Source organism: Flavobacterium fluviale, from assembly GCF_003312915.1.
Taxonomy (GTDB): domain Bacteria; phylum Bacteroidota; class Bacteroidia; order Flavobacteriales; family Flavobacteriaceae; genus Flavobacterium; species Flavobacterium fluviale.
Window position 1 is genome coordinate 692056 of sequence record NZ_CP030261.1, and the last position, 461373, is coordinate 1153428.

Below are 461373 nucleotides of genomic sequence, written 5' to 3' on the forward strand. Positions count from 1 at the left end.
AATCGACGCGATATGTTTGGTCAAATGATTATTACTGAAGACAATAAAGTAGTTTCGGCGGGAGCTAAAACAATAAATGTACGACCTCTTCCTGAGAGCACAAAACCAGAAGGATTTACAGGCGCTGTTGGAAGATTGAACTTTACGGTTACACCTTCTAAAACAACACTTAAAAATGGCGAAAGTCTAGATTTAATTGTAAGTGCACAGGGAACTGGAAATATGAAGTTATTTACACTTCCAAAACCAGTTGTTCCAAATGCCTTGGAAATGTATGATCCTGTTCATGATGAAAAAGTAACAACATCATTAGCTGGAATGTCTGGAAGAATTACAGATAAATATACTATCATTCCGCAGTACAAAGGAAAATATGCGATTAAACCAATGCAGTTTTCATACTTTGATTTGAGTTCGGGTACTTATAAAACAATCACTTCTAAAGAAATTATGGTGGATGTTTTAGACGGTCCAACTCCTGCAGAAGCAAATACAGGATCTGCTGCTAAAAATGTAGCTGCCAAAACAGAACAATTTAAAAATATCAAACCTAAAACAATTTTAGTTAGTATAGCTAAAAATGATTTTTATGGTTCTGATTTATATTTGGGATTATTATTCGCTCCGTTCATCATCATTCCGCTGATTATTTTAGGTAAGAAGAAAAAAGAAGCTATCGACAGTGACGTTACTGGAAATAGAATTAGAATGAACAATAGACTGGCGAAGAAATATTTATCGCAGGCGAAGAAACATCTTAACAATAAAGAGCCTTTCTATATCGCACTGGAAAAAGCAATGCACAATTTCTTGAAAGCCAAACTGCATATTGAAACCTCAGAAATGAGTAAAGACAATATTAGAGAATTGTTGTTGTCTAGAAATGCAAATCCAGAAACCGTACAAAACTTTATCGCTTTGACCGAAAACTGTGAATTTGCACGTTATGCACCAGCATCAAGTGCTTCGATTCAGCAGGATTACGATAAGGCGGTTTTGATTATTTCTGAGTTAGAAAAACAGATTGTTTAATTTTTTTTACTGCAAAGTCCGCTAAGAAAATTGATTTAGATTTAGATTTCGATGAATTTAAGTTCGCAAAGTTGAAAATCTTATTACATATTTAGAAAATGAAAAACATACTATATCTCTTTTTATTAATCTCACAGGTTTTCTTTGCGCAGGGGCGCTTTGAAGCAGGAAATGCTTTATACGAGAAGGGACAATATAAAGAAGCTGTGCAGGTTTATGAAAACATCATTAAAGAAGACAAATTACATTCGGCTGAATTGTATTTTAATCTTGGAAACTGCTATTATAAATTAAACCAAGTTGCACCTTCTATTTATAATTATGAAAAAGCACTGGTTTTAAAACCAAACGACCCAGAAACTTTAAACAATTTAAAGTTTGCCAAAAAGCTTACAATCGATGAAATTAAGGAAGTTCCCAAAGTTGGTTTTGCAAAACTGATTCAAAACTTTACATCGATTTTTGATTATAATACGTGGGCAAAAATTGCTGTTGCAATCGGGTTTATCTTTTTACTGAGTTTTATTGGTTATTATTTTTCAAGCGCTACACTAGCCAAAAGAATCTATTTCGTTGGAATGTTTATCCTTTTGATAGCACTTGGTTTAAGTATTGGTGCTGGAATGTCCGAGAAAAATAATTTTGATAACGATCGCGTTGCAATTGTTTTTTCTGAGTTCAGCCAAGTTCGAAACGAACCTCAAAAATCTGCAAATGGAATTATTCTATTACACGAAGGGGCAAAAGTTTACGTACTAGAAAGTGCTGCTGGATGGAAAAAAGTAGAATTAACAGATGGAACTCAAGGCTGGATTGATTCTTCGACTATTAAAGAAGTGAAATAAGATTTAAAAATATTCAAATAAAAAATTCCAAATTCCAATGTTAAACTGGAGTTTGGAATTTTTATTTTTTTAGAATTTCTAATTAGTTTACAGCATCCACCAATCTTATAAATTCTGCTCTGTAACCATCTTCATCATTATACAAACCAGACTTTGCTAATTTTTTAATGTCTGAGGTTGAACTGCTGGTAATGTATTTTGACTCGCGTAATTTTAATCCGAACCAAGAAACTGCGGTTGTAAATTTAAAATCAGGAGAACTGTTTTGAAGATCTGTTTTCCTATCTGCTATCACATTTACTATTTCAATACTTTTATCACCATCAGGTTTTTTATATCTGAATTTTACGGTTGCCAATTCATCACTGTAATTGCCTTCTGTTTTTTGTGTTTTAGTATATTTTAGATCAGACGGAACATAGCTGCTTTCTACACCAGCTGGAATAATTTCATACAAAGCCGTAACGGAATGCCCGCTTCCTAATTCGCCCGCATCTATCTTATCATTTTTGAAATCTTCAGCATTTAGTTTGCGGTTTTCATAACCAATCAATCGATACGCCTGAACGTGTTTTGGATTAAACTCAATTTGAATTTTCACATCTTTCGCAATAGCAAACATCGATCCTTTAAATTCTTTTCCTAAAAAACGATTTGCTTCTTGAATATTATCGATGTAAGCGTAATTTCCGTTTCCTTTATCGGCAAGAATTTCCATTTTAGAATCTTTATAATTCCCCATTCCATAACCTAAAACAGTTAAAAACACACCGGAGTTTCTTTTTTGTTCAATTAGTTTCATCATCTCATCATCACTTGATGCTCCAATATTAAAGTCACCATCAGTAGCTATCACTACCCTGTTATTGCCGCCTTTTATAAAATTTTGCTGTGCCAATTTGTAAGCCAGTTCGATTCCTTCGCCTCCTGCTGTGCTTCCTCCTGCATGCAGTTCATCAAAAGCCTCCATAATTTCATCTTTCCTATCACCAGAAGTTGGTTCCAAAACAACTCCAGCAGATCCTGCATACACTACAATAGAAACTTTATCACTATTTCGAAGTTCTTTTACAAGAACCTTCATTGATTCTTTCAATAACGGCAATTTGTTTTGCTCATCCATAGATCCAGAAACATCTACTAAAAAAACAAGATTAGAAGCCGGCAAATTTTCCATTGGAACATTTTTTCCCTGCAAACCAATCTTTAACAGTCGGCTGTTTGTATTCCACGGACAGTCGCTGTATTCAGTATTAATAGCAAACGGATGCTGCCCATCTGGCTGTGGATATTTATATTTAAAGAAATTGATCATTTCCTCTACACGAACGGCATCTTTTGGAACTTTCTGCCCTTCATTAATAAAACGTCGAATATTGGTGTATGACGCATTATCAACGTCTATAGAAAAAGTAGATAGTGGTTCTTTCAGCGGAGATTCAAACGGATTTTCTTCTAATCCTGCGTAGCTTTCTGTATTCGGTTCAATGTACATTTCCTCTGGAATTTCATCTACTACAGCTGCAGCAGAATCAACTGTCTCGTAACTTTGGTCTGCTGATTCAACTTTCTTACAGCTGAAAATAGTAAATACGAGGAATGCCATCATAAAGAAATTAAGATTTCTCATAAAGTAAATTTTTTAAAAATTAATAAAAGGTTATAGGCTTCAAATAAGGACTAGCATTCCGGATGTACTAGAAGTAATTATTTGCAATTTTCGAGTATGCAAAATCGTGCCAAAAAATTTACAAATGTTTTTCTTACGTGAAAAAAAATTAAAAACCTTGATTTTTAAAGGAATTAATGTGAAATATTTTTTTTTCTTTTCGTGTAAATTGTAGAGACGCACCGCAGTGCGTCTAAGTCAAGTAGATCGGCAAAGATCATATCAGATGCACTGAAGTGATTTTTTTTTTTGCCACAGATTAATGGATTTGAAATGATTAATCCTTTTTTAATCTTTTAATGTGTTGCATTACTTTATATTTCTGTGTGTAGACGCACTGCGGTGCGTCTCTACAGAATATTGGACTATGAAATTAAAACTGATATATTTTCTCAGGCGTAACGCAATAATCCAATTTAATATCCGACTCAAAAACATCATCAATCTGACTTACGGCTTCAAAAAAAGAAAGTCCGATTTTGAGGGTTTCGGGTTTGCACTCTGCAAGGAATTTATCGTAAAAGCCTTTTCCGTAGCCGATTCGGTTTCCAAAAACATCAAAAGCTAAAAGCGGTACAAAAACAACTTCGACTTTAGAAGATGGTACTTCGATTCCGTCAACAGGTTCTGGAATATTATATTCGTTCTTTTTAATTTTGGTATTATCGGTCAAAAGAAAATGAGTCATTTTTCTGGATTCGAAATCACTTTTAGAAATCAGGATTTCTTTGTCTTTTCCAGAAAGCAAATGAAGTACAAATTCGGTATTAACTTCTTTTTGCTCTTCGATAGGAAGAAAAACATGGTAATAAATTTTATCCCAAATTGGCATCTGAATCAATTGGTTGGCAATTTTCAGACTTTTTTCTTCGACTTCATCAAAAGAAAGTGCTTTACGGAAATTTTTATATTCTATTCGAAGTTCTTTTTTATTCGTCGGCATTTTCGGGATTACTTTTAGATAAATGATAAATGGCATCGCCTTCGTAAACAATTGGCGAATGGTTTGCATTAATTACAAAACCATCATGTGGTGCTTTTACTTTCTGTTCAAATTTACCAAATGGATCTGTAATAATGGCTAAGATAGTGCCTTTGGTTACAAATCTTCCGACTAAATTAAAATCGTGCAGCAAACCCGAACATTTTGCACGAAGCCAAACCGATTGTTTAATATAAATTGAAGGTTCAAAAGCTGGCTCAACCAATTGCTTTGGATCAAGCATATTTAGATAATGCAGTAAACGTTTTGTGCCCAAAACACCTTCATTGGCAATTTCATTATTAATATCCAAAGATTTTCCGCCTTCAAAAAGAAGCATTTTGACATTGGCTTTTTCAGAAGTATTTCTAAAAGAACCATTTATATTTTTAGAATATAAAGTAAACGGCGCATTAAAAACATCTGCCAAAATTTTCAACTCGGGATTATTTTCAGTGATTCTAATTTGAGGGGCATTGAAACGACTTGCTCCGCCTGCGTGAAAATCGACTGCATAATCTAGAATCGGCAGAATTTCTTCAACAATATGATAGGCAAATCTACTGGCAAGCGAACCTTTTTTACTTCCTGGAAAAACACGGTTTAAGTCGCGGCCGTCTGGAAATTCGCGCGATTTATTCACAAAACCATACATATTGATCACCGGAATACAAATTATTGTACCTCGCGTGGGTCTGTTAATTTTTTTGCTGATAATCTGACGAACGATTTCGACGCCATTTATTTCGTCGCCGTGGATTCCAGCCGAAAACAAAACCGTTGGGCCTTCAATCTTGGAACGGCGTACAATAACAGGAATATTTAATTTGGTTGTAGTGTGCAGTCGAGCAATTTCGACGTTTATCGTTCTGTGTTCTCCCGGCAAAATCGATTCGCCAAAAATAACCAATGGAGTACTATTTTTCATCTCGAATTATAAAATCTAAATATAGAAATTATTCTTTTGATTTTGTAAATTTGAAACTAAATCAATGTTAAGCTTCATTTAGAAATCGGAATGGTTTTTGAAAAGCTTTTCGAACATCTTCAGAAACACTATAGAATGCAAAAACCAGCCTTAGATCTTCAAATTTTAACCTTGCCAGACAACCCCGGTGTTTATCAATATTATGATAAAGACGGGAAAATCTTGTATGTCGGCAAAGCCAAAAATTTAAAAAAAAGGGTTTCTTCATATTTCAATAAAATACACGACACAAAGAAAACAAATGTTCTGGTTAGAAAAATTGTAACCATAAAACATATCGTTGTTCCTACAGAAACTGATGCGCTTTTATTAGAAAACAATTTAATTAAAACTTTACAGCCCAGATATAATGTTTTACTGCGCGATGACAAAAGTTATCCTTGGATCTGTATTAAAAAAGAGCCTTTTTCGAGAATATTTTTAACTCGAAGAATGGTAAAAGACGGCTCTGAATATTTTGGCCCGTACACCAATTTCAAGATGGTTTACACGATTCTGGATTTAATTAAAGAGCTGTATCCATTAAGAACCTGCAATTACGATTTAAGTAAATCGAATATCGACTCTGGAAAATTTAAGGTTTGTTTGGAATATCATATCGGAAATTGTAAAGGCCCTTGCGAAGGTTTGGAACCTTTAGAAGAATATCAAAGACAAGTCAACGCCATTCGCGAAATCCTGAAAGGAAATTTCAAAGAAAGTTTAAAGGATTTCAAGAAATTGATGAATAATTATGCGCAGAATTTACAATTTGAAGAAGCGCAGAAAATTAAAGAAAAAATCGAAGTTCTTGAAAACTATCAATCTCGATCAACAATTGTAAATCCGAAAATTACCAATATTGATGTTTTTTCAATCGTTTCTGACGAAAGTGCCGCTTATGTCAATTTCCTTCAGATTTCTCACGGTTCGATTATTCGTTCACATACTTTAGAAATCAAGAAAAAACTCGACGAAAGCGATGAAGAATTATTAGAATTGGCGATTATAGAACTTCGTGAACGTTTTAATTTATTGTCAAAAGAAATCATTGTTCCTTTTGAAATGGATTTGGGCGAAAATATTAAAACAACCGTTCCGCAGCTCGGGGACAAAAAACAAATTTTAGATCTATCGATTAGAAATGCCAAATTCTACCGCATCGAACAATTAAAACAATTGCAAATTGTAGATCCAGATCGCCACGTAAATAGAATTATGGCGCAGATGCAGAAAGATTTACGTCTTCCTGTTGAGCCTCGACATATAGAATGTTTTGATAACTCGAACATACAAGGAACAAATCCCGTTGCTGCCTGCGTGGTTTTTAAAGATGGAAAACCAAGTAAAAAAGATTATCGCCATTTTAATGTAAAAACCGTTGAAGGTCCAGACGATTTTGCTTCGATGACCGAAATTGTTTACCGCCGTTACAAAAGATTATTAGATGAAAATCAGCCTTTACCGCAATTAATAATTATTGATGGTGGAAAGGGACAATTGTCATCTGCCCTAAAAAGTATCGATGAGTTGGGTCTACGTGGTAAAATTGCCATTATCGGAATTGCAAAACGTTTGGAAGAACTTTTTTATCCAGGCGATTCTATTCCGTTATATCTGGATAAAAAATCTGAAACCTTAAAAGTTATTCAGCAGTTACGAAATGAGGCGCACCGTTTTGGTATTACTTTTCACCGAGATAAACGAAGCAAAGCCGCGCTTAATTCATCTGTAGAAAGCATCCCTGGAATTGGCGAAAAAACCATGCTGGCGTTAATACAACATTTTAAAAGTGTTAAAAGATTGAAACTGGCAACAGAAAAAGAAATTTCGGCCGTTGTAGGAGTATCAAGGGCTAAAAAAATTGTAGATTTTTATCATCCGAAAGAAAACTAATTCACTTTGAAAAAATACTTTTTACATATCTGTTTAAGTTTATTTTGCTCTATTTTATATAGTCAAAATGATATTTCTTTGGTACAAAAAGACAAAAGCAAATTCAAAATAAGTTTAAAAACCAATTCTGCCTCAGAAGAAAGCGAAGAAATCCAGCAGGCAGTAGAAGTCAAAAATTTTCAAACCGGAAAAACCTAGATCATTACAAATATCGAAACGTCTATTACGGGAAAACCAACTCATTTGGAAGTAAACGATTATAATTTTGATGGTTTTACAGACTTTGCTGCTTTTCATAGTGATGATGGAATGGGAGTTTATACGATTTACCAGATTTTTATTTTTAATCCGAAAACTAAAAATTTTGAAGCTTTACAATTTCCAACCAATTTCAATCCGAAATGTGATATGTTTTGCGATGTAAAAGTCGATAAAACTAAACAAACACTAAGTTCAAGCTGCAGAGGCGGCGCGAAAACCCACACGGATATTTGGAAATTTGATCCAACCAAAAAATTAATACTTTCAAAAACAGAATCCTACTAAGATAATCTATTAAAAGCAAAAAAAATTGCCGACTTTTACAAAACCAATTAGTTAATTTCTATGCGCCTAAGCCAGCTGTCCATTTCAAATACTCGGTCAAAAGGATTTTTTTCCAATCCCAAAAAAGGAGCTTCTTGGGTCGCTCTTTTTTGGCAGGAAAAAATAACCTTTTGCCTCTCGCAGTTTTCCATTTCCATCTGGGGCGTGGCAGCGGTGCTTTTTACACTTTTATTACTTTTTCCAGAGAAATCATTTTCGCAAGAAATCAAAAAAGACAGTTTAAAAAGACCTAAAATTGGTTTGGTTTTAAGTGGCGGCGGTGCCAAAGGTTTTGCCCATATCGGAGTTTTAAAAGTTTTGGAAGAAGCCGGAATCAAAATTGATTACATTGGCGGAACCAGTATGGGATCTGTAATCGGCGGACTTTACGCTTCGGGTTACAATGCTTCTCAAATCGATTCGATCTTCAAAAAAACCAATTTTGACGAATTAATAAACGATTATATTCCGCGTTCGTCTAAGAACTTTTACGGAAAAAAGAATGACGAATTATATGCGATTGTTTTGCCATTCAGTAATTTTAGAGTGGGTATTCCAGAAGCACTCTCAAAGGGAATGTACAATTACAATCTGCTCAGCAGTTTGACCAGAAATGTTCGCCACATTCGTGACTTCAATAAACTGCCAACACCTTTTTTATGTATCGGAACCAATATTGAAACAGGTGAAGAAGTTTTATTGAATAAAGGAAATTTAGTTCAGGCTATGATGGCGAGTGCAGCTTTTCCTTCCCTATTTACTCCAGTAGAAATCGACGGAAATTTATTGGTCGACGGTGGTGTTGTAAACAATTATCCAATCCAAGAAGTTCGTAATCTTGGAGCAGATATTATCATTGGAGTTGATGTTCAGGACGATTTGATGAAAAGAAAAAGTCTAAAAAATGCAACTCGTATTTTGGTTCAGATTACCAATCTGCAGTCAATCGACAAAATGAAAAACAAAATAAAAGATACGGATGTTTACATAAAACCAGACATTCGTGATTATGGCGTAATTTCATTTGATAAAGGTGAAGAAATTATTAGAAAAGGAGAAGAAGCTGCTTTTGCTGTTTATGAAAAAATCAAAACACTAACAGATGAAACTTATTTTTACAAAAAGCCAAAACTAAAAGTCGCAACAGATACAATTGAAATCCAGAAAATTAATACCGACAAATTAGATAATTATACCAAAGAATATATTCGGGGCAAACTTCGTTTTAAACCGGGAAGCACGATTACCTATAATGATTTAAAAACGGGAATTAATAACTTGAATGCTACGCAGAACTTTAGCACCATTTCCTATTGTCTGCAGCCAGACGGCGGTAAAGACGACTTAGATTTGGTTTTAAAAGAAAACCCAACACAAACGTTTTTGAAACTGGGACTTCATTATGACGGACTTTATAAAAGTGGTATTTTATTAAATCTTACCCACAAAAAAACGTTTTTGAAAAATGATGTGACTTCTCTTGACATTATTTTAGGTGATAATTTTAGATATGATTTTAATTATTATGTTGAAAATGGTTTTAATATCAGCTTTGGTTTTCGTTCAAGACTGAATCAATTTAATCGAAATGTAACCACTAGTCTGAGCAATCTGGTTTACGATAATCCTGGCACCAATTTAATCAATGTTGATTTTATGGATATTAATAATCAGGCCTATTTTCAAACTATTTTTGTACAGAAGTTTTTAATGGGCGGTGGTTTAGAATACAAATATCTAAAGATAAATTCGCCGACACTTTCGAATGAAGACAACGTAATTGATAAAAGCAATTACTTTAGTGCATTTGCATACTTAAAGTATGATTCTTTTGACGACAAATATTACCCAAGTTCTGGATTGTATTTTTCTACAGATTTACAAACGTACTTGGCATCGTCAGATTATACGAATACATTTAAACCTTTTTCGATGGCAAAAGCCGAGTTGTCTTTTGTAAATACATTATTTCCGAAAGCAACTTTTAAAATTGATGCTGATGCAGGTTTTACTTTTGGAAGCAGCAGCGTTCCGTTTTTTGATTATATTTTAGGAGGGTACGGTTACAGCAAAATCAATAATTTTAATTATTTCTATGGTTATGACTTTTTAAGTATTGCAGGAAACAGTTATATCAAAACAGGAATTACGCTGGATTACGAAATCATCAGAAAAAACCATATTAATGTTTCTGCCAATTTCGCCAATTTAGGTAACAATATTTTCAGCACAGTCGACTGGATCTCAATGCCGAAATATACAGGTTACGCTGTAGGTTACGGATTGGAAACTATAATTGGTCCAATTGAGATCAAACAATCATGGTCTCCAGAGATGTCAAAAAGCTTTACCTGGTTTAGTATCGGATTTTTGTTTTAGGCTTTTATTGAAGAATAATTCAATAAAATCGCGGTTTTTTTTTGCTATATAAAAATTATATCAAAAAAAATTAAAATATCTAATAGTTATAATTAATATAATTTTTAATTTTACTCGGAAAAAATTACGACATTTGTTATAATGAAAACAAAATGGACAGGTTTATTAGAGTATCTTCAATTCCTCATCAAGAGAAATCCTGAGTAAGCTATCGAATTGAGATAATTTAAATCATCAAAAAAGATGATTGGATTATCTGTTCACACAATTCAAATTTTCGAATTATCTAATTTACAAATTATCTAATTGAAAAGCCATGCCATTATATCACAAACTCGGAGACTTTCCGCAAAAGCGACACACCCAATTTGAAAAACCTAACGGAGGTTTTTACTACGAACAATTATTTGGAACCGAAGGTTTTCACGGACATTCTTCATTGTCATATCATGTTCACAGACCCACGCAGGTTAAAGAAATTTTAAACTCATATTCGGTTGAACCAAAAATTGCAATCGGAAAAAACATAAAATCATTATTATTCAAAGGCTTTGAATTAAAGCCAGAAAATGACTTTTTAGACAGCCGAAAAGCAATGTTAGTCAACAAAGACTGCATTATTGGTTTGGCTGCGCCGAAAGAATCGCTTCGAAATTATTTCTACAAAAATGCCGATGCCGATGAAATGCTTTTCGTTCATAAAGGAAAAGGAAAATTAAGAACCATGTTAGGAAACATTCCTTTTGAATATGGCGATTATTTGATAATTCCAAGAGGCATTATTTACCAAATAGAATTCGAAACCGAAGAAAACCGACTATTTTATGTAGAATCGTATTCTCCATTTTATACGCCAAAACGATATAAAAATCAATCGGGTCAGCATTTAGAACATTCTCCATTTTGTGAGCGTGATTTTATTCTGCCAAACGAATTGGAAACGCATGACGAAAAAGGTGATTTTTTAATTAAAATTAAAAAAGAAGGCATGATTCACGAAGTGATTTATGCAACACATCCTTTTGATGTTGTCGGTTGGGACGGATATAATTTCCCTTACGGATTCTCCATTCATAATTTCGAACCTATAACGGGGCGTGTTCACCAACCGCCGCCAGTACACCAGACTTTTGAAACGGCAGCTTTTGTCGTTTGTTCATTCTGCCCAAGACTTTACGATTATCATACGAAAGCAATTCCGGCGCCATACAATCACAGCAATATAGATTCAGACGAAGTACTATATTATGTAGATGGCGATTTTATGAGCCGTAATAATATTGAACAGGGTCATATCACTTTACATCCAAAAGGAATTCCGCACGGACCAGCTCCAGGCGCAATGGAACGCAGTATTGGTCATAAAGAAACTCAGGAATTAGCCGTTATGGTTGATACTTTCAGACCGCTAATGGTTACGGAAGAAGCAATGGGTCTTGATGATGGTCAATATTACAAATCCTGGTGTGAATAATTAGTCAATGTGCCAATTTGATAATTAGATAATATTTTAATTCGAAAATTAGACAATTAAAATTGTAATTTTAAACCTACAAAATAAATTATCTAATTATCAAATTAAACAAATGACTTTTAACGAAAAGTATAAAGACAATGCTCTTTTAATTAAAACATTCAATTTCGCATTAAACATAATTGATTATACAAACGAACTTCAAGAACAAAAGAAATTCGTAATTGCCAATCAACTATTAAAAAGTGGAACATCAATTGGAGCAAATTCTAAAGAATCACAGAACGCAGAAAGTAAAGCAGATTTTATTCATAAATTAAAAATTGCAATTAAGGAAGCAGACGAAACTGAATATTGGTTGTTTTTATGTGATGTACACAAAGAATATCCAAATTGCAAACATTTATTAAATGATCTTTCTGAAATTTTAAAAATTTTAAATAAAATAATATCAACATCTAAGAGGAATTAGAAAATTAGAAAATGTGTCAATTAGAAAATTGATCCAATTGAAGCATTTCAAAAATTATCTCATTTTCTCATTATCAAATTATCTAATTATGAAACAAGTTAAATCAGTAGAATACGGATTAGAAAAAATCTTTGAAGGAGCACAAGATTTCCTTCCATTATTAGGAACAGATTATGTAGAATTTTATGTGGGGAATGCAAAACAATCTGCACATTATTATAAAACAGCTTTCGGATATCAGTCATTGGCTTACGCGGGATTAGAAACTGGAGTAAAAGACAAAGCTTCTTATGTTTTGAAGCAGGATAAAATCAGAATTGTTTTGACAACGCCTTTAACAGCAGATTCTCCAATAAACGAACATTTAAAAAAGCATGGCGATGGTGTAAAAGTTGCCGCACTTTGGGTTGAAGATGCTACAAAATCTTACGAAGAAACTATGAAACGTGGTGCGCGTTCTTTTATGGAACCCACTGTTGAAGAAGATGAATTTGGACAAGTTATCCGCTCTGGAATTTATACGTATGGGGAAACAGTTCATATTTTCGTAGAAAGAAAAAACTATAATGGTGTTTTCCTTCCAGGTTATAAAGAATGGAAATCAGATTACAATCCAAAACCAACGGGCTTAAAATACATTGACCACATGGTTGGAAATGTCGGCTGGAACGAAATGAACACTTGGGTAAAATTCTACGAAGATGTAATGGGTTTCGTGAATTTCCTATCTTTTGATGACAAGCAAATTACCACAGAATATTCTGCTTTGATGAGTAAAGTAATGTCTAACGGAAACGGAAGAATTAAATTCCCAATTAACGAACCTGCAGAAGGAAAGAAAAAATCGCAAATTGAAGAATATTTGGATTTCTACGGCGGTCCTGGAATTCAGCACATCGCAATTGCTACCGATGATATTATTAAAACAGTATCTCAACTTCGAGCTCGCGGTGTTGAATTTTTATCGGCTCCTCCGCATACCTATTATCAGGCAATTCCTGAAAGATTAGGTGTTCATATGGACATGATGAAAGAGGATATTAATGAAATAGAAAAACTAGCCATCATGGTAGATGCTGATGAAGATGGTTATTTATTACAGATTTTTACGAAGCCAGTTCAAGACAGACCGACACTTTTCTTCGAAATTATTCAAAGAATGGGTGCAAAAGGGTTTGGTGCAGGTAACTTTAAAGCCCTTTTTGAGTCAATTGAAAGAGAGCAAGAATTGAGAGGAACACTATAAAACGTTAATTTTCATATACAAAACAGCACAATTCTCTAAAAAACGATGCTTTTTTTGCAAATGTTATGTTAAACTTGACTTTGGCTATTTGTTTTTTGAACTTTCTATCTATCTTTGCACTCGCAAATCAGGAAGGGGTGGTTTCCTTCCGAATTGATATAAATTTCATAATTTATAGTTTTTTGGTTAGTTAATAGCATAAAAACTCAGTCATCTTTGACTGAGTTTTTTTGTTTTGGTACATTTGGAATAGAATTTGCATTTATTTATCTTTATAATGAAATGTAAAAATTGTACTATGAAAAAATTCATCCTCATCATATTAGCACTAACAACACTGGCGTTCGACACTCAAAAAGTGGACGCTTTCGATACTGGCGAATATTTTAAATTTAGAATTCATTACGGAATTGTCAATGCCGGCTACGCAACTCTCGAAGTTAAAGATGCCACCGTAAATAATAAAAAGGTATACCATTCTATTGGAAAAGGTTACACAACTGGTATGTCAAAATTTTTCTTCAAAGTTGAAGATTTATATGAAAGCTATTTTGATAAAGAAACAGGAAAACCTTATCGTTATGTTAGAAAAATTGACGAAGGCGGTTATACCAAAAATCAGGAAGGTTTTTTCAATCAAAATGAGAACAGAGTTCTAGTAAAAGACTATAAGCGAAAATCAGAAAAAACGATTATTGTTACTGAAAATGTGCAAGATATTGTTTCGGCATTTTATTATTTGAGAAACCATCCAAATATTGACAAATTGAAATCTGGTGACGCGATTTCAATTGATATGTTTTTTGACGAAGAAATCACAAAATTTAAGTTAAAATATATAGGTCGTCAGGATATTACAACTAAATTTGGGACGGTTTCTACAATGGTATTTAAACCTTCTGTACAAACAGGAAGAGTATTTAAAGAAAAGGAAAGTCTAACTCTCTGGATAACAGACGATGTAAACAAAGTTCCCATTCGAATAAAAGCAGATTTGGCGGTAGGATCTCTTAAAGCTGATCTCGATGAATATAAAGGATTACAAAGTCCACTTAAAGCAAAAAAATAATGAACCCTACAGATAATTCTGAAGCAATCTTAAAAGAAATTGACCTTAAATTTCAAGCCATAAATCAAAAAACTGATGTTCAATTAGAAGGATTGCTTTGGGCTAAACCAATTACTTACTGGGATTACATTCAAACCGATGCTTTGTTGAATTTACAAATACAACGCACCACTCTTCCTGACGAAATGGTTTTTATTATGTACCATCAGGTAAATGAATTAATCTTTAAAATGATTTTGTGGGAAATTGATCAAATTGCCGAAAAAGAAAATATTCAGGTTGATTTTTTCAGCGAAAGATTATCAAGAATTACAAGATATTTTGACATGCTTACCAACTCTTTCAGTATTATGGAAAACGGCATGGAAGTAGATCAATACATGAAATTTAGAAATACGCTTACTCCTGCAAGTGGTTTTCAGAGCGCGCAATATAGAATGATCGAATTTGCTTCTACAGATGTAATCAATTTAACAGACCGCAGATACAAAGAAAACTTCGACGAAAACACAGATTTAGAAACCAGTTTTGAACATTTATATTGGCAGGCTGCAGGCAAAGATTATCATACCGGCGCAAAATCTTATTTACTTCAAGAATTCGAAAACAAATATAAAGATCAGTTTTTGAGACAAATGTCTACTTTTAAGACCAAAAATATCTGGCAGAAATTCACACAATTACCAGCCGAAGACCAGCAGAATGAAGAATTAATTCAAGCAATGCGCCATTACGACAAAACGGTAAATATTACTTGGGTCATGCAGCACCTTAATACTGCAAGAAAATATATACTAGAAAGTGGAAAAGGTAACGGCGAAGCAACTGGCGGAAGCGACTGGCAAAAATATATGCATCCAAAATACCAAAGACGCATCTTTTTTCCTAAATTGTGGACCGAAGAAGAATTGTCGAATTGGGGAAATGAAACCGCAGAATAATTTCACCACAAAAAAACAAAAAGTTTGAAAAAAGCAGTCGTAATTTTAATTGTCTTGTTTTCTATTTTCTCTTGTAAAAAATCCGAAGAAAAAGTGGAAATCAAAATTACTAAACCAACAACCAAAAAAATAGAATTCGGTTTTAATTACGCAGATTTCAATATTGTAAATGACACAATTTCAAAAGGAGATTCTTTTGGCTCAATACTTCAAAGTCAAAATATTGGGGACAAAAAAGTACATGATATTGTTGAGCAGGTAAAAGATTCTTTCAATGTTAGAAGTATTCGTTATGGCAAACCTTTTACTTTGCTTCGCGCCAAAAACAAAACCAACAATCTGGAAGTTTTTATTTATCAGCCCGATGCTTTAAGTTATTATGTAATTGATTTGAGGGATAGCATTGCCAAAGCTTATAAAAAAATAAAACCTGTTACTTTAAAAAGAAAGATAATTGGCGGTGTTTTAAAAAGCTCATTGTCTGAAACTTTAGGAAACGAAAGTGTAGAAACGGCATTGGCGAGCAGAATCACAAAAGTATTTTCTTGGTCTATTGACTTCTTTAAGCTTAAAAAAGGAGATCGCTATGGACTAATTTTCACAGAACGCTTTATCAACGGAAAAACTTACGACGGCGTTGAAGAGCTGGAAGCTGCCTTTTTTGAATATAAAGGTAAAATCGTTTATGCATTTCCATTTGAAAGAGATACGACTTCTGGAAAAGTAGAATATTATGATGATGAAGGAAAAACGCTTAAAAACTTCTTCTTAAAAACTCCAATTAAATTCAGCCGAATCACCTCTAGGTTTACGATGAATAGATTCCATCCAGTGCAGCACACGTGGAAAGCACACAAAGGAACTGATTATGCTGCTCCAACTGGAACACCAATTTCAACAACCGCATCTGGAGTTGTAGAAACTACTGGATATACTGCAGGTAACGGAAACTTTGTAAAAGTAAAACACAACGGAACCTACTCTACCCAATACTTACACATGTCCAAAATCTTGGTTCGCCGCGGGCAGCGCGTAACACAAGGACAGACAATTGGTTTGGTCGGCAGTACAGGTTTAGCTTCTGGACCTCACGTTTGTTACCGTTTCTGGAAAAATGGAGTTCAAGTAGACGCACTTCGATTGAATCTTCCAACTGGAGAATCTTTGACTGGAAATGACAAAACTCGCTTCTTCAAACAAATTGAACCTTTGAAAAGAGAATTGGATAGTATTGGGAATTTGTAAGATTAAATTTCTATTTTAGCAAAAAATCCTAATATCTATATGATCGAAAATTTTATTGCTTTCCGAAGTTTCCCGACCTTAATTCAAGCGAAGGAGCTAGAAACATTATTAGGCGAAAATAATGTAAAAACCATTTTGGCGGACAATCTTCCTCCTATTGACATTACGTTTTCAGGAAATACTTTGCAAAATCAATACGAAGTAAAAATCGATGCATCCGATTTTAAAAAAGCGGAAGCAATTCTAGAAAAAGAAACTGAAAATCTTCTTGACAGTATTGATCCAGATTATTATCTATTCAGTTTCACCAATGAAGAGTTATATGAAATCCTTTTAAATTCTGATGAATGGAATGTTTTCGATTACAAACTGGCTCAAAAACTTTTAACAGAACGAGGTAAAACTATAGATGCTGATATACTGGCATCTTTGAAAAAAGAGCGCTTAAAAATTTTAGCAAAACCAGAAGAAAATCAAAAACCTTGGATTATTGCTGGATATATCTTTTCGCTTTTGGGCGGCGGAATTGGAATTGTAATTGGATATTCTTTATGGAAATCAAAGAAAACACTTCCAAACGGAGAAAGAGTTTATTCTTATTCTACTGAAGACAGAAAAAATGGAAAAAGAATATTTTTTATCAGCATTATTGTTTTTCCTTTATCATTTATTTTTAGTTTTTTTTCTAATACTAGAGCGCTAAGTTTTTAATTTTCAATTCAAAAATAGAAAAACAGATGAAAAATTCGCGTCTTAAAACCATATATCATGAAACTTTTTCTGGATTAAAATTATTTTACAGAGACACTACTCTTTCAGAAGATTTAATTTCAAAATATAAAATTGGTCAAATCATTCAAGAAAAAGGTTTTACCGATATGAGTTCTATTGGCGGCGGTCTTTCTGGAAATTTGAGATATTTAATTGCAAGCTCTCACCCCAAAGATTTATCAAAATTCAATCCTGATTCTGCAAAAGTTGGTCATTTTCTTTTAGATTCAATTGCTTATTTTAAAATATTGGATATTCAGAAAATTGAAGGCAAAACACAAATTTTCCTTTTAAACATTCCAGATAATTCGATTTCACTTTTTAAAAATTCCTCTTCAAATCTGGAAGAAGAAATTATAGAAAAGGCAAGAAAAAAATTTATTGACAAAAGAAATATTGCTTTAATTCCAGAATTACAAACCGAGAATTGGAAAGAAAGAACTAAATCTCCACTCGGGATGAGCGACATCGGCGAATTATTTTTTGATGATTCTAAAATTAAAACAGAATCTCCCAAAAGAATTGATGTTGATATTACGAAGAAAGTCATAGAAATCAATAAAAAGTCTTGGTGGAAGTTTTGGTAAAGAAAATTTCATCTTTTTATAAAAAAGTTAAAATTTGAAATTAAGTCAAAAAACGCTTATATTTGTAGCATAATTATTACTTTATTAAAATCTAAAAATGGCAACAACAATTAAAATTACTCCAGTAGTAAAAGGTAAGGAATCTGAAAGATTCAATGCTGCCATTTCCACAAGTAAAACAAATAAGATTTCTGAAGAAAAAAAAGCTAGAATATTTTCTTTAGTAAGCAAAGTAATGTCGAAAAAGGCATAATGAATGGATTTATCTGATTTTGTTTTTTCATCTCTAAATAATGATGACGTTTTAGAAAATTTTGATTGTGAAGACGACGAAATAAATGAATTTTTACTTGACGATTCTAAAAATTTTCAAAACGAAAAAATCACAAATACTTACTTATTTAAGCAAAACAATATTATTGCAGCTTTCTTCTCTATTTCAAATGATTGTTTAAATGATCTAGGTTACGAAAATTCTATTTGGAATAAACTTCATCGAAAAATAAAATTTCCAAACGAAAAAAGAATTCGACAATATCCTGCTGTGAAAATTGCAAGATTAGGAATTGATAAAAATTATAAAGGCAAAGGATTATCTCACCAGCTTCTTGATTTTATAAAAGGATGGACATTTATTGAACACAAACCCGCATGTCGATTACTTATACTAGATGCGTACAACAAACCTGTACAACTTTCTACTTATCAAAAAAATGATTTTATCTTTTTATTAGATTCAGATAAAGAAGAAAAACATAGATTTATGTATTTTGATTTAATGAGGCTGGAATAAAATCCCTAATTCACTCTAATGATCAATTTCAAAAATAGCAAAAAAATATGATCTTATTATCTTGTGGACCAATACTACAACCTCTAATTGGCATGCTCTGCTCAGGAGTAATTTGCATTATTCTATTTTTCTATTCAATAAAAAGAGTAAAACAGATCGATTTCTATCAGGAAATATATTCAGAATCTTCACCTCTTAGTAAATTTGGCTATATCGTTGCTTTTCTAATTGCTACCTTATGTTTATTATACATAATATTTATAATTCTAGCGCTTTTTATTGCTGGTATCGTTTTTAGTTTCATAAAATAGAATTCATAAAACGTTTTCGTAACTAATTGTTATATAATCTCGAACCTTTATTCTTTTAAAAGTTATTTCAGTATTTTTGTGTTTCATAGAACAAACTCAATTATAGATAAAAATGGCTTTAAACACAACAAACCCAACTGGGACTGAAGCGTGGAAAAATCTGCAAAACCACTATAACGCAATTCACGAAACCACCATACAAGAATTGTTTCAACAAGATAGTGCCCGCGTTGAAAAATTCAATTTACAATGGAATGACTTTTTAGTAGATTATTCTAAAAACAATATCAGTCAGGAAACTATTTCGCTTTTATTAGAATTGGCAAATTCAATTGAATTGAAAAAAGCAATTGCTGATTATTTTGGAGGCGAATTAATTAATAAAACAGAAAATCGTGCAGTTCTTCATACAGCTTTACGTGCTCCAGAATCGGCAGTAATTAAAGTTGACGGAGAAAATGTAATTCCAGAAGTTTACGAAGTAAAAAATAAAATCAAAAACTTTACAGAAGAAGTAATTTCTGGACAAAGAAAAGGTTACACAGGAAAAGCTTTTACTGATGTTGTTAATATTGGAATCGGTGGTTCTGACCTTGGTCCAGTTATGGCGGTTGAAGCTTTACAGTTTTACAAAAATCATTTGAATCTTCATTTTGTTTCAAATGTAGACGGTGATCATGTTAATGAAGTCATCAAAAAATTAAATCCTGAAACTACTTTATTTGTTATTGTTTCTAAAACTTTTACAACTCAAGAAACACTTTCAAATTCAGAAACTATTAAAGAATGGTTTTTGAAATCGGCTACGCAGGAAGATATCGCCAAACACTTTGCAGCGGTTTCTACTAATATTCAAAAAGTAACAGAATTCGGAATTAATCCAGATAATGTTTTCCCAATGTGGGATTGGGTTGGAGGAAGATTTTCTCTTTGGAGCGCGGTTGGTTTAAGCATTGCTTTGGCAATTGGTTTTGAAAATTATAACCAATTACTGGTTGGAGCAAATGAAATGGACGAGCATTTCAAATCGGCAGAATTTGACGAAAATATTCCAGTAATTTTAGCTCTATTAAGCGTTTGGTACAATAATTTTTATGGTGCAGAAAGCGAAGCTTTGATTCCGTACACGCAATATTTATCAAAATTAGCTCCTTATTTGCAGCAAGCAACTATGGAAAGTAATGGTAAAAGTGTTGGCCGCGACGGAAAACCAGTTAATTACCAAACGGGAACAATTATTTGGGGAGAACCTGGAACAAATTCGCAGCATGCTTTCTTCCAATTAATCCATCAAGGAACAAAAAGAATTCCAACTGATTTTATCGGATTCGTAAAACCGCTTTACGGTAACGAATATCACCATGATAAATTAATGTCAAATTTCTTTGCTCAAACAGAGGCATTAATGAATGGAAAAACAGAAGCACAAGTTCAGGCAGAATTTGACAAACAAGAACTTTCTGCAGAAAAAGCTTCTTACTTGCTGCCATTTAAAGTTTTCACTGGAAACAAACCGACTAATACAATTTTAATCCAGAAACTTACACCAAAAAGTTTAGGATCTTTGATTGCTTTATACGAGCATAAAATTTTTACTCAAGGAATTATTTGGAACATTTTCAGCTTCGATCAATGGGGTGTAGAATTAGGAAAGCAATTGGCAAATTCTATCTTAGATGAAATAAATTCTAAGACTGTTAAAAGTCATGACAGCTCAACATCATTTTTGTTAAATCACTTTTTGAAAAGCAAATAATATATTGATTTAAAAATATCCTTAACAAATTGAAACGCCTTAATTTAATCAAGATTAAGGCGTTTTTTCGATGTAAAAAACCGACAAAAAGTGTAAAAAACAGGTCTATTTGCACGTTTCCACTTACAACGCAGTCGAAATAATTACATTTTTAACAAAAAACGCTTGTATAAATTTAATAAAACAAAGTTTTTTTTAGCGAAAAAAGAAAAATTCATTTTAATACGCAGCACAAAATACAAAACTTGTTTTTCTTAACATTTCGATAACACTATCTGAGTTATTTGTTATAATTTTGCCAAAAACAAATAACAAAACAGATGAAAAAATTGTCAAAGTTTCTCTTACTGCTTTTAGCGTTTATTTATGCAGGAGATATTTATGCGCAAGGTAATACAACTTCTTCTATCAATGGGGTTGTTAATGATTCGCAAAACAAGTCCCTTCCAGGAGCAACGATTCTTGCAGTTCATGAGGCTTCAGGTAGCCGTTACTCAACTACAACGGATTTTGATGGTCACTTTAGAATCTCTAACATGCGTGTTGGTGGTCCTTACAAAATTGAAGTGACTTTCATTGGTTTCACAACCTACACAGAGTCAGGAGTTTATTTACAACTTGGTGATTCTAAAAATTTAAAAGTAATCTTAAAAGACGAAACAAACCAACTTAGCGAAGTTGTAGTTGTTGGTAAAAAAGACCCAACTTTTAACTCAAAAAAGACTGGAGCTCAAACAATTATCGATCACGACAAGATCAACGAATTACCATCTTTATCTAGAAATATTGCCGATTTCGCAAGACTTACACCACAAGCACAATTACGTGGAGATGATGTAATTTCAATCGGTGGACAAAATAACAGATTTAACGCAATTTACATTGACGGTGCTGTAAACAATGACGTTTTCGGATTAGCTGCAAACGGTACAAACGGTGGACAAACAGGAGTTTCTCCAATTTCATTAGATGCAATTGAGCAATTCCAAGTGAGTGTTTCTCCTTACGATGTTAAATTATCAGGATTCGCTGGAGGAGCAATTAGTGCTATTACACGTTCTGGAACAAATAACTTTGATGGTTCTGCTTATTTCTTATACAGAGATCAATCTTTAGCTGGAAAAACGCCGCAAAGATCAAGCAGCACTGCTGAAAGAAAAAAATTAGCTGACTTTACAGCTCAAACTTACGGTGTAAGAGCTGGAGGAGCAATTATTAAAGATAAATTATTCTACTTCATCAATTACGAAAGACAAGACAACCAAACACCAGCTCCTTTTGATATCAACAATTATACTGGTAACATTGGTGTAAACGGTACGACTCCTTATAGCGGTGCTCTTGCTCAAGAAAGAATTGATGCATTGACTAACTACTTAGGAACTGCTTACGGATATAACCCAGGTGGTTACAGCAACAACACTCAAACTTTAGTTTCTGATAAATTAATTGCTAAAGTTGACTGGAACCTTAACGACAATCACAAAATCTCTGTTAAGAACAGTTATGTTAAAGCTACAAACTTTTCACCATACCGTTCTACTGCAACATCATTAAACTTTACAAATGGTGCGCAAGAATTTACATCTACAACAAACTCTTCTTCTCTTGAGTGGAATGCAAGAATTAGCAACAAATTCTCAAACAACTTAGTAGTTGGTTACACTTCAGTAAATGACGACAGAGATCCTTCAGGAAATCCTTTCCCAACTGTAGAGATTAGAGATGGTTCTGGAAATATTTACTTTGGAGCTGAGACAAACTCAACTGCAAACTTATTAAACCAAAGAATCCTTACTGTTACAGATAACTTCGAGATTAACACTGGAAGACACAATATCCTTATTGGTACTCACAATGAATTTTCTTACGCTAAAAACGTATTTATTTCAAGAAACTTTGGTTACTACCAATTTAACAGCTTAAATGATTTCATGAACAACGCTAAACCAATCAGATTCCGTTTAGGATACTCATTGTTTGGTGGTTCAGGAGATGACTCTCAAGGAGCTGCAGAATTTAACATGAACCAATATGGTTTATATGTTCAAGATAACATTAGAGTTACTGACAACTTTAGAGTATCTTTAGGTGTACGTGCTGACATGCCAGTTTGGGAAGACGGTAACGTAAACACAGATTTCAACACTAGAACTGTAGGTTTATTAGAAGCTGCAGGAAAAGATTTAAAAGGAGCAAGAGTTGGACAAGCTATTGAAAATACAGTGCACTTCTCTCCAAGAGTTGGATTTAACTATGACGTAAACGGAGACAAAGAAACTCAAGTACGTGGTGGTGTTGGTGTATTTACATCAAGAGTACCATTAGTATGGCCAGGTGGAGCTTACAACAACAACGGTATTTCTCAAAATGCTATTGACATTAGAACTACTGCTGCTGCTCCATTCTTCAACCCAAATACTTCTGTAGACAGCCAGCTTTACAACAATGGTGTGCCTTTAGGTCCACTTCCAGGAAGCGGACAAGCAGGTGGTAACATCGATTTATTTGCAAAAGATTTCAAATTACCACAAGTTTTAAAAGCGAGTCTTGCTTTTGACCGTAAACTTCCAGGTGGATTAGTATTAACTGCAGAAGCTATCTACAATGATAACTTAAATGCAATTCAATATCAAAACTTAAACGTTGCAGGTCCACAAACATACACTACAGGTGCTGATGTTAGACCAAGATACAATGGTGTACTTGTAGACAGCAAATACCAAGGTATTTACTTAGCTTCTAACAAAAAAGCTGGTAGCGCTTGGAATACAAATTTAACTTTGACTAAATACTTCCAATCAGATTTTATTGATGCAAACATTTCTGCAACTTACTCTTATGGAGAATCTAATGTTTGGATGGATGCTACAAGTTCTCAAAACAGTTCACAATGGCAATACATGGAAACTGTTAACGGTTCAAATGTTATCCCTGGTGTAACTAGATCAGATTTTGAGCAAGGTTCAAGAGTTATGGCTAACTCTTCTATCAAATTCAAATGGAACAATTACATGAAAACTACTGTAGGTTTATACTACGAAGGTGCTCAAGGAACTCCATTTAGCTATGTATACAATGACAATGGTAGAATCTTAGGTGATACTTTCCAAAACTCAGCTTTAGTATATGTTCCAGCTAACAGAAGCGAAATTAACTTAGTTACAGTTACAGGAAATGCTTTAACTCCAGATCAACAATGGGAAGCACTTAACAGCTTCATCTCAGGTAATAAATACTTAGAGAGCAGAAGAGGTAAATATACTGAGCGTAACGGTGATCGTTTAGCTTGGAGCCACGTAATTGACTTAAAATTAGCTCAAGAGTTTAAAATCAATGTGAATAACAAAAGCCATAAATTAGAATTTACAGCTGACGTTTTCAACTTCACAAACATGTTAAACAAAAACTGGGGAAGAAGATTCTTTGCTACAAATGATCAAGCATTAATGCTTCAACAAGTTGGTTTCTTAGCAGACGGAACTACTCCAACATTCAACTTTAATCCAAATGTTGCAAACAGCATCAACCAAATTGATGATGTAGGTTTACAATCAGCAAGATGGCAGATGCAAGTTGGAGCTAGATACTCTTTCAACTAATAAAGAACCATCCTAAATAATTAAAACGGCATAGACTTTTAAGTTTAATGCCGTTTTTTTTTAGTCATTTTTGTTATATTTGTTTTTAAACAAAAACATCATTTATGAATAATTTTATAAAAGAATTACACTCTGGCTGGGCTTACTTAGCATTGCTTCTTTTACTTGTTGCAGTTGTTAACGCAATCATCGGAGTAAAATCAAAAAAAGATTTTACAGCTAAAGATCGTAAAATCGCTTTATTTGCTTTAATTGGAACTCATACTCAATTATTGATTGGTTTAATACTATATTTTGTTTCTCCCCTTGGAAAAGCAGCTTTTGGCCAAATGTCAAATGCAGAATTAAGATTAACATCATTGGAGCACCCTCTAATTAATATTATTGCTATCATCTTGATTACTATTGGATGGTCTAAACATAAAAAATTAATCAACAGCGAAGCTAAATTTAAAACCTTTGCTATATTTTACGGATTAGGATTATTACTAATTTTAAGTAGAATTCCATGGAATCTTTGGTTCTAAAAAATACCAATTAAAAAGCCCTTCATCAGGGCTTTTTTTATCTCGGCATATTATTTGTACAAACTCCCCCCAAGTCTGAAAAAAAATAACCCATGAGAAATAAAAAACACATTTTATTCGCCACAATCGCTTTGACTATAATTAGCAGCTTTACTTATATTATAAGCCAAACCAAACCTACAACAGAACCCAAAATTATTCAAGATACCGTAAAAAATGCAAGACCAAACATTATTGCACTACCCGTAGATTCGGTATTTACAGACAAAGGTTTAAAACTTAGACCATACAAAAAAAACGCCCACGCATCCTACTACGCTGATCGTTTTAATGGAAAAAGAACTGCTAATGGAAGCCGATTTAACAATAATCAATACACTGCAGCCCACAAAAAACTTCCTTTTGGAACGAGAGTCAAAGTGACTAACGAAGCAAATGGAAAATTTGTAATCGTAAAAATTACAGACCGCGGTCCTTTTGTAAAAACCCGCGAAATAGATTTGTCAAAAAGAGCTTTTATGGACATAACAAAACAGAAAGGCGCAGGCGCAATGAAAGTTACCATTGAAACTATAGTAGAATAAAAAAATCCCGCTTTGAAGCGGGATTTTTTTATTCTACCAATTTTCGAATACTCATTATAATTCCAGTGTGAATGCCTTCGTGATAATTATTGAAATCCAGGGCATCTTGAACATTTCTAAGAGTAAAACCCATGCTGGTTGTATATTCGTTATAATCGACAAAAAGTCCGCTTTCAAAATCATTTTTTGTTTTTTCAAATGTGCTCAAAAGAAATGATTTAATTTCATCAACTTCTTCCTGAGAAACATCTCCTTCAGGCTTGGTTCCTTTTCGATACTTCAAAATAAAATCTTCCGAAACCATCGCTGGAAGTCCTGACAATTTATAAACTAATGTCTGCTGTGCCGCTAAGCAATGCGCTGCATTCCAGATAATATTATTACTAAAACCCTGCGGAATTGTGTTTAATTGCTCTAAAGAATGGCTTTCCACTATCTTCAAGAGAATTTCTCTTATAGTTTTCTGTGTTTCAAAAACGGAACTCATATTATTATTTTTTTTCTAAAATTAGACAATTTTAAGTTTCAAATGAATTTTCTTTGTACTCTAATAAAATTCAAAGATCATGAACAAAATATACTATTTAGCTTCTTGCGACACGTGCCGAAAAATCATCAAAAGTTTACCCGAAAACAATTTGGTTTTTCAAGATATCAGACAAAATCCTATCACTGAAGCTGAACTTGAAGAAATGTATAAGCTTTCTGGAAGTTATGAGGCTTTATTCAGCAAAAAAGCACAATTGTATAAATCGATGGATTTAAAAAACAAATCTTTGACTGAAGCCGATTTTAAAAAATACATTTTAGAACATTATACTTTCTTAAGCCGTCCGGTTTTTATAATTAACGGCAAAATTTACATTGGCAACAGCCAAAAAAATATTGCAGAGGTTATAAAAGCATTGTCGTAAGAATCTTAAAAGTTTGATGTACGAAACTGATTAACAATTACAACACAAACCAGCAAACTTTTATTTATCTTTGCGCCTTTATACTCAATTATATGATACAATCTATGACAGGGTTTGGCAAAGCTTCTTTGCAATTGCCTACAAAAAAAATTACCGTTGAAGTAAAATCCTTAAATAGCAAAGGTTTAGATTTAAATGTAAGAATGCCATCGCTTTACCGCGAAATGGAATTAGGCTTGCGAACTCAAATCTCAACAAAATTGGAAAGAGGAAAAATTGATTTTGCGATTTACATTGAAAGTACTGCAGAACAAACTTCGACTAAAGTAAATGTTCCTGTTGTAAAAAATTATATTGCTCAACTAAGAGAAGTTTATCCTGCTGCAGATGAAACTGAATTAATGAAAATGGCTGTTCGTATGCCGGATACATTAAAAACAGAACGTGAAGAAATCGATGAAAACGACTGGGAACAAATTCAGGTAATTATTGATGAAGCGCTTCAAAACATTCTAAATTTCCGTAAAGACGAAGGAGAATCTCTTGAAAAAGAATTCAATTTACGAATTGCAAATATTCGTCAATACATGAATGATGCTTTGGCATTAGATCCAGAACGTGTGCAAGCCATTAAAGATCGTTTACAAACTGCAATTTCTGAATTACAAGTTAATGTTGATGAAAACCGTTTTGAGCAGGAATTAATCTATTATCTGGAGAAATTAGATATTACAGAAGAAAAGGTCCGCCTAACGAATCATCTAGATTATTTTTTAGAAACTATTAAAGGCACTGAAGCTAACGGCCGTAAACTTGGTTTTATTACTCAAGAAATGGGACGCGAGATCAATACAATGGGTTCTAAATCAAATCATGCTCAAATGCAGAAATTGGTTGTGATGATGAAAGATGAGCTGGAAAAAATTAAAGAACAGGTTTTAAACGTGTTGTAATGGCAATAAGCTTTAAGCTATAGGCTATAAGCAAAATAAATACGTCAAATAAAGCTTAAAGCGTAATGCCTAAAGCTTAAAGCATAGGTAATAAGCAGATAAATACGTCAAATAAAGCTTAAAGCGTAGTGCCTAAAGCTTAAAGCATAAAATAATAAAAGCTTAAAGCGTAATGCCTAAAGCTTAGAGCATAAATAAAAGCCTAAAGCATACCATAATGAACAAAGGAAAATTAATTGTTTTTTCAGCACCGTCTGGATCAGGAAAAACAACTATAGTAAAACATTTACTAGGGAAAGAAGATTTAAACTTAGAATTTTCGATCTCAGCGGCTTCACGCGATCCACGCGGAGAAGAGGAACACGGAAAAGATTATTATTTTATTTCGTTAGAACAATTCAAAAAACACATTAAAGCCGAAGAATTCCTAGAATGGGAAGAAGTATACCGCGATAATTTCTACGGAACTTTAAAAGCCGAAATCGAAAGAATCTGGGCGATGGGAAAAAATGTAATTTTTGATATTGATGTTGCCGGCGGTCTTCGAATCAAACATAAATTTCCAGAACAGACTTTAGCCGTTTTTGTAAAACCTCCAAGTGTTGATGAACTCAAACGCCGATTGAAACAACGTTCGACAGAGAGCGAAGATAAAATCAATATGAGAATTGCAAAAGCTTCTGTTGAATTGGCTACAGCTCCTCAGTTTGATACTATTATCAAAAACTATGATTTAGATACAGCAAAAGAAGAGGCGTATCAATTGGTAAAGGATTTTGTCTCTAAATAGTTATTTAGTCTTTAGCTGTTAGTCCTTAGTCTGAGAAGAAATTAAATTAAACATTTACATGAGCGGCATTAAGTCCTATAAAGAATTATACATTTGGCAAAAAGGAATAAAAATAGTTCTTCTAGTATATAAAATCACAAAGAGCTTTCCTAAAGAAGAAATATACGCTTTAGCAAATCAATTAAAAAGGGCCAGCGTATCTATTCCTTCAAATATTGCGGAAGGTTTTGCGCGTCAAACCGACAAGTCATTTAACCATTTTTTGAATATTTCAAGAGGTTCTCTAAATGAGATAGAAACACAATTAATTATTGCAAAAGAATTAGAATTTATTTCTGATGACAATCTATTTAATGAGATTATGTCTTTAATTGAAGAAGAAAGTAAAATGATAAGTGCTTTTTGTAAAAATCTCAAAGACTAAAAAACTAAGGACTAAGAACTAAGTACTATAAAATGAAGATAGGCCTTTATTTCGGAACATATAACCCCATTCATGTTGGTCATTTGATCATTGCCAATCACATGGCTGAGTTTGCAGATTTGGATCAGATTTGGATGGTCGTTACACCTCATAATCCGTTAAAAAAGAAAGCTACTCTGCTGGATGATCATCATCGTTTGCAAATGGTTTATCTGGCGACGGAAGATTATCCAAAAATTAAACCATCGGATATTGAGTTTAAGTTACCTCAGCCGAATTATACGGTCATTACTTTAGCTCACTTGCAAGAGAAATATCCCAATCATGAATTCTCTTTGATAATGGGAGAAGATAATTTGAAAACGCTTCATAAGTGGAAAAATTACGAAGTGATTCTCGAAAACCATGACATTTATGTTTATCCGCGTATTTCTGATGAACCTGAGAATACGGAATTAAAATCTCATCCAAAAATTCATGTAATCGATGCGCCAATTGTAGAAATTTCTTCGACTTTTATTCGAAACAGCATAAAGGAAGGAAAAAATATTCAGCCTTTATTGCCTCCAAAAGTTTGGGAATATATCGATCATAATAATTTTTATAAAAAATAAACAACTTGAATTGCCTTCAGTTTTAACTGGAGGTTTTTTATTTTAAAAAATCATTCCGTAGAATGTATCGTCGGTAGAATTAAATTTGAATTATGATGATGCGTTCCTTAGGAACGTTTGATTAATGAGGTTTGCCATTTCCACAAAACAAGTGTCCCTACAGGACACAACGCAAAAACGATACTATTTTTTTCTACCGATGAGATATTCCTACGGAATATAAAATATTGTTTTTGATAAAATTAATTACATAAAAAAACCTGAACTTACGTTCAGGCTTTTGCTTATTATTATGCTTCAACATTAACTTCACTTTTAACTCGGCTTCTAATCTCGCTTAGCGATTGATCTACTAAAAGTTTTCCATCTCTGAAAACCTCCTTCAATTCGCCTTGTTTTTCTTCTTCCCAAGAAACATTATCTGTTAAATGATACTTGCCGTCGATTAAATCAATTTTCATTAATCCTTTGGCAGATTTTTTAGTTCCGTCATCAGTAATAGGATCTTTGAAGATGGCTCTTCCCTGTCCGTTTACCTCTCCGTAAGTTGCTTTCATGGCAAAACCAAAAGTATCTCTAGTATTATATTGGTAAGTAAAAGATCCAATTCCTAGAACTACATTGGTAGAAGCAAAACCTTTTGCTTTCAATCTTTCGCAGATCTGAGTTGCTCTCGCCACCGTAATACTGTCGCCGTAAATTGCTCCGATTTGTGGAACTAATTCCTTAAAGCCTTTGTCATTCAACGTTCCGCCAAAAACATCCCAAATTAGCTCTATTACGCCTTTCTTTTCTTGTTCTGTTTTACCATTCGGATTGCCGCAGATAATATCAACTGGATCACCGCTGTCAGGACGAATTACGACTTTACCTTCTCTTGAAACAATTTCTTCTTTTAATCTCGGAAGATAGTCGGTTAAAACTTTCCATAAATCCCAAGTATCAGAAACGATAGAAACAATTCCTTTTGGATAGACTTCTGTGATTAATCTTTTAAATGTTTCATACTCGCCTTCTGTAGTTCCCATGCACATTACAGAATGTTCTGTCGCTGCCACTGAACCTGCAACAAGTTCTAAATCTGAATTGGCATTATAATATTCTTCAAGAAAATCGATTACGGGAATGGTATCAGATCCTGTAAAATTCAATAAATGTCCAGCTGCTGATGTTATTGATGCTTCTATTCCGCCCATTCCTCTCATTGAAAAATCGTGTGCCTGCCAATCTACAAATTCTGGTACCGAAGAAGTTTCCGTCGCATATTTGTCTAAAACTTTTCTGTATTCTTTTGCAATTGTCGCTGAATTACAAGGAAGCCAAACTACTGCTGAAAGTAATGTTTCGAAATAATTGGTCAGCCAGAAAAACTCCGGAATTGTATTGTACATCGTAAACATTGGAACTCGCAACGGAACGCTCGTTCCTTCTGGCAAAGCTTTAAACACCATCGGAATATATCCTAGATCGTGTAAATCTTCAATATGTTTAGTTCCAACTTGGTTTTCGCCCAAATAATTATTGATTCTTCGAGCATATTTTGCAACCACTTCTTCTTTTGATTTTTTAAAGAAATACTCTTCAAAGTCATGAATAATATATTTTTTGATGAAATACTGCAATCCGAAAAATACAACTTCATCAACTTCTTCTAATCTTGATTTTCTAGGTGTCCAGTTAGAATATACTAATGTTGTTCCGTCTGGGTATTGTCTTCTATGGTCAACTTTATAACCGTCTGTTAATAATAGTGGGTTCATATTTTTAGTTAATTTAATTAATTATTATTACATTAAAAATCGATATACTTTGCTGGAACTTCATCTGTAAGCCAGACATTGTTATCAGACAAATAAAACTTAAATCCGTCTCTGTGCATAGCACCACTTCTAACGGTTAAAATCTGAGGAGTTCCTCGTCTGCTTCCTACTTTAATAGCGGTTTCTTTGTCTTTTGAAAGGTGTACGTGCTGACGGCTCATTTTCTGCAAACCTTCTTTTTTAATGTTCTCCAGAAATTTTCCAACCGTTCCGTGATACAAATATTCCAAGGGTTCTGTTTCTGCTAAATTCAATTCAACTGAAATAGAATGTCCCTGACTTGCACGGATTTTTGTTTTGTTTTCATTAAATGCGAAACGTTTTTTATCGTTGCTTTCTACAACATAATCTAAAAGTTCAAAATCCAATTTATTGCCTTTTTGAGAACATTTAGAAATTAATTCCTCTACATCTGCCCAGCCGTTTTCATCTAATTTTAAATTTATAGTTTCTGGCGAATGTCTAAGCACCAGACTTAAAAATTTGCTGACACTTTTTGCTATTTTTTCATTCATTACCTACGAAATGTTCCTATGGAACATCTTCAATTTTTATAATTTCTAATTATTTTAAATCGTCCCTAACCTCCATCAAAGCAAATCCTAAAAGATTTAAACCTTTCCATTTCGCCGGATTTAAAACATCTTTGTCATCACCTGCCATACCAATTCCCCAAATTGCGTCGACCGGACTGGCCTCAACGATCACTCTGTTTTTTGTGTTTAGTAAAAATGTTTTCAAATCAGGATTTTGGCTAAACTTATGGTAATTTCCTTCTTTTACAATTTCGTATCTGGCCGCCAACCAAAGAGTTTCATTATAATTCTTTACTTCTCTTCCAAGCTTTTTGGCTTCAGCAGGAGATTTGGCCATAAGGATTTTCATCAAAACCTTATCATCATTAAATAATTCTGCTTTCTTTGCCATCATCCAATGTTCGGCAGTTTTGTAGGTTACTTTTTCAACTTCAAAAGAACTTAACCACCACTGACTGAAGCAGGTTTTAGTAATCGTCCCATCTTTACTCGGCTGATGTCCCCAGAAAAACAAAAACTTACTTTCTTGGGCTATATTATCTATATTGTATTTCATATTAATTGATCTAACTTAATTTGAGTAACTCGTTCGTTATCAAAATCTTTGAAAGAATTTGTGGTAAAGATTTTGTCAAAACAATCTAAAACTTCAAATCCTTTATTAAAAATGCCGTGGCTTACTGCTAAATATAATTTGCCGGCATTTTTGTTTTTTAATTCTTCGGCCAAACCGACAAAAGTTCCGCCTCCGTCGCAAATATCATCGACAATTAAACAGTCCATTCCGTTTAAATCATCTTCGTAAACTTTAAAACCAGACAATTTTCCAGTTTTCACATCTCGGCTTTTACTGCATTCTACAACTTCAACTCCGCCTAAAAATTCAGAAACTTTGTAGATTTTCTTTAAAGCACCGCCATCTGGAGAAATCAATTTTACATTTTCACCAATTATCTTTAAAATTTCCTGGATAAAAGTATGATTTGGGATTACAGTGCAATTGTTAACCAACGCTGGTGTAACTTCAGAATGTGCATCAAAAACAAAAACTTTATTTAATTGCAAGCCGTTAATAATATCAGCGTAGACTTTTACAGATAACGGTTCGCCCGGAATCATGACACGGTCTTGTCTTGCCGCTGGAAAATACGGAATAAAGAGATCAATTATTTTGACATCCATTCTACGTAACGCATCAACTGTAATGCATAATAATCCTAAATCATTGAATGAATTTAATCGGTGTGTAATTGTTATTTTTTGAGTTGTATCGAAATCTGGATTGATTTTAATGTGTGGTTCTCCGCCAGAAAATGTGAAACTTTGAAATTTGATTTCTTCCTGATTTTGAAAAGGAGAAAATTTTGGGTCAAGATTTAGTATCATAATAGTATTATTTTGCGTTAATTATACGCAAATGTAGAATTAAATTTTAAATAAACAATTTATTTTGTGTAAAAATTACGCAAACTTTATTTCGAAGTGAAACCCTTCCTTGATTAACTCATTGTATTTTAATTTGTTAAACCTAAAAAGTTTGGCGGGACGACCTGTTTTTATTGGTGAAAAATTTTCTGTTTGTTCTAAAATACCGTAACTCAATATTTTTTTTCTAAAATTTCGTCGGTCAATTTCTTTTTCTAAAATGGTACAATACAAATTTTCAAGATCAGAAAACAGGAATTCCTCCGGAAGTAAATCGAAACCAATTGGCTCGTAAGTCAGTTTACCTTTTAGTCTCTGAATCCCTTTTTCCAAAATTAAATTATGATCGAATGCTAAAGGTGGAATTTCATCTATTTTAAACCATTGCACTTTTTCGGCATCCGTATTAGCTTTAATTTCTAGGTTCGAAGCGTCAACCAATGCATAATAAGCCACCGAAATAACTCGATTTCTGGAATCTCTATAAATATCATCTCCAAAAGTGTACAATTGCTCCATAAAAGTCAGCTGTACATTGGTTTCTTCATGCAATTCACGAATAACCGCATCGCTCAAAGATTCGTTATCTTGAACCAAACCGCCTGGCAAAGCCCAATATTTTTCTGAAGAACCAAATTGCTGCTCAATCAACAACACATACAAATCACTGTTTTTGTATCCAAAAACAATCGCGTCGACAGCAATTCTAATATTCTGTAATTTTTCCATAATCAAAATTCATATCAAACAAATATAACGAATGAGAGCCAATTTCATAATTTAATGCAAAAGCATATTACAAAATTGGCTCTCGATATTTTTCTTATTGTTCTACTCCACTACTACGTTTTTAACTAACGTCATCGTGCAGCTGGTTCCGTACCTCGAAAGGGTTACTTCGGCCTTTACTTCAAAAGTTCCAGCATTAGTGTATGTATGCGATACAGATCCAGGGGTCATTATATTCCTAATAGGAGTTCCATCGCCAAAAGTCCATTTCACATAAGTTACCTTATTGGTTCCATTATATTGTACGGAATAATTGATAGTTTTCGAATTGGCGGGGTCTGGCGAATGTTTTAATTCCGTCAAAAGGGACTCTCCCAGACAATCTATTATATGTTCATCATCATGTTTACTGCAAGAATTAATCGCAAGAAAAACCAGCGTGAACATGAAAATCGCTGCTATCTTTTTCATTATTTTAAAATTTTAATGGTTCTTTATTAAAATTATTCTTTTAAAAAATAATTTCAAAGAAAAAACCAAGAATTTTCATACCCAATTTCAAAAAATTTTAATCGTGTTGAAGCAGTAAAACTATAATCTATTACCAAAAAATAACTTTAATTCTTTTGAAATAATATCAAAAAATGAATTCAAATTATTGTTCTTTGGAGCCAGTAAATAGACAAATTCTTCAGGAACATGAAAACTATTCCACACTAATTGGAGTTTGTTTTCTTTTATAAAATTTCTAGCATTGCAGTTCCAAGTTGCAGCAACTCCTTCATTTTTGGACAAAAGCCTTAACATCTCAGTTTCTGAGGGAATAATATAATTTGGAACCATTGACGGTCTCTTTTTATTAAAGGCATGCAGCCAAAACAACTTTATATGCGGAATGCGCGCATCATGACTGTACCATTTTTGTGCATTCAGCCAATGTTCTATTTCGGTAAAATTATCCGCTTTTAACTTCTGTCTGAATTCTGTAATATCTAAAGTCGTTGGTGCAACAAGTATCAACTTAATTTTCCCAACAATCTCGTAAGTGGTGTCAAAAGTATCGAACCTTTTCGTTGTAATCGCGAAATCCAATTTCTTTGAATCGACCAATTCAAAAAGCTCATCATTTTCTGCGAAAGTAAAATCAATCAAATCAAATTTTGAAATAAGAAGATTTCCGACACAATCAAAAAGATGTTTAGAAATTCCGACTGAAATTAATCTGTTCGCATCTTCAGCTTTTGCTCTAAAACCAGCTTCAACACTTTCCAGCCTGTCAAGAGCATCTATAATCAAATTATTCAGTAACTTAGCGTATTCGGTTGGTTCAACGCCTTTAGATTTCCGATTAAACAATTTATTACCTACATGCGCTTCGAGCATAGAAATTTGCTGACTAACGGCAGGCTGGCTCATAAATAACTCTTTTGCCGCTACCGAAAAATTACCGTTTTTATAAACTGCTTTAAATGTTCTGTACCATTCTAGATTTACCATGACATAAATTTATTTATAACAAACATAGTTTATTTTATTTTTACTGATATCACATAAGCTGTAAATTTGTTAAAAATTTAATCTAATGAAGAAAATAGCATTACTCGCAATAATTGCATTTACAGCGACAAGCATATCTGCTGTAGCTCAAAAATCAAATAAAAAAAGTATGAAAAAAGTATTATTTGTTGTAACCAGTAATGATAAACTGGGCAATACAGGAGAAAAAACAGGATTTTGGTCAGAAGAATTTGCAGCACCATATTATGAATTAGTAGATCAAGGAGTTGAAATTACAATTGCATCTCCTCTTGGAGGACAGCCGCCAATTGATCCTAAAAGTGCAGATCCTGCATCAGCAACTGAAGACACTAAACGTTTTGACGCTGATAAAGCTTTACAGGAAAAATTAAAAAACACGCTGCAACTATGGACTGTTAACCAAAAAGATTACGATGCTGTCTTTTATCCAGGAGGTCACGGTCCACTTTGGGATTTGGTGGAAGATAAAAATTCTATCGCTTTAATCGAAGCTTTTTACACGAATAATAAACCAGTAGCTTTTGTTTGTCACGCTCCTGCAGTTTTGAAAAATGTAAAAGTAAAAGGCGAATTTTTAGTAAAAGGTAAAAAAGTAACTGGATTTACAAATTCTGAAGAAGAAGGTGTAGGCTTGACAAAAGTTGTTCCGTTTTTATTAGAAGATGCACTAACTCAAAATGGCGCAAAATTTTCTAAAGGTGCAGACTGGCAGCCTTATGCTGTAGAAGACGGACTTTTAATCACAGGTCAAAATCCTGCATCGTCTAAACTGGTAGCTGGAAAATTGCTTAAAAAATTGAAATAAAGGTTCTGAGGTTCTGAGATGCTAAGGTGCTAAGGTTTTACAAACTTTGTGGCTTAGTAGCTCAGAATCTTTGCAACCCAAGATCTTAAAAAAAATTAAATAACATGCTGCTAAGCTAAAAGAGGAAAACCTTAGAACCTCAGAATCTTAGCAACTTAGAACCTTAAAAAAATGCTCAACTTTGAATTATATAATCCGACGAATTTAATTTTCGGAAAAGGACAAATTGCGAAACTTTCGACTTTAGTTCCAAAAGATGCTAAAATTCTTTTGGCGTACGGCGGCGGAAGTATTTTTAAAAACGGAATTTACGATCAAGTAATCAATAACTTAAAAGGTTTTGAGATTGTTGAATTTGGCGGTATTGAGCCAAATCCGCATTTTGAAACTTTGATGAAAGCGGTTGATGTGATCAAAGCAGAAAAAATCGATTTTATTCTTGCTGTCGGCGGCGGATCTGTAATTGATGGCGTGAAGTTTATTTCGGCAGCAGTAAACTTTGAAGGAAACCCGATTGATATTCTACAAAAACGTATTTTAATTAAAGAAAATGCAATGCCATTCGGAACTGTTTTAACTCTTCCAGCAACGGGAAGTGAAATGAATTCTGGATATGTGGTAACAATTGAAGCTACACAGGAAAAATTATCTTCTGGCGGAAGCGCTTTGTTTCCGAAATTCTCTATCTGTGATCCAAATGTAATTGCTTCTTTACCAAAAAGACAAATTCAAAACGGAGTTGTAGACGCTTATACGCATGTGATGGAGCAGTATCTAACGTATCCGCACGAAGGTTTTCTTCAAGACAGAATTGCAGAAGGAATTCTACAAACTTTAATTGAAGTTGGTCCAGGAGTTGTCGAAAATCCGACAGATTATACTTTAGCTTCTAATTTTATGTGGAGCTGTACGATGGCTTTAAACGGATTAATCCAAAAAGGCGTTCCTAGCGATTGGGCAACTCATATGATTGGCCACGAATTAACGGCGCTTTACGGAATTGATCACGCAAGAACTTTGGCAATTATTGGTCCAAGTTTGTACAATGTAATGTTTGAAACTAAAAAAGCAAAACTAGCACAATACGGAAGACGTATTTTTAATCTTTCTGGTTCTGATGAAGAAGTGGCAAAAGAAGCGATCAACAAAACAGTTGACTTCTTCCATAGTATGGGAATGGATACCAAACTTTCTCAATACACTGAAGATTATTCGAATACCGCAGAATTTATCGTAAATCGTTTTGACGAAAGAGGCTGGAAAGGTTTAGGCGAAAACCAATTGGTAACTTTAGATAAAGTAAAATCGATTGTTGAGCTTTCTTACTAAAAGCTAAATTCCAAATTTAAAAATCCAAATTCCAATCTTAAACTTTTTGATTTGGATTTTTATTATTGGAATTTCATCAAAAAAGGCGTTCTTAACAAGTTTAGGAACGCCTTTTTAAAATACTAAAACAAAACTAACTAACTCAATTCTTTTTAAATTCATTAAAATTCTAATTTATAAAGACTTACAACGTATTGTGTCATATTTTATTGTGGGGGTTATAAGATTTTTTTTCTAAAAATTAAATTTAAGATCATTACTTCCTTTCTGTTCAGGCTTTTCACTGCTTTTCTTTTTTTAATATTCTTAATCGCATACTTAAAATTGAAAGAAATTATTTATAAAAATATTTTTAAAGTAATTTTAATTTTTAGAGCTGTAATATATCCTGAAATTCAACTCGTTTAAAGTTATCGCAAAACGTTAAGAAGGATCATTTGACAAATTTCTTAAATCAGTCTTTGCTTTATTAGCACATTATTAAGTACTTTTGTTTTAAATTATTAAAATAATGAGCGAAAAATTAAAATTTGCAGTAATTGGAGGAGGAAGCTGGGCAACGGCAATTGCAAAAATGTTATGCGTTAATCTTTCAGAAATTGCGTGGTACATGCGTAATGATTCTGCGATCGAACATATTCAGAAATACAAACACAATCCGAATTATTTAAGTTCTGTTGAATTTGATACTAACAAGCTTAAATTGACCAATAATATAAATGAAGCAATTGAATACGCAGATTATATCATTTTTGCCATTCCATCTGCTTTTTTAGATGCCGAATTAAAAAACATGACGATATCTTTAGCTGATAAAATTATTTTTTCAGCTATTAAAGGAATTGTTCCAGAAACGAGTTTAATCGTTGGCGAGCATTTCCATATTCAATATGATATTCCTTATTATAATATTGGAGTTATTACTGGTCCATGCCACGCAGAAGAAGTTGCATTAGAAAGACTTTCTTACTTAACAATTGCCTGCGGAGATCCAGAAAAAGCATGTATTGTCGCAAAATCACTTTCAGGAAATTACATCAAAGCCAAAATTTCTGATGATATTATTGGTACAGAATATGCAGCAATGCTAAAAAACATTTACGCAATTGCTGCCGGAATCGCTCACGGCTTAGGTTACGGCGATAACTTTCAATCGGTAATGATGAGTAACGGAATCCGTGAAATGAAAAAATTCATCCGTAAAGTGCACAAAATGAAACGTAATATTAATGACTCTGCTTATTTAGGCGATTTATTAGTTACAGGTTATTCTGTTTTCTCTAGAAACAGAATGTTCGGAAATATGATTGGAAAAGGATATACTGTAAAAAGCGCCATGATGGAAATGAGCATGGTTGCCGAAGGTTATTACGCAACAAAAAGTGCTTATAAACTAAATCAAGGTTACGGGGCAAAAACGCCAATTATTGATGCTGTTTATGCTGTTTTATATGAAGGAAAAGATGCAAAAACGGTTTTCAAGAAATTAACGGAATCTTTGGATTAAATTTTAGAAAATAGAAGAAAGAAGAAAGAGTCAAGACTGTCTAATCAGTTTGACTCTTTTTTTATTTCAACACAAGTCTTTTTTCTTGCTTCTTGCTTCTATTTTCTTATCTCTACTTCACCATTACACCTTCAACAAAAAGAATCGGCACTTCTTCTGTATTGTTTTCGTTGATTAAGTTTGATTTAAAAATGAATTTCTTATCGTACAAAGTGTTTCCAATGAAGAAAGTCACCATAAATTCGTTGTTCAAAACCAAAAGACTTTTTTCAATCATTTCAATCTTAACAACAGAAACGGCAGGAACTTCTACAAAAGCATGACGCAGAATTGAAGTTTTCTTCATTTCACCGTCGATTGTTCCAAATGCCTTCGAAACTACCATAACACTATCTAAATTAAAGTCACTATCGTTAACTAAATAAGCGTACCACACTTTTTCCATAAAGTCATCGCTCCATTCCTGCACAGCCGCAAGAAATACGTTTTCAACTTCTGGAATTATTATATCTTTTTTCATATGAGTCAAAAATTTAAAAGCCGAAAGTCATAAAGTCGAAAGTTAAAAGCCAATATTTGGGACTTTCAACTTTCGACTTTACGACTTTATGACTTAAATTATATATTTGATTTAAACTGCTCTAAGAAACGAACATCGTTTTCATAAAACATACGGATATCACCAATTTGGTATAAAAGCATTGCGATACGCTCTACTCCCATTCCGAAAGCAAAACCGTTGAATTCATCTGGATTGATATCACAGTTTTTCAAAACGTTTGGATCTACCATTCCGCATCCTCCAATTTCCAGCCATCCAGTTCCTTTTGTGATTCTGTAATCTGTTTCGGTTTTTAAACCCCAGTAGATATCAATTTCAGCACTTGGTTCTGTAAATGGGAAATAAGACGGACGAAGACGAATCTTAGATTTTCCGAACATTTCTTTTGTAAAATAAAGCAACGTCTGTTTCAAGTCGGCAAAAGACACGTCTTTATCAATGTATAATCCTTCCACTTGATGGAAAATACAGTGCGAACGAGAAGAAATTGCTTCGTTACGGAAAACACGTCCTGGAGAAATCGTACGAATTGGCGGTTTATGATTTTCCATATAACGCACCTGAACAGATGATGTATGCGTACGCAATAACACATCAGGATTGGTCTGAATGAAAAACGTATCCTGCATATCACGCGCCGGATGGTATTCTGGCAGGTTCAATGCCGTAAAGTTATGCCAGTCGTCTTCGATTTCCGGACCTTCGGAAACGTTAAAACCAATGTTGGCAAAAATATCTATAATCTGATTTTTAACGATAGAAATCGGGTGGCGTGAACCAATAATTACAGGTTCTGCTGCACGTGTTAAATCACCAAAAATACCTTTTGATTCTTCTTTGCTTTCAAGTTCTTCTTGAATAACTCTTACTTTCTCTTCGGCAACCGCTTTTAGAGTATTGATTACTTGTCCAAAATCCTTTTTTTGGTCGTTTGGAATATTTTTAAATTCAGTAAAGAGTTCTTTCAATAAACCTTTACTTCCTAAATATTTAATACGGAACTGCTCTAAAGATTCTTTGTTTTTTTCATTAAAGGCTTTGGCTTCCTCTATGTGTTGTTTTATCTTGTCTATCATTTTCCTCCAATGCTTGAGAATACAAATTTAGTGTTTTTAGTTTAAAATATACAGTCTGAATCTTAGATTTCAGTTCAATTTCGACCGAAAACTGAGACTGAGACTAAAAACTACTCAATAAGTTTTCTTTCTAAAAAATAATTTACAATTGCTTCTTTCATTAAAACCGATTGTTCTCCTGCTTTTAATGGCGGTAATTCTTCTTTTACTTTGTAATGCGGCCAGCCTTCAGCATCAAAAAAATCGAATTCATAAAATCCGTACGGCTCCAGCAATCTGCAGATGGCAATGTGCATTAGGTTTAATTTTTCGTCTTTTTTGAATTCGCGGTGCACTTTCCCAAGTTCCTGAACTCCTATTAGGTAAATTATGGCATCTAAATCTAAATCTTCGCCCTGCGAAAACTGATTAGATAGTATTTCAACGAGCTTTTCCCATCGCTCTTTTAATTGTGTATCTCTAGACATCGTATGATTATTGATTGTTGATTTTAGATATTAGATTCTCAAAAATTCAATTCTGAAGGGCAGAATTGCAATCTAATCTCTAAATTTTGATTTGCAAAGATACAGAGTTCAAATTCAATGTGCCGAAAAAAATTAAACACATAAAATTACATCTGCCATAAAACCTACGAACCTTTGTCTCTCTGCATCTCTGAACCTTAAAAAAACATATATTTGCGCCTTTATTTAATACACCAAAATAATGAGTTTTTTTGATATTATTGTTGCCGCGCTTCTGGTTTTTAGTTTATACAAAGGAATTAAAAATGGACTTTTTATAGAAGTTGCTTCTTTTATTTCGCTGTTATTAGGAATTTATCTTGCCATTAAATTTTCATCTTTAATGACTGGTATGATTTCAAAACATGTTTCATGGAATCCAACTAATATTCAGCTTACGGCTTTTGTATTAACGTTTATTCTGGTTGTGATTGGCGTTTATTTTCTAGCTAAAATTTTAACTGGAATTGCCGATTTTGCTATGCTTGGCTGGATGAACAAATTAGGAGGAGGTCTTTTCAGGATTTTAAAAACTATTCTTATTCTAAGTGTTTTTATCGCTTTGTTCGAAAAAATCAATTTCAATAATACTTTCGCTAAAAAAGAAACTTTAGACAATTATATTTTTTATAATCCAGTAAAGAAAGTTGCTGCTTTTGTATATCCGTCGATTGAAAAATGGTACGAAACTTTTAAAAAGGAACATTCTGAAAAACAACAAGAAGAAAAAGAAACTTCTGAATCTGAAAAAGAATAATTCGTGTATCAAACCCGACAGGTTTTTATCCCGAGGCTTCGGGACTGTCGGGTTTCTTATTAACAACAACAAAATTACATATAGCTCCGCTGGAGCTTTAATATTGACGCTTATTTATTTTGCTATAAATATTTCGCTTCTCCGAAGCTTTTTTTAAAATAACCCTAAAAGGTTTACAAACTTATTGAGTTTGCTTTTATACATACCTTTTATTTTATAAAGCCTCAGAGAAGCAAAATATTTATAGAAATTTAAATCTTGCGAATGTAAAAGAGCTCCAGCGGAGCGACATATATTTCGCTGCTCTGGAGCTCTTTTACAATCTGGATAATATTTTTTCTATAAATATTTCGCTTCTCCGAAGCTTTTCTAAAAATACTATTTAGAATTTGATTTCTAGACTTTCTCCTTTTTTCAAAACGATATCTTGTTTTTTATCTCCGAAAATCACAGTTGTTTTTCCTCCGTTTTTAGAAGAAACAATTATTTTTTGCGGTTTTTTATTATTCCAAGTCATTTCAATTTCGAATCCTCCCCTTGCACAGATACCGCTTACAGAGCCTTCGCCCCAAGCATCCGGTAACGCAGGAAGTAATCGAATTTCGTTTTCGTCTGACTGAACCAACATTTCGGCAACGGCAGCTGCGCCTCCAAAATTACCATCAATTTGAAATGGCGGATGTGCGTCGAATAAATTCGGGTATGTTCCTCCTCCTCTTCTTGGTTTTTCTGTTTTTTTACCATCTGGATCAACGTAACGAAGTAATTCACGGAACATTTTATAAGCGCGGTTTCCGTCCCAAAGTCTCGCCCAAAGATTAATTCTCCAACCTTTTGACCAGCCTGTAGTTTCATCGCCTTTTATTTCTAAAGTCTTTCTTGAAGCTTCAGCCAAATCTGGTGTTTTTAAAGGCGTAATGTGATCGCCAGGGAAAAGTCCAAATAGCTGTGATTGATGACGGTGTTTTGGATCATTATCATCCCAATCAAAATACCACTCCTGCAAATTTCCTTTTTTACCAATTTGATACGGATAAAGCTTTGCAAGCGCTGTTTCTAATTTTGCTCTAAAATCAGCATCTGTATTCAGTACTTTTGAAGCTTTTATCGTTTTATCAAAACATTCACGAATCATAGCCAAATCGGCTGTTCCGCCATATAAAGTCGCTCCGACAAAACCATCTGCCAGTTTATATTGATTTTCTGGCGAAGTCGAAGGCGATGTAATAAGATTGCCGTTTTTATCTGTTACAAGCCAGCCCAAACAAAATTCGGCTGCGCCTTTCATTAACGGATATCCTTCTTTTTTCAAATAGGCTAAATCTTGTGTAAAAGTGTAATGTTCCCAAATGTGTGTGCTCAACCAAGCGCCCGCCATTGGCCAGCAAGCCCACATTGGGTCTTCTTTTCCAAATTGCCCAACGGGATTGGTCATTGCCCAAATATCTGAGTTATGTGCCGCTGCCCAGCCTTTATTTACTCCATAAAAAGTCTTAGCCGTAATTTTTCCTGTTACCGAAAGATTTTTAATGAAACTCAAAAGTGACGAATGCATTTCGGAAAGATTGGTGTTTTCTGCCAGCCAATAATTTTCTTCCAGATTAATATTCATGGTATAATTACTACTCCAAGGCGGACTCAAATGCGGATTCCAAAGTCCTTGCAAATTGGCCGGAACGCCCAAAGTTCTTGACGAACTAATTAGCAGATAACGTCCGAAATTGAAATACAAAATTTCTAGATTTTTATCTTCTTTTCCGTCAGCGTAGCGCAATAAACGTTCGTCTGTTGGTACATCTGGAGCGGTTGTTTTTCCTAAATCTAAATTTACACGATTAAAGAATTTTTGATAATCGGCAATATGAGATTCTTTTACTTTATCGAATGGTTTTGCATACGCTTTGTTTAAATTTTGCAATGCAATTGACACCTCATCTAAACCTTCTGTTGCGGGATTTTTATCAAAACCATTAAAACTTGTGGCAACAGAGACATAAATAGTCGCTTCTGTTGCATCTTTTAAACTTAAAGATTCTCTCGAACTTGTAACTTTTCCGTCAGTTTTTTTGATTTGGATTAAAGTCGTAAATCTTGTTCCTCTTTCTTTTATGTCTAAATATTTGGGTAAAACGGTATATCCAGCATTTTCATGAATTGGTGCATTACCCTTCATTACCAAAATATTGTTTCTTACTTCAACATTTGACTTTAAAAGACTTTTTAAATTGACATCAAAATTTAAAGCGCCTTTTTGGTCAGCAGTCAATTTGATGATCATAATTTGATCTGGAGCCGAAACAAAATATTCACGCGTATATTTTATACCGGCCATTTCGTAACTTACTTTGGAAATCGCGTTCGAAAGATCCAGTTCCCGATGATAATTTACTGCTTTCCCTTTTTCGGAATTATTGATTTCTAATGTTCCCAAAGGCGCATAAGATTCGGAGTTTTTTCCCTGAACTTTTTTATTTAATTCTTCTGCCAGTTTATAGTTTTCATTTTTTAAAGCCTCACGAATGACTGGAATGTTTTTATACGCATCAGGACTCATATTAGCATTTACAGGTTCGCCTGACCAAAGCGTAATGTCGTTCAAATAAATTTTATCCGAATTGGCGCCTCCAAAAACGGTTGCTCCCATTTTTCCATTTCCTAAAACTAAGCTTTCTTCAAAGAATTCTGCAGGCTGTTTGTACCATAAAACATTTTTAGACTGCGCTGAAATGTTTGTATAGAACAATGTAAAAATTAAGATTAGAAATGTTTTTTTTATGAGCTTTGAATTCATTTTGCTGCGTTTTAAATATTACCGATCAGATGTTCCTACGGAACAATATTGCATTGTTAATTTTTTACAACGGATTTCATCCGTTGCTACCAATGAATTGTTCCTAACGGAACATTTTTAATTTATTTTTCATTCAAACAAGTTTCGAAAACCGTTCAAATTACCTTTTACTTCTCACTAATTACTAAGACTAATCACCAAGAACTAATGCTAAGGACTAAAGACTAAAGACTAAGAACTAAAAAAACTACTTACTCACTGAATACTTTTCATTCGCCGTAATCATTTCCCAATTATCGGTTCTGAAAGGCGATGCAGGGAATTTTTCTTTATTGAAAAGATTGATTGCCGTATCATCATCTGCCCAGCCGTAATGCACTGCAACTGGATTTTGAACTTTATCGCTTGAAACAAATATTTTGTTGTCTTTGATTATCGCTTTCGCGGCATGAAAAACTTTGTCTGAACCTGCAATTTCGAAGCCTTTTAATTCATCGTTATTTGGCGTTGATAGCCCACTGCCAATGTTATCAAAAGTCAAAATGATCTGATTTCCTTTTATTTCTTGAGACTTATAAGCTGGTCCGCTGTGAACTTGTTTTTTACCGTAAATATTGTTCATCGCAACTGCCGCTAATCGTAAGCCGATGTCTTGCTTGTTTGTTGGATGAATGTCTTTTGCGTTACCAATATCGGTTGTAACCACCATTCCGGTATTTTTTAATTTTAAAGTTTCAGATTGTGCTTCGCGAAGTTCTGCCCAACGGCTTCCTTTTTGACTGTTACCCCCAAATTCGTCGAAAGTTGACAATTGAACAAAGTAAAAAGGAAAATCTCCTTGTTTGAATTTCGTTCTCCAATCATTGATCATTAACGGAAATGACTTTTTATATTCTGCTGCTCTCCAAACATTGGCTTCGCCCTGATACCACAAAACGCCCTGCATCGCATAAGGAACCAACGGATTGACCATTGCATTGTACAATAATGAAGGATAACTGTTTGGCGAAATCGCAATTTTTACCTGTACAACATTAAACTTCCAAAGTCCGTCAAGCGGAAGGTTTGTGTCTTTAAAATCGATTTTTAAATCAGTTGCATCGCCGTAGATGCCGCCACCGCCGCTGTAATCTGTAATTCTAACTGCGATTACGTTGCTACCTTCTTTCAAGACATTTGCCGGAATTTTATAAACTCGTAGTTTGTCCCAAAGATTATTCGTTCCAACTTCAACTCCGTTGATATAAGTTTTGTCCTCGTCGTCAACTTTTGCTAAATGCAAAACAGCTTCTTTTTTGGCTTGCTCTGCCGTTAAAACAATTGTTTTTCGCATCCAGACAATTCCATCGATATTGCCAATCTGCTGATTTTCCCAAAGTGAAGGCACTTTTATTTCCGGCCAGTTTTTATCCTGAAAATTTAGATTTTTGAATTGATTTTCATTTTCCAGAGAAACATCAAAACCTTGTACTTTTTTAAGACTGTCTAAAACCGATTTCTTATAAATTTCAAAAACCGAATCAATATCTACCATTGGGACATCTGCAATCATGGCCTTGAATTCTGGGCTGTTTTGAAAAGCTTCACGGCTTGTCCAGGTTTCTACGTTGGTTCCGCCCCAAGAAGTATTGATGATGCCGATTGGAATTTTTAATTCTGCATATAATTTTCTGGCGAAATAATACCCAACTGCTGTAAAATTGCCAACCGTTTCTTTATTTGATGCTTCCCATTTTCCTTGTTTCAAATCCTCTTTTGGAGTGCCGCTTAAATCTTGAGCAACACCAAAATGACGAATCATTGGATAATTGGAATCAGCAATTTCTTTTTCGGCATTCATGGTTTTGTAAACCTGAAATTCCATATTCGACTGACCGCTGCAAATCCACACTTCGCCGACCAAAACATTTTTGATGACAATTTTATTTTTTCCAATAATGATTAATTCAAATGGTCCACCAGCTTTTTCTGGACTTAAATTTACCGTCCATTTTCCGTTTTTATCGGCTTGGGTTTTCTTAATTTGTTTGTTGAAGTGAATTTCTACACTTTCATTTGGATCTGCAAAACCCCAAATCGGGATTTGCTTGTCTCTTTGAAGCACCATTCCGTTAGAGAATATTAAAGGCATTCTCACATTAGCATTTGATAAAACACTAATTATCAGAAAAATAAAAACTAAACTTTTTTTCATTTTTTCTATTTTGAATATTTTTAACCGTATAAGTGATATAAGTTATTTTAAGTTTTTATTTAATATTGCACTTAAATTTACTTATATCACTTATACGATTTAACTACATTTTTTACTGTAATCCTTCGATTAAAGCGTTTAAAGCCTGTGTGTCAAAAACAGTATTATTACTTCTATTGAAAATTCCGAAACCTTTATCTCCTATGCTTCCTTCATCCCAATAAAAGGGTAATAATCCGTTTGCTTTTGCTGTTTTTACCACTGTTTTTAGATAATAAGCTCTTGAATTTAAATGTAAAGTCAGAGCGTCTCCCGTTAAAGTTGTTCTTCGGATTGCTCCAAATTCTCCCAATAAAACTGGAATTCCCTTATCTACAAACTGCGTTTTCATTAATTTGAAGTTTTTCTCCAAATCTGCTTCCTCTCCCCAAGTGGCATTTCGTTCTGTATCGGTTGTAGAGTGAAAACCATTACCCCAATAATAAAACATTTTACCCCAAGTTTCATCTTTGGTTAAACCAGCAAAATTCCAAGGCGAATAATAATGCACTTCGACCATCATTCTGCCAGTTACTTTATCTACTGGCAATGTAGTCATTAATTTGTTTGTTTTTTCGATATCTGTTGTCGGCCCTTGAACGACTAAAACACGAGAAGCATTTTTTCCTCCAGTTGAACGAACTGCATCAATAAAAGTTTGGTGGTAAGAAGTTAAAACCGCCATTTGAGCAGCATCTTCAACCGCTGGTTCGTTGGCGCTTGCAAAAAGCAAATGCTCATCGAAACCTCTTAAATGTGTTGCAATTTGTTCCCAAAAGGCTTTTTGTTTGGCGTTGTTTTCTACTTTTTTGGCTTCGGTGATATTGTTTTCCAGCCATCCGCCGTCCCAGTGAATATTAACCAAAACGTACATATCATTATCGACGCAGTATTGCACTACTTCTTTTACTCTGTTCAGCCATTCCGTTTTGATTTTTGCCGTTGAAGCATTTTCTAAATTCTGATTCCAAGAACACGGAATACGGATCGCATTGAAACCTTTTGCTTTTACAGCATCAATCAGCTCTTTAGTAACTTTTGGATTTCCCCAAGCGGTTTCGCCTCCAGTTGCTTCCAAAGTATTTCCGATGTTCCATCCTAGTTTAATCTTAGCTGCCAATTCCACTGCTGAACTTCCCATTCCAGAAGCATCTGATGCAATTGGATTCGTATTATAACTTGGATATAAACCTGCTACAGCTCCAGCCGCTTGAGAAACTGTAATTTCTGAAGCATTTCCTTCAGTAGAAGTTAACTTCAATACTGTGTTTCGTACTGCTGTATCTACATTTTCTGAAGCCGTAATTTTTACAATCGTACTTCCTGAAGTCCCAACTGCTTGACTTAATTTTATCCAACTTGCGGGATTGCTTAAAGTCCAATTTGTTGCATTAGAATTAATAGTAATCTCAACTGTAGTTTCTTTACTTTCAAAATCAATTTTATTAATGCTCGAAACAACTGTCTTTATGGATACTGGATTTGGATCTTCTTTTTCAGAACTACAGGCTAAAACTCCTAAAAAAGCAAAACACAGAGCGAAGCTTAACAGGTAATCATTAATTGTATTTTTCATCTTATTTGGTTTGGTGGTTAACATCAACGCCAGCTTTAAAAGGGCTGGCGTTAATTATAGTTAGATTTTATCAAAAAAGAACAGCGGTTATTTAACTGTTACTTGAATTTCTTTTTTAATATCTCTTGAAGAAGTTCCAATTTTGATAGTGTATTTTCCTGGCTCAACTGTCCATTTTTTAGATGCAACATCGTAATAAGCCAATTCTTTTACTGGTACTTTAATAGTTACTTTTTCAGAACCTCCTGCTTTCACAGAAGCTTTTTTGAAACCTTTTAATTCTTGTGCTGCACGAGTAATTTTAGAATCAGATTTAGAAGTGTATAGTTGCACTACTTCTTTTCCGTCTACTTTTCCCGTGTTTTTAACCTCAACTGTAACTTCAATTACCTCATTTTGAGCGTAAGATTCTTTATTCGCTTTAGCATTATCAAGCGCAAAAGTTGTGTATGATAATCCGTAACCGAAAGGATATAAGGGAGCCACATTTTTAGTATCAAACCAACGGTATCCAATCAAGATTCCTTCAGCATAATTTACCGTTTTATCTCCAGGGAAACTGTTTGTTGCATGTGCAGGAGAATCTTTTAACTGTTTAGGCATTGTCCAAGGTAATTTTCCTGACGGATTTACTTTTCCTAAAATTACATCTGCCAAAGCATTTCCTCCTTCAGAACCATTAAACCAGCTCCAAACTAAAGCAGAAGATTTTTGGCTTACTTCATTGATATCAAAAGGAGCGCCGGCAATCATAACTACAATAGTTTTAGGATTAGCTTCCGTAACTTTTCTAATTAATTCTTCTTGTCCGAAAGGCAAATGCAAATCTCTTCTATCTGAAGCTTCTGTCTCATAATCACGGTTTGAACCCGCGAAAATGATCGCAACATCAGAATTTTTAGCCGCTTCTACTGCTTCTTGTACTTTTGCATCGTCTAATTTATCGATGGTTACTGGACCGTTAGCTGTAATATTTCCTAAGTTTCCTTTATTTTTTTCATCGTAACGCTCTAAATATCCTTCAGCATAATTGATTTTAACTGATGAAGGAAGTCTGTTTTTAAGACCTTCTAAAGGCGTCACTTCTCTTTTTGTTTTAACTCCAGCACCAAATCCGCCTAGAGCATTTTTCTTTGTCGCATTGTTTCCAATAACAGCAATAGATTTTACTCCGTCTAGTTTTAATGGTAATGCATTATTATCGTTTTTCAACAACACGATTGCTTCTGCAGCAATCTTGTATGCATCTTGGTAATGTGCTTCTGTTGCGATGCTTCCTTTGGCACGAGTTCCGCCGCCCATTGCTTTTACTTGAAACAGCGTTCTTAAAATTCTTTTTACGTGAAGATCAATTTCTTTTTCAGAAACTTCTCCAGATTTAACGGCTGCAATTAATTTATCGGCTAAGAAAAATTCATTGAAAGGTTTTGGTGTTCCCATTTCAATATCCAAACCATTTTTTAAGGCTTTTGCTGTCGAATGCACCGCAGCCCAGTCTGAAACTACAATTCCTTTAAATCCCCATTCATCACGAAGGATTTTATTCAGCATATAATCGTTTTCACATAAGTATTCGCCTCTAAATTTATTGTAAGCGCCCATTATACTGTACGCTTTTGCTTCTTTTACTGAAGCTTCAAAAGCTGGAAGGTAAATTTCACGAAGTGTACGCTCGTCAATTTGTACATCTACAAAATCACGATTCGTTTCCTGATTGTTTGCTGCGTAATGTTTTACACACGCCATTACATCTTTTTCTTGTAAACCAACGATCAACGGCACTGAAAGTTTTTTATTCAAAAATGGGTCTTCAGACATATATTCGTAAGTTCTTCCTCCAAGCGGTGTTCTCACCATATTGATAGCTGGTGAAAGTAACATGTCTTTGTCTCTGGCACGTAATTCTTCTCCTAAACTGGTTCCAAAAGTATGTGCCATTTCTGCGTTCCAAGTTGCAGCCAAAGCGCCTCCTGCAGGATAATAAGTTGCAAAATCGTTTGTCCATCCCGCTGGAGCCCAATTGTCGCGTGAAATTTCTTCACGAACTCCCAACGGACCGTCGGCCATTTTTAATTCTGGAATTCCTAAACGTTTTACGCCCGCATTGGCAAACATGCTGTTCCCGTGAAGCATTCCTATTTTTTCTTCTAATGTCATCTGCGAAATCAGTTTGTCTATTTCCGCATCATGATCTGTGCTTATTTCTTTTCCTACGTATTCTTCTGTTTCTGCCGAATTTGAAGCTAACGTTTGTGCATCATTTTTACAAGAAGTAAACAATGCAAAAACAAGAGCTGCCGAAAGGAATATCATTTTGTTTTTCATAGATAGCTAGGTGTTTTAGATTTAAAGATTTTTGATACCTCACACATTATCTTTTAATACCGTTAATATTATATGTTTGTGGTTTTTTGTTTATTGTTTTATCAAATTTAGAAAAACAACATCGTTTTCATTGATTTTGAATTCTTTGCTGAACGTTCCTTTTGCATCAATTGTTATTTTCTCCGTTGCAATTGGATCTCCGTTATTTTTCTTTTTCATAGCATTTACCTGCTCACGCGTCAACTGACTTGGTTTATTTAAAGCCAGATAATCTGCATAAACGTCATTTACTTTGTAACCTACTTTATAGATTTCTAAAGTATATTTTCCTTTCTGCATTCCGTCAATTTCAATCTTTACTTTTCCTTTTTCTTTTGATGGAAGATCCTGAACGTAATAGGTCTGATTCCAAACTTTCTCGCCTGGATGTGTATTGGTAAAATCCCAAAGTAAAACTTGTACATCGCCTTTTGCATTTTTAGAGGTCCACGAAGCTTTATCCGAATTTTGAAGTTCTGTTTCTCCCAATTTGTTCAAAAATTGATACGAGAAATAAGCTGGCTTTTTAATTCCCTGCGTATTCAACAATCCGAAACCGCCATGAAAAGGCGTAAATCTTGGCCCTGGTTCTTCAAAAATATCTGTAAAAACCCAATATGACATGGAGTTTGCCGCATTGCCGACTTGTTTTAATTTCTGCAGAATATAAGCTGCCGAGTGATAACTGTCGTGAATTGGATCTGCAGGTGTATAAGACGAACTCCACTCTGTGTAATGCAGTTCTAAATTGGGTTTAGTCGAATTGGTAATCTGCTTACGCGAATTAATAACATCTCCGCTAATACTGTTTTCGTCTGGACTTAAAACGGTTCCAGAAGTCCCGAATTCATCCAAATATCCTTGATTTACACCATAAGTATGCGTCGAGATAAAATCTAAAGGCACGTTGTTTTTAGCACAAAAATCGATTGTTTCAGGAACCCATCCTGCTCCTGCTGTTGCTGGCCCTCCGACTTTGTAATCTTTGTTAACTGCTTTTACACCGCGGGCAGCATAATCATACAATTTGAAATATTCTGCCTGAGTTCCTGTCCAAAAACCTGGTGTTAAATTTGGTTCGTTCCAAACTTCAAAATACCATGTTTTTACTTCTTCAACTCCGTAACGTTCTGTAAAATGTGCAGTTAGATTTTTGATTAAATCTTCCCATTTTTTATAATCTTTTGGAGGCGTGACATTTCCTTTCCACCAAAAAATAGTTTCTTTTCCGCTTGCCAGTGCATTCGGCATAAAGCCTAATTCAACAAAAGGTTTCATTTTCATACTCACAATATAATCGAACAAAACATCTACGTATTGATAATTATATTCTGGATTTCCTTTTGAGTCTTCACGGTAAACCGCCATATCATCAGACAACAAACCATGAAAACGAATGTATTTAAAATCGCATTCTTTTTTAACCAATGCTAATTGCTGCTGCCAGTCGGCTCTCAAACCTTCGTTTGCTCTTCCGGCACCGATGCATTCTTTAAACATGGTGTTTAATTTTCCAGCCGATTTGTTGTAATCCACTTTTATCGTTCGGTCTTGAGCCATCAAATGGACTGAAGTAATTAAAACTGCTGCTATTAAAAGTTTTTTCATCTGGAAATGTTTTTTTATTTTTTGCCACAGATTAATGAGGATTCTAAAGGATTTTTCTTTTCTCTCGCAGATTTTGCACATCATGCAGATTCAAATCTTTTTAATCATTTTAATCTGTGGCTAAATATTTTATTTTCTAACAATATGTTAGACGCACTGCAGTGCATCTCTACAAATTATGCGTAATCGTTCCGTTACAAAACCCTACAGTCCCGAAGCCTCGGTATAAAAAACCTGTCGGGTTTAACTTTTTACTTCTAACATTTAATCTCTAACCCAAATTACAATTTTTTGAATCTTACTGCACCACCGCCAGCTCCGCCTAATTTCAATTGTAATTTATCTGAAGCTTTTACTGTTTTCTTAGAAATTGCCACTGCTTCTGGATTGTGCGTTTGATCTGTTCCTTCAGCATCCACATAAATTTGTGCCTCGTAAGTTGCATTTGGATCTAAGAATGATAATGAAACTTCTACATTTCTTGGTTTTTCATTTGTCAAAGTTCCCAAATACCAGTCAGCGCTGTTTCTGTCTTTTCTAGCTGTTGTAATGTATTCACCAATTTTTCCTTCTACAATTTTAGTGTCTTCCCAATCTGTCGGAACATCTTTTAAGAATTGTAAAGCTGGTTTTCCTTCGTAGTTTTCTGGAAGATCTGCCAGCATTTGAATTGGAGAATAAAGCACTACATACAATGCTAACTGCTGTCCCACTGTTCCTTGAATTCTTTTTCCTGGATACCCTTGTTTTACCTCAACATCGAAAATCCCAGGTGTAAAATCCATCGGTCCTGAAAGTAATCTTGTAAACGGGATAATGCTTAAATGATTTGGCGGATTTCCTTCACTCCACGCGTTGTATTCTTGTCCACGTGCTGCTTCTCTCGAAACCATGTTTGGGAAAGTTCTTCTTTCTCCAGTATCTTTTATTGATTCGTGGTATAAAACTGCTAAATCGTACTGTGCCGCTTTTTCTAAAATGTATCTGAAATAGTTCACTCCAAATTGTCCAAAGTGCATTTGTTTCATATTTAATTTTGAACCAACGTGACCAATTTTTACGGTATGAATTCCTAGTTTTTTGTATAAAGCAAAACCTTCGTCAACTTCTTTTAAATAATTAATTAAGTTTGAACCTGTTTCGTGATATCCGATTAATTCGATATTCTTTTTCTTTCCGTATTCAACTACTTTTTCAAGGTCGAAATTGTCAGCGCTTTTGGTGAAGCTGAACATGTGCATACGGTTTTCGTACCATCCTGGAGTCCATCCTTTATTCCATCCTTCGATCAATAAATGGTTGAAACCTTCTTTTGCTGTAAAGTCGATATACGCTTCGGCGTTTTTAGTTGTTGCACCTTGTTTATCGCTTTCCCAGAACGTATACTTCCCGATGTGCATTCCCCACCAGATTCCTAAATATTTATAAGGTTTGAAATAACTGTTTGTGTTTTTTAATTTGTTTGGTTCGTTTAAGTTTAAAACCAAATATGAAGTGATCAATTCACCTGGATTTTCTCCAATTTGAATGGTTCTCCAAGAAGAGGTGAAAGTATCTTTTACACGAACTTTTACACCATCAGGCCATGGCACCAAATCCGATTTTAATTCTGTTCCTCTATTGTTTACCAAAGTCATACTTGCGAAATCGATCAAGTTTGCTTCGTGAAAACTTAGAGCCAATCCGCTTTTACTTTCTATTGTAAGTGGAGTTAAAACGGTGTCAAGTGTACTTACCGGTGCATCTTTGAAAAGATATTCGTCACGGTTTTCTCTGTTTGCCGGAATCCACCATGCTTTTCCATCTTCTTTTAAGTTAAAAGTTGTTTTTTCATCCATGATGAAAATACTGTCTTTTACATTTTGTTTTGGATAAACATATCGAAACGCCACTCCATCGTCGAAAGCACGAAACTGAATTTGCAATTTTCTTTTGTTTCCAGTCTTTTGCTGTAAATCAACAACCAACTGATTGTAATTGTTTCTGATATTTTTCTTTTCTCCCCAAACTTGTTCCCAAGTTTCATCAAACGAAGAAGTTTTTGCTCCCTTAATTTCAAAATTTGAACTTAAATCTTCATTTCCTTTTAGTAAAAATCCCATTTCTGATGGTGTAATCACTTCGGTTTTTCCGTGTGAAACAGCATATTTTGGAGCATTTTTTACCAGCTCAAACTTGATTTTATTTTGTCCGTTTGGCGATGCCAGTTCGTAAGCGTTTTTGTTTTTCTGACTGTAGCCCATTGCTACTGAAAACAAAACGGCTGGGAGAATTAGATAGTTTTTCATGTTTTTTGGAATTATATTTTTTTAGCCACGAATTCACGAATTTTATTAATTAAATCTTTGACTAGATTATTTTAAACACATAGAATCATAGTTAATTTGAAACTTAAAAAAAGGCGTTTCACTTGTTTAAATTCACATAGCTATGTGTTGGAAACTAGTTTCTTTTTATTCTCTTTTTCAGAAACAAAAAGTCTATGTTTCTATGTGTTTATTTTTTTCGCCACGAATTCGCGAATTATACAGATTAAATTCGTGAATTCGTGGCTATAACTTTTTATTTAATCCACTCGGTTTTAAAAGTGGTTTTTCCGTTTAATGGATTTCCAGTTACGTCAAAATTGTTTCCGTTTTTGGTCACTTTTATTTCTTGTACTGCATCGCCGTCTGGTAAAAATACTTTAGCTGTTGCCGAAGTTGTTTTGTCGCTTGCATAAACTTTTAATGTCAGCTTGCTCCAATCCATGTCTTTTGTAGACTGCGCTAAACCGATGTGTGGAATCGCAGTTCCGTCTTTAATTAAAACTACAATTGGCACTTCGCCAGCTTTAATTTTATGCCATCCCGATTGGTATACTTTTTTAGTTTGATAATCGATCCAAGTTCCTTCCGGAAGATAAACGTCTCTTTCTTCAACATCTTCAAAAAGTGGTGCCACTAAAATGCTTGAACCAAATAAATATTCGTTATCAACTAACCAAGCTCCCGGATCGTTTGGATATTCTACAAATAAGGCACGCATCATTGGCAATCCTTTTTGAGAACTTTCTTTTGCCTGAGCATAGATATATGGCATTAATTCGTAACGCATATTATCTGCTTTTCTAAATCCTTCTAAGAACTCTTTGCTGTACAACCAAGGTTCGCGTGGAGGCTCTCCGTGGCTTCTTACGTGCGATGTAAACATTCCGAATGGTGTCCATCTTCTATAAATATTCTCAGGAGATTTAGTTGCAAATCCTCCAACATCATGACTCCAGAAACTGAAACCAGAAAGACCTAATGAAAGTCCGCCGCGTAATTCTGCTGACATGGCTCCGTTTGAAGTTTCAGAATCTCCTCCCCAATGCAAAGGATAACGCTGAGATCCTGCCCAAGTACTTCTTGCCCAGATTAAGGTGTATCCTTTTTCTTTCTGCGTAATTTCAGCAACAGCTTTGTTGTAACGTAACGGATATAAATTGTGCTCGTAAAAACCAGTTCTTCCAGAATGGTAAATTCCGTCTGGCGGTGCCGCTTCTCCAAAATCAACTTTGAAAACGGCTACGCCTTCATCAAATAATTTTTTCAATTTTCCTTGGTACCAAGCAATCGTTTCTGGATTTGAGAAATCTAAAACGGCATCTTCGTACGGAAGATTTCCTTTTCTGTCTCTTACCGCTAAGTTTTTCTCCATTATTTCAGGAAACAAAGTATTCTTTGGCGTGAAATACGGTAATTGCCATAAACAAACTTGGAAACCATCTTTCTTTAAATCAGACATCATTTTGGTTGCGTCTGGGAAACGAGATTTTGCAAACTCGTAGTTGTTTCTCCAATCTACATCAAACCATCCTGTATCGAAATGAATAACATCGGTTGGGATTTTGTATTTACGCAAATCTCTTGCTACATCTCTTCCTTCTTTTTCTGAGAAATAAGTGATTCGGCTCATCCAGAAACCGAAAGACCAAAGTGGCGGCATCGCAGCTTTTCCAGTCAAATTAGTGTATTGATCTAAAACGTCTTTTGGTTCTCCGATAAAGAAAAATAAATCGGCTTCATCATCGCCAATGTACATTTCGTTGGCACTTGAAAAATATTTCCCAAAGTCAACTGTAATTGGTGTAGAATGGTGCATGAAAACTCCGTAACCGCGGCTGCTCATGTAAAACGGAATCGGTTTGTACATGGTTTCATTTTGGATTCCGTTCGCGTCATCTGTCCATAAAACTACTTTTTGTCCGCGTTTGTTGAATTGTGTGAATGATTCTCCACAACCAAATATTTTTTCGTCTGGTTCTAAACTGAACGCCGCGCCCATACTTCTTGAATAATCGCTGTTTCTGCGAACATAAGAAAACGGAAGTGTTGGTGTATACGTATTTTTAAAATCGGTATCGTGAAGCGTGCTTGTCAGCATTTTTCCTTTTTCATCGTAGATTTTTACGTGCCAAGGTTTGGTCAAAATTTCAACTCTTCCGTGTTTGCTTGTATAACTGTGCCCGCCTTCAATTTTAGAATATTTCCATAATTCCGGGTGATTTGGCGCAACGCCGTCAACCAGCATTAAAGATTCTTTTTGCGGATGAAACTGCGGTCCAGAAGTCGTTTTGATTCTAACTGTTCTATCGGAAACAAACTGAATTTCAAACGGCAAAACTGGAGATTCTGCGTATTCTGTTGTTGGGAATTCGTTTGCTTTTTCTACATCAGGTTTCATCATCATGTTGTTGAAAGCCTGACGCGTTTTGTAATTGTATCTCAAATATTTTATAGTTCCTTTTCCTGTTGCAGGATCAAAAGAGGCCAATTCATCTGCGAAATAAAAGGTGTTCAGATAATTCTGAAAATCTTTACTGATATCAATTGGTGCATTTAATACTTCTGCATTTTGAATTTGTGCTGATGCTTTCGGCACCGCAATAAATCCAAACATTAAGGCAGAAAATAATGCGGTTAGTTTTGAGTTTTTCATTGGTTAATAATTCTAGATGTTAGTTTATCCTAACAGGTTTTAGAAACCTGTTAGGTATTTTATTTTATATCTTGATAAAAATCTATTGATACCTAACAGGTTTCTAAAACCTGTTAGGAACGTAACTTATTACTCTGCTGTAATTACAATTGTAGATTGCTTTAATCCGTTGGCTTTTGCGGTTAATTCCAATCTTCCTGATTGATCACCTGATTGTACAATTACCAAACATTTTCCAGCCAAAGCGGTATGTTTAGTTCCTTTGTACGGTTCATGGCTTACCGGATCTCCGCTGCAAACACCCACAATTTTTCCGTTTCCTTTTAAAGAGAAATTAACTTCGTTATTGGCATTTGGAGATAATGTTCCTTTATCGTCTAAAATATCAACTGTAATAAATGACAAATCATTTTTATCTGCTTTTATCGTACTTCTATCCGCAGTCAGTTTTAATTGAGATGGATTTCCAGCGGTTTTGATTTCTTTTTCTAAAACCACTTTTCCGTCTTTACGAGAAACTGCTTTTAAGGTTCCTGCTTCAAAAGGAATTCGCCACATTATATGAAGATCGTCTCCTTTTTTGCTTCTTTTTCCAACTGATTTTCCGTTTACGAAGAGCTCCACTTCATCGGCTTTATTGTAGTATGCCCAAACGTCAACAGTCTGCCCGGCTTTCCAGTTCCAATGCGGAAAAATATGAAGAACCGTCTTGTCTGTCCATTCGCTTTGATACATATAATACACATCTTTAGGGAAACCGGCTAAATCAACGATTCCGAAATAAGAACTGATAGACGGCCATTCGTACGGCGTTGGTTCTCCGATGTAATCGAAACCTGTCCAAATGTACATTCCAGAAAGGAAATCGTGTTTTTTAATGACTTTCCAAGTTGCTTCGTGTGTTGAACCCCAAGGTGTCTGTACCTGATCGTATGCTGAAACGGTATTTCCTGGATTTCCTTCTGTAAATTTAAGATCCCATCTTACCGGCCATTTTTTGATAGTGTCTGAAACGGCATCATAATAACCTCTCGTCTGCAGACCTGAAGTTGTTTCGGTTGCAATGAAAGGTGTATTTGGGAAATTCTTCAGATGATGTTCATACGTTTGATGCGCATAATTGTATCCGATTAAATCTAAGACTCCAGATCCAGCAAGCGGATTGATCGAAACATCTTTTTTCTCAAATTGTAAAGTCACAGCATCAATATTCATGTTTACCGGCGGATTCATCGCTGCGGTCAACGGACGTGTTTTATCATATTGACGTGTGATTGCTGCTAATTCTTTAGCAATTTCCACACCTTTTTCATTCCATTGTTCCGGAATTTCATTTCCGATACTCCAAACAAAAATACTTGGATGATTTCGGTCGCGAAGCAATTGATCGATTAGATCTTTTTTGTGCCATTTGTCCCAATCGTTTCCGTAATCGTATTTGGTTTTGGTTTGTTTCCACATGTCAAAAGCTTCGTCCATGACAATGAAACCCATTTTATCGCAAAGATCCAAAAGTTCTGGAGCGGGCGGATTATGAGAAGTTCTGATTCCGTTTACACCCATTTCTTTCATGATTTCCAATTGGCGTTCGATGGCGCGCGTGTTAATAGCAGAACCTAAAGGGCCTAAATCGTGATGTAAACAAACTCCTTTTATTTTTACCTGTTTTCCATTCAAAATAAAACCTTTATTCAAATCGAATTTAAAATCTCTGATTCCGAAATTGGTTTTGTATTGATCTACAATTTTATCATCAACAGAAATTTCCGTAACTGCCGTATACAATTCTGGTTTTTCAACTGACCATAAAATAGGATTTTCAACTTCGGCCGATTGCTTTAATGTCTGATCGCCATTTGCGTTGATTGTTATATCTTGAGTAAGTGATGTTACTTTAGTATCTTCTTTAAAAATAGTGGTGGTTACAGTTGCTTTTTTATTTTGAGCATATTGATTTTTAATCTTTGTTTCAAAATTAACTGAAGCTTTTTCAGCCGTAACTTTTGGAGTGGTAATATAAGTTCCCCACTGTGCAACATGCAGTTTATCTGTGGTTTCGATCCAGACATTTCTAAAAATTCCAGAACCTGAATACCAGCGTGAATTAGGCTGTTTTGAATTGTCAACCTTAACAATAATTTCGTTGTTTTTATCTCCGTAATTTAAATATTTGGAGATTTCATATTGAAAACCAATATATCCGTTTGGACGTTTTCCTAAATAATGGCCGTTTACCCAGACTTCGCTGTCTTTGTAAACACCGTCAAAAGTGATAGAAGTTATTTTTGTGCTGTCTGCTGCAGCGACTTTAAATGTTTTTTTGTACCAGCCTAAACCTCCGTTTAATGCTCCTCCGCCATAACCAGCAGGACTTTTTTCATCAAAATTTCCTTCGATGCTCCAATCGTGAGGAACGTCTAGTTTTCTCCATTTTGTGGTATTTCCGATAGTATCTTTATCAATTATACTATCGTTTAGATGGAAACTCCAATCTGTATTAAAAGAAACTTTTCTATTTATAAATGCATCCTCTTTTTTAGCGCAGGAATTGAGTAAAATTACTCCTGCTGCTACTGCCGACAAACATATACTTTTTATGTTTTTTCTAATATGCATAGGTACTTTTTGTGTTTTTGGAATTGGAAGATAGAAATAAAAATCGATTTCGAATATTTCTTCTTTAAATAATTTAAGTCTCAGTCTTAAAGCACGTTAGAAACATGTTTAAAACTGAGACTTCAAAACTAACTAACTTATGATTTTGGAACCAAATGATAAATCAAATAATCACCATCTGCTCTAATAGCAATAAAGCATAAACTTGTATCAGTAAGTTCAACAATTTTTACATTTGTAAAACTGAAAGAAGGACTGAAATAGCTTGGTTCACTTGGATGCAACATTTCTGTTCCTCCATTAAATGAAATTCTATCATTTGTTTCGCCTGCTGTAAGGCTGAAATTGAATGTTCCTACTTTTGTTGTTTTTTGTGTATTTCCTAAAGCTGGGTTAGTTTGGGTTACAGAAACATTGTAGCCTCCATCCAAATCAAATGTAATTTCTCCCCAATCTTTATTTTCTAGGCCAGCCCAAGAAATATCTGTAAGATTTGGCCACCATCCTGGACCGCTAACTTCTCTATTAACATAACTAGGCGTGTTTCCAATAAACTCTAATGGAGCTGTCATATACAGTACCCAAGTTTTTCCAGCCTGCCCGTTGGTAAGTTTTGTCCATCTTGGATCGCTGAAAAAAGCATCGTCGTTTTCTGGAACATCTACTGTTACTGGAGCAGCTTCAACAGATCCTCCTCTAACAAATGCTGTGTAAAAAATAGTATACTTTCCTGCAAAAGGGAAATTTACTTTATCATCGCTTTTATTAGAATGTCCAAGTTCATTTCCGTTCCCATCAACATATCTCCAATATGGAATTACAGTTGGATCATCATTCTTTAAAATTACTTCATTCTTTTTTGCTGTGTTTTGAGTAATTGAAAACTCAAGTGTTTCTGGTGTTTGCGTTACCGCTGGCAGACTTTCACGATCTTCAACAGGCTCGCAAGAGAATAAAAACGAACTGATTGTTACAGCCGCTAATACTATATATAATATACGTTTCATAATCAATTGTTTAAATGTTAGTTCCAACCTGGATTTTGTTGAATAGTACCATTTGAAAGTACTATTTGTGATTGTGGTAAAGGAAACCATCCTAAAGTTTCTGGTCTAAATGTTACAGCAAACTGAGAATCTCCAGTAGTATTATCGATAGCCGCTTTCATTACTGGCATTCCTTGTCTGATTAAGTCAAAATAACGTAATCCTTCCAAAGCCAATTCTAAACGACGCTCTTCCATAATATTAGCCTGAGTTGCAGGAATTCTATTAGTCGTACTTTTGAAAGCACGGTCACGTACTCTGTCTAAATCTGTTTGTGCTAGTGCTGCATTTGTTCCTAAATTCAATTCGGCAGCCATTAATAAAACATCTGCAAAACGAATAATTGCATAATCTTGGTAGTTGTCAATTTGGAAGTTTCCTCCGTTTGCTTCAACAACAGCTGTTCCCGCTGCATTAGTAATCGGACAATATTTTTTCCAAGAATATCCAGTGTATTGACGTTGTTCTCTAGCCTGTGGATCAAAATTTAGTCCTTCACCAGCGTAGTCAATAAATGAAGCTGCTTTTCTGCTGTCAGCATTATCGTATGCTGCAACCAATTTAGGATTTACAGTTGCTCCTCCCCATCCTGTTGCGTATCTTCCGATAGAACCACCACGAGGCGCAATATTTACTTGAAAACGGTTTCCTTCATGAAGATCCCAGTTTCCTTTTCCTGAACCGTTGAAACGAACAGCCCAAACCATTTCTGTATTATCTTCTCCAGCAAAATTTTCTAAAGAAGCTGCTAACCAAAGATTCGCAAAATCTGCTACTAATCCGTGGCCGCTATTATTTACAGCATCATTAATGTACGTTACAACTTGTGGTTTCGTAACTACACCTGCTAAATCTGTTTTGTTATAAGCTCCAGTGTAAAACAAGAATGTTCTAGCCAAATAAGCTTCTGCAGCCCATTTTGTAATTCGTCCGTAGTTTGCATTTCCTGCTTGCGAGTAATTTTCTGGACCTAAGTTATCTGCAGCAAATTTTAAATCGTTTGCAATTAAAGCATAAGTAACTTCTGGTGCTTGTCTTGGTAATTCAAATTCACTTGTCGTTACCGTATGATCTAGCGGAATAATATCACCAAACATTTTTGCCGCCTGGAAATGAAAATGTGCTCTTAAGAAACGAGCTTCAGCTTCGTAACGTGTTTTTAAAGCAGTATTAGCTCCCCAATTTACTTTGTCTAAGTTTTCTAACAAAACATTCGCTCTGTAAATTCCAAGATAAGAGTTTGACCATGTTAAGGCATTCATATCTTTATCTGTAGTATACTGAAAGCGGTCCCACTGCAAATCTACCGTTGGATCTGCAATACCAAATCCACCAAAACAGTTGTCAGATGCCTGCTCGCTTACGATCAATTGTGTACCGTAAGCTTCTCTTTGCAATACATCGTAAACAGCAACCAAACCTTCAAAAGCATCAGATGGAGTTTTATAAAAATTCTCTGTTACTTTATCTGTATATGGTTCGTTTTCCAAAAAATCTTCCGAACAAGCCCCTAGGGTTAGTAAGCTTGAAAGTGCAAATAATTTTATATATGTTTTCATCGTGTTCAAAATTTAAAAGTTAACATTTAGACCCATCATGTAGGTTCTTGGCTGCGGATAATATCCAACATCGATTCCTTTAGCCCAAGATTGATTTACGTTTCCGAAACCAATTTCCGGATCCATTCCTTTGTACTTTGTAAAAGTGTAAATGTTATTACCTGCAACGTACAATCTGAACTTAGAGAAGAATTTTAACTTGTCTGTTAACTTTGTCAAATCACATCCAATTGTAGCATTTTTAATTCTGAAGAAATCTGAATCCTGAATATACAAATCAGAGAATTTAGTGTAGTTACCATTATCATCTGTTCCGTATGTTACTCTTGGAACTGTGTTTGAAGTTCCTTCGCTTGTCCATCTGTTTAAAACATCTGTAGTGTTGTTTGTGTAGGCACGAGTGTAATCGTGAATTCCGAAAACGTTTTGTCCTCCAGCAGTACCATAGGTATTAATAGATAAATCAAAAGCTTTGTATGATAATTCTAAATTAACACCGTAGTTAATATCTGGATTTGGATCTCCAATCTGCGTTTTATCATTTGCATCAATTTGTCCGTCACCATTCAAATCTACGAAACGAACATCTCCAGGAACTGCATTTGGCTGAACTCCTGCTGCAACTTCTGCTGCATTTTGAAAAATTCCAGCTGTTTTTAATCCGTAGAAATAACCCATTGGTTTACCAACCTCAACACGGTTCATTTCGTCTAGACCTTGGAATAAAACATTTGATTCTCCGTGAATGATTCCTTCGTTGTTTGCAATTCGTAATACTTCGTTTTGGTTGCGAGAAAGGTTTGCATTAATACCAAAATTCCAATCTTTTCCAATACGTGTGCGGTAAGCCAATCCAATTTCAAAACCTTTATTACTAACGTCTCCACCATTAATGTAAGGTGCAGTTGCTCCAGCATAAGCTGGGATAGAAGCCAAAACTAACCAGTCTTTCGTTTTCTTGTCGTAGTAATCGAAAGTTAAAGTAAAGTTGGTAAATAAAGTAGCATCAAAACCTAAGTCTAACTGCTCAGAAGTTTCCCATTTTAAATTACGGTTTGCTAATTGATCCGGGCTTGAACCTACTAATAAAGTTTCGTCACCTGTTCCAAAATGATACGTTTTATCTGTTGAGTTTACAACCGACATGTAAGCAAATCTTCTTGCAAATTGATCGTTACCATTTTGTCCCCAGCTTGCTCTTAATTTGAAAGTATTTAATACTTTATTTTCTTTAAAGAAAGCTTCTTTGTCTAAATTCCAACCAGCAGAGAACGATGGGAAAATAGCATATTTGTTGTCTGGACCAAATTCTGAAGATCCGTCACGACGAACTGTAGCTGAGAATAAATATTTATTATCATAATCGTACAATAAACGTCCGAAGTAAGATTGAATAGCATAATCTCTACGATTTCCTTTTACCACATTTGATGTTGGGTCTTTTGCATTATCCAAATAAGCATGTGCGAAATCATCAAAAATTAAGTTTCTTCCTTGTCCTTCCATATAATCAGAAGTATTCTTTTTAGCAGAAGTACCCGCTAACAAGTCAAAATTGTGAGAACCTGCAATATTGAATTTATACTGAAGTGTATTTTCGAAAATCCATCCTAAAGATTTTGTAGAACTTTGCGTAACACTTGAAACTGTGTTATTATCGTTTGAAGAAAGAGAATATACAGGTCTGAAAGAACGGTAATTACTATCTGTCATATCAACACCATAACTCGTTCTAAAGGTAAAATCTTTTGCAAACTTTAATTCAGCAAAAATGTTACCTACATAACGGTTTGTTTTGGTTTGGTTGAAGTTATTGTAGTATAAAGACCCAACAGGATTTGTTACATCATTCGAAATAATTGAACGTGCAAAATCTCCGTTTTCATCATAAGGAGCGTCGATTGGCGCAGCATTTAAAAACGCTCTAATTGCGTTGCTGTAAATACCATCATCTGCAACACCGCTTGATTTGATGTTTGATAAAGTGAAATTTTCACCAATTTTCAAGAAACCTTTAATTACTTCCGAAGTAGAGTTTACTGTAAAAGTAATACGATCGTATTGCGATTGACTAGTCGATCCTCCAATCATACCATCTTGTCCGTAGTAAGATAAACCAGTTGCAATAGTTGATTTTTCATCACCTCCAGTAATCAAAAGAGAGTGATTTTGTTTTATTGCACCTTCATTAAATAAACTTTTCTGCCAATCTGTGTCTGGAAATCCAGCGATTTGCGCTTTTGTGTATAATGGAGCATATCCAGAATTTACACGAGCTTCGTTTATAATAGTTGTATATTCTTGCGTATTCATCAAATCTAGTTTTTTAGCAATCTGCTGAAAACCTGTATAAGAACTGAAAGACACATTCATTTTACCATCTTTTCCTTTTTTTGTTGTAACCAAGATAACTCCGTTTGCCGCTCTTGCTCCGTAGATAGAAGCTGCAGAAGCATCTTTTAAAACGTCAACCCTTTCAATAACAGAAGGATCTAAATATCCAATTCCGTTATCAACCACGACACCATCAACAACATAAAGCGGATCACTGTTTCCTGCTGTACCGGCACCACGAATATTTACCACCATATTCGCACCAGGCTGACCAGAAGAAGAAGTTACAGAAACTCCCGAAGCCTGACCTTGTAAAGCATTTACAACATCAAGACTCGCAACCTGCTGAATGTCTTTTCCTGATACCAAAGAAGTTGCAGCTGTATTAACTTTCTTCTTTTGAGTACCGTATCCGATTACCACAATTTCTTTAAGTTCTGCAGTTTCTGGCTGCAAAACTGCATTGACTACTTTTTGAGCGCCAACAGTTATGTTTTGTGTTTTGAAACCCACAAAAGTGACCACTAAAACATCGCCTGTTTTGGCTTCCACTTTATATTTTCCATCAAAATCGGTAACAGTACTCGATTTTGTTCCCTGTACTTGTACAGTTGCTCCGGGAACTCCAAATCCGTCTTCGGCAGAAGTGATTGTTCCACTTACAGTTTTGGATTCTTGTGCAAATCCAAACTGCATCATAAATACGCTAAGCAGCACCGCCATAAAATATGGAAGCTTTGTTGTTTTAATACAATTTTTGCTTTTCATAATAAGAATTGATTAAGTTTAAGTTATAGTTAGTAATTTTTACCCTAAGAGAAATCTGGAAAAACTTCCCAAGCAGGTCATGCCAAAAATGAGGGCCTGAATCTCATTCTCAACATTTAGTACTTGCAGACTATAAGCAGCTATTTTTAATATCAAAATCGATTAAAAATCAATTTCTATAAAAACATTTGTGGTAAGTTTAAGTTAAGTCGTAGCTTTGCCTTTTTTACTTATAGTCAATTTGAATTTATCTTATGGTAAATTTGACTACAAGTGTAAAACAAATTTTCTATATTAACAAAATATTAGGGTTAATTTTTTTCAATTCTAATAAATACCATTTCATTTTTATCAATGCTGTAAAAACAGAAATGAAATTGAAATAAAAATTAGAGAAAAACCAACGTTTTATAAAATTGACAATCAGTCGTTTAAGAATTAAAGTATTTTAATACATTTTTAAGCACATTTTTAAATCACTGATTATCAAAATTTTGTTTCGTTAAAAAAAATATAAAGCTTTTAAGAAGGCTAATAATCATTTTATTTATTTAATTTGTCAAAATTTATCTCGAATATGGTTGAAAATGTAGATGACGGAACTGTTCCAAAAAACGAACAAAGTGCCATGAATGCGATCACGATTGACTGTGTCATTTTTGGTTTTGACAAAGGCAGTCTCGAGGTGCTTTTGGTGCAGCACGGAGAAGGAATCAGTAAAGGAAAATGGGGTCTTCCTGGGGGATGGATTTATAAAAAAGAAAGCACAGATGATGCTGCTCATCGCTTATTAAATGAACTTACTGGGCTTGATAATATTTATCTGGAACAGCTTAAAGCATTTGGCGATCCTAATCGTTTTCCGCTCAGACGAGTAATTACAATTGGTTATTATGCTTTGGTCAAAAGAGAAGATTACAATATTAAAGCCGGTTTTACAGCTTCGGATGCAAAATGGTATAAAATAAACAATATTCCAGATTTGATTTATGATCATAATGAGATTTTAGCGTATAGTTTGAAACACCTTCGCAGCAAAGTCCGACAGACACCAATCGGTTTTAATTTATTACCTGAAAAATTTACTTTATTACAGTTGATGCAGTTGTATGAGGAAATTTTAGGAATTGAAATGGACAAACCTAATTTTAGAAGAAAAATTCTTCACATGAAACTTTTGGCAGCTTTAGACGAAAAACAGCAGGACGTTTCCCACCGAGCAGCTCAATTATACAAATTTGATCCAGAAATTTACACGAAACTAACCGAGAAGGGTTTCAATTTTGAATTCTGATTTTCATTTGAGAAATAAAAAACACTTTTTGCACTTCGAAACACAACAATAAATTGACAGAAATAACTACTAATCATCACAAACCAGCCGTAGACGGAATCACAATTGACTGTGTTTTCTTCGGATTTAATAAGGAGAGTCTCGAAGTTCTCTTGGTGCAGCATGCCCAAGGCGAAAGTAAAGGAAAATGGGGGCTTCTCGGTGGATGGCTGCAACTGGAGGAAAGTGCCGATGATGCAGCACAGCGCATTTTACAAGAACTTACTGGTCTTGAAAATATTTATCTGGAGCAGTTAAAAGCTTTTACAAATCCGAAACGTGTTCTGGAAAGACGTGTGGTTACCATTGGTTATTACACATTAGTCAATCGGGAAGATTATAACATTAAAGCCAGTTTAAGGGTTATCGAAGCCAAATGGTATAAAATAAATGAAATTCCAGATTTGATTTTTGACCATAACGAAATTCTGGATTTCAGTTTATCGCAGCTGCGAAATCGCGTTCGTCAAGCGCCGATTGGTTTTAATTTACTGCCAGAAAAATTTACCTTATTACAGTTGATGCATTTGTATGAAGAAATTTTAGGAATCGAATTGGATAAATCGAATTTCAGACGAAAAATTCTTCACATGAAACTGCTGACAGAACTCAACGAAAAACAAAAAGACGTTTCGCACAGAGCGGCTAAACTTTATAAATTTGATGCTGAAATGTACAAGAAATTAACAGAAAAAGGGTTCAATTTTGAATTTTAGGCTTCTTTTTAATTCACAACCATCAACTATCGCATATCAACATTCCAGAATCCAAAACTTTGCGCTATCTTTGCGCCTTAATAACATGCTTTAAAGCAATTGCTTTGGCGTTATTTACACCCAAAAAATACTTAAACTCGTTAGAGAACTGATATATAAAAATGAAGAAGATACGTAACTTTTGCATTATTGCACACATTGACCACGGTAAAAGTACATTGGCGGACAGATTATTAGGCGCAACACAAACCGTTACAGCTCGTGAAGAAAAAGCACAATTGCTTGACAACATGGATCTGGAGCGTGAGCGTGGAATTACCATTAAGAGTCATGCCATTCAAATGGAATATACTTATAAAGGAGAAGAATACATCTTGAATTTAATTGACACTCCTGGTCACGTAGATTTTTCGTATGAAGTATCGAGATCTATCGCAGCCTGCGAAGGAGCTTTATTAATTGTTGATGCTGCACAAAGTATTCAGGCACAAACGATTTCAAATTTATATTTAGCACTTGAAAATGACTTGGAAATTATTCCGGTTTTAAACAAAGTCGATTTGCCAAGTGCCAATCCAGAAGAAGTTAGTGATGATATTATCGATTTATTAGGATGTAAATTAGAAGATATTATTCACGCCTCTGGAAAAACAGGTTTTGGTGTTGAGAACATTCTTGCCGCTATTATCGAAAAAATTCCTGCACCTAAGGGAAATCCAGACGAACCTCTACAAGCTTTGATCTTTGACTCGGTTTACAATCCGTTTCGTGGAATCGAAGTTATCTTTAGAGTTGTAAATGGTGAAATCAAAAAAGGTCAGAAAATTAAATTCATGGCAACTGGCAATGAATATTTTGCTGACGAAATTGGAACTTTAAAATTAAATCAGGTTCCAAAAAATGTCATTTCCAGTGGAGATGTTGGTTATTTGATTTCTGGAATTAAAGAAGCAAAAGAAGTAAAAGTTGGTGATACCTTAACGGATGCTAAAACGCCGACTACAAATATGATTACAGGTTTTGAGGATGTAAAACCAATGGTTTTCGCCGGAATTTATCCTGTTGACACAGAAGATTATGAAGATTTGCGTTCTTCTATGGAGAAATTGCAACTGAATGATGCTTCGCTGGTTTTCACACCTGAAAGTTCTGCAGCTCTAGGATTTGGTTTCCGCTGCGGATTCTTAGGAATGCTTCACATGGAAATTATTCAGGAACGTTTAGAGCGTGAGTTTGATATGACCGTAATTACTACAGTTCCTAACGTTTCGTATTTGGCTTATACCAAAAAGGAACCAGACAATGCATTTGTTGTAAACAATCCTTCTGACTTGCCTGAACCTTCTCGTTTGGACAGAGTTGAAGAACCATTTATAAAAGCTACTATTATTACAAAAGCTGATTTCGTAGGAAACGTAATGAGTTTATGTATCGAAAAACGTGGTTTAATTACGAATCAAACGTATTTAACTACTGAAAGAGTTGAGTTAAATTTTGACATGCCTTTGGCTGAAATTGTATTCGATTTTTACGATCGTTTAAAAACAGTTTCTAAAGGTTATGCTTCTTTCGATTACTCTCCTATCGGAATGAGAACTTCGAAATTGGTTAAACTGGACGTTCTTTTAAATGCACAAACTGTCGATGCACTTTCGGCATTAATCCACGAAGACAATGCTTATAATATCGGTAAAAAAATGACCGAGAAATTACGAGAGTTAATCCCAAGACAACAATTTGATATTCCGATTCAAGCTGCAATTGGAGCGAAAATTATTGCTCGTGAAACAATTAAAGCACTTCGTAAAGACGTTACCGCAAAATGTTACGGTGGAGATATTTCGCGTAAGCGTAAATTGCTTGAAAAACAGAAAAAAGGTAAAAAACGTATGCGTCAGGTAGGAAACGTCGAGATTCCACAAGAAGCATTTATGGCTGTTTTGAAATTGAACGATTAAGTATTAGTATTAAGATTTTAGTACTAAGTACCAAGATTAACAACCCGATAACTTTTGTTATCGGGTTTTTGTTTTTTAAGAATTAATTTGTCAATAAACACAAGGCTTTGTCCTTCAAAACTTAAAATTATACCCAAAATTAAACAAGTAAATACTTATAAATTTATGTGTTTTTTAACTCTATAGATTCATTATTGATGCATTCGATTTAGATTCGAATATTTCTAGATTTTTAAATATAACTTTAATCTTACAACTTAAAATTATTATTATGAAAACTAAATTTTTTATTCTTTTATCGATGTTAACTTTCTCATTTGCTAACGCACAACAAGAAGAAGTTGATTCGGAAATGAACTCAGCAAAAGGGGTAACCTTTGAAAGCGGTGATATGTTCTTAGAAGGTTCTATCAAAATTAGCACAGGCGGAAATGTAGATTATTACGGTTTTAGTCCAAAATTTGGCTACCTTTTAAATGATAAAGTAGCAGTAGGAGCTAAACTGAACTATGAAAGCTCTGAAACTGAAACTACTCAGACTAAAGTGAATGTTTTTGGAGTTGGCGCGTTTGCTCGTTATTACTTTTTAGAACTTGACAAAAAACGTTTCAAAGCTTATGGAGAAGCTGGCTTAGGTTTTGGAAGAAATAAAACTGAAGTGGAAGGACTTTCAGATACTGACAATAGTGTTACAGCCGATATTACTGTAGGTTTAAACTATTTTGTCACTAAAAATATTGCTGTAACTTTTGTATTAGCTAATATGCTTTCTTACAATAGTGTTTCTCCAGAAGAAGGACCTTCAGCAAATACTTTTCAATTAAATATTAATTTATTTGAAAATATCTTCGATCAACCACAGTTTGGTCTTTTATATAGATTTTAATTCTTTCCTGCTATTTACTTATAAAAAAGCTGTCTTCAATGACAGCTTTTTTTATATGCCAAATAATTTTGGATTTTTCTTATGATAAAAGTGTTCCGCATATTCCTAATCCAATAATCAGATATAGTGCTCCTATAATAAAACAAACCTTTGCTCCATTGGGGCTACTTTTCTTAATTGCAAAACCAGTGATAGCCATTAAAATTGGCGGACCAACCATAATCGCTACAAAAAATGCGACCAAACCATCTAAATTACCTACTTCTAGCGCTGTCATATTCTTATATGTTAGTTCTTAATTCTTCTAATCTTTTTACTTTATCATCTCTGTAAAACAAATTCATGGTTTCAAAAGGAATTATTTTATTATCCTTATTGACAATATGTACGCATGATTTTTTTATTGCCCTTACATCAAAATTATAGGCATCAATAAACTGCATTATAATAATTCTAAACAGATTATCGTAACCTAATTCAGGCGCATCAATATTAGGGAGACAGCATAATATCGATTTCAAGTTTTCTTGCGCTACTTCTACAGAATTTCCTGTGCTAAACAAATCTATCATTTTACCTCTAAGCACTTCATCCTGCTCGTAAATAATCGTGTTTTTACTATTATCCAATAAATCATTTGGATTAATATATCGCGTTAACGGAAAAACTTCGTCTCCTAACTTCAACGCATAACCCATTACTAAAGCGTCAGGATTACAAGGAACAGGAAGTAAATCATCTGAATTGAAAACGGTAGTTTGCTCCAGAATTTTTCTTCTTACTTCTGTTAAAGTCATGCGATCGGTTTCTAAGTTAAAGTTCTCCAATCTACCCGCTATTTGAGTCGGCTGAAATGTAACACCTCGAACGCATTTTTGCTTTAGTGCAAACTCAACAATTTTACCTATTTCATGATCGTTTAATCCTTTTTGAAGCGTAACAACCAAAGTGGTTGACAAATTAACTTCATTTAGATTTTCTAAAGCCTGTTTTCGTATTTCGCTTAAATCGGCTCCACGCAATTCCTGCAATACACTATCTTCAAAAGAATCAAACTGAAGATAGATTTCAAAATCTGGAGAATAGGTTTTTAGCCTCTGAACGAATTCTTTGTCTTTTGCAATTTTAATTCCGTTTGTGTTTAGCATTAAATGTTTTATCGGAATTGATTTTGCATAATCCAAAATTTCAAAAAACTCAGGATGTATGGTTGGTTCTCCTCCGCTAATCTGAACTACATCAGGTTCTTTTTCGTTTTTAACAACCGTATCGAGCATTGCTTTTATTTCTTCAAGAGTTCTGTGTCTACCATAATTAGGCGATGAACCAGCGTAACAAGTTGGACATGTCAGATTACATCGATCTGTAACCTCAACAACTGTAAGGCAAGAATGCTGTTCATGATCTGGACATAAACCGCAATCGTACGGACAGCCATAGTGCGTTTTTGTATTAAAAGTATACGGCATCTCAGATGGTTTATTGTAGTTTCGGATATTCTTGTAATACTCAATATCGTCAGCAATCAAAACCTTCGAACTTCCGTGTTCCGGACATCTTTTAAGCATGTAGACATTCTCGTCTTCAAAAACAATTTTAGCATCAATTCTCTTTAAGCATTCTGGACAAAGGCTTAATGTAAAGTCATAATAAGTATATTTTCTAACTGGCATTTTTTACAAATAAATTTAAAATTGTTTTGTTATAATAGAGCAGACAAATCAAACATAAAATCTGAATCGAACTTATTCCAAAAATCAAGAAATAATTGGGTTTCAGAAATTCTACAAAAAAGCGAAATGCAAAATAGGCAATCATAAAATACTGAAATATAAGTCCGTTTTTTATATTTCTGTTTTTTAATTTTTTCAGAACAAAAAATAAAATGATCAAAAAAATTAATTCGTATAATGCAATTGGATGCCTTATAATATTGTCGCCAAGATTCATACCTGTAAAAAAGGTCGTTTCTTTTCCATATGTAAACTCATTGGTTCCAGATAAAAAACAACCAATTCTTCCTATAAAAATTCCCAAAATAATCGGAAAGGTAAATAAATCTCCTGATGATTCTTTTTCTCCTATAACCTTCTTAGCAATTTCAACGCCCAAAAGTCCGCCAAACAATCCTCCCATAATGGTCTTCGCATTGAAGAGTTCTAAAATTGATCTTGCATCAAGATGAAAAACAGGATTTTCTAAAAAACCCATAATTCTAGAACCCAAAAAAGCTCCAATTGCAGCTCCTAATATGATTGATAATCTATTGGAAGAAACAATACTATCGTTCGTTCTTTTTCTCAAAAAAACATAATATCGATATCCTAAAAAAAATGCCAGATATTCTAAAACTAAATGGATATTGATTTCATAACCAAAAATAACTGGCTCAAAAGGAAGTTTCATTCTACATTCTAAAATTTAATACTATAATTCTGTAAAGATGCAAAAAATGTTTAAATTAATTCGACTTATAAAGTAAAAGCTGTTCTAGTTTAGAACAGCTTTTTTTATTTCTCTTTACTTTTTACATTTGTATCTTTGAATTAGCAAAAAAAACTTAGAGTCTCAGCAACTCAGAACCTTAGAATCTTAAAAAATGCTCGACGAAACTCCCAAACGATTTGACCGAATTGTTGCGATTCTTATTCAATTACAATCTAAAAAGATTGTAAAAGCACAAGAATTGGCAGATCGTTTCGAGTGCAGTTTACGAACTATTTACAGGGATATTAGAACGCTCGAAGCTTCTGGCGTTCCTATTTACAGCGAAGCAGGAGTTGGTTATGCTTTAATGGAAGGCTACAGACTTCCGCCCGTAATGTTTACACGAGAGGAAATAAGCAGTTTTATTGCTGCCGAAAAGCTGATGCAAAAATTTACTGATCCTTCTTTGGGGACGCATCACGCATCGGCGATGTACAAACTGAAATCGGTTTTAAGAAGTGCAGACAAAGACTGGCTTTCTAACATTGAGTCAAGGGTAGTTATGCAGACTGCAGAGCCAATGTTTAATGACAATTCTCCGAATACACTGGCTGTTCTTTTTGAAGGAATTGCAGAGAAAAAGCAAATTCTTTTAACCTATAAAACTTTTGATAAAGACGAAACTACACAAAGAAATCTCGAACCAGTTGGGGTTTTTCACGATAATAACAATTGGTATTTTCTAGGTTATTGCCATTTGCGAAAAGATTACCGCCAGTTTAGAACCGATCGCATTCAGGAAATCAAAAAAACCGAATTTGATTTTACTATAGAACACGATGCATTGGAAACTTATCTCAATAAAACCGAAACTTGTGCTACGACAACAGTAAGAATCTTAGTCGAAAAAAAAATCGCAAGATATTTGAACTATGAAAGAAAATATCATGGCTTTGTCTCCGAAAAAGAAATAGGTGACAAAATCGAAATGCATTTTATGTGCCGTGATATTGAAAGTGGTTTTCCAAGGTGGTATCTTATGTTTGGAGATTATGCAGAAATCTTGGAACCTGAAATATTAAAGACTAAAGTTTTAGAACTACTTGAAATCAATAAAAAAAGACTTATATAAAATTATAAAAAAACTCTTGAAGAATATTTTCAAGAGTTTTTTTCGTTTTTACTATTTATCTTTCCCAGAAAAATGGCGGTTCGATATTTAAAGCTCTTAAATACACATATGCTTGTCCTCGGTGATGAACTTCATTATCAATGAAATACAAAATATTTTGAATAACTGGAAATTCATATTGTCCGAACAAATTAAAAGTTTCACTGAAATCTTCGACTGATAATTGTTCCCAATATTTATTAATTTCTTCTGTCGCTTCATCCCATTTTTGAAGATACTGTGCTTTAAAAATCAATTTTTCTGCTCCTTCCGAAAATGCTTCGGTTTGTTTCGTTACAATTCCCTTAAGTCCTGGAACTGCTATCGCTAGAAGTTCGTCCACTAATTTGGCAAAAGGACGCATGCCGCCAATTGAAAATTCAAAGAAATCTTTCTCAGGAAAAAGTTCAATCAATCTGCGTGTAAGAGCGCGGTGCCCCTGCCAGTGTTTCAATAAATCTTCTGATGTAATAACTTGTGCTTCTAATGTTTTCATGGTCTTAAAGTTTAAATATTTTTAATACTTCAAAAGTAAAATGGGCTGGTGACAACAGTTTGTCAGCAGGAAAAAATATTTTTTATAAATATTTAATTATTGGCTCTTTAAAACATAGTCAAACAACTCCGCTCTCTTTATATACAAACAATCTATAGCGTGCTGCTTTTTAATTTTTTTAGAATTTAACAAAATTTGAAATTATAATCCACTTTTGTGCATTCATTCACAAATAATCATAAAATACTGACAATCAAAAATTTAAAAAGAAATAATTTCGTAACTTTAAATAAGCCAACTAATAGAATATGAATTATGAGATCTGCTCTACTTCTATTTTTATTATTTTATTCGACCCTATCTTTATCTCAAGGAATCGTGGTCGACACTACAACTTTGGGCATACCTGAACTGATACGGTCAGAATTAATGCAAAATGGCTGTTCAAACGAAAGTAATTTCAAGTTTTCATCTCATCAAGGCATTGGTAAATTCACTAGCACAAATCCAAACTTCCCCATTTCAAGCGGAATCATTATAAGAAACGGAATCGCCAAATATACAGAAGGATCATACAGCGGTACTAATGAAAGCAGCCAGCTGAACAACGCTACTGATAGTGATCTGCAGATTATCAGCGATAATAACGGACAAGTTGTACCCGTAACAGATGTCAGTTTTCTTCAATTTGATTTTACACCGCTGTCAAGTAATTTCAGCTTCGATTTTCTTTTTGCTTCCAATGAATATGGTGAATTTCAATGTGGATTTAGTGATGTTTTTGCTTTCATACTAACTGATTTAACGACAGGGATTTCAACAAATCTTGCCGTTTTGCCGGGAACAAATACTCCAGTTTCAGTCAAAAATATTAGAGATCAGCAGTATAATTCATCCTGTTTATCTGCAAATGCTAATTTATTTGATCGGTATAATGTCGCGAATCCGTCTCAGTCGTCCCTCAATATGAGAGGCGAGACGAAAGTTTTAACGGCTTATTCAACTGTGGTTCCCAATAGAACTTATCGTATAAAACTTGCTATTGGCGATTACAACGACAGTAATTATGATTCGGCAGTTTTCATAAAAGGCGGCAGTTTTATGACAACAATGGATTTGGGTCCCGACAGAACTATCTGTCAAGGTGAAAAAATTACACTCAAATCTGATCTTGTGGGCAATTTTGCTTATACATGGACATTAAATGGAACAGTAATTCCTAATGAAACCACCAATTCTTTGACAGTCGATAAAGCAGGAATTTATGGAGTTACGGCAACACTTTCTGGTTGTGTGGTTAAAGATGAAGTTGTAATTAATGAGTTAATTATTAAACCTGCGCAAAATTTAACGGCCTGTTATAGTGCGACTGGTTCTTATCAATATGATTTAACGCAAAATAACTTAACGACATTAGGTATCGATCCGGCTAAACACGCTATTTATTATTTTGATTCCTTAGCTTCTGCCAATGCAAACGGGCCAATTATACCAGAAAATCAATTAAAATCTTTCACAAGTTCTGGCAATCAAACCATATATATAAAAGTGGTGCCTGTTTATGACAAAACGTTTTTTTGCAACAATATAATTTCATTTAATCTTTTGACAACTGCTCCAATCAATGTGGTAAAACCATCCGACTTAAATGTCTGCGATAATATTTCCAAAAATATATCTGTTGATTTAACGACTCAGGAATCTCTTATTCTTAATGGATCAGATGCTTCCGAATATAGAATCAGGTATTATAACAGCGAAATAGACGCTAACAATGCCAGAAATAATATTGCCGAACCGAAAACATTTACTACGTCTACTCAATCTTCGACAACTATCTGGGTACGGATTGAAAATATTGCGAACTCGGTTTGTTACACAACAGTCAGTTTCAGTATACTTATTAACCCGCTGCCGCCAGTAAATACTATTCCGAATGTCATTGCCTGTAACAGTTATACATTGCCGCCAATTTCAAACGGGCAGTATAATACGGCCCCTAATGGAACAGGAACTAGATTAAATGCAGGTGATGTTATTACGAAAGGAGGCCGTTACTATATCTATCAAGGTCCCACGACAAATAACTGTACCAATGAAACAAGCTTTAATGTGACCCTGATTTATGAAATTAGTTTTAAAAAAGAAGCGTGTGGTCAATACGCCGTTCCGCTCGTGCCTGCAGGTGGTTTTTTTACGCAGCCTGGAGGGCAGGGAGATGTAATCCCGGGAGGAACAGTATTTACAAACAGTCAGACTATTTATTATTATGCGGTAATCAATGGAGCGGTGTGTCGTGACATAGCGGTACCTTTTACAGTTTATCCTTTACCCGCAATAGATAAACCTGAGAATGTAGTGACTTGCGATTCATACACCTTACCAGTCTTGGCAAACGGAAATTACTTTACATTATCAGGAGGTTTAGGAAGAGCCCTAAAGGCGGGAGACAAAATAACTTCGAGTCAGACAGTATTTGTTTTTGCAAATGATGGAAGATGTACCGATGAGCATTCTTTTAAAATAGATATTGTCAATTCTCCAATTTTTGTTCCAATTTCACGATGCGGAAGTTTTACGCTGCCTCCCGTTTCCATTGGCGGTTATTTCGAAAATGCTGGTGGTCAGGGAAAAAATATTCCAGCTGGAACTGTTATTACCAGTTCGCAAACCGTATATTATTATGCTGCAACTACAACTTCGCCCAACTGTACAGAAAATCTTAAATATGTTATTACTATAAAACCGCTTCCATTGGTAGATACTCCTGCCAACAGACTCGAATGCGCAAGATACGTTTTACCTCCATTGACAAATGGTAACTATTTTACAAAAACTAATGGTGGAGGAACACGACTAAAGGCAGGAGACATCATTACCTCAACACAAACTATATATGTTTTTTCGGTAGGGCCTGAATGTACAAATGAGCATAGTTTTACCGTCGAAATCAGACCTCTGCCTCTTGTTGACAGTTTTACCGATGTAGTTACCTGCACCGATTTTAAACTTCCGAAATTAAAAAATGGAAAATATTATACAGCCACGGGAGGACCAAATGGCGCGGGAACACAACTTACTGAGGGAACAGTTATTAACACCACACAGACTATTTATATTTATAACGAATGGCCCAATTTTACATCTTGCAGCAATGAAACGTTTTTTAAAGTTAATTACAACGGAATTGATGTGGGCAATTTCAGCAATATAAATGTTTGTGACAGTTATACTTTGCCTCCGTTACAATTGGGTAATTATTATGCACAGCCAGGCGGAAAAGGCGCTGTAATTCCAGCTGGAACAATTTTAAAAACTTCGCAGATCATTTATGTTTATGCCGTAAGCGGTACACGTCTGACTTGTGTTAGTGAAAAGAATTTTTCAGTGACGATTTCTCCTACTCCTATCTTGGCGAATACTCTTGATGTGGCTATTTGTGAAAGTTATACTTTGCCTGTTTTGGCTGTCGGAAACTATTACAGCAAACCCAACGCGACGGGAACTCAATATGCGGCAGGACAGAAAATAAGTACGAGTCAAAAAATGTATATCTACGCAGCTTCTGCCACAAATTCCAGCTGTTTTGCTCAGGATGATTTTTACATTACTATTTATCCATTAAAAAATTTCTCTTTACAAAATGGAGTCATTTGTGTTGATTATCAAACGGGAACATTACAGCATTCGGCACAATTGAATTCAGGAATCACTTCTGCAGATTATACTGTCGAGTGGTATTTTAACGGAAATAAAGTAGGCACAGGACCAACTTATACCGCTGCTCAAGAAGGAACATATACAGTTGTGCCCGTTAAAAACATTCCAGATGTTGGTAACGACTGTGGTTATAATCCAGCCACTGTAGTTGTCGAAAAATCCAGTCCGGCAATTGCAACCGTAACTGTGTCAGATGAATTCGCAGATAATATTGATATCATTGTAAATCTCACAAACGGTTTCGGAACTTATGAATACCAGTTGGATGACGGCGATTTTCAAACCAGTAATATATTTCAGAATGTTGACTCGGGAGAACATGCTATTACAATTAGAGATATAAAAGCCAATTGTGACAATCTTATTCTATTTGCCAAAGTACTCAAATATCCTAAATTTTTCACACCAAACAACGATGGTTACAATGACACTTGGAACATTCCAGATCTCGCTTACCAGCCAGATGCGGTCATCACGATTTACGACCGTTATGGTAAGTTATTAAAAATGATTAAACCTTCTGGTGCCGGCTGGGATGGTAATTTCGACGGCAGTCCGCTTCCTTCTTCCGATTATTGGTTTCGGGTTACTTATACACAAAATGGTATCATTCAAGAATTCAAAGCCCATTTTAGCATGAAACGATAATGACTAGAAAGAGAAAAAAACTTCGTTTATAGTTATTAAGCCTTCAACTTTGTACCTTTGCATCTTAAAAACCTTTGTACCTTAAAAAAATGATTGAAGATAAAAATCAACAAAGAACTAGTATAGCTCAATTGGGCGAATTTGGCTTAATTGAACATTTAACCAAAAATTTTGATGTTACTCAGGAATCAACATTAAAGAGTATAGGCGATGATGCAGCTGTTCTTGATTTTAAAGACAAAAAAGTTGTAGTTTCGACCGATTTATTAATAGAAGGCGTTCACTTTGATTTGGCTTACATGCCTCTAAAACATTTAGGTTACAAATCTGTTGTGGTAAATGTTTCAGACATTTGTGCCATGAATGCAAAACCGACTCAAATTACAGTTTCTGTGGCGGTTTCAAATCGTTTTCCGCTTGAAGCTCTAGAAGAGTTGTTTGCTGGAATTACACATGCTGCAAAAGAATATAAAGTTGATGTTATTGGAGGCGATACAACCTCATCTCAAAAAGGTTTAATTATCAGCATTACTGCAATTGGCGAAGCTGATGAAAATGAATTGGTTTACCGTAATGGAGCCAAACAAACCGATTTATTAGTTGTTACCGGAGATCTTGGTGCCGCTTACATGGGACTTCAGGTTTTGGAACGTGAAAAACAGGTTTTCCAAGTTAATCCAAATAATCAGCCAGATTTAGATCCTTACACTTATTTGGTAGAACGTCAGTTAAAACCAGAAGCTCGAAAAGATGTTCGAACATTGCTTCACGCCTTAGATATTAAACCAACTGCTATGATCGATATTTCGGATGGACTTTCGTCTGAGATTATTCATATCTGTAAACAATCAAAGGTAGGATGTAATTTATACGAAGATAAACTGCCGCTAGATCCTCAGTTTATTTCTACCTGCGAAGAATTCAATATAGACAGCACAACTGTTGCCATAAACGGCGGTGAAGATTACGAACTTTTATTTACAATTGATATTAATGATTTTGATAAAATAAAAGGAAACCCAAATTTCTCTGTTATTGGACACATGGCAGAAGAAAACGAAGGAATTCATCTCGTAACTCGTGCTAACACTAAAATTCCTTTAAAAGCACGCGGGTGGGATGCGCTTACTGAATAAATTTTTAAAAAATTCCAAATAAAAAATTCCAAATTCCAGTATCGATTAACGTGTTGGAGTTTGGAATTTTCATTTTAAAAAAGCCCTTTGCTTCTAGCTTCTTTAATCAAATCTTCATCAGATCCGCTTCTAATTTTGAGCAGTTCTTTCAAATGTTTTTTTCGTTTTTCAATAGCATTTAAAGAGATTGGAATGTTTGGAAGCATATCATTGCTGGAAACTCCATTGGATAAATGAACTAAGATCTGTTTATCGTATTGATCAATTTCAATGGCATTATGGGTAGACTGGTTCAGCATCTTGACTACTGACTGACTGTAATACTTTTCATTTTTCATTACTTTATCAAAAGCCAAAAGCAATTCTTCGAAAGTTAGATCGTTTTTAATAATTAAACCATTTGGCTGAATCGCTCTAATGATCGTTTTTATTTTCAAAAGTTCTGTATACATCGTCAGTAAAATGATCTTACAAGAAGGCATTTTTACCGAAAGCAGTTTGGCTAAATCTTCGCCCGAAAAAATATCTTTCTCTTCGTATGCCGGCATACTGATATCCAAAAAAGCTATATCAAACACTGGCGTGTTATTATCTTCAATTATATCATAACCAGATCTGCAATCATGTGCCTGTGAAATCAAAAACTCATACTGATTTGGATTATAACGAGTTATAGCATTTTTATACCCTTCAATAATAAATGGATGATCATCTACTATTAAAATATTCTTTTTAACTAATTTTGGAACTGGGGCTGTTAAATCAAATGTCATTATGCTGCAGGTTATTATTGGATTCTATTGGGATTTTTATAATGAGAACTGTTCCTTCATCTTTGGCAGACTTTATTGTAAATGTGCCTTTACATTCGGCTGCCCTGTATTCAATATTATGTAAACCGATTCCGTTTTTGGTTCTGCTGGTATTAAATCCTTCTCCATCATCTTCGATTGTTAAAACCAAATTATCTTTTTCATTTTTAAACTCTACTTTAATAATATCCGCATTAGCATATTTATTACAGTTCTGAAGTCCTTCTTGAATAATTCGGTATAAATTGATTTTGACAATATTACTAATTAATTCCCATTTAATATCAGGATCAAATGAAGTAATTAATTTAGAACTATATGTATTTCTTTGATCTTCAAACAGCTTATTAAGAATTACAATAAAATTATTGATTAATTCCGATTTTTCTCTGTTTAAGTCGTGAGAAATTTCACGAATATCCTGTTCAATACTCTTAAGTTCAGCAAGATATTTTTTTCTTTTGGAGGCTGCTTCAGCCTCATCAACCTTATCTAAACTATCCAAACTAATCCGGATACCAAACATTCGTCCCAAGACTCCATCGTGCAGATCCTGAGCAACTTTCTTCTTTTCTTTAATTCTGGTTATTTCGATTTCATTTTGCTGCGAAATCATCATATTGTAAATATCTTCATTTGCAATCTGCTGCTGCTGTTTGAAAAGAAGTTCACGGTTTTTTGCCTGCTGGGTTTTATAAACGTAAAAAAACAATCCGATCAATGTACAGATACTAAATACATAAACAAGAGTTTTATTTTTTTCCTGAAGATTGGAATTTTGATCTTTTATTTCGTTGGTTTCGTACTCAATACGCGAGAATTTTTCTCCCATGTTACGCTCTGCTTTGAGCATTTTATCATTTAATCGAATATATTCTTTTGAATACATTGAAGCATTTTTGGGGTCCACAATTGCGATTTGCTTTAGAGCACCTAAAGTGTTATTTATTTTCTCCGAAGAACGGGAAACTAATAAAGCCTGCTTTGCAAATTGCATCGCTTTAAAAGTGTCTTTTTTAGAAGCATAATATTCAGATAATCGAATTTGATTAGAAATCATCGCCGACTTTAACCCTAAACTATCTCGAATTTTTAAAGATCTGTAAAAGTCATCTGGAAGACCATCTTTCTTTCCAGATTTAAATTTTGCATACCCTAAGTTATCCAATAACATTGCATACAAGATGGTCTTTTCTTTAAATAGATTTTTCTCAGCTAATCCTCTTTCAAAATAAACTATAGCTTTTTTATAATCACCTTTATTTATATAAATGAAACCAATATTATTTAATGACGTCGCTTTTAATTGAAGGTCTGTTGGAATTGATTTATCTTTTAATGTACTAAGTGCTTTGTTTTGATATTCTAACGCTTTATTAAATTCTTCTTTCTCATTATAAAGAATTCCAAGCAGATTATAGCACTCATAAAGTTTATCATTTACATTATTTTCATTCTTCAATATCTCTAAAGCTTTGAATACCCCGATTTCACTTTCAAAAAAATCACCTTCGTTAAACTGTAAGTTGGCTTTACTTATTAGCGTTTTAGCCAAATTAAGATCATCATTAATTTGTGTATAAATTTTTTGAGCCTTAAAATAATGCCTATAAGCACTATCTGAAATAGCTGCTGAGCTATAATAATCTCCTAAATATGAATAAGCTTTAGCCGCACTTGCTGAATCTTTTCCTGTTATAGATCTCTCTAAAGCTAATTGTGATATATCACGATATGATTTAAAATCATTCATATTGTAATATCTATTAGCAATTTTAAAGAGATTGACCCTGTAAAGAGAATCATTTTCCTGACTGTTAACAATTGAAAATGCTTTTTTTGCATTTTGCTGTTTAAGTTCATAACTCAAATTGATATCATTAGCCAAATCTAAATAGGTAATCAGGCTATCTTTAGAAGAAGATAGATTATCTGAAGTTTTTTTCTTGGTACAGGCAGAAACAAACAACAATACAAACAATACTATTAGGTATTTTGTTTTCAATAGAAGTTGTGAATTTTACCAAAAATACTAAAACTAAGGACATAAAAAAAGGCTGCCAAAATTTGACAGCCTAAATATTTGAATTTTTACTTCTAATTAATCTAATTTTCTGCTTCCGCCTAAAGATTGATTAACATCCAAAAAATTATTACTTTTAATTTCAAGTTTATTTTCTGTTGCATGGAAATCTTGTTTTCTACCACCACCAGCACTAGAACCTCCAGGAGGAACAATACTTAAATTTTCACTAGAAGTATTTGGAGTTGTAGGATTTGCAAAAGAAGTTGCAACCATTACTAAAGATAATAATCCGAATGTCAAAGCTGTTTTTTTCATGACCTGAGGTTTTTAATGTTTGTTTAATTTTTGGAGAATGATTTGTTGTTTTGTGCAAATCATGGTGTAAAACTAATACCGAGATCGAAAAAAATTTATACAAAAAATTGAGTTTATGGTAGATCATACCCAATTGATAGTCAACGGATAGCAAATTCGTGTAAACATCTGGTTTTTAGATTTCTAAATAATTTCCTGCAGCAAAATCGGCAATTATCAAATCGACATTTGCTTTGTAGGTTTTAGAAAATGGAATCTTTTTGGAAGAGTTTTTTATGTAACAGATTGAGTTTCCGCTATGAATTCTAGAAATGTAATTTCGATTGATTACGTAACTATTGTGAATACGAATAAATGGATAGGTTAAAACACTTTCAAAATGCTTTAACGTTTTAAATGCAGTAATCATTTCACCAGTATTCAAATAAATATCGGTTGAATTGTTATCAGCCTGAAAGTAACTTATATCCGCTGCATTTAAGTACCGATAATCACCATACGATTTTATACAAATCGTTAATGGTTTCTCGACATTTTGAGGAATTGTAACGTTATTGACATTATCAATAACAATAGAAGCTGGCTCTTCTGTAAAAACTGTGCTTTTAGGTGCCAAATTTGCCTTTTTAAGCTTTAAAACAGTTTTTAGAAGATCAAGATGCGCAAGAGGTTTTAAAATATAATCAAACACACCGTATTGGATGGCATCAAAGGCTTTGTCCTTTTGCTTGGTTGTAATAATAATTTTTGGAATCTCTTGAAAAAATCGATGCAGTTCGCTTATAAAACTCAAAGACAATTGACTTGATAAGTCTTTAGGCTCGATCTCCAGAAAAACCAAAGCCGGCTTATGCTCTAAAACCAAATTTAAACCATCTTGAAAATTTGACGCCGATGCGGTAAAAGATAATTCTGAAAAACCTGCAGCGGTTGTTTTGGTCTTCAAAATACTTTCAGCATCATCGTCAATTATAATATACGAGTACTTTTTCAATTTATGGTTTTGTTGCTTTTCTCACTTCACAATCATAATCAAAAAAATAATTAAATTTTGATTGAACGCAAAAAAATTTGATTTTGGCATTTTTCCGCATTTAAAATTACGGATTTTAGATTTTTAAATATTTCATTGTTAACACAATACCTTAAAATGTTGATACAAAATGATGAAATACAAAAAACATCGATAAAATGCCTGTTTTTAAAAATCAAAAATCCCAAACTCTCCCGAGGTTTCGGGACGGAATTTGGGATCTATAGTATAAGTTGTAAAGATTACATTTTCATTAACCAGTTTTTCATCGAAACTTCATTTTCGATAATAGCTCTAAGTTCAGTAATTTTTACACGATCTTGTTTCATTGTATCTCTATGACGAATTGTAACTGTTTCGTCTTCAAGAGTCTGATGATCTATTGTGATACAGAATGGCGTTCCTAAAGCATCTTGTCTTCTGTAACGACGTCCTACAGCGTCTTTTTCATCATATGCCACATTGAAATCCCATTTCAAATCTTCGATGATTTTTCTTGAAATTTCCGGCAGACCATCTTTTTTAACCAACGGTAATACTGCTGCTTTTGTCGGTGCTAAAACTGCTGGCAGTTTTAAAACAGTTCTTGTAGAACCGTCTTCTAATGTTTCTTCTTTTAATGAAGTTGCAAAAACAGCCAGGAACATACGATCTAAACCAACAGAAGTTTCTACTACATATGGAACATAGTTTTCGTTTAGTTCAGGATCGAAATATTGTAATTTTCTTCCAGAATATTCTTCGTGTGCTTTCAAATCGAAATCTGTACGAGAGTGAATTCCTTCCAATTCTTTAAACCCGAATGGGAAATTAAATTCGATATCCGCTGCTGCATTTGCGTAGTGCGCTAATTTTTCGTGATCGTGAAAACGGTAATTTTCTTTTCCTAATCCTAAAGATAAATGCCATTTCAAACGAGTTTCTTTCCAGTATTCGTATGATTTCATTTCTTCTCCAGGACGTACAAAAAACTGCATTTCCATTTGTTCAAATTCACGCATACGGAAAATAAATTGTCTTGCAACAATCTCGTTTCTGAATGCTTTACCCGTTTGAGCAATTCCAAAAGGAACTTTCATACGACCTGATTTCTGAACATTTAAAAAGTTAACGAAAATACCCTGCGCCGTTTCTGGACGTAAGTATAAATCCATTGCGCTTTCTGCAGATGCACCCAGTTTTGTTCCGAACATTAAGTTAAATTGTTTTACCTCTGTCCAGTTTTTAGAACCAGTTTCAGGATCAGCAATTTCAAGTTCTTCTATCAAAGCTTTTACATCAGCTAAATCTCCGTTTCCTAAAGAACGTCCTAAACGCTCTCTGATTTCTTTTTCTTTAGCTAAATATTCAATTACACGAGCATTTGTAGTTACAAATTCTTGTTCGTTGAATGCATCGCCAAAACGAGCTTTTGCTTTGTCAATTTCTTTTTGTGCTTTTTGGTGAATTTTTTCAGCATGATCTTCAACCAAAACGTCAGCTCTATATCTTTTTTTAGAATCTTTATTATCAATTAATGGATCATTGAATGCATCAACGTGTCCAGAAGCTTTCCAAGTTGTTGGATGCATTAATATTGCAGCATCAAGGCCGACAATATTCTCATTCATTTGAACCATTGATTTCCACCAATATTCACGGATATTCTTTTTTAATTCGACACCATTTTGTGCATAATCATAAACAGCACTCAGTCCGTCGTAAACTTCGCTTGACGGAAAAATAAATCCGTACTCTTTTGCGTGCGAAACCACATTCTTAAATATATCTTCTTGTTTTGCCATAGTGATGCAAAAATATAAAAAGTACCTTTAAAAAAAAGAAAAATAATAAAGATTGAAGTATTCATTTTGTTACTTTTGTAAATAAAATCTCTCTTTTTGTGATTAATTACCTAATAAATCTATTTTTCCCTAAAGTCTGCGATGGATGCCGAGCTATTTTACTGCAGAATGAAATTGTTTTCTGTACTTCATGCCGTCACGAAATGCCTCTTACTCAATATCATTTAGACCCAAAAAATCAAGCGGTAAAAAAGTTTTACGGCAAAATTGACATTCAATTTGCTGCGGCATTTTTATATTTTAATAAAAAGGGAATGGTTCAGGAATTAATTCACAACCTAAAGTATAAAGGTCATGAAGAAATTGGAACTGTTTTAGGAAACTGGTACGCCGAAGATTTAAAAGAAATTCAATTAGCAATTTCTTTTGATGTTGTAATTCCAGTCCCTTTACATCCAAAAAAATTTAAGGAACGCGGTTACAATCAAGTTACGACTTTTGGAAAGGCTTTAGCCGAAGGTTTAAAAATTCCTTACGATGATTCTGTTTTGTACCGAAAGAAATACTCTAAAACGCAGTCTAAAAAGAATCTTTTGGGAAGATCTGAAAACATCGAAAATATTTTTGATGCAGTTTTAACAGAAGAAAATCAAAATAAACATTTTCTAATTGTTGATGATGTTCTCACTACTGGTGCAACACTCGAAGCTTGTTCGAGAGCATTATTAAAAATTCCAGGAGCAAAACTAAGCATTGTCTGCATGGCAATGGCGAACTCTTAGTGTAAAATTTCAATAAAAAAAATCCAAATTCCAATTAGTATTGGAATTTGGATTTTTTTATTTGGTACTTAAAATTTTTTAATTCACTAAAATTTTCCTGATTGTTCTTTTATCTCCGTCTATAACAGTAACTAGATAAACTCCATTTGGCACATTTGGCAATTGAACATCTTGAATGAAGTATCCAGAACCTTGGAAAGTATTACTGTATACGTATTTGCCTAAAATATCATGGACATAAATTTTCACTTCACTTACTGAATCTCGGTTAAATTGAACCGTAAAATTTCCTTTGTTTGGATTTGGATATAGGGCAAAATCTATATTTTCAAAATCTGAATTTCCGAGTGTATATGTTGTATTACAGATATTTACAGACGCTGAATTTATTGTTCCAAAACCTCCAGTGACTGCATCTTTAACGCTAAAAGTCCAATTTCCCTGCGAATTTTCCCCATTAAAAGCACTTAACGCACTGGCTGGAATTACAATCTGACTTGTGGTTGTATTACAATTTAGAGCGTTTCCGCTGTCATCAAATTGAAGTGCTAAAGTGGAATTTGTAGTACCGCAGCTTTTATTAAATAAGGTAACAACTTTGCCGCTTGGACTTACAATCTGCATTTCTAAATCTTCAAATCTAGCATGTGTCACGTTAACCGAAACATTTACATCAGAAATAGTTCCAATCGAAGCGGGCACCGTAACTGTCTTACTTAAAAAATTTGAACTAGTTCCTATAGCATAACCGCCTTCAAAATTAAATGTGGAACAATTTGTAGAAACTGTGTAACCTATTGCAAAAGGAGCACTATTTACGGCGTAATAAATATTATTTACCGGCTCTATTAAAAGTCTGCAATTTGTAGAGGCTTCAATATTGGATGGAACCAAAACAGTTTCTGAACCGTCATTTAATATATTTGACGCTAAAGTTATTGGAAAGGTCAAACCTCCATCCAGAGATAATTTTATATTTACATTTGATGATCCTGGAAGTGTGTTTGTATTATTGACACTCCAATTAATTGTTTGTGTTGAGCCTTTTTGCCATGCTACATCACCAGTATTTTGTGATGTTACTGCAAATGGCCCTGCAGCAGCGCTTACTGTAACAACCATTGCATCTGTGTACGTTTGTGCGGTTCCTTCTGGTGCATTGTCTCTTCCTGTCAAAGTAAAATTCATTGTTTTCGCAATTGAAGAAACAGATTCCCAGGTTGTTGTCAATTGATTATTCAATACAGAATTCAAAGCCGGCATGTAACGAACAGACGAAGTTGTTGGAGGCAGGGATCGAAACATTGGTCCGTTTGGTTTTGTGGCATAAGCAATACTATTTGCACCTGAGGTAGTAGTAGCATTATCAAGCTGTTCCCAAGAATAAGTAATGGTATTTCCTTCAGAGTCTGAACCTGTTCCTTTTAAAACAAATGCTGTACTAATTGGAATCGTATAGTTCGGACCTGCATCAATTACCGGTGGATTATTGATAATTGGAGTAGTAACGGGACAAGTTTTTCCGGCTAAATTATTCTGTATTTGATTAATACTTGCATACGAGAAATAATCATCTGAATTACTCTGAACATCATAATTTGTAATCCCAGCATAGGCCATAATGGTTGAACCACTTCCTGGCTCATAACTTGTTCCTAATCCTTCGAGAGCATGAGAGAAAGTATGTGATGCGCCTAGTTGATGACCCATTTCATGCGCCACAAAATCAATATCAAAAGTATCGCCTTGTGGTCTTGCATCTTTTGGAGATGTAAATGCACTGCCCTTTGCCAAAGGATTACTGGATGTTGGGCTAACACAAACACAACCAATACAATTCGCAAGACCTCCCCCGCCTGAAGCCCCAAACAAATGTCCGATATCATAATTGCCATCACCAATCACATTGGTTAATGTAGTTTGAACTTGTTGTCCCCAAGTTGGATTACTTTCTGCCGCTCCAATTGAAGGAATAGAATAAGGGTCTGTAGAAGCATCTGTATAAATAACAGCATCATTATTAGCCACTAAAACGAGTTTTACTGAAAGATCTCTATCAAAAATTCCATTAACACGGCTAAGGGTTGCGTTCATACCTGCCAATGCTGCAGCTTTTGTTCCGCCGAAATATGTAGTATATTCCGCTGTGCAGGATAATGCTAAACGAAGTGTTTTAAACTGTTTGGCATTTGAAGCTGTTTTTGCTGTAGATCCAGTTTTATTCTCTGAAATTGAATTAGCTGTTTTACAATCCAGCAGCATCTTTGAATCTGCATTATCTATAGATTTAAACAAAACATATTCTGACTTATTATCTGGGTTTTGCTCAATATACTCAGTTGGTTTTTCCAAACGAAAAACCATAGTCTGCATTCCGATTGGAGCAACGCTAAAATGAATTTTAGCATTTTTATCATCTATTCCTCTTCCTTCATAAGCTCTAATTTCTGGATATTTAGCTTGTAATTCTGGATCAAAATTCGAAGATTCCCAAACCGAAAAACGTTCTAATTTTCCTTCTGTATTCGGAATTGTAATTTCTGTCCTATTGCTTACAGCCAATTTACTTGTCGTTGAAGCAAGTTTGGCAGAAAGCAGATCGGTATTCAATTTATAATACACTTTTGCATCTGAAATACCTGCCTTTCGCGAAAGCGATGATGAAGAGGTTACTTTTTGCCACAAAACATCATTCTGGGCAATACCATTTGCGCAACACAAAACAAGAAATATATAAAGTAGTTGTTTTTTCATACTGTAAGATATATAAATCAAAATTACTTCAATTAATTTAAATTGTACAATATATAAGACAATTAATGTTTTTTAATCGACGAGTCAGCTTATTTTCACAAAAAGAAATATATCCTAACTAAAATTCGATTTAGCTATTATTATATTTAAAACAGAATAGTATAAATTTGCAGCATCTTAAATAATTTGTTTTGAAGCTCTTTCATTCTATAAACGATTTTCAGTCGACCAAGAAAACAATTTTAACTCTTGGTACCTTTGACGGCGTGCATATTGGTCACAAAAAAATTCTGGAACGAATTACACAAAATACTGAAAACGGAAAATACGAAAGTCTGGTACTTACATTTTTTCCGCATCCGCGAATGGTGCTTCAAGAAAAATCAGAAATAAAATTGCTGAATACTATTAGCGAAAAAATAAAACTTCTTGAGGCTACTGGCATTGAAAATTTAATCGTTCATCCGTTCGACGAAAGTTTTTCAAGACTTACTGCAGAAGAATTTGTTCATACTATTTTGGTTGATAAATTTCAGATTCACAAAATAATTATCGGACATGATCATCGTTTTGGACGCAATCGAACTGCAAACATTGATGATTTAATTGCTTTCGGAAAAGAATACGACTTTGAAGTCGAACAAATTTCTGCTGAAGAAATTCAAGATGTTTCGGTAAGTTCAACCAAAATCAGAAAAGCTTTAAACGAAGGAAATATGGCTTTGGCCAATGAATATTTAGGATACAATTACTTCTTAAACGGAACGATTGTAAAAGGAAAACAGCTGGGAAGAACAATTGGTTTTCCTACTGCAAATATTCACATCGAGGAAGAGTACAAACTAATTCCAAAAATTGGTGTTTACGTTGTAAAAGCTCTTGTAAACGAAGAAATTGTTTACGGAATGATGAATATTGGTTTCAATCCGACTGTAAATGGCGAAAAACAAACTGTCGAGGTTCATCTTTTTAATTTCGACAAAGATATTTATGAGCAAAATATTCAAGTATCGTTGCTGCATTACATTCGCGAAGAACAGAAATTTGGCTCTGTAGATGCGCTGAAAGACCAGCTTAAACAAGATCAAAACCAAGCTTTAGCTTATATAAATCTTCTCTAAAAAATCTGATTCTGTAGTTTTTTCCATTTTTAAATCATTGTAGTTATTTTTTTAGTAAATTTGATAGAAGACTGTTTTTCAAATATTTACTATTAACTTCTTTAAAAATAACCACTATGAAATTACCTAAAGAAATTACCAACGGTTTTTTGATTTTTCTCGGAATTGGCATTTATTTTTTATTGATGAATGTGTTAGGTTTAGCCGATTTGTTTTATTTAAGAACACTAAACGTATTCTTCATATTCTACGGTGTTAATAGGACAATGCAGATGAACCTGCATGAGGGAGAAACAAATTTTGTATCTAATGCCGTTTCCGCAATGGCAACTTCTGTTGTCGGAGTATCATTAAGCGTATTTGGCTTATTGGTTTACAGTTATGCTCGAGGTGGAGACGCATATGTAAGAAGCTTATCTGAAACATTTATGTTCGGAGGAAATCCATCAGTACCAACATATTGCATCTGTTTATTGTTTGAAGGAATTGCTTCATCCGTAATTGTAACTTTAATGATGATGCTGTATTGGAATAATAAATATGCTGCTGATTAATTAATCAGAATAAAAAACAACATTTTGGCACTCTAAAATTATAGAAATTCTTAATTCTATGATTTTAGAGTGTTTCTTTTTTGAAAAACAATTGAAAATCTTCATTTTTAACAGGCCAATAAATCTGTTATCATAATTTACTTACTTTTAATGCTCCAAAAAACAATTTATCCATGAGCATTACAAAACACAATTGGACAAAAGACCAAATAATTGCCATCTATAATAAACCATTGATGGACTTGCTTTACGAAGCTGCTACAATTCACAGACAGAAACACGACCCAAACGTTGTTCAAGTGTCTACTTTACTTTCTATAAAAACCGGCGGCTGTCCCGAAGATTGTGGCTATTGCCCGCAAGCTGCAAGATACAACACAGGAGTTGAAGGAAATGATTTAATGACTGTTAGTCAGGTAAAAGCGCAGGCATTAAGAGCCAAAGCAAGTGGATCTTCTCGTGTCTGCATGGGAGCTGCTTGGAGGAATGTGAAAGATGGCGAAGAATTTGATCAGGTTTTAGAAATGGTCCGTACGATCAATAAACTTGATATGGAAGTTTGCTGCACGTTAGGAATGCTTACAGAAAATCAGGCACAGCGTTTGGCTGAAGCAGGGCTCTACGCTTACAATCATAATTTAGATACTTCCGAAGAATATTATAAAGATGTGATTTCAACACGAGGTTTCGAAGATCGTTTACAAACTATAGAGAATGTCCGCAAAACAAATGTTACCGTTTGCAGCGGAGGAATTATCGGAATGGGAGAAAGTATTGAAGACCGAGCTGGAATGCTTGTAGCTCTTTCGACTTTAAATCCGCAGCCAGAATCTGTTCCAATTAATGCATTAGTTGCTGTTGAAGGAACTCCAATGGAGGATGAAAAACCAGTTGAAATTTGGGAAATGATTCGAATGGTCGCTACAACAAGAATCGTAATGCCCGAAACACAAGTACGTTTGTCTGCAGGAAGAACCAATATGTCACGCGAAGGTCAGGCAATGTGCTTTTTCGCAGGAGCGAACTCGATATTTGCCGGCGACAAATTACTTACAACCCCAAATCCTGATGTTCATGAAGATATGAAAATGTTTGAAATGTTAGGATTAATTCCGCAAAAGCCTTTTATAAAAGTTTCACAACCAGCAACTGTAGAGGCATCCGATTCTCAATTTAATTCTTTGGGAGAAAAACCTAAATGGTCACGGCCAGAACATAAAATAGAACGAAATATCGACGCTTCGATCAGATCAAAAAAATAATTAAAAGAGTTAATAAATTTCAATAAATATTATTAAATTGCTTATGCACAGAGTTATAAGCAATTTTTTTATTTATAAAAATGAAATTAAAAGAAATAGAAAGGGTTAAGAAAATCTCTAAAGATGATTTTATTTCCCAATATGTAAAAAAACAAATTCCAGTTGTTGTTGAAGAACTGACCGAAGACTGGCCGGCTTATCAAAAATGGAAATTATCCTATATTAATGATATAGCAGGAGATATCACCGTTCCTTTGTACGATGATCGACCTGTAAACCATGAAGAAGGATTTAATGAAGCTCACATGAAAATGAAAATGAGCGACTATATCAATCTTTTAGAATCAAAACCTACCAACTATCGCATTTTTCTTTATAATTTAATGAAAGATGTGCCAACGCTAAAAAATGACTTTTTATGGCCGGATATTGGTTTAAAATTGGTTAAACAACTACCAATGCTATTTTTTGGAGGAGAAAACGCAAGGGTTTTTATGCATTATGATATTGATTATTCAAATATTCTGCATTTTCATTTTCATGGAGAAAAGCAGTGCATGATTTTTCCGCCAGACCAGTCAAAATATATGTATAAAGTCCCGCATGCTTTGATTTCTAGAGAAGATATTGATTTTGATAATCCAGATTATGAAAAATTTCCGGCACTCAAAAATGCTGAAGGTTACATTACCAATCTTAAGCATGGCGAAATGCTTTATATGCCAGAAGGTTATTGGCATTATATGAAATATTTAACTCCTGGATTTTCTATGAGCCTTCGTGCATTTCCAAAAAATATAGCAAATTTATCCAAGGCTGCTTATAATGTTTTTATCATGCGTCATTTTGATATCATGATGCGAAAAATCAAAGGTCAAAAATGGATTGATTATAAAAATGAAAAGGCAATTATCAACACTAATGAAAATTTGAGGCGATCGGCTTAATTATAAAAAAAGCGGTTGAGAAATAAACTCAACCGCTTTTTTATTTAGTTAAAGATTACTTTTCTCGTGAATGTTTTTCCATTATCTAAAGTAATTTTTACGAGCAGCACCTGAGGCCCAGAACGGAGATTTGTAATAATCCATTCTTTACCATCAATTCCTTTTTTATGGTAAAGCAGCTTTCCTCCAACATCATAAACAGCTGTTTCCTGTAATTTTTCTTCATCTGCGGCGGCTTGCAGTTTTATACTTTTATCTTTAACCGAAACGTAAACATTTCGATCTGTACCTGTAAAATCATCATTACCTAAAGTGACAGAAGGATCTGTATAACGAATTACAAATCGTTGCTGAAAAACACCTTTTGTAGTTGTAAATTTATAGCCGCCTGATTTTAGATTATGCAGCGTTTTCGTTACATTATCCTGGAGATAAATTGCTTGATTATTTAAATTTCCATCGGTATGATCTATTGCAATGGTAAATTCACCTTCTAAAGCCGATCTATAACCTAACGGAATTGTATCTGATGCCGCAAAAGGTACTTCACGCCCTTGTATAACCAGTTTCTTCGCCTGATTTATACTGTAAAAATCAATATAAGGATGCGCATCCATGGTTACGGCATCATAATTATTGTCCCACAAATTCGTAGCTCCTGTAACATATGCGATTAGTAATTGTTTAAATGCTCCTTCACTATTTGTTAAATTTAACCATACTCGATGTTTTTGTATTTCGTTAGCTGCACTAGATTTATAAAACTGACTGTTACGACCTGGCACCCTCATCGAATTAGTAAAAATGGCTCTTTGATTTGTTCTTGCTTTAGCAAAGAAACCTTGCCCAGCGGCTATATATCCTAACGGCGGACTTTGATTACCAGGAGTTGTTGCACCTACTCCTTCTAAGTTTCCTATCGTAATAGCTCCAGATAAATTATAAATTGCGTAATCATCATTATTATAACTGAACACATGAGTTCCCGGAGTGCTTTGGCTAGGAGGAGTATTATGAGTCCAAAAAAACAATGTCCCATAAATATTGGCTGCATTATCATAAATGAATTGATCTGCATATATTGCTGACGGGTAAGGATTTCCAAAAAAAGTAAATTTTTCAGCAACAGCTTCTGGCGCTAAAATATCTCCATTATTAGGTACACCAATAAATTCACCATGAAAAATCTCGGTTAAAAGTAATTCGTAGTTTTGAGGAGCACGAATGGTATAACCTTTTCCCGCTACCATTTCCTCTGCTCCGCTATTAATAATGATCCATTTTGTCACTGGGTCGTATTTATAAAATTTATCAAATAATGTTCCTGGCGAGAAATCAAAAAGCGTAAAAACTGGTACTCGAGTAATTGGGGAAGACCAATGGGTTAGATCATAACGTCTAACCGGCGGAGTATCTCGTTTATAAATTATGTTTCCAGTATTAACAGCGTTTGACACCTGAACTAGACTGGCATTATTTTCAAAGGTAAAAACCCCGTTACCCAATACATTTACTTCATTAGTAATTGTTATTGTATTTGTTCCCTCAACTATTAAAGAACCATTATTTTCTACAGTAATTCTATTCGCAAAAAAAGAACCATCTGTTCCCGAAATAATTGGATTAGTTGTTACATCTGGTATAGTAACACAATCAGATGCAAGCGGTACTCCTGCTGGAGTCCAATTCGCTGCATCTCCCCAACTTGCACTTACACTGCCATTCCACATTTTTGTAACAACTGCATTTACATTAAGAGGTGTTGAAGGAGATTCGCATCCCGATGTAATATTTTTTGCTTTTACATTATAAACTCCAGGAGCAAGACCTGTAAAAACTCCAGAAGTATTACTGAAATCAACTCCATCAATACTATAAGAATAACCTGTCCCTGGTTGAGGTACAGTTACGGTTATAATACCTGAATTAGTTTGACAGCTTGGCTGTTGTGTTACAGAAGCTGAAGGTGCTGACACAGCGTTTATAGTTAAAGAAACTGCTTGATTTACGGGACATCCATTTGCTGCTGAAATTGTCATGACACCATTATACGTTCCAGCTGTCGCATTCGCAGGAACATTCACATTAATAACAGTTCCCGATCCCGAACTAAAAGTAAACGGCGTTGATGTCTGATCTGTTAAGGCAATCCAATCTATAGCATAGTTAATTGGAGATCCTGTTGTAGAATTGTAATTTAAAGTTGTCGTTTGAGGAGAAGTACTTTCACAAACTGGAGTAAATATCCCTGTTGTATTTATAGTAGGAGAACCATTTACTATTAATAAAATATTCTGACTTGACGAACATCCATTAGCATTTAAAATCGTTAAAACACCAGAGTAATTCCCGGCAGGTGTATTTGCAGGTACGTTTATCGTATTGATATTTCCTGCTCCGGCACCAAAACTAAAAGGAGTTGAACCCTGATCTGTTAATGTTCCCCAGTCGATAGAATAACTTATGGGTGAATTGGCCGTAGCCGTGTAAGGCAGAGATGCAGTTGCTGCCAATGTATTTTGACAAACTGCTGTTACCGTACCAGATGTTGTTATACTTGGAAGAGCATTAACAGTAAAAGAAATATTCTGACTAGATGAGCATCCATTGGCATTTAAAATCGTTAAAACACCTGGATAATTTCCGGCAGGTGTATTTGCTGGAACGTTTATCGTATTGATACTTCCTGCTCCGGCACCAAAACTAAAAGGAGTTGAACCCTGATCTGTTAATGTTCCCCAATCGATAGAATAACTTATGGGTGAATTGGCCGTAGCCGTGTAAGGAAGAGATGCGGTTGTTGCCAATGCATTTTGACAAACAGCCGTTACCGTACCCGATGTCGTTATACTTGGAAGAGCATTAACGGTTAAAGAAATATTCTGACTAGACGAACACCCATTGACATTTAAAATCGTTAAAACACCTGGATAATTTCCGGCAGGTGTATTTGCTGGAACGTTTATGGTATTGATACTTCCTGCTCCGGCACCAAAACTAAAAGGAGTTGAACCCTGATCTGTTAATGTTCCCCAATCGATAGAATAACTTATGGGTGAATTGGCCGTAGCAGTGTAGGGAAGAGATGCGGTTGTTGCCAATGCATTTTGACAAATCGCCGTTACAGTACCCGATGTCGTTATACTTGGAAGAGCATTAACGGTTAGAGAAATATTCTGACTAGACGAACACCCATTGGCATTTAAAATCGTTAAAACACCTGGATAATTTCCGGCAGGTGTATTTGCTGGAACGTTTATCGTATTGATACTTCCTGCTCCGGCACCAAAACTAAAAGGAGTTGAGCCCTGATCTGTCAGTGTTACCCAGTCGATAGAATAACTTATTGGTGAATTGGCCGTAGCCGTGTAAGGCAGAGATGCGGTTGTTGCCAATGCATTTTGACAAACTGCCGTTACCGTACCAGATGTTGTTATACTTGGAAGAGCATTAACGGTTAAAGAAATATTCTGACTAGACGAACATCCATTGGCATTTAAAATCGTTAAAACACCTGGGTAATTTCCTGCTGGTGTATTTGCAGGTACGTTTATCGTATTGATACTTCCTGCTCCGGCACCAAAACTAAAAGGAGTTGAACCCTGATCTGTCAGTGTTCCCCAGTCGATAGAATAACTTATTGGCGAATTGGCGGTAGCCGTGTAAGGCAGAGATGCAGTTGTTGCCAATGTATTTCGACAAACTGCTGTTACGACACCTGTTGTTGTAATGGCAGGATTTGCATTAATAACAACTGTAAAAGGATAAGTAGTTGATACACAACCCGCTGCATTACTAACGGTAAGATTTCCTGTATACGTCCCTGGTTGAGTATTTGCAGGAATTGTTATGTTTATTGAAGAAGGTGTCAAAGAATTACTAACTGCCGCGAAACTATTTGAAGGAGATGCATTCCATGTTATGCTATAAGTAGTTGGATCATTAGTTACTGTACTGTAAGGCAGTGTTGTGCTTTGCAAATTTGAACTAGCGCATCTTGCAGTAGTTGTTCCTAATGCAATAGTTGGCCTTGTACCAACAACAACTTGAAAGGTATTATTAGCACTCAGTGTAGAGGAGCAATCTTGTGAAGCTAAAGAAACAACAGTAATAGTACTATTTCCTACAACATTCAGTCCTGTTGCGCTAAACTGTCCTGTTCCAGCAGTAGTAACAGTCATATTGACTGTAAGATTGTTTTGTGATGGACTACTTGTACTATAAGTCACGGTATAATTCCCCTTTGGCAAACTAGCTGCAGTACCTGTGAGTGTAACTAAAGAAGTTGTTCCGTTAGGTACACAAACATTTGCGGCCGAAGTTGCTGTTAAACTATAAGTTTTACAAGTATAAGTAACATTGACATGACCACGCGCTCCATTTCCTCCAGTTCTTAAATTACTGGAACTTGCCGCCCCTGCGCCACCCCCACCATAAGTACTTCCAGGATTTCCATTAACATTTGCCCCTATTAAACTTGCAACTCCAGCTCCCCCAGCTCCTCCAGCTCCAACTCCAAAATTACCACCATTACCGCCACTTCCTGACGAAAGTCCCAAACTTAATAATGAATTGGATCCCCCACCTGAAGATCCTCCATTTGCTGTAGCTAAATTCCCCAAAGCTCCTGTAGCTCCTGCGACACCACTGGGAGGATTACCCGATAAAAGATTAGCAATACCTCCTGGACCACCAGGAGCATTAAACACACTTGTAAATCCAGTTATATAAGAATCACCCCCTTTTGTTCCATTTCCTTCTCCACCTAGATTAACACCTCCAACGACAACAGATAAACTAGAAAATCCAATTGTTGAAATATTTCCTCTAGCATATGCGCCACCGCCACCGCCACCACCGCCTCGTGCTAATCCTCCTCCAAGCATAGCTGCACCTCCAGCACCTCCAGCGCCCCACGCTTCTACAGTAACCTGATCCATACCAGCCGGAAGAATTAACGTTCCACTTGATATGTACGGATGTGTCCTAGTTTGTGCTTTGACCGAATTATAAAAGAGTGAAATAATTAAAATCAGAAGGAATTTTAATGATTTGTCAAAATGTTCTTGTGAGGGAAAAACAGTAAAATGCTTTAAGGCAGTAAGTAAATCTTTTTTCATTTTGTGGCATTTTAGTAATTGAAAAATAAATTCAAACTCAAAACAAGATTAATTGCAATTGAAAGGATTTAAATCAAAAGATTAATCCAGAGAGAGGATATTTTCCACTTTGCAATTAATTAAGGCAGGTAAAAAACAGTTTAATAAACTGACTTATGAATAAAAAAGATATAATTATAAGGCTTGTAAAAACTATAACTTAATCGATTATAATTGCATTTTATCGATTAAACACCACAACAAGGTACGATTTTATTTACATTGAAAATTGTCTTGTAGTATTAAACATATAATTTTAACACCTAAAACCCAATAAATTAAAAAAATAGGAAAAAACTGTTAATTAATAAAAAATAAACAGTTAATTAACTAAAAATCAAAATTTTAAATAATATACTGGAGTTAAAAAAAGCCTTTCACGTAAATAATGCAAAAGGCTTTCGAAAATTATATGCAATAAAGCTTAAAAAATTACTTTATAAGAAGTTGAATTCTTGTTTTCAACAATGACTTTGACAAATAAAACTTGATGGGAAGAAACTAAATTTTGAATGGATATTTTTTTTGCTTCAATGTTAGTTTTCTTATACAATTGATTTCCAGAAACATCATATATACAAACTTCGTTAATATTATCCGCAAACGAATTTATAGTAATTATTTTACTTTCTACAGATACTAGAACTCTTTCTTTATCTCTTGTATTTTCATTAATCTCCAGAGTTTTATTAGTATAAATTATTGAAAAGCGATCATTAAAAGTCCCTATATCAGAATCAAATTGATAAGGGGTTTCACTAAGATTATGAATTTTATTTAAAGTTTTATCGACTAAAAAAATAGTACGTGAATTAAAGAATTTATCCTGATGATCGATTTCAAAAGTTAAAGCAGCTTTGAAATTAGCTTTGTACCCTAAAATAATTGAATCGCTTTCAACAAACGGCCAGGCTTTTCCTTGAATTGTTAATTTTTTATTTTCTAGAATACTATAAAAATCCAATGCACCATCTGATGCCAAAAGCTCCGCATCATAACTTAAATCTAAAGAATTCGATGCTCCATCTTCGTAACCTAATAAAATTTGTCTGAATCCATTTTCATTATTCTTAAGATTAAGCCAAAAACGATGTTTTTCATTTTGAGATTCTTTTTCTAAGTTCTTAGCGGGCTTAAAAAAAGCACTATTTCTACCTGGAATCCGCATACTGTTATTAAATTCTATGGTTCCTTCTACATTGCTTTTTACAAAAAAACCTTGTCCTGAAGCGATAGTGCCATCGGGTGCCAAATTACTAACACCAGAATCGACTGCAGATCTTGTACCAACACCGCCCAGAAGATTATAAACAGCGTAACTATCATCAGAATAGTGACCATTTAGTGGAGGAGAATTGTGCGTCCAAAAATAAAGTGCCCCTCTTGTTTTTCCAGCATTATACTTTAAAAACTCATCCGCATTTATAGCCGAAGGATATGGATTTCCAATTAGATAAAAACGATTTGCGTGCTCAAAATTAATTTCTACTTTTCCATTGTTTGGAATTCCTTTGAAAATTCCTTCAAATAATGAACGTTCTGTAAGTGAGTAATTTTGCGGAGCACGGATAGTATAACCTTGACCTGCAATCATTGTCATTGTACCATAATAATTAATATTCCATTTGGAAATTGGATCGTACCAATAAAATTTGTCAAAGAGTGTTTGGGGAGAAAAATCAAATAATTTCTGATTACCTACAGGTGAAGACCAGAAAGTAAGATCGTACCGTATTACGGGATTTGTTTTTCGTTTCATATGAATAATTCCAGTGTTAATCATATCATCATCTGATTGATAAAGACTAGCGCCGTCTTCTAAAACCAAAGTTCCTGCACCAACATAGGCAAATTCTATTCCTAATGTATTTTTCTCTAACAATACAACTTTTTTATCTTGGTCGATAGAACAGCCGCAAATGGTTGTAGTCGTTAAGTTTGGATAGCTTTCTTTAAAATAAACATCTTTTCCCGGCGAGGGAAAACCATTAGACCAAGAATTTCCATTCCAAGTAGTGTTATCTACACATAGTTTTAGTCGGGCAATTCTATGCTTTGAAATACCTGATATTGAATTAAAATTTCCGCCTATTAACAATTTATAATCTTCAGCGAAACTCATGGTAAAAAGAGTATTGTTTAATGGAGCTGTAAAAGAATTATCATAGTCCCCTGATGCCAATAATCGGATAAGCCTTTGAGAAGTAATATTTTTATAGGTCCCTGAAAAAGCCCCTCCAACTAAAATTCTCTGGTCAGGCTGAACCAAAATAGCTCGAACATCACCTTTACTAAAACCAGTTCCAGATTCAAAAGAAGCATCTAGACTTCCGTCAGTATTTAATCGAAGAATTCTTTTTTGTGAAATGCCATTGAAAGTTACAAAGGAACCGCCGATAATAATCTTTTGATCAGATTGCAAAGCAATCGCATAAACATATTTGTCAAATCCTTGGCGGATATTAAAACTTGAATCAATACTTCCATCGGTATTTAAACGTACTAAACCGGCAAAAGGTAAATTATTAAAAGTCTTAAAACGGCCTCCTGCCAGAATCTTGCCATCTGGTTGAAGTGCTACTATTTCTATAATTCCATCAGCACCTAAACCTGTATCGAAACTAGGATCTTTTGATCCATCTGGCAGTAACCTGACAATTCTGCAAGCATTTAATGATGAACCATTGAATTTTGTAAAACTACCCGCAGCAATTATCTTCTGATCAGGCTGAATTGCGACTGAATTTATCTGCCCACTGAAACCTTCTCCCAGTATAAAAGAAGTATCTATTTGTCCATTTTCAAAAATCCTGACCAATCGATTACTTAAAACATCATTATATTTTGTAAAATTACCTCCTAAAATTACTTTACCATCGGTTTGTAAAACCGCTGTTTTTATTAAATTATTTGCACCAGAATTTTGAGTATTAAAAGAATGATCTATAGAACCATCTTCAAGAAGACAAGTTATTTTAGAAACCGGCACTTCATTAAATTTTTTAAAATTACCTCCGACAATTATTTTTCTACTCGGCAGGGGCAGAATACTAAAAACCGAATTGTCAAAACCAATTCCAGAAGACAAATAAGCACTATCATGTTCTCCTTCACTATTGATCTTAGCTAACTTACCTTGATTGTGTCCATTAAAAACAAAGAAAGATCCTCCGATAAACCAATTACCTTCATCATCAAATTCTAGGCTGAAAACAGATGCTGTAGCAGGTCCTGTCCCGATGTCAAAATTTGGATGTAATGTTCCGTCTGCGTTAAGAAAAATTAACCTGTTAAATTCCGTATTATTATAAAGACCCGAAAAAGATGTTCCTACCATTATTTCACCATCCGCATTTATCTTTATTACCTGAACTCCATCTTTATTAAAACCTAAACCTGTTTGAAAACTTTCATCTATCGTTCCGTCTTCATTTAACCGAATTATCCGATTTGCAGCAACTCCATTATAAGTACTGAAGCTGCCTCCTAAAATAATTTTCCCATCAGGCTGTAATGCCGCAGCGTTTATGTTGCCGTCAAAACCACTTCCTGTACTAAAATCAGTATCAAGAGTACCATTTATATTTAATCTGATAATTCTATTGGCTGGAATTCCGTTAAAAGTGGTAAAGTTTCCTGTAAAAGTAATTTTCCCACTTGGTAAAACCCGCACATGTGAAACATTCAATGGAGAACCTGAGCCAGTTAAAAACGAAGAATCGAGTGAACCGTTCGGGAATAAACGTGCCACTCTATTTACTGTAGTATTGTTATACTTTGTAAAGCTTCCAACAATAATTATTTTCCCATCAGATTGAAAGGCAATATCATAAACAATTCCTGTTGTAGCTCCTATGGTAGTATTGAAAGTCGAATCGTAAGAACCATCAGAATTTAAACGAATGAGTCTTCCCGCACTAATCCCATTATAACTTGTAAAACTACCTCCGAGTATAATTTTTCCATCATCCTGCAGAAAAGATGCATAAATTTTACCATTGAAACCTGTTCCCGTATTAAAGCTTTCATCTATAGTACCGTCAGGATTTAAGCGCGTCAGATAAGATACTGGAAATCCGTTTAAACTTAAATAATCGCCACCAACAATTAAATTGCCATCCCTTTGCAGAAGAAGGGTTCTAACAGGGTCGTTAAATCCGTCTCCTTTTGTTCCGTCATCGAATGTATTAAAAGTATTATCTACTTTACCTTGTTGTGCAAAAAGATATGGGTTACCAGAGAAGAAAAAAGTAAAAATGAATAAATAAAATAATTTTCTAATCAAAACAATACAATTAAAGTTAATACACGTAAGAATTTAGCTAAAATTATAAAGTATTAATAAGGACTGCAATACCTAGATTTAGGGATATTATAGAATAAAAAAAGTCCATTCTTTTTAAGGAATGGACTTTTAAATTTATTGGATTTTACAATTACAAATTACTATAAATAATTTTCTTGGTAAATGTATGTCCATTTTCTAGAGTGATTTTTACTAATAACGCTTGGTCGCTAGAATGTAAATTTGAAATTATTAATTCTGAAGAATTCACTTTGTTTTTATTATATAACAATTGTGCTCCAACATTAAAAATATTCACTTCCTTTAATAATTCTTTTGAAGAAGTAATTTTTACAACTCCATCTTTTACCGATACAACAACACTATTTTCAAGATTCTCAAAATCGTCTGTTCCTAATGTTTTAGAAGTGTAGCGAATTACAAAACGATTATTGAAACTTCCTTCTGCTGTTGTAAACGTATAATTTTCCAGACGCAGATTTGTTGTTTTTCCAGTTTCTTTATCAACTAAGTAAACATCTTGATTATTAAAGATTCCATCAGCATGATCAATTGAAATAGTGTAATCTCCTTTAGCTGATAACTTATATCCTAACGGAACTTCATCGCTTTTTTCAAATGGCAGTGCACGTCCTTGTATTGTTAGCTTCTTATTGGTGTTAATACTATAAAAATCTACAAGACTATTGGCTGCCATCGAAACAGCATCATAATTAATATCCAGACTGTTTGTTGCTCCCTGGATATAACCAAAAAGGATTTGTTTGAAAACACCGCTGCTGCTTGTAATATTCAGCCACACACGGTTTCTTTCAATGCTTTCTGCTGCTGCTGTTTTATAAAACTGGCTGTTGTTTCCTGCTCTTCTTTCATTGTTTTTAAATACTATCGTTCCTGTTTCTGGTTTTGCAAAGAATCCCTGAGTTGCGGCTATATATCCATTAAATGGTACTCCGCCGCCTCCTGTCGTAGCTCCAGATGCATTAAAAATGGTATAATCGTTATTGTAATAATAGGTGTTATCTGCAGGATTACGCACGGGCAGTTCTTCATGCCCCCAGAAATACAGCGAACCTAAATTTGGATTATCGGCCATTAACTGCTGTGCGCTTATTGCAGAAGGATAAGGATTTCCAATTAAATTCCATTTGGTATTTACAACTGGAACAGAGATGTCGCCATTATTAGGAACACCTGTAAATACAGCAGTAAAATCCTGTGGTATGATAAGATGATAACTCTGAGGAGCCCTGATCGTATAACCTTTACCAGTTTCCATTACCATAGTTCCGTTATTACTGATGCCCCATTTTCCTGCATTCGAATCGTAATAATGGAATTTATCGAACAGTGTGCCTGGAGATAAATCATGCATGGTAAAGCCTGATTTTGTAACCGGCATAGACCAGTATGTCAGGTCGTAACGGCGTACAGAAGTTGTTCTTTTATAAACAATGTCCCCGCTATTTACTGCATTTGTAGTTTGTATTAAACTTGATCCGCTTTCAAAAACTAATTTACCATTAGATGTTACAGAATTTGTAATTGTTAAAGTTACTCCGTTTGGAATTATAACATCGGGATCTCCGGCCCCAGTAGGAACATTTATTGTTAGAGAACAAGCCGCAATATTAATTGTAAATGGCTGATTAGCTGCCGAATTTACAATCACTCTTTTCGAACTATCTGGATCACCATTAGACCAGCTTGAACCATTCCAAATTGTTGTAGAAATTTGATCTACTATAGTTGCAGAAACTGCAGGACTCGAAGTACAATTTGAGGCATTGGTTACAGTAAAATAATAAGTACCTGCTGCTAAGTTTGCAATACTGTGAGAACTTCCCGTACCAGAAATTGTTTGTAATGCTGTACCTGTTTGATTAATTGTCCAGTTTCCTGATGGCAAATTAGTAATACTAACTCCACCAGAAGTTTCACAAGTTATATCGGTTTTTGCTACCGTTGGAGTGGTTGGAAGCGGGTTTACGGTTATTGTTGCATTTCCAGTTATTCCTGCTGCTACTGCTGTACAATTTGCATCGCTTAGAGCTGTAATAGCATAAGTTGTTGTACTTGTTGGATTAACACTAACAGTATATGGATTTAAACTAGTTGAAAAGCTACCAGATGTTGCTCCATATGTATATGATATATTCCAGGGCGCTGTACCTGTGAATGCAACAGAAATAGTGGTGCTTTCACCGCTGCAAATCGTAGTTGATCCACTTACAGCAGCTGTCGGTCTCGGATTAATTGAAATTACAGCATTTCCTGTTCTGTCTGCTGGAATTGATGGGCAATTGTTCGCATCATTTAAAGCTGTAACAGTGTAAGTTGTATTTGCTGTTGGACTTACATTGAATGTATATGGGCTTGCGGTAATTCCAGAAACATTTGTTGTATTTGTACCATCTGAATAGGTTAAGCTCCAAGGTGCTGTCCCTGTTAATGCAACTGAAACTGTCGCACTTGTCCCGTTACAAATTGACGTTGTGCCGCTTACCACTGAAGTAGGTCTTGGATTTACTTTTACCAATACCATCGTTGATGTACTACTGCAGCCATTAGAAGTAACTGTTCTTCTAAAAAATGTACTTTGGTTTAATATTCCTGGAGAATAATCTTGAGAATTTGCACCTGATATAGTAGAGAAACTTCCTTCTACACCTGTAGTACTGCTTTCCCAAGAATAAGTATAAGTCCCATTTCCAGTTGGAGTGTTACCTGAAATTATTGGAGCTGTCGTTCCCTGGCATATTGGCTGTGTATAAGATGCAGAACCATAAAATCGCTTAAAAACATTAAAACAAGGATCGCCATAATTTGTATTATCAGCTAAAAAGGAAGTCGTATTAGTCCCTAATAGCAGTTCTTCTGTTTTAGATTGACTTGTAGAAGAATGACAGCTTTGAATAGTATAAGAACCACATGAGCCATCTGGTCTACCATAGCTGGCAAAATTTACAGTGTTAAAGTAATTTCCAGCAGGAGCAATAAAATTAATAGGATTGTTTTCATCTGCAAAAGCACATACAGTTCCTGAAGTACCATTTGTATAACTAATAGTGTTATTTCCAACTCCAATTGTTATAGTACCACTAGTTGTTGCAACAGTACAAGAATTCCCTGTTGTAGTAACATTATAAGTAAATTGACCACTTACTGTCGGTGTTCCGCTAATAGTCAAAACTCCCGATGCGACAGAACTTGTAACTCCTGAAGGTAAACCTGTAACAGTTGCCCCTGTAGCACCACCTCCTAAGGTCATTGTAATATTAGTCATTGCGTTATTTTGGCATACGCTTCTATTTGCTCCTGCGGTAATAGTATGTACTTGATTTACCGTTATCGTTGCTACAGTACTATTTGCTGCTATACACGCTCCACTTGCAACTACCGCTCTATAATAAGTTGTAGCAGTCAAATTGGTTGCTATTAATGTGGTAGTAGTATTTGAAATATCGGTAATTGATGATGCAAATGTACTAGATGGAGAGGATTGCCATTTTGTAACTAATCCCGTATGACCGCTTAATGTTAAAGTGGTAGTATTTAATCCTGTACAAACCGTTGCTCCTCCTGCAATGTTTCCTCCAACAGAAGTCGGGTTTACAACAATAACAGCACTTCCACTCATATTTAAAGCACAACTATTTGGAGAAGGATTTGTAGCAACTACCGTATACGTACCAGAAGCTGTTCTATTGCCAAAAGTAATTGCTGCTCCTGTTCCTGAAACCACAGCTCCACTAACATCAATTCCATCCAATTTCAATTGATAACTAACCCCAGAAGTTGAATTAGCCAGACCAACAGCAACTCCTATACCTCCAGAGCAATATGAGCCTCCTCCTGTAACATTATAAATTGTCGGGGCAGCTAGTAAATTAACATATGTACTAGAAGGTGCTCCTGCACAACCGCCAGAAGAAGTTACTATAACTGTTACTTCTTGAGTTCCTGTTGCTGTTGCTGCGAAGGTTATCATAGGATTTTTAATATTCGTTGACGAAAACACTGCTCCTGGAGATGTGCTCGTCCATGCATAAGTCACACCAGAAGTCGGAACGTTCTCGACATCTAACTGAACAGGTACTCCTGCACATGCTGTTAAGGTTTTAAAAGTTCCTTTAGGAGATGTTGTTGCTATTGGAGTTACCTGAGCACTTGGAATTAAAACAATATTATCTATGATCGAACCTAGGGTTGTTGATCCTAAAGAATTGTAAAATTCAACATATATAGTAGATGTCGTTGGTACAAACGTAAGAGTCCCAAGAAAGGGAGTGCTATTATTATTACTGGTAGTATAGTTTATTGATGGGGTTGCAGCTCCACCTAGTATTCTAGCATCAACCGCAACAGATGCTGGAGACCCTGGTCTTCGAGCGTATAGAAAATTTAAGGTATAAGAAACTCCTGGTACAACTGTTACTTGTTGTCTTAGTGATGCTTGTGAATCTAGTTCCGCTGTATTATCATTACTGCCGTTACTAAAATAAACACCTTCAGTTAAGACTTCAGTATATGATCCTCGTGCTGTGGCTGTTGACCAATCTGCTGATCCATTTTTAAAATCACCATTCTTAATTAAATTGGTGACACAGTTTGCAACAAGAACGACGTCATCTGTTGATGTACCACAACTATTTGTTACTGTCCAGCGTAATGTATACGAACCTGTTCCAAACGGAGTAAATGTAGCCGTTGCACTGGAAGTATTATTAAACTGACTTAGTGAAGTACTAGGACCACTCACTATTGTCCATGCACCCGTACCAGCCGATGGCGTATTAGCCGCCAGCGTGAATACACCATTGCCATTTTGATCAGCACCTGCATTTGATGCAGTTGGAAGCGGATTTATACTTACCGTAGCAGTACCGGTCATTTGAGTGCTGTTTCCGCAAGATGATGCTAAGACATTAAAAGTTGTCGTTGCTGTTAAATTTCCTGTTGGCAAATTAATATTTCCGCCTGTACCCGAAACTGGAGCTCCTACAGCAGTAGTGCCATTTCTTAATTGGTAACTTACACCAATTTCTGATGAAGAAACTGTAATATTAGTACTGTTTCCAGAACAAATTGGTGAACTAGCTACTGCAATAGTTTTATTGGCTGGCGAAGCAAGAATAGTCTGTACGGAAGAGGTAGAGACGGCGTTGCCAGGACCAGCACCATTTTGATTCGATGCAAACCAAAAAGGACCTTCATAAACAACATCGAAAGTAAGTCTATTAGTTGTACCACCTACAAAAGCTGTTGAATATCCAGTTCCATTATTATTTGATGCGGTAATTGGAAGAGTATATGTTTGTGTAGCTCCAGGAGCTAAACTCCCAGCATCAACTCTCGAATGATAATCAGTCCAGCTTGTCCCATTCGTGTTCCATTTTACTCCAATATTAATATCTGGACTTCCAGATGCTCCGTCTGTCCATGTTGCTGTACCTGTATTTCTTATTGTAACATCAACATTTCTTGTTTCTCCTGGACACCAAGTTGTTGGACCTGAACTAATAGAGATAATTTGACTTTTATATGTCAATGGCTTAAGAGCTACTAAAACAGCTCCACTTGTTTGGTTGCTGTTCATAGAAACAGTTCCAGATCCAGTTGCTCCGTTTGCATCCTTACGTGCCCAAGCTGCTCCCACAGAAACATCTCCCCCAGTATCTTTCTTGTTATAATATAACTGCGTTAAAGCTCCTGGCGATGTTGCAGTTTGCCAACCACTGCTTAAGTCTGGAGCTGAATTTGCTACTTGAATAAACATTATGACAGAAGAATTTGGAGATACTGTAGTTATTCCACTAGCTGTCGGAGTATTTGTTGTTGTTACATTTATAGAAGTTGAAATTACCTCTGGTGTATTTCCTGAAACATCAACTCCTGAAAAAGCAACAATAGATCCAATTGCTCCATCTATTGTTGAACTAACCGAAAAAGTATAACTCGAAGGCTCAGAATTTGTAGCAACTTTATATAAAATTGCTCCCCAACGGTCCCTTCCCGAAGTTCCAAGTCTTTGACCTCTGATTAAATTCCAACCTGAAGAATTAGGATTACTTAAAGTGTTAGTATTATTACCAGTACCAACCTGTGATATATTGACAATCATAACATCTCCAGCAACTACGTTATTTGGTCTATCAATAGTCAACATTGTAGATCCTTGCACAGTTCCACTAGTTACATTTCCGCGTTGCAGAATCTGTCCAGAAATGGAATTAGAAAAAACTATAAACGTCCCGATACAAAGCAACCCTAAATTTGGAGTAAATGATCTTTTGGAAGAAAATTTAGATAAAATAAATAATAAAAACGAGTAAAGTAATTTTCTCATCATATAACAGTAGGTATTTGTTTTAAATTTGTTTTTGGTTTGCTTAAAGCAAAAAAGGGCATTTCTTAAAAAAACTAAATGTCTCTTGGTATTATAGTAGAATCTAAAATGTTAAAATTCTGCCTTTTAGCAGAAATCTGAAACTGTTAAATTCGCGTACAAAAATATTTAAATTAGAGTAATACGCAAGGTCATAATTTAATTCTTTTTAGAATATATTAACAAATTTTAGAAATATTTTATAACTGTTTTAGCAAAAATCAATTTAAACGTTAAAAAGCATGAAAAAACCGACGAACTGCACTTTTACCATCAAAGAAGCTTTACAAAAGTTAGAGCATTTTTGTGCTTATCAAGAGCGTTGTCATGAAGAAGTAGTTTCGAAATTATACAGCCTCAAAATGACTGCTGATGAAATTGATGTAATTATCGTACAGCTAATTGAAGGGAATTTTCTAAATGAAAGTCGCTTTGCCTGCAGTTTTGCCAGAGGTAAGCACCGTATGAAACACTGGGGAAAAATTAGAATTACAAATGAATTAAAAGCAAGACATATTTCCTCTACAAATATTACTTTGGCATTAAAAGAAATTTCTGCAGAGGAATATTTCGAAACTTTTGAAAATTTGGCTGAAAGATGCTGGAATAATTTAACAGAAAGCAATGTCTTGAAAAAACGTAAAAAATTTTGCGACTATATGCTTCGAAGAGGTTATGAAAGTAATTTAATTTACGAAAAAGTAAAGGAATTGGAGAAAAGTTAAAGTTCGCCCCTTTTTTCAATAATGAGATATTTTAACTCTTTCAAAATCATTTTTATCTTCAAAAAAAACCTATAAATTACTTACAGAGTTCCAACAACTTTTAGTTGTAAATTATTCTTTTTTTTCGGAATTTATACCAAACGAGACGTTTTTCTATCTAAAACCGCAAAAACCAACGTCTAAAAATGTTAAAATTTACGATTATTCTTATATATTTTTTTAACATTTTATAAGAATTCACGTCGATTGTTAATTTTTATTATGTAGTTCGTCGAGTTTTTTAACAACTCATCGAATAACTCCCCATTCTGAAAACCCTTCCTATTTCCAGCTCGTAGATGTGTCTATATTTGCGCGGGTATTAAATATTATGCCAGCATAACAAACTGATAGAAAACATTTAAGCATGAAAAAAACTTTACTTTTATTTTTATTGTTGCCTTTTTTAGGGTTTGCCCAAGTGAATTTAGTTAAATGGGATAATCCTGCAGATAATTATGCTGTTGTTAATGCTGCCTATACTAATGCAGTTGATGCAGAACCTGTCGGCTCTGGACCTGACTTAAATTTAGCTCCTTTGGATTACCAAGGCTTTAGAGGAACCCCTTGGACAACCTCTTTTTCTATAGATCAAAGAAAATATTTTCAGTTTACTGTAAGTACTAAAACAGGCTATAAAGTAAAACTAAATACTTTTAATTTTACATATCGAGCAGAAAATCAATCATATTTACAACGTTACCAAGTTCGCTATTCTAAAGACGAATTTGCAACAAGTATGTTGTTAATAGACGAAGCAACTCAAAGTGGTAAAGTAAATAAATCTTTGGATTTATCTAAAATTACTTTATATGCAGGAGAAAAACTAACGATTAGAATATACGGCTACAAAGTAAAAACGTTGTCAGACTACAACACCCCCTTGTTTTTAATCAACAAAAATACAGTTAACGAGCCAGGAAACACTACTCCAACGATTAGTGGAACGGTTTCCACTTACGACCCGGCAGATTTAAATGCAAATGATGACCTGATTACAACACAAGAAAAAACAGCTGTTTCATTTAATCCTTTAACCAACGATACCAATCACACTGGTGCGACAATAACAAATACACAGCCTCCAGCAGCAGAAGGAACTGTTTCAAGAAATGGTAATATTTTTACTTTTACTCCAGCTGCAGCATTTAAAGGCACAACCTCATTTACCTATACTCTAACAAACGGTGCAAAAACCTCTACAGCCACTGTAGTCGTTTATGTAAATGAGCTAGCTCCTAAATTGATTATTTGGAACGGTGCAGAACAACAGCCAAAAGCCGTAGTTACAGATCCAAATATAACTGGAAATGACCTGTCACTTTCTCCTCCAACTCCAAATCAATCGAATTTGTCTTTGGGAATCTATAACAATTATTTTCATATAAGCGGTTTACAAAATAATGGATCAAATGCCGAAACTCTTAACAGGTATATACAAGTAAGCATTACACCGAAGGATAAATACAAACTTACCCTTACACAATTTAAATTTAGTTATTTCTCTCCAAGTAATGATGAAGGAGCTTCAATGTTTCAGGTTCGTTATTCTAAAGACCCTAATTTTGCCGATAACGGAACTATTCTATTAGGACCAACAACAGCGGTAAGAGGAAATGATACAGAAGTGGTTTTAAATTTCCCTACTGGTACTTCGGTTACAAGTAATGGAAATCAGACTTTATACATCAGAATTTATCCATACGCTGTTAATAATTTATACAATGGATATTTCAGAATAAGAAATGATTACGGCGGAGAGGTAGGACCAACTATTATGGGAGTTGTAGAGCCTTCAAATTTGATCACAGCAAATGCTGACTTTGCATCGGCTGCAACAAATACAGCTCTCACTATTCCAATTTTATCAAATGACGAAAATTACACACCTCTAACATCTATTACTGTAACCCAGCCTTCTGTTGGAGGAACGGTACAAGTTAATGGCACGACTAATGTAACATTTACACCAGCACAAAATTTCACAGGAAAAACTACTTTTGAATATACTATTTTCAACGGAATAAATTATTCTACAGCTACTGTTACTGTAAACGTTACATGTCAGCTAACGGGTGATCAAATCGCTTTTGGATCAGATCAATGGAATGGATATGTTTATAAATTAGCAAATAATGCTGCAATACCTCCAAATGTTACTTACCCAGCTTTGCCGAACAGCAGTATAGCAACTTATGTTGGAATTGTAACTGAAAACAAGAATTTCGATAGAAACATTGGAAGTGGAGCTATTACAGGTGTTACTTCAAATTTTGGCTGCGCGACCGCACCTAATGATAGATTTTTTGTAAGATACAAAATGCGCACAACTCTTGCTGCTGGAAAATATTCAATACTGCTAGCTGGAGATGACGGAACCAGACTTTACATTGATAATCAATTAATCGTTACACGCTGGAACGATCATGGCTATGTATCTGATATCCTTTTACAGGATATAGCTGCCGGCGAACATGAGTTTGTTATTGAATATTATGAAAATGGAGGTGATGCCAGAATAACATTTTCTTGCGATTTAACCAAAGGAGATCCAACAGAGTATGGTGATAAAGTTTGGAACGCATACGGATATCTTAGAAATGATTTGACATTAACCAATACCATCTATGCTGGTTATTATGTTGAACCTACTTTGAATATTAATTCACGAAATTATTGGGCTGCAAACAGCTCTCCTTCTGCAGCAGCAAATTGGCAGGGAGCTTCGATACCAAATGATAATTTTACAGTATCTTACAAACGTAAAGGTTTTCCTTGTGGCCAGTACCAAATTCAACGTGCGCATTATGATGATGCTATTCAGATATTCATAGACGATGTTGAAATTTTTTCTAGATCTGGCTGGGATAATAACCCTGCGTTAATCAACAACAATGTTTATACTTTAAATAGCAATTCTAGAGTTGAAGTCCGCTTAAGAGAAGACGGCGGCGATGCAAATGTTGGAATTAACTTTTTAAAAGTACTAACTCCCTATACAGGAACTGGAACTTTAGCTCCAAACAGCGCTATCGAAATTAACTCTAATACAACATTAACTTCAGATCTTACAGTTTGTTCTTGTACTATTAATCCAAACTATACTCTAACAGTTAAAGAAGGTGTTACATTAACAGTTGATGAAGATATCAATGTAGGAAATGGAGGAAAATTACTAATTCAGAGCGGCGGATCATTTATTCAGACAAGTACAAGCAAAACTATGTTTACTGGTAATTCAGATGCCTTTGAATTACAAAGAACAACTTCTGTACGCCGTTATGACCTTACATACTGGTCTATGCCGGTTACAAAACCAGGTTTTACCATGCATGATTTATCTCCTGGCACATTGTTCGATAAATTTCATTATTACGATTCGAATGCAGGAAAATGGGGCATCAGTAATAACGGAACTATGGTAATGGAAACTGGTAAAGGTTATACAATCAGAGCTCCTCAGAGTTACCATCTTATGATACCGCAGGATTTTACTGCCGTATTTACAGGTGTTCCTAATAATGGCGACATCTCTGTTCCAGTTGTAAATACCAAATGGAATTTAATTGGAAATCCTTATCCTTCTGCAATAAGCGCACAGCAGTTAATGGCCGATAATCCAAATTTAGGTTCGCTGTATTTCTGGGGTCATGAAGAACTGCCGGTGCGTAATCCTGCAGATAACACCTATTATTACAATAACGATTATACCATTTTTAATGCATCTGGAGCTACGACAGGAGGCGGCGGAGTACCTTTTAATGGATATATAGCCGCAACTCAGGGATTCTTTGCAAAACCAGAAACAGGAACAATAGTATTTAAAAACAATGAAAGAAGAGCAGGGAACAACAGCCAGTTTTATAAAACAGCAGCAGCAGAAAGCATTGAAAGAAACCGTGTGTGGCTGAACATTACAAACACCAGCGGTGTTTTCAAACAAATCCTTTTTGGTTATATCCAGGGAGCAACAAACAGTCTGGATATTAATTATGATGCTGTTTCGATGGCAGCCAATAGTCTTGTAGATTTTTATAGTATTAACACCAATAAGAAGCTAACAATACAAGGACGTGCACTGCCATTTGAAAAAAGCGATGAAGTTCCGTTAGGATATAAGTTATCAGCTAAAGGAGATTACACTATTTCAATTGATCATGCTGATGGAATCTTTAATAATCAGGATGTTTACTTAGTTGATAAAGAAACTGGAAAAACAACAAATCTGCGTCTGGAAAATTATACGTTTACAACAGCAGAAGGAAGTTTCAATAATCGTTTTGTAATTCGCTACACTTCTAAAACGTTAGGAACAGATGATTTTGAAAATTCGCAAAGCGGTGTTTTTGTTTCAGTAAAATCAAAAATAATAAAAGTAAATTCTAATACAGAAAATATAAAAGAAGTTAAGATTTATAACATCGGCGGACAATTAATTTATACTAAAAACAAAATTGATTCCAATGAATTGCAAATAACAAATTTACAATCCAGCAATCAAGTTTTATTAGTCAACGTTATGTTAGAAAATGACTCGACAATCACGAAAAAGGTGATTTTTAACTAATGAAATTAATCATAGCAGAATCCGACACTTCATCAATGTCGGATTTTTGCATGTTAAAGAAATCCATATAAATATTTAAGCATACCAAAAAGGCCCCATTATCAACCAATCTTAACCACCAATTTCATGAGCACAAAAAAGCTATTGAATTCCCATTCTATATCAGTAAAAAAATTAATCATTGCCTTTTTTCTGATATCATTAAAAATTACCAGTCAAAGTAATACAATAACCAGAATACATACCGACTGGAATAGAACTGGAACAGGATATTGGACATCAAATGGAGCGACGGGAGTAGGTAATCGCCCAGATAATGTCAATAATTTATTAGCATTTGAGTGGAGAGGTACAACATTTTCTACAGGAGTAGATGATAACAAATTAAACACAAATTCTGTCTCTTATAACCCACAAAACTTTAGAGCTTTAAAAATTCAAACTTTAGGAGCAAACACAAGTACTTATTTTTTACAAGGATCGATGATAGATGGCTCTGCAACAGGAACAACATTGATTCCTCCATTAGCAGGAGCTGCATCAACTGGAAGTGAAAGAGCTTCAAGACTTACGGATGGCAGCAATGGACTAAGTCTAGGGACTGGAATTGCTAATATCCCCAATGGTACTGCAGAATTTAAAATCGGAACAAACAATTTAAATTTAGGCGGAATCAATGATAATATTCCCGACTTAATTGTTACTCAAGTTGCAGAACCAGGAGGAACAGGGTCTGAAGATATATTTAAATTTGTCGATGCAGCAGGTAACACCGTTGGTAATCAAATATCTGTTAGTTTTAATTCTGTCTCGGTTATTGGAACTTACAGTTTAGATTTATTTAGAGCAACAGATGGTGTGATGGCTTTTACACCAGCAGCTACGAGAGATATAAGAATGCTGGGAATTGAGACTAGTTCTTTTGGTATCACATCTGCAAATGCAGCTCAGGTTGACCGTTTTGTAGTTGTGTTTTCAGGAAGTTCAGATTGTGCTTTTATTGCGTTCAATACAAAATCTCTAAAAATTGCAGATTTGAGTATGATTAAGAAGGCCACATTATCCTCATGTGGTAAAGCAGGCGACGTCATAACCTACAATTTTGATATAAAAAATACAGGACAAGTTCCGATTACCAATATTAGTGTTTCTGATCCAAAACCTGGAATGGTATTTTCAAGCAATTTAATTTCTTCCCTAGCCGTTGATCAAACAGCCACAATAACGGCAACATATACCGTTACAGCAGCCGATGTAGCTGCGGGAAGAATTGTTAATTCTGCCACAGTTACAGGAACTGATCCATCTTTAAATACTGTAACAGATATTTCTGGAGATGATTATAACAATAATAACGCAACAATTACTGTCCTGCTTGCACCTCCAGCAATTAGTGCGGTTCAACCTGTTACCTGCGCAAGTTTAGGAAGTATAGATTTAACAAATTTACCTGCATCGGGAACTTGGCAGGTTACGCAAACAGGAACAGCTTCTGCAATTTATAACGGTACGGGATCTACTTTTACTGTACCAAACTTAACTGTTGGATCTTATTCTTTTAGAGTAAGTATCGGGGGCTGTAATTCACCATTAACAGCAAGCACTTCTATTGGAGAAGATTCTTCAACCACATGGAATGGTTCAAACTGGTCAAGCGGTCTGCTGCCGGGCCCAACTAGAAGAGCAATTATTAATTCAACAACGCCAAATCAGCCTTTTACAGCAAATACAACTATGTGTGCTTTGACGGTTAATCCGGGTGTTGTTGTTACAATTCCTAGTGGAGTTACTTTAACAGTAACCAATAGTGTTACTACAAATGGTCAATTAATTTTTGAAAGCGGATCAAGTTTGGTGCAGACTACAAATGCAGTAAATACTGGTGACATTGTTTATAAAAGAACAACCTCTGTACGCCGTTATGACCTGACATACTGGTCTATGCCGGTTACAAAACCAGGTTTTACCATGCATGATTTATCTCCAGACACACTGTTCGATAAATTTCATTATTACGATTCGAATGCAGGAAAATGGGGCATCAGTAATAACGGAACTATGGTAATGGAAACTGGTAAAGGTTATACGATCAGGGCTCCTCAGATTTACCATCTTATCATACCACAGGATTTTACTGCTGTATTTACAGGTGTTCCTAATAATGGCGACATCTCTGTTCCAGTTGTAGATGCCAAATGGAATTTAATTGGAAATCCTTATCCTTCTGCCATAAGCGCCAAGCAGTTAATGGATGATAATCCAGATCTAGGTTCGCTGTATTTTTGGGGGCATGAAGAACTGCCGGTGCGTAATCCTGCAGATAACACCTATTATTACAATAACGATTATACCATTTTTAATGCATCTGGAGCTACGACAGGAGGCGGCGGAGTACCTTTTAACGGATATATAGCCGCAACTCAGGGATTCTTTGCAAAACCAGAAACAGGAACGATAGTATTTCGAAACAATGAAAGAAGAGCAGGAAACAACAGCCAGTTTTATAAAACAGCAGCAGCAGAAAGCATTGAAAGAAACCGTGTGTGGCTGAATATTACAAGCAGCAGCGGTGTTTTCAAACAAATCCTTTTTGGTTATATCCAGGGAGCAACAAATAGTCTGGACATTAATTATGATGCTGTTTCGATGGCAGCCAATAGCCTTGTAGATTTTTACAGTATTAACACCAGCAAGAAGCTAACAATACAAGGACGTGCACTGCCATTTGAAAAAAGCGATGAAGTTCCGTTAGGATATAAGTTATCAGCTAAAGGAGATTACACTATTTCAATTGATCATGCAGACGGAATCTTTAATAATCAAGATGTTTACTTAGTTGATAAAGAAACTGGAAAAACAACAAATCTGCGTCTTGAAAACTATACATTTACAACAGCAGAAGGAAGTTTCAATAATCGTTTTGTAATTCGATACACTTCTAAAACATTAGGAACTGATGATTTTGAGAATCTTTCAGATGGAATTTTAGTTTCAGTTAAAAACAAGATAATTAAGATTTCCTCTTCAAAAGAAACCATCAATGATGTAACTATTTACAATATACTAGGTCAGGAAATATTCAGCAAGAAAAAAATCAACAGCACAGAATTCCAAGTTTCGAATTTACAGACTGGAAATCAGGTTTTACTCATAAAGATTAGTTTACAGAATGGTAATAGTTTATCAAAAAAAATAATCATAGATTAATTCCAAAAACAAGAAACCCATCAAAATTTGATGGGTTTCTTGTTTTTATTCTTCTTTCAATTCGTCAATCACTTTCTTTATTTCTTTGGCAAACTTTCCATAAAATTTATGAACCCACCATTCCAGAGAAATCCCCATAAAGAGCATCGTAAAAACAACAACTAAAAAGAATCCTATCAATTGGCCGGTAGAAAATTCATGATCAACAAACCCTGGTATCTTGGTAAAAGCATAATAATAAAAGCCTAAAAAATATAAAACTAAAAACGGCGTCAAAGCAAAGCCAAAAGTTTTATACAACTCCATATTCAGTCTAATATCAAAATAGGTTTCATACAAACTGTCTTTAGTAGTCAAAGTTATATTATTCAATCGCTTATAAAAGAAATAAAGCTTAGTCAAATAATAAAAGCAAACTGCCACAAAGAGGCTGTAAAGCAGATAATACAGAAAAGTCATTTTCGGTGGAAAATCACATATAAAAGGAACTGTACCTATCAAAACAATGGACAGAATCTGATAAATGAATTCGTTTTTTAGATTTTTTTTAATTTTATCTAAAGGAGTATTTGCAGATTGAATCTTTTCTAAATTTTTCGGCAGAATAATGTTTTCGGGTTTTTCATTATTCCATGCATTTTGTATATCGTTAAAGTCCATATCCCTGATTTTTAATAATTTCTTTTAATTTTTCTTTGGCTCTGTTCAGTATTACTCTGGCATTTCCTTCCGAAATTCCAAGGTTATGACCTATTTCTTTATGGGAGAAACCTTCTAACTGATAGAAAATTATGGCTTTATCAATTTTATCCAGTTTTTGTACCGCTTTATAAAAATGATCCAGTTGATTTTCTTTTATATGAGAATCATTTTCATCTTCTTTTATATTATCTGAAGCGATTTCATATTTATCGACCTTCCGCTTTTCTTTCTTTAAAAACACAATTGCTGTATTTACTGCCACTCTATACATCCAAGTCGAAAACTGGCTTTCATTTCGAAAAGAATCATACGATTTCCAAAGCTGACAGACAATCTCCTGAAACAAATCCTGCTGATCATCAGAGTTATCCATATACATTTTAGAAACTTTATACAAAATTCCTTTGTGGCTTTCTATCCGATTCAAAAATTCTTGTTCTTTCTCTTTCAAAACAGATTTAGTTCATTATCGGTTTTACAGTATAACCCTCTTTTCTCAACAAATTAATAACTCCAAGCTCACCTCCCAAATGTCCAGCACCAACAGCAAAGAAGACACTGTTCTGTTTCATTAATTCTGGCATTGCTTTTACCCAGTTTACATTTCTATTATCAAGAATCTGTTTTTTGGTTTTTTCACTTGTAAATTTTTCATCTGTTGTTAAAGCATACATACTGTCAATGTTTTCATTTTTATACGCAGTAACCAATTGCTCTGATTCTTCAGAAGTTGATTCTTCCAAAAGCTTTAAAATCTCATCATTTGAATACGCGTTTTCCAGAATTTCAAATTGAGATTTTACGGTTTCAAGACCATAAATTGAAACATTTCTTTTTTTAGCTTCTTCTGAAAACTCCATTTCATAAAACTTAAGATCCGCACAGCCAAAACTTTTCATACTAATCAAACTTAAAACAGTTAAAAGACTGAAACTATCTACTTGCTGTACACCCATTCCTGTGCTCTTTTTTAAAATTGAATCTAATTTTGCTAATTGTTCCGGACTTAATTTTTTACTTAGCGGTTCTTTTCCCATTGCCAATTGCTGCATCTGGCTCATTTCATTCGGATCTGTGAAGTTAATTTCTAAATATAATTTGTCAGAAACGTCAAATGCTTTTTTTGTTTTTTCAGATAAAAAATAATCCTTTGAGCAAATCATATGAATCGTTCCGTACAAATAAGATGGCTTTTTTAGTCCTTTACCTGAAACCTCCCACAAAAGCGAATTTTCTAGTTTAGGAGATTTCGTCTGCGCTGAAATAGCAGAAGGAAAAATGAATATAAATAGCAGTACTGCAAATCGAAATATTGTTTTCATGTTTATTTGGTTTATTTGATTACGACTTGTAAGTAATCGAATCATGAAAACGTTACAAGAAATTTTAAAATTTTCAAAAAATCCATGAATAAACTAAAAAACAAAATCTCTTACCAGCTCTAAAAGTTGCGTAATTTCTTCTTGTGAATTGTAATTGTGAATACAAAAACGAAGACGTTCCTGTCCTTCAGGAACGATTGGCGAAAGAATCGATTGCACATCAAATCCTTTATCTTGAAGTTCTTGTGCCAGCTGTTTCACGTTTTCATTGTCAGGAACAATAGCAGAATGTATAGCAGATTTACTCTGAACAAACATTGGCTTTAAACCTAATAAATTTTTCTGCTGATTAAAATATATGATGTTTTGACGAAGTTTTTCAATTGTCTCTTTTTCAATTTCCAAGTGCTGATAAGCCGTTAAAATAGTTGCAACTGAATGAGGTGACAAAGCGGTCGAATAACTAAAAGTGGACGAAAAATTTACAATATAATCCCTAAGTTCGACAGATCCTAAAATCGCTCCGCCATAACAACCCAGGCCTTTACCGAAACTCATAATTCGAGCAAATACTTTTTCGTGCAATTGCAGATATTGAGTGAGACCTTCTCCTCTTTCTCCAAAAACTCCCAAAGAATGCGATTCATCAATTATTAAATAACAATTGTATTTTTCTGAAAGCGCAGTTAATTCATCTAGATTTGGGCTGTCGCCATCCATAGAAAAAACACTTTCTATGATGATATAGACCGATTGATTGGGAAATTTTAGAATGAGACGCTCCAAGTCTTCAAAGTCATTATGAATAAACTTAAAAGATTTGGCGTTAGAAACCGAAATACCGTTTTTTATTGAAGCGTGACATAGCTCATCATACAGTATGATATCATTTTCTTGAGGCACAGCGCTAAAAAAACCAATATTGGCATCGTAACCTGAATTAAAAATTAAAGCAGCGTCTGCATCATGAAATTGTGCTATAAAATTTTCTGCAATGTGATAAAGTGAATGATTGCCTGAAACCAATCTAGCACCAGTTGCTCCGTTTTGAAAAATCTCATTTTCTAATAAATAAGCATGGGCACTTCTAAAAATTATTTCGGATTTTGCAAACCCAATATAATCATTAGAAGAAAAATCAACTACGTTGTTAAATACAGGCAGTTTTTTAAGTGAATTATGCTGCCTACAATTGTCTATTCTCTGGATAAGATTTTCAGGTAGTTTCATTAGACAAAAGTATAAAATTGAAATTAAATCAAAATAAATCACTGATTTCAAATTTCATGCAACAAATATTATAAAAACAAAAAAGCCAGACAAAACTGTCTGGCTTTTCAACTTATATAAAATTGTTTTAGTCAACTAATACAATTATTTTATTGTTTTTCATCTCGATTGTTCCTGACTTAATATCTAAAGTATAGGTTTGGTCATTTACTCTCTTGAATTTATCAACCGCTTCCTTAGAAAAATTGAAGCTTGGAGCTGCAATTTTAATTGTTCCTTCTTCTAAGATAGAAACAATTGGTGCGTGATGATTTAAAATCTGAAAGCTTCCATCAACTCCTGGTAAAGTAACTGAGGTTACTTCTCCTGAAAATAATTTCGCTTCTGGTGATACTATTTCTAAAATCATATTTTTTTTAGTTAATAGTTGATGGTTGATGGTTGATTGTTGTTTCTAACAACTGACAACTAACAACTAACAACCAATATTATTATGCTTCAGCTAACATTTTTTCTCCAGCTTCGATTGCATCTTGAATAGAACCTTTCAAGTTGAAAGCAGCTTCTGGAAGGTGATCTAACTCACCGTCGATAATCATGTTGAAACCTTTGATAGTATCTTTAATATCAACTAATACACCTGGGATACCTGTAAATTGCTCTGCTACGTGGAACGGCTGAGACAAGAAACGTTGTACACGACGTGCTCTAGATACAGAAAGTTTATCTTCTTCAGATAATTCTTCCATACCAAGAATCGCGATGATATCTTGTAATTGTTTGTATTTTTGAAGAATCTCTTTTACTCTTTGTGCACAGTTGTAGTGCTCATCTCCTAAGATATGTGGAGTTAAAATTCTTGAAGTAGAATCTAACGGGTCAACCGCAGGATAGATACCTAACTCAGCAATTTTACGAGACAATACAGTTGTAGCATCTAAGTGAGCAAAAGTTGTTGCCGGTGCCGGGTCAGTTAAGTCATCCGCAGGAACGTAAACCGCCTGTACAGATGTAATAGATCCTTTGTTTGTAGATGTAATACGCTCTTGCATAGCTCCCATTTCAGTTGCTAATGTTGGTTGGTAACCTACCGCAGATGGCATACGACCTAAAAGTGCTGATACCTCAGAACCTGCTTGTGTAAAACGGAAGATGTTATCAACGAAGAATAATACATCTTTACCTTGGTCAGATCCAGCTCCATCACGGAAATACTCAGCGATAGATAATCCTGAAAGTGCCACACGTGCACGAGCTCCAGGTGGCTCATTCATTTGTCCAAAAACGAAAGTAGCTTTAGACTCTCTCATTCCTGGCATATCTACTTTAGATAAATCCCATCCTCCATTTTCCATAGAGTGCATGAAATCATCACCGTATTTAATAATACCTGACTCTAACATCTCACGAAGTAAGTCATTTCCTTCACGTGTTCTCTCACCTACTCCAGCGAATACTGAAAGTCCACCGTGACCTTTTGCAATATTGTTGATCAACTCCTGAATCAATACTGTTTTACCAACACCTGCACCACCAAACAATCCAATTTTACCTCCTTTTGCATAAGGCTCGATCAAATCGATTACTTTGATACCTGTGAATAAAACTTCAGATGAAGTTGACAAATCTTCAAATTTAGGAGCTTGTCTGTGAATTGGCAGACCGTTTTCTCCAGTTTTTGGTAAATTACCTAAACCGTCAATTGCATCTCCAACAACATTAAATAATCTTCCATATACGTCTGGACCGATTGGCATTTGGATTGGATTTCCAGTTCCAACTACTTCATATCCTCTGCTTAAACCATCTGTTGAATCCATAGAAATGGTACGAACAGTGTTTTCACCAATATGAGATTGTACTTCTAGAACTAGAATAGTTCCATCTTTTTTAGTGACTTCTAGTGAATCATAAATTTTTGGAAGTTCAACATCTTTACCGTTGAAAACTACGTCTACTACTGGTCCAATGATTTGAGCAACTTTTCCTATTACTTTTGACATTACTTATGTATTTATTAAATAGCTATTTAGGTTTATCGAAAATACCTCTTTTTTCAGAGCGCAAAGATAATTTTTTAAAATATAAAATCAATTTTTTTTTCATAAAAAATACCATCATTTTGTTTGATTCATAAAACTCACCAATAAAATAACAAAATCAGCATTTTTTTAATAAAAGAAAAAAACCGCTTCATCCTAAAAATGAGCGGTTTTTTGAAGTTAAAAATAGTTTCAATTATAATTTTGCAGGAAACAAGACTTGGTAATTACCAATATCCACACCTTTCAAATTTGAACCATACTTAGCATTAATCGCTTCGATAAATTTATTGGCAATAAATGCATAACCTCTTGGAGTAGGATGAACTCCATCTAAAGAAAACATACCACCAGTAACAAATGTTGCTTTTAATGTAAAATTATTCATTGTAATTCCGTTTGGTTTATTTAGATCAGCCATAATAGACTCTGCATCTACAATTGCCAGACCATTTGCTTCGGCAACTGTTTTTATAGTCAAATTATAAGCAGCAGTAGCCACTCCAATTTCTGCAACTTCTGAAGGCAGTAAAACATATCTGTCCGGCAACGGAAAAGTAACTCCTAATTGTGATAAAGATGGAGAAGGCGAAGCTATTCCGTCAGCAGCCACATTTGGAACTTTTCCAATTCTAGAAGAAGCCCCTAAAACAATTAAATCAGTAGGCAGTGCTTGTCTGGCTCTTCCAAAAATCTGCCCCATTACTGTAGCAGTAGTAGCATCTAAGCCACCACCCATTAAAACGGCTTTTAAATTTGCCGAAAGATCAGGCAAAGTCTCATCTACAATTAACAACGGATTATTTCCTGTTGAAGACAAAAGATTAATTCTATTTCCTTGTCCTAAAAAAGCCAAGGCATTATGCAAAGGCCCATACAATTGAGTATTTAAAGTATTAACCAAACTAACTCCCCCAGCACTTAAATTAGCCTGAGTAAGCTGATTATATGCAATTACACGAAAATGAGGAAGAGTTGTAATAACTGGCAAATTAGCCACAACACCTTTTCTTCCGCCAGAAACAAGCTGCGCAACCAAACCTTTATATGCAGCATCAAAAGTCGCTGTTGGCGTTAAAGGATTAACTGTGGGATCTCCACCAGCAGTCGCATATCCTAATTCATCGTTACCACCAATCCACAAAGAGAAAAAAGTAGGGTTTTGACTTAAAGCATCTGCTAAAACTGTAGTTGTTGTACTAGAAGCAAAACGGGCAAAATAAGGATTCGCAGTTCCCGTCGCTACCCCTGCAGGATTACCGTAACCAGGCGCCAGCAAATGGAAACTTTTTGCACCAGGTACTCCCAAATTACCAAAAGTGCCAGACAAACGCGCCGTAACTTCTGTCGTTGGTGTTCCTTCAACCGGAACTGGAGTACTATTAAAATATAATCGAGGTCCAAAAATAACATTCCCTCCTAATAACAAACCTCCAATATTATCATTCGAAAAAGGCGTTTTAAATTCTCCCCCTCCCACTAAAGCGAACTGCTGCGCCAAAATATTCGGGTATGCTCCTTCTTGTCCTTTAATAAACAGAGCATTATCACTAAAACCCGCCGCAAATGAATCCCCTAATGCAACATATTTAGAAAAATCTGCACTTCCAGCTGTCAAAGGCTTACCATCAGACGATTCCACAGGAACAACCACATCGTCATCACTATTACAAGCCATAAAGGTTAACGAAACCAATAAAAGCCATTTGAAATTTTTTATCATAATTTCTATATTTTAAATGTATCCATTTCCAAATTATAAATTCAGAAACCTATAATGAATTTTACACTGAGTTAATAAATCAATTATGGATTGATGGTCCAAGAAGCAAAATACTGCTGTCCAATTAATCCAGCTCCAATAACTTGATAGTATTCCTTACCACCAATGTTAGCAGCTCCTAATTTTACAACTGATTTCAATTTTGGAATTCCATAATTTATCTGCGCATCAATTACTGTTGCAGATTTGATTACACCATCAGCAAAACCGGCCTGCCACAGATATTCACTGTTCCATCTTCCACTAACACTGAATCCAAAATTCTTGAACAGTTTATCATTTCCAATTGACATTTTAACTCTATGCTTTGGAGTATTAAATCCAGCCTCAAAACTTGGATCTTTTTCTTGATCAAAATCGAATTGAGCATAGTTATAATTCACCCCTAATTCGAAATCAGAAATTATTTTTCTAGAAAGTCCAACTCCAAATCCTAATGAATGTATTTCCACATCTGAATTGGTATACAATTGATACACTCTGTATTCTCCATTTTGAATAGCTCTTACAGACTGCACACCTGCATCTGTTGTTCCTGCCGCAAGATTCGGATTATCCTGTGCTGTTCCGTAGTAAGGAGAAATTACATTTAAAGTTCCAATGAAATCATTATAAATATTATAGTAACCGTTAATATCTATAGACATACCTTCAAAAATAGAACGATATCCAATTTCAAAAGCTTTCACTTCTTCAGGCTTTACTAAGTTCGCTCTAGATTTTTTCAACAAAGCTGCAGCTGCAATTGGATTACTTCCTGCCATAGCCGAAAACGCATTTACAGAACTCGCTAAATAAGAATTATTATAAGCATCAACACCACTCATGTTTTTAGTAGCATTTCCATTGCTGTAAGACTGACCTTCAGCACTTAATGCAAATGTTTCATTAAATCTTGTCAAGTTATCTGGCGCAGAACCAATCAACACAGCACTTCCAATATTGAAACCGATATATTGATCTTGAGTAGAAGGGTTTCTAAAACCTGTTTGAAAAGATCCTCTAAAATTATGATTTCTCTTCTCTCCTCCTGAATACACAAGAGACAAACGCGGCGAAAAGTTTCCATCAAAGTTTTTAGATTTATCATAACGAAGAGATCCTGTAAACTTCAATCTGTCATCCATGAATTTTTTCATCAATTGAGCATAAGCTCCATACTCATTATAATTGATCGGACCATTTGCGTCCGTATAAATTCTTCCATGAGAATTCAGTTCATAAGCTCTAAAAGAACCTCCAACCTGAATCTCTGCAAATTTTATTATATCTCTAAAATTATAGTTCGCATCAGAATGGTAAATTTTTGAATTATCAACCAATTTTGAACCAGAAAGAACATCTTCCTCATTTATAACTTGATTAAAAGCATTCTTGAATTCTACTGTTCCCGGCAAGAAACGACCAGTATCTGCAGTAGACCTTCCTGCCGCATGAGCCTGCTGAGGAGTCATTCCTGCCAAAGTACCTTGAATATACGCGCCTGCATATTGACCAAACCAAGTATTATCATCTTTCCACTTTCTATTCACATTAATACCCGTAAAAACCATATCATAAGAATGACCCCCATCTTCACCAGTCATGTACCCTCTTACAAAAAAGTTTTTCCCTTTAAATTCTAATTTATTCTGGTACATAAAAAAATCATTCAGATAATACCTGTTAGCTCCTTGATAAACAGCATTTCCTGTACCAATTTTACTCTGCCAGATAATTTCCAACTTTTCATCTCCAAAAGGTCGTGCATGCAAAGAAAAATCAATCTTAATATTCGACGCTTTATTATCTGTTAAATCAATTTCATTATAACCTGTTCTACTAACCATAGAATTAGGCAAAAGATTAGATGCTCCGGCCGGAATTAACCCCATTGCCTCTAACTTCTGACCAACTCCTTTAATATTCGTCGCAGCCTCATCACCATAAACATTAATTCCATCATAACTAGGATTCGTTCTATCAATGCCCGTCCTTGTCTTGTCATCATAATTTGTAGCATACCAATCTGTAGCTTCCATGTAGGTGAAATTCGCTTTAGCAGCAAAGTATTTATTAAAAGCGCGAGCAAATCGAATACCAAAATCATAATAACTATTTGTGCCCGCAGCTTCTTGAGAAGTTACTCCATATTTAAAATAAGCTGAAACACCTTGATTTGTAAATGGACTTTTACTGGTCATGAATAAAATTCCATTAAAAGCATTTGCTCCATATAATGCAGATGAAGCACCCGGCAGAAGTTCCACACTCTGAACGTCGATTTCCGAAACCCCAATCATGTTTCCTAAAACAAAATTCAGCAATGGAGAAGAGTTATCCATACCATCTACCAACTGCATAAAACGAGTATTTGCAACAGTCGCAAATCCTCTTGTATTGATAGACTTAAAAGACATACTACTGGTATTCATCTGTACCTCTTTCATATTTTCTAGACCATCGTAAAAAGTTGGAGAAGCCGTCCTTTTTATTTCCTGAATTCCCATTCTTTCAATTGTCACCGGAGATTCCAAAACTCTTTCTGGTGTTCTGGATGCTGAAACTACAATTTCATCTAATTTAGTTTCTTCATCAACTAGAATTACATTCAACTTTTGATTAGCCGTGGTTACACTAATCGTTTTTGACGCAAATCCTACTGCAGAAACTTTTACAGAAAAAGGAAGTTTAGAATTGGTTGTCAATTTAAATGATCCGTCGAAATCAGTAGACGCACCACTATTTTCACCGACAACAATAACATTAGCACCTGGAATAGATTGTTTGTTACCATCTGTAACCGAACCTGTTATTGTATTCTGTGCAAAGGATATGCCACTAAACAACAACATAATTAGCAAGTAGACTCTCATTGGGTTAGTTTTTTTGTTAGTATATATAGCCAAAATACGCAAATATTTTAATATGTATAAAAAAACGTTAAATAAAATTAATATTTATCACCCATTTGTATAATATTTTAACTATTTGCTAATTCAATTTATTAAAATAAAAACAAAAAAACTTAAAGAAAAACCAATTTACTATGCATACATATAATTTTTTGATAAAAGATTGAAAAATTCACAAAAATGCATACTCCGAAAAAAAAATTTGACAATAAAAAAAAGCGAGACCTAAATCTCGCTTTTTTAACATATTTATATTTTAAAATAAATCTATTCTACTGTAACTGATTTTGCTAAGTTACGTGGCTGGTCAACATTACAACCTCTCATCACTGCAATGTAGTAAGAAAGCAATTGCAACGGAATTGTAGTAACCAGTGGAGACAATGCATCTGAAGTTTCTGGAATTTCTATTACATAATCTGCTAATTCACGAACTTGAGTATCACCTTTTGTAACAACCGCAATGATTTTACCGCTTCTTGATTTAATTTCCTGAATATTACTTACGATCTTGTCATAATGCCCTTGTTTAGGCGCAATAACAATAACTGGCATAAATTCATCAATTAAAGCAATTGGACCGTGCTTCATTTCAGCCGCTGGATAACCTTCAGCATGGATATAAGAAATTTCTTTTAATTTTAGAGCACCCTCTAAAGCAACTGGAAAATTATATCCTCTACCTAAATAAAGACAGTTTGGCGAATCTTTAAAAGCAGCAGCAATTTCTTTTGCTTTATCATTAGTTTCTAATGCTTCAGCTACTTTTTCAGGAATAATTTCTAATTCTTGAAGATAAGTACGGAAATCTGTATTTGACAAAGTTCCTTTTGCTTTTCCTAATCTTAAAGCGATCATCGTTAGAACCGTAATCTGCGTAGTAAATGCTTTTGTAGAAGCTACTCCAATTTCTGGTCCTGCGTGCGTATAAGCACCTGCATGACTTTCTCTAGAAATAGAAGAACCAACAACGTTACAAACACCAAATACAAAAGCTCCATTTTCTTTAGCCAATTTGATAGCTGCCATAGTATCTGCAGTCTCACCAGATTGCGAGATAGCAATAACAACATCATCTTTATTGATAATTGGGTTTCTGTATCTGAACTCAGAAGCATATTCAACTTCAACAGGAATACGTGTGAACTCTTCAAAGATGTATTCTGCCACTAAACCTGCATGCCAAGAAGTACCGCAGGCAACAATCAAAATACGCTTTGCATTTAAGAATTTTTCAATATTATCTTCTACTCCAGCCATTTGAACAATACCCTCATTAGCATGAAGTCTTCCTCTGTAAGTATCTTTTATAACACTTGGCTGTTCGTAGATTTCTTTTAACATGAAGTGATCATAACCTCCTTTTTCGATCTGCTCCAAATTCATTTGAAGTTCTTGAATGTAAGGATCTACTAATGAGTCATCTTTAATTTTTCTAATTTTGATTGGCTTATGTAATCTGATATTAGCCATTTCTCCATCCTCTAAATATACTGCATTAGAAGTATATTCAATGAATGGTGATGCATCAGAAGCAATAAAGTACTCACCTTCACCAACTCCAATTGCCAACGGACTTCCTAATCTAGCCGCAACAAGTTCGTTTGGATTTTTTTTATCAAAAACAGCAATTGCATATGCCCCAACTACTTGGTTTAATGCAATTTGAACAGCTTTACCTAATTTAATATTTTCTTTTTTCTGAACTTCTTCTATTAAATTAACTAAAACTTCAGTATCTGTATCAGATTTAAAAGTATAACCTCTTTTTATAAGCTCTTCTTTTAATGGAGCATAATTCTCGATAATTCCATTATGGATAATGGCAAGATCTCCAGAATTTGAAAGATGTGGATGTGAGTTTACATCGTTAGGAACTCCGTGAGTTGCCCAACGCGTATGTCCAATTCCAATATTTCCGTTTACTGTAAAACCTTCATTAGCTTTAGTTTCAAGGTCTGACACTTTACCTTTTGTTTTACACACTTTTATGCCTGACTCATCGTCATATAACATAACACCGGCACTATCATACCCTCTGTATTCAAGTCGCTTCAGCCCCTTGATTACAATAGGATACGCGTCTCTATGACCGATATATCCAACAATTCCACACATATATATTTATTAATTTGGTTTCGTGTAGTATACCTGAAGTTTCAATCTTTTATTGTAATCTGCATCACCCTCAGGGATATTAGTACCATATAAGATTGTACCTAAAGGACTCATAACCGATGTTCTCGGCGCTTGTGATATAGTTTCGTTCTTTTGTTTCAAGACATTTGATGCAACTACACCTGGACTTAGAGAAACAACTAATCCTAAATCAACATTTTTTATTGTAGCATCTTTTATAAGATTACGAATATGACTCGTGATTCTTAATTTATAGCTTTTCCCCTTTTTATTTGAATCAAGATTAATCAAACCTCCGAAAGGTGCAGTAGGATCAGCAGAATAGTCTGCTAAAACTGTATTATTAGTTAAATCATATAAATAAACTCTCTGCGGTGCTTTTGTATTACCCATTTGATCAGCATCAATATAAAAAACAAGATTAGCTTCGTTTACCTTCCAGTTTTTAACCGTAACGTTATTTCTAATCTCATCTAATTGATCCGGAACCCCATTAGCACCATCCTTTACAGTACCATCTGCATTATAACTAAGAACATCTGTCTGATCAAAAAGTTTTAAAACAGCTAAAGATCCTTGACCTCCTTTTAAATAAAGTTTCTGATCGCCTTCTGTTTTATTTACATTTGTTGTCACCGCAGCTTCATAAGCTGGCGCCTTAACATCTTGAAGAAAACTAGCTGTACTTGCCAAACCTCCGGTTACACTGCTCTTAAAATTCAATAGAATTTGCTTATCTTCAGTTGTATCACCATCGGTTGTCGCAGCTGTTTTTGCTTTATATTTAATCGTAATTACCCCTTTAGTAAAATCCAGCAAAGCCATATTACTATTAGCTCCCGATTTTTCTACCATAAAATACAAACCTCTAAAGTATTCTTGAAAAAGGTCTTCACTAGATAATTTAGACGCTGGTGCATTTAAAATTTTCTCTTGAAAAAATTCTTTTTTAAGATTTAGAACCATCTGAGGTGCACTTCTAGTAATTGTTTCTTTATTATCTGTACCAACTGTTTTAGTAACAATTTCTGCAGGATCAAAAAAGAATTCAACATTTTCTTGAACTGGACCATTATTCAGCAAAGTCTTGTTTGCAACATTAAAAAAGTCTGTATTTTGATCTGTATAATAAAATTGAGGTAATTGAGACCCACCGCCAAAATAACTATTTCTCATTTGGTAACCAGATTCATATACACTCAACTTCAATTTAAAATCTTTTCCTTGACCTCCATAAATAGAATCTAACACATATGTATTTGCGCCATCTGTACCTGTAGCGGTTACATGATTAAAATAAGGAATGGTAAGTACCGCACTTTCAATTACAGGAGATTCTCCAATTGTAGGCGCATAAGATGGAAGAGCCAATTGTGTAACAAAATTTGCTGTTGTAGTACCGAACAAAGGATTATCAAAAATACCCAGAGCATTTACAGCCATATTATTGGACTGAATAGGAGTTATTTCTTGATTAAATGCTAAAACATTATATTCTTCTGGTTCAAGACCAAAATGATCTTCCCCAATTAAACCATCACCAATTGCATTAAAATCTTTATCGCAAGAATATAAAAAAACAACAATTAAAGCTAAAAGAATTTTCTTAATAAAAGAAGTATTATACATGTTTTATAATAAAGTTAAAATTTAAAGTCCAAACGTTCTGTAGAAATTTGTATAAGCGTCAGCAAATGCATCTTTCGTGGCGAAAGGTAAAAAAGGTTTTCCTGAAGATTCTATAAATTTTGTTAAACTTGGAGAAACATTTTCAGATGCTATGATCACTCCATCAGAATGTAATATGCTAGCTTTTAAAACATTCTCGTAATTTGGAACTTCTAAATCTGATACAGCATCATGAGGAACACCATCAAATTTAACTTTATTTATCATCTCCAAATCTAAATTTTCATCAAAAGACTGTCCGTAAACAGATGTAATGATTTTAGTTTCAGAAAATAATGCTTCATGTTTATAATAATGCTTCATGTAAATTGGAAGCATTGCTGCAAGCCAGCCGTGAACGTGAATAATATCTGGAACCCAGTTTAATTTTTTCACTGTCTCTACAACACCTTTAGCAAAAAAGATTGCTCTCTCATCATTATCAGGGTATAAAACTCCCTCCTCATCTGCGAAGGTTGCTTTACGTTTAAAATATTCATCGTTATCAATAAAGTAAACCTGAATTCTTTCTTTCGGAATCGATGCTACTTTAATAATCAATGGCATATCTAAATCATTCACTACCAAATTCATCCCAGAAAGTCTAATTACTTCATGCAGTTGATGTCTTCTCTCGTTGATATTCCCGTATCTTGGCATGAAAATTCTTATCTGACCGCCTTGATCGTTAATCATTTTTGGAACGTCATAAGACATTAAAGAAACCTCATTTTCAGCCAAATAAGGCACGACTTCAGATGATACATATAATATCCTCTTATCTTTCATAATAGTATTTTACTTAATTTTGGTAATAAAAACGTCGCAAAATTACAAAAATTTATGCAGTTTATAACTAATATATTATGTTTGCACTAAATTTTAATAATACTTCAATGCATATTTTCTACAGTAAAGCCGCTTTGATAGCCTATCTTAAAACTATCAAAACAGCAAATTCAACCATCGGATTTGTACCAACAATGGGCGCTTTACACCAAGGGCATTTGGCTTTAATGCAGCGTTCACTAAAGGAAAACGACGATACAGTAGTGAGCATTTTTGTCAATCCAACTCAATTCAACAATCCTGAAGATTTAGCAAAATACCCAAGAACTCTCGAAGAAGATATTAAGAAAATGCGTACATTAAGTGATAAAATCATTTTATACGCACCTTCTGTTGAAGATATTTATGAAGGAAACACCATTTCGCAGACTTTTGATTTTGACGGATTGGAAAATCAAATGGAAGGAAAATTCAGACCAGGTCATTTTAATGGAGTTGGAACAATTGTAAAAAGACTTTTCGAAATTGTAACGCCGACAAATGCTTACTTTGGAGAAAAAGATTTTCAGCAGCTTCAAATCGTCAAAAAAATGGTTGAAAAAACCAACTTACCTGTAAATATTGTTGGCTGTCCAATTTTTAGAGAAGAAAATCAGCTTGCAATGAGTTCTCGAAATGAGCGATTGACTCCGCAGGAAAGAAAAGATGCTTCCATTATTTACAAAACATTGACCGAAGCAAAAGACATTTTTCAAACTCATACTGCAGAAGAAACTATTGAATTTGTAGAAAATTCTTTCAAAGACAATAAAGAGTTTCAACTGGAATATTTTGTCATTGCTGACGAATCTACACTTTTACCTATCGATCAGAAAGAGAATGACAAAAAATATCGTGCATTTATAGCGGTATTTGTTAATTCTATAAGACTGATTGACACCATTTCATTAAATTAATCTAACTTTGCAGCATGCAAATTCAAGTTATAAAATCAAAAATTCATCGCGTTAAAGTAACGGGTGCCGATTTAAATTATATTGGCAGCATTACTATTGATGAAACTCTACTAGAAGCTTCAAACATTATTGAAGGCGAAAAAGTATCTATTGTAAATATTAATAACGGTGAACGTTTTGAAACTTACGCTATTAAAGGAGAAAAAAATTCAGGTGAAATTACTTTGAATGGTCCTGCAGCAAGAAAAGTTCAAAAAGACGACATCATTATTATCATTTCTTATGCAACCTTAGATTTTGAAGAAGCGAAGACCTTCAAACCATGGATTATTTTCCCTAATGAAAATGATAATTCATTAACTTAATATTTTCTTTTTCTAAGAATTTCCCTTCTTTGTCAAAATTCAGATTTTGTACAAAAAAACACTTATTTTGCCTTGATCAAAAATGATTTTGGCATTAAACTGCTGTGCTTCAATTTTAAATCTACTTAACAAAGAAGCAAATAAAATAGTATATTGCCACACTATTTTTAATACTTTTTAATTCACTGAAATGCCACAAATCATGAAAAAAGTTTACCTACTGACACTTTTGATTTCATTTTCAACGTTTGCCCAAAAAACGTTCGACAACATTAAATCAGAAAAACTGGGAGAAGAACGTAGAATTACAATTGGACTTCCTGCTTCTTACGAAGCCAACAAAACCAAAAAATATCCTGTTCTTTATTTATTAGATGGAGATTATTTATTTGATCCTTTTTCTGGAGCTGTAAGTTACGGTTCTTATTGGGATGATATTCCAGAAATGATTATTATTGGAATTCACCAAAACAAAGACGGAGAACGTTTTGACGACACAACAATCGATCAAAACAACGGACTTCCCTTTGAAAAAGGAGCACAATTTTTCGAATTTATCGGAGCAGAACTGATTCCGTATATCGAAAAAAAATACCGTACTTCTCCATTTAGAATGATTGCCGGACATGATTTAACAGCCAGTTTTGCTAATTTTTATTTGTATAAAGAAAATCCGCTTTTTAATGCCTATATCTGTCTTAGTCCAGAATTGGCGCCAAAAATGGAAGTCCGTATACCAGAGAAATTTGCCAAAATAAAACAGCCTATATTTTATTACCTATCGGCAGCAGAGGGCGATATTAAAAAGATAAAAGAACCGATAGAAAAATTAGACAGCAATATTAAAATCGCCAATAATCCGTTAGTAAATTATAAATACGACGTTTTTAAAGGCACCACGCATTATACAGAAGTACTGCATTCGATTCCGAGTGCACTTTATCAGATTTTTGAGGTCTACAGACCAATTAATTCTGAGGAATATAAAAATAAAATTGCCGTTCTTGAATCGGGTTATGCCGAATATCTGGAACAAAAATACAACACCATGTCTGAGGTTATGGGAGTTCAGATTCCAGTAAGAATGAGCGATTTCAAAGTAATTGAAAATATTATTTTGAAAAAGAACGCATACAGTGAATTAGGAAAAATGGCTGAAATAGGAAATGTACATTATCCAAAAGCCATGTTAGGAGAATATGAATTAGGATTAATGTATGAAAAACAAGGCGATCCAAAACATGCATCAAAAAAATACCAAAATGCTTCGCAAATGGAGCCAATTGGTGATTTGAACAAAGATTTGATGTATGAGAAAATCGACGAAATGAATACGCTCGCGAAAAAAAAGTAAATAATGTCAAAAGTTAAAACTTCTTTTTTTTGTCAAAACTGCGGAACGCAATATTCCAAATGGCAGGGACAATGTAATGCCTGCAAAGAATGGAATACGATTGCCGAAGAAATTATTCAAAAACAGGAAAAAGTAGCCTGGAAAAGTGAACCAACTCCAGCTGGTAAAGCACCAAGACCTTTAAAAATAAACGAAATTGATTCTGCACAGGAAGTCCGAATGGACACAACCGACAGCGAATTAAATCGTGTTTTAGGCGGCGGACTTGTTCCGGGCTCATTAACTCTTTTGGGCGGAGAACCCGGCATTGGAAAAAGTACACTTTTGCTTCAGGTTTCACTAAAATTACCTTATAAAACTTTATACGTTTCTGGAGAAGAAAGTCAGAAACAAATAAAAATGCGTGCCGAAAGAATAACGCCAAATAGCGATAACTGCTATATTTTAACGGAAACCAAGACGCAGAATATCTTCAAACAAATTGAAACTATTCAACCCGAAGTTGTCATAATTGACTCGATTCAGACTTTACACACGGATTATATTGAATCGACTGCTGGAAGCATTTCTCAGATTCGAGAAACTACTGCTGAGCTAATCAAATTTGCTAAAGAAAGTAATATTCCCGTAATTTTAATTGGACATATTACGAAAGACGGAAATATTGCCGGCCCGAAAATCTTAGAACATATGGTTGATACCGTTTTGCAATTTGAAGGCGATCGAAATCATGTGTACCGAATTTTACGATCGTTAAAAAACCGTTTCGGATCTACTGCTGAGCTGGGAATTTACGAAATGCTTGGAAGCGGACTTAGGGAAGTAAGCAATCCTTCTGAAATTTTAATTTCGCACAAGGACGAAGAATTATCGGGAACTGCAATTGCCACAACTCTGGAAGGCATGCGCCCTTTAATGATCGAAATACAATCTTTGGTAAGTACGGCAGTTTATGGAACACCGCAGCGAAGCACAACAGGTTACAACGCCAAAAGGCTAAATATGATTTTGGCTGTTTTAGAAAAAAGAGCTGGATTCCGTTTAGGCGCAAAAGACGTTTTCTTAAATGTTACAGGCGGAATTTCTGTTGATGATCCCGCAATTGATTTGGCAGTTGTCGCAGCCATTTTATCTTCCAACGAAGATATTCCGGTTGGCAAAGGTTTTTGTTTTGCAGGCGAAGTTGGGCTTTCGGGCGAAATTCGTCCTGTAAACCGTGTAGACCAGCGCATTCAGGAAGCCGAAAAACTAGGATTTGATACTATTTTTGTTTCTAAATACAATAAAATTGCTTTAAAAAACACTGGAATTAAAATCGAACTGGTTGCTAAAATTGAAGATGTTGCAAGCATTCTTTTTGGTTGATTTCTGATAAAAATACCACTATGAATTTTCCAAAACAAAAAATATACAAGGCATTAAAAGTACTAGCCGTAGTAGTGATTTTGCTTTGCATCGGCTTGTATTATTTCCGAAATTCACTTTTAAAGCAGGCAATTGCAAAAGTTACCCATAAAATGGCTGTTGAATATAACAGTAATTTTTCTGTAAAATCGGCTTCGTTTGACGGGTTGTCTACCATAAAACTGACCGATGTGGTTTTGGCACCTATAAATGCCGACACTTTATGCAAAATTAAAAATGTTGAAACTAGCATTAGCTTAACCAGTTTATTAATTGGAGATGTTCAAATTGGGACTTTAAAAGTTGATAATGGTTATATTCAATTGGTAAAAAAGGGTAAAAAGCGAAATTTTGATGCTTTTTTAAAAAGAGACCGTGAAGAAACAGAATCAAACGAAAAGCGCAAATATGGTTCTTTTGCTTACAGAATTATTACCAAACTCTTGAATTTGGTTCCGACCGACATGGACTTGAAAAATTTCAATTTTAAAATCGATGACAACGGAAAACAAACTTCTATTGCGGTAAACAAATTAATCTTAAGCAATAAACAATTAGAAACCAATCTTCATGTTCAGGCGAAAGATTTTGATCAGCGCTGGAATATTAAAGGTTTTGCTGATCCGAGAAACAAAAAAGCTGATATTCGTTTCTTCAATTTAGATACTGGTGCAATTCGTGTTCCGTACTTAGATCAACGTTATAACTTAAAAGCAAGTTTTGATTCTATCCGTCTGAATGTCCAAAACATTGACAAAAACGGCAGTGAACTGCATATTGACGGCTACACTTCTATTGCCAATCTTAAAATCAATCATCCGAAAATTGCCAGTAAAGATGTGGTTATAAAAAATGCCCGTTTTGATTATCGCTTTTTATTGGGAGACAGTTTTATTTCTATTGACAGCTCTTCGACCATGCAGTTGAATAAAATAAAAGTACGTCCGTACATTTCTTATGATACCGAAAAAGATACGGTTTACACTTTAAAAGTTGATATTCCGAAAATGAAAGCGCAGGATTTTATCGTTTCGCTTCCCGATGGATTATTTACGCATTTTCAAGGCATGCAGGCGACTGGAAATTTCGATTATAAATTGGATTTTAAATTCAATCAAAACAAACCCAATACACTTGTTTTTGATAGTAAACTAAACAAAGAAGATTTAAGAATTACCAAATATGGCGAAGCCGATTTAAATAAATTAAACGGTGAATTTGTGTACCGTGCGATTATTCAGAATGTATTGCAGCGACCAATTTTGGTTGGAAATGCAAATCCGAATTACACACCTTTAGATCAGATTTCACCTTATTTAAGAAAGTCCGTTTTAACAACAGAAGATCCGTCGTTCTTCTCACATCGCGGTTTTATCAATGAAGCCTTCAAACAATCGATTCTAAAAAACATCAGAACCAAAAAATTCTCGCGTGGTGCCAGCACAATCAGCATGCAGTTGATAAAGAATGTGTTTTTGACTCGTGAGAAAACGCTTTCGCGAAAGCTTGAAGAAATCCTTTTAGTTTACATTTTAGAAAACAACCGAATTGTAAGCAAAGAAAGAATGCTGGAAGTTTATTTCAACATTATCGAATGGGGACCAAACGTATATGGAATTGGCGAAGCCAGTCATTTTTATTTCCAAAAAAGTCCTGCCGATTTAAATGTTGATGAATGTTTATATTTGGCAACAATTATTCCAAAGCCAAGAAAATTCATGTATCAATTTAACGATCAAGGCAATTTGAAAGATTACGCCATTAAAAACCAAAAATTCTTAAAGAATCTAATGTTCCGCCGCGGTCTATTAGTTCCAGAAGATACATTGGGACAATTACCAGTTTATATTTCTGGAAATGCACGATCTTTATTACGAATAAAAATTCCAGATTCTACAGCAATCAAAACAGATTCTTTGGCTGTTGATGATGAATTTGATTTATAATTGTTTTCTGCCACGAAGGCACTAAGACACAAAGTCTAAAAAATAAAATAACCATATAAGTAATGTAAGATCAGTTAAGAAAAGACTTAAATCTCTTATATTACTTATATGGTTAAAAAAAATACTTTGCCTCTCTACGGCTTTGCGAGATTAAAGAACCTTCGTGTCTTTGCGCCTTCGTGGCAAAAAAACTAAGGCGCAGGATCTGGAATTATAGCCTGAACCGCATCAATTTCTGCTAAGATTTGTTTAGAAAGAACCACATCAATTGTGTCGATGTTTTCTTTTAATTGTTCCATAGTTGTTGCTCCGATAATAGCGCTTGTCAAAAACGGCTGTTGCAATACAAAGCCCATTGCCAATTGCGTTAACGTTAAACCGTGTTTTTTAGCGATTTCCTGATACAATTTCGTTGCTTCGGTACATTGATCACTATTGTAGCGTTTATATTGTGGAAAAAGATTAATTCTCGCTTTCGGATGACTTTCTCCAGTTAAGAATTTACCAGTCAAAACTCCAAAGGCTAATGGAGAATATCCTAATAAACCAACATTTTCATATTTCGAAACTTCTGCAGAATTCACTTCAAATAAACGGTTCAATAATGAATACGGATTTTGAACGGTTTTAATTCTTGGCAGATTTTGATATTTGCTTTCTTCTAAAAGACGCATCATTCCCCAAGAATTTTCATTTGAAACTCCTATATGTTTGATTTTACCTTCTTTAATTAATCCGTCGAAAGTTTCTAAGATTTCTCTAAAATTATCCTCCCAAACATCATCATGTCCGTGGAAAGCGCGTTGTCCAAAATTATTGGTTTTTCTTTCCGGCCAGTGCATTTGGTACAAATCGATATAATCGGTTTGAAGTCTTTTTAAACTATTTTCAACCGCATATTTAATACTCGCTGGAGAAAAGTCCAATTTCTCACGCATATATCCAAAATTCGCATTTGGACCTGCGATTTTTGAAGCCAAAATCACTTTGTCTCTATTTCCTGATTTTTTAAACCAAGTTCCTATAATTTTTTCTGTACTTCCGTAAGTTGCTTCGCTTGCAGGAACAGAATACATTTCGGCTGTGTCAAAGAAATTAACGCCTCTTTCAAGAGCATAATCCATTTGTTCGTGTCCTTCAGCTTCTGTATTCTGCTGCCCAAAAGTCATTGTTCCAAGGCAGATTTTACTAACTTTTATGTCGGTGTTGGGTAATGTTGTGTATTTCATTCTTTTCTAAGGTTCAAAGTTGCAAAGAGGCAAAGGTACAAAGGGATTTTTCAAATTGAAATTTGTTAAAGGTTAAAAAAACCACAAGATTTTCTCTTTAGTAACTTCTCCTGTAAGGTTTCCAAAACCTTGTAGGTATGAACAATTTTCGTTTCAACATTAAAACCTAGAACATTTTAGAATCTTGCAGGAAACAAAAAAGCTCAAAGTAAAAACCTTTGAGCTTTCGTTATTTTAAACTTTTCATAGGGTTTTGAAAAGAATTAAAAACCCTGATTACAAATATTGAATTTTCCCGAATTTGATAAAGAATTTTAAAGTTTCTTATAACAATTCTACGACAATCTAATCTGTATTCATCTAATTGAAACTGCTCTGCAAAAACAATTTCATCGGTACAGTTGAATAATTCATTTCTGATTTTAATTGCTGTTTCTTTCGATATTTTATTTTTTAATGAAATATAAATTTCTTTTAGATCTTACTTTGCATTTGAAGTCCAAAAGATTTCAAATTTAGTATTACTCATTATCCCAATCTTGCATTTCTTTCGACAAATCTTCTTTTGAAATTATTCGATTGTATTTTATATCATCAAGTCCTTCTTCAACTCTATTATGATATTCTGATAATGACAGAGGATTTCCTTCTGAATCATACGAAACTATTTCATTCAAATAATTATCAAAAACTGAAGAAACAATTCTCAACACTCTTTCATCTGCTAAATCCAGTTGATTTATTATTTTTTCTTTTAATTCTGGAAGTCCCATCGTTTAAATTTTAGAAATTCAAAGTTACGAAAATAATAAAACAGAAACTCCAATTTGAAAAATCAAGATACCAAAACTAAAACTTCAAATCTAATAACAAACCTACAAGGTTTTAAAAACCTTGCAGGAAACAAAAAAAAGGCTCAAAGTAAAAAACTTTGAGCCTTTGTAACTTAGAACCTCAGTCCCTCAGACCTTAGTTAATACTATTAAGCATTTCAGCGATTTCATCTAATCTTGGTGTCAAGATGATCTCGATTCTACGGTTTTTAGCTTTTCCTTCTGGAGTGGCGTTGCTTGCCAAAGGAGAAAATTCGCTTCTTCCCGCTGCTGTTAGTTTTTGTTTATTGATTTTTGTGTTTTCGCTTAAAATATTCACAATTGCAGTTGCTCTTTTAGTCGATAAATCCCAGTTGTTTGCAATTGGTCCAGAACCAGCGTAGGGATCATCGTCTGTATGACCTTCAATAAGAACAGAAAGATCTGGATTATCGCCCAAAACTTTTCCAAGTTCTACAACAGCTCTTCTACCTTCTGATCCAACAGCCCAGCTTCCTGAGTTGAAAAGCAGTTTATTTTCCATAGAAACATAAACTTTTCCGTTTTTTTGTTCAACCGTTAAACCTTTACCTTCAAATCCGTTTAGGGCTTTCGATAAAGTTTCTTTTAATTTTCGCATTGCTTCTTCTTTAGCAGCAATCATATCTTCAAGTTCTTTTAAACGATTAGCAGTTTTGTCTAAACGAGCTTGTTCATCTGCAAGAGCTTTACCTTTTGCTTCTAACTGCGCCAGTAATTCACGGTTTTTAGCCATGTTTTTTTCCAATGCATCATTGCTGTTTTTTTCTAACGCATTGTATGAATCCTGCAATACTTTATATTTTTTCTGCTCAGCGACAAGGTCGGCTTTTTGTTTTGCCAAGTCGTCTTTTGTGGTGGCAAGATCTTTAGTCAATTTATCGCGATCCAGCTCTAACTGATTTTTTGTTTTCTTCAAATTCTCATTTTCATCCGCAATAGAACGGTTTTCTTTTTTTAAATCTGAATACTTTGTTTCAAGATCATTGTAAATTTTCTTCGAAACGCATGACGTTGTGGACAAGGCTAATACTAGCAATCCGATGGAGGCTTTTTTAATCATCTTACTTAATTGGTTTTATTTTTGGGCGTTTAATACTTTTTGAATGTAAAAATTCAATATCAATTTTAAAACAATTGTTCTTTCCTCAAGAACAATACCAAACTTTAATCAATTTCGACTAAAACCGGACAATGATCAGAATGCACTGCATCTGGAAGTATAACGGCTCTTTTTAATCGGTTTTCTAAAGATTCGCTTACCAGATTATAATCGATACGCCAGCCTTTATTATTTCCTCTAGCCCCAGCGCGGTAACTCCACCACGAATAATGATGCGGATCTTTATTGAAATGACGGAAACTATCGATAAAACCAGATTTCATAAAACCGTCTAACCAAGCGCGCTCTGCAGGAAGGAATCCAGAAACTGTTTTATTACGAACTGGATCGTGAATATCAATTGCTTCATGACAGATATTATAGTCGCCGCAAATAATCAGGTTTGGAATCGTCAATTTTAATTCATTTACATACGTCTGAAAATCATCCATAAACATAAATTTATGATCCAGTCTTTCGATATTTGTTCCTGACGGAAGATATAAACTCATTACAGAAACATCGTCAAAATCAGCACGAAGGTTTCTTCCTTCAAAATCCATATGATGAATTCCCGTTCCGAAAACAATATTATTCGGTTTTGTTTTAGACAAAATAGCTACTCCGCTGTACCCTTTTTTAGTAGCAGGATAGTAATATTGAAACGGATAACCGGCAGCAGTAATATCATCAACTGGAATTTGATCCTGCGTAGCTTTTATTTCCTGAAGACAGATTACATCAGGATTTGCTTGTTGCAGCCACTCAATAAAACCCTTGTTTATCGCAGCACGAATTCCGTTTACATTATAAGAAATAATTTTCATCAGTGTTTTTTTTAAGGATTTCAAATGTAATAAAAAAGTGCAAAGTTTATCTCGGAAACAATGAAAAGTAGACTTTTTTGTTATCTTTGTTCGCTGTTCTAATAAATTAAAAATAGTACATGGGTTTAGTTACCGCGAAAGAAGTTGCAAAGGCAATAAATGTTGAAAAGTACGGAGTTTTCGGTACCTTTTCTGGCTGGATTCTTATGAAGGTTCTTAAGATCTCTACCCTTAATAAAATTTATGACCGTAATAAACATTTGGAAGACCTTGCGTTTTTAAATGGAATTTTGGACGAAATGGAAATTAAGTTCGAAATCCCGGAAGAAGATTTAAAACGTCTGCCAAAAGATGGTGCTTACATTACTATTTCAAACCATCCGCTTGGTGGGATTGATGGAATTTTATTATTGAAATTGATGCTTGAAAGAGAGCCAAATTTCAAAATCATTGCCAATTTCTTGTTACACAGAATTGTTCCGATGAAAAAATACATTATGCCGGTTAATCCTTTTGAAAACCACAAGGATGCTAAATCTAGTGTAATTGGTATTAAAGAAACTTTACGCCATTTAAGTGACGGAAAACCTTTAGGGATTTTTCCTGCCGGAGAAGTTTCTACTTATAAAGATGGAAAATTAGTTGTGGATAAACCTTGGGAAGAAGGCGCTCTGAAATTAATCAGAAAAGCCAAAGTTCCTGTGGTGCCAATTTATTTTCATGCCAAAAACAGTAAATTATTTTACTGGCTTTCTAAAATTGATGATACTTTGCGTACTGCAAAATTACCGTCTGAACTGCTAACGCAAAAAGATCGTGTGATTAAGGTTCGTATTGGTAAACCGATTTCTGTAAACGAACAAAACGAGATTGAGTCGTTTGAAGAATATTCAGAATTTTTAAGAAAGAAAACTTACATGCTGGCTAATCCTTTTGAAAAGGACCATAAATTACTGGATACAGCAAGTTTGAAAATTCCGAAAGCCCCTAAAAAAATCGTTACACCTGTCGACGAATCAAAAATGATCGACGAAGTGAATGCGTTGAGAAACAGCGATTGCCGATTATTACAAAGCAAAAACTACGAAGTGTTTTTTGCAAGAGCAAAAGCAGTTCCGAATATTCTGCATGAAATTGGCCGTTTACGCGAAATTACTTTCCGTGAAGTCGGTGAAGGAACAAATGAATCTATCGATTTAGATAAATTTGATCAATATTACCACCATATGTTTTTATGGGATGATGAAACCAAAAAAATTGCTGGTGCCTATAGAATGGGACTTGGTTCTGAAATTTATCCAAAATTTGGAATTGAAGGTTTCTACCTGAACGATCTTTTTAGATTTGAACCAGAATTGCACGATATGATGCACAAATCGATCGAGATGGGTCGTGCATTTATCGTAAAAGAATACCAGCAGAAACCAATGCCGTTATTCTTATTATGGAAAGGTATTATTCACACAACTTTACGTTATCCTGAACATAAATATTTATTGGGCGGTGTAAGTATCAGCAATCAATTCTCAGATTTCTCTAAATCGCTGATGATTGAGTTTATGAAATCGAACTACTACGATCCATATATTGCGCAGTATATTCACCCGAAAAAAGCGTATAAGGTTAAATTGAAAGATGCAGATAAAGATTTCATTTTCGATGAAGCAGAATCTGATTTAAATAAATTCGACAAAATAATAGACGAACTGGAACCAGGAAATTTACGTTTGCCGGTTTTAATTAAAAAATACATCAAGCAAAATGCAAGAGTAGTAGCTTTTAACGTTGATCCGCTTTTTAACAACGCTATTGACGGTTTAATGTACATCAGAATCGCCGATATTCCAGAAAGCACTATGAAACCTGTTATTGAAGAGTTTCAAATTGAATTAGAGCGTAAATTATCTGAGAAGGAAGATTAAAGAAAAAAATATTATAAAAAAAGAAAACTCATAAGTCTATGAGTTTTCTTTTTTTTATAATATTCCTTAAACAACTTCATTTCGCTCTAAATTGAATATTTCCTCTCCTATACTTTCAAGTCTACTTAGAACAGCTTGTGAGCCAGATTCTTTCATTACCTCCAATTCTCTTTCCGAAATTGGCACAATCCATAAAAAAGAGATATTTGATTTGGCATAACTAGCTAAGTTCATTTGAGGCAAAACTTTTAATTTATTAGTAAGTACTGCATACTTATATTTTTCACTAATACGCGTTTGAAATTCTACGGTATGTCCTTCTGCCAAAAATGTAATATATTCCCACGGAATCATTGTAATTCCGCTTACAAGACCCGCAATGTCATTTACCTGCTCATTTGTCAATCCTGTCTTTAGAATAATCCCAAGTTCAATTCTATTCAATTCACTAGGATTTTCACAATACATTTCTACTTTTGGTTGTGGTCGTAATGATACTGCTACGGTTGCAAAGACAGTTTTTTCATTTCCTTCAAGCACATACAAACCTTTTGGTGGTCCTTCTGATCCATCAATTGCGAAATATTTTTCACTTTTACCGAATATTTCATCGTAGTAATTTAAGATTTTAGGCTGTACTAATTGAAACGGATTAGGTTCTTTATCCCATGCGTCAAAAAATTCAATTGCATTTTCAACACGTTTGCGCATTTCATTGTCTTCTGAAAGTTCCCATGCAAAATCTGCCATTCCTTTACAATCACGAGCATATCCATAAAATCCATTATCACCTCCCCAGCTAGGAATTACGCATAAAATTTCTCCGTTTTCCAATAATGCTGCACCATCTCCTTCTTCCAACCAAACAATCTCCAAATTATCAGACTTAAATGCCTCTTGACCTTTCGGAAATTTGCAAAACTCTTTGGTTAACATAGGAGGAACACCTTTTTCCATCAGTTTTGTTTCTATTTTTTCTGGTGCTTCAGTTAAATTCCGAATCCAGCAGCTTTTCATACCAAAATCTTCGTTATCACCGAACAAATAAAAATAAGCCGTTCTATTGTCTTGTTCTACAATAGCTGTTATTGGACAACTTGGACTTCTAAGTTCAATAAGAACTTGGGGCTTTTCAATCTTATTGTTTCTACTAAATATTCCCATATTTACATTAAAATTTAATTACAATGAAGTAACGTTTTTTATTTATTAAAATAAAATTTTATTCCTTTGTCTTAAGTTAAAATCATTTATTCGGGAGAAAAATTCAAAAAAAAATCCCATTTTCATTTAATACATGAAATGGGACTTTTTTTAATTACAATTTTTATTTAAAATAAAATTAGAATTACTCTTTTCCAATTTCATTGATCTCTTCTAATGGATTTTTTGGATCTACTCCGTATTGATTAGAACCTGCTATTCCTTCCTGACAAGCTAAATAAAGATTATAGAATGGAATAAGCACAAACCATCCGCTTTTATCAACATCGTGCATCCTTCTAACAGCGGCAGCAAGTCCTGGCAATAAAACTACCAAACCATATATTGTTCTCAATATACCTGATTCTCCTGCACCAAAGGTTAAACCACAAACACGATCTACAATAGCCAAAACAATTGTAATAATGGCATTAACTAAAATAAACATCCAATATTCTCTTCTTCTTGCTCTTCCATTAAAGTTTGCGTAGTTCTCTAAAACTACTTTTTTGTACATTTCTAACATAATAAAATCTTTATAAATTCCCTACTCTTATGGATTTTCAGTTACTCCATTACGATCTCTAACAAAGTGCAAGATTACTTACTTAGAAAATTGCAAGTAGCTCCTAAAAGTTCAAATTATATCAGAAAAAGACATTTTTAAGCACAAAAAAAAATCCCATTCATTTCTGAATGGGATTTCTAGATATAATATGCTTTGCTTAAAACCAGCCTTTGTAACCTACTTGATAAGTCTGATAAAACTCTTCGTCTGATTTAGTCAAATAGATAATTCCTTCGATAATTCCAATTATACCTCCCAGACCAAACAAAAGTCCCAAAATAAGCTGAATTACTCCTTCTTTGGTATAACCAAGATAGAATTTATGAATTCCCAAGTAACCTAATAGAATTGCCAGAATTGCTGAAATTACTTTTTTATTTTCTCTTCGATAATGTATTGGATTATTCCAATCTTCTCTTTTTGTATTTTCCATTTTATTCACTTATAGTTAATAATATACACTCAAATTCTTCTAGGTTTAAACCATTAAAAATGTTTTAATTACCAAAACAATATTAGTAAAAAATTAACATATAAAGCTAATTTAACGTAAGGATTTACAAAAAATATCCTACCAAAACAAAACCAGAGCCATTAACTGTTATAGACAGCTTTAATTTTATCTACAATAACCTGAGCTAAACGTTCATGGCTTTCAAAAGTCCACCCTGCGATATGAGGAGTCAACAAAACATTTTTCGATTCGAGAAGGTACTGAAATGCTTCGGGAGTATTTTTATCCTGAAAAAGTGTTTCGAAAGAAAGTTTCTCATACTCCAAAACATCTAATCCTGCTCCTAATATCTTTTTTGTCTTCATAGCTTCAACCAAATCGGCTGTAACTATGTTTTTGCCTCGAGAAGTATTTATGATCCAAAATGGCTTTTTAAATGCTTTTATAAAATTTGCATTGACCATTTTATTCGTTTCTGGTGTCCATGGAAGATGAAGACTTAAAACATCTGCTTTTTCTTGTAACTCGGCTAATGAAACTTGTTTGGCATTTTCGTCTCCGACATTATCTAAAATGTCATAACATAAAACCTCTGTATCAAAACCTCGCAGTTTTTTGGCAAAAGCTTTTCCCATATTTCCATAACCAATAATACCGACAGTTTTTAAATCTAGTTCATGACCACGATTACTTTCTCGGTTCCATAAACCAGCTTTAACTTCAGCGTCGGCTTGGTTTAGATTGTTGAATAAAGATAAAATCACACCCAGCGAATGTTCTGCAACAGCGTTGCGATTACCTTCTGGGGCCGCAATGAGATGAATGCCTTTCGCAGAAGCATACTCACAATCAATACTTTCCAAGCCAGCGCCGACTCTTGCAATAAATTGTAACTTTGTTGCACTGTCCAAAAATGTCTTATCAATCTTAAAACGACTGCGAATTACGATTCCATTATAGTCTTTTATTTTTGCTTCTATTTCTTCTTTTGAAGATTTAAAATCAGCGTGATTTTCAAAACCTGCTTCTTCTAACTGATTCCAAAGTATTGGATTATTGCTGTCGATATGAAGAATTTTTATGCTCATTTTTTTTCAAATTTATACTAAACAAAAATACGGTTAATTTAATCTCGCAAAGGCGCAAAGGCTAAAGTTTTTTCATTCATATTGTTTCAAAAAAAACTTGGATCTTTGTGACTTCGCGGCTAAACTTTTTTTATTGGTCAGATTTTTTTTAACTTTGAAAATACAAGGATTACTTAAATCCATCTCTAAATCTTCAGAATCTCCGAAATGAAATTAACCAAAACCTTTAACGCTTTTTTTGAAAATGAAAAATCAGGAGGAATTATCCTGCTCCTAGTTACGATTTTATCTCTTTATCTGGCAAATTCTTCTTTTCAAATACCTTATACAGCATTTTGGGAAAAAGAAATTGTCGGACATTCAGTAACAGATTGGATTAACGACGGCTTAATGACTATTTTCTTTCTGCTCATCGGATTGGAATTGGAGCGAGAAATTTATCATGGTGAATTGTCTAATTTCAAAAATGCTTCGTTACCCATAATGGCTGCTTTTGGCGGAATGCTTGTTCCTGCCGCAATTTTTCTGGTTTTAAACTACGGAACTACAACCCAAAATGGAGCTGGAATTCCGATGGCCACAGACATTGCATTTGCAATCGGAATTTTATCTCTATTAGGAAATAAAGTTCCTGCATCATTAAAAGTATTTCTAACAGCGCTCGCGGTTATTGATGACTTAGGTGCAATAATTGTGATTGCAATTTTTTACACTACTTCTATTTCATTTCTAAATCTCGGAATTGCACTAGGAATCTGGATTCTTTTGTTTGTTTTAAACCGAATGAAAATTCACAATTTGATTCCGTATATCATCGGCGGTATTGTAATGTGGTATTTTATGCTTAATTCTGGAGTTCACGCTACGATAACGGGTGTAATTTTAGCTTTTGTAATTCCTTTTGGCGATGGCGGAGAAAAAACGTCTTCCTACAAACTGCAGCATTTTTTACATAAGCCTGTGGCATTTTTTATACTTCCTTTATTTGCTGTTGCCAATACTGCTCTCACAATTACCGAAAATTGGCATGAAGGCTTAAGCCACAGCAATTCGTACGGAATTATTCTTGGACTTGTAATTGGTAAACCGCTGGGTATTTTGCTATTTTCTTCTGTTGGTGTAACAGCTGGTTTGTGCATGTTACCCAAAAACTTAAAATGGGCTCATATTTTAGGTGCCGGAATGCTCGGCGGAATTGGTTTCACAATGTCTATTTTTATAACTGTTTTAGCATTTAAAAATCCAGAAATTATTGTTTTTTCTAAAATAGCGATTCTTATTGCTTCATTTTTAGCTGGTCTTATGGGATTTGTCTATTTGAAATACACTCTTAATAAAAAATGAAATTCCAATTTTTTTAAATTCCAAATTCCAATTTAATAACTTTGCGGAGCTACTTGTGGAGATTTCTCTCCCGAAGCCTCGGGATCGAAATGACAAAACTAACTTCTTTAATCTCAATAAAAAATCCCAAACCCCAATCATAAAATTGGAATTTGGAATTTTAAAATATTGGAATTTCTTTTAAATTATCCCTTGATTTGCTTCAAAGAAGTTTTAATTCCTTTAATCAAAGAAGAACTGAAACCATTATGTTCCATTTCATTTAAACCGACAATTGTACAGCCTTGAGGCGTAGTTACACGGTCAATTAATTGTTCTGGGTGTACTTTCTCTTCTAAAAGCATTTTTGCCGCACCTTTTACGGTTTGAGCGGCAATTGCAAGAGCTGTATTAGAATCAAATCCTATCTCGATTCCCGCCTGCATAGAAGCACGAATATAACGTAATGCATACGCAGTACCACACGCGCCTAAAACAGTCGCTGCATCCATTAATTTTTCGTCGATAACAGGAGCTGTTCCTAAATCTTGGAATAAGTCAACAATTGGCGAAGCATTTGCTGCATATTTTTCTGGGAAAGAAATACAAGTTGCCGATTCTCCAAACTGCGCTGCAATATTTGGCATAATTCGAACAACAGGATATTCGTTATTTGTTTTGGACTGTAAAACATCAAGCGACAGTCCGCTGACTGCCGAAGCAATTGTTTTATTTTGAATAACTGGCAGAATTTCAGCCAAAACAGTATCAACTTGATACGGTTTTATGGTTAAAATCACTACATCAGCTTCTTGAATATTGTGTTTGTTATCGTTAGAAACTGCAATTCCATATTCAGATAAATATTGAATACTTGCTGTGTTTCTTCTTGTAACGGTAACTTGGTTGTTTTTTGAAAATTTAGCGATTCCCAAGGCAATAGAAACCCCAAGGTTTCCTCCTCCAATAATATGTACTTTCATTCTTCTTGGTTTGAATTTATGATGAACTGATTAACAGTATATTTTCCGCCTGTAAATTACGCAGTTTTTAGAGATCTTAAATCACTGTAAATGGCTAATTTGTGGCAAAAATCTAAAATCCAAGAATCAAATTGGCCACGCCGAAGTAAAGCATAATTCCAAATACGTCGTTTGTGGTTGTGATAAATGGACCGGTCGCAATTGCGGGGTCAATTTTATTTTTATTCAAGAAAAGCGGCACCAAAGTTCCTAAAGTGGCTGCGAACAAAATCACTACAATCATCGAAATCGAAATTGCAAATCCCACTAAATACTGCTGATACATTACAGAATGATAGCCTAAAAGCAATAATGAAATTATACTTCCCGAAATCATAGAAACGGTAATTTCTTTAGTAAAGTAAGCACGGCTGAAATCTTTTAAAGTTCCGTTTGCCAATCCTTGCACAACGATTGCCGACGCTTGAACCCCAATATTTCCTGCGGTTGCCGAAAGCAAAGGCACAAAAATGATTAAAGTAGAATATTTTTGAAAGGTCGCTTCGTTTCCTTTTAAAACAAAAGAAGCTACAATCTCAATCACCATTCCAATTAAAAGCCAAGGTAAACGTGCTTTTGTCAATTCGTAAACGCTGTCATTCGATTCAACGTCCTGTGTAATACCTGCTGCTAACTGGTAATCCTTATCAGCTTCTTCCTTGATTACGTCTACGATATCATCGATAGTAATTCTTCCTACCAAACGACCTAATTCGTCCACAACTGGAATCGCCTCTAAGTCATATTTCTGCATGATACGAGCGACCTCAACGTCTTCTGTATCAACATTAACAAAATTTAATTTTCGGATGTAAACTTCTCCAATCTGAGTTTTGGTAGAAGAAGTCAGCAGATCTTTAAGAGAAAGTCTTCCCTTCAATCGGTTTTCATCATCTACCACATAAATAGAATGAACTCTTGAAACATTTTCTGCCTGAATTCTCATTTCTTTAACGCAGGTTAAGACATTCCAGTTTTCATTTACCTTAACAAGCTCTTTTCCCATCAAACCACCGGCCGTGTTTTCGTCGTAACGCAAAAGATCAACAATGTCTTTGGCGTGTTCAACGTCATTCAGCTCTGAGATTACCTCTGCTTTTATTTCTTGCGAAAGTTCAGCGATAATGTCGGCAGCATCGTTGGTTTCAAGCTCATCAAGCTCTTCTGCAATTTCTTTTGGCGAAAGTCGGCTTAAGATATTCTCACGCAGATCCTCTTCTAATTCCAGAAGAATTTCTGCTGTTTTATCACTATCTAAAACCTTAAAGATATAAGTGGCCTCGTCGAAATCTAATTCGTCTAAGATTTCGGCAATATCAGCGTGGTGCATATCATTAAGTAAAACTTCAAGTTCGTTGTCGTTTTTCTTATTGATTAAATCCTCTAACTGATGTATAAACTCTCTACTAACTTTGAACTCCATCGGTTTCTATTTTTAGAGTTAGTTCAATAAATTCATCGACGCTTAGCTGCTCCGGACGTTTATCAAAGATAGTGTCTTCTCGCAATTTGTCTGATAAATTTAATGTTTTCAAACTGTTACGTAATGTTTTTCGTCTCTGCTGAAAAGCGGTTTTTACAACTGTAAAAAATAGCCTTTCGCTGCAAGGAAGACTGTAATCTTCCTTTCGGGTCATTCTCATCACACCCGACTTGACCTTGGGCGGAGGAATAAAAACGTTTTCATCAACCGTAAACAGATACTCTGTAGTATAGAAAGCCTGAGCTAAAACGGATAGTATTCCGTATGTTTTTGAGCCTTTCTTTTCGCAGATACGCTCGGCAACTTCTTTCTGAAACATTCCAGAAAACTCTGGAATCTGATGTTTAAGATCTAAAGTCCTAAAAACAATCTGTGAAGAAATATTGTACGGAAAGTTTCCAATTATAGCAAACTGTTTATCTTGGTAAACTTCATTTATGTTATACTTCAGGAAATCCTGAGAGATAATTTTGTCTTTTAATTTTGGATAATGTGCGTCCAAATACGCTACAGATTCTGTATCAATCTCAATAACGTGCGTGTTGATTGGCTTTTCAAGTAAATACTTAGTAAGCACACCCATTCCTGGTCCTATTTCTAAAACCTCATCGTATCCTTTAAGACTTAAAGTATCTGCAATAGCTTTTGCTACGCTTTCGTCTTTAAGAAAGTGCTGTCCTAAATGTTTTTTGGCTTTTACTTTTTCCATTTTATTTCTTGTTTGCCGCGAGGGCGCAAAAGTATTCTTTTTGCTGTAAAGGCACTAAGAAACAAAGCTTTATTTTTTTGCTTTTTTTGCCACAATCCCGATAGCTATCGGGACAAAGACACAAATATTTAGTTTTTTATTCTCAATTATAATACTAAAAACTGCGACTGTGACTGTAAACTAAAACCTAGTGTTCCGAAATAACTTCTAATTCTGTTCTGAAAGAAAGCATTTTATCGGCAAATAAACCCAAAGCTTCTCTGTGAAATTCTGGTTCGTCTTCGATATAAAACTTATCTAAAGTATCTTTACTGTCTGTTACATATTGAACAGAATACGTAATTCCGCCCATTTCTTCTTCAACCAAAACTTTTACAATTCTGGCCGATGAAAATTTATTTGTAGCCAGAATTTCTGGTATGTGTTTTTCCTGCATCCATTTTAACCATTGGTCGTGAACGCTTTCGTGTATGTTTGTGGTAACGTTGTAAATAATCATTTTTTTCTAAGGTTCTGAGATGCTAAGATTCTAAGGTTCTGAGTTTTTTCTCTAAACCTAAAATGATCGCATTATTAATTCTTTTCAGTTTGGAATTTGGAATTTAAAATATTGAAATTTATAAATTCTTATCCCCTCTTAACTCGCGGTATTTTTTTCTGGCATCAACAAAGTAAATACTGTCTTGATGGTTAAAAATTACCTTTTCATATAAAGGCTTGGCCTTTTCTGTATCTTTTAGTTCGTCGTTATAAATTTCAGCTGAGAAAAACAGCGCTTCATCAACATAAATTTCGTCGCTGTGATTGTCAATAATCTGCTGATATTGGCTTAAAGCCGAAGCAAAATCTTTCTGACTTTCGTAAACTTTTCCTAAACGCAATAATGTTACGGCTTCTATTTCTTGTCCTTTAAAAGTTTTCAAGATATTCTGAAACTGCGTTATCGCTTCTTGTTTTTTATTCTGATAAATTAAAAAATCTCCTTTTGCAAATTGTTTCAATGCTACTTGAGTTGAATCTGCAGCGGTATTATCATTAATTAAAAGAAAATATTCTAAAGCGTCGTTGGCAATTAACTGTGTATTGGCTGCTTTTAGTTCTTTAAATTGTTTATTCGCCCATTCAAAATCGCCTTTGTAATAACTCGTTTTGGCCGCCTTCAAACTGGCTTCGTGCGCCATTACATCATTCTTTAAATCCAATTGAATCTGCGAATAGTAAATAAGCGCCTGATTGTATTTTTCTTCCAAAAGCAAAATATCTGCCAGTTCCATTTTGGCATCGGCTTTTTGATATTCGTTTAAATTTAATTCTAAAGCCTTTTTTACAACTGCCTTCCCTTCTTCTGTTTTTTTCAAATTAAAAGCTAGAAAATGCGCCTGAATAAGCTGCAAAGATAAGCTAAAAGGATTGACTTCGTAAGTTGCCAGTAATTGCTGTAATTCCTGATTGATCGCCGGATAATCTTTTTCCTGAGCGTTATCAATCTTAATCTGCATTAAATAGGCGTTCGATTGAATCAATAAATCTAAATCTTTGGTGTTTTGAAGAATAAAGTTCAGAATTTCTACAGCCGTTTCATCATCGTCTTCATTCATCGCAAACTGACTCAAATTGACAATACTCATCAACGATTCCGGCTCACGTTTGTAAATCGCTTTCTCCTGAATAAATGCTTTTCCGAATTCTTTCTGCTGTACATAAAACCAGCTTAAGTAATGGTTCCAGAAAACGTCTTGATCTTTTTGGGTTTTCAGGATTAAAGCTTTTCGCATGGCATCTTTAAAAGTCGTATTATCCGTTTCGCCATTCATAAATCGGGACAATTGCGTCTGAATCAAATTGGTATTCTGCGGATTTGTGAAAGATTCTGTCAGCAATAAATCGATCATTTGATCGGTTTTTCCTAACTGTCCATACAGCATTCCAATTTGAAAATTGAAATTGAAGTTCGGCTGAATCTGCATTGCCGTTTGATAGGCTTTTAAAGCATATTCTAACAATACTTTTTTCTCGAATGAATTGGCAACTCCGTAAACATCATTCGGATTTACCTTTATTTTTTCAATTGCCTGTTCGTAATAATTTTTGGCTTTGGAATCGTTTTTCTGTAATTGAAAATTGTATCCTAATTCAACTAAAAAAACGCCTTGCTTGTAACGATTGTAACGGTCTTGAATTGCTTTTTCTGCATTTGCAAACTGTTGTAACTGCTGGTAACAATCGACCACTCTTAAAAAATATTGAGTGTTGGAAGGTGCACTTTTTAAAAGCTCTTCATAACTGATTTTGGCTTTATCAAAATCACCTTTATCGTAATAATATTGGGCTAATTGTTCATTTTGTGCGAATGAAAAAGTAGACCATAGTAAAACGATATAAATGAAGATGTTTTTCATATTTTTTTAGTTTTCAGCCTTTATTAGTTTTCCTTTTTCAGTCGCAGTTTCCAGTCTCAGTTTTCAGCCTACTAAACTGTAAACTGTCACTGTGAACTGTGACTCTTTTAAGTTTTCAGTTTTCAGTCGCAGTTTTCAGTCTAGGACACTGTAAACTGTAACTGTCAACTGTGACTTTTTAAGTTTTCAGTCTCAGTTTTCAGTATCATTAAACTTTAAACTGTCACTGTTAACTGTGACTTTTCGAGTTTTCCAAAAAATCAGAGCTAAACCAATTAATATAAATGGAATACTTAAAATCTGTCCCATATTAATGAGCATATTATTCTCGAAAGCTTCTTGATTTTCTTTGAAAAATTCAATTATAAATCGAGCTGAGAATAATAAAGTTAAGAAAGTTCCAAAGATTAATCCCTGTGCATTTCTAATTTTTTCTGATTTGTACATGTAAAACAGAATTCCAAAAATCAATAAATAAGCAAATGCTTCATACAATTGCGTTGGGTGTCTCGGAATTAAATCATCTCTTTGAAAAACAACTCCCCAATTTCCATTGGTTGGTTTTCCGTAGATTTCAGAATTCATAAAATTCCCCAATCTGATAAATGTACCCGTTACAGGAACTGCAACTGCCATTTTATCTAAAAGTCCTAAGAATTGTACTTTGTACCTGCGGCAATACAAAATCATTGCAGTAATAACTCCAATTGAGCCTCCGTGACTTGCTAAACCTTGGTAGCCCACAAATTGATAAACCCCTTTTATTTTCTGAATTGGCAAAAGGATTTCTATCGGATGTTTGAAAAAATATTCTGGTTCGTAAAAGAAACAATGTCCTAATCTGGCACCCAAAACGGTTCCGACAATTACATAAATCAATAAAGTATCGAGATTGTCCAGCGAAAGGTTTTCTTTTTTATAGATATTTCTAACGATATAAAATCCTAAAAGAAGTCCGGTGGCAAAGAGAGCTCCGTAATATTTTAATGGGAAACTATCTGTAATCCAGAAAATAACGGGATCAACGTTCCAATTTAATATTCCGTTCTTCATAAGTAGTAGTTTTTAGTTTTCAGTTACAGTCGCAGTTTTCAATGACAATATCTAACTGCGACTGAAAACTGTGACTGAAAACTAAAAAACTAGTTTATAATATCAAATCCGCAGTAAGGGCGTAAAACTTCTGGAATTACGATTCCTTCTGGGGTTTGGTAATTTTCAATAATTCCGGCCAAAACTCTAGGAAGCGCCAATGAACTTCCGTTAAGCGTATGCGCCAATTGATTTTTTCCATCTTTGTCTTTAAAACGTAACTTCAAGCGGTTTGCCTGGAAAGTTTCAAAATTAGAAACAGAACTAATTTCTAACCAGCGGTCTTGCGCTGTAGAAAATACTTCAAAATCATACGTTAAAGCTGATGTGAATCCCATATCGCCTCCGCAAAGACGTAAAACTCTGTATGGTAATTTTAATTCTTTTAAAATATCTTTTACGTGTTCTACCATTCCGTCAAGGGCTTCATAAGACTTTTCAGGGTGTTCAACACGAACGATTTCTACTTTATCAAATTGGTGTAAACGATTTAATCCACGAACGTGTGCGCCATAAGAACCTGCTTCACGACGGAAACATGGGGTATAGGCTGTATATAAAACGGGTAATTCTGTTTCTGTCAAAAGAACATCACGAAATAAATTCGTAACCGGAACCTCAGCCGTTGGGATCAAATATAAATCGTCAATTGTAGAATGATACATCTGCCCTTCTTTGTCTGGCAATTGTCCCGTTCCAAAACCAGAAGCTTCGTTGACCAAATGCGGCACCTGAACTTCATTGTATCCTGCAGCCGTATTTTTATCTAAAAAGTAGTTGATTAAAGCACGCTGTAAACGAGCTCCCTTACCTTTATACACAGGAAATCCTGCTCCAGTAATTTTTACACCCAATTCAAAATCGATAATATCGTATTTCTTTACCAATTCCCAGTGAGGCTGTGCGCCTTCGTGCAAAACAGGAATATCTCCTTCTTGAAAAACATTCAAATTGTCGTCTGGCGTTTTTCCTTCAGGAACAATATCTGCCGGAAGATTTGGTAATGTGTATAATTTATTGGTTAACTCAACAGCCAAAGCTTCTGCTTTTTCGCTCAGTTCTTTACTTTTTTCTTTTAGTGAAACTGTTTTTTCTTTTAAGATTGCTGCTTTAGCTTTCTCACCAGCTTTCATCAATTCACCAATATCTTTGGACAATTTATTAGATTCTGATAAAGTATTGTCTAATTCCACCTGCGCAGCACGACGATTTTCGTCTAATTGAACCACCTCTTCAACAACGCTTTTAGCATCGATATTTCGTTTTGCTAAAGCTTTGATTACTTTCTCTTGATTTTCTCTAATAAATGCAATTTGTAACATAGCTTGATTTTTATAACTATTGTATTTTTTATAACGGAAGCAAATTTAAGGAAATGTTTGTTAACAATAGGACAAAGTTTATAAGGAAAACTGAAATCGCCTACAAACAGCAAAAGCACTATAAAAGTGCTATTGTTATTATTTCAAATCTCTAAATTTTACTCTAAAAAACGATGCCTGTCGTCTCTATGAAAAGCATATTCCTTTCCATTAAACTTTAATTTTTCGGACTCTTTTTTTATTTTTAGATTCGTTTCTTCTGCTAAATTATTTTCAGAATCACTTTCAAATGCTTCCTCGTATGAAAAGTTTTTGGTGACAATTAAATCAAAAAAACCATTCGTTTTATGATCTCCAAAGCTTAAACCTGTTTCTAAAGTTTCAATTTGGTATGTATTGCCTCCGTTAGAATCTCCGTTTGTCATTCGAATTGGATATTGGTATAAAACTTTTTTGATTTCGTTATCGGCTAAAGTCAGCAGTGTAAATTTCTTTTCAGAATACAATACAATTCTACTGCTTGCGCTGGCTTCTGTATAAAAAGCAATTGCGGGCGTACTTTCATTTAAATAAACCAAATCTTTTAAAATATGTGATTTCGAAAACCGAATGGCTTCATTATCGTAATAACTTAAATTATTATCAAATTCTTCTGCAACTATATTTCCGTCTTCTCTATTTACAAAAAGATATTTGCGCTGAAAATAGCTTCCCAAATCTTCATAATCAGAAGCTTTGTGACTTTTTTTATTACGCTCCACTATTGCTAAAATAAAAAAGACCGTTTTATCGTCGTAGTTGATAGAACTCGTTTCGTCAATTTTAATACTGGAATATCTAATTTTTAGGTTGGAAGCCACTTTAGAAAGCAGCGGCAAATTTAATTCTTCTGAATATTGAATGTCATCCAGATTTTTGAAAATGAGTTTTTTTAGCGTTGTATTATTTAAGTCACTGCTGGATTCCGTCTGAGAAAGAAGTTCTTGATTCTGAATATCTGTCTCACTTATAATCTTATCACTTTTTCCACAGGAAAACAAAAGAATCAAAACTAGAATTGAAAGAATAGTTTTTTTCATAGGTTAAATATTAGAAAATTTCGGGCGCTTCAAATATATACTTTTCTTACAATTCAGCAATTAAAAAAAAATCTGAACTCAAAAATTAGTTCGAAATCAAACTTACTTCCATAATTCTAATATATTTGCTTTAACATTAAATTATAAAGTTTAAACCTATGAAAAAAATTACTTTAATCATTGTATTATTTATGCTAATTTCCAGTTGTAACACCCGTACTACAACAAGTTACAACGACACGATTGTTGCAGCACATACCAAGCTCTTTGAGGCAAATGACCAATTCTTTAAGGAGACTTTGAACTTTATTGGGAAACCAGAATCAAAAAAAGAACTTTTAAAATTGATTGCCGCAACAAGAAGTAAATTAGTCGAAGCCCAAAAACCAGTCGAGCTTTTAGAACCTCTTAGCAGAGATCACGGTTTAAGAAAAACAATGCTGGATATGTTTAACAGTAGTATAACCGCGATGGATGGTTTTGAAATTAATATAGATATTTTAACTGCTAAGGATAATGAAACTAAAGCGGCGACAATGCTGCAGGGAGCTTTTACAGAAATATTGGAACTGGACGAATTAATTAAGGAACTCCAAGTACAATATGCCCACGAAAATAACGCTCAATTGAGATAATGTTTTAAAAAGCAATGGGCATTTAATCCCTTTTGATTTCATGCCCTACAAATTCTTCTAAAGCTGCAAACATTTCTTCAACCGAAAGCACTTCAGTATCTGGGTGCGACTTTAAAAATGCAGCATTTAATTCAACCAGATTTTCATCCAATTCAAAAAAATCATTATTGTTCAGCAGATCGCGAAATGGACTTGGGGCATCAAACTTTGCCTGTAGAAATTTACTTAGTTTGATATTACTTTGTAAACGCAGTTTTCGGCTTTGTTCTTTGAATAATTCCAAATGTTTTTCGGCACCAATTAATGCCAGGCCTTCTTCAATCAATTCGTTCAATTCTTTATTCCACCCTGAATCGTGTACGAATTTTGAAAAATTCCCTTCAGTATATTTCGAAGCATAAAAATCTAAATAATAACTCATCAAGGCATCTTCGTGAATCAAATCGTCGTCTATTTTTTCTTCGCGCATTAAATTGATTACCGAGATATTCGAATTAACAACGTCATGAGGATTTTCGCTGTTTGCCGCAGTTTCTGAAATGATGATTTTACCGAATTCCATTTTGAGTTTTATTTAAAAGATTGTTTTGCAAAGTTGCGGGAAATTATAATATAAATGAATGTTTTTTGATGTTTTCCGCTTTACTGTGATTGCTATTTCTTGTAAAAAAAATATTTATAGAAGATTATATGTGATTATTGCAATCTTTAATAAAAATTTTCGTTAATTTTATAATAAGATGTATGCAAAAAAGCAACCATTTAAAAAAAATGCATCTATATAATGAAGCAGAACCGCAAAGTTCTCCAGCCAAAACCAGAAACCATGAAACACATTTTACTAATTTTCGCCCTTTTACTAGCTTTAACGAGCTGTGAAAATGACGATTTGCCTCAGTCAGATGTGCAGTTTTCATTGGTGGGTAAGGGTGATTCTTTTCCGAATGATAAAAGCGTTGCTCAAAGACATCTTATTATTAAAGATAGTGTAAACTGGAATAATTTAATCGACGAAATGGATGCTTCAAGTAATTTAACCAAAGACTTGAGAGAAATTAGTATCGATTTCAGTAAATTTCAAATCATTGCAATTATTGATAAAACACAAAACAACGGCGGACATTCTATTGATGTTGTTGAAATGAGCGAAAACCGTAATACTATAATTGTAAAGGTGGAAAAGCTAAAAGATGGAAATCTAACTCCTAAATTATCCCGACCTTATGACATTGTAAAAATGCCTAAAACAACAAAAAAGATTGTTTTTGAGCAGTAATTAATATCACTTATAAAAAAAAGCCGCATTTAAAAAATGCAGCTCTCATCTATTTTACTTTTTAATCTCCTGTGGAAGAGTTTTTTGCTGCGGTTTCTCTGGTGGAATACGTTTCTTTAAAAACAAAATCTGGCCTAAATGACTCGATTGATGTTCCATTACGTGAAACCAGCAATATTGATTGGTCATGTCATATTTTAACTGAACTTGGGCAAACCAGGCGTCGTCCCTTTTCTTTAATTCCTCAATAGTTTTGGCGCGCACTTGGTTATAAATATCCAAATAGTACTGAATATTATGACCTTTAAATTCGTCTCGTCCGGCTTGATCTAAGTTTAAAGCGTTGTTCCAAATTTTCTTTTCTTCTTCATTAAAATCCCTGTTTTCAAAAGTAAAAACCTGATAATATTTTTCGGCTGCAGCCAAATGCATCACCAAAGCTCCAATTCGATTGGCCTCTTCATCATGAAGATAATCAATTTCATACTGACTCATGTTTTTAACCGTTCTTTCAACACGAGATTTAAGATCTTCCAGCATCGAAATCATGTCGGCAATCTTTGGAGAAGCTCCTTCAACATTTCCTATTCTAGCTTCTAGTCTTGGTTTAATGCCGCTTCCTTCTAATAATAAACTGCTTTTTCCGTCAACACTCGATTTATCAGATGTAATTTTATATTCCTTTACTTTAACAATAGCGTCTTTTGAGGTTCCTAAACCCCATTTCGGAATATCTCCATTCTTTACAGCAGTCTCAAAACTTGAATTTAAAACCGTTAAAGGTTCAAAAACACCTTTATCATTTTCAATCCATAGTTCGAACTTATCAAAATAGAATTTTCCGTTATTGATACAAAGACCTCCAAAACTCAATGATTTGCTGTTCTTATCTAAAGTTCCTTCAACAGTATAGGAGTTCCATTCTTTAGATTTTACAGGTCTGTCCTGCATATTATCAAAAAAACCTTCTTCGTCATTTTTAGTATCGACTCTTGCCCAGACTCCAGCCCAAGCTGTTGGTTCTGTAGTTTCTGCTTTAACCGAAGCAATCACCTTAAATTTTTTCGTTACAGCAGTGTGAATATCAATTGTTTGATTGAAAGACGTCCAATCGCTGGAAATCGTTTTTTGTGTTTGAGCATAACTTGCGCTGAAAAACAAAAACAACAGTGGTATTATTAGTTTTTTCATTTTTGGAAAATTAAAGTTGCAGTAAATGTAATATTTGTTTCTTTAAGTAATAACTTACTTTTATAAAAAATAATGCACAAAAAAACCGCACTCAAATAGAATACGGTTTTAAGATATTTTAACCTAAATGAATTTTAGTTTGTTTTCATAGGCGGTAAATCAAACGCAACAGAATCGTGTTCGAAATTATTTCTGTGTCCTCCATCGCAAAATGGTTTGTTTGCAGAAAGTCCGCAGCGGCAAAGTCCTAGTGCAGCTCTTCCTTGTAAACCATAAAGAACTCCTTCTGGATCCATGATTTCAAAATCTCCTTCGATTTTAATAGATCCGTTTTTATTGATGATTAATTTTGTCTTGCTCATAAACTTGTTTTTTTCGAGTGCAAAGATTGTGAAATATATCTTTATTTATAAGAGGCAACCGTAGTTTAAACTGGTTCTATTTTAAGTGGTTTTACCACTGAGATGCACAGAGGTTTTTTAGTCGCGCAAAGGCGCAGAATCGCAAAGGTTTTATTCTTAATTTCAGGCTGAGCGATCCCGAGACTTCACTAAGCTTAACAAACTAGAGTAAATTTTCTTTGCGCCTTTGCGCCTTTGCGCGACTAAAAAGACCTATCGAATCTCGGCGAAATAACAAAATCTCAAATCTATTGCTTATTTTTGCACTCAATAAAATTGAGTTATGACACAGAATCCAAAAAGATATACTATCACAGCGGCATTACCTTACACCAATGGACCTATTCATATTGGGCATTTGGCGGGTGTTTACGTGCCTGCAGATATATATTCGAGATATTTAAGATTGCAAGGAAAAGATATAGCATTTATCTGCGGAAGCGATGAACACGGCGTTGCAATTTCGATGAAAGCCAAAAAAGAAGGAATTACACCACAAGAAGTTATTGATAAATATGACGGAATTATCCGTAAATCGTTTGCAGATTTCGGCATTTCATTCAACAATTATTCTAGAACTTCGGCGAAAATTCATCATGATACGGCTCAGGAATTTTTTAGAAAACTGTATGATAATGGTGATTTTATTGAAGAAGTAACAGAGCAATTGTACGATGCAAAAGCAGATCAGTTTTTAGCTGACCGTTTTGTAGTTGGAACTTGCCCAAGATGCGGCAATGAAGGAGCTTACGGTGATCAGTGTGAAAATTGCGGATCTACTTTGAACGCAACTGATTTGATTAACCCGAAATCGACAATTACTGGAGAAACTCCAATTCTTAAAGAAACAAAACACTGGTTTTTACCTTTAGACCGTTATTCTGATTTCTTAACCAAATGGATTTTAGAAGGTCATAAAAGCGACTGGAAACCTAACGTTTACGGACAAGTAAAATCTTGGATCGACGGTGGATTGGAACCCCGTGCCGTAACGCGTGATCTTGATTGGGGAATTGATGTTCCGGTTGAAGGTGCCGAAGGCAAAAAATTATATGTTTGGTTTGATGCACCAATCGGGTATATTTCGTCTACGAAAGAATGGGCAGCGCGCGAAGGAAAAGACTGGGAGCCGTATTGGAAAGATGAAGATACCAAATTAGTTCACTTTATCGGGAAAGACAATATTGTTTTTCACTGTATCATTTTCCCAGCGATGCTAAAAGCTGAAGGAAGTTATATTTTACCAGACAACGTTCCTGCAAATGAATTCTTGAATTTGGAAGGAAACAAACTTTCGACTTCTAAAAACTGGGCAGTTTGGCTACACGAATATTTAGAAGAATTTCCAGATAAGCAGGATGTTTTACGTTATGCTTTAACATCAAACGCTCCTGAAACAAAAGATAACGATTTTACGTGGAAAGATTTCCAAGCTAGAAATAACAACGAATTAGTTGCTATTTTCGGAAACTTCATTAATCGTGTTGTGGTTTTAACCAACAAATATTACGATGGAATTATTCCAACGCCAAATGAATTCACTGATATTGACGAAGCAACTTTAAACGAATTAAAAGCGTATCCAGCTGTAATTTCAAGTTCAGTGGAGCGTTACAGATTCCGTGAAGCTTTAGGCGAATTGATGAATGTTGCGCGTTTGGGAAATAAATATCTTGCCGACGAAGAGCCTTGGAAAGTAATGAAAGACAATCCAGAGCGTGTAAAAACACAAATGTATGTGGCGTTGCAAATTGCTGCTGCTTTAAGCGTTTTGGCAGAACCATTTTTACCTTTTACAGCTTCTAAGCTTTCTAAAATCTTAAATCTAGGTGATCTTAAAGAACATTTTGCTGGATTCAGTAAGTTTTTGAAAGAGAAAGACCGCGATGCAAAAGACATTGTAATTGATAAAACATTAGGTTGGAATGATATTTCTGAAAACTCAGATTTAATTCCGGCAGGACATAAAATTGGTGAAGCAGAATTGCTTTTTGCTAAAATTGAAGACGAAGAAATACAAAAACAAGTAGATAAATTGGAAGCGACAAAAACCGCAAATATTGCTGAAAACAAACAGGCAGAACCACAAAAAGATTTAATTCAGTTTGAGGATTTTGCAAAAATGGATATTCGTATTGGAACAATTTTGGAAGCTGAAAAAATGCCAAAAGCCAACAAACTTCTGGTTCTTAAAGTTGATACTGGAATTGACGTTCGTACAATTGTGTCAGGAATTGCAGAGAGTTTTTCTCCAGAAGAAATTATCGGGAAACGTGTTTCTGTATTAGCCAATTTAGCTCCAAGAGCTTTACGCGGAGTTGAAAGTCAAGGAATGATCTTAATGACTACAAACGCTGAAGGAAAATTAGTTTTTGTAAACCCAGATGCTGATGCGCCTAATGGATCAACCGTAAACTAAAGTTTTATAAACCATATAAAATTGCGTGAATCGGTTAAAAATTAACTGGTTCACGCTTTTTGCTTTTTAACTATATGCCAAAAACAATTTGAAAAAATAAACTAAAATGAAACTCACCAAACCAAGATTAGCTTTAATCTGCGGTATACTCTGCATTTCAATTTTTCCGATATTGGTTAAATTGCGTTTAACACCAGGATTAATTTCGGCTTTTTACCGAATGTTTTTTGCTTTTGTCTTGTTATTGCCTTACGTTATCTTTAGCAATAACTTTAAACTTCCGACTCTTAAATTTACAATTTTAGCAGCTTTATGCGGTGTTCTGTTTTCTTCAGATGTAGCAGTTTGGAATATCGCTATTCAGGAATCAAGCGCGACTCAGGCTTCACTGCTGACAAATTTATCTCCTGTTTGGGTTGGAATTGGTTCTTTCTTGTTTTTGAAGTCAAAACCTGCGACAAATTTCTGGATCGGCACATTGGTCGCTTTAGTGGGAATGATAACTTTAGTCGGATTTGAGTTTTTTATCGATTTAAACTTTGATAAAGCATTCCTTTTTGCCGTTTTGTCTGGTATCTTTTATTCAATATATCTTTTATTAAGCAAAAATGTACTTTCAGAAGTTGATGTTTTATCTTTTATGACGATTAGTTTATTTGCTTCGAGTATTTATTTGGGAATTTTGTGTTATTCGCTAAACGAGCCTTTTACAGGTTTTACTAATACAGGATGGTTTGTATTAATACTTCAAGCGGTAATTTGTCAATTGTGTGCCTGGCTTTCGATTAGTTATGCAACACAACATATGCGCGCAACCCGCGTTTCTTTAAGTTTATTGAGCCAGGCTGTAATTACATCGATTTTAGCTTGGTTGTTTTTAGAAGAAAAAATAACTTTACAAATGGTTTTCGGCGGAATCGTTTTACTTTTCGGAATCCGAATTACTTTTTACGATAAAACAATTTCTTTAAAAAGACTGTTTTCTAAGAATTAGATTGAGAAAGTTTTCACGCAGATTGACTTTAAATAATTCGTGCAATTCGGAAAAGTTCTCTCGCAGATTTTGGAGATTGTGCAGATATTTTAATCTTTAAAATCGTTTCAATCTATGGCAAAAAAACTTGAAACAAAAGAAAACCTCAAACCTGAAACAAAAAACTTATGTTACATAAAAGCAAAATACCAAATTTAAAAGTAATCGCATTTGATGCTGATGATACTTTATTTGTAAACGAACCTTACTTTCAAGAAACCGAACATAAATTCTGTGCTTTGATGGAAGATTATCTGTCGCACCAAGGCATTTCGCAGGAATTATTCAAAATTGAAATTGCTAATTTACCGTTATATGGCTACGGAATTAAAGGCTACATTCTTTCGATGATTGAAGCAGCAATGAATATTTCAAACAATACAATTCCAGTTGAAGTAATCGAAAAAATTATTCAATATGGAAAAGAATTACTCGAAAAACCTATTGAGTTATTGGACGGAATCGAAGAAACTTTACAGGCTTTACACGGAAAATATAAATTAGTCGTTGCTACAAAAGGCGATTTAAAAGACCAGCACAGCAAACTGCATCGTTCTGGTTTAGGACATTATTTCCACCACATAGAAGTAATGTCAGACAAACAAGAAGTTGATTATGAAAAACTATTGGGTCGTTTAGACATTCAGGCGCATGAGTTTTTAATGATCGGAAATTCGTTAAAATCAGATGTTCTCCCAGTATTGGGAATTGGCGGTTATGCCGTTCACATTCCGTTTCACACCACTTGGGAACACGAAAAAATAAATCACAAAGTAGAACACCAGCACTTTAGTTCATTTGAAACTATTGCAGAAGTTGTTCCTAATTTACTATAATGAAAACACTTTTAGACTTAGAAAACTGGAATAGAAAAGAGCATTTCAAGCATTTCAAACAAATGGAAGAACCATTTTTTGGTGCAACTGTCGAAATCGATTGTACCAAAGCTTATCAAACCGCAAAAAGTATGAACGCTTCTTTTTTCATTTTCTATTTACACAAAACTTTAGCTGCTGTAAATGCAGTTGAAAATTTTAAATATCGAATTTCAGGAGAACAGATTTACATTAACGATCGCGTAGATGCATCGGCAACAATTGGGCGCGAAGACGGAACTTTCGGATTTTCATTAATCGAATATCATCCCGATTTTAAAACTTTTGAGCAAATCGCTTTAAAGGAAATTGAACGCATTCAAAACACAACCGGGCTTTTTACAAGATCATTTGATGATGATAATCTCATCCATTTTTCAGCTATTCCTTGGTTAAATTTTACATCGCTTACCCATGCGAGGAGTTTTACGTATCCTGACAGCTGTCCGAAAGTTTCATTTGGAAAAATGATGGTATCTGAAACGGGTAAAAGAACCATCTCGATGGCAGTATATGTACATCACGGTTTAATGGACGGAATGCATCTTGGTCAATTTGTAGATCTTTTTCAAGAGCTTATGAATCAATAAATTAATGGAATGATTTTTGTCGCTGGAAACACATGAAACAAATTTTTCTTTTTCTATCTATAATTTGCAGCACTGTTTCAATAAGTCAAACAGTGTTAACTTCTTATCCTATAGATTTAAAAAATAAAATGCATAGTGAGACATTGAATGCAGAAAACACAGTCACTCATGATGTTTTTGTTTTCATCGCGGCTCCAGATAGTCTTTCCATACTTAAATACAACAGCGCCATATTTTTGAAGGATAAATTTGTTACTTCCCGACAATTTGTAGAAAACAAATCTTTACTAGGTTACAGTTTCAGCGAAGATGGAAACCCGACCTTGTATTGGTTTTCTGAACAAGAGAAAAGTATCATTTTAATTAAATATTATTTAGAGACCAAAACTTCGAGAGCGTTGAAATTTCAAGTTCCTCTTGATGAGCAGTCTATCATCACATACTATCAAAAAGACAATAATTTCTACCTCCTTCTAAAATACAAAGAGAAACAGGCCTTAACTGCTTTTGTCTTTAAAAACGGAATGGCGGAAGAGAAATTTCTAGATTTTAGTTCTTTTACTTTCCGTGATCGAAGAACGCAGCAAAAAACTTTTAACCAGATTTTAAATGAAAATCCAATAGAAAAAATGGATTCTGGTGAATACAATCCGTTATTTAATGTTGTCGCAAAAAGCAAATTATACACACTGCCAAATCGTTTAATTCTAACTTTAGATCAAAGTTTAAGAAAAACACAGCTGTTTGATATCAATTTAGACAATCTGGAAATTAAAGAGAAGACATTTATACAGACGCTTGGTCATAAAAATGCAAGAACATCAAATTCTTTTTACCACGAAAACAAGCTTTATCAAGTCAATGTCAATCCTGATGAACTTTTATTTGACATCAAAGATTATAATTCTGGCGAAATTGTAAAGTCTTTTACTGTTTCCAAAAATGACACTATCCGCTTTATTAACTCGCCTTTATTAATGCAGGTAGAAAACCGAAAACCCAAAGATTTAAAGAAAACAAGTAAGTTTTTAAAAGAATTATCTTCTCTTGATGCCGGGCTTTCTGTTTTTAAGAATAAAAAGAATCTTTTTATAACATTGGGAGGAAGCGGGCGAGAATCCAAAGCCTTATTCATTAACGGCTATAATATGTTTGATGATTTTATGGGAGATTTCCCTTCTGCAGGTTATTATAATTTAGACACTAGTTATTCGGTATTTTTTGAAAGTGTCTGGACTAAAAAACTAGAATTCACCCAAGACTCGCATGAACCGCTTGCCGCTGATAAGATTTATAATTTTATAGATTCTCATAAGGAAATATTTCTTCCCAATATTCTAAAACTAAATGATTACAGCATTTTGGGCTATTATGATATTAATGCTAAAGCGTACATCATGCGTAAATTTACAGACGGATTTAACTAAATAAATCTATATCAATCATTTACAATAAAATGGTTCTTTTTCTCCCTCTTGAAAAACCTTTTTCAATTGATCAAAGCCATTGTTAATACCCTATTCTAACATTTTTTTGCCTTTTACTGGAAGTATTTACTTACAATTTATCGTTGTTTTGACCCAAATTTAAAATCTCAATAACAATGAAAAAAGTTGTAATGACTCTTGCATTTGCTCTTGGACTAACAGGACTTAATGCACAAACAGAAAACAACACTACTAAATTTAATAAGTGGTCTATTGAATTAAATGGTGGTTTGACAAAACCTCAGAGACCATTCTCAGCAGGTTATGCTACGGATACACCAAGTCCTTGGGTTGGTGATTTAGGAGTTCGTTATATGTTTAACAACAAATTTGGTTTGAAAACTGATTTTGGATATAATAGCTTTTCAGGCAAGAAAAATTCTATCGATTTTGATTCAAAATATTATCGTATAGATTTACAAGCAGTTGCGAACTTAGGACGTATCATGAATTTTGAAACTTGGACTAATACATTTGGTTTATTAGGACACGCAGGTTTTGGTGTAGGTCAATTAGAAGGAGATAATTTTACTGGAAGAGATAGAGTTGGTAACTTTATTGCTGGTGTAACAGGACAAATTAGACTATCGAACAGAGTTGCATTAACTGGAGATTTCTCGACCATCTTAAACTCGTCTCAAGATCATACTTTTGACGGATCTTACGTTGCAGAAAATAGAGGATTTTCTGGATTGCTTTTCAACGGTACAATTGGTTTAAACATTTACTTAGGTAAAAACACCAAACATGCAGATTGGACTGTAATGACAACAGATAATACGGATCTTTCAGCATTAGAAAACAAAATTGCAGATCTTGAATCACAAATCAAAAAGATCCCTGCACAGAAAGAAGTAGTTATCGAAAAACAAGTACAGCCAGTTGATAATGATTTGATCAAAAGAATGATCAATGATAAGTATTACAGTGTATACTTTGATTTCAATAAAACTACTCCAATCGAAAACTCTACTGCAGCTATTGATGTTGTTTTGAATTATCTAAGAAAAAATCCATCTGCTTCTCTTGACCTTGTAGGTTATGCGGATCAAGTTGGAAAAGCAGAATACAACGAAAGATTATCAAACACTAGAGCAACTAATGTTAAAACAATTTTCGAGAAAGCCGGAATCGCTTCATCTCGTTTAAATGTTATTGCTAACGGAGCTGATACATCAATCCAAAAAGATTCTGATGAAGCAAGAAGATTAGCAAGAAGAGTTACTTTTATTGTGAAATAATTTTACTCTATTAAAATTTAAGCCCTAAAGAAAATTCTTTAGGGCTTTTTTTATCTTCAAAATCCACTAAAATCGGCAACCTGAGCTTTATAAAGCACACACATCATCAAAACTCATTTAAAAACGGAATGATTATTGTCGGTCAAAATGTATGAAAAAACTTTTACTCCTTTTTTTATTAGTCTATAAATCAGTTCTGTTTGGGCAAACAAAGCTGACATCATTTCCTTTAGATTTAAAAAAGACTGATGAAAACATTCAGATTTTAAATGCTGAGAATAAACCGCATGATGTATTTGTTTTTGCATCCAGCAGTCAAAACATCACGATTCTAAAATACAATAGTGCCTTATTTCTAACTGATCAATTCACTTTTCCGAAAACCTTAAATAAATTGCTTATCGGATATAGTTTCGGAGAAGATGGAAACCCCTATTTATATTGGGCTTCTGAAGATTTTAAAAATATTATTGCAGTTAAATATTCTTTGGAGAACAAATCTGTCAAGATGCTAAAGTTTGATTTTCCTTTAACGCCGCAATACATTGTAACTTCATTTCAAGAAAATAATGAATTTTATATTCTTTCCAAATACGAAGACCAACAAGTTTTAATCGTTTATACCTTTAAAAATGGAATTGTAGAAAAAAAAGAATTTGATTTTTCTTCTTTTGACTTTCAAAATACAAACGGCCAATTGATGACTTTTAATAAGATTGTGGATGAAAATCCGATTGAAAAAATTGACACAGGCGATTTTACTCCCTTGGAAAAAAGCACACAAAAGAGCAAAATTTACTTCAAGAACAATCATTTAATTTTAACCTTAGATTATAATACAAAAAAAACACATGTTTTTGATTTAGACTTAGATAATCATGCCATCAAGGAAAAAAATTATATGCAGCCGTTAATTGATAAATCAAAAAACTTGAGCAATTCGTATCTTCTTGATAATAAACTGTATCAAATAAACGCCAATAAGTATGTAATTGTAGTCGAAATAAAAGATTACGACTCCGGACAAATATTAAAAAGTGTCAATACATTAAAAAATGACACGATTAATTTTAAAAACTCTCCCTTGTTCCTTTTGAGTGACAATAGAAAACCAGTCGAAATTAAAAAAACAAGTGATTTTTTAAACCGGTTATCTTTCTTAAATATTGGACTATCTGCTTTTAAAAACAGCCAGAATACATTTATTACGATCGGCGGCTCTCCTAAAGAAGAGGAGTACTATATTAGTTTCGGCAATGTAAATCTTTCACAAATGTATAATACCCAAAGTGTTTATTTTGAAAGTGTAGTAAACAATAAATTCGAATTTATACAGGAACCTCAGCTGCCTTTTGCAATTGACAATATTTATTATTTTTTAAGTCTTCAAAAGAAAGCATCCTTTCCAAACATATTTAAATTTCAGGATTACTATATTTTGGGCTATTATGATTATGCTGATAAACAATACGTAATGCGTAAATTTTATGACGGACTCATGCCAAATGAAAACACGAATCCGATTATAAACAAAGCCGTTTTTTCAAAACCAATTCCTTTTGGCGAAATCAAACGCCGTTAAATTTATTGAGAATTAATCCAAATGTTAATGTTTTCGAGGTTTCAAAAAAACGGTATGGATTATTTTTTTTAACTTTACAAAAAAGACACGTATTATGCTATCAAAAAATATTGAATCGGCTTTAAACAAGCAAATCCGCATAGAAGCAGAATCTTCACAAACTTATCTTTCTATGGCTTGTTGGGCTGAAGTACACGGATTAGAGGGAATCGCTCAATTTATGTACACACAGTCAGATGAAGAGCGCGCTCATATGCTTAAATTGGTTAAGTATGTAAATGAACGCGGAGGACATGCTCAGGTTACAGACCTAAAAGCGCCTAAAATAACATATTCTACTTTTAAAGAAATGTTTGAGGAGCTTTATAATCATGAAATTTTTGTTTCGCAATCTATTAACGAATTAGTGCACATAACTTTTGAAGAAAAAGATTATGCAACACATAATTTCTTACAATGGTATGTTTCTGAACAAATTGAAGAAGAAGCTACAGCAAAATCTATTTTAGATAAAATCAACTTGATTGGTGAAGATAAAGGTGGATTGTACTTGTTCGACCGTGATATTCAGCAGTTAACAGTTACTAGCTCGATCGCTATTAATCCTAAATAAAAAAGTTAAAGTTTATTTAGAATATTTAAAAATAACTTTTTTCTTTTATATTTGTCTCTGTTTTATAATTCAGAGGAAAATTGAGCAAGAAAGAAAAAGACAAGGACAAAAAAAAGGATAAAAAGAAAAAGAAAAACAAAGATATCCTTGATAAAATTAAGAAGATTGAAAATTGCAAATCTTCTTGCTGTGAGAAATATAAAAAGAGCGAAAAGAAACGCTGCTCGCGCTGTCCTATGTTTGATTTACTCAAAAAAACTGCTTAACAAAATATAGAAAAACCCACCAGATTTCTCTGGTGGGTTTTTTAGTTTTAAATTGCGTCAATATCTTCTGATTTTTTAATTCAATTATGGAAAACCACGTTACAATACCTAAATCGAGTCTTGATTTTTTGGTTCAGCTTAAAGAAAACAATAACAAACCTTGGTTTGAAATTAATAAACCGCAATACTTAATCGAACTAAATCACATCGAAAACTTCGCAGGTGCTTTACTTAAAGAACTCTCTAAAAGTGATGTTTTAGAAAATGTATCAGGCAAAAAAAGCGTTTACAGAATTTACCGCGACATTCGTTTTTCAAAAGATAAAACTCCATTTAAAACTTTTTGGGGAGGCAGTTATACACGTGCCACAGCAGCGAGACGCGGAGGATATTACTTTCACCTGGAAAAAGGCAACAGCTTTTTTGCGGGAGGTTTCTGGGGACCAAATGCTGCAGATTTAAAACGAATTAGAGCAGAATTTGCCCAAGACCCTAAAACTTTTCAAAAAATACTCCGCTCAAAATCTTTTATCAGCAATTTTGGAACTTTACAGGGCGAACAATTGAAAACAGCGCCCAAAGGTTTTGATATTGATCATCCTGCAATCGATTTACTGCGTTTCAAGCAATTTTTGGTCATCAAACGATTTACAGATGAAGAAGTCTTGAGTCCAGATTTTTTACAACAAGCTTTGGATGCGTTTAAAAACATGAGACCATTTTTTGATTATATGAGCGAAGTTCTTACAACTGATGCTAATGGTGCTTCAATCTTATAAATCACAAATTATTTTACGTTCAATATTCCGTAGGAATGTCTCATCGGTAAAAAATGCTTTTTGATTTGAATTGTGTCCTGTAGGGACACGTGTTTATTACGAAAATAGCACCGTTAATCAAACGTTCCTATGGAACGTATATGGCAATCTACATTTATTTTCTACCTATGATACATTCCTACGGAATGAAATAATACTTTTAACCCGACAGGTTTTTAAAACCTGTCGGGTTAAATTTCAATTTATTATCAATCTAAAACTTATTTACTTAGCAGTAAAATTTCATTTACTACAACTTCTGTGATATATCTTTTTTCTCCGTTTTTGTCGTCGTAACTTCTATGCGTCAGCTTTCCGTCGATGGCAACTTCTTTGCCTTTTACAACAAACTTCTCGATAATTTCGGCTGTTTTTCCCCAGGCAGTTACGCGGTGCCATTCGGTTTGTTCTACCTTATCCCCTTTCTCATTTCTGTAAACATCATTGGTTGCAATTGTTAAATGGGCTAATTTCTTACCGCTTTCTAATATTTTAATTTCTGGATTATTCCCTACATTCCCAATTAACTGTACTCTGTTTTTCATTGCATTCATGGCGTATATTATTTTATTGTTATTATAAATTGAAATTGTTCGTCAACTTCAACAGTGCAAAGATGATACAACTCAACAATTACAGTCGGTTAGTAACTATTTACTTTCGACTGTAACTATTTGTAACCGTTTGTAAATGGAAATTCTTTTTCGTATATTTGAGATAAATCTTACTATATGCAGGCAAAAATTAATAAAGTCGAGTTACGAAATTTAGAAATTGAAGACTATAAACAACTAAAAAAATCGATGATTGAATCGTATCCAGAAATGGCCGATTCGTATTGGGGATCTGATGATATTGAAAGACTGCTTTCTATTTTTCCAGAAGGGCAATTGGTAATTTTAGTTGACGGAAAGGTTGTAGGATCTGCATTATCGCTTATTGTCGATGAGAAATTAGTAGACAAAAAACACAATTATCAGCAGATTAGCGGTGATTACAAATTTTCTACGCATAATCCTAATGCTGAAATTTTATACGGAATAGATGTATTTATTCATCCCAACTATAGAGGTCTGCGTTTAGGCCGTCGATTGTATGATGCCAGAAAAGAACTTTGCGAGCAGCTGAACTTAAAAGCCATTGTTTTTGCTGGTCGAATTCCGAGTTATAGAGAGCATGCTAAAAAAATGACTCCTAAAACTTATATTGAAAAAGTTAGAATGAAAGAACTTTACGACCCTGTACTTTCTTTTCAGTTAAGCAACGATTTTCACGTTTTAAGAATCATCAAAAATTATTTGGAGGGTGATGAAGAATCTAAAGAATTTGCCGTTTTACTGGAGTGGAATAACATTTATTACGATGAAAGTCCACGACTGATAAACCTTAAGAAAAACATCATTCGTCTGGGCCTAATTCAATGGCAGATGCGTCCGTTAAACAATGTGGAAGCATTATTTGAGCAAGCCGAATTTTTTATCGATGTCGTTTCTGGATATGGATCTGATTTTGCCCTCTTTCCAGAATTGTTCATTGCGCCTTTAATGGCCGATTATAATCATTTATCTGAAGCTGAAGCGATTCGTGAACTGGCACGCCATTCTGATCCAATTAGAAAACGTTTTCAGGAATTTGCCATTTCATACAACATCAATATTATTACGGGAAGTATGCCGTATTTAGAAAATGGTAACCTTTACAATGTTGGTTTCTTATGCAAAAGAGATGGAACTTCGGAAATGTATACCAAAATTCACATTACACCAAACGAAGTTATTCATTGGGGAATGAAAGGCGGTTCTCAATTTAAAACCTTCGATACTGATTGCGGAAAAATCGGGATTTTGATCTGTTATGATGTTGAATTTCCAGAACTTTCGAGGCTTTTGGCAGATGAAGGAATGAATATACTATTTGTTCCATTTTTGACAGATACACAAAATGGTTACACTCGAGTGAAACATTGTTCACAGGCGCGAGCAATAGAAAACGAATGTTATGTAGCTATAGCGGGCTGTGTTGGAAATCTTCCAAAAGTAAATAATATGGATATACAATATGCGCAGGCTTCGGTCTTCACACCATCAGATTTTGCTTTTCCGAGTAACGGAATTAAAGCAGAAGCAACTCCAAACACCGAGATGACTTTAATTGTAGATGTTGATCTTAATCTCCTGAAAGAGCTCCATGAACATGGCAGCGTTAAAATATTAAAAGACCGAAGAACAGATCTTTACGAAATTAAAAAAATTAATTCTTGATTTAGAGGAAAATTATATAAATGAGCCATACCCTAGTAGCAAAAATAATAGTGTTTCTTTTTCTGATTCCACTCCTTAGTTTTTCTCAAAACAGCAGTAATTCACTTAAAGAAGCTCTTTTAGCCCCTTTAAAATGCGAAACATTAAACATAACAGATGACAACTCTTTTGAAATTGATGAAAAGATTGGTGAACTAACGAACTTGAAAAGTTTAGTAATTATTAACTGCAAATTGAAAAGATTACCAGATAATCTTCATAAACTAAAAAAAATTGAAAAAATAAGGATTCAGGATTGTATGGATTTTCAGTTTAGAACTAATGATTTAGACAGTTTAAGCTCTTTAAAAAAACTATTTTTATATAAAAACAATTTAACAGCTGTACCTAATCTCAAAAATCACATTAATCTGGAAGAACTAGATATAAGAAACAATCAGATTAAAGAAATTCCAAGAGGGCTTTCAATGGTTAGTTTGGAAACATTATATCTTTCGAATAATAAGATTAGTCATTTAGACAGCTTAGCTTTATCAAAATATCTAAAAAGTCTTGATATAGGAGAGTTGGGATTACAGTCATTTCCAAAATCTCTCAGAAATTTAAAGAAACTATCTTACTTAGATATTTCGAAAAACCAAATTACAAAGATCCCTTCGTGGATTAAAGATTTAACGAGTCTCAGCATGGTGTCAATGGTAGGAAATAATATCACTAAAATACCAAACAAATTTGGAACTCTAAGTAATTTAAAATGGTTAGAATTACAAAATAATAAAATCAAAAAAATTCCAAAATCTTTTTGTCGTCTAGACAAACTGTATTTGTTCGATATAGGTCATAATCAATTAAAGAGTTTACCATCTAGTATTAATAAATTGCACTCATTGACAAAATTTACAGCAAATGATAACGAGTTGGAAAGTTTACCAAATGAAATTTGTGATTTACAAAAAATTGAAGAATTAAATTTTACTAACAACAAATTAAAGACATTACCAGAAAACATTTTTAAAAACAAAACACTAAAAAGTTTTCATGTAAAGTATAATGAATTAACCGAAATTCCGCTAAATTTCTTAAATGATCATAGTTACATGATAATAAGTGCACAGAAAAACCCATTGATGAAGGAAAATATAATTGCATTAAAAGCGATAGATAGAAATGGCAAGTATTTTTATGTATACACAGATATTGAATAGTTAAAAAACAGAAACAAATGAAAACATGTCCTGAATGTTCAGCTAAAATTGTTGGCCGCGAAGACAAGAAATTCTGCTCAGACAGCTGCCGTAATGCGTACAATAATAAAATAAATAAAGATAGTACGAATTTCATGCGAAATATAAATAACAAGTTACGCAAAAATTACCGTATTTTGGCAGAGTTAAATACAGAGGGGAAATCGAAAGCAACGCGTGACAAAATGTTAAACAAAGGTTTTGATTTTGAGTTCTTTACCAATATTTTACAAACCAAAACAGGAAATACATATTATTTCTTGTACGACCAAGGCTATCGTTCCTTGGACAATGATTATTTTATGCTTGTTAAAAAAGAAATATAGTTAGTATTTATTGACCATGAGAAAAAACCAAACCTCAATTCTAGCCATAACCTGTGTCTTAGCTTTATTAGGCATTATATATGCAACAATGATGCCCCAAGGACTTTCTAAAGATGATGAAGCACTTGCGGAATTTTCAACTGAAAGAGCTTTGAACCAAGTTGAGATTATAGCGCAAAAACCTCATTATGTCGGATCGACAAATCATGAACTGGTTGCCAATTATCTTAAACTTGAATTGAACAGAATAGGCTTAGAAACAAGTGTTCAGGAAGGTTTTACTCTAAATAATAAAGGCCTTTTAGTAAAATCTAAAAATATTCTGGCCAAAATCAAAGGAACAAACAATACAAAAGCACTTTTGCTTCTTTCTCATTATGACAGTGCGCCACACTCTTTCTCAAAAGGCGCAAGTGACGACGCTTCTGGAGTTGCCACAATTTTAGAAGGAGTTCGTGCCTTTTTATATTCAAAACATCCTCAAAAAAACGATATTATCATATTATTCTCTGATGCAGAGGAGTTAGGATTAAATGGAGCTGCTTTATTTGTAAATCAGCATCCTTGGGCAAAAGATGTTGGTATCGTTTTAAATTTTGAAGCTCGAGGCACTTCTGGACCTAGTTACATGCTAATGGAGACGAATAAAGGAAACCAAGCTTTGGTGGAAGCATTTACGAAAGCCAAAACTTCTCATCCCGTTTCAAATTCATTGATGTACAGCATTTACAAAATGCTTCCAAATGATACCGATTTAACTGTTTTTAGAGAACAAGGAAATATTCAAGGATTCAACTTTGCTTTTATTGACGGTCATTTCAACTATCACACGCAGCAAGATGATGTGCAGCATTTAAATAAAACAACATTGGCACATCAGGGCACTTATATAATGCCTTTGATAAAATACTTATCTAACATTGATTTAGATCAGACAGAGTCTACAGAAGATAACGTTTATTTCAGTGCGCCATTTTCATTTATCAGTTATCCGTTTAACTGGGTAATGCCAATGACGTTAATTGCTTTGGGCTTATTAGCTTTGTTCATTTTCATTGGAAAAGTAAAAAGAATTATCTCTTTTAGAGAAGTATTCAGAGGATTTGTACCGCTTTTGGGCTCACTAATTATAGCAGGTTTAGTTACTTTTTTAGGATGGAAACTTATACTTGAAATTTATCCTCAATATTCTGATCTATTAAATGGCTTTACCTACAACGGACATGCATACATAGGAGCATTTGTAACCTTAAGCATTGCCATTTGTTTTGCATTTTACCACCATTTTTCTGAAGCCAAAATTACAATGAATCACTTTGTGGCTCCATTGCTGCTTTGGATTATCATTAACGCTTATTTGGCAAACAGTCTTACAGGTGCAGGTTTTTTAATCATTCCTGTTTATTTCGGAATACTTTTATTTGGAATATTTGTCTTTACGCAGCATTACAGTTTAGGTGTAAACTTAATTTTCAGCATTCCTGCTTTGGCAATCGTTGCTCCGTTTATCGTAATGTTTCCAATTGGTTTAGGACTTAAAATTCTATTTGGAAGCGCCATATTAACTGTTTTGTTATTTGGATTGTTATTGCCAATCTTCGGAAATTTTGCTAGAAAGGGTATTTGGACCGTTATTTTCTTCTTAGCCTCTATTTCTTTCTTTATTTACGCCGGATATCATTCTGGTTATGAATATGGAAAAGCAAAATCGAACAGCTTATTATACGTTTATAATGCTGATAACAATTCTGCCGTTTGGAGCACTTACGACAAAAACTTAGACGATTGGACCAAATCATACTTAGGCGATAAAAATCAAAAAGCGGTTGGTTTAAATACACTACCGCTGACTAGTAAATACAATACTACTTTTACATATAGTGCAGTCGCTCCAGTTGTCGATCTTCCAAAACCGACGATTCAGTTTTTGAGAGACAGCGTTATTGGAAACAATAGATATTTGAAAATCAAGATTACTCCGAATAGAAAAGTAAATCGTTACGATATTTACGCCAATCCAAAAATGACATTTTACAACTTTAAAGCAAACGGCGTTTCTACTTCAGGCGAGAAAGGAAACCGCTTGCAAAGAGAAGACAGTAAAATTTTATGCTACTATGTCGTAGGCAACGAACCACTCGAAATGGATTTCTACATCAATAAAGCGTCTATTTTTGATATGGATTTGATCGAAAGCTCTTTTGACTTAATGAGTAATCCATTATTGAATGTTAAACCGAGAGAAAACTGGATGATGCCGACTCCTTTTGTTTTAAACGATGCAATCTTAATACATCAGAAAATAAAACGATATGTCGCGCCAGTAAAACCAATCGAACCTGTTGTGGTTCAAGATAGTTTGGCTGTGTCAAAAGACAGTATAAAACCAGTCGCAGTACCAGAATAGAATATAAGGCAGATTTAAAATCTGCCTTTTTTCTTTGTTAATTTTTACTTCAATCCAAGATCTCCACTAAAAAACCTTTTTACCTTTATACCTTTACCTCAAAAAATGAAACAAATAAGCATACTAGGCTGTGGATGGCTTGGATTTCCTCTAGCCAAAAGACTGATCCTAAACGGAAATTCAGTAAAAGGATCAACAACTTCTGAGGATAAACTTTCTATTTTAGAAGATGCTGGAATAAATCCGTTTTTAGTTACGCTTGAAAGAGAAAGTATTTCTGAAAATATTGATACTTTTTTAGCAGAAAGCGAAATCTTAATTATTGATATTCCGCCAAAATTGAGAGGAAATCAAGATTTCTCGACTTCGCTCGAAATGACATTTGTAAAAAAAATACAAAATCTAATTCCGTTTATAGAAAAATCAAGCGTTTCAAAAGTACTTTTTGTAAGTTCAACTTCTGTTTATGGAGATGATAACGAATGGATCACAGAAGAAACCATCGCAAATCCCGACACAGAAAGTGGCAGACAATTACTTTTAACAGAAGAAATTCTTCAGAAAAATCAAAACTTCGAAACTACAATTCTACGTTTCGGCGGCTTAATCGGTGAAGACCGTCATCCAGTTAAGTTTCTAACTGGAAAAGAAAACCTAGAAAATCCAGATGCGCCAGTAAATTTAATTCACCAAAATGACTGCATTTCGATCATAGAAGAAATCATAAAGCAGTCCAAATGGAATGAAGTTTTTAATGCGACTGCTCCTTTTCATCCAACAAGAGAAGAATATTACACTCAAAAAGCAAAAGAACGAAACTTAGTTTTGCCGAAATTCAACTCCGAAAAGTCGAATATGAAAAAGGTAATTTCTAGTAAAAAAATCGAAACTATTTTAAACTATAAGTTTGATTTAGAAGAATATTAAACTCGAATGTCAGGCTGAGCGAAGTCGAAGCCCTTTCCTCTTTGGTAAGCCTTGGAATTCGCTGAGGATGACAATCTTTTACAAATTTAAATTCCCTAAAATTACTTACATGGTTTAGACCAAAAAATTACTACTTTTCCGTTCCCAAAAACCGCTGCTTTTATGATAAAACGATTACAATTTCTACTCTTTACCAGCACCTTATTACTTTCTTTTTTCCAAGGTTACTGCCAAAACGATTCTATTAATGAACTTGAAAAAATAAAACAATTTCATGCTGATGTTCTAATAAAGGAAAATGGAAATCTGATTATTACCGAAATCATCAAAGTATATGCTAATGGCGGAAAAATAAATCACGGTATTTACAGGGACTTGCCGATGAGAAGCGACTCTCCAAAAGTTTCTAAAAATAATTATTATACTATTTTAGATATCACAAAAAATGGTTTTAAAGAACCATATCATATCACTGGAAATGGCGATTCGATGTCCATTTATATCGGCAGTAAAAAAGTATATCTGCCAACTGGAATTTATACCTATAAAATAACTTACGAAGTAGAAGCCCAAATACATTCTTATGATGAATTTGATGAAGTTTACTGGAATGTGACTGGGAATTATTGGGAATTTGATATTGAAAATGTTAGCGCTAGAGTCATTCTTCCGAAATCAGCAAAGGCATTTCAAACCTATTGTTATACAGGTCTTTTGGGTTCAAAGGCAAACGATTGCAATGCTAAAATAGATGATAATTTTGTGTATTTCACTTCTAAAAATTTAAAACGAAAAGAAGGATTTACCATTGCTGCTGGTTTTCCAAAAGGAATAGTTGATCAGCCATTCTTTCTTCCCCATTACAAAATGGAAGAATTTCTTTCTTCCGAGAGGATATTTACTGCTTTATTGACTCTTTTAATCTGTTTTGGCTTTTATTATTATTCTTGGAAAAAATATGGCGAAGATCCTATACTTGAAAAAAATCGCAAAATCATTGACTTAAAAAAACTGTATTCGGCACCAGCATTAAGATATATCAAGGATAGTGCTGTTGGCGAACAAAATATTTTAGCCAGCATTATAGATCTCTCTATTAAAGGTGCAATAGAAATTACCGATAACGGAAAACAAAGCTGGGAGGATGGATTTGAGTATTCAATTAAAAAAGGAAAAGAAGTTCAAAATTTAGATCAAGAAAATGAAGTCGTTTTAAACAATCTATTTCTGGAAAATGATTCTTTTGCACTTGACTCAAAAGCGCGCATAATCATCAATAAGGCAGAGCTTGCACTTAGTAAATCACTAGAAAAAACATATAATCTAAAAGACTACTATTTGGGAAATTGGAATCAAATTTTACTTGGTTTCCTTATTACAATACCTGCAATACTACTTTATTCTCACATTGCTAAAGGAATAATCTTATGGTCAGGTATTTTCTCCTGCCTATTTTTTATTCTTTTGGTTTTGTTTCTTAGAGGTTTAGTAAAAAATATCATTAATAGAGATTTTTCTACAGCTGCTATTTGCTTCTTTTTTTTCTTACTTGTAGGTGCATTTTTTTTCGGTTTAGTTGTCAAACCAAGTGCCGATCAGATTTATTCCGTTTTAGATTTATCTGTGATCTTTCTTATCATTTCAGGTTTTTTTCTTTATTTAAGCATCATTGGTAAATATACTAAATTGGGTACCGAGACCAAATTTCAAATCGAAAGATGGAAACAGGAATTACTGGATTATAAACCTGAAGAAAATAATCAAACTATTTCAATTTACGAAGAAATTCTTCCATACGCCTTTGCAATGGGAATTGAGGAAGAGTGGAATTTAAAATTCTTAGACGTTTTAAAAAGATTAAATTATAAAACTAACTGGATAAAAACAACCGACAGTTCTTCTGGTTTTACTCTAAAAATAGTTACAAATTTTAGAAATAGTTATCGTACTTTCTCAAGCAGTTCGAGCAGCGCAAGTTCTGGAGGAGGAAGCTCTGGCGGCGGCGGAGGCGGAGGCGGAGGCGGAGGCTGGTAAAATCTTCCAATATTTAACTTATATGATTTAAGGTTTAAAAAAACTTTGCGAACTTTGCGATAAACCTAAGCGCCTTTACGGTTAAAAAATGGAAACAGTTTACATCAATTCACCTTTAGGAATCACCAAAATTATTGGCGATGAAAATGGCATTGCTGTAATTTCAGTTTCTGATGTAGGTTCAAATGAAGTTTCAAAAGAAATTCCAGAAGTTTTACAAGACGCCGTATTTCAGTTAAATGAGTATTTCCAAGGGAAAAGAACGAATTTTGATCTGAAACTAAACCCAAAAGGAACCGAATTTCAGCAGAAAGTCTGGAAATCATTATTGGAAATTCCATTTGGAAAAACGGTAAGTTATATGGATCAAACCAAAAAATTGGGCGATGTAAAAGCGATTCGCGCTGTAGCTTCGGCAAATGGTAAAAATCCGTTATGGATTGTTGTTCCCTGTCACCGTGTGATTGGAACAAATGGATCGTTAACAGGATACGCCGGCGGATTGTCCCGCAAGAAATGGCTTTTGGAACATGAAAGTCCTTCTCAACAGCAAAGCTTGTTTTAGTGTTTTTTTATCGTAAGAATTTTACGCATATTTGTAAAAGTTTCAATACTAAATCTAAAGTCTAACTATCTAAATATCTAAGAAGTGTCAAAATGATTGAAAAAATAAACCTTAACAACATTTTATTTCTTGATATAGAAACCGTTCCAGAAGAAGAAAACTTCGATTCGCTCGACGCTGAAATGCAGTCTCTCTGGGATTTGAAAACGCAATATCAGCGAAAAGATGAATTTTCTCCAGAAGAATTTTACGAACGTGCGGGAATCTGGGCAGAATTTGGAAAAATTATCTGTATCTCTGTGGGTTATTTCACCATTAAAGGTGATATTCGAAACTTTAGGGTGACTTCGTTCTTTGGTGAAGAAAAGAAGATTTTGAAAGACTTTTCTAATTTGATCAATAATCATTTTAATCAGCCACAGCATCTTTTGTGCGGACATAATTCAAAAGAATTTGACATTCCGTTTATCGCACGAAGGATGATTATCAACCAAATGCCAATTCCCGATAAATTGAACCTGTTTGGAAAGAAACCTTGGGAAATTCCGCATCTTGATACTTTAGAACTATGGAAGTTTGGCGATTATAAGCATTTTACTTCTTTAAAACTACTGACTAAAATTCTTGGAGTGCCATCTCCAAAAGGTGATATTGATGGAAGTCAAGTTGCCCATGTTTATTATGTAGAGAAAGATATTGATAGAATTGTAACTTATTGCGAAAAAGACACCATTGCCGTTGCACAGATTTTTCTTCGTTTGCGCAGAGAAGATCTTTTGATTGAAGAAGAAATTATACATGTGTAGTTTTTCTTTGAGTGGCAAAGGTTCAAAGTCGCAAAGATGCAAAGGTTGAAGATTATAACTTTAATTTTTTTGAAATGACTTATTCTGAAATTTCACATCATCGGCTTGTTTCGCAGCAACTGGATCAGTCAAGTACTCTTTCACCGCAAGAAATTGTTCAGCATTTAGGCGCTATGCAGGCTCAGGATTATGCTATGGCAAAATGGGCAGTTGGTTCTCGATGCCAATCCACAGAAAGAGAAATTGAAGAGGCTGTAAATTCTGGAAAAATTATTAGAACACATATTCTGCGTCCTACCTGGCATTTAGTTGCAGCTGCTGATATTTATTGGATGCTGGACATTTCTGGACCACAGGTACAAAAAATTATCTTTCCCGCAGCTGTAAAATATGGTTTAGATCAAAAAAAACTGGATACCTTTAATTCATCTCTTCAAAAAATATTGGCAGGAAATAATCATCTCACACGTGAAGAAATAATGCAGGAGCTCAATATTAAAAAAACTTCAAGCCTGGATTTTATGACAGCCGTAATTATGATGAATGCTGAACTTTCAGGTGTAGTATGCAATGGTAAAATGAAGGGCAGGCAAATTACTTATGCACTGCTTGAAGAAAGAGTCTCTAAACCAAAAACCAGATTAACACAGGAAGAAGGTTTGGCAAAATTAATGCAGCGCTATTTTGAAAGCCGCGGTCCTGCTACTTTGGCTGATTTTTCTAAATGGTCAGGTTTTTCCAGTACAGTTTGCAATTCAATTATTAACGCAATAACGTTGCAATTGAATTACATTACTATTGATAATCAACAATATTGGTTTAAAAAAGATCATACTAAAACATTATCTTCTCGAGAAAGCGTACATTTTCTCGCTGGTTTTGATGAGTTTTTAATTTCGTATAAAAATCGAGAAGCATCATTACCAATAGAACATCAACAGAAAGTTTTTACCAATAATGGCATTTTTAAACCCACAATTTTAGAAAACGGACAAGTTATTGGAACGTGGAAAAGAACCATTAAAAAAGATCACGTCAAAATAGAAACGCTGTTTTTTAATGCAATAAAAATTTCGAAAAAGGAAATGCTGTTTAAAGGAATTAAATCTTTCGAAAATTATCTGGAAACCAAAATTGTGATTGAATAAAATTTAAACTTTGATTTAGCTGTAGTAGCATAATTTGTATCCTAAATGCATTCAACGTTTAAATCTTTAGCGACAAGAAGCGACATCTAAAGAAAAATTTATGCATTTTATTGCTAAATAATTACATTTACAAAAAAATGTAATTATGGTATTAAGTAGATTTTGGTTAACGATTTTTATTTCTTCGATTGTTTTTATTGTAGTCAGTTTGTTTACGGCCAATACTTATACTATTGATTCTGTTTTAAATGGAAAGAAAGACGATCCTGTTTTAGTCTCTGAAAAATATATTGACGAACTTCCTGCTTTTATCAAAGATAGTATTCAAAAAGCGCCGGATCAAACTATGATTATCAATCGAGATACGCTGAATGCCGACTCGACTTACGTTTATAAAAACAAAACCGTAAAAATTTTTAGCGGTCTTCAGAAATCTGATGGATTACTGCCGACTTGTAAAAGCACTTTAGTCGATTTGATTTTACCGCTTATCGCCTATCTCGCTTTTTTCTGCGGATTAATGGAACTTTTAATTATTTCAGGGGCTTCTGGAAAATTGGCAAAAGGATTGAGCCCGGTATTTGTAAAAGTTTTCCCGAGTATCCCTAAAAATCACCCCTCGATTTCATACATGACTTTAAACTTTGCTGCCAATTTCTTAGGATTAGATTCGGCTGCAACTCCGTTTGGACTAAAAGCCATGGAAAGTTTGCAGGAAATTAACCCCGATAAAGACAAAGCGAGCGATGCACAAATTATGTTTATGTGCCTTCACGCGTCTGGTTTAACTTTAATTGCAACTTCAATCATTGGTTACCGCGCGGCTGCAAATGCCACAAATCCTGCTGATGTAATGCTTCCTTGTATCATTACTTCATTCATTGGTACCATTGCCGCTTTCTTAATTGTCGGAATCAAACAAAAAATCAACTTCAAAAGTGCTTCGCTTTTAATTGGTTTGATGGGTTTAATCGCTGCAATTGTTGGTTTATTAATGTACGTGAATCACTTAGATTTAATCGGAAAAAATTATTTCACTTCTAACCTTTCAGGATTAATACTTTTGGCGATTATTGCTTTTACGCTGATTTTTTCATTTTTAAACGAACAAAAATTTAAAGATGCAAACACAACTGTTTTCGACACTTTTGTAGTTGGAGCGAATAACGGAGTTAAAACAGGAGTTACTATTTTTCCTTATGTATTAGGAATGTTAGTCGCAATTTCATTGTTCAGAAACAGCGGATTATTCGAAATTATAAGTGACGGAATCGGATTTATCTTTTCGAATTTAGGCGTAAGCAAAGAAATTACAAATGCACTTCCTGTTGCAATGCTGCGTCCGTTTAGTTCGGCGGGATCAAGAGGTTTCTTAATCGATTCGATGAACACCTTCGGGGCCGATTCTTTAACAGCTAGATTGAGCAGTATTTTTCAATGCAGTGCAGAAAGTACGTTTTATGTAATTGCTGTTTATTTTGGTTCTGTAAACATCAAAAATACCCGTTATGCGTTAGGAACAATGCTTTTGGTAGACTTAATTTGTGTTATCACAGCTATTTTTGTTGCAACTTGGTTCTTTTAAAACATAAAAAAATCACTATTTAAATATTTAAAAAAGAAGGCAATAGATTATTCGTTTTTATAATTCTAGCCTTCTTTTTTTCTTTTTCTGTAAAAAGCTAAGAGAATTTCATACTTTAGGGCTTCAAATATTAAAACAATTAAATATCCCCCAATATGTTTAAATGGTTTTTTAATAAAAAAAAGGAAACTGAAATTTTTGAACAGACGCAGCCTGCAGAACCGATTCAATTTACTGAAGAAGCGCAGCCTCTTGAAAATGCCGCGCCTGAAACAAATAGTTTCGAACCCAATAAAATTGACTGGCTCATAAACGATTCTATCTTGACTTTTATGCCTCGTGAATTGTATATGCACTATACCGATGCGAATACTCTAAAAGATCTTCAAAATCCATCTTGGCAAAATCAGGGAATATATTTTTGGAAAGAGAAAGAAGCTTTTGAAAACAAATCTCTTCCCGAATTTTTTGAAACTATGGATCAAAAATTATTCGTTATCAATAAAGCTCCCGATTATATCGATCTTGTTTCTGGAAAAGCGATGCCTTGGTTTGGAATGCCTGGCGGCGGTGAAAAATTCTTTTTTAGATATGATGAAAGCACTCCGGTAACCTTAGAAGAAGTTCATAAACTCAATATCATCAAATATGTCAAAATTGTAGAATTGAATTATGATAATCTCAGCGTTTTAAATGATCGTGATAATTACTGCTTTTTGATTGATCCGTATGAAGTAAAATTTGAAAACCAGCTTTTCTACCTTAACGGAGAAAAAATATCTTTAGCAGAACTTTATCAAAAAAAGAAACTTTTAGTTTTATCACTAGAATAGTAATATTAATCAATCCCCATGAAAATACCACTTCTTCTTTTTTCAATCCTTTTGATCGGATGCCAAAACACAAAATCTACAGAAACAGAAGCAATTGCAGCATTAGCAGAAATTCAAGAGATTTCAATTGAATCAGAGGATTCTGCAGACGACAAAGTTATTAAAACAGATACTGTAGCGATCTATGTAAACGAAGAACAATCGTCTAAAGACTATATTCTGGCTAATCTGATAGAAAAAAAAGTAGATGAAGACAGTATTGTTTCGGTTAAATTTAGATTAGATTTTTATCAAAATAAAAAGAAAACAGCATCATCAAAAATTGTGATTAACAGTTTTGATAATGGATCTGACTGGGTGGCTTCTTATGGATTGACATCGGAAACATCAAAAGATTCTCCATTTATACAAATCTCAGTCGGATATCCTGCATGCGGTTATACCCATGATAATTATTTATATTACCTAAAAAACAACACTTTACAATTAGTGCATCAGTGGAAAACAATGTCAGACAGCGGCTGGGGAAGCTGGGTAGAAATTGCAAACCCTTCTAAAAATGCTGACCCGAAATCCTTTTATTGCAAAACTGTTGCATTTACACCTGCAGATGAAGATGAGAACCTTGACATGGGAATCCTTACACACTCAGATTCAATCTCTTTTGAAATAAAAGGAACTCAATGGAGCAAAAGATTGTTATCTGCAAAGGATAAAGCATATTTCGAAAAAAAGATGACTTTCGATCAATTTAACAGTCAATAGCAAAAGTGTTCAGAAGTCTTATTCAAATTCTTTCTTAGGTAAATAATTTCTAAATTTGTCAAAAAACAAAACAATGATTGATTTTATATACCAAGATCCTTATCCGATCTTAAAGGATGATACGCAGTACCGCAAAATCACCTCAGATTTTGTGAAAGTGGAACAATTTGGAGAACGTGAAGTTTTAACCGTTGATCCAAAAGGTTTAGAATTATTGGCTGAAGAAGCTTTGACAGATGTTTCGTTTATGCTTAGAACGAGCCATTTGCAAAAACTAAGAAAAATTCTTGATGATCCAGAAGCTACAGATAACGACCGTTTTGTGGCATACAATTTACTTCAAAATGCATCTGTTGCCGCCGAAGGTCAGTTACCAAGCTGTCAAGATACTGGAACTGCAATTGTAATGGCCAAAAAAGGCGAAAGCATTTTTACTGGTGTTGATGACGCAGAATGGTTAAGCCGAGGAATTTTTAATACGTACCAAAAAAGAAATTTACGTTATTCGCAGATTGTGCCTATTTCGATGTTTGAAGAAAAGAATTCAGGTTCCAATCTTCCGGCTCAAATTGATATTTATGCTAAAAAAGGAACTTCTTACGAATTCTTGTTTATGGCAAAAGGAGGAGGATCTGCAAACAAAACTTATTTATACCAGCAGACAAAATCTTTGTTGAATGAAAAGTCGTTAGATGAATTCATCCGAACAAAAATTAAAGATTTAGGAACTTCTGCCTGTCCTCCATACCACTTAGCTTTGGTTATTGGCGGCACTTCTGCAGAAGCTAACTTAAGTGCTGTTAAAAAAGCATCTGCAGGATATTATGATAATCTTCCAACTTCAGGAAATATGTCTGGACAGGCTTTCCGTGATTTTGAGTGGGAAGAACGTGTTCAGAAAATCTGTCAGGAAAGTGCAATTGGCGCTCAGTTTGGAGGAAAATATTTCACTCACGACGTTCGTGTAATTCGTTTACCGCGCCATGCAGCTTCCTGCCCTGTTGGATTAGGAGTTTCTTGTTCTGCCGATAGAAATATTAAAGGCAAAATTACCAAAGAAGGAATTTTTGTGGAGCAATTAGAAGTAAATCCGAAACAATTTTTACCAGAAACGGCTCCACATTTAGAAGCGCCAGTAGAAATTGATTTAGATCAGCCAATGGCAGATATCTTGGCAAAATTATCTCAATACCCAGTTAAAACGCGTTTAAAATTAAACGGAACTGTTATTGTTGCCCGAGATATTGCCCATGCAAAAATCAAAGAATTACTGGACGCTGGAAAACCAATGCCGGAATATTTCAAAAACCATCCTGTTTATTATGCCGGTCCTGCAAAAACGCCAGACGGAATGGCTTCTGGAAGTTTCGGACCAACAACTGCTGGACGTATGGACGTTTATGTGGATGAATTCCAAAAAAATGGCGGAAGTATGATTATGCTGGCAAAAGGAAACCGTACTAAACAAGTTACTGATGCCTGCGGCAAATACGGCGGATTCTATTTAGGTTCTATTGGAGGGCCTGCGGCAATTCTGGCACAAGATAATATCTTAAAAGTTGAAGTGGTTGATTTTGAAGAATTAGGAATGGAAGCTGTTCGTAAAATCACCGTTAAAGATTTCCCTGCATTCATTATTACCGATGATAAAGGAAATGACTTTTTTGCAAACTTATAACTTTTTTTTGCCGCGAAGGCGCTAAGACACTAAGTTGTAGATTATATATTAAGTAATAAAAAAACCGCTAATAGCGGTTTTTTTATTTAGCAACTTTGTGCCATAGCGCCTTAGCGGCAAATCAAGCACTTAAATCCTGTTTTTCAAAAGCAATAAAATGAGATACTTCGCCATTTAAATTAAAAACTGGGAAAGCATCTATTTTACATCTATAAGTTTTTCCGTTTTTTCTATAGTTTTCGAGTGTTTTTTCAAAAGGAATCTTCTTTTTTAAGGCTTCTCTAATTTCTTTTAAATCCTTTTTAGAAGTGGCAGGACCTTGAAACATTTTTGGTGATTGACCCAAAATTTCTTCTTGTTTATAGCCTGTCATTTTTTTGATACCGCTTGAAGCGAAAACTATTTTAAAATCCAGATCCGTAACTACAACTACTTCTTCTTTAATTCTTTCTTGAATATTGAGCTTTTCTTCGTTCCAAGTATATTGATTTGAAATTTGATTTACTTTCTCCAAATCTGTAGTCAGTGCTTTTAGCTCGTTTAGATATTCATAGTGAAAATCCCAAGCTAAAATTGGAACTGAATTTCGTTGCAAAAAATCATCAGAGCCTGTGTTTTTCATAAAAAATGATTTAGATCATCAACAAATCTTTATCAAAGATAAATAAAAACTCCTGTATAGGCTTACAGTATTATATTAATATAAGCTTAAAAGTGATTACTAAAAAGTAAACTTTAGCTGAACCACAACAGCTTTTTTAATTTCCGTATTCAAATTACTCAGGGAAATTCCGAGCAGCCGTACGGAATCTTTCATTTTTTCCTGATACAATAACTCTTCTACGTTTTCCATAATCAAGCTTTTATCAGCAATAAAATATGGGATTGTTTTACTTCTTGTCTGCTGCGTAAAATCGCTGTATTTAATTTTCAGAGTAATCGTTTTACCTGAAATATTATGTTTTTTCAAACGCTTTTCTAGTGAAACTGCAATTCGTTCCAATTGTTCCATCATAAAGATTTCCGAAGAAAGATTTACATCAAAAGTATGTTCTGCCGCAACAGATTTGGTAATTCGGGATGATTTTACTTCGCTGTTATGAATACCGCGAACGACATTGTAATAAAAAGCTCCAGATTTCCCGAAATGTTTCTCCAAAAATTCCAGCGATTTGCTTTTCAGATCAGTTCCCGTAAAAATTCCAAGCTGATACATTTTTTCTGTTGTCACTTTTCCAACTCCGTAGAACTTACGAATGGGCAGTTCTTCCAAAAAAGCTTCAACTTCATCCGGATTTACCGTCTTTTGTCCGTTTGGCTTATTATAATCACTCGCAATTTTAGCCACAAATTTATTGACCGAAATTCCCGCAGAAGCTGTTAACCCAACTTCATTAAAAATTCTTAACCGGATTTCCTGTGCCAATAAACTTGCACTCGGATTTCCTTTTTTATTTTGGGTAACATCCAAATAAGCTTCGTCAAGCGAAAGAGGTTCAACCAAATCGGTGTAATCGTTGAATATTTTATGAATTTTGGATGAAATCTCTTTATAACGGTCAAATCTAGGGCGCACAAAAATAATTTCTGGACAATATTTTTTAGCCAAAACGCCACTTATGGCACTTCGAACACCAAATTTTCGCGCTTCATAACTTGCAGCCGAAACCACTCCCCTATTTTCTGATCCGCCGACTGCAACAGGTTTGCCTCGCAATTCGGGATTATCCATCTGCTCGACCGATGCGTAAAAAGCATCCATATCGATGTGAATAATTTTGCGATATATTGGTGTTTCAGACATGCCACAAATTTAAAAAGTAAAGCAATAAAAAAGTGCTTCAAATAGTTATAAATAATATCAATCTTTAAAGAATATAGATTCGATGAGTTCAAACCAATTATTCTTTCTATTTTTGTTCTTCTACTCGAAAAATTAAATAATGCGAACATTTGTTATAGGTGACATTCACGGCGGATTACTTGCACTTGAACAAGTGATGCAAAGAGCCGAAGTTACTACAGAAGATACACTAATTTTTTTGGGCGATTATGTTGACGGCTGGAGTCAGTCGGTTGAAGTAATCGACTATTTGATTGATTTAAAAACTAAGCAAAAATGCATCTGCATAAGAGGAAATCATGATCAGCTGGCATTGGACTGGCTGGAAAACAGACATGATGATTTTGATGAAGAAATGTGGTACAAACATGGCGGGAAAGCAACGGTTGAAGGTTATGCTAAAATTTCTTCCGATAAAAAGAGAGCACATATCGAATTTTTAGAAAATCTTCAGGATTATTATCTCGACGATCAAAATCGTTTATTTGTCCACGCTGGATTTACCAATTTGAATGGTGTGAAATGGGAATATTTTTCTAAGCTTTTCTACTGGGACAGAACCCTTTGGGAAACGGCTCTTTCATTAGACCCAAAATTAAAAGAAGACGATTTAAACTATCCGAAAAGATTTAGCGTTTATAAAGAAGTTTACATAGGGCATACTCCTGTTACACGAATAGGAAAAACCGTTCCTGTAAACAAAGCTTGTGTCTGGAATGTCGATACTGGGGCAGCCTTTCGAGGTCCGCTGACCATTTTGAATGTCGACACCAAAGAATACTGGCAAAGCGAGCCATTGAACGAACTCTATTTTAACGAAAAAGGTAGGAATTAATTTATTTAAAATTTATTTTTGCCACTCAAAATAATTAATATTTAAAATTTTATGAAAAAGGTTATTACACTCTTGTTTTTAGTATCATTCGGATTTATTAATGCGCAGCAAGCCTTCACTGGTAAAGGTGACACTAGAGTAAACGTTGGTGCTAATCTTCAAGATGGTGGTTCTGGAATTCAGGGATCTATTGATTTTGGTTTAGGAGAAAATTTCTCTTTTGGTTTTGTTGCAAACTATTTATTAGGAGTTGATAATTTTAACGGTTTTTACCACGGAAGTACTGTTGCTTATACTGATGAAAAACCAGATTTCGGTGATCGCTTTGATGCGAAAGCAAGAATTAATGCTAATTTATCTAGTGTAATTGGTGTAGAACAATTAGACGTTTACCCTGGGCTAAGTTTAGGTTTACATAATTTCGGAGCTCATGTTGGCGGCCGTTATTTCTTTACTGACGGATTTGGTGTTTTCACAGAAATTGGATTCCCAATTGCAAAATACGGCACAAACAATGATCCTTTTTATCATTTAAATAATCAAGCGACTTTTAGTTTAGGAGCTTCATTTAATTTGCAATAGCTTTTTTTGAGAGGGACAAAGGTTCAAAGGGACAAAGGTTCAGAGATTTACTAGCATAAAAAAAACCGCTTGATAGCGGTTTTTTTTATTTATATAATTTTGTCCCTTTGAACCTTTGAACCTTTGAACCTTTGCTCCTTTGAACCTAAAATTAAATAATCATTTCAGGAATTTCTCCCTCAATAATCAAATCGGCTTCTGTAGATGTGATGATGTGCTCGACTGAGACACCTGGCGCGCGTTCTAAGAGTTTAAAACCTTTTTCGGTCACTTCGAGTACTGCAAGCTCAGTTACGACCTTTTTAACACATCCTACGCCTGTTAATGGCAAAGTGCATCTTTTTAAGATTTTCGACTCTCCTGCTTTGTTTACGTGCATCATGGCAACGATGATATTTTCGGCGGAAGCCACCAAATCCATCGCGCCTCCCATTCCTTTCACCATTTTTCCTGGAATCTTCCAGTTGGCAATATCTCCGTTTTCAGATACTTCCATTGCGCCTAGAATTGTCAAATCTACTTTCTGGCTTCGAATCATTCCGAAACTAAAAGCCGAATCAAAAAAACTTGCACCTGGAAGTGTTGTGATTGTTTGCTTTCCTGCATTAATAATATCGGCGTCTTCTTCTCCTGCAAAGGGAAAAGGTCCCATTCCGAGAACTCCATTTTCACTTTGGAATTCTACTGCAATATCTTCTCTAACATAATTTGCAACCAAAGTCGGAATCCCAATTCCTAGATTTACGAAATAACGGTCTTTTACCTCTTTCGCAATTCGCTTTGCTATATCTTCTTTTGTTAACATAAACTGAATGTGTCAATTTGGAAATTAGATAATTAGATAATGCTTCAGTACAATCTAAAATTATCTAATTATCACATTTTCTAATTATCTAATTACGCTCTCTGTCTAACTGTGCGCTGCTCGATTCTCTTTTCAAATTTTTCTCCTTGAAAGATTCGCTGCACCATAATTCCCGGGATATGAATTTCATTTGGGTTCAAAGAACCAACAGGAACCAATTCTTCTACTTCTGCAATTGTGATCTTTCCTGCACCCGCCATACATGCATTGAAGTTTCGGGCTGTTCCTTTGAAAATCAGATTTCCAGCTTCATCACCTTTCCAAGCTTTTACAATCGAAAAATCGGCTTTGAAAGCTTCTTCCATAATGTGCATTTTACCATTGAATTCGCGCGCTTCTTTTCCTTCAGCAACTTCGGTTCCGTAACCCGCTGGCGTAAAGAACGCAGGAATTCCTGCCTGAGCTGCACGACAGCGTTCTGCCAAAGTTCCCTGAGGTGTAAGTTCAACTTCTAATTCTCCAGAAAGCATCTGACGTTCGAACTCAGCGTTTTCTCCCACATAAGAAGAAATCATTTTCTTGATCTGCTTTTTCTGCAATAATAACCCTAAACCAAAATCGTCGACACCTGCATTGTTTGAAATACAAGTTAAATCTGAAATGGATGTGTTTACTAGAGCTGCAATTGTATTTTCAGGGATACCGCATAAACCGAAACCGCCAAACATGATGGTCATACCGCTTTCTATTCCTTTGATAGCATCCTGAACATTATTTACTTTTTTTGTTATCATAACAAACTGTCTTTATTGTCTAATAATTTTGATAAAAATAAGATTTTTAGATTAAATTATAACGATTTCGTAAAAATAAAACCGAAATAAAAATCCCTTTACAATTCTTTTAAAGAACGGTAAAGGGATGATTTTTAATTAGATGAGTTTTATTGCAACATTGTTACAATTCAAATTCATCAGTATTTTGTTCTGTTTGTGTAGTATCTTTAACAATTGCAGGTCTAGCATAACAATCTACTTTTATAGAAAGGTTTGCCGGACGCTCGAACTCAGATTTAGAAACTTGAAGTCCAGGATCTGCGTAACATTTTTTCATAAAGTAAGCCCAAACCGGAAGAGCTGCAGTAGCACCTTGTCCGTATGTTAAACTTTTAAAACGTGCCGAACGATCTTCACATCCAACCCAAACTCCAGTTACTAAGTTAGGAACCATTCCCATAAACCAACCATCTGATTGATTTTGTGTTGTTCCTGTTTTACCTGCAATTGGGTTTTTAAACATGTACGGATAACCCGTCCAACGATTGTCTCCGCTTCCACCGCCTTGGGTACGTAAACGTGCTCCAGAACCAGTTTCTGTAACTCCTTGAAGTAATTTGATTACTGCAAAGGCAATATCTTTATTTAAAACGTCATGAGACTCTGGAATTGGCTCATAAATAACCTCACCGCTTTTGTTCTCGATTCTGCTTAAAAACTGAGGTTTTACATAAACTCCTTGGTTGGCAAATGTGCTGTAAGCAGCCACCATATCTTCAACCGTAATATCAACTGCACCTAAAGCAATTGACGGCTGCACTGGAATTTCTGTTTTTACCCCTAATTTTTTAGTCAATTCTACAACAGCTTCTGGACCTGTTCTGTCAATTAATTTAGCCGAAACTGTATTGATCGAATTCGCAAGACCTTGTTTTAAAGTTACCATTCCGCGGTATCTGTTGTCTGAGTTTCTTGGTTCCCAGTCTTCAGTTACGTGGTGACGCCCTTTGTGAATCATAAACGGACCATCAAGAATAGAATCACAAGGAGACATATTTAATTCTTCGATTGCAGTTGCATATACAAATGGTTTAAATGTAGAACCTACTTGTCTTGCTCCCTGTCCTACGTGGTCGTATTGGAAATATTTATAGTTGATTCCTCCAACCCAAGCTTTAATTGCTCCGGTTTGAGGCTCCATAGCCATTAAACCAGATTGTAAAAAGTGCTTGTAGTAACGAATAGAATCCAGCGGTGTCATGATGGTATCACGTTCTCCTTTCCAAGTAAATACACGCATTTTGGTTTTTACTTTGAATGAAGCGATAATATCATCTTCACTTTTATCCATTTCTTTCATTTGTGCCCAGCGAACAGAATTCTTCATTGCCTGCATCATGATTCGGTCTGTTTCAGCTTTCGTAATATTTACGAACGGAGCATTTTTATTGGTTTTCATTTCAATAAAAAACTGTTGCTGCAGGTTTTTCATGTGTTCTGAAACAGCTTCTTCTGCGTACATCTGCATTCTAGAATCTATCGTAGTATAGATTTTAAGCCCGTCTTTATAAATATCATAATCAGAACCGTCTGGTTTTTTATTTTCAGACATCCATTTTTTCATGTAATCACGAAGGTATTCTCTAAAATAAGTTGCCATACCCTCACGGTGGCTTTCCAGCTTAAATTTCAAAGAAATTGGTAAAGCTTTGTACTTTTCTTTTTGAGCTTCCGTAATCATTTTTGCTTTTACCATTTGACCAAGCACGACATCACGACGGTTTTTAACCCCAACAGGATTTCTCAACGGATTATAAAGAGAGGAGTTATTAAACATTCCAACTAATATAGCCGATTCGTCTATGGTTAAATCTTTAGGGTCTTTTGAAAAATAAGTTTGGGCAGCCGAACTTACTCCAACAGCATAATTTCCGAAATCATACACGTTGCAGTACATCGCTAATATCTCATTTTTAGTATATTGTCGTTCTAGACGAATGGCAATAATCCATTCTTTTATCTTTTGTACTATTCTAAAAGGCAAAAAGCTAGATCCTCCACGGTGAAACAACTGTTTAGCAAGTTGTTGAGTTAATGTACTTGCTCCTCCATTGGTTCCCAAAGAAAAGGCCGCACGTAAAGTTCCGCGTCCATCAATTCCAGAATGCTCGTAAAAACGGGCATCTTCTGTAGCAACTAATGCATCTACCAGATTTTTAGGCAAATCGGAATATTTAAGCTGAGACCTGTTGGTTTTGAAATATTTACCAATTACAACCCCATCAGAAGAGATAATTTCTGTTGCAAGGTTAGAATCTGGATTTTCTAAATCTTCAAATGAAGGCATAGCTCCAAATAATCCCCAAGAGGCAAATAAAAAGAAAGCTAGAACTCCAAGTAATGAGTAGGCAAAAACCCGCCAGAATTTCTTTTTATAGTAATTAATATCCTTAACGCTTTTTGATTGATTGTTTTTTTTAGCAGCCATAACTATTTTTCTAATCTTTTTGTTCTATTCTAAAACCAACGTCTGTAATACCTTCTAAAGCCTCAACACCTGGAATTTTACCCGACTGTCTCACGGCCTGTTTGATGTGAACTTTGTATGTTCCTTTAAATTTCACATCTTCTTTATAAAATAGTTTACTTTCTTTAATATCCGTAAATCCATTTCCTAATAAAGTTCCGTCTGGCGCTGCCATTTGATATTGCAAAGTATCAACTTTTGTAAAACCGCTTGGCGTTTCAATAGCGACAATTAAAAACAAATTATTAAACGGATAATTGTTGTTGTCTCTTATATTAACAAATAAATCGTACTTTTTTGTAGAATCTAAAACAGGCAGATCAAAGCTTATAATACTGTCTTTGTGCCAGGCACTTCCAACAGATTTATACTCGTCGAATACTCTTTTTTTATCACACGAAAAAAGAAGTATCGCTGCCAAAAGAAGAATTCCGCTATTTTTTATTCTCATTTTTAGCATTAATTATTGGTTTTCTAGGTTCAGCAGATTTGTTATCATTTGACTGCTGCTTATTCGAATTGTTTTGTTTATTCGGATTTTGCTTGTTCTTATGATTTTGCTTATTTGGATTATTTGGATTATTTGGCTTATTCTGCTTGTTTGGATTATTATTATTCTGATTATTGTTTCCAGCAGGCTTAATAATATTGCTGCTTTTTTCCTGCTGCGGTTTTGGCGGAGCAGCAACACCTGCAGATTCGGTATTTTTGCGTTTGCGATTTGGTTTTTTCTTTCTTTTCGGCTGGTCAAAACGAGTTAAACTCTCTTGTCCCATCGCATTATTAAAGTCTTTTTCTGGTTCTGAAACTACCTCAACAGCAAAATCTTCTAAAGATGAAACTTTGTTTTTCTGTTTGTTTTCAGCAATAATTTCTTTTACCTGATCAATTTTTAAAACATGCCAGTTTGCAAAATTGTTGGTGTAAGCAAACCACATTAATCCTTTAAAAATATCTTGTTTTTGGCAGACAGCATCTCCTTTTTCCGTAACCAGTTTGGTATCGTAATCTGGAAAATCTTTTAATGCGTCCATGTAAGTATCTAACTCATAGTTTAAACAGCATTTTAATTTACCGCATTGTCCCGCTAATTTCTGCGGATTCAATGATAATTGCTGATAACGAGCTGCCGAAGTATTCACACTTCTAAAATCCGTAAGCCAAGTCGAGCAGCAAAGTTCACGTCCGCAAGAACCAACTCCGCCTAAACGAGCCGCTTCCTGACGGAAACCAACTTGTTTCATCTCTACTCTTGTACTAAATTCTTTGGCAAAATCTTTAATTAGCATTCTAAAATCGACACGATCATTGGCTGTGTAGTAAAAAGTTGCTTTAGATCCATCTCCTTGAAATTCGATATCCGAAATTTTCATTTCTAATTTATGCTGAATTGCCAATTCACGGGCACGAACTTTCATTGGTTCTTCGCGATCACGCGCTACAGACCAAATATCAATATCTTTTTGAGATGCTTTTCTATAAATTTTAGGTACATCATTACTTTCGTAATTCACCCCTTTTTTCTTCATTTGAATTTTTACCAATTCGCCTGTAAGAGTCACAATTCCAATATCATGTCCTGGTGAAGCCACAGTTGCAACAATATCACCAATACTTAAAGTTAATTTCTCTGAATTTCTAAAAAATTCCTTACGTCCGTTTTTAAAACGTACCTCAACACAATCAAAAATCGTCTCTCCATTAGACGGACTCATGTTCGAAAGCCAGTCAAAAACCGTCAATTTATTGCAGCTATCGGTGCCGCAAGTCCCATTATTTTTACAACCCTTTGGTGCGCCGCCATCTGAGGTTGAACAACTTGTACATGCCATAATTATATATGTAGTGCTGCTAAAACGCAGCTTAAGTTCATAAACGTTTGATCGGTAAAGATAGTATTTTTTTTATTTGGCTATTTATAGATTAATTCTAAAGGGGTGTTAAATAAAAAAACGTGCTTTTTTTACCAAAAAATTTTCATTTTAATATTTAAAAGAATTTATAATGATCTCTTTTTAAAATACATTTACATTTTTATAAGTTAAATCCTAGCACATCTCAAATTAAATAGAAATCACAAAACAAAAAAATAAACTAATCTATGAATAAATATTTATCTCTAATCAGTGTTCTTTTAATTCTCGCCGGAGTATTTGGCTGCAAAGACAAAAAAGAAACCACTACGACCGTAGAAACTTTAAATAATCCTGAAGAAGTTACTGAAACCTCAGCTTCTACAGTAGAAACCAAAAAAAATCCAGTAGATTTTGTTCCAAAAGGTTATGTAATTTTTGATACTATTTATGGAGATTTGAATAAAGACGGATCTGAAGACTGCGCGCTTGTTATAAAAGGCACCGATAAAAGCAAAGTTATAAAAGACGATTATCGCGGCCAATTAGACCGAAACCGAAGAGGAATTATTGTACTCTTCAATAAAAATAACAGTTATGAACTGGCAGTTAAAAACTATGACTGCTTTTCTTCTGAAAATGAAGACGGCGGCGTTTATTTTGCTCCAGAATTATCTGTTGAGATAGAAAAAGGAAAACTAAATATACATTACGGCCATGGCAGATATGGATATTGGTCTTATACTTTCAGATTTCAAAACAATGATTTCGAACTTATTGGCTATGATTCTACGAGCAGTAACGGTCCTGTAATTGATTCTGATGTAAGTATCAACTTTTTAACCCGAACCAAAATAGTCAATGTAAATACTAATGAAAATGCAGAAAGCGGTGATGAAGTTTTTGAAAAAACGGTAACCAAAATCAGCAAAACCAAACTCACTAAGTTATCTGAAATTAAAGATTTTGATGAACTTGAAGTTTCAGAATAATAAAAGCATTCGCTTAAAATTTTAAAAACCCTATTCTATACATCCAGAATAGGGTTTTGCTTTTAAATGGGAATATTTTAAGTCTTTTTACTTTTTATCCTAAAATATATTTCTCAATTTTATGTTTTATCTTACAACATAGTTCGTGAAGCCAGCAATTATCGATACTGGTTTTATCAAACACAATCTTTCATTTTAAATACCACTTCAAATGCAGACACAAAACCAGATTGAAAGTTTCCTTTTTCAGGGAAAATTTGACGAGGCCAGAGAATGCCTAAATAACGGCGAAACCTTTAACGAACAATATCTTAAAAACAATTTTTCGCAAATAGCAGGAAAAATTATTGACGCCAAAGAAATTGATTTTATTGAAAAATTAATCAAAGCCGGCGTTATTGAAACTGATATTTACGAATTGGACAGTTTCGACAAATCGATTTTTGCTCCATTGGCACTCTATCTCAAAGACGATGAAGAATCACTGGCTTTTTTTAAAGAATTGATGTCAAAAATGGATAATATCAATGATGAAATCAGCGATAAAACACTACTTGGATATCTCTTTGAAAAAGGCGCTTCACCAAAAGTCATAAAAATACTTATCGATGATTTTGGAGCGAATACGCAATATAAAAACAATGCCGGAGAAAATTTCATCTACATCGTTCTGAATACCTACAGCACAGATACTGAGAAGACTAAAGAATATCTCTCTATACTTTTGGATAATGGTGTCGATATCAACGAAAAAAATATTGTGGGAACAACCCCTTTAATGTGCGCTGTTAAAAGAAGCAAAAAAGAATTTGTTCCTTTCTTATTGGAAAATGGAGCTGATGCCAACGAAACCGATAACCTCAACAACACTGTTTTTTATTACGCTGTTGCCGAACAGTTTTCGTATGATATGTACGATGCACTGGCAACAGTTTCTTCACCCGATTTTAATATTGTGAACAAAGACGGTCGAACCTTATTCACTAATTTTATAAGTTCTGTTTCTGGATCTCCAAGCGATATTAAATTTTTGGAAAGATTATTATCTGATGGTGCCGATGTCAATTTCTGCGCGCAATATTACGGTCAGCCAAAATCGGGAATTGATTTTATTGTAGAAAAGAAATCGGATATTTTAAAATCGGTTTTGGAAAATGTTTCAATGGATGTGAATGAACAAGACAATCAGGGAAATACTATTTTGCATAAAGTCTGCGCTTACAATGTGAACTATGATGCTGAAATGGCTAAAGAAACCTATCGAAAAGTAAAATTGTTATTAGAGCAGGGTGCCGATATTTCTATTACGAATGATAAAGATGAAACCGCCTTAATGCTGGCTTCTGGAGATAATTTGAAAATTAAAACGGTCGAGCTTTTAATGAAATCATAATAACTGAATTATACAAAATACCACATATATGTCAATGTCATTTATAATTGCCTGTGAAAACGGCAATCGAAAAATAGCCGAATTGCTGCTTCAAAACAAAGAAGTAGATGTAAAATATACGGATGAAAAAGGCAGAACTGCTCTTCATTATGCCGCACACAGAGGTTATCTGGATATTGTGAAAATATTGGCTGAAGACGGAGCCGATATTAATTACGAAGATCATCAGGGAGAAACGCCTTTGTTCTTTGCTTGTCTTCAAAAACAAAAACAAACGGCTTTGTATCTGTTGGACAATGGTGCGGAAATTACTAAAAATGATAAATACGGAAATAGTCTGTTACATTTGGTTGCTCAAACCGCTCAAATCGAAATTGCAACAAAGTTGCTTGAAGCCGGATCTGATGTTAATTTACTGAATAACAATGGAGAAACTCCCCTGTTATTAGCTTCTGCAAAACTAAACAGAGAAATTATTCACTTGCTTTTAGACAAAGGAGCCGATATAAATGTAACCGATAAACAAGGAAATACACCTTTGATTTACGCTTGTTACACCAAATCAATCCCGATGGTGACTTTACTTCTCGACAATGGTGCAGACATCAATCACATAAATCATTCGGGAGAAAATGCTCTTTTAATTGCGTGTTATGAAACGAATAGAATGCTCGCCAAATTGTTAGTAGAAAGAGGGGCAGATGTTTTCGCATCAAACAATAATGGTTACTCTCCTATTTGGTATGCTTGCGCGAATAATCAAAAGGAAATTGTGTCTTTATTTTTAGAAAACGGCGTTGATGTCAATTACAGCAAACCTTTGGCGAGCGATACTTCTTCAATGAATGATTATCTGGATTGGATTGTCAGTGCAACCAATATTTCTAACGAATCTAGTTTTACGCTTAACAATTCTTACACCTATGGCGGAGAAAGTCTTTTGCATGTTGCTACCAAAAAGGGTAATCTAAGCATGGTAAAACTGCTGATTGAAGCTGGTGCCAATATTAATATTCAGGACGAATCTGGAAACACGCCTTTACATTACAGCGCTGCAAACGGAAAGAAAGATGTTGTAAAATATTTATTAGACAATAAAGCCGACGCTTCAGTTGTAAACGTAAAAGAGCAAAAAGCAATTGACTATTCGAATGTAAAAGGTTTCACTGAAATTACAGAATTGATTTTGAAATATGCTCCTTCGGGAACTGTTATTACTCCAATTCAGAAAGAAGAACCGCAAAAATCAGATTCAGGAAATTCTATGGAAGGGAAGAAAAAAGCATTATTAGATTTGAAAGAACTTCTGGATGCCGGAATTTTAACTTCGGAAGAATTTGAAACTGAGAAAAGTAAAATTTTAAAAGGATAAATAATAAACAAAATTAAAAATGAAAAACACTTTAAATAAATCCATAGCATTCGTATTAATCGCTGTAAGTTTAATTGCCACTTCATGTACAAATCTTTCTCCAGAAAAGACTTTTGAAATTGCTGCTTTAAACTCGAATTTGTTATCTCGCTTTGGAAGTAAAGACATCAATTATAAGCTGGAATCTGAACCTCAAATTTATGATGAAAGCCAAAAAAAGATGATTCCGTCTTCTTATTATGATTATTTTAAATTTGACATCGCTAACTTAGAAACTCAATTAAAAAAAATTCAGGAAATAGAAGAAGATGATGACAATAAAGAACTTCTTCAGGCATCAAAAGACTTATTTTCGTATGCCATTGCCAAACAAAAAGAAGGTTATTTGCCAATTGCTAAAATGAAAGATGAGAAAGCTTCATCTGAACAAATTGAAAAAGCAATTGCCGAGTTCGATGCATCAACTCAAAAAGATATAGATGCAAAGTTCACTAAATTGATGAATGTTGCGCAGGCATATGTAGACAAACATAATATTAATGCTAAAATCGGAATTTAATTTCCTCTGTTATTTAAAAAAATTCCTCTGTTTACTAGTTACAAACAGGGGAATTTTTATTTCTAAGTTTCCTTAACTGTAATAATCTTAACTGGACATGCTTTTGCAGCCAATTCACAACTTTCTACAATGGCATGATTAGGCGATTTTAAAGTAAAAAAGCCTTTTGCATTGTGCGAATGCAGTAAAACCGATTTACCGTCTTTCTTTGACATTTGAAAATGCACGGGATCCATTTCGACGCAATAATTACAACCAATACATTTTTCTCTCTGTAAAGTAATAATAACCATTATGCCTCAACTATTTTATATAGCTTATCCGACATTCTGATTCTAAACGGAAGCTTGAATGTACAATCGTCTCCTTTTGTTGCTTTTTCTCCAGCAACATCATTTACAAACATTTCATCGATAATCATTTCCTGCGCTCCTGTACTTGGTCCTGTTACTAAAATTTTATCTCCGACTTTAATATCATAAGCTTCAATTTTGAATTGTCCAATCTCGGCTTTCGGGAAATAATGTGTTCCTTTTCCAACATAAACTTTCTTTTGAGTTGCTGCAGATCCAGGAATATTGCTCCATTCTCCTAATTCTTGTCCCAAATAATAACCTGACCAAAAACCACGATTGTAAACGGTATTCAAAGCTTCCATCCAAACTGCAGTTTTCTCTTTTGAGAAAGTCCCATCATAATAAGCATCGATCACTTCACGATAGGTTTTAATGACTGTTGCTACGTATTCCGGCGCACGGCCACGACCTTCGATTTTTAAAACCTTAATTCCAGAATCGATAACCTGATCTAAGAAATCAAGCGTACATAAATCTTTTGGCGACATCATGTATTCGTTATCCAATTCAATTTCGAAACCCGTTTCTTGATCGATAACGGTATATTTTTTTCGACAGTTTTGCTTGCATGCGCCACGATTTGCAGAGGAATTGTGAGAATGCAGACTCAGATAACATTTCCCTGAAACCGCCATACACAAAGCTCCGTGGCCAAAAATCTCGATTTCTACTAAGTTTCCGTTTGGTCCTTTAATCTGTTCTTTCTCAATTTGATCTGTGATACTCTTTACCTGACGCAAACTTAATTCACGACTTAAAACCATCGTATCGGCAAACAAGCTGTAGAATTTAATGGTTTCAATATTAGTAATATTCAATTGAGTTGAAATGTGAACTTCCATTCCAATTGATCGCGCCATCGCAATTACGGCCTGATCCGATGCGATTACCGCGGTAATATTGGCTTCTTTCGCTTTTGTCAATAATGTTTTTACAACCGACAGATCGTGATCGTAAATAATGGTATTTAAAGTAAGATAGCTTCGAACGTTTTTGGCTTCGCAACGATTGGCAATTTCTTTTAAATCTTCGATAGTAAAATTCACAGTTGAACGTGCGCGCATATTAAGCTGTTCTACTCCAAAATAGACTGAATCACAGCCATTATCTAACGCAGCCTGAAGCGACTCAAAGTCCCCAGCGGGAGCCATGAGTTCAATTTTGTTGGTAATTGTCATTTTTGATTTTATTATTCCGATAATATGTTTTTCGAACCAGTTATCTAACAATTGACAAAAATAATATGGGTATAGATTAGATTACTATGATTTATATCATAGTCTATAATTTAAAAGTTATTCGAAGTAACCCACTGTTTGGCTAAACATCTTTTTCAATATATCCCCCGGTTTCAACCACGGGAAACGTATTGATGGAAACATTTTAATCCCGATAAACCTTGTAAAATTTACAATCGTTGTGGATACGCTCTGTGTTCCTGCGGTTGAAACCGCAGGCTATGTTTTTCCTTCCGTATCTTCAATATAACCCGTGGTTTCAACCACGGGAAACGTGTAGATGAACACATTTTAATCCCGATAAACCTTGCAAAAATTTACAATCGGTGTGGATACTCTCTGTGTTCCTGCGGTTAAAACCGCAGGCTATGTTTTTCCTTCGGTATCTTCAATATAACCCGTGGTTTAAACCACGGGAAACGTATCGATGAACACATTTTAATCCCGATAAACCTTGCAAAATTTACAATCGCTGTGGATACTCTCTGTGTTCCTGCGGTTGAAACCGCAGGCTATATTTTTCCTTCCGTATCTTCAATATAACCTGTGGTTTAAACCACGGGAAACGTATCGATGAACATATTTATCCCGATAAACCTTGCAAAATTTACAATCGTTGTGGATACGCTCTGTGTTCCTGCGGTTGAAACCGCAGGCTATATTTTTCCTTCCGTATCTTCAATATAACCCGTGGTTTCAACCACGGGAAACGTATCGATGAACACATTTTAATCCCGATAAACCTTGCATAATTTACAATCGTTGTGGATATTCTCTGTGTTCCTGCGGTTGAAACCGCAGGCTATATTTTCCTTCCGTATCTTCAATATAACCCGTGGTTTCAACCACGGGAAACGTGTCGATGGAAACATTTTTAATCCCGATAAACCTTGCAAAATTTACAATCGTTGTGGATATTCTCTGTGTTCCTGCGGTTGAAACCGCAGGCTATATTTTTCCTTCCGTATCTTCAATATAACCCGTGGTTTCAACCACGGGAAACGTATAGATGAACACATTTTAATCCCGATAAATATTGCATAATTTACAATCGTTGTGGATAACCTCTGTGTTCCTGCGTTTAAAACCGCAGGCTATGTTTTTCTCTGCCCTGTTTTTAAACATAACCCGTGGTTTCAACCACGGGAAACGTGTAAGACAATCATTTCTCTCCCATTCCATGCAATCTTACAAAATCATCAAATTCATCTTGTCCATTTTTCTTAAGATGATGCTGTTTTTGATTTTTTATATAATTGTAGACTGCCTCTAACTGAGATTCACTGACAGAGAAAGCACCAAAACCAGTTTGCCAAGCAAATTTTTCCAGGATAAATTCTCCTCTATTTATGAAATGAGAAGAACTTCCTTTAATTTGCTTTACAATATCTGTGATGGTTTTTTGTGGATTTTGTAAAAATAAAACATGCACATGATCGGGCATTCCATTTATGATTCTAACAGGACATCCGAGTTCAGTTAACTCTTGCCAAATGAAATCGTACAATGTTTTTTCAATTGAAAAATCGATTAATTCCTGACGTTTTTTGGTTGCCCAAATTACATGAATCCATAATTTGGTAAAAGATTGTGACATAAATAAATCAGCATAAAAATTTATGCTAATTTACAATTTTATACAATTTATCTGACAAACGAATGCGAAATGGAACCTCAAAAGTAACCTTATCACCAATTTTAGCAGTTTGAGTTTCTGCCCCGTTCACAATTAGTTTTTCTAAAATCATTTCCTGATTTCCGGTAGTTGGTCCAGAAATTAAGATTTTATCGCCAGCATTTAATTCTTGATTTTCAATAGCAAATTGAGCCACTTGCGCTTTTACATAATAATGTTCTGCTTTTCCAAGAAGTACTTTTTTAACTTTTACTTTCTGACGAATATCGGCTGGTTTTTGGGCTGTAGCCAAAGCAGTTTCTGGCAACTCTCCTGAATGTTTGAATTTTAAGTTTTCAGATTTTCCTTTTCTGAAAACTTTATTTCCTACCTGTTTCCCAGTTCTTAAGCGAACTTGGTCAACCAAAGGCATGTGGATAATTTCGAGACATTCTGTAGAACAACAATTTTCCATTGCTGCTTTACATTCATCACATTGAATAAATAGCAAATGACAACCATCGTTTTCACAATTGGTATGGTTATCACAAGGTTTTCCGCATTGATGGCATTGTGAGATAATATCATCTGTGATTCTTTCGCCAAGACGATTGTCAAATACGAAGTTTTTCCCAATGAATTTACTTTCTAGGCCTTCTTCTTTCAATTGTTTAGCGTAATTAATGATTCCGCCTTCTAATTGATAAACGTTTTTGAAACCTTGGTGTTTAAAGTAAGCACTTGCTTTTTCGCAGCGAATTCCGCCAGTGCAGTACATTACCAGATTTTTATCTTCTTTATGGTTTTGAAGCTGTTCATTGATTATTGGCAAACTCTCTCTAAATGTCTCAACATCTGGAGTTATTGCGTTTTTAAAATGCCCTACTTCACTTTCGTAGTGATTTCTAAAATCAACAACAATAGTGTTTGGATCGTCAAGAATTTCATTGAATTCTTTGGCTTTCAAGTGAACGCCTATATTGGTAACATCAAAAGTATCATCATTTAAACCGTCAGCAACAATTTTGTGACGAACTTTGATTGTTAATTTTAAAAATGAATGGTCATCATGTTCTACTGCTTCATTCAAACGAATGCCTTTCATGAAATCATACACTTCCAGAGTTGCTCTAAAAGCTTCCAAATTTTCTTCAGGAATACTCATTTGAGCATTTATTCCTTCATTGGCAACATAAATTCGGCCTAAAGCATCAAGCTTATTCCAGGCACGGAATAAATCATCGCGAAATTTTTTGGGATCTTCAATTTTGGCATACGCATAGAAAGACAACGTTAGTCGTTGTTTACCGGCATCATCGATCATGATAGCTCTTTCTTCTGCGCTCAAAGTGTTGTACAGTTGCATGCTATAAACAGTTTTAAGTTAAGAATATTTTTTTAAAGGTGCAAAAGTAAGGAAAAAGGTTCAAAGTTGCAAAGGCTTTACTCGTTGCAAAGGTTCAAGGCAACAAAGATTCAAAGTTTTATAACATTCAATAAAAAAGAAAAGCACTATATTTCTATAGTGCTTTTAAATCTTTGTACCTCTGTACCTTTTTTTCTTTGAACCTAATTAACAGAATTCATTGAAAGCATCCTGCAAATTCTCAGCGATTAATTCAGCTGGACGGCCTTCGATGTGATGACGCTCTAACATGTGAACCAATTCTCCGTTTTTGAACAAAGCCATAGAAGGCGATGATGGAGGAAAAGGAAACATATGTTGTCTTGCAGCATCAACAGCTTCTTTGTCAACACCAGCGAAAACTGTAATAAGGTGATCTGGTTTTTTTGCTCCTTCTAAACTCATTTTTGCTCCTGGACGTGCATTTCTTGCAGCGCACCCGCAAACAGAGTTTACAACAACTAAAGTGGTACCCTCAGCTTTGATAGCGTTATCTACAGCTTCAGCACTATGTAAATCTTGAAAACCAGCAGCTGTTAATTCAGCTTCCATAGGTTTTACCATTTCTTGTGGATACATATTCTTGTCTTTTAAATTTTACTTTTGAGTTGCAAAGTTACAAAGTTTAGTCGCAACTACTTAATTTGAAGTATAAAGTTTTGTTATAGTTCGATTAATTTTTTAATCATAATAGGAACTCATCGCGAGTTACTTTGACTTAGATCTTCAATTCTTTTCTCTTTTTATTCGGAAATTGATAATTGTATTGTTTTAAATGACTATTTCCTCTCCTTACTTTATGTGTAGTTGTCAAGACAGTTTCCTTTTTTTCTTCAGAAATTTCAATTGTGGAAAGATAACTAGTCAAATATTTTTTGAGTACTTGTATGTTTGCTGCTTCAATCGAGTAAATTGTTTTTTTGCCTTCGTTTTTAATATTGATCAGATTTGCTTTTTTCAATTCCAATAAATGTTTTGAAATTGTCGATTGTGCCAGCGGAATTAATTCAACAATTTCACCGCAAGTTCTATTGTCTTTCTTCCATAAAAGTGTCATTATTTGAATTCGTCTAGGATGTCCGAGTGCTTTACAAATTTTACTTATCTTCTCTGCCTCTGAATCAATTTGTAGGTCTTTTACTTTTTCCATTTAATCCTTATCGTAAATAATCGATTATATTAGACAAAGTAAATGTTAACTGCTCTTTATTAGCTCCTCAAAAAATTATTAAAATAAAAGAATAAGACATTTTTTCAACTTTCAGTATCTGAAATCTGCCTAAATCTGCAGCATAAAAACTAACTGAAGATTACTCGAAATAAAGCTTTAACAAATGGAAGTTTTGGGCATTTTAAAATAACCTGAAGATCTTCAATTAAATTAGTTTCTTCATCTAGAAATTTAAAGATTAAAGCAGGATTTCCTCTTCTGAACAAAGAAGAAAAAATCGAACTTCCCAATGCATTATGACGATACAGAATATCTAAAAGCAATAAATCATAATACCAAAATCGGTTCTTTTTATGAAAAGACTTCATATTGGGTGGAGAATCATTCTGAAGAAAACTCACCAGTTCTGAAGATCTTTTATCTGAATTCTTAAATGTATAACCCGTGCTGGCTTTTGTCCAACCGCCGGCGGTGCCAATGTTGAGAACTCTGTTCGTATTCTTTTTCCAAAATGGATAACACGTCATCGGAATACTCCCCCGCTCTTTTTCTATAATTTCGAATTGATCCCCTCCGAGCTTTTTTAAATAAAGTTGAATTTCATTTTCGTATTCTTCATTTGGAAGGACTTTTTCCGAAAACAAAGTATATTCGACCAAAGCTTCGGTTTTAGAAGTCGGCAGGATATACATGAATCTTGTGTTTCCTTTCTGCTCTACAGAAAAATCCATGAAAGTAACTTGATCTGGATTAAAGATTTCGTTTTCCGATTTTACAAACCAACCTATAAAATGCTGCTGTAAAACAGGATATTTAGTTTGACTTTCGGCAAAAGCCTTAGTATAAATACTATTTAAAAGATAATTACAAGTGTACCGGTTTTCTTCAGTCCCAACAAAAACATGAGTTTCAAGTTCGTTGATATCGGTTACTTTTTCAGTTGAAAAAGTAATATTAGACTGTTTTGAAATGGATTCAAAAACAAAATTATAAAAGTCAATTCCCCGAATTTGATTGTATTGATAAGGCATCAACGCTAAATCGCGTTTAAAATTTTCATCAGCAAATAAAGCTGAATCCCATTTTTTAGAAATAACAGAACTCCAAATACTTTCGTTTTTATCCCAAAAACACCAGGTTCTGTCATTACTTTTTTTTGAATCCTGATCCAGAAGTAAAATCGATTTATCTGCAAATTTTCCAGAATGTATCATTTTGTAGACCGTCATTAAAGATGCAAGTCCAGTTCCTGTAAAAATGTAGTCGAAATGTTTAATTTGAGAAGAATTCATTCTCAAAAATAAGGAATTTTATTTTTTCGAGAATATTTAAATGCTGCCAGCCAATTTATCACTTCATTTTATCGTTACTTTTGGATAATAATTTAATTTTTACCTTTATTATTTCATAACAAAAAATCTGTTTATGCATAAATTAATTCTTTTCATTAAGACTTACGAGCCTGACTTTGAAAGAGTTTACAAACTTTTAGATTCAATAGACAAGTTTAACAAAGACAATATTCCCGTATTTATTTCAGTCAACGATGAACATTTTGATCGCTTAAAATTAGATTGTTTTGAAAAGTACAAAGTGTATAAAGATTCTGAAATTACAAAAACAACTATTACAGAAGGCTGGAGATACCAGCAAATTATAAAAAGTAACGTTTATAAACTGAATATTTGTGAAAACTATGTTTCTCTAGATTCTGATTCGATTTTTATAAAAGATTTTTACTTTTCAGACTTTATGTACGATGATAAAACACCGTATACAGTAATGCAGGAGTCTAAGGATTTACTGGAAATGAGCGAAAGAGTTGGAATAGATTCGGATACTGTTTTTTTTAAAAGAGCATTGAGAGATACTAGACCATTTTTTGGAAATACGGGTAAAGAATGGGATTTTGGACCTTCTCCTTATATTTGGAATTGTACCGTTTGGCAGCATTTTAACGATGTATTCCTCAAAGATTTAAATCTAACTTTTGATGATTTTTTTGCTAAAATAGATGAGAAAAGTTACTCACCAAGTGAATATGCAATCTATGGTGAATATTTGCTAAAAACCAGATTGATAGACATACTTCCTATAGGAAGCCTTTTTAAAGTATACCATTACGAAAAACAATTTGCAATAGAAGAAAAACAACTAACTATTAAACAGTTAAGTAAAATTTACCTTGGTATTATCTATCAAAGTAATTGGCAGAAAAAGAAGAAAAAGTGGTTTCTTTTTTAATGGATTAACAGAAATATTATAAAGAATAACTTCCGATGAAAAAAACAAGTAAAGCTTATTTGGTATTTTTGCAAAAGCTTTTTTGTGTCTGCATTACAGTCCAAATAAAATTGTGATAAGCACTAACCTGAATTATTTTAAACATGAAAATTTTATACTTCTATCCCGAAAATCCATTACATAAAACGCAGGGAAATAATGCGAGAGCTTTGGCTTTATTAGAATATTTTAGGAACAGAAATGCAAGTGTTGATTTTGTTGGTGTTGCCACAAATACATTTACAATCAATGAAATAGACAAACTAAAAGAAGAAAAACTTATCTCAAATGGTCATCTTCTCCCTGTTTTTATTAGAAAGAAAAATCAAATGAGGTATTTTTTCTGCTACTCGCTGCCGAATAAAATTGGAAGGAAAATTGGTTTATTTGACAGAACCCGTTTAGGTCATGTTGAAGCTTTTAATAGCATTCTAAAAAAGAATCAATATGATGTAATCTTGATTTCATACGTGTACTGGGCAAAATTAGTTAAGAACAGCCCTAATATTAAGAATGCGAAATTAATGATCGATACACACGACTTTTTAACTTCTCAATTGCAAGAAAAAAAGAAATTTCAATTAGGACGATTTTTTGAGAAAGAAATAGAAATTTTAAGTTTATTTGATAAAATCTTAGTTATTTCTCCAGAAGAGAAGTTTCTTTTCTCGCAATTTCTTACTAAAGAAACAGCTTTGGCCACTCATGCTCTGCCTCAAAACTATAGTTCCAAAACAGCACATAAATACGATTTAATTTACACTGCCAGCGATAATGAGCATAATATAAAATCGGCTAAGTGGTTTTTTAGTTCCGTTTATCCTTTACTGCCAAAGTCTATTAAAATATTAGTTGTTGGAAAAATCGGCAATTATATCGATGACTTCAGTAATGTTGAAAAAATTAATTTTATCGAAGACTTGAACTCTGTTTACAGCCAGTCTAAAATCGCGATATGTCCGATGCTCAGTGGAACAGGTGTTAAGATTAAAGTAATTGAAGCTTTGTCCTTCGGAATTCCTGTTGTGTGCAATGAAAGAGGTGTCGATGGTTTATTGAACAAAACAAATAATGGATGTCTAGTTTCTGATAACGAAAATGAATTTGCTGCTTATATCAATAAATTACTAATTGATGAAAATTACTATAACAAAGTAAGCTCTCAAGCCATAACTTTTTTTAACGCACATCATAGTATTGATGCCAATTACAGCATGTTAGACAAGATATTTAAATTATAAAGTTTCAAATTTGGAAAATAGCGATTCCAGCACTTTAATTGAAAATGGTTCCAGACTCTTTTCGGAGTTTTCCTGCAATTCCATCCAAAGATCCTTATTGTTATATAGTTCAATTATTGCAGATGCAAATTCTTCTTTGGTGTCATAAATCAAAGCATTTTTTTCATGAACCAGATTCATTCCTTCGGCACCAATAGAAGATGTAATAACAGGCAGATAGTATTCAAAAGCCTGTCCAATCTTACCTTTTACTCCAGCGCCGTATCGCAAGGGTGCGACCATCATCTTATTTTGTTTAAAAAAAGAACTTATATCTGGCACATAACCTTGAAATATAAATCTTGGATCACTAATCTCATTGATTTTTTCATTTACATTTCCAATAATATTTACTCTGATATTGCTATTTTTCTCCCAAACAATTGGCATAATATCGTGATATAAATAATGAATTGCATTGATATTGGGCTCATGCTGAGAACCAATAAAAAGGATATCTTCACGATTTTCAAAATGCAATCCTTCTTCTCTGTCAATTTTTTGGTAGTGAATATTCGAAATGGTAATCAATTTTTTGTTATCAATATATTTTGCCATAATTTCTTTCTCAATATCAGAAATAGTAACTACATAATCTGCATTTTGAGCTAGTTTGGTTTCTATATTGAAGAATCTATTATAATTTTTTCTGAGCGAAATTCTCATCGGATCAATTTTAATAGCTCTCTTATAACGAAGAAAATGAATATCAACCATATCAAAAATGGATATAGCATCTGGAAGCAAATTTCTAAGTTTCTTAAAATTATACTTTAAACTTCTCGCTCCGTGGTACCATACAAAATCAACTTTTGGAATTTTTGTTACAAAATCAAAATAATTTTGATACTGATTGGTTTCTACGTAAACAATTGCGCCCAAATCACTAAATCCTTTAACATATTTGTTATCTCGGAATGTATTTTTTGAACAAATAACACAATTATAACCTTTATCTTTAAAAAGGAGAATGATTTCTCTAAGTCTATTAGAACCAGAATCTAAATCAAATGAAGGTAGACTAATATCAAAAAAAACAATCGTTCTCTTATCCACATCATAAATCTCGTAGTTTGGAATAGATTGATCCGTTTGATTCTTGATTATCTCTTTTCTTTTATAGTAACCTTTAATCCTTTTAAATATCCCCATATCATTCCTGTTTAGTCTCTATTATCTTTTACGAGTGTGCCTATAAATTATAGATAACCAAAAATGGATTTGGTTGCGTTCATTTTAAAAAAAAATGTCTTTTCTTTTAAACTAAAACTCAATTTGTGTTTCTTTTATTATCTGAAAAATATCAAAAAAAGAAAACAAACCTAAATAAAGTACATTACAATGATTATCAGGTGTTTTATATTTCAAAGAGATCAAATCTAATTTACAAATGTATTATAACAGAAACACAGAGCATACAATACAATTATTGCTTAAAAAAACTTTAGAACTATTGGTTATAATCTTTAATTTTTTCTAAAAGAACTTTAAAATCTTTTGGACTTAAATAGTTATTATACTGCAGAATAATTTCGTTATTGTCGTTCAAAACGCATAAAACCGGATATACAATTTGATTATTAATAGTTCCGAACTGTAAAGCCAGTTCATGAACGCCAACATTATTTCCCGAAGGTTTGAATTTAAAAACCTGATTATTAAACGTAATATCCCGTTTTTCCTCGGCATTGAAATCAATAAAATAGAAATCTGAATTTAGCTTTTCTATAATTTCTTTGTTTTTGAAAGTCGTTGCTTTCATTCTTTGGCAAAACTGACACCAATCGGTATGGATGAAAACAATGATTTTTCGTTTTTGAATTTGCTGCAAACTATCTACTTCCTCAAAAGTCCTGCTTTTTAACTGGCAGAATCCTGTTGAAGTTATTCCGAAGAAGAATATTAGAAGAAATAGCTTTTTCATTTTGATTTTAGTTGATTCGTTCTAAACACATAGAGACATAGATTTTTTAGTTAACTTGTTAAGATCATTTAAAAAGCTAGCTTTCACACATAGTTACTATGTTTATTGATGCAAGTGAAACGCCTTTCAAAGCATTACAAAATCTATGTTTCTATGTGTTAAAAAATTATTCTTTTTTTTACCTCAAATTATATCGCAATCCAATAAACCCGCGAATAGTCTGGTTTTGCCCATAAACATAAGTGGTATCAAACGTCAGTCCGTATGGATTATCAGGCGTAACCATTACTTTTCCAGCCGAATCATATTGTACATTTTTATCGAAAGGATCGTTGGTTCTAGAAATCAAAAACGGATTATTTTGTTTTGGGGTAAAGTTCAGCAAATTTTTGACACCTCCGTAAACTTCAAAATCTTTCCAGCCTGTATACGTAAACTGAATATTCTGAATGCTGTACCAAGGCGAATTTGGATTTCTCGGATCGTATTCGTTCAATAAAGGCAATTTCATCGGACTGTAAACATTTCCGGTATAATCCAACAGTAAATTCCAAGGTTGTATTTTGTATGAAACACTCCATGTTCCTGTAAATCTTTCGGTTAAAAAAGGTCTTTCTGAAATTTTGTCCTGAACATTTTTATTGTCTAAAACTGTCGCGCCAAGAATAAACTTTAAGCCATTTGTAAAATTTAAATCAACATTCGTGCTGATTCCCTGACTTATCGCATAACCATCAATGTTGTCGTAAATAATTTTATTGGGATCTGTTTCATAATCTGAAATGATTTTATTGCTGAATCTCGTATAAAAAGCCGTCGTTTCAATTCCCATAAATGTTCCATTTTCGAAATTGATTTTCTGAATATAATTCAGATTGACGTTTACCGATTTCTCTGGTTTTAAATCATTTTGTATCACCACATCTCGGGAACCTGTAAGCGCGGCATGATCTTCCGTAAATAAATTCACTACGCGAAATCCGGTTCCAGCGTTTAATCGAAAAATTGTGTTTTCATTTGCTTTGAAACGATATGCCAATCTCGGTGTAAAAATCGAACCATGAATCGAGTTATAGTCGTAACGCGCACCTAGCAAAACCTGACTTTTAGGCGAAAATGTAATTTCATCCTGAACAAAAATTCCCGGAAGCCAAGTACTTTCAGCCTCTTCTGTCGCTGGAGTATTGTCGTCATAATACGTATATCGATTGGCAATTCCCGCAAGTAAATCATTGCGACCGCTTTTTTTATCCCAAGTCAATTGCAGAAAACCAATTTTTTGATTAGCAATATAAGATGTCGTTCCGTATCGGCTGTCTTGGTAATGCACGTTTCCAGAAAATGAAAGCATTAATTTCTCTTCAAATGGTAATTGATAACTTCCAATTAACTCTCCTCTTTTGGTATAAATGCTTTCACCGTAAATTTCGTCACCTCCTCTGTACTTTTTCTCCCAGCGAACATCTCCGCCCCAGCGGTCTTCATACATGCCGCGCGCAGCAATTGTAAAGAGACGGTTGTTATTTCGTTGAAAGTTCCATTTATTGAAGACTGAAATTCGTTCAGAAAGTGTCACATCCGTAAAATTATCTTTGTCTTTATCAATAACCTGATCGTAGTTGAAGTAATTTACGCCTAAAAGTGAAGTCGCTTTTTTGCCGACATTAAATTTCATTCCCAAATCGAGATTGCTTTCGAAGTAAGAAGTTGTAAAATAATCCGCAGAAAAAACAGGCGCATTTGTTGGGTTTTTAGTGATAATATTGATTAAGCCGCCAACAGCCTCACTTCCATAAAGAGAAGAGGCGGGACCTTTTACAATTTCAATTCTTTCTACCAAAGAATTCGGAATTCCAGATAAACCATAAACCGTCGAAAGACTGCTTACAATTGGCATTCCGTCGATCAAAACCAAAGTATACGGACCTTCCAAACCATTTATATGAATATCTCCCGTGTTACAAACACCGCAATTGAGCTGTGGACGAACGCCGTTTATATTTTGAAGTGCATCGTAAATACTAGCCGTCGGATTTTTTTTGAAGAAAGTTGGTGAATAAACCTCAACAGGAACGGCACTTTCCAATCGCTTGACTGCTTTTAAAGTTCCGGAAACCACAACTTCGTTTAATTGATTATCGTTATCTTCCAAATCAAAATCAAGATTTAGATTTTGTCCTTTTATAATTGAAAATCTTTGGGTTACAGGTTTGAATCCAGTCGAGGTCACTTGAATTCTTCCATTTTCCATTTCTATATTTTCAAAACTGTAATATCCTAAACTATCAGAAATTGTTTTTTGGTTTGTTCCTAATAAATGAACGTTTGCGGCCTGTATTTTTCTTCCTTCACCAGAAATAAAACCTGAGATTTTAGTGGTTTCCTGCGCAAAAGAAAATTGTAAATTAAATAATATCAATATCAAAATTGAATTTTTCATCATTATAAAATTAAATTTAGACAAAACTAAAAATTAAATTTGACAAACAATGATTCTAAAACTAAAAATTTTCAAACTGATTTAATTCAATATGTTAGATTTATTTAAAACATATAAAAATATTAATTTAAAAAAAGTCAAGTAAATCCGACAGGTTTTAAAAACCTGTCAGGTTTAAAATTAAAAATCCTCTTCAATAAGATCTTTATTAATCACAGCACCCGCAAAAGAACCTGTCGAAACTGCAATTGCCACAGATCGCATTTGCGTTGTACAATCCCCACTTGCGTAAATTCCACCAACGTTTGTGTTTTGCATAAAATCGACTTTCAGCAAACCTTGTTCGGTAATTTCACAGCCTAATTCTTTGGGCAAATTACAATGCTGCTCAAATGGCGGTCTTGCATAAATGGCTTTTACGGCAGTTTTTTCCTGATTTTTAAAGATGATATTTTGAATATAACCTTGTTCATGTTCAAATGAATCAATTTCTTCTTCAAAAATTGCAACTCCATGTTTTTTAAGTATTTCTGTTTGTTCTAAAGTCAAAGTCGACTTTCCATTGGTACATAAACTTAAATTTTTTGTCCAATTCGAAATCAATTTTGCAAAATCAAATGCGATTTCTCCATTGGCAATAATGGCTGTTTTTTCATTCTTCACTTCGTAACCATGACAATACGGGCAATGAAGCACCGAAATTCCCCAGCAATCTGCAAAACCTTTAATTTCCGGGATTAAATCTTTAACACCAGTCGCAAATAGAACTTTTCTGGATGTAAAAACTTTACCTGATTCGGTTGAGATTTCAAATCCACTTTCCTTTTTAATTGCTTTTGTGGCAAGTCCATTATAAAAATGAACTGTTTTATAAAGCTCGACTTGTAATTTGGCTTTCGCCGAAATAACTGCGGGTTTCTCCCCGTCTTGTGTAATAAAATTATGGGAATGCGGCGTTTGCCTGTTACAAGGCAGACCGCTGTCAATTACCAAAACCTGACGGAGTGAACGTCCTAAACTCATTGCAGCAGACAAACCGCTGTAGCTTCCGCCAATAATAATCACGTCAAAATTTTTCTCTTTCATAATTATATTTTTAATGATCTTGTTTTCTATGTGATTTGTAATTCAATAAATGTCCGATAATCATTCCGACACCACCGAAATAAATTAGATCAATATGAATGTCTAATATTATTTCACTCAAAATACTGATCAAAATTGAGCTCATTGAAACAATCAAGATTGACGAAATCAAAAGACTTGATTTTTTCGTAATTTTGAAGATTGCAAATAAACCGATTGAGGCAAATACTAAATCGATAATTGGATTGTGAGTCAGTCCTAAAGGAAGAATCGTTAAGAGCGGAAAAATTAAGCAGTGAACTAGACAGATTGCTGCGCTGGAAATTCCTAAAATATCGTAAACGGATGAGGTAGTTTTCTTCATTTCTTTTAATTTTGCTTAATGCAATTATGTTGCAAATATACAATTTTAATTCAAGTGCAACATTGTTGCGTTTAATTTTTAATTCATTACAAAATGAAAACTACGCGTAATACCACAGCTAAAACCGCTGTATTAGAGGTTTTTGACAAATCAAAAACGGCATTATCCCATACTGAAATTCAAAAACAATTGAACGACGTTTGTGATCGTGTAACTATTTACAGAATTTTAGACCGCTTGGTTAACGACGATATTATTCATAAAATCTCAAATCTTGACGGAACAGTAAAATACGCAAAATGTAACCATTCGCATCAGCGTGTACATATTCATAATCATGCTCATTTCAGCTGTGAGAATTGCCATGAAATAACTTGTTTGGAGAATGTAAAGCCTAGCTACATTATGCCGCATAATTATAAAGTCAACGAAATTAATTTTACATTATCAGGATTATGTCCGAAATGTTTAAATTCTAACATTTAACATTTAGACTCGTCTAAAAATATTGTTTCGCGAATATAATTTTTACATATATTTGTGAAAACAATACTTTTACAATGACTAAATCTTTAGAAGAAGTAAACGAATCGGTCGCTACCCAGCATAAAAAAACTGGTTTCAGGAAAATATTAGCCTTTTTAGGCCCGGCATATTTAGTAAGTGTTGGCTACATGGATCCTGGAAACTGGGCAACAGACATTGCCGGCGGAAGCCAGTTTGGCTACACCTTAGTCTGGGTTTTATTAATGAGTAACTTAATGGCTTTGCTTTTGCAGAGTTTAAGCGCACGTCTTGGAATCGTAACACAGCGCGATTTGGCTCAGGCATCTAGAGAAACCTATTCAAAATACATCAACTACATCTTATATTTTCTAGCCGAAATTGCGATTGCTGCCTGCGATTTAGCAGAAGTTCTCGGAATGGCAATCGGAATTAATCTTCTTTTCGGAATTCCGTTACTCGAAGCAGTTTTAATTACGGTTTTAGATACTTTTTTACTGCTTTTCCTCATCAATAAAGGAATTCGCAAGATGGAAGCCTTTATTATTGCATTAGTGGCGATAATTGGATTTTCTTTCATTTTCGAAATGATTTTTGCAGAACCAGAAATGGGTAAAGTATTGCAAGGGCTTATTCCGTCAATCCCAAATTCTGCCGCTTTATATATTGCTATCGGAATTATCGGAGCGACTGTAATGCCGCACAATCTTTATCTGCACTCTTCTTTGGTGCAAACCAGAAAGTTTGACCGCACTCCAGCGGGAATTAAACAAGCTTTGAAATACAATTTGATAGATTCTACCATTGCTTTAAACCTTGCCTTTTTTGTAAATGCCGCAATCTTGATTCTGGCTGCTGCAACTTTTCATAAAAACGGAATGTTTGAAGTTGCCGAAATTCAGGATGCACATCAGTTTCTAGAACCTTTACTCGGAACAAAATGGGCGCCAATTTTATTTGCAGTTGCACTTATTGCCGCTGGACAAAGTTCTACAGTAACAGGAACGCTTGCCGGACAAATTGTAATGGAAGGTTATCTGCATTTTAGAATTCAGCCTTGGGTACGCCGAATTATTACCCGTTTAATTGCTATTATTCCTGCTGTAATTGTAATTCTAATTTATGGCGAAAGCGTAACTGGAAAACTTTTGATTTTAAGTCAGGTTATTCTAAGTCTGCAATTAGGATTTGCTATTATACCTTTAATCCATTTTGTAAGCGACAAATCGAAAATGAATGGTTTTCATATATCCAAACTTACTCAGGTGGTTTCATGGATTATTGCGACTATAATTGTGTCTTTAAACGCAAAATTAGTGTATGACGAAATTACTTCGTGGCTTGCAAATTCAGATCATCCCATAATTCTTTGGGTAACTGTAGTACCGCTTGCTTTCGGATTTTCAGCGTTGTTGCTATATATTGTTTTTAAACCTTTTATTACCAAAGCAAAAAACAAAGCTGTAAATCACTCGCCGCATAATCTCAAACTTCACTTTTCTCCTAGAGAAACTCAAAGTATTAAAAACATAGCTGTTTCTGTAGATTTTTCTACCGCTGATGAAGCTGCTCTAAATAAAGCCTTTGAATTGGGCGGCATTGACACCGAATATACCCTTATTCACATAGTAGAAACTGTCGGAGCTTTAATGTATGGTGTTCATGTTCATGATCATGAAACTACTATAGATGAGAAGTTATTATTGCAGTACAAAGACATGCTTTCTGAAAAAGGTTTCAGAATAAAAACTGAACTCGGTTTTGGAAAACCAAACAAAGTAATTCCGAAAATTATAAACGAAGGCAACTTTGACATCTTAGTCATGGGAACCCACGGCCACACTGGATTGAAAGATATTCTTTTTGGCACAACCGTAGATAAATTGAGACATAAAATTTCAATACCTTTGTTGATTGTTAAATAAAGGGGCAAAGGCTCAGAGCTGCAAAGGAACAAAGCCTTTGTAACTCTGAACCTCTGAACCTTTGAACCTAAGAAGAATGACCTTTTCAGAAGAAAACTATTTAAAATCTATATACCATCTAACCGCTGCTTTGGAAACTGAAGTAAGCACAAATGCCATTGCAGAAATCATGGAAACAAAAGCTTCTTCTGTAACGGATATGCTTAAAAAGCTGGCAGAAAAAGATTTAGTCAATTATAAAAAATATCAGGGAGTTTCTCTAACCGAAAATGGAAAACTGGCTGCTAAAATGATTGTGAGAAAACATCGTTTATGGGAAGTTTTTTTGGTAGAGAAATTAAATTTCAGCTGGGATGAAGTTCACGATATTGCAGAGCAGTTAGAACACATCAAATCTGAGCAGTTAATTAACCGTTTAGATGACTTTTTGGGAAATCCGACAGAAGATCCTCACGGCGACCCAATTCCAGATGCAAACGGCCGAATTATTAAGATTGAAAAGCATTTACTTTCTGAATTGATAGAAAATCAAATTGGAGTTTGTGTTGGCGTAAAAGATACTTCATCAGAATTCCTGAAATACTTGGACAAACAAGGAATTGCTTTGGGTTCTAAAATTGAATTTCTATCCAAAGAATCTTTCGATTTATCTGTTAAGATTAAAGTTGAGGGAAGGGAATTATCTATTTCGAATAAAATTGCTTCTAATTTGTTTGTGAAGCTGGTTTAGAAAATTCAAACTTATTTTAAAATTTACGATATTTTTTAAGTTTTTCATACAAATTCTCTTCTAAATCAAGGCTTTTTAATCTGATTAAATTTAAACATATTTTCTTTTTATTTTTTGTTTCAAAACATAGATTAAAAAATTCAACATACACATATTCGACTTCCTTAAACTCTATTTCTTTAGTGATAAAAACATTAGTCACAATAGCAGAACTTTCTGTTACTATTGCTTTCTTTCTGAAAGTGGCAACAATATCATAAAAGCTAAAAGAACTATTATCAAAAGACATATTGGTATTAAATAAAACAAATACCCTAGAGGAGGCCAGGAATTTTGCATTTCAGCCATAATCGTGTTCTCAGGAACAGGAACAAAAGGAACTAATAAAATACCACTGCAAACTATAATTAGCGGTAAAGAAAAAAGCAAACCAAATATCTTGAAACCAATGTGTGTTTTATAGACTTTCATTTTAAAAGGCCTTTTAATTTTTGCAAAATTATCAACTGCTCCTTATACTCACACCCGCAAACGACATAATAGTATTAAAAAAGGTCAAAAAAAAAAATCCGTAAATGATTTACGAATTTTCTTTTTTAAGATTATTTAATTCTATTTGTTATTATTCACATTTTGAATTCTAGCACTAAGTTCTAATTTTATGTCTTCTGAATTTTCTAAAATTGTTGGATTAATAATAATTCTTTTATTTTGAGACGAAAATGGTATAATCAAAATGTGATTTATATTTGGATTACGAGGATGTGGTATTAAATCGAAACGTTCAATTTCCTCAAATCTTAGTTCTCTCGTACCAAATAATGTTTTTGATTTTATACTTTGTTTAGTTAGTATTACTTCATTTTTTTGAACAAATATGAATAAAAAAATCAGCAAAAAATCAAACATAAAAAGTATTAAACCTAACTTCCAAGCATCTTCGCTATTAGGAAACATCTCTTGTACAAGATTACCTTTTGAAAAGGTCACTATTGCCGCATAAATACTTAGAAAAATAATTAATGGAATCATTAAGATATAAATCATCCTTTTCCAGTGTTTTGCTATTTTATAAACTTTCATCTTTGCTGAAATTTTAATACTATTCGGTGCAAAAGTATTACTTCTCTTCACAGAAAATAGCTCGTAAAAAACTTAAAAACAACAAAATAAGACATAAAAAAACCGTAAATAACTTTCATTAATTACGGTTTTAAATTATCATAATTTGACTTAAACATTAAACAATCCCCTTCTCAATCATTTCCAGCATTACTGGCGAAGCATTCTTAAACGTTGGTTCTTGTTCGATAATACTTCCAGCGTTCTTTTTATTTACTTTGAAAGTAATGTCGTTATCTGTAGTAAACAAAAGTGCGGTCAAAAACGGATTTTTAATATACGTTCCTAAAACCAACAAAGCTTCATCTAAAGTATGAATGCTTTCAATTTCTTCTGTTTTGTAACGCGTTGTTAGTGAAATCGAAAACGTATTGTCTTCATTTAAAACTAGTCTGAAATAGATGTTTTTGATTTCGGTATCGCCCATTGTTTTGGCCAAAGTCAATTTTGCAAAAGTTCCGGCTTGGATACTTTCTTTAACTCGTTCACAAAAAAGGGCAAATATTGGTTCGTAGGACATGATGTTTGTATTATAATTTAACCGCAAAAGTCGCAAAGATTTACGCAAGGTTCGCTAAGTTTTTGATTTCCTTGTGTGCTTTGCGTAATCCCTTGCGACCTTTGCGGTTAAGAAAATTATTTCCCTGTAAATTCAGCTTTACGTTTTTCTAAAAATGCTGTTGTTCCTTCTTTAAAATCCTGAGTCCCGAAACACTTTCCGAACGATTTGATTTCAGTATCAAATCCGTTTTTACCGTCTGTAAAGTTGGCATTGATAGCTTTTATCGCTTTACTGATTGCAAATGGCGCATTTTTAATGATTTTATGAGCAATTACATTTGTAAATGATAATAGTTCCGCCTGAGGCACTACATGATTCACTAAACCATATTGTTTGGCTTCTTCAGCAGAAATCATTGCCGCCGTCATGATCATTTCCATTGCACGGCCTTTACCCACTAATTGAGGTAACCGCTGCGTTCCTCCATAACCTGGAATCAATCCTAAAGTTACTTCTGGCAATCCCATTTTCGCATTATCTGAAGCCACTCTAAAATGACAAGCCATTGCCAGTTCTAATCCGCCGCCTAATGCAAAACCATTAACGGCTGCAATAACTGGTTTTTTCAAATTCTCAATAAAATCAAATAAAGATTCCTGCCCTTCAGCAGCTAATTGCGCGCCTTCGACAATTGTATAATTTGCAAATTCAGAAATATCAGCTCCGGCCACAAAGGCTTTTTCACCGCTTCCGGTTAAGACAATTACACGAACATCGTCATTTTTACTTAATAATTTAACTGCTTTGCTCAGATCACTAATGGTTGCTTTGTTTAAAGCATTCAGTTTTGTTGGTCTGTTAATGGTGATCGTTGCAATTTTTTCTTCAATAGAAATTAAGATATTTTCGTAGTCCATGACGGTTAGTTTAAGAGTTAGTAATGGGCAAGGAAACTCTAAATGTGGTTCCTTTTCCGTAAGTTGACTCAAAGGTAATTGTTCCTTTGTAATTTTCGATAATGTTTTTGATAATTCCGAGTCCAAGTCCCATGCCACTGGTTTTAGTCGTAAATTTTGGTTCGAAGATTCGGCCGATATCTTGTTTCTGGATTCCGATTCCATTGTCTTTTACAGCAATTTCAACATTATTATTTCTTCTTTTTACCGTAACGACAATTGATTTTTGAAACTGACTTTCGGGAATGGCCTGAGTTGCATTTTTAACCAAATTGGTAATCACACGAATCAACTGAGTTCTGTCCATTTTTGAGATGATTTCTTCTTCGTCTTTTTCAAAAATAATATAATCTTCGTTGAAAATATCCAAAGCCAATTCGACAACCTCAACAACATTCAACGTTTCATTTTGCTGTGCAGGCATCGAAGCAAAGTTCGAAAATGCCGAAGCCACCGCCGTCATCGTATCAATCTGCTGAATTAAAGTTTCTGAGTAATCATTCATCTTTTGCTTTACATCAGGATCATTTGGATCAAATTTTCTCTGGAAACTCTGAACCGTTAATCGCATCGGCGTAAGCGGATTCTTGATTTCGTGCGCGACTTGTTTCGCCATTTCGCGCCAGGCTTCTTCACGTTCACTTTGGGCAAGTTTGATCGCACTCGTTTCGAGTTTGTCGACCATTCCGTTATACGCTTTAATCAGGAAGTTGACTTCTTTACTATTTGCCTCTAAAACAATTTTCTCGTTTTTCTGATCCAAATTGGTTTCTTCCAATCTGTCGGAAATGGTTTTTAGCGATTTTGTGATGTATGTTGAAAGGAAATACGCCAAAGCAAAAGCCACAATCAGCATAAAAGAATAAACCTGACTCAGACGAATTAGGAAAGTATTCAATTCGTTATCATAATAACCATCGTCTTCTAAATAAGGAAGATTCAGGATTCCGAGCGGTTTGAATTTTTCATCTTTTATCAAACTATATGAAGATCTGTTTTTAACTCCGTCAATCGTTTTAATATCCACAAAACGCTTTTCAATAGAAGAACGAACTAATTTTAGAATATATTCGGGAATTGGCGGTGCAATTTTATCAACGGCAAAAGATTCTTTTGAAGATTTTAAAAGTTTCCCGTCAAGACTGTAAATATTGATTTCGATTTTATGAATCTGCGCCAGTTCGTGGATTTTATCTTTAAAAATCAAATCCAAGTTTTGCGTTTTCAGCGGATAAGTAGTAGTCGCCAGAACGTAATTGATATGTTCTTTTACGGCATTTTCTTTTCGTTCTAAACGTTCCTGATGATATTCTTTGGCCTCAGTTTTAAACTGAATAATCGAAATCGAAGCCAATAAAAAAGATGCGACAACAATCAATACAATCATCGACAGGAAAATCCTGGTACGAAGGGAAAGCATTGACATTTTGAAGTTCTGCATGTTTTTTAATTATAAATTGTGAATTGTAAATTATGAATTATTCGGTCTGCATTATAATTTACCATTAACAATTCACAATTTACCATTATTTCTTTTCTCTAATTCTTTTATAAAATCGGAATCCAAGCATTATTAAAACCGAGAATAAAACAATTCCGATTACGCCGAAAATCCAGTTGATGGCACTTTTTAAAACTACTAAAAAAACGACTGCAAACAAAATAATCGTTGCGCCTTCATTCCATAAACGCATAAAATTATTGGTATATTTTACCTCATCGTTTTGCAGTTGTTTAAAAATCTGATGGCATTTTCCGTGATATAAATACAAAAGGAAAACGAAGCATAATTTTACATGCATCCATGGCATTTTCATCCATATATGACCTGCATCTGTAAAAAACAGCATCCAAAAAGCAAAAATACTCGCCAAAACCGCCGACGGCCATGTAATAATGTACCACAAACGGTAGGCCATAATTTTGTATTGCGCCTGTAATATTTCTTTTTCCGGCGAAGGTTTTTCGTTGGCTTCTATTTGATACACAAACAAACGCACAATATAAAACAAACCAGCAAACCAAGTGATCACAAATATAAGATGCAGTGATTTTAAGTAATTATAGTATTCCATTAATATTTAGTTTCAGGTTTCAGGTTTCAGGTTTCAGGTTTCAGGTTTCAGGTTATTTCTCAAAGTTGAGCATAACTTGAAACTTTAAACCTGAAACAAAAATTTATTTAGCCCAATCGTTAATCCAGTTACTAACTGTCTGGCACCATTCATCATCATCATTCAAACACGGAATTGCCAAGAATTCTTCTCCTCCTTTTGCTTCAAAATCTTCTTTGGCACGCATCGCGATTTCTTCCAGAGTTTCTAAACAGTCTGAAACGAAAGCCGGCGTTACAACTGCCAATTTCTTGATTTCTTTGGCCGGCATATTATCAATTTCAACATCCGTATAAGGCTCTAACCATTTATCACCCGCTAAACGCGATTGAAAAGTCAGACTGTATTTATCTTCTGGAAGTCCCAATAATTTTACAACTTGTTTTGTTGTTTCATAACATTGGTGGCGGTAACAGAATTCATGAGCCGGAGAAGGCGTGTTACAGCAAGAACCATCAATTTTACAATGTGATTTGGTTACATCTGTTTTGCGAATATGACGTTCTGGAATTCCGTGGTAAGAAAACAACAAATGATCATAATCAAAACCAACTAAATGTTTTTGAATTGAATCGGCTAAATTTTTGATATAATCTGGTTTATTATAAAATGCCGGAACATCCGTAAATTTCATGTTTGGAAATTTCTTTTTACGAATTTCTTCTGCTTTTACTAAAATCGTCAAAGTCGAAGCCATTGCATATTGCGGATATAATGGAAAAAGCATTACTTCATTTACACCTTTATCATGCAATTCCTGAAGTCCTTTTTCGATTGTCATGCTTCCGTAGCGCATTGCTAATGCAACTGGAACATTTACCAAAGGCTGTACTTTTTTCTGCATTCTTTCAGAAAGAACTACTAACGGAGAACCTTCTTCCCACCAAATTTTCGCGTAAGCGTGCGCTGATTCTTCTGGTCTTTTTCTCAAAATAATACCGCGAACCAATAATGCTCTTAATAAATACGGAACGTCAATCACGTATTTATCCATTAAAAATTCATCTAAATAAGGTTTTACGTCTTTTGGTGTTGGACTTTCTGGAGATCCTAAGTTTACTAATAATACGCCTTTCATTATTCTTTTTTTGCTTTAGGCTTTAAGCTTTAGGCTTTAAGCATTTTGTTTATTTTAATTTTCGTCAAAAGTAGAACTTGCTGCTTTTTAGAAATATGATAATTATTACTTTTTAATTATGTCTTTATTTATAATATTGATGCTTTTAATATTTGCTTAATTCTTTTTCCATTTTTTCTTTCCATCCTTTTCCATTTCTATTATCTAAATAAGAATCTGTTATTTTATGATATGCTCTTATTGCTTCATCCATTTTTTTGTCACCAATTACACAACCTTGATTTTTCATAAATAAACCATATTTTTTATAAATACTATCTCGTTTATGCTTTCTTATTTCTTGAATTTTTCTTTGAGCTTCGATAGGAGAAATAAATGGCAAACCATAAGTAAATGTTTTCACACTGTCAACTTCAATATCATGTAAAGCTTGATTTTTATATTCAGCCAACAACGGACTGTCTGGTGATTTACAGTTAAAGAAAACAACACATATTATAAAAGCAACTTTTTTCATTCCATTAAACATTCGCATTAATCGACATTAAATATTTTTTTGGAGTTGTGGCAAACTTTTTCTTGAATGCTGCTATAAAGTGACTTCCGGTGCTGTAGCCAATTTTCAACCCCACTTCGTTTACATTATAAGAACCGCTGTCTAAAAGTTTTCGAGCGAAATCCATTTTGTAATCGAAAAGGAAACCGTAAACCGTATCGCCGTAGATTTGTTTGAAACCCATTTTGAGTTTCTTCAAATTCAAACCAATTTCATCTGCCAGTTCTTGTAATCCTGGTGGTTCGGCCATATTCGCAATGATGATTTCTTTGGCTCTACGAATTTTCAGAACGTTATCTTCATCAATTAAAAACGGACACTGTTCTGCGTTTGGATCTTCGGTTCTGTTAAAATACAAACTCAGCAATTCGTATCCTTTTCCTTTATAATAAAGGTTTTTTATGGATGGATGAAGATTGTAATGAAACAACTGACTCAGAACAATTGCCATTGACGGACTGATATTTCCTTCGTTATAATACTTTTTGTCCTTATTATCAGGACTTAAAAACGTAATATAATCGGCTTCAGCAGAAAATAACGCATGAAATTTTTTAATGGAAACAATTACAGAAATCACCCAAGAGTTTGGGGCCAGTTCTAAATTAAGTGGCAATTCTTTCTGCGGATTATACAAAAGCAGCGATTTTTCTTCTTTCAATTCTAAAGCATAATTGCCCTGATTGAATAAAAATTTGGCATTGCCTTTTATCCCGAAGTGAAACTGTATCAGGCCGGTACCTATTTCGTGCTGTGCATAAAAAGGCTCAGAACCATCGTTTTGAAAACGAATCAGCGTAAAGTCGTCTTCAATTTTTATAACTTCTTGAGAACTCATAGCGATATTTTTTTTGGACTAAAATCAACCAGCAGTGAAAATGTTATTTAGAATGACTCTAAACAAATAGTTTCAAACGACTTGATTTTGCTACAAAAGTACTGCTTTTTGCATAAAAACAGACGTTTAGATTCAAAAAATCATGCAGCGATACAAAAAGTACTTTCAGCGTTACTTTTATCAATAGTATAGTAATAATTTTGTTGCACTTTTATGAAAGTGAATTTATGGAAAACAATAACGTACCGAAACACCTTTATTTTTACTCAGTTGGTCTGAGTTATAAAAAAGCTGATGCTGAGGTCAGAGGTCAATTTAGTTTGGATGCAGTAGCGAAAACGCGTTTGCTGGAACAAGCTAAAACTGAAGGAATAGAAAGTTTAATTGTCACTTCAACCTGCAACAGAACCGAAATTTATGGTTTTGCAGAACATCCATTTCAATTAATCAAATTAATCTGCGACAACAGCAACGGTTCTGTTGACGCTTTTCAAAAAGTTGGTTTCGTTTATAAAAACCAAGAAGCAATCAACCATTTATTTCGTGTAGGAACTGGTTTAGACAGTCAGATCTTAGGTGATTTTGAAATTATATCTCAAATCAAAACTTCTTTTATCCATTCAAAATCAATGGGCTTAGCCAATGCTTTTATGGAAAGATTGGTTAACGCGGTGATTCAGGCAAGTAAAAGAATTAAAACGGAAACCGAAATTAGCTCTGGCGCAACTTCTGTTTCTTTTGCATCAGTTCAATACATTCTTAAAAATGTTGAAGACATCAGCAACAAAAACATTTTACTTTTCGGAACAGGAAAAATTGGAAGAAATACTTGCGAGAATTTAGTAAAACATACTAAAAACGAGCATATTACTTTAATCAACCGCACTAAAGACAAAGCTGAGAAATTGGCTGGAAAACTTAATTTGATTGTTAAAGATTATTCTGAATTACATTTAGAACTTCAAAAGGCAGACGTTGTTGTTGTAGCAACTGGTGCTCAAAACCCAACAGTTGACAAAGCGATTTTAAATCTTAAAAAACCGCTATTGATTCTGGATTTGTCTATTCCGAAAAACGTTAACGAAAACGTGGAAGAATTAGAAGGCGTAACTTTAATTCACATGGATTATTTGTCGCAATTGACAGATGAAACATTGGAAAACAGAAAATTACACATTCCTGCTGCTGAAGCAATCATCGAAGAAATCAAAGAAGAGTTCGTGGTTTGGATGAAAGGCCGAAAATTTGCGCCGACCATCAATGCTTTAAAAGACAAATTGAACGCGATCAAAGCTTCTGAATTGGATTTCCAAAGTAAAAAAATCGCTGATTTTAATGAAGCGCAAGCTGAAATTATCAGCAACAGAATCATTCAAAAAATCACTACTCATTTCGCAAATCATTTAAAAGACGACGATACTATGGTTGATGAAAGCATCGAATGGATCGAAAAAGTCTTCAAAATAAAAGCATCTTAAATAAAATTTTAAACCATATAAGTTATATAAGTTCATTTAAAAACTGTGTTTTTACCCAAACTACTTAAATTTACTTATATAACTTATATGGTTCAAGAAACAAAACATGGCTGAAAAAACAATCAGAATTGGAACTCGTGACAGCGAATTAGCACTTTGGCAGGCACATACTGTCGAAAAGAAATTAAACGATTTGGGTTATAAAACCTCAATTGTTGCTGTAAAATCTCAAGGCGATATTATTCTGGACAAACCGCTTTATGAACTTGGTATAACTGGAATTTTCACAAAAACGCTGGACATTGCCATGATTAATGGCGATATTGATATTGCGGTGCATTCTATGAAAGATGTTCCAACGGCTTTACCAAAAGGAATTGTTCAGGCAGCGGTTTTAGAAAGAGCTAATGTTTTAGACATTTTGGTTCATAAAGGAAATGCTGATTTTGGAGATAAACCAAGCACGATTGCAACTGGAAGTTTACGCCGCCAGGCACAATGGTTTAACAAATATCCAAACCATACCGTAGTTGATTTACGCGGCAACGTGAATACCCGTATGCAAAAACTTCAGGATAATGATTGGGACGGAGCTGTTTTTGCCGCTGCAGGTTTAGAGCGAATTAACTTAAAACCTGAAAATTATATTAATTTAGATTGGATGATTCCCGCGCCAGCACAAGGAGCAATGCTTGTTGTAGCAATGGAAAATGACAATTATACATTAGATGCCCTTTCGCAGTTAAATCATATCGAAACTGAAATCTGTACGTATATCGAACGTCAGTTTTTGAGAACGCTTGAAGGCGGATGTACTGCCCCAATTGGAGCTTTAGTAACTTATAATGAAGATGAAGATACTTTGCATTTTCAAGGTGTTTTACTTTCTATTGATGGAAAACAAAAACTGGAAATCAACAAAACGGTTGATATTTCAGAATGGAAAAAATTAGGTTTCAACTCTGCTCAGGAAATTTTGAATAATGGAGGAACAGAATTAATGAAACAGATTAAAGAATCCCTGAAAAAATAATGGCGAAATCAATTCAGATATTATCTACAAAAATCTTATCTCCTCTTCAAAAAGAAGAGTTGAAAAAAGCCGGCTTTGATCTAATCGAAGCCGATTTCATTAAAACCGAAAACAAACCTTTTCAATTAAAAGACCTCAACGAAAGTCTTATCTTCACGAGTCAGAATGCTGTTCACAGCGTTTTATCTCATCCCGATTCAGAGCAGTTAAAGAAAAAAAATGTGTATTGTGTCGGACTTAAAACTAAAACGCTTTTAAGCGATAATGGCTTTAATGTGGTTGCTTATACAGGGTACGCCGCAGATTTAGCCGAAATTATAACTTTGATTTACGGAAATGAAAGTTATACTTTTTTCAGTGGCAACCTTAGAAGAGATACTTTACCAAACGCATTGAAAGAAGCTGGTATAAAATTGAACGAAATACAGGTTTATGACACTTCTTTACAACCGCAAAAAATAAAGACAGCTGTCGATGCGCTATTATTTTTCAGTCCATCTGGCGTTGAAAGTTATTTGAAAGAGAATACAATTAAAAAAGAAGTTTGTTTCTGCATTGGCGATACAACGGCAGAAGCTTTATCGAAAATAACAAAGAATATCATCGTTGCAGATCAGCCCACAATTGAACATGTAATCCAAGATGTCATTCACGAATATAAATAAATTAAAGCTATAAGCTTTAGGCAGTAAGCCTTAAGCAAAAAAGATAGACAAACACCGCTTAAAGCCTAAAGCTTAAAGCCTAAAGCAAGAAAAAAATGTTAAAAAACGACCTATTTTTAAAAGCATTAAAAGGAGAAACAGTTCAACACCCGCCAGTATGGATGATGCGTCAGGCAGGAAGGTATTTACCTGAATTTAGAGAACTTCGTGATAAATATGATTTTTTCACACGCTGCGAAACCCCAGAATTAGCTGCCGAAATTACGGTGCAGCCTATCCGCAGAATCGCTCCAGATGCTGCTATTTTATTTTCGGATATTTTAGTAGTTCCGCGTGCTATGGGAATTCACGTAGAATTAAAAGACAATCTGGGACCAATAATTCCAAATCCGATTCGTTCTTTGGCAGATGTTCACAAAGTTTATGTTCCAGATGTAAATGAAACTTTAGGTTACGTTTTTGACGCTGTGAAATTGACTAAGGAAATGTTGAACGACGAAGTGCCTTTAATTGGTTTCGCTGGTTCACCTTGGACCATTTTCTGTTATGCTGTTGAAGGAAAAGGTTCTAAAAGTTTTGATACCGCAAAAGGATTCTGTTTTTCAAATCCAGCCGCAGCACATACTTTACTACAAAAAATTACTGATACGACTATTTTATATTTAAAAGAAAAAGTAAAATCGGGAGTAAATGCTGTTCAGATTTTTGATTCTTGGGGAGGAATGCTTTCTCCTGTTGATTATCAGGAATTTTCATGGAAATATATCAACCAGATCGTTGATGCTTTAGCTGATATTACGCCAGTTATTGTTTTCGGAAAAGGGTGTTGGTTTGCTCTTGGCGAAATGGGTAAAAGTAAAGCTTCTGCATTAGGAGTTGACTGGACTTGTTCGGCTAGAAATGCTCGTTATTTGTCTGGAGGAAATATTACTTTACAAGGAAATTTTGATCCATCAAGATTACTTTCTCCAATTCCAACTATCAAGAAAATGGTTCATGAAATGATCGATGAGTTCGGAAAAGATAAATATATCGTAAATTTAGGTCACGGAATTTTACCAAATATCCCTGTAGATCACGCAAAAGCGTTTATTGACGCAGTGAAGGAATACGGGCAATAATAGTTGATCGTTTATGGTTGATAGTTGTTGGATAAAAATACTATCAACCATAAACCGACAACCAACAACTCAAAAAATGCTAAACAAAGGCCTAAGAGACGAAGAAAGCATTAGAATAGAGAATACTCTAAAGACTTTGCATGCTCTAGTTTTTGTTCCAAAATTTTGGAATGCTGAAGATACAAGTCTGATCGATGAGCAGTTAAAAAGTTTTGGATTAAGTCTAGAAAGAACAATTGAAATTCCTGAAGAAGAGTTGATTATTTTGTTACAGCGATGTCATTTAGACTGGAACCAACAAGAACAATTTGCAGATATTCTGGTGAGTTTATCTCAGGAAAAGCAATTTGATTTCTTAAGAAAATCACTTGCCATTTACCAATACATCCAACAAGAAAGCAAGGTTTTTTCTTTTGGGATAAACAATAAAATCGCTTTGTTAAAATTTGAATGAGTTATCTAGAAAAAATTTTAAACGATATTGCTGATTTTAATTTTGAAAAATTGAATCCATTGTATCAAGGTTTTTTTGTAATGGTGTTTTTTGCAATATTTGTTAGCACATGTTCGTATTTTTCAAACGAAGTCAAAATTAGTAAAGACGCGTATAGAGAGATGTTTGATGAAAAATTTTCTGGATTAATTGTAAAAAAATATTTAGATAAAGAAAACAGAAAAACACCAACTTTTAAATTAAAAGATTCAAGTACCGTAATTCAATACTATGTTCTTTGGGAAAAAGCTGAAATAGGAGATTCATTGTCTAAAAAAGCAAATTCAAGATTTGTAAAAATCTTTAAAAAAGACACTACAATAGTAATTGACATGAATGTTGCATTCAAATATCATGATACTATACCAGAAAAGGAAAAATAAAAACATGAAAGATAAATTTTACGCCTACATACAAAACTTACAAGACCAAATCTGCGCAGGATTAGAAGCTGTTGACGGAACTGCAAAATTCCGTGAAGATCTTTGGAAACGTCCAGAAGGCGGTGGCGGAAGAACGCGCGTTATCGAAAGTGGCCCAGAAAGCTCGGGAGTTTTTGAAAAAGGCGGTGTAAACATTTCAGCCGTTCACGGAAAACTTCCTGAAACGATGCAGAAAATGTTTGGTGTTGGCGAAGCCGATTTCTTTGCCTGTGGATTAAGTTTGGTCATTCACCCGAAAAGCCCGATGGTTCCTACCGTGCACGCTAATTGGCGATATTTTGAAATGTATGACGAGTCTGGAAAAGTAATTCAGCAATGGTTTGGCGGCGGACAAGATTTAACGCCTTATTATTTGTTTGAAGAAGATGCCAGACATTTTCATCAAACTTGTAAAACGGCTTGCGACAAACATAATCTGGAATTTTATCCAAAATATAAAAAACAATGCGACTCATATTTCTGGAACGCACATAGAAATGAAGCCAGAGGAATTGGCGGTTTGTTCTTTGATTATTGCAAAGCAAATGAAGAAATGTCAATGGAAGATTGGTACAATTTCGTAACCGAAGTCGGCAATAGTTTCCTTGAGGCTTATGTTTCGATTGTGGAAAAGAGAAAAAATCTAAAATATACTCCAGAAAATAGAACATGGCAGGAAATCCGCCGCGGTCGTTATGTGGAGTTTAATCTAGTACACGATAAAGGAACTTTATTCGGATTAAAAACCAACGGAAGAATTGAAAGTATTTTGATGAGTCTGCCTCCGCATGTGCAGTGGGTTTACGACCATCATCCAGAAGCTGGAAGTGAAGAAGAGAAGTTGATAAATGTATTAGCAAATCCTCGTGAATGGATTTAATTTTTATTGAATGATTTGTATTTGATATCTCGCTCAACTGTAGGCTATTATCTGAATATCTATAAACATAATGCTCCACTGGAGCATTTTTTATTTACAGGAATCAGAGAGAGACAAAATATTTATAGTAAGAATGCCCCATTATAAAACATACCAATGCATTTTTCCTCAAAGCTTCGGAGAAGCCTAATATTTATAGAGCAAATTGTTCGCGCCCAATATAAAGCCCCAGAGGGGCGACATATTTCTAACAAATTACACCCCTAAAGGAAAGCCATAGAGCTACATACAGTTCAAACTATACAATACTTATCCTACAAAATTAAATTTATTGGTTAACTTTACCAATTAGTAATTTTAATTTAAAACATGGCAAACACTTACTCTCAGTTATATGTACAAATTGTTTTTGCTGTAAAAGGAAGACAAAATTTAATTTCCAAAAAATGGAAAGATGAAATATATAAATACATTACAGGAATTATTACCAATCAGAAACAAAAACTGATTGCTATTAACGGAATGCCAGATCATATTCATATCTTAGTTGGAATAAAACCAAATATTCCATTATCAGATTTAGTTAGAGATATTAAATCAAGTTCATCCAAATTTATCAATGAACAAAAATGGATTAATGGAAAATTTGAATGGCAGACAGGTTTTGGCGCTTTTTCATATGGACACTCACAATTAACGAATGTCATTAAATATATTGAAAATCAAGAAGAGCATCATAGAACCAAAACATTCAAAGAAGAATATATGGCATTTTTAAAATTGTTCAATATTGATTTTAGAAATGAATATCTCTTTGAAGATATTTAAATATATGTCGCTCCTATGGAGCTTCAAGTCTTATTCTATTATTACAATTTCTAGAAATATTTTGCTTCTCCGAAGCATTTTTTAAATACGACATGACCTTGAAACTCATTTACGCCATATTCTTCACCAGCATTTTTGGATGTTTTGCCCAAAACGATTCCATACAGAATCCGTATTTTAAATCATATAATGATAAAATTACTGCCAGCGTATATTATCTGGATACTTCCAATAATTTTCAGATTACTTCAGATAATCAGGATCCAAAAATTTATTTAGATCTTATTCCTAACCGAAGAGAGCAGATTGGTTTTAATTTGAATTATAAAATAATTGATGTTACTATTGGTTTTGCTCCAAAATTTCTGAGCGGTAATAAAGGCGATTCAAATTCTAAAAACTTTAATTTCAACACCCGTTTTTATTATAAAAAATGGATGCAGTCTTTTACTTTTATCAACCAAAAAGGGTTTTATCTAAGCGATGATAATATAACTGCACAGCTCCCAAATATGCGAACTACTAAAATTGGCGGGACGACAGCTTATATTTTTAATGATAAATTTTCTTTTAAAACCTTGGTCAGCCAAAACGAATGGCAGACCAAAAGCTCCGGAAGTTTTATTCCGACCTTCACATTTTATTACACCAATCTGGATTTAAACACTCCCGACTCTTCTCCTGGAGACTTGTATGTTTTTACTTTGGCACCCTCCTATTTTTATAATTTTGTAATTAGTGACCGTGTTTTAATTGGCGCCGGAATAGGTTTGGGAGCCGGCATTAATACGATGGATGGTGACACCTCTGCTTTGTACGAATTAGATCTTAATTTGAAAATTGCCTACAATAAAGATCGTTTCTTTGGCTATATGAGCCTTAATTCTATAAGTTTTGCCCAAGATGATAAAGTAGAAGCGAGACTCAATGACAATATTTCGACTCTTAAAATTTCTATTGGATATCGATTTGATCCTCCAAAGAAAGTAAAAGAGGTTTATGATAAAGTGAATGAAAAGATTGGAATTTGAGAAATCTTTAAACTGCAAAGTATTAAGCATCAAAAAAATGCGTAAATTACAGGTATTTGTAAAACTAAACGCATTATTATGGAAAATATAAACAAGGATCAATTAAATCGGATGCATGCTGGAAAAGGATTTATTGCAGCATTAGATCAAAGCGGCGGCAGTACCCCAAAAGCATTATCGGTTTATGGCGTTCTAGAAAACAGCTTCTCCAATGACGAAGAAATGTACACGCTTGTCCATGAAATGAGAACTCGAATTATTAAAAGTCCAGCATTTGACAGTGAATATATCCTCGGCGCTATTTTGTTTGAAAACACAATGGACCGTAAAATTGACGGTCAATGGACAGCTGATTATTTGTGGGAGAAAAAAAATATAGTTCCTTTTTTAAAAGTAGACAAAGGACTTGCTGATGTGGCCAGCGGCGTACAATTGATGAAACCTATTCCGAATTTAGATGATTTATTGACAAGAGCAGTAGAACGAAATATCTTTGGAACCAAAATGCGCTCGGTAATTAAAGAAGCAAATCCCGACGGAATACGCGATGTTATTGAACAGCAGTTTAGAGTAGGTTTACAAATCTTTAATAAAGGATTGATTCCAATAATTGAACCCGAAATTGATATTTACAGCGCCGACAAAGAAAAATCAGAACAAATTCTAAAAGATGAAATCACCAAACAGCTTAACGCATTAGACAAAGATGTAAAAGTAATGTTGAAACTTTCTATTCCAACAAAAGCTAATTTTTATAGTGAATTAATTTCTAATCCTCACATTGTGCGTGTTGTTGCGCTGTCTGGAGGTTATTCGAGAGAAGAAGCCAATGAAAAACTAGCTCAAAATAACGGATTAATTGCCAGCTTCTCAAGAGCATTATCCGAAGGACTTTCTGTTGGACAGTCAGATGATGACTTTAATACCGTACTTGGCACAACCATTAACGATATTTACAAAGCATCCATTACATAAAAAATTCATTTTGAGATATAAAAAAGCCCGAAAATTAGATTTTTCGGGCTTTTGATTTTATAGGGATTAATTATTTCGAAGTCATTTCATCGGCTAAATCTAATGTCTGTAAAATAATGTTTTTATCAGCTTTATGAGAATTTAGTTTAAAGATAAATTTCAGCTTATTATCAACTAGTTTTTTAGGCGATTCTGTTGTAATATCAGAAAATTGTCCTGCGATTTTATTAAATAGTATCAGATCTGATTCTTTAGCATTCTTCCCAAAAGTACTTACAGTCTGTGCAATATTTAATTTACCAGACATGTAATTTTTGCCAAGATCTTTTTTTATTTCTTTAACAAAAGTTCCCGTTCCGTTATTAAAATAATCCATTGTGTTGGCAATAACCACAACATCTTTGTCTTTTAGGATAAATATAGTGCCGTATTCTTCTGTTCCAAAAATCTGGTAATAATTTCCGTTTTGTGTTAATAGTTTTTTACGAACACCCAATTGCAAAAGTTTATCTCCAAATGTAGGATGCGTCGAAGTAAATATTACAGAAAAGAGCGGAATTGATTTTTTCACCTTTTCTTCTGTTATCGTTTCTTCATAATTTTCGTCGTAACCGTATTTTTTAGTCATTACCTCAACATCTTTCATACCATATAAAAATGCGCTTAAATCACCATCAAAAAGCTTTGCAGTGGCTTCTTCATCGACTATTGTCGATATTAAATCTGTAACAATCGTTATATCTTCTTTTCCAAATTTAGGATTCTGAAATATATCAGCTGTTAACGAAGGAAAACTTTCAAGCGCTTGTTTTGTATTCATGTGATACGAACCGTAAGCCAAAGGTTTTTGCGCTGGGAAATAATTAAAAATGTTTTTATTTATTTTTCTATTGGTGATCTTGCCCATTACATCTGCAATTTCTTCAGAGTATTCTATAACCTCTTCAACACGTGCATTATCCTTGTCAAAATAAAAGTCAACATTTATTCCTTTTACAAAATTCCCAAAGTTTTGCTGCATCGGAAAAAATTTATCGTAGCCTCCAAATATTGCCATTGGATAATTGTATGCAGAATATAAACTTGAAAATACGCGCCCGTAATCTAACCAAGATGAAATATCTGCCGACTCATTTATCTTTGATGAAATTGGCGCAGTAAACCCATTTTCAAATAATTCTTTAACAATTGCATTTTGTTTGACCGCAAGTTCACGATCCAATTCTGCCTGCTGTAAAGTATATTCTTCATACGGATTTCCATCATACAAATATTCTTCCTCAGCAGCATCTGACGCTGCAGGTGCTTCAATAGCTATTGGTGCCTTAACAACTTCTACCGGATCGCCGTAGCTTTCTTCAGAATAAACAGAATCATTTAAAACTGGTGGCGGAACATCGTAAAAGTTTTTAGAACGTGTTTTTGTTAATTCTAAAATAACCAAATAATTATTATTCCACACCATCGATTGCCTTTTACCTTTTACCGTCAAAACAGAATATTTTCCAAAATCCTCAATTCCTGCAATAGAATCATTGCTGTCGCTGATTTTGAATTCTTTCACTAAAAATTGTGTAACTGCATCCCTATTCTTTATCGGAATTGTAACTTGGTAATACGGAATACTATCTGAGAATTTTCCGTGAATTGTAATTTTCTGGTCCAGCTGAATAACCGAAGTATATTTAGTAAAATCAAAATCTGGTTTTTTACTGCTGTATTTATTTATCAGTGGATGATTTAAAACCTCAGCAACACTTACTTTTTTAGAAAGCTGATTTCCGTTGAATTGCACAAAGTAATCATATTTGTTTGTCTGACCAAAGGTCAAATAAGCGGCGAGTAAAAAAATAAAGGTGTAAAAATGCTTCATAATTAAGGCGTTAATTGGATTGTATTATTCATTAATGTTGATTTCTTTAAAACACTATACATGCTTTGTTTCAAAAAAACCGTCTTTTTATTTGTTGAAATTTTACTGTTTGCATTATTTACCGACAGAATATCTTTATCAAAAGTATAAATCGAAATAATGCTGGCTTCTTCAAGATCTTTCTTTTTCTTCGGATCGTTTACCGTTTTTTCCGGAATTGGATAAGAGGCAATTCGTTCAAAAGTTTTGCCGCTTCCGCTAAAGTGAATCTGATCGCGCTGATTGTTTATCGTGTTCACAACGGCATTCAATGCTTTCAAATTAGCATAATTGAGTTTGATAATGAAAACGTAATTGTCAAAATCTGTTTTTGTGGTTACATTTGAGATTCCGTCAATTTTTGAAGCTTTGGATTTAAAGTCTTCCAGTTTCTGGGCGATTTCCTGTTCGTTCGGGATTTTTACGCCATCAACTTCTTCCAAAAAAATAGCCGATTTGGTTTTGAACCACGACTTGGAAAAATCAACCATTAATGTATATTCACCACTTTGGTCACTGCGGTGTTTGATTCTTTCTGTTATCTCAAAACAACTTGTTAAGAGCAGACAGCAAAATAAAGCGAGAAATTTCTTCATTTAGCAAATTTAGATGGAATATTCTGAAAAACCATGCTTTGGTTGAAACAATAAAAAATCCAAATTTTTAGATAATATTAACTCATTCTACAACAAGCTAAACGCCTTATTTGTTCCTTTTTCTTTAACTTTGCGCCACTCATCAAAAATTGAGATAAACTTCAAAAAAAATTAAAACAACTGCAGTTTTAGAAATAGATTTTCAGTCTGATATCAGAGAAATCAACTAGAAAAATCTAAAATCTAAAATCTAAAATCTAAAATTATATGTTCCCATTACAAAGAGGCAGAAGATTAAGAGTAAATGAATCCATTCGTTCTTTAGTACGCGAAACCAGCTTAAGTCCATCGGATTTTATGTTTCCTATGTTTATTGCTGAAGGAGAAAATGTAAAAGTCGAAATTCCGTCAATGCCGGGAATTTTCAGAAGATCTATAGATTTAACGGTTGAAGAAGTGAAAGAACTTTATGATTTAGGAATTCGCGCCGTTAATATTTATGTAAAAGTCAACGAAAACTTAAAAGACAATACTGGAAAAGAGGCTTGGAATTCTAATGGGTTAATGCAGCAGGCTATTCGTTCCATAAAAGAAGCTTGTCCAGAAATGATCGTTATGCCAGATGTGGCGTTAGACCCTTATTCTATTTACGGTCATGACGGAATTATAAAAAATGGCGATGTAGAAAACGACAGCACAGTTGAGGCTTTAGTAAAAATGGCCGTTTCTCACGCAGAAGCTGGTGCCGATTTTGTTGCGCCAAGTGATATGATGGACGGACGCGTTTTACGTCTTCGCGAAGGTTTGGATGCTGCCGGATTTCAGAATGTTGGCATCATGAGTTATTCTGCTAAATATGCTTCTGCTTTTTACGGACCTTTTAGAGATGCTTTAGATTCGGCTCCAAAAGAGGCTGATGTTGTGGTTCCAAAAGACAAAAAAACATATCAAATGGATTACGCTAATCGTATCGAAGCAATTAAAGAAGCATTGTCAGACGTAGAAGAAGGCGCAGATATGGTTATGGTAAAACCTGGAATTGCTTATTTGGATATCGTTCGCGAAATAAAAAATACAGTACATGTTCCTGTAACCGTTTATCAGGTTTCTGGAGAATACGCAATGGTTAAAGCAGCATCTGAAAGAGGCTGGCTTGACCACGATAAAATTATGATGGAACAATTAATGTGCATCAAACGTGCAGGTGCTAATCTTATTTCTACTTATTTTGCTAAAGAAGCGGCAATATTATTAAACAAGTAATTATTCACAAAAAAACATATACTTTAGCGCAACAAATCTAAACTATAAGTATATGAAAAAATTATTACTTTCTTTCTTGTTAGTTACTAGCTTAACGACTGTAGCTCAGGAAATTAAATTTAAAAAAGACAAAATCAGTATCGATGGAACTGAAGTTGCAATTCTAGACAAAGAAAAAGTAACGTACAAAATCTTGACTTTGGATAACCGCCCCGTTTTTTCAATTGAGAGAAAAAGTGCTTTAATGCTTGATGGATCTACTCTTTACTGGTCTGTTCTTACTGATTTAAGTAACAGCAAAACCAACGAAGTGGTCGATTACGGTAAAGATCAGGGATTAAGTTTTCAAAAAACTATTGTTGCAAGTGTTTGTAATGATAAATACAAATTTATCAGTGCTGCAGGAATCGACGAAAAAGGAGTTTTGGAATTTATAAACGGTACTCCAACTGATATTCAAAAGGTAATTGCCGATGCGAATCAAAAAACAATTGACCAGTTAAAAGTGGAGCAGGATGCTATGGCAGCATTAAACATAATGGTATCAAACGGAATCATTTACCAAAAACAAGAAGTTTTAAAAGAAAATGGAATGGTAAAGGATTATGTAAAAATTGGAGATGTGGTGAAAAAGAACATCACTTTTATGGCTAATTGGCCTCCAAGTTTAGTGTACATGGTAAATTCAATATATACAGTTGTAGATAATAACAATAGGGAACAAACAAGAACCAGAGAAGTAGGTGGATGGTATGCTACAAAAACAGGATATGCGAATCCAAATACGGGTAAAAATATTAAAGACGAAGTTATCACAGCAGACAACAAATATTTTCCTTTAAAAGGTACGCTAACTGATACAGAAAAAATTAATCTTTCTTTTCAAAAAGGAGATAAAGATTTACTTGAAAAACAACTTGTAGCTAAATTACTTTTTAATGGCTACAAATTTGAAGCGATGAAATAATAAATTAAAATATGAATAAAGCAGTATTTTTAGCTGCTGTTTTAGCTTTTGCCTCTTGTAAAAAAGAGGGTTCTGAAAAAACAGATCAGACAACGGAATCGTACTCTGAAGGAGAATCGGCGAAAGCCAAAACTCCAGAAGAATTGGGAAAACAAATTTTTGAAGGAACTGGAAACTGCTTTGCATGCCACCAGCCTGATCAAAAAGTAATTGGACCAAGCGTTAAGGAAATTGCCAAAATTTATAAAGATAAAAATGGCGATATGCTTACTTTCTTAAAAGGAAACGCAGAACCAATTGTAGACCCGAGTCAGTTTGCGGTGATGAAAACCAACTTGCCGGTAACGCAGGCAATGTCTGATGAAGAATTAAAAGCTCTTGAAGCTTATATTTATTCGCATATCAAATAAATTAAAGTTTATAGAATAAAAAAACGGCGCTGATTTAGCGCCGTTTTCTATTTATGTATCTGTTCCATAGGAACATTTGTCGTAGAAAAAATTATATTGTTATGATTGTTTTTACATTCTGTAGGAACGTTTGCATTCTCATTTTTTTTAGCGATAAAACATATCAAATATTCCTACGGAACATAAACGAGACTTGGTTACTTTTTCTACCGATGAAACATTCCTACGGAATTATAAAAGGTATAAAATTTGAAAAGCTTAATTTTTTTTCACAAACAAAATGACCATAGAAAAAATGGGCTGTCTCGAGTTGAGCCAGCCCATTTTTATATCTTACGCAAAAATTACCAGATTTTAACTCTTTTTTCAGGTTCTAAATACATTGGATCACCTTTTTTAATTCCAAATGCTGCATAAAAAGAATCTAAGTTTTTGATTGGCACAACCGCTCTGTACATTCCCGGCGAGTGCGGGTCTGTTTTAACCTGACTTTTGATAGCTTCATCTCGAGATTTTGTTCTCCAAACAGTCGCCCAGGAAATAAAGAAACGTTGCTCTGGTGTAAGTCCGTCGATCAAACCTGGATTTCCGTGTTTTTTCAAATACAATTGTAAACCATCATATGCAGCGTTAATGCCGCCTAAATCTCCGATATTTTCACCCAATGTAAATTTACCGTCCACAAAAATTCCAGGAAGAGGTTCTAATGCGCTGTATTGTGCTGCTAATTCACCGCCAAGAGCTGTAAATTGTTTTAAATCCTCTGGCGTCCACCAGTCCACTAAATTTCCATCAGCATTGTAACGCGCTCCAGAATCATCAAAGCCATGAGATATTTCGTGGCCGATTACCGCTCCGATTCCGCCATAATTTACTGCTTCGTCAGCTTGATAATTATAGAAAGGAGGCTGTAAGATCGCAGCTGGGAATACAATTTCGTTATAAGAAGGATTGAAATAAGCATTAACGGTTTGCGGCGACATTCCCCACTCTGTTTTATCAACTGGTTTACCCAATTTTGCTAAGGCTTCAGCATAAGACCATTTTGATAAATTTTTCATATTGTCAAAATAAGTACCGCCTTCATTCACGTTTTTAAGTTCTAGTTTTGAATAATCTTTCCATTTATCAGGATATCCAATCTTAACTGTCAATTTGTTTAGTTTCTCAATGGCTTTTACTTTCGTCTCTTTAGACATCCAAGGCAGCGCATTGATTCTGTTTTCATAAGCCTGCATTACGTTAGCAATCATGTCTTTCGCTTTTGCTTTTGCTTCAGCAGGAAATAATTTTTCTACATATAATTTCCCTAAAGCTTCTCCCGTTGCCCCGTTGATTACCTGCAAAGCTACTTCTTCGCGCGGACGCTGTTTTAAAGCGCCAGTTAATGTTTTTCCGTAGAAATCAAAGTTTGCATTTTCAATCTCTGTACTTAAAGTTGAAGCCGATCTGTTTAATAATGACCATTTCAAATACTCTTTCCAAGCCTCTACTTTCTTTTCAGTAAAAATTTTCTCCAAAGCGATCATGTAACGAGGCTGTGCTACATTTACAGTATCTAATTTTGCCATCCCGATTCCTGTGAAATATTTTTCCCATTGAATAGAAGGCGTATTTTTTTTCAAATCTGCAACAGCAGTTGGATTGTATTGTTTTCTTCTGTCTCTTCTCTCCACACGGTCTAATCTTGGCGCAGACATTTCAACTTCTAACGCCAAAATTTGTTTGGCACTTTCTTTTGCTTTTGCAGGAGATTCTCCAATATATTGCAGCATTCTAGAAACGTGATCTTCGTATTTTTCACGTTTTTCTTTAGAATCTTTATCATCAGCATTGTAATAATCTTTATCAGATAAACCTAAACCTCCAGGGCCAAGGTTAACGCTGCTTTTATTACTATTTTTAGCATCAGCACCAACGGAAACTCCAAAGAAACCAGAGCCGCCTGCAAGCTGCATTTCTGTTATATAATTTTGAAGATCCGCCACATTTTTAATGGCATCTATTTTCTTCAGATAAGGTTGAAGCGGTGTAACGCCTCTTTTGTTTCTTCCAACGGTATCCAAAATAGTATTGAATAAAGCAATTGCCTTACCTTGATCGGTATTTGATTTATATTTTGGATCTTTCGAAGCCGCTTTTAAAATAGCGAGTGCATCGGTATCTGTCTTCTGACGCAGTTCGTTAAAACTCCCCCAAGAATTACGATCACTTGGGATCTCTGTTTTATCTAACCAGGCACCATTTACGTAACGGAAAAAATCCTGACTTGCACTAATTTTAGGATCCATATTAGAAACATTAATTCCTGGTTCCTTTGGCTTTGCATTTTGTGCTTGTACTGCTGCTAATGAAAACATTGCAGAAACCACACAAAACATAGGTTTGGAGAGCTTTTTTATCATTTTTATTTAACGTTTTAGTATAATTACAAACATATTGTTATTATTTTGAATAATATGTTAAAATTTTATAAATAATTAATTGTAAGAATATGATTTAATTTAATGTGGATTTAATCCATAAAAAACGGCGCTCTACGCAGCACCGTTTTTTGATTGTAATAATTGTCTTACCAGATTTTAACACGTTTTTCTGGTTCTAGATACATTTTATCACCTTTCTTAATATCGAAAGCTTTGTAAAAAGCATCAACATTCTGAATTGGTACATAAGCTCTGTACATTCCTGGTGAATGTGGATCGGTTTTTACTTGATTTTTAATGGCCTCGTCTCTTGTTTTTGTTCTCCAAACTGTAGCCCAAGAAATAAAGAAACGTTGTTCTGGTGTAAAACCGTCAATTAGTCCTGGATTTCCGTTTTCTTTTAGATATAACTGCAGACCATCATAAGCTGCGTTTATTCCGCCTAAATCTCCAATGTTTTCACCCAAGGTAAAATTACCATCAACGTGAACTCCAGGCAACGGCTCAAGAGCGCTGTATTGATTGGCTAAATCTGTTCCCAAAACTGTAAATTGTTTTAAATCTTCTTCTGTCCACCAGTCCACTAAATTTCCATCAGCATTGTAGCGTGCACCAGAATCATCAAATCCATGAGAAATTTCATGTCCGATCACAGCACCAATTCCACCATAATTAACGGCTTCGTCTGCTTGATAATTGTAAAATGGCGGTTGTAAGATTGCCGCTGGGAATACAATTTCGTTGTAAGACGGATTGTAATAAGCATTTACGGTTTGAGGTGACATTCCCCATTCTGTTTTATCAACTGGTTTACTTAATTTCTCAATACTTTCTTTAAAACCCCACTTTGATAAATTTTTCACGTTATCAAAATAAGTTCCACCTTCTGCCACACTTTTAATTGTTAAAGCAGAATAATCTTTCCATTTATCAGGGTATCCAATTTTGATCGTGATTTTATTTAATTTCTCAACAGCCTTAACTTTTGTTTCTGGAGACATCCAAGTCAACGAATTGATTCTGTTTTTGTAAGCCAAAATCACATTCTGAATCATTTTTTGTGCTTTCTCTTTAGCTTCAGCAGGAAATAATTTCTCTACATAAAGTTTTCCAAGAGCTTCCCCAACAGAACCATTCACTATGTTAAGCCCTCTTTCTTCAGCAGGAAGCTGTTTAATTGCTCCTCTTAAAGTTTTGCTGTAGAAGTCAAAACGTGCATTGTCAATATCCGTTGTTAATTGTCCCGAAGCCCCGTTTAACAAATCCCATTTCAAATACTCTTTCCACTGTCCTACTTTATTTTCGGTAAAAACAGTCTGAAGAGCAGTCATATATTTAGGCTCGCTTACAATAACTGTATCTAATTTAGTAATTCCTAAACCAGTAAAATATTCATTCCATTTAATTGCAGGAGTTAGTTTTTGAATATCGGCAACAGTCATTGGGTTGTATTGTAAACGGCTGTCTCTCCTTTCAACTCTGTTTAATCTTGGCTGCGATAATTCTGTTTCTAAAGCTAAAATTTCCGCCGCGCTTTGTTTTGCTTTCTCTGGAGATTCGCCAATAAACTGAAGCATTCTCGCTATATGCTGTTCATATTTTGCACGCTTTTCTTTAGAATCCTTATCATCAGAAGTGTAGTAATCTTTGTCTGGAAGTCCAAGTCCGCTTGGAGAAAGATTTACTGAATTTTTAGAACTGTTTTTGTCATCAGCTCCAATGTAAATTCCGAAAAATCCAGAACCGCCTTCTTTTTCCATTTCTACTAAATATTTCTGAACATCAGCAACATTTTTAATAGCATCGATTTTTTTCAAATACGGTTTTAAAGGTTCTATTCCTTTTTTATTTCTTCCAATCGTATCTAAATAGGTATTGAATAAATTAACCGCTTTCCCCTGATCGGTATTCGATTTGTATTTTGGGTTTTTCGAAGCATCTTTTAAAACCGCCATTACATCTTTGTCGGTTCTCTTAATCAGCTCATTAAAACTTCCCCAAGTTGTACGGTCACTTGGAATTTCTGTTTTATCTAACCAAGTTCCGTTTACATATTTGAAAAAATCCTGACTTGGGCTGATTTTCTTATCCATGTAAGAGACATTAATACCTGGTTCTTTTGGAGCAATTTGTGCTTGAACTGCCGTTAATGAAAACATTGCAGATAAAACACCAAACACAGGTTTAGCAAATTGTTTTTTCATAAAAATTTATAGTTTAAGGGAATATACAAACATATTGTTATTATTTCTAAAATAGTGTTAAAATTCTAACTGTAAAATCACAATTAAGAATAAATATCACAAATGAAATTAGGAACAATTCTATTAGTATATAGTTTTACAATAAAAGTTACAAAAGGCTGTTAAAAAAATATGGGACTAAAGTTTTTAAAATCTGCTTTTTGTACTTTTGCGCCAAATTATTTTTATGAAATCGCTTTTATATAAATACCGCAAATTCTTTATTGTCCTAATAGTATTTTCGGTTGTTACTATATCTTTATTTTATTCTGCCTTAAAGCCTAAAAAGACACTTCCGATTTACAATCCATCGGACGTAAATCCTGAATTAGTGGACAGTACCATTCAATATAAAAGTAAATACCACACAATCGCCGATTTCTCATTTGTAAACCAAAACGGCGATACGATTACGCAGAAAAATTACGAAGGAAAAATCTATGTTGCCGATTTCTTCTTTACCACCTGCGGCTCTATCTGTCCAAAAATGTCAACAAATCTTGTAGATGTTCAAAAAGCAGTTTTAAACAATCCGAAAGTAATGCTGCTTTCTCATACCGTTTTCCCAGAAGTTGACAGTGTTTCTGTTCTAAAAGCTTATGCCGTAAAATATGGTGTTGTCGACAGCAAATGGAATTTGGTTACCGGCGATAAAAAAGAAATCTACAAAATGGCGAGAAAATCGTACTTAGCTGTTAAACTCGGAAGACCAGATCAATTGTACGATATGGTTCATACCGAGAATTTTGTTTTAGTAGATCAAAAACGCCGCGTCAGAGGTTTTTATGACGGAACAAATAAAGAAGACATCAAACGTCTTTTAGAAGACATCGATTTCCTTTCAAAAGAGTAAAAAGCCTTATTTTTAGAAACATTTAGCATTTGCTAAGGTGTTAAATGCCTTGGAATAAATAATAATTGCCTACTTTTGCAATCTAAATTCAATCTAAATAAGCTTGCAAAATACTATCCACACTCTGAAAAAAGGCGAGAAAGCCATTATCAAAGATTTTGATATAGATCTTATTCCACTTAAATTATTAGAAATGGGTTGTCTTCCTGGCAGCTTTGTTGAATTATTGCAGATTGCTCCATTTGGAGATCCACTATATTTGGATATTAACGGTTCGCATGTTGCGATTCGCGTTGAAACAGCTCGTGAAATTGAAGTTGAACTTATCCAAAACAATTTATAATGAGCGTTCAGAATATCAATGTTGCCCTAATTGGGAATCCAAATACCGGAAAAACCTCTGTTTTTAATCAATTGACTGGTCTTAACCAGCAAGTTGGAAATTATCCTGGAATTACTGTTGAGAAAAAAATAGGTTTTTGCAAATTACCTCATAACATAAAAGCCAATATTCTAGATTTACCAGGAACTTACAGCTTGAATGCAAGTTCGATGGATGAAAGTGTAGTTATTGAACTTTTGCTGAATAAAAACGACAAGCTTTTTCCAGATGTCGCAGTTGTAGTGACAGATGTTGAAAACCTGAAACGAAATTTATTGATTTATACGCAAATCAAAGACCTTGAAATTCCGACGATATTGGTTATTAATATGTCTGATCGTATGGAAAGAAAGGGAATTTCGTTAGATATTCCGTATTTAGAAGAAAAACTAAAAACAAAAATAGCTTTAGTAAGTTCGCGTAAAGGTTTAGGAATTGAGCAATTAAAAGAATTGATTGTTTCTTATAAAACGCTTCCAAGCGAACCTTGTTTAAATGCTTCGGTAATTGATCCTGAGTATTTTGAAAAATTACAGCATGCTTTTCCTAATCAATTAATGTACAAATTGTGGCTGGTAATAACGCAGGATGTGAACTTTTCAAATCTAGACCGAAACGAAGTTCGAAGCACTTTAACAAAATCACATTCAGAATTAAAGCGCTTGCAGCAGAAAGAAACCATCAAAAGATATCAATTTATAAATGATGTTTTAAAAGAAGGTTTAAAAGTCGACGCTTCGATGGCCAAAGATATTCGTGCCAAATTAGACCGTGTTTTAACGCACAAGGTTTGGGGTTACGTGATTTTCTTTGCTATTTTATTTTTGATTTTTCAATCTATTTTCAGCTGGTCAACTATTCCAATGAATTTCATTGACAGCACTTTTGCTTCTTTAAGCAGCTGGGTTGCAGCAGAACTTCCAAGCGGTATTTTAACCGATTTACTTTCGCAGGGAATTATTCCAGGAATTGGAGGTGTAATTATTTTCATTCCGCAGATTGCCTTTTTATTCCTCTTTATTTCGATTCTGGAAGAAAGCGGTTATATGAGCCGTGTGGTATTTTTAATGGATAAAATAATGCGCAGGTTTGGACTTTCAGGAAAAAGTGTCGTGCCTTTAATTTCGGGAACAGCTTGTGCAATTCCAGCAATTATGGCTACGCGAAATATCGAAAATTGGAAAGAACGCCTTATTACGATCTTAGTAACGCCTTTCACGACTTGCTCTGCAAGATTACCTGTTTATGCTATTATTATTTCTTTGGTTATTCCGAGTAAACGCGTTTTCGGAATTTTAAATCTTCAAGGATTAACCTTAATGTCACTTTACGTTTTAGGTTTCGTTGCGGCGATTTTATCGGCTTATATTTTGAATAAAGTTTTAAAGTTAGATTCTAAAACCTATTTTGTTGTCGAAATGCCGAGTTACAAAATGCCGCTTTTAAAAAATGTCGGAATTAATGTTGTAGAGAAAACAAAGGCATTTATTGTTGGTGCGGGTAAAATTATCCTAGCGATATCTGTTATTTTATGGTTTTTAGCTTCATACGGACCTGGAAAAGATTTTAACGAAGCTGAATCTATCGTAAAAGAAAGATTTGCCAATACAACTTTAGATGAAACTCAGTTTGAAAACGAAGTTGCTTCTCAAAAACTAGAAAACTCCTATATCGGACTAATGGGAAGAGCGATCGAACCAGCAATCGAGCCCTTGGGTTACGATTGGAAAATAGGAATTGCATTAATTAGTTCTTTTGCAGCCCGTGAAGTTTTTGTGGGAACTCTTGCAACCATTTACAGCGTTGGAGATACCGATAACGAATCGACCATAAAAAGCAAAATGCAGGCAGAAATACGTCCAGATACCGGCAAAAAAGTATTTGACTTCCCTACCGGAATTTCATTATTACTGTTTTATGCTTTTGCTATGCAGTGCGCCAGTACACTGGCCATTACTAAAAAAGAAACCAATTCGTGGAAATGGCCGGCAATGCAGCTGGTTTTAATGAGCGGACTGGCTTATTTTACCGCATTAATTGCGTACCAACTTTTAAAATAAAAAATCATGATCCAGCAAATTATAGCTTTCGCGATATTAGGATTTGCAGTAGCTTTTCTGATCAAAAAATATTTCTTTAAATCGAAAAAGAAAAAAGACTGCGGTGATGGAAATTGCGGCTGTTCATAAATTTACTTTTAGATAATCTAAAATTACAATGCAAAAACTTCATAAAGAACTTTTAGTTTCTTTGTGAAGTTTTTTCAATTATAAAAACTTCCTATCAAAAAAAAAATTTTAATCAAAATTTGCTAAGTTGTTGAATATTAAGTAATTTTAACTAAGTATTAAGTTTTTATCTTACAAAAAAAAATAAACTTATACGATAAAAAATACTTCTTAACGCCGGTTCTTCTATTCTACATTACATATCCGAACATCAATGTTTTGATACTTCCCCGCCTTCAAATTTTATTATCTAAACAAATTTTCTGTAGATCAATCTAAGCACATCTAAAATTCATTAATCTGTTATTATCACATTTTAAAATTTTAATCACATTCAGATGCAATAATTTTTTTGTCAAATTTAAAATTAATCAATACTTGATCGTATAATTTAAATTGAAGAGATATGAAAAAGAAAATTACACTTCTATTTTTTCTTATTGGAACTAGTTTATTGATGAATGCACAAGTTGGAATTGGAACACTTAATCCTGACAGCTCGTCTCAATTAGATATTAGTTCATCTAATAAAGGTTTGCTGATTCCAAGAGTATCTTTAGTTCAAACAACAAATCAAAGTCCTGTTGTTGGCGCCATCACACAAAGTCTCGTTGTTTATAATATGTCCGTAAGTACAGATGTCACTCCTGGATTTTATTATTGGGATGGAGCTAAATGGGTAAGAATTCTTTCATCAACCGATCCTATTGTCTTTAATGAAACTTTAACCACATTAAACTACAATTCTGCTTCCAATCAATTAACCTATGTAGATGAGAGAGGTATATCAAATGTGCTGCAATTGACAGGACAAATTGGACCTCAGGGACCGCAAGGTATTCCTGGAAATGACGGTGCACCAGGACCTCAAGGACCAATTGGACCACAAGGTATTTCTGGAAATGATGGAGCAACTGGACCGCAGGGTCCGCAAGGTATTGCTGGAAACGATGGTGCTGCTGGACCGCAGGGACCACAAGGCATTCCCGGAAATGACGGTGCAGCAGGACCGCAGGGACCACAAGGTATTCCCGGAAATGACGGTGCAACAGGACCGCAGGGTCCGCAAGGTGTTCCCGGAAACGATGGTGCTACTGGACCGCAAGGACCTGCTGGGCCTCAAGGTGGGATTGGTCTCATTGAAGCTGGAAATAACACTACTGTTACAGGAACTGGCGTTTCATCAGATGCTTACAAAATAAATACTCCAACAACTTCTTTATCTCAAAATACTGTTTCTGGTATAATTTCACACACTAATGAAGAAGGAACAATTGCGACGGCTAATGTTATTAGTGCAAACTCAGGAAATTTAATAACTATTGGTACAGATGGAGGCGCAATGCTTAATGCAACATCATTACCTCCTATTACAGTTTCTAATACAAGTTTAAATAACGACTTGACTACAACTGTAAATGGAGTTACAGGATCGCCGGTCGATATTATTAACTCTAATGAACTTACCTCAACAAATGGCGGTTTAACCTCAACAGTAAATGGTATTTCCTCAAATTCTGTCTTAATTTTAAATGAAGCGGAAAATGGTTTAACTAATCTTAATGGTATAGTTGAGCTGGGCGGAGCATTGCTTCATCCGACCGTTATCGGAACAGATGCCGCTAACACATTAGCAATAACAGGATTACAATCTGGTTTAATAACTGATCAAATTGTCGTTGCTGCTCCCGCTACTGGGGTTTTGAAGACTTTAACTACTGATGAATTAAACTTAAATAACTGGAGGATAACTGGAAATTCAAATATATCAGAAGCATTACATTTTTTAGGAACCACGAACGATCATGACATCATTTTCAAAAGAGATAATATTTTTGCTGGAACAATACATAGAAATAATACTTCATTAGGTGTAAATGCTTTCAATGCTGTTTCCACAGGAAGTTACAATGTTGCAATAGGAAGATATTCTCTGAATGTGAATGCCAACGGGAGTTATAATACGGCAATAGGTGATTATGCTCTGCCATCCAATACGGACGGATTTTATAATTCAGCCATAGGACATATTGCATTAAACACGAACACTACCGGAAACAGCAATACTGCCTCAGGCTATGGTGCACTCTCGCAAAATACTACAGGCAACAATAATGCTGCATATGGTTTTTCTGCAGGCAGCAATAATACTACAGCCTCTAACAATACCTTTATTGGCTCTCAATCTAATCTTTCTACATCTGGTTTAAATATTACTAATGCAACAGCCATAGGTTACAGCGCTAGAGTCGCAACAAGTAATAGTATTATTCTGGGTTCAACTGGTGCAAATGCTGTGAATGTTGGTATTGGAACCACGGCCCCAACAAACCCTTTACATGTAGTTCCACTTTCTGGAATAGATCCCGTTCGCATTGAAGGTTTACAGCCGGGAATTGCTGCTGACAATATTGTTGTCGCAGATGCAAATGGGGTTTTAAAAACAGTTCCCCAATCAAATCCTTCAGATCTTCGTTTAAAAAAAGATATTAATACGAGTACATTCGGTTTGAACTTTATAAGTAAACTTAGACCTGTTACTTATACAATGAAAAAAGGAACAACTGATTTACAGACAGGTTTTATTGCTCAGGAAGTAGAAAAAGCAGCCAAAGAAATAAACTATGAATTCAGCGGTATCGTTAAACCAAAATCCGATTCTGATTTCTACAGCTTGCGTTATTCAGAATTTGTTGTTCCCTTAGTAAAAGCTGTCCAAGAACAACAATCTCAAATTCAAACTTTAGAGAAAAAACAACAAGAGCAGCAGAAAGAATTAGCAGAGCTTAGAGCACTTGTAAATAGTTTGGCTAAAAAATAGTCACACTCGCATACAAAACTGATCAGGCTTTCTTGCTGCTAAAAGCAATTCATTTTTATTCAAAAAGAATTTTAAATTGTAAAAGAAATGAGAAATATTGTTTCAGATATAGTTCGAAGAACCGCATTAGTTGGTACGAGCATTTTCATTTTTCAAAACAGCTATTCGCAGTTTGTTAACGAAGGAAATGTAAAAATTAATAAAGAAACCCTGGTATCTGTTTATCTTGATTACCGAAATACAGTATCGGGAAATTTTATAAATGATGGTGAGCTGCATGTCTTTGAAAATTGGACAAATGACGGAATTGTATCTTATACTAATTCTGAAAACGGAAAAACTTTCTTTACAGGTACAACCGAGCAAATAATTGAAGGAACAAAACCATCAGATTTTCAAAATATTATTTTTAATAATCAAACAACAGCCATTCCTTTTCATTTGGCAGCTACTATTACTGTTGGAAAATTAGCCGATTTTACAAAAGGAATAATAAATGCTGATGATTACGGGGGATTAGTGATTTTTAAAAACCAAGCTTTTCATACGAATGTCAGCACTGCAAGTTTTGTTGACGGAAAAACAGAAAACAACATCGACAAACCTTTTGAATTTCCTGTAGGTGACGGGCTTTACTTTAGGCCTATTTTTTACAATTCAAATTCAGCAGAACAATCTGTCTACACTTCGCAGTATTTTTTCAAAAATTCGAATCTAATTCATCCGCATACGAGTAAAGAAGAAAGTATAATTCAAATAAACGATGCCGAATATTGGAACTTGATTCAAAATCAAGGAACAGAAAAGATTGTTCTAAGTCTTACATTAAGTCCTGATACAACACCAGCCGCATTCTACAATATCACTGCCGAAACAGAACTAGCAATAGTTCGCTGGGATGAAATAACTGGAAAATGGATTAATGAGGGAGGGGTTCTAAGTGACGCACTAAGCAATGAACCGTACACAAATTTATTGACCAATGAGGTCACTGGATATGGAATCTTTACGATTGCCATTGTTAAAAAGTCAGATGTTCCAACAAACGATCTAATTGTACATAATGCTATTTCTCCAAATGGAGATGGTTTTAATGATACTTTCCATATCAAAGGAATAGATAATTATCCCGATAATACAGTGGAAATTTATAATAGATGGGGCATTAAAGTATACGAAGCAAATGCATACAATGAAAATGACATGATGTTTTCTGGTTATTCTGACGGTCGTTCAACATTTAAAAAAGATGACAAACTACCGTCTGGAACTTATTTTTATACTTTAAGATATGTCAAAGACAACACAACTATTAAACAAGCTGGATATCTTTATATTAGTAATGAGTAAAATCTAACTTATTACAAGGTAAGTGATTGTATTTTTAATTTTACAGAGATACACAAAATTAAACAGCAAGCTTCACGAAATTTTATCAATCTTTGTGAAGCTCTGTGAATCCTAGTGTATTCTTGCAGAAGGAAACTTATTTAACTCCCTCCCACTCTGCATAAAACTGCGCTAGGAATGTTTCCATAAAATGATGTCTTTCCGCAGCGATTTCTTTTCCTTTTTCTGTGTTCATTTTATCTTTTAAAAGCAGAAGCTTTTCGTAGAAATGATTTATCGTTGGAGCATTGTTTTTTTTATATTCTTCTTTTGTCATATTGGTCACTGGAGCAATTTCAGGATTGTACAAAGCTCTGTTTTTAAATCCGCCATAATTGAATGCCCTTGCAACACCAATTGCACCAATTGCATCTAAACGATCTGCATCCTGAACAATATCTAATTCGACCGACGAGAACTTCTTTTCGAAATTTCCACCTTTATAAGAGATATTTTCGATGATATTGACAACATGAACAACTGTGTCCTCAGAAACATTTTGAGCCTCTAAAAAAGCTCTGGCTGTTTTTGGGCCGATAGTTTCATCTCCATTATGAAATTTACTGTCTGCAATATCGTGAAGTAAAGCTCCCAACTGCACAACTGTTAAGTCACAAATGGTATCTTTTGCTATCAAAAGTGCATTTTTATAAACGCGTTCGATATGAAACCAATCGTGTCCGCCTTCGGCATCGTTCAGTTTTTCTTTTACGAAAGCGATAGTTTTATTTATTAGTTCAGAAGTATTCATGAATTATTATTATTTGAATTTCCCGCAGATCATGCAGATTAAGCAGATTTACGAAACGTTTATATTAAATAAAAAATGCTGATTGTTAGAGTTTTGAAAATCTAACAATCAACATTTTTCAATATCAAAATCAATTGCAAAACTCAATTTTAAATCTAAAATCTAAAATCTGCAATCTAAATTTACAATCTAGCAGGTTCTACCCATTTAAAGATGTGAGATTCTTGTGGAATTACAATTCTTTCTGAAATTCTCGCCATACGAGCTGGTAATTTCATTAAGTAATCACGTGCTTTTTCTGCTTCATCAGTCAAATTGGTAATTTTATCCACTTCCCATTTGTTGATTAATTTCTGCATAATATCAACATAATCATTTGCTGTGTAAACCCCAATACGTTGTGCAGAATCTGAGAACTGCTCAAATGCCGAACTAATTTTCTGTCCAGATTCTCTCAAGAAATGAGCCGGCATAACGATTTTCTGCTTCATCATGTATTGAAAAGCAAGCATCATTTCGCTTGGGTCAACTTGGAAAATTCTAGTTACAAATTCGCTGTAAGCATGATGATGGCGCATTTCGTCGCCAGCAATCATTTTACACATTTTGGACAGCTTGTTATCACCAAATTTCTTTGCAATCTGCGATACTCTGTTATGAGAAACGTAGGTTGCTAATTCCTGGAAACTAGTGTATACAAAGTTTTTGTACGGGTCAGTTCCAGTTCCAATATCAAAACCGTCGTTGATTAAATGCTGTGTTGTCATTTCGATTTCACGCATATTTACACGACCAGACAAATACAAGTATTTATTTAAAAGGTCTCCGTGGCGGTTTTCTTCTCCAGTCCATTGACGGATCCATTTAGACCAACCGTTCCCACCATTTTCTATTTGGTCAATACCTTCTACATCCATTAACCAAGACTCATATGTAGGCAAAGCTTCTTCGGTGATAGTATCACCAACAAGCGTAACCCAGAAATCGTATGGTAATTCTTTAGCAATCTCGCGTAATTCTTTTACCTCTTCGAAGAAATTTTCTCCTTCAGAATTTGGTAAAAAATCAGACGGCTGCCAAATTTTTTCCACTGGAATTAAATACTGTTCAACGAAGCTATCCACGTTTTTTTCCAAAAACTGCATTACTTCTAATCTAATGTTTTTTATAGACATTACTTATTATAGATTTGGGTTGTACGTTTTAGCTCGGACTAAAACTTAAACCTGTTTATACTCATTTATTCCCTCTTTAACTGCTTCTTCCGTCAATTGCATCAACTCGGCAAAATCATAATCTTTTACCGCCATAGCTTTATGAGCAGTAAAAGTCAGATGGTTTCCTAAACCTACTGGAAACATTCCAAAACGAACCATCTTCCATGAATTGTTAATACTAACCGGTACCACATACGCAGATGGCGCGTACTTGCATAGAATTTTTAAACCGCTTTGAGCAAATTCTTTTGGTTTTCCTGTTTTGCTACGAGTTCCTTCTGGGAAAATAACAGCAGATCTTGTATTTTTTTCTATATATTCAGACAAGCCTTTGATTACTGGAATCGCTTGTTTAGGGTCTTTTCGGTCGATTAGCACAGATCCTCCGTGGCGTAAATTAAATGACACACTTGGAATACCGCTTCCTAACTCCTTCTTACTTACAAATTTACAATGAAAACGTCTAAAGTACCAAATCATGGCAACGATATCGTACATACTTTGGTGATTAGCTACAAAAATAATAGGAACTCCAGTTGGAATTGTTTCAACTCCTTTAACTGTATACGTAGTTCCAACCAAATTGGTGCACTTTAAAAGAAAGAAATTTAAATAATCAACACTTTTTTTGTGCGCCTGATAACCAAAAAGATTAAGGCAAATCCATTGAATTGGGTGAAAAACTGCCAAACACAATCCAAAACATAAATAATAAATTACAGAGATTGGATATGAAATTATCTTTTGCATGCTTGAAAAATTTAAGGCCAAAAGTAATAAATATATTTTTAGCCCTATAAAAATTATATAACTATCAATATATATGGCATTTAAAAGAAAAAATTAACAAAAAAACCTTCAAATTTGTACGAATTATAAGGGCATTAAAAAATCAATATAACAAAAATAAGCGATGCGTGGCGATTTATATTATACAAAACACTAAATTGATTTCATAAAACCCATTACGGAATATCTATAAGCGAATAAAAAAATTACCTTTGCTTTTTCTGTTGCAAATATTTTCTGAATTTAAATGAATTTCACTTACCCTAAAAACGAGCGTTTAAAAAGCAAAACAACGATTGGCTTACTTTTTTCTGATGGAAAATCGGTGTCTAAATATCCGCTTCGTTTGGTTTACCGTCAAGAGGCAGAAAATTCAGAAGAACAAACTAAAATTGGCGTTTCGGTTTCAAAGAAATATTTCAAAAAAGCTGTCGATAGAAATTACTTCAAAAGGGTGTTGAGAGAAACGTATCGTTTAAACAAACATCTGCTTCTAGATAATCTTGATGGAAATTATTCTATTATGCTTTTTTATCAGACTAAAGACAAATTATCTTACGAAGAAATCAATACAAAAATGATTCAGCTGTTTGAGAAATTTACCGCTCAAATAAACAAATCTCCAGATTCTGAACAGAAAATTGAATCGTAGATTTCAAAACGTAAGATTATTAATCAACTTAGACAAAAAAATCGTAGTTTTAGCTCTAAATTGAAATTCTATGCGTCACATTTTCTTTTTATTTTCTTTGTTTTTAATTCTTACTGGATGTAATAAATCTTACCAAACGGAAGATCAAAACATGATAGTAACGGCTTTAAAATTACCTGCGAAGGCAAAAAATGTTGCTTATGATAAAAAACCAGATCCATCATCTCCGCAACCACCGCCACCTCCACGGGCAGATCAACAAATCGAACAAAAAATCATAAAAGAAGCTACTTTAAGATTTGAAACAGATAACTTAGAAACTTCTTTCATTCAAATTGAAAAGGCAGTTGCCGCCAGCAAAGCAAGAATAATAAATGATTCTGAAGGAAAAGATTATGCAACTGCTTTTAGAAATCTAATTATAAAAGTACCAAGTCAGAATTTTGACCTTTTTGTTAATGATGTTTCTAAAGGCGTTTCTTATTTTGAAACTAAAAATATATCTGCCGAAGATGTTACTGAACAATACATTGATCTGACTTCAAGATTAAAAACCAAGAAAAAACTCGAAGAACGCTATCTTGAAATATTAAAAAAAGCAAATAAAGTCAGTGATATTTTAGAAATTGAAGAACAAATTTCAGCTATTCGCGAAGAAATTGAAGCCAAGGAAGGACAGCTGAAATATTTGGAAAGCCGTGTTTCTGAAAGCACTGTTACAATTGAATTTTATAAAACCATTGTCGAAAAAGAAGGTGTTAAAATATCTTATGGTTCCAAGCTGGGGAATGCCGTTAAATCAGGATTCTATACTCTATCCGATTTATTAATTTCACTATTAAGCGTTTGGCCGCTTATTATTATATTTTTTGTATTAGCCTATTTTATTAGAAAAAGATTTAAAAGAAGAAAAAAAGAATAATCATGTATCCGTATTTCAAAAAGAAATTTATTATACCTGTAGCTGCTGCGGGGATGTTGTTTGTTGGAACCAGTTTTAAAGAAGATTTTTTTGAAATTGCCAAACAGATCGAGATTTTTACGACTTTGTTTAAAGCTGTAAATACCAATTATGTAGACGAAACGAATCCTGGCGATTTGATGGATAAAGCGATCAAAAGTATGTTGGGAAGTTTAGACCCATACACAGTTTACTTTAACGAACAAGATGTTGTTAATTTTAAAATCAACAATACTGGAGAATATACTGGAATTGGCGCTTTGATTTCAAGAAAGAAAGATCGTCTGGTTGTTCGCGAACCTTATAAAAACTATCCTGCCGATAAAGCCGGATTGAAAGCAGGTGACGAAATTATTCAGATTGGCGATGTTTTGATTGCCGATTTTAAAGATGATGCTTCTCAATTGTTGAAAGGGACAAAAAACACTAAAATCAATATTAAATATCTACGTCAGGGGAAACCTTATACTACTGTTTTGGTTTTGGATGAAGTAGACATTAAATCGGTTCCTTTTTATGGAAAAATTGATGATAAAACAGGTTATATTGTTTTAGCGCATTTTAGCAGAAAAGCTTCTGCAGAAGTAAAAGATGCTCTTGAAAAATTAAAAGCAGATGGAGCGTCACAAATTGTTCTCGATTTACGTGGAAATCCAGGAGGTTTATTAAACGAAGCCATTGATATCTGTAATTTATTTGTTCCGAAAAATGAAGTAATTGTAACTACAAAATCAAGAATTGAAAAGCATAATAATACTTATAAAACAACCAAAGAGCCTATTGATACACAAATTCCACTGGCAATTTTAGTTAACGGAAGAAGTGCTTCGGCTTCAGAAATTGTATCTGGCGCTTTACAGGATTTAGACCGCGCGGTGATTTTAGGAAGCAGAAGTTTCGGAAAAGGTTTGGTACAGCGTTCGGTTGACCTTACTTATGGAACGCAGTTAAAAGTTACTATTTCTAGATATTACACTCCATCTGGACGCTGCATTCAGGCATTGGATTATGCCCATAAAGATAAAAACGGCGTGGCACTAAAAACTGATGCCAAAAATTTTAATGCTTTTAAAACCAGAAAAGGTAGAACGGTTTATGACGGCGGCGGTGTTTTACCAGATATCGAACTAGAAGAAACTAAAACCAGCGCAATAGCAGCGGCTTTAATTAAAAATGACGGTGTTTTTGATTATGCGACAACGTATTATTATAAAAACCCAAACCTTGGAGATAAAATCCCAACCATAACAGACGCAGATTACAGTTCTTTTAAACAATTTTTGAAAGCAAATAAAATCACTTTTGATACCGAAACTGAAGTGGCTTTGAAAAACACTCTAGCAGCAGCTAAAAATGAAAAAATAGACGAAACGATTGCTCCTGAATATCAGCAGTTACTGGCCGCTTTAGAAAAAAGTGAAACCACTTTGCTGGATAAAAACCAAAAAGAAATTAAAAACATGATCCAGGAAGAATTGATTAAGAGATATCAATATCAGGAAGGTTTGTATCAGTTTTATATCAAAAATAATTCTGAAATTAAAAGAGCAGTTAATGTATTAAATAACCAGACAGAATATAAAACGATTTTAAAGATGTAGTGAATGAACCTAACTTTAGCCATACTTGTACTCTATTTTTGTACGGCATCGGCACAACAAAAACCTGTTAAAACTCTTTATTTTGAATTTGACAGATTTGATTTGACAGACAAACAAATCCATGTTGTTTCGGACTTTATAAAAAACATAGACACATCTGAAGTGGAGTCCGTACAGATTTATGGCTATTGCGATGATCGCGGAAGTGACAACTACAATTTTAAATTATCAAAAAAACGGGCAAGAACCATTCAAAATCTTCTTGTGGGTTATGGATTTGATAAAGGGAAAATTATAATTCTGGAGGGAAAAGGAAGGATTGCAGTAAAAGCAGATACTATTCAAAACTTGCACGAAACACGACTCCGAAATCGGCGTGTCGACTTAATTGTTGTAAAAAATAATTTCGGAAAAGGAACTCATACTTCATTTAAAAAAGGTCTTAAGTTGGCGATAAAGTTTGTTTAGAGTTGATTTTATTTGATATCGGAAGTTCAAAACTGACTTATACTGCGAAGAAAGTTCTGGACAAAGCTGCGGTCATTTTAGAAAATCATCAAAATTTACAATTTGAAATTCTCGGCCATGTCTGCTGTACACCCGAGATTTACATTGACGCTATAGACCATGCCACAAAAGAAAGGAGACTTTCTTGGAATCGTGCCAAAACTGTTTTTCGCTATTTAATTTCTAAAAAAATATCCAAAAGCCGTATGACTTATGTGGGCTGCGGAAACAAGTATCCCCTCAAGAAAGGGGATAAATATGATCGGCGGGTGGAGTTTGTGATTACTAAGATTTGATTACTCTCGAATCATCTCAATATGCGGAATATCATCTTCTAAATACATTTCGCTTGTTTGCACAAAACCGTGACTTTCGTAGAATTTCTTCAAATACAATTGTGCGCCGATAGTAATTTTATCTTTCCCGAAGTTTGATTGTATTTGAGCGATTGCTTCTCGCATTAAATCGTGTCCAAATTTTTTATCTCTGTAATTGGCATCAACTACAACTCTTCCAATAGAAGCGTTATCAAATGAAATTCCTGCGTCAAATAAACGAGAATACGCCACAATTTTGCCTTCATATTCGCCAATTAGGTGTAATGCTTTCTTGTCTTTGCCATCTAAATCCAAATAAACGCAGTTTTGCTCCACTACAAAGATCTCGCTTCTTAATTGGAGTAAATCATATAGCTCGTTTACATTTAATGCCTCAAAAGGCTTTATTTTCCATTTTAACTCCATTCTGTATTTGTTTGTTGATTTCTGCTTGTGTTTTTTAATGAACACGCAAAATTACATCAATATTATCAAATAGAAATCCCGACTACAAACTGTAATCGGGATTTTTGTATTTATAAAAAATGAAAGCTTATTTTTTCTTCATTACAATTTCCATGCTTTTATATTCCGCTCCATTTTTTGTATCGTACATTTCCATTTTTCGTGTTGTGGGATCAACAATTGTATATACTTCTCTGTAAGGTGCTTTTTTTCCAGTTACGGGATTTACAACTTCGCCTTTGTATTCTACACTTTTTGTGCCTTCATCATATTTACCAACCGCAACCATCATTCCAGTTCCCATATTATCGATAAAAGTGGTTGTGAATTCTTTACTGGCATTGTTGTATGCCACTGTGCTTTTGCCTTCAAAAGGCGCACCCATAATTTTTCCGACATAATTTGCTTCCTGATAACGTCCTCCAAGAATCATTTTAATAGTTGCAACCGAAGAGCTTTTTTCCGGTTTCGCATTTGGTTCATACCAAAAAGTCATTTCACAATTCCAAGTTCCGACTTCGTCTGACAATAATTTATGCGGAGCTCCTGGTGTAGCATATGCCTGCCATGCTTTTGCTTGTGCTGCAGAGTCCACTGGTTCTTCGGCAATTGGTTCTTCTGTTTTTGTAGTGTCTGAAACATTTGTGGTTACGGTTTCGGTTTTAACTTCTTTTTTACAAGAAATAAAACATAGCAAAAACAATACTAGTGTTGCGGTTAATTTTTTCATAACTATTTGTTTTTATGTTTGTTAGAAACAAAAGTAAGAAAAATATTCTCTTGAATGAGTTTGGGGTTTCAAGTTTCAGGTTTCATGTTTCATGTTTCAAGTTTGGAAAAGGAGATTAATTATGGAGTTATGCGCTATTGTTCCAATAATTAAAACCATTGTCTATATTTTTATAAAACTTGTCCGTTTAAAAACTAACGCCAAACTTTATCGTTTATCAATTTTCACTGATTTGATAATTGCTTCTAAATCTAACATCAAATCGCGTTCTTGATTGGAAGGTGAATAACAAAAACCTTCTATAACCAAAAGACGATTATAGGTTTTGTCCACTATAGCATAATTAATAAACGGTCCAGCCATAAAATCATTTTTTAATTCCCAGGTTCCCTTCGTTTCAAACGCATCTCTATTGTTTAAAATAATCTTAGAAAAATAGGGCGCATATGCTTCACTGGTAATCATTCTTGTATTGGGCTCACGTCCTTTAATGTAGCGCCCGATCGAATCACGCATGCGCACAATTGAATTGACGATATCTTTTTTCTTTTGGAAATTATGCAGAGGGATTTGATACATCAAAAGACTGGTATTACCGCTGATAATTTCTTTTTTCAGCCAAATAAAGTTCTTCTTATGAAGCATATATTCATATCCACTAGGAATTTGGAGATCGATATGAAATTTATTTTTAATGACAGCCGGATTCAACAATGATTTACTATTGTCTTCCTGAACCTTTTTAATTTCGGCGTCATGAATTTGTTTTATGATTTCGGGAGAATTTAGTTCGATACTGCAGATAATATCGTCTACTGATTTTCCGTAGATGCGAAAAGTATTGTGAGGTAAAGCTTTGCTTCGAATGATTTCGAATTTTTCCGAGGCTGTTTTTTTTACCACAATAATGCTTCGGCTGTCGGTAACAAAGCCTTCCAGTAATCTGGCAGGATATTGATTGATGGTAAAAAGAGGTTCTTCCTGCGTGAGTCCAAGAACTGGCGAGGCAAATTTATTTCGGATACTATCACCTACTTCTCCATACCAAAGCTGATCGTCGATAATGATCGAAATAGTATTGGTTTTTCCCGAAACTGTATCGTTTTGCTTTTCACCTTTAAAGCATGAAATCAGGAAAAATGAAAGTAATAGAAATAAAAAATGGGTTTTATTCATTTTCTTAATTTATGAAATAAAACCCAAATTTAATAAGATTATTCTATTATCCGTTTATTTTAAGTTTCATTCCCGGTTTAATATCTTCATCTTTAATACCATTCCATTTTTTAATATCTGAAATTGTTACTCCAGGATATTTTTTAGAAATACTGTATAAAGAGTCTCCTTTTTTAACGTAATAATCTTCGCCAATATTTTTAGAAGAGGCTTTTTTCTTAAATGAATCAACCGAGTTTGATGCGATTGCTGAAGTTATTGAAGCCGGTTCTTCTATAATTGGTGACGCTTTTGAAATGATAAGCGTTTTTCCTAAACCAATATTATTCGAAGTTAAATTGTTAAGCTCTTTTAACTCCGCAATAGTCGTACCGAATTTCTTTGCAATGCTTCCTAAATTGTCTCCAGCCGCAACAACATAATCCTGATCAACTGTTTTTGACTTTTCTTTATCGTCAGCAGCTGCGATAGCTTCTTCTCTTTTATCAATAACTGCATTTGTTTTAACTGATGCTGGCTCTTCAGATTTAATTTTAATACTTCTTCCAACAGCAACTGAATTGGTTTTTAAATTATTCCATTTCTTCAATTCAGTAATACTAACATTGTATTTTGAAGCGATTGCTCCTAAATTATCTCCTTTTCTAACTTTGTAAAATTCGTAATCACTATTATCAATTGCTGCAGGTTTAGCCGCCGGCTTAGCTTTTGGAGCGTATTTTACAGCTAGTCTTGATGAAGTTGATCTAAATTCTGTATCATGTTTAACGTAAGCATAAATTTGATCTTCGTTAGAAACAAATGTTGCTATTTTATCTTTTGGAAGACGAATAAAATGCTGCTCTCCTTGATAGAAAGGAACGATATTCATTTTATAAGATGGATTTAAAAGCTGAATCTGAGATTGAGGCATGTCTAATAAATCGGCAATCTGTTTGAAAGACATTTGATTTTTAATTGCTATTGTATCCGTTTCAAAGTTTTTAACCACAGCTCTCTCTGGGTTAATTCCGTGTTCTTTATGATATTCAAAAAGATACATGGTTGCTAAGAAAGCAGGAACATAACCTTGAGTTTCTCTAGGAAGGTAATTTCTAATGTCCCAATATTTTGTTTTTCCTCCAGAACGGCGAATTGCTTTGGTAACATTTCCAGGACCTGAATTATAAGATGCTAAAACCAGTTCCCAGTCACCAAAAATATTGAACATTTTTGTCATGTATTCAGAACATGCAGCTGTAGCTTTAAGAGGGTCGCTTCTTTCATCGATATAAGAATCGATTTTTAAAGCGTATTGTTTTCCGGTTCCGTACATGAATTGCCAAAGACCCGTAGCGCCCATTTTAGAAACTGCTTTAGGGTTTAAAGCAGATTCTACAACGGCTAAATATTTTATTTCCAAAGGAACATTTTGTTTGGCAAAGGCGTCCTCGAAGATTGGGAAATAATATTCTGATAAAGCCATTAATCGAGAAAACGATTTTTTACGGTTCTTAAGAAATGACTTTATTATATTTTCTAAACCTTGATTGTATTCTATCTCAAAGGGCGATTTCTCATTCATAGCCGCCAAACGCTGTTTTAGCAATTCGGTTGGCAGTTCTTCATCAACTGTAACATCTTTGTTGATGGTTTGAATGTCTTTTGTTAAATCGTCATAGATGTCCAGACTTACTAATTCGTTCATCCATAAACTATCAACTTTTGCAGCTAACGGCTCTTTTTTGAATGTGCTTTTAATAGAATCTAAATACGACAACTTAATGTCTTGCTTAATTTCTCTAGAAAATTCTGCAGATTCCTGCGCGAACATTGAAAAAGAGAATAAAGCTGTAACCACTAAGGATATTTTCTTTACAATCATATAACATTTTTTTAAAATTCTGTAACTCAAAGAATTATAGGAACTGTATTTTTGCAAATCTAAGCCCTTTATTGAAGAAAACTATGTAAAAAAATGTTAATTGTGATATTTTAGTCTAAAATTGCAGCAATTCCAGGTAAAACTTTTCCTTCTAACATCTCAAGCATAGCCCCGCCACCAGTAGAAACATAGCTCATTTTGTCCTCAAATCCGAATTGTTTTACTGCTGCAACAGAATCACCACCTCCAACTAAAGAAAATGCACCATTTTCTGTAGCTTCAGCAATATAATCTCCTAATGCGATAGTTCCTTTAGAGAAAGTTTCCATTTCAAAAACTCCTAATGGACCATTCCAAAGTATAGTTTTTGACTCTAAAATTACTTTTTTGAAGTTCTCTAAAGATTTTGGACCTGCGTCTAAACCTTGCCATCCGTCAGGAATTGCAGTTACATCTACAACCTGAGTATTAGCAGTGTTTGAGAAATCATCTGCAGCAATAACATCAACTGGAATATGAACTTGAACGTTTTTCTCTTTTGCTAATCTTAAAATTTCAAGAGCTAAGTCTAATTTATCGTCTTCGCAGATAGATTCACCGATTTTTCCGCCTTGTGCTTTAATGAAAGTAAATGTCATTCCACCACCAATAATCATGTGATCTACTTTATCCAAGATATTTTCGATAACTGTGATTTTAGATGAAACTTTAGAACCTCCAAGAACCGCTGTAACAGGTTTTTCACTGTTATTAAGTACTTTATTTAAACTCTCAATTTCTTTAGCCAATAAAGTTCCGAAACATTTATCGTTTGGAAAAAATTGTGCAATAATTGTAGTAGATGCGTGTGCTCTGTGAGCTGTACCAAATGCATCGTTTACATAAATATCTCCAAGAGAAGCTAATTCTTTAGCAAAATTCTCATCTCCAGCTTCTTCTTCAGCATGAAAACGTAGATTTTCTAGTAATAGAACTTCGCCTGGTTTTAAATCTTTTGCTGCAGTCTGAGCTGGCTCTCCAACACAGTTTTCAGCAAATTTTACCTCAACTCCTAAAATATCTGAAGCTGTTTTTAAAATATGTTTTAGAGAATATTTCTCTTCTGCTCCTTTTGGTCTGCCTAAATGAGACATTAAGATCAAGCTTCCGCCTTGCGCTAAGATTGTGTCAATAGTTGGTTTTGCTGCCTCAATACGTGTTGTATCTGTAACGTTAAAATTTTCATCCAACGGAACATTGAAGTCAACACGGATAATTGCTTTTTTATTTTTAAAATCGAAATCGTTTAAAGTTTTCATCTGCTAAATTTTTTAATTTTTTGAAAGAATAACAAATATAGAACTTTTACAGTACTCTAAATTTCAAAAAAGCAAAAATAATCGTTCAATAAAAACGAAAACGTTGTAAATTATGAAAATAAACAAATTAATTATTAAAAATGATAAAATTACTTGTTTAATCGTGAACTGGACTTTGTGTACAAGGACAGTTACTGATAGACTGCAAGAAATCAAACCCAATTGTTATTGAGTGAGTTCCAGAATTATAAGTTCCTAGACCGTTAAACATTAATTGGTAAGAGTACGCAAAATAGAATTTAGATTTCATAAAACCAGCCATAGGTCCTGCTGCCAAAGGTTTTGGGAACTGGTCATTTAAGAAACGGTACGAAACTCCAATCCAATAATAATCTTCGTAACGGTTGTAACGTCTGTATTTGAAGTTAAAATCGGTTGTTGAACGCTGGTCACTTGCAAAGTACTGCAAGAAAACCGATGGTTCGTATTCGATTCTTCTGTTTTCTCCATCTCTGAAAGTAAATCCAGAATATACCTGAAAGTTTGATAGTAATTCTGGTTCAACTCCTCTAAACTTATCGGTGTTTTTCTTTAAGACGTTGTTGGCATTAAAACTCAAGTAAAATCCTTTTTGACGGTACAAGGCACTAATATCAAAGTTGTTGTTTGAGTTATAGCGGTTGTCTGTTATCGAAGGATCTAGCGCTACGGGAACCCCGTTTACGTCTCCTGTAAAATTTCCAGTCTCAATACGGAAACTATTAAAGTTGTACGAAATACCAAATGATAGATATTTCTCTGTGTAATAATCTAAAATAAGGTGGTGCGCAAAAGAAACTTTAGCTCCTGTTTGTCTAGTATTTCCGTTGCTGTCATTATAAAATGACAAACCAACACCCGAACGATCTAGAACACGAAAATCGGCATACAATGATTGGTTATCTGGCGCATCTTTAATTCCGACCCACTGCGTTAAACCATTGGCTCTAATACGGAGATTATCTCCGATACCGGCATAAGCAGGCGAAAGAATAAAAGGGTTATCAGCCAAATACTGGGTAAATACTGGTAGGTTTAACTCTTGGCTGTAACTTGTTGTTACAGCCATGAGTACTAAGGATAAAATAAACTTTTTCATTGTAATAATTTTTTTAGATAACATCATTGGGGCTATAATTTTGTTATCTGTATAAAGTGAAATGTCCAACAAATTCTCTCGGATCTTTCGGATCATTCAGTTTAAGAACGTACCAGTAATCTCCTGTTGGTAATTCGTTTCCGTGGTATCTACCATCCCATTTACCTCCTACACGATATTTACCAACTACTCTGCCGTATCTGTCGTAAACATCGAATGTAAGGTCTTTGTAAGCCAATGCTCCACAATCTGGACCGATAGTATTATTAGAACCTATACCATCTGGTGTAAAGTAATTTGGCATACAGAAGTCATAGAATGTTCCTTCTACATCTATCGTAGCCTCACAACCATTTTTGTCTCTTACAATCACTTTATAAATACCTGTTTTATAGATTCTATAAGTGTTTGATGAAGTGAATGGTTCACCATTGAAACTGTATTCGTAAGGAGCAAAACCTCCAGAAGCTTTCACTGTTATTGTGTTAATCTCTGTAGTTTGTTTTGTTACATCAATTAGAGTTAATGGAGCAACAGCATCTACCGTAAATATAGCTGTTGGAACTTCACATCCGTTAGTGTGTCTAGCAACTATGAAGTGATCACCAGCTGGAACATCTGTAAAAATATTACTTGTCTGATAATTACCGTTGTTGTCTAATGAGTAATCTACATCTGTAGGATTATTAGAAGCATCAACAGTAACTATTACCATGTTTGCTTGTGAATTGTTCACACAGTCATAAGTAACCTCAGCTTTTGGGTTAAGCAATACTGCATTTGGTAAAGTTTGCACAAACTCAGCAACACATCCTTTATCATCTTTAACATAAACAGTATGAGCACCGCCTGTTAGATTTGTAAAATCAAATATAGTTTGTGTAGCATCCCCTGCCGTAAATGGCCCTTTTTCATTGTCTAAACTCACACTATATGGAGCGGTACCACCTTTTACTTCAATACTAAATGCACCGTCTTTATCTCCATCACAAACTTCAGGAATCATAGAATTTGGAACCTCAGTAACAATAACTGGGTTTGGCTCAGATATTGTAAAGTCATATAAAACGAAACATCCATTTTCGTCTTGAGCGATAGCCTGATAATCTCCAGGAGCCAGTCTCTCAAATATAGTTTTTGTATCGAATTGACTCATATTTGGAGAAATTGCATATTTAATTATACCAGTTCCTCCAGATGCTACAATTTCTAATCTTCCGTTATTCTCTCCAAAACAACTAACATTTGTTGGCAAGAACTCAGCTTGCAAAGCAGTACTAGGCTCATTTATAATAACTTCTTCTGAAGTAATACTACAATCAACACTTTCAACAACTACTCTATAAGTACCTATTGCAAGGTTTTCAAATATACCGTTATCCTGAGCTGGACGAACTTCAGTACCTGTAAGAGTATAAGTGTAATTACCTAATCCTCCGTAAGCCTGAACAATTATAGCTCCTGTCGCCTCACCAGTACATTTAACAACTGCACTTTCTTTATCAACTTCAAGTCTTAAAGGTTCTAAGGCATCAATCTCAACGCTATTAGAAACAAAACTATTACATCCATTAGCATCTCTTACAAAGTATTTATAAGATCCTACTGGAACTTCAAAAGAAACTGATGAAGCAAATGGTACGCTATAGTTTATTCCATCCGCACTATAAGTATATGGACCTGTTCCTCCTTCTGCAGTTAAAGTCAATTCTGTCAATGTTTGACATGTTTGTGCTCTAGATTGTACCAAGATACCCGTAACTAGAGTTGGTTCTTCAATCTCAATTTCATTTGTTATACCTTGACAACTAAATCCATCAGTTACCGTAACACTATATCTTCCCGCTGCTAAACCACTGAAAACAGGAGATACCACTGGTCCAGAACTTACTACTGGATTTTCAGAAAGATAATTTAATGTGTATAGATAATTACTTCCTTGTCCACCTGTTGGAGGATTTACCGTAATTATACCAGATTTATCTCCATAACACGCAAGCATTGTTAAATTAACTGTTGCTGTTGCTGTTATAGGATCTGGGATAACCAAAGTTTGTGTACTACTAGCAATACAACCTTTAGAATCTCGAACATTAACTGTATATACACCTTCTGTTAAACCAGTAAATGTAAACTGTTGAGAATAATCTACTACAATTGCAGATCCTTTCATTAATTGATATTCGTAAGTATTCCATCCACCTGTTGCCGTTGCATAAATTACACCGTCATTATTATCAGTTACACATGTAATATCCTCTTTGGTTGTTGTTACAACCAATTCATTAACTGGCTGGCTTATTGTAAACATTGTTGTAACAGTACAATATGGTTTTCCAACTAAAGTTGCTGTTACGTTATACACACCTGCTGCAAGATTAGAAATCAAGACAGGTCCTGCATCTGCAGATCTTGTAGTTGCAAGTGAGAATCCGTTTGGACTTGTGATTGTGTAATCAAATATTCCTGCTTCATTTGATGGAGTAGGCTGATTGTCAATAAAAGTCAATTCAACGCTTCCGTTAGCAGTTCCATAACAAATTTCTCTATTAATAGTCACCGCTTTAATTTGGAAACTATTTGGATTGTTCACATAATGAGGCGTTCTTATAGAACATCCTGTTGCTGGGTTTGTAACCGTTACAATGTAATTTCCTATTGGTAAATCTGTAAATATACCTGTTTGATTAGCTGGATTACCTGCTACAGCATTTCCGGCCGCATCTGTAATTACGAAATCTAATACTGGATTAACTGCTGGAGTTGTAGCAACTTCAACTAAGATATCTTCAGGATTATTACAAGTAATCTCGTCTGTAACTCTAATAGTTACATTATCTAAATTAGTGTATGCATTTACTGGTACACTAACTACAGCTGATCCAACACAGTTATTCTCATCATATACATTAACAACATAGTTACCTCCTAAAAGATCTCTTTCTGTATATACATTACGAGGTCCTTTGTAAACAACAACACCGTCCCTTACAAATTCATAGTTTGGATATGAATTTTCTGTACCACCTTTAACACCTGTAACCGTTATAGTAGCCGAATTACTATTGTTTCCAGCTGCACAGCCATATTGAGCAACGACTGGATCTGGTACAATTATTAATGCAGGCTCTGTAACAACAACTGTAGCCGAAGCAGGACAATTTCTTCCAGAAACAACAGCTACTGTATAAGTTCCTTGAGCTAGTCCTGTAAATACTGGACTATCTTGAAGAGGACCTCCATTGATGCTGTATCTGTATTTTGGATTATCATTTACACCTGGACTTGCTGGATCCATGCTGGCAATAATTGTTCCGTCGCTTCCTCCATTACATGTTACTGGAGTAGCAATTGCTTTAAATCCTGTAACTTCTGTCGCTTTTTCTAATTCGAATGCAAAATCGTCAGTACAGTTATTAGCAGTTCCTAAATCTGTCACTACAATTGTGTGAGGACCTGAAGCTACATTATTAAATACTGCTGGAGTAGCTGTTAAAGTTGTAACTCCGTCAAGAGTATAACTAAAGTTACCTGTTCCTCCTGTTGCAGATGCTGTTACTTGACCGTCACCATCAGCACAAGTTGGCGGGGTATTTTTTACTACCTCTAAAACTACTGGCTGTAAAATAGTAATTAGAGCTGGGAATGTAGTTGTACAACCAAATCTATCTTTTACTACTATATCATAAGCTTTAGCAACGTTCACAGTAAATGAAGGGCTAGATTGGAATCCTCCACCAATGCTATATTCGAATGGTGCCATACCAGTACCTGGAGTTACTACAATTTCGTAGTTTCCATTAATATCAGCACAATTAGATGTTACTGCAGCTGTAAATCCTGCTGGCAGTGGACTAGTTGTAATATTTACAAGTAAAGGATCAGAAATACATCCGTTAATGTCTCTAGCATAAATATGCCATGCAGCAATTGCCGGATCTAACTCTCTTCTTGTTTCAGGATCAAATGCACCTGAACCTGCAAGACTTGCATCAACAAATGAATATGTATATCCTGGGTTTCCACCTTTTCCAAGAACTTCTACTATTGCGCCTCTGTTACAATTTGCATCTAGGTTTTCTACTAAATCAACTTCAACAATTGTTGGTTGTTTTACTTCTGCTGAAGCTTTAAAATCACAATCTGTTATATTATCAACAACTGTTATTTCATAAATTCCAAAAGCTAAATTAGTTAACTCAATTGAAACATCTGACGTTACTGTCGATCCTCTAAACGGAGCACCATCTTTAGTAATCGTATAAGTATAAGCTCCTGCGAAACCAGAAACTGTAAAGGTTACTTTTCCATCGTTTGTATTGTTACAAGACATATCTGCAACTGGCTGGCCATCTGCATTTATTCTAATAACATCTTTGATAGTTAATAACTCATTGTAAGAACATTTGTTGCTATCTGTAACTCTGAACAGATAATCTCCAAATGGTAAATCATTGAATACCGCAGCAATTGTATTATCTGCAACTACTTGTGGTGTATAAGCCACTGCTGGGGCAGCGCCATTAAATTCAATGATTTCAAATGTTAACTGACCAACACCATTTGCTGCTGTTACTGTAACATCGCTGTTGTTTCCTGTAAAACAAGTAATAGCTGTTGGTGTGAACGTTAAATCTGTTGGTTTGTTCAATGGTACGATTGGTACAGTTACTACTGGAGTTTCACATCCGTTAGCATCTTTTACTGTATAAGTAACATTTGCAATTGAACCATCATTTGCAACTGATATTCTATCAAGTCCTTGTACATAACCTCTATTATTGTAATTATAGTAATAAGGCGACGTTCCTCCTTGAGGCGTTACCACAATTTCTGTTGTTGTATAACAACCTGCATTTGGTGTAATATTGTGCGAAGCTGTAAGCTCAGCTGGCTCAACTATCGTTACATCAACTTGCGCAGAAGTACATCCTTTAGAATCTGTGATTACCACAAAATATGAACCTGCTGCTAATCCTGTATAAATTCCTGTTGTATCTCCTGTTGTATTTGACGCACCAGAAAGAACAAACGTATAAGGACCGACTCCACCTGCTGGTGTTATTGTTAAGCTACCATCACTTAAAGTTTCACATGTTACGTCAATATGTGCCTCTGTACCTGTTGGAGGCGTTGGCGCTATTATTGTTACAGGATCTGTTGTCACCGAACATGTTGGTACATTACTATCTGTAATTACAAAATAGTAATCTCCTGTAGCAGTAACTGTTTCTGTAAAGTCTCCTGTAGCAGGTCTTACAGATCCTTCTGGAACACCATCGTGATACATTTGATAAGTGTATGATCCTACACCTCCAGCAATTGTAACATCAATTAATGCATTGGCAGGAGAACAGTATAAATCTTGTCTTACTGTAGCACCAGCAATTAATTGTTCTTGAATGATATAATCTACCTCATCAGTACATCCGTTCTCATCTGTTAAGATGATTTTGTATGTTCCTGGAGAAGTAAATGTTGCATTGGCTGTTGTTGGTAATCCATCAATAGTAAATGATTTGCTGCTACCAGTGTAAACCGTAGAAAGAGCATCAAGATTTACTGTTAAATCTGCACCAACAAAACATAGTTGTGCTGGCGTATTAAGAACTGGCTCAACATCACGAGTAATATCAACACGAACTGGTTCAGAAATACATCCGTTTTGATCCTGAACATACACATCCCAAGAAAGTTTTGTTATGTCTAAGTCAGTATCTACAGTAAGAACTGGATCATCTCCAAAAGTAGTTGGTCTTGTTGCACCAGCTAATACGACTGCATATTTATAACCACCTGCTCCACCTGCTTCTGAACTAACTGTTATTTCAGAAAGATCTTTAGAACAGAATACTTTAGTTGAAGTTGCTGCGAAGGTAATAGCAGTTGGTTCAACAAACGTTAAGGTAGCATCATCTGTACAATGAGTTGTTCTATCTTCAACAGAAACTGTATAGCTGCCAGCTACAAGACCTGTTAAAGTAATCACATCACCAACATCTGTTCTGGTGTATGGTAATGCACCTGGAGTCGTTGTTATTGTAACGTCATAATTTTGCGTTGTGCTAAATCCTGTTACAGTAAATTTAGCGCTAGCGTTATTGCTTGTACCATTTAAGCTGTTACAAGAAATCTCTGTCAATTTCTCAGCTGCTACATCAATTGGCACAACATCTTCTACAGTATGATACACTTGAACAGAACAATTGTGATCATCTGTAACTCTAAATAAGTAAGTATTTGGTACTAATCCGGTAAACGTATTAACTGTACCATTATCATGCGCTAAGGCAGCAGGCTCAACAATTTCATATTTCTTCATTGGCCCATAACCACCGCTAACAATAATCTCGACATTCTCAACATTTGTTGGACATACCGGATATGCTGTTACATTAACAGAAGCACTTAATGGCTGATAAGCATTTACTGCCTGGGATCCATTAAAAATACAATCGTTAGCATCTTTAACTGAGTAATTAATTGTCTGCGCTAATAAATTATCTACAACATATTTATTATCATCAACATAATCTGTATCGCCAGGGAACATATATTTATATGGTCCAGTACCTGTTGTAACATCCACATCAACAACAACAACTGCCATATCCTTTTCATTAGTGATAGGATCACAAGCAAAATCGATTACTGAAGAAGTAGCTGCCAACTCGTCTGGCTGACCAATTGTTATCGCCGCACTATTATATTCACATAATTTAGAATCTCTAACTATAACTTGGTAATCATTTCCTTCTGGTAAACCAGTAAACTGGCTAGAACCTGAAAATGGTACAATTACAGTTGCTCCCTTCAATAATTGATATTCGAAAGCACCTATTCCACCTGTTACAGAAATTGAAATTGTACCATCTGAACCATTATAACAGCTTACATCTGTACTAGCTGGTGTAATAGTTGGTAAAGGAATTGGATCTAATTTTACATCTTTTGTTACCTGACAAGTAGTTGTATTGTTACTATCTGTTACTCTAAATGTATAAGTAACATTAGTAGCTCCCGTTTCTAATTCATTTGTAGTCATAGTAGTCCAAGGTCCAGTTACTCCACTTGTAGAATACTCGTAGATATAGTTTGGAGTTGGAAGAATATTACCACCTTCTGCTGTTAATGTAATTACAGCATTAGGACTAGGAGAACAATCTAATGGTTTAGTCACCTTAGCATCAAGTTTCAATTGTGGATAAACTATAAAATCAAATTCATCTGTACAATTATTTCCATCTTTGATAATTAACTTATAAGTACCTGCAGTACTAATTTCAAATGATGCATCTGGTCCGAAAGAACTTCCACCTAAACTATAAGTTGGACCACCAATAATTGCAGGATCAACAGTTCCTGTTATTGTAATAGTAAACGGTTTTCCATCAAAACAGATAGGTGCTGGATGATCAATCAATGGATCAGCATCTTTATCTAAAGTAATAGGGAAATCTTTAATACATCCATAAGCATCTAATACATAAGCTTTGTAATTACCTGCATTTCTAAAGAATGTGTTAGGAGTATCCCATCTTAAATCTGTTTTATTAGGAGCTGCATCTGTATCTGGCAATAACATGTATTTGTAATACGCCGGTCCTGTCGCTGGAACAAAAGCAGTTCCATCTTTACCAGTAACAGTAATAACTCCAGAATTTACAGCACAATTTGCATTGTTAGAAACAGAGGCATCAATTAGTAAAACTTTTGGAGACTCTTTAATATTAAAGTTATATGAAGATTTACCACAACCTGCATTAGCACCAGAAGTTTCTGTAATTAACACATAGTACGTTCCTACTGGCAATGGAGTGATTGCTGCTGGATCAATAGTAACTGTTCCACCTACAGGAATTGTTCTTGAACCTGTATTAGTAGTATTAATATTCGTATAAGCATTAACAATAGTATAGGTAATATCTACAGGATAAGCATATAAATTTCTAACATCAAAACTTACATTTCCATCATTTGCTCCAAAACAAGAAATGTTTTGTGGAATAAAGTTGTCTATCTCTAAAGTTGAACTACTTGGAATTGGTCCGTCTGAAGTTTGGAAATAATAACATTCTGTATCTTCATCATATATGATAAAAGTATATGTTTTTCCTGGTACAAGACCCGTAAATTCCGTCGATTTACTATCAGCTGGAATCTCGTCAATCCATCCATTAGCAATATTACCTGCTGGATCAGCAGGATTCCATGTTTGACTACTACCATTATAGATATTGAAGTGGAATGGTCCTGTTCCTGCAAAAGCTGATAAAATTTTTACCGTTGCAGAACCACCGCCAGAACAAGTAGCTGAAGTGCTTACTTCAATGTCAAGCTCATCTACTGGCGCCGCAATTAAAATATCATTGATAGTAGCGAAACAACCATTTTGATCTTCTACTCTAATTTGATATAAACCGAAATCAACAACATTAAAGACTGCGCTAATACCATCCTCACCAGGCAAAGATCTACTGTAATTATTAATACCTGTTACATAATAAGTATAATTTGGAGTACCACCTGTTACGCCATTAATTATAATACGTCCTTGCGTAATTCCGCCTCCAACACATTTTAAAGATTCTGGAGTAAAACTAATAGTAATAGGATCTGGTTCAGTAATTCTAATATTTTCAGTATCAAAACATTCCTTTGAGTCTTTTACAGTAACAACATAATATCCAGCTGGAAGACCAGATGTTTGCGTAAGAAAATCTCTAACCAACATGGTATGAGCCGCATCAGAATATTGTTTAACATTAATTTCAAAAGGACCTACTCCTTTTGATGCGTCATATACTACACTAATTGCTCCAGTACTTTCGCCATTACAACCAATAGATTGAGTCTGAGTAACAGAAGTAATTTCTGGATCAACTTTTTGAACAATATTAATTGCTTGAGTAGTTGAAACTGTACAATTATTTGCATCAGTTACTGTGAAAGTATAAGAACCTGGTGTATTAGTAGTAAATACATTGTTTGTAAAAGTTCCTGTTGTAGGATTGCTTGTATAGTTATAAGCCGTTCTTCCTCCACCAGCGGTTAATGTAATTACCGCCGCTTCATTTCCTGTATGACAAGTAATATTTTTATCTAGTTTAGCCGATAATGTTAATACATCGTATACTGTAACCTCGTTACTATCTGCTGTACATTGGTTTCCGTCTTTAATGGTAATAATATATTTTCCAGCAGTTGTAACTTCAAATGTCGGATCTGTTTGGAAAGACCCTCCGTTAAGACTGTACGATAAAGGTGCTACTAATCCTGTGCCTGGAGTAGCAGTAATTACATAAGTACCAACTCCTAAACATCCAGCTGTTGCTGCAGTAACAGTTGGTGCTGGAGCTGTGCCAATGGTAATTTCTAATTTAACTTGACATTTATTAGCATCTACAACATACACATCCCAGTCTGTATTTGTCAACGGGTTAAGATTAGCGACTGGCGATGGAGATAATGTACCTATTTGCTGTCCTCTTTGAACAAATGAGTATTTATATGATGGTGTACCATTTGATGCTGTAATTGTAACCTCTGCTGTAGCAACCTTACATGTTGCATTTACAATCTTTTCAACTGCAGACAAAGGAGCTGTTGGCTCACCAATGATAACGTCATCAGAAGCAGTACATCCAGTTGTTAAATCCCTAATTGTAACTATATAAGTACCTTTTTCAAGATCTGATAATGTGATAACATCACCTGAAATTGTTTGTGTGAAAGGCAATGATGCAGGCGTTGATGTTACGTTAATTGTATAATTTTGAGTAGCACTAAATTTCGTTACATTATATTTTGCTATTCCAGTGTTGCCACCATTACATAATACATTGGAGAAAGTCTGACCATCTATTGCAATTTGAATAGCTTTCTCAATTTTTAAATCATTTACAAAATAGCATCCGTTTGCATCTGTTACTTTAAATCTATAGTCTCCTGGAAGCAATCCTGTAAATAATCCTGAAGATGCACCTGTACTGTTAACTGTTGGTCCAGAAACAATGCTGTATGTTAGTGGTAAAACACCATTATCAGCACTTAATTGAACACTCGAATTAACCGCTGTACATGTTACTGTAGACGGTGTTCCGAAATTTAAAGCCGTTGGCGAATTAAGCGGATCGATTACTACTGTTTGTGGCACTGAAAGACAGCCATTCGAATCTTTTACAATAATAGTAAAACTTTGTGACGCTCCCGTATTTGAAACAGGAATGCTGTTTCCTAGAACGTAAGTCGAGCCATTATTAAAACTGTAAGTATATCCTGTTCCAGAGCCACCTCCAGGAGCAACTGAAATACTAGTTGCTGTTGGATTGTTATTCGTAGGATTACAAGTTAATTTACCTGCTGTAACATTTGCAGTTACAACTGGATTTTCGTTAATCGTTACCTGTACATTACCTTGACATCCTATACCATCTGTAACAACAATATCATAAACACCAGCCGCTAAAGCTGCAGCAGAAGCTGTTGTAGTTGTAGCTGAAACCGTTGTAGTAACTGCTACTCCTGCTTTAGTCACACTATAAGTATAAGGAGCTTTACCAGATGTAGGTGTAATAGAAAGAGTTCCTGTAGAAGCTCCATTACATTTCACATCTGTTTTGCTTGTATTAAAAGTTAAAGTCGTAGCTTTTAAAGTAACTGGAATATCTGCAGTGTAAGCATAACAAATTGGATTTGCAGTATCCCTTACTCTAAATTTATATGTTCCTGCGTCCGTTGCGGTATAAGGACTTGTTACTGTATTATACGGTCCATTATTAAAAGCGACTGCATATGTATGAGTTCCTGTACCTCCACTAGAAGTTAAGCTAATTGTAGTTGATGTTACACAAGTAGTATTTTCTTCAATTTTTGGAGTAATTCTTAATTGCTCAGGAACTATATAATCGATAAAATCAGTACAACCGAATTTATCTTTTACTGTTAATTTATAAGTTCCAGGAGTTAAACTAAAAGTAGCTCCTGATACAAAATTAGTACCGTCTTTACTAAACGTTGCTGGCGTCGCAAATGTACCTGTTATAGTCACGCTGATTGGCGTTCCAGTATAACATTGCGCAGCAATTGGATTCATTTCTGGAGCGTCTTCTGTTAAGACAGAAACTGTTTTCTTAACCACACAGCCATTGATATCTTTTACATATACATCAACTGTTGTTGATAAAACTGCAGTATCAACTGTTAAAACAGTTCCATAAGCAGTACTTGGTGCAGTAGAACCACCAATTCCATAAGCATAAGTATATCCTGGAGCTCCACCTATAATTCCTGTTATAGCTAATGTCGAAATAGCATTATTACAGCTGATTTTTGAAGCATTAACTGTATAATTAATTTCAGTAGCAGCATTAATCGTTACTGATGCTGTATTTGATGTACATCCTGTGGCATTATCTTTAACTACTAAAGTATAAGTCCCAGCTCCTAATCCAGTAACTGTTATTGTATTATTATTCTTAGTTAGAGTTCCTGAAGTTGAAGAGAATGTATGAGTATAAGCTCCCGGAGTGCTTGCGCCAGTAATATTGAATGTCGCAGTACCATTTTTTGCATTATAACATAATTCATTAGTAAAGTCACCAGAAACTGTAATAGATGGCGCCGCATCGATAGTTTTAGAATCTGATGTTGTACATCCATTAGCATCTGTAACTCTAAAGGTATAAGTTCCAGGAACTAATCCTGTAAACACACCTGAAGCAGCCTGAGTTGGTGAATTTGGACCAGATGTTACAGCATAAGTAAATGGTGCAACACCACCTACAGCTGTTACTGTAAGACTAGTTGTTGTATTGTTACAGGTAATACCTGCTGGTGTCGTAAAATTAAGTCCAGTTGGCGGATTATACGCTGGAACAACAATAGTGTCCGTATCTATACAACCATTACTATCTCTTACGTTAAACGTAATAGTTTGAGCACTGCTTGTATTTGTAACGGTTAATGTTCTTGTTCCATTATAAGATGTATTTCCTGCACCAAAACTATAAGTATATGTTCCTGTACCTCCTACTGCAGAAACTGTAATTACAGTTGTAGTACTACAAGTAGTATTAGGTGTAACTTTAGCTGAAGCCACAACTTCTGTTGGGTTTGCTAATGAAATATTATAAACTGGAGAAAGACACCCTTTCCCGTCTTTTACTTGATATGTATAATTACCTCCGCCTAAATTAGAAAGTGTTGCAGATGTAACGAAAGTAGTACTTCCGTTAAAACTATATGTGTATTGTGCTCCATTTCCACCTTCAGCTGTTACAGTAAAACTTCCGTTTGTACCATCATGACATTTTGGATCTGTTCCTTTAGCTGTTGCCGTTGGCTCTAATTTTGCGCTTACAGTTACTGCGCTAGTAACTACGCTGCAGCCTTTCGAATCTGTTACTCTAAAGATATATGATCCTGCTTTATCTGCAGGGTAAATATTAGATCCTATCGATGCAAAAGACGTACCTCCATTGGTTGAGACTTCATATGTATAACTAGGAGTTCCTTTAGATGCTCTAATCGTAATTTGAGCATTTGGAGAATTTGTACAGTCTAAAGGTTTTGTAACTTCAGCAATTGCGGTTAATTGCTCAGCTATAATAATATCCTTTATCTCAACTGTACATCCATTTGAATCGGTTACTAAAATTGTATGTGTTCCGTAACCAACATTTGTAAATCTATTAGAATCCTGTGCATTTCCATTATCTAAAGTATAACTGTATGGTGATACACCGTCAGTAGCCGTTACTACCAAAGTTGCACGATCTGTTGTATCATAACACAAATCTGACGTAGAAGCCAACTCTGCTTTTGGAGGAACTGGCGCAATAATTTCTACAGGATCAGAAGCTGCAGACTCACAATTCCCTGAATCTTTTACATAAACTCTATATGTTCCTACAGGTATATTATCTCCATTAGGTAGTTTAGTAAACTCTCTATTGCTTTGATATGGTATAATAACAGTTGTTCCCTGACGTAATTCGTAGGTGTATCCTGGATTACCTCCTCCACCAGTTGCTCTAATAATAGCACCAGCGAGACAAGTTGGTTGTAAAGTTACAGCAGCGATAGCAGTAACAGCTACTGGTGCAGTAATATCTATATCAAATGACTCCGAACAAGCTCCAGTAGCATCGCTTCTAATAATAATTTTATAGTTTCCTACAGCTAAATTATCAAAAGTAAGAGTAGCTGCTGTAGAAGGAGTCCAATTTCCATTGTTAACTTTATATTGATAACCGCTGGCAAAATTCTTAACTTGGTAAATGATGCTTCCAGTACCTCCTCCATTACATGAAACGTTATTAATTTCTGGATCTGATACATCAAAACCTTTACCGCTTTCAACGATAACTTTAATTTTAGTTTCACCGCCACAAGATTCCGGAATTTGACGCACCCAGATATCATCAATAAGCACGTCGTTACCATTAAACTCGTTACTGTAAGATCTAATAACAAAACTTAAATTGTTATAAGCCTTAGGATCTAAAGACAATTCTTTATACTCCCATTTTTCTGTTTTTGGAACAACCCACGGATTATTAGTATCTGTTGTTGCAACGATTGTTTCTGTTCCTCCAACCCCATTTAAATTATTTACTAATTGAATTGTAAGTTTTGGATCATCATGTGAAGTCGATGTTTTTACAATTAGGTTTTCTGCCCATAATGAAATTATTACAGGCTGATCTGGTATTACATCTGTAATAGGTTTACTGTATAAAATACCACCAATACCCGCTGTACCACCAACGTTAACACATAAAAATCTTCCTAACGGATCTTGAGGCACAGTATGGTCTTTGGCAATAATCCAAGAGTTATCGAATCTTGTTCTGATTGAACTTGCAACTGCATATTCTCCATCATTGATCCACTCATCTCTGTTACATTTGTAATCTGGCGCTAAGTGTGTAGACGTTTCATCTTCAAAACAATATCCTGGATTAATACCCGGAGTAGTAGTATAAGATCCTTTTCCAAAATCTTCAATTAACAAGTTACTATAAGTTGGAACCTGTGTTGCTTTATACTTAACGATTATTTCATGTTCTCCAGATTTCACGCCAGTAAATACATTATTAGTAATAGGTACGTTTGGTACACCATTTAAATAATATTCGTATGTATAAGTTGTTTCACCGCTTTCTGCTGGAGTAGTAACTTTTACTGTACTTGTTGCTAAACCGTCGCAACCGTATACAGTATCAACTGTATTGATAATTGGGTTTGCTGGTATCGGATCTAATTTAACTACATAAGGAATTCTAAATGTACAGCCATTATCGTCCTTTACAATAAGCTGGTATTCTCCTGGGCTAGCCGCTATTTCTCTTACTGTTCCAAAATGATCACCATTATCAAAACTAAATTGATATGGTTGTTTACCACCCTCAACATTATTAAATCTAATTTTTCCTCCATCTTTAATACCATCTCCGTCAGGATCTGTACATCCCGCTAACGCTGCAACACCAGCCGAAGCTGTCAATGCAGAGGTTGGTCCCGTAATTTCTACATTTTCAGTATCACTGTAACAGTGTTTTGTATCTCTAGAACCATTACTTGTTGTATAAGTAATTGAATATCTAACTTTAACTTTATAAGTACCAGGCTCTAAATTAGAAAATACTGGATTTGTCTGATAGCTTACTCCATCATTAATACTATAAGCCATAGTATTTCCATTTGGAACTATATTTTCAATTTTGATTGAAGAAGTACCATCATAACATAAACTGCTTGTAGCGTTTACTGTATAAGTAGGTTTCGAAACTATTGGAATATTAATCGAAGTTTCTGCCTTACAACCTGCATCGTCAATTACAACAATTTCATAGAGACGGCCTTCTGTTATAGTTAAAGGATTTTCATTAATATAACTAGTAGCACCATTTACAAAATAATGGTAAGGTGCTTTTCCGTTTGACGCTGATAAAAAAAGCTGACCAGGACTACAAGCCGTTAGTGGTTCTCTCAAAGTTGCCGTTACTCTTAACTGACTGGTCGGCGGTGCTATTCTAAAATAAACTGATTGATCGCAACTTGGCTGCGGATTACCATTTCCTATTGCACTACTAGTAACTCTCACCCTGTAATTAATACCATTTGTACCGTAGCTCAATGAAGCAAAAGTATATTCAAGATCTGAAACAGGTCCCGCGCTTCTTTCTATTTGACCAGTATTTTGGTTATATAGATAAATATAATACTCAGCATTGTAATCTCTAACTCCAATTTTAATACTTCCCGTATCTCCAACACAAACTGGTTGAGTTTGCTCATCACGCAAATTCATGCTCCTATCTCTTACTTGGATATTTTCTATTTTAAACACACAAGGAATTGAGGTTACCCCTTGTTGTCTAATAAAAACCGTATAAGAGTTTGCACTGTGAATTGGAAAAGTATTACTCGTCTGCCATTCCCAATCCTGAATAGTTGCATTTGGATCTGTTTTAATAGCATATTGGTAACCACTCGGAACATCAAGTATCTTTATACTTCCACTTTGTCCACAAAGACGATCAACATGTTCTTCTCTTGGATTTAGTGGGTTTGTAAATACGTTAAAATAAAATCTGCTAAAACAACCGCCTGCATAATTAATTGTTAAGCGGTATTGTCCTGCATCTTTAACATTGTAATCTGGTCCAGAAGCTACAGGCTGCCATGCGCACGAAGCATTTTCGTTTGCACATCTATCGTTGCTAACCGCAGGACAACTAGCTGTATCTAATCTTTCCCAAACAATATTAGAACTATCTGTTATTCCTGTTTTAATTAATTTTGAAGCATTTGCCCCACATAAAAATATCTTTGGTAATTGTTTTCCATCATTAGGACAAGTAACTATTTCACTCGCATAATCATTAACAGGATTTACAACCGTGGTCCCAAATCTTGTAACAGTAAATGCTTCATAAATAGATCGACATGGTGCAGGAGCAAGATTGTAAACATAATAGGTTCCTGGTTCTTTTGCTGCAAAAGTCTGACCTTTTCCTATTTCTTTTGTTCTGGCCTCATCGCTATACCATGTGTAAGTTGAATAACCATCGGCAGCAACCAAGTTAACGCTTTCAGTACATAAAGTAGCTGTTCTATTATATCTACATCCAGCAACTCCTACCAAGAAGTTTGTCGCTTTTGGAACCAAGATACATCCCGTGTTAGTATTAACACTTGGGTCATCAGAAATCGTAAATGAAGTATTCTGAGTTCCCTTATATGTGGCATAAGCAGAGTTGTCAATACTATCAGAGCAAGCCTCATCAAGCATTGTACAGTCAGGAATTACTTGAACTTTTAATTCAATTTCTGTTTCTGTTAAACGTCCCGCTTTAAGAAGAGCTGGGTTTGTAACTTCAAAAACAATATTACGTGTTGCTGGAGTCCAAGATTTTACTCGCACGCCTGGAGGTAAAACAAGATCTCCCGGATAATTAAAAATTACGTTTATTGGCAATTGATCACGAATCGTAAACTCTGTTGCATCATCGTTACCTGTATTTCTAAAACCAATAATATAGTTTAAATGCTGGCCTAATGTTACATTTTGCCCACCAATATTAGCTCCCTGATCATTTTTTACAATTTTAGTTAAAACTATTTTGGGCTCAATAATTTCGACATTAAATGCATTGAAGAAAAGACCATATCCATCACCATTGGTCTTTAACTTTAGTGTTGCCTTAGTATCATTATTTTTAATAATGACATTATTAACCGTATTACCTAATTTAATAATCCCAGAGTCATACCCCAATGTGTTCGCACTATTTGGAGTTCTATCAGCTACATTATTAAAAGCTCCATCAACATTATTAATTGTACTATTAAAGAAATTGTTTACTGGTCTTTGATCTGTAAAAAGATCTGTACCGTTTAAAGAGTAACGGTCTCCAGTAGTATTATTATCCCCTTCTATAGCAGCAAAAGCCAGCTTTACTTTAACCTCTCCATTTGGTATTGTTTTAAATCCAGAAATTTCATAATTAACATCAGGACTATTTGCTTTAATAAAACGGAAACCATCAAACGACGTAATATATTTAGCGCTTAACTTAGGATCTTCATAAACCACAAATAAAGACCATCCGGCAGCAAATCCACCATCAATTTGACCGGCAGTAGCTATAACATTTGCAAGTGTATAAGTCCCCTCAGGATTTGTTAGACCCTGTATTAATTTTGTTACATTAGAATAATAGGCATAGATGACCTGAGATCCATTTGCAGTATTTGGAGTATTTTCATAATAATCATAGATCTTCTCACCTTCTATTTTTTGGTAAGTATTGGTATTTGCAAGTTTAAACTCTACAGATCCCAGCTTTGTACGATCCACAACTTTGTTTGTAACATCTGCTATACTGTAAATACCTGTCCAATAAAGACCTGCATAAGCAATCTTATAACATTCTTTACTTGCTGTTGGTATTGCTAATGTTGCAGAACTTGAACTAAATCGTCCTCCACCCGGATCAACATTAATGTATCCCATCTGAAAACTATTATTGTCCGATCCATCATTGTAAGCATTATTTGGACGCTCGTTGTTTCTGTTCCTATCTCTATTCAAAATATTATTCCCAATCAAAAGCATATCTCCTTTTAAGCTCGTATCGTAACGAGGAGTAAAATTCTTTTGAGCGAAAACAATAAAAGTTTGTATAAAAAATAATACAACTAAAACTGATTTTAAAGTAGTAGGTTTCTTCATATTTTTATGGTTTCAGTTTAACTAATTGCCTTTCGAAGGGGCATTCAAAAAAACAATCTGCAATCTTAATTTATCTCTATTCTTAGATTATTATTATTTGTTAATTCTCGACTTTTACAATAGCCATTTTTCCGTTGTATGGTTTACTACCCTTTGCTTCTAATGCTTTAGTTGCATCTTGTAAACCTTCAAACTTCTCGTAATAGATATAGTATTTACTTGTTGCTACATTGTAGAAGAAATTCACATCTGTACGACCGGCAGCAACTGCTTTAGTCAAGAACTCATCACGCTTCTGTACACTGTTATGAACTGCTATAATCAAATAATAACCGCTGTCAGAATTCTTAATATTCTTAATAATCTGCATATTTGACTGCTCTTCTCCAAAATCAAAATCGTTTGCTGTCAATGGTGTATTACTTACTTTTGTTGTCTCTTTAATACGTTTTAGAGCGGCAACGTCCTGCGCATATCTTCCTTGATCATTCTCATAAGCGGCACGTTTAATTCTACGTTTACGCTCAATTTCTGTTTCTGTTTTAATACGCTCCAAGTCCGCTAGTAAAGCAGCTCCTTCTCTTTCCATTTTTAATTGAGCCGCTTTTAATTCGTTTATCTTATCCAGATACTCTTTATTCAATGGATCATTTTTAGGGAACTTTTTAAGTCTATCATTATACAAGGCCGATAATCTGTCGATCTCATTTTTCATGCTTTTATTGGCATCAGCAATCTGAAGTTTTAAAGCTTCGATTTGACTATTTTCTGCCGCTACACTTTTAAATGGCTTTGGCTCTCTATAGATTCCTTTTTCACTTAAGTCATTTTCTTCTTTTAAATCGTTCAAGTCTTTTTGCTTGTTTGCAACAGTTGCTTTAAACTGATCTAACAAATCGTTTTGAATTTTACTAGAACTTTCAACCGATTGAGTCAAGCTTTCAATTGCTTTTCCAGTATCATCTTTAGCCGTAGCAAGTGCAGCAGCATCGGCTTTTGCCTTAGCTTCTGCAGCTAATTGTGCTTGACGCTCTTCTTCTTCTCTAAGTCTTCTAGTTTCCTCTTCAGCTTTTAATTTCTCTGTTGCTTCAGCATCGGCTTTCGCTTTTGCATCTGCAAGAAGTTTAGCTTGTAAAGCTTCCATATCAGCTTTTGCTTTCGCGTCTGCAGCAAGTTTAGCTTGAAGTGCTTCAGCATCTGCTTTTGCTTTTGCGTCTGCAGCCAATTTAGCCTGACGTGCTTCTTCTTCTAATCTTGTTTTTTCTTCAGCTGCTTGCTTAGCCTTTAATGCATCGGCATCAGCCTTAGCTTTTGCATCTGCAGCTAATCTTGCTTTTTCTGCTTCGGCGTCAGCTTTCGCTTTTGTATCTGCTGCTAGTTTAGCTAAACGAGCATCTTCTGCTTCTTGTAATTTTTTAGCTTCTGCTTCTGCTTTCGCTTTTGCCGTAGCTTCGGCATCTGCCTTAACTTTTGCATCTGCTAATAATTGAGCTTGTAAAGCTGCCATATCTGCTTTTGCTTTTGCATCTGCAGCCAATCTTGCTTGTTCCGCTTCAGCGTCTGCTTTTGCTTTTGCATCTGCCGCTAATTTAGCCTGGCGGGCTTCCTCTTCAACTTTTGCTTTCGCTTCTGCAGCCTGCTGTGCTTTCAATGCCTCAGCATCCGCTTTTGCTTTTGCATCGGCTGCAAGTTTAGCTTGAAGCGCCTCTGCATCGGCTTTCGCTTTTGCATCTGCAGCCAGTTTAGCTTGACGAGCTTCTTCTTCTATTCTTGTTTTTTCCTCAGCTGCTTGTTTAGCTTTTAGTGCTTCCGCATCTGCTTTTGCTTTTGCATCTGCAGCCAATTTAGCTTGAAGTGCTTCTGCATCGGCTTTTGCTTTTGCGTCTGCTGCAAGTTTAGCTTGACGAGCTTCTTCAGCTTCTTGTAATTTTTTAGCCTCTGCTTCCGCTTTCGCTTTTGCTGTAGCCTCAGCATCTGCTTTAACTCTAGCGTCTGCAATAAGTTTAGCTTGTAAAGCTTCCATATCAGCTTTTGCTTTTGCATCTGCGGCCAATCTTGCTTGTTCAGCCTCAGCATCAGCTTTGGCTTTTGCTTCAGCAGCTAGTCTTGCTTGCTGCGCCTCTGCATCGGCTTTCGCTTTATTTTCAGCTTCTAATTTCGCTTTTGCCGCTGCTTCTGCATCAGCTTTCGCTTTTGCATCTGCAACAAGTTTTGCCTGAAGTGCTTCTGCATCTGCTTTAGCTTTCGCTTCGGCTGCTAACTGCGCTTGGCGAGCTTCTTCGGCTTGTTTTATTTTTAGTGCTTCTGCATCTGCTTTGGCTTTTGCTTCAGCAGCAATAAGAGCTTGTCTTGCTTCTGCATCTGCTTTTGCTTTTGCTTCAGCAGCTAATTTTTCTTTAAGTGCAGCTTCTTCAGCAGCTTTCGCTTTTGCATCTGCTGCTAGTTTAGCTTTATTTGCGGCGTCTATAGACGTTTTTGTTTTTGCTTCTGCAGCCGCTTTTGCTTTAGCTTCGGCTGCTAATCTAGCTTGTAATGCATCTGAATCCGCTTTTGCTTTTGCATCTGCAGCTAAGATTGACTGCATATCTGCAGCTTCTGCTTTTGCTTTTGCATCGGCTTTACGTTTTGCTTCAGCAGCATCTGCTTTGGCTTGATTATCTGCTATTAATTTTAATCTTGCAGCTTCTGCATCTGCCTTAGCTTTTTCTGCAGCGGCTAGTCTTGCTTGTCTTGCGGCTTCTGCATCTGCTCTTACTTTTTCAGCAGCCGCTAATCTTGCTTTAGCAGCAGCTTCTGCATCTGCTTTTGCTTTATCAGCAGCTAATTGCGCTGCCGTTTTTTGTGGAGCAGCAACTGGTTTTGCTTCCGCAGCTTTTGCTTTTGCAGCAGCTTCGGCATCGGCTTTTGCTTTTGCATCTGCAGCTAATTTTAATTTCATTGCCTCGGCATCGGCTTTAGCTTTATCAGCAGCTAGTTCAGCAGCCGTTTTTTGTGCTGTTGCAGTTGCAGCTTTAGCTTTTGCAGCGGCTTCAGCATCTGCTTTTGCTTTTGCATCTGCAGCTAATTTTAATTTCATTGCTTCGGCATCGGCCTTAGCTTTATCAGCTGCAAGTTGTGCTTGTGTTTTTTGTGCAGCAGTTGCGCCTGGTTTATTTGCAGCAGCTTGTGCTCTTGCAGCAGCAGCAGCATCTACACGTGCTTTATTATCTGCAGCCAATTTAATTCTGCGCTCCTCTGCATCTGCTCTAGCCTTATCTGCGGCCAATTGCGCAGCTGTTTTTTGAGTTGCAGCAACTGCTCTGTTTGCTGTTGCTGTCTGTGCTCTTGCGGCTGCCGCAGCATCTGCTTTAGCTTTTGCATCAGCAGCTAATTTTATTTTAATAGCTTCAGCATCTGCTTTGGCTTTATTGTCAGCTTCTAATTTTGCTTTTGCAGCAGCTTCGGCGTCAGCCTTAACTTTTTCTGCAGCAGCAAGTCTTGCTTGTTTTGCTTCGGCATCGGCTTTTGCTTTTGCTTCAGCAGCTAGCCTGTTCTTTTCGGCAATGTCAGTTCTGTTAACTTGTGTTGCTTGCGACTTAGGTTTAGCCGGAACAGGTTTTGGTTTAGCTGGATCAATTAATGATCCTTCCTCATCATCTCCGTAGTAGTAATTTCTGTTTTTGAATTTGTAGGCAATAACGAATTCATGAGATCCGCCTAAGTTTGAGAAATTGCCCATTCCTCTTTCGTAATTGTATTCAATAGCAATACTCGGAGAAATATTAACTCCAAGTCCCGCTGAAACTCCGTATAAAGTGTTATATCCTGCTTGTGCCCAGATTCCTTGTTGAAGTGCCAGCATACCAAGCCCAGAAATAACTGTTTTGTCTTTTTTAATTTCTGTTTTTACAATACCAGAGAATTTACTTCTGTCAAAAAAACCATAGCTGTCAATGTATCCCGTGTACATAGCATGAAGTTCAATTGCTCTTTCTGGATCATCTTGCACCATTCCAGATCCGAAATTGTAAAGTACTAAATTGTTAATCGACAATCCGAAATCTAGAAAAGCAGTACCATAATTAATCCCTGGATTAACGGTAAGAAGTGTACTTTTTGGGAACTCTCCGTTTAGAATATCTGAATCGTCTGAGATAATTTTTCCAGTATTTAAACCACTTTGGTAGGCACCAACATTAATACCAAAAGTAAGGTTGCTGTCTTCTTCTAAAACAATATTGTGAGCAAAGTTTCCTACTGCTCCGAAGACTGTCATTAATCCGTAATTCTGTTGAAAAAGACCAAAAGCAAATGCTTCGTTCTCTCTAAAACGACCCGAATAATTAAACAAATAAGTGTTTGGCGCATCATCAAACTGCGTCCATTGTCTTTTATTGTAAAAACTCACATACGGATTTGTCTCTCTAACAAAACTGAATGTAGGGTTAAGTAAATATCTATTAAACTTTAAAGAATTTCTGATAGGTAATGAAAACGAAACAACTCCATCCTCAGAAGCATCCTGAGCATAGAGTACATTTGAGAAACCGTAAAATAAAGTGATGAATAGTAAAATTTTCTTCATATTATTTTATAACAGTTATTGATCCTTTTTTTTCACCTGTGTCGGATTGAATGACATAGTAATAAACGGGATTTACATTCTTAAAATCTACATTGTTTTGAGGCCAATCGCCTTGATAATTTACTACATCAAGAACTTTATCACCATTAGAACTAATGATAATTACTTTTGTTGATGCATTCTTGTATTCATCTGGAATATTCCAATATGGATTAATCCCGCTCAATTTTATAATATTTGGAATAACGCTTGAAGGTCCTGAATCTCCATTAATTCTAAATGAAAATTCTTTATTGGCGGTACAGCCTGATGCTTGAGAAATTTTTACTTTATAATTACCTTTTACGGATATCACATACGAATTTCCTGTTTCTCCAGAAATTAAGTTATTATTTAAATACCATTCGTACGAAGCTGCAGTTGCATCTGTTGTAACAGTCACTGTTATAGTTTCGCCTTCACTCAATTTATAGCCGTCTTCAGCATCAATAGAGGCATCGAAACCATTACTTTGTAAATTGATAGATCCTGATGATTTACAACCGCCAAAATCAACGTCTACAGTATAAACACCAGATTCATTTGTAGAATAAGTACGGGTTGTCGCACCAGTTATAACAGTGCCGTCTTTTTTCCAAACGTAGCTGTTTCCTGAAGTCGCTGTCAATACAGTTCCCGTGCCGCTGGCACAGAATGGATTTCCTAAGCTAGAACTAATAGTTACGCCAGATCCCCCGCTAGAAGAAGTAACATTTACACGATTGGAACTAAAATTCACGTCAGAGCATTGACCGTAATCAATCTCTGCATAATATTTTCCTGTTGAATTTACTACCAAATCTTTAGAACTTTGTCCTGGGATTACAACATCATCTTTATACCATTTGTATTTGATATTAGAAATAGCTGCAGGCGACGGAGCTTCTGAATTAATAGAAAGTGTTAAACTTCCACCAGAACATATCATGGCAGCATCACTTTTATTATTTATAAAGAAAGAAGACTCGTAAGTTTTAAAGTATGCAGGAAATGAGGTATTCCCTAAAGAATTTCTAAATCTTGGACTGGTTACACCAGTTGAGCTTTTAACTCTCAAACTATAAATATCAGAACCCGCCAAATTTGTTGGAACTGCATATCTTATCGTTTTTTGAGTTGGAGAAATATCAATTGTTTGAAGCAGAGTTGTAGCAATTGGAGTGGTAAAATTTCCCGCAGAATCTGAAAGTTCAACTACAAAAGTAGTACCTGCGGGAAAATCTATATAACTAAAAGTCGCATTAAATTCATTGAACGAATTTCCAGCACAAAGCTTTTCAAGACCATCAAATGTTTGAGGTACTATAGTTTGGGCATAGGTATTCGATTTAGCAAAGAATAAAAAGCTAAATAAAAATAAAAGTTTAAAAAAAGATAAAGTAATTTTTTGAATCATATAGTGCGTGTTCTGGCTAAGTCTATACGCTCAAAAAACAAAATATCGATGAATGTTTCTGAGAAATCATACTTATAGTTTTCAATTATATCTTTTGCAAGAATTGAAGTTGAAGTAAGTAGTGAGTTTTCTTGACACTCGTTTGATACACTATTTGGCTCAGCTGCTATAGTAAGGCTGCCCTTGGGGTTGGACATCCCTACTATAAACTGATTAAATTTGTCTGAACTGCTGTTTTCAATTACAGCTTTAGTATTGTTTTGGTTAACATTACCTAAAGTTAATGTACACTCAGAACCAGCAGCCTTTGTAGGTTTTTCTGCTGTATTCTGTGCATGTAGAGTTAACGAAATAGGCGAAACCAAAAATATTATATATAAAAAATATTTTTTCGTAGATACCATTATGTTTTGATCTTTATTTGGGTCCAGTAAGACGATACATAAATTGTGTCTGGGGACTTTATTAATAAAATTTACGCGTGGAAATAAAAATCGAAATCTATTTATCTATTGCCGCTTGAAGCCGTGATTTTTCCTAATTGTAATCTGAAATCTGGTTTTTTAGGGTTTGCGATATCAATGAATGTTTCACTGTTACTCGTTTGAGAATAAAGATTAAAAAACACACTGTTTCCATACCAGCTCTCTAAATCTTCGTTATTTGAATTGTACTCTGTAAAGATGTTTCCGTTACATAGGTTAAAGTACATTTCTTCAAACTTGATTTTTTTAAGATTAGCATCGTTGATTTCAATTTTACTGTCTAATAAAACAGCTGGATTAAAACCAGAAATAACACTACGCTTCATTTCAAGAGAAGCGCCTTCAGCAATATATACAGCTTCTTTTACTAAACCTGATTGAATATCAGCTTTAATGTTTTCGCTGTCATTAAGCATAGTAATATTTGTAGCAGCTACAAGAGTTTGTTTTTTTGTAAAATCAGTTTCATTCTTTTTCTCATAAGATTTCACCTCCATACAACGAGATCCATCTTTGTTACTTGATAAGTAAGAAGATCTAACTGCTAAAGAGTTGAATAAACGACATTGTACACCTTGTGTAAATTTAAAGTCGTCGTTGATTGATTTATAAGAAACCAATTTAGAAGCATTTACATCACCTCCAAAGAAAGCGAATGAGTCACCTCCAGAAAAGCTTACCATTACATTGTCAATAACTGTTTTGTTACCAACACCTGCAATTGTTAAACCATTAAATGTATCTAAACCTTTTACTTTTTTACCAGCAAATTCGATTCTAACGAATCTTAAAACTCCAGAGTTTGAAGCTAAATTTTCTCCACCGTAAGTTGTAAGTGTTGGGTCAAGATCAAGGTTGTAAGAACCTACATTTCCAAATTTATTAATTGGAGCATCACCAAGAATAACTAATCCTCCCCAGTCTCCCGCTTTTTTCAAGCTTCGGTTTGAAGTAAATACAATTGGATCTGTTTCTAAACCATCTGCAACAATTTGTGCACCTTTTGTAACTACCAATGTTCCTTTTGTTTCGAAATCACCAATAATTAAAGTTCCTGGTTCGATAGTTAAAACAGCATTGTTTGTAACATATACGTTTCCTTGCAAAACGTAGATATTTCTTTTCAGCAATTTAGTATTAACAGAAATATTTCCTGCTAAAATTTGGTTTGCTTCTCCATAGTCCACTTTGTTAGGCTTAAATTCGGTCCAGTTGTTCAACCAATTGTTGTAGCCCATAATTCCTTTCTCTTGTTGAGCACTCAAACTCGTAACTGTCAAAAGAACGCAGATTAATTGAGTAATTTTTTTCATGATAAGGGGGTATTACGGTTAATAATAAATTTGGGAATGCGTAAATGAAAAAACTCCTCTCGAGTTTTCCAAAATTATCAGAACCCTCGAGAATGAGTTTTTTTTTATTTTGTTTCTCAATACTGTTTAAATAGATTTTATCCATCTACGAAAACAATTTGAAAAAGGTTTAAAAAAAATCAGCTTTATTACATTTCGTTCAAATCGTTGAACTCGTGTAATGATTTCAATGTACTTTCGTAGAATAAGATTGCTGCAATTAGATTTCCTTTATCAGAATAAGGCATCATTTTTCGTTGAAATTCTACAGTAGTATCCAAAAATGTTGATGTACCTGTTGCCTGAGCATCTAATACTTTTTTGTGTTCAGAGTCGTCTGGAATACCTAAGTCTGCCATCGTAACTCCTGGTTTTGTAACCAAAGCAATGTAAGGAAGAGTTTTTACTAAAACTTTAATACGCTCAATGTATAATTCTAAAAGCTCACCTTTTTGCATACCACTTAATTCTTTTTGATCGTGGTATTTACGAATAAGAGCAGTTGTGCTGATAATACTTCTTGGCGCGTTCTTAGCTTGAGCCGAAACGGCTGCAGTAGTTAAGATAAAAAGTGCACTTAACAGAGTAATTTTCCCTTTCATAGATTCTTATTTATAATTGGTTCTTGATAAAAACAAAAATATATAAATTATGTTAAACTCCAACTTTAATGCTTTATTTTTTCAAAAAAAAACCTTAAAAAAACCTTAAAAATCAGTGTTATGTCGAGAAAATGTGCGTTTTAACGCGCTTTTTGTTAAAATTGTTAAAATCAAAACAGTAAGATAAACGCTATAAAAAAAGCAATTTCTTTCTTTTAAATAATAAAAAAAAACTTACGTTTAACGATTTTCGAAAAAAAATATTAACAAAAAAATCTCGATATCTGTTCAGCTTGAGTCATTTATTAACAAAATTATATCGAAAGTAAGTAGAAATTAGAATGAGAAAATCTTATTACAATTTTCAATTTAGAGGACTAAAATAATCTTATCTGGAAAATTTTTGACTACATCATTTTCTTCTATCTTTGCGTCATGCAATTTTCTCAAATTTTAGGTCAAGATTACATCAAAAGCCACTTGACAAAAAGTGCTGCTTCTGGTCGAATTCCGCACGCACAATTATTTGTAGGTCCTGAAGGAAGCGGTACATTAATCACTGCGATCGCTTATGCCCAGTACATTTTATGTAATAATACCGGCGACGAAAATTCAAACGGAAACGATTCTTGTAATCTAAAGTTTGACAATATTTCTCATCCCGATCTGCATTTTATTTATCCAACAGTTACCACCGAAGACGTAAAAACAAAACCCAAAAGTTTAGATTTTATTCAGGACTGGAGAAGTTTTATTCAGGAAATGCCCTACGGAGGTTTGTTCGACTGGTACAAAATTTTGGGTGTTCAAAACAAACAGGGCGAAATTCGTGTAGAAGATGCTCAAGAAGTGTTAAAATCGCTTGCGCTGAAATCTTACGAAGGCGGTTATAAAATCATGATTATCTGGATGGCAGATAAAATGAACATTGCTGCTTCAAATAAACTTTTAAAACTTCTCGAAGAACCATCAGACAAAACCATGTTTATTCTGATTTCTGAAAATGAAGAAGATATCATTCAAACCATACGTTCTCGCTGTCAAGTAATTCACTTTAACGGACTTCCAGAAAAAGTGATAGCTGAAGCCTTGGTGAAACAGGAAAATATAGATCCTAACTTAGCCAAAAAAATTGCACATCAGGCACAGGGAAATTTTAGCAAAGCTTTGCATTTGTTAAAAGAAGATGATGATGAACTTCCATTCGAACAATGGTTTGTAAATTGGGTGCGTGCCGCATTTAGGGCAAAAGGAAATGCCGCAGCAATTCAGGACTTAATTACCTGGAGCGAACAGATTGCAGCGCTCGGACGCGAAAGCCAGAAAAAATTTATCCAGTATTGTATCGAAATGTTCAGGCAGGCTCTAATGTTAAATTATCAGGCTCCGAGTTTAGTATACATAGAACCAAAAGTAGATAAATTTAAACTTGAAAATTTTGCACCGTTTGTAAACGGAAATAATATTCACGAAATATTTAAAGAACTTTCAGACGCGATGTATCACATTGAAAGAAACGGAAATGCAAAAATAATTTTAACCGATTTATCTATCAAACTGACTCGATTAATTCATAAAAAATAAATATAAAATGAATAATGTTGCCTCAATCTTAATTTTAGCTTTTTTAGCTTTAACATTTTTACAGTCAGGTTACGAAAAAATTTTTTATTGGAAAGACAATGTCGCTTGGCTGAAAGAACATTTTGCTAAAACACCCCTAAAAAATCAAGTCCCGCTTGCTCTCTTACACTTACTTATTTTAGAATTAATTTCAGGAATTTTATGTGTTGTCGGAGGAATTCAACTAGTTACAAATAACGGAAGAGAATTTGGTTTTTATGGTGCCGTTTTTTCATGCATCTGTTTGTTAATGATGCTTTTCGGACAAAGACTTGCAAAAGATTATGATGGTGCCAGAACTATTGTAATTTATTTTATACCAGCTGTGATAGCAGTTTATTGGTTGAATTAAATGCAGTATAAACTTTGAATTTACAAATCCGAAATGGGTTTAAAAAAATAAAAAATATCGCAGATTTTCAAAAGATTTTTAATCATGCATCTGTAGCAAAAAAATAAAATTTTACATTAAAAAAAAATGAATCCAAAACATCCATCAGAATCATTAACTATTTTAACTGATTTAGTTTTACCGAGCGAAACAAATCCTTTAAACAATCTTTTTGGAGGCGAATTATTAGCCCGAATGGACCGTGCAGCAAGTATTGCCGCACGCAGACATTCACGCCGAATTGTAGTTACCGCTTCTGTAAACCACGTAGCATTTAACAGAGCCATTCCCCTTGGAGCTGTAGTGACAATTGAAGCAAAGGTTTCTAGATCTTTTAAAAGCTCAATGGAAGTTTTTATTGATGTTTGGGTAGAAGACCGTGAATCTGGAAGCAGAACAAAAGCCAACGAAGCAATTTATACTTTTGTTGCAGTAGATGATAGCGGGAGACCTGTCGAAGTTCCGCCAATCGTACCAGAAACTGATCTGGAAATTCAACGTTTTGATGCTGCACTTCGTCGTAAGCAGTTGAGTTTACTGCTTGCAGGAAAAATAAAACCATCTGATGCAACAGAATTAAAGGCTTTATTTTTATAGTAAAATTGATACAATTTGGAACAATAAACTTCAAAAAAAAGAAGTATTTTTACACGATTACAAGCCAATCAAATAAAATTCAGAAAACTTTTTATTCTTTCTGATTTTTTGTTTGAAAGAAAAATAACAATTTACACATTTAAGAAAAGATGAGTTCAGACAAAGAAGCCAAATTAAAAGCGCTGCAATTAACGCTTGACAAACTTGACAAAACATACGGAAAAGGAACCGTAATGAAAATGGGCGACAAAGCCATTGTGGAGGTAGAAACGATTTCTTCAGGTTCACTTGGTGTTGATTTAGCTCTTGGAGTAAATGGTTATCCTAAAGGAAGAATTATTGAAATATATGGTCCAGAATCTTCTGGAAAAACTACTTTGACGCTTCACGCAATTGCAGAAGCTCAAAAAGCTGGAGGTATTGCTGCCTTTATCGATGCGGAGCACGCTTTTGATAGAAACTATGCTGAAAAACTTAATGTTGATATCGAGAATTTAATTATTTCACAGCCAGATAATGGGGAACAAGCATTAGAAATTGCTGAAAACTTAATTCGTTCAGGAGCAATTGATATTGTTGTAATTGACTCGGTTGCTGCGTTAACTCCAAAAAGTGAAATTGAAGGTGAAATGGGAGATTCTAAAATGGGTCTACACGCACGTTTAATGTCTCAAGCTTTGAGAAAACTTACTGGAACTATCAGTAAAACAAATTGTACTGTTTTCTTTATCAATCAGCTTCGTGAAAAAATTGGCGTAATGTTCGGAAATCCAGAAACTACAACTGGGGGTAATGCACTTAAATTTTACGCTTCTGTGCGTCTAGACATTCGTCGTTCTGCACAAATCAAAGACGGCGAAAACGTAATTGGTAACAGAACAAAAGTAAAAATCGTTAAAAACAAAGTAGCACCGCCTTTTAGAACTGCAGAATTTGACATTATGTATGGTGAAGGAGTTTCTAAAACAGGTGAAATTTTAGATTTAGCTGTAGAATTTGATATCGTTAAAAAAGCAGGATCTTGGTTCAGCTATGGAGATACAAAATTAGGACAAGGTCGTGATGCTGTTAAAACTTTAATTAAAGATAATCCAGAACTTGCTGACGAACTTGAAGTTAAAATTAAAGAACATATAAAAGAACTGGCAAACGCCTAATCTGAAATAAGTCAAAAAATGACTAATCTAAACCCGGGTAGACTTAAAAATCTATCCGGATTTTTTTTTGAATTAATTTAAATTGTAACGCAACCTTTTCGGAAAAAGCCCATCTAATAAAAAAGCAGGGTTTCCAAATTGGCAAAGCCATAAATCAATTTGGGCTTTTTTATGAATTTAGGTTGGTTGGTTATTTGAACAGAAATCCGTTAGTTTACTCATACTAACGGATTTTTATCAATTTTTTTACTTTTCTTTACCCAGTGACGCAACCTTTTTTATTTTCCTTCATCTATAATAATGTGACGTTAACTTGAGTTATTAATTTAAACTCTTTATTATCAACCATTAATATTTTTAGCCATGAAAGAAAAAATAGAATTGTTGTACAATAAAAACCGAAGAAAAACCAAATTGAAATTTAAAAAAGTATTGCGTTTTATTTCAGAGAAGATAATTCATAGATAAGTTTTGAATAAAAATGGGGGTTTTTAATTCAAAACAAAAGCCGGCAGATTTAAGAATCTGCCGGCTTTTGTGTTTATTATTTGGACTTCTCAAAATCAATTAATCCATCATAAATAATATTTCTAACTTGATCTTTTAGTTCTTTTCTATTATCAATAGTCCTATTTTTTGTTTCTATGAAAGGGAGAACTTTAACACGCATTCGGCCAGGACTTCCGCTTAGAAAAGTGTACGAAAAACGTTCTTTGTTATCTGCAAAAACTATTGGCACAATCGGAATTTGATGATCGATTGCAAGTCTGAAGGCACCGTCTTTAAACTCGTCCAACAAAATACTTTCATCGTCTGGCACTCCGCCTTCGGGGAAAATACAAATACTCAAACCTTGATTTAAACGGCTTTGAGCTCTTTTAAAAACTTCATTTTTACTTCTTGAAGAACTTCTGTCAACCAAAATACAAGTTCTTTTATAGAAAAATCCAAAAAGCGGAATCTTTACAAGTTCCTTTTTACCCACAAAAACAAACGGATTTTTAATTATGGCCAGCATAAGCATAATATCTGTCATTGAGGTGTGGTTGGCCACAATCATATAACTTTTGCCTTTAATGAGCTTCTGTTCGCGTTTTACGGTGTAATAAAAACCCATTCCGAAAAGAATAAATTTAGCCCAGATACGAGCCATTTTAAAAAAATAGGGATAACCTTTCTCAGAGATAATAGAAATCAGTAAAAAAGGCAGCATAAGCAAAATCGGAATGGCCATTAAAATGTAAAACCAAATACGCCATAAAACCCAAAAAGCAATTTTAAATATTTTCATAGTTTCAAAAGTAAGAAAACAGAAATGAATTTAATAAAGTTTTTTATTTTCCTAAGCTCGTTGCTTTTTTAACGCAGAGCGCGCAAAAGGCTTCGCAAAGGAAAGAAGTTCTTTGAGAGATTGCTTTGCAATGAGTTCACTAAACTTTATTTATAAATTATTTACAACTCTTCTAATACCATTTTTTAAAAGACTTTCACTGAAATTTATAAGAAGCCCGAGTTTAAAATTTCCTAACTTCAAATAGGTTAATGTTTGTGCCAAATGGTTAACAGTAAGTGATTCTACGCTTTTTATCTCGATTAGAAATTTGTTTTCAACAAGCAAATCAACGCGGTACCCACAATCAAGTTTAACTTCTTCAAAAACTAATGGCAGAGATTTCTCTTTCTCAACAAGAAGTCCGCGTTGTTTAATTTTATAAAATAAACATTCTTTATACACATTCTCTAATAAAACTGGTTCCAATTTTTTATGAATTTCAATTGCTAACCCAATTACAATATTTGACATTTCGTTTTCTGTCATACTAAAAGGAGTCAAAATTATAAATATTTTCTTATAATTTAAATAATGGGTTTTAATTTAAGACTACTTTACATAAGATGAAGCTTAGTGAACTTATTGCAAAGCAATCTCTAGGAAATAAAACTCATTTCCTTTGCGAAAACCCTTTGCGCACTCTGCGTTAAAATGACTCACAAAAAAAACAAAACATTGCGATAAACCTTTGCACACTTTGCGGTTAAAAAAAACATCACGACATTTGCAGTTAAGAAAAAATCTAGAATGGCAAAAATACTTACGGGTGTTCAAAGTACAGGAACACCGCATTTAGGAAATTTATTAGGAGCAATTATTCCAGCAATCGAATTGTCCAACAATCCGGATAACGAATCTTATTTGTTTATTGCTGATTTACATTCGATTACTCAGATTAAAGATGGAAAAACTTTAAGGGAAAACACCTACAGCACGGCTGCGGCTTGGCTTGCATGTGGTTTAAATCCTGAAAAAGTGACTTTCTACCGACAATCTGATGTGGTACAGACTACTGAATTGACTTGGTATTTAAGCTGTTTTTTTCCTTTTCAAAGATTGACTTTAGCACACTCTTTCAAAGATAAAGCCGATCGTTTAGACGATGTTAACGCTGGACTTTTTACCTATCCGATGTTAATGGCTGCAGATATTTTATTGTATGATGCTGAATTTGTTCCCGTTGGAAAAGATCAGCTGCAGCATTTAGAAATTACTCGTGATGTTGCTTCTCGATTCAACCATCAAATGGGAGAAACTTTTGTACTTCCTGAAGCTAAGATTCAAGAAAACATTATGCTGATTCCTGGTACAAACGGAGGAAAAATGAGTAAATCTGCTAATAATATTATTAATATTTTCTTGGATGATAAGGCATTACGCAAACAGGTAATGAGTATTGAAACCGACAGTACACCGCTTGAAGAACCGAAAAATCCAGATACTTGTAATGCATTTGCTATTTATTCTTTATTAGGAAATGAAGAACAGATCGCAGAAATGAGAGCAAACTATTTAGGCGGAAATTATGGTTACGGCCACGCCAAACAAGCTTTGCTTGAATTGATTACTGAGAAATTTAAAACAGAAAGAGAAAAATACAATTACTACATTAACAACCTTGACGAAGTAGATTCTTTACTTAAAAAAGGTGCAGCAAAAGCTTCAGTTATTGCTGACGGAGTTTTAGCAAAAGTTAGAGAGGTTCTTGGATTTAGTAAATAAAATTCATCTCAAATAAATTTAAACGTTGATCAAAATCAAAATTGGTCAGCGTTTTTTTTTGAAACATATCTGAATATTTTTTTGTAACTTCATCTATATTAATCTTTTAAAAAACAAAAAGATGGATAAATATATTGAAGATTACGATGTACCACCTTACTTATTTCAAATCCTAAATATCCTTTTTGGGATTCTGCTCCTTTATATTCTTTACAGATTATATAAACACTTTAAGAACAAAAAATAGGATTTTCTGCGTTAAATAGCTTCAAAAAGTTTTCCCGGAAGAGGCCTAATAATCCCTTTGAGTTCCATATTTATTAGAATTCCAGACATTTTATAAATAGGAAAATTACATTCGACAGCAATAATATCTAATAATTCTTTTCCATTTTTTAAAAGGAAATCATAGATCTTTTGTTCGTCAGGTTCTAGTTCTACAAAGAGCTGTTTTTGAATGTTTTTAGGTTTCTCCTTAAGATCCCAATTCAGCATATAAATTAAATCCGCTGCATCAGTTATAACATTTGCTTTCTGCATCTTAATCAAGTTATTACATCCTTGACTGTACTTATCGGTGATTCTTCCAGGAACGGCAAAAACATCTCGGTTATATTCGTTGGCCATATTAGCTGTAATCAGCGAGCCGCCTTTATCAGCAGATTCAATTACAATTGTGGCTTCAGTCATACCAGCAACGATTCTATTTCTACGTACAAACTTCTCTTTATCAGGATTAGAATCGCTCCAAAATTCAGTTATAAAGCCACCATTCAGCTCCATTTTCGCCATATATTTTTTATGCGTTCTCGGATATATTTGATTTAAACCGTGCGCCAGAACTCCAATCGTCTGCAAGTTGCAATTCATTGCGGCTTGATGCGCTACGATATCAACACCATATGCAAATCCGCTGACGATTACTGGATCCAAAGGTGCAAGATCTTCTATCAATTTACGGCAGAATTCAGTTCCGTAAGAAGTTATTTGACGCGTACCAACAATGCTTATTATTCTCTTGTGATAAAGATTGATATTCCCAGCCGTAAAAATTAAAATTGGTCCATCAATACAATGTTTGAGCCGTTCTGGATAAGTTTCATCCTGAAAAAACGAAACCTGTATGTCATTTTTTTTGATTAATTCTAATTCCTTTTGCGCTTTTTCGAAAACACTTTTATCCTTTAAGTTTTTAAGTAAAACCGTACCGATTCCATCAACTGCTACTAAATGATTGTTTTTTGCATTAAAAATAGCTTCTGCGCTTCCAAACGAATGGAGCAGTTTTTTTCCCATTATATCACCCACTCCATCAACCTTTAACAGCGCTAATAAATAAAACAATTCTTGATCGGTCATCTTTTAAAACATTATGTAAAATAGAAATAATAAATCTACTTTTTATGAGGCGCAAATATCATTAAAACAAAGTAATTTCTTAATAAAATTTAAAACTAAGATTGGTTTTCTTTTCCGACCAAGCCAAAACATTGAGCTAAATATTTGAAAACGAATTGTCTAAAAATAAATACTAATTGTTAATAAAAATTGTGAATAAAATTTTGATAACTATAAGCGATGCATAACTTTGTTACTATGAAAATCGAAGTATATATCTCGCAGTTATTGTATCGTTATCAGTGTGTAACGGTTCCAGGATTTGGTGCATTTTTAACCGAAATTCATTCGGCTCAGCTGAATGAAGGCACTAACTCGTTTTTTCCTCCAAAAAAAACCATTTCTTTCAACAGCCGTATCAAAAATAATGACGGATTACTAGCAAATCATATTGCTCAAGCTGAAAAAACATCTTATGGTTTTGCAGTGAGTGCAATTGCTTTTGAGGTTTTAAACTGGAAAAAAACTTTAGATGAAAACGAAGTAATTCTTTTAAAAAATATTGGAGAACTGCGTTTAAATTCTGAGGGGAATATTGTTTTCAGACCAAACGATCAGACAAACTATCTGGCAAATTCTTTCGGATTAAGTCCTTTTGTTTCTCCAGTGGTGAAAAAAGAAATTTTCGAGAAAAAAATCGAAAAGATTGCTGCAAAAGAAAAAGAGGCTGTTTTATTATATGAAAATGAAGAACAGACTAAATCTTCAAATTCATTCTTAAGATATGCTGCGATCCTAGTTTTAGGACTTGGAATTACAGGAAGTATTGGTTATCCATTATACCAAAATCAAATTGATACCCAAACACTTTTAGTAGAAAAATCTGTTCAGAAAAAAGTACAAAATAAAATTCAAGAGGCAACATTCTTTATTAAAAGTCCGCTTCCAGCTGTTACGCTTTCTGTAGATTCTGCAAAAGTTGAAACTGTTGAACCAACAATGCCATACCATATTATGGCGGGCGCTTTTAGAAGTGAACAAAATGCTAGAAAAGCTTACAACCAATTAATTAAAGATGGTTTTAAAGCTAGAATGCTAGAAGAAAACAAACATGGTTTATTTCCAGTTTTGTACGGAAGTTATGCTACAATGAAAGAAGCTGAAGAAGCTCAAAAAGAAATACAAAAAGGCGAAAATCCACAAGCCTGGATCTTGGTCGAAAATTTATAAATTTAAAAATCCTGTTCTTTTGAACGGGATTTTTTTTGTCCTATTCTGTTGTTTTAAAAAATTTGACTGGCACTTTTTGAAGATTGCTTCGAATAAATTCGTCTCATAAAAATTTAAAACAAAATGAAAAAAATCTTCAAAACCCTAGTATTCTTATTATTGCTTAATTCGCATTCTTTTTTCGCGCAGCAAATTCAAAACAACAGCACTCAAGATTTAGAGTTTAATAAATCAGAAGCTGAAACGCAAAGAATGTTAAGAGAAAATCACAAAAAATTGGATGATAAAATTGAACTCCTAAAAAAAGAGCTAAAAGAATTGGAAACCAAAAAGAAAAGTCTCTCGAAATCTGAAAACAATTTGAAATCGACTAAGGAAAAAATAAGCAAACTTGAACTTGCTAATCAGAAAATAGAAAACAAAATAACTACGACTACAGTTTCTGATGAAGAAATTCAAAAGCAGAAAATCAAGACCAAAGAGAATGAAGTAAACATTCAGAAGCTGAAACTGACTCAAATTACGCAGGAAAAAGAACTTGAAAAAGCAATGTCGGCCATTTAATTAAAAAGCCTAATTCAAACGAATTAGGCTTTTTAATGTTTATCGTGAAACAATCTTTGCATTTTGAGACAGAATTTTTTTCTCGGCTTGATATACAATTAACGCCGCAGGCGCCGAATTTTTTTCGCCCAAAACGATAAAATGACATTCATATTTAAAATCACCTTTTTTAAATTCGTAATGATGATTCCCTCCTGTTCCATCGGCAAAGAAAACTCCATTTTCAATTACTAAATCTGGTTTGTCTGTCATTTTTTGTTTGGTTGACCAAGAAGCGTAACGATATTTCCCATTTCCTAAATCATCGATTCTGATTCTAAATTTTGAAGTTTCTAAAATCGCAACAGGTTGTTTGAAATCTGAAATCGAACTATTTACATTTTTTTTCTGCGAAGCAATCAGCGAATTTTTCAATTTTTTTTCTGCTTCCGACTGATAATTTACACTGCTGATTTTTCCATCAGTATCAATCCACACATCGCCTTGATTAAGCATAATTCCTCTCCATCCCATTTCTGACCAATCTTTTGCAGGATCCGATTTGGTAATTTTATCAATTAAAACAGGGTCGAAAATTTGGTTATATTTTTTAACAAAATCTGTTTTATTTTTTATCGCTGGAATTGGATAATCCCTTTTTAATGGAAATTTTATCCGATTAGAAACGGCAGTTTTATTACCGCTTTTTACTTCTGAAATAAATTTAGAAATAATTATTTGGTATTCAGGTTTCAAATCCTGTGCCCTCATGTTCAAAGAACAAAAGATAAAATAAACTAAAAACAATCTGACTATTTTCATATCAAAATAATTTAATGCGTTATAAATAAGTATTTTGAAAAACGAAAATGATGTTTCACGTGGGACGTCTCGAAATCAATTAATGCTGGCTTTGAACATTTTTAGTTCATCCCAAGTAAATTCATCTCCGTGTTTTTCTTTCAAACCGCTTAAAGATTCTTCTTGATAAAACTCAAATGCTTCTCTCAACGCCAAAATTTTATCATATGGCAAAACTTCGTTAATGTCAATTTTCTTTGCTTGAATAAGTCTTATCAAATGTCCTTCTATAGTTTGAACATTCAATTTACGCATTCTTGCGATATCTTCGACAGAATTTTTTTCCAGCCACAAATCGTGCGTTTCTTCGACTGTTGTTTTTTTAGCCGTTTTAAGGGCGTTTTTATCTGTTTTAGCTGTCTTGTATCGAACGACAGGCTCTTCGGTCCTAAAAATGTCTGTATTTGTTATTTTAAGCTCATCGCGAATCCTTTCCGCTTTGTTGATTTTATAATTTGTAATAAATGGCGACGACAGTTTTTCTTTTGAGATTGCTTCGCCGGAAACTACAACTTCGATCAGCAGTTTTGCTTTTAGTAATCGCAAAACAGCTTTTGTCTGCAGATCTTCTAAAAAATGAAGCTCTTCGTAAAACTCTTTTACTTTTTTAAATTTCTGGATTTCAGCAATTTTATAAATCAAATCATCGATCAATTTGTCCATTGGTTTGAAAAAATAATCGTAGGCAGCTTCTACTCTTTCTTTCACAAAAAACAAATCAACTGTTTCTTTACTAAAAATTTTATTCAGCTGAATGATAAATTTCTGCGAAGGTTCCAATAGCTGCTCGATTGTTTCTAAACGTCTATGCGCCCAAACTGCATGCTTAGATTTTTCTGAACCAGCCGCATTTTCGTTATAGCTAAAACGATGATTGCGCCATTCTTGAGCCAATTCCGTCCAATTAAAACTGTTTATCAAATAGTTATGAATAAAATTCTTGGTTTCAAAATGCAGTGCGTTTTTCAAAACTTCTTCGGTTGCTTTGTTCAAAGCATAATCCATCACATCTTGATCGTTAGATATGCCGTTCATCTGCATCGGAGAAAGCAAAATAAGCCCGTTTAACGAACGCAAACGCGAAAGTGCAACATATGCCTGTCCTGGCAGAAAAACTTGCGATACATCGAGCGCAGCTTTGTCGAAGGTTAAACCTTGACTTTTGTGAACCGTAATTGCCCACGCAAGCTTGATGGGATAATGTGCAAATGTGCCTAAAACTTCTTCTTCTATTTCTTTTGTCTGTTCGTTGACCTTGTAACGAATATTTTTCCATTCGTATTTTTCAACTTCCAGTGTCATATTCTCTTCTGGAAAATGAACAAAGATTTCCTCGTCTGAAAGTGATTTGATTACGCCCATTTTTCCGTTGAAATATCTTTTTTCGAAAGACAAATCATTCTTAACGAACATGATCTGCGCACCTACTTTCAATTTTAATTCTTCTTCCACTGGGAAAATTTTTTCTGGGAAATCTCCAACTAAAAATGGCGTGTAAATATATTCTTTTCCTTGTAAATCATTGATTGACTGTGAGTTAATAGAATCTGCCTTAGCATTATGCGTTGTCAGTGTTATATAACCCTTGTTTTCTTTAAAATCGAAATCTGGCTTAACATATTGATTTAGAACGGCAATGTCTTCTGGAGTAATCTGGTTATTACGCAGATTATTCAAAACCGAAATGAAAGTATCATCGGTCTGGCGGTAAATTTTAGACAATTCAATGTAAATTGGCGGGTATTGCTGGAGTACATGCGAATGAAAAAAGAATTTTCCGCGATAATAATTTTTCAATGTTCTCCATTCTTCATCGCGAATAACGGGTGGCAGCTGTAATAAATCTCCAATAAACAAAACTTGAACGCCTCCAAAAGGCTGGCTGTTTCGTCGGACAGACTGCATCATAAAATCGACAGCATCTAACAAATCTGCGCGAAGCATACTCACTTCATCAATAACTAGCAATTCCATATTTCGGATCACATTTCGCTTGACATTATTCATTTTAAAATGACGGCGAAGTGATTCTTTATTTTCAAACTTCACTGTCTCTGTAAACTGTGCACTCACATCGTACGACGGAATAAAAGCAGAGAAAGGAAGCTGAAACATAGAATGAATTGTAACGCCGCCGGCATTTAAAGCAGCGATACCTGTTGGAGCTACAACTACTGTGTTTTTGTGCGTTGTCGCGATAATTTCACGTAAAAGCGTAGTTTTTCCCGTACCAGCTTTACCAGTAAGGAAAATAGATTTCTGCGTCTGATTGATGAATTGTAAAGTATAAGCTGCCGCTTCTGAAACGTTTTGCATTGGGCTTGTATTAAAAAATAAAATTACCGCATTTTATAAAAAGAAAAAACCTAAATCTTTGTGGATTTAGGTTTTCAGTAATTTAGTTAGTTTGGTAGTTTTATTTTTTTGCTTCGCCTTCTTTAGTTTCAGCTGCTGGTTTTGCATCTGACTTAGGCTCTGCTTTATACTTATCATTTAATTCTTTGATAATTTGTTTTGTGATATCGTATTTTTCTTCAGCATATAAAACTGTTGCAGCATCTCCCGTTCCGTAGATGTAAGAGTAACCGTTTTTCTTTCCGTATTCTTTAATGAATTTTTTAACTCCACTAACAAGAGAATCCATTTCTACACCACTTTCTTGTTGTAATTGCTGTGCCAATGCTTGTTGAGCGTATCCTAATTGCTGCTCTCTTTTTTGCAATTCAGCACCTCTTTGCTGTGCCCATGCTTGACCATTAGCCTGCGCTTGACTTTGAAAATTAGCAGCGTCTTGTTTAAAACGTGAAATTTCAGCTTGTAATTGTCTTCCTTTTTCTTCCGCTTGAGCTTTGTATTTTGCTTCTAAATCTTTTGCCTCAGTGTACTCTTTCATCAAAACCGAAGTATCCACGTAAGCTGTTTTTACTTCCTTTACCTCTGCTGTTTTGTTACAAGAAACTGCGAAAACTGAAAGTGCGATAATAACTAATGCTTTTTTCATTTTTTTTAATTCTATTTTTTTAAGTATTGAAGACAAAAATATAAAAAAATCAATAGCATCAGCATAAAGTTTAAAAAATGCGTAAATTTTATGATATTGTTTTTATTTATTGAAAAAATAATTACAATAATCCGATACTATTAGAATAAAATCGCATTTTCTGCGATTTTTTTTAAGCTAAAAAAGGCATTTCACCTATTAAGGGCAAAATAGCTTTGCATAATCTTATTTATTTTTCAGCACGTAAATGTGCGATGAGAATTCTTTTGTTTTACTTGCTTTCCAATTTGATTTCAAACCAATAAAAAATGCTTTGATATAGTTCATCTTTCCAGTTTTGTATTTTTCTGATAAAAGACTTACATAAAATGAATCAAACTTCATAGGAAGTATTTTTTCCAACTTCATGTCTACTCTTTCAAAAAGCACCTGAATTGATTTTTTTGAAAAATGCCAAAAATGAATCGGCACGTCATAAGCTGCCCAAAAAGTCTGATAATGGTCTGCATCAAAAGATTTATAGTTTGGAACAGCAACAATTAATGTTCCAGTTGGTTTTAATAAACGTTTCAATTCTTGAATCTGAAGCTCTAAATTTGGAACGTGTTCCAATACATGCCACATCGTAATTACGTCTAAAGAATTATTTTCTAAACTACTGATTTCTTCAACAAATGAAATCCCTTTTTGTTTGGCTATATTTTTTGCCCTCTCGCTTGGTTCTACTCCAATTGTTTCCCAGCCGTTATTTTTTGCTGTTAAAAGAAAATCTCCAGTTCCAGCTCCAATATCCAGAAGTTTACCTTTTTTAGGCTGTTCACTATTAATTAAATTCAATTTGTTTTGAAGTGCAATATTTTTTACAAAATGATAAGCTTTTTCAAATAATGAACGTTTGTTATCTGTGTGCGAAATATAATCTTCGCTTTCGTAGTATTTCCCTAAATTTTCAAGTTCGGGTTGTGGAGAAGTAATTAGCATATCTAATTCTTCATCGTAATACAAATCAAAAATTTCTTTTGAAACAGAATGGTCTTTTACAGTTAGAAGGTGTTTTTTGTTTAAAACGTTCATTTTATAATTATAAATATTTGGGTTTAATTTATAGCAAATCCTAAAAACGACATTTGTCGTTTTTAGGATTTTTAGTTTATTATTTTAATTATTCTTTTATTGCTTTTAATATTTGGCATCCTAAAATTCTTCTACATTCTTCAAGATACAGTTTTGAAATATTCAACCTTACTGTTCATATTTAAACGGCTAGAAAAGGGTTTTATTTCACTAAACCACTTTCTTTTCGAAAAAGGTTTCACGTGGAACATTTAGAATTTCAGATTTTAGAATCTGAAATCAACAATCTAAAATCTGAAATAGACTACCTTCCCATATAAATCAAAAGTACAGAAATATCACTTGGAGATACACCGCTAATTCTCGAAGCTTGGGAAATTGTTACAGGACGAATCTTGCTTAATTTTTGTTTTGCTTCAATAGACATAGATTTAATTTTATTGTAATCGAAATTTTCAGGAATCTTTACTTCTTCTAAACGATTTAGTTTATCAGCATTATTTCTTTCTTTTTCGATATAACCAGAATATTTTACTTGAATTACCGCTTGTTCTACAATTTCTTCATCCAAGTCATTCTCTCTAATATAATCTTCAACTTTCTCAAATTTTACCATATCCTCCAATTCAACTTGCGGACGTGAGAAAATTTTAAACATTTTATCACCCTGCGTAATCGGAGCAGATTCTTTCGCTTCCAAAATTGGATTGGTTTCAGCAACACTTACACTCGTCTCTTTGAAGAACGAAACCATCTTTTCAGATTCATTTAACTTTCGCTCCATTCTTCGTAAACGATCTTCAGAAGCTAAACCAATTTCGTATGACATTGGAGTCAATCTGAAATCGGCATTATCTTGACGCAGCAATGTTCTATATTCTGCTCTCGATGTAAACATACGATATGGTTCTTCAGTTCCTTTTGTAATTAAATCGTCAATTAGAACTCCGATATATGCTTCATCACGTTTTAAAATCAAAGGATCTTTTTCGTGCACTTTTAAATGCGCATTGATTCCAGCCATTAAACCTTGGGAAGCTGCTTCTTCATAACCCGTTGTTCCATTTATTTGTCCAGCGAAATACAAACCTTCAACCAACTTCGTTTCCAAAGTATGTTTTAATTGCGTTGGTGGAAAGAAATCATATTCAATAGCATAACCAGGTCTAAAAAATTTCACCTTCTCAAAACCTGCAACAGAACTCAACGCTTTAAATTGAATATCCTCTGGAAGCGAAGTTGAAAATCCGTTTACATAAACTTCACATGTATTCCATCCTTCTGGTTCTACAAATAATTGATGACGTTCTTTATCTGCAAAACGATTTATTTTATCTTCAATCGAAGGACAATATCTCGGACCTAAACTTTTGATTCTTCCGTTAAACATTGGAGAACGATCAAAACCTTCTCTCAAAATATCATGTACATTCAATGACGTATAAGTCATGTGACAAGAACGCTGATGCGTTAATGGAGCGGTCACATCTGAATAAGAAAACTTCGCTGGCTTTGCATCTCCTTTTTCTTCGTTCATTTTAGAATAATCTAAAGAACGCCCATCTACTCGAGGTGGCGTTCCAGTTTTCATTCTTCCAGCTTCAAAACCTGCTTTAATCAAATCTTCCGTAATTCCAGTTGCAGCACTTTCACCTGCTCTTCCTCCTCCGAATTGTTTTTCTCCGATATGAATTAAACCGTTCAAAAAAGTACCATTTGTTAAAACCACAGATTTAGAACGAATCTCCACACCAAGTGAAGTTCTAATTCCTTTTATTCTTCCGTCTTCAATTATCAATCCTTTCACCATCTCTTGATAAAAATCAAGATTTGGAGTTGCCTCCAACATCATTCTCCATTCTTCTGCAAAACGCATTCTATCGCTTTGAACTCTTGGCGACCACATTGCAGGTCCTTTCGATTTGTTCAGCATCTTGAACTGAATTGCAGTCTTATCTGAAACAATTCCTGAATATCCTCCAAGCGCATCAATTTCTCGAACGATCTGTCCTTTTGCAATTCCGCCCATCGCAGGATTACAAGACATCTGTGCTATGTTCTGTAAACTCATTGTAACCAATAAAGTTTTCGATCCCAAATTTGCAGCCGCAGCCGCAGCTTCAGAACCAGCATGGCCTGCACCCACCACAATAACATCGTATTCTTCTAAAAACATTTTGTTTTACTATTCTCCAAAAACCGCTAATGCGGTTTTTAGAATTATTTTTATATTTTCCTTGTTCCACGTGGAACTTTCTATTTTGTTTCAAGTTTCAAGTTTCAAGTTCAAACTGAAACGTGCAAAGTGGATTCTTTAAATTCTTAAAATCAACTCTCAAATCAGAACTCTCAAATCAGAACTCTCAAATCAGAACTCTCAAATTAGAACTCTCAAATTAGAACTCTCAAATTAGAACTCTCAAATTAGAGTCTTTTAAATAAATGTTTCACGTGAAACATTTACAAAACTTCCATTCTAAATTTCAAAAGAATTACCCAGAATCATCTTCCACGTGAAACATCCTGTTCTTTTTTTCTTTTAAATTCAAACTTAAAAATCGTTCCACGTGGAACGATTTAATCTTTTATTCGAATTCTTTTACTTCAACGTTCCACGTGGAACGTTATAAAAACAACTTTATTTTCTTTAAATATGTTTCACGTGGAACGTTTCAAAATTAAAAACTAAAACGTTTCACGTGGAACATTGAAAATAAAAAAGAGATTTAACTACTGTTCCACGTGAAACATCTTCATCTTCTCTTCTTCCTTTGCTCTCATTAATTGAGCATCTTCATCTGATTTATCTTTATATCCACAGTAATGTAGTATACCATGAGATAGCACTCTTTTAAGTTCATCAGCAAATGAGACATTAAAGTCTTTAGCATTATCTGCAACACGTTCTACAGATACAAAAATATCGCCATTCAACTCGTTACCAACAGTATAATCAAAACTAATAATATCTGTAAGTGTATCGTGATCTAGATATTCAACATTGATCTTATGTAGATATTCATCATCACAAAATATATAGTTGATTTCGCCTTCATTCTTATTTTCAGAAACAATTACAGCACTTAGCCAATCACTAAAAGCCTGCTCGTCTCCTAAAGTAAAATCTGTTTCGTAATTAAAATTTATCATTTTGTATTAAAGTATTCTTGAACTTTTTGATTAAAATTCGAGCGCAAAGGTAGTGATTGTCTGTTTAATATCTCAACGCTGTTTAAATATTCCAATAATGAACTTGGCAAAGCATTTGAACGATTAGTAAATTCAGCCTTATTAGTTTCAGATTGTCTTTGTGTATCTTGCCCTTGTTGCTGAACAGCGTTGTTTAATTTCCATAATTCTTGTTGGATATTTAGTATACGTTGCAGGTTCTCATTCTTAAATCCTTTGTTTAAAATCTGCTTTTCAGATTGTTTCATTTGATCTATTATAGATTTTCCTTGAGCATCCAAACCTTTCTTTGCTAATTCTTTTTGCAAGGCTTCACGAAGTTTAACTTGTTCTTTGTATATCTCCATAATAGCTTCTGCATCTCCTTCTCCGTCTTCACCATCATTACCATTTTTCTCACCTTTTCCATTCTTCCCATCTTTACCAGAAGAACCTTTATCTCCACTTTTGTTACCTTGTCCTTCTTTACCCTGTCCCTCTTTACCCTGTCCCTCTTTACCCTGTCCCTCTTTACCTTGTCCATTTTGTCCTTGTCCAGATTTTCCATCTTGACCTTCTCCAGGTTTATCACCAGGCTTTTGACCTGGTTTCATTCCCTCCTTCATTTTATCAGCAAGACCTTTTTGTTTCTGAATAATATCTGGCAACTGCATCCCTTGACCATCTCCTGGTTTAGGTTTTCCTGCACCCGGTTTAGACATAGACATCTGCATATTATTCAATAAATCACTTAAAAAATCAGCTAACTTATTCGCAGATGAAACTGCATATTGCTGGTGTGAAACTCCTCTTGGAATTTGAACATCGGTTAAAGTTTCTATAGCCTTGTCCATATTGTATTGTACGTTTCCGATTTCTTTGGTTACATCCTCAGCAACTTTTGGATTACGTAATGAAAGTGCAAACAAACTATCATCAACATGACGGAATTGTTGTTTTAAATTCTGTTGAATTTTAATGTTTTTTGTGAATGTAGAAGAACCCAATTTCATTGCTTTAAACTGTTTCATCACATCTTCTTGCGATAAAGAATAAGCTAAAAGGTTGTCTAGAATCTGACGAAGCATTGCTACATCTTCTTCCATCTGTTCTTGCTCGCCACCTTCCATTTCGCTCTGCATTTCCTGAGCCATGCTTTTCATTTTCTTTGCAGCGCTTTTCTGTTTTGGTTTAGCCGAAGAAGTATTCTTTTTGCTTAATTCTTCTGAAGCTTTTTGAAGATCATTATCTACATCTTTCTCTTTTGAAGCATCAGATGGAATATCCAAAGGTTTCTTTAAAGTCTTGTTTTCCTCCTTCAAATCTTTTAAATCTTCTTGAATCTTATCAAAAGATTTATTGATTTCATCTTGCTTCTCTTTTGTATTTTCTTTCTCTTTATTAGATAACTGTTCCTGTTGTTCTGACAGTTTATTTAGTTTTTCAGCAACTTGTTCTGCTTTCTTAGAAACATAAAAACGCTTGGTCAACTCAACCAATTGTTCTAAATTACGAGATTGGTTTTTGCTGATTTGTTTGAACTTTTCCATTTTATCAAACAGTTCTTCACTGTTTAATTTATCGTTTAAGTTCTTCAATTCGTCTAATAACTTCTGATTCTTTTCTAAATCTTTCTCAGCATTATCCAAACGTTTTTGTAAATCATCAGCTGTCTTATCTTTTTTATCAGACTTGAATTTATCTAAGTTCTGATTCATTTTTTCAGAAAACTGTTTCATCATTTCGTCTTGCTGTTTCTGACGTTTGATAAAATCATTGATCTTTTGCTGATCTTTAAACTCTAAATTATTCTTTTCTTTACCTGTATTTTGAAGCTTATCCATTTCTGAAATCTGCTTGTTTTGATTCTTCAAAGATTTAGATAAACTATTAATATTTTGATTTTGCTGTTGCAATTCTTGATCTCGAATTTCATCTGTCGTAGCTACACGATCTGAAAACGTTGAAGACTTTGTACTCTTAAAACCATGCGGTGCATCGTTATCAAAAACTTCAAAATAGTATTCATATGAAACTCCTTCTTCTACCGGAAGGTTACTTGGAAAATTAAAAACAAACTGATCGAATACACCAGCCTTTACAGGGATGTTTCCACGCTTAGCAGACTGAGGTTTGTTACGTTCGTAGTATACAATTTGTAGTTTTGAAAGTCCGTAATCATCACCTAATCTTCCTAAAATATAGTTCTTATCCAGCTTTAAACTGTCTGGTGCTGGACCAACATTGATGGTTGGATATTGATCTTTTATTACAGACAGCTGATAGTCTAATTTCTCGTAGTTTTTAACCTTATCATTAGACGTAAGAATTTGATATTCTGTATTTTGACTAATATTTTTAGCCAATTTAAAGTCATTTTCTATCTTATTAAATCTAAAAACTTCATTATCTCTTTTCCATACAATTTCTTGAGTCGATTTGGTATTCATTTTCCAAGTTACCGTTGTTCCTTCAGGCACAATTGCATTTCCGATGCCTTGAATGGTCTCAGATTTTTTCTTTAAGTAAGAAGGAAAATTTAAAACCATTTCGAAGTTTGCAATAGATGGAACTGTAATAACTTTCAATTCATATTCTTGAGAAGTAACATTATTTCCTTCAAAAGAAAAGCTAATATCTTCTGCTGGTTTTTCAACTTTAAATTCAAATTTTCCAGGTTGAGAAGATTCCATAAAATAACTTTCATCACCAATATGGATCATTACATTTTCTGGAACAATATTTCCAACAGATTCCATTTTGATCATAAAATCTTTGTTTTGTTCTGCTTGTAAATTAGAATTTAAAACCACAAATTTAAAAGGAGCTGGTGGTAAAAATGCAGAATTGAAATGCACTACTCTATTCAAACTTTGAGAAATAATATTACTATTTCCAGAAATATAAAATACTGCAAAAAGCAAAACTGGAACCAAAGCCAATGGCAGATATTTTTTATTGGCTTTAAAATTAATGGCATTTCCAAAAGGAATTGGCTGTAAAGAATTTGCTTTTTGTTCTATCGAAGCCAAAACCAATTCAGAACTTTCAGCATTATTATCAGCTGATAATTGTAAAAAGTTAGTTAGTTTATCACTTACTTCTGTGAAATGATTTCCAATAATTTTTGAAGCCTGCGTATAATCTATTCCTTTTTGAAGTTTAAATAATTTAAACAAAGGGAAAATAATTAATCGAACCAGAAGGAAAACTTCAACTGCAATAAATAACCAGAATAGAAAAGTTCTTCCTAAAGGTTTTAACCATAGAAAGTACTCTACGAAAAGCGTAAATAAAAAATACAATAAACCAAAACCAGTAAAAAGAAGCATTCCCTTTATCAGTTCGTTGGTATAATATTTCTTAATGAAAGCCTCGAGCTTCTGATATATAGCAGATGTTGTTTTCAAAATAAATCTGTTTTAATTATAACCTATAAAAGTAGTAATTTTAATTAGATAATAATCAATGAGAAAATTAGTCAATATAGCTTCAAGCAAGACATTATCTAATTAATACTCATTTTCTAATTCTCTAATTAGAATTGTATCTTTGCAACAAAATTTTAAACAAATGTCAAAGCAAGTTCGCGTGCGTTTTGCACCAAGTCCGACTGGACCATTACATATTGGCGGAGTTCGTACTGCCCTATTTAATTATTTATTTGCAAAAAAACATAACGGTGTTTTTTATCTTCGAATTGAAGATACAGATCAAACCCGTTTTGTTCCAGGTGCAGAGGCTTACATTATGGAAGCTCTTGAATGGTTAGGAATTGCTCCTGAAGAAACTGTAGGGAAAAATGAAAAATTTGGTCCATACAGACAAAGTGAACGTAAAGATTTGTACCAGCAATATGCAGATCAATTAATAAATTCTGGCTGGGCTTATTATGCTTTTGATACTCCTGAAGCTTTGGATGCACATAGAAAACAACACGAAGCTGAAGGAAAAACATTTATTTACAATCATCACAACCGTGAAAAATTAGATACTTCTTTAGTAATTTCTGCAGAAGAAACTGCTAAAAGAATTGCAAATGGAGAGCATTATGTAATCCGTTTTAAAACTCCGGTTGATGAAACTTTACATTTGAAAGATATTATTCGTGGAGATGTTAAGTTTGAAACTAATCTTTTGGATGATAAAGTTTTGTTTAAAAGTGATGGAATGCCAACTTATCATCTAGCGAATATTGTAGATGATCATTTGATGGAAACTTCACATGTTATTCGTGGTGAAGAATGGCTGCCATCTATGCCACTTCACGTTTTGTTATACAAAGCATTTGGTTGGGAAGCTCCAGAATTTGCTCATTTACCTTTGATTTTAAAACCAATTGGAAATGGAAAATTGTCTAAAAGAGATGGTGATAAAATGGGATTCCCTGTATTTCCTTTAGAATGGAAAACTGAAGAAGGAGTTTCATCTGGTTACAGAGAAAAAGGATTTTTCCCAGAAGCGGTTGTTAATTTCCTAGCTTTATTAGGATGGAATGATGGAACTGATAAAGAATTATTTACTCTTGAAGAATTAGCTGAAGCTTTTGACTTAAATCGAGTTCATAAAGCAGGAGCTAAATTTGATCCTGAAAAAAACAAATGGTTCAATCACCAATATTTAGTAAAACAAAATGACGAGGATTTAGCTAAAGCCTTCACTCCTATTTTACAGGAAAAAGGAATTGACATTTCTAAATATAACATTACAAGAATTGTTTCATTAATAAAAGAAAGAGCGCATTTTGTTTCTGAATTTTGGGATCTAACAGATTTCTTTTTCCAAGCTCCAACATCTTACGATGAAAAAGCAAGCAAAAACTGGAAAGAAGAAACTCCAGCTTTAATGCAAGAATTGATTTCTACTCTAGAATATATTGATGGTTTTGATTCAGCAAATATTGAAAGTGTTGTAAAAGATTGGTTAACCAAAAACGAAATTGGAATGGGTAAAGTTATGCAGCCTTTCCGTTTAAGTTTGGTTGGAGCTCTTAAAGGTCCTCACCTATTTGACATTGTTGAAATCATTGGAAAAGAAGAAACTATATCTAGAATTCAGAAAGCGATTTCAACTTTATAAAAACAAAAAGCTCCCAATTGGGAGCTTTTTTTATTTAAATAAAAGTACTTTATAATAATTTTTGTTGTCAGTTTCTACTAGCCAAATTCCTTGTTGTGAAAATAATGTAGTAAAATGCAATCTTTTATCTCCTTCAGGAATACTTTTCAAATATTTAAACAAATCATCATTTAATGTCATTGCAGCAAATGAAATTGGAGAAAAAGACTTATTTCTTAACTCTTTGTAGTCATAAGTATTATTTATAAAAGCACTAAATTTTTCATGTGATGCATTATTATTATACTCTAAAAAACTACTTTTCAAAACCGCACCATTCTTTTTATCAATTATTGAGGCATTTGTAAATTCAGTAAAAGCATTAATAGAAGCAGAAAAAACCAGATTCTCATTATACTCCGCTAAACGAACATCAAATCCTTGTCCATACTTAATTTTTTCAAAAAACTCCTTATCATCAATATTATTAATAGATTCCCATAATTTATTTCCATCCTTATCAAACTTAAAAACATAATATCCCTTTAAATGTGTTCGCTCGCCAATCTTTTTTATAGGTTCATCACTAAAAATTCCAAATACATATAAATCTCCAGTTTTTTTATCTTCTAAGTAATTATTAATATTCAAATTATCAAATTCATCGGGTCCACTACTTACAGAATAAAGCGGACCGCCGCCATTGTTTGATATTACGAAAAAATTATTCTCTAATTTCAAAGTAAAGGGAACCGTCTTTAATTTTTTCCCATCAAAATCATAGGTACTTTTATAAATAATAACGGTTTTAAAATCTGCAGAAATAGACTTTGTAATTAAATCAAAATTTTCATTACCATTTAACTTGCTCGTAAAAGTAATTGTGTTTTTTGATTTTGCATAAGCATCTCCTTTTAAAAGTGTTAAATCAGGTTTCTCAATTTGAACTCTCTTTCTAGAACCACTTTTTAACTCTATAACTTCTAAAAAAATGTCATCCTTTTCAAAATTAATACCATAGCGATTCTTTTGGTTAGAGAAACCTAAAAGATAAAAATCATTAAATGCTCCATCGATTGTTCCTGCTCCTCTTTGATATTGTGCAAAAGCTACACTACCAATATCAATTCCAAAATAAGAAAAGTTCATGTCTTTAATTTTTTCGGAACTAAGATCTGCAACCTGATTGTTAAAATATACTTTATAATTATAAGACCAGATAGATTTCTCAATATCTACATTCATAAATGCATTTTCAGAATTTGAGTAAGTACATTTGTAATATTTTTGGTTTTCAAATAATTTAGATTCTTTTCCATTTACATCAAAAGCTGAAGCTGTGGTCGTAAATAAAGAAGCAGTCATCTTAATTTTTTCACCACTAAACAATACAAATTTTTGGGAAATTGGAAGATATTCAAAAGTAATAGGAATAACCTTCTCATCAAATTTTTTATCAATTATAGTAGTTTGAGAAGATAAATAAGCAGAAGCCATCAAGCTTATACTTACAAATAGATTTTTCATAGGTTTTGTTTTTTTGGTTAAATTTGGTTCAAAAGTAAAAAAATATTTAACAAAAAAATTCACCTAAATAAAATATTAATACATCACTTTTCTTTATATAATTTGTATTTTTAGAACATTATAAAATTTAAATTACATAACCATGGGTACAGGATTAATTATCTTTTTAGTATTGGCATTCTTCATTTTCATGTCTTCATTTTTTACAGTAAAACAACAAACTTCTGTAATTATCGAACGATTTGGGAAATTTCAGAGTGTTAGAAATTCAGGATTACAACTTAAAATTCCGTTGGTTGATAGATTGGCCGGACGTGTAAATCTTAAGATCCAGCAATTAGATGTTATCATCGAAACCAAAACTAGAGACAACGTTTTCATCAAAATGAAAGTTTCAGTTCAGTTCAAAGTAATTCAGGAAAAAGTATATGAAGCTTTTTATAAACTTGAATATCCACATGATCAAATTACTTCTTACGTTTTTGACGTAGTTCGTGCTGAAGTTCCAAAACTAAAATTGGATGACGTTTTTGAAAGAAAAGATGATATTGCAGTTGCCGTAAAACGTGAATTGAACGAAGCAATGTCTACTTACGGATATGATATCATCAATACTTTGGTTACCGATATTGATCCAGACATTCAGGTAAAAAATGCAATGAACAGAATCAACGCGGCTGATAGAGAAAAAACTGCGGCAGAATTTGAAGCAGAAAGTTCAAGAATTAGAATTGTTGCAAAAGCAAAAGCCGAAGCAGAAAGCAAACGTTTACAAGGTCAAGGTATTGCAGATCAACGCCGTGAAATTGCTAGAGGTCTTGTAGAAAGTGTTGAAGTTCTAAATAGTGTTGGAATTAACTCTCAAGAAGCTTCTGCATTAATTGTAGTTACACAACATTACGATACATTACAAGCAATTGGAGCAGATACAAATTCTAATTTGATTTTATTACCAAATTCTCCACAAGCCGGAAGTGATATGTTGAATAATATGGTCGCTTCATTTTCTGCATCTAACCAAGTTGGAGAAATGATGAAGAAAAACAACAAAAAAATTGAAAAACCAAAACCAATTCAACCTCAATCTGGATATGAAGATGATATTCAACCAGATGTTCAACAATAATAGAAAATAAAAAAGAGGCTTAACTGCCTCTTTTTTTATTGGTAAACCAATTGACAACAATTGGAATAATAGATTGTAAAATTTGCGGATAAGAATTTTTAAAGTAATCTGTATAAGATGAAACAAATCCGCTTACTATATTTTGTGGTGTTATGCTTTCTTTTGTTTTTTGAAAACTTAAAACTAATTTCTGATAATTGATATCTTTTTCTAGTTTTAAGATTTCCAAATCTCTCTCGATTTCAGCATAAGATGAGTATTTTTTCTTTTCCATAATTCTTAATCATTAAAAAATATTTCTGAAAACTTCTCTAAAATTGGTCCTTCAACCATTTTATCTTTTATAAAGAAAAGTAAAATAGTAAAGAAAATATAGATCCCTCCTACTGCTAAAAAACCAAGTGCGTTGCTTCCTAACAAATCTCCAAAAGCATACGCTGCTGCAAAAGATCCAAAAATAAGAACCATGCTAAAACACAATAATATCAATGTGAATTTAAAAATTAGCGTTGTTGATTTCATTGCAACTTTGAAACCCCAAAGTTTATAATAAGCCAAATGACTGTCAATATAAACTTTAGTCTGATCCTGAATTTTTTCGCTGTTCTCTTTTAATTCTTCAAAAGCCATAAATAGATTTTTAAAATAAAAAAAGCACAAAACTATCTTATAGAAATAAGCGAGTTAAGTGCTTTTGGTACAAATTAATAAATTTTATTTCTGAAGTTTTGCGTTTTGTGCTTTTAAATCAGCCAATTTAGATTCTAAAAAAGTGATCACTTCTTCTGTCTTATGACTTACATTTGAAAGTAAATCATTTAACGTTCCGTCAAGATTTTTTGTTGCACCTGTGAATTTTTCACGAAGAACTTCAGAACTTGCTTCAAAAGAATCCTGCAGATTATGTTTTGCATCATCGATTCCTTCTTTAATTTTAGCTCGGGTTTTTGATCCTTTTTCTGGAGCAAATAAAATTCCGATCGCTGCGCCTACTGCAGCACCAGCTAAAATTGCTGCAATTGTATTTGAATTATTTGACATAATATTCTTATTTAAGTGATTAATAAAGATACTTCTTTTTGAATTATAAATCGATGATTAAAAGTAATTTACAAAAACTTAATACGCATAAGAAACCGCTTCATACTTTCCATCTCCTTTTTCAACAATGCTCACAAAAGGATAACCATTTGAAGCTGACTTAGTTTTGATTCTCATAGCCGTTTGATTTTGATTAGCAATTGGCGGTTCTCCTTTTGTCCTTGTCGAGACACCGGTAAAACTAGCAGCCTGCTTCAATCCTATTGTTTTTTCTTGAGGCAGAACAGTTACCATTTTGTAATCGTCTTTAGAATCTACTACTATTTTATCAGAAACTTTTTGAGTTTGTTTGGTTTGTTTATTCGTAATAGATGAAACAGCATGTTTACTAATTTTTACTTCTTCAGAACTTCCATTCAAAGAATAGTAAATTAAGCCATTTTCGTTCTTAATAAAATTAACATCAAGTTGATCACCATTGTGTTTTGTAATTTGATGTGTTTGTGAAATTGCAACATTTGCAAATAACATTGCTAGCGTAAAATATAAAATTTTCATGATTATTAGATTTAAATTAAAAATGATCAGATTTGAAATTTAAAAACCAAAGCTTAACACAAATTCAACGTTATGGAATTTTGTCATTATGAAGCAATTTGAAAAATACCTTTTACGCGAAATATTATCAAAATTACATCACAATAAAAATGAGAACATAAAATTGTCTTTTCAAGAAATCAATTCTGAAACTTGCTGCAATAAAAATTACGAGTTTTTAAAAACAACAAATTTCATTTTAGTTTCTTTAACGGCAAATTTTAATTTTTATAAAAATCATCTCTGATTTCTAGTATTGAGTTAAAAATAGCAACTTTATAAACAATTGTATGTTAACAACCCGTTAAACTGATAAAAATAACAGCTAAAATTAATTTAAAGGTCATAAATGAACAATAATTCAAAAAATGAGTTATCTCTCGACACATTAAAAAATACGCTTTAAAATCAATCTATTGATGTCAATTTCAATATATAAAAACTATTAAAAATTATTTTAAATCAATTTTATAAATTATCATACTAAACTATTATTTTTAAATTTTAATAAAAATAATTTATATAATAAAGTAGAGTTCTTCAAACATGAAAATGATATAAAACTATACTTAATCACTATTATCTATAATTATAAAAAATTAATCAATTATAATAATTATTAAATAAAACTATCAAAAATAATAAATAAATAATATTAATTTATTTATTAGTAAATCATTGCTAAATACTGTTAAATTGAGATAAAAAATCCAAAAACTTAAATAAAACCCTCTTATTAAAGATCTTTTAAAATATGATTGATGAGTTAGACAATTAAAAAAAATGCTTTAAAATTAGTTTATGAAAGCTGTTTTTAATTAATAAAAATTATATAATTTATTATTTTAATCAATTTTATATATAATAAAAAAGCGCTTTTAAAAAGCGCTTTTCCATAGATTCTAATTATTTTATTTTTTTACCATTTCGGCAAGAATTTCATTTTCTCTCTCCGATGCATTTTTTGGAGGATTCGAATATAATTTTAAAATTTCATCATCAAATTGATTTTTGAAACTTGCTTCTTCAATATCTCTTAAATTTAAAAGCGCTTTTGATCGTACATAAGTTGATTCACTTTTTAAAGACATTGAATATAATTTTTTGATATCTTCTTCTTCAAAATCTGTTGATTTCCAACTTCCGTATTTCAAAATAAATTGAGCAAACAACAAAGAAGCCTTATTATTGTTGATATTCTTCTTTAAAGAATTCTGTAAAAGTGAAAAACTAGTAACATTTTTAATGTTCTCCCCTATCGCACTTTCAATTGCAATACGTTCTGGTTTACTTTCAACTTTAAAATATTTGTTGATTTCTTTTAAAGAATTATTGATACTGTTTTCTTCTTTTTTACCTTTTTCTTCCCAGGCATCTTTAAGTCCAACAGTTTTGTTAAACACTAATTTAGAAGCAGTTGAATCTTTATCAACAGTAAAATAACCTAAACGTTGAAACTGGAATTTATCTTCATTTTGAGCCGTTGACAAACTTGGTTCAACAAATCCGGTAACAATTTCTAATGAATTTGGATTCACAAAATCTAAGAAATTTTTCTCTTTATAACTATCCGGAGCTTCATCTGTAAACAAACGATCATACAAACGAACTTCTGCTTCAAGCGCATGTTGAATAGAAACCCAGTGTAATGTTCCAGAAACTTTTCTTTGGCTTGCTTCTGTCCCGCTTCCGCTTAAAGAATCGGTATCATAAGTAACATGAATTTCAGTAATATTTCCTTCAGCATCTTTTATAACAGATTCACCTTTAATGATGTATGCATTTTTAAGACGTACTTCTTTTCCTAAAGTTAAACGGAAAAATTTAGCTGGAGCTTCTTCTAAAAAGTCTTCTCTTTCAATGTATAATTCACGAGAAAAAGGTACTTTTCTGAAACCGGCATTCTCATCTTCCTGATTATTTTCGGCTTCAAGCCACTCTTCTTTACCTTCTGGATAATTAGTAATTACCAATTTTACAGGATCTAAAACCGCCATTACACGAGGTGCAATTTTGTTCAAATCTTCACGGATACAAAATTCTAAAACCGATACATTAATTAAATTATCACGTTTTGCAATTCCAATTGTGTTGGCAAAATTACGTAAAGATGCTGCTGTATAACCACGTCTTCTTAATCCAGAAATTGTTGACATTCTAGGATCATCCCAACCGTTAACATGCTTTTCCTTAACTAGTTGCTGTAATTTTCTTTTACTAACAACGGTATGTGATAAGTTACGTCTAGCGAATTCTCTTTGCTTTGGACGCAGTTTATTTTCGTCTAAAATCTGGTCTAAAAACCAATCGTATAATTCACGGTGAGGTAAGAATTCCAGTGTACAAAATGAATGTGAGATTTCTTCTAAATAGTCACTTTGCCCGTGTGCCCAATCGTACATTGGATAAATTTTCCAAGCATCTCCAGTTCTATGATGGTGCTTGTGTAAAATTCTGTACATGATAGGATCACGCATCAACATATTGGTTGATTTCATGTCTATCTTTGCACGAAGAATATGTGTACCAGCCTCAAATTCACCGTTTTTCATTCTTTCGAATAAATCTAAATTTTCTTCAACAGAACGATTTCTGTACGGACTATCTGTACCTACAGTTGATGGAGTTCCTTTTTGAATGGCCATATCTTCAGAAGACTGGCTGTCAACATAAGCTTTATCTTTTTTAATTAATAAAACGGCCCAATCGTACAATTGTTGAAAATAATCAGATGCATAACGTTCTTCTGCCCAGGTATAACCCAGCCATTCAACGTCTTTTTTAATGGCGTCAACAAATTCCTGCTCTTCTTTTTCTGGATTTGTATCGTCAAAACGTAAATTTACAGGTGACTGATAATCAATTCCTAAACCAAAATTTAAAGCAATAGAACTAGCGTGTCCAATGTGTAAATAACCGTTTGGTTCTGGTGGAAAACGAAAATGAAGTTTAGTTTGTGAAAGACCTGATTTTAAATCTTCCTCTATGATTTGTTCAATAAAATTGAGTGATTTCTCTTCTGATGCCATTATTTTATAGTAATTTTAGCAAAGATAAAAAAGTTTATAGTTAATAGTTTATGGTTTATGGTTTTCTTTGGAAACTTGTCAGTAAATCTGCAACTTAGAACTTGAAACTAAATTTATTATTACTTTTGTATAAATATTGAAGTTATGAGACAATTAACTGTAACAATTCCAGACGATTTTTACGAAACTTTTATTAGTTTTTTTAAACATGTTCCTGAAGTTTCTATAAATGAAACTCAAGAGAATGAAATTCCGCTTTGGCAGCAAGAGATGGTCCTAGATCGCATTAAAAATGCAAAACCAGAAGATTATATAAGCTGGGAAGAATCAAAAAAAAAACTCAACGCTAAATGGAATAAATAAAAAATAATGTTTGAAATAATTATTCTATTACGCGCTGAATTAGAAGTAGATGAAATTGCCGAATATTATGAATCTCTCTCAGATGGTTTAGGAACAAAATTCTTTAATGAGTATCAGAAATATGTAGATACTTTAAATACCTTTCCATTTTTTGAGGAAAAATATAATATTGTTCGCACATTACCACTAAAGAAATTCCCATACACTATTCATTTTACAGTTGATGAAATTAACAAAATAGTTGCTGTTCATGCTGTAATTTCTAATTACCAAGATCCAAACACTACAAGAATAAAATTATAAAAATGGGAGTTATTAAACTTAAAAACATTCGCACTTTTTCATACCACGGATGTTTAATTGAAGAAGGAAAAATAGGATCTGATTATACTGTAGATCTAAAAATAAAAACAAATCTTCAGAAATCGGCTGAAACAGATCATCTTTTAGACACTGTTGATTACGTTCATTTGAACAAAATTGTTACTGAAGAAATGGCAATTCGTTCGCATTTATTAGAACATGTAGCCAAAAGAATTAATATTCGCGTGCTGGCAGAGATAGAAACTGTAGAAAAAACAACAGTTTGGGTTTCTAAAATTAATCCTCCTATTGGCGGTGATGTTGAGTCAGTTACTATAAAAATGACAGAAATTAGAAAGTAATTATTTTATTTAAAATCGTATTTTTTCAAAATAGTTCATACGAAACTTTTGAAATTTAAAGATTTTAGTTACTTTTGCCATCCGTTCAAGCAATGGCGTCGTGGCCGAGCGGCTAGGCTGGGCTCTGCAAAAGCTCCTACTCCGGTTCGAATCCGGACGATGCCTCTAAAACCTTCAAGGAAACTTGGAGGTTTTTTTATGATTAATTTTTAGAAAAAATTAGATAAAGATTTAGGTTCGAATCCAGACGATATCTAAAACCTTCAAGGAAACTTGAAGGTTTTTTTTATATCTAATTTTTAGAAAAAATTAATTAAAAATATTAGTTCGAATTTTGACTACGCTTATAAACCTTCAAGGAAATTTGAAGTTTTTTTATGTTTAATTTTTAGAAAAAATTAATTAAATATATTGGTTCGAATTTGGACTACGCTTATAAACCTTCAAGAAAATTTGGAGTTTTTTTATGTTTAATAGAAAAATTAGATAGAGATGTACGTTCGAATCGGTAAGAGACTTTCAAACCATCAGGTTTCTTTGAAGCTTTTTTATGTTTAATTTTTTAGAAAAAATTAGATTTAAAATCATAACGAAACCCGACAGGTTTTAAATACCTGTCGGGTTTATATTTAGTAAGATTACACACAATCTTGTCATTTCGACGTAAGGAGAAATCTCCACAAGTAACTCCGAAACTAATATTCAATCTTTGTGGATCTTCTTGCGAAGATTTCTCCTTACGTCGAAATGACAAACTAGACGTGAATAATAATCAACTTTATCAAAGTTTAAAACTTTGAAAAGTTCTAATAAACAGTTATAAACACAAAAAAACCTCTGAAATTCAGAGGTTTAATTTTATAATTTTGAGTTATTAACAACTACTTTTCTATTTTTTCGAAAGCGTTTTTAACCATTTCTTTTTCTTTTGGAAACCAGCCTTGTGTGATTAAAGCCACTCCAAAAACCATTAAAACAATACTAATTCCCTTTTTGATTTTAACGATATTAGTAGGTGTCATTTTAGATTTTAATTGTTTGGCTAATACTATTTTAAGACAATCAACCAGTAAATAAGTAATGATTACTGATGTAAAAAAAGTAAGCATTCTTGAGTTTTGCATTTCTAATTTTGGACCAATAGAAATGATAACAGCTAACCAAAAACCTAATACTCCAATGTTTATAACGTTTAGTAAAAAGCCTTTTATAAATAAACTTCCGTAATTCCTTTTAATAATATCACGATCAATTTCGTCATCGTCTATTTTTTCTTCATTTTTTAATCTTACGAAAGAAATTATACCGTAAGCCAGCATTATTATTCCTCCAAAAATGAATAATGCAGGTTTGTCTTTTAAACTTTGAATTAGTCTGTAACTTCCTAAATACGCAATTGCTATAAAAAAGATATCACCAAGAACTACGCCGCAGTCAAAGACAATTGCTGCTCTGAATCCTTTTGTAATACTGGTTTCTAATAGTATAAAAAATACTGGACCTACCATAAAACTTAGAAAAAGTCCCCATGGCAGCCCAGCCAAAATATCATTTATCATCAAAATACAACTTGTTATTTTACTTCTTCGATTTTACCGCCAAAAACTGTTTTTTGATTTATTTGCTTTGGTTTTCCATAAATGTAAATAGAGCCTCCTGCGCTTACTTTTGCATCAACTAAGGTCGAAGCATTAACATCTGCTTTTCCGCCCGCAGAAACGCTTACTTTCGTCTGAGAAGTAGCTAATTTACTTCCAAGGAAATAACCTCCGGCTCCTAAACTTGCATCAAGGTTATCTGCTTTACCAGTTGCAGTAATTTCTCCGCCCGAAACTGAACTTACTTTTAACTTATCAACGTTCAAATCTACATTAATTTTTCCACCTTCCTGCGCACTTACTTTAAATGAAGTTGCTTTTAGTGTTTCTTTACTTGTAACTTCTGCACCTTCATTAACATCAATCAATTCGATTCTTTTGTAATACAAAGTAATATCTAAATCATTTCCTGATAATAGTTTAGGAAAAGGCATTCTTAATTTTAAGATACCATTTTTATTGACAGCTTCAACCTCTGCTTCTCTTGCTCCTTTAATAACAACCTTATTTTCTGAAGATTGAACTAATTTTACATTTAACTTATCATAAACTTTTACGGTATCGAATTCACCTAATTCTTTGGTAACCTGACCAAAAGACATTTGAACAAATAAAATTGCAGCTCCTATAATTAACTTTTTCATACTTTTATTTTTTAAATTAAACTTTATTCTGCTCTTCTTAAAAAATGAAAATCAAGTTGTTTTTTAACTAAATCTGCATTTTTTACTTTAACATAAATTTCATCTCCTAATTGTAAAATACTATTTGAAGTCGATCCAACTAATGCATATTGCTTTTCATCAAAAGTATAGTAATCATCTTTTATTTCTCTGATTCTTACCATTCCTTCGCATTTGTTAGAAACAATTTCAACATAAATTCCCCATTCAGTAACACCAGAAATAACTCCAAGGAATTCTTCGTCCTGATGATCCTGCATGTATTTAACCTGCATGTATTTAATACTATCTCGCTCAGCATTAGTTGCTAAACTTTCCATATTGGAACAATGCAGACATTTTGTTTCATACACTTCTTCGTCTACAGAAGCTCCATTATCTAAATAATATTGCAGCAAACGGTGTACCATAACGTCTGGATAACGACGAATTGGCGATGTAAAATGGCTGTAATAATCAAAAGCTAAACCGTAATGACCAATGTTATCTGTAGAATATTTGGCTTTACTCATACTTCTAATCGCAAGAGTATCAATTAAGTTTTGTTCTTTTTTACCATTTACTTCTTCCATCAAAGCATTCAAAGACTTTGAAATATCTCCTTTGTTACGGAAATCTATTTTATAACCAAATTTAGCAATTACGGTTTGCATCGCAATTAATTTGTCTTCGTTTGGTTCGTCGTGAATCCTGTAAACAAATGTTTTCTTTTGTTTTCCAATGTATTCAGCCACTTTTCTATTGGCTAAAAGCATAAATTCTTCAATCAAATGATTGGCATCTTTAGAAACTTTAAAGTAAACTCCTTCTGGTTCACCTTCTGCATCCAAATTAAATTTCACTTCAACTTTATCAAAAGAAATAGCACCATTCTGCATTCTTTTCTTTCTCAAAATTTTTGCTAATTCATCTAATTTTAAAGTTGCTTCGGTAATTTCATCTGAAACTACATAAGATTCTCCAGTAATTGAAACATCAACAGGAATTGTATTATCTTTTGTTTCAATAATATATTGTGCTTCTTCGTAAGCAAAACGCTGATCTGAATAAATCACAGTTCTTCCAAACCATTGGTTAATAACTTGAGCGGTTGGTGAAACTTCGAATATCGCAGAGAATGTATATTTCTCTTCATTCGGACGAAGTGAACAGGCAAAATTGGAGAGAACTTCTGGAAGCATCGGCACTACTCTATCTACTAAATAAACAGAAGTTGCTCTTTGATAAGCTTCATCATCCAAAATTGTACCTTCTTCAAGATAATAAGAAACATCGGCAATGTGAATTCCAATCTCGAAATTTCCATTCTCTAACTTTTTGAAAGACAAGGCATCATCGAAATCTTTTGCATCTTTTGGATCTATCGTAAACGTAAGCGTATCACGCATATCACGACGTTTTGCAATTTCAGATTCCTGAATCGAAGTATCTATCTTTTGTGCATAAACCTCCACTTCTACCGGAAAATCTGATGGAAGTCCATATTCCGCTAAAATAGCGTGAATCTCAGTATTGTGTTCACCAGGTTTTCCTAAAACTTTTATGACAGATCCAAACGGACTATCAGCCCTTTTTGGCCAATCTTCGATTTTAACTAAAACAACATCACCGTTTTCTGCTTCACCAATTTTATCCTTTGGAATAAAAATATCGGTATACATTTTAGGATTTGCAGTAGAAACAAATGCAAAATTTGGCTGCATATCAATTACACCAACAAATTCTGTTTTATCTCTTTCTACAACTTCAATTACTTCACCTTCAGGTCTTTTACCTTTTCTTCTATTATAAACATAGACTTTTACTTTGTCTTTATCTAATGCACGATTCAAATTATTGGTCGGAATAAAAACATCTTCTGCAAAATCTGGACAAATAAAATAAGCAGTTTTTCTGCTCGTCATATCTATTGTTCCTTCGTAGTAATCCTGACTTTCGGCTTTTACTAGATATTTTCCAGGTTCTGATTCTATAATTTTCTTTTGCGAAGCTAGAATTTTTAGTTCTTTTATAATTTGATTCCTGCTATTGGTATCGTCAAGTTCAAGCTTTGCTCCTATTTGTTTATAATTGAATGGTTTATTAGCATTTTGCGATAAAATCTTTATTATTTTTCCAGAGAAATCTTTCTCTTTTTTTATCGGCTTTCTAATTTTCTTACTCATATATCTTTTCTTATAAGGTTTAAAATTACAAATAAGAAATCAGATAATACTTTTTAACAAATAGAATTATTAAAAATATAACTTTTCGTACATTTACAAAAAGACCTCATATGGAAAGCTTTAAGACCATCGCCGTATTCAATTATCAGCACGAAACAGTGGTTCTCAAACACTTACTCGAACAGGAAGAAATTCCATATTTTTTCGAAAACGAAATGACACTTTCAGTCGTTCCAATGTACACTTCGGCGCTGGGTGGAATCAAACTCAAAGTTCATCCCAATGATTTTGAAGAAGTGCAGAAAATTCTGGACAACCTCAATAATCCACTTACAATTGTTTAAAATTATTTTAACAAAAAAGCTGCCATGCTGGCAGCTTTTTTGTTTTTATTTTATTCTTATTTTACTAAAACAGTCTTTGTTTCTTTGCCTCTGTCTGTAATAATTTCAAAAAAGTAAACTCCAGTAGATAAAGAACTTACTGAAATAGAATTACTATTTTCAGTTTTTATTAATTGACCTAATGTGTTATATATATTTACTTTTTGTAATGTTAAATCTTGGTTTAAGTCAATATTTACTATGTCAGAAGAAGGATTAGGATAAACTGAAGAACTTGATAATACGAAACTTGCAGAACTTAAAACTGCAGCCGATAAATCAAAAACACGAACCTGACCTGAATAGTTTCCATTTTCAGAACTAAGAGGAGCACCAATAGCAACCACATTGCCATTTGAAGATAGACTAACACTCGATCCACTTCTATCCCCGACAGCTTTTCCATCAATATCAAATCCTAGTTGAATCCAAACACCAGAGACATTTTTATATATCCTCACATGGCCTGAATACTGTCCGTTTCCAGCATTATAAGGAGCACCAATTGCTACTACACTGCCATCTGAAGATAAACTAACACTAGAACCACTCGAATCAGAAATTGCTTCTCCATTGATATCAGCTCCTTGCTGGGTCCAAACATTAGATACATTTTTATATACTCGTACCTGGCCTGAAGATGAAGAGTAACCAATTGACTCATTAAAGTTCCGGCCAATCGCTACAACATTACCATCTGCGGATAAACTTAGTTTGGAACCTATACGATCATAAATAGCTTTTCCATCGATATCTGCTCCAATTTTAGTCCAAACGCCAGAGACATTTTTATATATTCTCACATGCCCTGAATCTGTTCCATTTCCTTTATTATAAATCGCGCCAATAGCTACCACATTACCGTCAGCAGATAAACTTACACTATCACCACTTTGATCAAAAGCACCTTCTCCGTATATGTCAGCTCCTATTTGGGTCCAAACACCAGATATATTTTTAAATATACGAACTTGGCCTGTATAAAATCTATATCCCTCACTTCCATCATTTCCAGGAGCACCAATCGCTACCACAGTACCATCTGCGGATAAACTTACACTCCATCCACTATAATCTTCATTAGCTTTTCCACTAATGTCAGCTCCTACTTGAGTCCAAACGCCAGAGACATTTTTATATACTCGAACCTGACCTGAATCATACCCATTTCTATCATTATAACGAGAACCAATGGCTACTACACTGCCATCTGAAGATAAACTTAAACTATCTCCGCTGCTATCATAAGGATCTTTACCGTTGATAGCTTGTCCTTGTTGAATCCACACACCAGATATATTTTTAAATACACGCACTTGACCTGAATCGGCTCCATTTCCAGCTTCAACAGAAGCACTAATTGCTACTACACGACCATCTGAAGATAAGCTTATACTAGAGCCACTATAATTTTGAGCGGTTTCTCCATTGATATCAGTTCCAATTTGAGTTTGTCCGATACTCAGTAGAGGAAATAAAAGAATAAGTAGAGTTTTTTTCATAAATTGCTTTTTATAAATTTCGAGTAAATATAGAAACATATTAACAAGTAAATGCATTCAATTTAAAAATTAGAAGCAATTCATTAAATTTTCTTCAACTTAAATAATTTCATTAAAATCGTTTAAGCAGATTCTTTTTTTCCAAACTAAATTCAATTTTTTTCTTTTTAAACTTTTTTAGTTTTCAACATATATTAAATACAACAAAAAAGATTTTTAAAAATTTAAAAAAATTTGTTGGTTATTATAGTGTGTTAATATGTCGAATAAATTTATTTTTAAAAGTATTGAAATGAAGTTTCTCTTAGTTATTTTGAGTTATCAACATAGTTATTTTTAGCTAAAAGATTAATATATAAGACTTTTTCTATTTTAATTAACAACGGTTGACAACCAAAAATGAATTCATTTTGTAGATAAGTTCATATGTTGATATTTGTTGAAAATGGCATTTTTGATATTGATAACTTTTACAAAAATTCCCGAAACTTTATTAGGATTTTTGATTCCAGTTTTGGATTAGGTTTTTTTTCGACACAACCAAAAAAAACTTCTAATTTTCTTTTCGAACTTATTAACATTTTCTGTTAATTTAAAGTTAACTGAATATCAACGAATTACGAACTCCTATTAACACCCTAAAATTTTAACAAATATTCTGTTTATTCTTTATTGATTATGAGATACTTATGAAGTTATTAAAATTGTTAATAAGTGATAATGATTTGATATTATGTAGGTTATGTTTCTTATTTTTTTGCCATGAATTTCGCGAATATAAAAGAATTAATATTGGAATGTTTATAGAGTATTCAAATAGAAAATATTTGTGAAAATTAGTGTAATTCATGGCAGCCATTTATTAATTGAGTAAATTTGTATTACACAACTTAATAAGTATAGAAAAATGAAAATTTCGATAGGAAACGACCACGCTGGACCAGAATATAAAAAAGCAATTGTTGAAATGCTTAAAGCAAAAGGATATGAAGTAACGAATTACGGTACTGATACTGATGCTTCTGTAGATTATCCAGATTTTGGACATCCGGTTGCAAATGATGTATCTGAAGGAAAAGCCGATTTTGGAATCGTAATATGTGGCAGCGGTAACGGAATTGCCATGACTGTTAATAAACATCCGAAAGTGAGAGCTGGCTTATGCTGGACTAAGGAAATTGCTTATTTGACACGTTTACACAATGATGCTAATATTGTGAGTATTCCAGCAAGATTTACCTCTATTCCACAAGCGGTTGAAATCGTTGAAACTTTTTTAACGACAGCTTTTGAAGGTGGAAGACACCAAAATAGAGTTAATAAAATTGCTTGCTCATAAAACGTCAAAAAAAATTGGGTGCTACGCACCAGAATAAATAAACAAACCGGGTGAATTTTTAATAATTCTTTCCGGTTTTATTTTTTTTAAATAATTAATAATCAAATATTTATATTTTAATTTTTAAGGTTATTAACAATGTTAATATCTATATATTACGATTATATTTTAAATAGATTACTACAGCTTGAACTAAAATTATATATAGGAATTTCATAATAAAAGTAAATTTACTCGTTTTATGTCTAAAGAATATCATTCCTATAAACAACCCAATTGAACCGCCAATAAATGCGAGCAAAAACAAGACAGCTTCTTGAATTCGTCTTTTATTTCTTTTTGCTTGAAATTTATCGTACCCTGTTATAATAAATGTAAGGCTATTAACAAATAAAAAATATAGTAATAAAACTTCCATTGGCTGTAAAATTAAAAACAAAGATATTATTTTAGCAAAATATTGATCTATCATTATTGTTTTTTAACAAGTAAAATAGATCAATTTAAATTTAAGAATTTATTTCATTAAACGTATGACTAACATTCAATTCATTGCCAAATCTGTTCAGGCACCTGCAGTCAGCATTCAAAACACCGTAAAATTATTAGAAGAAGATTGTACAATTCCGTTTATTTCGCGTTACCGAAAAGATGCTACCGGAAATCTTGATGAAACTGTAATTGAGCAGATTGCAAAATTGCAAAAAGATTATGACACGCTTGTAAAACGTAAAGAAGCTGTTCTAAAATCTATTGAAGAACAAAAAGCTCTTACGCCTGATTTGAAGAAAAAGATCGAAGACAGTTTTGATTTGCAGGAAATTGAAGATTTTTATCTTCCGTACAAAAAGAAGAAAAAAACAAAAGCAGATGTTGCACGCGAATTTGGTTTGGAGCCTTTGGCAAAAATAATAATGTCTGAGAGTGATGTTGATGTCGATTTTGTTTCAACACAATACATTAATGAAAATGTGATTAATGAAGAAGCGGCGATGCAAGGCGCACGAGATATTGTGGCAGAATGGATTAACGAAAATATTTATGTTCGTAAACAGCTTCGTAGATTATATCAGCGAAAAGCGGTAATTGCAACTAAAGTTGTAAAAAAGAAAGCCGAGGAAGAAGGAGCACAAAAATTCAATCAATATTTTGATTGGGAAGAGCCATTGACAAAAGCGCCGGCGCATCGTTTATTGGCTATGCTTCGCGCTGAAAATGAAGGTTTTATTAAAATGAAAATAGATGTTGATATCGACGACGCGTACGATGTTATTGACGAAATTATTATAAAAAAACAAAATAGCACAACTGCTCATTTACAGTTAGCAATTGAGGATAGTTACAAACGTTTATTAAACCCAGCAATTGGAAACGAAACACTGCAGGAAGCAAAAGCAAAAGCCGATGCGAATTCTATTCAGGTTTTTGCCAACAATTTAGGTCAGTTATTATTGGCGCCGCCTTTGGGAGAAAAACGTATTCTGGCGATAGATCCAGGATTTAGAAGCGGTTGTAAAGTAGTTTGCCTGGACGAAAAAGGCGATTTGTTATATAACGAAACGATTTACCCGCACGCGCCTCAACATGAGGAAACTATGGCGATTAAAAAAATCCGTTCGATGGTTAACGCCTATCAAATTGATGCGATTTCTATTGGAAACGGAACGGCTTCTCGCGAAACTGAATTTTTTATCAAAAAAATCGCGTTTGACAAACCAGTGCAGGTTTTTATAGTTTCTGAGGCTGGAGCTTCAGTATATTCGGCATCAAAAATTGCGAGGGAAGAATTTCCAAATTATGACGTAACTGTTCGTGGTTCGGTTTCTATTGGGCGACGACTTTCAGATCCTTTGGCCGAATTGGTAAAAATTGATCCAAAAGCAATTGGGGTTGGACAATATCAGCACGATGTTGACCAGACGAAATTAAAAGAAGAACTGGATAATACCGTAATTCGCTGCGTAAACTCGGTTGGAATTAACATCAACACGGCAAGTAAACATTTACTAAGTTATGTGAGTGGAATAGGAGAGAAGCTGGCTGAAAACATTGTACAATATCGTTCTGAAAACGGGCCTTTTGAAGATAGAAAACAGTTGAAAAAAGTGCCTCGTTTGGGAGATAAAGCGTATCAGCAGGGAGCAGCGTTTATTAGAATTACAAATGCTAAAAATCCGCTGGATAATTCCGCGGTGCATCCAGAAGCTTACTCTGTTGTGGAGAAAATGGCAAAAGATTTGAAACTGTCGGTAAATGAATTAATTGCCAATAAAGAGAAAACAGCTCTTATTAAGCCCGAAAAGTATATTACACCTGAAATTGGTTTACTTACGCTAAAAGACATCATAAAAGAGCTTGAAAAGCCTGGATTAGACCCAAGAAAGTCGGCTAAAGTTTTTGAATTTGATGCCAATGTAAAATCAATCAAAGATTTGAAAACCGGAATGATCTTGCCTGGAATTGTGAATAACATTACCAACTTTGGCTGTTTTGTTGACATCGGAATCAAAGAGAGCGGATTGGTTCATATTTCTCAGTTAAAAGCCGGATTTGTAAGTGACGTAAACGAAGTGGTTAAATTACATCAGCATGTTGATGTAAAAGTTACTGAGGTTGATGAAGATAGAAAGAGAATTCAGCTGACGATGGTTTTGTAGAAATTGCAATTTTTTAAATTCCAAATTCCAAAAAATTTGGAATTATTAAATAAAAAAACTCACATATTGCACCTGTAATTTGTGAGTTTTTAGTTTATAAATCAATCGATTATATTTTAATGAACTTTTGCGAAGCTTCTCCGTTTTCGGTTTTAATTTTAATTAAATATAAACCTGAATTAAAAGAGCTTACGTCAATCGAAGTACTTACATTTTCATTTGTATAAATTAATCTTCCTAGCAAATCATAAATTTTTACAGAGTAATTAGATTCGTTTAATGAATTGATACTTAATGTGTTTTTTACTGGATTTGGCCATAGAGAAAATGATTTGTTTTCTTCAATGAAATCTTCGTTTGATAAAACAACCTCAGTTCCTTTTAAACGAATTAAATTTGAAGAAAGCTGGTCTTTATAAGATAAAAACCATCCTCCTAGTAATATTTTTCCATCTGAGTATAATGCTATAGTCTCGATAGGAGCGTTAAATCCCGTCCCTATATCAAAGGAATTATCTTTACTTCCATCAGTATTTAAAAGAATTAAGCGATTTTGAACACTTTCTTTATAAGACTGAAATTCTCCTCCAACAATTATCTTTTTATCTTTTTGTAAAACTATTGATTTAACACCCAAGCTGTAACTTGATCTGGGTAAATGTCCAAAACCAATTCCCAAATCAAATGATTCATCTTTACTTCCATCTTTATTTAATCGGATCAAATTTACTTGAGGAATCTCTTTAAAATTGTCAAAATCACCGCCAACTAAAATTTTCCCATCATCTTGTAAAGTTATACATCTAACGCTGGCATCAAATCCTGTTTCTATATTAAACGAATTATCTTTACTTCCATCAGCATTTAAACGAATTAAACGATTTTGAGTAGTTCCTTGAAAAGAAGTAAATTGACCGCCTACAAGTATTTTTCCATCTGACTGTTCAACAATACTATAGGCTACATTGTTTAAATCTGTCCCTGTTAAGAAAGATTGATCTTGAGTTCCATCTTGATGTAATCTATATAATTTGTTTTTTGGGAGGTTAGGAAAATTATCTTGATATGTATGAACTAATATTTTTCCATCAGTTTGTAAAGCTATTGCGCTAACTTCATAATCAAATCTCTTAGCAAAAGAAGTGTCTAATGATCCATTAGGATTTAAACGTATGAGATACTGTTTAGAGGTGTTATAGTTATTGTTATCATAGTACGTGAATGAACCCATTACTAATATTTTCCCATCTGGTTGTAAGATTATAGAAGTAATTGAATTATTGAATTTATATTGCAAATTAAAAGAATTATCAATACTTCCATCAGAATTTAAACGAATCAAATTTCTTTGTAGAATTCCTTTATAATTATTGAAATAACCACCAACCAAAATTTTACCATCTTTTTGCAAAGCAGAACATAATATTATACCGTCAAAACCAGTTTCTTTATTGAATGTCATATCTTTGCTTGCATCAGCATTTAAACAAACCATATAATATTGAATATTATAGTTCTGAATATTGTTTCGCCAACCTCGAAATTTACCTCCAACCAATATTTTTCCATCATTTAAAATAGCTACAGAATAAATATCATGGTTGAATCTAGTTCCAATAAAATTTTGATCTTCCGTTCCATCTGGGTTTAAATATTGCAAAACTGCTGATTTATCGGAGTTACCACTACCCCCGTAGCCCACAACTATTTTGCCATTTGACTGTAGCGCCAAAGAAGTTACACCTGTAGAATCGTTTACATCTCTATAATTATCAACAACAAAAGAGGAATCTTTACTTCCATTTGTATTTAGGCGAATCAAACGATTTTGAGAATTTCCTTGATAAGTGCCAAAACGACCTCCTACTATTATTTTTCCATCTGGCTGAATAATAATAGAATTAACGAAACCAGTGAATCCAGTCCCAATATCAAATGTACTATCTTTACTTCCATCCGAATTTAGACGAATTAAATAATTTTGATTAATACCTTTAAATTTATTGAACGATCCTCCTGCAACTATTTTTCCATCTTGTTGTAGAGCTATAGATGAAATTTTGTTATCAAAACCAGTTCCTAAATTAAAAGAGGCATCATTACTTCCATCCGAATTTAAACGTGCTATTAAATAATCACCAGCTGCTAGTATTTTACCATCTGGTTGTATGCTTATAGAACTTACCCTATTTTTTACAATAAAATTAGATCCTACGTCAAAAGTATTATCTTTACTGCCATCAACATTTAAACGAATTAATCGTTTTTCTGCGAGATAATTTGTACCTCCCACAAGTATCTTTCCATCAGATTGTAATGCAATAGACAATATTTCATAATATTCACCCTCTCTAATATAATTGAAAGAATAATCAATACTTCCATCAGGATTTAAACGAACTATTTGTTTGATGTTGGAGTTTCCGTTATAGCTAGAAAATTTTCCAGCCATAATTATTTTTCCATCAGATTGAATTAGTATACATTTTACTTCGTCATCAAATCCAGGAATTGTTCCGAAATTGTGTTCAATTTCAGTTGGATTTTGAGCGGATATTGAAAAGAATTGTAAAAAGAAAAGTAAAAAAAGTAGAGTTTTTTTCATAGATATAAATTTGGGTTAAATATATAATTATTTTCTTTCAAGTTGTATAAAAGCAAAACTCCCAAACTACAATTTATAATTTGGGAGTTTTTTTATTTTTAAGACTTATTTCAAAATCACTTTTTTAGTTATGCTTTTAAAATCATCATTGGATATTTTTACAAAATAAACACCTCTGGATTGGTTGGCTAAATTTATTTCTGTCAATTCTGAAGTTGTTTTTTGCTGATGAATAACACTTCCTGAAGAAGATATTATCGAGATAGTAGATTTCCCAGGCGCACTAACTGTGATTCGATCAGCGCTCGGATTTGGAAAAAGCGTAACAGTAGATTTTTCAATATCAAAATTTTCATTGGACAAAGTAGCAGTTGGAGGCAGATAAAAATTACCAGTTAGTAAAAAGGAGTATAATGTTTTTAGGGTATGATTGAAATAGCTGTTTGGTTCGTTGAGGTTTTTTAAATCGGTATAAGAAGCATCTAAATGCGCTTGATTTTCTCCCGCCATTGCAGCACAGGCAAACGCGCCGACAAAAGTAGCATTGTGCCATTGACCGTTTACGGTTCCGTTTTGATTGTATCCATCTTTAATATTTGCCGAACCTCCAAGGTTAACACGAACAAAATCAGATGATTTCTTAGCATACGTTTTAGCATCGGCATTTCCGTACCATAAATAATCTACCGCGATACGCCAAGGTGTTCTTGCAGCATCATATGTATAGCTTTTTCCGCCGTTATTGTATCCACCAGCTTGCGATGAATAAGCTCCGGAAGCTTCACACCAGTCCGAAACTAACCCGCCTACGGCATTGTTTACAGTAAGATTATTGTTGATAACCGTGTAAGATTTCGCAGCAACCTGATTCCAAAAAGTGATATCGTTTGTAAAAACGCCAAAAGCCCTGTAATAAGCAGGCGAGAAGTAAGAAGGATTTGTGATTTGGCTGCCGCCGAATTGATCTCCAGGTTTTAAAACATAAGTATTGGCTTCCACTTCATAATTTTTAATAGCAGAAATTAAAGCAGTCGCATCGGTTTTGTAGTTAATGTTTCCAGTGCTTCCCCATTGATAATCGGCAACTATAAGGGCAAATGCAGCATCAAGCTCGGCATCTGTAGCTCCGTTTTGACCAATGGTTTCAGAACAGCCATTAATTTTCCAGTTCATTACCTTGTTGCCGTTTACATTGTCTTTGTAATACAACCAAAGTCCATCAAAAAGGTCTTTGTCTGCCTTATAAGCAGATAAGAGCATTCCGTAACCAATTCCTTCAGAAACGGTTTGAGAAGAAGGATCAAATTTCACTCTGTATCTTCCATTAGAACAAGTTTCTACAAAATTGGTTTTCCAAAGATCATAATTGTTTTGGGCATCCAGACTGTTTTTTGTTGATGCCATCAGACCATGATCAAATTTAATATTTGCGGGAAATGATTGCTTTTGTGCATTACTTTCGAGGCACCAAAAAGCAACAGTAATCAGAAGTAGGTTTTTCATAATTATTGTTTAATAGATTTAGGGACTCTAAAAGTAAGATTTTTTAGATATAAAAAAAATCCCAGACTATAATTTGTAAATTATAGTCTGGGATTCATTAAAAGTTGAAGGTTACTATTTTGTTTCTTCTTCTTGTTTTTTAGCAGCAGGTTGATCGTCTTTAGCAGCGTTTTTAAATTCCTTAATTCCACTTCCTAAACCTTTCATTAATTCTGGAATTTTTTTACCTCCAAAAAGTAATATCACAATACCTACTATAACAAGGATTTCTGTAAGACCTAATCTTCCCATGACTGTATATTTAATGCCGAAGCAAATTGATTATTAAGTTTTCACCGCAAAGGTATATAGAAATATACGAACTAGAAGTATTTTTGGTTTAAAATATTTGTATAATACCGCGTTAAATATTTTATAAAATGCTATATTAAGCAAATTCGGAGAATTTAACTGGGCATTATCAATATGATTAATTACTATATTTGCTTGATTAAAGAAGTGCAATGACTAAGAAAAAGAAGAAAAACCTAAGGAAAAAATTGTTCATCAAAAATCGACTAGTCGTTTTGAATGAAGACACTTTTGAAGAAACATTTTCTTTTAGGCTTACTTTAATGAATGTGTTTGTAACATTTACCTTAGGAGGTATTTTTTTAATTCTTATTACAACTTTTATAATTGCTTTTTCACCGCTCCGAGAATTTATTCCAGGATATTCTTCGACAGAATTAAAAAGAAATGCTACCAAATTGGCAATCAAATCAGATTCGCTTGAAACAGCTTTACGACAAAATGAGGCTTATATAAAAGGAATTCAAAAGGTTTTAAAAGGCGAAATGGAATATTCGAAATTTAATAGGGATTCTATTTTGGCCGAAACAGTTGAAGATCCTTCAGATTTAAATATGAAAGCATCTGATGCTGAGATTAAGTTAAGAGAAGAAGTAACAGCAGCCGAAAAGGAAATGAAGACTAAATCTCAAGATAAAAAGAAAAGTGACAAAAAATAATACCACATCAAATGTCAATTAAAGCATTAGCAGCAAAATTATTTGCAAGTAAAATATATCATCAAACACAGACTTGGGCCCAAAAACCAGTCGAAACCCAAGAGAAAATCTTTCAAAAATTAATTAAAAATGCGAAAGAAACGAGTTTTGGAAAAGATCATCATTTTAATAAAATAAAAAACGTTGAAGATTTTCAGCAAAATGTTCCTGTAAGAGATTACGAAGATTTAAAACCTTACATAGAAAAAGTAATAAAGGGAGAAGCAGATATTTTGTGGAAAGGAAAACCGCTTTATTTTGCAAAGACTTCTGGAACTACTTCGGGTGCAAAATTTATTCCGCTGACCAAAGAATCAATGCCATATCATATTGAAGCGGCTAGAAATGCGATTTTACACTATGTTCATGAAACTGGAAATGCCGATTTTGTTGACGGAAAAATGATCTTTTTGCAAGGAAGCCCCATTCTGACTGAAAAATATGGGATCAAGTTCGGAAGACTTTCAGGAATTGTTGCCCATTTTGTTCCTAAATATCTGCAAAAAAACAGAATGCCATCTTGGGAAACCAATTGCATAGAAGATTGGGAAACCAAAGTAGATGCAATTGTCGATGAAACTATTAAAGAAAATATGTCTGTTATTTCTGGAATTCCGGCTTGGGTGCAAATGTATTTTGAGCGTTTGCAGCAAAAAAGCGGCGGGAAGAAAATAGGCGATATTTTTAAAAACTTTAAACTGTTTATTTACGGGGGCGTTAATTACGAACCATATCGCGCCAAGTTCGAAAATATGATTGGCAGAAAAGTTGACAGCATAGAATTGTTTCCTGCTTCTGAAGGATTTTTTGCCTATCAATCCCGAAATTTTGGGATCAAAAATGAAGAAGGAATGCTTTTATTATTGAATTCTGGAATTTTCTACGAGTTTATAAAGGCAGATGAATTTTTTGAAGAAAATCCAAAAGTGCTGACAATTGGAGAAGTTGAAATAGGAGTAAACTACGTTTTGATTATTTCTACAAATGCGGGACTTTGGCGTTATAATATTGGTGACACAGTTCAGTTTACATCGTTGTTACCACATCGTGTTATAGTTTCTGGACGTATTAAGCATTATATTTCGGCTTTTGGCGAACATGTAATTGCTAATGAAGTAGAAAATGCAATGGAAGAAGCCGTTGCATCGACTAATATTGTAATTAACGAATTCACGGTAGCGCCGCAAATTAATCCAGCAAACGGACTCCCGTATCATGAATGGCTTATAGAATTCGAAAACGAACCAGAAAACATGGAAATTTTTGCAGAAACGATTGACAATTCAATGCGTAGGCAGAACATTTACTACGATGATTTGATTACTGGAAATGTTTTAAGAAAAGTTGTGGTTACTAAAGTTTCTAAAAACGGATTTCAGGATTATATGAAATCACAGGGAAAATTGGGAGGACAGAATAAAATTCCGAGATTGTCTAATAATAGGGATATTGCGGATAATTTGATAAAATCGGATAATATTTAAAAATGTTAAAAGATTATATAACGGCGTAGAGGTAATTTAAATTAATGAGTCAAGGAAAGTTTCAAAACAAATACCGTATTTCTTCAATAAGAGCTCAATGGTGGGATTATGGTTGGAATGGAGCCTATTTTATAACTATTTGTACACAAGGGTGAGAACATTATTTTGGAGAAATTCAAAATGACAAGATGGTTTTGTCAGAGGTTGGTATTATTGCTGATATATTATGGCATCAAATACCAATACACCATAAAAACGTTGAATTGGGTGATTTTGTAGTCATGCCAAATCATATCCACGGAATTTTGATTATCGACAAACATTTGAATAATGCAAATGTAGATAATGTAGAGACAGGGCATGCCCTGTCTTTACCAACAGAAATAATTCAAAAACCAGGTTTGCAGCGTTTTCAAAATATTGGTAAAAATACTATTTCGTCAATTGTTGGATCATATAAATCTGCGGTAACCAAACATGCTAACAGATTGGGATATCCGCATCAATGGCAAAAATTATTTTACGATAACATTATTAGAAACAATAATGATTATCAAAAAATTTCTGATTACATTGTTTCAAATCCAGAAAATTGGGCAAAGGATAAATTTAAAACAGAAGAAACATAGTTAAAAATCAAAATTATTACTTTTGATTTATAAAATAAAAAAACATGAAAGAAACCAAACATATATCAAGATCTAGAGCGCAGGAATCGTCTGCGGCGATAGAAAAAATGTACATTACAATGCGCCATTTATTCAACCGTGGTTTTTACAAACCAATGGGAGTTTCTGGCGACAGCTTACGAGAATCATTATTAGCATTACGTCCTGAAATCTACGGAAATATAGCCGAAGAAAAAGTAGAACTTAACGGACTTTTATACGTTATAGAACGTTTACCAATTGGAATCGAACAATGCCGTTTTATCAATTTAACTTCTGACGAAGGATATTCTAAATCGCATTTTCAGGCAATTGTTCCTCCAAAAAGAAGAAGAAACTGCTACAGAATCGACGAAGAACAAATGAACGTAGAAATTACGCGCGGCCGTTCTGATATCTATGACATTCTAACACATTTGACTTTCATTTTTATTGAATCTCATAAAATTAAAAACAGAGTTTTAATTGATGACGGAGGAGAAGTTTCTCGCGACTGGCAGAAATTGGAACAGGCTGTTATGCAGACCAAAAAGCTTTCTCAAGTTGAAAAAGAAAAAGCTATTTCGCACGTGGCTAATATTTTAGCAAGAACTTTCGAAGAAGTTTTAGATATTTACGATGCTTTTGGTTCAGAAAATGCGCCAGATCGCTTCCTGCACGTTATTTATTGGTTAGGAAAATTAGCAATCGAAGAAATTGTTGAGAATAATAAACGTACAATTACTTTTAGCCCGGTTTTACGCGAGCGTTTAGGGCACCATATTCACGGAGAAATCTGGGCAACAAATATTAAAGAAGTTCTTAAAGCAAACGATTTGCTGAAAAGACCAATTCACGTCATTAGTGCGAATATGCACAGTGTCATGAATTCGATTTTTGCAACGCCGTTATTAAAAACAAAATTTAAAGGAAAAACAGATTTCTTTATTTACGAAGAACTAAGCAGTTCAGGATCAAAAGAAATTAGAGGTCAAGTTGAAGAATTAGCTCTTAAAAACGGAATGATTTCACTTCCAGATACTTCTGGAACCAATATCGACGTTCAGATTTTTGATACGGCGAAAATTGACTGGTCGAAAACGGCATTTTCTTATGCTAATATCGATGAAGAAAAACCAGTTATCATTGTAATGGATTATGCTTTTGGAGAACAAGCTTATGAAACTATCGATGAACTTTTGAAACCATTTAAGAAAGAAACTTTACTAAATGTAAAATCGGTTTCTATTATGGGTAAAGCTGGAATTCTAGAAGGTGGAAAAGGAGATATTATGATCCCGACGGCACATATTAACGAGGGAACTGCAGATAATTATTTCTTCGAAAATGAACTTACAGGTGCAATGTTTGAAGGAAATGACATTGATATTTATGAAGGCGCGATGGTAACCGTTCTTGGAACATCTTTACAAAATAGAGATTTACTGAAATTTTTTCACGAATCAACATGGGGTGTAATTGGTCTTGAAATGGAAGGATCTTATTACCAAAAAGCGATTCAGTCGGCATCTAAAATTAGAAAAAGCGTACCGCATGATATTAAAGTTCGTTATGCTTATTATGCTTCAGATAACCCGTTAGAAACAGGAAGTACGTTAGCTTCTGGCGGTTTAGGAACCACTGGTGTTAAACCAACTTATTTGATTACAATAAAAATTCTTGAACAGATTTTTAATATAAAAGAGCCAGTATAAATGAGTACAAAAGTACCCCACAATTCAGAAGATCAAGAGATTGATTTAGCTAGGATTTCAAAAAAAATAAGCAATTTTTTGGAATCTGTTAAAAGTTCTATTTTTAATGGAATTCAGTTTTTTGTACAAAACTGGATTGTTGTTTTGGTTTTAGTTGTGGCTGGCTTTGGTCTTGGAATGATTTTAGATAAAACGCAGAAAAAATATCAGCATCAAATTATAGTATCGCCAAATTTTGGAAGTACGGATTATTTGTATTCCAAAATCGATCTGATTGATTCTAAAATTAAAGAAAAAGACACAATATTCTTGAAGAATACTTTAGGAATTGAAAAACCTAGTGATGTAAAATCTATAGAAATTAAGCCTATTGCCGATGTTTATAATTTTATTCAGAACAAGCCTGAAAATTTTGAATTGATCAAATTGATGGCTGAAGATGGTGATATTAATAAGGTACTTCAAGAAAATATTACAAGTAAAAATTACACTTATCAAACGATAATTTTAGTTACAAAAAGCAAAACATCTGAAGATAAACTCATTAAACCACTTTTGAAGTATTTCAATGATTCAGATCATTATAGTAAAATACAAAAGGAGATTTACAAGAATGTAGAATTAAAAATGAAACAAAATGATACTATTATCAAGCAGATAGATGGTGTTTTAAATAATTTTTCTAAGTCTACTAATAATAATGCTAAAAGCGATAAACTGGTGTACTATAATGAAAATACCCAATTAAATGATATTATTAAAACAAAAGAGACATTGATTAACGAACAGGGAAATCATAAAATTGAACTGATAAGTTATGATAGGATTATAAAAGAAAACAGTGTTGTGCTAAACAAAGAGTCTGAAGTATTTCAAGGACGTTTAAAAATTATCTTACCCTTAGCTTTTATTTTAGGATTTATTTTGCTTCGAATGTTTGTTCGTTTTTATAGAAACCAATCACGTATTTTGACTGTTTAAAATTTTCAGATTATTAATCAAAAAAATTACATTTGCCAAAAATTTAAAATAATGAATAATAAATCTATCTTAATAAATTTAATTGCTGTTGTATGTTTCATTTCTTGTAAAAATAAAGAAGCACAAGAACCAGTAGAAGAGGTTAAAGCAAATACTTTTGATGTAATTGTTGATTTAAACATACAAAAAGACGATGAATTAATTCTTTTTTACAAGGATGCATCAATAGCTTATTTTGATGAGAAGAATACGGTTTATAACGGCGTAAAAGGAAAACCAGAAGCACAAACGGTTACTTTTAGTGTTCCTGAAGGAATTTTGCCAAACGATATTCGTTTTGATATAAGTTCTAAAAAAGACCAGCAGCCAATAAAAATCAATTCGATAGCATTGAGCTACAGTGGCAGAACTTTTAAAATTGAACAAAGAGATTTATTAAAATATTTTACTCCAAATGAGTTTATAAATTTTGATGAAGCAACAGGCACAGCTTCTTTTACAGAAAAAGAGGGTAATTATGACCCAATTTTTAATACAAAACCGGCAATATATGTTGAGCTTGAAAAAATAGAAAACATTAAATTATAGCCAGAAATAGTTATAAGATAAACATAGGAGGTTAATTCATTATTTATGAGTTAACCTTTTTAATATAAAGTATATTGATAATTTTATTTCGTAAATATTTTTTTCAGCATGCATCGTTGATTGTATTGATGTTTGGAGCACTAAGTTTTTTTGCTTCGAATATTTTTATGAAAGAGATTCTAAGCCCGGAACTTTACGGATATTTATCTGTTTTTATTACCTATTTTTCATTTATATATGTGTTTGGAAACTTTGGTACTGAGCAGGTTTTTCTGCGTTTTTCGGTACCTGAAGCAAAAAATAAGATAAGCACTCAAAAAACATTACTTTATTTAAGTCTATTTTTTACTCTCTTTTCTGCTTTGACAGGAACAATACTTTTCAAACATTGGTATAAAGAAATTTCTATCAATCCTGTTTTTTTATTTTTTTCGAGTTTAAGTATTATCGGATCAACTTTTTTATTCTCCGTATTACGCTTAAACTCAAACTTTGTATTATCTCAGCTTTTGTCAAATAGCTGGAAAATAGGAATGTTTTTTCTTTCAGCAGTATATTTAATTTATAGTTATTCGGACTTCTATTTATTCCTCAATATAATTTCGATGATTATGATAGTTTGTTTTATTTTTTACCTCTTTTATATCATCAAAAAGATTCAATTTAATTTTAGTACAGAAAGAACAAACAAACAGTTATTTGAATCTTCGTTTCATTTTTTTATCTCCATATCTTCGTTCTCCTTAATAATTTTTGCAGATCGTTTTATTGTAGAACATAAATACACATTTGAGAAATTTGGAGATTTCTTTTATTTGAGCACTTTCTTTTTGGCGCCATTTTCTATTATTCAAAGCTATATCGGATTCAAACAATTAATTCATTTCAAGACCAACTTTATAAAAAGGGATTTTCAACGGTTTTTAAAAAAAGTGATTTTATTTGGCGTACTAATGGCAGTTGGTTTGTGCGCAATTACATTTTTAATTCGTTATTTTAAAATAATTAATTTTCCTTTCGAACACTATATAAGCATTATCATCTTGTTATTAATTACGGGAATAGTAAGATTATATGCCTCATCTGTAAGCGCGGCATTTGAAGCAAAAACATCTATTGAAACACTGAGAAAATCGAACTTATTAATTGTTATTATTACAGTCCTGATTTTATTATTTACTTTTATTTTTGTTGATTCGATAGAGATGATAACTGTAAATATAATTATTGTCTGGTTTTTACGAAGTCTTATTTGTAAACAGCTGCTTTATAATCAAATTAAAAAGGAGAAGTAATGAAAACGCCATTATCAAAAATATATACATTTCTCTTTTATACAGGGCTTTTCTTTTTTTCATTTAATGAATATTATGGTATTTCTTTTTTAGGTGAATTTAAAACAGAATCCGGAGCCCTTTTTTTTCTCTTAGGTTTCTTGCTATTGATTGTTGAAAGTATAGCACAAAAAAAAATATCGATTCCTTATAAAAGCACTCTTTTTCAATTACTAGTATTCTTTTTGCTTTGGTGTTTTACAACGACTTTACTAAATGGAAATACTGTTTTTTCCAATTATTTTAAGCACACCAGCGGTTTTAAGCGGTTTTTGAGACAATACTTTTCGTTTCTTCTTTCTTGTGTGGTTTTCTTTTTACTGTACTGGAACGTGATTTGTAAAATGAAAGTTTCTGATATTCTTTTAAAGATTAGAAAGGTATTTTTACTTTCATTAATTGTTGCATTTGTGTACGGATTTTTAGAAACACTGGTTGTAATTTTTGGCTTTGGAACTTTTTATCCTGTTCTAAAATTATTTAGTTATTTCCCTTTTTTAGAAGTTTCCCTTCATTCTGCCGGAAGAATTTCATCTATTGCTTATGAACCTCCATTTTTAGCTATTTATCTTATAACCATTTCGGGCTGGATGTTTAGTTATATTCTAACTCATAAAAGCCCATTTAAGTTTCTGCCGGCATTTGCAGTTTTATTTTTAACCTATTTTTCAGGCTCCAGGACAGGACTTGTTGTGGTTGTTATTCAGCTGTTTGTATTTTGTACGTTTTTGTATAAAGACCCGCGTTTTAAATCTTATATCGTAAAATCTCTCTTCGGATTTGGATTGGTTTTTTGTTTTTTACTTCTTTTAAATGGAGAGAAAATGGTAAAATCTATAAGTGAAAAAGCCGATTCTTTAGATTTTAAAAAGAACCTGACCAAAAATGTATCTAATCAGTCAAGATTTGGTATGCAGTATGCGGCATTTCATGTTTTTCTGGAAAATCCTATTATTGGAGTAGGTTTTGGACAGCAGGCTTATCATATTCGGACCCATTATCCGAGCTGGGCAACAAGAAATAACTACGAGTTTGAACTTCTCTATAAAAACAAAAACGAGAGATCTTTTCCGCCGGGATATAATATTTACACTCGGTTACTTGCCGAAACAGGTTTGGCTGGAATTGCTTTATTTTTGATGCTGCTTTATTTTTCTTTGCGAGAAGCCAGATTACTGCTGAAAAAAGCAAAAGGTGATGAAAAGATTTTATTAATAATTATTTTGATTTCTCTTATCGGATTATATATAAATTGGCTTCAAATCGATACTTTTAGAATGTATGGCGTATGGCTGAATTTGGCTGTTTTGATTCGATTGAGATACAAACCATTAAACTTAAGAGATGAATAAAATTCTAGTTTTAATTCCATATTATAATAATATCGAAGGTTTGTTAAAATCTCTAAAATCAATAGATGCAGATGAAAATTTGGATGTATTAATTGTGGATGATGGAAGTACAATTAAATTGCAAAAAGAGCTGATTGCTGGAAGTTTTAAAGCCAATGGAAAAATCCTTTATAAAATTTCAGAGAAGAATGAAGGAATAGAATCAGCATTGAATCATGGATTAAAAATAGCTAAGAGTCAACAATACGAATATATAGCGAGATTAGATTGCGGCGATGTTTGTTTGGGCAAAAGATTCCAAATTCAGTCTCAATTTTTAGAGAAAAACCCTGAAATTAAAATTGTCGGCTCCAACGTATTGGCTGTAGATTGTAACGATAATTTCTTATACGCAATTAATCTTCCGCTGAATCATGAAGATATAGAAAAGAAAATGTATTTCAATTCAATGCTTATACATCCCGCCGTAATGTTTTGTAGTTCAATATTAGACACAATTGGTTATTATCCTACTCAATATAAATCTGCAGAAGATTATGCTTTCTTTTTTGCGATTTTGAAAAAACATAGAATTGCTAATTTACAAGAGTATCTAACCCAAATAGAAATAAACGAAAAAGGAATTTCTTTGCAGAGAAGACAGCAGCAGGTAAAAAGCAGAATCCAGATTATTAAGGATAATTTTTATTTTGGATGGTATCCAATTTATGGCCTTTTCAGAAATTATGTATTACTTGTATTACCGTACAGAATAATTTTGAAGATTAAAAAAATAAAGAAAAATGCTTAATATATTAAAAAAGAACGGTTTCGAATTTCTATCGTATGTTTTGATAGTGTCGCTTTTTTTTTCAAAGGCGATTCCTAATATTATTTTAGCTGTATTATCATTATGGATTTTAATTGATTTTAGGAGAATACAAAAACCTAAGCTTCAATTTTCATCCAGTAATTTTTTATGGACATTGGTAGTTTTTTTAATTTTAAAATCAATTTTTTTCGGAACAATTGTTCATGATCTAAAAGTTTATAAAGGCTTGCTTTTAATATTTTGGTTATCAATTGTTTTTCAAAGAATTAAAGATAAAGACAGACTCAAAACCGTTATTTTATGTTCTATAACCCTTGTAGTTTTAATTTCACTTTTTTTAATTGCATTATATTATTTTAAAAACAACAGCCTTCCTTTTTCTAATACGGCTGAGGTTAATCAGTTATTATTATTAGAGCGTCCGTATATTGGATTTATTGCTGTTTTGGGTGTTTTTTTAGCTATAGAAAAAGCAGTTTTAAATCCCTCTTTTAAAATAATATGGTTCAGTAATGCAATAGTGCTGTTTCTATTTATAATTCTTATTTCAGCAAGAATTTCTATTCTCACTTTGTTTTTATTGGCCGCAGTTTATTTAGTTTTTTATTTTAGAATTAATAAATTGAAAAAGACCCTTATTTTAATAAGTCTTGCTATTGGATTTGGAGTTTTAGTATTTACAAATAAGAATATCTCAGAACGATTTTTTATAAAAAGCAATCTTTCAGAATCTTTAAAAACAGCATCAGATTATGAGCCAAGAATCGTAATTTGGGATTGTGCATTTCGAATGACAAAAGAAAATAACTTTAACTTTTTAGTTGGTTTTGATGGTTATAAAACTATAGAAAAATATTTTTCAGACTGCTATTCATCCAATATTGAAAATGAATCAAAACGAGAGTATTTTTTATCAGAAAATTTCAATTCGCACAATCAATTTATTGATTTTTATTTAATAGGAGGAATTACAGCACTTTTATTGTTTGCTGTGTTCTTTATTAAATTACTAAACGAATCAAGATATAATTTTTTTAAAGCAGCTATAGTAGTTTCGTTCTTGCTTTTTTTCATAGTAGAAAATATATTTTACAGACAATTTGGATGTTATTTGTTTGGTTTATTTATACTAATTTTACCGCATAATAAATTAAATGAAGAAAATTAAAATTGTACATGTTCTCCATTCTGTAGGAGGAGTTGATGTTTCGTTGAGACAGATACTTCACAATTTAGATACTGAGAACTTTGAGAATATAGTCATTCATGGAGACTCGGATACTGATAAAGAATTTGTAAATAAAGATTCTAAACCATTAGTACATTATCTTTTGCCAATTTACAGAGAGATATCTTTATTAAATGATTTGTCATCAATTTTAAAAGCATGGAAAATTATTCGAAAAGAAAAACCAGATTTAATACACTCTCATAGTACAAAAGGTGGAGTAATTGGAAGAATTGCTGGTTTTTTAACGGGAACAAAAGTTTTACACACTCCTCAGGCATTTTCTTTTTTAAGTGCAGAGAGTAAAATTAAAGAATATGTTTTTCTTAAAATTGAAAAACTGCTTTCTAAAGGAAATACCGTTTTACTAGCATCTTCTCAATCGGAATTAAATAGAGCAATAAGAGAGGTTGGTTTTCCAAAAAATAAAACAGATCTTTTTAATAACGCTATAGAGCCAATTGAAAAAATATTTGATTTATCTATACCCAAAACATGGCCAGACCAATATCTTTGTACAGTAGGCAGACCTTGTTATCAAAAAAACATCGAAGAGCTGATTCAGGTTTTATATGAACTTAATAAAAATGTAGATATACATTTAGTTATTTTAGGATTAGGCCATCATGCCGACCATATTAAGCAGGTTGAAAATTTAATTACGAAACTAAATTTAAAAGATAAAGTAACATTACTAAACTGGACAACCAGAGAAGATGTTTTGAATATTATTAGCAAATCGAAACTTTACCTTTCAACAGCCCGATATGAAGGGCTTCCCTATTCGATTATTGAGAGTTTGGCACTAGCAATTCCTTGCGTAGTTTCTGATTGTGATGGAAATAGAGATTTAATTACAAATGATTATAATGGTTATTGTATAAAAGAAAACAAAACATTAGAGTTCAGTAATAAGATTGGTGTTTTGCTTCAAGACGAAAAATTATATGATGAATTTTCAAAAAATGCTAAGAACACTTTTGAAGACGGCCATAATATTTATAAAAAAATAAAAGATTTAGAATCTATATATAGAGATCAATTGAAATAATATGAAAAGAATACTTATCACTGGAGCTGCAGGATTTCTAGGATCGCATTTATGTGACAGATTTATCAAAGAAGGTTACTTCGTAATCGGCATGGATAATCTGATAACGGGAGATCTTAAAAATATTGAACATCTATTCAAACTAGAAAACTTCGAGTTTTATCATCATGATATTACCAAGTTTGTCCATGTTCCTGGTGATTTAGATTATATTTTACATTTTGCATCGCCGGCAAGCCCGATCGATTATTTAAAAATTCCGATTCAAACCCTTAAAGTTGGATCTCTTGGAACACATAATTTGTTAGGATTGGCGAGAGTAAAAAAAGCGCGAATTTTAATTGCTTCAACTTCTGAAGTTTATGGAGATCCTTTAGTACATCCGCAGACTGAAGAATACTACGGAAATGTGAACACAATTGGTCCGCGTGGCGTTTATGACGAAGCCAAACGTTTTCAGGAATCTATCACAATGGCCTACCATACTTTTCATGGTGTAGAAACCAGAATTGTGCGTATTTTTAATACTTACGGACCAAGAATGCGATTAAACGATGGTCGTGTAATTCCTGCCTTCATCGGTCAAGCTTTACGTGGTGAAGATTTAACGATTTTTGGAGATGGTTCACAAACACGTTCTTTCTGCTACGTAGATGATCAAGTTGAAGGTATTTTCAGATTATTACATTCCGATTATGTATATCCTGTAAACATTGGAAATCCAGATGAAATCACCATAAAAGATTTTGCAGAAGAAATCATTAAATTGACAGGAACTAATCAAAAGGTAGTCTATCATCCTTTACCAATAAACGATCCTTTACAGCGTCAGCCAGACACTACAAAAGCAAAAGAATTGTTAGGATGGGAAGCAAAAGTAAGCCGTTCTGAAGGAATGAAAATTACCTACGATTATTTTAGATCATTATCTCCAGAAGAACTTTCAAAAGAAGAGCACAAAGACTTTTCAAGTTATATCAAATAATATTTTTAAAGAATATAAATTCTAATGAACGATTTAGTATCTATTTTAACTCCAACATATAATACTGAAAAGTTCATTAGAGCAACCATTGAATCAGTTCAGAATCAGACGTATCAAAATTGGGAAATGATTTTGGTTGATGATGCTTCTACAGATAAAACGGTTTCCATTATAAAAGAGTTTGCTCAAAACGATTCTAGAATAAAATTATTCAGATTATCTAAAAATTCAGGAAATGGATTTGCCAGAAATGAAGCTTTAGAAAAGGCTTCAGGAAAATATATCGCTTATCTAGATGCAGATGATGTATGGTTTCCTCAGAAATTGGAAAAGCAGCTTCAGTTTCTAAAAAGCAATAATCTGCCTTTTACTTTTAGCTTTTATGATTGTATTGATGAGGAGGGAAATAATTTAAACAGAAGAGTTGAGTCACCGCAGCCACTAACTTATAAACAACTGTTTTTTTGTAATTATGTAGGCAATCTTACTGCGATTTATGATGCCGAATATTATGGAAAAATCAAATTAGAATCTTCCGAAAAAAGGCAAGATTGGAGGATTTGGCTGACGATTTTAAAACAATTAAAAACGGTAAAAGCTGTGCCGGAACCATTAGCATTTTACAGAATAAGAAAAGATTCTATTTCATCGTCAAAATTCAAATTGATCAAACATAATTTTGGAGTCTATCGAGACTTCCACAAATTCAATTTTGTGTTTTCTGTTTTGTTAATGATAAGATTTTTGTTTACCCAGTTGATAATAAAACCGAAATATATAAAGAAAGTTTAATTGAACTGATGTCACAATTTGCGACTTCAAGTTTTTAAGGTCACAATTTGTGATCTTAAAGAAATAGTTATTTTTTATAACCAATTTTCACTCTTTCAGATTCATTTTCTTTTTTCTCAGTTAATTCATCTAAATAAGAAAAGACCAATTCAATATTTTTATCATGATTTTCTAACTTTTTCTGAATCTGTAAAATATCAACTTTAATTTCTGTTGTATCCAATAGCATTTGTCTCACTTTCGTGAAAATACGCATGATTTGAATATTGGTTTGAATTGCTTTGTCACTTTTAAGAATGCTAGACAACATCATAACCCCATGTTCAGTAAATGCCATCGGTGCATGTCGCAAACCAATCTTATCGGAATTGGAGGTCACAAATTGTGACCTCCAATTTTCAAACTCTGATTTATTAAGTTCAAACATGAAATCTTCAGGAAACCTTTAGATATTTCTTTTAACGGATTGTTTAAGAACTTTAGTTTCTATTCCATAAAGTAAAGCCAAATCACGATCAAGCATCACTTTTTGATTACGTATAAAATATATTTTATTTGAAATTGTTTCTTCAGAAAGTAAAGAATGATTATCCATAAGTTTTAATTATAAAAACAAATGTAAGATTTTATTTATATTTACAAATACGATTTAAACTGTTTTAATTTCCCGCGATTAGTTCTTTCTAAAACAGTTTTTCTTGTAAAAGTGAAGTTTAAATTGGGTTCTAAATACAAATCTATAGCTTCTTTTATTTTATGAATTTGTTTAGAATCTAATTCATTTTCAGCAACATATTCAATTTCAAAATTATCTATTTTGGTTTGTTTGATGATAAATTCTTTTACATTTCCATCGTCTTCAATTATGCTTTTGGTTACATAATAAAAAGTCAATCCAGGAGATTTTTTTCCGCTTGGTAAAATGGCAACATCATTGGTTCTTCCAATTAATTTTTTTAAAATTGGTTTTCTGGGAGTACTTTTTTCATCGAGAATTCCAATGTCGCCAATTTCATATCTGATAAAGGGATTTGCTTTGTTAAATAATGAGGTAATTACAATTTTTCCTTCCGTTCCATGTGGAACAGAATTGTTATTTTCATCTAAAATTTCAACAAAAAGGGTTTCGGAATTAACTTGCCATTCTCCTTTAGGATTTTCGAAAGCAATTAGATCCAATTCTGATGCTCCATATTCGCTGATAATAGGAATTCCAAATTGTTTTTCAAGTAGTTTTTTATCCGTTTCAAAAAGCATTTCCGAAGTGACGAAGCAAGCCTTTAAGGTTGGACAAATTTCAATTAAAACAATATTCTTTTGCTCCAAATATTTAGCAAACAAAACAATCGAACTCGTATAACCATTGATATAATCGAATTTTTTCGATTTGAATTTTTTTAAGAATTTTTCTAAAACTTCATCAGATAAATCAAAAACCGGAAAGCGAAAACGATGCGTCAGGAAATCTTTGAAACGCTCTTTCTGATAACCAATAAAATCCATTGGAATTCCGTAAAAACGGGCCTGATAGGAATGATTAAAATCAATTCCAAACCATCCAAAACGCATCATATTGGAAGCCCATGTTAAGGCATGACAGTACTTATCTTTTGCAAAAACAAAAGGAGTTCCGCTCGATCCGGAAGTTTTGTTGAGGTAAATGTTCTTTTTTGAATAACCTTTGGAAAGTCTCTCATCCAATGGCTTCTGAAGATTCTGTTTATTCAAAATGGGTAGATCTTCCCAATTTTGAACTGCATTATTTCCAACTAATTCTTTGTAAAAAGAGTTGTTTTTTAAATGAAAATCAACAATTTCTTTCTTCTTCTTTTCAAGAAATGAAGCATATTCTTCGTCAGAAAAGAGAATAATTTCATCCAATTCGGCTTTGGCTTTCTTTATCGGAAAACCATTTAATTGAAGGGAAATATCAAAAAGACGAATCATTTTCAGAATAATTTTCGTCAAAAATAATATTTAGGAATTACTAACAGGACATAATCAACAAGTTTTTAAGATTTAATTATTTTTTACGTTTAAAAGCAATTATTTTTGCACCACAACTAAATACAACTACACCATGACAATTTTACTATTGGGATCAGGCGGAAGGGAACATGCATTTGCATGGAAAATGACTCAGAGTCCGCTTTGCGAAAAACTTTTTGTAGTACCTGGAAATGCGGGAACTGCTGCAATTGCTGAAAATGTGGCAATATCTGCGACAGATTTTGAAGCTGTAAAAGCTTTAGTACTTAAGGAAAATATAAGTTTAGTAGTCGTAGGACCTGAAGATCCATTGGTAAAAGGTATTTACGACTATTTTAAAAACGACGAAAGTTTAAAACATATCCCAGTTATTGGACCATCAAAATTGGGCGCTCAATTAGAAGGAAGTAAAGAATTTGCAAAAGAATTCTTGATGAAACATAATATTCCAACTGCAGCATATGATAGTTTCACTGCCGAAACGGTTGAAAAAGGATGCGAGTTTTTAGAAACATTACAGCCGCCTTATGTTTTAAAAGCAGATGGATTAGCAGCTGGAAAAGGTGTTTTGATTATTCAAGATCTTGAAGAAGCAAAAACAGAATTACGTAACATGCTGGTTCATGCAAAATTTGGTACAGCAAGTTCTAAAGTTGTTATCGAAGAATTCTTGGACGGAATCGAATTAAGCTGTTTTGTTTTAACAGATGGAAAAAATTACAAGATTCTTCCAACGGCAAAAGATTATAAAAGAATTGGAGAAGGAGATACAGGATTAAACACAGGTGGAATGGGAGCAGTTTCTCCAGTTCCTTATGTGGATGCTGTTTTAATGGAAAAAATTGAAACGCGTATCGTAAAACCAACAATCGAAGGTTTCCAAAAAGACGGAATCGAATATAAAGGATTCGTATTTATTGGTTTGATTAATGTTAAAAACGAACCAATTGTTATTGAGTACAATGTGAGAATGGGAGATCCAGAAACAGAAGTAGTTGTACCAAGATTAAAATCAGATTTAGTAGAACTGTTCTTGTCTGTTGCTGATCAGAAATTAGGTGACTTTAATTTAGAAATTGATCCAAGAAGCGCGACAACGGTTATGGTTGTTTCTGGTGGATATCCTGAAGATTTTGAAAAAGGAAAAGTAATTTCTGGATTAGAAAATGTAACAAATTCTATAGTTTTTCATGCAGGAACAAAATTAGATAACGAAAATGTCGTTACTAATGGAGGACGTGTAATTGCTGTAACCTCTTACGGAGATAATTTCCAAGAGGCCATAAAAAAATCTTATCAAAACATAGATAAACTAAGCTTTGATAAGATGTATTTTAGAAAAGATATTGGTTTCGACTTACTTTAAGAAAGAGTGAGCCGTTGTATCTTGGTTTTCTGTTCCGGCGTCATCAAAAATGCGTAATTGTTTAATCCAATAAACGATTGCGCATGAACAGATGATCATGAAAATCCAGTTAATTGTGTTTGCACCAAACCATGTAATTAATTCCAAACGACGTAAAAAGTCAAGAGGAGCAAACAAAATGTTAACGAATAAGTATTGTATTCCTTCAAAAAAAGCTGTCATAATTTTTTAAAATTATATGTTATTTATTGTTGTGTAATGCTTTGAAGATAAAATTCTGTTTAAAGAATCTTTTTTCAACTTGTTCGGTTTTTCATTTTAAACAAGTATTATCTTTACAATCACAAAAGTATAAAATATCCTTATGATAACAAGTGTTTTTAAAAAATCTACGCCATTAAATTATTCTTTGGTTGTAATTTTAATACTGGTTTTCTTTTTTATGTTCCAAATTAAAGACCCAACTTGGGTTACTTCTTATTTTTTGGCTTTCCAAAAAGTAAGTTTGTTATGCTTTATTTTGGCTTCTTTTTTTATGGTAAATTTTATTGTAAAAAAGAACGGACTCAGTAAAGACAATGGTTACGCGATATTTTTCTATTTATTGTTCCTTTTATTTTTTCCTACCATTTTTAACAACACAAATGTTATCTATGCTAGTTTCTTTATCTTATTGGCACTTCGAAGGTTGATTTCGCTTCAATCTTTAAAAGCGTCAAAAGAAAAAATATTCGATGCTTCATTTTGGATTTTTGTAGCTTCTTTATTTCAATTTTGGAGTATACTTTTCGTAATATTGGTCTTTATATCAATTGTTTTTCACGTTTCTAGAGACTATAGAAACTGGGTTTTACCATTTATTGCACTTTTAGCAGTGGCAATATTATTTTATATGACCTCTTTAATCTTTAATATCGATGCTGCTGCATTTTTTCAAGAAAGAGCTGTAATCGATTTTAGAATTGATTATTTTAAAAACAATTACGAAAACGGAGCACTGTCAATTTACACTGCAATCGCCCTGTTCTTTGTTACTTCAATGCTAATGACATTGTCAAACAGACCCCAGATTTTACATTCTTCTTACAAGAAAATTGTGGCTTGTTTTTTTATAGCAGTGATAGTTTATATAGTTTCGCCCAATAAAAGCAACGATTTATTATTGTTTAGTATTGCACCATTAGCCATTATGGCAACAAGTCATGTAGAATATATGCAGCAAAAACTGAATAACGAAATTGTATTTTATGTCTTGATTGTGTGTAGTTTATTTACTTTCTTCTCACAGTTATAATTTACTTCCGTAGGCAAGATCACCGGCATCACCAAGACCAGGAACAATATAATTTTTCTCATTTAGTTTTTCGTCTAAAGAGGCAACCCACAAATGACAGTTTTCAGGAAGATTTTTCTCTAGATGAGCAATTCCTTCAGGAGCAGCAATCACTACCACAATATGAAATTCTGCTGGAGCCGCATTTTCGATTAATTTTTTGTGAACAGCGACTATAGATTGACCTGTTGCGAGCATAGGATCAAGAAGTAAAACTGTTTTATTGTTGAGGTTTGAAATCGCCTGGTATTCAACCAAAATTTCAAATTCATCATCATTATTAGGGTGATATCTGGAGGCCGACACAAAGCTGTTTTCTGCATGGTCGAAATAATTTAAAAAGCCATTATGAAGCGGTAATCCAGCTCTTAGGATAGGACATAAAACTAAATCAGTTTCAATCTCTGTTGTTTTTTTAATTCCCAGCGGTGTTTGAATTTCAACATTTTTATATGGTAAAATTTTGCTTAACTCATAAGCCATGATTTCACCAATACGTTCAATATTTCTACGAAAACGCATGCTGTCGTTCTGTACATTTACATTTCTAATTTGGCCTAGAAAATGATTTAATACACTGTTATTCTCAGAGATATAATGAATTTTCATAATATTTTTTTAGCAGGTCAATTGTTTTTTATGAAGAATTGAAAAATTAGTAGTTTTTTTCAAACTATAAAAGTATAAAAAGTATCTTTGTTTTATAAAAAAATAAAAACATGTTTTCAAAATTAGCATATTCTGTTTTCGAGCAAAGTATTAAAGATTATCACCAATTTGATAATGTTGATCAGCCGATTAATAATCCTTATCCAAAAGATAAGTTTGAACATTTATTATATTTAAAAAATTGGATTGATACAGTTCAATGGCATTTTGAAGATATTATTCGTGATCCGCAAATTGATCCAGTTGCAGCCTTAACTTTAAAAAGAAGAATCGATGCATCAAATCAGGAACGTACTGATATGGTGGAATATATCGACAGCTATTTTTTACAAAAATACAGCGATGTTAAAGTAAAAGATGGAGCAAAAATCAACTCAGAAAGTCCTGCATGGGCTTTTGATAGATTGTCGATTTTAGCTTTAAAAATTTACCATATGAATGAAGAAGCAACTCGTGCAGAAGCTTCTCAAGAACATAGAGATAAATGTCAGGAAAAATTAAATATTCTTTTAGAACAAAGAACAGATTTATCTACAGCAATTGAAGAATTATTGACAGATATCGAAAATGGAGAAAAATTCATGAAAGTGTACAAACAAATGAAAATGTACAATGATGATGAATTGAATCCAGTTTTATATCAAAACAAAAAATAATTTGGCAGACTTGTCTAGCAAAATTAAGCATATAGCCGTCATGAGACTATCCGCAATGGGAGATGTCGCCATGACGGTTCCTGTTTTACACGCTTTCGTAAAACAATATCCAATGGTTAAATTGACGGTTATTTCTCGTCCTTTTTTCAAACCTTTTTTTGATGGAATTCCGAATTTGGATTTTTTTGCCTTTGATGAAAAAGAAAGACACAAAGGATTCTTTGGACTTGTCCGTTTATATAATGACGTAAAAAAACTGAAAATAGACGCTTTTGCAGATCTTCATAATGTTCTCAGATCTAAAGTTGTGAGTTTGCTTTTCGCTTTAAGCGGCAAAAAAAGAGCGACTGTAGATAAAGGCCGAGAAGGAAAAAAAGAATTGACAAGAGCCGAGAATAAGATTTTTAAACAATTACCAACGATGTTCCAAAGACATGCAAAAGTGTTTGAAGAACTTGGTTTTCCTTTAGATTTATCGAATCCGACTTTTCCTGCAAAAACAAATTTGAGTTCTGAAATTTTAGAAATTATCGGATATCACAGTCAAAAATTAATCGGAATCGCACCTTTTGCACAATACGATTCTAAGGTTTATCCCTTAGATTTAATGAAGGAAGTTATATCAAAATTGGCCGAAAATTCAGCTAATAAAATTTTGCTTTTTGGCGGAGGAAAAAAAGAAATCGAGATTTTAGATTCAATTTCGCAGCCTTATGAAAATGTAATTAATACGGCTGGAAAAATTAAATTTCAGCAGGAATTACAACTCATAAGCAATCTAGATGTTATGCTTTCTATGGATTCTGGAAATGCACATATTGCAGCGATGCTTGGGGTTAAAGTTGTTACACTTTGGGGTGCTACCCATCCTTATGCCGGATTTTTACCATTCAATCAGAGTTTAGAAAATGCTTTAACTTCAGACAGAAATCAATATCCAAAACTCCCAACCTCTGTTTATGGAAATAAGATTGTTGAAGGTTATGAAGATGCAATGAGGAGTATTTCTCCAGATGAAGTCGTGAAAAAAATTCAGGGATTAGTTTAAAAAATTACAATATAAAAAATTCCAAATTCCAAGCTTTCAATTGGAATTTGGAATTTTTTATATTAAAATTTAGATATTAAACGTCGTCATAATCCACATAGATAGTATCTGATGTTGGATGCGCTTGACAAGTTAAAATTAAACCTTCGGCAATTTCGCTGTCTGTTAAAATAGAATTTTTAGTCATTTCGGCAGATCCTGCTGTAACACGTCCTAAGCAGCTGCTGCAAATTCCGCCTTGACAAGAATAAGGAGCATCAACACCTTGTTTTAATGCAGCATCAAGAATAGTTTGCTTTTTAGACATTTCAAAAGTAGTTTCTTCATCGTCTACCAAAACTGTAATTTTTGTATGCCCTTCTTGAGAACCTTGAATTACATGTTCTTCAGATGAAGAAGTAAAAAGCTCAAATTTAATAGCAGATTCTTTTACGTTTTTCTCCTTCAAAACATCAGAAACAGTATTAATCATTTCTTCTGGTCCGCAAAGGAAAAATTTGTCAAATTCAAGTTCTTTATGTTTATTATTTAAAACAAAATTTACCGCAGATTTTTCAATTCTTCCAAACAAAGCATTTTCAGCTTTTGCCTGACTAAATACGTAATGCACAAAAAATCTGCCTACATATTGTAATTGCAAATCGTGAAGTTCCTGATGAAACATAGTATTTTCTGGAGTTCTATTTCCATAAACTAATACAAATGAACTTTTAGGCTCATTTTTTAAAACCGATTTTATGATAGAAAGAACAGGAGTAATACCACTTCCAGCAACAAATGCAGCGTAGTTTTTTTGTCTTTCTGCATCTGGTTCAAAAGTGAATTTTCCTTCTGGCTGACCAACTTCAAGAACATCTCCTGGTTTTAATTTGGTATTGGCAAACTGAGAAAAAACCCCACTTTTTACAGCTTTAACAGCAATTCTTAATTCGCCGCTGTCTGGTGCAGAACAAATAGAATAAGCACGTCTAATTTCTTGATTGTCAAGAGTTAGTTTTAGATTTATATATTGTCCAGCTATAAATTTATAATCTGGTTTTAGTTCTTCGGGAACATTAAAAAGTATAGAAACAGCATCTGCAGTTTCACGTTTTACCTCTTTAATTATAAGTTTTAAGAATGAAGGCATGTTAGAATTTTTATGCAAAAGTAGCAAACCACTATTAAATGATTAGCACGAAATTATTTTTTTTAACTTTTTTTGTAACGTTTTCCTACATTTGATCTCTCACTATAAAGAAACTAAAAATATAAACCATGATTAAGAAGTTTATTTACCTCGAATGGAAAGCTTTCATTAGATCGGCATCCTTTGGGAAAAACCTGGCAATGAAAATAATAATAGGATTTTTAATGATCTATTTTTCCTTAATTTTCATTGGAATGGGAGTTGGAGCATTTTATATTCTAAAGGATATGAAATTGGAACCATTAAGAGCTGTTAACAAATTTCTTATTTATTATTTTCTTTTCGATTTACTAATTAGGTTATTGCTTCAGGCAATTCCTGTTCTAAATATTAAGCCATTATTGGTTTTACCATTTAAAAAACCAACGATTGTTCATTTCTCTTTAGGAAAAACAGTTTTATCCTTTTTTAACTGGGTACATGCATTGTTTTTCATTCCATTTTCAGTTGTACTCATTTTAAACGGATATGATGTTGTTGGAATTCTATTTTGGCATTTAGGAATTATGGCTGTTATCTACATCAATAATTTTTTAAATATTATTTTAAGTAATATCGATAAGTTATTTATTGTTTTTGTAGTGCTGATTCTGGCTCTGGCTGGTGCGCAGTATTATAAGGTATTTGATGTAACAGTATTTACAACCCCATTTTTTCAAAATTTTCATGATGTAGAAGGATTGTTTTTAATTCCGGTTGTAGTACTAATTGCCCTTCATGTTTTTACTTTCAAATATTTCAAGAAAAATTTATATCTAGACGCTGGACTTTCTGTTAAACAAGATGTTGCAGCAACAGAAAATCTTACATGGCTGAATCAGTTTGGGACTTTGGGGACATTTCTTAAAAATGACATTAAACTTATCAAAAGAAATAAGAGATCTAAAACAACCATTTTTATGAGTATTCTCTTTTTGTTTTATGGACTTCTGTTTTTTTCAGGTGGAATTGAGGTTTATGAGAAACCGTACATGCAAATTTTTGGAGGCATATTTGTTTCAGGAGGATTTTTATTTGTTTTCGGGCAGTTCGTTCCAAGCTGGGATAGTTCGTATTACCAATTATTAATGACTCAAAATGTTCCGTACCGCGGTTACATTACTTCAAAATGGTGGCTGATAGTTATTGCTACTAGTATTTCGACAATTTTGGCATCGTTTTATCTCTTTTTCGGATGGAAAGTTTACCTAATTATTATAGTGGGGGCAATTTACAATATTGGAGTAAATTCACATTTAGTCCTTCTTGGCGGAGCATTTACCAAAACACCAATCGATTTAAGTGTTGCAGGCGGTGCTTTTGGAGATAAAAAAGCTTTTAATGTTAACGCAATACTTCTTTCTCTGCCAAAAATATTTTTACCAAGTTTATTGTATTGGCTCGGAAATCATTTTGGAGACAATACATGGGGTTTAAGTTTAGTAGCCGGAGCTGGGGTTTTAGGATTTATTTTTAGAGATAAGGTTTTTTCTTTAATCGAAAAAAGATACAAAATCGAAAAGTACAGTACAATAAACGCTTATAAACAAAAAAGTTAATTAGATAATCTGCCAATTTGATAATCAGAAAATATCAATTGGAAATCTAAAATCTATGAATAGGCAATAGATATTTAATCTAAAATCAACAATCTAAAATCTAAAATTAAAATGATACAAGTAAATCAACTTATAAAAAATTATAACGGAACAACAGTTTTAAATATCGAAAATCTGGAAATTCCAAAAGGGCAGAGTTTCGGTTTAGTAGGAAACAATGGGGCAGGAAAAACAACATTTTTCAGTCTTCTTTTAGATTTGATTCAACCCTCAAAAGGAAGTATTCAAAACAATAATATTCAGGTAAATACCAGCGAAAATTGGAAATCTTTTACAGGATCATTTCTTGACGAAAGTTTCCTAATCGGTTATCTAACACCAGAAGAATATTTTTATTTTATTGGAGATCTTCGCAATCAAAATAAAGCCGATGTTGATGCTTTATTGGCGCAGCACGAAGAATTTTTCAATGGAGAAATTTTAAAAAATAAAAAATATTTAAGGGATTTATCTAAAGGAAACCAGAAAAAAGTGGGTATAATCGCCACACTTATAGGAAGCCCAGAAGTTGTAATTTTAGACGAACCATTTGCAAATTTGGACCCGACAACTGTTAGCAGATTAAAAAAAATTATTAAAGAATTGGCCGATAATCCAAATGTTACTGTTTTGGTTTCAAGCCATGATTTACAGCACACTGTCGAAGTTTGTGACCGAATTGTTGCACTTAATAAAGGCGAAATTGTAAAGGATATTAAAACTTCAAAAGAGACCTTGCAGGAACTAGAATCGTTTTTTGCAGTATAAGTTTCTAGATTACAAAAAGAAGCGTATTTTTACAAGTCAATATACTAAAATCAATTTTTAGTAGTTATCTGTTTTAAACTCTTTTCTATTGAAAAAGAATACTCTTAAATATAGTTTTACTTTCGTTTTTTTATTCTTTTTGATAGCTTGTTCTACCAAAAAAAATACTTTTTTGTCTAGAACATCTCACTCTGTTGGTACAAAATATAATATTTTGTACAATGGAGGAATTGGACTTGATAAAGGCTTACAATCTATCCAGGCCAACAATCAAGATAATTTTTGGAAATTACTGCCAATTGAAAAAATGCAGTTTGATGAAAATTTTTCTGAAGGAGAAAAAGCTAAAAACCCTGATTTTGAACGCGCAGAAACAAAAGCAACCAAAGCCATTCAGAAACACTCCATGAATATTGGAGGAAGGGAACGAAATTCACAAATTGACGAAGCGTATTTAATGCTTGGAAAAGCTAGATATTACGATCAGCGTTTTATTCCTGCGGTTGAAGCATTCAATTATATTTTATACAAATATCCGAACAGTAGTAATATTTATACTGCTAAAATCTGGCGCGAAAAAACCAATATGCGTTTAGGAAATGATGCTATTGCCTTAAAAAACATTAAACTTTTACTTAAAAACACGGATTTAGATAAGCAGACTTTTGCCGATGCAAATGCTCTTTTAGCCGAAGCTTTTTTAAATATAGAAGAAAAGGACAGTGCAGTTGCCAAGTTGCGAATTGCAGAGCAGTTCACAAAAAAGAATGAAGAGCGTGCGAGATACCGTTTTATTCTTGGACAAATGTATCAAGAACAAGGAAAACGTGACAGTGCAATTTATTTTTATGATGGTGTAATCGATTTGAATCGAAAAGCAGATCGTAAATATATGATGCATGCTTACGCTAAAAAGGCACAGATGTATGACTATGAAAAAGACAATGATACCATCTTTTTAAAAACATTCAATAAACTGGTAAAAGATCGGGAGAACCGTCCTTATTATGATGTTCTTTTTTATGAAATGGGAGTTTTTTACGATAAAAAGAAAGATCAGGAAAATGCTTTAAAATTTTATAATAAATCTTTAGGAAGAAAGTCTAAAGATCCATATTTAATGGCTTCGGCATACAGAAACATTGGAAATATGTATTTTAAAAATACAAACTATACAATGGCGGCGAAGTATTATGACAGCACATTGGTAAAACTTGATTCGAAAACCAGAGAATATGCTTTCATAGAAAAAAACAGAAAAAATCTCGACAATGTAATTAAATACGAAGCCGTTGCAAAACGAAACGATAGTATTATTAAGGTATTTAATATGCCTCCGACAGAGAAAAAAGTTTATTTTGAAAATTATATTGCAGAGCTAAAAAAGAAAGACGAAGCAAAACGACTTGTAGAAGAAAAAGAAAAAGAACGATTAGCCAATATTGATTTAAATTCAAGAGCAGAAGTTTCAGGAAGCGGAGCTGTAAATCCGCAGTCTTTGGGACAGCAACTAGATTCAGACGGTATCGGAATGCCAATGGGAAGTAATGACAATGCCAGCACATTTTATTTTTATAATCCAACCACTGTAGCATACGGAAAACTGCAGTTTAAAAAAATGTGGGGAAGCAGAACATTAGGCAGTTACTGGAGATTGGCAGGAATTAAAGATGCCAACAATGCTGCAATGAATGACACAATTACTAATCAAGATAGTAATAATGTCTTAAAAGATACAGTTGTTGCAGAAAAATATACCGTTGCATTTTATGTAAAACAGCTTCCTACATCACAGCCAGCTATCGACAGTATTGGTATAGAACGTAATTTTGCTTACTATCAATTAGGACTTATATATAAGGAGAAATTTAAAGAATACAGTTTGGCCAGCGATAAGTTAGAACAATTATTGCGCAACAATCCAGAAGAAAAACTGGTATTGCCGTCTATGTATAATTTGTATAAAATTTACCAAATTACAAATCCGCAGAAAGCAGAAGCGATAAAAGCTGAAATTTCATCTAAATATCCAAATTCAAGATACGCTCAGATTTTAAATAACAAGGAAGACGACCCTAATTCTAGTCCAGATAAAGAATACCAAAAATGGTATAAACTGTTTCAAGAAGAAAAATTTGATGAAGTTTTAGCGAATATTGATAATTTGATTAATCAGTATTCTGGAGATGATATCGTTTCTAAGTATGAATTATTAAAAGCCAATACTTTAGGAAAGGTAAATGGCTTAGAAGCCTATAAAAAAGGACTTGAAAATGTAGCAGATAATTATCCGAATAGTGAAGAGGGTAAAAATGCAAGAGAAATTCTAGAGAAACAAGTGCCGGCTTTAGAAAGATTAAATTTTACTACAGCAGACAACAAAAGCTGGAAAATTTTATATGCAGTTCCTAATAACGATACTAAAACGCTTAAACAAATTGAAGAAGCGATTAGAGTATTTTTATTAGTTGAAAATTTTGAGAGATTAACAACTTCTTTTGATAAATACAATCAATCTGAAAGTTTTGTAATTATTCATGGTTTGAAATCTGAAGCGTATGCCAAAGATGTTGCGGGAGTTTTGAGAGAGGATAAGAAATATAAAATTGCACATCCCGCAGTTATTATATCAACGGATAATTACAAAGTGGTTCAAATTAAAAAGAACCTCGAAGCCTACTTGACCCCAAAAACCCCATAATAATGTTTGAAAAAGTAAAAAAAAGCGGCACAGAGCAATTAGGAAAAACAAATCGTATTGTAGAAGGAACATCAATAGTAGGAGACATAGTCTCGAAAGCCGATTTCAGATTAGACGGCGAACTGATTGGAAATTTTACTTCACAAGGAAAAATTGTAATAGGAGCCAAAGGATCAGTCAAAGGAGAGATTATTTGTAATAATGCAGACATTGAAGGAGAATTTCATGGAAAAATAAAAGTTCTTGAAATCCTTAATATTAAATCGACTGCTCAAATACATGGAGAAGTAGCAGTAGGAAAACTTTCTATAGAACCTGGCGCTGATTTCACTGCAACCTGCACCATGCTGGCTCACTCAAACCAAGTAATAATGTTAGAAGATGGAAAAGGAGCCGAATAATAATAGGAGAAATAAATGGCTTGCATTTATTAATATTCCTTTTCAAATGGGAGTAATTATCTTTGTATTCTCATACTTTGGAACTTGGCTTGACGAAAATCATCCAAGTCCCAAAGTATATTACAACACCATTTTTGTTATGCTTGGAGTTGGAGTCGCATTATATAATGTAATTCGCCAGGTAAACGATATTAATAAGACAAAGTAGTTTTTAGTAAAACAGCTTAAGATAAAAGTTGCATCTTTGCGCAAAAATTATCTCAAATGCTTTTAAAAAATTACAAACCGGTATTTTATTTATTTTGTCTTGCTTTAACAGCTTACCTTTTACATAAAGCAATTTTCTACTTTTGCGAAATTAATATTCAAAACTTTCATTACAGTTTAGAATTACAATATTTATTCTTCTTCGGAATTTCGGCTTTTTTATACCTTATATTATTAATAGTAAAAGAGAAAAATTTTGAAATCGTCGGCATGACCTTTTTATTTGGAACTTTTGCACAAATGTTATTAGGATATTTAATCCTGCAGCCAATTTTAAAAATCAAAACCGGAGAAACCGATGTTGAAAAGATTAGTTTTTTTATAACATTTGTGTTGTTTTTGTTATTTCAGACGCTTTTAACTGTCCGATTATTAAATGAAAAGCGTTAAAATAACAATTCTTTAAAACAAGGTTTAAAAATAATTTTTCATATCCTTTTGAATATTAATAAAAAATGTACCTTTGCACCAAATTTTAGAAACGTAAAAAAATAAGATTTTCCACGATATGGTGATTTCAAACAAACCGCTCAGCTTTATTCTTGCCGCTTTTGTAGCTTCTCTACCAATTATGGGTTTTGCAAATCCAGAGAATGACACAACGCATGTTCAAACTGAAACAGCTCATGAAGAGAAAGTAGTTTCACACAATGCCCCTGAGGAAGGAGAGCATGCTGCTCTTGATCCAAAAGCAAAAGTGGACGCTTTTATTGATCATCACTTACAAGATTCTCACGATTTTGTTTTCTTCTCAGATGAGAAAGAAAATAAACATTATGGTTTTTCATTACCAGTTATACTTATTGATGGAGGATTGAAAATTTTCTCTTCTTCAAAATTACACCACGGTGAAGCAGTTGCAGAAGTTGACGGAAACTTTTACAAATTAGTTCACGGTAAAATTTACAAAACTGATGCTGCCGGTACAATTAACTTTAACGAGCACGGACATCCAGAAAATGAAAAACCATTAGATTTTTCTATTACAAAAAATGTAGTGTCAATGCTTTTCGTTGCAGTGCTGTTATTTTTAATGTTTACTGCTTTAGCAAGATCATATAAAAAAGGACCAATCCCAACTGGATTTGGTAGAGTTTTAGAACCACTTATTATTTTTATTAGAGACGAAATCGCTGTTCCTAATATTGGTGAGAAAAAATACCGTAAATACATGGGTTACCTATTAACTGTATTTTTCTTTGTTTGGTTGTTAAACTTATTAGGAATGACTCCACTAGGAATTAACGTTACAGGTAATATCGCTATTACAGTTTGTTTAGCAGCATTTACTTTCATCATTACACAATTTAGTGCAAACAAAGATTATTGGGGGCACATTTTCTGGATGCCTGGAGTACCAGTTCCAATGAAAATTATTTTAGCTCCGATTGAAGTTTTAGGAACACTAACAAAACCATTTGCATTATTAATTCGTTTGTATGCAAATATTACTGCAGGTCACGTAGTAATTATGAGTTTGATTGCTATGATTTTCGTAGGTAAAAATTTAGCAGCAGATTTGCCAATCTCATTAGGTTTAACATTGTTTATCTCTGTTATTGAAGTTTTAGTTGCATTTTTACAAGCGTTTATCTTCACGATGTTATCATCACTATTTATTGGTATGGCTGTTCAAGATCATGATCATGCTCACCACCACGAAGACGAAACAGCAATTATTTAATTTAGAAGTTTAATTTTATATATATAAATACTTATGGGAACAATTCCAACTTTAGTAGGTGCAGGTTTAGTAGTAATCGGTGCAGGTTTAGGTTTAGGTAAAATCGGTGGATCTGCTATGGACGCTATTGCTCGTCAACCAGAAGCTGCTGGTAAAATTCAAACTGCGATGATTATTATCGCGGCTTTATTAGAAGGTTTAGCATTCGCTGCTTTAATCTTAGGAAAATAATAAAGAGAGAAATAACAGCATCTTTAACGGTTGGTTAAAGATGTTGTTACTTTTAAAAAAGAAATTAAATATTTAATATAGTTATAAAATGGATAAGTTAATTAACGATTTTTCATTCGGTCTATTCTTTTGGCAAGCTTTAATCTTGTTAGTATTAATTTTACTTTTGGTGAAATTTGCATGGAAACCAATTATGGAGTCTATTACTGCAAGAGAAGAAGGTATTAAAAATGCATTGCTTTCTGCTGAAAATGCAAAGAGAGAAATGGAAAATTTACAAGCTGACAATCAAAGAATTTTGAATGAAGCTCGTGCAGAACGTGACGCGATGCTAAAAGAAGCTCGTGAAATGAAAGAGAAAATGATTGCTGATTCTAAAAACGAAGCACAAGAAGCTGGTCGAAAAATGATCGAGCAGGCTAAAGCTGCTATCGAAAGTGAAAAGAATGCTGCAATGGCAGAATTGAAATCTCAAGTTTCAACTCTATCATTAAGTATTGCTGAGAAATTATTGAAAGAAGAATTATCTAACAAAGAATCTCAAACTAAATTAGTTGAGAAAATGTTAGGTGACGTAAAGTTAAACTAAGATTATGGCAAGTACAAGAGCAGCAATTCGTTATGCAAAAGCAATTCTAGACTTAGCAAACTCTAAAGGTGTTGCCGAAGCTGTCAATAACGATATGAAATCAATTGCAGCAGCAATCGATACTAATACAGAATTGAGTACCTTTATCCAAAACCCAACAACAAAAGTTGAAGTTAAAGAAAGTGCTCTACTAGAAGTTTTCGCAGATGTAAATGGAGTAACAAAAGGATTATTTCATTTATTATTTGAAAACAAAAGATTTGAAATTCTGAATGCAATCGCATTAGAATACAATAAATTGTTTGATGAAAGTAATGGTGTTGAAGTAGCGAAAGTTACAACTGCCATTCCGATGGATGCTGCTTTAGAAGCTAAGGTTTTAGCAAAAGTTGCAACTTTATCAGATAAAAAAATTACAATTGAAAATATAGTAGATCCTTCAATTATTGGTGGATTTATTTTAAGAATAGGCGATAATCAATACAACGCTTCTGTTGCAAACAGATTACAAGTATTAAAAAGAGAGTTAAGTAATTAGTTTTTATAACACAAAAAGTGTCTAAATTATAAATTAAGATGGCGGAAATCAAACCTGCTGAAATTTCAGCAATATTAAGAAAGCAAGTAGAAGGTTTTGAATCTGGTGCTACGCTAGAGGAAGTAGGAACAGTACTTCAAGTTGGAGACGGTATTGCTCGTGTTTACGGGCTGTCTAATGTACAATATGGAGAGTTAGTAGAATTTGATAACGGTATGGAAGGTATCGTATTGAATCTTGAAGAGGATAATGTTGGGGTTGTACTTTTAGGACCATCAACTGGACTTAAAGAAGGATCTACTGCAAAAAGAACTCAACGTATTGCTTCTCTTAAAGTAGGTGAGCAAATGGTAGGACGTGTTGTTAATACTCTTGGTTTTCCAATTGACGGAAAAGGACCAATCGGTGGAGATTTATACGAAATGCCTTTAGAAAGAAAAGCACCTGGTGTTATCTTCCGTCAGCCGGTAACTGAGCCATTACAAACAGGTGTAAAAGCTGTTGATGCTATGATCCCAGTTGGTCGTGGACAACGTGAGCTTGTTATTGGTGACCGTCAAACAGGTAAATCAACTGTTTGTATCGATACAATCTTAAATCAAAAAGAATTTTACGATGCAGGAAAACCTGTATTCTGTATATATGTTGCAATTGGGCAAAAAGCGTCAACTGTAGCAGGAATCGCTAAAATGTTAGAAGAAAAAGGGGCAATGGCTTACACAGTTATCGTTGCTGCAAATGCTTCTGATCCAGCTCCAATGCAAGTTTACGCTCCATTCGCTGGTGCTGCAATTGGAGAATACTTTAGAGATTCTGGTCGTCCAGCTCTTATCGTTTATGATGATTTATCTAAACAAGCTGTTGCTTACCGTGAGGTTTCTCTTTTATTAAGAAGACCACCGGGACGTGAGGCTTACCCTGGAGACGTTTTCTACTTACACTCTCGTCTATTAGAGCGTGCTTGTAAAGTAATCGCTGATGATGGTATCGCTAAAAATATGAACGATTTACCAGATTCTATCAAATCTATCGTAAAAGGTGGTGGTTCATTAACTGCTTTACCAATTATCGAAACTCAAGCTGGTGACGTTTCTGCATATATCCCAACAAACGTAATTTCGATTACAGATGGTCAGATTTTCCTTGATGGAGATTTGTTCAACTCTGGGGTTCGTCCTGCAATTAACGTAGGTATCTCTGTATCTCGTGTTGGAGGTAATGCTCAAATTAAATCTATGAAAAAAGTTTCTGGAACTTTAAAATTAGACCAAGCTCAATTCCGTGAATTAGAAGCTTTCGCTAAATTTGGTTCTGACTTAGATTCTGTTACTTTAAACGTAATTGAAAAAGGAAAAAGAAACGTTGAGATCTTAAAACAAGGTTTAAATGATCCTTATACAGTTGAAAACCAAGTAGCTATTATCTACGCTGGTTCTAAAAACTTATTAAGAAACGTTCCTGTAGAAAAAGTAAAAGAATTTGAAGCTGATTTCTTAGCTTACTTAAACAGTAAACATAAAGATACGCTTAACGCGTTGAAAGGTGGTAAATTAGATGACACTATTACAGATGTTATCGAAAAAGCAGCAAAAGAAATTTCAGCAAAATATAACTAATAAGATAATAAGTAAATTAGATAATTAGAGTTAATTCTAATTATCTAATTTTCAAATTGTCACATTTTCTAATTAATAGATGGCAAATTTAAAGGAAATCCGTAATAGAATTACTTCCGTTTCATCGACGATGCAGATTACATCGGCTATGAAAATGGTTTCTGCTGCAAAGCTTAAGAAAGCACAAGATGCAATCACTGCAATGCGTCCTTATGCCGAGAAATTAACGGAGTTATTGCAAGATCTTTCTGCGACACTTGAAGGTGAAGTAGGAGGAGATTACACAACACAACGTGAAGTAAAAAAAGTATTGCTTGTAGCTATAACTTCTAACAGAGGTTTATGTGGTGCATTCAATTCAAACATTATTAAAGAGATTAAAAACCGTACAGAGTTTTATGCTGGAAAGCAAGTTGATGTTTTTGCTATTGGTAAAAAAGGAAATGATGCTTTAAGCAAAACTCATAAAGTTCACGGTCATCATAATGCAATTTTTGATCATTTAACTTTTGAAAATGTTGCAGGAATTGCAGATAATTTGACTGAGAAATTTTTATCTGGAGAATACGATAGAATTGAGTTAATTTACAATCAGTTTAAAAATGCTGCGACTCAAATTGTTCAAACAGAACAGTTTTTACCGTTAGCACCTATTAAAACAGATGTGGCAGTTTCTACAGGAGATTATATTTTTGAACCTTCTAAAGAAGAAATTGTTTTAACTTTAATTCCGAAATCTTTAAAAACGCAATTGTATAAAGGTATCCGTGATTCATTTGCTTCTGAGCATGGTGCACGTATGACTGCTATGCACAAAGCAACAGATAATGCAACTGAATTAAGAAACCAATTGAAATTGACTTATAATAAAGCGCGTCAGGCTGCAATTACAAGTGAGATTTTAGAAATCGTTGGTGGAGCAGAAGCTTTAAATGGATAATTTACTCCATAGTATATAAAAAGAAAAGCCAGCAAATGCTGGCTTTTTCTTTTATTGGGAAGTTTTTTATTCTTTTTTAAAAATAACTTTTATAAAATGGTGATTCTCAAATTCTAAAAAATTGAGAATCACTACCATTTTATAAAAAATTGACAGATAACTCTGCTTGCTTTGTCTTTTTTGGGAACAAACTAGCTTTATTAGTCCCACGGCTCTGTTTTTTTAAGGGTTACATTTCAGCAGAATCAATCCCTGTGCTTTGTCTTTTATGGGAACAAACAAGCTTTATTAGTCCCAGTGCTTAGTTTTTTTATAAGGGTTACATTTTAGCTAACTTCAATCCCTTTGTGCTTTGTCTTTTATGGGAACAAACAAGCTTTATTAGTCCCAGTGCTTCCTTTTTTATAAGGGTTGTATTTAGCTTTCTCAATCCCTGTGAAGCAAATTTAAGAAAACACTGTTTAAAAAAAGTTACATAATTTTTAACGTAAATTTATATATTTCACATGTTACTGTTCTGGTTATTATATAAATGGCTCAGAAAAAATAATTAATTTTGAATTCTATTCTATTAAAATGGCTTTACAAATACTTGAAATTACTACGATTGAAGAAATGCTGGCTCAAATTGAAACCATCAGATTTCTATATCCTAATATCACTTTAGAAAAATATAAATCTTTTCTTTTGGAGATGATTCCGCATAATTATACTCAAATTGCAGTTTTTGAAAATAATGAATGTTTGGGAATTACCGGCTGCTGGTCGGCAACAAAATTGTGGACAGGCAAATATCTCGAAATAGATAATTTTGTTGTTAATCCAGAATATCGATCTAAAGGAATTGGAAAAATACTTACAGATTATATTGAGAAAAAAGCAATAGAATTAGAATGCAGCAGTATAGTTTTAGATGCATTTACTGGAAATTTTGGCGCCCATCGTTTTTACTACAATCAAGGTTACGCTCCGAGAGGATTTCATTTCGTGAAAATTTTGGATGAAAAGAAAATGACGGTGTAAAAGAGTTAGAACTTTTCTTTATTGCATCAAACAAAAGCACCATTAAACAAAAGAAATGGTTATTTTTGTCTTACAAACATTATTACAATTATATTTTGGGATTATATAAAAATCTATTCAAGCAAACAGCAATTTACGGACTGGCAACAGTTTTACCGAGAATGCTGAGTTTTTTATTAGTGAGATTATATACAGGAATTTTACCTACTGCCGAATATGGTGAGGTGTCGATTGTATTGTCTTGGATGGTTTTCTTTAACGTAGTTCTTTCTTACGGAATGGAAACGGCTTTTTTTAGATTTTATAGTGCTGAAGAAGATAAGAAAAATGTAATTGCGACTTCTACTATTTCAATATTTTGGACATCTATTATTTTTCTATTCGCTGCTTTAATTTTTAGAAATACTTTGGCGAGTTTAGCCGAAGTCGATGTTCAATATATTACGTACACGGTTTGGATTTTAGTTTTGGATGCGTTGGTTTTAATTCCGTTTTCAAAATTAAGGGCAAACCAGAGACCAATGGTTTATGCAGCTATTAAAATTGGAAATGTGATAATCAATTTATTACTAAACATTTTCTTTTTAATGTACCTGCCAAAATTAGCAACTTCAAATCCCAATTCGGTTTGGGATAATTTATATGTCGAGAATTTCCAGATCGCTTATATTTTCATCGCTAATCTTTTGGCGAGTTTAGCAACTTTTATAGTTCTTTCGCCTAATTATCTTTCGCTTGGACGAAAATTTGATCCAGAACTTTGGAGACGAATGATGAAATACGGACTTCCGATTTTGGTTGCCGGATTGGCTTTTGCCGTAAACGAACATTTTGATAAAATCTTATTAGGTTATTTGCTTCCAGAAAATTTAGCAAAATCTGAAGTTGGAGCTTATTCTGCTTGTTACAAACTAGGTTTATTTATGGTGCTTTTCGCGACGGCATTTAGATTAGGGATTGAGCCTTTCTTTTTCAGCCACGCGAAAAACGCAAATGCTCCACAGACTTACGCCGTGATTACTAAATATTTTGTCATATTGGGTTCGCTGATTCTATTAGGAGTTATAGTTTTTGCAGATGTTTTAAAATACTTATTATTAGATAATAAATCCTATTGGGAAGCAATGAAAGTGGTGCCGCTTATTATTTTGGCAAATTTCTTTTTGGGTATTTACAACAATTTATCAGTGTGGTATAAACTAACGGACAAAACAAAAATTGGGGCTTATATTTCTATTGTGGGAGCAATTGTAACGTTGGTTTTAAATTATATTTTAATTCCAAAATACAGCTATTATGGCTCGGCAATCGCAACCATTTCTGCTTACGGAAGCATGATGCTTATTTCTTATTTTTTAGGAAATAAATATTATCCAATTCCTTACGACATGAACAAAATTGGAGCTTATTTAGGCGTTTCAATATTATTCTCCATAATTTCATTTTACGGATTTAGAGAAAAATATTATGTGGGCATTCCACTTCTTTTAGCTTTTATGTATCTAGTTTACCATTTTGAAAAAGATACAATAAAAGGAATATTGAGAAAGAAATAAGCTAGTTATAAAAAATTTATATTGAAAAATGAAAATACAAATTATTAATAAATCACAACACGATTTACCAAATTACGAAACCATTGCTTCTGCAGGAATGGATTTACGTGCCAATATTATAGAGCCAATTACGTTAAAACCTTTAGAAAGAACGATTGTAAAAACAGGACTTTTTATTGAATTGCCAATTGGTTATGAAGCTCAGGTTAGGCCAAGAAGCGGCTTAGCGGCTAAAAAAGGCGTAACAGTTTTGAATTCCCCAGGAACTGTTGATGCAGATTACAGAGGAGAAATAGGAGTAATTTTAGTAAATTTATCTAATGATGATTTTGTAATCGAAAACGGAGAAAGAATTGCGCAGCTGATTATTGCAAAACACGAAAGAGCAGAATGGATTGAAGTTGAAACACTTTCTGAAACATCAAGAGGTGAAGGAGGCTTTGGAAGCACTGGAGTAAAATAATTTTCTATAATTCTGAAAACTAAAAAAAGAAAGACCAAACCCAATGAAGATTTTAGAATCTTCCCATAAAATCAAATAAAGAATGAAAATAATTGTGCCAATGGCAGGCCGCGGATCGAGATTGAGGCCTCATACATTAACAGTTCCGAAACCATTAATTCCTGTTGCTGGAAAATCTATTGTACATCGTTTAGTTGAAGATATCGCTAAAATATTAAAAGAACCTATAGAAGAAGTTGCTTTTATTTTAGGTGACGAAGCTTTTTTTGGAGATGATGTTGTAAAAAGTTTAGAAGATTTAGCAAAAGGATTGGGAGCAAAAGCATCAATCTATCGTCAGGATCAACCTTTAGGAACGGGTCACGCTATTATGTGTGCAAAAGATTCTTTGTCTGGACCAGCTGTAATTGCTTATGCAGATACTTTAATTAGAGCTGATTTCGAATTAGATCCTGAAGCAGACGCTGTAATCTGGGTAAAACAAGTGGATCAGCCAGAAGCTTTTGGTGTTGTGAAACTAAACCAAAATAATGAAATAATAGAATTGGTTGAAAAACCAAAAGAGTTTGTAAGTGACTTAGCCGTTATCGGGATTTATTATTTTAAAGAGGTTGGAGTTTTGAGAAATGAACTTCAAAGCGTTCTCGATAATAACATTCAAAATGGCGGTGAATACCAGATTAATGATGGTATCAAAGCGATGATGGCAAACGGAAAAGTTTTCAAAACAGGAAGTGTTGACGAATGGATGGACTGCGGTAACAAAGATGTTACGGTAGAAACTAACACTAGAATGTTAGGATTTTTGCACAATGACGGAGAACATTTAGTTGATTATGATGTGAAATTAGAAAATTCTACGATTATTCCACCATGTTATATTGGAGAAAATGTAGTCTTGAAAAACACAACAATTGGTCCAAATGTTTCAGTTGGAAAAGGATGCCACGTAACAGACAGTACTATTAAAAATAGCTTAATTCAAACGTATTCTCAAATTAAAAATGCTAACTTAGATAACGCAATGATAGGTAATCATGTGAGTTATGATGGTAAATTTACCAGTGTAAGTATTGGAGATTACTCAGTTTTGGAATAAATAGAAATAAATTTTGTTTTTGTTTACAATGTAATTTTTAAAATGATCAATAAAAGAGTTTTTATAGTTTTGTTTTTTGCTTTCAGCACATCGTTTTCGGTTTTTGCACAGACAGAACCCGAAGATATTGCTTTGGCAGCAGATGAATACCAAGACTCATTTTATGAATCATTGAAACAAAAAGGAATTGAAAATTACGATAAAGCTATTGTGTCATTGGAAAAATGTATCAAACTCAAACCCAATGACGCAGTGGCTTATTTTGAATTAGGAAAAAATTATCTGGCTCTAAAAGAATATCGAAATGCACAAGATAACTTTGAAAAAGCTACACAATTAGATCCTAAAAATAAATGGTTTTGGCTGGGAATTTATGATGTAAGTTATGAGACAAAAAATTATCCGCTGGCGATTGAAACCATTCAAAAAATAATAGTTTTTGACGAAGAGTACAAAGACGATTTGATTTCGTTATACATGATTACCAATCAGTATGACAAAGCATTAACTGCGATTAATGAGATGAATGATAAGTTCGGAAAATCATCTGATCGTGAAATTTACAAAGCTCAAATTTTATCGCAGGGAAAATATCAAAACGCTGAAATTGATAATTTAATACAGCAGATTAAAAAAGATCCTAAAGAAGAATCAAATTATGTGAATCTTATTTTTTTATATTCTAAGAATAATGAAAATGAGAAATCACTCGAGGTTGCGAAACAATTGGCAAAAGAAATTCCAAGTTCGGAATGGGCTCAAGTGAGTTTATTCAAAACATATTTAGATGCCAATCAAGCAGATAAAGCGATAAAATCAATGAATGTGATTTTGGCAAGCTCAAAAATTGATTCAAAAATCAAACATAGAACTTTGAATGAATTTTTGATTTATGTAAACAAAAATCCGCAGTATGCTCCAGATTTAGAAAAAGCAATTGCTTATTTTGATGCTGACAAAGATGTTGATGTTGCAAAGGAAATAGGAAAATTTTATCACAGTAAAGGTCAATTTGAAAATGCAATTAAATATTATGAAAAAGATTTAAAAGTCAATTCTGATACAGATCTGGAAACTAATATGTTATTGCTGGAAGCGTATTCGCAGACCAAACAGTTTGATCCAATGACAAAAAGAGCGATGACGCTAATTGAAATATATCCGAGTCAGGCACAGTTTTATTACTACGCAGGTTTAGGAAGCAATCAGCAAAAACAATTTAAAAATGCAAAAACCGTTTTAGAAATGGGGCTTGATTATGTTGTTGATGATGCAAAGCTGGAAGCAAATTTTAATATTCAATTAGGAGAGGCATACAATGGATTAGGAGACGCAAAGAAAAAAGAGGAATACTTTTTGAAGGCAAATGAATTATTAAAGAAAAAAAAGTAAAAGAAAAGTCAGATGAAAAGATATATATCAATACTAATACTGGCGATTGCCGCAGTTTCATGTAAATCGAAAGCAGTCGCAGTACAGAACAATACAAGCCAGACAATTGCGCCAAAAGAAGACAGGAAGGTAATCGAAAAGCATTATGACAATAAATTAGATTTTTCGACTTTATACATTAAGGCAAGCGCAAAATATGTTGATGAAAAACAAAGTCAAAATGTTACTGCCGAAATCAGAATCGAAAAAGATAAACAGATTTTAATAAGTGTGCGCTTTTTAGGAATTACAATGGCGAAGGCTTTAATAACACCTTCAGCAGTAAGTTATTACGAAAAGATAAACAGCACTTATTATGAAGGAGATTTTACTAGTTTAAGCAAATGGCTTGGAACAGATTTGGATTATAGTAAAGTTCAAAACCTATTGGTTGGAGAAGCTTTTGATGATTTAAGAAAAGGAAGATATACACAGACTATTGTAGAAAATCTTTTTAGACTGGATGAAGAAAAAGATGCAAACTTGAAGAAAACATTTTTCTTAGACGGCGAAAAATATCTAATTCAAAAAGAGGAAATTTCACAGCCATCTGAAAACAGAAATTTACAGATAGCATATTCCGACAGTAAAACTTTTAATCAAGGAACTCTTCCAACAAGTATCGAAATAAATGCAGTACAGCCAAAAGGAAAAACGAGTATTAATTTGAATTATAATAATATTTCATTTAACGAAGAACTTTCTTTTCCTTACAGCGTTCCGAGTGGTTATAAAAAAGTTACAATTAAGTAAATTTGCAAAAATAAAAATAGAAACATGCCAAAATTTCTCCTAAGTCTAGTTTTAATTTGTGCCAGTACATTTGTATGGGCGCAGGATTCGCAGCAAGAAAAACTGGAGCAGCGTAAAGCTCAAATTCAACAGGAAATCAGAGACAATGAAAAGATGCTTCAGTCTGTTCGAAAAAAAGAGAAATCTGCTGTCAATGAATACTTAATACAGGCAAACAAAATCAAACTTAAAGAGAAATTAATTAATACTACAGCAAAGCAGGAAAAGCTGATTAGCAATGATATGTATATTAATCAGGTTCAGGTTAATAAGCTTAAAAAAGAACTAAAGGTTTTAAAAGAGGATTATGCGGAGATGATTCTAAAATCATACAAAAGCCGTTCTGAACAAAGCCGTGCAATGTTTATATTATCTTCTGAAAGTTTTTTACAAGCTTATAAAAGAGCACAGTATTTAAAACAATATACGACTTTTCGAAAAAATCAAGGTCTTGAAATTCAGTCAAAAACAGCTCAATTAGTTGATTTTAATGCGAAGCTAGATGGTCAGCGACAAGTCAAAAAGAAAATTATAGCCGAAAACCAGAAAGAAAAAGTTACTCTTGAAGCAGAGAAAAAAGAACAGCAAAAATTGGTTAACTCGCTTAAAAAAGATAAAAGTAAAATTATAGCTGATACAAAATCTAAACAACAAGAATCAAGAAGAATTGATGCAAAAATCAAAGATCTTATTCGTGAGCAAATTAGATTAGCAAATAAGAAAGCAGAGGAAGAAAGAAGAAAACGAATTGCAGAGGGTAAAACTACAGAAAGTAACGATCCGCCAGCTCGAGCTGTTTCATCAGATAAAATTGCATTAACACCAGAAGGTAAAATTTTAGCTGCAGATTTTAAAGCAAACAGAGGTAAACTGCCTTGGCCGGTAGAAAAAGGATTTATTTCTTTAGGTTACGGAGATCAGGCGCATCCGTTGCATCCATCAATTACAATTCATAATTCAGGTGTAGAAATTACAACAGAAGATAGTGCAGCTGCACGTGCAGTATTTAGTGGAGTGGTATCAAAAGTTATTGCATTGTCTCCTGTAAATAGAGCTGTTTTTATTCAGCATGGAGATTACTTTACCGTATATCAAAACTTAAGTTCAGTATCTGTTGAGCAAGGAGATAAGGTAAATGTCAAACAAACTATTGGTAAGGTAAGAACTAGTGGAGATACTGGAAAAACGGTTATCAAATTCTTGATTCTTCAAAATACAACAAACATGAATCCGGAAGGATGGCTGCAAAACAGATAAAATTTAAAAGGAGCTTTTTTTGCTCCTTTTTTTATGAAATATAAAAATTAATCTGCAATTGAACTTATCGTAAATAGAAATTACTTCTTTCGTTAAGCTGAAATTATACGATTGAATTTAAAAATAGTATTTTTGCACTATGGAAACAAATAGACAGAAAAAAATAGGCGGTGTTATTCAGAAAGATCTGGTTGACATTTTGCAAGGTGAAGTGCGAAAAAACGGAATTACTAATCTGGTAATTTCGGTATCCAAAGTTAGTGTGACTTCAGACTTATCTGTGGCAACAGTATATTTAAGCATCTTTCCTCAAGAAAAAGCACAAGAAACTTTAGAAGGAATTAAATCAAATACAACGTTAATTAAACACGATTTATCTCAACGTGTACGTCTGCAATTACGCCGTGTACCAAACTTGGTATTCTTTATCGATGACTCTCTAGATTACATCGAAAAAATCGACAATGCTCTAGCTGGAAAAGAAAACCCAATCGAAAACCGTGAGCTTTTAGAAAAAAGAAGAAAATCATAAATTGAATTTCCCCCTTTACATAGCCAAACGTTATATTTTTAGCAGCAGTAAAAACAATGCTATCAATATTATTAACCGCATTGCCAGCATGGGAATCATTGTTGGCACGATGGCTTTGTTTGTGGTTTTATCTGTTTTCAGCGGATTAAAAGTTTTTAGTCTTTCGTTTACAAACGAAATTGATCCCGATTTAAAACTGGTTAGTACTTACGGAAAATCATTTTTAATCACACCAGATCAGGAAAGTAAGATCAAAAATATTAAGGGTGTTGCTTCTTACACCAAAATTATAGAAGAGCGTGTTTTGTTTTTGTTTAAAGACAAACAGCAGGTTACTTATCTAAAAGGAGTTGACAGTTCGTATGCAGTTGTTAATGATATAAAGAAAAAACTATATAACGGTCAATGGCTGAAACCAGACAGCTATCAGGTTGTGATTGGGTACGGCTTGTCACAGAATTTTTCTATGGGAATTCTCGATTTTGAGAATCCGCTGCAGATTTTTGCCCCAAAACCTGGAAAAGGTGCAATCGAAAATCCAGAAGAAGCCTTCAATAAAACAGATGTTCTGCCTGTTGGAATTTATTCTATAAGCGAAGACTTAGATTCAAAATACGTATTTGCAGATTTAGGTTTAGTACAGGAATTGTTAATGTATAAAACCAATCAGATCTCGGGAATTGAATTTAAACTCAAAGAAAATGCAGATGAAAATGCAGTAAAGACTCAGCTCAATTCTATTTTTAAAAATAAAATTACTTTAAAAAACAGAGCGCAGTTAAACGAGTCTTTATATAAAATGCTGAATACCGAAAATATTGTGGTGTATTTGATTTTTACTTTGGTAATTATTGTAGCACTTTTTAATTTAGTCGGGGCATTGATCATGATGATTTTAGAGAAAAAAGGAAATCTTAAAACACTTTTTAATCTCGGAACAGAAATCAATAATCTTAGAAAGATATTCTTGCTTCAAGGGACTTTATTAAGTTTTTTTGGCGGTCTCATCGGACTTGTTTTAGGTATAATCTTAGTGATATTGCAACAGCAATATGAATTGATAATGATTACGCCAACCTTGGCTTATCCAGTTGTTTTTTCACTAGAAAATGTTCTAATTGTAATGACGACTATTGTGATACTTGGATTTGTAGCCTCATTAATAGCAAGCAGCCGCGTGAGCAAAAAATTGCTGGATTAATTTCTTCTTTAAAAATATTACTTATATTTACCGCCTTTAAAATCTACAGCATATGATTGTTTCTGCCTAATCCTAACTTTATTTTTTAGAATAATTAGGATACTTACGTTTACTTTTTTAGTTCAGATCATAGAGCATCTGGACCAATTTTATCATTTATCCTAAAATATCATGACAGAAACATCTATAAAGAAAAGTTTATTTTCTAAAATTTTCACCACATTAAAACAAGCCTTAAATGGCGACGAATCATTTGACTATACTTCTGGAAGTATAAAAAAGGCCGTTATTCTTTTAGCCATTCCGATGGTTCTGGAAATGATGATGGAATCAGTTTTTGCTCTAGTCGATTTATATTTCGTTGGACATTTAGAGCATAGCAGTTTTGCCATTCAGACTGTCGGTTTGACCGAATCTGTATTGACAGTAATTTATTCTCTCGCAATCGGAATGAGTATGGCGGCAACAGCAGTTGTTGCACGAAGAATTGGAGAAAAAGATCCTGTCGCTGCAGCAAAAGCTGGAATGCAAGCCATCATAATTGCATTTGCAGTTAACAGTGTGATGAGCATTTTCGGAGTTATTTATGCCAAAGAGATTTTAATTTTGATGGGATCTTCTGTGGAATCTGCCGAACATGGCTTCCGATTTACTCAAATTATGATTGGCTCTAGTTTATGCATTATGCTTTTGTTCCTGATTAACGGAATTTTTCGCGGTGCAGGAAATGCAGCTATTGCTATGAAAAGTCTTTGGATTGCCAATATCTGCAATATCATTTTATGTCCAATTTTGATTAATGGTTTAGGACCAATTCCTGCTTTCGGATTGGTTGGCGCCGCTTTGGCAACAACTTTTGGAAGAAGTATTGGGGTTTTATATCAGGTTTATCATTTATTTTTTGGAAATGGAATTTTAAAAATTAAGATTCCATATTTTGCTCCAGATTTTAAACAAATTCAGGCATTGGTAAAAATCGCCGCTCCTGGAATTCTGCAATTTGTAATTGCTTCTTGCAGCTGGATTTTCTTAGCACAATTAGTAGCAACAACTGGCGGTGATCATGGTTCTGCAGGTTATCAAACGGCACTGAGAATTATGATGTTTTTTATTCTCCCAGCTTGGGGATTAAGTAATGCCGCTGCGACTTTGGTTGGGCAGAATTTAGGCGCTAAACAAATTGAACGTGCCGAAAAATCGGTTTATACAACAGCGCGTTATAATGTGATTTTCATGGCGACAATTATGGTAATTACGCTTGCATTTGGACAATATATAATTTCTTTTTTCACGAATGACGAGCAAGTAAAAACCATTGCAATTGAAGCATTGCAGATTATGAGCATAGGATTTATCTTCTACGGAATCGGAATGGTTTTAATAAACACATTCAACGGAGCGGGAGATACCTGGACACCAACCGGGATTAATTTTTTTGGGTTTTGGCTGTTCCAAATTCCACTGGCGTATGTTTTAGCTAAACATTTTAATATGGGACCAACAGGAGTTTTTATTGCAATTCCTGTTGCTGAAACTGCGATTACACTTACCGGTATTTTCTTTTATAAAAGAGGGAAGTGGAAAAGAACTCAAGTATAATGCAAAAAGTCTTTTAAATTTTCAAGGCTTTTTTGTAAGAAATTTACATTAATTTTGTTTTGTAAAATTTAATGTTTATGATTAAAATTAATTTAGAAAATACTTTCGAAGCAACTTATGTAAGTTCTAATTTCGATCAATATGTTTTTGAATCTCAATTAAAGAATAATAAAATAATTCAACTTAAAGTCAAGTTCACAAATATTGTAGATTCATTATTGCCAAATGTTTTTAATCTAGCTTTTGGTCCATTTGACTCAACTGGAAAAATAGATGATTCTATTAATCTTAATCATAGAGATAGTAATAAAGTTTTTTCGACAATTATCTTATTTGCAATTATATTTTTAAAACATAATCCAATTGCGACAATTGGGATAGATGGTTCAGATGATTTGCGAGCTCATTTATATCATCGAATGTTTAGATATAATTATAAAGATTTGCGAGATTTTATTGTTATTATTGGAGTAGATTGGTATGTAAGACTATTACGAAATGGATCAATTGAGTTAGATGATAATGGCTCTGCTTTTTTTAAACCAAAACCAGAACCATTTGATTTTCAAAGAAAGGCCACAGATCTTTATCGATATTATATGTTTAATTTAAACCAATAATTTTTAAATTTGCAGTATGAAAGATTCTATTCAAAATAAGATTAATAAAATTCAAGAAATTGCGTTAGCTTCCAACACTAAAAAAAAGATGATGGATAGTAATGTAATAGAATTAAATAGTAATGATAGTTTAGTTAAATCTATTAGAAACACTAAAGAAGCGGAATTGTTCTTTTCTGAGTTAAAGTCAGCGATTGATCTGGCAAAAAAAATCAATAAAATTTTTTAAATTCACTTATCTATTATAGCTTAAAAATAGAAAATGCCTTCAATAATGAAGGCATTTTTATTGTGAAATTTTGTCAAAGCTTCAAACTTTGACAAAGATTATATTACTAAACAAACTCATATCCTGCATACACCTGTTCAATCTCTTTCATAATAGCAAATAAATCTTCAGGAGCATCTGTAGTAACTAATTTTTGTTTGAATTCTTTAAACGAATGAATTCCTTTGAAATAGTTCGTATAGTGACGACGCATTTCTACAATTCCCAAACGTTCACCTTTCCATTCCATTGACCACATTAAATGATTTCTCGCAGCTTCAACACGATCAATAACCGTTGGAGCAGGTAAGTGCTCGCCTGTTTTAAAATAGTGTTTGATTTCGTTAAAAATCCACGGATATCCAATCGCCGCACGGCCAATCATGATACCGTCAATTCCGTATTCGTTTTTATATTGTAATGCTTTTTCAGGACTATCTATATCGCCGTTTCCGAAAATAGGCATTGTAATTCTTGGGTTGTTCTTTACACGTGCAATATGTGACCAATCAGAATGACCTTTATACATTTGAGCTCGGGTTCTAGCATGAATCGTTAAAGCTTGAACGCCAATATCCTGAAGTCTTTCAGCAACTTCATCGATATTAATTGAGTTTTCATCCCAGCCTAAACGCGTTTTTACTGTAACAGGCAAATCAGTTCCTTTAATAACCGCTTGTGTCAAACGTACCATCAAATCAACATCTTTTAAAACTCCCGCTCCAGCACCTTTGCAAACTACTTTTTTTACTGGACATCCAAAATTGATATCCACTAAATCAGGTTTTACTGTCGAAACAATTTTAGACGACATTTCCATTGCTTCTTCATCGCCGCCAAAAATCTGAATTCCGACAGGACGTTCGTAATCAAAAATATCCAGCTTCATGCGGCTTTTTATAGCATCACGAATTAATCCTTCCGACGAAATAAATTCAGAATACATCATATCAGCTCCGTGCGCTTTACATAATCTGCGAAACGGCGGATCACTGACGTCTTCCATCGGTGCGAGTAATAAAGGAAATTCAGGTAATTCTATGTTGCCAATCTTGACCATCTTCGTAATTTTTTGCAAAATTACAACTTTTAGTTCAATTTGTACCAAATTGAGGTTCAAAGGTTCAGAGTAGGCATAGGTTCAAAGGTTTTTTTATCAGTCTTTTAGGAAACCTTTGTTCCTCTGAACCTTTGCAACTTTGTACCTAAAAAAATTATCTATAATCAAAAAAGCGAATAGGTTTTCGACTCATCGGATTAAAAACTAGCGGATTTAAAACTTCTTTTGAGGCAAATTCTATTTTTGGAGTTACTCTTAGTTTGGCTCTAAAATGATCTTTTATTTCCTGAAGAAATTCGGGAGTTTGATTTTTGGCAGCAATTTTAATCAGGATTTCGTCTGTGCCTAAATCGTTAGTTGAAATTTCGATAAGATGATTTTCGATAGTATCAAAACTGCTCAAAACATCGTTCATTGCTGGCGGATAAAGAGTTGTGCCTTTATATTTAATCATTTGTTTTTTACGGCCAACAACTGGACCAACACGTAAGGTGTTTCTTCCGCAAGCACAAGGCTCATCATGAAACTGAACCATATCTCCAGTTTTAAAACGCAGAAGGGGCATCGCTTCAATTCCTAAAGTAGTAAAAGTAAGTTCGCCGGTTTCTCCATTTTTTACAGGCTGATTATTTTCGTCTAAAACTTCTACAATGATTAATTCTGGGTGATGATGTCCGCCCTTTCCGTGTTCACATTCTGTAAAAGCGGTGCTCATTTCTGTAGAAGCATAAGTCGAAAACAACTTAATATTCCACTTATCAGTAATCTTTTTGGATAGTATATTCATCGAAAAATCTTGTTCTCTCAAAGATTCTCCAATACAAACTGCGCCTTTTATACTCGAATTATTATAATCGATTTCGTGGGCTTCAGCGTATTCAATTAATTTTAAAAGGAAAGACGGAACGGTAATTAAATAACTTGGATTGTATTTTAAAATAGAATCCCACTGCATTTCTGGAATTCCAGCACCAACACGAATTACGCTGACTTTCAATTTTCTAAGACCTAAAAAATAAGCCAAACCAGCCATAAATTTTCGGTCAATTGTCGTCATTAACTGTACAACATCTCCTTCTGCAATCCCGGCGCAGGCGAACGAAATCGCTTCGTTATAAGCCAATCGATCCAAATCTGAATCGGTTAAACCGAAAGTTACAGGATCGCCTAAAGTTCCTGAAGTTGAGGCATAATCGATAATTTTTTGCTGCGGAACACACAAAAAATCATCGTTATATTGCTGTAGATCTTCTTTCGTTGTAACAGGAAGAAATTGTAAATCTTCTAATGTTTTTACTTTAGAAATATCAATATTTTGTCCAGCAAAAAGTCTTTTGTAAAAAGGAGAATTTTGACTGATGTATTCTAGAAGTTCAACTAATTTTTTTTCTTGAAAAATTTTAATTTCTTCTAAAGAATCTTTTTCTATTGCTGGAATCATTGTAATTTTCTTTTGACTTTTTTTAAATATTTTTCAATCTTTTCTTTATCAGGAACTGTAGTAATTTCAAGGGTTAAGGCTTTTTCAAAATTAAGCTTAGCCTGCAGATATTCCTTTTTTTGGTAAAAGTACAATCCTGCCTTATAATATACAACCCAATAATCTGGGTTTAACGATTGATAATTTTGAATAAACTCTGGAGAAATCAGTTCTTTGTTCTCAAGAAGCAGATCTATTTTATGATCTTCAACTTTAAATTTTTTAAAATTCTGATAAGCAGTTGTTTCCAAAAAGGGATCTTTGGCAATATTCAGATTTTTACTTTGAAAAGATTCTGTCTTATTCCTATTTTCACCAAAAACAGCGTTCAGATCATAACAGACAAATTCCCCCAATTGATATGGATTTGCCGAAACCCAGACTAATTTTTCTTTCGGTTTAAAAATAATTCCGTGATGTGCTAACAGCTGATTCAGTGCTTTTTCATTTCCATATCCTAAAGAAATGTTTTGTAAACCGTCTTTATTTCGAAGAATTTCCGAAGCAATTTTTGGATTTACTTTTGAATTCTCAGCCAGTAATTCCTGCATTCTTTCCAATCGATATTCAGAATGGCTGTTTGCAATTTGTTCCAGATTTCGTTTATCAGCTGCAAAAGCTTCACCTTGAAAATGATTCGAACAGATTAATTGATCACTGTTGGCAACATCGTAAATATCCATTTTATTGGGTGAAACTTCAATTAAAATGGCTTTGTTGTCATTGGCGCTTCCAACCATAATCGACTCGGAAACAAATACTTTTCTCTTTTTTGCAATGGCGATGGCTTCGTCTAAAGTTTTGGCGTGCTGTAAAATTTCACGTGTCAAAATCGAAATTGGAGTTTTCGCGCTCAGCGGAATTTTAGATTTAGAAGCATTTATTGTCACAGTCAATCCTTCATAATTCATTCCAGAAACGGCTCCAATCATTCCTGGCCAAGTTACCATCATAAACGGAAATCCTTCTTTAGGTTTGATAAAGGCTGCGATTTTATTTTCCGCGAAAGCGTCATTCACATAAAAATCAAAATTACGCGCCAAAATTAAATTGCCGTCTTCCGATTTTTCGTTCCACGCCGCAAAAGAAGAACAGCCTACTAAAGCCAGATCTTGAAGCGCATGCCCAATATCGTGCGCAGCGTGTAAATATAAACTGCGCTGATATTGCGGTGCGATATTATCAAACTCATTCGAAGTATATTGCGAAACGCCGTAAATTTCAGTTTGATATTCATTTGGAACATTCAAATACAATTTGCGATTATACCATTTTAAAAACTGGCGAAGCATTTTCTGCTGCAATTTGGACGGGATAAAATCGGTGATTTTGGAGAAAAAAATACGCTGTTGCTTTTGCAAAAGCGAGTCGGTTAGAGCGCCGGTTGTTAAACCAATTTCCAATGGATCGCCTTCGATATATAATTCCCAAAGACCTTGTTTATTTTTTAAAAATGAATTTTTCCCAGAAATAAATGTGCTGTCTGTTATTTTTTCAACAACGGGTTTTGCCGAATTATAAGCCGTAATATCTGGTTTATGATGTTTTGATTTTGATGTACCGCAAGAAGTCAGCACGCTTAAAAAACCGAGAAAGAAGAAATATATAATTCGGCTTTTCATGATTCAATTATTCAGATGCTTTTTTAATTTTTTCCAGCAGATACTCTTTACCTACAATTTCAGAGCAGGTTAAAACAGCTCCAACCGTAACGCCCAAGACACCGTGCATGTTGATACTTTGGCCCGTAAGATACAGATTTTCTAGTTTAGTTTTTGTGGGAATTAAAGTTTTCATCGGATTATTAGAATCTTTGATATAACCGTACATATTACCGCCGTCGCCGCCAATATAGTCGCGGTACGAAAGTGGGGTCGAAGTATGAACCGATTTTATACAGTCTTTAATTCCAGGAAATTTCTTTTCGATTTCCTCTAAAAATTTTGTCGCTTTTTTGGTTTTAAATTCCTCATAACTTTCGCCTCGGCCATTCTCTTCAAAAGTGGTGTTAAAAGTGTTTTCCCAAGTTTTAACATCCTCATATTTCATATAAGTTAAAAAAGTCATCCCATCTGCCCATTCTTCGTCTTTTTGTGACGGATTCATAGATGCCATAAAAGTTTTGGGCCATGAATTTTCGTCGTAATCATGCGCAGTCCAAACATCATCAGTACTTTTAAAATGGTAATAATTATGATTGATGTATTTGAAAGTTTTGGGTTTAAAAACAATATAGAGGCTAAAAGCTGAAAAAACATTTTCCAGATTTTGAATTCTATTGAAAAATGGTTTGCGGAAGTTTTCCTGGCCCGCCATTTTCAAAGTCGTTTTTGGTTCTATGTTAGAAATGAAATATGTTCCCAAAACTTCGGTTCCGTCTTTCATTTTAACCGAATTTACTTTTTGGTTTTCAACCTCAAATTGGATTACTTCTTTGTGTTTAAAAAATTCACCGTCGTATTTTTTGAGTTGTTTGAGAAGTTGTTTCGTAATCTGACTTCCACCATTTATGCAGCGCCAAGAACTTTCAATATAAGAATTGACAACAAGTGCATGTACATAAAACGGAGATTTCTCTGCAATTCCGGCGTAAAGAAAATTGGATCCAGCCAAAACCGCTTTCAGTTTTTCATTTTGAGTAAAGGAATCGATGGTTTCTTTCGCGTTAAGCGCTAAAATTTCATCATCATATTTTCCTTCAGATTCTAAATTGTAAAGAGGAAATGCTTTGCAGACCTCCTTTATCTTTTGACAGTAGTTCAAGAGGTTTTCTTTTTCTTCAGGAAAGTAATTTGTTAATTGCTGAATGAAATTTTCGAAACCCTGCGCATGCGGATATTCGGTTTTATCATCCTCAAAAGAAATAATATCAAAACCATTTTCATCTAGTTTTTTTAGATTCAAATGATCCATTATTCCAATATATTTGAAATATTGATGAAGATTCTGACCTTCCCCCAAACCTCCGATGTAATGGATCCCCGTATCAAAAATGGTTTTATCTCTTACGAAAGTCTGAAGATTTCCCCCGTACTGATTGTTTTTTTCGAGCACACCAACGCTGTAGCCTTCTTTTGCCAGAATTACCGCAGAAACCAATCCGCCTAAACCGCTGCCAACTATGACTACATCGTACTCTTTTTTCATTCTTTTTTCTTTAAAACAAGTAAACCTTTTTCGTCAGAAACTATTTCAAAATCTGAACTTGTAATCTGATTTTTTAAATTCGGACAATTTACTAAAATTATAAACGAAACGTTTTGAAATCCTTTTTCAAGGTTGTTTTTGTAACTTTCATCAGAAATCAAAAGGACATCATATTGATTTTCAAATGCAGTCTCCAATTGATCCAAATATGATATTTTTCTTTTGGATACAATATAATTCGTTTTGGCAACGAGCAATTTTTCTTCATCATTTATGAAAGAAAATATTTTTCGCTGCGGTTCCTGCAAAGCTACTAAAACATCCAGCTGTCCATAATCATTTCCTAAATGCAGGATTTTTGCTTTTGGCTGAATGTGTTTATTTAAGTTATAATAGGTTTCCAGATTTTGCTTTAAATCTTGTTTTACGCTGTTGCCAATTTCAATTTCTTTATAATCATAACTGGCGATCAGCATTTTTTTGAAATAATCTGGACCTTCAAGTTCTTGGCGAATTTTACGATATTCTGCTTTAAAATAAGAACTTATCTGTTTGGTTCTTTCGGTATAATTAGTTCCAAATGAGGAATCATCAGGACTAATTCTCTGCAAGATATTAACCGTCAAATTTCCATGATGAATGACAAAATCACCTTTCGGAATCAGTTCTGATGCACCGTGAATAACGATCGGAATTATGTCTAAATTGAATTCTTCTGCAAGGAAAAAAGCACCTTTGTGAAAGCGTTTAATAACATTATTTTCGGATCGTGTTCCTTCTGGAAAAATCATTAAAGAATATCCTTCGTTTATTTTTTTTCGTAAATGTTCAACGCCTCCTTCCAGACCTTCAGAAACGGGATAAAATCCTGCTTTTCTAACGACACCGCCAAAAATAGGGGAGTTGTAAACCCAGTCGCTAACTAAGAAAATAATTTTTGGACTCAGCATTCCGATTGTCAAAATGTCTATAAACGATGAATGATTGGCAATAATTACAGCTGGTTTTTCAAAAGTTTCATTAAAATTATTAATGACTTTTTTGCGTATAAAAGGATTGGAATACAATACCGATTTCATGAATTTTGAAATCACATATCGGAACGCTTTCATTTTTGATTTTTTGCTGAAAGGCAAAATTGGCATAATGGTAAAGCTAAAAATCGACATTACGATTCCGCCCAAACCATAATAAGCAAACGAAATTACGCCGTGTACAAAAGTTCGTAATTGGAAAGGAGGGTTTCCTTTTTTTGGACGATTTGATAAAAACAGCTTGAATAAAATCGGATAAAAAATGAAGGTAATAATCAGAGCTGCAAAAACCCCAATTAAAGAAACCGCTGAAATTGAAGTCAATGCAGGATGTTTGGCAAATATCATCGCACCAATTCCTAAAATCGTTGTAATAACCGCCAAGATAATTGACGTTCTGTAAACTGCAATTTCGTTAACGCCGGTCGAATATTCTTTTTGTAATGCGCTCGTCATAAAAATACTGAAATCGACTCCGTGACCAAAAATCAAAGTGCAGACAATCATACTGAAAATATTCATTTGAATGCCAAAAATGCCCATAATTCCTGCTGTTACAATTCCAGTTAAAGCAATTGGAATACAGCTGATAATAACCAATTCGATTCTTCGGAAAAAGAAAAATAGAATTAGAATTACAGCAACGAAAGAATAATTGACAAGTGAATTAAAATCGGTTTTTAAAGTATTGAAAAACGTTTCGTTCATCTGCTGGCGATCGATTGCAATTATGTTTTCTTTTGCTGAAGCAGATTTTACAAAAACATCACGCTGCTCAGGCGCGACCTTTACTAAAGTTGAAATGGTATAAAAACCATTTTTTTCGGTTATAAATTCTTGTAATTGCAGTGCTTTAATCTTTAAAAATTCAGCTGCACCAACAGGTTTGAAATCAAAATCTAAATGATCAAAAAATAAATTATAAGTTGTAGGTTTAAAACCAAGTTTAGCGCCTTCAGCAATTAATTCTGATTTTATGAATTCCTTTTTCTGCGAAGTCCAAAATGAATTCCATTTATTAATTTTTTCAATTTGTTCTTTTTGAGAAAGCACAATACCGCCAACTGAACTGAAATTTAAAATTTTATCCTGCTGTTTTTCTTTAGATAAATCTTCAAAGAGCTTACTGTTATGTTGCAAAGCTTCTTCCATACTTTTTCCGTACGAAGCGACATAAATGGTTTTGGAAGTTAAACTTGTGCTTTCTTCCAATTGTTTTTCTGCAGCTTTAATGTCTTTCGGAATAAAATTCAACTGCGACAAATCGTTATTAAAACCCACATCATTATAAGTGAAACAACATATAATGGTAATGATAACACAAAGTCCAATTAAGATTTTATTGTTGTGAAAAGAAAAATGTGCCATTTTATCGATCACGTTTTTTTTATGTTCTGCTGGATTTTCCTTTGGTTTATACAAATGCGGAACAATTAAAAGCGAAAAAACTCCAGTCGCCATAGCAATAACAGCAGCGAAAATTCCGAGATCATTTAACGCATCAGATTTTACAAAAAGCAGACATAAAAACGCCACGGCAGTTGTAGAGCTACTCATAATAACGGGCATTGTAATGTCTTTGTACAACGTTTTTACATCGCTATTATGTTTGTAATGTGTGAGAATATGAATAGAATAATCAATCGTAATTCCCAATAAAATAGAACCAATTCCTAATGAAATTGCAGAAATTTGTTCTCTGACGAAATATAAAAAAGCAACTGCAAACAAACCTCCAAAAACAGTTGGAAGAAAAATAATCAGCGGAATTAAAATCTTTCGATAAAACAAAATCAGAATTAGCATTAACGTAAACATCGCAATGGATGTCGTTAAAATAATGTCGCTCTTAATTTGATTGGCGTTTGCAACAGCAATTAAAGCAGAACCAAAATAACTGATAGAAGTTTTCCCTTTAAATTTCTGATTTAGGTTTTCCTGAATAGATTTGAGGTTTTCGGCAAAAATGGTGTTTTTTTCGGTTTCGCTAGACGGAATATTAGAAGTAATAAAAAGCAATAATTTCTTTTTGTCTTTAGTCATTACAAAACCATTTTCCAGCGTAAAATCATCACCAATATTTAATTGCTGTAATTTTTTTAAAGCGATAAATGAAATTCCAAAAGGATCCTGCAGAATAAAATCTTTGGTAACAAATCCAGACGGAGAAATAATCGATTTGTAATTTCCTTGAACAGTTGCTGCAATGCTGTCTTTTTCTAACTTCTGCTGAATGTTTTGATAATCTTTATTATCTAGAAAAAGAGGCAGATTGTTGTAAACAAAATCAATGGTTTCTTGGATGTTTTCTTCGTCTATTTTTCCTTGAATTCCTGTTATGTAAGGTTTGCAGGATTTAGAAACGCTGTCTGAAAAAGCAGTCGCCATTTCTTTTAAATCATCGGCCGAACCGTTTTTTTCGAGTTTGAAAATTACGGTAGTTTTATCAGCAAAATTGAGTTGTTTGAGCACTTTGGCGGTAACATCCGTTTTATCGTTGGTTGGTATAAGTTTGGTAATATCTTCTTCAAACTTTAATCTTGAAGCAAAAAATCCGAAAACTAAAAGCATCAAAACAGCCAAAAAAACCGAAAGAGATTTTCTTCGATTTACAAATAAATGAATGGCGTAGAAGTATTGATGCATGCTTATTTATTTTTTTGCCACAGATTAACCTGATTTGCACAGATTTTTTTTCGTTACGAATTTATTCCAATTAGAATAATTAGTGAATTTGTGGCTATTGGCCTTGAATAAAAATCATTTTAATCCTTTTAATCTGTGGCAAACTTAATTTAAATATTTGGTTTGTTTTTAGAACTAAAAGCAGTTAAAAGGAAATAACTTATAAGACCAGCTGATAGTGCCGAAACGGTTGCTAAAATAAGACTTCCGACGATATATTGTGCAGCATTTTTTTGAATATCATCAAATGTCATCGAACTATCTAAAATTAGCGGGGCATCGCTGGAAACAAAAAAGCTTCCTACTTTCAAAGAACCGTAAATAATAAAGGGTATAAAAGGCGGAAAACTCACATTAGAAGTTAAATATGCGATTACTTTGTTCAGTCGAAAAATCGCGGCAAAAGTAAAAAGCAAAATAGTCTGGAATCCCCAGAAAGGAGAAAGTCCGATAAAAATACCTAAAGCAATGGCGGCCGATTTTTTAAAATTAGAATCGTTGCTTTCTAAAATATCTTCTAGAAAGAATTTTTTAAAACCTTTTTTTTTTGCTCTTCTAAAGAAATCTCGAGGCTTAATATACAACAAAGCATTGGTTACCAAAACAGTATTCAGAATACTAATTCGGGTAAAATCTCGAAACGGACGAAAATGCGAAACTCTTTCTGCAGGATCATATAAAACCTGAATCGGAATATTTTTAACTACAATTCCTTTCCACGCAGCGCGCACAATGACTTCGATTTCAAATTCAAATTTATTGGTGTAAAAACGTTTCGGAAGCAATCGCAAAGGATATAATCGAAATCCAGATTGTGTATCATCGAGCTTAATTCCAGTTTCGAACTTAAACCAGAAATTAGAAAACTTGTTACCAAAACTACTTTTCTTCGGAACATTTTCCTGCGCCATGTTACGGCTTCCAATCAGGAGAGCATTCGGTTCGTTTTGAATTGCTTCAATAAAAATCGGAATGTCTGCAGCAAAATGCTGTCCGTCAGAATCTATCGTAATGGCATAATCAAAATTCAATTCGATAGCTTTTCTAAAACCATTTCGAAGCGCGCGTCCCTTTCCTAAATTTTTAGGATGATGAATCTGCGTCAGCTGCGAATATTGTTTTAGAATTTCGCTTGTCGAATCGGTTGAACCGTCATTGACTATAATAACATTTGAGGTGAAATCTAAAATAGAATCCAGTACTTTTTTTAGTGTTTTTTGGTTATTGTAAGTTGGTACAATAACACAAAAGCTAGTCGAATTCAGCAATTCCTGCGTTGATTTCATGAGGTTTTTATTGGGCTTACTTCACGAATTGTTTCTCTTTGGCAGAGAAACTTTTAGATTGCAAAACAAAATCTTTTAAGTATTCTTTCAAAGATGCATTTTGTTCTGCATAGTGTGCAGCAATATATTTTTTATCCTCTTTAATGTTTTTCTTATAACCCGTTATTCCTGGAACATTTTCCTGAATACTAAGACGAATCATTCGGATTTCAATATTATTAGGATCGCTGGCAATAACAGATTCTAGAAGTTTTGCGCCTTCTTTAAATCTATCAATTTTACTGCCTAATTTTTTTTCAAACTTAGAATCAAGCAAAATAGAAGCCGCTTTATAAGCTACCAAAATTTTCTCGTCACTATTGGAAACAGTTGAAAGTTTTTCTACAAAATCTTTAGCATTATTTTCAGATTTTGCAACATCTGTATACATTTTGCGAATCGAAGCCAAGTCTGGCGTTCCTGCAAAATTCACCCATAAAAGTAATGTCAATAATAGTTTCATAATTATATTTTTTTGTACACCATACTCAATTTTAGAGCAGTAGTGTCGTTAAAGTAAGTCGTGTTTTTCACTTTTACCAAATCGTCTTCGGTTATAGTAACATCAAGCTCCAAACGTAATTCCGGAGTTACCTCAGGATTAATCAGTGCCATGAATTTTACATTTGCCAAAGACTGAATCATCAATGAACTTTTTGTAATAGATTCTGTCAGTTCCTTGATAATCTGAATCATGCAAACACCAGGCATAATAGGATTTCCAGGGAAATGTCCTTTAAAAACCTCATGTTTTTCATTGATTAAAATCGTAATATTATATTTTGAATCAGAAACTTTTTCTTCTGATAGTACTTTATAAAAATCTTTTAAAACCATATTTTCTATTTTCCAAACGAATAGGAAACTCCTAATTGAAAATTAATATTTGTGTTATAATCCCCAAATAAATAATAATTATTGGAGTCATTTTGATAATAATCACTGCTTAAAACATCTAAAAGACCTTTTTTAAATCGTGCTTCAAATGTTAAACCAGACGGCATCGCATAAGCAACACCTAAAACTAAACCTAGATCATTTTGCGCTTTTCTAACCGCGAGATTATCATTCAGCAAAATATCTAAAGTTGGTCCCGCCTGAAATTGTATCCCTTGCGCTAAAGTAAATTTATTCACTACAGAAAGCGATAAATAATTTATTTCCAGATCTAAATATTCAGTTTTGTTGGTCTGCGTATTTTCATCAAAATATTTTCGTTCAACATCATTAGAACCTTGTCTGCTGTAATTGATCTCGGGCTGCAGCGCATAATGTTTCGTTATATTAATCTCTGCAAAACCGCCGGCATAAAAATCAGTTTTATAATTGGCATGCATTTCAGAAATTGTCGAAAGATTAAATCCCGCTCTTAAACCCGGCTTAACACTTACTTGGGCTTCTGTGCTTAAGACTGAAAAAAAAACAGCAATAAAAAGGAATACTTTTTTAGTCATGTTTTTTATTTTGTCTTAAACGTATAGCTGATTCCAATTTGAAAAAGCTGATTCAAAATGACATCATTATAATAGTAATCGTCGTCATAATCAAAACCATTATAACCGTAAATGTCAACTAAGCCTTGTTTGATTCTAGCTTCAAAAGTCAAACCGTTTGGCAGCGTATAACCAACACCTCCTACAAAGGCAAGATCATAATTTTCCGGATTTGTGTTAATATAATTATCGCCAACTTTTACATCTAAAGACGGACCTGCCAATAGGTGAAAACCTCCTCCATTAAAATTAAACTTTGCAACAGCTCCAAATGTTATATAATTCAGTTCATAATTTACATTACGATAACTGCCGTTGTCAAAATATTCTCTTCCTTCATCACCTTGTCTTGAGTAAGTTATCTCTGGCTGCAGCGAAAAATATTTGTTGAATTTAATATCAACTAATCCACCAACATAAAAATCTGTTTTAAAATTATTATCATCAATATTAGTTAATGTCGATATATTTAAACCGCCTCTTAGCCCTGGATTAACTTTTACTTGTGCTTGAGATGATTGAATTCCGATAAACAATACGATTGCAATTAAGGTTATTTTTTTCATCTTTGGATTAGTTTAGTTTTATGGTTAGTTTAATTTTCTATTCTGATTTAAAATAATTCAGCTCAATTCTAAGTTTGATATTTTGATGGATTATCTGAATATTCTCAGCAAAAATATTGTTTTCTGAATTGAAAAGCAGTGTAAATTTTTCTTTTGTTTTAGAAGAATGAACGATCTTTTCTAGTTTTTGATCTTTTTTGGAAATGAAAATATAATTATCCCGTTTTCCGTCTGCCGATTTATAAATATCTGCGGATTCATTTTCAAATTGTTCCTGAATCAAATATTCCTTCTTTAAAAGTAATCGAAAATCTTCTTTTAAAGTATTAATCAAAATTTTTCTATCCAATTCCGACACAATAGAATTGACTTTAAAATCGGTTTCAGAAACCTCAAAATCCATTAATTTATTTCCGAATTCTGTTGTAAAAACAATTCGGTGCGTGTTGTCGTTTATTTTCTTGGCAATAAAAATTCCAGACAATTCATTTCCGTAAACACTAATATTGGTTTTATAAACATAATCTATTTTGGAATCTGAAAAATACGGAACCGTATAAGAGGTTTTGTCTAATTTTTTAGGCGTATAATTTTTTGTGACCGAGCCACAAGAAATTAAAACAATTGCCAAAAAGCAATTAATTAGTAAAAACTGAATCGTCGATTTTTGCATTGATCACTTTATTTTTAAGTACAATTCTAGTATAATCTTCAGATGATTCTAATAATTTTACCTGAACCACTGTTGCTTCTTCTTTGTCAAAAGTCAGTTCAATTTGTTTGATGTATTTTTTCAAAGTCGCATCTTTCGGAATGAATTTCGCCAGATTCTGACCTTTCAATTTAAAATACGAAATTGTAAATTCTTTGTCATCAAACATATTACCGCTCACACTTCCCACAATTAATTTATTGATTCGGGCAAAGATTTTACTGTTGCCAATGTCAACGGCGCTTTTCTTTCCTTCGTCGTTAATCAGGATTTTTCCGTTTTTAAAAGTAATGCTGTAATTGTATGGTTTTTTATATTGCCATTGTAGAAGTGCAGGTTCTTTAAAAACCATTTTTCCCGAAGTTTCAATGTCTTTAGATAAAAAATCCAAATGTTTATATTGAACAAAATCAGTTGTTAAGGTCTTTATTTTTTTAGAAACTACATTTACATCTTCCTTGAATTGAGCTATTTCTGAAGCCGTCATTTTTTGCTCCTGAGCAAATAGATTGCCTGAAATAAATAGAATTAGTAGTGCTATTTTAGTTTTCATATTTTTCAAAATGTGCGTTAATTTTTTTTGCCACAGATTAAGAAGATTTCCACAGATTAATTACCTAATAAAATCTGTTTTTATCCGCGTCTTCGCGATAGCGAATCTGTTTCATCCGCGTTCAATTTCCATAAGCTTTAAGATTCAAAAGCTCTTCAATCGAAATCACTTCATAATTATTCTGCTGTAAAAATTGCAAAAACTGTTCCAGTACCAAAACAGAATGTTTTCCTGTATCGTGCAAAAGTACGATTCCGCCGGGAGAAATATACTTAATTAGCCGATTGAAAATTAAGTCCTGATTTTTTGTTCCTCCGTCAAGCGAACGAATACTCCATCCGATTGTTTTATGTCCGGTTACATTTAAAGCTCTTCTTATCGAAGGAGTTGTAACTCCATAAGGTGGACGAAAGAAGTTTATTTTTTTGGAAGTATATTTTTCCAAGAGTGCATCTGTTTTCTGAATTTCTTCTCGGATTTGTTTGGCATTATAAAAATCAAAAAACTTTGAATGGCTGTAGGAATGGTTCCCAACCAAATGACCTTCGTCAATAATTTGTTTTACGATTTCAGGATGTTTTTCGATATTTTTTCCAATGCAGAAAAAGGTAGCTTTGGCATTGTGTTTTTTCAGAAGTGCTAAAACTTCTAAAGTAAATTCACTTGGGCCGTCATCAAAAGTTAAAGCAATTTTTTTTTCTCTTTCTGATGGATTGCTGCAGTAGGCTTTTACATGATAATTGGATGAAATTCTCGCAGAACCAACGGCATTTATTCCCAGCCAAATTAAAATTACAGCACAAAAACACCATATATTTATTGCCATATAATAGTTTATAAGAAACATTAAAAGCAATAAAAAGATAAAAAATATCGAGATGTTTTTATGCGTTATCATTTTGAAAGTAACGTAAAACTATGATTTTTTCCGTTTAATTGATTGTACAATAAAATGGTTTTATAAGCTGGTTTTGAAACCGAATTTACTTTTGCAATTTCAGGAATTTCCTGCGTTTTTAAAATTTTAGCCGCCATCCAGAAAGCAAAAGCAGATGCAGTATCATATTCGCCGCTCAAATGTTTGTAATACAAAACAGGCGTTTGTGCAAAATCATTTTCAGCCAGATTTCTGTAGTAATTTTCGAAAGCTGCGTTTCCATCAAAACCTAAAACCAAAGCATCAACATCTGAAATTTCCAGATTATTTGACTTTAAGAAAGATGTAATTTCAGCTTCAATTTCATTTTCTGCCAGCGTATTTACGATCGCAATATCTAGAAGTTCAGCGTATGTGTTTTCTTTTCTTTCGTTTTCCAACACAAAAAAACTAGCGCCTTCTCCATAAACTGCACCGCTTGTAGTTGAAGTTAAAACATCATAAGGAGCTGTATTGTCTGCTTTAATACGGCCGTTTAATTTGAAAAGAGCGGTTGTATATTCACCATTTTCATCGACACCGCCCACTAAAATTGAATTGGCTTCGTCTTCTTCAATCTGCATTTTAGCATCCAAAAGAGCCGATTCAAAAGAAACTGCTCCATTTACATACGTAAAATTATAACCTTTACATTGCTGTAAAAGAGCAATCTGTGCGCCAACCGTATTGTGCGTCGATTGAATAAAAGAAGTTGGCGTTAAAAATTCTTCTTTATTGTCGAGAATGCTTTTCAGGAATTTTTCAGAATCTTCAATGCATCCTAAACCGGTTCCGGTAATAATGGCATCTACTTTTTCGACATTCGCATCTTTCATGGCCAAAGCCGAAGCTACGATTCCGTTTTTTACTCCTTTTGCCATGCGTCGGCTTGCAGCAGGCGAAATGTATTCTTTATAAGCCGGCGGAACAATTGCCAGTACATTTTCATCATGATTGACAATGGCTTCTTCTAAAAAAACAGTATCAAATGTTTTTTGAGTCGAAATACAGCCTACTCCATTTATATATGTTTTTTTCATTAGCTTTTTGAAAATATAAGAGTTGAACAATTTCCTCCAAAACCAAAAGAGTTAGATAAAACGTGTTCGATATTTTTATTTTTTAAGGAAGTCTGAGGCGTCAAATCGAATTCTTCCATCTGCGTTTCAAAATTCAAATTTGGGTAAACGACATTATTTTGGATTGACAAAACACTATAAACCGCTTCAATCGCAGCCGCAGCCGCTAAAGTATGTCCCGTAAAAGGTTTTGTAGAACTAAAATCGGGAACTGTTTCCTCTTCGTAAATTCGGCGTAAAGCTCTTCCTTCAGACAAATCGTTATTTGGCGTTGCTGTCCCGTGAACGTTGATGTAATCAATTTCAGAAGGTTTTAATCCCGAAACTTCAAACGCTTTTTTCATGGCGAGAAAAGCGCCGTCTCCATTTTCAGAAGAAGCAGTTTGGTGAAAAGCATCGTTTGCATTTCCGTAACCGGAAACTCTTGCCAGCACTTTTTTATTTTGTTTCTCGACAATCTCATCCGATTCTAAAACCAAAAAAGCAGCAGCTTCTCCCAGATTTAATCCTTTTCTGTTATTGTCGAAAGGTTTGTTGTAGTCGTCAGATAAAATCATCAAAGTCTTAAATCCGTTGATGGTAAATTTAGACAAAGCATCAGCTCCGCCCACAATAACTCGGTCCAATTTTCCGGTTTTGATTAATCTTGCGCCCAGCATAATAGCATTTGCAGCAGAAGAGCAAGCAGTGCTGATCGTTGAAACCATTCCTTTTAAACCCAGTTCTTCGGCAATTTTATCTGCAACATCGCCGCCGTCGTGACACGCAATATATTTTACTAGCTCCGGTTTTTCGAAATAATCGTAATAATGCTTCTCTGTCATGTCCATTCCGCCCACACTTGTAGCCGAAATAAGTCCGGTTCTAAATTCGTTAATCGAGGTTATGCCGGCATTTTCAACAGCTTGTTTTGCTGCCAAAGTACCAATCATAGCGGTTCTTGAAAAATTATTATCGCTGTTTAATTCCAGTTCAGCGATGAGATCATCGTTAGTTTTTTTGATTTCACCAACTTTAATAACATCTGCATGAACTGTCGAAATATTTTGAATACGGGAAATCCCGATTTTATTTTCGATTAACGAATGATAATTTTCTTCAACCGAATTTCCGATCGAAGAAATAATTCCCATTCCCGTTATTGCAACACCTTTTGCCATTTTAGATTTTAGATTTATGATTTTAGACTATGGATTCTAAATATTTCTGTCTAAGAAATCTAAAATCTAAAGTCTAAAATCTAAAATTTATTTAGTTCTGTTCGCGCTAATGTAAGCCGCCATAGTTTCGATAGACTGGAAAATTGTTTTTCCTTCTTTCGGATCTACTAATTTAATTCCGTAATCTTTATCTAAAATCACGATCAATTCAAGTGCATCAATCGAGTCTAAACCTAAACCGTCTCCAAACAAAGGATCGTTATCAGCAATGTCTTCGATTGTGATATCTTCAAGATTAAGAGTTGTAATGATTTTATTTTTTAATTCTTCTTTTAATGCTTCCATGATTATTTATTGTATAATGTATTGATAGTCTCGTTTGTATATTTTTCGTTTTCTTCCTTGCTGATCGTGCAAAGAAAAGCTTTATAATTGTCGTTAAAAAATTCAACCCAGCCACAGAGAACGGTATCCGCTTTATTTGTGTTTAACAAAATCTCCGAATAGTTCCACAAAAACTCAGAATTGAAAGCATCAAATATAAAGAAAGAATTTTCACTTTTCAGCTGATGGCGGATACTTATTTCGCCCAAACATATATTTGGCAGCGTATACACGAAAACCGCCGGACTCGGAAAATAGTTTTCTTTGTCTGAAATCGATTCCTGATATTTTACATCTGTATCTAAACTCGACGATTTATTCGCCAAAACCAAAGCAATATTATTTTCCTCTTCATTTGAAGTAATCGGACTCAAAAGCAATTCTGATCCTAAAAAAGCCAGTTTGCTCAAAGCATCCATTTTGAAAAACTTAGGATATTGCATTTCAAAATTACGATAGGCTTGTTTAGAGAAATCAGCAAAATCTGTCGGTTCAATTTTGAATACAGAAGTTCCGTTCAAAACAATTTCGTTGTTTTGGATGGTGATGTAGGATTGTATGTAGGTTTTGTTTTGAGTCATTATTAAAGTGGTAATCTGGTACTAATTTATTCGTTTTATGATTCCAGTTATAAGTGTTCGATCTAATAAATTACTTTTATAAACATAACTTCCATCTTCAAGAATATCTATTATTTCTACGTAGATTTTTTCTCCAATTAAATATTCGAGTTTCTTATTGCTGAGTTCTAAATAAGTGAGAACATAATTCGTATCATCAGTCCATTCAATTTGATATTTTGAAAAATCCGTTGGACTTTTTTCTATCTGAAATTTATCATCTCTTTCTATTATTATATCTAAATAACTGCCATCATTATACTTAAATGTGCCATTTTTGAATTCTTTACATTTAGAAAATTTTGACTTCTCCAATTTTTTATTTTCAAATTTTGAGTTGATAAACTTAAAAATAAAATCAAAACACTTATTTCTTAACTTACTATCTGGATAATATTCTATATTTTTTTGATATTCTACTACCTTAGCTATATTTTGCTGATTTTCATAAGTTGTTTTTTCTGGAATTACAACAACTGAACTTGTCTTACCAAGATTGTCAACACAAAAATTTACTGTTAGAATGTCGATCGTTTTTACATCATCGACGAAAAATTCATCTTGAATTTGTGCATTAATATTTAAATAAAATAAAAAGCAAATACAAGTAACTATTCTCATTTAATTATTAATTTTTTTATTTTCTCAAAAACCACAGCCGTATTACAACCTCCAAATCCAGAAGCCGTCTTCAAAAAATACTCAATACTTGCCTCTTCATTTTTCTCAATCACATTTATAGATTCACTTACACCAATTTCATCAAAACCTTTCGATTCAAAAAGTGTATTTTGATTCGCAGATTCAATCGCGATTACCGTTTCCAATAATCCCGAACCGCCTAATGTATGACCGTAAAATCCTTTTAAACTATTTACTGGAACATCTTGTAAACCCAAACGGCTGAATGCAATGGCTTCCATTTCGTCGTTAAATGGAGTTGCGGTTCCGTGTGCTGAAATATAATCTAATTTATTGGCTTCGATTTGAGCTTCTTTCAAAGCATTTTGAATACTTCTGAACAAACCTTCGCCCGTTCTTGAAGGCCCAGAAATATGATTCGCATCGTTTATCGAACTGTCGCCAATTACTTTTATTTTGGCATTTTTGGCTTCCGCCGAAACTAAAACTGCTGCGGTTGCTTCACCTAAACTTACTCCGGTTCTATTTTTAGAATACGGTTTACAAGGCAGATCGCTCATGGCCTGGAAGGCGTTAAAACCTGACAAAACAAATTCTGAAACTTCGTCACCGGCAACCACAAAAACATTGTCATAAAGTTCAGACTGAATCATTCTTTTGGCAACAGAAACGGCCAAAATTCCAGAAACGCAGGCATTTGAAACTACAATTGGCTGTGTTTGAAATTGGAAGAAATCGGCAATGTTTTTTGCTAAAACATCTAAATGTGCGTTATTAAAACTTTCCTCAGAATTGTTTTTTAGAGCCGTAACATTTCCTTTTGTAGTAGAAAGAATAAAAGCCGTTTTTGAATTTAATTCAACTCCAGCATTTTTGATAATCGGCTCTAAAGCCAAAATCATCATTTTCTCTAAACGGGAATATTGGGTTTCAGTACTGATTTTTGAAAAAGCACTGTTTATTTTTTCATCAGAAATGATAGAAGCATAAAACGAATTTGGCATCAAAGAAATGTCATTGTGAAGCTGGATACCAGAATCACCGCGAAGAATCGCTTCAGTATTGGACTCAACATCAAAACCTAAAGGCGTGATACAATTTGTTTCTGTGATGTATATTTCTCTTAACATTTTTTGGTTCGATTTCTCCTGCAAGGTTTTCAAAACCTTGTAGGTATATTTTTTTAACACATAGATACATAGTTTAGTTTGCCTGAAAAAGGCATTTCATTTGTTTAAACAAACATAGCTATGTGTAAAATCTTGATTTTATTTAATTCTTTTATTCCCTTTTAAATTCTATGATTCTATGTGTTTAATTTTTTTGCACGCAGATTCTTTAGATTTTAGAAGATTTTCACAGATTTTCTTTTCTTATTCGTGAAAATTAGTGCAATTCGTGTTCTACTTCAACAACCCCACTTTTCGTTTCCATTCCTCATAAAAAGGCGGATTCGTAAGCATTAGATTTCCTTCTTTATCTAAAAAAACCTGAACAGTTTCTCCAGTACAAGCGACTTCGCCTTTATCATCAATAATTTTAAAGCGATAAATCATTTTGGCAGCGGGCGTATCAACAACTGTTGTTTCAATGGTAACGACATCACCGTAGCGCAAAGACAATTTATGTTCGCATTTTGATTTTACAATCGGCGTTGTATATCCTGTATTTCCAATATCTAGATATGTAAGTCCGTGTTTACGTCCAAACGCTTCTCGTCCATCTTCAAAATAGGTAATATAATTGCCGTGCCAAACAATTCCAAGCGGATCAGTTTCGTTAAAACGAATTCTGATTTCGTGCGAAACGGTTAAGTCTGTGGCTTCGTTATACTGTTCTTTTCTTTTTGTCATAAAATAATGCGATGGCTGTTGTGAGAATGAAAAACAAAAATAATAAACTTATTTTTGGGATGATTTCGAGGAAAGAAACGTTACGTAGTAAAACGTCATAAAAAGCGTCTAATCCCCAGTTCATTGGAGAGGATTTGGCAATGATCTGCATGATTTTCGGCATGGCAAAAACGGGAACCCAAATACCGCCAATTGCCGCCAGAATAATTACGCTCGTGGCACCAAACGGAGCCGATTGTTCCTGCGTACTCGCAACGGTTCCTAATAAAATTCCGAAACCAATTGCGGCGAATCCTGAAAATAAAGCGACAACGCTCATCAAGGCTAAATGTCCTTCAATATTTAAAGACGGAAGTCCGATAGATGGAAATAAAAATACTGCAACGGCAACCATCATATAAAACTGAATCATACAAATAATCGAGTAGGTAATGGTTTTACCAATAATCACTACTAAGTTAGAAACGGGATTGGTTCTTAATCGAATAAAAGTTCCCTGTGATTTTTCTTTTACAATATTGATCGATAACGGAATCACGATAAAAAATATCGCAAAAAGTGTCCATGCGGGAACGTTATGCTGCACCGAATTCGGGCGAACTTCTTTGTTGTTTATTTTCGGAATAATCTCTTTAAATGAAATGAAACTTTTTTGTTCAAAATCAGTAGTTCCTTCTCCCAGTTGATTTTGAAAAGTGGTATAAATCGATTTAGTTTCGATTTGCGAAATCATTTTGTCGATTGAACTCATGACCGCATTTTTAAAACTCATTTGAACCGCCGGATCGAAATACAGTTTTACTTCTTTTTCTTTTATGATTCGTTGAGGTTCGCTGGCTGACGTACTATCCGTCATGCCTAAACTGCTCACAATTTTTTCGACATTTTGATCAACTTTCGCTTGTAAATCAGAACTTAAATTTTCTGGAATTACGATTGCCAATTGAAATTTTCCTTTGTAAACATTTTCTCGGGCAACATCTTCCGTAATCGTTTTGTTGTCGATTTGTGTAACTACGCTGAACAAATTACTTTTTTCAAGATTTTCAAAAACGGTTTTAGAAACCGAACCTTTGTCATTATCAACCAATAAAATCGGAATTTTAGAATCGCTTACGGTTTTAAAAGTACTGTCCTGAATCAATGTAACGGTAATTACCAAAACCAAAGGCATTATGAACAAAATAATCAAACCGCCTAAATCGCGTTTAAGCAGTAAAAATTCTTTTACGATAGACATCCAAATTTTATATATCATCTCTCAGGTCTTTACCGGTTAATGAAATAAAAACGTCTTCGAGATTTCTAGCTTCTTCAACAGAATTGATTAAAGTTGAAGGAGTTCCTTTGGCGTAAATCCGGCCTCGGTCTAAAATGGCAATATTCGTGCAGAAATCTTCGGCTTCAGCCAAATGATGCGAAGTATAAATAATAGTGGTTCCGTTTTCGTTCAACACTTTTAGATAATCTATAATGGCATTTTTAGACTGAACATCAACACCAACGGTTGGTTCATCTAAAAATAAAACTTTCGGTTTGTGCAAAATTCCCGCAATTAAATTGACACGGCGTTTCATTCCGCCCGAAAAGGTTTCCACTCGTTTATCGGCAAATTTTAATAAACCCAAAAGGTCTAAAGTTTCGATTACTTTATCTTTTAAATCAGAACCTTTTAAGCCGTACATACTTCCAAAATAATGGAGGTTTTCGCGGGCTGTAAGAGTAGGGTATAAGGCATATTCCTGAGGAACAACACCTATGATTTTTTTAATTTTTGATGAATGATTGGAGTAACTTAAATCGTCAATTGTAAAATGTCCCGAAGTTGGTTTAACCAATCCGCAGAGCATGGAAATTAAAGTAGTTTTTCCGGCGCCGTTTGGGCCCAGAAGGCCAAAAATTTCTCCTTCATTTATATCTAGCGAAACATTGTTCAAAGAATACTGGTCGGCATCTTTGTACTTTTTCGAAAGGGATTCTATTTTAATTATAGGCTGCAAAATATCTTAACTGATGGCTTTTTTTAATTTTTTAAAAAAGATTTCTTCCCTATTGGCAATGTCCAAAAGTTCATCGGCAATAGTGTTGTAAGCGTCTTCTTTGGCACTTCTGTTTTTGTAAATTCTTGAAGCTTCAACAGCAAAGTCACGCCATGAATCGCCAATTTTTGTCATTTCTTTAGAAAGATCTTTTAGTTCTTCATTATTTAAAATAACCGAAGCTTCCTGTAAAAATGCAGCATAAATAAAACGGAAACCTCCACCTCCTGTTCCAATTTCTTCCTGCATACGAACCATTTGTGCCAGATAATGATTGGCTTTTTTGGTGCCGTGTTTTATGGGCCATTTTCTAATTTGCTTTGAAACAAATTTGATGCCTCGAACACCAACAATTGGCATTGGCGCCAGCATATCGCGACAGGTATTTTTGATTCCTTTAATGATGGCACTTTTCAAATCCACGTTGGCTGGAACCTGAATAGGATAATACATTTGGCCTCGTGGTGCAAAAGCTCCTTTTGCAAAACGAACTTTGTCTAACTCTTCGTGCGTTAAAGTGGTTACGGTTTCCATAACAGGATCGCTCACTAAATAATCGGTTTCGGTTTTTCCGTAAACGACTAAGTTGTGTGCGTTGAAATGAAAACGATATTCGTCAGGAAAATAACTTAAATTATAAACGCCGACTTGTAATCCGGTTGGGATATTATTTTTTAAATTTTCATCTAAAGCTTTATTGGCATTTGAAACTGAAGAAAATTTTTGTCTTTTTATTTTTAAATTTAAACGATTGGCAACTTTATTGAAAATTTGTCCTGGCAGAGTTCTGTAACTAATCGCCGGAGCATAATTTACTTTTATAAAAGGCAGATATACAAAGAAAAGTCCAGAGCCAATACCAAAAACCATCGGTTCGCTGATGTTTAATCCGCTGTTTTTTAGCAGATTTGACGCTACTCCATTTTCACAATGAGCAGACTGATGATGTGTGAAAGATAATTCCATTATTTGGTGATGCTGTTTTTTAATTCTTCGATTGATACTTCAAAAGTATCCGCATATTTTTTCAAGATTTTGTCGTTTAGTTTGGCAAAAACCTCAGGTTTAAAATGTCTTTTTACGCGCCATTTCCACATTCCGACATAACTGGCTAAAATTGTAAGATCCATTTTGTTGACTTCCATAAAATAAACGATCGGACTGGCTTCGCCATTTAAAACTTGTTGTTTAGCTTCAGAAATACGCTCGTTTATTTCATCGATAGAATTCGATAATGCAATTGTTTTAGGCTCCCAGCCAGTGCTTAAGGTTGTGGTGTAATTGCCATTTTCATCAGTTGCGTATAAAAGCTCTTTAACGTTGTTTTTTGTTAAGTTACTTTTATCTTGAGGTACTTTATCTTTTTCCATAGTGCTAATTTAATTTATTAGAAACATACAGATAGAAACTATACATAAACTAATTATTAAAAATCCGAGATTTGCAAAGGCTAAAATTCGCTGTTTCTTCACAAATAAATAAATCATTTCTATTAGTAATCCCAAATAAAACATTTGAGTGATTAAAAACAGAATGATAAAAAAACCTAAACCGCCATCTACATGTTTATGTCCGTTTTCGTCACAAAATTTATGAGGATCGTAGGTAAAATGCCAAAATAAGAAAACCAAACCCAGTAAAAGAATCAAAATTCCGATTCGAGTTACTATATGTAAAATGATTTTTTTTGAATTATTCAACTGAAACTGTTTTTTGAATAAACAAGTTAATTTCGCATTCTAAAAGTAACTGGTCTTCGACAGAACTTTGACAGCTCATCGTGCATAAAGTGTAATCGTCGCCGGCAAATTTTGAGACTAAATCTGCTTTGGTAATTATGGTATCGCCGACTTTTGGCAGCGAGTGAATTTTTACATTTTTTAAGGCACTGATAAAACCAATTACATTTACGTTCTCATTTTCCGTTCCGTTTTCGTCAAAAAAGTATTTTTTTCCAACAATAGAAGAACACGTCTGTGCTGTATTTTCAATTAGACCCGCTTCAATAAAAACATTATTCTGTACAAAAATATTGTCTTCTTTTATCAAAAAAGTGGTTTCTACAAAGTTGGCATCAATATCCAAAATCAAATCTACCATAAGCATTGGTGCTCGGTGCGGCAAATAATTTTGTATGTCAACTCCAGTATTCACGATCATAATATTATTTTGCTAAAACAGTTTTCATCTGCCCGTTTGCAATTTCTTCATTATTTAAAGTTGTCACGATATTTACCAAAGTAATCCCTGCAAATTCCTGCAGAATGGTTACTTCAGATTGAATGGTGTCGTTAGGTTCTGGAAGTCTTTTTATTTCAATTTCTTTAATAGAACCGATGTATCCGGTTGGCGCAGTTTCATTTCTTAAAAAAAACTGATAACCAGTATGAAGTGCCACAGATTGTGCCATATGTTCTATTAAACCAGCTTCTAGAAAAGTATTGTTGTTTACGAAAATATTTTCCTGCTGAATTTTCAAACCTGAAACCAGAGAAGTTTCAGTGTAAGAATGCATAGCATCTACCATTACAAAAGGGAACTTTTGCGGTAATAAATTTTCTACAGTTTCTTTTTCTAAAAGTGCCATTGTTTCCATTTAGCAAACTGTTAAATACGCATACGCGAAAGAAAATCTTCCGCTTTCTGGAACAGATAAAAGAATGTGATCTCCTTTTTTCAAATTTCCTGAATTCATCAATTCTTCAAGAGCCAAGTAAATAGAGGCAGAACCTACATTACCAACTCTCGAAAGATTCATAAACCATTTATCATCGCTCATTCCGATTCCTTTTTCTGATAAACCTTTTTTCAATCCTTCCACAAAAAAGTTAGAAGAAACGTGCGGAATAAAATAAGTAATATCGTCTGATGTAACGTTGTTTTTGTCCATCGCATCTTTCATGCTTTCGGCACCTTTTGACAAGATAAATTCGTCTAACAATTTAACGTCTTGTTTGATAGAAAAAACTGATTCGTTCAACCATTGCTCTGGTGCATAATCGCTCCATGATTTGATTTCGCCGTTTTCTAATTTATCACCTCCGGCGTACATGCAGGTTTCTAATTCGTAAGCATACGAAAAAGCTTCCATCCATTCTATTTTTAATGAAATTGGACCTCTTGGTTTATTTTCTAAAAGAAAAGCACCAGCTCCATCAGATAACATCCAACGTAAAAAATCTTTTTTGAAAGCAATAATTGGCTGTTCTTCCAGACTTTTTAAATTGTCTGCTTCGTGATTGTATTTTTGGGCATTCAGCCAGGTTGAAACTTTTTCTGATCCTGTGCAGATTGCATTTTTAGAATTTCCAGACCTTACCGAAAGAAAACCAAATTTAAGAGAGTTCATTCCGGCGCAGCAAACCCCTGTTGAAGAGTTTAATTCTACCGATTTGTTTTTTAGCAGACCATGAACCATCGCAGCGTGCGAAGGCAGGAAAATATCCGGAGTTGAGGTGCCGCATGAAAGTACTTCTAAATCCTGAGGCGTAAAATTTTCGTCGAATAACGGCAAAATTGCATTTTTCGTTAATTCGGCATTGCTGTGAGTGCTTTTTCCATCTTTATCAACAGCATAATATCGGCTTGTAATTTTATTGTTGCGCAAAATAATACGTCTTGCTTTTGAGGCAGTATCGTTGATAAGTCCTAAATAAGCTTCCATTTCATCGTTAGAAACAGCGTCATTTGGCAAATATTTTGCAGCTTTTGTAATATATACTTCAAACATAATCTAAATTTCGTCTTCTAAACTCCTTGATAATATTGAGTTTCCTTTTTTATAGTTTTTAACTTAAGCGGATAGGTAATAAGGTGCAATATATACACTATTGGTGAAATTAACCATATCGCAAGGAATAAATAAACATTAAATACTTTAAGAAGCTGTTTTCGGTTTTTTTGATTTTTATAAATGATATTTGACCATTTATTGAAAATTTTATTGGCTGTTTTGTCGACAGTCACTAAATACGAACTTATTTTTACAGCTCCAGCTTCGACTAATTTTGGCTGTAAATTAGCAAAATTGTTATTGTTTAAGGAATCTAATATGATTTCTCCAAACTGACTGGATTCTTGTATGTCTTTTTCTGAAACTCCTGGCAGCGGAAAAATACCGAGATACTTTTTCTTAACACCAGAAAACATCCATTCCACAATTGTTATTACGCTGATTAAATTTCCAACGCGGTCTACCAAAGCTGCGTTTCCAACTAAATCTGCATTTGCTTGTTTCAGCAGAACTTTAATTTTTTCCTGCGCCATGATCCACATGTTTCTAGAACCGCTGATTGTAACAACAGGCGTATTATTTAAAATTTTCTTGGCATCATCACTTTTCAAAAAAGAATTAATCGGAATTGAAGGCGATAAATACCAAACCTGATAATGAAAAAGCACCAAATCAAATTTTGTGTTTAAAATTTCTTCTGGAACGGGTTTTAATGCTGTCGGAATCTGTAAAAACGATTCTGGAAAAGCATCAAAAAAAGAATCTTTATTCCACGGAAAAGGAAATGGTTTTTCTAATTGTATTTCGTGAAAAGTGAGATTTATATTCTCTGAGTTTAGAAATGGTTTTGCAATGTTTCTTGCAATAGATTCCAGTTGTCCCGACTGAGAATAATAAATTATGAGAACATTTTTCATTTAGGTTTTTCTGCTTTGGTGGTTAGCAAAAATAGGTAAATTTATTTAAACGAATTTTCTTATTTGATGCGCAAAGTTTTGTTTGTCGCTAATTCCTGAATTTTTTACCATTTGCAGTTAATTGGGTTTAACTTCCAAAAAATGATTTTTAGTTTTTACCAGAGATTAAAAGATTTGTAAAGATTATTTTTTAAAAAAACCTTTGCAGCTTTGAGCCTTTGCAGCTATGAACCTTTAAAAGCATTCCAAAAATCGAAATAATTAAACCATTGAAGCGGATATTTTTTTAGAATACTTTCAACACTTTTGACGTATTCTTTCAAAAGTGCTTTTTCGTCGCGGTGTTTTACTGCTGCTTCTCTCGCATATAAATGATAATGCAGATTGGGCTCTTTCATTACATAAACAAAAACTACAGGAACTTTAAGTCTCGAAGCAATTAGAAAAGGACCAGCAGGGAAATTTGCTTCTTTTCCTAGTAATTTTTCTGTTAAAGATTTCGTGCCTTCGAAATAACGATCACCGGTAAAACAAACCAATTCGTTATTGGCCAAAGCAGCATTGATCTCAAAAATATGAGACAAATCTTCTTTAATGATGATAAATTTAACGGTTGGTTTTTGGGTAACAGTTTCCAAATAATTCTTAATGGCAGAATGTTCTAAATCTGTAGTAACTAAATTAATTTGAAAATTAAGATCAATATCTCCCAAAAAATGTTCGGCAATTTCAAAATTACCGACATGCGCGCTGATCAAAACACCGCCTTTTTTCTCGGCAAGTAATTGTTTCAGTGTTTCGATTCCGTCAAATTCGTAAGTGAATTTATTTCTTAGACCAGCCGAAATCGAAATTTTATCAATAATAGTCTGTCCAAAAGTGTAGTAACTTTTGAAAACCATTTTCTTGGATTTGAAATTGGAGTATTGCAGCCTTTCTTTAAAATAATAAAAAATGGCCTTGTTGCTTTTTCTTAGAAATAAAAAATAATAAGAAGCGACAAAATAAAGTAAGACATAAGCGGCTTTGACACCCGCTTTTTGAATCAAAAAAACGAATATTTTATAACCTAAAACTGTTCCTTTTGATTTGCCATCCCATTGACTCATTAAACAGCTTTAGCTTTTAGTTTAGTTTCGATTAGGTCATAGAAATTCTGAAAAGTAGCAATTCCAACAAAATCAGCTTCAACCAGTTTTACACCAAAATTAGATTCGATAGAAACTACTAGATCAACATAATCTAAACTGTCTAATCCCAGTGTGTCTTTTAAATTAGCATCTGGTTCAATATCGTCATTATCTACTTCAAATTCATCAACCAAAAAACCATTAATTCTTGCTATTATCTCTTCTTTATTCATCGTTCAATTTAAACTTTTTAACCACCAACGCAGAGTTGGTTCCTCCGAAACCGAAAGAATTGGACAAAAATATGTCAAATTTTTTGTTTAACGTAGTTTTAACTAAATTTAATTTTGAAGCATCTTCATCTGGATCTTCCAAATTGATGTTTGGCGCGATAAAATCGTGCTGCATCATTAAGGTCGAATAAATTATTTCACTGGCTCCAGCCATCCAGCATTCGTGCCCTGTCATTGATTTTGTAGAACTTACAGGGGGATTTTTTTCTCCAAATACTTCAAAGATAGCTTTTGCTTCGTTTGCATCTCCAACAGGTGTCGAGGTTGCATGAGCGTTTATGTATTCAATATCAGAAGCATTTAATTTTGCATCTTCAAGCGCACGTTTCATTGCTGTTGCAGGTCCGTCAACGTTTGGAGTTGAAATGTGCCCGCCGTTTGATGAAAATCCGTAACCGCCTATTTCTGCAATAATATTCGCACCTCTGGCAATTGCAGACTCATAACTTTCAAGAATTAAGGTCGCACCGCCGCCGCTTGGGATTAATCCGTCGCGATCTTTATCAAAAGGTCGTGAGGCTTTTTCGGGATCGCTTTCTCGGTTAGAAAAAACACCCAAACCATCAAAACTGCTCATCGCATATTTGTTGATTTCCTGTGCACCGCCCGTAATTACAATGTCTTGAAAACCGCTTTTTATTAAAAAATAGGCTAATCCAATGGAATGCGAACCACTCGCGCAGGCTGCACTTACAGTAAGATTGATACCGCGAAGTTTGAAAATCGTCGAAAGATTCATTGTTACGGTAGAATTCATCGATTTAAAAATTGCTCCAGAACCAATTAAGGCTGTGTCTTTTTTTTCTCGTACAATATCTGTTGCGTCAATGATTGCTTTAGAAACACTGTCGTTTCCATACATAATACCCACTTCATGCTCATCAAAAAAAGCATCATCAATATTTGCATTTTTCAATGCTTCTATAGTTGCCATATAAGCATATTCGGTCTCTTCACCGATGCTCATACGCTGTCTGCGAGTCAATAAATTTTTTAAATCGGCTTTCGGAACCATTCCTGTTAAAGCTGATTGGAAACCAAATTCTTTACGTTCAGAATCAAACTGAATACCAGATTTTCCTTCGTATAATGAATCTTTTACTTCGTCTAAAGAAGTTCCGATACAAGAATAAATTCCCATTCCAGTAATTACCACTCTTCTATTCATCGTCTTTCAAAGTAATTTTTTATCCTTAAAGTGTAATTTTTAAAACAAAGGCACTAAGTTTTTATTTTTTAATCTTGCCACAAAGGCACTAAGTTTTTTTTAAAGTCTTTTTTGCTAAAACTTTGCAACTTAGCTCCCGATAGCTATCGGGATTGCGAGCAATTTTTGTTGTTAAATAAAAAACTTTAAAAACAAACTTCGCAAACATAGTATTCTTTAAGAATATATTCCGCCGTTTATATTGATAATTTCTCCAGTAATATAGCTTGCTTTTTTAGAAATCAAAAAGCTTACCAAATCTGCAACTTCTTCGGCTTCGCCAAAACGATTTACCGGAATCAGCTTTAATAATTCTTTTTCATCCAGCTCACTTGTCATATCAGTTCTAATAAAACCAGGAGCAACAGCATTAACTGTAATATTTCTTTTGGCAACTTCTTGTGCCAAAGCTTTTGTTGCTGCTACAATTGCGCCTTTTGCTGCCGAATAATTGGTTTGTCCTGCAGTTCCTTTTACTCCAGAAACAGAAACCATATTTACAATTCGGCCGTATTTATTGCGTAGCATTTTTTGAATAAAAAATTGTGTCACATTAAAGAAACCATTTACGCTTGTATTCAAAACACCGCTCCAGTCTTCTGGAGTCATCCACATAAAAAGTCCGTCTTTTGTAATTCCAGCATTGTTTACGATTGCTTCGACCAATTTTTCAGGATTTGCTTCCTGCCATTGCGTTAAAACGTTTTGTACTTGTTCAAAATTAGCCACATCAAAACCTAAAATTTCTCCTGTTGCGCCTAATTTTTGTATTTCTCGTAATGTTTCTTCGGCAGCTGTTTGATTCGAATGATAATTAATCAGAATATGATAATCAGATTCTACGGCTAGTTTTTTACAAATAGCACTTCCGATTCCTCTTGAACCGCCTGTTACTAATACACACTTCATAAGTGAAATTTATTTCTTTTTCTTAGCTGCTGGTTTCGTAGTCGATTTGACAGCAGTTTTAGTTGTTTTTGTTTCTTGTTTTGTGGCTTCAGCTGGAGCAGATGCCGGCTGATGTCTTTCTGCCGATTTTGAAAACAATTCAGCATTTTCAAACCATTGGTTGCTTAATACAGTTCCGTCTGGTTTTAGAAATCCCCATTTTCCTTCGTTTTTTACTCTCGCAACACCATCAATAAATCCTTTATCCTGCTGTACAAACATCGCGATAATGGCATTTGTCGTAATGCCGTATTGTGTTGGAATTACCAATTTTCCAGATTCGTTGATGAATCCCCAATTGCTTTCTTTTACTGGAGCCAGACCGTTTGTGCTAAAAACTTCTGCGTCACTGTAAGTTGGTTCAATTACAAATTTTCCTTCTGGATTAATGAATCCCCATTTTTTTCCAACCAAAACTGGCGCTAGGTTTTTTGAGAACGCTTTTCCTTTGTCATAAATAGGAAGAATTGCCCAATTTCCTTTTAAATCGATGTAACCAATTTTTCCGTTCTTTTTAGCAAAAGTCAAATCTTGAGTTTCAAAATCCCAGATTTTTTCAGCGCCGTCAACAGGAATAAATTTTCCGCCGCTTACCAATCCGAAAGTTTTATCTTTTCTGGCCCAAGTGGTATTCTTGAAATAATTTCCAATTTCTGCATAAGAAGGTTCAACCAATTCCTTTCCGTCGGTATTTATGATTCCCCAGTTTTTGTTCAGTTCCACTCTTGCAAAACCATTTTCAAAAGGTTTGATCTGATCGTATTTTGGTTCTAAAACAACCGCCATTTTATTGTTGATCAAACCAACTTTATTGTTTTGTCTGATGAAAGCAACTCCATTACTAAAATCAAATAATTTTTCAGAAGCAGGAGCTTTTTGAGTTTCTCCTTTTCTATCAATATAAACCCATTCTTTTCCTGTTTTTACAATGGCAATTCCGCTGTTAAAATCTTTAGCTTCATCAAAAGAGGCAGGAATTATCCAGCTTCCTTTAGCATCAATAAAACCCCATTTTCCGCCATTTTCAACAGCAGCCAATCCTTCAGAAAAGCTTCTGGCAGATTTGTATTGAGGCTCAATTTTAAAAGATCCGTCTTTGGTAATATATCCAATTTTTGAATTCTTTTTAACTAATGCCAGTTCTTGACTATTAACAAATTGAATGCAGCACAGCAACAAAAAAAGAAATGGTTTTTTCATGATTTTAAGATTCAATATTAATAATGTAAAATACAGGTTTAACTATTTATCAAATAATCTTTTACTTTTTGTACAAAAGGATACATTACCTGATCTTCTTTAAACGCTGGAATTATATTGCGCACATCGTCGTACCATTTTCTAGTAACAGACGAAATTTTATCTTTTTGTCCTAAATAATCAATCGCTTGAACGATTGTGATTAATTCGATAGCTAAAACTTCAAAAGAATTCTCAATAACTTTTGATGTAATTACCGCAGCATTTGTTCCCATGCTCACAATGTCTTGATTGTCATTGTTGTTTGGAATACTATGAACGTACATTGGGTTTGACAGCATTTGGTTTTCGGCAGTTGTTGAGGTTGCAACGAATTGTACTCCCTGCATTCCAAAATTAAATCCTAACGTTCCTAAGTTTACAAATGGAGGAAGAATTTCGTTGATTTTCGAATTCAATAAATAATTCAATTGACGTTCTGCCAGCATCGTTAATTTGGTAATAACGATTTTCAGTTTATCCATTTCAAGCGAAATATAATCTCCGTGGAAATTTCCGCCGTGGTAAACGTGTTTGTTTTTTACGTCTATAATTGGATTGTCGTTTGCCGAGTTAAATTCGTCTTCTAAAATAGAAGCTACATTATTTATAGTTTCTAAAACAGGTCCCAAAATTTGAGGCACACATCTTAGTGAATAATATTCTTGAACCTTTTCTTTGAAGATTTCTTCGGTGTTTTCTCCAGAATATAAATGGTCTTCTCTTTTACGGATTAAAGTACTGTCAGAAAGATTTTTTCTCATTCTTTCTGCCACTTCCTGCTGTCCTTTATGACGTTTGGTTTGGTTTAATTCTGCTGAGAAATGATCATCATAAGCTTGAACCAATTCGTTAATTGCGCAAGAGGCTTTTAGCGACCAATCTAATAATTTTTGAGCATAATGAACATTTACAACGCCAATTCCTGTCATTACAGAAGTTCCGTTGATTAATGCCAGTCCCTCTCTAATTTCTACTTGAATTGGTTTTAAACCTTCAATTTCGAAAACTTCTGGAGTTGGTCTTCTTTCTCCTTTATAAAAAACCTCACCTTCACCAATTAACACTAAAGCTAAATGTGATAATTGCACCAAGTCACCGCTGGCACCCACGCCGCCATGTTCAAAAATTAAGGGCGTAATATCTCTATTGATTAATTCTGCCATTAAATGAATTACAGAAGGATGAACTCCTGAATTTCCTAAAGACAAAGTATTTAATCTTGCTAAAATTGCAGCTTTTGCACACTCAGGACTTAATGGTTTTCCTGTTCCAGAAGAGTGGCTTCTAATTAAATTATATTGTAATTGAATTTGATCAGACTCTTTAATTCTATATTGAGCCATTGGGCCAAAGCCAGTATTTACTCCGTATATAACTTTGTTTCCTGAGAATTCTTTTAAGAAATTAAAACTCTCATTTACTCGGTCTAGAACGACATCACTAATTTTAACTTTTTGATTTCCAAATATTATGGCTTCAAATTCCGTTAAACTTAAATATTCATTAATTGTATTCATTAAATCGATTTTGGTTGTGCTAATTTAATTTTATTTATCAAAATAAATGTAGTTATTTTGATGTAGGCAAATGTAGGCTAATTAATGATAATAATTCTAATATGACAAAGGAGTTTGTTGATGTTTTAGTGATTGGTGCAGGACCATCTGGTTGTGTTTCGGCATCGTATCTGTATAAAAACAATGTTAAGGTTAAAGTTGTAGAAAAAACGAAGTTTCCGAGACTGGTAGTAGGCGAAAGTCTTATTCCTCGTGTTATGGACCATTTTGCTGAAGCAGAATTGTTTGAAGCGCTTGATGCGATGAACTTCGAGAAAAAACTAGGAGCTCGTTTTATTAGAGGAGAAGAAATCTGTAATTTTGATTTTAGTGTAAAATTTGGCGATGGCTGGGATTGGACCTGGCAAGTTCCTCGTGCTGATTTTGACAACACGATGGCACAGGAAATAGTTCGCAAAGGAATTGATCTGGAATTTGAAACAGAGGTTTTGGAGGTTTCTTTTGAAGGAAAGAATTCAAAAACAATTGTAAAAGATGCAGACGGGAATTTAAAAGAAATTCACGCTAAATTTATAATCGACTCAAGCGGATATGGACGTGTTTTGCCAAGACTTTTAGATTTGGATACTCCGTCAAAACTAGACCCGCATTCTTCTATTTTTACGCACGTAAAAGATATTAACAGACCAGAAGGGGAAGAAGGAACTCAGATTTCTTTTGATATTTTGGAAACAGAAGTATGGCTTTGGGTAATTCCGTTTTCCAATGGAAATACGAGTTTGGGAGTTGTTGGTCCAACTGATTTTATCAATTCTCTTTCTGAAAATAAAGATAATGCAGAGGCTCTCCGAAATGCCATTCAGAAATCGGATTATTATATTAAAAGATTTGCCGGAACTGAATTTTTATTCGAGCCAGTTAAATTAGAAAACTATTCAAGGGCGGTAAAAAGAATGTACGGCGATGGTTTTGCTTTAACTGGAAATAGTTCTGAATTTTTAGATCCAGTTTTCTCATCTGGTGTAGCTTTTGCAACCGAGTCTGGAATGCTGGCAGCAAAATTATACTTAAAAGAATCACAGGGAATTTCTGTTGATTGGGAAGTTGAATTTACGCAATATATGAAACGCGGAATTGCTGTTTTCACGACGTATGTACAAGAATGGTACACAGGAAATCTTCAGACTTTATTTTTCCATCAGCCCGAAAATGCAGATGTGAAAGAAAAAATATGTTCGGTATTAGCAGGATATGTTTGGAATGAAGAAAATCCGTTTGTCAAAAAACACGATCACGTAATAGCCAATATGGCGTATTTATTAAATATGCAAAAAGAACAAAGCCCTGAATAATCAGGGCTTTTTTATAGAAAGATAATTCATTTTCTAGATTCATTCCGTAGGAATGTCTCGTCGGTAGAATATGAAATTTGAATTGCGATAATACGTTCCGTAGGAACGTTTGATTAATTGATTCACGTATATTATTTCCATAAATCAGATGTCCCTACAGGACATTACTGCAAAACGACAATTTTTTTTTAAACCGATGAGATATTCCTAAGGAATATTTGATATTTTTATTTAAAAGCCTTTTTTAATAAAAGTTTAGATAATGATTTTGCTGTTTTTGCGTATCCTTCTCCAATTCTAGTTTCGTTATTAAAATTGCTTCCCCATTGATCTCCGGGTGCATCAACACTTGAAATTTCTAATAAGACATTTGATTTATTTGCCGTTTCAACAAACTTTAAATTTGTAGTAACTTTTGCGGGCTGTTTCATAATTCCTGCATCCCATCCTGGATAAATCCAAACCGTTTGCACAATTAAAGTGTAAGGTGTGTTTAATCCTTCCTGAAAATTGACCTCTTTACCAGCTTTTGTCATTACAATATTTCCGATTTCTAAAAATTTAGGAGTCCAGATTTGATCTTTTGCCACAATCCATCTTTTGTGCCAAAGATTTCCATTTCCTTTTGCTTTTTTGTCTAAATCGGCTATATGCTCTTCAACATATTGGGATTCGGGTTTGTTTTCTTTCATCATAGTAAAATTACTATAATCAAATTCGGTGTTGATTTCTTTTTGATCTTTTAAAAAGTCAAAGTTTCCCTTCACTATATTCATATCTTGAGCAAATACAGCCCCAGAAATAAATAAGCATGCAATAATTAGTTTTTTCATTTTTGGTTAATTGAGATTTATTTTTAGCTGCTAAAAGTAATCAAAAGGATGAATAATAATTTATTTTTCATATTAAAATATTATTGTCGTTTTTTCTCAATAACAAAAGCGGATTCCTCATTTGGAATTCGCTTTATTTTAATATTTGTTTATTTACCAGCTGAAAAATGCAGATGTAAAAAAAGGGTTTTGTTGGGTAGTTTATGACAGGAAAGGAAAATATCCGTTTTGTCAAAAAACACGATCACGTAATAGCCGATATTGCGTATTTAGTAAATGTGCAAAAAGAACAAAGCCCTGAATATTCAGGGCTTTGTTTATCAAAAAATAATTCGTTTCTTGATTTATTCCGTAGGAATGTCTCGTCGGTAGAATATGAAATTTGAATTGCGATAATACGTTCCGTAGGAACGTTTGATTAATTGATTCAGGTATGTTATTTCCGTAAATCAGATGTCTCTACAGGACATTATTGCAAAACGACAATATTTTTTTCTACCGAGATATTCCTACGGAATATTTTTAATCAATTACAATTCAAATATCTTATCCATTAAAATCCATTTTTGTCCTGGTTTTGCCCAAGGAAGTGCTTGCTGGAATTTCCACATCAAAGTTTCCCATTCCTGCACTTTTTCATTGGCAGCATCGGCTTTGTCTTTTTTCTCAAAAGAAAAATTCTCGTCGCCTTCGATGATCATGAAAAGTCTATTTCCTGTGCAATAAATATCCAAAACTAAAATTCCAGCATCTTGAATGCTTTTTTTTATCTCCGGCCAAATATTTTCATGCAGTTGTTTGTATTCTGCAATTAAATCTGCGTCGTCTTTTAAGTCTAGTGCAAGACAAAATTTTTGAGCTGCCATAAATTTTATTTTTGTTGATAAGCTACAGCAGTTTGTTTACTTGTGCCTAAACCTTCGATTCCTAATTCGATTACGTCACCTGCTTTAATGTAAATTGGATCTGGTTTGATTCCTAAACCAACTCCTGGAGGCGTTCCTGTACTGATAACATCGCCAGGAAGCAAGGTCATAAACTGACTTAGATAATGAACCAAGAATGGAATCTTAAAAATCAAGTTTGAAGTATTACTGTTTTGGAATGTTTTTCCGTTTACAGTAAGCCACATTTTTAGGTTATTTACGTCGCCCACTTCGTCTGGAGTTGCCATAATTGGTCCAAGAGGAGCAAAAGTATCAGAACCTTTTCCTTTTGCCCATTGCCCGCCGCGCTCGATCTGGAAAGCTCTTTCGCTGTAATCATTCAAAAGGCAGTATCCAGCGATATAATTTGGTGCATCTTCTTCAGAAACATAGCTAGCTTTTTTACCTACGACAAATGCCAATTCTACTTCCCAGTCTGTTTTTTCGCTGTTTTTTGGGATGATCAAATTATCATTTGGCCCGCATAAAGAAGTTGTAGATTTAAAGAAAATAATTGGTTCTTCTGGAATTGCAGCGCCAGTTTCTTCACAGTGATCTACATAGTTCAATCCGATGCAGATAATTTTTGAAGGACGTGCAACCGGCGAACCTAAACGTACTGAATCGCTCACTTCTGGTAAAGATGGATTGTTTTTTAAAGCTTCTTTTAATTTTGCTAATCCGTCATTTTCAAAAAAAGCTTCGTTATAATCTGTTACGATAGACGAAACATCATATCTTTTATCATTTAGTAAAACACCTGGTTTTTCCTTTCCTTCTTCTCCAAATCTAATAAGTTTCATATTTTAATTTTTTAGTAAAGTGTTTTTTCTGCCACGAATTCACGAATTTTTATAAATCATAATTTGTGAAATTCGCAGTTATTTTTTTGACGCAAATTTCACAGATTTTTTAATCCTTTTAATTCGTGAATTCGCGGCTATTTTTTCGCACAGATTTGAACTCTTTAATCTGTGGCTAATTTTTTTTTAGTTGTTTAATTTAATAAAACCTCCGTCAATTGGGTAATCTGAACCTGTTATAAAAGACGATTCGTCGCTGCATAAGAACAAAGCAAGTGTTGCGATTTCTTCAGGTTTTCCCATTCTTCCGATTGGTTGTGACTGAGATAATTTTTCGAAGATTTCTTCTTCTTTTCCAGGATAATTTTTAGCAATAAATCCGTCTACGAAAGGCGTATGAACTCGCGCAGGAGAAATAGAATTACATCTGATTTTATCATTTAAATAATCTTTTGCAACCGATAAAGTCATGGCCATAACCGCTCCTTTTGCAGTAGAATAAGCAAAACGATCCGGAATTCCAACCCAGCATGCAATAGAAGCTAAGTTTAAAATTACACCTCCGCCAGAACTTCTAAGTGCAGGAATCGATGCATGAAGACAGTTGTAAACACCTTTTACGTTTACATTCATGATACGGTCAAAATCAGATTCTGGAGTCGTGTCTACTTTTCCAACGTGAGCAATTCCGGCGTTGTTTACTAGAATATGAATATTTCCGATTTTCTCGAAAGTCGTTTTAACTTGTTCGTGGTTCGAAACGTCGCAGGCATGCGCGAAAACATTTCCGCCGTTTGATTTTATTTCTTCAACCGTTTCTTTTGCACTTTCTTCACTCAATTCTAAAATGTGAATTTCAGCTCCTTGTTTAGCAAATAAAACCGAAATCGCTCTTCCAATTCCGCTTCCGCCGCCCGTGATAATTGCTTTTTTATTTTGTAATGAAAACATTTGATATAAATTTTTATGAGTTGTTTTTAATAGTCTTTTACAAAGATACGCCGCGTTTCCACGGAATAAAATCATCTTGGTTTAATTGAACTGCTTTCGGAATAATTTCTCCGCTTGCCGCTTTGATGCAATATTCTAAAATCTCTTCGCCCATTTCTTCAATAGATTTTTCACCACTGATGATTGGCCCGCAGTCAATATCAATAATATCTTTCATTCTTGTTGCCAGAACAGAGTTTGTTGCGACTTTAATTACCGGACAAACTGGATTTCCTGTTGGAGTTCCCAATCCTGTAGTAAATAAAATTAAAGTTGCTCCAGAAGCCGCTTTTCCAGTTGTTGCTTCCACATCATTTCCTGGTGTACAAACCAAACTAAGACCTGGTTTTGTAACCAATTCGGTATAATCTAAAACATCAACAACAGGAGAAGTGCCGCCTTTTTTGGCCGCTCCAGCACTTTTGATAGCATCTGTAATTAAACCATCTTTGATGTTTCCTGGTGACGGATTCATATGAAATCCAGAACCAACTTTATGTGCCAGTTCATCATAAGATTCCATTAAATCTATGAATTTTTTGGCTTTATCTTCAGTAATACATCTGTCAATTAAATTCTGTTCGGCGCCGCATAATTCTGGGAATTCGGCCAAAAGAATTTTTCCGCCTAAAGCTACCACTAAATCAGAAGTATAACCCACAGCAGGATTTGCAGAAACACCGCTGAAACCATCGCTTCCGCCGCATTTTACACCAATGCATAAATCGCTCAAAGGCGCATCAGTTCTTTCGTATTTATTGATTTCGATTAAACCTTCAAATGTTTTTTTGATGGCATTAGTAATCAAAACTTCTTCGCTTTCTGTCTGCTGCTGTTCAAAAATAAACATCGGTTTGTCAAATTCTGGGTTTTGTCTTTTTACATCATTTACAAAATCCTGAACTTGTAAATGCTGGCATCCTAAACTCAAAAGTGTGATTCCGCCAACGTTTGGATGATTGGCATAAGAAGCCAATAAAGCGCTCAAAGTTGAAGCATCCTGACGAGTTCCACCGCAGCCGCCTTGGTGATTTAAGAATTTAATTCCGTCTACGTTTTCAAAAACACGTTTGTTTTTCGGAGTCGGATTTAATTCAATATTAATATCATTAATGTCATTTCCGTTCAAATAACCTTCCAGTAATTCGTGCGTAAATTGATTGTATTTGTCGGTTACAGCATACCCCAATTGCTTGTGTAATGCTTCTTTGATGACGTCAAGATTTCTGTTTTCACAAAAAACTGTCGGAACAAAAAGCCAGTAATTGGCCGTTCCAACACGTCCGTCTTTTCTTTTATAACCTTTAAAAGTTCTGTTTTCAAATTTAGAAACATCAGGCGCATTCCATTCGTAAGAAGCATTTCTGTAAGCGTAAGGATCTGCGGCATGTTTTAAGTTTTCGGTCGTCATTAAACTTCCTTTTGCCACATCACATTGTACTTTTCCCACCAAAACACCGTACATATTTACTTCTTCTCCCTGCTTCATGTCCTGCATGTAGAATTTATGTTTGGCTTTGATGAGGTCTTGTAAAACGTAAGTTTCGTTTTCAAAAAGAATGGTTTCTCCTTTTGGTAAGTCGGTTAAAGCTACCAGAACATTATCGTCTGGATGCAGTTTTACGACTAATTTTTTAGTTGTATCAAGCATTGTCTTGTTGTTTTTTTTCTTTTTTGTGTTGTCGTTTGCTGTAGTTAGGGAAGAAGTTAAGCACTTTGGTTTCACTAAAATTTGGGCAGTAAACGAAAAATAAAATTAGTTTTTTTAGCCTTTTGTTATTAGTCTAATATTATCCGTGTATAATCTTTAATTATCTTTGCAAGATGAAATTGGAACAAACCAAAATAGCGTCTTATCTCAATACAAAAGTGTCGGTATTAAATCGTATCGAGCCTTTTTTTCAAGCGCCTTTTCATTCGCATCCTGAATTGGAATTGGTGTATGTAAAAGAGAGTTACGGCAAGCGAATTATTGGAAATTCGGTCTTGCCATTTGAACCCGGTGACATGGTTTTTTTAGGTTCTGATATTCCGCACGTATGGCTGAATGACGAGAAATATTATCAGGGAATTGAAGATTTAAAAGCGAATTCGATTGTCGTATATTTTCATAAAGATATTTTTGGACCAACTTTTTACGAATTAAAAGAAACCCAAAAAATCAACGAACTCTTTTTTCAGGCTGGAAAAGGGATTTCGATTATCGGAAAAACCAATAAGCAGATTGCTAAAAAATTGGAGAAGCTAGTTTCAAAAAAAGACTTTGAGGTAATTGTCGGACTTTTTGAGATTTTGTCTATTCTTTCAGAAAGTCAGGATACTATTTATATCAATGACGAAATTTATTCTTTGATGCAGAAAGATTCAAAAGTAGATCGTCTTTCAGAAGTTTTTCAATATGTGAATAAAAATTACAAGAAGAATATTTCACTCGAAGAAATTGCCGCTGTCGCGAATATGACTCGGACTTCTTTTTGTAGAATGTTCAGAGTTAAAACGAAGAAAAATTTTGTGGATTATCTGCACGAAATCAGAATCTCGAATGCCTGTAAATTGCTGCTGGAAACCGATAAAAGTATGTCTGAAATTGCATACGAATGCGGTTATAAAACAGCTTCAAATTTTAATAAACTCTTCAAAAAAGTTAAAGGAATAACGCCATCTGATTTTAAAAATAATGCGAAGATGAGTTTTGCCACAGATTATAAAGATTAAAAAGAATTCTCTTTAGTTTGTCACCCTGAGCGAAGTCGAAGGGCGTTCCAATTGGACGTGGGCTTCTCCCGAAGCCTCGGGATCGCTCAGCCTGACAAAACTTGATGTAAAAATCCTTTTAATCTGTATAATCTGTGGCAAAAAAATATTTTAAATAGATCGATCTAAATGTGTATAACCACCATCAACATAAATAATCTGTCCAGTGGTATGACTTGATTTTTCAGACAACAAGAAAACTACCATATTAGCAATTTCTTCAGCTGTTGTCATCCTGTTTTCTAGCGGAATATTTTTTGTAATTGCGGCTAATTTTTCTTCTTTATTTTCAAAAGTATTAATCCATGTTTCGTAAAGCGGCGTGTAACATTCCGCTACAATTACAGCGTTTACACGAATGCTGTATTTCAGTAATTCTACCGCCCATTCTCTGGTTAAAGCATTTCTTCCACCGTTTGAAGCAGCATAAGCTGAGGTTCCGCCTTGACCTGTTTCGGCAGTTTTAGAACCAATGTTTACAATTGCTCCTTTTGATTCTTTCAAATACGGAAGCGCATGCTGTGCCATTAAATAGTAATGCACTAAATTTTTGTGAAGAGAAGCAGCAAAATCTTCATAATTTCCGTTCTCTAATCCTACGCCGTCATTAACGCCGGCATTATTTACCAATCCGTCAATTCTGCCAAATTTTGCGATTACGGCTTCAACGGCTTTTTTGCAGTCTTCGGGTTTTGTCAAATCGGCGGCAACTTGATGCGCTTCTTTTCCAATGGCTTTTAATTCTTCTACGGCTTTGATGTTGTCATTTTCGTTACGTCCAACGATAAACGGAATTGCATTTTCTTCGGCTAGAACTTTAACGATTCCTAAACCGATTCCTTTTGCGCCTCCAGTAACGATAATGATTTTTTGGGTTAATGATAACTGCATGATTTATATTTTAATTTAAATACTTTTAATTTTTGTACCACAGATTCAAAGGAGTAGGAGGATTTATGATTGTCACCCTGAGCGATCCCGAGGCTTCGGGAGAAGGGCGCTCCAATTGGACGTGGGCTTCTCCCGAAGCCTCGGGATCGCTCAGCATGACAAAAATAGAGATGAAAATCATTTTAATCCTTTGAATCTGTGGCTATTTTTTATTCAATAATATTCTTTAAAAATTTACAGCTGTTGTTCATAACAAACAACAGCTGTAAAAATAGAGAGAATTAGAACTGATAATTTATTACCAGAACTTCACATAAAGCGCGACAATAATCAATAATGTAATTACGATTAAGACTGTTGTCTGCGGTTTAACTTTAAACATTCCTGGTTCTGTTTCGAATGCTTTAGGGTTTACTTTTGGTCCGGCAAAACTCATCAAGATCATCACTAACATGGTGAAGAAGAATGATAATCCCATACAAATGTGGAACGGAATTTCGTAAGCTCCTTTTCCGTTAGGATATGCTGTGTATAACAGTGTATCAGGTCCAAATAATGCAGGAGCGTATTCGTTAAATAAAACTGACAATACGAATCCTAAAATTACACCCACGATTGCTGCAGATCCAGTAGTTCTTTTCCAGAACATACCAAGGAAGAACATAGCAAAAACTCCAGGGCTGATGAATCCAGTGTATTTTTGGATATATGTAAATCCGCCGACACCACCGATTCCTAAAACGTCATTCCAAGTAAATAGAACGGCTAAAAGCATTGCAGCAAAAACGGCAAGACGGCCAATATTTACCTGCTGCTTTTCTCCAGCTTCTTTTTGAATGTATTTTTTATGAATGTCTAATGTATAAATTGTAGAAATACTGTTTACTTTTCCAGCCAAAGAAGCTACAATGGCAGCCGTTAAAGCCGCAACAGAAAGTCCTTTTAATCCCGTTGGAAGGAATGTTAATATAGCAGAATAAGCTCCATCTTTTCCTCCAACTAGTTGAGGCAGTTGACCGTTTGTGTATAAAACGTAAGCAGCAATACCAGGAAGCATTACGATAAGAGGCATTAATAATTTTAGCATACCAGCAAATAAGATTCCTGTACGAGCAGTTTGTAAATCTGCTCCAAGTGCTCTCTGCGTAATGTATTGGTTACATCCCCAATAGTTTAAGTTGATAATCCAGATACCAGCAAGGTAAGACATCAAACCTGGGAAAGTCAAATATTTGTCAATTTCTAATTGAGAAGAAGCCGCAGTTGGTTTTGGAATAATCATTTTGAAATGCTCTGGCGCTTCTTTCATTAAAACTTTGAAACCAGCAATTGCATTTTCGCCAACACCAAAAGCTTGTCCAACCGTTGTTAAGGCGATGTAAGAAGTTACCAAACCTCCAATGATTAATACAGCAACTTGAATAACATCTGTGTAAGCCACAACTTTCATTCCTCCAAGAGAAATAAATAAAGCAAATACAGCCAGACCGATCATAATAGCATGAAGATATTCTCCACCAGCAAGACCGTTAATAGCAACTGCTCCTAAATATAAAATAGAAGTTAAGTTTACAAAAACGTACAAAAACAACCAGAAAACTGCCATAATCAAAGCAGTAGATTCGTTGTAACGTGTTTTTAAGAATTGCGGCATCGTGTAAATCTTGTTTTTAAGATATACAGGGATAAACCACACAGCTACAATAATAAGTGCAACAGCAGCAAGCCATTCGTAAGCGGCAACAGCGATTCCTAAAAAGAAACCTTCACCACTCATTCCGATGAATTGTTCTGCAGAGATGTTAGAAGCAATTAAAGAAGCTCCAATTGCCCACCAAGTTAAATTTCCTTCAGCCAAAAAGTAAGCTTTAGCATCTTGTTCGTCTTGTTTACGTTTACGATAAACGGTGTAACCGTAGACAGAGACTACGATAAAATAGATAATAAAAACCGCATAATCTGCGAAAGCGAGGTTTTGGTTCATTGTTAGTAGTATTTTAAATAATTATTATAGGTAAAGTTTGTTTATAAGTTGTAATTCGTTTTTGTGTTGTTTAATCTTGTTAAAAATGCAAGATGTGTTTTATTTCTGTTATTTTTTTATGAAAATAAAAGCAAAAGCCAAATGTAAAATAAAAAATTATAAATGAACCATCAGCAAATGTGTTTTTTACATTTATTGATGGAGTATTGTGTTAAAATTTCTTCTTTTCATCTTAGTACACCAACAATTTCTAAGCTTTTACGAGCGTTTTATAATGAACATCTGATAACTGTCTTAATATTTCAGCACTCTTTTCTGGTGTAATATCACGCTGCGATTCGCCTAACATTTCATATCCAACCATAAATTTTTTCACGGTTGCCGATCTTAACAGCGGTGGGTAAAAATGCATGTGAAAATGCCATTCAGGATGATCGAAACCATCTGTTGGAGACTGATGAATTCCTGAAGAATATGGAAAAGAAGTATTAAATAAATTGTCGTATTTAGTCGTTAATTGTTTTAAAATTTTAGCAAAAGCAGTACTTTCTTCAGCAGAAAAATCTGTGATTTTGTTGGCAGCTCTTTTACTCACAATCATAGTTTCGTAAGGCCAGATTGCCCAAAAAGGCACTAAAGCTACAAAGTGATCGTTCTCAATTACAATGCGCTCTCCAGTTCTCAATTCGGCCTGAACGTAATCTTCCAGTAATGTTCTTCTATTTTTATCGTAATATGATTTTAAACTGTTATGCGTTTTTTCAACCTGAGTTGGTAACGACGACTGTGCCCAGATTTGTCCGTGCGGATGCGGGTTGCTGCAGCCCATTACACTTCCTTTATTTTCAAAAATCTGAACGTGATTGATGTATTTTATATTTCCTAAATCGGTGTATTCTTTCTGCCAGGTTTTAATGATATTTTCAATTGCTGGAATTTCCATTTCTGGTAAAGTAAGATCGTGTCTTGGCGAAAAGCATACCACTCTCGAAATTCCCTGTTCTGGTTTTACTTTAAAGAAAGTATGTTTAATATCGTCCTCAAAAATAATTTCCTCCTGCTTCATCGCAGCAAAATCATTTTCAAAAACAAAACTGCTGTCGTAGACTGGATTAGTTTCTCCGTTGGCACGAACATTTCCCGGACATAAATAACAAGTAGGATCGTACTTTGGAAGTTCTTCTGTAGAAATAGTTTCGTTTTGTCCCTGCCAAGGGCGTTTTGCACGATGAGGTGAAACTAAGACCCATTCGTTGATTAAGGGATTGAAGCGTCTGTGAGGATCTTCGTTAATGTCAAAATTTTTCATTGTAGTGTGTTGTGGTATTAAAGTAGTGTTGTTCCGTTTGAGATTTTTACATCATAGAATTTTAATTCAATTCCAAATTTATCTAAATAAAGATTTGAAAACTTACGTTTTACCTCATTTTCTTGGCCTTTTTTAACTAAATTAATTGTACAACCTCCAAAACCTCCTCCCATAAGCCTAGAACCAATGATAGATTCGTCTTCTTTTGCAGTATCTACAAGGAAATCTAACTCTTCGCAGCTTACTTCGTATTCTTGCGACAATCCATAATGCGTTTCAAAAAGCAGTTCACCTAAATGTTCGATATTTCCTTTGTCCAAAGCTTCGCAGGCTTTTATGACACGATTAATTTCTTTAACCACAAAATGAACTCTGCTGAAAACTTTCTCAGTCATTTTATCCTTAAGACTTAAAACTTGTTCTTCTGAAGCATCTCTAAAACTTTTTACTTCTGGAAAATGACTTTTTATAATTGATAAACCTTCTTCGCATTCTATTCTTCTAGTATTATACTCGGAAGTAAAAAGCGAATGTTTGACATTAGAATCTAATAAAATCAATGAATAATCTTTAAAATCTGCATTGTGATATTCGAAATCTAAAGTGTTGCAGTCCAATTTTATCACTTTATTTTCAAGACCATGAACGCTTGAAAACTGATCCATAATACCGCAGTTAATACCTACCCAGTGTTCTGCTTTTTGGCCCAATAAAGAAATATCAACTTTTTCAATCTTTAAATCGAAAAGCGATTTGATTCCGAAAATCATGCCGCATTCTAAAGCTGCAGAAGATGATAATCCAGAACCAACTGGAATATTACTGCTGAAAACACAATTGAAACCTTCAAAAGAATATCCATTATCCTGCAATTGTTTGATTACGCCTCGAATATAATTAGTCCAAACTACATCGCTCAATTTTACTTCTTCCGTAAGGTCAATTTCAAATTCTTCATTCAAATCGACAGCAATTATCTTAGAAGTTTTAGTGTTGTTTTTTTCAAAAGCGAAACAAATTACTTTGTCAATTGCAGCTGGTAAAACATAACCGTCGTTGTAGTCGATATGTTCTCCAATAATATTAATTCTTCCTGGAGAAAGTACCGTTTTTTGAGGAGAAGACCCAAAAGATTTCTCAAAAAAAGCAACGGTGTTTTGTATTAAAATATCATTCATTATAAAAGTGAGTGTAATGGTGGTTTTTGAATTTAGTTAGTTCAAATTTTCAAATTTGTAAACTGTTTTTTGCGTATACTCTTCGCCTTTTCTCAAAACAGCATTTGGGAAATGGCTGTGATTGGGTGCATCTGGAAAATTCTGCGTTTCAAAACAAATACCGCTTTGCGCATTGTAATCAACATTTTCTTTTCCTTTTAATTTTCCGAAACAATTTCCTCCTACATATATATGTACACTCGGCTGATCGGTATAAACATCCATTCTCAATTTATTTTTTAAGCTGATTAACTGCGCCACGATTTCCGTTTTAGAATTGACCACAAAAGAATTGTCAATTGGAAACGGACAGTTTTTAGTATTTCTGAAATCAAAATCATGATTGGTTAAATCGGTATAATTTCCAGTTGGAATATTATCTGGATTGGTCTCCAGCATTTTATCCGATTTGATAAACATTTGCTGCTCTAAAACATTTCCATCATGTCCGTCAAGGTTAAAATAACTATGATGTGTCAAATTAATAACAGTATCTTCTGTAGAAACAGCTTTATATTCTAATTTTAATTCGTTTTCTTCAGTCAAAGTATAAGTCAAATAAACGGTCATTTCACCTGGGAAACCTTCGTCTATATGTTCGCTCAAAAGGCTAAAAGTAAGGGATGGATTTTCTCCAGAAATTACGCTTGCAACGTTCCAGATTTTTCTTCCAAATCCCATGTCACCGCCGTGAAGGGTATTTCCGTTATTGTTTTCATCAAGCTTAAAATCGATGCCATTTAGACTAAAAGAAGCTTTATGAATACGTCCTGCATAACGGCCGACAGTAGTTCCAAAATAAGGAGCGCTTGGTAAATTATAAGATTCTAAGTAAGATTCCAGATTATCAAAACCTAAAACCACATCTATCGACTTTCCATTTAAAGGAATTTGGATTGAAGTTACTGTTGCGCCATAGTTGATGACCTGAACTTTCATTCCGTTTTTGTTAGTCAATTCAAAAGAATAAATTTCTTCTTTATTGGGCATTAAACCAAACAATTTGCAATTATGAGTCTCCTTTAAATGCGATATGTGTTTTATTTCCATATAATTTTTACCAAAAATGAAATCCAAAAATAGAAACATTCTTTATCTTTGCATACCAGTACCTACCAGTTTTTAATATTAATAGTCAAAATGACTTTATTGTGAACATTATTTCAATTCAAAATAATATTGGACTTCCAAAATATAAGCAGATTATTCTTTCAATAGAAAAAGCGATTGAAGAGGGCAATTTGAAAAAAGGCGATCGTCTTCCATCTGTCAATAAAGTCTGTTTGGGCTTTTCTTTATCGCGCGATACAGTGCTTCTTGCTTATGACGAATTGAAGAAAAGAGGAATTATTTATGCTATTCCTGGAAAAGGCTATTACGTGAAAAGTGTTGAAATCACTATTACTCAGAAGGTTTTCCTGCTTTTTGACGAGCTTAATATTTTTAAAGAAGATATTTATAATTCGTTTCTAAAAAATATTGGTAAAAATGTTCAGGTTGATATTTTCTTTCATCATTTTAATGTTCAGGTTTTCAAAAAACTGATAAATGACAGCAACGGAAATTATACAAAATATATAATCATGCCGACGAACTTAAACGATATAGTCGATACGATAAAAACCCTACCAGTAAGCGATGTAATTATTTTGGATCAGACCAATCCAGAGTTAAAAATGTTTCCTGCTATTTATCAAAATCACCAAAAAGATATTTTTGATGGATTGCTGAAAGCCAAAAAAAGATTGGAAAAATATAAAAAGCTGATATTAATTTTCCCAGGTTTTAGAGAACCGCCGGGAATGAAACTTGGTTTTGAATCTTTCTGTCAGGAATACAATTATGATTATGAAATTATTTCAGATTTCAGCAATCAATCTATTGCATTAGGAGATTTGTATATTATTCCGCACGACCGAGATTTGCTTTTGGTTATAGAGAATGCCCTAAATCGAAACCTAAAATTAGGAGAAGATTTTGGAATTATATCCTATAATGAAACAGCTCTGAAGAAAATCGCTGCCAACGGAATTACAACCATTTCAACCAATTTTGAATTGATGGGAAAAATTCTGGCCGATATGGTTTTGAAAGGAACAAAAGAGCAGATCGAAAATAGATCTGCTCTTATAGTTAGGAATTCTTTATAGCGCCGTTTCAGTTATAAATTCAGCACAAAATCATTAAGTAATTTTTCTTCGTATTTCTCTTTATTAAAGGTGTATAAATAAGAACCTTTTCGAGAAGACTGCATATCTTTTTCGTCTAATTTATTTAAGATTTCCAAAGAATTAATTTTACTAATGAAGTTTCTTTTGTCCAGTTCTTTGCTCAAAATCGCTTCATACAATTCTAAAAGCTGACGCATGGTAAATTTCTCAGGAAGTAATTCAAAACCAATTGGCTTTACAGAAGTTTTGTAACGAAGTCTCTTAATGGCGTTTTGAACCATTTCGTTATGGTCAAAAATTAAATTTGGCGCATCATTAATTGGAAACCATTCTGCGTGATAATTTTTAATTAATTCAGCATTGTGGTTTTCAATATTAATTAAAGCAAAATAAGAAACCGAAATAGTTCTTTCTACAGGATCACGATCGATTTCGCTGTAAGCATACAACTGCTCCATATAAATATCATTAAGACCAGTATAGGTATTTAATATTCGGATAGCTGCAGCATCTAAAACTTCGTCACGTTTTAAAAATCCTCCAATCAAAGACCATTTTCCTTTCTCGGGTTCGAAATCTCTCTTGATTAAAAGTATTTTCAGACCCTCATTATCGAATCCGAAAATGATGCAGTCAACCGCCAGTAAAACTTTATCGGCAGAACTATAACTATTTAACATATGTAATTAATTTGGACGGTAAATATATAAACTTCTTAAAACGTTTCATAATTTATTAATGTTGATTTTACACTTATGTTAAAACAGCGCGAATAAGAAGTTATGTTACTCGATATTACTTCTAAAGAAAACCAGATTTTTACTTCTTAATCTTCTCAATTTCAAATCAAAATAACGAGTCAAATGTAGAAACATTTTTAAAACAGATCGGTACCCGAAAAATTATTTCATTTTCAAAATTCAAAAAAGAGAATCGTTGTTATCAAACAGATGGTCTTTGTATTTTTTTGTCAATTTTTCAGATTCTTAACTTTTTATTTGTCTGCCTATCTTTTTCCTCAATCCTTTAACGATGCTCATTTCAGAAGCAAAATTATGAAATCTGTTTTTTGCAACCAGTTGTTTTGATAATTTTATTTTTTTATGAGAGTTATTTTTGTTTAAATTTACAAATGTTAAACAAACACTTATAAAAACAAAACTAACATTTTAGAATCCGCAGCCACGCAATTTTCTAAAAACCACAACCAACAACAGATTATGAAAAAACCACTACTAATCTTGTTTGCTATATTTTTTATTCAAACAATTACTGCTCAAAAAGAATCCGTTATTATTTCAGTTAAAAATAATGCAGCGGCTCCGATTATAAATAGAAATATTTATGGTCATTTTGCTGAACATTTAGGACGCTGCATTTATGGTGGATTTTTTGTGGGAGATACTTCAAAAATTCCCAATACAAACGGAGTTCGAAATGATATTATAAAGGCATTAAAAGATTTGAAAATTCCAAACTTAAGATGGCCTGGCGGTTGTTTTGCAGATACGTACCACTGGAAAGACGGGATTGGTCCAAAAGAACAGCGTCCGACAATTGTAAATCAATGGTGGGGAGGTGTAACAGAGGACAATAGTTTTGGCACACATGATTTTTTGAATATGTGTGAACTATTGGGAGCAGAACCGTATTTATCTGGAAATGTCGGCAGCGGCACAGTTCAGGAATTAGCAGACTGGGTTCAGTATACCAATTTTGGAGGAAAAAGTCCGATGAGTGATCTTCGTAAAAAAAACGGAAGAACAGAACCGTGGAAAGTAAAATACTGGGGAATTGGAAATGAAGCTTGGGGCTGCGGTGGTAATATGACTGCAGATTATTATGCTAATGAGTATCGCAAGTTCGCCACTTTTATGGCAGACTGGAACAATACCGGAGGCATTACGAGAATTGCGTCGGGATCTAATAGTTCTGACTACAATTGGACAGAGGTTTTGATGAAAAACATTCCACTGAATATGCTTGGCGGCGTTGGCGTTCATCATTACGCGGTAATCGACTGGGCTAAAAAAGGAGCAGATATTGATTTTACAGAGAAAGAATATTTCCAGACCATGCAGTCTGCCTTAAAAATGGAAGAGTTAGTAACCAAACACGCTGCCATAATGGACAAATATGATCCTGAGAAAAAAGTGGCTATGATAGTCGATGAATGGGGAGGCTGGTATGAAGTTCAAAAAGGAACCAATCCAGGTTTTTTATATCAGCAAAATACGATGCGAGATGCTGTTTTGGCAGGAGCAACTTTAAATATTTTCAATAATCATGCAGATAGGGTTCGTATGGCCAACTTGGCACAATGCGTTAATGTGCTTCAAGCTGTAATCTTAACCGACAAGGCGAAAATGATTACGACACCGACTTATCATGTAATGAAAATGTACAGCGTTCATCAGGATGCAAAATTACTTCCGATTGATTTTAAATCGCCATCTTATAATTTTAATGGAGAAACAATTCCGGCTGTATCTGCATCTGTATCAAAAGATCAAAACGGATTAGTTCATATTTCGCTGGTAAATGTTGATGCTGTAAATAAGAACAAAATAGAAATTGATGTAAAAGATCTTGGTGTTAAAAATTTTACAGGAACTATAATTACGGCGTCAAAACTACAGGATTATAATTCTTTCGAAAATCCGAACAAAATTATTCCTGTTGCTTTTAAAGGTTTTGAGACTAAAAAAGGAAAGCTTGAAATTACAATTCCGCCTTTTTCAGTATTAGTTTTAGAAGGAAAATAATCTTTAATGAATATAAAAATCTCTTACGAAAGAGGAGATTTTTTATTTAAAGGTGAAATAATCGCAGCAGAATAAATGTATTGTTAACATTTATTTTTTGATTGAAAGCTAAAATGCTGTTTTAATGCATTTATAGCAAAAATTAATTACGCAATTTCAATTAAGTGTTTTTTGTACACTTATAAATTATTTATCTCTATATTTGTCAATATTTTAAAAATAAAATTAGAATGAAAAATTATGTAATAGGATTGGACTACGGAACAGATTCTGTTCGCGCGGTGCTGATTGACACTGAGGATGGACAGGAGCTGGCATCGAATGTTTCTCATTACAAAAGATGGAAAAACAAACAATACTGTGACGCCTCGATAAATCAATTTCGTCAGCATCCTTTGGATCACATTGAAGGATTAGAAATTACAATTCAAAATGTTGTAAAAGAAAGCAAAGTTGATCCGTCATTGGTTCGCGGAATCTGTATCGATACAACAGGATCTTCTCCTGTTCCAGTAACAAAAGGTGGAACTCCATTAGCATTAACAAAAGGTTTTGAAGAAAACCCAAATGCGATGATGGTGTTGTGGAAAGATCACACTGCGATAAATGAAGCAAACGAAATCAACGAACTGGCAGTAAACTGGGGCGGAGAAGACGTTACCAAATACGTTGGAGGAATTTATTCTTCAGAGTGGTTTTGGGCAAAAATCCTTCACATTGCAAGACAAGACGAAGCAGTTCGTAATGCAACGCACACCTGGATGGAGCACTGCGATTTAATGACATATTTATTGATTGAAGATAAAGATTTAAAAACTTTCAAAAGAAGCCGTTGCGCCGCAGGACACAAAGCAATGTGGCACGCAGACTGGAACGGACTTCCGCCAGTTGAATTCTTAGAAAAATTACATCCGTATTTAGCACAGCTTCGCGGTAATTTATATGATGAAACGTATACGTCAGATTTAGCTGCTGGAAATCTAAGCAAAGAATGGGCAGATCGTTTAGGACTTTCTACAGAAACAATTGTTGCTGTCGGAACTTTCGATGCACATTCTGGAGCTGTTGGAGCTAAAATTGAAGAAAATACATTAGTTCGAGTTATGGGAACTTCAACTTGTGATATTCTGGTTGGTTCTTATGATGAAGTGGGAACAAAAACCGTTCGCGGTATCTGCGGACAAGTTGACGGTTCAGTTATTCCAGGCTTTATTGGTTTAGAAGCAGGACAATCTGCTTTTGGCGATTTATTGGCTTGGTACAAAGAATTATTGATGTGGCCGACAGAACATTTATTAGGTTCTTCGTCTCTTTTAAATGATACTCAAAAAGAACAATTAAGAGAGGAATTCAGCGATAAATTAATTGTTGAATTAACGAAAGAAGCAGAGAAAATTCCGGTTTCAGAAAGTCTTCCAATTGCTTTAGACTGGATCAACGGAAGAAGAACTCCAGATGCAAACCAAGAATTAAAAAGTGCGATTTCGAACCTTTCTTTAGGAACAAAAGCACCTCATATTTTTAAAGCTTTAGTAAATGCAATTTGTTTTGGAGCAAAGAAAATTGTAGACCGTTTTGAAGAAGAAGGCGTAAAAATTGACAGCGTAATCGGAATTGGCGGTGTTGCCCGTAAATCGCCTTTTATCATGCAGACTTTGGCTAATGTTTTAAACAAACCAATTAAAATCGCAGCTTCTGATCAGACTCCAGCTTTAGGCGCGGCAATTTATGCAGCAGTTGCAGCCGGAATTTATCCGAACGTAATCGAAGCAAGCCAAAAAATAGGAAGCGATTTTGACGGAGAATATTTCCCTCAGACAGATAAAGTTGAAGCGTATCATAAACTGCTTTTAGCGTATGAACAATTAAGTTCTTTTGCAGATCCAAACATTAAAATTTCTCAAAATGAGTTCTCTTTATAAAGATTTAAAACAAGAATGTTATGAAGCCAATATGCAATTAAATGCATTGAATTTGGTGGTTTACACATTCGGAAACGTAAGCGCTGTCGACAGAGAAAATGGTGTTTTTGCCATTAAACCAAGCGGCGTTCCTTACGAAGATTTAAAACCTGAAGATATTGTAATTGTCGATTTTGATAATAACATAATCGAAGGAACTATGCGTCCGTCATCTGACACCAAAACGCATGCTTATTTGTATAAAAACTGGCCAAATATTGGAGGCGTCGCACATACGCATGCTACTTATTCTGTGGCTTGGGCACAATCGCAGCAGGATATTCCGATTTTTGGAACAACGCATGCCGATCACTTAACGGCTGATATTCCGTGCGCACCGCCAATGGCAGATTCTTTAATTGAAGGAAACTACGAACACAATACTGGAATTCAGATTCTAGATTGTTTCAAAGAAAAAAATCTTTCTTACGAAGAAGTAGAAATGGTTTTAATTGGAAATCATGGTCCGTTTGCCTGGGGGAAAAATGCTGCAAAAGCGGTTTACAACAGTAAAGTTTTAGAAGTTGTTGCCGAAATGGCGTACCTGACTTTGCAAATCAACCCAAACGCCCCAAGATTAAAAGATTCTTTAATAAAGAAACATTACAACCGCAAACACGGAAAAGATTCGTATTACGGACAGTGATAGTTTTGTTTCAGGTTTTCTTTGTTTCAAGTTTCAAGTTGTTGGAACGTGAAACTTGGAACGTGAAACATCAAACAAGCAAAATAAAATAATAACATAACAATAAGATTTTCCGCATTTCAGAACCTGAAACCTGAAACAAAGAAAACTTGAAACAAAATAAAAAAATGATAGACATTTCTCAAAAAGAAGTATGGTTTGTAGTAGGAAGCCAGGAATTATACGGTGAAGAAACACTTAGAAAAGTAGCAGAACATTCACAGATTATTGCAAAAGGATTAGACGCTTCGTCTTCAATTCCGGTAAAAGTGGTTTATAAAGATGTGGTAAAATCGCCTTCGCAGATTTTAGATGTTTGTTTGGCTGCGAATTCAGAAAAAAACTGTATCGGAATTATTGCCTGGATGCATACGTTTTCACCAGCAAAAATGTGGATTGGCGGTTTGAGTATTTTGAAAAAACCATTATGCCACTTGCATACACAATACAATGCTGAAATTCCCTGGGGAAGCATCGACATGGATTTCATGAACTTGAACCAATCGGCGCACGGAGATCGTGAATTTGGTTTTATCATGTCTAGAATGCGCAAAAAGCGTAAAGTGGTTGTTGGACATTGGGAAGACGAAAGAGTTCAGAAAAAATTAGGCATTTGGTCAAGAGTCGTTTTAGGATGGGACGAACTTCAAAACCTAAAAGTAGCTCGTATTGGAGATAATATGCGTGAAGTTGCCGTTACAGAAGGAGATAAAGTAGAAGCTCAAATTCGTTTTGGAGTTTCAGTAAACGGATACGATTCTTCAGATGTAACCAAACATATTGAAAAAGTAACAGAAAAAGAATTAAACGATTTATTAGCCGTTTACGAACAATCATATACTTTAACCGATTCTTTAAAAGAAGGCGGTGCACAAAGAAGTTCTTTGGTTGAAGCAGCAAAAATCGAATTAGGATTGAGAGCTTTCCTTGAAGAAGGAGGATTTGGTGCTTTTACAGATACATTTGAAAATCTTGGAGTTTGGAAACAATTACCAGGAATCGCAACACAAAGATTAATGGCCGATGGTTATGGTTTTGGTGGAGAAGGTGACTGGAAAACGGCTGCAATGGTTAGAGCTTTAAAAGTAATGAATATTGGTTTGGAAGGCGGAACTTCTTTTATGGAAGATTACACCTACCACTTCACGCCTCAAAAATCGTATGTTTTAGGTTCTCACATGTTAGAAATCTGTCCTTCTATCGCTGATGGAAAACCTTCTTGCGAAGTACATCCTTTAGGAATTGGTGGAAAAGAAGATCCAGCCCGTTTGGTATTTAATTCGCCTGCCGGAGATGCAATTAATGTTTCATTAGTAGATATGGGAACTCGTTTCCGATTAATTGTAAACGAAGTGGAAGCTATTAAACCAATGGCTGAATTACCAAAATTACCAGTTGCAAGAGTTTTATGGGACTGTAAACCAAACCTTGATATCGCTGCAACGGCCTGGATTTTAGCTGGCGGTGCGCATCATACCGTTTACAGCCAATCGTTAACAACAGAATATATGGAAGATTTTGCCGATATCGCGGGAATCGAATTATTGGTAATTGATGAAAAAACAACGGTAAGAGACTTTAAAGATAAAATTAATGCCAATGAAGCATACTATCATTTGTTTCAACATGGATTGTAATTTTTGAGGGACAAAGGTTCAAAGGTTCAAAGTGGCAAAGGTTCAGAGGTTTTTATCTTGAGTTTAATTTGCTACTTTTAACTTTTAACATCTAACATTTCACAATAACCACAAAATTATCAAATATGAATGTATTAAAACGTTGCGTTTTCGGTTTAAGTCTTTTGAGTCTGGCTGCAGTTTCTGTTCAATGTAAAAGCGATAAAAAAGCAGATACAGAAAAAGTTGCTTCAGATAAAAAAGATTCGTTTACAATCGAAAAATCATCTTACGGAAAAACGGCTAAAGGAGAACAAGTCGACAGCTATAAACTGAAAAACCAAAACGGGATGGAAGTAGATATCATCACTTTTGGCGGTAGAATTACAGATTTAAAAGTTCCGAATAAAGAAGGAGTTTCTGAAAATGTAGTAATCGGATTCAACTCTTTGGCGCAGTACGAAAAAGAAAATCCATTTTTTGGAGCTTTAATCGGAAGATACGGAAACAGAATTGCTAAAGGTAAATTTTCGCTTGACGGAAAAGAATATCAATTGGCAATTAACAACGCGCCAAATGCTTTACATGGAGGTCCGCAAGGATTTTTCAATGTGGTTTGGAAAGCCGATGCCGTTAAATCTGGAGATACAGCTTCTTTAAAATTGTCTTACTTAAGTAAAGATATGGAGGAAGGTTATCCAGGAAACTTAAAGGTTTTTGTGACTTATACATTGACGAATGACAATCAGTTGGAAGTTTTGTATGAAGCAACAACAGACAAAAAAACGGTTGTTAACTTGACACAACATTCATACTTCAATTTATCTGGAGATTTTACCAAAACAATCTTAGATCACGAATTGACATTAAATGCAGATAAATTAGTTCCGGTTGATGCAGATTTGATTCCGACAGGAAAATTAGAAGATGTGGCTGGTACACCTTTCGATTTCAGAAAACCAAAATTAATCGGAAAAGATATCAATGCTAAAAACGAGCAGTTAGAAAAAGGAAAAGGTTACGATCACTGCTGGGTGCTGAACAATCCTGAAAAAGGAAAAACAATCATTGCAAAAGTATACCATGTTGCAAGCGGAAGAGTTATGGAAATGACAACAGATGAACCGGGAATTCAGTTTTACTCTGGAAATTTCCTTGACGGAACTCTGCCAATGCCAAACGGAGGAACTTTTGCACACAGAACAGGATTATGTTTAGAAACAGAACATTATCCAGATTCTCCAAACCAGAAAAATTTCCCAACAACGGTTTTAAACCCGGGAGAAAATTATAAAACGAAAACAACTTTTAAGTTTTCAGTAAAAAAATAATTTTTAGAATTTGTTAATTAGTTCAATTCTCTAGAAAACCTCGAAAGTTATGCTTTCGAGGTTTTTTTATGATTGAAAGTTCCGCCACGAATTACATGGATTAGCACGAATCTCACAATTTCGACGAAGGAGAAATTTCCATAAAAAAATCTGCGACTTTGCGAGATTAAATAATCACAACTTATAAATCTTAACTTAGCAAAAGAAAACAAAAGTAAGATGAAACATCTATTCAAAGCAGCGCTAAATTGGACTTCAAACAAAAATCAAAAAGAACCAGTTTCAAGATCTACTAAAAGCCATCAAATAAAAATTGAAGGAAAACCAATTTTAAATGTCTCGGCAGCAAAAGCATTCAAAGGTGATCCAGACTTACACAATCCTGAAGATTTATTGTTGAGTAGTTTGGTCTCGTGCCACATGATGTCATATTTGTATGTATGCTCTCAAAATGGAATAGAGGTTCTCGAATATTCAGACAATGCCGAAGCAACGCTCGAAGTAAATCCAGATGGAAGCGGGCGTTTTGTTGAGGTAAAATTAAAACCAAAAATTATTATTGCTAATTCAGACAAAATAGAGTTGGCATTAGAACTTCATAAAAAAGCAAATCAATTATGTTTTATTGCTAATTCCTGTAATTTTCCTGTTTTGCATGAGGCAAGTTGTGAGGTTTAAATTTAAAATCTAAAAAATATATTTTCTTAAATAATGTAGGTATAGTCAGCATTCGAAACCGTTGGAACGCAATATAAAAAGATTAACATTAATTAGCGTTATACTAAAATAATTATAAGTTGTATAAATATTCTGTAATAATACGCTACAAAACAATCAAAACAATCAAAACTTTTTAGTAGTTAAAGATACAAAGGAGGAAATTTAAAGGCCTTATCCGTCATTTCTGAATAACACAGTACTAGATGTTTAATTTTGTTTGAAAAATATCTTTTTGTACCAGTTTTTGTCCATACATGGTCTTTCAATAAGCAGAAAAAATATTGAGGATATTAACATTACTAAAAGTATTAATATAGCCGAATAAATTGAAATATTTATAATAGTATACTTTGAAAACGAATATTTCAAAAGAGGATTACCAAACATACTAATAATAGGGTAATGCAGTAAATAAATTGAGTAACACATACCGCCTATGTTTGTAATTAATTTGAAAGAAAGGAATTTGAAAATTTTATGAAACAGGACATAGTAGTAAAGAAAGAAAATACTAGTCAGCTGAATTAATTCCCAAATAAATCTTTGTGAAGTTGATTTAAAATCTTCATTGTCAAAAAGCCATATGATTACAAAGAAGAACAAACCAATTAGATAGTCAAATTTCGTTTTAGGAACCAATGTTGAATTTGAAACGTACAAATCAGTTAGTAGGAAGCCAATTAAAAAATACTGTAAATAATTAACCAAGCTTATAAAATGAACAGGATTAAAATTGAAATGGTTTATGATGGCGAATAATACAGCAGTAAGAAATATAGATAGACGTCTTATTGATAAGGATTTTATAGAAAATAGATATGCTATTAAAGGAGCTAAAATATAAAATTGAACTTCAAGTTCTAGACTCCAAGTAACAGAATTCAATTTAGACATCGTGTGAAAGATAAAATTATGCGAATAAATAATTGAAGCTAAATAGCTTTTTATACCATCACTTAAAGAAATAGTTTTAGCTGCGTAAACTGCTCCAAATAATAATATTGTCATAGTAAGAATGTATGGTGGTTCTAATCGAGATAGTCTTCTTAAAAAATAGTTTTTAAGGTTAACTGGTTTTCCATTGCATATATGAAATTTTGCAAATGGCATACCTAAGATAAAGCCACTAATAGTAAAAAAAAGGGGTACACCTAAATGTCCGTGAGAGAGTAAATGTTTTAAAAAAAAATTGTATGAAGCGTCTATTGTTTGATTTTCATATTTCTCTGTCAGAAAACCATTCAAATGATACAAAACAACGCTTGCAATTGCTATAAATCTTAATCCGTCTATCTCTGGTATAAAGCTACCTGAAGAAGTAATTCTTTTGAACGATAATTGCATTTCTATTAATTTTGGCTAAAAGTAAAAATAAATCTAGGTACATTCCTGAAATCATTCACTTTTTTAATCAAAGGTTATTAAGCATTGATGTTTTCAGGCGCACTATCCTAATAGTAAGTTAAAATATATTAATTAATCCCTAATTTGTTGATGACTGTAATGATTTTGATTAATCAAATTTTTTCAAGTTCAAACCATAGGCTAAATCTAAAGCTTTACAATTTAGATCTTGATGCAAAAAAACTAGAGTTGTTAAAGCTCTCGTTTTACGTCATTCAACCGTTTGTTTATAATTGGCATTGTAAACCATTATAAATGTAAATTTTTTTTATATGACTTATACTATATAAAATCAAAAAACCTCTTCCGTTAAGAAGAGGTTTTTGTACCCGGAGCCGGAGTCGAACCGGCACGGTTTCCCACAGGTGTTTGAGACCAGCGCGTCTACCAATTCCGCCATCCGGGCTTAGCAGACGAAAAATAAATCATTTAATGACTTATTTAACGCAATAGAATGAAGTCATAAATGGCGTCATTCCTTTAACACGGTGCAAATGTAAAAAATAAAATTAAATCAACTACTAAAAATACTTAAATTTTTCCTTTCAGTGTCCAATAAATTTTCTAAATTTGCAGCTCGTTAAAACGAAGCACACACAACTAACTACACCCGAGGCATTTATATGCATTTTGCTTTACCAAAAATTGGGAAGCCAAATAATACAAGTGCAGCGGAGCAAAAACAACAAATTATAATGTCGCACCTAGAACCAGAAGCTAAAATTTTTGCTTGTTCACAAAGTGTTTATCTTGCAGAAAAAATTGCAAAAGAGTACGGAATTCCGTTAGGAAAAGTAACGATGTCAACGTATAGTGATGGAGAATTTCAGCCATCTTACGAAGAGTCAATCAGAGGTTTACGAGTATTCATCGTATGTTCGACTTTTCCAAGTGCAGATAATCTGATGGAATTGTTGTTAATGATTGATGCTGCAAAACGCGCATCTGCAAGACATATTACAGCTGTAATGCCTTATTTTGGTTGGGCAAGACAGGATAGAAAAGACAAACCAAGAGTTCCAATTGGAGCTAAGTTAGTAGCAAACTTACTAACAGCTGCAGGAGCAACAAGAATCATGACAATGGATCTGCATGCAGACCAAATTCAAGGATTCTTTGAAAAACCAGTAGATCATTTATTTGCATCTACAATCTTTTTACCATACGTAGAAAGTTTAAAATTAGAAAATCTAACAATTGCATCTCCAGATATGGGAGGTTCAAAAAGAGCATATGCTTACTCTAAGTTTTTAGAATCAGATGTTGTAATCTGTTATAAACAAAGAAAAGCAGCCAACGTTATCGACACTATGGAGCTGATTGGTGAAGTAAAAGGACGTAACGTAATCTTAGTAGACGACATGATCGATACAGGAGGAACTTTAGCAAAAGCGGCCGACCTTATGATCGAAAAAGGAGCATTAAGTGTAAGAGCAATTTGTACACACGCTATATTATCGGGCGGTGCGTATGAGAAAATCGAAAACTCGAAATTAACCGAGTTAATCGTAACAGATTCTATTCCGTTAAAGAAAGAATCTAACAAAATAAAAGTGGTAAGCTGCGCACCTTTATTTGCTGAGGTTATGCAAATGGTTCACCACAATAATTCCATCAGTGGAAAATTTATAATGTAGAAGCAGTAGGCTGCAGGCTTTAAGCCGTAAGCTTTGTTTCTCATTTTAAAAAAGCCTAAAGCTTATTGCTTAAAGCTTACAGCAAAACAGAATATTTATTTAATAACTATATTTTTTTACAATGAAATCGATTACAATTAAAGGATCAGAAAGAGAAAGCGTGGGCAAAGTGTCAACTAAAGCCTTACGTAATGCTGGACAGGTTCCTTGCGTTTTATACGGAGGAAATCAGGCAGTACACTTCTCAGCAGACGCTGCTGCGTTCAAAAACTTGGTTTACACTCCAAACGCTCACACAGTTGTGATCGAACTTGGAAAAGGAAAATCATTCAATGCAATTTTGCAAGATATCCAAGTTCACCCAGTATCTGACAGAATTTTACACATTGACTTCTTCCAATTATTTGATGAGAAAGAAATCACTATGGAAGTTCCTGTAAAAATCGTTGGTACATCTAAAGGTGTTCTTGCGGGTGGTGTTTTACGTTTAAACACTCGTAAATTAAAAGTTAAAGCTTTACCTAAAAATCTTCCTGATTTTGTTGAAGCTGATATTACTCCACTTGAAATGGGTAACAAATTGTACGTTACTAAAGTTGGTGCTCCAGAATACAAAATTATGCACCCAGACAACACAGTTGTTGCTCAAGTAAGAATTTCTCGTGCTGCTATGAAAGCTGCTCAAGAAGCTGCAAAAGCTGCAAAAGCTCCTGCAAAAGGAAAGAAAAAATAATTTTTTTCAACTCAATACAAAAAGCATCAATCGAAAGGTTGGTGCTTTTTTTTAGGTTCTAAGTTTCTAAGCTGCTGAGGTCCTAAGATTGTTTGTCGTTGTCAGGCTGAGCGAAGTCGAAGCCTTTTTCATCTTGCAGTTCGTTTTTTAGGAATAAAAAAATCCGATTGCGCTTCGCAATCGGATTTTTAGATTTATACACTATTAGGTGCTTTGATATCAATCAATAATTATTTTTTATCAATTAATTTTTGAACAAGTTCTTTTAACTTTTCGATATCTTTTTGCTGCTGATCAATCTGAGATTGTTGTTTTTCAATTTGAGATTGTTGTTCCTGAACGGCTTTAACCAAAGGCACAACAAATTCTGAATATTTCACAGCATAGAAATTCTTATCAGTTTGAGGTTTTACCACACCGCTGAATTCGTAATTAATTTCGTTTGCAGCAGCCTCAACTTCCTGAGCAATAAATCCAGTTTGTAAATCCGTAATCCCAGTTCTCATATGGTATGTAACAGGACGTAATTTACTTATAAAATTTAATCCAAAGGGACTATCGTTAATGTCTTTCTTCAAACGGGAATCTGAATATTTAAACCATTCTGAATAACCGCCTATACTTCCTATACTGCTATTTCCTATTACTACCGAATTATCACCATTACCTACGGCATTGTGTCCTATTACAATTTGGTTCGTTGGGTTGTCTTGTGATGGTCGCGTATTGGCACCAATAAAAACAGAATTATTTGATTGTGTTACATTACCAGTTCCAGTGCCATAGTAGTAACCGCTCTGATATCCCATAGCGACATTGCTATTACCATTTGTCATGTAGCGAAGAGACTGCATTCCGTATGCACTATTAGTGTTTCCGGTTATATTATTAAACATTGCATAAGTTCCAGTTGCAGTATTCATATATCCTGATGTGTTACTGGTAAGTGCTTGTACACCTAGTCCAGTATTTGAGTGCCCGTTTATATTACCTTGAAGGGTATAGTGTCCCATCCCTACATTGTTATATCCAGTAGTATTTGCATTTAATGTATGGGCTCCCATTGCAGTATTCAAACTTCCTGTAGTGTTTTTTTGAAGAGCTTGTCCCCCAAATGCTGTATTGGTCAAAGCATCATTAAAATTAACAAAAGCACTTTCTCCAAAAGCAACACTAGTTAATCCTATTCTTCCAGACATAATGCTATTTCGTTTAAAAACAAGGTCTTGGTTATTTGTTGTGCCTAAAAAATTATTTGCTGCTACGGTATTAGCATTTCCAGTAATTTTCCAATCAGCAGGTCCCCATGCTGGTTTTCCTGCTATTGTTTGGAGGACTTGATCATCTGTACCAGGTATAATGTTAACTTCTGCATCGGCAATTGTTGCTCCTGTGCCTTTTACTTCGAGAACTGCTGGAGTCTTAGTGGTTATGTCTTTCTTTGCAATATCAATTGTAATATCAGCATCTAATACTTTTCCAGTACCTGCTACAGTAAGTGCGGTGCTTCCTGCTTTTATATCATATTTATCTAATGAAGCGAGTACTGCAGGTTTGAGATCTACCGTTCCAGCTATTCCATTTACAGTTGTGGTAAGGCTGGTGCCAGTTAATGTGCCTCCTACTATGTTAACTACAGGTGTAGATACTGCAATTCCATTTACACTACTCGTTAGGGTATTTACTGTATTTGTTAATACGTTTTTTGTTGGTGAATTAATAATGTAATTGTCATTTACAGATCCTGTTCCAGAAATTGTAATATTTGTACCTGCTTTAATTTTACCCGCAATTTGACTGATGTCTAATTTGGTTGGTACCAGACTACTTTCATTTACATAATCTAAAGTCCCTGTTTGTGTATTAATGGCAAGTGAAGTTATTGTTTCTTTAATATCTACATTTGTACCTTCTTCATTTTTATAAGAAGCAATTGTATTTCCTATTGTAACAACTGGAGTTACTTCTGTAGTAGTTTCAGCATCTTTAGCTATAGCAGATAAGTCAATTGTTGTTGGTACGCCATTCTCACTGTTATAAGTAAGAGTGTGAACGTTTGAAGTTACGCCGTTTTCAGTTTTTGTAGTTACTACATCTTGTAAATTTGTAACGGTTTCAAAGACATCGACAGAAGTTCCTTTCTCATTTTTATAAGAAGCGATTTTGTTTCCATCTGTAAGAACATCAGAAATTACAGTTGTAGTCTCTGAGTCTTTTGCAGCAGCAGATAAGTCAATTGCTGTGGGTACGCCATTCTCACCTTTATAAGTAAGGGTGTGCACGTTTGAAGTTACGCCGTTTTCAGTTTTTGTAGTTACTACATCTTGTAAATTTGTAACGGTTTCAAAAACATCAACAGAAGTTCCTTTCTCATTTTTATAAGAAGCGATTTTGTTTCCATTTGTAAGAACATCAGAAATTACAGTTGTAGTCTCTGAGTCTTTTGCAGCAGCAGATAAGTCAATTGTTGTTGGTACGCCATCCTCACCGTTATAAGTAAGAGTGTGTACGTTTGAAGTTACGCCGTTTTCAGTTTTTGTAGTTACTACATCTTGTAAATTTGTAACGGTTTCAAAGACATCGACAGAAGTTCCTTTCTCATTTTTATAAGAAGCGATTTTGTTTCCATCTGTAAGAACATCAGAAATTACAGTTGTAGTCTCTGAGTCTTTTGCAGCAGCAGATAAGTCAATTGCTGTGGGTACGCCATTCTCACCGTTATAAGTAAGAGTGTGTACGTTTGAAGTTACGCCGTTTTCAGTTTTTGTAGTTACTACATCTTGTAAATTTGTAACGGTTTCAAAGACATCAACAGAAGTTCCTTTCTCATTTTTATAAGAAGCGATTTTGTTTCCATCTGTAAGAACGTCAGAAATTACAGTTGTAGTCTCTGAATCTTTTGCAGCAGCAGATAAGTCAATTGTTGTTGGTACGCCATTCTCACCGTTATAAGTAAGAGTGTGTACGTTTGAAGTTACGCCGTTTTCAGTTTTTGTAGTTACTACATCTTGTAAATTTGTAACGGTTTCAAAAATATCAACAGAATTTCCTTTCTCATTTTTATAAGAAGCGATTTTGTTTCCATCTGTAAGAACATCAGAAATTACAGTTGTAGTCTCTGAGTCTTTTGCAGCAGCAGATAAGTCAATTGCTGTTGGTATGCCATTCTCACCTTTATAAGTAAGGGTGTGCACGTTTGAAGTTACGCCGTTTTCAGTTTTTGTAGTTACTACATCTTGTAAATTTGTAACGGTTTCAAAGACATCAACAGAAGTTCCTTTCTCGTTTTTATAAGAAGCGATTTTGTTTCCATCTGTAAGAACATCAGAAATTACAGTTGTAGTCTCTGAGTCTTTTGCAGCAGCAGATAAGTCAATTGTTGTTGGTACGCCATTCTCACCGTTATAAGTAAGAGTGTGCACGTTTGAAGTTACGCCGTTTTCAGTTTTTGTAGTTACTACATCTTGTAAATTTGTAACGGTTTCAAAAATATCAACAGAAATTTCTTTCTCGTTTTTATAATCAGCAATTTTATTACCAGTAACAGTTGGTGTTAAAGTTGTAACTGTTTCTGTATTTTTTATCTGTTTAAGAATGTCAATATTTGTTTTGTTCTTATTTTCATCCGTATAAGTTAGTATGTTTTCGACAGGATCATAAACTAAAGTTGTTATTGTTTCGGCTCCAGAAACTGCAATTTTATACCATTTGTCAATGTACCAGTAGTAATAACCTGGTGTTACGTCTGAAACTAAGGCATTGTTGAAAACCAGTAAACTATTAATGTTTCCATTCGTAATTGTTGTGTTATCTGTCGATCCTGTTAGATAAACTCTAGGAATTAAAACTCCTTTATCCGAAGCAACAATCTCTAGCTGGGAAGATGTCTTTGGTGTAAGTGTTCCAATGCCTACTTGAGAATAGGCGCTATAGCTGGCTAGTACAAAAAGCAAAGGCAGAAATTTATTTTTCATAGCATATTTGTTAATTATAGGGATTAGAATTGTTAAAGAGTCCCTTTGTTAATGCACAAATTTCTTTTTATGTCTACCGCAATTTTACCTCAATATGTTTTTTTTTAAACATATTAAGGTTTTTTTGTAAGATTAGTTTTATTTTAATAATTCTTGTTTTTTAGTTTCTTATGATAGAAAATTATCATGTAAGCGAATTAATTTCTTAATTAAGTTTATTTTTGCCAAATGATAAAATGGATAACAAACCTGTTTTCATCAACACCAAAAGAAGAGAACATATACAATATGAAAAAATATTTAATCGTAGGATTAGGAAATATCGGAGCCGAATACGTAAATACAAGACATAATATCGGATTTAAAGTGCTGGATTTTTTAGCCAAAAAAGAAGGTCTTTCATTTGAAACTGTAAAAATGGGTACGCTGGCAGAATATAAGTTTAAAGGACGAACATTCTTTCTTCTAAAACCGAACACATACATGAATTTAAGCGGTAAAGCCGTAAAATATTGGATGGACAAGGAGAATATTCCTTTAGAAAATATATTGGTTATTACAGACGATTTAAACCTCTCATTTGGAACTATCAGGATTAAACCAAAAGGAAGCGATGGCGGTCACAACGGACTTAAAAACATCAATTTAGTTTTGAACACACAGCAATACACTCGTTTTAGATTTGGTATTAGTGATCAATTTAAAAAAGGACAGCAGATAGATTACGTTTTAGGAGAATGGAATGCAGAAGAAGAGGCAAAATTACCGGAACGTTTAGAGACTTCTGCAGAAATTATCAGGACTTTTGGAACTGCAGGATTAGAGAATACTATGACTACATTTAATGGAAAATAAAGATTTACAAGTCTTTAACTCGTAAAAAATGAATTTATCAATTAATTAAATTGAATTATAACGAAATAGTATTTTCAATTCCAAAGTTAAATGTCTAAATTTGGAATAAATTATTATAAACCATAAAAATCCTAATATCATGGCTTTTGAATTACCACAATTACCATATGCATATGATGCATTAGAACCACATATTGATGCTCGTACAATGGAAATCCACCATTCTAAACATCACAATGCATATACGACAAATCTTAATGCAGCTATCGCTGGGACAGATTTAGAGGGGAAAACAATCGAAAATATCTTAATCAACTTAGATAAATCTAACGCGGCAGTTCGTAATAATGGTGGAGGTTTCTACAACCACAATTTATTCTGGACAGTTATGTCTCCAGACGGAGGCGGATTGCCAACAGGAGATTTATTAGCTGCAATCGAAGCTTCTTTTGGAACTTTCGAGGAGTTTAAAGCAAAATTTGCTAAAGCTGGAGCAACACAATTCGGTTCAGGATGGGCTTGGTTAACAGTTCAAAAAGGAGGAAAATTAGAAGTTGTAGGTACTCCAAATCAAGATAATCCATTAATGCCGGAAGTTGCTGGTAACGGTGGAACTCCAATCTTAGGAATGGACGTTTGGGAACACGCTTACTACTTAAACTATCAAAACAGAAGACCAGATTATATTGAAGCTTTCTTCAGCGTAATTAACTGGACAGAAGTTGCTAGAAGATTTGCATTAGACAAATAGTCTATTCAAAGAAAATAGAATAAAGAAAAGAGACGAATAACCTAAAAGTTATTTGTCTCTTTTTATTTTTACCACTTTCCGAAAAAGCTGTTTATATCAAAATAATATTTAATTTCTTCTCCTTTTTCATTTGTTAGGTTCAAGACATCATAATGTTTGTTTCCTTCGTTTATTAGAGCTTGGCCATTTATTTTACAATTCGGACAAAGCTTTCTTGCGATTTGATACTCTTCTGGGATACTATTTACTTTGATCGCATTTTTTATTGAACTGCCATCCTTAATTGATTTATTTTTAGCAGAAGAATTTTTAGTTTCATTTTCAGAAACTTTTTTATTTCCGTTATTACTCTGGTTTTCAACAGAAGTGCTGTCTGATGCTTTTTTTGTTTTGGCTCCAGAACAATTAAATAGAAATAAACTTAAAAAAATGATAAAAGCAGTTTTGGCGAATTGTTTCATAAGAAGCTTGGTTTTGGTTGAAACAATATTATAAAATTTATTCCAATAAAAAAGGTGGAATCTCTTCCACCTTTTTTGCCCCAAATCTACCATAAACTTAACCTACTAATGTTATGGTTTAGTAAATGTATGACAGGTATTTTTGTAAAAAAAACTTTTTAGATAAAAGGTAAGGAAATCCGATAAATGGAATATAATTAATTGATACAGTAATAGTTGGTATTTGTTCCAATAAAAAAGGTGGAATCTCTTCCACCTTTTTTGCCCCAAATCTACCATAAACTTAACCTACTAATGTTCTGGTTTGATAAATGTATGGCAGGTATTTTTGTAAAAAAAACTTTTTAGATAAAAGGTAAGGAAATCCGATGAAGAGAATATAAATTGTTGTTTTAGAAATATTTGAGTTTATTCCAATAAAAAAGGTGGAATTTCTTCCACCCTTTTTGCCCCAAATCTACCATAAACTTAACCTACTAATGTTATGGTCTCTCAAAAGTATTGTAGCTTTTCAATTTCACCAAACAAACAGGATGAACGGCAAAAAAAACCGATGAAATGCACTATTTAACCTTTTGTTAATACTTTTTTAATAAGCTCGCGCGTCTTTTCCTTCATAAAAATTCATAAATGCACGGTTTACAACACGGTTTCCGCCTGGGGTAGGATAGTCACCTGTAAAATACCAGTCTCCTAAATTTTTAGGGCAGGCAATATGTAAATCTTCTACTTTTTGAAAAATGATTTTTACCTCTGCATTAATTTCTGGCGAACTTAACATTTCAGCAATTTTATCTGAAATCTCTTCTGGAGTAAATTGATCATAAATTGCAGTTACATAATTTACTACATCTTTATCGTCAAAGTTTTCTTGTGCTTTACATTTAGCGTAAACTTCGTCAACAATATGATATAAGTTTCTTTCTTTTAATAAAGTCAATGCAGCTCTAAAAGCAACAAGGCCTTCCAGTTTTGCCATATCAATTCCGTAACAATCTGGATAACGAATTTGCGGTGCAGATGAAACAATAACAATACGCTTTGGTTTCAAGCGATCCATCATCTTAATAATACTCATTTTAAGAGTTGTACCACGAACGATACTGTCGTCAATGATAACTAAGTTGTCTTCTAGTTTAATTACGCCGTAAGTAACGTCGTAAACGTGTGCAACTAAATCATCACGGCTGCTGTCTTCGGTAATAAAGGTTCTAAGTTTAGCATCTTTAATGGCAACTTTTTCTGTACGTATTTTTACAGCTAAAAGTTCCTGAAGCGTTTCTGCAGTCAGCGTATTTCTGTTTTCTAAAATATAATTGTTTTTTCTTTGGTTTAAGAAATCCTGAGCAGCTTCAACCAAACCATAAAATGAAGTTTCTGCTGTGTTTGGAATGTATGAGAAAACTGTATTATCTGTATCGCTGTCGATAGCTTTAAGAACTGCAGGTAAAATTAATTTTCCTAAATTTTTACGTTCTTGATAAATTTCAGCATCACTTCCTCTTGAGAAATAAATTCTTTCAAACGAACAAGCTTTTTTAACGGTAGGTTCCAAGATTTGATTCATAGAAACTTTACCGCTTTTCTTAATGATTAAAGCGTTTCCTGGTTCGATTTCCTGAACACTTTCAAAAGGTACATTAAACACAGTTTGAATAACTGGTCTTTCAGAAGCTACAACAACTACTTCGTCATCTTGATAAAAATAAGCTGGACGAATTCCTGCTGGATCTCTAAAAACAAATGCATCACCATGACCTAGTAAACCAGCCATTGCGTAACCTCCATCTAAATTTTTAGCCGAACGAGCTAATATTTTAGCAATATCCAAACGCTCAGCAATTACTGGAGAAGCTTCTCTTTTAGAATAGCCTTCTGTTTTACAATCTTGGTACAATTGCATTACTTCCTTATCTAAGAAATGACCAATTTTTTCCATTACCGTAACCGTATCCGCCATTTCTTTTGGATGCTGTCCAAGTTCAACTAGGTTTTCGAAAAGTTCTTTAACATTTGTCATGTTGAAGTTTCCTGCCAAAATCAAATTACGGTGCATCCAGTTGCTTTGACGTAAAAATGGGTGAACGCTTTCGATGCTGTTTTTTCCAAAAGTTCCGTAACGAACGTGTCCTAAAAACAATTCGCCAACATAAGGAATTTGTGATTTTATTTTATTGATGTCGTCACCAATTTCAGGCTGTGCTTTTAATTCTTCGCTGATTCTCTCATTGATTTGTTTAAAAACATCTTGTATCGGCTGTGCATGATTAGAACGAACTCTGCTGATGTAGCGTTGTCCAGGTTCAACATCCAATTTAATGCTTGCAAAACCAGCACCGTCTTGTCCACGGTTGTGCTGTTTTTCCATCATTAAATACATTTTCTGAATTCCGTAGAAAGCAGTTCCGTATTTTTCTTTATAATATTCAAGCGGTTTAAGAAGTCTAACTAAGGCTATACCACATTCGTGTTTTAAAGCGTCGCTCATTGTTTTTTGTATTTGTGTTGTTGTAAGTTGTGTGTATTAACGTAATAAAAAAGCCCCGTTTTATCGAGGCTTTTGCGCATTATATTTCTATGTCAAACTGAGTTAACGACTTAAATTGCTGTAATCGAATCGCTACTTCTGCTTTACTTAATGTTTCCATCCTTTCAGTTCCAAATTTCTCTACGCAGAACGAAGCTAAATTTGAACCGTAAATAATTGCATTTTTCATATTGCCAAACGAAATGTTTTCGCTTTGCGCAATAAATCCTGAGAAACCACCTGCGAAAGTGTCTCCAGCTCCAGTTGGATCAAAAACTTCTTCTAATGGTAAAGCAGGCGCAAAGAATACTTCTCTATTATGGAATAAAAGTGCTCCGTGTTCTCCTTTTTTGATCACCACGTATTTTGGTCCCATGTCTTGGATTTTGGCAGCCGCTTTTACTAATGAATATTCACCAGAAAGTTGTCTTGCTTCTTCATCATTGATTGTAATAACATCTACACGTTTAATAACGTCTAATAATTCAGGAAGAGCGCAGTCCATCCAAAAGTTCATTGTATCTAATACAACTAATTTTGGTTTTTTCTCCATTTGATCTAAAACACTGCTTTGTACTAAAGGATGTAAGTTTCCTAGCATCACAACATCAGCATCTTTATAGTTTTGAGGAACTTTTGGCTGAAAATCAGCTAAAACGTTTAGCTCAGTAACCAATGTATCTCTAGAGTTTAAATCGTTATGATACAATCCGCTCCAAAAAAACGTTTTACCGCCTTTTACAATTTCGATACCAGAGATATCAATATTTTTTGAAGTTAATAAATCTAAATGTTCTTGAGGAAAATCGTCGCCAACTACAGAAACTATGGCCGATTGCAAGTTAAAAAAGGATGCTGATAAACCAATATACGTTGCAGCACCACCTAATATTTTATCTGTTTTTCCGAAAGGAGTTTCAATCGCGTCGAAAGCAACTGTTCCAACAATCAATAATTTATTCATTTTATGAATTTCGAATTAGGGTGCAAAGATACTTTATAAGTTACAATATTGCAACGGTTTAGGTTCTCAAAATTTTCTTAAAAAAATAATATCGATTGCGGATGTAATTATAGTGTAAATGAATGAATTATATTTTGTTTTGTGGAGTGCTTAAAATATGTTTTCTGGATTTAAATTGCAAGTTTTATTTTTGGAAAAAAAGCAACATTTTATCTTAGCTTTCTGAATGAAGATGATTTTCTTTTTCAAGTTAAAACAATAATATTTTTTTGCATATGATTGCTTTATTTATTTTATACTTTTAATCCAATTGATGGCATCCTTCATAGGTTCTTCAGAGTCAGAAAATGCGGTATTGTGCCCTAAGTTTGGAAATAATTTATATTCGTAATGTTTTCCTTTAGATTTTAGTACATCAAGATATTCGATTGATAGCTTTACGGGAACTTGAATATCTTTACCGCCAAAAATCCAGATTCCTGGAATCGATAATTTAGCTAGAATGTCTTTGGGATCTGTATCAATAAACTCATATTTATCAGGGTCATTGAATACATGTTTTCTTGCCTCTTCTTCTGAGTGCGTATCCCAAAAATTATTGTCTCCATTTGTAAAAAATTGGAACCTCAATTGTTCTTTAACCGTTATAAGGGCTCCGCTAAATATTGTCATAAATTTAACTTTGTTATTTTTCTCTGCGGTCAATGGAATTATCCATCCAGCTTGGCTGCCTCCTATTAAACCTATTGGTATTTTATCATTTGATAAATATTTAGACAAACTATTTACGGCAGCACTGGCATCTAAAGACAAAAGATTTAGATTGGAGAAATCAACATTGTTAGTTCCTACTTCAGGTCCGGCATATACACCGCCTGATTCTCCGACTCCGCGTTTGTCATACGTTAAAACTGCAATTCCATCATTAGCTAGAGTTGCAGCAAAGTTTATCATTCTTTTTTCTTGTCCAGATCCATGAATAATCACAACGGCTGCCTGTGTTTTTTTAGGTGTAAAAATAGTACCAGAGAGTGAAATTCCTTCACTAACAAATTTTATTTCCTTCTTAGTAAAGGCTGGCTGGATTGCTGATGCATAATCAGTAACAAAAAACAACAACAATAAAAGAGAATAGCTGCATGTTTTTTTTGCTCTTAAAAAGTGTTTGAAAACTAACTTTTCTTTTTTCATTTTTATAGTTGATATTTCTTATCAAAATAATTCTTTAAAACGCCAACCTGAATCAAAATCATAAAAGGAACAATTAAAACAGCATACATTATATTTTTGGAGAAATGAATTCCCGAAAACGCAGTTGTAATTTTGTCTGTATAGACTTTTCCAATTTCCAAATTGTTTTCTGAAACTGAAAAGAAAGATAAATAAATTACCAACGCAACTATGGCAGTTCCAATGAAAATCCAAACGGGTTTAGAAATCAAAGGCTTGTATGCTTTAAGTTTTCTTTGTTCTAAAACCAGAACTTCACTCATTATTTTGGAAGTAAAATCTATAGATGGTGACTGCAGTTTTTCCTCAGCCATCATTTTATCAATAAGTTGTTCCATATTTTTATCGCTCTCTTTCATAACATTCTATTATTTCTGGTTCTAACTGCTGTCTCAAAATTACGGCTAATTTTTGTCTGCTTCTAAATAATTTTACTTTCGCATTGTTTGCCGATATATTCATTATTTTTCCGATTTCTTCCAAATTCTGATCATCAAAATAAAATAAAGTCAAAAGGAAATTTTCGTCACTTGGTAATAAATTTAAACATTTTTGAATCGTCTGCTTTCGTTCTTTTTCTTCTAAAGCGCTCAAAGCATTGTCCATTGTTTTAATTAAATGCGAAGAAAAATCATCTATAGAAATATTTAAATCGTCTTTTTTACTTTTCTTCAATCTGTCGAGGCAGGTATTGTAAGCAATTTTATAAATCCATGTCGAAAATTTAGAATCCCCTTTAAATTTAGAAAGAGAACTATAGATCTTGATAAAAGTATCTTGTGCAACTTCTTCTGCCTCTTCTCGGTTTTTAACCATTTTGAGTGCCAAGGTAAAGATCATATCCTTATAACGATCTACAAGAACGGCAAAAGCATTGGTGTCGCCTTGCAGAACTTTGTCGATATAATGTTGATCATTTATTGTACTCATATTATATAGGACGACAGTTTATTTGTTTAGGTTACAAGAATTTTAAAAAATAAATTTCAATTTTTAAACTCCAAATTCCAATTGGCTTTCTGAACTTGGTCAAAGTTTTAAACTTTGACCAAGTTTGTACCGTGAAAATACATTCAAAATTAACTGATTATCAGTGTATTTTGGGATTTGGGATTTAAAAATTGAAAATTTTTGCCAAAACTTGTAACCTGAATTTGAAAACCTTCGTCATATGGAGTATCAATCAATTAAAAACGTAAATATTATGGACAAAATTTTTATTCCAATCAGCTTTTTCTTAATGATCTTCGGGATCGTTTATTTAATTTATTCAACTAGAAACAGGGAACGTTTGGCACTTATAGAAAAAGGTGTCGATGCCAGCATCTTTATGCAGGGAAAAGGAAACGGAGTACCAGCCTGGAAAATCTTTGTGGTAAATCTGGCATTCTTATTAATAGGCAGCGGAGTGGGAATTTTTATTGCCTTATTAATTACCACTTATACTTCTTTGAATGACGGGGCAGTTTATCCTTCAATTATTTTCATAATGGCAGGTATCGGACTTTTAACTGGATTTAAAACAGCAAAAGATTTAGATAAAGAATAAGTAAGAGTTTAAGTTAGTATAAAAAACGCATCAATAGTTGATGCGTTTTTTTTATTCTTTAGATCCTATAGTTTCGTAGTAAACATCTACAGAAAGTTTGGGCTGCATAGATGCCATTACGGCAAGTTCATCGCAGCGTTCGTTTTGCGGGTGATTGTTGTGGCCTTTTATCCATTTAAAGTCAACTTGATGTTTTCTATACACAATTAAAAAGCGTTTCCATAAATCAGGATTTTTTCTGCCGGCAAATTTCTTTTTTTCCCAGCCTATAACCCATTTTTTTTCTACAGAATCAACGACATATTTAGAATCAGAAATTACAAGGACTTTCATATTTGGCTTTTTCAGTTTTTCTAAACCGACAATTACAGCCAAAAGTTCCATTCTATTATTAGTAGTAAGCCGAAAACCTTCGTAAAATTCTTTTTTGTGCGGTGTTCCAACCAATTCCATGACTACGCCGTAACCTCCGTTTCCAGGATTTCCTTTTGCTGCGCCATCTGTATATATATGTACTTCGTGAGTCATTTATTTAGAGTGTAGATTTTAGATTTTAGATTGCAGATTTCTGCGAACTAAAATTGGAATTTGGAATTTAAATTTTGGAATTTGAATCTTCCAGAATTTTATGGATAATCTCAGGAAAATGTGTTTGTTCCAGCTCATGAATCTTTTCTGCAACAGTTTCCGGCGTGTCTTCGTCTGTTAAAGCTACATTGGCTTGGAAAATAATACCGCCTTCGTCATAATTTTCATTTACATAATGAATAGAAATTCCGGTTTCTTTTTCTTTATTATTTACTATAGCCCTGTGAATGTGCATTCCGTACATACCTTTTCCGCCATATTTAGGTAAAAGTGCAGGATGGATATTTATTATTTTATTTGGATATTGTTCGATTATGTTTTCTGGAAATTTCAATAAGAAACCAGCCAATACGATCAAATCCGGGTCGATTTTTTGTATTTTTTGTAATACATTTCGCTCTAAAAGTTCGTTTTTTGAGAAGATTTCGACTGGAATTTGATGATTTTTTGCTCTGTCAATAACTTTTGCCGAGGCATTATTTGTAAAAATCGAAACCACCTTTGCAATTTCAATGTTCGAAAAATATTTTATAATGTTCTCTGCGTTAGTTCCTGATCCTGAGGCAAAAACGATAATTTTTTTCATAATAGAATTTATTTTGAGAATGCAAAAAACGGAATAAAAAACGAAAATAAATAGCTTTAAAAGACCTTTCTTGAAATTAATTTTATAAATTAGTGTCACATTTATAAACTAAATAGTTGTTTTAAAATAAAGTTTTTTATTTTTGCCAACAAATTAAATTCTAAAATTAAAGATTATGTCAGACATTGCATCAAGAGTAAAAGCGATTATCGTAGACAAATTAGGTGTTGACGAAAACGAAGTTGTAACAGAAGCAAGCTTCAC

Annotated in this window: 379 protein-coding genes, 2 tRNA genes and 1 pseudogene (2 of these 382 cut by a window edge); 181 read left to right on the plus strand and 201 right to left on the minus strand. The window is 33.8% G+C overall.

The genetic code is table 11. The features are described 5' to 3' along the window. Together HYN86_RS03305 and HYN86_RS03310 are read left to right on the plus strand one after the other, a co-directional pair. A protein-coding gene (locus HYN86_RS03305; RefSeq protein ID WP_113676754.1) for a BatD family protein crosses the window boundary here: on the plus strand, nucleotides 1–1032 show its 3' portion. 714 nt of this gene lie to the left of the window's left edge; the window shows 1032 of its 1746 coding nt (coding positions 715–1746); its start codon lies off the left edge, out of view; its stop codon occupies nucleotides 1030–1032. A gap of 98 nt (nucleotides 1033–1130) precedes the next feature. Further along, nucleotides 1131–1877: a tetratricopeptide repeat protein gene (locus HYN86_RS03310; RefSeq protein ID WP_113676755.1), complete on the plus strand. Its 747-nt coding sequence runs from the start codon at nucleotides 1131–1133 to the stop codon at nucleotides 1875–1877. 82 nt (nucleotides 1878–1959) lie between these two features. On the opposite strand, the gene HYN86_RS03315 is transcribed toward HYN86_RS03310, so the two are convergent. The 3 genes from HYN86_RS03315 to HYN86_RS03325 form a co-directional block, all read right to left on the minus strand. After that, complete coding sequence (locus tag HYN86_RS03315) at nucleotides 1960–3507, minus strand: vWA domain-containing protein (protein ID WP_113676756.1); 1548 nt, start codon at nucleotides 3505–3507, stop codon at nucleotides 1960–1962. Between the two features lie 412 nt (nucleotides 3508–3919). Next, nucleotides 3920–4489, minus strand: a complete 570-nt coding sequence (locus tag HYN86_RS03320) for a 5-formyltetrahydrofolate cyclo-ligase (RefSeq protein WP_113676757.1) — start codon at nucleotides 4487–4489, stop codon at nucleotides 3920–3922. Beyond that, nucleotides 4476–5456, minus strand: coding sequence for a succinylglutamate desuccinylase/aspartoacylase family protein (locus tag HYN86_RS03325; RefSeq protein WP_113676758.1), 981 nt, complete (start codon nucleotides 5454–5456; stop codon nucleotides 4476–4478). Before HYN86_RS03325 ends, HYN86_RS03320 begins: the two co-directional genes overlap by 14 nt. A gap of 135 nt (nucleotides 5457–5591) precedes the next feature. Between HYN86_RS03325 and uvrC the strand changes: the two genes are divergently transcribed. From uvrC to HYN86_RS03405, 17 genes are all read left to right on the plus strand, one after another. Further along, nucleotides 5592–7391, plus strand: a complete 1800-nt coding sequence (uvrC, locus tag HYN86_RS03330) for an excinuclease ABC subunit UvrC (protein WP_113676759.1) — start codon at nucleotides 5592–5594, stop codon at nucleotides 7389–7391. Between the two features lie 243 nt (nucleotides 7392–7634). Beyond that, nucleotides 7635–7937 carry an XAC2610-related protein gene (locus HYN86_RS03335; RefSeq protein WP_113676760.1) on the plus strand — a complete coding sequence of 101 codons (303 nt, stop codon included), beginning with the start codon at nucleotides 7635–7637 and terminating at the stop codon, nucleotides 7935–7937. Between the two features lie 60 nt (nucleotides 7938–7997). Beyond that, on the plus strand, nucleotides 7998–10355 hold the full coding sequence (locus HYN86_RS03340) for a patatin-like phospholipase family protein (RefSeq protein ID WP_113676761.1): 2358 nt from the start codon (nucleotides 7998–8000) through the stop codon (nucleotides 10353–10355). A gap of 316 nt (nucleotides 10356–10671) precedes the next feature. Continuing rightward, nucleotides 10672–11829, plus strand: coding sequence for a homogentisate 1,2-dioxygenase (locus HYN86_RS03345; protein ID WP_113676762.1), 1158 nt, complete (start codon nucleotides 10672–10674; stop codon nucleotides 11827–11829). Nucleotides 11830–11941: 112 nt separating this feature from the next. Further along, nucleotides 11942–12301, plus strand: coding sequence for a four helix bundle protein (locus tag HYN86_RS03350; RefSeq protein ID WP_113676763.1), 360 nt, complete (start codon nucleotides 11942–11944; stop codon nucleotides 12299–12301). A gap of 85 nt (nucleotides 12302–12386) precedes the next feature. Then, the gene (gene hppD, locus HYN86_RS03355; protein ID WP_113679838.1) at nucleotides 12387–13547 is read left to right on the plus strand and encodes a 4-hydroxyphenylpyruvate dioxygenase; all 1161 of its coding nucleotides are present in this window, start codon (nucleotides 12387–12389) and stop codon (nucleotides 13545–13547) included. A gap of 298 nt (nucleotides 13548–13845) precedes the next feature. After that, the gene (locus tag HYN86_RS03360; RefSeq protein ID WP_113679839.1) at nucleotides 13846–14616 is read left to right on the plus strand and encodes a DUF3108 domain-containing protein; all 771 of its coding nucleotides are present in this window, start codon (nucleotides 13846–13848) and stop codon (nucleotides 14614–14616) included. Then, nucleotides 14616–15557: a tryptophan 2,3-dioxygenase family protein gene (locus HYN86_RS03365; RefSeq protein ID WP_113676764.1), complete on the plus strand. Its 942-nt coding sequence runs from the start codon at nucleotides 14616–14618 to the stop codon at nucleotides 15555–15557. The genes HYN86_RS03360 and HYN86_RS03365 overlap by 1 nt, the downstream gene beginning before the upstream one ends. 24 nt (nucleotides 15558–15581) lie before the next feature. Beyond that, nucleotides 15582–16802 (plus strand): M23 family metallopeptidase, encoded by a 1221-nt coding sequence (locus tag HYN86_RS03370; RefSeq protein WP_113676765.1) that lies wholly within the window; start codon nucleotides 15582–15584, stop codon nucleotides 16800–16802. A 39-nt stretch (nucleotides 16803–16841) separates the two neighbouring features. Beyond that, nucleotides 16842–17513 (plus strand): hypothetical protein, encoded by a 672-nt coding sequence (locus tag HYN86_RS03375; RefSeq protein ID WP_113676766.1) that lies wholly within the window; start codon nucleotides 16842–16844, stop codon nucleotides 17511–17513. Between the two features lie 26 nt (nucleotides 17514–17539). Further along, nucleotides 17540–18160: a hypothetical protein gene (locus HYN86_RS03380; RefSeq protein WP_113676767.1), complete on the plus strand. Its 621-nt coding sequence runs from the start codon at nucleotides 17540–17542 to the stop codon at nucleotides 18158–18160. Nucleotides 18161–18257: 97 nt separating this feature from the next. Further along, nucleotides 18258–18413, plus strand: coding sequence for a hypothetical protein (locus HYN86_RS21045; RefSeq protein ID WP_205334627.1), 156 nt, complete (start codon nucleotides 18258–18260; stop codon nucleotides 18411–18413). Between the two features lie 3 nt (nucleotides 18414–18416). Beyond that, nucleotides 18417–18953: a GNAT family N-acetyltransferase gene (locus HYN86_RS03385; protein WP_113676768.1), complete on the plus strand. Its 537-nt coding sequence runs from the start codon at nucleotides 18417–18419 to the stop codon at nucleotides 18951–18953. Nucleotides 18954–19376: 423 nt separating this feature from the next. Continuing rightward, on the plus strand, nucleotides 19377–21020 hold the full coding sequence (gene pgi / locus HYN86_RS03390) for a glucose-6-phosphate isomerase (protein WP_113676769.1): 1644 nt from the start codon (nucleotides 19377–19379) through the stop codon (nucleotides 21018–21020). A 320-nt stretch (nucleotides 21021–21340) separates the two neighbouring features. Beyond that, on the plus strand, nucleotides 21341–24622 hold the full coding sequence (locus HYN86_RS03395) for a TonB-dependent receptor (RefSeq protein WP_113676770.1): 3282 nt from the start codon (nucleotides 21341–21343) through the stop codon (nucleotides 24620–24622). A 104-nt stretch (nucleotides 24623–24726) separates the two neighbouring features. Beyond that, nucleotides 24727–25149, plus strand: coding sequence for a hypothetical protein (locus HYN86_RS03400; protein ID WP_113676771.1), 423 nt, complete (start codon nucleotides 24727–24729; stop codon nucleotides 25147–25149). 92 nt (nucleotides 25150–25241) lie between these two features. Beyond that, nucleotides 25242–25733, plus strand: coding sequence for a septal ring lytic transglycosylase RlpA family protein (locus HYN86_RS03405; RefSeq protein ID WP_113676772.1), 492 nt, complete (start codon nucleotides 25242–25244; stop codon nucleotides 25731–25733). Between the two features lie 28 nt (nucleotides 25734–25761). On the opposite strand, the gene HYN86_RS03410 is transcribed toward HYN86_RS03405, so the two are convergent. Continuing rightward, on the minus strand, nucleotides 25762–26220 hold the full coding sequence (locus tag HYN86_RS03410) for a DinB family protein (RefSeq protein ID WP_113676773.1): 459 nt from the start codon (nucleotides 26218–26220) through the stop codon (nucleotides 25762–25764). 79 nt (nucleotides 26221–26299) lie between these two features. Here HYN86_RS03410 and HYN86_RS03415 point away from each other — a divergent pair, with 79 nt between their 5' ends. The 5 genes from HYN86_RS03415 to nadD all read left to right on the plus strand — a co-directional run bounded on the left by HYN86_RS03415 (nucleotide 26300) and on the right by nadD (nucleotide 29428). Further along, nucleotides 26300–26647: an arsenate reductase family protein gene (locus HYN86_RS03415; RefSeq protein ID WP_113676774.1), complete on the plus strand. Its 348-nt coding sequence runs from the start codon at nucleotides 26300–26302 to the stop codon at nucleotides 26645–26647. A gap of 92 nt (nucleotides 26648–26739) precedes the next feature. Next, nucleotides 26740–27600 (plus strand): YicC/YloC family endoribonuclease, encoded by an 861-nt coding sequence (locus HYN86_RS03420; RefSeq protein ID WP_113676775.1) that lies wholly within the window; start codon nucleotides 26740–26742, stop codon nucleotides 27598–27600. A 217-nt stretch (nucleotides 27601–27817) separates the two neighbouring features. Then, nucleotides 27818–28390 (plus strand): guanylate kinase, encoded by a 573-nt coding sequence (gmk, locus tag HYN86_RS03425; protein ID WP_113676776.1) that lies wholly within the window; start codon nucleotides 27818–27820, stop codon nucleotides 28388–28390. Nucleotides 28391–28448: 58 nt separating this feature from the next. Beyond that, a complete protein-coding gene (locus tag HYN86_RS03430) occupies nucleotides 28449–28814 on the plus strand; it encodes a four helix bundle protein (RefSeq protein ID WP_113676777.1) in 366 nt (121 codons plus the stop codon). A gap of 32 nt (nucleotides 28815–28846) precedes the next feature. Beyond that, a complete protein-coding gene (gene nadD / locus HYN86_RS03435) occupies nucleotides 28847–29428 on the plus strand; it encodes a nicotinate (nicotinamide) nucleotide adenylyltransferase (RefSeq protein ID WP_057115242.1) in 582 nt (193 codons plus the stop codon). A 290-nt stretch (nucleotides 29429–29718) separates the two neighbouring features. On the opposite strand, the gene HYN86_RS03440 is transcribed toward nadD, so the two are convergent. The 7 genes from HYN86_RS03440 to HYN86_RS03470 all read right to left on the minus strand — a co-directional run bounded on the left by HYN86_RS03440 (nucleotide 29719) and on the right by HYN86_RS03470 (nucleotide 35435). Continuing rightward, entirely contained in the window at nucleotides 29719–31188 is a 1470-nt protein-coding gene (locus tag HYN86_RS03440) for a nicotinate phosphoribosyltransferase (RefSeq protein ID WP_113676778.1), read from the minus strand. Nucleotides 31189–31220: 32 nt separating this feature from the next. Beyond that, nucleotides 31221–31763: an RNA 2'-phosphotransferase gene (locus HYN86_RS03445; protein WP_113676779.1), complete on the minus strand. Its 543-nt coding sequence runs from the start codon at nucleotides 31761–31763 to the stop codon at nucleotides 31221–31223. A gap of 49 nt (nucleotides 31764–31812) precedes the next feature. Then, complete coding sequence (locus HYN86_RS03450; RefSeq protein ID WP_113676780.1) at nucleotides 31813–32340, minus strand: NADAR family protein; 528 nt, start codon at nucleotides 32338–32340, stop codon at nucleotides 31813–31815. Then, nucleotides 32337–33170, minus strand: a complete 834-nt coding sequence (prs, locus tag HYN86_RS03455) for a ribose-phosphate diphosphokinase (protein WP_113676781.1) — start codon at nucleotides 33168–33170, stop codon at nucleotides 32337–32339. Before prs ends, HYN86_RS03450 begins: the two co-directional genes overlap by 4 nt. Before the next feature lie 75 nt (nucleotides 33171–33245). Next, complete coding sequence (locus HYN86_RS03460; protein ID WP_113676782.1) at nucleotides 33246–33938, minus strand: NUDIX hydrolase; 693 nt, start codon at nucleotides 33936–33938, stop codon at nucleotides 33246–33248. A 102-nt stretch (nucleotides 33939–34040) separates the two neighbouring features. Then, a complete protein-coding gene (locus tag HYN86_RS03465; RefSeq protein ID WP_113676783.1) occupies nucleotides 34041–34409 on the minus strand; it encodes a PKD domain-containing protein in 369 nt (122 codons plus the stop codon). 120 nt (nucleotides 34410–34529) lie between these two features. Continuing rightward, the gene (locus HYN86_RS03470) at nucleotides 34530–35435 is read right to left on the minus strand and encodes a LysR family transcriptional regulator (RefSeq protein ID WP_113676784.1); all 906 of its coding nucleotides are present in this window, start codon (nucleotides 35433–35435) and stop codon (nucleotides 34530–34532) included. An 85-nt stretch (nucleotides 35436–35520) separates the two neighbouring features. Here HYN86_RS03470 and HYN86_RS03475 point away from each other — a divergent pair, with 85 nt between their 5' ends. The 3 genes from HYN86_RS03475 to HYN86_RS03485 all read left to right on the plus strand — a co-directional run bounded on the left by HYN86_RS03475 (nucleotide 35521) and on the right by HYN86_RS03485 (nucleotide 39118). Further along, a complete protein-coding gene (locus HYN86_RS03475) occupies nucleotides 35521–36282 on the plus strand; it encodes a type 1 glutamine amidotransferase domain-containing protein (protein ID WP_205334628.1) in 762 nt (253 codons plus the stop codon). 171 nt (nucleotides 36283–36453) lie between these two features. Beyond that, the gene (locus tag HYN86_RS03480; protein ID WP_113676785.1) at nucleotides 36454–37611 is read left to right on the plus strand and encodes an iron-containing alcohol dehydrogenase; all 1158 of its coding nucleotides are present in this window, start codon (nucleotides 36454–36456) and stop codon (nucleotides 37609–37611) included. Nucleotides 37612–38122: 511 nt separating this feature from the next. Next, complete coding sequence (locus HYN86_RS03485; protein WP_113676786.1) at nucleotides 38123–39118, plus strand: NAD(P)H-dependent glycerol-3-phosphate dehydrogenase; 996 nt, start codon at nucleotides 38123–38125, stop codon at nucleotides 39116–39118. 112 nt (nucleotides 39119–39230) lie between these two features. On the opposite strand, the gene HYN86_RS03490 is transcribed toward HYN86_RS03485, so the two are convergent. The 3 genes from HYN86_RS03490 to HYN86_RS03500 form a co-directional block, all read right to left on the minus strand. Next, nucleotides 39231–39638, minus strand: coding sequence for a hypothetical protein (locus HYN86_RS03490; RefSeq protein WP_057115256.1), 408 nt, complete (start codon nucleotides 39636–39638; stop codon nucleotides 39231–39233). Nucleotides 39639–39736: 98 nt separating this feature from the next. Further along, on the minus strand, nucleotides 39737–40756 hold the full coding sequence (locus tag HYN86_RS03495; protein WP_113676787.1) for a phenylalanine--tRNA ligase subunit alpha: 1020 nt from the start codon (nucleotides 40754–40756) through the stop codon (nucleotides 39737–39739). A gap of 110 nt (nucleotides 40757–40866) precedes the next feature. Beyond that, nucleotides 40867–41223, minus strand: a complete 357-nt coding sequence (locus HYN86_RS03500; protein ID WP_113676788.1) for a hypothetical protein — start codon at nucleotides 41221–41223, stop codon at nucleotides 40867–40869. A gap of 241 nt (nucleotides 41224–41464) precedes the next feature. On the opposite strand from HYN86_RS03500, the gene HYN86_RS03505 reads away from it, so the two are divergent. Beyond that, on the plus strand, nucleotides 41465–42019 hold the full coding sequence (locus tag HYN86_RS03505; protein ID WP_113676789.1) for a CvpA family protein: 555 nt from the start codon (nucleotides 41465–41467) through the stop codon (nucleotides 42017–42019). A gap of 382 nt (nucleotides 42020–42401) precedes the next feature. Here the strand turns inward: HYN86_RS03505 and HYN86_RS03510 are convergent, their stop codons facing one another. From HYN86_RS03510 to HYN86_RS03565, 11 genes are all read right to left on the minus strand, one after another. Next, entirely contained in the window at nucleotides 42402–44810 is a 2409-nt protein-coding gene (locus tag HYN86_RS03510) for a glycoside hydrolase family 95 protein (RefSeq protein WP_113676790.1), read from the minus strand. 247 nt (nucleotides 44811–45057) lie between these two features. Next, nucleotides 45058–47004: a sialate O-acetylesterase gene (locus HYN86_RS03515; protein ID WP_113676791.1), complete on the minus strand. Its 1947-nt coding sequence runs from the start codon at nucleotides 47002–47004 to the stop codon at nucleotides 45058–45060. A 112-nt stretch (nucleotides 47005–47116) separates the two neighbouring features. After that, nucleotides 47117–48619, minus strand: a complete 1503-nt coding sequence (locus HYN86_RS03520; protein WP_113679841.1) for a cellulase family glycosylhydrolase — start codon at nucleotides 48617–48619, stop codon at nucleotides 47117–47119. Nucleotides 48620–48706: 87 nt separating this feature from the next. Then, a complete protein-coding gene (locus HYN86_RS03525) occupies nucleotides 48707–50944 on the minus strand; it encodes a glycoside hydrolase family 3 C-terminal domain-containing protein (RefSeq protein WP_113676792.1) in 2238 nt (745 codons plus the stop codon). A gap of 90 nt (nucleotides 50945–51034) precedes the next feature. Further along, a complete protein-coding gene (locus HYN86_RS03530) occupies nucleotides 51035–52591 on the minus strand; it encodes a GH39 family glycosyl hydrolase (RefSeq protein WP_113676793.1) in 1557 nt (518 codons plus the stop codon). A 281-nt stretch (nucleotides 52592–52872) separates the two neighbouring features. Continuing rightward, nucleotides 52873–54879, minus strand: a complete 2007-nt coding sequence (locus HYN86_RS03540; RefSeq protein WP_113676795.1) for a glycoside hydrolase family 97 protein — start codon at nucleotides 54877–54879, stop codon at nucleotides 52873–52875. 274 nt (nucleotides 54880–55153) lie between these two features. After that, nucleotides 55154–57553, minus strand: a complete 2400-nt coding sequence (locus HYN86_RS03545; protein WP_113676796.1) for a glycoside hydrolase family 31 protein — start codon at nucleotides 57551–57553, stop codon at nucleotides 55154–55156. 129 nt (nucleotides 57554–57682) lie between these two features. Then, the gene (locus HYN86_RS03550) at nucleotides 57683–60169 is read right to left on the minus strand and encodes a glycoside hydrolase family 2 TIM barrel-domain containing protein (protein WP_113676797.1); all 2487 of its coding nucleotides are present in this window, start codon (nucleotides 60167–60169) and stop codon (nucleotides 57683–57685) included. A 137-nt stretch (nucleotides 60170–60306) separates the two neighbouring features. After that, nucleotides 60307–61176, minus strand: a complete 870-nt coding sequence (locus tag HYN86_RS03555; protein ID WP_230406424.1) for a hypothetical protein — start codon at nucleotides 61174–61176, stop codon at nucleotides 60307–60309. Nucleotides 61177–61193: 17 nt separating this feature from the next. Continuing rightward, complete coding sequence (locus tag HYN86_RS03560; protein WP_113676798.1) at nucleotides 61194–62774, minus strand: RagB/SusD family nutrient uptake outer membrane protein; 1581 nt, start codon at nucleotides 62772–62774, stop codon at nucleotides 61194–61196. Between the two features lie 12 nt (nucleotides 62775–62786). Beyond that, nucleotides 62787–65876, minus strand: coding sequence for a SusC/RagA family TonB-linked outer membrane protein (locus tag HYN86_RS03565; RefSeq protein ID WP_113676799.1), 3090 nt, complete (start codon nucleotides 65874–65876; stop codon nucleotides 62787–62789). Between the two features lie 577 nt (nucleotides 65877–66453). On the opposite strand from HYN86_RS03565, the gene HYN86_RS03570 reads away from it, so the two are divergent. The 4 genes from HYN86_RS03570 (at nucleotide 66454) to HYN86_RS03585 (ending at nucleotide 70769) form a co-directional block, all read left to right on the plus strand. After that, the gene (locus tag HYN86_RS03570; RefSeq protein WP_113676800.1) at nucleotides 66454–67170 is read left to right on the plus strand and encodes an NUDIX hydrolase; all 717 of its coding nucleotides are present in this window, start codon (nucleotides 66454–66456) and stop codon (nucleotides 67168–67170) included. A gap of 53 nt (nucleotides 67171–67223) precedes the next feature. Then, nucleotides 67224–67925, plus strand: coding sequence for an NUDIX hydrolase (locus tag HYN86_RS03575; RefSeq protein ID WP_113676801.1), 702 nt, complete (start codon nucleotides 67224–67226; stop codon nucleotides 67923–67925). A gap of 161 nt (nucleotides 67926–68086) precedes the next feature. Continuing rightward, nucleotides 68087–69883 (plus strand): translation elongation factor 4, encoded by a 1797-nt coding sequence (gene lepA, locus HYN86_RS03580; RefSeq protein WP_113676802.1) that lies wholly within the window; start codon nucleotides 68087–68089, stop codon nucleotides 69881–69883. Nucleotides 69884–70154: 271 nt separating this feature from the next. Then, on the plus strand, nucleotides 70155–70769 hold the full coding sequence (locus HYN86_RS03585; RefSeq protein ID WP_113676803.1) for an outer membrane beta-barrel protein: 615 nt from the start codon (nucleotides 70155–70157) through the stop codon (nucleotides 70767–70769). Between the two features lie 79 nt (nucleotides 70770–70848). On the opposite strand, the gene HYN86_RS03590 is transcribed toward HYN86_RS03585, so the two are convergent. Genes HYN86_RS03590 through HYN86_RS03600 form a run of 3 tightly spaced genes read right to left on the minus strand, consistent with a single transcriptional unit; the run spans nucleotide 70849 to nucleotide 73175 of the window. After that, entirely contained in the window at nucleotides 70849–71046 is a 198-nt protein-coding gene (locus HYN86_RS03590; RefSeq protein ID WP_113676804.1) for a hypothetical protein, read from the minus strand. Between the two features lie 4 nt (nucleotides 71047–71050). Then, nucleotides 71051–72442 (minus strand): radical SAM protein, encoded by a 1392-nt coding sequence (locus HYN86_RS03595; protein ID WP_113676805.1) that lies wholly within the window; start codon nucleotides 72440–72442, stop codon nucleotides 71051–71053. Then, a complete protein-coding gene (locus HYN86_RS03600) occupies nucleotides 72432–73175 on the minus strand; it encodes a prolipoprotein diacylglyceryl transferase (RefSeq protein ID WP_113676806.1) in 744 nt (247 codons plus the stop codon). Before HYN86_RS03600 ends, HYN86_RS03595 begins: the two co-directional genes overlap by 11 nt. A gap of 193 nt (nucleotides 73176–73368) precedes the next feature. Here HYN86_RS03600 and HYN86_RS03605 point away from each other — a divergent pair, with 193 nt between their 5' ends. Beyond that, nucleotides 73369–74328, plus strand: coding sequence for a helix-turn-helix transcriptional regulator (locus tag HYN86_RS03605; protein WP_113676807.1), 960 nt, complete (start codon nucleotides 73369–73371; stop codon nucleotides 74326–74328). Nucleotides 74329–74383: 55 nt separating this feature from the next. Here HYN86_RS03605 and HYN86_RS03610 read toward each other — a convergent pair whose 3' ends face one another. Beyond that, nucleotides 74384–74863, minus strand: a complete 480-nt coding sequence (locus HYN86_RS03610) for a DinB family protein (protein WP_113676808.1) — start codon at nucleotides 74861–74863, stop codon at nucleotides 74384–74386. A gap of 315 nt (nucleotides 74864–75178) precedes the next feature. Between HYN86_RS03610 and HYN86_RS03615 the strand changes: the two genes are divergently transcribed. Then, complete coding sequence (locus tag HYN86_RS03615; protein WP_113676809.1) at nucleotides 75179–79231, plus strand: T9SS type B sorting domain-containing protein; 4053 nt, start codon at nucleotides 75179–75181, stop codon at nucleotides 79229–79231. An 89-nt stretch (nucleotides 79232–79320) separates the two neighbouring features. Continuing rightward, nucleotides 79321–80367, plus strand: a complete 1047-nt coding sequence (gene thiL / locus HYN86_RS03620; RefSeq protein ID WP_113676810.1) for a thiamine-phosphate kinase — start codon at nucleotides 79321–79323, stop codon at nucleotides 80365–80367. A 74-nt stretch (nucleotides 80368–80441) separates the two neighbouring features. On the opposite strand, the gene HYN86_RS03625 is transcribed toward thiL, so the two are convergent. From HYN86_RS03625 to HYN86_RS03645, 5 genes are all read right to left on the minus strand, one after another. Next, the gene (locus tag HYN86_RS03625) at nucleotides 80442–81140 is read right to left on the minus strand and encodes a response regulator (protein ID WP_113676811.1); all 699 of its coding nucleotides are present in this window, start codon (nucleotides 81138–81140) and stop codon (nucleotides 80442–80444) included. Further along, nucleotides 81130–83184, minus strand: coding sequence for a tetratricopeptide repeat-containing sensor histidine kinase (locus tag HYN86_RS03630; protein WP_205334629.1), 2055 nt, complete (start codon nucleotides 83182–83184; stop codon nucleotides 81130–81132). Before HYN86_RS03630 ends, HYN86_RS03625 begins: the two co-directional genes overlap by 11 nt. Nucleotides 83185–83280: 96 nt before the next feature. Further along, nucleotides 83281–83520 (minus strand): hypothetical protein, encoded by a 240-nt coding sequence (locus HYN86_RS03635; RefSeq protein WP_113676813.1) that lies wholly within the window; start codon nucleotides 83518–83520, stop codon nucleotides 83281–83283. A 175-nt stretch (nucleotides 83521–83695) separates the two neighbouring features. After that, a complete protein-coding gene (locus HYN86_RS03640; RefSeq protein WP_113676814.1) occupies nucleotides 83696–84514 on the minus strand; it encodes a LytR/AlgR family response regulator transcription factor in 819 nt (272 codons plus the stop codon). Between the two features lie 281 nt (nucleotides 84515–84795). Further along, entirely contained in the window at nucleotides 84796–86337 is a 1542-nt protein-coding gene (locus tag HYN86_RS03645; protein ID WP_113676815.1) for a glycine--tRNA ligase, read from the minus strand. 98 nt (nucleotides 86338–86435) lie between these two features. Here HYN86_RS03645 and HYN86_RS03650 point away from each other — a divergent pair, with 98 nt between their 5' ends. Then, nucleotides 86436–87119: a ComF family protein gene (locus HYN86_RS03650; RefSeq protein WP_230406425.1), complete on the plus strand. Its 684-nt coding sequence runs from the start codon at nucleotides 86436–86438 to the stop codon at nucleotides 87117–87119. Nucleotides 87120–87197: 78 nt separating this feature from the next. Here HYN86_RS03650 and HYN86_RS03655 read toward each other — a convergent pair whose 3' ends face one another. Further along, nucleotides 87198–89873, minus strand: a complete 2676-nt coding sequence (locus tag HYN86_RS03655) for a zinc-dependent metalloprotease (RefSeq protein ID WP_113676817.1) — start codon at nucleotides 89871–89873, stop codon at nucleotides 87198–87200. Between the two features lie 191 nt (nucleotides 89874–90064). Between HYN86_RS03655 and HYN86_RS03660 the strand changes: the two genes are divergently transcribed. From HYN86_RS03660 to HYN86_RS03675, 4 genes are all read left to right on the plus strand, one after another. Next, the gene (locus HYN86_RS03660) at nucleotides 90065–90994 is read left to right on the plus strand and encodes a bifunctional riboflavin kinase/FAD synthetase (protein ID WP_113676818.1); all 930 of its coding nucleotides are present in this window, start codon (nucleotides 90065–90067) and stop codon (nucleotides 90992–90994) included. A 116-nt stretch (nucleotides 90995–91110) separates the two neighbouring features. Then, a complete protein-coding gene (locus HYN86_RS03665) occupies nucleotides 91111–91548 on the plus strand; it encodes a hypothetical protein (RefSeq protein ID WP_113676819.1) in 438 nt (145 codons plus the stop codon). A gap of 173 nt (nucleotides 91549–91721) precedes the next feature. Further along, nucleotides 91722–92810, plus strand: coding sequence for a biotin synthase BioB (bioB, locus tag HYN86_RS03670; protein WP_113676820.1), 1089 nt, complete (start codon nucleotides 91722–91724; stop codon nucleotides 92808–92810). Nucleotides 92811–92890: 80 nt separating this feature from the next. Further along, on the plus strand, nucleotides 92891–93757 hold the full coding sequence (locus HYN86_RS03675) for a cupin-like domain-containing protein (protein ID WP_113676821.1): 867 nt from the start codon (nucleotides 92891–92893) through the stop codon (nucleotides 93755–93757). A gap of 44 nt (nucleotides 93758–93801) precedes the next feature. Here the strand turns inward: HYN86_RS03675 and HYN86_RS20940 are convergent, their stop codons facing one another. The 3 genes from HYN86_RS20940 to HYN86_RS03690 form a co-directional block, all read right to left on the minus strand. Continuing rightward, nucleotides 93802–98877 (minus strand): T9SS sorting signal type C domain-containing protein, encoded by a 5076-nt coding sequence (locus HYN86_RS20940; protein ID WP_162789271.1) that lies wholly within the window; start codon nucleotides 98875–98877, stop codon nucleotides 93802–93804. Between the two features lie 463 nt (nucleotides 98878–99340). Next, entirely contained in the window at nucleotides 99341–103201 is a 3861-nt protein-coding gene (locus HYN86_RS03685) for a T9SS sorting signal type C domain-containing protein (protein WP_113676822.1), read from the minus strand. Between the two features lie 151 nt (nucleotides 103202–103352). Beyond that, nucleotides 103353–109574, minus strand: coding sequence for a T9SS sorting signal type C domain-containing protein (locus HYN86_RS03690; RefSeq protein WP_113676823.1), 6222 nt, complete (start codon nucleotides 109572–109574; stop codon nucleotides 103353–103355). Nucleotides 109575–109852: 278 nt separating this feature from the next. Here HYN86_RS03690 and HYN86_RS03695 point away from each other — a divergent pair, with 278 nt between their 5' ends. The 3 genes from HYN86_RS03695 (at nucleotide 109853) to HYN86_RS03705 (ending at nucleotide 118148) form a co-directional block, all read left to right on the plus strand. After that, on the plus strand, nucleotides 109853–110335 hold the full coding sequence (locus HYN86_RS03695) for a regulatory protein RecX (RefSeq protein WP_113676824.1): 483 nt from the start codon (nucleotides 109853–109855) through the stop codon (nucleotides 110333–110335). Nucleotides 110336–110741: 406 nt separating this feature from the next. Continuing rightward, entirely contained in the window at nucleotides 110742–114941 is a 4200-nt protein-coding gene (locus HYN86_RS03700; RefSeq protein ID WP_113676825.1) for an Ig-like domain-containing protein, read from the plus strand. Nucleotides 114942–115067: 126 nt separating this feature from the next. Beyond that, nucleotides 115068–118148, plus strand: coding sequence for a DUF7507 domain-containing protein (locus HYN86_RS03705; protein WP_113676826.1), 3081 nt, complete (start codon nucleotides 115068–115070; stop codon nucleotides 118146–118148). Nucleotides 118149–118193: 45 nt separating this feature from the next. On the opposite strand, the gene HYN86_RS03710 is transcribed toward HYN86_RS03705, so the two are convergent. The 11 genes from HYN86_RS03710 to HYN86_RS03760 all read right to left on the minus strand — a co-directional run bounded on the left by HYN86_RS03710 (nucleotide 118194) and on the right by HYN86_RS03760 (nucleotide 132717). Next, nucleotides 118194–118808, minus strand: a complete 615-nt coding sequence (locus HYN86_RS03710) for a DUF2975 domain-containing protein (protein WP_113676827.1) — start codon at nucleotides 118806–118808, stop codon at nucleotides 118194–118196. Then, nucleotides 118798–119301: an RNA polymerase sigma factor gene (locus HYN86_RS03715; RefSeq protein WP_113676828.1), complete on the minus strand. Its 504-nt coding sequence runs from the start codon at nucleotides 119299–119301 to the stop codon at nucleotides 118798–118800. The genes HYN86_RS03710 and HYN86_RS03715 overlap by 11 nt, the downstream gene beginning before the upstream one ends. A gap of 7 nt (nucleotides 119302–119308) precedes the next feature. Beyond that, nucleotides 119309–120172 carry a TraB/GumN family protein gene (locus HYN86_RS03720; protein ID WP_113676829.1) on the minus strand — a complete coding sequence of 288 codons (864 nt, stop codon included), beginning with the start codon at nucleotides 120170–120172 and terminating at the stop codon, nucleotides 119309–119311. A gap of 93 nt (nucleotides 120173–120265) precedes the next feature. Continuing rightward, nucleotides 120266–121402 carry an aminotransferase class I/II-fold pyridoxal phosphate-dependent enzyme gene (locus tag HYN86_RS03725; protein WP_113676830.1) on the minus strand — a complete coding sequence of 379 codons (1137 nt, stop codon included), beginning with the start codon at nucleotides 121400–121402 and terminating at the stop codon, nucleotides 120266–120268. Between the two features lie 127 nt (nucleotides 121403–121529). Beyond that, complete coding sequence (locus HYN86_RS03730; RefSeq protein WP_113676831.1) at nucleotides 121530–121811, minus strand: F0F1 ATP synthase subunit epsilon; 282 nt, start codon at nucleotides 121809–121811, stop codon at nucleotides 121530–121532. Nucleotides 121812–121893: 82 nt separating this feature from the next. Further along, a complete protein-coding gene (atpD, locus tag HYN86_RS03735) occupies nucleotides 121894–123405 on the minus strand; it encodes a F0F1 ATP synthase subunit beta (protein WP_113676832.1) in 1512 nt (503 codons plus the stop codon). Between the two features lie 235 nt (nucleotides 123406–123640). Further along, on the minus strand, nucleotides 123641–125167 hold the full coding sequence (locus tag HYN86_RS03740; RefSeq protein ID WP_113676833.1) for an SGNH/GDSL hydrolase family protein: 1527 nt from the start codon (nucleotides 125165–125167) through the stop codon (nucleotides 123641–123643). A gap of 83 nt (nucleotides 125168–125250) precedes the next feature. Next, nucleotides 125251–128082, minus strand: coding sequence for a TonB-dependent receptor domain-containing protein (locus HYN86_RS03745; RefSeq protein WP_113676834.1), 2832 nt, complete (start codon nucleotides 128080–128082; stop codon nucleotides 125251–125253). Nucleotides 128083–128388: 306 nt separating this feature from the next. Then, complete coding sequence (glmS, locus tag HYN86_RS03750; RefSeq protein ID WP_113676835.1) at nucleotides 128389–130239, minus strand: glutamine--fructose-6-phosphate transaminase (isomerizing); 1851 nt, start codon at nucleotides 130237–130239, stop codon at nucleotides 128389–128391. A gap of 9 nt (nucleotides 130240–130248) precedes the next feature. After that, nucleotides 130249–131889: a DUF4270 domain-containing protein gene (locus HYN86_RS03755; RefSeq protein ID WP_113676836.1), complete on the minus strand. Its 1641-nt coding sequence runs from the start codon at nucleotides 131887–131889 to the stop codon at nucleotides 130249–130251. Nucleotides 131890–131910: 21 nt separating this feature from the next. Further along, nucleotides 131911–132717, minus strand: coding sequence for a glycogen/starch synthase (locus HYN86_RS03760; protein ID WP_109191016.1), 807 nt, complete (start codon nucleotides 132715–132717; stop codon nucleotides 131911–131913). A gap of 77 nt (nucleotides 132718–132794) precedes the next feature. On the opposite strand from HYN86_RS03760, the gene panC reads away from it, so the two are divergent. From panC to HYN86_RS03785, 5 genes are all read left to right on the plus strand, one after another. After that, nucleotides 132795–133673 carry a pantoate--beta-alanine ligase gene (gene panC, locus HYN86_RS03765; protein ID WP_113676837.1) on the plus strand — a complete coding sequence of 293 codons (879 nt, stop codon included), beginning with the start codon at nucleotides 132795–132797 and terminating at the stop codon, nucleotides 133671–133673. A 14-nt stretch (nucleotides 133674–133687) separates the two neighbouring features. Next, a complete protein-coding gene (panD, locus tag HYN86_RS03770; protein ID WP_008465481.1) occupies nucleotides 133688–134038 on the plus strand; it encodes an aspartate 1-decarboxylase in 351 nt (116 codons plus the stop codon). A 202-nt stretch (nucleotides 134039–134240) separates the two neighbouring features. Continuing rightward, the gene (locus HYN86_RS03775; RefSeq protein WP_113676838.1) at nucleotides 134241–135392 is read left to right on the plus strand and encodes an alpha/beta hydrolase; all 1152 of its coding nucleotides are present in this window, start codon (nucleotides 134241–134243) and stop codon (nucleotides 135390–135392) included. 3 nt (nucleotides 135393–135395) lie between these two features. Beyond that, nucleotides 135396–136757, plus strand: coding sequence for a DNA repair protein RadA (radA, locus tag HYN86_RS03780; protein WP_113676839.1), 1362 nt, complete (start codon nucleotides 135396–135398; stop codon nucleotides 136755–136757). A gap of 20 nt (nucleotides 136758–136777) precedes the next feature. Beyond that, nucleotides 136778–138742, plus strand: a complete 1965-nt coding sequence (locus tag HYN86_RS03785; RefSeq protein WP_113679843.1) for a transglycosylase domain-containing protein — start codon at nucleotides 136778–136780, stop codon at nucleotides 138740–138742. A gap of 191 nt (nucleotides 138743–138933) precedes the next feature. Here HYN86_RS03785 and HYN86_RS03790 read toward each other — a convergent pair whose 3' ends face one another. The 4 genes from HYN86_RS03790 to HYN86_RS03805 form a co-directional block, all read right to left on the minus strand. Then, the gene (locus tag HYN86_RS03790; protein ID WP_113676840.1) at nucleotides 138934–139971 is read right to left on the minus strand and encodes an aldo/keto reductase; all 1038 of its coding nucleotides are present in this window, start codon (nucleotides 139969–139971) and stop codon (nucleotides 138934–138936) included. A 521-nt stretch (nucleotides 139972–140492) separates the two neighbouring features. Beyond that, a complete protein-coding gene (locus tag HYN86_RS03795) occupies nucleotides 140493–140744 on the minus strand; it encodes a hypothetical protein (protein WP_113676841.1) in 252 nt (83 codons plus the stop codon). Between the two features lie 196 nt (nucleotides 140745–140940). Further along, the gene (locus HYN86_RS03800; RefSeq protein WP_113676842.1) at nucleotides 140941–141885 is read right to left on the minus strand and encodes an OmpA family protein; all 945 of its coding nucleotides are present in this window, start codon (nucleotides 141883–141885) and stop codon (nucleotides 140941–140943) included. Between the two features lie 104 nt (nucleotides 141886–141989). Further along, nucleotides 141990–142751, minus strand: a complete 762-nt coding sequence (locus HYN86_RS03805; protein ID WP_113676843.1) for an exodeoxyribonuclease III — start codon at nucleotides 142749–142751, stop codon at nucleotides 141990–141992. A 119-nt stretch (nucleotides 142752–142870) separates the two neighbouring features. Here HYN86_RS03805 and HYN86_RS03810 point away from each other — a divergent pair, with 119 nt between their 5' ends. Next, a complete protein-coding gene (locus tag HYN86_RS03810; RefSeq protein ID WP_113676844.1) occupies nucleotides 142871–144673 on the plus strand; it encodes a GNAT family N-acyltransferase in 1803 nt (600 codons plus the stop codon). A gap of 66 nt (nucleotides 144674–144739) precedes the next feature. On the opposite strand, the gene HYN86_RS03815 is transcribed toward HYN86_RS03810, so the two are convergent. The 4 genes from HYN86_RS03815 to HYN86_RS03830 all read right to left on the minus strand — a co-directional run bounded on the left by HYN86_RS03815 (nucleotide 144740) and on the right by HYN86_RS03830 (nucleotide 147986). Next, on the minus strand, nucleotides 144740–145837 hold the full coding sequence (locus tag HYN86_RS03815) for a suppressor of fused domain protein (RefSeq protein WP_113676845.1): 1098 nt from the start codon (nucleotides 145835–145837) through the stop codon (nucleotides 144740–144742). A gap of 184 nt (nucleotides 145838–146021) precedes the next feature. Continuing rightward, entirely contained in the window at nucleotides 146022–146402 is a 381-nt protein-coding gene (locus HYN86_RS03820) for a DUF805 domain-containing protein (protein WP_113676846.1), read from the minus strand. 199 nt (nucleotides 146403–146601) lie between these two features. After that, the gene (locus HYN86_RS03825; protein WP_113676847.1) at nucleotides 146602–146877 is read right to left on the minus strand and encodes a TM2 domain-containing protein; all 276 of its coding nucleotides are present in this window, start codon (nucleotides 146875–146877) and stop codon (nucleotides 146602–146604) included. A 161-nt stretch (nucleotides 146878–147038) separates the two neighbouring features. Then, nucleotides 147039–147986 carry a 2-hydroxyacid dehydrogenase gene (locus tag HYN86_RS03830; protein WP_113676848.1) on the minus strand — a complete coding sequence of 316 codons (948 nt, stop codon included), beginning with the start codon at nucleotides 147984–147986 and terminating at the stop codon, nucleotides 147039–147041. 207 nt (nucleotides 147987–148193) lie between these two features. Here HYN86_RS03830 and nhaA point away from each other — a divergent pair, with 207 nt between their 5' ends. Further along, nucleotides 148194–149330, plus strand: a complete 1137-nt coding sequence (gene nhaA / locus HYN86_RS03835; protein ID WP_113676849.1) for a Na+/H+ antiporter NhaA — start codon at nucleotides 148194–148196, stop codon at nucleotides 149328–149330. A 185-nt stretch (nucleotides 149331–149515) separates the two neighbouring features. On the opposite strand, the gene proC is transcribed toward nhaA, so the two are convergent. The 8 genes from proC to HYN86_RS03875 form a co-directional block, all read right to left on the minus strand. Further along, on the minus strand, nucleotides 149516–150292 hold the full coding sequence (gene proC / locus HYN86_RS03840; RefSeq protein WP_113676850.1) for a pyrroline-5-carboxylate reductase: 777 nt from the start codon (nucleotides 150290–150292) through the stop codon (nucleotides 149516–149518). 112 nt (nucleotides 150293–150404) lie between these two features. After that, nucleotides 150405–151754 carry a magnesium transporter gene (mgtE, locus tag HYN86_RS03845; protein ID WP_113676851.1) on the minus strand — a complete coding sequence of 450 codons (1350 nt, stop codon included), beginning with the start codon at nucleotides 151752–151754 and terminating at the stop codon, nucleotides 150405–150407. Beyond that, entirely contained in the window at nucleotides 151738–152523 is a 786-nt protein-coding gene (gene rsmA, locus HYN86_RS03850) for a 16S rRNA (adenine(1518)-N(6)/adenine(1519)-N(6))-dimethyltransferase RsmA (protein ID WP_113676852.1), read from the minus strand. Before rsmA ends, mgtE begins: the two co-directional genes overlap by 17 nt. Before the next feature lie 187 nt (nucleotides 152524–152710). Beyond that, nucleotides 152711–153022, minus strand: a complete 312-nt coding sequence (locus HYN86_RS03855; RefSeq protein ID WP_113676853.1) for a DUF4286 family protein — start codon at nucleotides 153020–153022, stop codon at nucleotides 152711–152713. A gap of 118 nt (nucleotides 153023–153140) precedes the next feature. Next, nucleotides 153141–154922 carry a tetratricopeptide repeat protein gene (locus HYN86_RS03860; RefSeq protein WP_113676854.1) on the minus strand — a complete coding sequence of 594 codons (1782 nt, stop codon included), beginning with the start codon at nucleotides 154920–154922 and terminating at the stop codon, nucleotides 153141–153143. Nucleotides 154923–155114: 192 nt separating this feature from the next. Beyond that, nucleotides 155115–155975 (minus strand): prolipoprotein diacylglyceryl transferase, encoded by an 861-nt coding sequence (gene lgt, locus HYN86_RS03865; RefSeq protein ID WP_113676855.1) that lies wholly within the window; start codon nucleotides 155973–155975, stop codon nucleotides 155115–155117. A gap of 89 nt (nucleotides 155976–156064) precedes the next feature. After that, nucleotides 156065–157336 carry a serine--tRNA ligase gene (gene serS, locus HYN86_RS03870; protein WP_113676856.1) on the minus strand — a complete coding sequence of 424 codons (1272 nt, stop codon included), beginning with the start codon at nucleotides 157334–157336 and terminating at the stop codon, nucleotides 156065–156067. A gap of 158 nt (nucleotides 157337–157494) precedes the next feature. Continuing rightward, nucleotides 157495–158415, minus strand: coding sequence for a hypothetical protein (locus HYN86_RS03875; RefSeq protein ID WP_113676857.1), 921 nt, complete (start codon nucleotides 158413–158415; stop codon nucleotides 157495–157497). Between the two features lie 158 nt (nucleotides 158416–158573). On the opposite strand from HYN86_RS03875, the gene HYN86_RS03880 reads away from it, so the two are divergent. Further along, a complete protein-coding gene (locus HYN86_RS03880; protein ID WP_113676858.1) occupies nucleotides 158574–159050 on the plus strand; it encodes a hypothetical protein in 477 nt (158 codons plus the stop codon). A 22-nt stretch (nucleotides 159051–159072) separates the two neighbouring features. On the opposite strand, the gene HYN86_RS03885 is transcribed toward HYN86_RS03880, so the two are convergent. Then, complete coding sequence (locus tag HYN86_RS03885; protein ID WP_113676859.1) at nucleotides 159073–159612, minus strand: DMP19 family protein; 540 nt, start codon at nucleotides 159610–159612, stop codon at nucleotides 159073–159075. Nucleotides 159613–159876: 264 nt separating this feature from the next. Between HYN86_RS03885 and HYN86_RS03890 the strand changes: the two genes are divergently transcribed. Then, nucleotides 159877–160326, plus strand: a complete 450-nt coding sequence (locus HYN86_RS03890; protein WP_162789274.1) for a protease complex subunit PrcB family protein — start codon at nucleotides 159877–159879, stop codon at nucleotides 160324–160326. 54 nt (nucleotides 160327–160380) lie between these two features. On the opposite strand, the gene HYN86_RS03895 is transcribed toward HYN86_RS03890, so the two are convergent. Together HYN86_RS03895 and HYN86_RS03900 are read right to left on the minus strand one after the other, a co-directional pair. Then, on the minus strand, nucleotides 160381–161517 hold the full coding sequence (locus tag HYN86_RS03895) for a DinB family protein (RefSeq protein ID WP_113676861.1): 1137 nt from the start codon (nucleotides 161515–161517) through the stop codon (nucleotides 160381–160383). A 134-nt stretch (nucleotides 161518–161651) separates the two neighbouring features. After that, nucleotides 161652–161879 carry a CDGSH iron-sulfur domain-containing protein gene (locus tag HYN86_RS03900; protein ID WP_095952978.1) on the minus strand — a complete coding sequence of 76 codons (228 nt, stop codon included), beginning with the start codon at nucleotides 161877–161879 and terminating at the stop codon, nucleotides 161652–161654. 322 nt (nucleotides 161880–162201) lie between these two features. On the opposite strand from HYN86_RS03900, the gene metG reads away from it, so the two are divergent. The 10 genes from metG (at nucleotide 162202) to HYN86_RS03950 (ending at nucleotide 172803) form a co-directional block, all read left to right on the plus strand. Next, nucleotides 162202–164337 (plus strand): methionine--tRNA ligase, encoded by a 2136-nt coding sequence (gene metG, locus HYN86_RS03905; RefSeq protein WP_113676862.1) that lies wholly within the window; start codon nucleotides 162202–162204, stop codon nucleotides 164335–164337. 106 nt (nucleotides 164338–164443) lie between these two features. Then, nucleotides 164444–165331, plus strand: a complete 888-nt coding sequence (locus tag HYN86_RS03910) for a DMT family transporter (protein ID WP_113676863.1) — start codon at nucleotides 164444–164446, stop codon at nucleotides 165329–165331. Between the two features lie 167 nt (nucleotides 165332–165498). Continuing rightward, nucleotides 165499–166206 (plus strand): HAD family hydrolase, encoded by a 708-nt coding sequence (locus HYN86_RS03915; RefSeq protein WP_113676864.1) that lies wholly within the window; start codon nucleotides 165499–165501, stop codon nucleotides 166204–166206. Continuing rightward, entirely contained in the window at nucleotides 166206–166835 is a 630-nt protein-coding gene (locus tag HYN86_RS03920) for a chloramphenicol acetyltransferase (protein ID WP_113676865.1), read from the plus strand. Before HYN86_RS03915 ends, HYN86_RS03920 begins: the two co-directional genes overlap by 1 nt. A gap of 128 nt (nucleotides 166836–166963) precedes the next feature. Further along, nucleotides 166964–168262: a hypothetical protein gene (locus HYN86_RS03925; RefSeq protein WP_162789275.1), complete on the plus strand. Its 1299-nt coding sequence runs from the start codon at nucleotides 166964–166966 to the stop codon at nucleotides 168260–168262. 176 nt (nucleotides 168263–168438) lie between these two features. Beyond that, nucleotides 168439–169563 (plus strand): OmpA family protein, encoded by a 1125-nt coding sequence (locus HYN86_RS03930; protein ID WP_113676867.1) that lies wholly within the window; start codon nucleotides 168439–168441, stop codon nucleotides 169561–169563. A 151-nt stretch (nucleotides 169564–169714) separates the two neighbouring features. Further along, complete coding sequence (locus tag HYN86_RS03935) at nucleotides 169715–171145, plus strand: hypothetical protein (protein ID WP_113676868.1); 1431 nt, start codon at nucleotides 169715–169717, stop codon at nucleotides 171143–171145. A 94-nt stretch (nucleotides 171146–171239) separates the two neighbouring features. Beyond that, a complete protein-coding gene (locus tag HYN86_RS03940) occupies nucleotides 171240–171758 on the plus strand; it encodes a ferritin (RefSeq protein WP_113676869.1) in 519 nt (172 codons plus the stop codon). An 80-nt stretch (nucleotides 171759–171838) separates the two neighbouring features. Beyond that, nucleotides 171839–172024, plus strand: coding sequence for a hypothetical protein (locus HYN86_RS03945; RefSeq protein ID WP_113676870.1), 186 nt, complete (start codon nucleotides 171839–171841; stop codon nucleotides 172022–172024). Between the two features lie 86 nt (nucleotides 172025–172110). Then, nucleotides 172111–172803, plus strand: a complete 693-nt coding sequence (locus HYN86_RS03950; protein WP_113676871.1) for a DUF2461 domain-containing protein — start codon at nucleotides 172111–172113, stop codon at nucleotides 172801–172803. A gap of 260 nt (nucleotides 172804–173063) precedes the next feature. Here HYN86_RS03950 and HYN86_RS03955 read toward each other — a convergent pair whose 3' ends face one another. After that, nucleotides 173064–173396 (minus strand): single-stranded DNA-binding protein, encoded by a 333-nt coding sequence (locus HYN86_RS03955; protein WP_113676872.1) that lies wholly within the window; start codon nucleotides 173394–173396, stop codon nucleotides 173064–173066. Nucleotides 173397–173573: 177 nt separating this feature from the next. On the opposite strand from HYN86_RS03955, the gene HYN86_RS03960 reads away from it, so the two are divergent. The 13 genes from HYN86_RS03960 to HYN86_RS04020 all read left to right on the plus strand — a co-directional run bounded on the left by HYN86_RS03960 (nucleotide 173574) and on the right by HYN86_RS04020 (nucleotide 189421). Continuing rightward, nucleotides 173574–175103: a bifunctional GNAT family N-acetyltransferase/carbon-nitrogen hydrolase family protein gene (locus tag HYN86_RS03960; protein WP_113676873.1), complete on the plus strand. Its 1530-nt coding sequence runs from the start codon at nucleotides 173574–173576 to the stop codon at nucleotides 175101–175103. A gap of 20 nt (nucleotides 175104–175123) precedes the next feature. Beyond that, nucleotides 175124–176308, plus strand: a complete 1185-nt coding sequence (locus tag HYN86_RS03965; protein WP_113676874.1) for a leucine-rich repeat domain-containing protein — start codon at nucleotides 175124–175126, stop codon at nucleotides 176306–176308. 17 nt (nucleotides 176309–176325) lie between these two features. After that, nucleotides 176326–176673 (plus strand): hypothetical protein, encoded by a 348-nt coding sequence (locus HYN86_RS03970; RefSeq protein WP_095952963.1) that lies wholly within the window; start codon nucleotides 176326–176328, stop codon nucleotides 176671–176673. Nucleotides 176674–176689: 16 nt separating this feature from the next. Next, complete coding sequence (locus HYN86_RS03975; RefSeq protein WP_230406426.1) at nucleotides 176690–179080, plus strand: M28 family peptidase; 2391 nt, start codon at nucleotides 176690–176692, stop codon at nucleotides 179078–179080. A 105-nt stretch (nucleotides 179081–179185) separates the two neighbouring features. Then, nucleotides 179186–180007, plus strand: a complete 822-nt coding sequence (locus tag HYN86_RS03980) for an SDR family oxidoreductase (RefSeq protein ID WP_113676875.1) — start codon at nucleotides 179186–179188, stop codon at nucleotides 180005–180007. A gap of 162 nt (nucleotides 180008–180169) precedes the next feature. Continuing rightward, nucleotides 180170–182041, plus strand: a complete 1872-nt coding sequence (locus HYN86_RS03985) for a DUF2207 domain-containing protein (protein WP_113676876.1) — start codon at nucleotides 180170–180172, stop codon at nucleotides 182039–182041. Nucleotides 182042–182129: 88 nt separating this feature from the next. Further along, nucleotides 182130–182606 carry a methylated-DNA--[protein]-cysteine S-methyltransferase gene (locus HYN86_RS03990; protein WP_113676877.1) on the plus strand — a complete coding sequence of 159 codons (477 nt, stop codon included), beginning with the start codon at nucleotides 182130–182132 and terminating at the stop codon, nucleotides 182604–182606. A 92-nt stretch (nucleotides 182607–182698) separates the two neighbouring features. Beyond that, nucleotides 182699–183412: a 3'-5' exonuclease gene (locus HYN86_RS03995; RefSeq protein WP_113676878.1), complete on the plus strand. Its 714-nt coding sequence runs from the start codon at nucleotides 182699–182701 to the stop codon at nucleotides 183410–183412. 74 nt (nucleotides 183413–183486) lie between these two features. Further along, nucleotides 183487–184560 carry a winged helix DNA-binding domain-containing protein gene (locus tag HYN86_RS04000; protein ID WP_113679845.1) on the plus strand — a complete coding sequence of 358 codons (1074 nt, stop codon included), beginning with the start codon at nucleotides 183487–183489 and terminating at the stop codon, nucleotides 184558–184560. A 145-nt stretch (nucleotides 184561–184705) separates the two neighbouring features. Continuing rightward, nucleotides 184706–186145 (plus strand): nucleoside recognition domain-containing protein, encoded by a 1440-nt coding sequence (locus tag HYN86_RS04005; RefSeq protein ID WP_113676879.1) that lies wholly within the window; start codon nucleotides 184706–184708, stop codon nucleotides 186143–186145. 155 nt (nucleotides 186146–186300) lie between these two features. Next, nucleotides 186301–186978 carry a hypothetical protein gene (locus HYN86_RS04010; RefSeq protein ID WP_113676880.1) on the plus strand — a complete coding sequence of 226 codons (678 nt, stop codon included), beginning with the start codon at nucleotides 186301–186303 and terminating at the stop codon, nucleotides 186976–186978. Nucleotides 186979–186996: 18 nt separating this feature from the next. Next, a complete protein-coding gene (locus HYN86_RS04015) occupies nucleotides 186997–187743 on the plus strand; it encodes a hypothetical protein (protein WP_113676881.1) in 747 nt (248 codons plus the stop codon). A gap of 73 nt (nucleotides 187744–187816) precedes the next feature. Next, entirely contained in the window at nucleotides 187817–189421 is a 1605-nt protein-coding gene (locus tag HYN86_RS04020; RefSeq protein ID WP_113676882.1) for a fumarate hydratase, read from the plus strand. Nucleotides 189422–189542: 121 nt separating this feature from the next. Here HYN86_RS04020 and HYN86_RS04025 read toward each other — a convergent pair whose 3' ends face one another. Next, nucleotides 189543–190043, minus strand: a complete 501-nt coding sequence (locus HYN86_RS04025; RefSeq protein ID WP_113676883.1) for a PAS domain-containing protein — start codon at nucleotides 190041–190043, stop codon at nucleotides 189543–189545. 99 nt (nucleotides 190044–190142) lie between these two features. Further along, nucleotides 190143–191225 (minus strand): DNA polymerase IV, encoded by a 1083-nt coding sequence (gene dinB, locus HYN86_RS04030; RefSeq protein WP_113676884.1) that lies wholly within the window; start codon nucleotides 191223–191225, stop codon nucleotides 190143–190145. A gap of 139 nt (nucleotides 191226–191364) precedes the next feature. On the opposite strand from dinB, the gene HYN86_RS04035 reads away from it, so the two are divergent. Together HYN86_RS04035 and HYN86_RS04040 are read left to right on the plus strand one after the other, a co-directional pair. After that, nucleotides 191365–192099 (plus strand): metallophosphoesterase family protein, encoded by a 735-nt coding sequence (locus HYN86_RS04035; protein ID WP_113676885.1) that lies wholly within the window; start codon nucleotides 191365–191367, stop codon nucleotides 192097–192099. Between the two features lie 51 nt (nucleotides 192100–192150). Then, nucleotides 192151–192681, plus strand: coding sequence for a DUF6646 family protein (locus tag HYN86_RS04040; RefSeq protein WP_113676886.1), 531 nt, complete (start codon nucleotides 192151–192153; stop codon nucleotides 192679–192681). 151 nt (nucleotides 192682–192832) lie between these two features. On the opposite strand, the gene HYN86_RS04045 is transcribed toward HYN86_RS04040, so the two are convergent. From HYN86_RS04045 to HYN86_RS04065, 5 genes are all read right to left on the minus strand, one after another. Beyond that, nucleotides 192833–193486: a 3-oxoacid CoA-transferase subunit B gene (locus HYN86_RS04045; protein WP_113676887.1), complete on the minus strand. Its 654-nt coding sequence runs from the start codon at nucleotides 193484–193486 to the stop codon at nucleotides 192833–192835. A gap of 92 nt (nucleotides 193487–193578) precedes the next feature. Next, the gene (locus HYN86_RS04050) at nucleotides 193579–194280 is read right to left on the minus strand and encodes a CoA transferase subunit A (RefSeq protein ID WP_113676888.1); all 702 of its coding nucleotides are present in this window, start codon (nucleotides 194278–194280) and stop codon (nucleotides 193579–193581) included. A gap of 163 nt (nucleotides 194281–194443) precedes the next feature. Beyond that, nucleotides 194444–196750, minus strand: a complete 2307-nt coding sequence (locus HYN86_RS04055) for a penicillin-binding protein 1A (protein WP_113676889.1) — start codon at nucleotides 196748–196750, stop codon at nucleotides 194444–194446. Between the two features lie 10 nt (nucleotides 196751–196760). Continuing rightward, nucleotides 196761–197240: a gliding motility lipoprotein GldH gene (locus tag HYN86_RS04060; RefSeq protein WP_113679846.1), complete on the minus strand. Its 480-nt coding sequence runs from the start codon at nucleotides 197238–197240 to the stop codon at nucleotides 196761–196763. Further along, complete coding sequence (locus tag HYN86_RS04065; protein ID WP_113676890.1) at nucleotides 197224–198621, minus strand: PSP1 domain-containing protein; 1398 nt, start codon at nucleotides 198619–198621, stop codon at nucleotides 197224–197226. The genes HYN86_RS04060 and HYN86_RS04065 overlap by 17 nt, the downstream gene beginning before the upstream one ends. Nucleotides 198622–198890: 269 nt before the next feature. On the opposite strand from HYN86_RS04065, the gene HYN86_RS04070 reads away from it, so the two are divergent. From HYN86_RS04070 to HYN86_RS04085, 4 genes are all read left to right on the plus strand, one after another. Beyond that, nucleotides 198891–199634, plus strand: a complete 744-nt coding sequence (locus HYN86_RS04070) for a hypothetical protein (RefSeq protein WP_113676891.1) — start codon at nucleotides 198891–198893, stop codon at nucleotides 199632–199634. Between the two features lie 211 nt (nucleotides 199635–199845). After that, on the plus strand, nucleotides 199846–201027 hold the full coding sequence (locus HYN86_RS04075) for an ankyrin repeat domain-containing protein (protein WP_113676892.1): 1182 nt from the start codon (nucleotides 199846–199848) through the stop codon (nucleotides 201025–201027). A 28-nt stretch (nucleotides 201028–201055) separates the two neighbouring features. Beyond that, nucleotides 201056–202399: an ankyrin repeat domain-containing protein gene (locus HYN86_RS04080; RefSeq protein ID WP_113676893.1), complete on the plus strand. Its 1344-nt coding sequence runs from the start codon at nucleotides 201056–201058 to the stop codon at nucleotides 202397–202399. 19 nt (nucleotides 202400–202418) lie between these two features. Continuing rightward, a complete protein-coding gene (locus HYN86_RS04085) occupies nucleotides 202419–202958 on the plus strand; it encodes a hypothetical protein (protein ID WP_113676894.1) in 540 nt (179 codons plus the stop codon). 62 nt (nucleotides 202959–203020) lie between these two features. On the opposite strand, the gene HYN86_RS04090 is transcribed toward HYN86_RS04085, so the two are convergent. The 7 genes from HYN86_RS04090 to HYN86_RS04120 all read right to left on the minus strand — a co-directional run bounded on the left by HYN86_RS04090 (nucleotide 203021) and on the right by HYN86_RS04120 (nucleotide 210035). Then, complete coding sequence (locus HYN86_RS04090; protein WP_113676895.1) at nucleotides 203021–203251, minus strand: ferredoxin; 231 nt, start codon at nucleotides 203249–203251, stop codon at nucleotides 203021–203023. Continuing rightward, complete coding sequence (locus HYN86_RS04095) at nucleotides 203251–204492, minus strand: peptidase U32 family protein (RefSeq protein WP_113679847.1); 1242 nt, start codon at nucleotides 204490–204492, stop codon at nucleotides 203251–203253. Before HYN86_RS04095 ends, HYN86_RS04090 begins: the two co-directional genes overlap by 1 nt. A gap of 1222 nt (nucleotides 204493–205714) precedes the next feature. Continuing rightward, a complete protein-coding gene (tnpA, locus tag HYN86_RS04100) occupies nucleotides 205715–206149 on the minus strand; it encodes an IS200/IS605 family transposase (RefSeq protein WP_113676896.1) in 435 nt (144 codons plus the stop codon). Nucleotides 206150–206174: 25 nt separating this feature from the next. Further along, entirely contained in the window at nucleotides 206175–207533 is a 1359-nt protein-coding gene (gene trhO / locus HYN86_RS04105; RefSeq protein ID WP_113676897.1) for an oxygen-dependent tRNA uridine(34) hydroxylase TrhO, read from the minus strand. A gap of 207 nt (nucleotides 207534–207740) precedes the next feature. Then, entirely contained in the window at nucleotides 207741–208151 is a 411-nt protein-coding gene (locus HYN86_RS04110; protein WP_057115385.1) for a BrxA/BrxB family bacilliredoxin, read from the minus strand. A 139-nt stretch (nucleotides 208152–208290) separates the two neighbouring features. Then, nucleotides 208291–208722, minus strand: coding sequence for an ArsR/SmtB family transcription factor (locus HYN86_RS04115; protein WP_113676898.1), 432 nt, complete (start codon nucleotides 208720–208722; stop codon nucleotides 208291–208293). 149 nt (nucleotides 208723–208871) lie between these two features. Beyond that, nucleotides 208872–210035: a lycopene cyclase family protein gene (locus tag HYN86_RS04120; RefSeq protein WP_113676899.1), complete on the minus strand. Its 1164-nt coding sequence runs from the start codon at nucleotides 210033–210035 to the stop codon at nucleotides 208872–208874. 133 nt (nucleotides 210036–210168) lie between these two features. On the opposite strand from HYN86_RS04120, the gene HYN86_RS04125 reads away from it, so the two are divergent. Together HYN86_RS04125 and HYN86_RS04130 are read left to right on the plus strand one after the other, a co-directional pair. Next, nucleotides 210169–210987 carry a DUF6492 family protein gene (locus HYN86_RS04125; protein ID WP_113676900.1) on the plus strand — a complete coding sequence of 273 codons (819 nt, stop codon included), beginning with the start codon at nucleotides 210169–210171 and terminating at the stop codon, nucleotides 210985–210987. 143 nt (nucleotides 210988–211130) lie between these two features. Then, nucleotides 211131–212267, plus strand: coding sequence for a glycosyltransferase (locus tag HYN86_RS04130; protein ID WP_113676901.1), 1137 nt, complete (start codon nucleotides 211131–211133; stop codon nucleotides 212265–212267). On the opposite strand, the gene HYN86_RS04135 is transcribed toward HYN86_RS04130, so the two are convergent. The 5 genes from HYN86_RS04135 to HYN86_RS04155 form a co-directional block, all read right to left on the minus strand. Further along, nucleotides 212262–213458, minus strand: coding sequence for a glycosyltransferase (locus tag HYN86_RS04135; protein ID WP_113676902.1), 1197 nt, complete (start codon nucleotides 213456–213458; stop codon nucleotides 212262–212264). The genes HYN86_RS04130 and HYN86_RS04135 overlap by 6 nt on opposite strands. 298 nt (nucleotides 213459–213756) lie before the next feature. Next, complete coding sequence (locus HYN86_RS04140) at nucleotides 213757–214230, minus strand: thioredoxin family protein (RefSeq protein ID WP_113676903.1); 474 nt, start codon at nucleotides 214228–214230, stop codon at nucleotides 213757–213759. Between the two features lie 178 nt (nucleotides 214231–214408). After that, nucleotides 214409–216670, minus strand: a complete 2262-nt coding sequence (locus HYN86_RS04145) for a TonB-dependent receptor (RefSeq protein WP_113676904.1) — start codon at nucleotides 216668–216670, stop codon at nucleotides 214409–214411. 180 nt (nucleotides 216671–216850) lie between these two features. Next, nucleotides 216851–217756 (minus strand): NAD(P)/FAD-dependent oxidoreductase, encoded by a 906-nt coding sequence (locus tag HYN86_RS04150; RefSeq protein ID WP_113676905.1) that lies wholly within the window; start codon nucleotides 217754–217756, stop codon nucleotides 216851–216853. Between the two features lie 10 nt (nucleotides 217757–217766). Next, on the minus strand, nucleotides 217767–218120 hold the full coding sequence (locus tag HYN86_RS04155; RefSeq protein ID WP_113676906.1) for a MerC domain-containing protein: 354 nt from the start codon (nucleotides 218118–218120) through the stop codon (nucleotides 217767–217769). A gap of 93 nt (nucleotides 218121–218213) precedes the next feature. Between HYN86_RS04155 and HYN86_RS04160 the strand changes: the two genes are divergently transcribed. The 3 genes from HYN86_RS04160 (at nucleotide 218214) to HYN86_RS04170 (ending at nucleotide 221279) form a co-directional block, all read left to right on the plus strand. Beyond that, nucleotides 218214–218606, plus strand: a complete 393-nt coding sequence (locus HYN86_RS04160) for a Fur family transcriptional regulator (protein WP_113676907.1) — start codon at nucleotides 218214–218216, stop codon at nucleotides 218604–218606. 74 nt (nucleotides 218607–218680) lie between these two features. Next, nucleotides 218681–220549, plus strand: coding sequence for an Nramp family divalent metal transporter (locus tag HYN86_RS04165; protein ID WP_113676908.1), 1869 nt, complete (start codon nucleotides 218681–218683; stop codon nucleotides 220547–220549). A 76-nt stretch (nucleotides 220550–220625) separates the two neighbouring features. Continuing rightward, the gene (locus HYN86_RS04170) at nucleotides 220626–221279 is read left to right on the plus strand and encodes a metal-dependent transcriptional regulator (RefSeq protein ID WP_113676909.1); all 654 of its coding nucleotides are present in this window, start codon (nucleotides 220626–220628) and stop codon (nucleotides 221277–221279) included. Between the two features lie 16 nt (nucleotides 221280–221295). Here the strand turns inward: HYN86_RS04170 and HYN86_RS04175 are convergent, their stop codons facing one another. From HYN86_RS04175 to HYN86_RS04215, 9 genes are all read right to left on the minus strand, one after another. Next, on the minus strand, nucleotides 221296–221568 hold the full coding sequence (locus HYN86_RS04175; RefSeq protein WP_113676910.1) for a hypothetical protein: 273 nt from the start codon (nucleotides 221566–221568) through the stop codon (nucleotides 221296–221298). Nucleotides 221569–221891: 323 nt separating this feature from the next. After that, nucleotides 221892–222362, minus strand: coding sequence for an ABC transporter ATP-binding protein (locus tag HYN86_RS04180; RefSeq protein ID WP_113676911.1), 471 nt, complete (start codon nucleotides 222360–222362; stop codon nucleotides 221892–221894). A 157-nt stretch (nucleotides 222363–222519) separates the two neighbouring features. Further along, nucleotides 222520–222921 carry a hypothetical protein gene (locus HYN86_RS04185; protein ID WP_113676912.1) on the minus strand — a complete coding sequence of 134 codons (402 nt, stop codon included), beginning with the start codon at nucleotides 222919–222921 and terminating at the stop codon, nucleotides 222520–222522. 116 nt (nucleotides 222922–223037) lie between these two features. Beyond that, entirely contained in the window at nucleotides 223038–223820 is a 783-nt protein-coding gene (locus HYN86_RS04190; protein WP_113676913.1) for an enoyl-CoA hydratase/isomerase family protein, read from the minus strand. A gap of 10 nt (nucleotides 223821–223830) precedes the next feature. Further along, on the minus strand, nucleotides 223831–225246 hold the full coding sequence (locus HYN86_RS04195) for a sensor histidine kinase (RefSeq protein WP_113676914.1): 1416 nt from the start codon (nucleotides 225244–225246) through the stop codon (nucleotides 223831–223833). Between the two features lie 139 nt (nucleotides 225247–225385). Then, on the minus strand, nucleotides 225386–225934 hold the full coding sequence (locus tag HYN86_RS04200; RefSeq protein WP_113676915.1) for a CopD family protein: 549 nt from the start codon (nucleotides 225932–225934) through the stop codon (nucleotides 225386–225388). A gap of 103 nt (nucleotides 225935–226037) precedes the next feature. Further along, entirely contained in the window at nucleotides 226038–227051 is a 1014-nt protein-coding gene (gene hemH / locus HYN86_RS04205; protein ID WP_113676916.1) for a ferrochelatase, read from the minus strand. 145 nt (nucleotides 227052–227196) lie between these two features. Further along, nucleotides 227197–227568, minus strand: coding sequence for an FEKKY domain-containing protein (locus tag HYN86_RS04210; RefSeq protein WP_162789278.1), 372 nt, complete (start codon nucleotides 227566–227568; stop codon nucleotides 227197–227199). A 4-nt stretch (nucleotides 227569–227572) separates the two neighbouring features. Beyond that, nucleotides 227573–228445, minus strand: a complete 873-nt coding sequence (locus HYN86_RS04215) for a helix-turn-helix domain-containing protein (protein ID WP_057115402.1) — start codon at nucleotides 228443–228445, stop codon at nucleotides 227573–227575. A gap of 227 nt (nucleotides 228446–228672) precedes the next feature. On the opposite strand from HYN86_RS04215, the gene hemA reads away from it, so the two are divergent. From hemA to HYN86_RS04265, 10 genes are all read left to right on the plus strand, one after another. Next, the gene (gene hemA, locus HYN86_RS04220) at nucleotides 228673–229923 is read left to right on the plus strand and encodes a glutamyl-tRNA reductase (protein WP_057115974.1); all 1251 of its coding nucleotides are present in this window, start codon (nucleotides 228673–228675) and stop codon (nucleotides 229921–229923) included. A gap of 106 nt (nucleotides 229924–230029) precedes the next feature. Next, nucleotides 230030–230956, plus strand: a complete 927-nt coding sequence (gene hemC, locus HYN86_RS04225) for a hydroxymethylbilane synthase (RefSeq protein WP_113676918.1) — start codon at nucleotides 230030–230032, stop codon at nucleotides 230954–230956. Further along, the gene (locus HYN86_RS04230) at nucleotides 230956–231621 is read left to right on the plus strand and encodes a uroporphyrinogen-III synthase (protein ID WP_113676919.1); all 666 of its coding nucleotides are present in this window, start codon (nucleotides 230956–230958) and stop codon (nucleotides 231619–231621) included. Before hemC ends, HYN86_RS04230 begins: the two co-directional genes overlap by 1 nt. Before the next feature lie 95 nt (nucleotides 231622–231716). Then, nucleotides 231717–232742 carry a uroporphyrinogen decarboxylase gene (gene hemE / locus HYN86_RS04235; RefSeq protein WP_113676920.1) on the plus strand — a complete coding sequence of 342 codons (1026 nt, stop codon included), beginning with the start codon at nucleotides 231717–231719 and terminating at the stop codon, nucleotides 232740–232742. A gap of 76 nt (nucleotides 232743–232818) precedes the next feature. Then, nucleotides 232819–233196, plus strand: a complete 378-nt coding sequence (locus tag HYN86_RS04240) for a hypothetical protein (protein WP_113676921.1) — start codon at nucleotides 232819–232821, stop codon at nucleotides 233194–233196. Continuing rightward, nucleotides 233193–233618, plus strand: coding sequence for a hypothetical protein (locus tag HYN86_RS04245; RefSeq protein ID WP_113676922.1), 426 nt, complete (start codon nucleotides 233193–233195; stop codon nucleotides 233616–233618). Before HYN86_RS04240 ends, HYN86_RS04245 begins: the two co-directional genes overlap by 4 nt. A 4-nt stretch (nucleotides 233619–233622) precedes the next feature. Further along, entirely contained in the window at nucleotides 233623–234537 is a 915-nt protein-coding gene (gene hemF / locus HYN86_RS04250) for an oxygen-dependent coproporphyrinogen oxidase (protein WP_113679848.1), read from the plus strand. Nucleotides 234538–234906: 369 nt separating this feature from the next. Then, entirely contained in the window at nucleotides 234907–235365 is a 459-nt protein-coding gene (tnpA, locus tag HYN86_RS04255; protein WP_113676923.1) for an IS200/IS605 family transposase, read from the plus strand. A 92-nt stretch (nucleotides 235366–235457) separates the two neighbouring features. Next, the gene (locus tag HYN86_RS04260) at nucleotides 235458–236396 is read left to right on the plus strand and encodes a DUF4421 family protein (protein ID WP_113676924.1); all 939 of its coding nucleotides are present in this window, start codon (nucleotides 235458–235460) and stop codon (nucleotides 236394–236396) included. Nucleotides 236397–236483: 87 nt separating this feature from the next. Beyond that, nucleotides 236484–237371 (plus strand): fructose bisphosphate aldolase, encoded by an 888-nt coding sequence (locus tag HYN86_RS04265; RefSeq protein ID WP_113679849.1) that lies wholly within the window; start codon nucleotides 236484–236486, stop codon nucleotides 237369–237371. Between the two features lie 70 nt (nucleotides 237372–237441). Here the strand turns inward: HYN86_RS04265 and HYN86_RS04270 are convergent, their stop codons facing one another. Further along, nucleotides 237442–239244, minus strand: a complete 1803-nt coding sequence (locus HYN86_RS04270) for a hypothetical protein (RefSeq protein ID WP_113676925.1) — start codon at nucleotides 239242–239244, stop codon at nucleotides 237442–237444. Nucleotides 239245–239246: 2 nt separating this feature from the next. Then, nucleotides 239247–239879 (minus strand): hypothetical protein, encoded by a 633-nt coding sequence (locus HYN86_RS04275; protein WP_113676926.1) that lies wholly within the window; start codon nucleotides 239877–239879, stop codon nucleotides 239247–239249. Nucleotides 239880–240146: 267 nt separating this feature from the next. Here HYN86_RS04275 and hemB point away from each other — a divergent pair, with 267 nt between their 5' ends. Genes hemB through HYN86_RS04290 form a run of 3 tightly spaced genes read left to right on the plus strand, consistent with a single transcriptional unit; the run spans nucleotide 240147 to nucleotide 242519 of the window. After that, nucleotides 240147–241142 carry a porphobilinogen synthase gene (hemB, locus tag HYN86_RS04280; protein ID WP_113676927.1) on the plus strand — a complete coding sequence of 332 codons (996 nt, stop codon included), beginning with the start codon at nucleotides 240147–240149 and terminating at the stop codon, nucleotides 241140–241142. A 52-nt stretch (nucleotides 241143–241194) separates the two neighbouring features. Continuing rightward, nucleotides 241195–242109, plus strand: coding sequence for a hypothetical protein (locus HYN86_RS04285; protein ID WP_113676928.1), 915 nt, complete (start codon nucleotides 241195–241197; stop codon nucleotides 242107–242109). A gap of 11 nt (nucleotides 242110–242120) precedes the next feature. Then, the gene (locus tag HYN86_RS04290) at nucleotides 242121–242519 is read left to right on the plus strand and encodes a c-type cytochrome (protein ID WP_113676929.1); all 399 of its coding nucleotides are present in this window, start codon (nucleotides 242121–242123) and stop codon (nucleotides 242517–242519) included. Between the two features lie 344 nt (nucleotides 242520–242863). Here the strand turns inward: HYN86_RS04290 and HYN86_RS04295 are convergent, their stop codons facing one another. Both HYN86_RS04295 and HYN86_RS04300 read right to left on the minus strand, forming a co-directional pair. After that, nucleotides 242864–244924: a M13 family metallopeptidase gene (locus HYN86_RS04295; protein ID WP_113676930.1), complete on the minus strand. Its 2061-nt coding sequence runs from the start codon at nucleotides 244922–244924 to the stop codon at nucleotides 242864–242866. A 167-nt stretch (nucleotides 244925–245091) separates the two neighbouring features. Further along, the gene (locus tag HYN86_RS04300; RefSeq protein ID WP_113676931.1) at nucleotides 245092–247149 is read right to left on the minus strand and encodes a M13 family metallopeptidase; all 2058 of its coding nucleotides are present in this window, start codon (nucleotides 247147–247149) and stop codon (nucleotides 245092–245094) included. Nucleotides 247150–247375: 226 nt separating this feature from the next. Here HYN86_RS04300 and HYN86_RS04305 point away from each other — a divergent pair, with 226 nt between their 5' ends. The 6 genes from HYN86_RS04305 to HYN86_RS04330 all read left to right on the plus strand — a co-directional run bounded on the left by HYN86_RS04305 (nucleotide 247376) and on the right by HYN86_RS04330 (nucleotide 254822). After that, entirely contained in the window at nucleotides 247376–248041 is a 666-nt protein-coding gene (locus HYN86_RS04305) for an SCO family protein (RefSeq protein WP_113676932.1), read from the plus strand. Nucleotides 248042–248144: 103 nt separating this feature from the next. Beyond that, the gene (locus HYN86_RS04310; RefSeq protein WP_113676933.1) at nucleotides 248145–248384 is read left to right on the plus strand and encodes a FeoA family protein; all 240 of its coding nucleotides are present in this window, start codon (nucleotides 248145–248147) and stop codon (nucleotides 248382–248384) included. Then, nucleotides 248384–250483 carry a ferrous iron transport protein B gene (gene feoB / locus HYN86_RS04315; protein WP_113676934.1) on the plus strand — a complete coding sequence of 700 codons (2100 nt, stop codon included), beginning with the start codon at nucleotides 248384–248386 and terminating at the stop codon, nucleotides 250481–250483. Before HYN86_RS04310 ends, feoB begins: the two co-directional genes overlap by 1 nt. A 6-nt stretch (nucleotides 250484–250489) precedes the next feature. After that, on the plus strand, nucleotides 250490–250612 hold the full coding sequence (locus HYN86_RS04320; RefSeq protein WP_317048542.1) for a FeoB-associated Cys-rich membrane protein: 123 nt from the start codon (nucleotides 250490–250492) through the stop codon (nucleotides 250610–250612). Nucleotides 250613–251057: 445 nt separating this feature from the next. Further along, nucleotides 251058–253472 carry a tail fiber domain-containing protein gene (locus HYN86_RS04325; RefSeq protein ID WP_113676936.1) on the plus strand — a complete coding sequence of 805 codons (2415 nt, stop codon included), beginning with the start codon at nucleotides 251058–251060 and terminating at the stop codon, nucleotides 253470–253472. A gap of 87 nt (nucleotides 253473–253559) precedes the next feature. Next, nucleotides 253560–254822 carry a gliding motility-associated C-terminal domain-containing protein gene (locus HYN86_RS04330; RefSeq protein WP_113676937.1) on the plus strand — a complete coding sequence of 421 codons (1263 nt, stop codon included), beginning with the start codon at nucleotides 253560–253562 and terminating at the stop codon, nucleotides 254820–254822. 136 nt (nucleotides 254823–254958) lie between these two features. On the opposite strand, the gene HYN86_RS04335 is transcribed toward HYN86_RS04330, so the two are convergent. From HYN86_RS04335 to HYN86_RS04345, 3 genes are all read right to left on the minus strand, one after another. Next, complete coding sequence (locus HYN86_RS04335; RefSeq protein ID WP_113676938.1) at nucleotides 254959–255612, minus strand: HD domain-containing protein; 654 nt, start codon at nucleotides 255610–255612, stop codon at nucleotides 254959–254961. A gap of 182 nt (nucleotides 255613–255794) precedes the next feature. Beyond that, the gene (locus HYN86_RS04340; RefSeq protein WP_113676939.1) at nucleotides 255795–256787 is read right to left on the minus strand and encodes an acyl-ACP desaturase; all 993 of its coding nucleotides are present in this window, start codon (nucleotides 256785–256787) and stop codon (nucleotides 255795–255797) included. Between the two features lie 45 nt (nucleotides 256788–256832). Continuing rightward, on the minus strand, nucleotides 256833–257579 hold the full coding sequence (locus HYN86_RS04345) for a lysophospholipid acyltransferase family protein (RefSeq protein WP_113676940.1): 747 nt from the start codon (nucleotides 257577–257579) through the stop codon (nucleotides 256833–256835). 286 nt (nucleotides 257580–257865) lie between these two features. Between HYN86_RS04345 and rnpA the strand changes: the two genes are divergently transcribed. From rnpA to HYN86_RS21260, 5 genes are all read left to right on the plus strand, one after another. Next, on the plus strand, nucleotides 257866–258270 hold the full coding sequence (gene rnpA / locus HYN86_RS04350; RefSeq protein ID WP_113676941.1) for a ribonuclease P protein component: 405 nt from the start codon (nucleotides 257866–257868) through the stop codon (nucleotides 258268–258270). Between the two features lie 97 nt (nucleotides 258271–258367). Beyond that, complete coding sequence (locus HYN86_RS04355; protein WP_230406427.1) at nucleotides 258368–259192, plus strand: DUF4349 domain-containing protein; 825 nt, start codon at nucleotides 258368–258370, stop codon at nucleotides 259190–259192. Between the two features lie 2 nt (nucleotides 259193–259194). Then, a complete protein-coding gene (locus tag HYN86_RS04360; protein ID WP_113676943.1) occupies nucleotides 259195–260832 on the plus strand; it encodes a S41 family peptidase in 1638 nt (545 codons plus the stop codon). A gap of 3 nt (nucleotides 260833–260835) precedes the next feature. After that, entirely contained in the window at nucleotides 260836–261300 is a 465-nt protein-coding gene (locus HYN86_RS21255) for an OmpA family protein (RefSeq protein WP_317048543.1), read from the plus strand. A gap of 2 nt (nucleotides 261301–261302) precedes the next feature. Further along, entirely contained in the window at nucleotides 261303–261635 is a 333-nt protein-coding gene (locus HYN86_RS21260) for an OmpA family protein (protein WP_317048544.1), read from the plus strand. Here HYN86_RS21260 and HYN86_RS04370 read toward each other — a convergent pair whose 3' ends face one another. The 12 genes from HYN86_RS04370 to HYN86_RS04425 all read right to left on the minus strand — a co-directional run bounded on the left by HYN86_RS04370 (nucleotide 261636) and on the right by HYN86_RS04425 (nucleotide 294508). Further along, nucleotides 261636–262082 (minus strand): GNAT family N-acetyltransferase, encoded by a 447-nt coding sequence (locus HYN86_RS04370; RefSeq protein ID WP_113679850.1) that lies wholly within the window; start codon nucleotides 262080–262082, stop codon nucleotides 261636–261638. A gap of 127 nt (nucleotides 262083–262209) precedes the next feature. Further along, nucleotides 262210–262851: a DUF1579 domain-containing protein gene (locus HYN86_RS04375; protein ID WP_113676944.1), complete on the minus strand. Its 642-nt coding sequence runs from the start codon at nucleotides 262849–262851 to the stop codon at nucleotides 262210–262212. 207 nt (nucleotides 262852–263058) lie between these two features. Beyond that, nucleotides 263059–264027 carry a DUF4837 family protein gene (locus tag HYN86_RS04380; protein ID WP_113676945.1) on the minus strand — a complete coding sequence of 323 codons (969 nt, stop codon included), beginning with the start codon at nucleotides 264025–264027 and terminating at the stop codon, nucleotides 263059–263061. Between the two features lie 46 nt (nucleotides 264028–264073). Then, nucleotides 264074–265891 (minus strand): LysM peptidoglycan-binding domain-containing protein, encoded by a 1818-nt coding sequence (locus HYN86_RS04385; protein WP_113679851.1) that lies wholly within the window; start codon nucleotides 265889–265891, stop codon nucleotides 264074–264076. Nucleotides 265892–266001: 110 nt separating this feature from the next. Beyond that, nucleotides 266002–267189, minus strand: coding sequence for a phosphoglycerate kinase (locus HYN86_RS04390; protein WP_113676946.1), 1188 nt, complete (start codon nucleotides 267187–267189; stop codon nucleotides 266002–266004). 157 nt (nucleotides 267190–267346) lie between these two features. Further along, nucleotides 267347–268327: a PorP/SprF family type IX secretion system membrane protein gene (locus tag HYN86_RS04395; RefSeq protein WP_230406428.1), complete on the minus strand. Its 981-nt coding sequence runs from the start codon at nucleotides 268325–268327 to the stop codon at nucleotides 267347–267349. A 43-nt stretch (nucleotides 268328–268370) separates the two neighbouring features. Beyond that, complete coding sequence (locus tag HYN86_RS04400) at nucleotides 268371–286070, minus strand: T9SS type B sorting domain-containing protein (protein ID WP_113676948.1); 17700 nt, start codon at nucleotides 286068–286070, stop codon at nucleotides 268371–268373. A gap of 100 nt (nucleotides 286071–286170) precedes the next feature. Further along, nucleotides 286171–290634 carry a PorP/SprF family type IX secretion system membrane protein gene (locus tag HYN86_RS04405; protein WP_113676949.1) on the minus strand — a complete coding sequence of 1488 codons (4464 nt, stop codon included), beginning with the start codon at nucleotides 290632–290634 and terminating at the stop codon, nucleotides 286171–286173. A gap of 1 nt (nucleotide 290635) precedes the next feature. Continuing rightward, nucleotides 290636–292069 (minus strand): gliding motility protein SprC, encoded by a 1434-nt coding sequence (gene sprC / locus HYN86_RS04410; RefSeq protein ID WP_113676950.1) that lies wholly within the window; start codon nucleotides 292067–292069, stop codon nucleotides 290636–290638. Further along, on the minus strand, nucleotides 292066–292473 hold the full coding sequence (locus tag HYN86_RS04415) for a hypothetical protein (protein ID WP_113676951.1): 408 nt from the start codon (nucleotides 292471–292473) through the stop codon (nucleotides 292066–292068). The genes sprC and HYN86_RS04415 overlap by 4 nt, the downstream gene beginning before the upstream one ends. Nucleotides 292474–292574: 101 nt before the next feature. Continuing rightward, entirely contained in the window at nucleotides 292575–293867 is a 1293-nt protein-coding gene (locus tag HYN86_RS04420; RefSeq protein WP_113676952.1) for a hypothetical protein, read from the minus strand. A gap of 188 nt (nucleotides 293868–294055) precedes the next feature. Continuing rightward, complete coding sequence (locus HYN86_RS04425; protein WP_113676953.1) at nucleotides 294056–294508, minus strand: hypothetical protein; 453 nt, start codon at nucleotides 294506–294508, stop codon at nucleotides 294056–294058. A 435-nt stretch (nucleotides 294509–294943) separates the two neighbouring features. Between HYN86_RS04425 and HYN86_RS04430 the strand changes: the two genes are divergently transcribed. The 4 genes from HYN86_RS04430 (at nucleotide 294944) to recA (ending at nucleotide 298276) form a co-directional block, all read left to right on the plus strand. Beyond that, entirely contained in the window at nucleotides 294944–296092 is a 1149-nt protein-coding gene (locus HYN86_RS04430) for a DNA polymerase III subunit (RefSeq protein WP_113676954.1), read from the plus strand. Nucleotides 296093–296099: 7 nt separating this feature from the next. Beyond that, complete coding sequence (locus HYN86_RS04435) at nucleotides 296100–296483, plus strand: DoxX family protein (protein ID WP_113676955.1); 384 nt, start codon at nucleotides 296100–296102, stop codon at nucleotides 296481–296483. Between the two features lie 126 nt (nucleotides 296484–296609). Then, complete coding sequence (locus tag HYN86_RS04440; protein WP_113676956.1) at nucleotides 296610–297119, plus strand: acyl-CoA thioesterase; 510 nt, start codon at nucleotides 296610–296612, stop codon at nucleotides 297117–297119. A gap of 149 nt (nucleotides 297120–297268) precedes the next feature. Beyond that, the gene (recA, locus tag HYN86_RS04445; RefSeq protein WP_113676957.1) at nucleotides 297269–298276 is read left to right on the plus strand and encodes a recombinase RecA; all 1008 of its coding nucleotides are present in this window, start codon (nucleotides 297269–297271) and stop codon (nucleotides 298274–298276) included. A gap of 544 nt (nucleotides 298277–298820) precedes the next feature. On the opposite strand, the gene HYN86_RS04450 is transcribed toward recA, so the two are convergent. Further along, nucleotides 298821–299567, minus strand: coding sequence for a lysophospholipid acyltransferase family protein (locus HYN86_RS04450; protein WP_113676958.1), 747 nt, complete (start codon nucleotides 299565–299567; stop codon nucleotides 298821–298823). A 150-nt stretch (nucleotides 299568–299717) separates the two neighbouring features. Then, the gene (locus HYN86_RS04455) at nucleotides 299718–300095 is read right to left on the minus strand and encodes a GxxExxY protein (RefSeq protein WP_113676959.1); all 378 of its coding nucleotides are present in this window, start codon (nucleotides 300093–300095) and stop codon (nucleotides 299718–299720) included. Between the two features lie 261 nt (nucleotides 300096–300356). Here HYN86_RS04455 and trpS point away from each other — a divergent pair, with 261 nt between their 5' ends. Further along, a complete protein-coding gene (gene trpS / locus HYN86_RS04460) occupies nucleotides 300357–301331 on the plus strand; it encodes a tryptophan--tRNA ligase (RefSeq protein ID WP_113676960.1) in 975 nt (324 codons plus the stop codon). A 258-nt stretch (nucleotides 301332–301589) separates the two neighbouring features. On the opposite strand, the gene dprA is transcribed toward trpS, so the two are convergent. Next, nucleotides 301590–302690 (minus strand): DNA-processing protein DprA, encoded by a 1101-nt coding sequence (gene dprA / locus HYN86_RS04465; protein WP_113676961.1) that lies wholly within the window; start codon nucleotides 302688–302690, stop codon nucleotides 301590–301592. A gap of 237 nt (nucleotides 302691–302927) precedes the next feature. On the opposite strand from dprA, the gene HYN86_RS04470 reads away from it, so the two are divergent. Together HYN86_RS04470 and HYN86_RS04475 are read left to right on the plus strand one after the other, a co-directional pair. Continuing rightward, nucleotides 302928–303899 carry an HU domain-containing protein gene (locus HYN86_RS04470; protein WP_113676962.1) on the plus strand — a complete coding sequence of 324 codons (972 nt, stop codon included), beginning with the start codon at nucleotides 302928–302930 and terminating at the stop codon, nucleotides 303897–303899. Between the two features lie 123 nt (nucleotides 303900–304022). Beyond that, nucleotides 304023–304463 carry a hypothetical protein gene (locus tag HYN86_RS04475; RefSeq protein WP_113676963.1) on the plus strand — a complete coding sequence of 147 codons (441 nt, stop codon included), beginning with the start codon at nucleotides 304023–304025 and terminating at the stop codon, nucleotides 304461–304463. Between the two features lie 39 nt (nucleotides 304464–304502). On the opposite strand, the gene HYN86_RS04480 is transcribed toward HYN86_RS04475, so the two are convergent. The 7 genes from HYN86_RS04480 to HYN86_RS04510 all read right to left on the minus strand — a co-directional run bounded on the left by HYN86_RS04480 (nucleotide 304503) and on the right by HYN86_RS04510 (nucleotide 315956). Further along, the gene (locus tag HYN86_RS04480; RefSeq protein ID WP_113676964.1) at nucleotides 304503–305264 is read right to left on the minus strand and encodes a hypothetical protein; all 762 of its coding nucleotides are present in this window, start codon (nucleotides 305262–305264) and stop codon (nucleotides 304503–304505) included. 75 nt (nucleotides 305265–305339) lie between these two features. Next, complete coding sequence (locus tag HYN86_RS04485) at nucleotides 305340–307619, minus strand: helix-turn-helix domain-containing protein (RefSeq protein ID WP_113676965.1); 2280 nt, start codon at nucleotides 307617–307619, stop codon at nucleotides 305340–305342. A 100-nt stretch (nucleotides 307620–307719) separates the two neighbouring features. Further along, nucleotides 307720–308304: an OmpH family outer membrane protein gene (locus tag HYN86_RS04490; RefSeq protein ID WP_113676966.1), complete on the minus strand. Its 585-nt coding sequence runs from the start codon at nucleotides 308302–308304 to the stop codon at nucleotides 307720–307722. 225 nt (nucleotides 308305–308529) lie between these two features. After that, nucleotides 308530–309378: a class I SAM-dependent methyltransferase gene (locus HYN86_RS04495; protein WP_113676967.1), complete on the minus strand. Its 849-nt coding sequence runs from the start codon at nucleotides 309376–309378 to the stop codon at nucleotides 308530–308532. 304 nt (nucleotides 309379–309682) lie between these two features. Continuing rightward, complete coding sequence (gene mnmG, locus HYN86_RS04500) at nucleotides 309683–311554, minus strand: tRNA uridine-5-carboxymethylaminomethyl(34) synthesis enzyme MnmG (RefSeq protein ID WP_113676968.1); 1872 nt, start codon at nucleotides 311552–311554, stop codon at nucleotides 309683–309685. A 554-nt stretch (nucleotides 311555–312108) separates the two neighbouring features. Next, on the minus strand, nucleotides 312109–312528 hold the full coding sequence (gene ybeY / locus HYN86_RS04505) for an rRNA maturation RNase YbeY (protein WP_113676969.1): 420 nt from the start codon (nucleotides 312526–312528) through the stop codon (nucleotides 312109–312111). Then, on the minus strand, nucleotides 312525–315956 hold the full coding sequence (locus HYN86_RS04510; protein ID WP_113676970.1) for a collagen-like domain-containing protein: 3432 nt from the start codon (nucleotides 315954–315956) through the stop codon (nucleotides 312525–312527). The genes ybeY and HYN86_RS04510 overlap by 4 nt, the downstream gene beginning before the upstream one ends. Before the next feature lie 163 nt (nucleotides 315957–316119). Here HYN86_RS04510 and gltX point away from each other — a divergent pair, with 163 nt between their 5' ends. Next, a complete protein-coding gene (gene gltX, locus HYN86_RS04515) occupies nucleotides 316120–317625 on the plus strand; it encodes a glutamate--tRNA ligase (RefSeq protein ID WP_113676971.1) in 1506 nt (501 codons plus the stop codon). Between the two features lie 30 nt (nucleotides 317626–317655). On the opposite strand, the gene HYN86_RS04520 is transcribed toward gltX, so the two are convergent. Beyond that, a complete protein-coding gene (locus tag HYN86_RS04520; protein ID WP_162789280.1) occupies nucleotides 317656–319131 on the minus strand; it encodes a hypothetical protein in 1476 nt (491 codons plus the stop codon). 142 nt (nucleotides 319132–319273) lie between these two features. Here HYN86_RS04520 and HYN86_RS04525 point away from each other — a divergent pair, with 142 nt between their 5' ends. Next, nucleotides 319274–320257, plus strand: coding sequence for an SPFH domain-containing protein (locus HYN86_RS04525; protein WP_113676973.1), 984 nt, complete (start codon nucleotides 319274–319276; stop codon nucleotides 320255–320257). Between the two features lie 19 nt (nucleotides 320258–320276). Here the strand turns inward: HYN86_RS04525 and HYN86_RS04530 are convergent, their stop codons facing one another. The 5 genes from HYN86_RS04530 to HYN86_RS04555 form a co-directional block, all read right to left on the minus strand. After that, on the minus strand, nucleotides 320277–320531 hold the full coding sequence (locus HYN86_RS04530; RefSeq protein ID WP_113676974.1) for a DUF6327 family protein: 255 nt from the start codon (nucleotides 320529–320531) through the stop codon (nucleotides 320277–320279). A gap of 5 nt (nucleotides 320532–320536) precedes the next feature. Further along, nucleotides 320537–320887 (minus strand): competence protein, encoded by a 351-nt coding sequence (locus HYN86_RS04535; protein WP_113676975.1) that lies wholly within the window; start codon nucleotides 320885–320887, stop codon nucleotides 320537–320539. Between the two features lie 84 nt (nucleotides 320888–320971). After that, nucleotides 320972–321298 carry a YtxH domain-containing protein gene (locus HYN86_RS04540; protein ID WP_057115454.1) on the minus strand — a complete coding sequence of 109 codons (327 nt, stop codon included), beginning with the start codon at nucleotides 321296–321298 and terminating at the stop codon, nucleotides 320972–320974. 78 nt (nucleotides 321299–321376) lie between these two features. Next, complete coding sequence (locus tag HYN86_RS04545) at nucleotides 321377–321856, minus strand: hypothetical protein (RefSeq protein WP_113676976.1); 480 nt, start codon at nucleotides 321854–321856, stop codon at nucleotides 321377–321379. Nucleotides 321857–322806: 950 nt separating this feature from the next. Continuing rightward, entirely contained in the window at nucleotides 322807–324924 is a 2118-nt protein-coding gene (locus HYN86_RS04555; RefSeq protein WP_113676978.1) for a glutamine--tRNA ligase/YqeY domain fusion protein, read from the minus strand. Between the two features lie 144 nt (nucleotides 324925–325068). Here HYN86_RS04555 and HYN86_RS04560 point away from each other — a divergent pair, with 144 nt between their 5' ends. The 4 genes from HYN86_RS04560 (at nucleotide 325069) to HYN86_RS20945 (ending at nucleotide 326117) form a co-directional block, all read left to right on the plus strand. Beyond that, nucleotides 325069–325287 (plus strand): hypothetical protein, encoded by a 219-nt coding sequence (locus HYN86_RS04560; protein ID WP_113676979.1) that lies wholly within the window; start codon nucleotides 325069–325071, stop codon nucleotides 325285–325287. A gap of 6 nt (nucleotides 325288–325293) precedes the next feature. Next, nucleotides 325294–325590, plus strand: a complete 297-nt coding sequence (locus tag HYN86_RS04565; RefSeq protein ID WP_113676980.1) for a hypothetical protein — start codon at nucleotides 325294–325296, stop codon at nucleotides 325588–325590. Between the two features lie 2 nt (nucleotides 325591–325592). Next, nucleotides 325593–325952, plus strand: a complete 360-nt coding sequence (gene folB / locus HYN86_RS04570) for a dihydroneopterin aldolase (protein WP_057115457.1) — start codon at nucleotides 325593–325595, stop codon at nucleotides 325950–325952. A 94-nt stretch (nucleotides 325953–326046) separates the two neighbouring features. Further along, nucleotides 326047–326117 (plus strand) — tRNA-Cys (locus HYN86_RS20945). A gap of 716 nt (nucleotides 326118–326833) precedes the next feature. Here the strand turns inward: HYN86_RS20945 and HYN86_RS04575 are convergent. The 3 genes from HYN86_RS04575 to rnr are packed head-to-tail and all read right to left on the minus strand — an operon-like array spanning nucleotide 326834 to nucleotide 330398. Further along, entirely contained in the window at nucleotides 326834–327511 is a 678-nt protein-coding gene (locus HYN86_RS04575; protein WP_113676981.1) for a LysE family translocator, read from the minus strand. Between the two features lie 14 nt (nucleotides 327512–327525). Then, nucleotides 327526–328194: a head GIN domain-containing protein gene (locus tag HYN86_RS04580; RefSeq protein ID WP_113676982.1), complete on the minus strand. Its 669-nt coding sequence runs from the start codon at nucleotides 328192–328194 to the stop codon at nucleotides 327526–327528. Between the two features lie 23 nt (nucleotides 328195–328217). Continuing rightward, nucleotides 328218–330398, minus strand: a complete 2181-nt coding sequence (rnr, locus tag HYN86_RS04585; protein WP_113676983.1) for a ribonuclease R — start codon at nucleotides 330396–330398, stop codon at nucleotides 328218–328220. A 110-nt stretch (nucleotides 330399–330508) separates the two neighbouring features. Here rnr and HYN86_RS04590 point away from each other — a divergent pair, with 110 nt between their 5' ends. Beyond that, the gene (locus HYN86_RS04590; protein WP_113676984.1) at nucleotides 330509–330742 is read left to right on the plus strand and encodes a putative signal transducing protein; all 234 of its coding nucleotides are present in this window, start codon (nucleotides 330509–330511) and stop codon (nucleotides 330740–330742) included. 56 nt (nucleotides 330743–330798) lie between these two features. Here the strand turns inward: HYN86_RS04590 and HYN86_RS04595 are convergent, their stop codons facing one another. Beyond that, nucleotides 330799–332340 carry a T9SS type A sorting domain-containing protein gene (locus HYN86_RS04595; protein ID WP_113676985.1) on the minus strand — a complete coding sequence of 514 codons (1542 nt, stop codon included), beginning with the start codon at nucleotides 332338–332340 and terminating at the stop codon, nucleotides 330799–330801. An 850-nt stretch (nucleotides 332341–333190) separates the two neighbouring features. On the opposite strand from HYN86_RS04595, the gene rpiB reads away from it, so the two are divergent. Beyond that, the gene (gene rpiB / locus HYN86_RS04600; RefSeq protein ID WP_071635753.1) at nucleotides 333191–333622 is read left to right on the plus strand and encodes a ribose 5-phosphate isomerase B; all 432 of its coding nucleotides are present in this window, start codon (nucleotides 333191–333193) and stop codon (nucleotides 333620–333622) included. 148 nt (nucleotides 333623–333770) lie between these two features. Here rpiB and HYN86_RS04605 read toward each other — a convergent pair whose 3' ends face one another. Continuing rightward, a complete protein-coding gene (locus tag HYN86_RS04605) occupies nucleotides 333771–334094 on the minus strand; it encodes a DUF1294 domain-containing protein (protein WP_317048545.1) in 324 nt (107 codons plus the stop codon). Between the two features lie 61 nt (nucleotides 334095–334155). On the opposite strand from HYN86_RS04605, the gene HYN86_RS04610 reads away from it, so the two are divergent. Beyond that, nucleotides 334156–336279 carry a Tex family protein gene (locus HYN86_RS04610; protein WP_113676986.1) on the plus strand — a complete coding sequence of 708 codons (2124 nt, stop codon included), beginning with the start codon at nucleotides 334156–334158 and terminating at the stop codon, nucleotides 336277–336279. A gap of 109 nt (nucleotides 336280–336388) precedes the next feature. Here HYN86_RS04610 and HYN86_RS04615 read toward each other — a convergent pair whose 3' ends face one another. The 3 genes from HYN86_RS04615 to HYN86_RS04625 all read right to left on the minus strand — a co-directional run bounded on the left by HYN86_RS04615 (nucleotide 336389) and on the right by HYN86_RS04625 (nucleotide 340678). Continuing rightward, complete coding sequence (locus HYN86_RS04615; protein ID WP_113676987.1) at nucleotides 336389–338884, minus strand: T9SS type A sorting domain-containing protein; 2496 nt, start codon at nucleotides 338882–338884, stop codon at nucleotides 336389–336391. A 105-nt stretch (nucleotides 338885–338989) separates the two neighbouring features. After that, nucleotides 338990–340387, minus strand: coding sequence for a glycosyl hydrolase family 8 (locus tag HYN86_RS04620; RefSeq protein WP_113676988.1), 1398 nt, complete (start codon nucleotides 340385–340387; stop codon nucleotides 338990–338992). A gap of 114 nt (nucleotides 340388–340501) precedes the next feature. After that, the gene (locus HYN86_RS04625) at nucleotides 340502–340678 is read right to left on the minus strand and encodes a Sec-independent protein translocase subunit TatA/TatB (RefSeq protein ID WP_057115473.1); all 177 of its coding nucleotides are present in this window, start codon (nucleotides 340676–340678) and stop codon (nucleotides 340502–340504) included. Between the two features lie 212 nt (nucleotides 340679–340890). On the opposite strand from HYN86_RS04625, the gene HYN86_RS04630 reads away from it, so the two are divergent. From HYN86_RS04630 to HYN86_RS04690, 12 genes are all read left to right on the plus strand, one after another. After that, nucleotides 340891–341397, plus strand: coding sequence for a peptidase (locus tag HYN86_RS04630; protein ID WP_113676989.1), 507 nt, complete (start codon nucleotides 340891–340893; stop codon nucleotides 341395–341397). A gap of 11 nt (nucleotides 341398–341408) precedes the next feature. Beyond that, nucleotides 341409–342920: a GH3 auxin-responsive promoter family protein gene (locus tag HYN86_RS04635; protein ID WP_113676990.1), complete on the plus strand. Its 1512-nt coding sequence runs from the start codon at nucleotides 341409–341411 to the stop codon at nucleotides 342918–342920. A gap of 188 nt (nucleotides 342921–343108) precedes the next feature. After that, nucleotides 343109–343549, plus strand: a complete 441-nt coding sequence (locus HYN86_RS04640; protein ID WP_230406429.1) for a transposase — start codon at nucleotides 343109–343111, stop codon at nucleotides 343547–343549. A 44-nt stretch (nucleotides 343550–343593) separates the two neighbouring features. Next, complete coding sequence (locus tag HYN86_RS04645; RefSeq protein WP_113676991.1) at nucleotides 343594–345282, plus strand: DUF6909 family protein; 1689 nt, start codon at nucleotides 343594–343596, stop codon at nucleotides 345280–345282. After that, nucleotides 345283–346263 carry a hypothetical protein gene (locus tag HYN86_RS04650; RefSeq protein WP_113676992.1) on the plus strand — a complete coding sequence of 327 codons (981 nt, stop codon included), beginning with the start codon at nucleotides 345283–345285 and terminating at the stop codon, nucleotides 346261–346263. A 51-nt stretch (nucleotides 346264–346314) separates the two neighbouring features. Further along, nucleotides 346315–346851 (plus strand): hypothetical protein, encoded by a 537-nt coding sequence (locus tag HYN86_RS04655; protein WP_113676993.1) that lies wholly within the window; start codon nucleotides 346315–346317, stop codon nucleotides 346849–346851. Between the two features lie 1678 nt (nucleotides 346852–348529). Next, nucleotides 348530–349537 carry an O-antigen ligase family protein gene (locus HYN86_RS04665; RefSeq protein WP_162789282.1) on the plus strand — a complete coding sequence of 336 codons (1008 nt, stop codon included), beginning with the start codon at nucleotides 348530–348532 and terminating at the stop codon, nucleotides 349535–349537. Continuing rightward, complete coding sequence (locus HYN86_RS04670) at nucleotides 349530–350327, plus strand: glycosyltransferase (protein ID WP_113676996.1); 798 nt, start codon at nucleotides 349530–349532, stop codon at nucleotides 350325–350327. The genes HYN86_RS04665 and HYN86_RS04670 overlap by 8 nt, the downstream gene beginning before the upstream one ends. A 247-nt stretch (nucleotides 350328–350574) precedes the next feature. Continuing rightward, nucleotides 350575–351516 carry an O-antigen ligase family protein gene (locus tag HYN86_RS04675; RefSeq protein ID WP_162789284.1) on the plus strand — a complete coding sequence of 314 codons (942 nt, stop codon included), beginning with the start codon at nucleotides 350575–350577 and terminating at the stop codon, nucleotides 351514–351516. Beyond that, nucleotides 351503–352627 (plus strand): glycosyltransferase, encoded by a 1125-nt coding sequence (locus tag HYN86_RS04680; RefSeq protein ID WP_113676998.1) that lies wholly within the window; start codon nucleotides 351503–351505, stop codon nucleotides 352625–352627. Before HYN86_RS04675 ends, HYN86_RS04680 begins: the two co-directional genes overlap by 14 nt. A 1-nt stretch (nucleotide 352628) precedes the next feature. Continuing rightward, a complete protein-coding gene (locus tag HYN86_RS04685) occupies nucleotides 352629–353612 on the plus strand; it encodes a UDP-glucuronic acid decarboxylase family protein (protein WP_113676999.1) in 984 nt (327 codons plus the stop codon). Nucleotides 353613–353636: 24 nt separating this feature from the next. Further along, nucleotides 353637–354404 (plus strand): glycosyltransferase family 2 protein, encoded by a 768-nt coding sequence (locus tag HYN86_RS04690; protein ID WP_113677000.1) that lies wholly within the window; start codon nucleotides 353637–353639, stop codon nucleotides 354402–354404. A 67-nt stretch (nucleotides 354405–354471) separates the two neighbouring features. Here the strand turns inward: HYN86_RS04690 and HYN86_RS04695 are convergent. Beyond that, nucleotides 354472–354999: pseudogene (locus HYN86_RS04695) on the minus strand (ORF6N domain-containing protein). 41 nt (nucleotides 355000–355040) lie between these two features. Then, a complete protein-coding gene (locus HYN86_RS04700) occupies nucleotides 355041–356351 on the minus strand; it encodes a phenylacetate--CoA ligase family protein (protein WP_113677001.1) in 1311 nt (436 codons plus the stop codon). Nucleotides 356352–356484: 133 nt separating this feature from the next. Between HYN86_RS04700 and purD the strand changes: the two genes are divergently transcribed. Next, nucleotides 356485–357759 carry a phosphoribosylamine--glycine ligase gene (gene purD / locus HYN86_RS04705; RefSeq protein ID WP_113677002.1) on the plus strand — a complete coding sequence of 425 codons (1275 nt, stop codon included), beginning with the start codon at nucleotides 356485–356487 and terminating at the stop codon, nucleotides 357757–357759. On the opposite strand, the gene HYN86_RS04710 is transcribed toward purD, so the two are convergent. After that, complete coding sequence (locus HYN86_RS04710) at nucleotides 357751–357981, minus strand: DUF6341 family protein (protein WP_031453858.1); 231 nt, start codon at nucleotides 357979–357981, stop codon at nucleotides 357751–357753. The two genes, purD and HYN86_RS04710, sit on opposite strands and share 9 nt — an antisense overlap. A gap of 142 nt (nucleotides 357982–358123) precedes the next feature. Here HYN86_RS04710 and HYN86_RS04715 point away from each other — a divergent pair, with 142 nt between their 5' ends. Further along, entirely contained in the window at nucleotides 358124–359053 is a 930-nt protein-coding gene (locus HYN86_RS04715; RefSeq protein ID WP_113677003.1) for a DUF6427 family protein, read from the plus strand. Here the strand turns inward: HYN86_RS04715 and upp are convergent. Continuing rightward, nucleotides 359048–359701: a uracil phosphoribosyltransferase gene (upp, locus tag HYN86_RS04720; protein ID WP_113677004.1), complete on the minus strand. Its 654-nt coding sequence runs from the start codon at nucleotides 359699–359701 to the stop codon at nucleotides 359048–359050. The two genes, HYN86_RS04715 and upp, sit on opposite strands and share 6 nt — an antisense overlap. Before the next feature lie 110 nt (nucleotides 359702–359811). On the opposite strand from upp, the gene HYN86_RS04725 reads away from it, so the two are divergent. Further along, a complete protein-coding gene (locus tag HYN86_RS04725) occupies nucleotides 359812–360417 on the plus strand; it encodes a DUF4254 domain-containing protein (RefSeq protein WP_113677005.1) in 606 nt (201 codons plus the stop codon). A 40-nt stretch (nucleotides 360418–360457) separates the two neighbouring features. Then, nucleotides 360458–361465 carry a glycosyltransferase family 9 protein gene (locus HYN86_RS04730; RefSeq protein WP_113677006.1) on the plus strand — a complete coding sequence of 336 codons (1008 nt, stop codon included), beginning with the start codon at nucleotides 360458–360460 and terminating at the stop codon, nucleotides 361463–361465. 76 nt (nucleotides 361466–361541) lie between these two features. On the opposite strand, the gene HYN86_RS04735 is transcribed toward HYN86_RS04730, so the two are convergent. Then, nucleotides 361542–362594, minus strand: a complete 1053-nt coding sequence (locus tag HYN86_RS04735) for a 2Fe-2S iron-sulfur cluster-binding protein (RefSeq protein ID WP_113677007.1) — start codon at nucleotides 362592–362594, stop codon at nucleotides 361542–361544. A 128-nt stretch (nucleotides 362595–362722) separates the two neighbouring features. On the opposite strand from HYN86_RS04735, the gene HYN86_RS04740 reads away from it, so the two are divergent. The 24 genes from HYN86_RS04740 to HYN86_RS04855 all read left to right on the plus strand — a co-directional run bounded on the left by HYN86_RS04740 (nucleotide 362723) and on the right by HYN86_RS04855 (nucleotide 385768). Continuing rightward, on the plus strand, nucleotides 362723–364192 hold the full coding sequence (locus HYN86_RS04740; RefSeq protein WP_113677008.1) for a DUF5687 family protein: 1470 nt from the start codon (nucleotides 362723–362725) through the stop codon (nucleotides 364190–364192). A 111-nt stretch (nucleotides 364193–364303) separates the two neighbouring features. Further along, complete coding sequence (locus tag HYN86_RS04745) at nucleotides 364304–364999, plus strand: ABC transporter ATP-binding protein (protein ID WP_113677009.1); 696 nt, start codon at nucleotides 364304–364306, stop codon at nucleotides 364997–364999. Between the two features lie 139 nt (nucleotides 365000–365138). Next, nucleotides 365139–367700 (plus strand): type IX secretion system periplasmic lipoprotein PorW/SprE, encoded by a 2562-nt coding sequence (gene porW, locus HYN86_RS04750; RefSeq protein WP_449404024.1) that lies wholly within the window; start codon nucleotides 365139–365141, stop codon nucleotides 367698–367700. Nucleotides 367701–367702: 2 nt separating this feature from the next. After that, nucleotides 367703–368101 (plus strand): bactofilin family protein, encoded by a 399-nt coding sequence (locus HYN86_RS04755; RefSeq protein ID WP_095952814.1) that lies wholly within the window; start codon nucleotides 367703–367705, stop codon nucleotides 368099–368101. Beyond that, nucleotides 368082–368309: an AtpZ/AtpI family protein gene (locus HYN86_RS04760; RefSeq protein ID WP_113677011.1), complete on the plus strand. Its 228-nt coding sequence runs from the start codon at nucleotides 368082–368084 to the stop codon at nucleotides 368307–368309. Before HYN86_RS04755 ends, HYN86_RS04760 begins: the two co-directional genes overlap by 20 nt. A gap of 56 nt (nucleotides 368310–368365) precedes the next feature. Then, nucleotides 368366–368758 (plus strand): hypothetical protein, encoded by a 393-nt coding sequence (locus HYN86_RS04765; protein WP_113677012.1) that lies wholly within the window; start codon nucleotides 368366–368368, stop codon nucleotides 368756–368758. 118 nt (nucleotides 368759–368876) lie between these two features. Next, nucleotides 368877–370052 (plus strand): F0F1 ATP synthase subunit A, encoded by a 1176-nt coding sequence (atpB, locus tag HYN86_RS04770; RefSeq protein ID WP_113677013.1) that lies wholly within the window; start codon nucleotides 368877–368879, stop codon nucleotides 370050–370052. Nucleotides 370053–370085: 33 nt separating this feature from the next. Further along, nucleotides 370086–370283, plus strand: a complete 198-nt coding sequence (gene atpE / locus HYN86_RS04775) for an ATP synthase F0 subunit C (protein ID WP_008465835.1) — start codon at nucleotides 370086–370088, stop codon at nucleotides 370281–370283. A gap of 88 nt (nucleotides 370284–370371) precedes the next feature. Further along, nucleotides 370372–370872 (plus strand): F0F1 ATP synthase subunit B, encoded by a 501-nt coding sequence (locus HYN86_RS04780; RefSeq protein WP_113677014.1) that lies wholly within the window; start codon nucleotides 370372–370374, stop codon nucleotides 370870–370872. Between the two features lie 4 nt (nucleotides 370873–370876). Beyond that, nucleotides 370877–371410, plus strand: a complete 534-nt coding sequence (gene atpH, locus HYN86_RS04785) for an ATP synthase F1 subunit delta (protein WP_113677015.1) — start codon at nucleotides 370877–370879, stop codon at nucleotides 371408–371410. Between the two features lie 38 nt (nucleotides 371411–371448). Next, nucleotides 371449–373026 carry a F0F1 ATP synthase subunit alpha gene (atpA, locus tag HYN86_RS04790; RefSeq protein ID WP_113677016.1) on the plus strand — a complete coding sequence of 526 codons (1578 nt, stop codon included), beginning with the start codon at nucleotides 371449–371451 and terminating at the stop codon, nucleotides 373024–373026. A 79-nt stretch (nucleotides 373027–373105) separates the two neighbouring features. Further along, nucleotides 373106–373966, plus strand: a complete 861-nt coding sequence (atpG, locus tag HYN86_RS04795) for an ATP synthase F1 subunit gamma (protein ID WP_113677017.1) — start codon at nucleotides 373106–373108, stop codon at nucleotides 373964–373966. A gap of 576 nt (nucleotides 373967–374542) precedes the next feature. Beyond that, the gene (locus HYN86_RS04800; protein ID WP_113677018.1) at nucleotides 374543–374989 is read left to right on the plus strand and encodes a GNAT family N-acetyltransferase; all 447 of its coding nucleotides are present in this window, start codon (nucleotides 374543–374545) and stop codon (nucleotides 374987–374989) included. Nucleotides 374990–375084: 95 nt separating this feature from the next. Then, entirely contained in the window at nucleotides 375085–376545 is a 1461-nt protein-coding gene (locus HYN86_RS04805; RefSeq protein WP_113677019.1) for a lipopolysaccharide biosynthesis protein, read from the plus strand. A 28-nt stretch (nucleotides 376546–376573) separates the two neighbouring features. Further along, complete coding sequence (dut, locus tag HYN86_RS04810; protein ID WP_008465845.1) at nucleotides 376574–377008, plus strand: dUTP diphosphatase; 435 nt, start codon at nucleotides 376574–376576, stop codon at nucleotides 377006–377008. A gap of 82 nt (nucleotides 377009–377090) precedes the next feature. Then, nucleotides 377091–378107, plus strand: a complete 1017-nt coding sequence (locus HYN86_RS04815) for a sugar phosphate nucleotidyltransferase (protein WP_113677020.1) — start codon at nucleotides 377091–377093, stop codon at nucleotides 378105–378107. 42 nt (nucleotides 378108–378149) lie between these two features. Beyond that, a complete protein-coding gene (locus HYN86_RS04820; RefSeq protein WP_113677021.1) occupies nucleotides 378150–379499 on the plus strand; it encodes a tetratricopeptide repeat protein in 1350 nt (449 codons plus the stop codon). Between the two features lie 12 nt (nucleotides 379500–379511). Continuing rightward, nucleotides 379512–380291: a DUF4292 domain-containing protein gene (locus HYN86_RS04825; protein WP_113677022.1), complete on the plus strand. Its 780-nt coding sequence runs from the start codon at nucleotides 379512–379514 to the stop codon at nucleotides 380289–380291. A 24-nt stretch (nucleotides 380292–380315) separates the two neighbouring features. Next, complete coding sequence (locus tag HYN86_RS04830) at nucleotides 380316–381587, plus strand: murein hydrolase activator EnvC family protein (RefSeq protein WP_113677023.1); 1272 nt, start codon at nucleotides 380316–380318, stop codon at nucleotides 381585–381587. A gap of 139 nt (nucleotides 381588–381726) precedes the next feature. After that, a complete protein-coding gene (rbfA, locus tag HYN86_RS04835; protein ID WP_113677024.1) occupies nucleotides 381727–382119 on the plus strand; it encodes a 30S ribosome-binding factor RbfA in 393 nt (130 codons plus the stop codon). A gap of 1 nt (nucleotide 382120) precedes the next feature. After that, nucleotides 382121–383320, plus strand: a complete 1200-nt coding sequence (locus HYN86_RS04840; protein ID WP_113677025.1) for an ABC transporter permease — start codon at nucleotides 382121–382123, stop codon at nucleotides 383318–383320. 171 nt (nucleotides 383321–383491) lie between these two features. Continuing rightward, nucleotides 383492–384919 carry an MATE family efflux transporter gene (locus HYN86_RS04845; RefSeq protein ID WP_113677026.1) on the plus strand — a complete coding sequence of 476 codons (1428 nt, stop codon included), beginning with the start codon at nucleotides 383492–383494 and terminating at the stop codon, nucleotides 384917–384919. 77 nt (nucleotides 384920–384996) lie between these two features. Further along, on the plus strand, nucleotides 384997–385539 hold the full coding sequence (locus tag HYN86_RS04850; protein WP_113679853.1) for a DUF6934 family protein: 543 nt from the start codon (nucleotides 384997–384999) through the stop codon (nucleotides 385537–385539). 16 nt (nucleotides 385540–385555) lie between these two features. After that, nucleotides 385556–385768: a hypothetical protein gene (locus HYN86_RS04855; protein ID WP_113677027.1), complete on the plus strand. Its 213-nt coding sequence runs from the start codon at nucleotides 385556–385558 to the stop codon at nucleotides 385766–385768. Nucleotides 385769–385874: 106 nt separating this feature from the next. Here the strand turns inward: HYN86_RS04855 and dusB are convergent, their stop codons facing one another. From dusB to HYN86_RS05030, 34 genes are all read right to left on the minus strand, one after another. Continuing rightward, the gene (gene dusB, locus HYN86_RS04860; protein ID WP_113679854.1) at nucleotides 385875–386867 is read right to left on the minus strand and encodes a tRNA dihydrouridine synthase DusB; all 993 of its coding nucleotides are present in this window, start codon (nucleotides 386865–386867) and stop codon (nucleotides 385875–385877) included. Between the two features lie 154 nt (nucleotides 386868–387021). Further along, entirely contained in the window at nucleotides 387022–388308 is a 1287-nt protein-coding gene (locus tag HYN86_RS04865) for a phenylacetate--CoA ligase family protein (RefSeq protein WP_113677028.1), read from the minus strand. Next, the gene (locus HYN86_RS04870; protein WP_113677029.1) at nucleotides 388305–389969 is read right to left on the minus strand and encodes a C45 family autoproteolytic acyltransferase/hydolase; all 1665 of its coding nucleotides are present in this window, start codon (nucleotides 389967–389969) and stop codon (nucleotides 388305–388307) included. The genes HYN86_RS04865 and HYN86_RS04870 overlap by 4 nt, the downstream gene beginning before the upstream one ends. Before the next feature lie 7 nt (nucleotides 389970–389976). Further along, nucleotides 389977–391494, minus strand: coding sequence for a phytoene desaturase family protein (locus HYN86_RS04875; RefSeq protein WP_113677030.1), 1518 nt, complete (start codon nucleotides 391492–391494; stop codon nucleotides 389977–389979). After that, nucleotides 391491–395174: a 1-acyl-sn-glycerol-3-phosphate acyltransferase gene (locus HYN86_RS04880; protein WP_113677031.1), complete on the minus strand. Its 3684-nt coding sequence runs from the start codon at nucleotides 395172–395174 to the stop codon at nucleotides 391491–391493. Before HYN86_RS04880 ends, HYN86_RS04875 begins: the two co-directional genes overlap by 4 nt. A gap of 149 nt (nucleotides 395175–395323) precedes the next feature. Next, the gene (locus HYN86_RS04885) at nucleotides 395324–396499 is read right to left on the minus strand and encodes a DUF2062 domain-containing protein (RefSeq protein ID WP_113677032.1); all 1176 of its coding nucleotides are present in this window, start codon (nucleotides 396497–396499) and stop codon (nucleotides 395324–395326) included. Nucleotides 396500–396515: 16 nt separating this feature from the next. Next, nucleotides 396516–397001, minus strand: coding sequence for a hypothetical protein (locus HYN86_RS04890; protein WP_113677033.1), 486 nt, complete (start codon nucleotides 396999–397001; stop codon nucleotides 396516–396518). A gap of 2 nt (nucleotides 397002–397003) precedes the next feature. Beyond that, nucleotides 397004–397375, minus strand: a complete 372-nt coding sequence (locus tag HYN86_RS04895) for a 3-hydroxyacyl-ACP dehydratase (protein ID WP_113677034.1) — start codon at nucleotides 397373–397375, stop codon at nucleotides 397004–397006. A 5-nt stretch (nucleotides 397376–397380) separates the two neighbouring features. Continuing rightward, nucleotides 397381–397992 (minus strand): porin family protein, encoded by a 612-nt coding sequence (locus tag HYN86_RS04900; protein ID WP_113677035.1) that lies wholly within the window; start codon nucleotides 397990–397992, stop codon nucleotides 397381–397383. 5 nt (nucleotides 397993–397997) lie between these two features. Further along, nucleotides 397998–398597, minus strand: a complete 600-nt coding sequence (locus HYN86_RS04905) for a porin family protein (RefSeq protein ID WP_113677036.1) — start codon at nucleotides 398595–398597, stop codon at nucleotides 397998–398000. A 37-nt stretch (nucleotides 398598–398634) separates the two neighbouring features. Beyond that, nucleotides 398635–399270, minus strand: coding sequence for a hypothetical protein (locus tag HYN86_RS04910; protein ID WP_113677037.1), 636 nt, complete (start codon nucleotides 399268–399270; stop codon nucleotides 398635–398637). Then, complete coding sequence (locus tag HYN86_RS04915) at nucleotides 399236–399862, minus strand: outer membrane lipoprotein carrier protein LolA (RefSeq protein WP_113677038.1); 627 nt, start codon at nucleotides 399860–399862, stop codon at nucleotides 399236–399238. Before HYN86_RS04915 ends, HYN86_RS04910 begins: the two co-directional genes overlap by 35 nt. 121 nt (nucleotides 399863–399983) lie before the next feature. Further along, nucleotides 399984–400688 (minus strand): polysaccharide deacetylase family protein, encoded by a 705-nt coding sequence (locus HYN86_RS04920; RefSeq protein WP_230406430.1) that lies wholly within the window; start codon nucleotides 400686–400688, stop codon nucleotides 399984–399986. A 68-nt stretch (nucleotides 400689–400756) separates the two neighbouring features. Beyond that, complete coding sequence (locus HYN86_RS04925; protein WP_113677040.1) at nucleotides 400757–401818, minus strand: beta-ketoacyl synthase N-terminal-like domain-containing protein; 1062 nt, start codon at nucleotides 401816–401818, stop codon at nucleotides 400757–400759. Next, on the minus strand, nucleotides 401818–403017 hold the full coding sequence (locus HYN86_RS04930; protein WP_113677041.1) for a beta-ketoacyl-[acyl-carrier-protein] synthase family protein: 1200 nt from the start codon (nucleotides 403015–403017) through the stop codon (nucleotides 401818–401820). The genes HYN86_RS04925 and HYN86_RS04930 overlap by 1 nt, the downstream gene beginning before the upstream one ends. An 87-nt stretch (nucleotides 403018–403104) precedes the next feature. Further along, a complete protein-coding gene (locus HYN86_RS04935) occupies nucleotides 403105–403362 on the minus strand; it encodes a phosphopantetheine-binding protein (RefSeq protein ID WP_012023174.1) in 258 nt (85 codons plus the stop codon). A 2-nt stretch (nucleotides 403363–403364) separates the two neighbouring features. Beyond that, the gene (locus HYN86_RS04940) at nucleotides 403365–403982 is read right to left on the minus strand and encodes a beta-ketoacyl-[acyl-carrier-protein] synthase family protein (protein ID WP_113677042.1); all 618 of its coding nucleotides are present in this window, start codon (nucleotides 403980–403982) and stop codon (nucleotides 403365–403367) included. 21 nt (nucleotides 403983–404003) lie between these two features. Next, nucleotides 404004–404642, minus strand: coding sequence for a hypothetical protein (locus HYN86_RS04945; protein WP_113677043.1), 639 nt, complete (start codon nucleotides 404640–404642; stop codon nucleotides 404004–404006). After that, the gene (locus HYN86_RS04950; protein WP_113677044.1) at nucleotides 404639–405793 is read right to left on the minus strand and encodes a beta-ketoacyl synthase N-terminal-like domain-containing protein; all 1155 of its coding nucleotides are present in this window, start codon (nucleotides 405791–405793) and stop codon (nucleotides 404639–404641) included. Before HYN86_RS04950 ends, HYN86_RS04945 begins: the two co-directional genes overlap by 4 nt. 273 nt (nucleotides 405794–406066) lie before the next feature. Further along, nucleotides 406067–406516 carry an acyl-CoA thioesterase gene (locus HYN86_RS04955; RefSeq protein ID WP_071635812.1) on the minus strand — a complete coding sequence of 150 codons (450 nt, stop codon included), beginning with the start codon at nucleotides 406514–406516 and terminating at the stop codon, nucleotides 406067–406069. Further along, the gene (locus tag HYN86_RS04960) at nucleotides 406491–407774 is read right to left on the minus strand and encodes an ABC transporter permease (protein ID WP_162789287.1); all 1284 of its coding nucleotides are present in this window, start codon (nucleotides 407772–407774) and stop codon (nucleotides 406491–406493) included. Before HYN86_RS04960 ends, HYN86_RS04955 begins: the two co-directional genes overlap by 26 nt. Continuing rightward, nucleotides 407764–408516: an ABC transporter ATP-binding protein gene (locus HYN86_RS04965; RefSeq protein WP_113677045.1), complete on the minus strand. Its 753-nt coding sequence runs from the start codon at nucleotides 408514–408516 to the stop codon at nucleotides 407764–407766. Before HYN86_RS04965 ends, HYN86_RS04960 begins: the two co-directional genes overlap by 11 nt. Nucleotides 408517–408522: 6 nt before the next feature. After that, nucleotides 408523–409521 carry a BtrH N-terminal domain-containing protein gene (locus HYN86_RS04970; protein ID WP_113677046.1) on the minus strand — a complete coding sequence of 333 codons (999 nt, stop codon included), beginning with the start codon at nucleotides 409519–409521 and terminating at the stop codon, nucleotides 408523–408525. Further along, on the minus strand, nucleotides 409521–409925 hold the full coding sequence (locus HYN86_RS04975; protein WP_113677047.1) for a hypothetical protein: 405 nt from the start codon (nucleotides 409923–409925) through the stop codon (nucleotides 409521–409523). The genes HYN86_RS04970 and HYN86_RS04975 overlap by 1 nt, the downstream gene beginning before the upstream one ends. A 322-nt stretch (nucleotides 409926–410247) precedes the next feature. Beyond that, complete coding sequence (locus tag HYN86_RS04985; protein ID WP_162789289.1) at nucleotides 410248–410715, minus strand: ABC transporter permease; 468 nt, start codon at nucleotides 410713–410715, stop codon at nucleotides 410248–410250. A gap of 4 nt (nucleotides 410716–410719) precedes the next feature. Beyond that, nucleotides 410720–411151 (minus strand): hypothetical protein, encoded by a 432-nt coding sequence (locus tag HYN86_RS04990; RefSeq protein WP_113677049.1) that lies wholly within the window; start codon nucleotides 411149–411151, stop codon nucleotides 410720–410722. Beyond that, nucleotides 411152–412285 (minus strand): beta-ketoacyl-ACP synthase III, encoded by a 1134-nt coding sequence (locus HYN86_RS04995; protein ID WP_113677050.1) that lies wholly within the window; start codon nucleotides 412283–412285, stop codon nucleotides 411152–411154. Between the two features lie 17 nt (nucleotides 412286–412302). Next, nucleotides 412303–413205, minus strand: a complete 903-nt coding sequence (locus HYN86_RS05000) for an NADPH-dependent FMN reductase family protein (protein WP_113677051.1) — start codon at nucleotides 413203–413205, stop codon at nucleotides 412303–412305. Between the two features lie 224 nt (nucleotides 413206–413429). Then, on the minus strand, nucleotides 413430–414314 hold the full coding sequence (locus tag HYN86_RS05005; protein WP_113677052.1) for an LpxL/LpxP family acyltransferase: 885 nt from the start codon (nucleotides 414312–414314) through the stop codon (nucleotides 413430–413432). Beyond that, nucleotides 414314–414568, minus strand: a complete 255-nt coding sequence (locus tag HYN86_RS05010) for an acyl carrier protein (protein WP_057115545.1) — start codon at nucleotides 414566–414568, stop codon at nucleotides 414314–414316. Before HYN86_RS05010 ends, HYN86_RS05005 begins: the two co-directional genes overlap by 1 nt. Then, nucleotides 414561–415796: a beta-ketoacyl-[acyl-carrier-protein] synthase family protein gene (locus HYN86_RS05015; RefSeq protein WP_113677053.1), complete on the minus strand. Its 1236-nt coding sequence runs from the start codon at nucleotides 415794–415796 to the stop codon at nucleotides 414561–414563. Before HYN86_RS05015 ends, HYN86_RS05010 begins: the two co-directional genes overlap by 8 nt. Nucleotides 415797–416012: 216 nt before the next feature. Then, entirely contained in the window at nucleotides 416013–416744 is a 732-nt protein-coding gene (gene fabG / locus HYN86_RS05020) for a 3-oxoacyl-ACP reductase FabG (RefSeq protein WP_113677054.1), read from the minus strand. A gap of 9 nt (nucleotides 416745–416753) precedes the next feature. Next, nucleotides 416754–417983 carry a WG repeat-containing protein gene (locus HYN86_RS05025; protein WP_113677055.1) on the minus strand — a complete coding sequence of 410 codons (1230 nt, stop codon included), beginning with the start codon at nucleotides 417981–417983 and terminating at the stop codon, nucleotides 416754–416756. Nucleotides 417984–418021: 38 nt separating this feature from the next. Next, the gene (locus tag HYN86_RS05030; RefSeq protein WP_113677056.1) at nucleotides 418022–419542 is read right to left on the minus strand and encodes an HAL/PAL/TAL family ammonia-lyase; all 1521 of its coding nucleotides are present in this window, start codon (nucleotides 419540–419542) and stop codon (nucleotides 418022–418024) included. Nucleotides 419543–419643: 101 nt separating this feature from the next. Here HYN86_RS05030 and HYN86_RS05035 point away from each other — a divergent pair, with 101 nt between their 5' ends. Further along, nucleotides 419644–420894, plus strand: coding sequence for an NAD(P)/FAD-dependent oxidoreductase (locus HYN86_RS05035; RefSeq protein WP_113677057.1), 1251 nt, complete (start codon nucleotides 419644–419646; stop codon nucleotides 420892–420894). A 227-nt stretch (nucleotides 420895–421121) separates the two neighbouring features. Here HYN86_RS05035 and HYN86_RS05040 read toward each other — a convergent pair whose 3' ends face one another. The 5 genes from HYN86_RS05040 to HYN86_RS05065 form a co-directional block, all read right to left on the minus strand. Beyond that, nucleotides 421122–421727 (minus strand): hypothetical protein, encoded by a 606-nt coding sequence (locus HYN86_RS05040; RefSeq protein WP_113677058.1) that lies wholly within the window; start codon nucleotides 421725–421727, stop codon nucleotides 421122–421124. Nucleotides 421728–422257: 530 nt separating this feature from the next. Continuing rightward, the gene (locus HYN86_RS05050) at nucleotides 422258–422593 is read right to left on the minus strand and encodes an L-rhamnose mutarotase (protein WP_113677060.1); all 336 of its coding nucleotides are present in this window, start codon (nucleotides 422591–422593) and stop codon (nucleotides 422258–422260) included. Between the two features lie 5 nt (nucleotides 422594–422598). Continuing rightward, nucleotides 422599–423456 (minus strand): fumarylacetoacetate hydrolase family protein, encoded by an 858-nt coding sequence (locus HYN86_RS05055; protein WP_113677061.1) that lies wholly within the window; start codon nucleotides 423454–423456, stop codon nucleotides 422599–422601. Between the two features lie 186 nt (nucleotides 423457–423642). Beyond that, nucleotides 423643–424407, minus strand: a complete 765-nt coding sequence (locus tag HYN86_RS05060) for an SDR family NAD(P)-dependent oxidoreductase (protein WP_113677062.1) — start codon at nucleotides 424405–424407, stop codon at nucleotides 423643–423645. A 37-nt stretch (nucleotides 424408–424444) separates the two neighbouring features. Next, nucleotides 424445–426097, minus strand: a complete 1653-nt coding sequence (locus HYN86_RS05065) for a UxaA family hydrolase (protein WP_113679857.1) — start codon at nucleotides 426095–426097, stop codon at nucleotides 424445–424447. Between the two features lie 173 nt (nucleotides 426098–426270). On the opposite strand from HYN86_RS05065, the gene HYN86_RS05070 reads away from it, so the two are divergent. Further along, nucleotides 426271–427161, plus strand: a complete 891-nt coding sequence (locus HYN86_RS05070; protein WP_113677063.1) for an AraC family transcriptional regulator — start codon at nucleotides 426271–426273, stop codon at nucleotides 427159–427161. A gap of 150 nt (nucleotides 427162–427311) precedes the next feature. Here HYN86_RS05070 and HYN86_RS05075 read toward each other — a convergent pair whose 3' ends face one another. The 5 genes from HYN86_RS05075 to HYN86_RS05095 form a co-directional block, all read right to left on the minus strand. Then, on the minus strand, nucleotides 427312–428091 hold the full coding sequence (locus HYN86_RS05075) for an L-fucose dehydrogenase (protein ID WP_057115557.1): 780 nt from the start codon (nucleotides 428089–428091) through the stop codon (nucleotides 427312–427314). A gap of 298 nt (nucleotides 428092–428389) precedes the next feature. Then, nucleotides 428390–430075 carry a sodium/sugar symporter gene (locus HYN86_RS05080; RefSeq protein ID WP_113677064.1) on the minus strand — a complete coding sequence of 562 codons (1686 nt, stop codon included), beginning with the start codon at nucleotides 430073–430075 and terminating at the stop codon, nucleotides 428390–428392. 250 nt (nucleotides 430076–430325) lie between these two features. Next, complete coding sequence (locus tag HYN86_RS05085) at nucleotides 430326–431384, minus strand: UDP-glucose--hexose-1-phosphate uridylyltransferase (RefSeq protein WP_113677065.1); 1059 nt, start codon at nucleotides 431382–431384, stop codon at nucleotides 430326–430328. A 17-nt stretch (nucleotides 431385–431401) separates the two neighbouring features. Continuing rightward, nucleotides 431402–432562 (minus strand): galactokinase, encoded by a 1161-nt coding sequence (galK, locus tag HYN86_RS05090; protein ID WP_113677066.1) that lies wholly within the window; start codon nucleotides 432560–432562, stop codon nucleotides 431402–431404. Between the two features lie 36 nt (nucleotides 432563–432598). Continuing rightward, complete coding sequence (locus HYN86_RS05095; protein WP_113677067.1) at nucleotides 432599–433651, minus strand: aldose epimerase family protein; 1053 nt, start codon at nucleotides 433649–433651, stop codon at nucleotides 432599–432601. A 101-nt stretch (nucleotides 433652–433752) separates the two neighbouring features. Here HYN86_RS05095 and HYN86_RS05100 point away from each other — a divergent pair, with 101 nt between their 5' ends. After that, nucleotides 433753–434751 (plus strand): GntR family transcriptional regulator, encoded by a 999-nt coding sequence (locus HYN86_RS05100; RefSeq protein ID WP_113677068.1) that lies wholly within the window; start codon nucleotides 433753–433755, stop codon nucleotides 434749–434751. 11 nt (nucleotides 434752–434762) lie between these two features. Here HYN86_RS05100 and HYN86_RS05105 read toward each other — a convergent pair whose 3' ends face one another. Then, on the minus strand, nucleotides 434763–435452 hold the full coding sequence (locus HYN86_RS05105; protein WP_113677069.1) for an NUDIX hydrolase: 690 nt from the start codon (nucleotides 435450–435452) through the stop codon (nucleotides 434763–434765). Nucleotides 435453–435992: 540 nt separating this feature from the next. Here HYN86_RS05105 and HYN86_RS05110 point away from each other — a divergent pair. From HYN86_RS05110 to HYN86_RS05135, 6 genes are all read left to right on the plus strand, one after another. Continuing rightward, nucleotides 435993–437537: an alpha-N-arabinofuranosidase gene (locus HYN86_RS05110; protein ID WP_113677070.1), complete on the plus strand. Its 1545-nt coding sequence runs from the start codon at nucleotides 435993–435995 to the stop codon at nucleotides 437535–437537. A 230-nt stretch (nucleotides 437538–437767) separates the two neighbouring features. Beyond that, nucleotides 437768–439459, plus strand: a complete 1692-nt coding sequence (locus HYN86_RS05115; protein ID WP_113677071.1) for a ribulokinase — start codon at nucleotides 437768–437770, stop codon at nucleotides 439457–439459. Further along, nucleotides 439443–440144 carry an L-ribulose-5-phosphate 4-epimerase gene (locus tag HYN86_RS05120; protein ID WP_113677072.1) on the plus strand — a complete coding sequence of 234 codons (702 nt, stop codon included), beginning with the start codon at nucleotides 439443–439445 and terminating at the stop codon, nucleotides 440142–440144. The genes HYN86_RS05115 and HYN86_RS05120 overlap by 17 nt, the downstream gene beginning before the upstream one ends. Nucleotides 440145–440311: 167 nt before the next feature. After that, nucleotides 440312–441820: an L-arabinose isomerase gene (araA, locus tag HYN86_RS05125; RefSeq protein WP_113677073.1), complete on the plus strand. Its 1509-nt coding sequence runs from the start codon at nucleotides 440312–440314 to the stop codon at nucleotides 441818–441820. 125 nt (nucleotides 441821–441945) lie between these two features. Further along, complete coding sequence (locus HYN86_RS05130; RefSeq protein WP_113677074.1) at nucleotides 441946–443130, plus strand: aldose epimerase family protein; 1185 nt, start codon at nucleotides 441946–441948, stop codon at nucleotides 443128–443130. Between the two features lie 219 nt (nucleotides 443131–443349). Then, nucleotides 443350–443808, plus strand: a complete 459-nt coding sequence (locus HYN86_RS05135; protein ID WP_113677075.1) for an OsmC family protein — start codon at nucleotides 443350–443352, stop codon at nucleotides 443806–443808. Between the two features lie 249 nt (nucleotides 443809–444057). Here the strand turns inward: HYN86_RS05135 and HYN86_RS05140 are convergent, their stop codons facing one another. Next, on the minus strand, nucleotides 444058–445194 hold the full coding sequence (locus tag HYN86_RS05140) for an acyltransferase family protein (protein ID WP_113677076.1): 1137 nt from the start codon (nucleotides 445192–445194) through the stop codon (nucleotides 444058–444060). Between the two features lie 386 nt (nucleotides 445195–445580). Continuing rightward, nucleotides 445581–445660 (minus strand) — tRNA-Leu (locus HYN86_RS05145). 289 nt (nucleotides 445661–445949) lie between these two features. Between HYN86_RS05145 and HYN86_RS05150 the strand changes: the two genes are divergently transcribed. After that, a complete protein-coding gene (locus HYN86_RS05150) occupies nucleotides 445950–446891 on the plus strand; it encodes a ribose-phosphate pyrophosphokinase (RefSeq protein ID WP_057115983.1) in 942 nt (313 codons plus the stop codon). A 121-nt stretch (nucleotides 446892–447012) separates the two neighbouring features. Further along, nucleotides 447013–447624 (plus strand): 50S ribosomal protein L25/general stress protein Ctc, encoded by a 612-nt coding sequence (locus tag HYN86_RS05155; protein ID WP_113677077.1) that lies wholly within the window; start codon nucleotides 447013–447015, stop codon nucleotides 447622–447624. A 230-nt stretch (nucleotides 447625–447854) separates the two neighbouring features. Here the strand turns inward: HYN86_RS05155 and HYN86_RS05160 are convergent, their stop codons facing one another. Then, nucleotides 447855–451598 carry a tail fiber domain-containing protein gene (locus tag HYN86_RS05160; protein ID WP_113677078.1) on the minus strand — a complete coding sequence of 1248 codons (3744 nt, stop codon included), beginning with the start codon at nucleotides 451596–451598 and terminating at the stop codon, nucleotides 447855–447857. A gap of 228 nt (nucleotides 451599–451826) precedes the next feature. Between HYN86_RS05160 and pth the strand changes: the two genes are divergently transcribed. Beyond that, complete coding sequence (gene pth / locus HYN86_RS05165; protein WP_113677079.1) at nucleotides 451827–452453, plus strand: aminoacyl-tRNA hydrolase; 627 nt, start codon at nucleotides 451827–451829, stop codon at nucleotides 452451–452453. A 139-nt stretch (nucleotides 452454–452592) separates the two neighbouring features. Next, the gene (locus HYN86_RS05170) at nucleotides 452593–453204 is read left to right on the plus strand and encodes a superoxide dismutase (RefSeq protein WP_113677080.1); all 612 of its coding nucleotides are present in this window, start codon (nucleotides 452593–452595) and stop codon (nucleotides 453202–453204) included. Between the two features lie 68 nt (nucleotides 453205–453272). On the opposite strand, the gene HYN86_RS05175 is transcribed toward HYN86_RS05170, so the two are convergent. The 6 genes from HYN86_RS05175 to HYN86_RS05200 form a co-directional block, all read right to left on the minus strand. Continuing rightward, nucleotides 453273–453665 carry a hypothetical protein gene (locus HYN86_RS05175; RefSeq protein ID WP_162789291.1) on the minus strand — a complete coding sequence of 131 codons (393 nt, stop codon included), beginning with the start codon at nucleotides 453663–453665 and terminating at the stop codon, nucleotides 453273–453275. A gap of 589 nt (nucleotides 453666–454254) precedes the next feature. Then, nucleotides 454255–456153 (minus strand): amidophosphoribosyltransferase, encoded by a 1899-nt coding sequence (locus HYN86_RS05180; protein WP_113677082.1) that lies wholly within the window; start codon nucleotides 456151–456153, stop codon nucleotides 454255–454257. A 79-nt stretch (nucleotides 456154–456232) separates the two neighbouring features. Further along, nucleotides 456233–457156, minus strand: coding sequence for a PfkB family carbohydrate kinase (locus tag HYN86_RS05185; RefSeq protein ID WP_035646428.1), 924 nt, complete (start codon nucleotides 457154–457156; stop codon nucleotides 456233–456235). Between the two features lie 288 nt (nucleotides 457157–457444). After that, nucleotides 457445–458347 (minus strand): alpha/beta hydrolase family protein, encoded by a 903-nt coding sequence (locus HYN86_RS05190; protein WP_113677083.1) that lies wholly within the window; start codon nucleotides 458345–458347, stop codon nucleotides 457445–457447. Between the two features lie 2 nt (nucleotides 458348–458349). Further along, nucleotides 458350–458724: a hypothetical protein gene (locus HYN86_RS05195; protein WP_230406431.1), complete on the minus strand. Its 375-nt coding sequence runs from the start codon at nucleotides 458722–458724 to the stop codon at nucleotides 458350–458352. 4 nt (nucleotides 458725–458728) lie between these two features. Then, on the minus strand, nucleotides 458729–459316 hold the full coding sequence (locus HYN86_RS05200) for an RNA polymerase sigma factor (protein ID WP_113677085.1): 588 nt from the start codon (nucleotides 459314–459316) through the stop codon (nucleotides 458729–458731). A gap of 274 nt (nucleotides 459317–459590) precedes the next feature. Here HYN86_RS05200 and HYN86_RS05205 point away from each other — a divergent pair, with 274 nt between their 5' ends. Beyond that, nucleotides 459591–459935 (plus strand): DUF6249 domain-containing protein, encoded by a 345-nt coding sequence (locus HYN86_RS05205; RefSeq protein ID WP_394336088.1) that lies wholly within the window; start codon nucleotides 459591–459593, stop codon nucleotides 459933–459935. 51 nt (nucleotides 459936–459986) lie between these two features. Here the strand turns inward: HYN86_RS05205 and rnhA are convergent, their stop codons facing one another. Then, complete coding sequence (gene rnhA / locus HYN86_RS05210; protein WP_113677086.1) at nucleotides 459987–460463, minus strand: ribonuclease HI; 477 nt, start codon at nucleotides 460461–460463, stop codon at nucleotides 459987–459989. A 67-nt stretch (nucleotides 460464–460530) separates the two neighbouring features. Further along, nucleotides 460531–461109: a phosphoribosylglycinamide formyltransferase gene (gene purN, locus HYN86_RS05215; RefSeq protein ID WP_113677087.1), complete on the minus strand. Its 579-nt coding sequence runs from the start codon at nucleotides 461107–461109 to the stop codon at nucleotides 460531–460533. A gap of 175 nt (nucleotides 461110–461284) precedes the next feature. Between purN and HYN86_RS05220 the strand changes: the two genes are divergently transcribed. Then, nucleotides 461285–461373: the beginning of an acyl carrier protein gene (locus tag HYN86_RS05220; protein ID WP_007137004.1), read on the plus strand. It continues 148 nt past the right edge of the window; the window shows 89 of its 237 coding nt (coding positions 1–89); it begins with the start codon at nucleotides 461285–461287; its stop codon lies off the right edge, out of view.

Coding starts and splice junctions, on each gene's coding strand:
- HYN86_RS03310 (WP_113676755.1), top strand. CDS start 1,131: ATGAAAAACATACTATATCTCTTTTTATTAATCTCACAGGTTTTCTTT.
- HYN86_RS03315 (WP_113676756.1), bottom strand. CDS start 3,507: ATGAGAAATCTTAATTTCTTTATGATGGCATTCCTCGTATTTACTATT.
- HYN86_RS03320 (WP_113676757.1), bottom strand. CDS start 4,489: ATGCCGACGAATAAAAAAGAACTTCGAATAGAATATAAAAATTTCCGT.
- HYN86_RS03325 (WP_113676758.1), bottom strand. CDS start 5,456: ATGAAAAATAGTACTCCATTGGTTATTTTTGGCGAATCGATTTTGCCG.
- uvrC (WP_113676759.1), top strand. CDS start 5,592: ATGCAAAAACCAGCCTTAGATCTTCAAATTTTAACCTTGCCAGACAAC.
- HYN86_RS03340 (WP_113676761.1), top strand. CDS start 7,998: ATGCGCCTAAGCCAGCTGTCCATTTCAAATACTCGGTCAAAAGGATTT.
- HYN86_RS03345 (WP_113676762.1), top strand. CDS start 10,672: ATGCCATTATATCACAAACTCGGAGACTTTCCGCAAAAGCGACACACC.
- HYN86_RS03350 (WP_113676763.1), top strand. CDS start 11,942: ATGACTTTTAACGAAAAGTATAAAGACAATGCTCTTTTAATTAAAACA.
- HYN86_RS03360 (WP_113679839.1), top strand. CDS start 13,846: ATGAAAAAATTCATCCTCATCATATTAGCACTAACAACACTGGCGTTC.
- HYN86_RS03365 (WP_113676764.1), top strand. CDS start 14,616: ATGAACCCTACAGATAATTCTGAAGCAATCTTAAAAGAAATTGACCTT.
- HYN86_RS03375 (WP_113676766.1), top strand. CDS start 16,842: ATGATCGAAAATTTTATTGCTTTCCGAAGTTTCCCGACCTTAATTCAA.
- HYN86_RS03380 (WP_113676767.1), top strand. CDS start 17,540: ATGAAAAATTCGCGTCTTAAAACCATATATCATGAAACTTTTTCTGGA.
- HYN86_RS21045 (WP_205334627.1), top strand. CDS start 18,258: ATGGCAACAACAATTAAAATTACTCCAGTAGTAAAAGGTAAGGAATCT.
- HYN86_RS03385 (WP_113676768.1), top strand. CDS start 18,417: ATGGATTTATCTGATTTTGTTTTTTCATCTCTAAATAATGATGACGTT.
- pgi (WP_113676769.1), top strand. CDS start 19,377: ATGGCTTTAAACACAACAAACCCAACTGGGACTGAAGCGTGGAAAAAT.
- HYN86_RS03395 (WP_113676770.1), top strand. CDS start 21,341: ATGAAAAAATTGTCAAAGTTTCTCTTACTGCTTTTAGCGTTTATTTAT.
- HYN86_RS03400 (WP_113676771.1), top strand. CDS start 24,727: ATGAATAATTTTATAAAAGAATTACACTCTGGCTGGGCTTACTTAGCA.
- HYN86_RS03405 (WP_113676772.1), top strand. CDS start 25,242: ATGAGAAATAAAAAACACATTTTATTCGCCACAATCGCTTTGACTATA.
- HYN86_RS03410 (WP_113676773.1), bottom strand. CDS start 26,220: ATGAGTTCCGTTTTTGAAACACAGAAAACTATAAGAGAAATTCTCTTG.
- HYN86_RS03415 (WP_113676774.1), top strand. CDS start 26,300: ATGAACAAAATATACTATTTAGCTTCTTGCGACACGTGCCGAAAAATC.
- HYN86_RS03420 (WP_113676775.1), top strand. CDS start 26,740: ATGATACAATCTATGACAGGGTTTGGCAAAGCTTCTTTGCAATTGCCT.
- gmk (WP_113676776.1), top strand. CDS start 27,818: ATGAACAAAGGAAAATTAATTGTTTTTTCAGCACCGTCTGGATCAGGA.
- HYN86_RS03430 (WP_113676777.1), top strand. CDS start 28,449: ATGAGCGGCATTAAGTCCTATAAAGAATTATACATTTGGCAAAAAGGA.
- nadD (WP_057115242.1), top strand. CDS start 28,847: ATGAAGATAGGCCTTTATTTCGGAACATATAACCCCATTCATGTTGGT.
- HYN86_RS03440 (WP_113676778.1), bottom strand. CDS start 31,188: ATGAACCCACTATTATTAACAGACGGTTATAAAGTTGACCATAGAAGA.
- HYN86_RS03445 (WP_113676779.1), bottom strand. CDS start 31,763: ATGAATGAAAAAATAGCAAAAAGTGTCAGCAAATTTTTAAGTCTGGTG.
- HYN86_RS03450 (WP_113676780.1), bottom strand. CDS start 32,340: ATGAAATACAATATAGATAATATAGCCCAAGAAAGTAAGTTTTTGTTT.
- prs (WP_113676781.1), bottom strand. CDS start 33,170: ATGATACTAAATCTTGACCCAAAATTTTCTCCTTTTCAAAATCAGGAA.
- HYN86_RS03460 (WP_113676782.1), bottom strand. CDS start 33,938: ATGGAAAAATTACAGAATATTAGAATTGCTGTCGACGCGATTGTTTTT.
- HYN86_RS03465 (WP_113676783.1), bottom strand. CDS start 34,409: ATGAAAAAGATAGCAGCGATTTTCATGTTCACGCTGGTTTTTCTTGCG.
- HYN86_RS03470 (WP_113676784.1), bottom strand. CDS start 35,435: ATGGTAAATCTAGAATGGTACAGAACATTTAAAGCAGTTTATAAAAAC.
- HYN86_RS03475 (WP_205334628.1), top strand. CDS start 35,521: ATGAAGAAAATAGCATTACTCGCAATAATTGCATTTACAGCGACAAGC.
- HYN86_RS03480 (WP_113676785.1), top strand. CDS start 36,454: ATGCTCAACTTTGAATTATATAATCCGACGAATTTAATTTTCGGAAAA.
- HYN86_RS03485 (WP_113676786.1), top strand. CDS start 38,123: ATGAGCGAAAAATTAAAATTTGCAGTAATTGGAGGAGGAAGCTGGGCA.
- HYN86_RS03490 (WP_057115256.1), bottom strand. CDS start 39,638: ATGAAAAAAGATATAATAATTCCAGAAGTTGAAAACGTATTTCTTGCG.
- HYN86_RS03495 (WP_113676787.1), bottom strand. CDS start 40,756: ATGATAGACAAGATAAAACAACACATAGAGGAAGCCAAAGCCTTTAAT.
- HYN86_RS03500 (WP_113676788.1), bottom strand. CDS start 41,223: ATGTCTAGAGATACACAATTAAAAGAGCGATGGGAAAAGCTCGTTGAA.
- HYN86_RS03505 (WP_113676789.1), top strand. CDS start 41,465: ATGAGTTTTTTTGATATTATTGTTGCCGCGCTTCTGGTTTTTAGTTTA.
- HYN86_RS03510 (WP_113676790.1), bottom strand. CDS start 44,810: ATGAATTCAAAGCTCATAAAAAAAACATTTCTAATCTTAATTTTTACA.
- HYN86_RS03515 (WP_113676791.1), bottom strand. CDS start 47,004: ATGAAAAAAAGTTTAGTTTTTATTTTTCTGATAATTAGTGTTTTATCA.
- HYN86_RS03520 (WP_113679841.1), bottom strand. CDS start 48,619: ATGAAAAATACAATTAATGATTACCTGTTAAGCTTCGCTCTGTGTTTT.
- HYN86_RS03525 (WP_113676792.1), bottom strand. CDS start 50,944: ATGAAAAACAAAATGATATTCCTTTCGGCAGCTCTTGTTTTTGCATTG.
- HYN86_RS03530 (WP_113676793.1), bottom strand. CDS start 52,591: ATGAAAAAACTTTTAATAGCAGCAGTTTTAATTACTTCAGTCCATTTG.
- HYN86_RS03540 (WP_113676795.1), bottom strand. CDS start 54,879: ATGAAAAACTATCTAATTCTCCCAGCCGTTTTGTTTTCAGTAGCAATG.
- HYN86_RS03545 (WP_113676796.1), bottom strand. CDS start 57,553: ATGAAAAACTCAAAACTAACCGCATTATTTTCTGCCTTAATGTTTGGA.
- HYN86_RS03550 (WP_113676797.1), bottom strand. CDS start 60,169: ATGCATATTAGAAAAAACATAAAAAGTATATGTTTGTCGGCAGTAGCA.
- HYN86_RS03555 (WP_230406424.1), bottom strand. CDS start 61,176: ATGAAACGTATATTATATATAGTATTAGCGGCTGTAACAATCAGTTCG.
- HYN86_RS03560 (WP_113676798.1), bottom strand. CDS start 62,774: ATGAAAACATATATAAAATTATTTGCACTTTCAAGCTTACTAACCCTA.
- HYN86_RS03565 (WP_113676799.1), bottom strand. CDS start 65,876: ATGAAAAGCAAAAATTGTATTAAAACAACAAAGCTTCCATATTTTATG.
- HYN86_RS03570 (WP_113676800.1), top strand. CDS start 66,454: ATGGTTGAAAATGTAGATGACGGAACTGTTCCAAAAAACGAACAAAGT.
- lepA (WP_113676802.1), top strand. CDS start 68,087: ATGAAGAAGATACGTAACTTTTGCATTATTGCACACATTGACCACGGT.
- HYN86_RS03585 (WP_113676803.1), top strand. CDS start 70,155: ATGAAAACTAAATTTTTTATTCTTTTATCGATGTTAACTTTCTCATTT.
- HYN86_RS03590 (WP_113676804.1), bottom strand. CDS start 71,046: ATGACAGCGCTAGAAGTAGGTAATTTAGATGGTTTGGTCGCATTTTTT.
- HYN86_RS03595 (WP_113676805.1), bottom strand. CDS start 72,442: ATGCCAGTTAGAAAATATACTTATTATGACTTTACATTAAGCCTTTGT.
- HYN86_RS03600 (WP_113676806.1), bottom strand. CDS start 73,175: ATGAAACTTCCTTTTGAGCCAGTTATTTTTGGTTATGAAATCAATATC.
- HYN86_RS03605 (WP_113676807.1), top strand. CDS start 73,369: ATGCTCGACGAAACTCCCAAACGATTTGACCGAATTGTTGCGATTCTT.
- HYN86_RS03610 (WP_113676808.1), bottom strand. CDS start 74,863: ATGAAAACATTAGAAGCACAAGTTATTACATCAGAAGATTTATTGAAA.
- HYN86_RS03615 (WP_113676809.1), top strand. CDS start 75,179: ATGAGATCTGCTCTACTTCTATTTTTATTATTTTATTCGACCCTATCT.
- thiL (WP_113676810.1), top strand. CDS start 79,321: ATGATTGAAGATAAAAATCAACAAAGAACTAGTATAGCTCAATTGGGC.
- HYN86_RS03625 (WP_113676811.1), bottom strand. CDS start 81,140: ATGACATTTGATTTAACAGCCCCAGTTCCAAAATTAGTTAAAAAGAAT.
- HYN86_RS03635 (WP_113676813.1), bottom strand. CDS start 83,520: ATGAAAAAAACAGCTTTGACATTCGGATTATTATCTTTAGTAATGGTT.
- HYN86_RS03645 (WP_113676815.1), bottom strand. CDS start 86,337: ATGGCAAAACAAGAAGATATATTTAAGAATGTGGTTTCGCACGCAAAA.
- HYN86_RS03655 (WP_113676817.1), bottom strand. CDS start 89,873: ATGAAAAAACAACTACTTTATATATTTCTTGTTTTGTGTTGCGCAAAT.
- HYN86_RS03665 (WP_113676819.1), top strand. CDS start 91,111: ATGAAATTACCTAAAGAAATTACCAACGGTTTTTTGATTTTTCTCGGA.
- bioB (WP_113676820.1), top strand. CDS start 91,722: ATGAGCATTACAAAACACAATTGGACAAAAGACCAAATAATTGCCATC.
- HYN86_RS03675 (WP_113676821.1), top strand. CDS start 92,891: ATGAAATTAAAAGAAATAGAAAGGGTTAAGAAAATCTCTAAAGATGAT.
- HYN86_RS20940 (WP_162789271.1), bottom strand. CDS start 98,877: ATGAAAAAAGATTTACTTACTGCCTTAAAGCATTTTACTGTTTTTCCC.
- HYN86_RS03690 (WP_113676823.1), bottom strand. CDS start 109,574: ATGATGAGAAAATTACTTTACTCGTTTTTATTATTTATTTTATCTAAA.
- HYN86_RS03695 (WP_113676824.1), top strand. CDS start 109,853: ATGAAAAAACCGACGAACTGCACTTTTACCATCAAAGAAGCTTTACAA.
- HYN86_RS03700 (WP_113676825.1), top strand. CDS start 110,742: ATGAAAAAAACTTTACTTTTATTTTTATTGTTGCCTTTTTTAGGGTTT.
- HYN86_RS03705 (WP_113676826.1), top strand. CDS start 115,068: ATGAGCACAAAAAAGCTATTGAATTCCCATTCTATATCAGTAAAAAAA.
- HYN86_RS03710 (WP_113676827.1), bottom strand. CDS start 118,808: ATGGACTTTAACGATATACAAAATGCATGGAATAATGAAAAACCCGAA.
- HYN86_RS03720 (WP_113676829.1), bottom strand. CDS start 120,172: ATGAAAACAATATTTCGATTTGCAGTACTGCTATTTATATTCATTTTT.
- HYN86_RS03725 (WP_113676830.1), bottom strand. CDS start 121,402: ATGAAACTACCTGAAAATCTTATCCAGAGAATAGACAATTGTAGGCAG.
- HYN86_RS03730 (WP_113676831.1), bottom strand. CDS start 121,811: ATGATTTTAGAAATAGTATCACCAGAAGCGAAATTATTTTCAGGAGAA.
- atpD (WP_113676832.1), bottom strand. CDS start 123,405: ATGTCAAAAGTAATAGGAAAAGTTGCTCAAATCATTGGACCAGTAGTA.
- HYN86_RS03740 (WP_113676833.1), bottom strand. CDS start 125,167: ATGATAAAAAATTTCAAATGGCTTTTATTGGTTTCGTTAACCTTTATG.
- HYN86_RS03745 (WP_113676834.1), bottom strand. CDS start 128,082: ATGAGAGTCTACTTGCTAATTATGTTGTTGTTTAGTGGCATATCCTTT.
- glmS (WP_113676835.1), bottom strand. CDS start 130,239: ATGTGTGGAATTGTTGGATATATCGGTCATAGAGACGCGTATCCTATT.
- HYN86_RS03755 (WP_113676836.1), bottom strand. CDS start 131,889: ATGTATAATACTTCTTTTATTAAGAAAATTCTTTTAGCTTTAATTGTT.
- HYN86_RS03760 (WP_109191016.1), bottom strand. CDS start 132,717: ATGAAAGATAAGAGGATATTATATGTATCATCTGAAGTCGTGCCTTAT.
- panC (WP_113676837.1), top strand. CDS start 132,795: ATGTTTGCACTAAATTTTAATAATACTTCAATGCATATTTTCTACAGT.
- panD (WP_008465481.1), top strand. CDS start 133,688: ATGCAAATTCAAGTTATAAAATCAAAAATTCATCGCGTTAAAGTAACG.
- HYN86_RS03775 (WP_113676838.1), top strand. CDS start 134,241: ATGAAAAAAGTTTACCTACTGACACTTTTGATTTCATTTTCAACGTTT.
- radA (WP_113676839.1), top strand. CDS start 135,396: ATGTCAAAAGTTAAAACTTCTTTTTTTTGTCAAAACTGCGGAACGCAA.
- HYN86_RS03785 (WP_113679843.1), top strand. CDS start 136,778: ATGAATTTTCCAAAACAAAAAATATACAAGGCATTAAAAGTACTAGCC.
- HYN86_RS03790 (WP_113676840.1), bottom strand. CDS start 139,971: ATGAAATACACAACATTACCCAACACCGACATAAAAGTTAGTAAAATC.
- HYN86_RS03795 (WP_113676841.1), bottom strand. CDS start 140,744: ATGGGACTTCCAGAATTAAAAGAAAAAATAATAAATCAACTGGATTTA.
- HYN86_RS03800 (WP_113676842.1), bottom strand. CDS start 141,885: ATGATTAAAAAAGCCTCCATCGGATTGCTAGTATTAGCCTTGTCCACA.
- HYN86_RS03805 (WP_113676843.1), bottom strand. CDS start 142,751: ATGAAAATTATTTCTTATAATGTAAACGGAATTCGTGCTGCGATAAAC.
- HYN86_RS03810 (WP_113676844.1), top strand. CDS start 142,871: ATGGGTTTAGTTACCGCGAAAGAAGTTGCAAAGGCAATAAATGTTGAA.
- HYN86_RS03815 (WP_113676845.1), bottom strand. CDS start 145,837: ATGGGAATATTTAGTAGAAACAATAAGATTGAAAAGCCCCAAGTTCTT.
- HYN86_RS03820 (WP_113676846.1), bottom strand. CDS start 146,402: ATGTTAGAAATGTACAAAAAAGTAGTTTTAGAGAACTACGCAAACTTT.
- HYN86_RS03825 (WP_113676847.1), bottom strand. CDS start 146,877: ATGGAAAATACAAAAAGAGAAGATTGGAATAATCCAATACATTATCGA.
- HYN86_RS03830 (WP_113676848.1), bottom strand. CDS start 147,986: ATGAGCATAAAAATTCTTCATATCGACAGCAATAATCCAATACTTTGG.
- nhaA (WP_113676849.1), top strand. CDS start 148,194: ATGAAATTAACCAAAACCTTTAACGCTTTTTTTGAAAATGAAAAATCA.
- proC (WP_113676850.1), bottom strand. CDS start 150,292: ATGAAAGTACATATTATTGGAGGAGGAAACCTTGGGGTTTCTATTGCC.
- mgtE (WP_113676851.1), bottom strand. CDS start 151,754: ATGGAGTTCAAAGTTAGTAGAGAGTTTATACATCAGTTAGAGGATTTA.
- rsmA (WP_113676852.1), bottom strand. CDS start 152,523: ATGGAAAAAGTAAAAGCCAAAAAACATTTAGGACAGCACTTTCTTAAA.
- HYN86_RS03855 (WP_113676853.1), bottom strand. CDS start 153,022: ATGATTATTTACAACGTTACCACAAACATACACGAAAGCGTTCACGAC.
- HYN86_RS03860 (WP_113676854.1), bottom strand. CDS start 154,922: ATGAAAAACATCTTCATTTATATCGTTTTACTATGGTCTACTTTTTCA.
- lgt (WP_113676855.1), bottom strand. CDS start 155,975: ATGAAGAACGGAATATTAAATTGGAACGTTGATCCCGTTATTTTCTGG.
- serS (WP_113676856.1), bottom strand. CDS start 157,336: ATGTTACAAATTGCATTTATTAGAGAAAATCAAGAGAAAGTAATCAAA.
- HYN86_RS03875 (WP_113676857.1), bottom strand. CDS start 158,415: ATGAAAAAAACTATTCTTTCAATTCTAGTTTTGATTCTTTTGTTTTCC.
- HYN86_RS03880 (WP_113676858.1), top strand. CDS start 158,574: ATGAAAAAAATTACTTTAATCATTGTATTATTTATGCTAATTTCCAGT.
- HYN86_RS03885 (WP_113676859.1), bottom strand. CDS start 159,612: ATGGAATTCGGTAAAATCATCATTTCAGAAACTGCGGCAAACAGCGAA.
- HYN86_RS03890 (WP_162789274.1), top strand. CDS start 159,877: ATGAAACACATTTTACTAATTTTCGCCCTTTTACTAGCTTTAACGAGC.
- HYN86_RS03895 (WP_113676861.1), bottom strand. CDS start 161,517: ATGAAAAAACTAATAATACCACTGTTGTTTTTGTTTTTCAGCGCAAGT.
- HYN86_RS03900 (WP_095952978.1), bottom strand. CDS start 161,879: ATGAGCAAGACAAAATTAATCATCAATAAAAACGGATCTATTAAAATC.
- metG (WP_113676862.1), top strand. CDS start 162,202: ATGACACAGAATCCAAAAAGATATACTATCACAGCGGCATTACCTTAC.
- HYN86_RS03910 (WP_113676863.1), top strand. CDS start 164,444: ATGAAACTCACCAAACCAAGATTAGCTTTAATCTGCGGTATACTCTGC.
- HYN86_RS03915 (WP_113676864.1), top strand. CDS start 165,499: ATGTTACATAAAAGCAAAATACCAAATTTAAAAGTAATCGCATTTGAT.
- HYN86_RS03920 (WP_113676865.1), top strand. CDS start 166,206: ATGAAAACACTTTTAGACTTAGAAAACTGGAATAGAAAAGAGCATTTC.
- HYN86_RS03925 (WP_162789275.1), top strand. CDS start 166,964: ATGCATAGTGAGACATTGAATGCAGAAAACACAGTCACTCATGATGTT.
- HYN86_RS03930 (WP_113676867.1), top strand. CDS start 168,439: ATGAAAAAAGTTGTAATGACTCTTGCATTTGCTCTTGGACTAACAGGA.
- HYN86_RS03935 (WP_113676868.1), top strand. CDS start 169,715: ATGAAAAAACTTTTACTCCTTTTTTTATTAGTCTATAAATCAGTTCTG.
- HYN86_RS03940 (WP_113676869.1), top strand. CDS start 171,240: ATGCTATCAAAAAATATTGAATCGGCTTTAAACAAGCAAATCCGCATA.
- HYN86_RS03950 (WP_113676871.1), top strand. CDS start 172,111: ATGGAAAACCACGTTACAATACCTAAATCGAGTCTTGATTTTTTGGTT.
- HYN86_RS03955 (WP_113676872.1), bottom strand. CDS start 173,396: ATGAATGCAATGAAAAACAGAGTACAGTTAATTGGGAATGTAGGGAAT.
- HYN86_RS03960 (WP_113676873.1), top strand. CDS start 173,574: ATGCAGGCAAAAATTAATAAAGTCGAGTTACGAAATTTAGAAATTGAA.
- HYN86_RS03965 (WP_113676874.1), top strand. CDS start 175,124: ATGAGCCATACCCTAGTAGCAAAAATAATAGTGTTTCTTTTTCTGATT.
- HYN86_RS03970 (WP_095952963.1), top strand. CDS start 176,326: ATGAAAACATGTCCTGAATGTTCAGCTAAAATTGTTGGCCGCGAAGAC.
- HYN86_RS03975 (WP_230406426.1), top strand. CDS start 176,690: ATGAGAAAAAACCAAACCTCAATTCTAGCCATAACCTGTGTCTTAGCT.
- HYN86_RS03980 (WP_113676875.1), top strand. CDS start 179,186: ATGAAACAAATAAGCATACTAGGCTGTGGATGGCTTGGATTTCCTCTA.
- HYN86_RS03985 (WP_113676876.1), top strand. CDS start 180,170: ATGATAAAACGATTACAATTTCTACTCTTTACCAGCACCTTATTACTT.
- HYN86_RS03990 (WP_113676877.1), top strand. CDS start 182,130: ATGGAAACAGTTTACATCAATTCACCTTTAGGAATCACCAAAATTATT.
- HYN86_RS03995 (WP_113676878.1), top strand. CDS start 182,699: ATGATTGAAAAAATAAACCTTAACAACATTTTATTTCTTGATATAGAA.
- HYN86_RS04000 (WP_113679845.1), top strand. CDS start 183,487: ATGACTTATTCTGAAATTTCACATCATCGGCTTGTTTCGCAGCAACTG.
- HYN86_RS04005 (WP_113676879.1), top strand. CDS start 184,706: ATGGTATTAAGTAGATTTTGGTTAACGATTTTTATTTCTTCGATTGTT.
- HYN86_RS04010 (WP_113676880.1), top strand. CDS start 186,301: ATGTTTAAATGGTTTTTTAATAAAAAAAAGGAAACTGAAATTTTTGAA.
- HYN86_RS04015 (WP_113676881.1), top strand. CDS start 186,997: ATGAAAATACCACTTCTTCTTTTTTCAATCCTTTTGATCGGATGCCAA.
- HYN86_RS04020 (WP_113676882.1), top strand. CDS start 187,817: ATGATTGATTTTATATACCAAGATCCTTATCCGATCTTAAAGGATGAT.
- HYN86_RS04025 (WP_113676883.1), bottom strand. CDS start 190,043: ATGAAAAACACAGGCTCTGATGATTTTTTGCAACGAAATTCAGTTCCA.
- dinB (WP_113676884.1), bottom strand. CDS start 191,225: ATGTCTGAAACACCAATATATCGCAAAATTATTCACATCGATATGGAT.
- HYN86_RS04035 (WP_113676885.1), top strand. CDS start 191,365: ATGCGAACATTTGTTATAGGTGACATTCACGGCGGATTACTTGCACTT.
- HYN86_RS04040 (WP_113676886.1), top strand. CDS start 192,151: ATGAAAAAGGTTATTACACTCTTGTTTTTAGTATCATTCGGATTTATT.
- HYN86_RS04045 (WP_113676887.1), bottom strand. CDS start 193,486: ATGTTAACAAAAGAAGATATAGCAAAGCGAATTGCGAAAGAGGTAAAA.
- HYN86_RS04050 (WP_113676888.1), bottom strand. CDS start 194,280: ATGATAACAAAAAAAGTAAATAATGTTCAGGATGCTATCAAAGGAATA.
- HYN86_RS04055 (WP_113676889.1), bottom strand. CDS start 196,750: ATGGCTGCTAAAAAAAACAATCAATCAAAAAGCGTTAAGGATATTAAT.
- HYN86_RS04060 (WP_113679846.1), bottom strand. CDS start 197,240: ATGAGAATAAAAAATAGCGGAATTCTTCTTTTGGCAGCGATACTTCTT.
- HYN86_RS04065 (WP_113676890.1), bottom strand. CDS start 198,621: ATGGCATGTACAAGTTGTTCAACCTCAGATGGCGGCGCACCAAAGGGT.
- HYN86_RS04070 (WP_113676891.1), top strand. CDS start 198,891: ATGAATAAATATTTATCTCTAATCAGTGTTCTTTTAATTCTCGCCGGA.
- HYN86_RS04075 (WP_113676892.1), top strand. CDS start 199,846: ATGCAGACACAAAACCAGATTGAAAGTTTCCTTTTTCAGGGAAAATTT.
- HYN86_RS04080 (WP_113676893.1), top strand. CDS start 201,056: ATGTCAATGTCATTTATAATTGCCTGTGAAAACGGCAATCGAAAAATA.
- HYN86_RS04085 (WP_113676894.1), top strand. CDS start 202,419: ATGAAAAACACTTTAAATAAATCCATAGCATTCGTATTAATCGCTGTA.
- HYN86_RS04090 (WP_113676895.1), bottom strand. CDS start 203,251: ATGGTTATTATTACTTTACAGAGAGAAAAATGTATTGGTTGTAATTAT.
- HYN86_RS04095 (WP_113679847.1), bottom strand. CDS start 204,492: ATGACAATTACCAACAAAATTGAACTCATGGCTCCCGCTGGGGACTTT.
- tnpA (WP_113676896.1), bottom strand. CDS start 206,149: ATGTCACAATCTTTTACCAAATTATGGATTCATGTAATTTGGGCAACC.
- trhO (WP_113676897.1), bottom strand. CDS start 207,533: ATGCAACTGTACAACACTTTGAGCGCAGAAGAAAGAGCTATCATGATC.
- HYN86_RS04110 (WP_057115385.1), bottom strand. CDS start 208,151: ATGTATCCACAAGAAATGGTAAAACCTATGGAAGCTGAATTAACAGCT.
- HYN86_RS04115 (WP_113676898.1), bottom strand. CDS start 208,722: ATGGAAAAAGTAAAAGACCTACAAATTGATTCAGAGGCAGAGAAGATA.
- HYN86_RS04120 (WP_113676899.1), bottom strand. CDS start 210,035: ATGAATTCTTCTCAAATTAAACATTTCGACTACATTTTTACAGGAACT.
- HYN86_RS04125 (WP_113676900.1), top strand. CDS start 210,169: ATGCATAAATTAATTCTTTTCATTAAGACTTACGAGCCTGACTTTGAA.
- HYN86_RS04130 (WP_113676901.1), top strand. CDS start 211,131: ATGAAAATTTTATACTTCTATCCCGAAAATCCATTACATAAAACGCAG.
- HYN86_RS04135 (WP_113676902.1), bottom strand. CDS start 213,458: ATGGGGATATTTAAAAGGATTAAAGGTTACTATAAAAGAAAAGAGATA.
- HYN86_RS04140 (WP_113676903.1), bottom strand. CDS start 214,230: ATGAAAAAGCTATTTCTTCTAATATTCTTCTTCGGAATAACTTCAACA.
- HYN86_RS04145 (WP_113676904.1), bottom strand. CDS start 216,670: ATGAAAAATTCAATTTTGATATTGATATTATTTAATTTACAATTTTCT.
- HYN86_RS04150 (WP_113676905.1), bottom strand. CDS start 217,756: ATGAAAGAGAAAAATTTTGACGTGATTATTATTGGCGGAAGCTACAGC.
- HYN86_RS04155 (WP_113676906.1), bottom strand. CDS start 218,120: ATGAAGAAAACTACCTCATCCGTTTACGATATTTTAGGAATTTCCAGC.
- HYN86_RS04160 (WP_113676907.1), top strand. CDS start 218,214: ATGAAAACTACGCGTAATACCACAGCTAAAACCGCTGTATTAGAGGTT.
- HYN86_RS04165 (WP_113676908.1), top strand. CDS start 218,681: ATGACTAAATCTTTAGAAGAAGTAAACGAATCGGTCGCTACCCAGCAT.
- HYN86_RS04170 (WP_113676909.1), top strand. CDS start 220,626: ATGACCTTTTCAGAAGAAAACTATTTAAAATCTATATACCATCTAACC.
- HYN86_RS04175 (WP_113676910.1), bottom strand. CDS start 221,568: ATGTCTTTTGATAATAGTTCTTTTAGCTTTTATGATATTGTTGCCACT.
- HYN86_RS04180 (WP_113676911.1), bottom strand. CDS start 222,362: ATGAAAGTTTATAAAATAGCAAAACACTGGAAAAGGATGATTTATATC.
- HYN86_RS04185 (WP_113676912.1), bottom strand. CDS start 222,921: ATGTCCTACGAACCAATATTTGCCCTTTTTTGTGAACGAGTTAAAGAA.
- HYN86_RS04190 (WP_113676913.1), bottom strand. CDS start 223,820: ATGGACTACGAAAATATCTTAATTTCTATTGAAGAAAAAATTGCAACG.
- HYN86_RS04195 (WP_113676914.1), bottom strand. CDS start 225,246: ATGATTGTATTGATTGTTGTCGCATCTTTTTTATTGGCTTCGATTTCG.
- HYN86_RS04200 (WP_113676915.1), bottom strand. CDS start 225,934: ATGGAATACTATAATTACTTAAAATCACTGCATCTTATATTTGTGATC.
- hemH (WP_113676916.1), bottom strand. CDS start 227,051: ATGAAAGGCGTATTATTAGTAAACTTAGGATCTCCAGAAAGTCCAACA.
- HYN86_RS04210 (WP_162789278.1), bottom strand. CDS start 227,568: ATGAAAAAAGTTGCTTTTATAATATGTGTTGTTTTCTTTAACTGTAAA.
- HYN86_RS04215 (WP_057115402.1), bottom strand. CDS start 228,445: ATGAGTTCTCAAGAAGTTATAAAAATTGAAGACGACTTTACGCTGATT.
- hemA (WP_057115974.1), top strand. CDS start 228,673: ATGGAAAACAATAACGTACCGAAACACCTTTATTTTTACTCAGTTGGT.
- hemC (WP_113676918.1), top strand. CDS start 230,030: ATGGCTGAAAAAACAATCAGAATTGGAACTCGTGACAGCGAATTAGCA.
- HYN86_RS04230 (WP_113676919.1), top strand. CDS start 230,956: ATGGCGAAATCAATTCAGATATTATCTACAAAAATCTTATCTCCTCTT.
- hemE (WP_113676920.1), top strand. CDS start 231,717: ATGTTAAAAAACGACCTATTTTTAAAAGCATTAAAAGGAGAAACAGTT.
- HYN86_RS04240 (WP_113676921.1), top strand. CDS start 232,819: ATGCTAAACAAAGGCCTAAGAGACGAAGAAAGCATTAGAATAGAGAAT.
- HYN86_RS04245 (WP_113676922.1), top strand. CDS start 233,193: ATGAGTTATCTAGAAAAAATTTTAAACGATATTGCTGATTTTAATTTT.
- hemF (WP_113679848.1), top strand. CDS start 233,623: ATGAAAGATAAATTTTACGCCTACATACAAAACTTACAAGACCAAATC.
- tnpA (WP_113676923.1), top strand. CDS start 234,907: ATGGCAAACACTTACTCTCAGTTATATGTACAAATTGTTTTTGCTGTA.
- HYN86_RS04260 (WP_113676924.1), top strand. CDS start 235,458: ATGACCTTGAAACTCATTTACGCCATATTCTTCACCAGCATTTTTGGA.
- HYN86_RS04270 (WP_113676925.1), bottom strand. CDS start 239,244: ATGAAGCATTTTTACACCTTTATTTTTTTACTCGCCGCTTATTTGACC.
- HYN86_RS04275 (WP_113676926.1), bottom strand. CDS start 239,879: ATGAAGAAATTTCTCGCTTTATTTTGCTGTCTGCTCTTAACAAGTTGT.
- hemB (WP_113676927.1), top strand. CDS start 240,147: ATGTTCCCATTACAAAGAGGCAGAAGATTAAGAGTAAATGAATCCATT.
- HYN86_RS04285 (WP_113676928.1), top strand. CDS start 241,195: ATGAAAAAATTATTACTTTCTTTCTTGTTAGTTACTAGCTTAACGACT.
- HYN86_RS04290 (WP_113676929.1), top strand. CDS start 242,121: ATGAATAAAGCAGTATTTTTAGCTGCTGTTTTAGCTTTTGCCTCTTGT.
- HYN86_RS04295 (WP_113676930.1), bottom strand. CDS start 244,924: ATGATAAAAAAGCTCTCCAAACCTATGTTTTGTGTGGTTTCTGCAATG.
- HYN86_RS04300 (WP_113676931.1), bottom strand. CDS start 247,149: ATGAAAAAACAATTTGCTAAACCTGTGTTTGGTGTTTTATCTGCAATG.
- HYN86_RS04305 (WP_113676932.1), top strand. CDS start 247,376: ATGAAATCGCTTTTATATAAATACCGCAAATTCTTTATTGTCCTAATA.
- feoB (WP_113676934.1), top strand. CDS start 248,384: ATGAGCGTTCAGAATATCAATGTTGCCCTAATTGGGAATCCAAATACC.
- HYN86_RS04320 (WP_317048542.1), top strand. CDS start 250,490: ATGATCCAGCAAATTATAGCTTTCGCGATATTAGGATTTGCAGTAGCT.
- HYN86_RS04325 (WP_113676936.1), top strand. CDS start 251,058: ATGAAAAAGAAAATTACACTTCTATTTTTTCTTATTGGAACTAGTTTA.
- HYN86_RS04330 (WP_113676937.1), top strand. CDS start 253,560: ATGAGAAATATTGTTTCAGATATAGTTCGAAGAACCGCATTAGTTGGT.
- HYN86_RS04335 (WP_113676938.1), bottom strand. CDS start 255,612: ATGAATACTTCTGAACTAATAAATAAAACTATCGCTTTCGTAAAAGAA.
- HYN86_RS04340 (WP_113676939.1), bottom strand. CDS start 256,787: ATGTCTATAAAAAACATTAGATTAGAAGTAATGCAGTTTTTGGAAAAA.
- HYN86_RS04345 (WP_113676940.1), bottom strand. CDS start 257,579: ATGCAAAAGATAATTTCATATCCAATCTCTGTAATTTATTATTTATGT.
- rnpA (WP_113676941.1), top strand. CDS start 257,866: ATGAATTTCACTTACCCTAAAAACGAGCGTTTAAAAAGCAAAACAACG.
- HYN86_RS04360 (WP_113676943.1), top strand. CDS start 259,195: ATGTATCCGTATTTCAAAAAGAAATTTATTATACCTGTAGCTGCTGCG.
- HYN86_RS21255 (WP_317048543.1), top strand. CDS start 260,836: ATGAACCTAACTTTAGCCATACTTGTACTCTATTTTTGTACGGCATCG.
- HYN86_RS04370 (WP_113679850.1), bottom strand. CDS start 262,082: ATGGAGTTAAAATGGAAAATAAAGCCTTTTGAGGCATTAAATGTAAAC.
- HYN86_RS04375 (WP_113676944.1), bottom strand. CDS start 262,851: ATGAAAAAATTAACCGCAACACTAGTATTGTTTTTGCTATGTTTTATT.
- HYN86_RS04380 (WP_113676945.1), bottom strand. CDS start 264,027: ATGAATAAAACCCATTTTTTATTTCTATTACTTTCATTTTTCCTGATT.
- HYN86_RS04385 (WP_113679851.1), bottom strand. CDS start 265,891: ATGATTGTAAAGAAAATATCCTTAGTGGTTACAGCTTTATTCTCTTTT.
- HYN86_RS04390 (WP_113676946.1), bottom strand. CDS start 267,189: ATGAAAACTTTAAACGATTTCGATTTTAAAAATAAAAAAGCAATTATC.
- HYN86_RS04395 (WP_230406428.1), bottom strand. CDS start 268,327: ATGAAAAAGTTTATTTTATCCTTAGTACTCATGGCTGTAACAACAAGT.
- HYN86_RS04400 (WP_113676948.1), bottom strand. CDS start 286,070: ATGAAGAAACCTACTACTTTAAAATCAGTTTTAGTTGTATTATTTTTT.
- HYN86_RS04405 (WP_113676949.1), bottom strand. CDS start 290,634: ATGAAGAAAATTTTACTATTCATCACTTTATTTTACGGTTTCTCAAAT.
- sprC (WP_113676950.1), bottom strand. CDS start 292,069: ATGATTCAAAAAATTACTTTATCTTTTTTTAAACTTTTATTTTTATTT.
- HYN86_RS04415 (WP_113676951.1), bottom strand. CDS start 292,473: ATGGTATCTACGAAAAAATATTTTTTATATATAATATTTTTGGTTTCG.
- HYN86_RS04420 (WP_113676952.1), bottom strand. CDS start 293,867: ATGAAAAAAATTACTCAATTAATCTGCGTTCTTTTGACAGTTACGAGT.
- HYN86_RS04425 (WP_113676953.1), bottom strand. CDS start 294,508: ATGAAAGGGAAAATTACTCTGTTAAGTGCACTTTTTATCTTAACTACT.
- HYN86_RS04430 (WP_113676954.1), top strand. CDS start 294,944: ATGCAATTTTCTCAAATTTTAGGTCAAGATTACATCAAAAGCCACTTG.
- HYN86_RS04435 (WP_113676955.1), top strand. CDS start 296,100: ATGAATAATGTTGCCTCAATCTTAATTTTAGCTTTTTTAGCTTTAACA.
- HYN86_RS04440 (WP_113676956.1), top strand. CDS start 296,610: ATGAATCCAAAACATCCATCAGAATCATTAACTATTTTAACTGATTTA.
- recA (WP_113676957.1), top strand. CDS start 297,269: ATGAGTTCAGACAAAGAAGCCAAATTAAAAGCGCTGCAATTAACGCTT.
- HYN86_RS04450 (WP_113676958.1), bottom strand. CDS start 299,567: ATGAAAATATTTAAAATTGCTTTTTGGGTTTTATGGCGTATTTGGTTT.
- HYN86_RS04455 (WP_113676959.1), bottom strand. CDS start 300,095: ATGACAGAAAACGAAATGTCAAATATTGTAATTGGGTTAGCAATTGAA.
- trpS (WP_113676960.1), top strand. CDS start 300,357: ATGGCAAAAATACTTACGGGTGTTCAAAGTACAGGAACACCGCATTTA.
- dprA (WP_113676961.1), bottom strand. CDS start 302,690: ATGACCGATCAAGAATTGTTTTATTTATTAGCGCTGTTAAAGGTTGAT.
- HYN86_RS04470 (WP_113676962.1), top strand. CDS start 302,928: ATGAAAATCGAAGTATATATCTCGCAGTTATTGTATCGTTATCAGTGT.
- HYN86_RS04475 (WP_113676963.1), top strand. CDS start 304,023: ATGAAAAAAATCTTCAAAACCCTAGTATTCTTATTATTGCTTAATTCG.
- HYN86_RS04480 (WP_113676964.1), bottom strand. CDS start 305,264: ATGAAAATAGTCAGATTGTTTTTAGTTTATTTTATCTTTTGTTCTTTG.
- HYN86_RS04485 (WP_113676965.1), bottom strand. CDS start 307,619: ATGCAAAACGTTTCAGAAGCGGCAGCTTATACTTTACAATTCATCAAT.
- HYN86_RS04490 (WP_113676966.1), bottom strand. CDS start 308,304: ATGAAAAAAGCATTAGTTATTATCGCACTTTCAGTTTTCGCAGTTTCT.
- HYN86_RS04495 (WP_113676967.1), bottom strand. CDS start 309,378: ATGAACGTTTTAAACAAAAAACACCTTCTAACTGTAAAAGACCATTCT.
- mnmG (WP_113676968.1), bottom strand. CDS start 311,554: ATGTTTTTAGAAGAATACGATGTTATTGTGGTGGGTGCAGGCCATGCT.
- ybeY (WP_113676969.1), bottom strand. CDS start 312,528: ATGATAAATTTTAATTACGAAACAGATTTTACTTTAGGAGACGAGCAG.
- gltX (WP_113676971.1), top strand. CDS start 316,120: ATGTCAAAGCAAGTTCGCGTGCGTTTTGCACCAAGTCCGACTGGACCA.
- HYN86_RS04520 (WP_162789280.1), bottom strand. CDS start 319,131: ATGAAAAATCTATTTGTAAGTATAAGCTTGATGGCTTCTGCTTATTTA.
- HYN86_RS04525 (WP_113676973.1), top strand. CDS start 319,274: ATGGGTACAGGATTAATTATCTTTTTAGTATTGGCATTCTTCATTTTC.
- HYN86_RS04530 (WP_113676974.1), bottom strand. CDS start 320,531: ATGGAAAAGAAAAAATACTCATCTTATGCTGAAATCGAGAGAGATTTG.
- HYN86_RS04535 (WP_113676975.1), bottom strand. CDS start 320,887: ATGGCTTTTGAAGAATTAAAAGAGAACAGCGAAAAAATTCAGGATCAG.
- HYN86_RS04540 (WP_057115454.1), bottom strand. CDS start 321,298: ATGTCAAATAATTCAAATACAATTGCAGCAATTTTAGCTGGTGCTGCA.
- HYN86_RS04545 (WP_113676976.1), bottom strand. CDS start 321,856: ATGAAAATTTTATATTTTACGCTAGCAATGTTATTTGCAAATGTTGCA.
- HYN86_RS04555 (WP_113676978.1), bottom strand. CDS start 324,924: ATGGCATCAGAAGAGAAATCACTCAATTTTATTGAACAAATCATAGAG.
- HYN86_RS04560 (WP_113676979.1), top strand. CDS start 325,069: ATGAGACAATTAACTGTAACAATTCCAGACGATTTTTACGAAACTTTT.
- HYN86_RS04565 (WP_113676980.1), top strand. CDS start 325,294: ATGTTTGAAATAATTATTCTATTACGCGCTGAATTAGAAGTAGATGAA.
- folB (WP_057115457.1), top strand. CDS start 325,593: ATGGGAGTTATTAAACTTAAAAACATTCGCACTTTTTCATACCACGGA.
- HYN86_RS04575 (WP_113676981.1), bottom strand. CDS start 327,511: ATGATAAATGATATTTTGGCTGGGCTGCCATGGGGACTTTTTCTAAGT.
- HYN86_RS04580 (WP_113676982.1), bottom strand. CDS start 328,194: ATGAAAAAGTTAATTATAGGAGCTGCAATTTTATTTGTTCAAATGTCT.
- rnr (WP_113676983.1), bottom strand. CDS start 330,398: ATGAGTAAGAAAATTAGAAAGCCGATAAAAAAAGAGAAAGATTTCTCT.
- HYN86_RS04590 (WP_113676984.1), top strand. CDS start 330,509: ATGGAAAGCTTTAAGACCATCGCCGTATTCAATTATCAGCACGAAACA.
- HYN86_RS04595 (WP_113676985.1), bottom strand. CDS start 332,340: ATGCATTTACTTGTTAATATGTTTCTATATTTACTCGAAATTTATAAA.
- rpiB (WP_071635753.1), top strand. CDS start 333,191: ATGAAAATTTCGATAGGAAACGACCACGCTGGACCAGAATATAAAAAA.
- HYN86_RS04605 (WP_317048545.1), bottom strand. CDS start 334,094: ATGATAGATCAATATTTTGCTAAAATAATATCTTTGTTTTTAATTTTA.
- HYN86_RS04610 (WP_113676986.1), top strand. CDS start 334,156: ATGACTAACATTCAATTCATTGCCAAATCTGTTCAGGCACCTGCAGTC.
- HYN86_RS04615 (WP_113676987.1), bottom strand. CDS start 338,884: ATGAAAAAAACTCTACTTTTTTTACTTTTCTTTTTACAATTCTTTTCA.
- HYN86_RS04620 (WP_113676988.1), bottom strand. CDS start 340,387: ATGAAAAACCTACTTCTGATTACTGTTGCTTTTTGGTGCCTCGAAAGT.
- HYN86_RS04625 (WP_057115473.1), bottom strand. CDS start 340,678: ATGGGAAGATTAGGTCTTACAGAAATCCTTGTTATAGTAGGTATTGTG.
- HYN86_RS04630 (WP_113676989.1), top strand. CDS start 340,891: ATGACTAAGAAAAAGAAGAAAAACCTAAGGAAAAAATTGTTCATCAAA.
- HYN86_RS04635 (WP_113676990.1), top strand. CDS start 341,409: ATGTCAATTAAAGCATTAGCAGCAAAATTATTTGCAAGTAAAATATAT.
- HYN86_RS04640 (WP_230406429.1), top strand. CDS start 343,109: ATGGTTTTGTCAGAGGTTGGTATTATTGCTGATATATTATGGCATCAA.
- HYN86_RS04645 (WP_113676991.1), top strand. CDS start 343,594: ATGAAAGAAACCAAACATATATCAAGATCTAGAGCGCAGGAATCGTCT.
- HYN86_RS04650 (WP_113676992.1), top strand. CDS start 345,283: ATGAGTACAAAAGTACCCCACAATTCAGAAGATCAAGAGATTGATTTA.
- HYN86_RS04655 (WP_113676993.1), top strand. CDS start 346,315: ATGAATAATAAATCTATCTTAATAAATTTAATTGCTGTTGTATGTTTC.
- HYN86_RS04665 (WP_162789282.1), top strand. CDS start 348,530: ATGAAAGTTTCTGATATTCTTTTAAAGATTAGAAAGGTATTTTTACTT.
- HYN86_RS04670 (WP_113676996.1), top strand. CDS start 349,530: ATGAATAAAATTCTAGTTTTAATTCCATATTATAATAATATCGAAGGT.
- HYN86_RS04680 (WP_113676998.1), top strand. CDS start 351,503: ATGAAGAAAATTAAAATTGTACATGTTCTCCATTCTGTAGGAGGAGTT.
- HYN86_RS04685 (WP_113676999.1), top strand. CDS start 352,629: ATGAAAAGAATACTTATCACTGGAGCTGCAGGATTTCTAGGATCGCAT.
- HYN86_RS04690 (WP_113677000.1), top strand. CDS start 353,637: ATGAACGATTTAGTATCTATTTTAACTCCAACATATAATACTGAAAAG.
- HYN86_RS04700 (WP_113677001.1), bottom strand. CDS start 356,351: ATGATTCGTCTTTTTGATATTTCCCTTCAATTAAATGGTTTTCCGATA.
- purD (WP_113677002.1), top strand. CDS start 356,485: ATGACAATTTTACTATTGGGATCAGGCGGAAGGGAACATGCATTTGCA.
- HYN86_RS04710 (WP_031453858.1), bottom strand. CDS start 357,981: ATGACAGCTTTTTTTGAAGGAATACAATACTTATTCGTTAACATTTTG.
- HYN86_RS04715 (WP_113677003.1), top strand. CDS start 358,124: ATGATAACAAGTGTTTTTAAAAAATCTACGCCATTAAATTATTCTTTG.
- upp (WP_113677004.1), bottom strand. CDS start 359,701: ATGAAAATTCATTATATCTCTGAGAATAACAGTGTATTAAATCATTTT.
- HYN86_RS04725 (WP_113677005.1), top strand. CDS start 359,812: ATGTTTTCAAAATTAGCATATTCTGTTTTCGAGCAAAGTATTAAAGAT.
- HYN86_RS04730 (WP_113677006.1), top strand. CDS start 360,458: ATGAGACTATCCGCAATGGGAGATGTCGCCATGACGGTTCCTGTTTTA.
- HYN86_RS04735 (WP_113677007.1), bottom strand. CDS start 362,594: ATGCCTTCATTCTTAAAACTTATAATTAAAGAGGTAAAACGTGAAACT.
- HYN86_RS04740 (WP_113677008.1), top strand. CDS start 362,723: ATGATTAAGAAGTTTATTTACCTCGAATGGAAAGCTTTCATTAGATCG.
- HYN86_RS04745 (WP_113677009.1), top strand. CDS start 364,304: ATGATACAAGTAAATCAACTTATAAAAAATTATAACGGAACAACAGTT.
- HYN86_RS04755 (WP_095952814.1), top strand. CDS start 367,703: ATGTTTGAAAAAGTAAAAAAAAGCGGCACAGAGCAATTAGGAAAAACA.
- HYN86_RS04760 (WP_113677011.1), top strand. CDS start 368,082: ATGGAAAAGGAGCCGAATAATAATAGGAGAAATAAATGGCTTGCATTT.
- HYN86_RS04765 (WP_113677012.1), top strand. CDS start 368,366: ATGCTTTTAAAAAATTACAAACCGGTATTTTATTTATTTTGTCTTGCT.
- atpB (WP_113677013.1), top strand. CDS start 368,877: ATGGTGATTTCAAACAAACCGCTCAGCTTTATTCTTGCCGCTTTTGTA.
- atpE (WP_008465835.1), top strand. CDS start 370,086: ATGGGAACAATTCCAACTTTAGTAGGTGCAGGTTTAGTAGTAATCGGT.
- HYN86_RS04780 (WP_113677014.1), top strand. CDS start 370,372: ATGGATAAGTTAATTAACGATTTTTCATTCGGTCTATTCTTTTGGCAA.
- atpH (WP_113677015.1), top strand. CDS start 370,877: ATGGCAAGTACAAGAGCAGCAATTCGTTATGCAAAAGCAATTCTAGAC.
- atpA (WP_113677016.1), top strand. CDS start 371,449: ATGGCGGAAATCAAACCTGCTGAAATTTCAGCAATATTAAGAAAGCAA.
- atpG (WP_113677017.1), top strand. CDS start 373,106: ATGGCAAATTTAAAGGAAATCCGTAATAGAATTACTTCCGTTTCATCG.
- HYN86_RS04800 (WP_113677018.1), top strand. CDS start 374,543: ATGGCTTTACAAATACTTGAAATTACTACGATTGAAGAAATGCTGGCT.
- dut (WP_008465845.1), top strand. CDS start 376,574: ATGAAAATACAAATTATTAATAAATCACAACACGATTTACCAAATTAC.
- HYN86_RS04815 (WP_113677020.1), top strand. CDS start 377,091: ATGAAAATAATTGTGCCAATGGCAGGCCGCGGATCGAGATTGAGGCCT.
- HYN86_RS04820 (WP_113677021.1), top strand. CDS start 378,150: ATGATCAATAAAAGAGTTTTTATAGTTTTGTTTTTTGCTTTCAGCACA.
- HYN86_RS04825 (WP_113677022.1), top strand. CDS start 379,512: ATGAAAAGATATATATCAATACTAATACTGGCGATTGCCGCAGTTTCA.
- HYN86_RS04830 (WP_113677023.1), top strand. CDS start 380,316: ATGCCAAAATTTCTCCTAAGTCTAGTTTTAATTTGTGCCAGTACATTT.
- rbfA (WP_113677024.1), top strand. CDS start 381,727: ATGGAAACAAATAGACAGAAAAAAATAGGCGGTGTTATTCAGAAAGAT.
- HYN86_RS04845 (WP_113677026.1), top strand. CDS start 383,492: ATGACAGAAACATCTATAAAGAAAAGTTTATTTTCTAAAATTTTCACC.
- HYN86_RS04850 (WP_113679853.1), top strand. CDS start 384,997: ATGATTAAAATTAATTTAGAAAATACTTTCGAAGCAACTTATGTAAGT.
- HYN86_RS04855 (WP_113677027.1), top strand. CDS start 385,556: ATGAAAGATTCTATTCAAAATAAGATTAATAAAATTCAAGAAATTGCG.
- dusB (WP_113679854.1), bottom strand. CDS start 386,867: ATGGTCAAGATTGGCAACATAGAATTACCTGAATTTCCTTTATTACTC.
- HYN86_RS04865 (WP_113677028.1), bottom strand. CDS start 388,308: ATGATTCCAGCAATAGAAAAAGATTCTTTAGAAGAAATTAAAATTTTT.
- HYN86_RS04870 (WP_113677029.1), bottom strand. CDS start 389,969: ATGAAAAGCCGAATTATATATTTCTTCTTTCTCGGTTTTTTAAGCGTG.
- HYN86_RS04875 (WP_113677030.1), bottom strand. CDS start 391,494: ATGAAAAAAGAGTACGATGTAGTCATAGTTGGCAGCGGTTTAGGCGGA.
- HYN86_RS04880 (WP_113677031.1), bottom strand. CDS start 395,174: ATGCATCAATACTTCTACGCCATTCATTTATTTGTAAATCGAAGAAAA.
- HYN86_RS04885 (WP_113677032.1), bottom strand. CDS start 396,499: ATGAAATCAACGCAGGAATTGCTGAATTCGACTAGCTTTTGTGTTATT.
- HYN86_RS04890 (WP_113677033.1), bottom strand. CDS start 397,001: ATGAAACTATTATTGACATTACTTTTATGGGTGAATTTTGCAGGAACG.
- HYN86_RS04895 (WP_113677034.1), bottom strand. CDS start 397,375: ATGGTTTTAAAAGATTTTTATAAAGTACTATCAGAAGAAAAAGTTTCT.
- HYN86_RS04900 (WP_113677035.1), bottom strand. CDS start 397,992: ATGACTAAAAAAGTATTCCTTTTTATTGCTGTTTTTTTTTCAGTCTTA.
- HYN86_RS04905 (WP_113677036.1), bottom strand. CDS start 398,597: ATGAAAAAAATAACCTTAATTGCAATCGTATTGTTTATCGGAATTCAA.
- HYN86_RS04910 (WP_113677037.1), bottom strand. CDS start 399,270: ATGCAAAAATCGACGATTCAGTTTTTACTAATTAATTGCTTTTTGGCA.
- HYN86_RS04915 (WP_113677038.1), bottom strand. CDS start 399,862: ATGAAAACTAAAATAGCACTACTAATTCTATTTATTTCAGGCAATCTA.
- HYN86_RS04920 (WP_230406430.1), bottom strand. CDS start 400,688: ATGGCAATAAATATATGGTGTTTTTGTGCTGTAATTTTAATTTGGCTG.
- HYN86_RS04925 (WP_113677040.1), bottom strand. CDS start 401,818: ATGAAAAAAACATATATAAATGGAGTAGGCTGTATTTCGACTCAAAAA.
- HYN86_RS04930 (WP_113677041.1), bottom strand. CDS start 403,017: ATGGCAAAAGGTGTTGCAATAACGGGAATGGGAATTATTTCTTCGATC.
- HYN86_RS04935 (WP_012023174.1), bottom strand. CDS start 403,362: ATGGAAGCATTAAAAGAAGAATTAAAAAATAAAATCATTACAACTCTT.
- HYN86_RS04940 (WP_113677042.1), bottom strand. CDS start 403,982: ATGACTCAAAACAAAACCTACATACAATCCTACATCACCATCCAAAAC.
- HYN86_RS04945 (WP_113677043.1), bottom strand. CDS start 404,642: ATGAGAATAGTTACTTGTATTTGCTTTTTATTTTATTTAAATATTAAT.
- HYN86_RS04950 (WP_113677044.1), bottom strand. CDS start 405,793: ATGTTAAGAGAAATATACATCACAGAAACAAATTGTATCACGCCTTTA.
- HYN86_RS04955 (WP_071635812.1), bottom strand. CDS start 406,516: ATGACAAAAAGAAAAGAACAGTATAACGAAGCCACAGACTTAACCGTT.
- HYN86_RS04960 (WP_162789287.1), bottom strand. CDS start 407,774: ATGATATATAAAATTTGGATGTCTATCGTAAAAGAATTTTTACTGCTT.
- HYN86_RS04970 (WP_113677046.1), bottom strand. CDS start 409,521: ATGGAATTATCTTTCACACATCATCAGTCTGCTCATTGTGAAAATGGA.
- HYN86_RS04975 (WP_113677047.1), bottom strand. CDS start 409,925: ATGGAAAAAGATAAAGTACCTCAAGATAAAAGTAACTTAACAAAAAAC.
- HYN86_RS04985 (WP_162789289.1), bottom strand. CDS start 410,715: ATGATCGTGAATACTGGAGTTGACATACAAAATTATTTGCCGCACCGA.
- HYN86_RS04990 (WP_113677049.1), bottom strand. CDS start 411,151: ATGGAAACAATGGCACTTTTAGAAAAAGAAACTGTAGAAAATTTATTA.
- HYN86_RS04995 (WP_113677050.1), bottom strand. CDS start 412,285: ATGTTTGAAGTATATATTACAAAAGCTGCAAAATATTTGCCAAATGAC.
- HYN86_RS05000 (WP_113677051.1), bottom strand. CDS start 413,205: ATGAAAAATGTTCTCATAATTTATTATTCTCAGTCGGGACAACTGGAA.
- HYN86_RS05005 (WP_113677052.1), bottom strand. CDS start 414,314: ATGAGTCAATGGGATGGCAAATCAAAAGGAACAGTTTTAGGTTATAAA.
- HYN86_RS05010 (WP_057115545.1), bottom strand. CDS start 414,568: ATGAATAAAGAAGAGATAATAGCAAGAATTAATGGTTTTTTGGTTGAT.
- HYN86_RS05015 (WP_113677053.1), bottom strand. CDS start 415,796: ATGAATAGAAGAGTGGTAATTACTGGAATGGGAATTTATTCTTGTATC.
- fabG (WP_113677054.1), bottom strand. CDS start 416,744: ATGAAGTGTGTATTAGTAACAGGCGGTTCAAGAGGAATCGGAAGTGCT.
- HYN86_RS05025 (WP_113677055.1), bottom strand. CDS start 417,983: ATGAAAAAACCATTTCTTTTTTTGTTGCTGTGCTGCATTCAATTTGTT.
- HYN86_RS05030 (WP_113677056.1), bottom strand. CDS start 419,542: ATGAATACAATTAATGAATATTTAAGTTTAACGGAATTTGAAGCCATA.
- HYN86_RS05035 (WP_113677057.1), top strand. CDS start 419,644: ATGACAAAGGAGTTTGTTGATGTTTTAGTGATTGGTGCAGGACCATCT.
- HYN86_RS05040 (WP_113677058.1), bottom strand. CDS start 421,727: ATGAAAAAACTAATTATTGCATGCTTATTTATTTCTGGGGCTGTATTT.
- HYN86_RS05050 (WP_113677060.1), bottom strand. CDS start 422,593: ATGGCAGCTCAAAAATTTTGTCTTGCACTAGACTTAAAAGACGACGCA.
- HYN86_RS05055 (WP_113677061.1), bottom strand. CDS start 423,456: ATGAAACTTATTAGATTTGGAGAAGAAGGAAAGGAAAAACCAGGTGTT.
- HYN86_RS05060 (WP_113677062.1), bottom strand. CDS start 424,407: ATGTTTTCATTACAAAATAAAAAAGCAATTATCACGGGCGGCGGAAGC.
- HYN86_RS05065 (WP_113679857.1), bottom strand. CDS start 426,097: ATGCTTGATACAACTAAAAAATTAGTCGTAAAACTGCATCCAGACGAT.
- HYN86_RS05070 (WP_113677063.1), top strand. CDS start 426,271: ATGAAATTGGAACAAACCAAAATAGCGTCTTATCTCAATACAAAAGTG.
- HYN86_RS05075 (WP_057115557.1), bottom strand. CDS start 428,091: ATGCAGTTATCATTAACCCAAAAAATCATTATCGTTACTGGAGGCGCA.
- HYN86_RS05080 (WP_113677064.1), bottom strand. CDS start 430,075: ATGAACCAAAACCTCGCTTTCGCAGATTATGCGGTTTTTATTATCTAT.
- HYN86_RS05085 (WP_113677065.1), bottom strand. CDS start 431,384: ATGAAAAATTTTGACATTAACGAAGATCCTCACAGACGCTTCAATCCC.
- galK (WP_113677066.1), bottom strand. CDS start 432,562: ATGAATGATATTTTAATACAAAACACCGTTGCTTTTTTTGAGAAATCT.
- HYN86_RS05095 (WP_113677067.1), bottom strand. CDS start 433,651: ATGGAAATAAAACACATATCGCATTTAAAGGAGACTCATAATTGCAAA.
- HYN86_RS05105 (WP_113677069.1), bottom strand. CDS start 435,452: ATGTTAAATAGTTATAGTTCTGCCGATAAAGTTTTACTGGCGGTTGAC.
- HYN86_RS05110 (WP_113677070.1), top strand. CDS start 435,993: ATGAAAAAACCACTACTAATCTTGTTTGCTATATTTTTTATTCAAACA.
- HYN86_RS05115 (WP_113677071.1), top strand. CDS start 437,768: ATGAAAAATTATGTAATAGGATTGGACTACGGAACAGATTCTGTTCGC.
- HYN86_RS05120 (WP_113677072.1), top strand. CDS start 439,443: ATGAGTTCTCTTTATAAAGATTTAAAACAAGAATGTTATGAAGCCAAT.
- araA (WP_113677073.1), top strand. CDS start 440,312: ATGATAGACATTTCTCAAAAAGAAGTATGGTTTGTAGTAGGAAGCCAG.
- HYN86_RS05130 (WP_113677074.1), top strand. CDS start 441,946: ATGAATGTATTAAAACGTTGCGTTTTCGGTTTAAGTCTTTTGAGTCTG.
- HYN86_RS05135 (WP_113677075.1), top strand. CDS start 443,350: ATGAAACATCTATTCAAAGCAGCGCTAAATTGGACTTCAAACAAAAAT.
- HYN86_RS05140 (WP_113677076.1), bottom strand. CDS start 445,194: ATGCAATTATCGTTCAAAAGAATTACTTCTTCAGGTAGCTTTATACCA.
- HYN86_RS05150 (WP_057115983.1), top strand. CDS start 445,950: ATGTCGCACCTAGAACCAGAAGCTAAAATTTTTGCTTGTTCACAAAGT.
- HYN86_RS05155 (WP_113677077.1), top strand. CDS start 447,013: ATGAAATCGATTACAATTAAAGGATCAGAAAGAGAAAGCGTGGGCAAA.
- HYN86_RS05160 (WP_113677078.1), bottom strand. CDS start 451,598: ATGAAAAATAAATTTCTGCCTTTGCTTTTTGTACTAGCCAGCTATAGC.
- pth (WP_113677079.1), top strand. CDS start 451,827: ATGATAAAATGGATAACAAACCTGTTTTCATCAACACCAAAAGAAGAG.
- HYN86_RS05170 (WP_113677080.1), top strand. CDS start 452,593: ATGGCTTTTGAATTACCACAATTACCATATGCATATGATGCATTAGAA.
- HYN86_RS05175 (WP_162789291.1), bottom strand. CDS start 453,665: ATGAAACAATTCGCCAAAACTGCTTTTATCATTTTTTTAAGTTTATTT.
- HYN86_RS05180 (WP_113677082.1), bottom strand. CDS start 456,153: ATGAGCGACGCTTTAAAACACGAATGTGGTATAGCCTTAGTTAGACTT.
- HYN86_RS05185 (WP_035646428.1), bottom strand. CDS start 457,156: ATGAATAAATTATTGATTGTTGGAACAGTTGCTTTCGACGCGATTGAA.
- HYN86_RS05190 (WP_113677083.1), bottom strand. CDS start 458,347: ATGAAAAAAGAAAAGTTAGTTTTCAAACACTTTTTAAGAGCAAAAAAA.
- HYN86_RS05195 (WP_230406431.1), bottom strand. CDS start 458,724: ATGGAACAACTTATTGATAAAATGATGGCTGAGGAAAAACTGCAGTCA.
- HYN86_RS05200 (WP_113677085.1), bottom strand. CDS start 459,316: ATGAGTACAATAAATGATCAACATTATATCGACAAAGTTCTGCAAGGC.
- HYN86_RS05205 (WP_394336088.1), top strand. CDS start 459,591: ATGGACAAAATTTTTATTCCAATCAGCTTTTTCTTAATGATCTTCGGG.
- rnhA (WP_113677086.1), bottom strand. CDS start 460,463: ATGACTCACGAAGTACATATATATACAGATGGCGCAGCAAAAGGAAAT.
- purN (WP_113677087.1), bottom strand. CDS start 461,109: ATGAAAAAAATTATCGTTTTTGCCTCAGGATCAGGAACTAACGCAGAG.